The 461,373-nt window shown below is 56.6% G+C and carries 420 protein-coding genes, 14 tRNA genes, 3 pseudogenes and 1 riboswitch (2 of these 438 only partly in view); of the genes and pseudogenes, 206 read left to right on the top strand and 231 right to left on the bottom strand.

Features of this window, described 5'->3' with window-relative positions; translation table 11 throughout:
* The 4 genes in view from mukB to cmoM are tightly spaced (at most 3 nt apart) and all read right to left on the bottom strand, a layout consistent with a single transcriptional unit that may run on beyond the window.
* Nucleotides 1-2,710, bottom strand: the 5' portion of a protein-coding gene (gene mukB, locus ACOTZB_RS08345; protein ID WP_421626876.1) for a chromosome partition protein MukB. 1,742 nt of this gene lie to the left of the window's left edge; only the first 2,710 of its 4,452 coding nucleotides appear in the window; it begins with the start codon at nt 2,708-2,710; the stop codon falls past the left edge of the window.
* The gene (gene mukE / locus ACOTZB_RS08340; RefSeq protein WP_008499954.1) at nt 2,710-3,414 is read right to left on the bottom strand and encodes a chromosome partition protein MukE; all 705 of its coding nucleotides are present in this window, start codon (nt 3,412-3,414) and stop codon (nt 2,710-2,712) included. Before mukE ends, mukB begins: the two co-directional genes overlap by 1 nt.
* Nucleotides 3,395-4,717: a chromosome partition protein MukF gene (gene mukF, locus ACOTZB_RS08335; protein ID WP_023311005.1), complete on the bottom strand. Its 1,323-nt coding sequence runs from the start codon at nt 4,715-4,717 to the stop codon at nt 3,395-3,397. The genes mukE and mukF overlap by 20 nt, the downstream gene beginning before the upstream one ends.
* A gap of 3 nt (nt 4,718-4,720) precedes the next feature.
* Nucleotides 4,721-5,500, bottom strand: coding sequence for a tRNA uridine 5-oxyacetic acid(34) methyltransferase CmoM (gene cmoM, locus ACOTZB_RS08330; RefSeq protein ID WP_023311004.1), 780 nt, complete (start codon nt 5,498-5,500; stop codon nt 4,721-4,723).
* Between the two features lie 124 nt (nt 5,501-5,624).
* On the opposite strand from cmoM, the gene elyC reads away from it, so the two are divergent.
* The gene (gene elyC, locus ACOTZB_RS08325; protein ID WP_421626875.1) at nt 5,625-6,404 is read left to right on the top strand and encodes an envelope biogenesis factor ElyC; all 780 of its coding nucleotides are present in this window, start codon (nt 5,625-5,627) and stop codon (nt 6,402-6,404) included.
* On the opposite strand, the gene ACOTZB_RS08320 is transcribed toward elyC, so the two are convergent.
* The 13 genes from ACOTZB_RS08320 to ACOTZB_RS08260 form a co-directional block, all read right to left on the bottom strand.
* On the bottom strand, nt 6,381-7,274 hold the full coding sequence (locus tag ACOTZB_RS08320; protein ID WP_047651301.1) for a YcbJ family phosphotransferase: 894 nt from the start codon (nt 7,272-7,274) through the stop codon (nt 6,381-6,383). The two genes, elyC and ACOTZB_RS08320, sit on opposite strands and share 24 nt — an antisense overlap.
* Nucleotides 7,275-7,416: 142 nt before the next feature.
* Nucleotides 7,417-8,163, bottom strand: a complete 747-nt coding sequence (kdsB, locus tag ACOTZB_RS08315) for a 3-deoxy-manno-octulosonate cytidylyltransferase (RefSeq protein WP_193804704.1) — start codon at nt 8,161-8,163, stop codon at nt 7,417-7,419.
* Nucleotides 8,160-8,342: a protein YcaR gene (gene ycaR / locus ACOTZB_RS08310; protein ID WP_006174474.1), complete on the bottom strand. Its 183-nt coding sequence runs from the start codon at nt 8,340-8,342 to the stop codon at nt 8,160-8,162. Before ycaR ends, kdsB begins: the two co-directional genes overlap by 4 nt.
* 45 nt (nt 8,343-8,387) lie before the next feature.
* On the bottom strand, nt 8,388-9,617 hold the full coding sequence (locus tag ACOTZB_RS08305) for a winged helix-turn-helix domain-containing protein (protein WP_421626874.1): 1,230 nt from the start codon (nt 9,615-9,617) through the stop codon (nt 8,388-8,390).
* Between the two features lie 44 nt (nt 9,618-9,661).
* The gene (lpxK, locus tag ACOTZB_RS08300) at nt 9,662-10,639 is read right to left on the bottom strand and encodes a tetraacyldisaccharide 4'-kinase (RefSeq protein ID WP_421626873.1); all 978 of its coding nucleotides are present in this window, start codon (nt 10,637-10,639) and stop codon (nt 9,662-9,664) included.
* Nucleotides 10,636-12,387, bottom strand: coding sequence for a lipid A ABC transporter ATP-binding protein/permease MsbA (msbA, locus tag ACOTZB_RS08295; RefSeq protein WP_023335128.1), 1,752 nt, complete (start codon nt 12,385-12,387; stop codon nt 10,636-10,638). Before msbA ends, lpxK begins: the two co-directional genes overlap by 4 nt.
* A gap of 36 nt (nt 12,388-12,423) precedes the next feature.
* Nucleotides 12,424-14,688, bottom strand: a complete 2,265-nt coding sequence (locus ACOTZB_RS08290; protein WP_421626872.1) for a ComEC family protein — start codon at nt 14,686-14,688, stop codon at nt 12,424-12,426.
* Between the two features lie 213 nt (nt 14,689-14,901).
* The gene (gene ihfB, locus ACOTZB_RS08285) at nt 14,902-15,189 is read right to left on the bottom strand and encodes an integration host factor subunit beta (RefSeq protein WP_008499965.1); all 288 of its coding nucleotides are present in this window, start codon (nt 15,187-15,189) and stop codon (nt 14,902-14,904) included.
* A gap of 170 nt (nt 15,190-15,359) precedes the next feature.
* Nucleotides 15,360-17,033, bottom strand: a complete 1,674-nt coding sequence (gene rpsA, locus ACOTZB_RS08280; RefSeq protein WP_008499966.1) for a 30S ribosomal protein S1 — start codon at nt 17,031-17,033, stop codon at nt 15,360-15,362.
* A 111-nt stretch (nt 17,034-17,144) separates the two neighbouring features.
* Nucleotides 17,145-17,828 (bottom strand): (d)CMP kinase, encoded by a 684-nt coding sequence (gene cmk / locus ACOTZB_RS08275; protein WP_013097305.1) that lies wholly within the window; start codon nt 17,826-17,828, stop codon nt 17,145-17,147.
* 185 nt (nt 17,829-18,013) lie between these two features.
* Nucleotides 18,014-19,297 carry a 3-phosphoshikimate 1-carboxyvinyltransferase gene (gene aroA / locus ACOTZB_RS08270; protein WP_217072707.1) on the bottom strand — a complete coding sequence of 428 codons (1,284 nt, stop codon included), beginning with the start codon at nt 19,295-19,297 and terminating at the stop codon, nt 18,014-18,016.
* Nucleotides 19,298-19,366: 69 nt separating this feature from the next.
* Nucleotides 19,367-20,455: a 3-phosphoserine/phosphohydroxythreonine transaminase gene (serC, locus tag ACOTZB_RS08265; RefSeq protein ID WP_115874635.1), complete on the bottom strand. Its 1,089-nt coding sequence runs from the start codon at nt 20,453-20,455 to the stop codon at nt 19,367-19,369.
* A 162-nt stretch (nt 20,456-20,617) separates the two neighbouring features.
* The gene (locus ACOTZB_RS08260) at nt 20,618-21,310 is read right to left on the bottom strand and encodes a DUF421 domain-containing protein (protein ID WP_111964569.1); all 693 of its coding nucleotides are present in this window, start codon (nt 21,308-21,310) and stop codon (nt 20,618-20,620) included.
* A gap of 127 nt (nt 21,311-21,437) precedes the next feature.
* Here ACOTZB_RS08260 and ycaO point away from each other — a divergent pair, with 127 nt between their 5' ends.
* The 4 genes from ycaO to pflA all read left to right on the top strand — a co-directional run bounded on the left by ycaO (nt 21,438) and on the right by pflA (nt 27,740).
* Nucleotides 21,438-23,198: a 30S ribosomal protein S12 methylthiotransferase accessory factor YcaO gene (ycaO, locus tag ACOTZB_RS08255; protein ID WP_111964570.1), complete on the top strand. Its 1,761-nt coding sequence runs from the start codon at nt 21,438-21,440 to the stop codon at nt 23,196-23,198.
* A gap of 406 nt (nt 23,199-23,604) precedes the next feature.
* The gene (gene focA / locus ACOTZB_RS08250) at nt 23,605-24,462 is read left to right on the top strand and encodes a formate transporter FocA (protein ID WP_008499974.1); all 858 of its coding nucleotides are present in this window, start codon (nt 23,605-23,607) and stop codon (nt 24,460-24,462) included.
* A 51-nt stretch (nt 24,463-24,513) separates the two neighbouring features.
* Nucleotides 24,514-26,796, top strand: coding sequence for a formate C-acetyltransferase (pflB, locus tag ACOTZB_RS08245; RefSeq protein WP_023310992.1), 2,283 nt, complete (start codon nt 24,514-24,516; stop codon nt 26,794-26,796).
* Nucleotides 26,797-26,999: 203 nt separating this feature from the next.
* Nucleotides 27,000-27,740, top strand: a complete 741-nt coding sequence (gene pflA, locus ACOTZB_RS08240) for a pyruvate formate lyase 1-activating protein (RefSeq protein ID WP_421626871.1) — start codon at nt 27,000-27,002, stop codon at nt 27,738-27,740.
* Between the two features lie 36 nt (nt 27,741-27,776).
* On the opposite strand, the gene ACOTZB_RS08235 is transcribed toward pflA, so the two are convergent.
* The 10 genes from ACOTZB_RS08235 to lrp all read right to left on the bottom strand — a co-directional run bounded on the left by ACOTZB_RS08235 (nt 27,777) and on the right by lrp (nt 41,806).
* Nucleotides 27,777-28,298: an anti-virulence regulator CigR family protein gene (locus ACOTZB_RS08235; RefSeq protein ID WP_023310990.1), complete on the bottom strand. Its 522-nt coding sequence runs from the start codon at nt 28,296-28,298 to the stop codon at nt 27,777-27,779.
* A 123-nt stretch (nt 28,299-28,421) separates the two neighbouring features.
* Complete coding sequence (locus ACOTZB_RS08230; protein WP_421626870.1) at nt 28,422-29,570, bottom strand: MFS transporter; 1,149 nt, start codon at nt 29,568-29,570, stop codon at nt 28,422-28,424.
* A gap of 274 nt (nt 29,571-29,844) precedes the next feature.
* Nucleotides 29,845-30,708, bottom strand: coding sequence for a dimethyl sulfoxide reductase anchor subunit family protein (locus tag ACOTZB_RS08225; RefSeq protein WP_421626869.1), 864 nt, complete (start codon nt 30,706-30,708; stop codon nt 29,845-29,847).
* 1 nt (nt 30,709) lies between these two features.
* Complete coding sequence (locus ACOTZB_RS08220; RefSeq protein ID WP_021240882.1) at nt 30,710-31,327, bottom strand: DMSO/selenate family reductase complex B subunit; 618 nt, start codon at nt 31,325-31,327, stop codon at nt 30,710-30,712.
* A 10-nt stretch (nt 31,328-31,337) separates the two neighbouring features.
* Nucleotides 31,338-33,782, bottom strand: a complete 2,445-nt coding sequence (gene dmsA / locus ACOTZB_RS08215) for a dimethylsulfoxide reductase subunit A (protein WP_421626868.1) — start codon at nt 33,780-33,782, stop codon at nt 31,338-31,340.
* A gap of 211 nt (nt 33,783-33,993) precedes the next feature.
* The gene (gene serS, locus ACOTZB_RS08210; protein ID WP_008499983.1) at nt 33,994-35,286 is read right to left on the bottom strand and encodes a serine--tRNA ligase; all 1,293 of its coding nucleotides are present in this window, start codon (nt 35,284-35,286) and stop codon (nt 33,994-33,996) included.
* A gap of 92 nt (nt 35,287-35,378) precedes the next feature.
* On the bottom strand, nt 35,379-36,722 hold the full coding sequence (gene rarA / locus ACOTZB_RS08205; RefSeq protein WP_421626867.1) for a replication-associated recombination protein RarA: 1,344 nt from the start codon (nt 36,720-36,722) through the stop codon (nt 35,379-35,381).
* A 9-nt stretch (nt 36,723-36,731) separates the two neighbouring features.
* Nucleotides 36,732-37,346 carry an outer membrane lipoprotein chaperone LolA gene (gene lolA / locus ACOTZB_RS08200; protein WP_028019257.1) on the bottom strand — a complete coding sequence of 205 codons (615 nt, stop codon included), beginning with the start codon at nt 37,344-37,346 and terminating at the stop codon, nt 36,732-36,734.
* Between the two features lie 128 nt (nt 37,347-37,474).
* Nucleotides 37,475-41,176 (bottom strand): DNA translocase FtsK 4TM domain-containing protein, encoded by a 3,702-nt coding sequence (locus tag ACOTZB_RS08195; RefSeq protein WP_421626866.1) that lies wholly within the window; start codon nt 41,174-41,176, stop codon nt 37,475-37,477.
* A gap of 135 nt (nt 41,177-41,311) precedes the next feature.
* A complete protein-coding gene (gene lrp / locus ACOTZB_RS08190; RefSeq protein WP_000228469.1) occupies nt 41,312-41,806 on the bottom strand; it encodes a leucine-responsive transcriptional regulator Lrp in 495 nt (164 codons plus the stop codon).
* Between the two features lie 544 nt (nt 41,807-42,350).
* Between lrp and trxB the strand changes: the two genes are divergently transcribed.
* From trxB to infA, 5 genes are all read left to right on the top strand, one after another.
* Nucleotides 42,351-43,319: a thioredoxin-disulfide reductase gene (trxB, locus tag ACOTZB_RS08185; RefSeq protein ID WP_023616696.1), complete on the top strand. Its 969-nt coding sequence runs from the start codon at nt 42,351-42,353 to the stop codon at nt 43,317-43,319.
* 114 nt (nt 43,320-43,433) lie between these two features.
* Nucleotides 43,434-45,200, top strand: a complete 1,767-nt coding sequence (gene cydD, locus ACOTZB_RS08180; RefSeq protein WP_421626865.1) for a heme ABC transporter permease/ATP-binding protein CydD — start codon at nt 43,434-43,436, stop codon at nt 45,198-45,200.
* Entirely contained in the window at nt 45,200-46,921 is a 1,722-nt protein-coding gene (gene cydC, locus ACOTZB_RS08175) for a heme ABC transporter ATP-binding protein/permease CydC (RefSeq protein ID WP_421626864.1), read from the top strand. The genes cydD and cydC overlap by 1 nt, the downstream gene beginning before the upstream one ends.
* 45 nt (nt 46,922-46,966) lie before the next feature.
* Nucleotides 46,967-47,671, top strand: a complete 705-nt coding sequence (gene aat, locus ACOTZB_RS08170) for a leucyl/phenylalanyl-tRNA--protein transferase (RefSeq protein ID WP_047651318.1) — start codon at nt 46,967-46,969, stop codon at nt 47,669-47,671.
* Nucleotides 47,672-47,955: 284 nt separating this feature from the next.
* Entirely contained in the window at nt 47,956-48,174 is a 219-nt protein-coding gene (gene infA, locus ACOTZB_RS08165) for a translation initiation factor IF-1 (RefSeq protein ID WP_002211347.1), read from the top strand.
* A 71-nt stretch (nt 48,175-48,245) separates the two neighbouring features.
* On the opposite strand, the gene ACOTZB_RS08160 is transcribed toward infA, so the two are convergent.
* The 3 genes from ACOTZB_RS08160 to clpS all read right to left on the bottom strand — a co-directional run bounded on the left by ACOTZB_RS08160 (nt 48,246) and on the right by clpS (nt 51,576).
* A complete protein-coding gene (locus ACOTZB_RS08160; RefSeq protein ID WP_421626863.1) occupies nt 48,246-48,695 on the bottom strand; it encodes a hypothetical protein in 450 nt (149 codons plus the stop codon).
* Between the two features lie 253 nt (nt 48,696-48,948).
* On the bottom strand, nt 48,949-51,228 hold the full coding sequence (clpA, locus tag ACOTZB_RS08155; RefSeq protein ID WP_421626862.1) for an ATP-dependent Clp protease ATP-binding subunit ClpA: 2,280 nt from the start codon (nt 51,226-51,228) through the stop codon (nt 48,949-48,951).
* Between the two features lie 27 nt (nt 51,229-51,255).
* Nucleotides 51,256-51,576 (bottom strand): ATP-dependent Clp protease adapter ClpS, encoded by a 321-nt coding sequence (gene clpS / locus ACOTZB_RS08150; protein ID WP_006174393.1) that lies wholly within the window; start codon nt 51,574-51,576, stop codon nt 51,256-51,258.
* A 267-nt stretch (nt 51,577-51,843) separates the two neighbouring features.
* On the opposite strand from clpS, the gene cspD reads away from it, so the two are divergent.
* Nucleotides 51,844-52,065: a cold shock-like protein CspD gene (cspD, locus tag ACOTZB_RS08145; RefSeq protein WP_006809408.1), complete on the top strand. Its 222-nt coding sequence runs from the start codon at nt 51,844-51,846 to the stop codon at nt 52,063-52,065.
* 70 nt (nt 52,066-52,135) lie between these two features.
* Here cspD and macB read toward each other — a convergent pair whose 3' ends face one another.
* Complete coding sequence (macB, locus tag ACOTZB_RS08140) at nt 52,136-54,076, bottom strand: macrolide ABC transporter ATP-binding protein/permease MacB (protein ID WP_193804719.1); 1,941 nt, start codon at nt 54,074-54,076, stop codon at nt 52,136-52,138.
* Nucleotides 54,073-55,188 (bottom strand): macrolide transporter subunit MacA, encoded by a 1,116-nt coding sequence (gene macA, locus ACOTZB_RS08135; protein WP_126328130.1) that lies wholly within the window; start codon nt 55,186-55,188, stop codon nt 54,073-54,075. The genes macB and macA overlap by 4 nt, the downstream gene beginning before the upstream one ends.
* A gap of 159 nt (nt 55,189-55,347) precedes the next feature.
* Here macA and ACOTZB_RS08130 point away from each other — a divergent pair, with 159 nt between their 5' ends.
* Complete coding sequence (locus ACOTZB_RS08130) at nt 55,348-56,304, top strand: VirK/YbjX family protein (protein WP_421626861.1); 957 nt, start codon at nt 55,348-55,350, stop codon at nt 56,302-56,304.
* Here the strand turns inward: ACOTZB_RS08130 and ACOTZB_RS08125 are convergent.
* Nucleotides 56,301-57,959, bottom strand: coding sequence for an ATP-dependent endonuclease (locus tag ACOTZB_RS08125; protein WP_029739481.1), 1,659 nt, complete (start codon nt 57,957-57,959; stop codon nt 56,301-56,303). The genes ACOTZB_RS08130 and ACOTZB_RS08125 overlap by 4 nt on opposite strands.
* A 290-nt stretch (nt 57,960-58,249) precedes the next feature.
* Here ACOTZB_RS08125 and aqpZ point away from each other — a divergent pair, with 290 nt between their 5' ends.
* From aqpZ to hcr, 4 genes are all read left to right on the top strand, one after another.
* Complete coding sequence (gene aqpZ, locus ACOTZB_RS08120) at nt 58,250-58,945, top strand: aquaporin Z (RefSeq protein WP_014883193.1); 696 nt, start codon at nt 58,250-58,252, stop codon at nt 58,943-58,945.
* Nucleotides 58,946-59,126: 181 nt separating this feature from the next.
* Nucleotides 59,127-60,026: a lysine exporter LysO family protein gene (locus ACOTZB_RS08115; protein ID WP_033145072.1), complete on the top strand. Its 900-nt coding sequence runs from the start codon at nt 59,127-59,129 to the stop codon at nt 60,024-60,026.
* A gap of 144 nt (nt 60,027-60,170) precedes the next feature.
* Nucleotides 60,171-61,823, top strand: coding sequence for a hydroxylamine reductase (hcp, locus tag ACOTZB_RS08110; RefSeq protein WP_421626860.1), 1,653 nt, complete (start codon nt 60,171-60,173; stop codon nt 61,821-61,823).
* 10 nt (nt 61,824-61,833) lie between these two features.
* A complete protein-coding gene (gene hcr, locus ACOTZB_RS08105; protein ID WP_421626859.1) occupies nt 61,834-62,802 on the top strand; it encodes an NADH oxidoreductase in 969 nt (322 codons plus the stop codon).
* A gap of 45 nt (nt 62,803-62,847) precedes the next feature.
* On the opposite strand, the gene ACOTZB_RS08100 is transcribed toward hcr, so the two are convergent.
* Entirely contained in the window at nt 62,848-63,282 is a 435-nt protein-coding gene (locus ACOTZB_RS08100; RefSeq protein ID WP_319875607.1) for a DoxX family protein, read from the bottom strand.
* Between the two features lie 151 nt (nt 63,283-63,433).
* Here ACOTZB_RS08100 and poxB point away from each other — a divergent pair, with 151 nt between their 5' ends.
* The 4 genes from poxB to ACOTZB_RS08080 all read left to right on the top strand — a co-directional run bounded on the left by poxB (nt 63,434) and on the right by ACOTZB_RS08080 (nt 68,745).
* A complete protein-coding gene (poxB, locus tag ACOTZB_RS08095) occupies nt 63,434-65,152 on the top strand; it encodes a ubiquinone-dependent pyruvate dehydrogenase (protein WP_039261536.1) in 1,719 nt (572 codons plus the stop codon).
* 38 nt (nt 65,153-65,190) lie between these two features.
* Entirely contained in the window at nt 65,191-66,192 is a 1,002-nt protein-coding gene (gene ltaE / locus ACOTZB_RS08090) for a low-specificity L-threonine aldolase (protein WP_193804726.1), read from the top strand.
* A 10-nt stretch (nt 66,193-66,202) separates the two neighbouring features.
* Nucleotides 66,203-67,639, top strand: coding sequence for a DUF2867 domain-containing protein (locus tag ACOTZB_RS08085; protein ID WP_421626858.1), 1,437 nt, complete (start codon nt 66,203-66,205; stop codon nt 67,637-67,639).
* 92 nt (nt 67,640-67,731) lie between these two features.
* The gene (locus tag ACOTZB_RS08080) at nt 67,732-68,745 is read left to right on the top strand and encodes an NAD-dependent epimerase/dehydratase family protein (protein ID WP_421626857.1); all 1,014 of its coding nucleotides are present in this window, start codon (nt 67,732-67,734) and stop codon (nt 68,743-68,745) included.
* Nucleotides 68,746-68,814: 69 nt separating this feature from the next.
* On the opposite strand, the gene ACOTZB_RS08075 is transcribed toward ACOTZB_RS08080, so the two are convergent.
* The 15 genes from ACOTZB_RS08075 to gspC form a co-directional block, all read right to left on the bottom strand.
* Nucleotides 68,815-70,644: a glycoside hydrolase family 19 protein gene (locus ACOTZB_RS08075; RefSeq protein WP_421626856.1), complete on the bottom strand. Its 1,830-nt coding sequence runs from the start codon at nt 70,642-70,644 to the stop codon at nt 68,815-68,817.
* Nucleotides 70,645-70,786: 142 nt separating this feature from the next.
* On the bottom strand, nt 70,787-71,239 hold the full coding sequence (gene iagB / locus ACOTZB_RS08070) for a type III secretion system invasion protein IagB (protein ID WP_421626855.1): 453 nt from the start codon (nt 71,237-71,239) through the stop codon (nt 70,787-70,789).
* A 133-nt stretch (nt 71,240-71,372) separates the two neighbouring features.
* Nucleotides 71,373-74,141, bottom strand: a complete 2,769-nt coding sequence (locus ACOTZB_RS08065) for a glycosyl hydrolase family 18 protein (RefSeq protein ID WP_421626854.1) — start codon at nt 74,139-74,141, stop codon at nt 71,373-71,375.
* A 259-nt stretch (nt 74,142-74,400) separates the two neighbouring features.
* A complete protein-coding gene (locus ACOTZB_RS08060; protein ID WP_421626853.1) occupies nt 74,401-75,198 on the bottom strand; it encodes a prepilin peptidase in 798 nt (265 codons plus the stop codon).
* Nucleotides 75,195-75,680: a type II secretion system protein GspM gene (gene gspM / locus ACOTZB_RS08055; protein WP_421626852.1), complete on the bottom strand. Its 486-nt coding sequence runs from the start codon at nt 75,678-75,680 to the stop codon at nt 75,195-75,197. The genes ACOTZB_RS08060 and gspM overlap by 4 nt, the downstream gene beginning before the upstream one ends.
* Nucleotides 75,677-76,822: a type II secretion system protein GspL gene (gene gspL / locus ACOTZB_RS08050; RefSeq protein ID WP_421626851.1), complete on the bottom strand. Its 1,146-nt coding sequence runs from the start codon at nt 76,820-76,822 to the stop codon at nt 75,677-75,679. Before gspL ends, gspM begins: the two co-directional genes overlap by 4 nt.
* A 15-nt stretch (nt 76,823-76,837) precedes the next feature.
* Nucleotides 76,838-77,857 carry a type II secretion system minor pseudopilin GspK gene (gene gspK / locus ACOTZB_RS08045; RefSeq protein WP_421626850.1) on the bottom strand — a complete coding sequence of 340 codons (1,020 nt, stop codon included), beginning with the start codon at nt 77,855-77,857 and terminating at the stop codon, nt 76,838-76,840.
* Nucleotides 77,854-78,534, bottom strand: a complete 681-nt coding sequence (gene gspJ / locus ACOTZB_RS08040) for a type II secretion system minor pseudopilin GspJ (RefSeq protein WP_421626849.1) — start codon at nt 78,532-78,534, stop codon at nt 77,854-77,856. Before gspJ ends, gspK begins: the two co-directional genes overlap by 4 nt.
* Complete coding sequence (gene gspI, locus ACOTZB_RS08035; RefSeq protein ID WP_421626848.1) at nt 78,527-78,910, bottom strand: type II secretion system minor pseudopilin GspI; 384 nt, start codon at nt 78,908-78,910, stop codon at nt 78,527-78,529. Before gspI ends, gspJ begins: the two co-directional genes overlap by 8 nt.
* The gene (gene gspH, locus ACOTZB_RS08030; RefSeq protein ID WP_126328121.1) at nt 78,903-79,388 is read right to left on the bottom strand and encodes a type II secretion system minor pseudopilin GspH; all 486 of its coding nucleotides are present in this window, start codon (nt 79,386-79,388) and stop codon (nt 78,903-78,905) included. The genes gspI and gspH overlap by 8 nt, the downstream gene beginning before the upstream one ends.
* The gene (gene gspG / locus ACOTZB_RS08025) at nt 79,388-79,837 is read right to left on the bottom strand and encodes a type II secretion system major pseudopilin GspG (RefSeq protein ID WP_029739462.1); all 450 of its coding nucleotides are present in this window, start codon (nt 79,835-79,837) and stop codon (nt 79,388-79,390) included. The genes gspH and gspG overlap by 1 nt, the downstream gene beginning before the upstream one ends.
* A 2-nt stretch (nt 79,838-79,839) precedes the next feature.
* Complete coding sequence (gene gspF, locus ACOTZB_RS08020) at nt 79,840-81,048, bottom strand: type II secretion system inner membrane protein GspF (protein ID WP_421626847.1); 1,209 nt, start codon at nt 81,046-81,048, stop codon at nt 79,840-79,842.
* The gene (gspE, locus tag ACOTZB_RS08015) at nt 81,048-82,526 is read right to left on the bottom strand and encodes a type II secretion system ATPase GspE (RefSeq protein WP_421626846.1); all 1,479 of its coding nucleotides are present in this window, start codon (nt 82,524-82,526) and stop codon (nt 81,048-81,050) included. Before gspE ends, gspF begins: the two co-directional genes overlap by 1 nt.
* Before the next feature lie 12 nt (nt 82,527-82,538).
* Entirely contained in the window at nt 82,539-84,464 is a 1,926-nt protein-coding gene (gene gspD / locus ACOTZB_RS08010; protein WP_421626845.1) for a type II secretion system secretin GspD, read from the bottom strand.
* Nucleotides 84,465-84,477: 13 nt separating this feature from the next.
* Nucleotides 84,478-85,209: a type II secretion system protein GspC gene (gspC, locus tag ACOTZB_RS08005; protein ID WP_133550404.1), complete on the bottom strand. Its 732-nt coding sequence runs from the start codon at nt 85,207-85,209 to the stop codon at nt 84,478-84,480.
* Nucleotides 85,210-85,509: 300 nt separating this feature from the next.
* Between gspC and ACOTZB_RS08000 the strand changes: the two genes are divergently transcribed.
* Both ACOTZB_RS08000 and ACOTZB_RS07995 read left to right on the top strand, forming a co-directional pair.
* Nucleotides 85,510-87,084 (top strand): peptidoglycan-binding protein, encoded by a 1,575-nt coding sequence (locus ACOTZB_RS08000; protein WP_421626844.1) that lies wholly within the window; start codon nt 85,510-85,512, stop codon nt 87,082-87,084.
* The gene (locus ACOTZB_RS07995; RefSeq protein ID WP_421626843.1) at nt 87,084-87,698 is read left to right on the top strand and encodes a hypothetical protein; all 615 of its coding nucleotides are present in this window, start codon (nt 87,084-87,086) and stop codon (nt 87,696-87,698) included. Before ACOTZB_RS08000 ends, ACOTZB_RS07995 begins: the two co-directional genes overlap by 1 nt.
* 16 nt (nt 87,699-87,714) lie before the next feature.
* Here ACOTZB_RS07995 and ACOTZB_RS07990 read toward each other — a convergent pair whose 3' ends face one another.
* The 3 genes from ACOTZB_RS07990 to ACOTZB_RS07980 all read right to left on the bottom strand — a co-directional run bounded on the left by ACOTZB_RS07990 (nt 87,715) and on the right by ACOTZB_RS07980 (nt 89,749).
* Nucleotides 87,715-88,338 carry a helix-turn-helix domain-containing protein gene (locus tag ACOTZB_RS07990; RefSeq protein WP_058842134.1) on the bottom strand — a complete coding sequence of 208 codons (624 nt, stop codon included), beginning with the start codon at nt 88,336-88,338 and terminating at the stop codon, nt 87,715-87,717.
* 260 nt (nt 88,339-88,598) lie between these two features.
* Nucleotides 88,599-89,429 (bottom strand): N-acetylmuramoyl-L-alanine amidase, encoded by an 831-nt coding sequence (locus tag ACOTZB_RS07985; RefSeq protein ID WP_421626842.1) that lies wholly within the window; start codon nt 89,427-89,429, stop codon nt 88,599-88,601.
* Nucleotides 89,426-89,749, bottom strand: coding sequence for a heavy metal-binding domain-containing protein (locus tag ACOTZB_RS07980; RefSeq protein WP_023310944.1), 324 nt, complete (start codon nt 89,747-89,749; stop codon nt 89,426-89,428). Before ACOTZB_RS07980 ends, ACOTZB_RS07985 begins: the two co-directional genes overlap by 4 nt.
* 97 nt (nt 89,750-89,846) lie before the next feature.
* On the opposite strand from ACOTZB_RS07980, the gene ACOTZB_RS07975 reads away from it, so the two are divergent.
* The 6 genes from ACOTZB_RS07975 (at nt 89,847) to artJ (ending at nt 94,367) form a co-directional block, all read left to right on the top strand.
* Entirely contained in the window at nt 89,847-90,365 is a 519-nt protein-coding gene (locus ACOTZB_RS07975; RefSeq protein WP_047653153.1) for a lipoprotein, read from the top strand.
* Between the two features lie 226 nt (nt 90,366-90,591).
* The gene (artP, locus tag ACOTZB_RS07970; RefSeq protein WP_047061479.1) at nt 90,592-91,320 is read left to right on the top strand and encodes an arginine ABC transporter ATP-binding protein ArtP; all 729 of its coding nucleotides are present in this window, start codon (nt 90,592-90,594) and stop codon (nt 91,318-91,320) included.
* Between the two features lie 19 nt (nt 91,321-91,339).
* A complete protein-coding gene (artI, locus tag ACOTZB_RS07965) occupies nt 91,340-92,071 on the top strand; it encodes an arginine ABC transporter substrate-binding protein ArtI (protein ID WP_033145049.1) in 732 nt (243 codons plus the stop codon).
* A 6-nt stretch (nt 92,072-92,077) separates the two neighbouring features.
* The gene (gene artQ, locus ACOTZB_RS07960; RefSeq protein ID WP_023310941.1) at nt 92,078-92,794 is read left to right on the top strand and encodes an arginine ABC transporter permease ArtQ; all 717 of its coding nucleotides are present in this window, start codon (nt 92,078-92,080) and stop codon (nt 92,792-92,794) included.
* The gene (gene artM / locus ACOTZB_RS07955) at nt 92,794-93,462 is read left to right on the top strand and encodes an arginine ABC transporter permease ArtM (RefSeq protein WP_023310940.1); all 669 of its coding nucleotides are present in this window, start codon (nt 92,794-92,796) and stop codon (nt 93,460-93,462) included. Before artQ ends, artM begins: the two co-directional genes overlap by 1 nt.
* Nucleotides 93,463-93,635: 173 nt before the next feature.
* Nucleotides 93,636-94,367 (top strand): arginine ABC transporter substrate-binding protein ArtJ, encoded by a 732-nt coding sequence (artJ, locus tag ACOTZB_RS07950; RefSeq protein ID WP_021240923.1) that lies wholly within the window; start codon nt 93,636-93,638, stop codon nt 94,365-94,367.
* Between the two features lie 66 nt (nt 94,368-94,433).
* Here artJ and ACOTZB_RS07945 read toward each other — a convergent pair whose 3' ends face one another.
* The 11 genes from ACOTZB_RS07945 to nfsA all read right to left on the bottom strand — a co-directional run bounded on the left by ACOTZB_RS07945 (nt 94,434) and on the right by nfsA (nt 105,108).
* Entirely contained in the window at nt 94,434-95,903 is a 1,470-nt protein-coding gene (locus ACOTZB_RS07945; RefSeq protein ID WP_257829431.1) for a sensor histidine kinase, read from the bottom strand.
* On the bottom strand, nt 95,887-96,594 hold the full coding sequence (locus ACOTZB_RS07940) for a response regulator transcription factor (RefSeq protein ID WP_033145045.1): 708 nt from the start codon (nt 96,592-96,594) through the stop codon (nt 95,887-95,889). Before ACOTZB_RS07940 ends, ACOTZB_RS07945 begins: the two co-directional genes overlap by 17 nt.
* A 72-nt stretch (nt 96,595-96,666) precedes the next feature.
* A complete protein-coding gene (gene rlmC / locus ACOTZB_RS07935; RefSeq protein ID WP_421626841.1) occupies nt 96,667-97,794 on the bottom strand; it encodes a 23S rRNA (uracil(747)-C(5))-methyltransferase RlmC in 1,128 nt (375 codons plus the stop codon).
* Between the two features lie 40 nt (nt 97,795-97,834).
* A complete protein-coding gene (locus tag ACOTZB_RS07930) occupies nt 97,835-98,308 on the bottom strand; it encodes a YbjO family protein (protein ID WP_024907853.1) in 474 nt (157 codons plus the stop codon).
* 65 nt (nt 98,309-98,373) lie between these two features.
* Nucleotides 98,374-99,219 carry a putrescine ABC transporter permease PotI gene (gene potI, locus ACOTZB_RS07925; RefSeq protein ID WP_047653159.1) on the bottom strand — a complete coding sequence of 282 codons (846 nt, stop codon included), beginning with the start codon at nt 99,217-99,219 and terminating at the stop codon, nt 98,374-98,376.
* Nucleotides 99,216-100,169, bottom strand: a complete 954-nt coding sequence (gene potH, locus ACOTZB_RS07920) for a putrescine ABC transporter permease PotH (protein ID WP_023335064.1) — start codon at nt 100,167-100,169, stop codon at nt 99,216-99,218. The genes potI and potH overlap by 4 nt, the downstream gene beginning before the upstream one ends.
* A gap of 9 nt (nt 100,170-100,178) precedes the next feature.
* The gene (gene potG / locus ACOTZB_RS07915; protein WP_024907855.1) at nt 100,179-101,312 is read right to left on the bottom strand and encodes a putrescine ABC transporter ATP-binding subunit PotG; all 1,134 of its coding nucleotides are present in this window, start codon (nt 101,310-101,312) and stop codon (nt 100,179-100,181) included.
* 97 nt (nt 101,313-101,409) lie between these two features.
* The gene (potF, locus tag ACOTZB_RS07910) at nt 101,410-102,522 is read right to left on the bottom strand and encodes a spermidine/putrescine ABC transporter substrate-binding protein PotF (RefSeq protein ID WP_421626840.1); all 1,113 of its coding nucleotides are present in this window, start codon (nt 102,520-102,522) and stop codon (nt 101,410-101,412) included.
* 351 nt (nt 102,523-102,873) lie between these two features.
* Complete coding sequence (locus ACOTZB_RS07905; protein WP_014169308.1) at nt 102,874-103,350, bottom strand: YbjN domain-containing protein; 477 nt, start codon at nt 103,348-103,350, stop codon at nt 102,874-102,876.
* 63 nt (nt 103,351-103,413) lie between these two features.
* Entirely contained in the window at nt 103,414-104,316 is a 903-nt protein-coding gene (rimK, locus tag ACOTZB_RS07900; protein ID WP_029739445.1) for a 30S ribosomal protein S6--L-glutamate ligase, read from the bottom strand.
* Nucleotides 104,317-104,385: 69 nt separating this feature from the next.
* Nucleotides 104,386-105,108, bottom strand: coding sequence for a nitroreductase NfsA (gene nfsA / locus ACOTZB_RS07895; protein ID WP_421626839.1), 723 nt, complete (start codon nt 105,106-105,108; stop codon nt 104,386-104,388).
* Between the two features lie 184 nt (nt 105,109-105,292).
* Between nfsA and ACOTZB_RS07890 the strand changes: the two genes are divergently transcribed.
* Nucleotides 105,293-105,562 (top strand): GrxA family glutaredoxin, encoded by a 270-nt coding sequence (locus ACOTZB_RS07890; RefSeq protein WP_006809455.1) that lies wholly within the window; start codon nt 105,293-105,295, stop codon nt 105,560-105,562.
* A gap of 30 nt (nt 105,563-105,592) precedes the next feature.
* Here ACOTZB_RS07890 and ACOTZB_RS07885 read toward each other — a convergent pair whose 3' ends face one another.
* Nucleotides 105,593-105,967: an inner membrane protein YbjM gene (locus tag ACOTZB_RS07885; RefSeq protein WP_214576294.1), complete on the bottom strand. Its 375-nt coding sequence runs from the start codon at nt 105,965-105,967 to the stop codon at nt 105,593-105,595.
* 273 nt (nt 105,968-106,240) lie between these two features.
* Between ACOTZB_RS07885 and ACOTZB_RS07880 the strand changes: the two genes are divergently transcribed.
* The 4 genes from ACOTZB_RS07880 to arsC all read left to right on the top strand — a co-directional run bounded on the left by ACOTZB_RS07880 (nt 106,241) and on the right by arsC (nt 110,274).
* On the top strand, nt 106,241-107,926 hold the full coding sequence (locus tag ACOTZB_RS07880; RefSeq protein ID WP_014169303.1) for an aspartate:alanine antiporter: 1,686 nt from the start codon (nt 106,241-106,243) through the stop codon (nt 107,924-107,926).
* A gap of 253 nt (nt 107,927-108,179) precedes the next feature.
* On the top strand, nt 108,180-108,500 hold the full coding sequence (locus ACOTZB_RS07875) for a metalloregulator ArsR/SmtB family transcription factor (protein WP_421626838.1): 321 nt from the start codon (nt 108,180-108,182) through the stop codon (nt 108,498-108,500).
* A gap of 40 nt (nt 108,501-108,540) precedes the next feature.
* Complete coding sequence (locus tag ACOTZB_RS07870) at nt 108,541-109,830, top strand: arsenic transporter (protein ID WP_421626837.1); 1,290 nt, start codon at nt 108,541-108,543, stop codon at nt 109,828-109,830.
* A 12-nt stretch (nt 109,831-109,842) separates the two neighbouring features.
* The gene (arsC, locus tag ACOTZB_RS07865) at nt 109,843-110,274 is read left to right on the top strand and encodes a glutaredoxin-dependent arsenate reductase (RefSeq protein ID WP_193804753.1); all 432 of its coding nucleotides are present in this window, start codon (nt 109,843-109,845) and stop codon (nt 110,272-110,274) included.
* 21 nt (nt 110,275-110,295) lie between these two features.
* On the opposite strand, the gene ACOTZB_RS07860 is transcribed toward arsC, so the two are convergent.
* On the bottom strand, nt 110,296-110,847 hold the full coding sequence (locus ACOTZB_RS07860) for a TetR/AcrR family transcriptional regulator (RefSeq protein ID WP_047742376.1): 552 nt from the start codon (nt 110,845-110,847) through the stop codon (nt 110,296-110,298).
* Nucleotides 110,848-110,928: 81 nt separating this feature from the next.
* Here ACOTZB_RS07860 and ACOTZB_RS07855 point away from each other — a divergent pair, with 81 nt between their 5' ends.
* Both ACOTZB_RS07855 and ACOTZB_RS07850 read left to right on the top strand, forming a co-directional pair.
* Nucleotides 110,929-112,143 (top strand): MFS transporter, encoded by a 1,215-nt coding sequence (locus ACOTZB_RS07855; protein WP_023310922.1) that lies wholly within the window; start codon nt 110,929-110,931, stop codon nt 112,141-112,143.
* On the top strand, nt 112,133-112,945 hold the full coding sequence (locus ACOTZB_RS07850) for a Cof-type HAD-IIB family hydrolase (RefSeq protein ID WP_058842146.1): 813 nt from the start codon (nt 112,133-112,135) through the stop codon (nt 112,943-112,945). Before ACOTZB_RS07855 ends, ACOTZB_RS07850 begins: the two co-directional genes overlap by 11 nt.
* Before the next feature lie 60 nt (nt 112,946-113,005).
* Here the strand turns inward: ACOTZB_RS07850 and ACOTZB_RS07845 are convergent, their stop codons facing one another.
* Entirely contained in the window at nt 113,006-114,238 is a 1,233-nt protein-coding gene (locus ACOTZB_RS07845; RefSeq protein ID WP_021240942.1) for an MFS transporter, read from the bottom strand.
* Between the two features lie 168 nt (nt 114,239-114,406).
* Here ACOTZB_RS07845 and ACOTZB_RS07840 point away from each other — a divergent pair, with 168 nt between their 5' ends.
* The 3 genes from ACOTZB_RS07840 to deoR all read left to right on the top strand — a co-directional run bounded on the left by ACOTZB_RS07840 (nt 114,407) and on the right by deoR (nt 116,577).
* Nucleotides 114,407-115,135 carry a phosphatase PAP2 family protein gene (locus ACOTZB_RS07840; RefSeq protein ID WP_193804757.1) on the top strand — a complete coding sequence of 243 codons (729 nt, stop codon included), beginning with the start codon at nt 114,407-114,409 and terminating at the stop codon, nt 115,133-115,135.
* A 7-nt stretch (nt 115,136-115,142) separates the two neighbouring features.
* Nucleotides 115,143-115,751, top strand: coding sequence for an undecaprenyl-diphosphate phosphatase (ybjG, locus tag ACOTZB_RS07835; protein ID WP_047653217.1), 609 nt, complete (start codon nt 115,143-115,145; stop codon nt 115,749-115,751).
* Nucleotides 115,752-115,818: 67 nt separating this feature from the next.
* Nucleotides 115,819-116,577 (top strand): DNA-binding transcriptional repressor DeoR, encoded by a 759-nt coding sequence (gene deoR, locus ACOTZB_RS07830; RefSeq protein WP_008503427.1) that lies wholly within the window; start codon nt 115,819-115,821, stop codon nt 116,575-116,577.
* Between the two features lie 67 nt (nt 116,578-116,644).
* Here the strand turns inward: deoR and dacC are convergent, their stop codons facing one another.
* The gene (gene dacC / locus ACOTZB_RS07825) at nt 116,645-117,850 is read right to left on the bottom strand and encodes a serine-type D-Ala-D-Ala carboxypeptidase (RefSeq protein WP_047653218.1); all 1,206 of its coding nucleotides are present in this window, start codon (nt 117,848-117,850) and stop codon (nt 116,645-116,647) included.
* Between the two features lie 240 nt (nt 117,851-118,090).
* Between dacC and ACOTZB_RS07820 the strand changes: the two genes are divergently transcribed.
* The gene (locus ACOTZB_RS07820) at nt 118,091-118,717 is read left to right on the top strand and encodes a glutathione S-transferase family protein (RefSeq protein ID WP_047653219.1); all 627 of its coding nucleotides are present in this window, start codon (nt 118,091-118,093) and stop codon (nt 118,715-118,717) included.
* Here the strand turns inward: ACOTZB_RS07820 and ACOTZB_RS07815 are convergent, their stop codons facing one another.
* The 5 genes and pseudogenes from ACOTZB_RS07815 to ACOTZB_RS07795 all read right to left on the bottom strand — a co-directional run bounded on the left by ACOTZB_RS07815 (nt 118,718) and on the right by ACOTZB_RS07795 (nt 122,754).
* Nucleotides 118,718-119,836, bottom strand: a complete 1,119-nt coding sequence (locus tag ACOTZB_RS07815; protein WP_348940371.1) for a PQQ-dependent sugar dehydrogenase — start codon at nt 119,834-119,836, stop codon at nt 118,718-118,720.
* A 106-nt stretch (nt 119,837-119,942) separates the two neighbouring features.
* Nucleotides 119,943-120,326, bottom strand: a complete 384-nt coding sequence (gene bssR, locus ACOTZB_RS07810; RefSeq protein ID WP_348940370.1) for a biofilm formation regulator BssR — start codon at nt 120,324-120,326, stop codon at nt 119,943-119,945.
* A 392-nt stretch (nt 120,327-120,718) separates the two neighbouring features.
* Nucleotides 120,719-120,974 (bottom strand): annotated as a pseudogene (locus tag ACOTZB_RS07805) (bacteriocin immunity protein).
* Complete coding sequence (locus tag ACOTZB_RS07800) at nt 120,968-121,222, bottom strand: DUF7683 domain-containing protein (protein ID WP_421626942.1); 255 nt, start codon at nt 121,220-121,222, stop codon at nt 120,968-120,970. The pseudogene ACOTZB_RS07805 and the gene ACOTZB_RS07800 overlap by 7 nt, the downstream one beginning before the upstream one ends.
* Nucleotides 121,222-122,754: an S-type pyocin domain-containing protein gene (locus tag ACOTZB_RS07795; protein WP_421626836.1), complete on the bottom strand. Its 1,533-nt coding sequence runs from the start codon at nt 122,752-122,754 to the stop codon at nt 121,222-121,224. The genes ACOTZB_RS07800 and ACOTZB_RS07795 overlap by 1 nt, the downstream gene beginning before the upstream one ends.
* A 265-nt stretch (nt 122,755-123,019) precedes the next feature.
* Between ACOTZB_RS07795 and rimO the strand changes: the two genes are divergently transcribed.
* Nucleotides 123,020-124,345 (top strand): 30S ribosomal protein S12 methylthiotransferase RimO, encoded by a 1,326-nt coding sequence (gene rimO, locus ACOTZB_RS07790; RefSeq protein WP_421626835.1) that lies wholly within the window; start codon nt 123,020-123,022, stop codon nt 124,343-124,345.
* A gap of 115 nt (nt 124,346-124,460) precedes the next feature.
* Here rimO and gsiD read toward each other — a convergent pair whose 3' ends face one another.
* Genes gsiD through iaaA form a run of 5 tightly spaced genes read right to left on the bottom strand, consistent with a single transcriptional unit; the run spans nt 124,461 to nt 130,683 of the window.
* The gene (gsiD, locus tag ACOTZB_RS07785) at nt 124,461-125,372 is read right to left on the bottom strand and encodes a glutathione ABC transporter permease GsiD (protein ID WP_024908682.1); all 912 of its coding nucleotides are present in this window, start codon (nt 125,370-125,372) and stop codon (nt 124,461-124,463) included.
* Between the two features lies 1 nt (nt 125,373).
* On the bottom strand, nt 125,374-126,294 hold the full coding sequence (gene gsiC / locus ACOTZB_RS07780) for a glutathione ABC transporter permease GsiC (protein WP_023310911.1): 921 nt from the start codon (nt 126,292-126,294) through the stop codon (nt 125,374-125,376).
* A 5-nt stretch (nt 126,295-126,299) separates the two neighbouring features.
* The gene (gsiB, locus tag ACOTZB_RS07775; protein ID WP_421626834.1) at nt 126,300-127,838 is read right to left on the bottom strand and encodes a glutathione ABC transporter substrate-binding protein GsiB; all 1,539 of its coding nucleotides are present in this window, start codon (nt 127,836-127,838) and stop codon (nt 126,300-126,302) included.
* Nucleotides 127,839-127,861: 23 nt separating this feature from the next.
* Nucleotides 127,862-129,733, bottom strand: a complete 1,872-nt coding sequence (gene gsiA, locus ACOTZB_RS07770; protein WP_193804761.1) for a glutathione ABC transporter ATP-binding protein GsiA — start codon at nt 129,731-129,733, stop codon at nt 127,862-127,864.
* 11 nt (nt 129,734-129,744) lie between these two features.
* Nucleotides 129,745-130,683 (bottom strand): beta-aspartyl-peptidase, encoded by a 939-nt coding sequence (gene iaaA, locus ACOTZB_RS07765; protein ID WP_421626941.1) that lies wholly within the window; start codon nt 130,681-130,683, stop codon nt 129,745-129,747.
* Nucleotides 130,684-130,871: 188 nt separating this feature from the next.
* Here iaaA and moeA point away from each other — a divergent pair, with 188 nt between their 5' ends.
* Complete coding sequence (gene moeA / locus ACOTZB_RS07760; RefSeq protein WP_421626833.1) at nt 130,872-132,104, top strand: molybdopterin molybdotransferase MoeA; 1,233 nt, start codon at nt 130,872-130,874, stop codon at nt 132,102-132,104.
* Nucleotide 132,105: 1 nt separating this feature from the next.
* Complete coding sequence (gene moeB, locus ACOTZB_RS07755) at nt 132,106-132,858, top strand: molybdopterin-synthase adenylyltransferase MoeB (protein WP_421626832.1); 753 nt, start codon at nt 132,106-132,108, stop codon at nt 132,856-132,858.
* A gap of 98 nt (nt 132,859-132,956) precedes the next feature.
* Here the strand turns inward: moeB and fsa are convergent, their stop codons facing one another.
* Nucleotides 132,957-133,619, bottom strand: a complete 663-nt coding sequence (gene fsa / locus ACOTZB_RS07750; protein ID WP_421626831.1) for a fructose-6-phosphate aldolase — start codon at nt 133,617-133,619, stop codon at nt 132,957-132,959.
* Nucleotides 133,620-133,747: 128 nt separating this feature from the next.
* Here fsa and ACOTZB_RS07745 point away from each other — a divergent pair, with 128 nt between their 5' ends.
* The 4 genes from ACOTZB_RS07745 (at nt 133,748) to ACOTZB_RS07730 (ending at nt 139,472) form a co-directional block, all read left to right on the top strand.
* On the top strand, nt 133,748-134,647 hold the full coding sequence (locus ACOTZB_RS07745; protein ID WP_421626830.1) for a glycyl-radical enzyme activating protein: 900 nt from the start codon (nt 133,748-133,750) through the stop codon (nt 134,645-134,647).
* Nucleotides 134,648-134,651: 4 nt separating this feature from the next.
* Complete coding sequence (locus ACOTZB_RS07740; RefSeq protein WP_421626829.1) at nt 134,652-137,084, top strand: formate C-acetyltransferase/glycerol dehydratase family glycyl radical enzyme; 2,433 nt, start codon at nt 134,652-134,654, stop codon at nt 137,082-137,084.
* Between the two features lie 166 nt (nt 137,085-137,250).
* Nucleotides 137,251-138,066 (top strand): Cof-type HAD-IIB family hydrolase, encoded by an 816-nt coding sequence (locus ACOTZB_RS07735; protein ID WP_421626828.1) that lies wholly within the window; start codon nt 137,251-137,253, stop codon nt 138,064-138,066.
* A gap of 149 nt (nt 138,067-138,215) precedes the next feature.
* The gene (locus tag ACOTZB_RS07730) at nt 138,216-139,472 is read left to right on the top strand and encodes a DUF1479 domain-containing protein (protein ID WP_421626827.1); all 1,257 of its coding nucleotides are present in this window, start codon (nt 138,216-138,218) and stop codon (nt 139,470-139,472) included.
* Here ACOTZB_RS07730 and ACOTZB_RS07725 read toward each other — a convergent pair.
* Nucleotides 139,469-140,542 carry a LacI family DNA-binding transcriptional regulator gene (locus ACOTZB_RS07725; protein ID WP_368524878.1) on the bottom strand — a complete coding sequence of 358 codons (1,074 nt, stop codon included), beginning with the start codon at nt 140,540-140,542 and terminating at the stop codon, nt 139,469-139,471. The genes ACOTZB_RS07730 and ACOTZB_RS07725 overlap by 4 nt on opposite strands.
* Before the next feature lie 288 nt (nt 140,543-140,830).
* On the opposite strand from ACOTZB_RS07725, the gene ACOTZB_RS07720 reads away from it, so the two are divergent.
* Together ACOTZB_RS07720 and ACOTZB_RS07715 are read left to right on the top strand one after the other, a co-directional pair.
* On the top strand, nt 140,831-142,132 hold the full coding sequence (locus ACOTZB_RS07720) for an MFS transporter (RefSeq protein WP_014883122.1): 1,302 nt from the start codon (nt 140,831-140,833) through the stop codon (nt 142,130-142,132).
* A gap of 17 nt (nt 142,133-142,149) precedes the next feature.
* A complete protein-coding gene (locus ACOTZB_RS07715) occupies nt 142,150-144,513 on the top strand; it encodes a TIM-barrel domain-containing protein (RefSeq protein WP_421626826.1) in 2,364 nt (787 codons plus the stop codon).
* Nucleotides 144,514-144,700: 187 nt separating this feature from the next.
* Here ACOTZB_RS07715 and ACOTZB_RS07710 read toward each other — a convergent pair whose 3' ends face one another.
* Nucleotides 144,701-146,296, bottom strand: coding sequence for an ABC-F family ATPase (locus ACOTZB_RS07710; RefSeq protein ID WP_047653234.1), 1,596 nt, complete (start codon nt 146,294-146,296; stop codon nt 144,701-144,703).
* Nucleotides 146,297-146,518: 222 nt separating this feature from the next.
* On the opposite strand from ACOTZB_RS07710, the gene ldtB reads away from it, so the two are divergent.
* Entirely contained in the window at nt 146,519-147,439 is a 921-nt protein-coding gene (gene ldtB, locus ACOTZB_RS07705) for a L,D-transpeptidase (RefSeq protein WP_023310896.1), read from the top strand.
* 42 nt (nt 147,440-147,481) lie between these two features.
* Here the strand turns inward: ldtB and ACOTZB_RS07700 are convergent, their stop codons facing one another.
* The 9 genes from ACOTZB_RS07700 to mntR all read right to left on the bottom strand — a co-directional run bounded on the left by ACOTZB_RS07700 (nt 147,482) and on the right by mntR (nt 158,122).
* Nucleotides 147,482-148,198, bottom strand: a complete 717-nt coding sequence (locus tag ACOTZB_RS07700; RefSeq protein WP_193804771.1) for a GntR family transcriptional regulator — start codon at nt 148,196-148,198, stop codon at nt 147,482-147,484.
* Nucleotides 148,199-148,213: 15 nt separating this feature from the next.
* Nucleotides 148,214-149,536, bottom strand: a complete 1,323-nt coding sequence (locus tag ACOTZB_RS07695) for a PTS sugar transporter subunit IIC (protein WP_193804772.1) — start codon at nt 149,534-149,536, stop codon at nt 148,214-148,216.
* Between the two features lie 51 nt (nt 149,537-149,587).
* Entirely contained in the window at nt 149,588-150,964 is a 1,377-nt protein-coding gene (locus tag ACOTZB_RS07690; protein WP_421626825.1) for a glycoside hydrolase family 1 protein, read from the bottom strand.
* Between the two features lie 148 nt (nt 150,965-151,112).
* Complete coding sequence (locus ACOTZB_RS07685) at nt 151,113-152,153, bottom strand: aldo/keto reductase (RefSeq protein ID WP_193804774.1); 1,041 nt, start codon at nt 152,151-152,153, stop codon at nt 151,113-151,115.
* Nucleotides 152,154-152,255: 102 nt separating this feature from the next.
* Nucleotides 152,256-153,779: an efflux transporter outer membrane subunit gene (locus tag ACOTZB_RS07680; protein ID WP_421626824.1), complete on the bottom strand. Its 1,524-nt coding sequence runs from the start codon at nt 153,777-153,779 to the stop codon at nt 152,256-152,258.
* Nucleotides 153,779-155,350 (bottom strand): DHA2 family efflux MFS transporter permease subunit, encoded by a 1,572-nt coding sequence (locus ACOTZB_RS07675; RefSeq protein ID WP_047653240.1) that lies wholly within the window; start codon nt 155,348-155,350, stop codon nt 153,779-153,781. Before ACOTZB_RS07675 ends, ACOTZB_RS07680 begins: the two co-directional genes overlap by 1 nt.
* Nucleotides 155,347-156,441, bottom strand: a complete 1,095-nt coding sequence (locus ACOTZB_RS07670) for an HlyD family secretion protein (RefSeq protein WP_193804777.1) — start codon at nt 156,439-156,441, stop codon at nt 155,347-155,349. The genes ACOTZB_RS07675 and ACOTZB_RS07670 overlap by 4 nt, the downstream gene beginning before the upstream one ends.
* 101 nt (nt 156,442-156,542) lie before the next feature.
* Nucleotides 156,543-157,652, bottom strand: a complete 1,110-nt coding sequence (locus ACOTZB_RS07665) for an anion transporter (RefSeq protein WP_421626823.1) — start codon at nt 157,650-157,652, stop codon at nt 156,543-156,545.
* Nucleotides 157,649-158,122: a manganese-binding transcriptional regulator MntR gene (gene mntR, locus ACOTZB_RS07660; protein WP_045355726.1), complete on the bottom strand. Its 474-nt coding sequence runs from the start codon at nt 158,120-158,122 to the stop codon at nt 157,649-157,651. The genes ACOTZB_RS07665 and mntR overlap by 4 nt, the downstream gene beginning before the upstream one ends.
* A 183-nt stretch (nt 158,123-158,305) precedes the next feature.
* On the opposite strand from mntR, the gene mntS reads away from it, so the two are divergent.
* Both mntS and ACOTZB_RS07650 read left to right on the top strand, forming a co-directional pair.
* A complete protein-coding gene (mntS, locus tag ACOTZB_RS07655; RefSeq protein ID WP_014831181.1) occupies nt 158,306-158,434 on the top strand; it encodes a manganase accumulation protein MntS in 129 nt (42 codons plus the stop codon).
* Between the two features lie 283 nt (nt 158,435-158,717).
* Nucleotides 158,718-160,301, top strand: coding sequence for a phosphoethanolamine transferase (locus ACOTZB_RS07650; protein WP_421626822.1), 1,584 nt, complete (start codon nt 158,718-158,720; stop codon nt 160,299-160,301).
* A gap of 102 nt (nt 160,302-160,403) precedes the next feature.
* On the opposite strand, the gene ompX is transcribed toward ACOTZB_RS07650, so the two are convergent.
* A complete protein-coding gene (gene ompX, locus ACOTZB_RS07645) occupies nt 160,404-160,922 on the bottom strand; it encodes an outer membrane protein OmpX (protein ID WP_023310884.1) in 519 nt (172 codons plus the stop codon).
* Between the two features lie 354 nt (nt 160,923-161,276).
* On the opposite strand from ompX, the gene rhtA reads away from it, so the two are divergent.
* The 6 genes from rhtA (at nt 161,277) to ybiO (ending at nt 167,874) form a co-directional block, all read left to right on the top strand.
* Nucleotides 161,277-162,164: a threonine/homoserine exporter RhtA gene (gene rhtA / locus ACOTZB_RS07640; protein WP_023334998.1), complete on the top strand. Its 888-nt coding sequence runs from the start codon at nt 161,277-161,279 to the stop codon at nt 162,162-162,164.
* 299 nt (nt 162,165-162,463) lie between these two features.
* Nucleotides 162,464-162,967, top strand: a complete 504-nt coding sequence (gene dps, locus ACOTZB_RS07635; protein WP_010428924.1) for a DNA starvation/stationary phase protection protein Dps — start codon at nt 162,464-162,466, stop codon at nt 162,965-162,967.
* A 362-nt stretch (nt 162,968-163,329) separates the two neighbouring features.
* The gene (gene glnH / locus ACOTZB_RS07630; protein ID WP_013097464.1) at nt 163,330-164,073 is read left to right on the top strand and encodes a glutamine ABC transporter substrate-binding protein GlnH; all 744 of its coding nucleotides are present in this window, start codon (nt 163,330-163,332) and stop codon (nt 164,071-164,073) included.
* An 84-nt stretch (nt 164,074-164,157) separates the two neighbouring features.
* Nucleotides 164,158-164,817, top strand: a complete 660-nt coding sequence (gene glnP, locus ACOTZB_RS07625; RefSeq protein ID WP_014169254.1) for a glutamine ABC transporter permease GlnP — start codon at nt 164,158-164,160, stop codon at nt 164,815-164,817.
* On the top strand, nt 164,814-165,536 hold the full coding sequence (glnQ, locus tag ACOTZB_RS07620; protein WP_023310879.1) for a glutamine ABC transporter ATP-binding protein GlnQ: 723 nt from the start codon (nt 164,814-164,816) through the stop codon (nt 165,534-165,536). Before glnP ends, glnQ begins: the two co-directional genes overlap by 4 nt.
* 124 nt (nt 165,537-165,660) lie before the next feature.
* Nucleotides 165,661-167,874, top strand: coding sequence for a mechanosensitive channel protein (gene ybiO / locus ACOTZB_RS07615; RefSeq protein WP_421626821.1), 2,214 nt, complete (start codon nt 165,661-165,663; stop codon nt 167,872-167,874).
* Nucleotides 167,875-167,919: 45 nt separating this feature from the next.
* On the opposite strand, the gene rlmF is transcribed toward ybiO, so the two are convergent.
* The gene (gene rlmF / locus ACOTZB_RS07610; protein ID WP_348940357.1) at nt 167,920-168,831 is read right to left on the bottom strand and encodes a 23S rRNA (adenine(1618)-N(6))-methyltransferase RlmF; all 912 of its coding nucleotides are present in this window, start codon (nt 168,829-168,831) and stop codon (nt 167,920-167,922) included.
* A 243-nt stretch (nt 168,832-169,074) separates the two neighbouring features.
* Here rlmF and mcbA point away from each other — a divergent pair, with 243 nt between their 5' ends.
* From mcbA to ybiJ, 3 genes are all read left to right on the top strand, one after another.
* Nucleotides 169,075-169,341, top strand: a complete 267-nt coding sequence (mcbA, locus tag ACOTZB_RS07605) for a DUF1471 family periplasmic protein McbA (protein ID WP_126328078.1) — start codon at nt 169,075-169,077, stop codon at nt 169,339-169,341.
* A gap of 122 nt (nt 169,342-169,463) precedes the next feature.
* Nucleotides 169,464-169,730: a DksA/TraR family C4-type zinc finger protein gene (locus ACOTZB_RS07600; protein ID WP_193804782.1), complete on the top strand. Its 267-nt coding sequence runs from the start codon at nt 169,464-169,466 to the stop codon at nt 169,728-169,730.
* Between the two features lie 285 nt (nt 169,731-170,015).
* On the top strand, nt 170,016-170,276 hold the full coding sequence (gene ybiJ, locus ACOTZB_RS07595; protein WP_193804783.1) for a DUF1471 family protein YbiJ: 261 nt from the start codon (nt 170,016-170,018) through the stop codon (nt 170,274-170,276).
* A 118-nt stretch (nt 170,277-170,394) separates the two neighbouring features.
* Here the strand turns inward: ybiJ and ybiB are convergent, their stop codons facing one another.
* Nucleotides 170,395-171,357 (bottom strand): DNA-binding protein YbiB, encoded by a 963-nt coding sequence (gene ybiB, locus ACOTZB_RS07590; protein WP_126328077.1) that lies wholly within the window; start codon nt 171,355-171,357, stop codon nt 170,395-170,397.
* Between the two features lie 269 nt (nt 171,358-171,626).
* Here ybiB and ACOTZB_RS07585 point away from each other — a divergent pair, with 269 nt between their 5' ends.
* The 5 genes from ACOTZB_RS07585 (at nt 171,627) to ACOTZB_RS07565 (ending at nt 176,985) form a co-directional block, all read left to right on the top strand.
* On the top strand, nt 171,627-172,163 hold the full coding sequence (locus tag ACOTZB_RS07585; RefSeq protein WP_047650644.1) for a fimbrial protein: 537 nt from the start codon (nt 171,627-171,629) through the stop codon (nt 172,161-172,163).
* Between the two features lie 68 nt (nt 172,164-172,231).
* Nucleotides 172,232-172,906 carry a fimbrial biogenesis chaperone gene (locus tag ACOTZB_RS07580; protein ID WP_193804785.1) on the top strand — a complete coding sequence of 225 codons (675 nt, stop codon included), beginning with the start codon at nt 172,232-172,234 and terminating at the stop codon, nt 172,904-172,906.
* A 25-nt stretch (nt 172,907-172,931) separates the two neighbouring features.
* Nucleotides 172,932-175,475: a fimbria/pilus outer membrane usher protein gene (locus tag ACOTZB_RS07575; RefSeq protein ID WP_421626820.1), complete on the top strand. Its 2,544-nt coding sequence runs from the start codon at nt 172,932-172,934 to the stop codon at nt 175,473-175,475.
* Nucleotides 175,476-175,894: 419 nt separating this feature from the next.
* Complete coding sequence (locus ACOTZB_RS07570) at nt 175,895-176,485, top strand: fimbrial protein (RefSeq protein ID WP_421626819.1); 591 nt, start codon at nt 175,895-175,897, stop codon at nt 176,483-176,485.
* Entirely contained in the window at nt 176,482-176,985 is a 504-nt protein-coding gene (locus ACOTZB_RS07565) for a fimbrial protein (RefSeq protein WP_368524886.1), read from the top strand. The genes ACOTZB_RS07570 and ACOTZB_RS07565 overlap by 4 nt, the downstream gene beginning before the upstream one ends.
* Here the strand turns inward: ACOTZB_RS07565 and dinG are convergent.
* Both dinG and rhlE read right to left on the bottom strand, forming a co-directional pair.
* Complete coding sequence (gene dinG, locus ACOTZB_RS07560; RefSeq protein ID WP_421626818.1) at nt 176,972-179,149, bottom strand: ATP-dependent DNA helicase DinG; 2,178 nt, start codon at nt 179,147-179,149, stop codon at nt 176,972-176,974. The genes ACOTZB_RS07565 and dinG overlap by 14 nt on opposite strands.
* Before the next feature lie 97 nt (nt 179,150-179,246).
* Nucleotides 179,247-180,626 carry an ATP-dependent RNA helicase RhlE gene (gene rhlE / locus ACOTZB_RS07555; RefSeq protein ID WP_421626817.1) on the bottom strand — a complete coding sequence of 460 codons (1,380 nt, stop codon included), beginning with the start codon at nt 180,624-180,626 and terminating at the stop codon, nt 179,247-179,249.
* Between the two features lie 207 nt (nt 180,627-180,833).
* On the opposite strand from rhlE, the gene cecR reads away from it, so the two are divergent.
* From cecR to ACOTZB_RS07530, 5 genes are read left to right on the top strand one after another with little or no spacing between them, the layout of a single operon-like run.
* Nucleotides 180,834-181,511 carry a transcriptional regulator CecR gene (gene cecR, locus ACOTZB_RS07550; RefSeq protein WP_421626816.1) on the top strand — a complete coding sequence of 226 codons (678 nt, stop codon included), beginning with the start codon at nt 180,834-180,836 and terminating at the stop codon, nt 181,509-181,511.
* Nucleotides 181,508-182,503 (top strand): secretion protein HlyD, encoded by a 996-nt coding sequence (hlyD, locus tag ACOTZB_RS07545; protein WP_193804791.1) that lies wholly within the window; start codon nt 181,508-181,510, stop codon nt 182,501-182,503. Before cecR ends, hlyD begins: the two co-directional genes overlap by 4 nt.
* Entirely contained in the window at nt 182,496-184,235 is a 1,740-nt protein-coding gene (locus tag ACOTZB_RS07540; protein ID WP_421626815.1) for an ATP-binding cassette domain-containing protein, read from the top strand. The genes hlyD and ACOTZB_RS07540 overlap by 8 nt, the downstream gene beginning before the upstream one ends.
* Complete coding sequence (locus ACOTZB_RS07535) at nt 184,225-185,358, top strand: ABC transporter permease (protein WP_126328071.1); 1,134 nt, start codon at nt 184,225-184,227, stop codon at nt 185,356-185,358. The genes ACOTZB_RS07540 and ACOTZB_RS07535 overlap by 11 nt, the downstream gene beginning before the upstream one ends.
* Nucleotides 185,359-185,367: 9 nt before the next feature.
* Entirely contained in the window at nt 185,368-186,474 is a 1,107-nt protein-coding gene (locus ACOTZB_RS07530) for an ABC transporter permease (RefSeq protein WP_421626814.1), read from the top strand.
* Here the strand turns inward: ACOTZB_RS07530 and ACOTZB_RS07525 are convergent.
* Complete coding sequence (locus ACOTZB_RS07525) at nt 186,436-186,846, bottom strand: YbhQ family protein (protein ID WP_014883088.1); 411 nt, start codon at nt 186,844-186,846, stop codon at nt 186,436-186,438. The two genes, ACOTZB_RS07530 and ACOTZB_RS07525, sit on opposite strands and share 39 nt — an antisense overlap.
* A 133-nt stretch (nt 186,847-186,979) precedes the next feature.
* Here ACOTZB_RS07525 and ACOTZB_RS07520 point away from each other — a divergent pair, with 133 nt between their 5' ends.
* From ACOTZB_RS07520 to ACOTZB_RS07510, 3 genes are read left to right on the top strand one after another with little or no spacing between them, the layout of a single operon-like run.
* Complete coding sequence (locus tag ACOTZB_RS07520; protein ID WP_047650635.1) at nt 186,980-187,741, top strand: endonuclease/exonuclease/phosphatase family protein; 762 nt, start codon at nt 186,980-186,982, stop codon at nt 187,739-187,741.
* Nucleotides 187,738-188,976 carry a cardiolipin synthase ClsB gene (gene clsB / locus ACOTZB_RS07515; protein WP_047650634.1) on the top strand — a complete coding sequence of 413 codons (1,239 nt, stop codon included), beginning with the start codon at nt 187,738-187,740 and terminating at the stop codon, nt 188,974-188,976. The genes ACOTZB_RS07520 and clsB overlap by 4 nt, the downstream gene beginning before the upstream one ends.
* A complete protein-coding gene (locus ACOTZB_RS07510) occupies nt 188,976-189,938 on the top strand; it encodes a lysylphosphatidylglycerol synthase domain-containing protein (RefSeq protein WP_421626813.1) in 963 nt (320 codons plus the stop codon). Before clsB ends, ACOTZB_RS07510 begins: the two co-directional genes overlap by 1 nt.
* 105 nt (nt 189,939-190,043) lie before the next feature.
* On the opposite strand, the gene ACOTZB_RS07505 is transcribed toward ACOTZB_RS07510, so the two are convergent.
* The 6 genes from ACOTZB_RS07505 to moaA form a co-directional block, all read right to left on the bottom strand.
* The gene (locus ACOTZB_RS07505; protein ID WP_024908758.1) at nt 190,044-190,751 is read right to left on the bottom strand and encodes a Bax inhibitor-1/YccA family protein; all 708 of its coding nucleotides are present in this window, start codon (nt 190,749-190,751) and stop codon (nt 190,044-190,046) included.
* Between the two features lie 64 nt (nt 190,752-190,815).
* A complete protein-coding gene (gene moaE, locus ACOTZB_RS07500) occupies nt 190,816-191,268 on the bottom strand; it encodes a molybdopterin synthase catalytic subunit MoaE (RefSeq protein ID WP_029742165.1) in 453 nt (150 codons plus the stop codon).
* Nucleotide 191,269: 1 nt separating this feature from the next.
* Nucleotides 191,270-191,515 carry a molybdopterin synthase sulfur carrier subunit gene (gene moaD / locus ACOTZB_RS07495; RefSeq protein WP_421626812.1) on the bottom strand — a complete coding sequence of 82 codons (246 nt, stop codon included), beginning with the start codon at nt 191,513-191,515 and terminating at the stop codon, nt 191,270-191,272.
* Entirely contained in the window at nt 191,508-191,993 is a 486-nt protein-coding gene (gene moaC / locus ACOTZB_RS07490; RefSeq protein WP_421626811.1) for a cyclic pyranopterin monophosphate synthase MoaC, read from the bottom strand. Before moaC ends, moaD begins: the two co-directional genes overlap by 8 nt.
* Before the next feature lie 3 nt (nt 191,994-191,996).
* Nucleotides 191,997-192,509 (bottom strand): molybdenum cofactor biosynthesis protein B, encoded by a 513-nt coding sequence (moaB, locus tag ACOTZB_RS07485; protein WP_193804797.1) that lies wholly within the window; start codon nt 192,507-192,509, stop codon nt 191,997-191,999.
* A gap of 24 nt (nt 192,510-192,533) precedes the next feature.
* On the bottom strand, nt 192,534-193,523 hold the full coding sequence (moaA, locus tag ACOTZB_RS07480) for a GTP 3',8-cyclase MoaA (RefSeq protein ID WP_421626810.1): 990 nt from the start codon (nt 193,521-193,523) through the stop codon (nt 192,534-192,536).
* Nucleotides 193,511-193,644, bottom strand: a riboswitch (molybdenum cofactor riboswitch). Its footprint overlaps the gene before it by 13 nt.
* A gap of 225 nt (nt 193,645-193,869) precedes the next feature.
* Here moaA and yvcK point away from each other — a divergent pair.
* A complete protein-coding gene (gene yvcK / locus ACOTZB_RS07475; protein WP_023310851.1) occupies nt 193,870-194,778 on the top strand; it encodes a uridine diphosphate-N-acetylglucosamine-binding protein YvcK in 909 nt (302 codons plus the stop codon).
* A gap of 60 nt (nt 194,779-194,838) precedes the next feature.
* Here the strand turns inward: yvcK and uvrB are convergent, their stop codons facing one another.
* A complete protein-coding gene (gene uvrB, locus ACOTZB_RS07470; protein ID WP_047650628.1) occupies nt 194,839-196,854 on the bottom strand; it encodes an excinuclease ABC subunit UvrB in 2,016 nt (671 codons plus the stop codon).
* A gap of 752 nt (nt 196,855-197,606) precedes the next feature.
* On the opposite strand from uvrB, the gene ACOTZB_RS07465 reads away from it, so the two are divergent.
* Nucleotides 197,607-198,329: an ABC transporter ATP-binding protein gene (locus ACOTZB_RS07465; RefSeq protein WP_421626809.1), complete on the top strand. Its 723-nt coding sequence runs from the start codon at nt 197,607-197,609 to the stop codon at nt 198,327-198,329.
* Here the strand turns inward: ACOTZB_RS07465 and bioD are convergent.
* From bioD to bioB, 4 genes are read right to left on the bottom strand one after another with little or no spacing between them, the layout of a single operon-like run.
* Complete coding sequence (bioD, locus tag ACOTZB_RS07460; protein ID WP_421626808.1) at nt 198,292-198,993, bottom strand: dethiobiotin synthase; 702 nt, start codon at nt 198,991-198,993, stop codon at nt 198,292-198,294. The genes ACOTZB_RS07465 and bioD overlap by 38 nt on opposite strands.
* Complete coding sequence (bioC, locus tag ACOTZB_RS07455) at nt 198,986-199,741, bottom strand: malonyl-ACP O-methyltransferase BioC (RefSeq protein WP_421626807.1); 756 nt, start codon at nt 199,739-199,741, stop codon at nt 198,986-198,988. The genes bioD and bioC overlap by 8 nt, the downstream gene beginning before the upstream one ends.
* Nucleotides 199,728-200,882 carry an 8-amino-7-oxononanoate synthase gene (gene bioF / locus ACOTZB_RS07450; protein ID WP_421626806.1) on the bottom strand — a complete coding sequence of 385 codons (1,155 nt, stop codon included), beginning with the start codon at nt 200,880-200,882 and terminating at the stop codon, nt 199,728-199,730. Before bioF ends, bioC begins: the two co-directional genes overlap by 14 nt.
* A complete protein-coding gene (gene bioB, locus ACOTZB_RS07445) occupies nt 200,879-201,919 on the bottom strand; it encodes a biotin synthase BioB (RefSeq protein WP_108090558.1) in 1,041 nt (346 codons plus the stop codon). Before bioB ends, bioF begins: the two co-directional genes overlap by 4 nt.
* Before the next feature lie 86 nt (nt 201,920-202,005).
* Between bioB and bioA the strand changes: the two genes are divergently transcribed.
* Together bioA and ACOTZB_RS07435 are read left to right on the top strand one after the other, a co-directional pair.
* Nucleotides 202,006-203,295: an adenosylmethionine--8-amino-7-oxononanoate transaminase gene (gene bioA / locus ACOTZB_RS07440; RefSeq protein WP_421626805.1), complete on the top strand. Its 1,290-nt coding sequence runs from the start codon at nt 202,006-202,008 to the stop codon at nt 203,293-203,295.
* Between the two features lie 48 nt (nt 203,296-203,343).
* Nucleotides 203,344-203,820 carry a kinase inhibitor gene (locus ACOTZB_RS07435; RefSeq protein WP_008501131.1) on the top strand — a complete coding sequence of 159 codons (477 nt, stop codon included), beginning with the start codon at nt 203,344-203,346 and terminating at the stop codon, nt 203,818-203,820.
* 102 nt (nt 203,821-203,922) lie between these two features.
* Here the strand turns inward: ACOTZB_RS07435 and hutH are convergent, their stop codons facing one another.
* From hutH to hutI, 5 genes are all read right to left on the bottom strand, one after another.
* Nucleotides 203,923-205,443 carry a histidine ammonia-lyase gene (hutH, locus tag ACOTZB_RS07430; RefSeq protein ID WP_421626804.1) on the bottom strand — a complete coding sequence of 507 codons (1,521 nt, stop codon included), beginning with the start codon at nt 205,441-205,443 and terminating at the stop codon, nt 203,923-203,925.
* On the bottom strand, nt 205,443-207,128 hold the full coding sequence (gene hutU, locus ACOTZB_RS07425) for a urocanate hydratase (protein WP_032641634.1): 1,686 nt from the start codon (nt 207,126-207,128) through the stop codon (nt 205,443-205,445). The genes hutH and hutU overlap by 1 nt, the downstream gene beginning before the upstream one ends.
* A gap of 127 nt (nt 207,129-207,255) precedes the next feature.
* The gene (locus tag ACOTZB_RS07420; RefSeq protein WP_421626803.1) at nt 207,256-207,990 is read right to left on the bottom strand and encodes a histidine utilization repressor; all 735 of its coding nucleotides are present in this window, start codon (nt 207,988-207,990) and stop codon (nt 207,256-207,258) included.
* A 19-nt stretch (nt 207,991-208,009) separates the two neighbouring features.
* Entirely contained in the window at nt 208,010-208,948 is a 939-nt protein-coding gene (gene hutG / locus ACOTZB_RS07415) for a formimidoylglutamase (protein WP_257829257.1), read from the bottom strand.
* Nucleotides 208,945-210,168, bottom strand: coding sequence for an imidazolonepropionase (gene hutI / locus ACOTZB_RS07410; RefSeq protein WP_421626802.1), 1,224 nt, complete (start codon nt 210,166-210,168; stop codon nt 208,945-208,947). The genes hutG and hutI overlap by 4 nt, the downstream gene beginning before the upstream one ends.
* Before the next feature lie 224 nt (nt 210,169-210,392).
* On the opposite strand from hutI, the gene ACOTZB_RS07405 reads away from it, so the two are divergent.
* Entirely contained in the window at nt 210,393-211,676 is a 1,284-nt protein-coding gene (locus ACOTZB_RS07405) for a putative acyl-CoA thioester hydrolase (protein ID WP_033144970.1), read from the top strand.
* Between the two features lie 77 nt (nt 211,677-211,753).
* Here the strand turns inward: ACOTZB_RS07405 and pgl are convergent, their stop codons facing one another.
* Nucleotides 211,754-212,749 (bottom strand): 6-phosphogluconolactonase, encoded by a 996-nt coding sequence (pgl, locus tag ACOTZB_RS07400; protein ID WP_045909472.1) that lies wholly within the window; start codon nt 212,747-212,749, stop codon nt 211,754-211,756.
* Nucleotides 212,750-212,889: 140 nt separating this feature from the next.
* On the opposite strand from pgl, the gene ACOTZB_RS07395 reads away from it, so the two are divergent.
* A complete protein-coding gene (locus tag ACOTZB_RS07395; protein ID WP_421626801.1) occupies nt 212,890-213,708 on the top strand; it encodes a pyridoxal phosphatase in 819 nt (272 codons plus the stop codon).
* On the opposite strand, the gene modC is transcribed toward ACOTZB_RS07395, so the two are convergent.
* The 4 genes from modC to ACOTZB_RS07375 all read right to left on the bottom strand — a co-directional run bounded on the left by modC (nt 213,709) and on the right by ACOTZB_RS07375 (nt 216,548).
* Nucleotides 213,709-214,767, bottom strand: a complete 1,059-nt coding sequence (gene modC / locus ACOTZB_RS07390) for a molybdenum ABC transporter ATP-binding protein ModC (protein ID WP_421626800.1) — start codon at nt 214,765-214,767, stop codon at nt 213,709-213,711. It lies immediately after the preceding gene.
* Between the two features lie 2 nt (nt 214,768-214,769).
* Entirely contained in the window at nt 214,770-215,459 is a 690-nt protein-coding gene (gene modB, locus ACOTZB_RS07385; protein WP_421626799.1) for a molybdate ABC transporter permease subunit, read from the bottom strand.
* Entirely contained in the window at nt 215,459-216,232 is a 774-nt protein-coding gene (modA, locus tag ACOTZB_RS07380) for a molybdate ABC transporter substrate-binding protein (protein WP_193804808.1), read from the bottom strand. The genes modB and modA overlap by 1 nt, the downstream gene beginning before the upstream one ends.
* 166 nt (nt 216,233-216,398) lie before the next feature.
* Complete coding sequence (locus ACOTZB_RS07375) at nt 216,399-216,548, bottom strand: AcrZ family multidrug efflux pump-associated protein (RefSeq protein WP_023310811.1); 150 nt, start codon at nt 216,546-216,548, stop codon at nt 216,399-216,401.
* A gap of 127 nt (nt 216,549-216,675) precedes the next feature.
* Between ACOTZB_RS07375 and modE the strand changes: the two genes are divergently transcribed.
* From modE to gpmA, 7 genes are all read left to right on the top strand, one after another.
* Complete coding sequence (gene modE / locus ACOTZB_RS07370) at nt 216,676-217,464, top strand: molybdenum-dependent transcriptional regulator (RefSeq protein ID WP_421626798.1); 789 nt, start codon at nt 216,676-216,678, stop codon at nt 217,462-217,464.
* Nucleotides 217,465-217,531: 67 nt separating this feature from the next.
* The gene (modF, locus tag ACOTZB_RS07365) at nt 217,532-219,004 is read left to right on the top strand and encodes a molybdate ABC transporter ATP-binding protein ModF (RefSeq protein ID WP_421626797.1); all 1,473 of its coding nucleotides are present in this window, start codon (nt 217,532-217,534) and stop codon (nt 219,002-219,004) included.
* A gap of 201 nt (nt 219,005-219,205) precedes the next feature.
* A complete protein-coding gene (galE, locus tag ACOTZB_RS07360; protein ID WP_023334950.1) occupies nt 219,206-220,222 on the top strand; it encodes a UDP-glucose 4-epimerase GalE in 1,017 nt (338 codons plus the stop codon).
* A gap of 9 nt (nt 220,223-220,231) precedes the next feature.
* The gene (gene galT, locus ACOTZB_RS07355) at nt 220,232-221,278 is read left to right on the top strand and encodes a galactose-1-phosphate uridylyltransferase (protein WP_063440600.1); all 1,047 of its coding nucleotides are present in this window, start codon (nt 220,232-220,234) and stop codon (nt 221,276-221,278) included.
* Between the two features lie 4 nt (nt 221,279-221,282).
* Nucleotides 221,283-222,431, top strand: coding sequence for a galactokinase (galK, locus tag ACOTZB_RS07350; protein ID WP_047173436.1), 1,149 nt, complete (start codon nt 221,283-221,285; stop codon nt 222,429-222,431).
* Nucleotides 222,425-223,465 carry a galactose-1-epimerase gene (gene galM / locus ACOTZB_RS07345; protein WP_234651335.1) on the top strand — a complete coding sequence of 347 codons (1,041 nt, stop codon included), beginning with the start codon at nt 222,425-222,427 and terminating at the stop codon, nt 223,463-223,465. The genes galK and galM overlap by 7 nt, the downstream gene beginning before the upstream one ends.
* Before the next feature lie 206 nt (nt 223,466-223,671).
* A complete protein-coding gene (gene gpmA, locus ACOTZB_RS07340) occupies nt 223,672-224,424 on the top strand; it encodes a 2,3-diphosphoglycerate-dependent phosphoglycerate mutase (RefSeq protein ID WP_023310804.1) in 753 nt (250 codons plus the stop codon).
* 60 nt (nt 224,425-224,484) lie between these two features.
* Here the strand turns inward: gpmA and aroG are convergent, their stop codons facing one another.
* Nucleotides 224,485-225,537, bottom strand: a complete 1,053-nt coding sequence (gene aroG, locus ACOTZB_RS07335; RefSeq protein ID WP_421626796.1) for a 3-deoxy-7-phosphoheptulonate synthase AroG — start codon at nt 225,535-225,537, stop codon at nt 224,485-224,487.
* Nucleotides 225,538-225,841: 304 nt separating this feature from the next.
* Here aroG and ACOTZB_RS07330 point away from each other — a divergent pair, with 304 nt between their 5' ends.
* On the top strand, nt 225,842-226,222 hold the full coding sequence (locus ACOTZB_RS07330) for a protein YbgS (RefSeq protein WP_047650607.1): 381 nt from the start codon (nt 225,842-225,844) through the stop codon (nt 226,220-226,222).
* A gap of 105 nt (nt 226,223-226,327) precedes the next feature.
* Nucleotides 226,328-227,266 (top strand): CDF family zinc transporter ZitB, encoded by a 939-nt coding sequence (gene zitB, locus ACOTZB_RS07325; RefSeq protein WP_421626794.1) that lies wholly within the window; start codon nt 226,328-226,330, stop codon nt 227,264-227,266.
* Here zitB and pnuC read toward each other — a convergent pair.
* The 21 genes from pnuC to mngA all read right to left on the bottom strand — a co-directional run bounded on the left by pnuC (nt 227,263) and on the right by mngA (nt 244,165).
* Nucleotides 227,263-227,982, bottom strand: coding sequence for a nicotinamide riboside transporter PnuC (pnuC, locus tag ACOTZB_RS07320; protein WP_039261332.1), 720 nt, complete (start codon nt 227,980-227,982; stop codon nt 227,263-227,265). The two genes, zitB and pnuC, sit on opposite strands and share 4 nt — an antisense overlap.
* Nucleotides 227,983-228,004: 22 nt before the next feature.
* The gene (gene nadA / locus ACOTZB_RS07315) at nt 228,005-229,048 is read right to left on the bottom strand and encodes a quinolinate synthase NadA (protein WP_421626793.1); all 1,044 of its coding nucleotides are present in this window, start codon (nt 229,046-229,048) and stop codon (nt 228,005-228,007) included.
* Nucleotides 229,049-229,239: 191 nt separating this feature from the next.
* A tRNA-Lys gene (locus ACOTZB_RS07310) sits at nt 229,240-229,315 on the bottom strand.
* Nucleotides 229,316-229,346: 31 nt separating this feature from the next.
* Nucleotides 229,347-229,422, bottom strand: a tRNA-Lys gene (locus ACOTZB_RS07305).
* 41 nt (nt 229,423-229,463) lie between these two features.
* A tRNA-Lys gene (locus tag ACOTZB_RS07300) sits at nt 229,464-229,539 on the bottom strand.
* A gap of 31 nt (nt 229,540-229,570) precedes the next feature.
* Nucleotides 229,571-229,646: transfer RNA gene (locus ACOTZB_RS07295), tRNA-Lys, on the bottom strand.
* A gap of 3 nt (nt 229,647-229,649) precedes the next feature.
* Nucleotides 229,650-229,725: transfer RNA gene (locus tag ACOTZB_RS07290), tRNA-Val, on the bottom strand.
* 27 nt (nt 229,726-229,752) lie between these two features.
* Nucleotides 229,753-229,828, bottom strand: a tRNA-Lys gene (locus ACOTZB_RS07285).
* Between the two features lie 161 nt (nt 229,829-229,989).
* On the bottom strand, nt 229,990-230,784 hold the full coding sequence (gene cpoB, locus ACOTZB_RS07280; protein WP_023310799.1) for a cell division protein CpoB: 795 nt from the start codon (nt 230,782-230,784) through the stop codon (nt 229,990-229,992).
* 9 nt (nt 230,785-230,793) lie between these two features.
* Nucleotides 230,794-231,315, bottom strand: a complete 522-nt coding sequence (gene pal / locus ACOTZB_RS07275; protein WP_003858578.1) for a peptidoglycan-associated lipoprotein Pal — start codon at nt 231,313-231,315, stop codon at nt 230,794-230,796.
* Between the two features lie 35 nt (nt 231,316-231,350).
* The gene (gene tolB / locus ACOTZB_RS07270; protein ID WP_421626940.1) at nt 231,351-232,643 is read right to left on the bottom strand and encodes a Tol-Pal system beta propeller repeat protein TolB; all 1,293 of its coding nucleotides are present in this window, start codon (nt 232,641-232,643) and stop codon (nt 231,351-231,353) included.
* A gap of 134 nt (nt 232,644-232,777) precedes the next feature.
* Nucleotides 232,778-234,073, bottom strand: coding sequence for a cell envelope integrity protein TolA (gene tolA, locus ACOTZB_RS07265; protein WP_421626792.1), 1,296 nt, complete (start codon nt 234,071-234,073; stop codon nt 232,778-232,780).
* Between the two features lie 28 nt (nt 234,074-234,101).
* Complete coding sequence (tolR, locus tag ACOTZB_RS07260) at nt 234,102-234,530, bottom strand: colicin uptake protein TolR (protein WP_003858589.1); 429 nt, start codon at nt 234,528-234,530, stop codon at nt 234,102-234,104.
* A 3-nt stretch (nt 234,531-234,533) separates the two neighbouring features.
* Entirely contained in the window at nt 234,534-235,226 is a 693-nt protein-coding gene (gene tolQ / locus ACOTZB_RS07255) for a Tol-Pal system protein TolQ (RefSeq protein ID WP_008501101.1), read from the bottom strand.
* The gene (gene ybgC / locus ACOTZB_RS07250; protein WP_003858593.1) at nt 235,223-235,627 is read right to left on the bottom strand and encodes a tol-pal system-associated acyl-CoA thioesterase; all 405 of its coding nucleotides are present in this window, start codon (nt 235,625-235,627) and stop codon (nt 235,223-235,225) included. Before ybgC ends, tolQ begins: the two co-directional genes overlap by 4 nt.
* A 148-nt stretch (nt 235,628-235,775) precedes the next feature.
* The gene (gene ybgE, locus ACOTZB_RS07245) at nt 235,776-236,066 is read right to left on the bottom strand and encodes a cyd operon protein YbgE (RefSeq protein WP_010428735.1); all 291 of its coding nucleotides are present in this window, start codon (nt 236,064-236,066) and stop codon (nt 235,776-235,778) included.
* A complete protein-coding gene (cydX, locus tag ACOTZB_RS07240; RefSeq protein WP_003858598.1) occupies nt 236,066-236,179 on the bottom strand; it encodes a cytochrome bd-I oxidase subunit CydX in 114 nt (37 codons plus the stop codon). The genes ybgE and cydX overlap by 1 nt, the downstream gene beginning before the upstream one ends.
* A 14-nt stretch (nt 236,180-236,193) precedes the next feature.
* Complete coding sequence (gene cydB / locus ACOTZB_RS07235; RefSeq protein WP_047061368.1) at nt 236,194-237,333, bottom strand: cytochrome d ubiquinol oxidase subunit II; 1,140 nt, start codon at nt 237,331-237,333, stop codon at nt 236,194-236,196.
* 15 nt (nt 237,334-237,348) lie between these two features.
* Nucleotides 237,349-238,917, bottom strand: a complete 1,569-nt coding sequence (gene cydA / locus ACOTZB_RS07230) for a cytochrome ubiquinol oxidase subunit I (protein WP_032638923.1) — start codon at nt 238,915-238,917, stop codon at nt 237,349-237,351.
* Nucleotides 238,918-239,594: 677 nt separating this feature from the next.
* Nucleotides 239,595-242,225, bottom strand: coding sequence for a mannosylglycerate hydrolase (gene mngB / locus ACOTZB_RS07225; protein WP_421626791.1), 2,631 nt, complete (start codon nt 242,223-242,225; stop codon nt 239,595-239,597).
* A 23-nt stretch (nt 242,226-242,248) separates the two neighbouring features.
* Complete coding sequence (gene mngA / locus ACOTZB_RS07220) at nt 242,249-244,165, bottom strand: PTS 2-O-a-mannosyl-D-glycerate transporter subunit IIABC (RefSeq protein WP_421626790.1); 1,917 nt, start codon at nt 244,163-244,165, stop codon at nt 242,249-242,251.
* A 170-nt stretch (nt 244,166-244,335) separates the two neighbouring features.
* Here mngA and ACOTZB_RS07215 point away from each other — a divergent pair, with 170 nt between their 5' ends.
* Nucleotides 244,336-245,052: a GntR family transcriptional regulator gene (locus ACOTZB_RS07215; protein ID WP_421626789.1), complete on the top strand. Its 717-nt coding sequence runs from the start codon at nt 244,336-244,338 to the stop codon at nt 245,050-245,052.
* A gap of 83 nt (nt 245,053-245,135) precedes the next feature.
* Here the strand turns inward: ACOTZB_RS07215 and sucD are convergent, their stop codons facing one another.
* The 8 genes from sucD to sdhC form a co-directional block, all read right to left on the bottom strand.
* The gene (gene sucD, locus ACOTZB_RS07210; protein ID WP_008501094.1) at nt 245,136-246,005 is read right to left on the bottom strand and encodes a succinate--CoA ligase subunit alpha; all 870 of its coding nucleotides are present in this window, start codon (nt 246,003-246,005) and stop codon (nt 245,136-245,138) included.
* Nucleotides 246,005-247,171 (bottom strand): ADP-forming succinate--CoA ligase subunit beta, encoded by a 1,167-nt coding sequence (sucC, locus tag ACOTZB_RS07205; RefSeq protein ID WP_023310791.1) that lies wholly within the window; start codon nt 247,169-247,171, stop codon nt 246,005-246,007. The genes sucD and sucC overlap by 1 nt, the downstream gene beginning before the upstream one ends.
* Before the next feature lie 83 nt (nt 247,172-247,254).
* Nucleotides 247,255-248,475: a 2-oxoglutarate dehydrogenase complex dihydrolipoyllysine-residue succinyltransferase gene (gene odhB, locus ACOTZB_RS07200; RefSeq protein WP_008501093.1), complete on the bottom strand. Its 1,221-nt coding sequence runs from the start codon at nt 248,473-248,475 to the stop codon at nt 247,255-247,257.
* Nucleotides 248,476-248,489: 14 nt separating this feature from the next.
* Entirely contained in the window at nt 248,490-251,297 is a 2,808-nt protein-coding gene (gene sucA, locus ACOTZB_RS07195) for a 2-oxoglutarate dehydrogenase E1 component (RefSeq protein WP_421626788.1), read from the bottom strand.
* A 223-nt stretch (nt 251,298-251,520) separates the two neighbouring features.
* Nucleotides 251,521-252,237, bottom strand: a complete 717-nt coding sequence (gene sdhB / locus ACOTZB_RS07190) for a succinate dehydrogenase iron-sulfur subunit SdhB (RefSeq protein ID WP_008501090.1) — start codon at nt 252,235-252,237, stop codon at nt 251,521-251,523.
* A gap of 15 nt (nt 252,238-252,252) precedes the next feature.
* Nucleotides 252,253-254,019, bottom strand: a complete 1,767-nt coding sequence (gene sdhA / locus ACOTZB_RS07185) for a succinate dehydrogenase flavoprotein subunit (protein ID WP_023310789.1) — start codon at nt 254,017-254,019, stop codon at nt 252,253-252,255.
* Nucleotides 254,019-254,366 carry a succinate dehydrogenase membrane anchor subunit gene (gene sdhD, locus ACOTZB_RS07180; RefSeq protein WP_008501088.1) on the bottom strand — a complete coding sequence of 116 codons (348 nt, stop codon included), beginning with the start codon at nt 254,364-254,366 and terminating at the stop codon, nt 254,019-254,021. The genes sdhA and sdhD overlap by 1 nt, the downstream gene beginning before the upstream one ends.
* Nucleotides 254,360-254,764: a succinate dehydrogenase cytochrome b556 subunit gene (sdhC, locus tag ACOTZB_RS07175; protein ID WP_020684965.1), complete on the bottom strand. Its 405-nt coding sequence runs from the start codon at nt 254,762-254,764 to the stop codon at nt 254,360-254,362. The genes sdhD and sdhC overlap by 7 nt, the downstream gene beginning before the upstream one ends.
* Before the next feature lie 639 nt (nt 254,765-255,403).
* Between sdhC and ACOTZB_RS07170 the strand changes: the two genes are divergently transcribed.
* Entirely contained in the window at nt 255,404-256,687 is a 1,284-nt protein-coding gene (locus ACOTZB_RS07170; protein ID WP_023310788.1) for a citrate synthase, read from the top strand.
* 97 nt (nt 256,688-256,784) lie between these two features.
* On the opposite strand, the gene nei is transcribed toward ACOTZB_RS07170, so the two are convergent.
* The 7 genes from nei to ACOTZB_RS07135 all read right to left on the bottom strand — a co-directional run bounded on the left by nei (nt 256,785) and on the right by ACOTZB_RS07135 (nt 262,893).
* Nucleotides 256,785-257,576 carry an endonuclease VIII gene (gene nei, locus ACOTZB_RS07165; RefSeq protein WP_421626787.1) on the bottom strand — a complete coding sequence of 264 codons (792 nt, stop codon included), beginning with the start codon at nt 257,574-257,576 and terminating at the stop codon, nt 256,785-256,787.
* Between the two features lie 19 nt (nt 257,577-257,595).
* On the bottom strand, nt 257,596-258,336 hold the full coding sequence (pxpA, locus tag ACOTZB_RS07160) for a 5-oxoprolinase subunit PxpA (protein WP_421626786.1): 741 nt from the start codon (nt 258,334-258,336) through the stop codon (nt 257,596-257,598).
* Entirely contained in the window at nt 258,323-259,255 is a 933-nt protein-coding gene (pxpC, locus tag ACOTZB_RS07155) for a 5-oxoprolinase subunit PxpC (protein WP_048981061.1), read from the bottom strand. The genes pxpA and pxpC overlap by 14 nt, the downstream gene beginning before the upstream one ends.
* Nucleotides 259,249-259,905, bottom strand: coding sequence for a 5-oxoprolinase subunit PxpB (gene pxpB / locus ACOTZB_RS07150; RefSeq protein ID WP_045887708.1), 657 nt, complete (start codon nt 259,903-259,905; stop codon nt 259,249-259,251). Before pxpB ends, pxpC begins: the two co-directional genes overlap by 7 nt.
* A gap of 14 nt (nt 259,906-259,919) precedes the next feature.
* A complete protein-coding gene (locus tag ACOTZB_RS07145; protein ID WP_421626939.1) occupies nt 259,920-260,663 on the bottom strand; it encodes a type 2 GTP cyclohydrolase I in 744 nt (247 codons plus the stop codon).
* Nucleotides 260,664-260,673: 10 nt separating this feature from the next.
* Nucleotides 260,674-262,086 carry a deoxyribodipyrimidine photo-lyase gene (phrB, locus tag ACOTZB_RS07140; RefSeq protein ID WP_421626785.1) on the bottom strand — a complete coding sequence of 471 codons (1,413 nt, stop codon included), beginning with the start codon at nt 262,084-262,086 and terminating at the stop codon, nt 260,674-260,676.
* Nucleotides 262,087-262,686: 600 nt separating this feature from the next.
* Nucleotides 262,687-262,893, bottom strand: coding sequence for a YbfA family protein (locus ACOTZB_RS07135; protein ID WP_023310781.1), 207 nt, complete (start codon nt 262,891-262,893; stop codon nt 262,687-262,689).
* Nucleotides 262,894-263,202: 309 nt separating this feature from the next.
* On the opposite strand from ACOTZB_RS07135, the gene kdpF reads away from it, so the two are divergent.
* From kdpF to potE, 9 genes are all read left to right on the top strand, one after another.
* Nucleotides 263,203-263,292 (top strand): K(+)-transporting ATPase subunit F, encoded by a 90-nt coding sequence (kdpF, locus tag ACOTZB_RS07130; protein WP_014069365.1) that lies wholly within the window; start codon nt 263,203-263,205, stop codon nt 263,290-263,292.
* The gene (gene kdpA / locus ACOTZB_RS07125; RefSeq protein WP_047650594.1) at nt 263,292-264,971 is read left to right on the top strand and encodes a potassium-transporting ATPase subunit KdpA; all 1,680 of its coding nucleotides are present in this window, start codon (nt 263,292-263,294) and stop codon (nt 264,969-264,971) included. The genes kdpF and kdpA overlap by 1 nt, the downstream gene beginning before the upstream one ends.
* A gap of 18 nt (nt 264,972-264,989) precedes the next feature.
* Nucleotides 264,990-267,038 carry a potassium-transporting ATPase subunit KdpB gene (gene kdpB, locus ACOTZB_RS07120; protein ID WP_023334922.1) on the top strand — a complete coding sequence of 683 codons (2,049 nt, stop codon included), beginning with the start codon at nt 264,990-264,992 and terminating at the stop codon, nt 267,036-267,038.
* A 12-nt stretch (nt 267,039-267,050) separates the two neighbouring features.
* Nucleotides 267,051-267,626: a potassium-transporting ATPase subunit KdpC gene (kdpC, locus tag ACOTZB_RS07115; protein ID WP_421626784.1), complete on the top strand. Its 576-nt coding sequence runs from the start codon at nt 267,051-267,053 to the stop codon at nt 267,624-267,626.
* Nucleotides 267,627-270,314, top strand: a complete 2,688-nt coding sequence (gene kdpD, locus ACOTZB_RS07110; RefSeq protein ID WP_193804826.1) for a two-component system sensor histidine kinase KdpD — start codon at nt 267,627-267,629, stop codon at nt 270,312-270,314. It abuts the gene before it with no gap.
* Nucleotides 270,311-270,988, top strand: coding sequence for a two-component system response regulator KdpE (gene kdpE / locus ACOTZB_RS07105; RefSeq protein WP_047073924.1), 678 nt, complete (start codon nt 270,311-270,313; stop codon nt 270,986-270,988). The genes kdpD and kdpE overlap by 4 nt, the downstream gene beginning before the upstream one ends.
* Nucleotides 270,989-271,267: 279 nt before the next feature.
* Nucleotides 271,268-271,372 (top strand): leader peptide SpeFL, encoded by a 105-nt coding sequence (speFL, locus tag ACOTZB_RS07100; protein ID WP_003858645.1) that lies wholly within the window; start codon nt 271,268-271,270, stop codon nt 271,370-271,372.
* A 254-nt stretch (nt 271,373-271,626) separates the two neighbouring features.
* The gene (speF, locus tag ACOTZB_RS07095; protein WP_421626783.1) at nt 271,627-273,825 is read left to right on the top strand and encodes an ornithine decarboxylase SpeF; all 2,199 of its coding nucleotides are present in this window, start codon (nt 271,627-271,629) and stop codon (nt 273,823-273,825) included.
* Nucleotides 273,822-275,135 (top strand): putrescine-ornithine antiporter, encoded by a 1,314-nt coding sequence (potE, locus tag ACOTZB_RS07090; protein ID WP_014831099.1) that lies wholly within the window; start codon nt 273,822-273,824, stop codon nt 275,133-275,135. The genes speF and potE overlap by 4 nt, the downstream gene beginning before the upstream one ends.
* 34 nt (nt 275,136-275,169) lie before the next feature.
* Here potE and pgm read toward each other — a convergent pair whose 3' ends face one another.
* Nucleotides 275,170-276,810, bottom strand: coding sequence for a phosphoglucomutase (alpha-D-glucose-1,6-bisphosphate-dependent) (pgm, locus tag ACOTZB_RS07085; protein ID WP_045325793.1), 1,641 nt, complete (start codon nt 276,808-276,810; stop codon nt 275,170-275,172).
* A gap of 24 nt (nt 276,811-276,834) precedes the next feature.
* Nucleotides 276,835-277,383, bottom strand: a complete 549-nt coding sequence (gene seqA, locus ACOTZB_RS07080) for a replication initiation negative regulator SeqA (RefSeq protein ID WP_008501070.1) — start codon at nt 277,381-277,383, stop codon at nt 276,835-276,837.
* Between the two features lie 183 nt (nt 277,384-277,566).
* Between seqA and ybfF the strand changes: the two genes are divergently transcribed.
* The 4 genes from ybfF (at nt 277,567) to fur (ending at nt 280,179) form a co-directional block, all read left to right on the top strand.
* Nucleotides 277,567-278,340 carry an esterase gene (gene ybfF / locus ACOTZB_RS07075; RefSeq protein ID WP_421626782.1) on the top strand — a complete coding sequence of 258 codons (774 nt, stop codon included), beginning with the start codon at nt 277,567-277,569 and terminating at the stop codon, nt 278,338-278,340.
* Between the two features lie 128 nt (nt 278,341-278,468).
* The gene (gene ybfE, locus ACOTZB_RS07070; protein WP_023310772.1) at nt 278,469-278,756 is read left to right on the top strand and encodes a LexA regulated protein; all 288 of its coding nucleotides are present in this window, start codon (nt 278,469-278,471) and stop codon (nt 278,754-278,756) included.
* Between the two features lie 155 nt (nt 278,757-278,911).
* A complete protein-coding gene (gene fldA, locus ACOTZB_RS07065; RefSeq protein WP_008501067.1) occupies nt 278,912-279,442 on the top strand; it encodes a flavodoxin FldA in 531 nt (176 codons plus the stop codon).
* A gap of 290 nt (nt 279,443-279,732) precedes the next feature.
* Nucleotides 279,733-280,179, top strand: a complete 447-nt coding sequence (gene fur, locus ACOTZB_RS07060) for a ferric iron uptake transcriptional regulator (RefSeq protein ID WP_014169146.1) — start codon at nt 279,733-279,735, stop codon at nt 280,177-280,179.
* A 94-nt stretch (nt 280,180-280,273) separates the two neighbouring features.
* Here fur and chiQ read toward each other — a convergent pair whose 3' ends face one another.
* The 4 genes from chiQ to nagE all read right to left on the bottom strand — a co-directional run bounded on the left by chiQ (nt 280,274) and on the right by nagE (nt 286,353).
* Complete coding sequence (gene chiQ / locus ACOTZB_RS07055; protein WP_047650672.1) at nt 280,274-280,603, bottom strand: ChiQ/YbfN family lipoprotein; 330 nt, start codon at nt 280,601-280,603, stop codon at nt 280,274-280,276.
* Between the two features lie 47 nt (nt 280,604-280,650).
* Complete coding sequence (chiP, locus tag ACOTZB_RS07050) at nt 280,651-282,048, bottom strand: chitoporin ChiP (protein ID WP_047650588.1); 1,398 nt, start codon at nt 282,046-282,048, stop codon at nt 280,651-280,653.
* 446 nt (nt 282,049-282,494) lie between these two features.
* Nucleotides 282,495-284,162 carry a glutamine--tRNA ligase gene (gene glnS / locus ACOTZB_RS07045; RefSeq protein ID WP_421626781.1) on the bottom strand — a complete coding sequence of 556 codons (1,668 nt, stop codon included), beginning with the start codon at nt 284,160-284,162 and terminating at the stop codon, nt 282,495-282,497.
* A 169-nt stretch (nt 284,163-284,331) separates the two neighbouring features.
* Complete coding sequence (gene nagE, locus ACOTZB_RS07040; RefSeq protein WP_421626780.1) at nt 284,332-286,353, bottom strand: N-acetylglucosamine-specific PTS transporter subunit IIBC; 2,022 nt, start codon at nt 286,351-286,353, stop codon at nt 284,332-284,334.
* A gap of 328 nt (nt 286,354-286,681) precedes the next feature.
* On the opposite strand from nagE, the gene nagB reads away from it, so the two are divergent.
* From nagB to ACOTZB_RS06980, 12 genes are all read left to right on the top strand, one after another.
* A complete protein-coding gene (gene nagB, locus ACOTZB_RS07035) occupies nt 286,682-287,482 on the top strand; it encodes a glucosamine-6-phosphate deaminase (RefSeq protein ID WP_023310765.1) in 801 nt (266 codons plus the stop codon).
* A 55-nt stretch (nt 287,483-287,537) separates the two neighbouring features.
* Nucleotides 287,538-288,686 (top strand): N-acetylglucosamine-6-phosphate deacetylase, encoded by a 1,149-nt coding sequence (nagA, locus tag ACOTZB_RS07030; RefSeq protein WP_421626779.1) that lies wholly within the window; start codon nt 287,538-287,540, stop codon nt 288,684-288,686.
* An 8-nt stretch (nt 288,687-288,694) separates the two neighbouring features.
* Nucleotides 288,695-289,915 (top strand): DNA-binding transcriptional regulator NagC, encoded by a 1,221-nt coding sequence (nagC, locus tag ACOTZB_RS07025; RefSeq protein ID WP_021242995.1) that lies wholly within the window; start codon nt 288,695-288,697, stop codon nt 289,913-289,915.
* Nucleotides 289,916-289,960: 45 nt separating this feature from the next.
* Nucleotides 289,961-290,713 (top strand): ribonucleotide monophosphatase NagD, encoded by a 753-nt coding sequence (gene nagD, locus ACOTZB_RS07020; RefSeq protein ID WP_023310763.1) that lies wholly within the window; start codon nt 289,961-289,963, stop codon nt 290,711-290,713.
* Nucleotides 290,714-290,962: 249 nt separating this feature from the next.
* A complete protein-coding gene (asnB, locus tag ACOTZB_RS07015) occupies nt 290,963-292,627 on the top strand; it encodes an asparagine synthase B (RefSeq protein WP_421626778.1) in 1,665 nt (554 codons plus the stop codon).
* A 226-nt stretch (nt 292,628-292,853) separates the two neighbouring features.
* Nucleotides 292,854-292,930: transfer RNA gene (locus ACOTZB_RS07010), tRNA-Met, on the top strand.
* A gap of 8 nt (nt 292,931-292,938) precedes the next feature.
* Nucleotides 292,939-293,023 (top strand) — tRNA-Leu (locus ACOTZB_RS07005).
* A 23-nt stretch (nt 293,024-293,046) separates the two neighbouring features.
* Nucleotides 293,047-293,121, top strand: a tRNA-Gln gene (locus ACOTZB_RS07000).
* A gap of 32 nt (nt 293,122-293,153) precedes the next feature.
* Nucleotides 293,154-293,228, top strand: a tRNA-Gln gene (locus ACOTZB_RS06995).
* Between the two features lie 17 nt (nt 293,229-293,245).
* Nucleotides 293,246-293,322 (top strand) — tRNA-Met (locus ACOTZB_RS06990).
* A 40-nt stretch (nt 293,323-293,362) separates the two neighbouring features.
* Nucleotides 293,363-293,437 (top strand) — tRNA-Gln (locus ACOTZB_RS06985).
* A 36-nt stretch (nt 293,438-293,473) separates the two neighbouring features.
* Nucleotides 293,474-293,548: transfer RNA gene (locus ACOTZB_RS06980), tRNA-Gln, on the top strand.
* A 110-nt stretch (nt 293,549-293,658) separates the two neighbouring features.
* Here ACOTZB_RS06980 and ubiF read toward each other — a convergent pair.
* On the bottom strand, nt 293,659-294,834 hold the full coding sequence (gene ubiF / locus ACOTZB_RS06975; RefSeq protein WP_421626777.1) for a 3-demethoxyubiquinol 3-hydroxylase: 1,176 nt from the start codon (nt 294,832-294,834) through the stop codon (nt 293,659-293,661).
* A gap of 135 nt (nt 294,835-294,969) precedes the next feature.
* Here ubiF and miaB point away from each other — a divergent pair, with 135 nt between their 5' ends.
* From miaB to rihA, 10 genes are all read left to right on the top strand, one after another.
* On the top strand, nt 294,970-296,394 hold the full coding sequence (gene miaB / locus ACOTZB_RS06970; RefSeq protein ID WP_032641703.1) for a tRNA (N6-isopentenyl adenosine(37)-C2)-methylthiotransferase MiaB: 1,425 nt from the start codon (nt 294,970-294,972) through the stop codon (nt 296,392-296,394).
* A 163-nt stretch (nt 296,395-296,557) separates the two neighbouring features.
* A complete protein-coding gene (locus ACOTZB_RS06965; protein ID WP_008501053.1) occupies nt 296,558-297,604 on the top strand; it encodes a PhoH family protein in 1,047 nt (348 codons plus the stop codon).
* On the top strand, nt 297,601-298,068 hold the full coding sequence (ybeY, locus tag ACOTZB_RS06960) for an rRNA maturation RNase YbeY (protein ID WP_008501052.1): 468 nt from the start codon (nt 297,601-297,603) through the stop codon (nt 298,066-298,068). The genes ACOTZB_RS06965 and ybeY overlap by 4 nt, the downstream gene beginning before the upstream one ends.
* 89 nt (nt 298,069-298,157) lie before the next feature.
* Nucleotides 298,158-299,036 carry a CNNM family magnesium/cobalt transport protein CorC gene (corC, locus tag ACOTZB_RS06955; RefSeq protein WP_021242574.1) on the top strand — a complete coding sequence of 293 codons (879 nt, stop codon included), beginning with the start codon at nt 298,158-298,160 and terminating at the stop codon, nt 299,034-299,036.
* A gap of 5 nt (nt 299,037-299,041) precedes the next feature.
* A complete protein-coding gene (gene lnt, locus ACOTZB_RS06950) occupies nt 299,042-300,580 on the top strand; it encodes an apolipoprotein N-acyltransferase (RefSeq protein WP_421626776.1) in 1,539 nt (512 codons plus the stop codon).
* 352 nt (nt 300,581-300,932) lie between these two features.
* Complete coding sequence (locus ACOTZB_RS06945; RefSeq protein WP_193804837.1) at nt 300,933-301,838, top strand: amino acid ABC transporter substrate-binding protein; 906 nt, start codon at nt 300,933-300,935, stop codon at nt 301,836-301,838.
* 155 nt (nt 301,839-301,993) lie between these two features.
* A complete protein-coding gene (locus ACOTZB_RS06940) occupies nt 301,994-302,734 on the top strand; it encodes an amino acid ABC transporter permease (RefSeq protein ID WP_023310756.1) in 741 nt (246 codons plus the stop codon).
* Nucleotides 302,734-303,408, top strand: coding sequence for a glutamate/aspartate ABC transporter permease GltK (gene gltK / locus ACOTZB_RS06935; protein WP_014883002.1), 675 nt, complete (start codon nt 302,734-302,736; stop codon nt 303,406-303,408). The genes ACOTZB_RS06940 and gltK overlap by 1 nt, the downstream gene beginning before the upstream one ends.
* On the top strand, nt 303,408-304,133 hold the full coding sequence (locus tag ACOTZB_RS06930; protein ID WP_010428605.1) for an amino acid ABC transporter ATP-binding protein: 726 nt from the start codon (nt 303,408-303,410) through the stop codon (nt 304,131-304,133). The genes gltK and ACOTZB_RS06930 overlap by 1 nt, the downstream gene beginning before the upstream one ends.
* Before the next feature lie 120 nt (nt 304,134-304,253).
* Nucleotides 304,254-305,195 (top strand): pyrimidine-specific ribonucleoside hydrolase RihA, encoded by a 942-nt coding sequence (rihA, locus tag ACOTZB_RS06925; protein WP_193804838.1) that lies wholly within the window; start codon nt 304,254-304,256, stop codon nt 305,193-305,195.
* Between the two features lie 42 nt (nt 305,196-305,237).
* Here the strand turns inward: rihA and ACOTZB_RS06920 are convergent, their stop codons facing one another.
* The gene (locus ACOTZB_RS06920) at nt 305,238-305,720 is read right to left on the bottom strand and encodes a zinc ribbon-containing protein (protein WP_032661386.1); all 483 of its coding nucleotides are present in this window, start codon (nt 305,718-305,720) and stop codon (nt 305,238-305,240) included.
* A gap of 214 nt (nt 305,721-305,934) precedes the next feature.
* Between ACOTZB_RS06920 and leuS the strand changes: the two genes are divergently transcribed.
* The 14 genes from leuS to lipA all read left to right on the top strand — a co-directional run bounded on the left by leuS (nt 305,935) and on the right by lipA (nt 320,899).
* Nucleotides 305,935-308,517 carry a leucine--tRNA ligase gene (gene leuS / locus ACOTZB_RS06915; protein WP_033144930.1) on the top strand — a complete coding sequence of 861 codons (2,583 nt, stop codon included), beginning with the start codon at nt 305,935-305,937 and terminating at the stop codon, nt 308,515-308,517.
* A gap of 14 nt (nt 308,518-308,531) precedes the next feature.
* Entirely contained in the window at nt 308,532-309,101 is a 570-nt protein-coding gene (gene lptE, locus ACOTZB_RS06910; RefSeq protein WP_047650577.1) for an LPS assembly lipoprotein LptE, read from the top strand.
* Nucleotides 309,101-310,132, top strand: a complete 1,032-nt coding sequence (gene holA / locus ACOTZB_RS06905; protein ID WP_421626938.1) for a DNA polymerase III subunit delta — start codon at nt 309,101-309,103, stop codon at nt 310,130-310,132. Before lptE ends, holA begins: the two co-directional genes overlap by 1 nt.
* Nucleotides 310,125-310,790, top strand: a complete 666-nt coding sequence (gene nadD, locus ACOTZB_RS06900; protein ID WP_029740134.1) for a nicotinate-nucleotide adenylyltransferase — start codon at nt 310,125-310,127, stop codon at nt 310,788-310,790. The genes holA and nadD overlap by 8 nt, the downstream gene beginning before the upstream one ends.
* Before the next feature lie 269 nt (nt 310,791-311,059).
* Nucleotides 311,060-311,377: a ribosome silencing factor gene (rsfS, locus tag ACOTZB_RS06895; protein WP_023334893.1), complete on the top strand. Its 318-nt coding sequence runs from the start codon at nt 311,060-311,062 to the stop codon at nt 311,375-311,377.
* 3 nt (nt 311,378-311,380) lie between these two features.
* The gene (rlmH, locus tag ACOTZB_RS06890) at nt 311,381-311,848 is read left to right on the top strand and encodes a 23S rRNA (pseudouridine(1915)-N(3))-methyltransferase RlmH (protein ID WP_023310748.1); all 468 of its coding nucleotides are present in this window, start codon (nt 311,381-311,383) and stop codon (nt 311,846-311,848) included.
* Nucleotides 311,849-311,876: 28 nt separating this feature from the next.
* Complete coding sequence (gene mrdA / locus ACOTZB_RS06885) at nt 311,877-313,778, top strand: peptidoglycan DD-transpeptidase MrdA (protein WP_032638848.1); 1,902 nt, start codon at nt 311,877-311,879, stop codon at nt 313,776-313,778.
* Nucleotides 313,779-313,780: 2 nt separating this feature from the next.
* Nucleotides 313,781-314,893 carry a peptidoglycan glycosyltransferase MrdB gene (mrdB, locus tag ACOTZB_RS06880; RefSeq protein WP_023310746.1) on the top strand — a complete coding sequence of 371 codons (1,113 nt, stop codon included), beginning with the start codon at nt 313,781-313,783 and terminating at the stop codon, nt 314,891-314,893.
* Between the two features lie 16 nt (nt 314,894-314,909).
* Complete coding sequence (rlpA, locus tag ACOTZB_RS06875) at nt 314,910-316,022, top strand: endolytic peptidoglycan transglycosylase RlpA (RefSeq protein ID WP_421626775.1); 1,113 nt, start codon at nt 314,910-314,912, stop codon at nt 316,020-316,022.
* A 140-nt stretch (nt 316,023-316,162) separates the two neighbouring features.
* Entirely contained in the window at nt 316,163-317,374 is a 1,212-nt protein-coding gene (dacA, locus tag ACOTZB_RS06870; RefSeq protein WP_032638844.1) for a D-alanyl-D-alanine carboxypeptidase DacA, read from the top strand.
* Between the two features lie 106 nt (nt 317,375-317,480).
* Nucleotides 317,481-317,744: a DUF493 family protein YbeD gene (gene ybeD / locus ACOTZB_RS06865; protein WP_006177135.1), complete on the top strand. Its 264-nt coding sequence runs from the start codon at nt 317,481-317,483 to the stop codon at nt 317,742-317,744.
* Between the two features lie 95 nt (nt 317,745-317,839).
* Nucleotides 317,840-318,481 carry a lipoyl(octanoyl) transferase LipB gene (gene lipB / locus ACOTZB_RS06860; RefSeq protein ID WP_421626774.1) on the top strand — a complete coding sequence of 214 codons (642 nt, stop codon included), beginning with the start codon at nt 317,840-317,842 and terminating at the stop codon, nt 318,479-318,481.
* Between the two features lie 291 nt (nt 318,482-318,772).
* Entirely contained in the window at nt 318,773-319,726 is a 954-nt protein-coding gene (locus ACOTZB_RS06855) for a YbeF family transcriptional regulator (protein WP_421626773.1), read from the top strand.
* Between the two features lie 207 nt (nt 319,727-319,933).
* Nucleotides 319,934-320,899 carry a lipoyl synthase gene (gene lipA / locus ACOTZB_RS06850; protein WP_013097595.1) on the top strand — a complete coding sequence of 322 codons (966 nt, stop codon included), beginning with the start codon at nt 319,934-319,936 and terminating at the stop codon, nt 320,897-320,899.
* An 80-nt stretch (nt 320,900-320,979) separates the two neighbouring features.
* Here lipA and tatE read toward each other — a convergent pair whose 3' ends face one another.
* Together tatE and ACOTZB_RS06840 are read right to left on the bottom strand one after the other, a co-directional pair.
* Complete coding sequence (tatE, locus tag ACOTZB_RS06845; RefSeq protein ID WP_023310742.1) at nt 320,980-321,183, bottom strand: twin-arginine translocase subunit TatE; 204 nt, start codon at nt 321,181-321,183, stop codon at nt 320,980-320,982.
* 125 nt (nt 321,184-321,308) lie between these two features.
* The gene (locus tag ACOTZB_RS06840; RefSeq protein WP_421626772.1) at nt 321,309-322,097 is read right to left on the bottom strand and encodes a deaminated glutathione amidase; all 789 of its coding nucleotides are present in this window, start codon (nt 322,095-322,097) and stop codon (nt 321,309-321,311) included.
* Nucleotides 322,098-322,164: 67 nt separating this feature from the next.
* Between ACOTZB_RS06840 and crcB the strand changes: the two genes are divergently transcribed.
* Nucleotides 322,165-322,548: a fluoride efflux transporter CrcB gene (gene crcB / locus ACOTZB_RS06835; protein WP_047650569.1), complete on the top strand. Its 384-nt coding sequence runs from the start codon at nt 322,165-322,167 to the stop codon at nt 322,546-322,548.
* Nucleotides 322,549-322,767: 219 nt separating this feature from the next.
* Here crcB and cspE read toward each other — a convergent pair whose 3' ends face one another.
* The gene (gene cspE / locus ACOTZB_RS06830; protein ID WP_002439184.1) at nt 322,768-322,977 is read right to left on the bottom strand and encodes a transcription antiterminator/RNA stability regulator CspE; all 210 of its coding nucleotides are present in this window, start codon (nt 322,975-322,977) and stop codon (nt 322,768-322,770) included.
* 190 nt (nt 322,978-323,167) lie between these two features.
* Entirely contained in the window at nt 323,168-323,743 is a 576-nt protein-coding gene (gene pagP, locus ACOTZB_RS06825; protein WP_126329010.1) for a lipid IV(A) palmitoyltransferase PagP, read from the bottom strand.
* Nucleotides 323,744-324,179: 436 nt separating this feature from the next.
* Here pagP and dcuC point away from each other — a divergent pair, with 436 nt between their 5' ends.
* Both dcuC and rna read left to right on the top strand, forming a co-directional pair.
* Complete coding sequence (dcuC, locus tag ACOTZB_RS06820) at nt 324,180-325,547, top strand: anaerobic C4-dicarboxylate transporter DcuC (RefSeq protein WP_421626771.1); 1,368 nt, start codon at nt 324,180-324,182, stop codon at nt 325,545-325,547.
* A 130-nt stretch (nt 325,548-325,677) separates the two neighbouring features.
* Nucleotides 325,678-326,451: a ribonuclease I gene (gene rna / locus ACOTZB_RS06815; protein WP_374693099.1), complete on the top strand. Its 774-nt coding sequence runs from the start codon at nt 325,678-325,680 to the stop codon at nt 326,449-326,451.
* On the opposite strand, the gene ACOTZB_RS06810 is transcribed toward rna, so the two are convergent.
* Entirely contained in the window at nt 326,445-327,062 is a 618-nt protein-coding gene (locus tag ACOTZB_RS06810) for a flavin reductase family protein (protein WP_193804843.1), read from the bottom strand. The two genes, rna and ACOTZB_RS06810, sit on opposite strands and share 7 nt — an antisense overlap.
* 245 nt (nt 327,063-327,307) lie before the next feature.
* On the opposite strand from ACOTZB_RS06810, the gene rnk reads away from it, so the two are divergent.
* On the top strand, nt 327,308-327,718 hold the full coding sequence (gene rnk, locus ACOTZB_RS06805; RefSeq protein WP_023310734.1) for a nucleoside diphosphate kinase regulator: 411 nt from the start codon (nt 327,308-327,310) through the stop codon (nt 327,716-327,718).
* 139 nt (nt 327,719-327,857) lie between these two features.
* Complete coding sequence (yldA, locus tag ACOTZB_RS06800; RefSeq protein WP_274518173.1) at nt 327,858-327,947, top strand: small membrane protein YldA; 90 nt, start codon at nt 327,858-327,860, stop codon at nt 327,945-327,947.
* 8 nt (nt 327,948-327,955) lie between these two features.
* On the opposite strand, the gene ACOTZB_RS06795 is transcribed toward yldA, so the two are convergent.
* Nucleotides 327,956-329,194, bottom strand: coding sequence for a zinc-dependent alcohol dehydrogenase (locus ACOTZB_RS06795; protein WP_421626770.1), 1,239 nt, complete (start codon nt 329,192-329,194; stop codon nt 327,956-327,958).
* Nucleotides 329,195-329,374: 180 nt separating this feature from the next.
* Between ACOTZB_RS06795 and uspG the strand changes: the two genes are divergently transcribed.
* Nucleotides 329,375-329,803, top strand: coding sequence for a universal stress protein UspG (gene uspG, locus ACOTZB_RS06790; RefSeq protein WP_023310731.1), 429 nt, complete (start codon nt 329,375-329,377; stop codon nt 329,801-329,803).
* A gap of 60 nt (nt 329,804-329,863) precedes the next feature.
* Here the strand turns inward: uspG and ahpF are convergent, their stop codons facing one another.
* Complete coding sequence (ahpF, locus tag ACOTZB_RS06785) at nt 329,864-331,429, bottom strand: alkyl hydroperoxide reductase subunit F (RefSeq protein WP_193804845.1); 1,566 nt, start codon at nt 331,427-331,429, stop codon at nt 329,864-329,866.
* Nucleotides 331,430-331,556: 127 nt separating this feature from the next.
* A complete protein-coding gene (gene ahpC / locus ACOTZB_RS06780) occupies nt 331,557-332,120 on the bottom strand; it encodes an alkyl hydroperoxide reductase subunit C (protein ID WP_008501015.1) in 564 nt (187 codons plus the stop codon).
* A 624-nt stretch (nt 332,121-332,744) separates the two neighbouring features.
* Here ahpC and citR point away from each other — a divergent pair.
* The 3 genes from citR (at nt 332,745) to ACOTZB_RS06765 (ending at nt 335,651) form a co-directional block, all read left to right on the top strand.
* Nucleotides 332,745-333,644, top strand: a complete 900-nt coding sequence (citR, locus tag ACOTZB_RS06775; protein WP_149323810.1) for a DNA-binding transcriptional repressor CitR — start codon at nt 332,745-332,747, stop codon at nt 333,642-333,644.
* A 172-nt stretch (nt 333,645-333,816) separates the two neighbouring features.
* Nucleotides 333,817-335,040: a phosphoadenosine phosphosulfate reductase gene (locus ACOTZB_RS06770; protein ID WP_421626769.1), complete on the top strand. Its 1,224-nt coding sequence runs from the start codon at nt 333,817-333,819 to the stop codon at nt 335,038-335,040.
* Nucleotides 335,025-335,651, top strand: a complete 627-nt coding sequence (locus ACOTZB_RS06765) for a ParB/RepB/Spo0J family partition protein (RefSeq protein WP_337281448.1) — start codon at nt 335,025-335,027, stop codon at nt 335,649-335,651. Before ACOTZB_RS06770 ends, ACOTZB_RS06765 begins: the two co-directional genes overlap by 16 nt.
* Here the strand turns inward: ACOTZB_RS06765 and ACOTZB_RS06760 are convergent, their stop codons facing one another.
* Nucleotides 335,652-336,812: a pyridoxal phosphate-dependent aminotransferase gene (locus ACOTZB_RS06760; RefSeq protein WP_126329016.1), complete on the bottom strand. Its 1,161-nt coding sequence runs from the start codon at nt 336,810-336,812 to the stop codon at nt 335,652-335,654.
* Between the two features lie 122 nt (nt 336,813-336,934).
* On the opposite strand from ACOTZB_RS06760, the gene ACOTZB_RS06755 reads away from it, so the two are divergent.
* From ACOTZB_RS06755 to ACOTZB_RS06745, 3 genes are read left to right on the top strand one after another with little or no spacing between them, the layout of a single operon-like run.
* The gene (locus tag ACOTZB_RS06755) at nt 336,935-337,549 is read left to right on the top strand and encodes a methylthioribulose 1-phosphate dehydratase (protein WP_033144913.1); all 615 of its coding nucleotides are present in this window, start codon (nt 336,935-336,937) and stop codon (nt 337,547-337,549) included.
* Nucleotides 337,546-338,235 carry an acireductone synthase gene (gene mtnC / locus ACOTZB_RS06750; protein WP_421626768.1) on the top strand — a complete coding sequence of 230 codons (690 nt, stop codon included), beginning with the start codon at nt 337,546-337,548 and terminating at the stop codon, nt 338,233-338,235. The genes ACOTZB_RS06755 and mtnC overlap by 4 nt, the downstream gene beginning before the upstream one ends.
* Nucleotides 338,232-338,774 carry a 1,2-dihydroxy-3-keto-5-methylthiopentene dioxygenase gene (locus ACOTZB_RS06745; protein ID WP_193804848.1) on the top strand — a complete coding sequence of 181 codons (543 nt, stop codon included), beginning with the start codon at nt 338,232-338,234 and terminating at the stop codon, nt 338,772-338,774. The genes mtnC and ACOTZB_RS06745 overlap by 4 nt, the downstream gene beginning before the upstream one ends.
* Before the next feature lie 53 nt (nt 338,775-338,827).
* On the opposite strand, the gene ACOTZB_RS06740 is transcribed toward ACOTZB_RS06745, so the two are convergent.
* The gene (locus ACOTZB_RS06740; RefSeq protein ID WP_421626767.1) at nt 338,828-339,298 is read right to left on the bottom strand and encodes an SRPBCC family protein; all 471 of its coding nucleotides are present in this window, start codon (nt 339,296-339,298) and stop codon (nt 338,828-338,830) included.
* A 42-nt stretch (nt 339,299-339,340) separates the two neighbouring features.
* Nucleotides 339,341-340,357 (bottom strand): S-methyl-5-thioribose-1-phosphate isomerase, encoded by a 1,017-nt coding sequence (gene mtnA, locus ACOTZB_RS06735; RefSeq protein ID WP_421626766.1) that lies wholly within the window; start codon nt 340,355-340,357, stop codon nt 339,341-339,343.
* A 104-nt stretch (nt 340,358-340,461) separates the two neighbouring features.
* Between mtnA and mtnK the strand changes: the two genes are divergently transcribed.
* Nucleotides 340,462-341,661, top strand: a complete 1,200-nt coding sequence (gene mtnK / locus ACOTZB_RS06730) for an S-methyl-5-thioribose kinase (RefSeq protein ID WP_421626765.1) — start codon at nt 340,462-340,464, stop codon at nt 341,659-341,661.
* A 52-nt stretch (nt 341,662-341,713) separates the two neighbouring features.
* Here the strand turns inward: mtnK and ACOTZB_RS06725 are convergent, their stop codons facing one another.
* The 4 genes from ACOTZB_RS06725 to ACOTZB_RS06710 are packed head-to-tail and all read right to left on the bottom strand — an operon-like array spanning nt 341,714 to nt 346,530.
* A complete protein-coding gene (locus tag ACOTZB_RS06725) occupies nt 341,714-342,955 on the bottom strand; it encodes an LVIVD repeat-containing protein (protein ID WP_421626764.1) in 1,242 nt (413 codons plus the stop codon).
* A complete protein-coding gene (locus ACOTZB_RS06720; RefSeq protein WP_421626763.1) occupies nt 342,952-344,016 on the bottom strand; it encodes a sugar ABC transporter substrate-binding protein in 1,065 nt (354 codons plus the stop codon). The genes ACOTZB_RS06725 and ACOTZB_RS06720 overlap by 4 nt, the downstream gene beginning before the upstream one ends.
* Nucleotides 344,017-344,035: 19 nt before the next feature.
* Nucleotides 344,036-345,031, bottom strand: a complete 996-nt coding sequence (locus ACOTZB_RS06715; RefSeq protein ID WP_421626762.1) for an ABC transporter permease — start codon at nt 345,029-345,031, stop codon at nt 344,036-344,038.
* The gene (locus ACOTZB_RS06710) at nt 345,028-346,530 is read right to left on the bottom strand and encodes a sugar ABC transporter ATP-binding protein (protein ID WP_421626761.1); all 1,503 of its coding nucleotides are present in this window, start codon (nt 346,528-346,530) and stop codon (nt 345,028-345,030) included. Before ACOTZB_RS06710 ends, ACOTZB_RS06715 begins: the two co-directional genes overlap by 4 nt.
* Before the next feature lie 159 nt (nt 346,531-346,689).
* Here ACOTZB_RS06710 and ACOTZB_RS06705 point away from each other — a divergent pair, with 159 nt between their 5' ends.
* The 4 genes from ACOTZB_RS06705 to ACOTZB_RS06690 all read left to right on the top strand — a co-directional run bounded on the left by ACOTZB_RS06705 (nt 346,690) and on the right by ACOTZB_RS06690 (nt 349,444).
* A complete protein-coding gene (locus tag ACOTZB_RS06705; protein WP_421626760.1) occupies nt 346,690-347,778 on the top strand; it encodes an oxidoreductase in 1,089 nt (362 codons plus the stop codon).
* A gap of 57 nt (nt 347,779-347,835) precedes the next feature.
* The gene (locus tag ACOTZB_RS06700) at nt 347,836-348,579 is read left to right on the top strand and encodes an SDR family NAD(P)-dependent oxidoreductase (protein WP_421626759.1); all 744 of its coding nucleotides are present in this window, start codon (nt 347,836-347,838) and stop codon (nt 348,577-348,579) included.
* Nucleotides 348,580-348,762: 183 nt separating this feature from the next.
* Nucleotides 348,763-349,059 (top strand): type II toxin-antitoxin system RelE family toxin, encoded by a 297-nt coding sequence (locus ACOTZB_RS06695; protein WP_047749439.1) that lies wholly within the window; start codon nt 348,763-348,765, stop codon nt 349,057-349,059.
* Nucleotides 349,040-349,444, top strand: a complete 405-nt coding sequence (locus tag ACOTZB_RS06690; protein ID WP_421626758.1) for a helix-turn-helix domain-containing protein — start codon at nt 349,040-349,042, stop codon at nt 349,442-349,444. The genes ACOTZB_RS06695 and ACOTZB_RS06690 overlap by 20 nt, the downstream gene beginning before the upstream one ends.
* Here the strand turns inward: ACOTZB_RS06690 and ACOTZB_RS06685 are convergent.
* The 7 genes from ACOTZB_RS06685 to entC form a co-directional block, all read right to left on the bottom strand.
* Nucleotides 349,441-349,638: a YbdD/YjiX family protein gene (locus ACOTZB_RS06685; protein ID WP_006809671.1), complete on the bottom strand. Its 198-nt coding sequence runs from the start codon at nt 349,636-349,638 to the stop codon at nt 349,441-349,443. The genes ACOTZB_RS06690 and ACOTZB_RS06685 overlap by 4 nt on opposite strands.
* A gap of 60 nt (nt 349,639-349,698) precedes the next feature.
* Nucleotides 349,699-351,804 carry a pyruvate/proton symporter CstA gene (gene cstA / locus ACOTZB_RS06680; RefSeq protein WP_421626757.1) on the bottom strand — a complete coding sequence of 702 codons (2,106 nt, stop codon included), beginning with the start codon at nt 351,802-351,804 and terminating at the stop codon, nt 349,699-349,701.
* 149 nt (nt 351,805-351,953) lie between these two features.
* A complete protein-coding gene (gene entH, locus ACOTZB_RS06675; RefSeq protein WP_421626756.1) occupies nt 351,954-352,367 on the bottom strand; it encodes a proofreading thioesterase EntH in 414 nt (137 codons plus the stop codon).
* Between the two features lies 1 nt (nt 352,368).
* Entirely contained in the window at nt 352,369-353,124 is a 756-nt protein-coding gene (gene entA / locus ACOTZB_RS06670) for a 2,3-dihydro-2,3-dihydroxybenzoate dehydrogenase EntA (RefSeq protein ID WP_421626755.1), read from the bottom strand.
* Nucleotides 353,121-353,975, bottom strand: a complete 855-nt coding sequence (locus ACOTZB_RS06665) for an isochorismatase family protein (RefSeq protein WP_421626754.1) — start codon at nt 353,973-353,975, stop codon at nt 353,121-353,123. Before ACOTZB_RS06665 ends, entA begins: the two co-directional genes overlap by 4 nt.
* Before the next feature lie 10 nt (nt 353,976-353,985).
* Nucleotides 353,986-355,596, bottom strand: a complete 1,611-nt coding sequence (gene entE, locus ACOTZB_RS06660; protein ID WP_421626753.1) for a (2,3-dihydroxybenzoyl)adenylate synthase EntE — start codon at nt 355,594-355,596, stop codon at nt 353,986-353,988.
* Between the two features lie 9 nt (nt 355,597-355,605).
* Nucleotides 355,606-356,781, bottom strand: coding sequence for an isochorismate synthase EntC (gene entC / locus ACOTZB_RS06655; protein WP_421626752.1), 1,176 nt, complete (start codon nt 356,779-356,781; stop codon nt 355,606-355,608).
* Between the two features lie 188 nt (nt 356,782-356,969).
* Between entC and fepB the strand changes: the two genes are divergently transcribed.
* Entirely contained in the window at nt 356,970-357,929 is a 960-nt protein-coding gene (gene fepB / locus ACOTZB_RS06650) for a Fe2+-enterobactin ABC transporter substrate-binding protein (protein WP_421626751.1), read from the top strand.
* A 45-nt stretch (nt 357,930-357,974) separates the two neighbouring features.
* Here fepB and entS read toward each other — a convergent pair whose 3' ends face one another.
* A complete protein-coding gene (gene entS / locus ACOTZB_RS06645) occupies nt 357,975-359,222 on the bottom strand; it encodes an enterobactin transporter EntS (protein WP_421626750.1) in 1,248 nt (415 codons plus the stop codon).
* 108 nt (nt 359,223-359,330) lie between these two features.
* On the opposite strand from entS, the gene fepD reads away from it, so the two are divergent.
* From fepD to fepC, 3 genes are read left to right on the top strand one after another with little or no spacing between them, the layout of a single operon-like run.
* The gene (gene fepD / locus ACOTZB_RS06640; RefSeq protein WP_248161476.1) at nt 359,331-360,335 is read left to right on the top strand and encodes a Fe(3+)-siderophore ABC transporter permease; all 1,005 of its coding nucleotides are present in this window, start codon (nt 359,331-359,333) and stop codon (nt 360,333-360,335) included.
* Nucleotides 360,335-361,324, top strand: coding sequence for an iron-enterobactin ABC transporter permease (gene fepG, locus ACOTZB_RS06635; RefSeq protein ID WP_421626937.1), 990 nt, complete (start codon nt 360,335-360,337; stop codon nt 361,322-361,324). The genes fepD and fepG overlap by 1 nt, the downstream gene beginning before the upstream one ends.
* On the top strand, nt 361,321-362,121 hold the full coding sequence (fepC, locus tag ACOTZB_RS06630) for an iron-enterobactin ABC transporter ATP-binding protein (RefSeq protein WP_421626749.1): 801 nt from the start codon (nt 361,321-361,323) through the stop codon (nt 362,119-362,121). The genes fepG and fepC overlap by 4 nt, the downstream gene beginning before the upstream one ends.
* 91 nt (nt 362,122-362,212) lie before the next feature.
* On the opposite strand, the gene entF is transcribed toward fepC, so the two are convergent.
* The 3 genes from entF to fes are packed head-to-tail and all read right to left on the bottom strand — an operon-like array spanning nt 362,213 to nt 367,486.
* Entirely contained in the window at nt 362,213-366,070 is a 3,858-nt protein-coding gene (gene entF, locus ACOTZB_RS06625) for an enterobactin non-ribosomal peptide synthetase EntF (RefSeq protein WP_421626748.1), read from the bottom strand.
* The gene (locus ACOTZB_RS06620) at nt 366,067-366,279 is read right to left on the bottom strand and encodes an MbtH family protein (protein WP_421626747.1); all 213 of its coding nucleotides are present in this window, start codon (nt 366,277-366,279) and stop codon (nt 366,067-366,069) included. The genes entF and ACOTZB_RS06620 overlap by 4 nt, the downstream gene beginning before the upstream one ends.
* Nucleotides 366,280-366,289: 10 nt before the next feature.
* Nucleotides 366,290-367,486 carry an enterochelin esterase gene (fes, locus tag ACOTZB_RS06615; RefSeq protein WP_421626746.1) on the bottom strand — a complete coding sequence of 399 codons (1,197 nt, stop codon included), beginning with the start codon at nt 367,484-367,486 and terminating at the stop codon, nt 366,290-366,292.
* Nucleotides 367,487-367,632: 146 nt separating this feature from the next.
* Between fes and ACOTZB_RS06610 the strand changes: the two genes are divergently transcribed.
* Both ACOTZB_RS06610 and entD read left to right on the top strand, forming a co-directional pair.
* The gene (locus ACOTZB_RS06610) at nt 367,633-369,873 is read left to right on the top strand and encodes a TonB-dependent siderophore receptor (protein ID WP_421626745.1); all 2,241 of its coding nucleotides are present in this window, start codon (nt 367,633-367,635) and stop codon (nt 369,871-369,873) included.
* Nucleotides 369,874-369,953: 80 nt separating this feature from the next.
* Nucleotides 369,954-370,604 carry an enterobactin synthase subunit EntD gene (gene entD, locus ACOTZB_RS06605; protein WP_337281471.1) on the top strand — a complete coding sequence of 217 codons (651 nt, stop codon included), beginning with the start codon at nt 369,954-369,956 and terminating at the stop codon, nt 370,602-370,604.
* Between the two features lie 12 nt (nt 370,605-370,616).
* Here entD and ACOTZB_RS06600 read toward each other — a convergent pair.
* The 8 genes and pseudogenes from ACOTZB_RS06600 to betT all read right to left on the bottom strand — a co-directional run.
* Nucleotides 370,617-370,742: pseudogene (locus tag ACOTZB_RS06600) on the bottom strand (metal ABC transporter permease); the annotation flags it as partial.
* Between the two features lie 24 nt (nt 370,743-370,766).
* Entirely contained in the window at nt 370,767-371,750 is a 984-nt protein-coding gene (locus tag ACOTZB_RS06595) for a fimbrial protein (protein ID WP_421626744.1), read from the bottom strand.
* Between the two features lie 74 nt (nt 371,751-371,824).
* Entirely contained in the window at nt 371,825-374,188 is a 2,364-nt protein-coding gene (locus tag ACOTZB_RS06590; protein WP_421626743.1) for a fimbria/pilus outer membrane usher protein, read from the bottom strand.
* Nucleotides 374,189-374,360: 172 nt separating this feature from the next.
* On the bottom strand, nt 374,361-375,041 hold the full coding sequence (locus ACOTZB_RS06585) for a molecular chaperone (RefSeq protein WP_421626742.1): 681 nt from the start codon (nt 375,039-375,041) through the stop codon (nt 374,361-374,363).
* 57 nt (nt 375,042-375,098) lie between these two features.
* Nucleotides 375,099-375,653, bottom strand: a complete 555-nt coding sequence (locus ACOTZB_RS06580) for a fimbrial protein (protein ID WP_047650529.1) — start codon at nt 375,651-375,653, stop codon at nt 375,099-375,101.
* Between the two features lie 103 nt (nt 375,654-375,756).
* Complete coding sequence (locus ACOTZB_RS06575) at nt 375,757-376,353, bottom strand: hypothetical protein (RefSeq protein ID WP_337281475.1); 597 nt, start codon at nt 376,351-376,353, stop codon at nt 375,757-375,759.
* Between the two features lie 35 nt (nt 376,354-376,388).
* Nucleotides 376,389-376,769 (bottom strand): hypothetical protein, encoded by a 381-nt coding sequence (locus ACOTZB_RS06570; protein WP_421626741.1) that lies wholly within the window; start codon nt 376,767-376,769, stop codon nt 376,389-376,391.
* A gap of 666 nt (nt 376,770-377,435) precedes the next feature.
* Entirely contained in the window at nt 377,436-379,469 is a 2,034-nt protein-coding gene (gene betT, locus ACOTZB_RS06565) for a choline BCCT transporter BetT (RefSeq protein WP_128301647.1), read from the bottom strand.
* A 128-nt stretch (nt 379,470-379,597) separates the two neighbouring features.
* Here betT and betI point away from each other — a divergent pair, with 128 nt between their 5' ends.
* The 8 genes from betI (at nt 379,598) to ACOTZB_RS06525 (ending at nt 388,040) form a co-directional block, all read left to right on the top strand.
* Nucleotides 379,598-380,185, top strand: coding sequence for a transcriptional regulator BetI (betI, locus tag ACOTZB_RS06560; protein ID WP_337281619.1), 588 nt, complete (start codon nt 379,598-379,600; stop codon nt 380,183-380,185).
* 13 nt (nt 380,186-380,198) lie between these two features.
* Entirely contained in the window at nt 380,199-381,671 is a 1,473-nt protein-coding gene (gene betB / locus ACOTZB_RS06555) for a betaine-aldehyde dehydrogenase (protein ID WP_421626740.1), read from the top strand.
* 13 nt (nt 381,672-381,684) lie between these two features.
* Nucleotides 381,685-383,349 carry a choline dehydrogenase gene (gene betA / locus ACOTZB_RS06550; protein WP_421626739.1) on the top strand — a complete coding sequence of 555 codons (1,665 nt, stop codon included), beginning with the start codon at nt 381,685-381,687 and terminating at the stop codon, nt 383,347-383,349.
* 143 nt (nt 383,350-383,492) lie between these two features.
* Nucleotides 383,493-384,056, top strand: coding sequence for a fasciclin domain-containing protein (locus tag ACOTZB_RS06545; RefSeq protein ID WP_023334833.1), 564 nt, complete (start codon nt 383,493-383,495; stop codon nt 384,054-384,056).
* A 43-nt stretch (nt 384,057-384,099) separates the two neighbouring features.
* Complete coding sequence (locus ACOTZB_RS06540; RefSeq protein WP_193804872.1) at nt 384,100-384,654, top strand: RNA polymerase sigma factor; 555 nt, start codon at nt 384,100-384,102, stop codon at nt 384,652-384,654.
* On the top strand, nt 384,651-385,298 hold the full coding sequence (locus ACOTZB_RS06535) for an anti-sigma factor (protein WP_421626738.1): 648 nt from the start codon (nt 384,651-384,653) through the stop codon (nt 385,296-385,298). Before ACOTZB_RS06540 ends, ACOTZB_RS06535 begins: the two co-directional genes overlap by 4 nt.
* Before the next feature lie 273 nt (nt 385,299-385,571).
* Entirely contained in the window at nt 385,572-386,312 is a 741-nt protein-coding gene (locus ACOTZB_RS06530) for an SDR family oxidoreductase (protein ID WP_421626737.1), read from the top strand.
* A 33-nt stretch (nt 386,313-386,345) separates the two neighbouring features.
* Complete coding sequence (locus ACOTZB_RS06525) at nt 386,346-388,040, top strand: thiamine pyrophosphate-binding protein (protein ID WP_421626736.1); 1,695 nt, start codon at nt 386,346-386,348, stop codon at nt 388,038-388,040.
* Nucleotides 388,041-388,073: 33 nt separating this feature from the next.
* Here ACOTZB_RS06525 and ACOTZB_RS06520 read toward each other — a convergent pair whose 3' ends face one another.
* From ACOTZB_RS06520 to budA, 5 genes are all read right to left on the bottom strand, one after another.
* Nucleotides 388,074-388,772 (bottom strand): GNAT family N-acetyltransferase, encoded by a 699-nt coding sequence (locus ACOTZB_RS06520; RefSeq protein WP_421626735.1) that lies wholly within the window; start codon nt 388,770-388,772, stop codon nt 388,074-388,076.
* 108 nt (nt 388,773-388,880) lie between these two features.
* A complete protein-coding gene (locus ACOTZB_RS06515; RefSeq protein ID WP_047650520.1) occupies nt 388,881-389,354 on the bottom strand; it encodes a cold-shock protein in 474 nt (157 codons plus the stop codon).
* A 131-nt stretch (nt 389,355-389,485) separates the two neighbouring features.
* Complete coding sequence (locus ACOTZB_RS06510; protein ID WP_024906954.1) at nt 389,486-390,256, bottom strand: (S)-acetoin forming diacetyl reductase; 771 nt, start codon at nt 390,254-390,256, stop codon at nt 389,486-389,488.
* A 20-nt stretch (nt 390,257-390,276) separates the two neighbouring features.
* Nucleotides 390,277-391,998 (bottom strand): acetolactate synthase AlsS, encoded by a 1,722-nt coding sequence (gene alsS, locus ACOTZB_RS06505; RefSeq protein ID WP_276518063.1) that lies wholly within the window; start codon nt 391,996-391,998, stop codon nt 390,277-390,279.
* A complete protein-coding gene (gene budA / locus ACOTZB_RS06500) occupies nt 391,970-392,749 on the bottom strand; it encodes an acetolactate decarboxylase (RefSeq protein WP_023310680.1) in 780 nt (259 codons plus the stop codon). Before budA ends, alsS begins: the two co-directional genes overlap by 29 nt.
* Nucleotides 392,750-392,854: 105 nt before the next feature.
* Here budA and ACOTZB_RS06495 point away from each other — a divergent pair, with 105 nt between their 5' ends.
* Together ACOTZB_RS06495 and ACOTZB_RS06490 are read left to right on the top strand one after the other, a co-directional pair.
* Nucleotides 392,855-393,736 carry a LysR family transcriptional regulator gene (locus tag ACOTZB_RS06495; RefSeq protein ID WP_333026538.1) on the top strand — a complete coding sequence of 294 codons (882 nt, stop codon included), beginning with the start codon at nt 392,855-392,857 and terminating at the stop codon, nt 393,734-393,736.
* A 253-nt stretch (nt 393,737-393,989) separates the two neighbouring features.
* Nucleotides 393,990-394,256 (top strand): hypothetical protein, encoded by a 267-nt coding sequence (locus tag ACOTZB_RS06490; RefSeq protein ID WP_194399779.1) that lies wholly within the window; start codon nt 393,990-393,992, stop codon nt 394,254-394,256.
* Nucleotides 394,257-394,337: 81 nt separating this feature from the next.
* Here ACOTZB_RS06490 and gstA read toward each other — a convergent pair whose 3' ends face one another.
* Complete coding sequence (gstA, locus tag ACOTZB_RS06485; RefSeq protein ID WP_421626734.1) at nt 394,338-394,943, bottom strand: glutathione transferase GstA; 606 nt, start codon at nt 394,941-394,943, stop codon at nt 394,338-394,340.
* A 109-nt stretch (nt 394,944-395,052) separates the two neighbouring features.
* Between gstA and ACOTZB_RS06480 the strand changes: the two are divergent.
* The 4 genes and pseudogenes from ACOTZB_RS06480 to ACOTZB_RS06465 all read left to right on the top strand — a co-directional run bounded on the left by ACOTZB_RS06480 (nt 395,053) and on the right by ACOTZB_RS06465 (nt 401,047).
* A pseudogene (locus tag ACOTZB_RS06480) lies at nt 395,053-395,937 on the top strand (LysR family transcriptional regulator).
* A gap of 412 nt (nt 395,938-396,349) precedes the next feature.
* Nucleotides 396,350-396,805, top strand: a complete 456-nt coding sequence (locus ACOTZB_RS06475; RefSeq protein ID WP_421626733.1) for a hypothetical protein — start codon at nt 396,350-396,352, stop codon at nt 396,803-396,805.
* Between the two features lie 378 nt (nt 396,806-397,183).
* Nucleotides 397,184-399,559 carry an AAA family ATPase gene (locus ACOTZB_RS06470; protein WP_421626732.1) on the top strand — a complete coding sequence of 792 codons (2,376 nt, stop codon included), beginning with the start codon at nt 397,184-397,186 and terminating at the stop codon, nt 399,557-399,559.
* Nucleotides 399,560-399,754: 195 nt separating this feature from the next.
* A complete protein-coding gene (locus ACOTZB_RS06465) occupies nt 399,755-401,047 on the top strand; it encodes a hypothetical protein (protein ID WP_421626731.1) in 1,293 nt (430 codons plus the stop codon).
* 200 nt (nt 401,048-401,247) lie between these two features.
* On the opposite strand, the gene ACOTZB_RS06460 is transcribed toward ACOTZB_RS06465, so the two are convergent.
* Nucleotides 401,248-402,057, bottom strand: coding sequence for a YecA family protein (locus ACOTZB_RS06460; protein WP_421626730.1), 810 nt, complete (start codon nt 402,055-402,057; stop codon nt 401,248-401,250).
* Nucleotides 402,058-402,555: 498 nt separating this feature from the next.
* Between ACOTZB_RS06460 and ACOTZB_RS06455 the strand changes: the two genes are divergently transcribed.
* The 5 genes from ACOTZB_RS06455 (at nt 402,556) to ACOTZB_RS06435 (ending at nt 404,895) form a co-directional block, all read left to right on the top strand.
* Nucleotides 402,556-402,867 (top strand): type II toxin-antitoxin system HigB family toxin, encoded by a 312-nt coding sequence (locus tag ACOTZB_RS06455; RefSeq protein ID WP_421626729.1) that lies wholly within the window; start codon nt 402,556-402,558, stop codon nt 402,865-402,867.
* Entirely contained in the window at nt 402,864-403,283 is a 420-nt protein-coding gene (locus ACOTZB_RS06450) for a helix-turn-helix domain-containing protein (protein ID WP_047650512.1), read from the top strand. The genes ACOTZB_RS06455 and ACOTZB_RS06450 overlap by 4 nt, the downstream gene beginning before the upstream one ends.
* 69 nt (nt 403,284-403,352) lie before the next feature.
* Nucleotides 403,353-403,763, top strand: coding sequence for an Imm63 family immunity protein (locus tag ACOTZB_RS06445; RefSeq protein WP_421626728.1), 411 nt, complete (start codon nt 403,353-403,355; stop codon nt 403,761-403,763).
* 111 nt (nt 403,764-403,874) lie between these two features.
* Nucleotides 403,875-404,468, top strand: coding sequence for a hypothetical protein (locus ACOTZB_RS06440; protein WP_421626727.1), 594 nt, complete (start codon nt 403,875-403,877; stop codon nt 404,466-404,468).
* Nucleotide 404,469: 1 nt separating this feature from the next.
* Nucleotides 404,470-404,895 carry a VOC family protein gene (locus ACOTZB_RS06435; RefSeq protein ID WP_421626726.1) on the top strand — a complete coding sequence of 142 codons (426 nt, stop codon included), beginning with the start codon at nt 404,470-404,472 and terminating at the stop codon, nt 404,893-404,895.
* 16 nt (nt 404,896-404,911) lie between these two features.
* Here the strand turns inward: ACOTZB_RS06435 and ACOTZB_RS06430 are convergent, their stop codons facing one another.
* The 3 genes from ACOTZB_RS06430 to ACOTZB_RS06420 are packed head-to-tail and all read right to left on the bottom strand — an operon-like array spanning nt 404,912 to nt 407,962.
* Nucleotides 404,912-405,775, bottom strand: a complete 864-nt coding sequence (locus ACOTZB_RS06430; protein WP_421626725.1) for an efflux RND transporter periplasmic adaptor subunit — start codon at nt 405,773-405,775, stop codon at nt 404,912-404,914.
* The gene (locus tag ACOTZB_RS06425) at nt 405,772-405,987 is read right to left on the bottom strand and encodes a DUF1656 domain-containing protein (protein WP_059446521.1); all 216 of its coding nucleotides are present in this window, start codon (nt 405,985-405,987) and stop codon (nt 405,772-405,774) included. The genes ACOTZB_RS06430 and ACOTZB_RS06425 overlap by 4 nt, the downstream gene beginning before the upstream one ends.
* The gene (locus tag ACOTZB_RS06420; RefSeq protein ID WP_421626724.1) at nt 405,980-407,962 is read right to left on the bottom strand and encodes an FUSC family protein; all 1,983 of its coding nucleotides are present in this window, start codon (nt 407,960-407,962) and stop codon (nt 405,980-405,982) included. Before ACOTZB_RS06420 ends, ACOTZB_RS06425 begins: the two co-directional genes overlap by 8 nt.
* 76 nt (nt 407,963-408,038) lie before the next feature.
* Between ACOTZB_RS06420 and ACOTZB_RS06415 the strand changes: the two genes are divergently transcribed.
* Nucleotides 408,039-408,833, top strand: a complete 795-nt coding sequence (locus tag ACOTZB_RS06415) for an AraC family transcriptional regulator (RefSeq protein ID WP_421626723.1) — start codon at nt 408,039-408,041, stop codon at nt 408,831-408,833.
* On the opposite strand, the gene ACOTZB_RS06410 is transcribed toward ACOTZB_RS06415, so the two are convergent.
* Nucleotides 408,830-409,720, bottom strand: coding sequence for an oxidoreductase (locus ACOTZB_RS06410; RefSeq protein WP_421626722.1), 891 nt, complete (start codon nt 409,718-409,720; stop codon nt 408,830-408,832). The genes ACOTZB_RS06415 and ACOTZB_RS06410 overlap by 4 nt on opposite strands.
* Nucleotides 409,721-409,825: 105 nt before the next feature.
* Between ACOTZB_RS06410 and ACOTZB_RS06405 the strand changes: the two genes are divergently transcribed.
* A complete protein-coding gene (locus ACOTZB_RS06405; RefSeq protein ID WP_421626721.1) occupies nt 409,826-410,947 on the top strand; it encodes a YbdK family carboxylate-amine ligase in 1,122 nt (373 codons plus the stop codon).
* On the opposite strand, the gene ACOTZB_RS06400 is transcribed toward ACOTZB_RS06405, so the two are convergent.
* The 3 genes from ACOTZB_RS06400 to ACOTZB_RS06390 form a co-directional block, all read right to left on the bottom strand.
* On the bottom strand, nt 410,877-414,032 hold the full coding sequence (locus ACOTZB_RS06400; protein WP_421626720.1) for an efflux RND transporter permease subunit: 3,156 nt from the start codon (nt 414,030-414,032) through the stop codon (nt 410,877-410,879). The two genes, ACOTZB_RS06405 and ACOTZB_RS06400, sit on opposite strands and share 71 nt — an antisense overlap.
* A gap of 9 nt (nt 414,033-414,041) precedes the next feature.
* On the bottom strand, nt 414,042-415,106 hold the full coding sequence (locus ACOTZB_RS06395; protein WP_193804887.1) for an efflux RND transporter periplasmic adaptor subunit: 1,065 nt from the start codon (nt 415,104-415,106) through the stop codon (nt 414,042-414,044).
* Between the two features lie 158 nt (nt 415,107-415,264).
* Nucleotides 415,265-417,973: a cation-transporting P-type ATPase gene (locus ACOTZB_RS06390; RefSeq protein ID WP_421626719.1), complete on the bottom strand. Its 2,709-nt coding sequence runs from the start codon at nt 417,971-417,973 to the stop codon at nt 415,265-415,267.
* A 488-nt stretch (nt 417,974-418,461) separates the two neighbouring features.
* Here ACOTZB_RS06390 and ACOTZB_RS06385 point away from each other — a divergent pair, with 488 nt between their 5' ends.
* Nucleotides 418,462-418,710, top strand: a complete 249-nt coding sequence (locus ACOTZB_RS06385) for a DUF1158 domain-containing protein (protein ID WP_013097677.1) — start codon at nt 418,462-418,464, stop codon at nt 418,708-418,710.
* Between the two features lie 61 nt (nt 418,711-418,771).
* Here the strand turns inward: ACOTZB_RS06385 and ACOTZB_RS06380 are convergent, their stop codons facing one another.
* A complete protein-coding gene (locus tag ACOTZB_RS06380) occupies nt 418,772-419,113 on the bottom strand; it encodes a RamA family antibiotic efflux transcriptional regulator (RefSeq protein WP_047650664.1) in 342 nt (113 codons plus the stop codon).
* Between the two features lie 32 nt (nt 419,114-419,145).
* Nucleotides 419,146-420,249 (bottom strand): MBL fold metallo-hydrolase, encoded by a 1,104-nt coding sequence (locus ACOTZB_RS06375; RefSeq protein ID WP_421626718.1) that lies wholly within the window; start codon nt 420,247-420,249, stop codon nt 419,146-419,148.
* Between the two features lie 189 nt (nt 420,250-420,438).
* Here ACOTZB_RS06375 and ACOTZB_RS06370 point away from each other — a divergent pair, with 189 nt between their 5' ends.
* The 3 genes from ACOTZB_RS06370 to nfsB all read left to right on the top strand — a co-directional run bounded on the left by ACOTZB_RS06370 (nt 420,439) and on the right by nfsB (nt 422,160).
* Nucleotides 420,439-421,029 carry a TetR/AcrR family transcriptional regulator gene (locus ACOTZB_RS06370; RefSeq protein ID WP_047650501.1) on the top strand — a complete coding sequence of 197 codons (591 nt, stop codon included), beginning with the start codon at nt 420,439-420,441 and terminating at the stop codon, nt 421,027-421,029.
* Nucleotides 421,019-421,387: an MmcQ/YjbR family DNA-binding protein gene (locus ACOTZB_RS06365; protein WP_421626717.1), complete on the top strand. Its 369-nt coding sequence runs from the start codon at nt 421,019-421,021 to the stop codon at nt 421,385-421,387. The genes ACOTZB_RS06370 and ACOTZB_RS06365 overlap by 11 nt, the downstream gene beginning before the upstream one ends.
* A 119-nt stretch (nt 421,388-421,506) precedes the next feature.
* The gene (nfsB, locus tag ACOTZB_RS06360) at nt 421,507-422,160 is read left to right on the top strand and encodes an oxygen-insensitive NAD(P)H nitroreductase (protein ID WP_024906901.1); all 654 of its coding nucleotides are present in this window, start codon (nt 421,507-421,509) and stop codon (nt 422,158-422,160) included.
* 36 nt (nt 422,161-422,196) lie between these two features.
* On the opposite strand, the gene ACOTZB_RS06355 is transcribed toward nfsB, so the two are convergent.
* The 3 genes from ACOTZB_RS06355 to ACOTZB_RS06345 form a co-directional block, all read right to left on the bottom strand.
* On the bottom strand, nt 422,197-422,484 hold the full coding sequence (locus tag ACOTZB_RS06355) for a helix-turn-helix domain-containing protein (protein ID WP_121425535.1): 288 nt from the start codon (nt 422,482-422,484) through the stop codon (nt 422,197-422,199).
* On the bottom strand, nt 422,465-422,794 hold the full coding sequence (locus ACOTZB_RS06350; RefSeq protein ID WP_337281287.1) for a type II toxin-antitoxin system RelE/ParE family toxin: 330 nt from the start codon (nt 422,792-422,794) through the stop codon (nt 422,465-422,467). Before ACOTZB_RS06350 ends, ACOTZB_RS06355 begins: the two co-directional genes overlap by 20 nt.
* A gap of 137 nt (nt 422,795-422,931) precedes the next feature.
* Nucleotides 422,932-423,801: a helix-turn-helix transcriptional regulator gene (locus tag ACOTZB_RS06345; protein ID WP_023310659.1), complete on the bottom strand. Its 870-nt coding sequence runs from the start codon at nt 423,799-423,801 to the stop codon at nt 422,932-422,934.
* A gap of 107 nt (nt 423,802-423,908) precedes the next feature.
* On the opposite strand from ACOTZB_RS06345, the gene ACOTZB_RS06340 reads away from it, so the two are divergent.
* The gene (locus ACOTZB_RS06340; protein WP_421626716.1) at nt 423,909-425,345 is read left to right on the top strand and encodes an MFS transporter; all 1,437 of its coding nucleotides are present in this window, start codon (nt 423,909-423,911) and stop codon (nt 425,343-425,345) included.
* A gap of 65 nt (nt 425,346-425,410) precedes the next feature.
* Nucleotides 425,411-426,655, top strand: a complete 1,245-nt coding sequence (locus ACOTZB_RS06335; protein WP_421626715.1) for a mechanosensitive ion channel family protein — start codon at nt 425,411-425,413, stop codon at nt 426,653-426,655.
* Between the two features lie 86 nt (nt 426,656-426,741).
* On the opposite strand, the gene pheP is transcribed toward ACOTZB_RS06335, so the two are convergent.
* The 7 genes from pheP to ACOTZB_RS06300 form a co-directional block, all read right to left on the bottom strand.
* The gene (gene pheP, locus ACOTZB_RS06330; RefSeq protein ID WP_193804893.1) at nt 426,742-428,130 is read right to left on the bottom strand and encodes a phenylalanine transporter; all 1,389 of its coding nucleotides are present in this window, start codon (nt 428,128-428,130) and stop codon (nt 426,742-426,744) included.
* A gap of 103 nt (nt 428,131-428,233) precedes the next feature.
* Nucleotides 428,234-430,417, bottom strand: a complete 2,184-nt coding sequence (locus tag ACOTZB_RS06325; RefSeq protein WP_193804894.1) for a TonB-dependent receptor — start codon at nt 430,415-430,417, stop codon at nt 428,234-428,236.
* A 185-nt stretch (nt 430,418-430,602) separates the two neighbouring features.
* Nucleotides 430,603-430,878, bottom strand: coding sequence for a DUF1471 family periplasmic protein YahO (yahO, locus tag ACOTZB_RS06320; RefSeq protein ID WP_033144835.1), 276 nt, complete (start codon nt 430,876-430,878; stop codon nt 430,603-430,605).
* Nucleotides 430,879-431,027: 149 nt separating this feature from the next.
* Complete coding sequence (locus ACOTZB_RS06315) at nt 431,028-432,059, bottom strand: ABC transporter ATP-binding protein (protein ID WP_421626714.1); 1,032 nt, start codon at nt 432,057-432,059, stop codon at nt 431,028-431,030.
* Between the two features lies 1 nt (nt 432,060).
* Nucleotides 432,061-433,635, bottom strand: a complete 1,575-nt coding sequence (locus ACOTZB_RS06310; protein WP_421626713.1) for an ABC transporter permease — start codon at nt 433,633-433,635, stop codon at nt 432,061-432,063.
* Between the two features lie 24 nt (nt 433,636-433,659).
* On the bottom strand, nt 433,660-434,676 hold the full coding sequence (locus ACOTZB_RS06305) for an iron ABC transporter substrate-binding protein (protein ID WP_421626712.1): 1,017 nt from the start codon (nt 434,674-434,676) through the stop codon (nt 433,660-433,662).
* 468 nt (nt 434,677-435,144) lie between these two features.
* Nucleotides 435,145-435,221: transfer RNA gene (locus ACOTZB_RS06300), tRNA-Arg, on the bottom strand.
* A 278-nt stretch (nt 435,222-435,499) separates the two neighbouring features.
* Between ACOTZB_RS06300 and ACOTZB_RS06295 the strand changes: the two genes are divergently transcribed.
* From ACOTZB_RS06295 to fimZ, 3 genes are all read left to right on the top strand, one after another.
* Nucleotides 435,500-436,198, top strand: a complete 699-nt coding sequence (locus tag ACOTZB_RS06295) for an EAL domain-containing protein (RefSeq protein ID WP_421626711.1) — start codon at nt 435,500-435,502, stop codon at nt 436,196-436,198.
* Nucleotides 436,199-436,222: 24 nt separating this feature from the next.
* Nucleotides 436,223-436,951 carry a helix-turn-helix transcriptional regulator gene (locus ACOTZB_RS06290; RefSeq protein ID WP_421626710.1) on the top strand — a complete coding sequence of 243 codons (729 nt, stop codon included), beginning with the start codon at nt 436,223-436,225 and terminating at the stop codon, nt 436,949-436,951.
* Nucleotides 436,952-437,751: 800 nt separating this feature from the next.
* A complete protein-coding gene (gene fimZ / locus ACOTZB_RS06285; protein ID WP_033144828.1) occupies nt 437,752-438,384 on the top strand; it encodes a fimbria biosynthesis transcriptional regulator FimZ in 633 nt (210 codons plus the stop codon).
* Between the two features lie 51 nt (nt 438,385-438,435).
* Here the strand turns inward: fimZ and sfmF are convergent, their stop codons facing one another.
* From sfmF to fimA, 6 genes are all read right to left on the bottom strand, one after another.
* Complete coding sequence (gene sfmF / locus ACOTZB_RS06280; RefSeq protein WP_337280136.1) at nt 438,436-438,957, bottom strand: fimbria assembly protein; 522 nt, start codon at nt 438,955-438,957, stop codon at nt 438,436-438,438.
* 9 nt (nt 438,958-438,966) lie between these two features.
* Nucleotides 438,967-439,974: a type 1 fimbria D-mannose specific adhesin FimH gene (fimH, locus tag ACOTZB_RS06275; RefSeq protein ID WP_228011640.1), complete on the bottom strand. Its 1,008-nt coding sequence runs from the start codon at nt 439,972-439,974 to the stop codon at nt 438,967-438,969.
* The gene (locus ACOTZB_RS06270; protein WP_421626709.1) at nt 439,967-442,528 is read right to left on the bottom strand and encodes a fimbrial biogenesis usher protein; all 2,562 of its coding nucleotides are present in this window, start codon (nt 442,526-442,528) and stop codon (nt 439,967-439,969) included. The genes fimH and ACOTZB_RS06270 overlap by 8 nt, the downstream gene beginning before the upstream one ends.
* A gap of 14 nt (nt 442,529-442,542) precedes the next feature.
* Nucleotides 442,543-443,235, bottom strand: a complete 693-nt coding sequence (gene fimC / locus ACOTZB_RS06265) for a type 1 fimbria chaperone FimC (RefSeq protein ID WP_421626708.1) — start codon at nt 443,233-443,235, stop codon at nt 442,543-442,545.
* Between the two features lie 34 nt (nt 443,236-443,269).
* The gene (gene fimI, locus ACOTZB_RS06260) at nt 443,270-443,815 is read right to left on the bottom strand and encodes a type 1 fimbrial protein subunit FimI (protein WP_023310642.1); all 546 of its coding nucleotides are present in this window, start codon (nt 443,813-443,815) and stop codon (nt 443,270-443,272) included.
* A gap of 68 nt (nt 443,816-443,883) precedes the next feature.
* Nucleotides 443,884-444,447: a type 1 fimbrial major subunit FimA gene (gene fimA, locus ACOTZB_RS06255; RefSeq protein ID WP_047650485.1), complete on the bottom strand. Its 564-nt coding sequence runs from the start codon at nt 444,445-444,447 to the stop codon at nt 443,884-443,886.
* A 310-nt stretch (nt 444,448-444,757) separates the two neighbouring features.
* Between fimA and folD the strand changes: the two genes are divergently transcribed.
* The 5 genes from folD (at nt 444,758) to ACOTZB_RS06230 (ending at nt 449,271) form a co-directional block, all read left to right on the top strand.
* Nucleotides 444,758-445,624, top strand: a complete 867-nt coding sequence (gene folD / locus ACOTZB_RS06250) for a bifunctional methylenetetrahydrofolate dehydrogenase/methenyltetrahydrofolate cyclohydrolase FolD (RefSeq protein ID WP_008499332.1) — start codon at nt 444,758-444,760, stop codon at nt 445,622-445,624.
* A gap of 1 nt (nt 445,625) precedes the next feature.
* Nucleotides 445,626-445,838: a ribosome-associated protein YbcJ gene (ybcJ, locus tag ACOTZB_RS06245; protein ID WP_010428256.1), complete on the top strand. Its 213-nt coding sequence runs from the start codon at nt 445,626-445,628 to the stop codon at nt 445,836-445,838.
* Nucleotides 445,839-446,066: 228 nt separating this feature from the next.
* Entirely contained in the window at nt 446,067-447,566 is a 1,500-nt protein-coding gene (locus tag ACOTZB_RS06240; RefSeq protein ID WP_421626707.1) for a PTS transporter subunit EIIC, read from the top strand.
* An 86-nt stretch (nt 447,567-447,652) separates the two neighbouring features.
* On the top strand, nt 447,653-448,669 hold the full coding sequence (gene malI, locus ACOTZB_RS06235; RefSeq protein WP_421626706.1) for a Mal regulon transcriptional regulator MalI: 1,017 nt from the start codon (nt 447,653-447,655) through the stop codon (nt 448,667-448,669).
* Nucleotides 448,670-448,743: 74 nt separating this feature from the next.
* Entirely contained in the window at nt 448,744-449,271 is a 528-nt protein-coding gene (locus ACOTZB_RS06230) for a metal-dependent hydrolase (RefSeq protein WP_421626705.1), read from the top strand.
* Nucleotides 449,272-449,360: 89 nt separating this feature from the next.
* Here ACOTZB_RS06230 and cysS read toward each other — a convergent pair whose 3' ends face one another.
* Nucleotides 449,361-450,746, bottom strand: coding sequence for a cysteine--tRNA ligase (cysS, locus tag ACOTZB_RS06225; protein ID WP_045400770.1), 1,386 nt, complete (start codon nt 450,744-450,746; stop codon nt 449,361-449,363).
* 174 nt (nt 450,747-450,920) lie between these two features.
* Here cysS and ppiB point away from each other — a divergent pair, with 174 nt between their 5' ends.
* From ppiB to mnmH, 7 genes are all read left to right on the top strand, one after another.
* Complete coding sequence (ppiB, locus tag ACOTZB_RS06220; protein ID WP_023310635.1) at nt 450,921-451,415, top strand: peptidylprolyl isomerase B; 495 nt, start codon at nt 450,921-450,923, stop codon at nt 451,413-451,415.
* 3 nt (nt 451,416-451,418) lie between these two features.
* Nucleotides 451,419-452,141, top strand: a complete 723-nt coding sequence (lpxH, locus tag ACOTZB_RS06215) for a UDP-2,3-diacylglucosamine diphosphatase (RefSeq protein WP_023310634.1) — start codon at nt 451,419-451,421, stop codon at nt 452,139-452,141.
* Nucleotides 452,142-452,278: 137 nt separating this feature from the next.
* Complete coding sequence (locus tag ACOTZB_RS06210; RefSeq protein WP_023310633.1) at nt 452,279-452,488, top strand: YdgH/BhsA/McbA-like domain containing protein; 210 nt, start codon at nt 452,279-452,281, stop codon at nt 452,486-452,488.
* A gap of 68 nt (nt 452,489-452,556) precedes the next feature.
* Nucleotides 452,557-452,742 carry a hypothetical protein gene (locus ACOTZB_RS06205; protein WP_029741050.1) on the top strand — a complete coding sequence of 62 codons (186 nt, stop codon included), beginning with the start codon at nt 452,557-452,559 and terminating at the stop codon, nt 452,740-452,742.
* A 161-nt stretch (nt 452,743-452,903) separates the two neighbouring features.
* Nucleotides 452,904-453,413 carry a 5-(carboxyamino)imidazole ribonucleotide mutase gene (purE, locus tag ACOTZB_RS06200; protein WP_014882834.1) on the top strand — a complete coding sequence of 170 codons (510 nt, stop codon included), beginning with the start codon at nt 452,904-452,906 and terminating at the stop codon, nt 453,411-453,413.
* Nucleotides 453,410-454,477 carry a 5-(carboxyamino)imidazole ribonucleotide synthase gene (purK, locus tag ACOTZB_RS06195; RefSeq protein ID WP_421626704.1) on the top strand — a complete coding sequence of 356 codons (1,068 nt, stop codon included), beginning with the start codon at nt 453,410-453,412 and terminating at the stop codon, nt 454,475-454,477. Before purE ends, purK begins: the two co-directional genes overlap by 4 nt.
* Before the next feature lie 84 nt (nt 454,478-454,561).
* Nucleotides 454,562-455,632: a tRNA 2-selenouridine(34) synthase MnmH gene (gene mnmH, locus ACOTZB_RS06190; protein ID WP_421626703.1), complete on the top strand. Its 1,071-nt coding sequence runs from the start codon at nt 454,562-454,564 to the stop codon at nt 455,630-455,632.
* An 82-nt stretch (nt 455,633-455,714) separates the two neighbouring features.
* Here the strand turns inward: mnmH and ACOTZB_RS06185 are convergent, their stop codons facing one another.
* From ACOTZB_RS06185 to ybbA, 3 genes are all read right to left on the bottom strand, one after another.
* Nucleotides 455,715-456,860, bottom strand: coding sequence for a porin (locus ACOTZB_RS06185; protein ID WP_421626702.1), 1,146 nt, complete (start codon nt 456,858-456,860; stop codon nt 455,715-455,717).
* Nucleotides 456,861-457,043: 183 nt separating this feature from the next.
* Nucleotides 457,044-459,458, bottom strand: coding sequence for a putative ABC transporter permease subunit YbbP (gene ybbP / locus ACOTZB_RS06180; protein ID WP_421626701.1), 2,415 nt, complete (start codon nt 459,456-459,458; stop codon nt 457,044-457,046).
* On the bottom strand, nt 459,455-460,141 hold the full coding sequence (gene ybbA / locus ACOTZB_RS06175) for a putative ABC transporter ATP-binding protein YbbA (RefSeq protein WP_047650473.1): 687 nt from the start codon (nt 460,139-460,141) through the stop codon (nt 459,455-459,457). Before ybbA ends, ybbP begins: the two co-directional genes overlap by 4 nt.
* Here ybbA and tesA point away from each other — a divergent pair.
* The gene (gene tesA / locus ACOTZB_RS06170; RefSeq protein WP_133549871.1) at nt 460,109-460,735 is read left to right on the top strand and encodes a multifunctional acyl-CoA thioesterase I/protease I/lysophospholipase L1; all 627 of its coding nucleotides are present in this window, start codon (nt 460,109-460,111) and stop codon (nt 460,733-460,735) included. The genes ybbA and tesA overlap by 33 nt on opposite strands.
* 28 nt (nt 460,736-460,763) lie before the next feature.
* Nucleotides 460,764-461,373: the 5' portion of an SDR family oxidoreductase gene (locus ACOTZB_RS06165; RefSeq protein WP_421626700.1), read on the top strand. Its footprint extends 161 nt past the window's final position; 610 of the gene's 771 nt are visible here — the first part of the coding sequence; it begins with the start codon at nt 460,764-460,766; its stop codon lies off the right edge, out of view.

Below are 461,373 nucleotides of genomic sequence, written 5' to 3'. Positions count from 1 at the left end.
CATCCAGACGCTCCTGGATCTCATCCACGCGGTCAGCCAGCGTGTCATCCGCCAGCAGATTCAGGCGCGGCAGAATGCGGTTAAGGGCAGCGACGCCCTCTTTCGCCTGTTCAAACTGAACGCGACTTTGCTGGTTATCACTTTCATGGCTTGCAATCGCACGTTCCAGCTCGCTACGGCGGGTGTTCAGCTTGCGGATTTCGGCTTCCGGATCTGCGTCAAACGCTACGGCGAGATGGCTGCCGATAAAGCGGCTGAACGACTGATGCAGACGCTGGGTTTTCTGCACGTCAAACGACAGGGTCGCAAAACGTTCAGACAGCGTTTCACGCTCGGCGTGCAGGCTCTCGATGCGGCTTTCGCGCGCGGCGCGGCCAAACAGCGGCAGCTCAGGGAAGCGGGAATAGCGCCACTGACGGTCAGCGATTTTCACCACCACCGCTTTTTCCAGCTCGTCGACGCTGAATACGCTGTCATCGAACGACTGCGGATCCCCTTCGATCAGGTAGAGATCTTCCGGGCAATCTTCCAGGCCGGCAAGCTGCTCAGAAATCAGCGACAGATCCGGGACCACAATCGCGTTGCGGGATGGACCGTACAGCGCGGAGAAGTATGGCGCATCGTCAAGGCCAACGTCGTCGTAGATCTCGGACAGCAGCACGCCGCCAAAACGCTCGGCGAGTGCATTCAGGCGCGGATCTTCTGACCCGCCCGGCTGGCTTAAGCGCTCAATTTCTTCATCGACGTCGCGCTTGCGGGCACCCACTTCATCACGCTCAACGATGGCTTCGCGCTCGCGCTCCAGCAGCTGCTGCAGGTATTCGGTCACTTCCTGGCTGGATTCGAACTGTTCGCCGCACTGCTCGCTGAGCTGGTTCAGGCTGCTCTGGGCCGCCAGCCAGACCGGCGCACGCTCCAGGAGCGCCTTCGAACGGGACTGAATCTGCTCCAGCTCCTGACGCAGGGTCATACGCTGTTCGCTGGCGTTTGATACGGTATCGGACAGGGCCGCAATACGCGCTTCCAGCTCCTGATGCAGGGCCTCAAGCTCGTCGAAATCGTAATTTTTTCCCTGACGCTTGCAGAATTCCGCAAGCAGACGCTCGGATTCCTGCTGCTCGCGCAGGCGCTGCTCCAGCTCGTTCAGACGCATACGCAGCGGCTGAACCTGCTCGGCCAGATGGCGCTGGTTCACACCGTCGCGCAGCAGTTCGCGGGCAACGTCCCAGGCTTCGTTACGCGCCAGCGGGCCGTTAATCGCGACCACCAGCTGATAAGCCTGTTCAAACTGGCTGTGCGCCGTTTGCGCAACGCTCATTTTCTGTTCGAGGGAGAGCAGTTTCTCGGTGGCTTCCTGCTCTTTGGCCTGGAAGGTATCCAGCCACTCGTCGGCGCTGTCCGGCGTCAGGTCAGGCAGATGGCACAGTTCTTTCGCACGCTGTAATGCCTGCAGTGCCTGGGTGTACTGAATCGCTCGCGTCTGCTGCACGTCAAGCGCCTGCTGGTAATCGGCAAGCTGGCTTTTCAGCTCATCCACTTCCAGCTCGGCCGCTTCGGCGCGGGCTTCGTTCTCTTCCTGCATGTCGGCGGCTTCAGCCACCACTTCATTCTGCTCTTCGAGACGGATCTGCAGCTCATCGAGGTCCGCTTCATAACGCTCGATTTTTTCCTGCTGACGCAGCGCGGTCTGCACCAGGTTGAGGTGATCGCTGGCGGCCTGATAATCCGCTTCCAGGTCACCTTCGGCACCGTTGTGCTCGCCCAGCTCGCGCGCCATTTCGACGTGCTTATACTGCTCGGCCACCAGCTGCTTACGCGAGGTAAACAGCTCGCGACGGTACTCTAATGCCTGATCGAGATGAATGCGGCGCTCGTTGGCGTGACGCATATAGTCTGCGGCCACATAGTTGGTGGCTTCGCTGATAAGGTGTTTAAACAGGTCGCGGTCAGACTGGGTAACGCGAATCGCTTCCAGCGTCATGCGGTTTTCGCGCAGCGCCGCTTCCATATCCTGGAAGGCCTTACGCACGCCGCTGTTTTCCGGCAGCAGGTAGTCGCGCAGGGAGCGGGTAATGGCGCTGGAGATACCGCCATACAGAGACGCTTCAATCAGGCGGTAGTATTTGCTACGGTCTGATGCGGTGCGCAGACGACGCGCCACCACGCCCAGATCGAACATCAGCGAGTGGTAGTCGGTAATCGAGTTGAACTGCTTGAACTGCACGCCTTCGATAGCTTCGAGCTTGTCCTTCAGCTCCTGCAGCGTCAGCACGCGCGCCTGACGTTCGTTCAGGGTTTCCGTTAGCAGCGCCGTCGGCTGCACGGAGGTTGGCAAGCCCTGAATCGCAAACGGTTTGATATCCACTTTACGGTCGCGACCGGCGACCTGCTGCAGGCGCACGCCCACTACCACGCGCTGATGACGGGAGTTAATGACGTCCAGAACCGAATAACAGACGCCGGCCTTCAGCTTACCGTGCAGACCCTTATCGCGGGAGCCGCTTGTTGCCCCCGCTTCGGTGGTGTTACGGAAGTGAAGCAGCGTCAGGTCGGGGATCAGCGCCGTAACAAAGGCTGCCATGGTGGTGGATTTACCCGCACCGTTACCGCCAGAGAGCGTCGTGACCAGCTCATCCAGATCGAACGTTCGGGCAAAGAAGCCGTTCCAGTTAATCAGCGTCAGTGAGCGAAATTTACCGCGTTCAATCATTACTCTTCCTCCCCGCTATCCGGCAGATTCTCTTCATGCTCGTCATTGAGCTGCAAATGGTTTTCCACCGGCATCGCTTCACCGTCGCGGATCATGCGAAGCTGCGCTTCACGCGCGTCATCGCCCGCACGCACGTCGGCGCCGAAGCGGAAAACTGATTCCGTGATGCGGAATTTGCTGCTGTCGTGGCCCATAAACCAGACCATCCCCAGACGGCGCAGACGGTTCAGGGAAGAGCGAACCTTTTCCTGTAATTTCTGACGGTCAAGATCCGACCCCGTCGAGCGGTTGTTCACCAGCTTGAGCAGCTTGCTCTCATCTGCCAGCGTCAACAGCTCGTCGTAGAGTTCCTGCTGGGTGAAGATCCCTTCATTCGCCAGACGTTCCGGGCTGAGGTAGAGGTAGCAGAGAATTTTACCGACCATCATATCCAGCTCGGAGAGCACGGAACGCGGGATCAGCGTCGTGGAGCGCGGGCGCAGGTAGAAAAACCCTTCCGGCGCGCGGATAAGCTCCACGTTATAGCGTGCGTAAAACTCTTCCAGGTACTCCTGAAAGTCCATCAAAAAGGCGTGATTATCCAGCTCGTCTAAGCCAATGTGACGACCGGCACGCAGCTGGCTGTCCAGCGCCGGAAATAACGGATTCGCCAGCGCCTGTGCCAGCTTAACTGGCATCACTTGTTCAATATTTGTCAATGACATGCGCCTGTACCTTGGCTCCGTAATCGTTGATTGGCTGCCACTTCGGCGGCAGTCCGGTGAAATCTGCTTGCGCGACGCCCAGACGCACCGCCTGGTCTACCACAATGCGGGCAATGTCGAAGTGGCGCGCGCGTGGATATTGCGCCAGATAGTCGCGCACCACGAGCCCAAGATCCAGCGGCACTTGTCTGGTTTTGTAGACCGCGAGCTGTTCTTCGATCATCGCCGCAAGCTGCTCGCGAATTTCGTTAAATTCTTCGTATTCCAGATCCGGCGGCAGTTCACCGGTCACCTCTTCATCGCGCAGCGCCATCTCTTCGTCGCGCATATCCAGCAGACGATCGGCATTGGCGTAGGTCAGCGCCCACGGCGCATCGAAATAGGTCTGCACCGACTGACGCAGACGCTGGGCAAAGACGCGGTTTTTATCCATATCAATCGCGGTACGGATAAATTTATGCACGTGTCGGTCGTAGCCGATCCACAGGTCGATCGACTGCTGGCCCCAGCTGATAATGCGGTCGAGTTTGCTTTGCAGGTCGAAGACCAGACGATCGATAAAATGCAGATCGTCATGCGCCAGGGTCGCATCCTGAATGCGCAGCAGGTTCGCCTGAAGCTTATCCCCTGCCGCTTCCAGCGTATCCTGAAGCTCACGCAGCGTGCCGGAAGTTTCTGACAGCAGAAGCTCACAGCTGGAGATGGCGGCACGCCAGTCTTTATTCAGCAGCTGCGCGATATCGTCCTTCACCTGCTGCTGCTGTTCGTCCATCAGACGCTGGGTCAGATCGATACTGTCGAAGATTTCCGCCACCGAATATTTCAGCGGCGCGTAGACGTTACGGTGCCAGTGGAATTCGTCACCGTTTTCATCCGCGGCATCGGCGGCGCGCTTAAGCTCACCCGCCACGATCGAGAGCTGCATGGAAAGACGCAGCGTAGAAAATTCACGCTGGCGGATGTAGTAATCGGTGATGCCGATGCCCAGCGGCGTCAGGCGATAGATGGCGTTTCCTTCCGCCTGCTCGCTGGTAAAGCGGTTCAGCAGACGTTGACGCACCATATCGTTGATCGCGTTGTTGGCACGCACGCTAATGGTTTCGCTGGTTTGCTCAAACGCATCACTGACATGGCGGAACGCATCCACCAGTTCACCCTCGCTCATTTCACCGTCCAGCCGTTCGCCGTTCAGCGTGGCAACCGCCAGCAGGAAAGAGAGTCTGTCTACCGGCAGCGAGATGGAGAAATCGTTTTTCCTGGCCCAGGCAACCAGTTCGGGGACTGTCTGGGAAAATTCACTCATAGGTTATCCTTGCATCTGCGGCTTGTGCGCGGTGACGTGAATATAGCGGCCAAGGCTGATAAAAGGCTCCTGACGGCAATACCGCGTTTCTAATTCTGTTAAGGTATCAAAACAGTCACGCTGTTTGTGTTTTTCACGCAGATAATCATGAAACACCCTGACGCCCGTTTTCCCGACGATCTGCCAGCCAATCGCTTCCAGCCAGCCATAAACCTGCTGTGGATCGCGCGGATAGTCCGGGGAAAGCGTGCGCTTTTTCTTTTTGGGCATCCCGACCTGCACATAGTCGAAGTTTCCTGCAACCATGTTGTGCATCAGGAAGCCGTTAGCATTGTAGAACATCAGCGACAGCGTGCCGCCCGGGCGCAACATCGACCACAGGGTTTGTAACACGCTTTGCGGATCGGCAACCCACTCCAGCACCGCATGAAACAATATCAGATCAACCTGGGTTTCCAAATGCTGTGCGATGTCCTGAGCGGCGCATTGTATAAAATGCATGTTGTCGCTCACACCTTTCTCTTCTGCAGCACGCGTCGCGCGGGCGACCATTTCAGCAGAAAGATCGCAAAGCGTGACGTGATGACCGCGCTCGGCCATTTTTATCGCCGTCTGCCCTTCACCGCCACCGGCGTCCAGCACGCGCAACGTTTGCCCACCGAACGTAGCCAGAATGGTGTCCAGATCCTGCCAGAGGATCGTCTGACGGAGCTGCCCTTTCGTGGTGCCATATATGTTGCGCGAAAACTTTTCCGCGATGTCATCAAAATTGCGATCTCGCATTGGGAGAGTTCCACTCGCTAACTGCAAAACCGCTATTTTGTCACACCCGCGCGGAGAATGAACCTCTCTGGTGTAATATCACGGGTAATCACCTGCTATATGGTCAAAAAAGGAACCAAAAAGGATGCTTTTTACCCTTAAGAAATACATTGGAGGGATGATGCTTCCCCTTCCGCTGCTGCTCATCATCATCGCGCTGGGGCTGGCGCTGGTGTGGTTTAGTCGCTTTCAGAAAGGTGGCAAAACGCTTATCACGCTCGGCTGGTTTGTCCTGCTGCTGCTGAGCCTGCAGCCGGTCGCGGATGGTCTTCTACGCCCCATCGAAAACAAATACCCAACATGGCAGGGAAATCAGAAAGTGGCGTACATCGTAGTGCTGGGCGGCGGATATACCTGGGATCCTGACTGGGCCCCCAGTTCAAATCTGATCAACAACAGCCTGCCACGGCTAAACGAAGGCATTCGCCTCTGGCTGGCAAATCCGGGATCAAAAATGATCTTCACCGGCGCGGCGGCCAAAACGAACCCGGTGAGTACGGCTGAAGCGGGCGCCAGGGTCGCAGAATCACTCGGCGTGCCGCGTTCAGCGATTATCACTCTGGACAGCCCAAAAGATACCGAAGAAGAGGCTGCCGCAGTGAAGCAGGCGATTGGCGATGTCCCGTTCTTACTGGTGACCTCCGCCTCACACCTGCCGCGCGCGATGATTTTCTTCCAGAAGCAAGGCCTGCATCCGCTTCCCGCCCCGGCAAACCAGATGGCCATCGACGCGCCGCTCAACCCGTGGGAACGGGCGATCCCCTCCCCGGCCTGGCTGATGCACAGCGACCGCGTCGGTTATGAGACGCTCGGACGCCTCTGGCAGTGGCTGAAAGGATCGTCAGGCGAGCCAGGGCAAGAGTGATTTTGTCGCCAGATCGAAGTTGGCGCGATTGAAACGTCCGGTGTTGACCAGCTGCGCGACTTCGTCCCAGAGCAGATAAAGCCAGCGCCGCCAGAGAAACGCTTCTGCAACGGGCGCGCGTTGAAGGTAGTGCCACAGTAAACCTTCCGCCGCCCCGCTGTCGCTGAGCCTGAACAGCTCGTATTCGCGCGGAGCCCAGAGCATGATCCCCGGCCCGAGCATCGCCAGAAGCTGATCGCTGCGGGAGTCCTTGAGCATGCTGCGCAGGGTGAAGTTGCCGTGGATCAGCACGCAGTTGTCATTAAAACCGTCGAACAGCGCCGGTAAGCACTCGCGGGTGCGAAAAAGAATACGCTTATCCTGCATGGTCAAACCGGTATTGCTGAACTGGTTAAGCGTTCCCCACAGCACTTCCACCCGCTGGCGATACCACAGCGGCCACAGATTTTCCTGGGTACTGTCGACCGGACCGACAAGCCCGCGGCTATCCTGGCGGTGCCAGGCCAGCAGCGCCTCGACAATCTGGTCTTTTAACTGCTCCCAGCGTTCCGGCGTGCGCGCGGGCGCTTCAACGGGCACGCCGCGTAAACGCTCAATCAGCAGCACGTCCGGGCCAGGGTGTTCCTCGTGGGTCATCACGCCATACACCGTCGGCATACGGACGGTTCCCTCCCGCGCCAGCATCGACATTTTCCATGCCAACTGCCTGGCAACGCCCGGCGAGGTGAAACTTCTGGCCATCAGCGGCATCGGGTTGCCCTGACTGTCATACAACGACCAAAGCGCGGTATCGGCCTTTTCACTCACGCATTCGACCCGGCTTAATTTCTCACCCAGCAGATGGCTAAGTTCGGCACGCAGCTGTTCCATATGAGATTACCCCCATTAAGACTACTGCTTTTATAATGAGCGTCCTGGAGGGAGATGTCACCCGGAAGAGAACAATTAGGAAAAAGAAAGGGGAATTAACGAAGGAGAGAACATCCCTCCGACAGGAGGGATGCAGGCGGGATTAGCGCAACTCGGCGCGAACGCGCTCAAGATCTTCCGGCGTATCAACGCCCGTTCCAGGCACTTCGCTGGCAACGGCAACGTGAATTTTTTCGCCGTACCAGAGCACGCGAAGCTGCTCCAGCATTTCGATATGCTCCAGCGGACTCGGCGCCCACGTAACATAGCGACGAATAAAGCCGGCGCGATAGCCGTAAATCCCAATATGACGCAGGAAAGTATCACCGATAGTCTCTTTAGAGAGCGCAAAGCGATCGCGATCCCACGGGATCGTGGCGCGGGAGAAATAGAGCGCATAGCCTTCGGCATCCATGACCACCTTCACCGCATTCGGATTGAATGCCTCTTCAGCGTGGTGAATGGGCACCGCGAGCGTCGCCATACCAACCTGACGCTGAGCCAGGTTTTCTGCCACCTGACGGATAATCACCGCCGGGATCATCGGCTCGTCACCCTGCACGTTAACGATGACCGTATCATCTCTGAAGCCACATTTCTCAACCACTTCCGCCAGACGCTCGGTGCCGGACTGGTGATCGGCGCGGGTCATGCACACCTCACCGCCTGCCGCCTCAACCGCACGGGCGACGTCAGGATGATCGGTAGCAACAATCACGCGATCGGCACCGGATTCACGCGCACGCTCAAGGACATGCACAATCATCGGCTTGCCGTTGATATCCACCAGCGGTTTACCCGGCAGACGCGTTGAGGCATAGCGCGCAGGAATAATGACAACAAAACTCATGGTTTGCTCTCTTCTGCCACCAGGGAACGAGCTTCATTTTCCAGCAGTACCGGAATGCCGTCGCGCAGAGGGAAAGCCAGGCTGTCCAGCTTGCAAATCAGCTCCTGTTTGTCCTGGCTGTAGTAGAGTTTGCCGTTGCATACCGGGCAGGCAATAATTTCAAGTAAACGGTGATCCATAGTTCCTCCGTATGGGTAATCGCTAAAGCTTAACACATTCCCTTTTCAGGGAGTGCCTGTTTCCCAGCCACTTCGACAGGAAGTAAACAGTCCGTCGGGCACCCGGCCCAGCGTCACTTCGCGGGCACCCTGCCAGCGCGCGAATTCGCCAATGGCGAACGTTAACCCTTTTTCCAGGCTCGCCGTCACCCTGACCCTCTCTTGCAGGTAAAGCGCAATGATTTCAAGCGTGCCGGTCTTGCGGTGCATTTTGGCGTCCATGCGCCCGACCAGTTGCCCCTTATGCAGCAGCGGGAGTACAAAGTAACCATACTGGCGCTTTGGAGCCGGGGTATAACATTCCAGCCGGTAGCTAAAATCGAACAGCTGCTCGGCGCGTTTTCTGTCCCAGACGACTGGGTCGAAAGGCGACAACACCGCACTGTGGGTTGCCTGAAGTTTCCCCTCCTGGGCCAGAGGCAGTAGCGGGAGGAGATCCGCATGCAGCCACATTTCGCCCAGCGTTTCCACAGTGACGGGGATGACGCGCTGTTCGCGTTGCCATATGTCCATCAGCGGTTTCAGCGCGGGCTGACGAAGGCGATAATAATCTGCCAGCCAATGCGGACGGAAAATGCCCAGACTGCGGGCGCTGTTCTCCAGCATGATGGCCTCGGCGGCCTCCTGAGTAAGCAGGTCACGCTCGTCGTCCCAGTGGGGCATCACGCGATGCGTCAGGTCATAAACGCGCTGAAAATTACGCCGTTCAATGACCATGACTTTACCTGACGTGAACAGTCCTTCGAGATGACGCTTGTGCGGTTTCCACTCCCACCAGCCGCTGGTGCCTTTGCGCGGATGTTCAAAATCAGCGGAGCGTACGGGACCGTTATCCTGAATATGCGCGACAAGCTGCTCAATTTCAGCCGCATGTTCCAGCATCCACGCCTGACGGTATTTCCAGCCCATCTTTTCAGGGGCAAGCATGCGGTGACGAACCAGGGCAAAATCGCTGCGAGGCAGGAAGCAGGCTTCGTGCGCCCAGTACTCCATTAACTCCCCCTTGCTGAGCGCCTCATCCAGCCACTGCGAAGGATAATTTCCCAGGCGGCTAAACAGCACCAGGTAAGGGCTACGGGCAACAATGTTAATGGTGTCGATTTGAAGCAGCGACATGCGCCGGACGGTAGAGAGAATATCGGCAGGCTGCGCGCGGCGGCGGGGCTTTTTAAGCAGCCCCTGCGCGGCAAGGTGGAGATTACGTGCGGCTGAGAGCGAGAGTTGCGGTAGAGACATGCGTTTTCCTGTCAGTCAAAGCGCCACCAGAACCGCGTAAGCCTTTAGTGCACCAACGCAATCAGTTCCTTGAGCAAACGTTCCGGCTGCTCGCCGCTGAGTTCAGCGTCAACCGGCAGATACCACCAGTTATCTTTCGCAAAGGCGCGGCATTTCACCGCATCTTTTTCGGTCATGATCAGCGACTGCCCGGGTACGGTCAGGGCGTCGACCTCCCCTTCCACCAGCGCCTGATGGTCGGCCAGCGGAACGCGCTTTTCCAGACGGGCACCACACTGTTCCAGCGTCGCGAAGAAGCGTGGCGGATGACCAATACCCGCCATCGCCACCGGTGAAGGCAGCTCAGCAACCGACCGGCGTTCCCCCGTCACCAGGTTGACCGCCAGACCCGGCTGCAGGTGCATCGGGATTTCACCCGCTTTTGCCTCACCGCCGTTCACAATCACCGCATCAACGGACTTAAGACGCGAAGCGCGTTCGCGCATGGGTCCGGCCGGCAGCCACCAGCCGTTACCGAAGCGGCGAACCCCGTCGATGACCACAATCTCTTTATCACGCGCCAGGGCGTAATGCTGCAGGCCATCATCCGTAATGATGATTTGCACCGCGTGTTCGGCAACCAGAGCCTGCACGGCCTCGCTGCGCACCGGGGAGACCGCAACCGGCGCGCCGGTACGCTGATAGATAAGGACCGGTTCATCGCCCGCTTCGGCGGTTGTAGTTTCCGCCGTGAGCAAAAGAGGATACTGCGCCGCTTTACCGCCATAACCGCGAGAGACAACCCCCGGACGAATACCGCGTTTTTGCAATTGCTCCACCAGCCAGATCACCACCGGGGTTTTACCGTTGCCGCCCGCCGTGAGATTACCCACAACCACAACCGGAACCGGCGCACGCCAGGCCCGCTTAAACCCTAAACGGTAAAGCAGACGGATAATGCCGCTCACCAGACCATACAGCCAGGAGAGCGGCAAAAGCAGCAGCCACAGCGGGGATTCACCGGACCAGATGCGTGCAATCATTGTTGACCGAACTGCATCTTATGCAACTGGGCATAAACGCCGCGGTGTTCCAGTAGATCGGCATGGCTTCCGCGTTCAACAATGACGCCATCCTCAACCACGACGATTTCGTCAGCCTGCTCGATAGTCGACAGACGATGCGCAATCACCAGCGAGGTACGGTTCTTTTGCAGTTCATCCAGCGCGGACTGGATAGCGCGTTCAGATTCCGTATCCAGCGCCGAGGTCGCTTCGTCCAGGATCAGAATTGGGCTATCGCGCAGCAGCGCGCGCGCAATCGCAATACGCTGGCGCTGACCGCCGGAGAGAAGCACGCCGTTTTCACCAATGATGGTATCCAGACCATTATCCATCTTATTGATAAAGTCCATTGCATAGGCCATACGCGCGGCGTTCTCAATCTGCTCGCGGCTGTACTCATCAGTCCGTGCATAAGCGATGTTATTGGCGACGGTATCGTTAAACAGGTGCACGTTCTGGGAAACCAGCGCCACCTGGTTACGCAGCGACTGCAGGGTATATTCCCGCAGGTCGTGACCATCTAACAGGATTTCACCTTCATTAATGTCGTAGAAACGGGTCATCAGGCTGGCAATAGTCGATTTACCCGAACCAGAACGACCTACCAGCGCAACGGTTTTACCCGCCGGAATAGACAGATTGATATTACGCAGGGCAGGCACTTCGCGGCCCGGATAGGTAAAGGTCACGTTACGGAATTCAACGTCTCCGTTTGCACGCTCGATCACGCGCTTACCTTCATCCTTTTCCTGCTCGGAATCCAGAATGCTGAACAGCGTCTGACAGGCGGCCATCCCGCGCTGGAACTGGGCGTTCACGTTCGTCAGGGATTTCAGCGGACGCATCAGGGCGATCATCGAGGAGAAGACCACGGTGATAGTACCCGCCGTCAGCGTCTCCATCACGCTAGGGAAGCTTGCCGCATACAGGACGAATGCCAGCGCCAGTGACGCTATCAGCTGAATAATCGGGTCAGAGATGGAAGAGGCCGAGACCATTTTCATCCCCTGCAGGCGCATTTTATTGCTGACTTTATCAAAGCGTTTGGTTTCGACGTCCTGACCGCCAAAAATCAGAACTTCTTTATGCCCTTTCAGCATCTGTTCCGCGCTGGTCGTCACCTGCCCCATCGTGTTCTGCATATTCTTACTGATATTGCGGAAACGCTTTGAGACGACGCGGATAGCAATAGAAACTATCGGCGCCAGAACGATAAGGATGATCGACAGCTGCCAGCTGTAATAGAACATCATCGCGAACAGGCCGATGATTGACGCGCCCTCACGCACAACGGTGATCAGTGCGCTTGAGGACGAAGAGGCAACCTGCTCGGAATCGTAGGTAATACGCGACAGCAGCGTCCCGGTAGACTGCTTGTCAAAGAACGAGACCGGCATGCCCATCATGTGGCTGAACAGACGACGGCGCATGGTCATAACCACTTTCCCTGATACCCAGGAAATACAGTAGCTGGAGATATAGCTGGTGATGCCGCGTAAGATCATCAGTCCGATCACCACCAGAGGCATCCATAGCAACACTGAGCGATCCGTTTTACCAAAACCGTCGTCCAGTAACGGTTTGAGAAGCGATAGCATAAAAGTATCGCTGGCTGCGTTGAGGATTAACGCTACTCCCGCCACGATCAGGCCTGTTTTAAAGGGCGCAATCATCGGCCAGAGTCGGCGGAAGGTTTGCCACGTGGAGAGATCTTTGTCGTTATGCATTCAAAAAACCAGCATTCGTTGAAATAGCCGCATATTCTACCCGTTATCGACGTGCTCGCCAAACCACTGATGATACCAAACGGCTAATAATTGCTCTCGCAAGCGCCGGATTTGCCAGTGATGTTGCGAGAATGTCACCGATATTTGTCCAGAATGAGGGGTATCGTGCCAGATGTACCCCTCTTTTCGATAGCGTCGGACAACTTTTGCCGACGGGAATCGCCATGCGTTATAGCGGGCCGCGGAATCCAGGGCTATCTGACCTTCCACCCGCTGTACCAGCGGCAATGACGACGAAGTATTGCTGCCATGATGGGGCACCTGTATGAGCGTGGACGTCAGATAACGCCAGTAATGGCTAAGCATAGCCTGTTCCGCCTGCGCTTCAATGTCCCCCGTTAGCAGAACACTCTGCTCACCGTCGTCCACCTTTACCACGCAGGAATGGTTGTTTCCCTGAGCCGGGTAATTTTCAGGGGGCCAGTGTACGGTGAAGGAGAGTCCCTGCCATTTCCATCTCTGCCCGCGAAAACAGGGGTGATGCCCCGCCAGGCGCAATGGGCTTCTTACCCACACGTCCGGCCACGCTTTTTGCAACGATGCGAGTCCTCCCGCATGGTCGAGGTGTTCATGACTGAGAATAACGCCTTCAGGCCGCAGGTGATGCCAGCGAAGCCACGGGATAATTAACCGCTGCGCACTATCCCCGCCCGGCCAGGCAAGCCCGGTATCATAGAGAATGACTTTTCCCTGCCGTTCAACGACCATCGCCAGCCCCTGCCCTACATCCAGCATATGCAGCGTCCAGCTCTCGTTTTTTTCCGTTCTCCAGAGAGGAAATGTGAGTAAAACACTCCCTGCAAGACAAACGGCAGGAAGGGTTTTCCAGGCACGAAAGCGCCAGCCAATGATGATAAGCCAGGGCAGTAATGTCATGTACTGCCAGCGTTGGTCGACATTTTGCCAGCCATCAGGCAAGCGCATGAGGAGCCAGAACAGCCCCGCAAGTGACTTATCGGCTGCGAACCAGACGACGCTTTCAGGTGCCGCCAGCGGTAGGAGATGAAGCAGCATGCCGAGCAGGATCAGCGGCACGGAGACAAACGTCACCAGGGGAACGGCAAAGAGATTCGCGACCAGGGAGGAGATGCTGAAGCCATGGAAAATCAGAACCTGTACTGGCATCAGCAGCATCAGCATGCCCACCTGCAGATAGATCAGGTTCAGCAGCGGCCGTATACGTCGTGCCCGGCGCCAGCGAGGAAGAGGCAGCCACTGAAACCAGAAAATCAGTGCGGCGACGGCAAATGCAGACAAGAGCAGACTCTGCGAGAGTATGGCTAAGGGATCGCTTATCAGGATCACCGCGATACAGCATCCCCATACCTGCCAGGGAGACCATTGCCGGGCAGCGATCCGCAACATTGCAAGCACTGCAAGCGCGATGACCGTTCGTAGCGCAGGAGGTTGCAGACCGGTAAGCCAGGCGTAGAAAGCGGCAAAGCATAACCCGACCAGAAGAGGCATTTGCCAGTGGATCCGGTGGCTGGGTAACAAAAACTGAAGCCCACGCGCGAGTAACCAGGCGAGGGATGCCGCCAGTGCGATATGCAGACCCGAAATCGCCATCAGATGCAGCGTCCCGGTTTCACGCATCAGGTCTTGTATTTCCCGGGGCACATCCAGACGTTCTCCCATTCCCAGTCCGAGGATAACCGCCCCCCAGCGGTAAGCCGAAAGTCGGTTTTCCAGTGACATGAGATATTGCGCTCGCAGGCTGCAGCGTCCATCGACGAGTTCCGCACGGGTGAAGCGCCCGCTCAGCGTTTGGTGCCGGGCAAAAGCGCTGCGCTGGGAATCATAGCCGCCGTCGTTCAGTTCACCATGAGCAGGCCTGAGCCTGAGCGTCATACTCCAGCGCTGGCCGGCACACGCTTTCTGTGGCAGATAATTGCCATACAGCGTTACGCCGGTTGAAGCCCACCAGCGCTGGCCATCGACGCTGAGAATGTTTCCCTGATGCTGCGTTGCGCCATCTGTGGCGGTAATCTCCACCTCAGCCTGCACGGCCCCCGTCGTTAAATGCTGCATCGGCCAGACGCTCTCCTTCGCAGCCAGAATACCCCACACGCAACATAACAGCATGATACCCGCATACTTCAGTCGTACGTTTCGCCGTGCGGCCAGCACGATCCCGCCAACAATCATTATCCACACGGTATGACGTGATGGCAGTTCAGGTAACCAGAGTAACGGGGCTATCGCCAGAATGGCGCAAATGCTAAGCGCGGGAATTCCCATTGCTACCTCCCTGTTTCAGAGGGGCAGTATGTAATCAGGCAGAAAGAATGTCAGATGGGAAGAGTGCGTTTTACAGCGCGCGCTGTGCTGTTTTTATGGGTTTGCAGAAAACGAAATGGAAAATGCGGGGCATCTTCAGAATGAAAGCGACAGACACAAAAAAAGCACCCGCAGGTGCTTTCTTTCGAACCCAGTTTAACCGGCTGGCTAAACTCAGTTGCCGTAAATATTGGCGCGATCGCGCAGTTCTTTACCCGGCTTAAAGTGTGGAACGTACTTACCTTCCAGCTCGACTTTATCGCCAGTTTTCGGGTTACGCCCGGTACGTGGAGCACGATAGTGCAGAGAAAAACTACCGAAACCGCGGATTTCAATGCGCTCGCCCTGGGCAAGAGTGGAGGCCATATGCTCCAGCATCTCTTTTACGGCATCTTCCACTGCCTTGGCAGGGATATGCGGTTGCTGACTGGCAAGTCTTTCAATCAATTCTGACTTGGTCATGATTCCTCCGGTTCCTTTCAAACCAATTAGCTGAACAGCTCATTAAACAAGGGCGGCCGTAGCCGCCCTTTGTTATTGATTACAGGACGAATCCTGCAATCTGTCAAGTTTGCTCCTCATCCTTCAGGCTGTAAATGCGGTACAGCGCAAATGATGCTGAGAACCTGATATTACTCGCCTTTAGCTGCTTTGAAAGCTTCAGCCATTGCGTTGTTAGAGAAGTTTGCATCTTCCTGTTTGTTAACAGTTGCGATTGCATCTTTCTCATCAGCTTCGTCTTTAGCACGAACAGACAGGCTGATTGCACGGTTCTTACGGTCAACACCGGTGAACTTAGCTTCAACGTCGTCGCCTACGTTCAGAACCAGAGTGGCATCTTCAACGCGGTCACGGGAAGCTTCAGAAGCGCGCAGGTAACCTTCAACGCCGTCAGCCAGTTCTACGGTTGCGCCTTTAGCGTCAACTGCAGTCACTTTACCGTTTACGATTGCGCCTTTCTTGTTCAGTGCAACCCAGTTGTTGAACGGATCTTCTGCGAGCTGTTTAACGCCCAGGGAGATACGCTCACGCTCTGCGTCAACCTGCAGAACAACTGCAGCGATTTCGTCGCCTTTTTTGTATTCACGGACTGCTTCTTCGCCTGCAACGTTCCAGGAGATGTCAGACAGGTGAACCAGGCCATCGATGCCGCCGTCCAGGCCGATGAAGATACCGAAGTCAGTGATAGACTTGATTTTACCTTCAACACGGTCGCCCTTGTTGTGGGTTTCCGCGAACTGCTGCCATGGGTTGTTTTTGCACTGTTTCAGGCCCAGGGAGATACGACGACGTTCTTCGTCGATATCCAGAACCATCACTTCCACTACATCACCAACGTTAACAACTTTGGATGGGTGGATGTTTTTGTTGGTCCAGTCCATTTCGGAAACGTGCACCAGACCTTCAACGCCTTCTTCGATTTCAACGAAGCAGCCGTAGTCAGTCAGGTTGGTTACGCGACCAGTCAGTTTAGTACCTTCTGGGTAACGCTTAGCGATAGCTACCCATGGATCTTCGCCCAGCTGTTTCAGGCCGAGGGATACACGAGTACGCTCGCGGTCGAACTTCAGCACTTTAACAGTGATTTCGTCGCCCACGTTCACGATTTCGCTTGGGTGCTTAACGCGTTTCCACGCCATGTCGGTGATGTGCAGCAGGCCGTCAACGCCGCCCAGGTCAACGAATGCGCCGTAGTCAGTGAGGTTCTTAACGATACCTTTGACTTCCATGCCTTCCTGCAGGTTTTCCAGCAGCTGATCGCGTTCTGCGCTGTTTTCGGATTCGATAACGGCACGACGGGAAACAACAACGTTGTTACGCTTCTGGTCCAGCTTGATTACTTTGAACTCAAGCTCTTTGCCTTCCAGGTGCAGAGTGTCACGAACTGGACGAACGTCTACCAGAGAACCTGGCAGGAACGCACGAATACCATTCAGCTCAACAGTGAAGCCACCTTTAACTTTGCCGTTGATAACACCGACCACAGTTTCAGCTTCTTCGTAAGCTTTTTCCAGCGTGATCCATGCTTCGTGACGTTTAGCTTTCTCACGAGAAAGCAGGGTTTCACCGAAGCCGTCTTCTACTGCGTCCAGAGCAACGTCAACTTCGTCACCAACCTGGATTTCCAGCTCGCCCTGGGCGTTTTTGAACTGCTCTGCCGGAATGGCGGACTCAGATTTCAGACCGGCGTCAACCAGTACTACGTCTTTGTCGATAGCAACAACAACACCGCGAACGATGGAACCCGGGCGGGTTTCGATTTCTTTTAAGGATTCTTCAAACAGTTGAGCAAAAGATTCAGTCATGTTTAATCTTCAGGTTAATATTAACGTCCACCTGGCTCCGTGCCGGATGGGGTTGTTTCACATACCCGCCGTCAATCCATTGCAGCGGGGGTACTGCTAAATCGGTCGCGATTACGCGAGTGCCAGTTTTTGGCGCGCATATTGTAGCGCTTTTTCAATCACTTGCTCAATAGTTAAACTGGTTGAATCCAGAACTAATGCATCTTCTGCAGGAACAAGTGGGGCGACGGCGCGGTTACGATCGCGGTCATCGCGCTCTTTTATCTCGGATAAAAGGCGATCAAAGTTAACACTAAACCCCTTTTCCTGCAACTGAAGCATGCGGCGTTGAGCACGTTCTTCCGAAGAGGCGTCGAGGAAAATTTTCACTGGCGCATCAGGGAATACCACCGTTCCCATATCGCGTCCGTCAGCGATCAGCCCCGGGGCTTCACGGAACGCGCGCTGACGACGTAAAAGCGCCTCGCGAACGCGCGGGAACGCCGCGACCTGAGAGGCCGCATTAGCCACTTCCTGCGTACGGATTTCGCCGCTCACGTCTTCCCCTTCAAGGATAACTTCCAGGTTGCCATCGGTCGATACGAAACGCACATCCAGATGCGCAGCCAGCGGAACCAGCGCTTCTTCAGACGCGACATCCACATGGTGATGCAGCGCGGCCAGCGCCAGCACGCGATAGATTGCTCCCGAATCTAAAAGATGCCATTGCAATGCTTCCGCCATCGCTTTGCACAGAGTACCTTTCCCTGCGCCACTCGGCCCATCAATGGTGATTACCGGGGCAACTGCCGTCATCTTTTTCTCCTTAAATAAGGCATACCGTTTACATGAACGCCGCGCATTATACGCGCCAACGTGCGCAACTGTTACCTTTGCGTGCAAATTACGGAATGATTGAAGCAGAGTGTAGAAGAAATGAGCGGAGGTGTTCGTAATGAAGCGTAAGGAAATGCCGCATCGGGTGATGCGGCAATACGTTATCAGGCCAGCGTGCTAATGCGTGCCAGCTGTTCGAAGTAGTCCGGGAAGGTTTTCGCGGTACATTTCGGGTCAAGAATCGTTACAGGCGTGTCTGAAAGCGCCACCAGCGAGAAGCACATCGCCATACGGTGATCGTTGTAGGTGCCGATTTCCGCAAACTGCAGTTTTGCCGGAGGGGTCACGCGAATGTAGTCTTCGCCCTCTTCCACCTCAGCACCGACTTTTCGCAGCTCGGTCGCCATCGCGAACAGGCGGTCCGTCTCTTTTACGCGCCAGTTGTAGATGTTACGAAGCGTGGTAGTGCCTTTGGCGAACAGCGCCGCCGTGGCAATGGTCATCGCCGCATCCGGGATATGGTTCATGTCCATGTCGATGGCGTTCAGCTCGCCGTGGGTACAGGAGATGAAGTCATCGCCCCAGGTGACAATGGCGCCCATCTTTTCCAGCACGTCCGCAAAACGGATGTCGCCCTGCACGCTGTTACGGCCAATACCGGTCACTTTTACCGTGCCGCCTTTAATCGCACCCGCGGCCAGGAAGTAGGACGCGGATGAAGCATCACCCTCAACAAGGTAGTTGCCCGGAGACTGGTACTGCTGCGCCCCGCGCACCACGAAGCGCTGATAGGACTGGTTTTCCACCTCAACGCCGAAGGTTTTCATCAGGTGTAGCGTGATATCAATGTACGGTTTAGAAACCAGGTCGCCCTTGATGCTAATAACCGTATCCTGCGGCGCCAGCGGCGCGGTCATCAGCAGTGCCGTCAGGAACTGGCTGGAAACGCTGCCGTCAACCTCGACGTGACCGCCGGTAAAACCGCCGCGCAGACGCAGTGGCGGATAGTTTTCCTGCTCAAGATACTCAACCTGCGCGCCGCCCTGACGCAGAGCATCCACCAGGTGACCAATCGGACGCTCTTTCATGCGCGGCTCGCCGGTCAGCACGATGTTGTTGCTCCCCAGGCACAGGGCCGCCGCCAGCGGGCGCATCGCGGTACCGGCGTTGCCCAGAAACAGCTCAAGCTCTTCGCCCGAGCGCAGCGCGCCGCCGTTGCCGGTCACTTCGCAGCGGGTACGATCGTCGGAGAGAGTGTAATGAACGCCCAACGCTTTCAGCGCATTGAGCATATGGCGTACGTCATCGCTGTCCAGCAGGTTTGTAAGGACGGTGGTGCCGTTTGCCAGTGCTGCCAGCAGTAGAGCGCGGTTCGAGACACTTTTTGAACCAGGCAGATTAATGGTGCCATCTACCCGCGCGATAGGTTGTAACGTCAGGGATTCCATGAAAACTTAACTCTCAACTCAACATAATAAAAACCCCGCAGCAGGGCTACGGGGGTGAAAACAGCGCTATTAACCGTGGCGACGTTCGAAGTCGATCATGAAATCTGTCAGAGCTTTAACGCCTTCCAGCGGCATCGCGTTATAGATGGAGGCACGCATGCCGCCAACGACACGGTGACCTTTGAGCGAATGCAGGCCTGCCGCGAAGGACTCTTCAAGGAACACTTTATCCAGGCTGCTGTCCGCCAGCTGGAACGGCACGTTCATCCGGGAACGGTTAGCTTTCGCCACATCGTTGCGATAGAAATCGCTTTTGTCGATCACGCCATACAGCAGTTCTGCTTTCTGCTGATTCACCTTGTCCATCTGCGCCACGCCGCCGTTTTGCTTCAGCCATTTGAAGACCAGGCCGGAAAGGTACCAGGCAAACGTCGGTGGGGTGTTGAACATAGAATCGTTGTCGTTCAGCACGGTGTAATCAAGAATCGACGGGCAGGATGTATGTGCTTTACCCAGCAGGTCTTCACGCACGACGACGATAGTCAAACCGGCCGGACCGATATTTTTCTGCGCGCCCGCATAGATAACGCCGTAGCGGCTGACATCAATTGGCGCAGACAGAATGGTGGAGGAGAAGTCGGCGGCAACCACGACATCGCTGCCGAAGTTTGGCGTCTCGTCGATGGCAATCCCGTCAATGGTTTCGTTCGGGCAGTAGTGCAGGTACGCTGCGTTATCAGAAAGCTGCCACTCGCTCATTGGCTTCACGGCGCGCAGGCCATCAACGGTCACTTTTGCGTCGATAACATTCGGCGTGCAGTATTTATGCGCTTCTTTAACGGCGCTTGCCGCCCAGTATCCTGCATCAACGTAGTCTGCCGTCGTTTTGTCACCGAGGATATTCAGCGGAACGCCTGCAAACTGGCCGCGTCCACCGCCGTGGCAGAACAATACTTTGTAGTTCGAGGGAATATTCAGCAGATCGCGAAAATCCTTTTCTGCCTCTTCGGCCACCTGAATAAACTCTTTACCACGGTGGCTGATTTCCATCACCGACGTACCGAGACCGTTCCAGTCACAGAGTTCCTGTTGAGCCTGTTTAAGCACGTCTGCCGGTAACATTGCCGGACCTGAACTGAAATTAAAGACTTGAGCCATTTCCCCTCACCACGCTAAAAGCCATAAGTTATAACTGTGGATATCGGTTTTATCATTCAGTGACACGCGCCGCAATGTCTAAAACTTATGACCCGTGAAATGTGCCCCGCGTCACACAAAACAATCTGCCGCCTCGCCATGACAAAACCGACAAAATGGCTGTCAGGTGATGCGTTTGGCCCGGCTAACCTTCGTCCATTCCGGATTTGCACAGCGGGGGCATAATTGACGATCCCCCGGCTGCATCGCGAGCACATGGCTACATCTCACGCAGGCATACTCGCCTGACTCAGGTACGGTTCTGAAACGCTCGATCAGCATATCCGGCAGGATACACAGTCCCGGCTTCACCTCGTCGTCAGAATAGTAATAGACGCTGATCTGCCCGTTGGTCTCCATGATCGCCAGACGCACCTGCCCGAGCTGTTCAACGCTATTCAGTCGTAGCTCCATAAAGAACTCAAACTCGGTCATATTGGCGCTTTGTACATTTTCCCAGGCCAACTGCCCGTCCTCGACGATAACGACCGGCTTCCCCTCAAGCAGATCTTCCAGCTTTTCGCTTTTCGACATCAGCCACATGACAAGGCGATAAAGAAGCGCCAGTGAAACAAAAACGATAAACACCGGCACCATCGGCACATCATCATAGAAGGCGACATCCCCCGCCGCTGAACCCAGCGTCAGGATGATCAACACCTCAAAGAGCGACATCTGCCGTACGCCGCGACGGCCGGTGATTTTAAGAAACAGGAAGACAAGTACGAAGGTATACAGGCTGCGCAGCGCCACTTCGCCCAGAAATTCAGGAGGAACTTTATCAAACGCCATCCGCTGGAGATCAAATGCTTTCATTTTTCTATGCCTTAACAGTCAGTTACTGCCACTAAGCATAGCCCAGCCATTTATTTTCGCCGAAGATAGCACCCGTCACGCAAAACCCGTATCATTGCGCGCTTTACGTACGATAAAAGTGAACGCCATGACTCAAACGTTTATCCCCGGCAAAGATGCCGCTCTGGAAGATTCCATCGCTCGCTTCCAGCAGAAACTGACCGACCTGGGTTTTAACATCGAAGAAGCCTCCTGGCTCAATCCGGTGCCTCACGTCTGGTCCGTGCATATTCGCGATAAAGACTGTGCCCTATGCTTTACCAACGGTAAAGGCGCGACAAAAAAAGCGGCACTGGCCTCTGCGCTGGGTGAGTATTTTGAGCGTCTGTCCACCAACTATTTCTTCGCTGACTTCTGGCTGGGCGAGACTATCGCTAACGGCCCGTTCGTTCACTATCCAAATGAAAAATGGTTCCCGCTGACCGAAGACGACGAACTGCCGGAAGGTATTCTCGACTCACGCCTGCGTGCCTTCTACGATCCAGACAACGAACTGACCGCCAGCATGCTGATCGATCTGCAGTCTGGCAATGAAGACCGTGGGATCTGCGCCCTGCCGTTCACCCGCCAGTCTGACGAGCAGACCGTTTATATTCCGATGAACATCGTCGGCAACCTGTATGTGTCCAACGGTATGTCCGCCGGTAACACCCGCAATGAAGCGCGCGTGCAGGGTCTGTCCGAAGTCTTTGAACGCCACATTAAAAACCGCATCATCGCCGAATCCATTAGCCTGCCTGAAATTCCGGCCGACGTGCTGGCGCGCTACCCGGGCGTAGTGGAGTCCATCGCTAAGCTGGAAGCAGAAGGTTTCCCAATCTTTGCCTATGACGGCTCGCTGGGCGGTAAGTACCCGGTTATCTGCGTCGTGCTGTTCAACCCGACAAACGGCACCTGTTTCGCCTCCTTCGGCGCGCACCCTGACTTCGGCGTGGCGCTGGAACGCACCGTCACCGAGCTGCTGCAGGGCCGTAGCCTGAAAGATCTCGACGTATTCACCCCGCCAACGTTTGACGATGAAGAGGTGGCTGAACATACCAACCTCGAAACCCACTTCATTGACTCCAGCGGTTTGATCTCCTGGGATATGTTCAAACAGGACGCAGACTATCCGTTCGTGGACTGGAGCTTTGCAGGGACAACGGAAGAAGAGTTCGCGACGCTGATGGCGATTTTCAAAGCCGAAGACCAGGACGTCTATATCGCCGACTACGAGCACCTGGGCGTCTATGCATGCCGCATTATTGTTCCCGGCATGTCCGACATCTACCCTGCAGAAGATCTGTGGCTGGCGAATAACAGCATGGGTGCACATCTGCGCGAAACGCTGCTGGCTCTGCCTGGCAGCGAGTGGGAAAAAGAAGATTATCTGAACCTGATCGCCCAACTGGACGAGGAAGGCCACGATGACTTCACCCGCGTACGCGAACTCCTGGGTCTGGCGACCGGTAAAGATAACGGCTGGTATACCCTGCGTATCGGTGAACTGAAAGCGATGCTGGCCCTGGCGGGTGGCGACCTGGATCAGGCCCTGGCCTGGACCGAGTGGACCATGGAGTTCAACCAGTCGGTCTTCTCTGCCGAGCGCACCAACTATTACCGTTGCCTGCAAACCCTGCTGCTGCTGGCACAGGAAGAGGATCGCGAACCGCTGCAATACCTGAATGCTTTCGTGCGCATGTACGGTGCTGAGGCTGTAGAAGCAGCCAGCGCGGCCCTGAGCGGTGAAGCGCCGTTCTATGGCCTGCAGGCTGTTGATAGCGATCTGAAAGCCTTCCCGGCGCACCAGTCGCTGCTGAAGGCCTACGAAAAACTGCAGAAAGCAAAAGCCGCTTACTGGTCAAAATAAGCGCACATAACATTACCAGCAGTAGGCGTATTCAATCGTCTGGGCTATATTACGGGGCAATTTCATTGCCCCGTTTTTTATTTTCTTCGGCAATGACTGTTGATTGTAATAATAAAGTTAAACATGGGTAAATATAATAATATTTACCTGGGCTTTACTGTTACTTTTTATGGTAAATACTCCATATTAATTAACTGTATCCGAGGTGGCTGAACGAAAAAATTCAACTCTTTTCATAACTTTTAAAATTTATTTTTATACGGATAATCAAACACTTACTCCGCATTTGCTGTAAATCCATACACACTGCGGGCCTATAAGCCAGGCGAGATATGATCTATATCAATTTCTCTTCTATAATGCTTTGTTAGTATCTCGTCGCCGACTTAATAAAGAGAGAGTTAGTGTGAAAGCTGACAACCCTTTTGATCTTTTACTCCCTGCTGCGATGGCCAAAGTTGCCGAAGAAGCGGGTGTCTATAAAGCAACGAAACACCCGATGAAGACGTTCTATCTGGCGATCACGGCTGGTGTGTTCATCTCTATCGCTTTCGTCTTCTACATCACCGCCACCACCGGTACTGCCGGAATGCCTTTCGGTATGGCCAAACTGATTGGCGGCATTTGTTTCTCACTGGGTCTGATTCTCTGCGTCATCTGCGGCGCCGACCTCTTCACCTCAACGGTGCTGATTGTCGTGGCAAAGGCTAGCGGAAGAATTACCTGGGGTCAGCTGGCACGTAACTGGCTTAATGTTTACGTGGGTAACCTGGTTGGCTGTCTGCTCTTTGTTTTGTTGATGTGGCTTTCTGGCGAGTACATGACCGCCAACGGTGGCTGGGGCCTTAACGTCCTGCAAACCGCCGACCACAAAATGCACCACACATTTATCGAAGCCGTTGCTCTCGGCATCCTCGCTAACCTGATGGTCTGCCTGGCTGTATGGATGAGCTACTCGGGTCGTAGCCTGATGGACAAAGCCTTAATTATGGTTCTGCCGGTTGCGATGTTTGTTGCCAGCGGCTTTGAGCACAGTATCGCGAATATGTTCATGATCCCAATGGGCATTGTCATCCGCGACTTTGCGAGCCCGGAGTTCTGGACCGCAGTTGGTTCATCCCCGGAAAGTTTCTCACACCTGACTATTATGAATTTCATTACTGATAACCTGATCCCTGTCACTATCGGGAACATTATCGGTGGGGGTCTGTTAGTTGGGTTGACATACTGGGTCATTTACCTGCGTGGCGACGATCATCATTGATGGTTTTCTCAGGCAGTAAATAAAAAATCCACTTAAGAAGGTAGGTGTTACATGTCCGAGCTTAATGAAAAGTTAGCCACAGCCTGGGAAGGTTTTGCGAAAGGTGACTGGCAGAATGAAGTAAACGTACGTGACTTCATTCAGAAAAACTATACCCCGTATGAAGGTGACGAATCCTTCCTGGCTGGCGCAACTGACGCGACAACCAAGCTGTGGGACAGCGTAATGGAAGGCGTTAAACTGGAAAACCGCACTCACGCGCCAGTTGATTTTGACACCTCCGTTGCTTCCACCATCACTTCTCACGATGCTGGCTATATCAACAAAGCCCTTGAGAAAATCGTTGGTCTGCAGACTGAAGCACCACTGAAACGCGCAATCATCCCGTTTGGTGGTATTAAAATGGTTGAAGGTTCCTGCAAAGCGTATAACCGCGAGCTGGACCCAATGCTGAAAAAAATCTTCACCGAATACCGCAAAACCCACAACCAGGGCGTATTCGATGTTTACACCAAAGACATTCTGAACTGCCGTAAATCTGGCGTTCTGACTGGTCTGCCAGATGCGTATGGCCGTGGCCGTATCATCGGTGACTACCGTCGCGTTGCGCTGTACGGTATCGACTTCCTGATGAAAGACAAGTACGCGCAGTTTGTTTCCCTGCAGTCCGATCTGGAAAACGGCGTAAACCTGGAAGCGACTATCCGTCTGCGTGAAGAAATCGCTGAACAGCACCGCGCGCTGGGTCAGATCAAAGAGATGGCTGCTAAATATGGCTGCGATATCTCTGGTCCTGCTACCAACGCTCAGGAAGCTATCCAGTGGACCTACTTCGGCTACCTGGCCGCAGTTAAGTCTCAGAACGGCGCAGCAATGTCCTTCGGTCGCGTATCCACCTTCCTGGATGCTTACATCGAACGTGACCTGAAAGCAGGCAAAATCACCGAGCAAGACGCTCAGGAAATGATTGACCACCTGGTCATGAAACTGCGTATGGTTCGCTTCCTGCGTACTCCTGAATATGATGAACTGTTCTCTGGTGACCCAATCTGGGCAACAGAATCTATCGGCGGTATGGGCGTTGACGGCCGTACTCTGGTGACCAAAAACAGCTTCCGCTTCCTGAACACCCTGTACACCATGGGTCCTTCTCCGGAGCCGAACATCACCGTTCTGTGGTCTGAAAAACTGCCTCTGAACTTCAAGAAATTCGCCGCTAAAGTGTCCATCGATACCTCTTCTCTGCAGTACGAGAACGATGACCTGATGCGTCCGGACTTCAACAACGACGATTACGCTATCGCTTGCTGCGTAAGCCCAATGGTTGTTGGTAAACAAATGCAGTTCTTCGGTGCGCGTGCAAACCTGGCGAAAACCATGCTGTACGCTATCAACGGCGGCGTTGATGAAAAACTGAAAATGCAGGTTGGTCCTAAATCTGAGCCGATCAAAGGCGACGTTCTGAACTTCGACGAAGTCATGGACCGCATGGATCACTTCATGGACTGGCTGGCTAAGCAGTACGTCACTGCACTGAACGTTATCCACTACATGCACGACAAGTACAGCTACGAAGCCTCTCTGATGGCGCTGCACGACCGTGACGTTATCCGCACCATGGCGTGTGGTATCGCTGGTCTGTCCGTTGCTGCTGACTCCCTGTCTGCAATCAAATATGCGAAAGTTAAACCAATTCGTGACGAAGATGGTCTGGCTATCGACTTCGAAATCGAAGGCGAATATCCTCAGTTTGGTAACAACGACTCTCGCGTTGATGACATGGCGGTTGACCTGGTAGAACGTTTCATGAAGAAAATTCAGAAACTGACTACCTACCGTAACGCTATCCCGACTCAGTCTGTTCTGACCATCACCTCTAACGTTGTGTATGGTAAGAAAACCGGTAACACCCCAGACGGTCGTCGTGCTGGCGCGCCATTCGGCCCAGGTGCTAACCCAATGCACGGTCGTGATCAGAAAGGTGCTGTTGCCTCTCTGACTTCCGTAGCTAAACTGCCGTTTGCCTACGCGAAAGATGGTATCTCTTACACCTTCTCTATCGTGCCAAACGCGCTGGGTAAAGACGACGAAGTGCGTAAAACCAACCTCGCGGGTCTGATGGATGGTTACTTCCACCACGAAGCGTCCATCGAAGGTGGTCAGCACCTGAACGTGAACGTAATGAACCGTGAAATGCTGCTCGACGCGATGGAACACCCTGAGAAATATCCTCAGCTGACCATCCGCGTATCTGGCTACGCAGTACGTTTTAACTCCCTGACTAAAGAACAGCAGCAGGACGTTATCACCCGTACTTTCACTCAGTCCATGTAAGTGGAATTGACTGAAATCACGCGTTAACAAGCGTACAATAAAGGCTCCACGTCAGTGGGGCCTTTTTAGCACCCTCTCCACCTCAGTCTCTTTTGTCCGCTATCTATACTTAATGGATAACAGCCAAAACAGACTTAACACAGCCGGCTTTGAGCTGTGCATACACAGGCCCGGGACGGGCCGATGATGGAGATATCACCGCAATGTCAACTATTGGTCGTATTCACTCCTTTGAATCCTGTGGCACCGTTGATGGCCCGGGCATCCGCTTTATCACCTTTTTCCAGGGCTGCCTGATGCGCTGCCTGTACTGCCATAACCGCGATACCTGGGACACGCACGGCGGCAAAGAAGTGACCGTTGAAGACTTGATGAAAGAGGTGGTGACCTACCGCCACTTTATGAACGCGTCCGGTGGCGGCGTCACCGCATCCGGCGGTGAAGCCATTCTGCAGGCTGAATTTGTCCGCGACTGGTTCCGTGCCTGCCACAAAGAAGGCATTCATACCTGCCTCGACACCAACGGCTTCGTACGCCGTTACGATCCGGTTATCGACGAGCTGCTTGAAGTGACCGATCTGGTCATGCTCGATCTCAAACAGATGAACGATGAGATCCACCAGAACCTGGTTGGTGTCTCAAACCACCGCACGCTGGAATTTGCCAAATACATTGCCGATAAAGGCATCAAAACCTGGATCCGCTACGTGGTGGTTCCCGGCTGGTCAGATGATGACGACTCCGCGCACCGCCTGGGGGAATTTACCCGCAATATGGGCAACGTCGAGAAAATCGAGCTTCTGCCCTATCACGAGCTGGGTAAACATAAATGGGTGGCAATGGGCGAAGAGTACAAACTCGATGGCGTGAAGCCGCCGAAAAAAGAGACGATGGAACGCGTCAAAGGTATTCTAGAACAGTACGGCCACAAGGTGATGTATTAAAGAAAAGGCCCGGTGCGAACCGGGCCTTTTTATATTCTATTTAAAGACGCCGTTAATAACGGACGTCACAATGGCTGTACTCAGCGCAATTAAGACCAGGTCGTCTCCGACCACGCGCCATTCATAGCCAGGGTAGGAAGGAAGCTGGCCCAGCATTGAGGCCGGCACGGTTTTCTTCGCAATGCCCGGAGGCAACGGCTTACCGCGCGCCAGGTTTTTCGCGATACCCGGAGGCAGAGAGTCATAGCCCGTTAAGCCATAATTCAGCGCCAGATGGCGGGCATGATCGAAACTCACGCGAGCGTCGACATCGTTACCGACATCTTTACTGCTTTTAAAGCTTTTATCCGATTTTCCAGGGTTATCCTGACCGTTATTTTGCTTATTGCCATGGTTACCAGAATTCCCGTTACCATGATTACCGCCATTACCTTGCCCGCCACCGTTTCCGTGACCACCGCCATTCCCGTTTCCAGGGTTAGCCATGACCGGAGCCGTTGCAAACGTTAAAGACAACACTACGGCAAGTGCGGTAGTGGAAAAACGACGAATAGACATGATTGCTGCCTTATAGTGGTAGGACTCACATGAATTATCGCCTGGCGCAATAAACAAACAATAAGTAAAACTCTTAGTTGTGACAGGGACAAAAAAGCCTGTCATCGACAGGCTTTTATTTAATCAGGCATGTGCCACAGGCGTTGGATGCTCGCCTGCTTTGCGCAGCAGCATCAAGAGATAAATAAACGACACGCTGGCGATCATGATAAACAATAAATTATCGGAATAATTCTGCATCAGCATCGCGGTAAACGTCGGCCCTAATAAACTGCCGATGGTATAGCTCAGTAACAGCGCCTGGTTCATTGCCACCAGCTGGTGATGTTCAACTTTCTCACAGGCCCAGGCCATCGCGACCGGATAGAGCGTAAAGCCGGCGGCCCCGAGAATAAACAGCGCAGGCGCCATCGCGGCGTTGCTGAGCATGGCAAGGCATCCCATGATGACCACGAAGACCTGAACGCGAAGCACCAGCAGACGACCGAAGCGGTCCGCAAGGCGGCCAATCGGCCACTGCCCGACGATCCCCGCACTCACCATCACCGCCATCCAGAAGCCAATTCCGGAATCGCTGACGCCCTGATGATTCAGATAGAGCGGCATCAGGCCGTAGAGCGAGCCCAGTACAATCCCCGAGATAATGCAGCCGTTAACGCCCAGGCGCGCCTGACGCAGTCTCAGCATCGGCCAAACGTGGGTCGCTTCCTGATGCTCGCTGTTCTGGTTCACAATGCGCGTGAAGAGCAGCGGCAGGATCGCGGCGAGCACCATACCCGTTACCCACGGCAGAACGCTCATCAGATCGGTTGGCAGCTTGCTGACCATCAGTTGACCCAGCACGGTGCCGACGTAGTAAACCATCATATAGGCTGCCAGCAGGCGTCCACGGTTGCGCGAAGTGCCGCTGCACATCAGCGCGCTTTCAACTACCACCCAAATCATCGCGCAGCCTACGCCTGCGATAAAGCGCCATGCCATCCAGCTCCAGAAGCCGACCATCAGGCCCAGCCCGGCACACCCGGCGGCGAAAATCAGCGAAGCCAGATAATAGCTGCGATTAAAGCCAAAGCGCTTAATCAGGCTCCCGGTCATTAGCGTACCCAGCAGGTTCCCGGTAAAAAAGGACGAGCTGATCATACCCACCTGCCAGGTCGGTAAGTTTTCATGGGCGAGCCATAGCGGGACGAGCGTATTTAACACTGCGATCGCCAGGGTCAGCAGAAGCAGGCCACAGAGCAACAGAAGCACTGGCCGGGTATAGGTGGTCATGGATTAAAAACCGTGAGGAAGTTCAGATTTCGTGCGCATCATGCCACTGGCAAAAACAAAGTCAATCCACTGATTTAGCCGCCTCGCACAATATGTTCCCTGTCGATTTAAAAAACTTATCCTGCTAATGCCACGCCTGCTATAGATATTAATTATGTGCCTGTTTTTATTTATTAATGGGCAAAATTAAAACAAAACGACAGTCGAAAAATTTCATGATCGAAAAAAGAAAAGCCGGGCACTCAGGCCCGGCTTGATATAACGAAATGCAACATTAACTGGCGATAGCCATACCAACGGTCATATGCAACCCATAGAACACGCCGCGACCAATCAGTTCACCCGCCAGGACCAGCACAAAGGCCAGTGACAGCAGCGGCAGCGCAGGCTGATAGCCTTTGAGCTGAGGAGCAATCCAGAATACCAGCGCAGCGACCAGCAGAACGATACGCCAGGCCATCAGCGCACCGTAGTCCGGCACCAGGGCAGAGGCCTGCTGGATAGAGCTGTGAATGGTTGCCAGTTCAGAACCCTGCATCAGGGCGACCATCGCACTCACTACCAGCGCCAGAAGCGAAACAGCGGGCAGTAAACGCATTGCCCACCCGTCTACGCCCGCCACGCGCAGCAGCAGGTAGCCCAGCAGCGGCCCGCCGATAAACATAGTCAGGAAGAAGCTCATTGGCGTCCAGACGCTGTACCAGGTGGGGACGGTATCGATGGTGTTATAGACGCGCACCATCATCCACACGAACACCACGCCCAGCACCATGGTCACGATTAACCACAGGCTGCGCAGACCCGCTGGCAATTTCTTCAAAGCGGCCAGCAGCCAGCCCAGACCACCGACGGCAAAGAAAATTGCCCCGCTGGCAATCTCGTTACTGAGGGATGAGGCCCCCACGCGGTTCAGAGAGTTAAACGCGCGCATCGGCGAACCCAGGTGTAGCGTAGAGGCGATAAAGCCAATCCCCATAAGCACCCACAGGCCAAACATGCTCAACACCAGACGCTGCTGCTGTTCGGCATTGAGGTTCCCTTTCAACAACGCCAGCGCGAGCACAATGAAGCCGCCCGCCACGCACTGACCAAAGACCGTGAAGATCATCAGCGGCCATTCATGCCATCCACTTCCCATCTCACACCTCCTTCGGGTTTGCCAGGTAGCCGGTGGTGTCACCAGTAGGACGGCTGTTGGCGTTAGGTTTAATCACAATGCTCGGCTTCGTGAAGTGCGCAGACGGCAGCGGTGCCACGGCGGCAAGCTGACCGTGTTTCTGACGCAGCTCTTCAATGGGACCGAAGTCCAGCGCGCGCAGCGGGCAGGACTCGACGCAAATCGGCTTTTTGCCATCCGCTACGCGGGTGTGGCAACCGTCGCATTTGGTCATGTGGCCTTTAGCGGCATTGTACTGCGGTGCGCCGTACGGACAGGCCATATGGCAGTAGCGACAGCCGATGCAGACATCTTCATCCACCACCACAAAACCGTCTTCGCGCTTGTGCATTGCCCCGCTCGGACAGACCTTGGTACAGGCCGGATCTTCACAGTGGTTGCAGGCAATCGACAGGTAATAGGCAAAGACGTTCTGATGCCAGACGCCGTTATCTTCCTGCCAGTCGCCCCCGGCGTATTCGTAGATGCGGCGGAAGCTGACGTCAGGAGTCAGGTCTTTGTAATCTTTACAGGCCAGCTCGCAGGTTTTGCACCCGGTGCAACGGCTGGAATCGATAAAAAATCCATACTGGGTTGTCATCGGCTACTCCTTAAACCTTTTCAACCTGGACAAGGTTTGTGTGGGATGGGTTGCCCTTCGCCAGCGGCGACGGACGCTGCGTGGTCAGCACGTTAATACTGCCCGCCTGGTCGATGCGGTTGGCATCAGGGCTGTACCAAGCCCCTTCCCCCAGCGCCACTACGCCTGGCATCATGCGCGGCGTCACTTTGGCTTCGATGTGGACCTCGCCGCGACCGTTGAAGATGCGCACGCGATCGCCATTGCTGATGCCGCGCGCTTTCGCGTCCATCGGGTTGATCCACATCTCCTGACGGCAGGCGGCTTTCAGCACGTCAACGTTACCGTAGGTAGAGTGAACACGCGCTTTGTAGTGGAAACCGGTCAGCTGCAGCGGGAATTTCGCCGTCAGCGGATCGTTATAGTTTTCAAAACCCGGCGTGTAGATCGGCAGCGGATCGATAACGTCCCCTTCCGGCAGCTCCCACGTCGACGCGATTTTTGCCAGCTCTTCGGAGTAGATTTCGATTTTGCCCGACGGCGTGGTCAGCGGGTTCGCCTGCGGATCTTCACGGAACGCTTTGTACGCCACGTGGTGCCCTTCCGGATCGCGCTGTTTGTACATACCCTGCTTGCGGAAGGTATCAAAGTCCGGCAGGTCAGGAATCGCCTTACGGGAGAGTTCATGCAGATGGCGCATCCACCCTTCCTGAGTGCGTCCCTCGGTAAACTGCTGCTCAACGCCAAGACGTTTCGCCAGCTCGGAGGTCATCTCATAGATGGTTTTGCACTCAAAGCGCGGTTTAATCGCCTGGTCGGTAAAGATCACGTAGGACATGTTGCCGCAGGAGGCGTCCAGCGCGAAATCCATCTGCTCAGAGGCGGTGCAGTCCGGCAGCAGGATATCGGCATATTTCGCCGAAGAGGTCATGTGGCAGTCGATCACCACAATCATCTCGCACTTCTTGTCATCCTGCAGGATCTCGTGGGTGCGGTTGATTTCTGAATGCTGGTTGATGAGGCAGTTACCGGCATAGTTCCAGATCATCTTGATCGGCACGTCCAGCTTGTCTTTACCGCGCACGCCGTCGCGCAGGGCAGTCATTTCCGGTCCACGTTCAATCGCATCGGTCCACATAAACATGGAGATACTGGTCTGAACCGGGTTATCCAGCGTCGGCATACGTTCGAACGGCACTTCATATGAACCTTCACGCGCGCCGGTGTTACCGCCGTGGATGCCGACGTTGCCGGTCAGAATGGAGAGCATGGAGATGGCGCGAGTCGCGATTTCGCCGTTCGCATGACGCTGCGGACCCCAACCCTGGCTGATGTAGGCCGGTTTGGCCGAGCCAATCTCACGCGCCAGCTGAACGATACGCTCGGCCGGAATACCGGTGATGGTAGATGCCCACTGCGGCGTTTTCGCCACGCCGTCACTGCCCTGCCCGAGAATATAGGCTTTGTAATGACCGTTAGCAGGCGCGCTGGCCGGCAGGGTTTTCTCGTCATAGCCGACGCAGTATTTATCCAGGAAAGGCTGATCGACGAGGTTTTCTGTGATCATTACCCACGCAAGCGCGGAGACCAGCGCCGCATCGGTACCCGGACGGATGGGGATCCACTCGTCTTCACGTCCGGCACCGGTGTCGGTATAGCGAGGATCGATGATGATCATGCGGGCATTGGATTTGGCGCGGGCCTGTTCGAGGTAGTAAGTTACCCCACCGCCGCTCATGCGGGTTTCACCCGGGTTGTTACCGAACAGCACGACCAGCTTACTGCTTTCAATATCGGACGGGCTGTTGCCATCAGCCCAGCCGCCGTAGGTGTAGTTCAGTCCTGCTGCGATCTGCGCAGAGGAATAGTCGCCGTAGTGATTGAGATAACCGCCGCAGCAGTTCATCAGGCGTGCCACCAGCGTTTTACCCGGTGGCCAGGAGCGGGTCAGCGTGCCGCCAAGCGTCCCGGTACCGTAGTTCAGGTAGATGGATTCGTTGCCGTACTCTTTAATCAAACGCTGCATGTTGGTGGCAATGATGTCGTAGGCTTCATCCCAGCTAATCCGCTCGAACTTCCCTTCCCCACGCTTACCGACGCGCTTCATCGGATATTTCAGGCGGTCCGGATTATACACGCGACGACGCATGGAGCGACCACGCAGGCAGGCACGGACCTGATGTAACCCTTCGTAGTTATCGTCCCCGGTATTGTCGGTTTCGACATATTTAATTTCGCCGTCCACCACGTGCATACGCAGCGGACAACGGCTACCGCAGTTAACGGTACAGGCACTCCACACCACTTTTTCCGGAGCTGAGGCTGGGGATAATGCATCCGCCGCTGAGGCCAGTCGGGTAAAAGGGAGCGTGAAAGCGCTGCTGGCTACGGCCAGGCCGCCTATTGCCGTGGTTTTCATCAACCCACGGCGAGTGACCTCGGCAGCCATTAATGCTTCAGGCGCGTTGATTTTCATAGAGACTCACTTTGGTTGCTCACAAAGAAAAGAGAGGCGGCACAAACCGCTATGTAGTTTTATATATAACGATTTTTTTCGTTATCAGATTTTTATTCTGACTTTCATTCGGAGGAGTATTACTACTTTAGAGGGAAGGGTTATTGCGTCGTATCAAATCAAAGGCATAAAAAAAGCGCCCTGAGGCGCTTTTTTGTTGTGAGGCAAAGAATTAGCCGATGTACTGCTGGCCTTTCATGTATGGACGCAGCACTTCAGGGATTTCAATACGACCGTCTGCCTGCTGATAGTTTTCAAGCACGGCAACCAGCGTACGACCCACAGCCAGACCAGAACCGTTCAGGGTATGCACCAGACGGGTTTTCTTGTCAGATTTGCTGCGGCAGCGAGCCTGCATGCGGCGCGCCTGGAAATCCCAGACGTTAGAGCAAGAGGAGATCTCGCGGTAAGTGTTCTGCGCAGGCACCCACACTTCCAGGTCGAAGGTTTTGCAGGCACCAAAGCCCATATCACCGGTGCACAGGGCCATACGACGGTACGGCAGACCCAGCAGCTCCAGCACTTTCTCCGCGTGGCCGGTCATCTCTTCCAGCGCGTCCATGGACTCTTCAGGACGAACGATCTGCACCATCTCAACTTTGTCGAACTGGTGCATACGGATCAGACCGCGCGTGTCGCGACCGTAAGAACCGGCTTCAGAACGGAAGCACGGTGAATGTGCCGTCAGCTTAATTGGCAGGTCGTCTTCATCGATGATCTCATCACGCACGAGGTTAGTCAGCGGCACTTCAGCAGTTGGGATCAGCGCGTAGTTGCTGCTGTCTGCTTCCTCGTCCAGCGGACGGGTATGGAACAGATCGCCGGCAAATTTCGGCAGCTGGCCCGTACCGTACAGCGTATCGTGGTTGACCAGATACGGCACGTAGGTTTCGCTGTAGCCATGCTGCTCGGTGTGCAGATCCAGCATGAACTGCGCCAGCGCACGGTGCAGATGGGCAATCTGGCCTTTCATCACCACGAAGCGAGAACCGGTCAGCTTAACCGCTGCCGCGAAGTCCAGGCCCGCGTGCATTTCGCCCAGCGTCACATGATCGCGCACTTCGAAGTCAAACTCACGAGGCGTGCCCCAGCGCTTCACTTCAACGTTATCGTTTTCATCTTTGCCAACAGGCACGCTGTCGTCAGGAATATTCGGGATAGCCAGGGCAATATCACGAATCTCGGCCTGAAGAACGTCCAGCTCAGCTTTCGCTTGATCCAGTTCTTCACCCAGCTTGTTCACTTCCAGGCGTAATGGCTCAATATCTTCCCCGCGCGCTTTCGCCTGGCCGATGGATTTCGATCGAGAATTACGCTCTGCCTGCAGATTTTCAGTTTGTACCTGCAGAACTTTACGACGCTCTTCGAGAGCGCGCAGCTTATCTACATCCAGCTTAAAGCCCCGGCGTGCCAGTTTTTCAGCGACTGCGTCTGGCTCATTACGCAGCAGATTGGGATCGAGCATGCTTATCCTGTGCTTATCGAATTAAAATAGGAAAATGTGGCCACAGCCTGCGGCCACAAGGATACATTGCCAACATTACCGCAACGATTGAACTAACGGTAGCGTTTTATAGGGCTATTTTGATCCTGTCCGGCGAGCCAGGTGAGCTTTTCACCAATCTTGCCTTCAAGACCTCTGTTTGTGGGGTGATAATAGCGCGTTTGTGCCATCTCCTGCGGGAAATATTCCTCCCCGGCGGCGTAGGCATTGGGTTCGTCGTGAGCGTAGCGATACTCCTGCCCATACCCCATCTCTTTCATCAGTTTGGTCGGCGCGTTACGCAGATGAACCGGCACATCGTAGTCCGGACGTTCGCGCGCGTCGGACATCGCCGCTTTGAAGGCGGTATAAACCGCATTGCTTTTCGGCGCACAGGCCAGATAAACAATCGCCTGCGCAATGGCACGTTCGCCTTCCGCAGGTCCAACGCGAGTGAAACAGTCCCAGGCCGAGAGCGCAACCTGCATAGCGCGAGGATCGGCATTGCCGACATCTTCTGACGCAATCGCCAGGCAGCGACGCGCGACATATAACGGATCGCCGCCCGCAGTGATAATGCGCGCGTACCAGTAAAGCGCCGCATCCGGCGCGCTGCCGCGCACGGACTTATGCAGCGCCGAGATCAGGTCGTAAAAACGGTCGCCTTTATTATCGAACCGCGCGCTGCGCTCCCCGGCAATTTCGGTGAGCAGTTCCGGCTTCAGCACACGCTTCCCGGCATCGTCGAGTTCGGCCATATCGGCCATCATTTCCAGCGTGTTCAGCGCCCGACGCGCATCGCCGTTAACCAGTTCGGCAATCGCACGACGCGTGTCGTCAGGCAGAACGATATCCTGCCCGCCGTAGCCGCGCGCTTTGTCCTCCATCGCCTGGGTGAGAACCTTTTCGATATCCTCAATGGTCAGCGATTTGAGCAGGTAAACGCGGGCGCGGGAAAGCAATGCTGAGTTGAGTTCAAACGACGGGTTTTCGGTGGTCGCTCCGATGAAGAAAATCGTGCCGTCTTCAATGTGCGGCAGGAACGCATCCTGCTGGCTTTTGTTGAAGCGGTGGACTTCGTCCACGAAGAGGATGGTGCGCCGCCCGGCATTGCGGTTCTGCCGCGCACGCTCGATCGCCTCACGGATCTCTTTCACGCCGGAGGTGACCGCCGAGATACGTTCAACGTCCGCGTTGGCATAGCGGGCGATCACTTCTGCAAGCGTGGTCTTGCCGGTGCCAGGGGGGCCCCAGAGGATCATGGAGTGAAGATGCCCGGCCTCAATGGCGCGCGGCAATGGCTTACCGGCAGCCAGCAGATGCTGCTGGCCGATGTACTGCGCTAAATTTTCTGGCCGCATACGGGCGGCCAGAGGTTGAAACGCGTTATCTGAAAAATCGAGCGACAGATTGCCCACTCATGCCTCTTACTTATTGCGTTGGTCGTCCACCGTTACGCCCTTCGGCGGGGTAAAGGTGAATTTCGATGCATCAACGGCGCCGTTCTGCTGAGACTTGAGCTGGTAGCTGCTGCGCTGATCGTCCTGCTCAACCGCGCCGAACTGATTAATGGTACCGTTGGTGCTTACGTTAATGGTGAACTGCTTCAGGTTGCCGTTGCTGCCTTTCGGCGTCAGGACAAACTCGTCACCCGTCTGTTTAATATTGTACTGCTGCCAGTCGCTGGACTGGTTACGAGCAATCAGCATAAACGGCGTATTGCTGGTAGCATCTTTCAGCCAGGTGGCCGTTGCCTGCTCAACGAACGGGTTGAAGAACCATAAGGTTTTGCCGTCAGACACCAGGATGCTCTCATCCGGCTGGGTCATATGCCAGTTGAACAGATTTGGGCGTTTTACCCACAAATCTCCCTGGCCTTCCTGTACCGCGTTGCCGCTGCCGTCCGTCACTTTTTGCGTGAAGCTGGCGTGGAAGCTGCTTACTTTATCCAGTCGGCTTTTAAGGTCGCTGGCCGCATCAGCCCAGACGCTGCTGGCGACAAAACTGGTGAGTAATGCACAGGCGATGGCGATTTTTTTCATTGTTATTCCTTAAAATACGTCTTCCCAATATGGGGTTTCCGTCTTCTATTCTGGACCTGCCCGAAGGCAGGCGACAGAAGAAAATGCTTAATTTTGGCTGATTTACCCTTCTTTGCAATCGCTGAAGGTTAATCAAACGGCGGCGGCGCCAGCACCTCGCGGTTACCGTTATGCCCCTGCTCGCTCACAATGCCCTGCGCTTCCATCTGCTCGATGATGCGCGCTGCGCGGTTATAGCCAATTCGGAACTGACGCTGCACGCCAGAGATGGACGCTTTGCGTTTTTCAGTAACGAAGTTAACCGCCTGATCGAATAACGGATCCAGCTCTTCGCCGCCGTCGAAGCCACCGCCGCCGCCTTCGCTTTCCGTATCGCTGGTAATACCGTCAACGTATTGCGGACGACCGCGCGCCTTCCAGTCCTGCACGACGGCGTGTACTTCCTCATCGCGGACGAACGCACCGTGGACACGCACCGGAGAGGTAGAGTTCGGGCCTGAATAGAGCATATCACCCATACCCAGCAGCGACTCTGCGCCGCCCTGGTCAAGAATGGTACGGGAGTCAATTTTACTGGATACGGTAAAGGCGATACGCGTCGGGATGTTCGCTTTGATAAGACCAGTGATAACGTCCACGGAAGGACGCTGGGTCGCGAGCACAAGGTGAATACCGGCCGCACGCGCTTTCTGCGCCAGACGGGCAATCAACTCTTCTACTTTCTTACCAACGGTCATCATCAGGTCAGCGAATTCATCGACCAGCACGACGATATAAGGCAGTTTTTCCAGCACCGGATGCTGGGCATCCATGCTGTCACCCGGCTTCCAGTACGGATCCGGGATCGGACGTCCCATGCGCACAGCCTGGGCGATTTTTTCGTTATAACCGGCCAGGTTACGCACGCCTAACGCAGACATCAGCTTGTAGCGGCGTTCCATCTCATTGACGCTCCAGCGCAGAGCGTTGGCGGCGTCTTTCATGTCGGTGACCACTTCGGTCAGCAGATGCGGGATGCCTTCGTAGACCGAAAGTTCGAGCATTTTCGGGTCGATCATGATGAAACGCACATCTTCCGGCTGCGCTTTATAGAGCATGCTGAGGATCATGGCGTTCACACCGACAGACTTACCGGAACCGGTAGTACCCGCTACCAGCAGGTGAGGCATTTTGGCAAGATCCGCAACGACCGGATCGCCCGCGATATCTTTACCCAGCACCACGGTCAGCGGAGAGGGGTTATCGCGGAATTTGGTGTTATCCAGCACTTCGCGCAGGTAGACGGTCTGACGTTTCTTGTTCGGCAGCTCAAGACCAACGTAAGGTTTACCCGGTATCACTTCCACCACACGCACCGCAACGGTCGACAGAGAACGCGCCAGGTCACGGGACAGGTTAGAAATACGCGCGGCTTTAACGCCGGGCGCCAGGTTCAGTTCAAACCGGGTGATCACTGGACCCGGCGAGTAGTTCACCACGTCCGCCTTGATGCGGAAGTCAGCCAGACGAGCTTCCACCAGACGCGCCATCTGCTCCAGCGCGAAGGTATCGACCGGCTCCACTTCTGACGGCGGCGGCGTTAACAGATCCAGAGACGGCAGCGGCGTGCTTGGACGCTGCAGCGGACGGCTGTCACCGTTACGCATCAGCAGCGGGTGAATCAGACTTTCCTGCGGCTGAGGCGCAGGCTGCTGGAACTGCGGCGGCTGTGGTGGCTGCTGAACAGATTGATGCGGCTGCGCATACGGCTGCTGAACAGGTTGTTGCGGCTGCGAGTAGGCCTGTGGTGCTGGCTGCTGGCGCACAGGCTCTGCTTCCGGCATCACGCTCGGGGTAAATAAAGGCTCGCTCGGGCCATCATCCACCAGATCTTTCATCGGCGAGAATTCAAAATCAGACAGCGAGAACGGATTTGCACCAGCCGGTTGTTCACCGGAATAGCGCTGCTGCTGGGTGGCGGCAAACTGGCGCGCTAATTCGGCTTCAGCCGCGTCCTCTTCGTCTTCCAGCACCGGTTCATCGTGCTGATATTCTTCACCGTAGCGTTGATTTTGCTGCGCGGCGAACTGACGGGCCAGCTCGTCCTGCTGCATTTCATCGGCGTCATCTTCGTACTCAGGCTCGCGCGCTTTCTCTTCCGCCATACGCTGGGAAGGCAGTTTGATGCCATAAGAGGCAAGCTCACGGCGGGTTGGAACGCGAACGCGATTAGGGCGAGGCAGTTGCGGACCAATCCCCTCCTTCACCTGAGGACGTGGCGCGCTCCCTGTTGCCAGGCTAAACACAGGTGCAGCCACGGCAGCAGCCGCGGTAGCCTGCTTAACGCTTTCTGCTACGGGTGCAACAGCAGGCATCGGGTCGACCGGTGGAACAGAAATAGAAGGCGCTTTCGTCACTGGCTCCTGCACCGGTTCAGGCACAGGCTGGTACCAGGCCGCCAGCTGTTCACGTTCACGCGCGCGACGCTCTTCAACTTCTTCAAAATAGTACATTGGTGGACGAGAGGGTTTTACCTCTTCCACGATTTCAGGTTCAGGCTGCGGCTCTACATAAGGCTGCACAGGTTCAACCGGTTCAGGCACATACTCCTGATAAGGTTGGGCCACAGGCTGTTCATAGTGCGGATAATCTTGCGGTTCATACGCAGGCTGCGGCGGCTGATAAGGCTGCTGCCACTGCTCCTGCTGCACAGGGATGTAGCTTTCAGGTTCAGGCGCGATAACCGGCTCCGGCGTGTGAACGCCCGGCGCAGTCTGCCAGTCAACCTGAGGCTGCTGAATAACGGATTCCGGCGGCGAAACCGGCGCGGATGGCGTCACGGCGTCGACAGGCGCGGCATACGCCTGCGCAGCGGTCGTCGCGGCTGCGGCGGCTGCAACCGGCTCGGTAACCGAATGGCCGTTTAACAGCGGATCGTATTCGTCGAAGTCACCCGGCGTGGCCCGGCTGCCGGAGAAGAGCACATCGTCAGGATCGACGGCGACACCTGCAGCGCGATACGCCACCTGCTCGTCTTCATCCATGCGTTTACCGGAGAAGAGCGCCGCATCGGTTTTTCGGCCCAGCGGGTTGGCAAATTTCTCCGCAACACGCTGGCGACGCGCCAGCGCGCCGCGCAGAATACGCGCACGACGAGACTCGCGACGCTGCACAGGCGCGTCGTCTTCCTCTTCATCTTCGTACTCGTCTTCATCAACCCACGTATCGTCACGGCGGGTACGGTTGCTGGCGAAGGTCAAAATGGTGAGGATAAAACTGCCAATTTTCTCGGCAATGCTCACCCAGGACCAGCCGGTAAACAGCGTCAGCCCGGCCGCCCAGATGCACAGTAGCGCCAGCGTGCCGCCGCTGCTGTGCAGCATCGGCTGCAGCGCAGAACTGAGTAAGCTGCCGATCACCCCGCCAGAGGCGAAGTACCAGATATCATCCGCATTTATCGCCGCTAGCCCGCACGAGGTGAGGATCAGCGCCAGTGCGCCAATCAGGCGCAGCGACACGGCAAAATAGTCGATGTAATCATCGTTCTGACGATGACGCCACGCAAACCAGCATCCGCCAATGATAATGACGGGAAGAGTGTAGGCCATCACACCGAAAATGAAGAACAGCGTGTCCGCAAGCCAGGCACCGGGGACACCGCCTAAATTATGGATAGGCTCATGCCATGCAGTTTGTGACCAGCTGGGATCTGAGGGGTTAAAACTGAGTAAGGCTGCCATCAGCCAGACGGCGAAAAGGGCAATAACAATCAGCAAAGCCTCGAGGAGACGACGTCCGCTGCTTAGCTTCGATAGTGTGACTTCTTTGTCTTCAGTGTATTCCTGGCTCAAAAAAGGCTCTCCAGGTATCAGGCATATCCTGCCTTTTTGCTAAAACGGACAACAGCGCCGGGACTCCCCGGCACTGTTGCTGTATGGATTAACAGGAGTGTAATCAAACTACGCTGATTTTGCACCTGTTCCGTGTTAGCGCGTCTTAATAACCAGACGATTGCTCTGTTTGACCTCTTCCATCACCACATAGGTACGGGTGTCGTTCACGCCTGGCAGACGCAGCAGGGTTTCACCCAGCAGCTTACGGTAGGCGGACATATCAGGCACACGGGTTTTCAACAGGTAGTCGAAATCACCGGACACCAGGTGACACTCTTGAATTTCTTCAAGTTTTTGTACAGCGGCGTTAAATTGCTCAAACACATCCGGCGCACCACGATTCAGAGTAATCTCAACAAATACCAGAAGTGAGGCATCCAGATAATGCGGGTTCAGCAGAGCAGTATAGCCCTGAATGAAACCCTGTCTTTCCAGTCGGCGCACACGCTCAAGGCACGGCGTCGGGGAAAGTCCCACACGTTTTGAAAGCTCGACGTTGGAAATACGCCCATCCTTTTGCAATTCATTAAGAATGTTACGATCGATACGGTCGAGATCTTTGCCAGGGCGCTTCTTGCTATCTACCATTATTATTGTCTCTCTGTATTCCTTCCCTACTCCTGCCTGGACCCTGTGCACATCACTGTTCAGAGCCTGTACCCGTTAGTCATCACATCGCCTGGTTTTGTATTAGACGCGATGCGGATTCGGGTTCTGTTGGTAAGAAGACCGTTGCCCGAAGGCAGTCACCGACATCACGTATGGCGTCTGTCCACGCCATGCGTAGATTTCACTGACCCGGTAAAAATGGCATTTACGTGCATGCCTATGCGGCATACGGTTAACGCGGTTTTTTTTCTTCCTTGAATGTTTTCGCAAAAGCGCAGGGGATTGTCAAAGCAAAACATCGTTTTTTAGTACAACATGCCGGATATTCATTACGGCAGGGTATTAATCCTCATTTTATTGCCTTACAAACGACCGGTTTTCAGGCGAAAACGTGATGTTATAGCGCGCCATTCATCGTCCGTGACTATTACACAGATTGATATCAAAATTGCTGCGCTCTTTTTTTACGACAACAAATTCCCTACAATCCAGCCAAATGTCTGCCAACAATAATGGGGATCTCATGGGCACGGCCAAACACAGTAAGCTGCTAATCCTTGGTTCTGGACCTGCGGGATATACCGCAGCGGTCTATGCTGCACGCGCTAACCTGCACCCGGTACTCATCACCGGTATGGAAAAAGGCGGTCAGCTGACCACCACCACCGAAGTGGAAAACTGGCCAGGGGACCCGAACGACCTGACCGGGCCGCTGCTGATGGAACGTATGCACGAGCATGCCGCTAAATTCGAAACCGAAATTCTGTTCGACCACATCAATAAGGTCGATCTGCAGAACCGTCCGTTTCGCCTGACAGGCGACAGCGGCGAATACACCTGTGACGCGCTGATCGTTGCCACCGGCGCCTCTGCCCGTTACCTCGGTCTGCCATCCGAAGAAGCGTTCAAAGGCCGCGGCGTCTCTGCCTGCGCAACCTGTGACGGTTTCTTCTACCGCAATCAGAAAGTCGCGGTTATCGGCGGCGGCAACACCGCAGTGGAAGAAGCGCTCTACCTGGCGAACATCGCCTCTGAAGTGCACCTGATCCACCGTCGCGAAACCTTCCGCGCGGAGAAGATCCTGATCAAGCGTCTGATGGATAAAGTGGCAAGCGGCAACATCGTGTTGCACACTAACCGTACCCTGGAAGAGGTGACGGGCGACCAGATGGGCGTTGCCGGTCTGCGTATCCGTGATACCCAGAACACCGATAACGTCGAAACGCTTGAAGTGGCGGGTCTGTTTGTGGCGATCGGTCACAGCCCGAACACCGCGATCTTCGACGGTCAGCTCGAGCTGGAAAACGGCTACATCAAAGTGCAGTCCGGCATTCACGGTAATGCGACCCAGACCAGCATCCCGGGCGTCTTCGCGGCTGGCGACGTGATGGACCATATTTATCGTCAGGCGATTACCTCTGCGGGCACCGGCTGTATGGCCGCGCTGGACGCTGAACGCTACCTCGATGGACTGGCTGAACAAGGTAAATAATCTTTACAAGTCAGTAACAAACGTAAATAAAGGCGGCGATAAGTCGCCTTTATTGTCTCCCCGTTGTAACATTGCGCTGCCCAACTTCTAATAACGTCACCTGCAAAGTACGCAATGGAAAAAACCCGTCAACAAGAGTTAACACGCTGGCTGAAACAGCAAAGCGTTATTTCCCGCCGCTGGCTTACGATTTCCCGTCTCCTGGGGTTCGTTAGCGGCCTGTTGATTGTTGCCCAGGCATGGCTGCTGGCCCGCATTCTTAATCATATGATCATGGAGAACATCCCGCGCGAAGCGCTGTTGCTGCCCTTTATTGTCCTGATCCTGATTTTTATCCTGCGCGCCTGGGTGGTGTGGCTGCGTGAGCGCGTCGGTTTTCACGCCGGACAGCATATCCGCTACGAGATCCGCCGCCAGGTGCTGGATCGCCTTCAGGAAGCCGGGCCCGCGTGGATCCAGGGTAAACCGGCCGGTAGCTGGGCGACGCTGATCCTTGAGCAGATTGACGATATGCACGACTACTATGCGCGCTATCTGCCGCAAATGGCCCTTGCCGTCTTCGTTCCGCTGCTGATCGTGATCGCCATCTTCCCTGTGAACTGGATGGCTGCGCTGATTCTGATGGGCACCGCCCCGCTGATCCCGCTGTTTATGGCGCTGGTCGGCATGGGTGCAGCGGATGCCAACCGCCGTAACTTCCTGGCTCTTGGTCGCCTGAGCGGCCATTTCCTCGATCGTCTTCGCGGCATGGAGACGTTACGCATTTTTGGCCGCGGTGAAGCAGAAACCGAAAACATTCGCCAGGCATCACAGGACTTCCTTCAGCGCACCATGGAAGTGTTACGCCTCGCCTTCTTGTCTTCCGGCGTACTGGAATTCTTTACCTCACTGTCGATTGCCCTCGTGGCGGTCTACTTCGGCTTCTCCTATCTTGGCGCGCTGGATTTCGGCCATTACGGCACGGCGGTGACCCTTTCTGCCGGCTTCCTGGCGCTGATCCTGGCCCCGGAGTTTTTCCAGCCGCTTCGCGATCTGGGAACCTTCTATCACGCCAAAGCGCAGGCGGTTGGCGCAGCCGATAGCCTGAAAACGTTCCTGGAAACGCCGCTGGCCCACCCGGAGCGCGGTGACGTAACGCTGAATGCGAAAGATCCGGTGTCCATTGAAGCGCAGGACTTTTCCATTCTGTCGCCCGAAGGCAAAGTGCTCGCCGGTCCGCTGAACTTTACCTTACCTGCGGGACAACGCGTGGTGCTCGTCGGCACCAGCGGTTCCGGGAAAAGCTCTCTGCTGAATGCGCTATCCGGTTTTATGGCCTACACGGGTTCACTGCGGATCAACAAAACCGAACTGCGCAACCTCGATCCAGACGCCTGGCGTAAACAGCTCAGCTGGGTGGGCCAGAACCCGCAGCTTCCCGCCGCTACGCTGCGTGAAAATGTGCTTCTGGCGCGCCCGGACGCGCGCGAAGATGAACTGCAGTCGGTTCTCGACCGCGCCTGGGTCAGCGAGTTTCTGCCCCTGCTCCCCCAGGGGGTAGATACCGTGGTCGGCGATCAGTCCGCCGGGCTTTCGGTCGGACAGGCGCAGCGCGTAGCCGTGGCACGCACGCTGCTTAACCCATGCCAGCTGATGCTGCTGGATGAGCCTGCCGCCAGCCTGGATGCCCACAGCGAACAGCGCGTAATGGAGGCCCTGAACGCCGCCTCCCGGCAGCAAACAACCCTGATGGTCACCCACCAGCTGGAAGGGATTGCCGACTGGGACCAGATCTGGGTCATGGAGAACGGCCGTATTGTTGAGCAAGGCAATTACGCCTCTCTCGTTGCCGCGCAGGGACCGTTTGCCGCCCTGCTGGCGAACCGTCAGGAGGACATCTGATGCGTGCTCTGCTGCCTTATCTTGCGCTCTATAAACGTCACAAATGGATGCTGACGCTGGGGATTGTGCTGGCGATTGTCACGCTGCTCGCCAGCATTGGCCTGCTCACGCTTTCCGGCTGGTTCCTGTCGGCCTCGGCCGTCGCGGGCTTTGCCGGTTTATACAGCTTCAACTATATGCTCCCGGCTGCCGGTGTTCGCGGTACCGCCATCACCCGTACCGCCGGACGCTATTTCGAACGTCTTGTCAGCCATGACGCTACTTTCCGCGTGCTGCAGCACCTGCGCATCTACACCTTCAGCAAACTGCTGCCCCTCTCCCCTGCCGGGCTGGCGCGTTTTCGTCAGGGTGAGTTACTTAACCGTGTCGTTGCGGATGTCGACACGCTGGATCACCTGTACCTGCGCGTGATTTCCCCGATCGTGGGCGCGTTTGTGGTGATTGTGGTGGTCACGCTGGGGCTGTCTGTTCTGGATGTTTCCGTTGCGCTGACGCTGGGCGGGATCATGCTGCTGACGCTCATCATTCTGCCTCCGCTGTTTTACCGCGCCGGGAAATCCACCGGGGAAAACCTGACGCGCCTGCGCGGGGACTACCGCCAGCAGCTCACCTCCTGGCTTCAGGGGCAGGCAGAGCTGACGATTTTTGGCGCCAGCAAGCGCTATCGCGCCCGCATGGAAAGTACGGAGCTGAACTGGCATGAAGCCCAGCGCCGCCAGTCGGAGCTTACGGCCTTCTCTCAGGCGCTGATGATGTTAATCGGCGGCGTGGCGGTGATTGCCATGCTGTGGCTGGCTTCCGGCGATGTCGGGGGGAATTCACAGCCGGGTCCTCTTATTGCCCTGTTCGTCTTCTGTGCGCTGGCTGCGTTTGAAGCGCTGGCCCCGGTGACGGGCGCCTTCCAGCATCTTGGTCAGGTGATCGCCTCTGCCCTGCGCATCACGCAGATTGCCGAGCAGGAGCCTGAAGTCACGTTCAGTGCCAGGCAAACTGCGGTACCAGAGCAGGTTGCGCTAACGCTTGAAGATGTCACCTTCGCCTATGACAAACAGGCGCAGAACGCGCTGGACGGTATCAACCTTTCTGTTAGTGCAGGTCAGCGGATGGCGATCCTCGGGCGTACCGGCTGCGGTAAATCGACTCTGCTACAGCTACTGACGCGCGCCTGGGATCCGCAGCGCGGCAATATTCGTTTTAATAATACGTTGCTGACTGATTTCAGCGAGCAGACCCTGCGCAAGACGGTGAGCGTCGTTCCGCAGCGCGTGCATCTGTTTAGCGCCACCCTGCGCGATAACCTGCTGCTGGCCGCGCCAGAGGCCTCTGATGATGCGCTTCGCGCCACGCTGGAGCAGGTCGGACTGCAAAAACTGCTTGAGGACGACGGGCTGAACGGCTGGCTGGGCGAAGGCGGCCGCCAGCTCTCCGGCGGTGAACTGCGCCGTCTGGCAATTGCGCGCGCGCTGCTGCACGATGCGCCGCTGATGCTGCTCGACGAACCCACCGAAGGCCTGGATGCCACAACCGAGAGCCAAATCCTTGATTTACTGGCGAATGTTATGACCGGCAAAACCGTGCTGATGGTCACACACCGCCTGCGCGGACTGGCGAGTTTTGATCGGATAATTGTGATGGACAACGGACACATTATTGAGCAAGGTAGTCACGCAGAGCTGTTGGCCAAACAGGGTCGCTACTACCAGTTTAAACAGCGTCTGTAGACTATATTTGTAGCGTCCTTACTCGCGTACTGGAGTTTTGCTGTCATGCGCCTGGTCCAGCTTTCTCGTCATAACATCGCGTTCCCTTCTCCGGAAGGGGCGCTGCGTGAGCCCAACGGGCTGCTGGCCCTTGGTGGTGACCTCAGTCCCGCGCGACTATTAATGGCGTACCAGCGCGGTATTTTCCCCTGGTTTTCCCCCGGCGATCCGATTTTATGGTGGTCCCCCGATCCGCGTGCCGTGCTGTGGCCAGCGCAGTTTCACGTGAGCCGCAGCATGAAGCGTTTCCATGCGAAATCCCCCTACCGCGTCACCCTCAACCACGCTTTTGGTCAGGTCATTGAAGGCTGCGCTGAAGACCGCTATGAAGGGACATGGATAACCAGCGATATCATCACTGCCTACCACCAGCTTCATGAACTTGGGTACGCCCACTCCATTGAGGTGTGGGAAGGCGGAGCACTCGTCGGCGGCATGTACGGCGTAGCGCAAGGGACGCTGTTTTGCGGCGAGTCGATGTTCTCTCGCGCGGTTAACGCCTCGAAAACCGCGCTGCTGGTCTTCTGCGAGGCGTTTGCCCAGCGCGGCGGACGCCTGATCGATTGTCAGGTGCTCAACGAGCACACGGCCTCCCTGGGGGCTGTTGAAATCCCGCGACGCCAGTACATCGAACAACTGGATGCCAGCCGTCAGGAGAAGCTCCCGCGCGACTTCTGGATACCGAGAACGCTCTTTATGCCCAATGCCTAAATGTTTTCCGCATATTTTTTGTGAGGGTGTTATAATTATGCCGCAGAGTAGCTTCTGCCTGTTGCCCCGCCGCCGTTTGGGACCCTCGCTTCAGATAACGTCCTGACGTTTATCCTGTCGTCTCCCCTTTACGAATGCGCTTCCTGTTCGGTTGTACCGTGACGCTTGGGCAATGCGCCGAAACTGTTTTGCTGCGTTTTAATCGCGCAATTCTTTACTTAATTGATGAATTTCGGCATTATCTTGCCGGTTCAAAACTTGGTAGTGATACCCCAGAGGATTAGATGGCCAAAGAAGACAATATTGAAATGCAGGGTACCGTACTTGATACGTTGCCTAATACCATGTTTCGCGTAGAGCTGGAAAACGGTCACGTGGTAACTGCGCACATCTCCGGTAAAATGCGCAAAAACTACATCCGCATTTTGACGGGCGACAAAGTGACTGTTGAACTGACCCCGTACGACCTGAGCAAAGGCCGCATTGTCTTCCGTAGTCGCTAATTGTTTTCGCCTGTAATGGCAGATGAATATTTAAAAGGTCGGGATAATCCCGGCCTTTTTTATTTATGGCTTTAATGTTGCTCTGCCGGAAGATGTATTGTCATCCACGGTTGTACAGGAGCGATTAAATCCCCTGCCATAGAATGAGCCATGTCGTGGAGTAATCCCGTGAGGTGCGGCAACATATCGCGGTCAAAATGCGATACCAGCAGTATGTGGTTTAACGCCCGGCAGTAGTCGCATTTCGTTTCTGTATCTTCCAGCAACCACTCTTTTTGTCGCGGTTGTTCCGCTTCGTCCCCAAATTCTACCACCTGAAAATCGCGCATGGATTCTGTGAGGCCGGATTTCACCTCTTCCAGGTAAGCTCCGAGACAACGGCAAATGGGCTGCGTTTGCGGGAGTGATTTGCAGTCAAGGAGGATTTCGGTGAGCAGTTTGCAGCGCTCAGCCAGGGTTGGAAGATCGGGGTTGAGGGAGAGTTCGGTGTAGAGTTGGGCGAAGCTATTAATATCAGTCATATGTGATCCTTTATGCACGCAAGATTGTCTGTGCACACACTTTCAGGACGGCAATCCCGGCACCTGATTTTGCAGGTGCGCCGCCATTTTATTACTGTGGATTTATCCAGCAACTGACTTCGAAAGAAACGGGAAAGCGCCTCGCAAAATTCCTCTGCGGCCTGATGCCCTCACCCCGGCCCTCTCCCACAGGGAGAGGGAGAAAACAAAAAAAACGGCAACCGAAGTTGCCGTTTTGCTTTTACCTTATAACTCAGTGAGCCGCTTCCGGCTTGTGCTTCGCCGCGCTCTGGAAATCGTACGTCAGTTCGTTCTTCGCCTGGTCCAGCGCCACGGTCACCTGGCCGCCGTCCACCAGCGAGCCAAACAGCAGCTCGTTCGCCAGCGGTTTCTTCAGGTTGTCCTGAATCACGCGCGCCATCGGACGGGCCCCCATCGCTCGGTCGTAGCCTTTCTCGGCCAGCCAGTTGCGGGCCTCCTGGCTCACTTCCAGCGACACGCCTTTCTGATCCAGCTGAACCTGCAGCTCGACGATGAACTTGTCCACAACCTGATGGATCACCTCGGTAGACAGGTGATCGAACCAGATAATGTTGTCCAGACGGTTACGGAACTCCGGCGTGAAGATCTTCTTGATCTCTTCCATCGCATCTGTGCTGTTATCCTGGTGGATCAGGCCGATGGATTTACGCTCGGTTTCACGCACCCCGGCGTTGGTGGTCATCACCAGCACTACGTTGCGGAAGTCCGCCTTGCGCCCGTTGTTGTCGGTCAGCGTCCCGTTGTCCATCACCTGCAGCAGGATGTTGAACACGTCCGGGTGCGCCTTCTCGATTTCATCGAGCAGCAGTACCGCGTGCGGATGCTTGATCACCGCGTCGGTCAGCAGGCCGCCCTGGTCAAAGCCCACGTAGCCCGGAGGCGCACCAATCAAACGGCTGACGGTGTGACGCTCCATATACTCGGACATATCAAAGCGCAGCAGCTCAATACCCAGCGCTTTGGAGAGCTGAACCGTCACCTCGGTTTTCCCTACGCCGGTCGGGCCAGCAAACAGGAAGGAACCGACAGGCTTGTGGTCATGCCCCAGCCCGGCGCGGGCCATCTTGATCGCTTCGGTTAAGGCCTCAATGGCTTTATCCTGACCAAAGACCAGCATTTTCAGGCGATTGCCGAGGGTGCGCAGCGTGTCGCGGTCGCTCTGAGAAACGCTCTTCTCAGGGATACGCGCGATGCGGGCCACCACGGACTCAATATCCGCCACGTTAACGGTTTTCTTACGCTTGCTGGCCGGCATCAGGCGCGCACGCGCGCCTGCCTCATCAATCACGTCAATCGCCTTATCCGGCAGATGACGGTCGTTGATGTATTTCACCGCCAGCTCCACCGCCGCACGTACCGCTTTCGCGGTGTAACGCACGTCGTGGTGCGCTTCGTACTTCGGCTTCAGGCCGTTGATGATCTGCACCGTTTCCTCGACGGACGGCTCGGTCACGTCGATTTTCTGGAAGCGACGCGCCAGCGCACGGTCTTTCTCAAAGATGTTGCTGAACTCCTGGTAGGTCGTGGAGCCAATCACGCGGATCTTGCCGCTGGAGAGCAGCGGTTTGATCAGGTTCGCGGCATCGACCTGGCCACCGGAGGCCGCACCTGCGCCGATGATGGTGTGGATCTCATCGATAAACAGGATGCTGTTGGTGTCCTGCTCCAGCTGTTTTAACAGCGCCTTGAAGCGTTTTTCAAAATCACCGCGGTATTTAGTGCCCGCCAGCAGCGAGCCGATATCCAGCGAGTAGATGGTGCAGTCGGCAATCACTTCCGGCACGTCACCCTGGACAATGCGCCAGGCAAGCCCTTCGGCAATCGCGGTTTTACCCACGCCTGACTCACCCACCAGCAGCGGATTGTTCTTGCGGCGACGGCACAGCACCTGGATCGCGCGCTCCAGCTCTCTATCGCGACCAATCAGCGGGTCGATACCGCCAACGCGAGCAAGCTGGTTAAGGTTGGTGGTGAAGTTTTCCATACGATCCTCCCCGCCTGCTTGCTCTTCATTGTTATTGACCTGATTGCTGGAATCCGATGCCTGGTTAGGCTCGTCTTTACGCGTTCCGTGAGAAATAAAGTTAACCACGTCGAGGCGGCTGACTTCGTGTTTGCGCAGCAGGTAGGCAGCCTGTGACTCCTGCTCGCTGAAGATGGCGACTAAGACGTTTGCGCCAGTCACTTCGCTACGCCCGGAAGACTGGACGTGGAATACCGCGCGCTGCAGCACGCGCTGGAAGCTGAGCGTCGGCTGAGTGTCGCGCTCTTCTTCACTGGCTGGCAGCACCGGTGTGGTTTGTTCGATGAAGGCTTCGAGTTCCTGACGTAGCGCCACCAGATCCACGGAGCAAGCTTCCAGCGCTTCGCGGGCAGATGGGTTGCTAAGCAGTGCGAGCAGTAAATGCTCGACGGTCATAAACTCATGTCGGTGCTCACGCGCTCTGGCGAAAGCCATGTTTAAACTGAGTTCCAGTTCTTGATTGAGCATAGGCACCTCCCCCAATTTTATGCCTTATCAGGCCTTTTCCAGCGTACACAGCAACGGATGCTCGTTCTCCCTCGCATAGTCGTTCACCATCGCCACTTTGGTTTCCGCCACTTCGGCTGTGAAGATGCCGCAGATAGCTTTGCCACGATAATGAACGGTAAGCATCAGTTGCGTTGCACGTTCTACATCATAAGAAAAGAACTTTTGTAGCACGTCAATAACAAATTCCATCGGCGTGTAATCATCGTTCATTAACATAACTTTATACATAGATGGCGGTTTTAGCGCGTCGCGCACTTTGTCTTCCGCCAGCTGGTCGAAATCCAGCCAATCGTTGGTCTTACCCATTATGCATAACCACTTTGAATCTACCTCAGATGTTAGATAACAATCATCTATTACTGTCATCCGCGATGTCTGTCACAAACTGTTGCAATAGCGTTAACTGCTTCAAACTTTGGTTGATTATTGTCCCATCTCCAGCGCCAAACGCTTGACGACTTCTTTCGTTTCTCTAAATTGTACAAGCGTGAGATGGCGAGGTTTTGAACAGCCCCCACTCCACCACCGGTTCATTCCATCTTAACTTATAAGATTTACGAAGGATGTCGAAGCATGGAAATGGGTACTGTTAAGTGGTTCAACAACGCCAAAGGGTTTGGCTTCATCTGCCCCGAAGGCGGCGGCGAGGATATCTTCGCTCACTATTCCACCATTCAGATGGATGGTTACAGAACGCTCAAAGCCGGGCAGTCCGTCCGGTTCGATGTACATCAGGGACCAAAAGGCAATCATGCAAGCCTAATCGTACCCGTTGAAGCAGAGACGGTTGCATAGCTCTCTGTTTTATTGTGTACATCCCGCAGTCAAAATGCCAGCCCGATCGGCTGGCATTTTTATTTTCGGGTTATTCCCGAGCCAGCGCATCCACCGGATCCAGCCGCGCCGCGTTGCGGGCGGGCAACCAGCCAAACAAAATGCCGGTAAAGGTCGAACATAAAAACGCGGTGATAATGGCAACCGGCGAGAAGCCAATCTCCCAGCCGGGTAAAAAGAGCTGGAGCGCAAACGCGATCATCATCGAGAGCGCAATGCCCATCGCCCCGCCGACCAGACACACCAGTACCGCTTCAATCAAAAACTGCTGCAGCACGTCGCTGGCCCGGGCCCCGACCGCCATGCGGATGCCGATCTCCCGGGTACGCTCGGTGACCGACACCAGCATGATATTCATCACCCCAATACCGCCGACGACCAGCGAGATCACCGCCACCAGCGTGAGGAACAGCTGAAGAGTACGTGTGGTCTTTTCCGCCGTTTTCAAGAGGCCGTCCATATTCCAGGTGAAGAAATCTTTCTTCCCGTGGCGCAAGGTTAACAGCCGTTCAAGCTGCTGTTCGGCCAGCGCGCTGTCGTAGCCCTCCTTCACGCGTACGGTGATGGAGTTGAGCCATGACTGCCCCATAATCCGCCCTGAGATGGTGGTGTAGGGCAGCCAGACGCGCAGGATCTTGCTGCTGCCAAACATCGACTGCTTCTCTTCCGCCACGCCGATGACCGTGGCAGGCATGTTGCCGACCAGGATCACTTCGCCTACCACGCTGGCTTTATTTGGGAAAAGCTGCCTGCGCGAGTTTGCGTCCAGCACCACCACTTGCGCCCTGCCCGCGAGCTGCTCGGCGTTGAAGGTGGCGCCTTCGCTGAAGGTCATGCCGTAGACGTTGAAATAGTCTCCGCTCACGCCGTTAGCGCTGGCGGCCACGTCAACGTTGCCCACGCGCAGACGCAGGTTTTGCGAAACCGCAGGCGTGGCGGAGTTTACCCACGGCTGCTTCTGAATCGCCGCCAGATCGTCGTACTTCAGCGCCTGCTGATACTGCGGCTCGTCGTCGCCAAAGTCTTTGCCGGGATAGACGTCAATGGTATTGGTGCCGATAGCGCGGATATCCGCCAGCACCAGCTGCTTGGCCGCGTCGCCCACCACCACGATCGACACCACCGAGGCGATACCAATAATGATGCCGAGCATCGTCAACAGGGTACGCATTTTGTTGGCCGCCATCGCCAGCCACGCCATGGTCAGCGCCTCGCGAAAGCCGCTGGAGAACTGCCTCCAGCCGGTTGATGCCGGCAGCGCTTCTTTCGGCGCCGCAGCCCTGGACTCACGCGGCGGCGGGTTACTGACCAGCTCGCCGTCGTGGATCTCGATAATGCGTTCCGCCTGCGCCGCCACCTGCGGATCGTGGGTGACGATGATCACCGTATGCCCCCGATCGCGAAGCTGGTGCAGGATCGCCATCACCTCTTCGCCGGAATGGCTGTCGAGCGCGCCGGTCGGTTCATCCGCGAGGATCACCTGCCCGCCGTTCATCAGGGCACGGGCAATACTCACGCGCTGCTGCTGGCCGCCGGAAAGCTGAGAGGGCTGGTACTCCACCCGCTCCGCCAGTCCCAGACGCGTCAGCAGCATCTGCGCGCGCTCAAGTCGCTTTTTCCGCTCGACGCCCGCATACACCGCAGGCACTTCCACATTCTGGGCCGCGTTAAGGTGAGAAAGCAGATGGTAACGCTGGAAGATAAAGCCGAAGTGTTCCCGGCGCAGCTTCGCCAGCGCGTCGCCGTCCAGCGTGGAGACATCCGTCCCGGCCACGCGATAGGTCCCGCTGGTCGCTTTATCCAGGCAGCCGAGAATGTTCATCAGCGTCGATTTACCGGAACCCGACGCGCCGACAATCGCCACCATCTCGCCCGCCTCCACGCGCAGGGAGATGCCCTTCAGCACCTCCACCGGGCCGTCGCCGGACGGATAGCTGCGACGAATGTTATTCAGCTCAAGCAGCGCCGTCATTTAGCGGCTCCGGGCAGGCTTTCGCTGACAACAACCTCCTCGCCCTCTTCCAGCCCTTTCACCACCACCACGTCGGTGTCGTTGCGCGCGCCGATCACGACCTCGCGCTCGCGCGTTTCGCCGTTGCGCAGCACTTTCACTTTATAACGGCTCTCCCCGGCGGACTCGCCAAGCGCAGAGAGCGGAATGGTCAGCACGTTCTTCACGCCGGTCAGCTGGATATGCACCTGTGCGGTCATGTCCAGACGCAGCACGCCCTGCGGGTTTGGTACCTCAAAGCGGGCATAGTAAAAAATAGCGTCGTTAACTTTCTCCGGCGTCGGCAGAATGTCCTTCAGCACGCCTTCGTAGCGCGTTTGCGGGTCACCCAGCACCGTAAACCAGGCGTTCTGTCCCGGCTTAAGATGGATCACATCCGCCTCTGAAACCTGGGCTTTGACCAGCATAGTGCTCATGTCCGCCAGCGTCAGAATGTTTGGCGCCTGCTGCGCGGCAATCACCGTCTGGCCCTGCAGCGTAGTGATCTGGGTGACTTCGCCCGCCATCGGCGCGACGATTTTGGTGTAATCGAGGTTGGTTTTTGCCGTATCCAGCGAGGCCTGGTTGCGCTTGATTTGCGCGTCAATCGTGCCAATTTGCGCCTGTTTCACCGCCAGTTCGGTGGTGGCAGTATCTAAATCCTGTTTCGAAATAGCCTGAGTTTTAGCCAGCGCCTGCTGACGAGTCAGCGTCACCTGTGCCAGGTTACGCTCTGCCAGCGCCTGCGCACGCTGCGCGCGCAGCTCCATCAGCGTGGCTTCCACCTCGCGGATCTGGTTCTCAGCCTGCTCAGGATCGATAACGCCGAGCAGCTGGCCTTTTTTCACCTTGTCGCCAATCTCAACCGACAGCGTTTTCAGCTGGCCGCTGACCTGAGCGCCGACGTCAACCTTGCGCAGCGCGTCAAGCTTGCCCGTAGCGAGGACGTTTTGCTGCAGTTCGCCCGGGCGAACAATCAGCGTCTGATACTGTGGCACCGGCGCATTCAGCACCTGCCATAGCCAGTACCCACCGGCTAAAACCGCGACCGCCAGCAGCAGAAACCACGTTCTGCGTTTTCCCTTGAGGTTCATAAATATTCCAAATAAATGTTCTGGCAATTATAAATGTTGATTCTATCTAAACGACTCCTCAACGAAACCCCTGTTCTCCGAAATCGCCCTAATTTGTTTACGAGACGTTGACATTCCCCCTGCTGAAATAGCGATATTCCAAAAGGATCAGGATCTACCATGTCTTCTATCGTCGATACATCACTTTCAAACCTGCCGCAGCCAAAATCCGGCTGGCAGCTCTTCAAAAACCTGGCTTTCGGTGAGATCGCACCCGGGCTGGCATGGGAAAACACCGCCTACCGACGCAAGTTCATGCTGCGTTCACTGGCGACACCGCTCAGCACCGCGCGTCTGCTGTCTGACCTTGCAAAGCATCCGCACCTGATGCAAATGCTCCAGGTTCAGCCGGGGCTGCCCTGCCGCCTTCATCGTCCATGGCTGACGGTCAATATGGATCGACAGCGTGCGCTGGAATCGCTGTCCTGGCACTACCAGATGATGTGTCGCCAGCTGCCGGCGACGCTGACAAAGGGTTACCTTTCAAAGCAGGGCGTGACTCTGCTGACCTTAACCGGAAAAGATGAACAGCAATTTACCGTCCGTCTGTGCGCCGATGCGTTTATGGATAAAGAGGGAGAAGCTACCCTCATTTTCAGTGACGGTCAAAATACGGCGCTCGCGGAAATGACCTTTACGCTATGCCAGTTTGAGGGAAAATCGACGCTGTTCATTGGCGGTTTACAGGGCGCAAAAGCGCATGTTCCTCATGAGCTGATCCAGAGTGCGACGAAAGCCTGCCACGGTCTGTTCCCGAAACGTCTGCTGGTCGAGGCCGCCATGACGCTTGGCGCCGCGTTCCCGGTAGAGCAAATTGTTGCCGTCAGTAACGATACCCACATTTATCGCAGCTGGCGCTACCGCAAGAAAAAAGAGGGCAAACTGCTGGCCGATTACGACAGTTTCTGGCTTTCCCTCGGCGGTGAAAAGCAGGATAACGGTAACTTTATGCTGCCGCTAGTCATGCCGCGTAAACCAATGGAAGAGATCGCCAGCAAAAAACGTTCCGAATATCGCCGCCGCTACGAACTGCTGGATAGCCTGATTCAGCAGGTGAAACAGGCAACCCAAGGCTAATCCGCTTTCCCGCGTGCCAGCCACAGCACGCGGGAGAACATCTTCCGCAGCAGGGTCGGCACCGCCTCCACGCCCCGCCTCCCCGCTTCCGTCGCCACTTCAATGGCTAAATCCGGTTTTGACGAACGATGAATGGCTTTGGCGATTACGCGCCGCATATTCATCGGGACATCGACCGGCACCATGGCAATTCGGTGGAAGACGTCGTCGAACCCCTGACGATACATAAAGTGCTCCATGTCCATCGCGGGCAGCATGGTTAAATGGTCGCGCTCTTCCTCGCGCTCGTTGTTCAGCAGGCTACGCACGGTCGAAGCATATTTTTTGCCCGCCTCATCACCGTCTACCAGCACGTGCCACTCGATCCCCATCCGGCGGGCAAATTTTATCAGCGGCTTTAATCCCGACTGGGCGAATTCGATCACCTTAATGCCTTCCGCATCAAAATGGTGGCCGCACTGGCGCGCCAGCTCGTTGATAACCCAGGTTTCCGTTTCCCCCTCCACCAGCAGCCAGCAGCGGGCAAAGAGCGACGACGCCCGGTTAAAGCGAATATGAAACGCGATGCGCCGCCCGTCTTCCGCATTCAAACCGCCCGGCCCAAGCCGGAAAGCGGAAACGCGGGAGGATTCACGCACCAGGCGACATACGTGTTCTACCGGCGTCAGCGATAATAATTCTCCGGAATTGGTGGTCGTAATGCGCTGGAGCGGCAGCAGATTCAGCAGATGCCATGCCACGGAGAGCATGATGGGATGCAGGCGCGTTTCCGGGTCTTCCACCAGCAGCAGCGGCCGGGCGTCCCGATCAAGACGAACGGTGCCTTTGGCCTGCAGAAGCGTTGAAAACAGCCCCAGCAGAATCACCCGATGGGTACGACCGCCGGGCCGGTCGATCATCCGGTTAATGATGTCGAGGTAACGCCAGCTTCGCTGCTCATCATGAGAGCGGCGGCGCATCAGACGGTGGCGAGATTCCGAGGTTCCCTGCTCGGAAAAATAGTGCTCCAGAAGCTGTACCATTGCGGACAACCCCTGACGAATTTGGCCATCAGTAAGATTCTGCGGACGCGACACCAGCTCTCTGGCCAGAAAATCCAGCTCGCGGGCGGTGACTTCCACTTCCGGCATATTGGGTACGGTTCCGTTACGAATACGCCGCATAAAACGCGCATCGCGCAGGCGTAACACCGGCGTCAGGCGGATCAGATGACGGGCCAGATCGTCAATATTGTCCAGCGGGATCGGGTTAGCTTTCTCATCGAGAAAATCACGCAGGGTGAGTACCCCCTCGTTCTCCGCCATCTCGCCTTCCAGCCGATAGAAAATCCGGTGGAAACCGTCATCGCACGGCACCCAGCAGGGTGACAGCGGGCGGAAGCGACGCACGCGGTGACGTCCGGGCTCGGATTCACGGAACGTCAGGATGATATGCAGGTGCTTCTCGCGCCCCGTTACGTCACCGGGCGGAAACCAGAAATCGTCGCGGACGAAGTGATACAGATCGTCTTCGGGCGAAAGCAGTAGCGTCAACGCATCCAGCAGGCTGGACTTACCCCACGCGTTCTCGCCAATCAGGACGTTGTTCTGCTCCAGCTGCAGTGAAAGGCGGTTAATACCGCGAAACCCGACAATTTCCACACGTTCGAGAAGCATAAATCCCCCGCGAAATGATCACTTTTTCCTTCAAGTTATCAGCAGTATAGCGGGAGGCGCTCTGCCACGACAGCATAACATTCGCCCTTACCAGAATTGGTCTATGCTCTATTTACCGCTGATTTGAACAAGGATTGACATCACATTGCCTTAAATCAAATTAATCGAATTTATTTAAGTGGCGAAGGGGTGTTATTGGTTTTTAAAATACGGGCTCTTTGAGTCGTCATCCCTTTATGGCGATATATCCCGCACGCGGGAATGCGTGCGGAAAATTATTTGAGGTGGTTATGTTTAGAAAATTGGCAGCAGAATGCTTTGGTACATTCTGGCTGGTATTTGGTGGCTGCGGTAGCGCCGTTCTGGCAGCAGCATTCCCGGAATTAGGCATTGGTTTTGTCGGCGTCGCGCTGGCGTTTGGTTTAACCGTATTAACCATGGCGTTTGCCGTGGGACATATTTCCGGCGGTCATTTTAACCCGGCAGTCACGTTAGGTTTATGGGCGGGTGGCCGTTTCCCGGCGAAAGACGTAATTGGCTACATTGTGGCACAGGTGGTTGGCGGTATTATTGCGGCGGGCGTTCTGTACGTGATTGCCAGCGGTAAAGCCGGGTTCGACGCGGCGGCCAGCGGCTTTGCCTCTAACGGCTTTGGCGAGCACTCTCCGGGCGGCTACTCCATGCTGTCTGCCATCGTGATTGAAATCGTGCTTACTGCCGGCTTCCTGCTGGTGATCCACGGCGCAACGGACAAACACGCCCCAGCCGGTTTCGCCCCGATCGCGATTGGTCTTGCGCTGACGCTTATCCACCTGATTTCTATTCCGGTCACCAACACCTCCGTTAACCCGGCGCGCAGTACCGCCGTCGCCATCTTCCAGGGCGGCTGGGCGCTTGAGCAGCTGTGGCTATTCTGGGTGATGCCAATTATCGGCGGTATCCTGGGCGGCGTGCTGTACCGCACCCTGCTGGAAAAACGCGATTAATCTTTCCTCCCTCTCCCCGTGGGAGAGTGCCGGGGTGAGGGCTGCAGGCCGCACACCCCACGTAGACACAAGCCGGGTAAGGCGTAGCCGCCGCCCGGCTTTCTTTTGCCGCTTTACTGAACAGTCTTTATTGGGTAGTGTCACTGGCGCTTAACCGATACTCAAAAAGGACCGGCTGTTCATGTTTTCAGGACTCCTCATCATTTTGCTGCCCTTGATCGTGGGCTATCTTATTCCGCTGCATCGTGAATCCGCATTAAGGCTCATTAATCGATTCCTGAGCTGGATTGTCTACGTTATTCTTTTCTTTATGGGGATTAGCCTGGCATTCCTGGACAACTTATCGGCGAATTTACTCTCCATCCTCCATTATTCTGTCGTCACCGTGGTGGTTATTTTGCTGTGCAATATTGCCGCGCTGCTGTGGCTGGAACGCACTATTCCATGGAAAAATCACCACCATCAGGAAAAACTCCCTTCACGAATTGCAATGGCGCTTGAATCACTAAAATTATGCGGCGTCGTGGTGCTCGGTTTTCTTCTTGGGCTGACCGGTTGGGCATTTTTACAGCACGCGACTGAGGCCAGTGAATATACGCTGATCTTCCTGCTGTTTCTGATTGGTATTCAGCTGCGAAATAATGGCATGACGCTGAAACAAATTGTCCTCAACCGTCGGGGGATGATGGTTGCCGTTATGGTTGTCGCCAGTTCAATGGTGGCGGGCGTCATTAACGCCTTTATTCTCGATCTGCCGCTGAAAACCGGCCTGGCGATGGCGTCTGGTTTTGGCTGGTATTCGCTCTCCGGTATTCTGCTGACCGAATCGTTCGGTCCGGTGATCGGCAGCGCCGCCTTCTTTAACGATCTGGCGCGCGAGCTGATTGCCATCATGCTGATCCCGAGCCTGGTTCGCCGCAGCCGTTCTACCGCGCTGGGCCTGTGCGGCGCGACATCGATGGACTTTACCCTGCCGGTACTACAACGCTCCGGAGGGCTGGAGATGGTGCCCGCGGCTATCGTTCACGGCTTCATTTTAAGCCTGCTGGTTCCGGTTCTGATGGCCTTTTTCTCGGCCTGATACTTCTTTGGCGGTAGGTTTCCTGCCGCCAAAATTGCGCTAAATCAATATCCCTCTATTTTGTAGCAGAAAGCCCTTTTCTCCGTTCTGGCACAGGCATAATCTTAAACATGTATATCAAATATAACTTTAACAGGTGTGATTATGTTTTGTGTGCAATGTGAACAAACCATCCGTACCCCGGCAGGCAATGGCTGCTCTTACGCACAGGGTATGTGCGGCAAAACCGCAGAAACATCTGACCTGCAGGACCTGCTGATTGCCGCCCTGCAAGGCCTTTCCGCCTGGGCGTTCAAAGCCCGCGAATACGGCATTGTCGACCACTACGTCGACAGCTTCGCCCCGCGCGCCTTCTTCTCCACGCTGACCAACGTTAACTTCGACTCTCCGCGTATTGTCGGCTACGCCCGCGAAGCGATTGCCCTGCGTGAGGCGCTGAAAACACAGTGCCTGAAGGCGGATGCCAGCGCCCGCGTGGAAAACCCGATGTCTGAACTGCAGCTGGTCAGCGACGATCTGGGCGACCTCCAGCGTCAGGCGGCAGAATTCACCCCGAATAAAGACAAAGCGGCGATTGGCGAGAACATTCTCGGCCTGCGCCTGCTGTGCCTGTACGGCCTGAAAGGCGCTGCGGCCTATATGGAACACGCGCACGTTCTGGGTCAGTACGACAATGAGATTTACGCCCAGTACCACAAAATCATGGCGTGGCTGGGCACCTGGCCTGCCGATATGAACGCGCTGCTGGAATGCTCAATGGAAATCGGCCAGATGAACTTCAGGGTGATGAGCATTCTTGATGCCGGTGAAACCAGCACCTACGGCCATCCGACGCCGACGCAGGTCAACGTCAAGGCAACTGAAGGCAAGTGCATCCTGATTTCCGGTCACGACCTGAAAGATCTCTACAACCTGCTGAAGCAAACCGAAGGCACCGGCGTTAACGTTTATACCCACGGCGAAATGCTGCCGGCGCACGGCTACCCGGAGCTGCGTAAATTTAAGCATCTGATCGGCAACTACGGCAGCGGCTGGCAGAACCAGCAGGTTGAGTTCGCCCGCTTCCCTGGCCCTATCGTGATGACCTCTAACTGTATCATCGACCCGACCGTCGGCGCGTACGATGACCGCATCTGGACCCGCAGCATCGTCGGCTGGCCGGGCGTGAGCCATCTTGAAGGTGACGATTTCGGTCCGGTTATCGCCCAGGCGCAGCAGATGGCGGGCTTCCCGTACAGCGAGATCCCGCACCTTATTACCGTCGGCTTCGGTCGTGAAACCCTGCTGGGTGCCGCTGATTCGCTGATCGATCTCGTCAGCCGTGAAAAGCTGCGCCACATCTTCCTCGTCGGCGGCTGCGACGGCGCGCGCGGCGAGCGAAACTACTTCACCGATTTCGCCACCCGCGTGCCGGAAGACTGCCTGATCCTGACCCTGGCGTGCGGCAAGTACCGTTTCAACAAGCTGGACTTCGGCGACATCGAAGGTCTGCCGCGCCTGATCGATGCGGGCCAGTGTAACGATGCTTACTCGGCCATCATTCTCGCGGTCACCCTGGCGGAGAAACTGGGCTGCGGCGTGAACGACCTGCCGCTGTCGCTGGTGCTGTCATGGTTCGAGCAGAAAGCGATTGTCATCCTGCTGACCCTGCTCTCTCTCGGCGTCACCAACATCGTGACCGGCCCGACCGCGCCTGGCTTCCTGACGCCGGACCTGCTGGCGGTGCTGAACGAGAAATTCGGCCTGCGTTCCGTGACCAACGTTGAAGATGATATGAAGCAGCTGCTGAGCGCGTAAGGAGTAATTCATGACCATGCCAACCTCACAATGCCCGTGGCGGATGCAGGTTCATCACATCCATCAGGAGACGCCGGATGTGTGGACGCTGTCGCTGCTGTGCCATGACTACTATCCGTACCGCGCAGGTCAGTATGCGCTGGTCAGCGTTCGCAACTCGGCGGACACCCTGCGCGCCTATACCCTCTCCTCAACGCCGGGCGTGAATGAGTACGTTACGCTCACCGTCCGCCGCATTGACGACGGCGCGGGCTCTCAGTGGCTGACGCGGGACGTGAAGCGCGGGGATTATATCTGGCTGTCTGACGCGCAGGGCGATTTCACCTGTGATGACAAAGCAGACGATAAATTCCTGCTGCTGGCGGCGGGCTGTGGCGTAACGCCAATTATGTCGATGCGCCGCTGGCTGGCGAAGAACCGCCCGCAGGCCGACGTGCAGGCGATCTTCAGCGTCCGTTCCCCGAAAGACGTGATTTTTGCCGGGGAGTGGCGTGATTATCCGGTGACGCTGGTGGCTGAGCACAACGCGACGCACGGTTTTGTGCCCGGTCGCCTGAGCCGCGAGCTGCTGCAAAGCGTGCCGGATATCGCGAACCGTACCGTGATGACCTGCGGCCCGGCGCCGTATATGGACATCGTGGAAAAAGAGGTGAAAGCACTTGGCGTGACCCGCTTCTTCAAAGAGCAGTTCTTCACGCCGGTGGCGGAAGCCGCAACCAGCGGCGTTAAGTTCACCAAACTGCAGCCTGCGCAGACCTTCTTTGGCCGCGTAGGGACCACGCTGCTGGAGGCGCTGGAAAGCAACAAGGTGCCGGTAGCGGCGGCCTGTCGCGCGGGCGTGTGCGGCTGCTGTAAGACGAAGGTGGTATCCGGGGAGTACACCGTCACCAGCACCATGACGCTGTCCGACGCGGAAATTGCTGAAGGCTATGTACTGGCGTGTTCATGTCATCCGCAGGGTGATTTGGTTCTTGCCTGATAAAAAATGCCCGGTGGCGCTGGCGCTTACCGGGCCTACAAAACATCACCGCCACGCGGGCGCTTTACCCAGCGCAAACCGCCCCGCCCCTAAAAACGCGACCGCCAGCGAGCCGATAAAGAAGTACACCAGGCTTTCAATCGCCCATGCGCCTACCTTATCGAGGGCGAGCGTTTCACCCATTCCCACCATCAGCCACGCCACAATCATCGTAAAGGCCAGCACCAGCGCGGCCGGGCGCGTAAGGAGCCCGACAATAATCAGGATCGGTGCCACCACTTCGCCAACCAAGACGCCGTAGGCGATAAATCCCGGCAGCCCTTTTTCCACCAGCATGCCGCTGATAAAGCCCACGCCGCCAAAAAGCTTGTGCAAACCATGAAAAAGCATCAGCCCGCCGACGGCAAGTCGTAACAAGAGTTTGCCAAGATCGTCGCACGATAGCTTTTCATTAACAGCGATTAACAATGATTTAACCATTTGAAATAATTCCTGTTTTTACCGAGGTAACACCAGATTATGCCGAATAATTGCGCGTGAAAAGCACCTTTTAATTGGGGGGATGCGACGGGCAATACGGAGACTTTCTTCTAAGCTTGTATGCGATATCACAAAAAGGAGACGGACAACCATGAAACAAACCGTGGCTGCATATATAGCGAAAACGCTCGAACAGGCTGGCGTGAAACGTATCTGGGGCGTAACCGGCGATTCCCTGAACGGACTCAGCGACAGCCTCAATAAAATGAAGACCATCGAATGGATGCCCACCCGCCATGAAGAGGTTGCCGCCTTCGCCGCGGGCGCTGAAGCACAGATCACGGGGGAACTGGCCGTCTGCGCCGGATCGTGCGGGCCGGGTAACCTTCATCTGATTAATGGATTGTTCGACTGTCACCGTAACCACGTGCCGGTGCTGGCCATTGCCGCCCATATCCCCTCATCCGAAATCGGCAGCGGCTATTTTCAGGAGACGCATCCGCAGGAGCTGTTCCGTGAATGCAGCCACTATTGCGAGCTGGTTTCATCCCCGGAGCAGATCCCGCAGGTGCTGGCGATAGCCATGCGCAAAGCCGTGCTGAACCGCGGCGTTTCTGTGGTCGTTATCCCGGGCGATGTGGCCCTCAAGGCCGCGCCAGAGGGGGCCAGCACCCACTGGTATCACGCCCCACAGCCGGTGGTGACGCCTGCGGAAGAGGAGCTAAAAAAGCTGGCACAGCTGCTGCGTTACTCCAGCAATATCGCCCTGATGTGCGGCAGCGGCTGCGCGGGCGCGCACAAGGAGCTGCTTGAATTCGCCGGTAAGCTTAAGGCCCCTATTGTCCACGCCCTGCGCGGCAAAGAGCACGTTGAATACGACAACCCCTTTGATGTGGGGATGACCGGTCTGATCGGCTTCTCCAGCGGCTTCCACACCATGATGAACGCCGACACGCTGATCCTGCTCGGCACCCAGTTCCCGTATCGCGCGTTCTACCCGACGGATGCGAAAATCATTCAGATTGATATCAACCCGGCCAGCATCGGCGCGCACAGCAAGGTCGATATGGCGCTGGTGGGCGACATCAAATCCACGCTTGCCGCCCTGCTGCCGCTGCTGGAAGAGAAAACCGACCGCAAGTTCCTCGATAAAGCGCTAAGCGACTATCGCGATGCCCGCAAGGGGCTGGACGATCTCGCCAAACCGAGCGACAAAGCTATTCACCCGCAATATCTGGCGCAGCAGATCAGCCATTTCGCGGACGACGATGCCATCTTCACCTGCGACGTGGGCACGCCAACCGTCTGGGCGGCACGCTATCTGAAGATGAACGGCAAACGCCGCCTGCTCGGCTCGTTTAACCACGGCTCGATGGCCAACGCCATGCCGCAGGCGCTGGGTGCAAAAGCGACAGCCCCGGAGCGTCAGGTGGTGGCGATGTGCGGCGACGGCGGGTTCAGCATGCTGATGGGGGATTTCCTGTCGGTGGTGCAGATGAAGCTGCCGCTGAAAATCGTGGTCTTTAACAACAGCGTGCTGGGCTTCGTGGCGATGGAGATGAAGGCCGGAGGCTACCTGACGGACGGCACCGAGCTGCACGACACCAACTTTGCGCGCATCGCCGAGGCCTGTGGCATCACCGGTATTCGCGTGGAGAAAGCCTCAGAGGTGGATGAAGCCCTGCAGCGCGCGTTTTCCATCGACGGTCCGGTGCTGGTGGATGTCGTGGTCGCCAAAGAGGAGCTGGCGATCCCGCCGCAGATCAAGCTTGAACAGGCCAAAGGCTTTAGCCTCTATATGCTGCGCGCCATCATCAGCGGGCGCGGCGACGAGGTGATCGAACTGGCAAAAACCAACTGGCTCAGGTAAAACATTTCGCGTGACCTCTTAATATAAAGGGATGTGAAATGATTGATTTACGCAGTGATACCGTAACCCGCCCGAGCCGCGCCATGCTCGAAGAGATGATGGCCGCCCCGGTCGGGGACGACGTCTACGGCGATGACCCGACGGTCAACGAACTGCAGCGCTACGCGGCTGAACTGAGCGGCAAGGAGGCCGCCCTGTTCCTGCCAACCGGTACGCAGGCTAACCTGGTCGCGCTGCTCAGCCACTGCGAGCGCGGTGAAGAGTACATTGTCGGCCAGGGCGCGCATAACTATCTGTATGAAGCAGGCGGTGCGGCGGTGCTCGGCAGCATTCAGCCGCAGCCGATTGACGCCGCGTCGGACGGCACCCTGCCGCTCGATAAGGTCGCGGCAAAAATCAAAGCCGATGATATTCACTTTGCCCGCACCCGACTGCTCAGCCTCGAAAACACCCACAACGGCAAGGTCCTGCCGCGCGAATACCTGAAAGCAGCGTGGGAGTTCACCCGCGAGCGCGGGCTCGGCCTGCACGTTGACGGCGCGCGCATCTTTAACGCCGTGGTGGCGTACGGCTGCGAGCTGAAAGAGATTGCGCAATACTGCGACTCGTTCACCATCTGCCTCTCTAAAGGTTTGGGCACACCAGTCGGCTCTCTGCTGGTCGGTAACGCAGACTACATCAAGCGCGCCAACCGCTGGCGTAAGATGACCGGCGGCGGCATGCGTCAGGCGGGTATTCTGGCGGCTGCCGGGCTATATGCCCTGAAAAACAACGTGGCGCGTCTGAAGGACGATCACGACAACGCCGCGTGGATGGCGGCGCAGCTGCGCGAGATTGGCGCCGACGTGATGCGCCACGACACTAACATGCTGTTCGTCCGCGTGGGCGAGGATCGCGCTGCAGCGCTGGGTGAATTTATGAAATCACGTGGCGTGCTGATCAACGCCTCACCTGTCGTGCGCCTGGTCATGCATCTCGACGTGAGCCGCGAGCAGCTGGCCGACGTGGTGAAACACTGGCAGGCGTTTTTACAGCGATAAGGAGCATCACGTGCCGCAACGCATTCTGGTGCTCGGCGCCAGCGGGTACATCGGTCAGCATCTCACCGCGGCGTTAAGCCAGCAGGGACACCAGGTGCTGGCCGCGGCACGCAATACCGAACGCCTGCAAAAACTCAGTTTGCATGGCGTCACCTGCCACAGCGTTGACCTCAACTGGCCGAAGGAGCTTCCCGCCCTGCTGGAGGAGGTCGACACGCTTTACTACCTGGTGCACAGCATGGGCGAAGGCGGGGATTTCATCGCCCACGAGCGGCAGGTGGCGATGAACGTCCGCGATGCCCTGCTGCAAACCCCGGTGAAGCAGGTGATTTTTCTCAGCTCACTCCAGGCACCTGAACACGAGCAGTCCGATCACCTGCGCGCCCGCTATCTGACGGCTGAAACCCTGCGCGGGGCGAATATCCCCGTCACCGAACTGCGCGCCGGGATCATCGTCGGCGCAGGCTCCGCCGCCTTCGAAGTGATGCGCGATATGGTTTACAACCTGCCCGTACTCACCCCGCCGCGCTGGGTACGCTCGCGCACCACGCCGATTGCGCTGGAGAATTTACTGCATTATCTGGTGGCGCTGCTGGTTCATCCGGCGGAGCAACACCGCGTGCTCGAGGCGGCAGGCCCTGAAGTGCTGAGCTATCAGGAGCAGTTCGAACACTTTATGCGCGTCAGCGGCCGCCGCCGCTGGCTGATCCCCATCCCCTTCCCGACCCGCTGGATTTCGGTATGGTTTTTGAATGTGATCACCTCCGTGCCGCCGACGACCGCCAAAGCGCTGATCCAGGGGCTCAAACACGATTTACTGGCGGACGATCGCGAACTGCGGGCACTCATTCCCGAGGACCTGATCCGTTTTGACGATGCCGTGCGCAATACGCTGAAAGAAGAAGAGCAGCTGGTGAATTCAAGCGACTGGGGTTACGACGCCCAGGCGTTTGCCCGCTGGCGGCCGGAGTACGGCTATTACCCGAAACAGGCGGGCTGCACGGTGAAAACCCCCGCCAGCCTGACCGCCTTGTGGGAGGTGGTGAACCAGATTGGCGGCAAAGACGGTTATTTCTTCGGTAATATCCTCTGGCAAACGCGCGGGGCGATGGATCTGCTGGTGGGGCACAGGCTGGCGAAAGGCCGCCCGACACGCCCGTATCTTGAAGTGGGCGACGCGGTCGACAGCTGGAAGGTCATCATCGTCGAGCCTGAAAAACAGCTGGCGATGCTGTTCGGCATGAAGGCCCCGGGATTGGGTCGCCTTTGCTTTACCCTGAAAGACAAAGGCACCCACCGTGAACTGGACGTCCGCGCCTGGTGGCATCCGCACGGAATGCCGGGTCTGTTCTACTGGCTGTTGATGATCCCTGCCCACCTGTTTATCTTCCGGGGAATGGCGAAACGCATTGCGCAACAGGCAGAACAAAAGACGGAAAAGATCTAAATAAAACTCTCTTTCTTTCACCTTTCCCATTGCATAGCGCCGTAATTCACGAAAGAATGCGCACGAAATTCTTTTCAACACAGTGGATTGATATGAAGGTACTGGTTACCGGGGCGACCAGCGGCTTAGGCCGAAATGCGGTCGAATTTCTGCGCAACAAGGGCATCAGCGTCAGGGCTACCGGTCGCAACGAAGCGATGGGAAAACTGCTGCAAAAAATGGGCGCGGAGTTCGTCCATGCTGACCTGACGGAGCTGGTCTCCTCGCAGGCGAAAGTGATGCTCGCCGGTATCGACACGCTGTGGCACTGCTCCAGCTTCACCTCCCCGTGGGGTACCCAGGAAGCCTTCGATCTCGCCAACGTGCGGGCCACCCGCCGTCTGGGTGAATGGGCCGTTGCCTGGGGCGTGCGCAACTTTATTCATATCTCGTCACCGTCGCTCTATTTCGATTACCACCATCATCGTGACGTGCAGGAAGATTTCCGTCCGGCTCGCTTTGCCTGCGAGTTTGCCCGCAGCAAGGCGGCCAGCGAAGAGGTGATCGATCTGCTGGCGCAGTCGAACCCGCACACCCGTTTTACGGTATTGCGTCCGCAGAGCCTGTTCGGGCCGCACGACAAAGTGTTTATTCCGCGTCTGGCGCAGATGATGCACCACTACGGCAGCGTGCTGCTGCCGCGCGGCGGCGATGCGCTGGTGGATATGACCTATTACGAAAACGCCGTCCACGCCATGTGGCTGGCAAGCCAGCCGGACTGCGATAATCTGATCTCCGGTCGCGCCTACAACATCACTAACGGCGAACCCTGCACGCTGCGCAGCATTGTGCAGCGCTTAATTGACGAGCTGCAGATCGACTGCCGCATCCGTTCAGTCCCTTACCCAATGCTGGATATGATTGCCCGCAGCATGGAGCGTTTTGGCAGTAAAACGGCCAAAGAACCTGCGCTAACGCATTACGGCGTATCGAAGCTTAACTTTGATTTCACGCTGGACATTTCACGGGCGGAGAACGAGCTTGGGTACAAACCGGTTGTGACGCTGAATGAAGGGATTACGCGTACGGCGGCGTGGCTGCGGGATCACGGGAAGCTTCATCGGTAGATCTGGCCCTGCATTTTTACGATGAGAAAAAAACGGCAACCCGAAGGTTGCCGTTTGTCATTGTGCTGATTACAGGGCAGTCCACGCGTCCTGCCATGCAATCCCTTTACCTGGCTCGTAGTAGGATGGCGCGTTATTGCACCAGCCGCTGTACGGATAAGGTTTGCACTGGAACAGCTGGCCGCGGTTATTAACGATATCGCCTGCTTTCCATTTGGTTTTGGAGGTCCAGGTCGGGTAAGTCCCGGTCTGGCCGCCGTTGGTCTGCTTAGCCTGTACGTTCAGCGTATAGCTGGTGGTGCTGCTCAGCTCGCCGTCACTGACGGTCAGGTTGATCGGGTACTGCGTCGCCGCTGCCACTTCCGGCGCATTGAAGGTAATAATCGCTTTATCTTCGCCGCTTACGGTCTGGCCGTTCGGAGCCGTCCAGGTATAAGTCAGGTGGTTACCGTCTTCGTCGGTCGAGCCAGACGCGTTCAGAGAAACAGATTTACCCGCTTCAACCGCACCCACCGGACCGGCGATTTTTGCTACCGGCGCATGGTTTACCGGCGCTGGCGTATTATCGTCCGGAGCGGGGGTGTTATCGTCTGGCACCGGCGTGGTATTGCCTTCGTCCGTTGGGTCGACAGGGGTCGGCGTCGGGGCTGGCGTGACGCTACCGCCGTCGGAAGTCCCGTCTTCACCCACCACGTTCACATTGAAGAAATGCTTCACGCATTTGGTGTAGTCACCCTCTTTAAAGGCGCTGAATGGCGTCTGGTAACCCACCAGCTGGCAAGAGTAGGTCTGGCCTGACGGGGTATCCGCGCTCCATCCCCAGTCCTGTTCCCAGTAGATCTTCAGCGCGCCAGCACCGCCTTCGTCGAACTGCTTCATGTTGGCGCAGCCCAGCACTTCGTTAGACGGAACAGGCACTTTCAGGTAGTTGGCGAACTCTTTGTAGTATTTGATACGGTTTTGAGACTGGGCGATCTCAGTCGGGCCGCCACACTCCACGCCGCCGTTGATGATCTGCGTGGTCACGCCGAAGCCCGGTACCAGACCATTCGCCTTATCGTGATCGTTCGGCTGCCATGTGCCGTCGATAACCTGCAGCATGCTTGGTTTTGGCGGCTGCGGGTAGGCGAAGAAGAAGATCGCGGAAGCAAGGTTTAGCCAGGTGTCCGCCACCAGCTCAGGTTTGTCCAGCAGTACGCGGACGTCGCCGTACATCGCTTCAGAGAACGGGCCGTAGTTGTAGTTATAGGAGAGCTGTTTCGCACCGCGGCCAAAATAGCTAACGAAATCGCCATCTTTGTCTTTACCGCACGGCCAGGTCTGCCCCTGCCAGACATCCGGGTTACATTCGCCGTTATATCCGCCCTTCTGACCTTCGCTCCAACCCATCTCACGCACGTAGACCAGCGCCTGACGCCACTCGGCTTCCGGACGCCAGGACTCGTGGCCGCCAGTTTCCTGCGCGAAGTGCGCGAACATGGTTGCCAGAGACTTACGGCAGATGGCATCGCTGTTACGACCATCGGTATAGGTCTGGCACAGTGCCGGGAATTTACCTACCGCTTTCAGGAAGTTGCTGTAGGTATATTCCGGCGCACGCAGTGGGAAGAGGTACTCCCAGTCGCTGGCCTTGATAATCCCTTCCACGCGCTTGACGTTTTCCGGGTTTGTCGATTTACCCGGCTCAATTTGTTCCACCAGGCTGTTGTCCAGCGTGCGGATGGTTGACTTCACCGAAGCCATCAGCGGGAAGTTGGTCAACTCCTGCTCTTTCTTCTGCAGATCGCTGGCCTTAACCGTGTAAGGTTCGCTGCTGGCCTGCAGCAGGGTTGCCTGAGCCATAAACGGTGCAACACATGCGCCCGCAATAAGAACACTGAGTAATGTTCTTTTGTTCATGTCAATGGTCCTCTTAATGATATTAAGGGTCTATAAAAGTTAATTTGTTTCGCGGTTTATTTATTAATCATTTAATAAATAAACCCGGGAGCAGTTTTCGTTTTATGAAGAACACTATTCGGTACTCTTCAAAAAACAAAAATCAATAATAATAACGGTTACGGGTGCTACGTTTTAACTTATGATATTTATTCCAGACCTTACGGGCATAGACCATGCGCTGCGGGTAATTCTCTTTTTTCAGACCAGCGTTATAGGCGCCGACCGCCTCCCAGTTATAGCCATAAACTTTAATCATTCCGGATAATATCGATGCGCCAACCATAATCGAGGTGCAGGGCTCGGTAATTAACCGGTACTCATTAATGCCTTTTCGCTCCAGCTCGGAAAAATGTGAACTGTTAATCTGCATCAGGCCGACATCACGCGTGCCATCATTATTCTGTCCAATCGCATTGGGGTTCATTCCCGATTCAACATTAGCAATGGCATACAGCAGGTAAGGATCCACATGATAATAACGGGCGGCTTTATCCCAGCAGTTGGCAAAGACGCTATGGCTTATTATCAGCAACAATAAAAATAACGTTTTCATTTTCAGTCCGGCTCTTTTTCATTGTCTCCTTACGCGCTTATTGCTCTGTTTCCTGATTTACGGTCCACGCCCGTCGCAGGACGTGAACCGTGAGGGCGGGCAAGTTTCTTACCCGCATCGTTATGGCTGTGACTTACTGGCAGTCAGTCGCCGGGCCTTTTTTCACCCATACATCGCTGTTGCCTGGTTTATCACCCTTCGTCCACCATTTTGCGGTGTAGGTGTAACCGTTGTAGGTCGTGGTGTCGCCGCCGTTATAGACCACGTCGGAGCGCCAGTTGAATTTCACCTGACTGACCAGCTCCCATGCATCCACACCGAAGCCCGGCTGGTTGCCCTGAGTCCAGTATTTTGCTTTCCAGACCAGGTTGTCGAAGCTGACGGTATTGCCCGCGTTGTAAACCTTGCTTGCGCTCCAGGCAGCATATTTGCTGGCGTTGGCGTCAACAGGCTTATCGCAGCTATTGGTGGCAGAACCTTCGTCAGACGGCGTATTGCCTTCATCGGATGGGGTGTTACCTTCATCAGACGGCGTGTTGCCTTCATCGGATGGGGTGTTACCTTCGTCAGACGGCGTGTTGCCTTCATCGGATGGGGTGTTACCTTCGTCAGACGGGGTTTCAGCCGCTTTAGGCGTTACCGTCACCTGGACGTTAGTCTGTACGCTGGACTTGCCATCGCTTACCACCACGGTCAGCGTGTAAGTGGATTCCGTGTCCACGTCCGGCGCGGTGATGTTCAGGTTCGCGGTATCCGCGCCTGTCGCCTGCATATTCGCAGGAACGCTCCAGGAGTAGGTCAGCGCGTCGCCATCTGGATCGCTCGCCTGCGCGTGCAGAGAGTAGCTCTGGCCCGCTTCCAGCGTCACGGCTTCCATCTGGTTCACCACCGGCGCCTGGTTTGCTTTCGGCGCTTTGTTCACGACCTGAACGTCAGCGGTGCTGCTCAACCCTTTCGCGTCAGTGACCGTCAGGCGGAACGCCAGAGTCTGGTTACTGGTGACAGCGGCAACGTTGAAGGTCGCTTTCGCTTTGGTGCTGTTGGTGATGGTCACCGACGGGCCAGAGATCTGCGTCCACTTGTAGGTGATGGCATCGCCATCCGGATCGGTGGATGCCGATCCATCCAGGGTCACGGTTACCGGACCGGTGACAGTCTGGTCAGCGGAAGTCGCCACCGGCGCATGGTTGGTCACCACCGGATCAACCGGCGCAGCGCCGCCGCCCGTCAGGCTTTCATTCATCGCGTTCAGAATGTCTCCGGTATCGGAGTCGATGGACCAGGCAAACAGACCGCCCAGGTTTTTCGCCAGCACATACTGACCTTTCGCCGTTGCGGAACGCGCGTCTTCATAGGTGATCAGATCGCCGGTGGTTTTGTTAAACAGATATGGCGCTTCAGCGGTGGCATCATAGTTGTATTCCCAGCCCGCTTTGCCTTTGTACTCGTTAACGATCTGACGATAGTCAACCACGCCCGGCTCCCAGGTCCCTTTCACCATGCCCGTTGCCGTGCCGGTGAACGGGTTGTTATTGCTGTAACCGTGAACGCCGGTCCAGCCGCGACCGTACATGGCCGTCCCCACGACAATTTTGCCGGGCTGTACACCCTGCGCCAGCAGCGCATTGACGCCGTTTTCAGTGGTGTAGTTAGTATCCGGTTTGTTCGCCGGCGCACGCAGCGCATTCTGATGGCCCAGCTCGGTGTTACTCCAGCCGCCGTAGAAGTCGTAGCTCATCAGGAAGATGTGGTCCATGTACTGCTGGGCAGTGGTGTAATCAACGTCTTCAATTTTGTCGCTGCCAGAACCGATTGCTGAGGTCAGTTCAAAGGTACGGCCGGTTTCGGCTGACAGTTCATTCATCATGGCGCGCAGTTCGCGCATCAGCGCGGTATACGTCTCTTTATCCTGCTGCGGGTTGCCCAGCGCGGCGTTTTCGCCACCACCGCCCGGGAATTCCCAGTCGATGTCTACGCCGTCGAAGAATTTCCAGGTTTTCAGGAAATCTTTTACGGACGCGACGAAGCGCGCGCGGATCGCCGGGTCGTGCATTTTGAAGAACGGATCAGAGAGGGTCCAGCCACCGATAGACGGCAGCACCTTCATCCCTGGATTGGCTTTCTTCATCGCCATCAGCTGGCCGAAGTTGCCTTTGTAGGGGTCGTCCCAGTTGCTGACGCCAGCCTGAGGTTTCTGCAGTGCGGCCCACGGGTCGTGAATCGCTACCTGGAAGTCCTGACGCCCCGCACAGGCGCGTTTCAGCGCTTCGAAGCTGTTACCGCCTTCGATGGTTTTCAGGCTGTCGTTGATGCCATCGCCGCCGCAGATCGGAATGAAGCCGTACAGAATGTGGTTGAGGTTAGCTGCCGGGATTTTATCCACCGGGAAATTACGGTCGTAAACACCCCACTCAGGGAAATAGGCACCGACCACTTTATCGGTGTGCTTAGAGAGGGTTTTATTATTTTCCTGCATGGTGGTGTTGAGTGGCAGCAGATGGCTACCGTCGGTATCCGCGACGATAATCAGTTTGCTGGCGCTGGTGCTGCAGCCGCTGGCATTGCAGAGTTCAACCGTTTCCTGATAGCGACCGCCTTTGGTCACTTTAAATGTTGCCGTACCGGACATGCTGCCTGCACCGGTCCAGACGGTTTTGCCGTCGAGCAGCACTTTCGCTGACGTCGGCGCCGCGCCGCTCCAGACATCCCACTGTACTTTAACATCGGCGCCATCATGGACTTTGACGAGGTTGTTGTAAGCAGAAGCAGACTGATCAACTTCGACAATGGCAAATTTATCATTACCACTGGCGATAGTTGCTTTACCTGGCACGGCTGCGAATACCGGGCTTGCAGCCGCTGCAACGAAGAGTGCCAGATATTTAGGCTTCAGAAATTTCATTATTTGATCCTGATAATACGATTTGTGAAATTAAATACCCATGCTTTTCCATTAAACATGGACAAACGTTATTTACTGATAAATTAATCGTGAACGTTTCTGGTTCGCGAGAGACCTGTTTATTGTTGCGCTGTACCTTCCTCCACTCATAAAAGCTTCAACAAATCTTTTATTGCGGAGAGAAGAATACAGTGGGGAATTTATTTTCTCCTTTCATTCCCCCAATGAAAAAATTTCAAAAAAAACTTGACTACATTATTTAAAGGATGAAATGCGAAGTTTGCGCGATAAATACAATCAGCCCGGAAAACGCAATATAGGGACCAAAGGAAATAAGGTTATTTTTATTCTCAAAGGGCTTTAACAGGCTATGCATGATAATACCTCCCAGCGCTGCGATCAGCACAATAGAGGGTAACGCCTGCCAGCCGCACCAGGCGCCCAGCGCCGCCAGCAGCTTAAAATCACCATATCCTAATCCTTCCCGGCCGGTCAGCAGGCGGAATGCCCAGTAAACCAGCCAGAGCGAGAGATAGCCCGCCACCGCGCCATAGATAGCATCGGTCAGCGGTAGCGTACGGAACAGGGCATGGAACATCAGCCCCGTCCACAGCAGCGGCTGGGTCAGGCAGTCCGGCAGCAGCATATGGCGCGCATCGATCACCACCAGCGGCAGGAGCAGGCTCCACATCACCCACAGCGCGATCAGCGCCGAAAACGAGGGTGCCAGCGCGGCGCTGGCGGCAAAGAAGAGAGCGCTACAGACTTCCACCAGCAGCAGCCGCAGCGGAATCGCGCTATGGCAGTGGCGGCAGCGGCCGCGCAGCGCACACCAGCTAATGATGGGAATGTTTTCCCACGCGCTCAGGGCGTGGTGGCAATCCGGGCAGTGAGAGGCGGGAAACAGCAGATTGCCTGCCCCCTCTTCTTCCATTACCAGCGGCGGAATACGCTCCGCCACTACGCCCAGGAAACTGCCGAGGATCGCGCCCAGCGCTCCGCTCATGACGCACAGACCCGGCAGATTCGCCTGCTGCAACAGCATTATCGGGTTCATGCGCTTTTCGCCCAGCTCAGCGTGATGTGCGCTTTCACATCACTCTGACGATCCACCGGCGTTAACGCGAGTTTCTCCAGATGGATACCGGAAGAGACGTTCATCTCACGCAGCCAGTTTTGCAGGGCAGAAACGTTGACGCGCTCGACATCAAAGGTCAGCGACTGCTCTTGCTGACGCACGTCTGTCAACGCGACGTGCACGACTTTGGCACTTTCCTCCACCACGCTGCGCGGGTTCGGGGTATTGACCCTTCTGGACTGGAGATGGTTTTTATCAATTTCCTGACGCATCCAGTTCAGCGTCTGCTTCTGCTTAAATAACACGGCCTCGTTATTTTTGATCAGCGTATCGAGCGGCATCATCGCGCCGTAATACACCATCGCACAGCAGAGTGCCCCGCCGCAGAGTTTAAATAAATGACGCTCGCGTGAACTATAATTTTGCCAGCGGCTTTTTAACTGGGCTATTTGCGTTTTCATTTATAGCTCCCGGTAATAATGGCGGTATAAGGCGCCTCGCCGGAGATCGGCTGCATCGCAAAGTCAAAAGTTTCGGCGCTGCGGGCGACAAAATCCTGCAGGGTCTGTTTATCCATAGATTTCACATTCAGCGTCAGCTGATTTTGCGTTTCGTCATATTCCACGTTATTGATCTCCAGAGACGGCAATGACTGCCTGATTTGATTCAGCGCTTCGAGCTGTAGGAAGATCCCTTTCTTCGCCTTGCTGATATTCTGCCCGACGTAGTACTTCAGATTGCTGGTCTGGCGCAGGGTCGGAAAATAGTGCTGCGCTACGGTGGTCATCTCCCGGTGGATCTCGTTTTGCTGATGAGCGAGCATCCACGCCATACCAACGCGGGGGCCGATCAGCAGGCCGACGCAAAGCAGCGCCGCCGCCGCGAGGGCCTTTTTCGCGTGGCGAAAACGCGGGCCGCTGGCGCTGCGCCCGGAAAACTCACCGTGCAGCATGTTGATACGACAGCCCTGCCACTGGGGCTGTATCAGCACCAGCGGATGCTGCCACGCCAGCCGTTCATCCACCTGTACCTCCTGCGGCGCATCGCCGTAGCAGCACACTTCACCCGCCGGGCATTTACTCAACAGCAGAGGCAGCAGAACCGCATCGGCTTCGCCTGCGCTGCCGGGGGAAAAACGCAGCCAGTAGCTCTCCTCCAGGCTCACCAGCGTCGTGCCCCCTTCGCTCACCGGCAGCAGCCAGGCATCCGGCAGCGCCTGGACCACCGTGAGCCCCGCCTGAGCGAACAGCGCAAGCCAGTGGCGCAGACGTGCAGCGTCGATGGCCACGGCATCCACCTCCGGTCCCTTTTTGTGCAGCACCGTCCAGTGCAGCGTCTCCACCTCGCCGAGCAGCGTCTCTTCCGCCATCCACGAGAACGGCGCCGTCTGGGCTGAAAGCCCTTTTTTCGGCAGGGTAAAATGACGAAAGATCGTCTCGCTCGCCGGCAGCAACAGGCACACCTGCTGAGAAAGCGGGTGGCTGGAAAGTTCGCTCAGCGCGCTCCAGCCCGTCAGAGACTCCACCCGATCGTTACCGGATTCACAACACCAAATTTTGCCGTCCTCGCGGGTGTCGGGACGAATAAAAAGCACCTTTTTCATTATCTTCTACTTATCTTATTCAACCATTCGGTAGCGGCGTTGCCAGGTCACGACCTTGCCTGCCTCACTGTCAACGTGAAGCTGGCTGACGACGCGCAGCGTTAAATCATCGGTATTGCCGGTGGTATCCACCCGAAAATAGCGACTGTTGACCGCAACCCTGTCCTGAATCTGCGCCAGGATATCTTTGGTCTGCGGATAGTTGCTCTCCAGCACTTTGCTGAACGCCTCCAGCGACGCCCACCCCTCCTCCGGGCGTGAATCGATCAGGCGGGCAGCGTCGTTCGTGCTTAACACGCCGGTAAAAACCGCCGCCAGCAGCGGCGCCTGTTCGCGTGTTAAGGTATTCACATTTATGGTGCCATCCGTATCCGGCAAGGCGCACAGCAGCCTGCTGACCTTCGGCCACGCCGCCTGCGGAAAGGCGGGCAGCAGTCTGATTTCGTTGATGGTGCGCATCATTTGATTCGCCGGACCGCGGGCGGGCGTCACGCTCGCCCAGGCGTCGACCTCCTGGCCCTGTTTCGCCGTCACGTCGTCGGCGTCGAGATAATCCACCAGCTGCTGGTAAATCTCTTCTGCCGCCAGCGTACCGACGCCACTTTCAGCCAGCAGTTGTTCGATAATCTGCTCTTTGATCGGTTTTTCCGGCAGCGCAGTTGGGTCGGCCGGGGCCGCTGGCGCCGCGTCACCGGCCAGCAGACTATTGACGTTAAAGCAGGTCCGGGCATCCTCCACCTGACTCACCACGGTGTAATTATCCCCATGGGTTTCCAGCGGCTGCGCCCAGTCACCTTGCGGCGACAGCCCCGCCCCTTCTGAACTGGCCGCTTTCTGCAATACGTTTTCCAGTACCTTCTGTTGACGGGCAATGGCCCAGCGCAGCGTCTGCTGGCTGACCTGATAATGCGTTTTTTGCAGGTGGCGGCAGAACTGCTGACTGATTTTCGCCGCCAGGGCGGACATCATCACCAGCAGGATCAGCACCACCAGTAGCGCCACGCCACGCTCTCTCCGCGCAGGTTTACCGCTCATGAACTCACTCCTGGTTGTGCTGCCGTATCGGGCTGCGGGGTTGTTACGGGCTGGGCCGCATTCTCCGCTGCCGGCTGCGCCGGGTCCGCATTCGTCTCTTTTGGCGCGGTCTGGATCTCAGGCATATCGCCGGGATTGAGAAAAACCCAGCGCCAGGTTTCCCCGTTTTCCATGGTCAGATTCAGCTCAACGCCGTCCGGCTGATGGGCGATGTCGGTCCATTTCTCCTGCCATCCGTCGTGCCAGAAGCGCCATGTCATCGCTTTCACATCGTTCAGAATCGGCACTTCTTCCGGCTGCGCGCTGGCGGGTCCGTCGATAGCAGCCCAGACGTTGCGCCACAGGCGCTTGTCCTTTAACGTCCAGCGCACCCGCTCCAGCTGCACCTGACCGCTGATGCCGTTCAGGGTTGTCAGTTCCAGACCATTCTGCTGCTGAACGAACACCTCGCCGCTGTTGCGCGGCGCGCGCGCCTGCAGCTGATAAAAGTCACGCGAGAGCAGGTTGTACGTGCGCTGAAGCGCCGTCACCTTCGTCGCCGCCTCGTCGCTGGCCGTCGAGGTGCGCATCGCGCCGTCGAGAATTTGCCAGGCGAGAATGCTAATCACCGCGAAAATGGCCAGCGCAATCATAATTTCCAGCAGGGTAAAGCCCTGCTGACGCTGCACCTTACTCACGATCCACCTCCGGTTCGGCGAGCTGAAGCGCCACCACCGGTTGCACATCGCTTCCTTCGCTGTAAACCCGTACCTCATCGGCAAAGGTATTTTCGGCGGTTTTCACCCGCTGGATATGCCAGGTCCAGGTTTGTCCGCCCATGGTTTCGGTGCCCACCTGCTCGGCGTCCGGGAAATCGGCCTGCGCCAGCTGCGCTTGCGCCAGCTGGTTTTCCGCCACCCAGCCGGCCTGCAGCGTTTCCGACAGGCTGTGGGTAAAGCGCACGTTCAGGGTGACGGAGTTCATCAGCGCCAGCGCCGCGGTGGAGAAAATCACCAGCGCCACCATCACTTCCAGCAGGGTCATCCCCTGCTCTTTGGTCTTGCGTTTAGTCATCGTTTTCCACCATCACGGGAACAGAGCCCTGTGACGTCACGTGAAAGCGCTGCTTTTTATCCAGGCTTTCAAGACTGAGCGTAAAGCGGCTAAGCTCGCCGTCCGGCAAAAATAGGATTTGCGGTTCATCGTCCAGCGTGGCTGCCAGCGTTCGCGATGAGAGGGAGACATGCATCTCCTCAGGAAACTCACCGCGGGTGGCGATTCGTCCCGCCTTGAGCGGTGCCCAATGGCGTTCGCCGCTATTGCCAACCTGCGTAACCAGTTCAAATTCTGACGAGGTCATCACCAGCCCGACAATATTTCCGTCCATTACCGCACGGTCAGAACCATATTCAACGAGGGATTTTAGCTGCTGACCAAATGTATCTGCGCCGCTGCGTGATGGAATGGTGGTGACCACCATCATGGCGCTCAGGGCGAATATCACCAGCGCCACAATAATTTCCAGCAGGGTAAATCCACGTTGCTTATTCATTACTTATCTTTTTTATCAAAAGACCAGTTGCTGATATCGTCGGCAGTATTCGCTTCCGCATCCGGACCGGCTGAGAAAATATCGACAGCGCCATGCTCACCCGGGCTGACCAGAATATAGTCATTGCCCCACGGGTCCTGAGGCAGGCGGCGAATATAGCCATCGTCACGGTAGCCTTTTGGAATAGGCGCAATTTCAGGTTTGGTCACCAGCGCCTGCAACCCCTGCTCGGTGGTCGGATAGCGATGGTTGTCGAGTTTGTACATATCCAGCGAACCTTCCAGCGCCACAATATCGCTGGTCGCTTTCTGAATATCGGCTTTTTCTTTATTGCCCATTAAATTAGGCACGACCATACTGGCCAGCACGCCGAGAATAACGATCACTACCATTAATTCGAGCAGCGTAAACCCCGCCTGACGCTTCAGGCTATTTTTTTTCAAAGACATGATTAACCCACCATATTATTAAGTTGAAGAAGCGGTTGTAATATTGAAAGAACGATAAATAAGACAACGGTCGCCATAGTTACTACCAGTGCCGGTTCAAATACCGACAGCGTTAACGTAATTCGATGCTGTAATGCAGATTCCTGGTTTTCCGCCGCACGATCCATCAACGAGCCCAGCTCGCCGCTCTCCTCCCCGGAGGCCACCATGTAGAGCATGGTGGGTGGGAAAATTCTCGCCTGTTCCAGCGCGTTGTAGAGGGATGCCCCCTGGCGCACGGTGTCCGCCGCCTGCTCAAGCACCTGCCGGGCATAGAGGTTTTCAATCCCGTCCATCGCGATGTACATCCCCTCCAGCAAAGGAACGCTGCTGGCCTGCAAAATACTCAGCGTACGGATGTAGCGCGCGCTGTTGATGGCGCAGACTAGTTTTTTCAGCGGTGAATTTAGCAACAGCCACCGATGATAAACAAATCGGTTCTTTTCTTTTTTTATCCAAAATTTAAAGCTCGCCGACGCCCCGAACAGACCGCCGGCGATAACGATGCCCCAGGCCTGTAAAAAGTCGCTCACCGCAATCAGCGTGCGGGTGGTCATCGGCAGCTCTTGTTTCATGTGGGTGAACTGGTCAATGACCTGCGGCACCACGGCGACCAGCAGAATTGAGATCACCGCGATCGCCACCACCGTCAGGGTGATGGGGTAGACCATCGCCTGGGTGAGCTTGCTTTTCATCTTCTGGCGCTGCTCGTTGTACTCGGCGAGCTTTTCCAGCACGCCACCGAGATGACCGGTCTTTTCACCGGCCATCACCAGGGTGCAGTAGAGCTTATCGAAGCTGCGCGGAAACTGGCTGAAGGCGTCGAACAGCGTGTGGCCTTCCACAATCTTGTCGCGGATCTCGGTCACCATCGCCGCCAGGGTTTTATCTTCCGTCTGCTTCGCAATCGCCTTCAGCGCACTCTCCAGCGGCAGCGCGGCATTGACCAGCGTCGCGAGCTGTCGGGTAAACATCGACAGCACCGGAATCGACAGTTTTGCCCCTTTACGGGCGTTTTTTCCCGCCGCCGGATCGCTGGTCGGCGCAATGTTCACCGGCATCAGCTTCTGTTCGCGCAGCATCTGGCGCACCTGCTTTGGCCCTTCGGCCTGCAGAGCGCCGCGCTGGGTTTTCCCCGCGGCGTCCGTCGCGGACCATGCATACCAGGCCATTACGCATCCCCCCCGCGCTCGGCGGTGACACGCATCACCTCTTCCAGCGAGGTCACGCCGGAGATCACCTTCAGCAGACCGTTTTCACGCAGGCTGTAGGCCTCTTTGAAAAGCTGCGTTTCGATGGACATCTCATCTTTGTCTTCATGGATCGCACGGCGCATGGCGCTGTCGACCACCAGAAATTCGTGGATGCCTGCGCGTCCCTGGTAGCCGCTCTGGCGACACTGTTCACAGCCCGCGGCGCGATAAATCGCTTTCGGCGGCGTTTCCATAAAGGTGAACAGCGCTTTCTCATTGTCATCCAGCGGACTGGTCGTGCGGCAGTGTGGACACAGCCGACGCACCAGACGCTGGGCAATGACGCCAAGCAGCGACGAGCCAATTAAAAATGACTCCAGCCCCATATCGCGCAGACGGGTAATGGCGCCCGCCGCACTGTTGGTGTGCAGCGTGGACATCACCAGGTGACCGGTGAGCGATGCCTGTACTGCGATTTGCGCGGTTTCACCGTCACGAATTTCCCCGATCATCACCACGTCCGGGTCCTGGCGCAGAATGGCGCGCAGTCCGCGCGCAAAGGTCATGTCCACGCGCGGGTTGACCTGGGTCTGCCCTACCCCTTCCAGTTCATACTCGATCGGATCTTCCACGGTCAGAATGTTGCGTTCATGACCGTTAAGCGCCGACAGCAGCGCGTACAGGGTGGTACTTTTCCCCGAACCGGTCGGGCCGGTCACCAGGATGATGCCGTGCGGACGTTCAATCAGTCCCTTTAACTTCACCAGCTCTTCGTCAATCAGACCGAGCTTGTTGATGTCCGGCTTAAGGTTGCTTTTATCCAGCAGACGCATCACCACCCGCTCGCCATACTGGGAAGGAATGGTAGAGACACGCACGTCGATGGCCTTGCGGCCAATGCGCAGCGAGATACGGCCGTCCTGGGGGAGACGTTTTTCGGCGATGTCCAGTTTGGACATCACTTTGATACGCGACACCAGCAGCGGCGCGAGCTTGCGCGCCGGCTGCAGCACCGGACGCAGCACGCCGTCAACGCGAAAACGAATGCTCAGGGTGCGCTCGAAGGTCTCGATATGAATATCGGAGGCCCCCTCCTTCACCGCTTCGCCCATAATGGCGTTGATCAGGCGGATCACCGGCGAGTTCTCGTCGTTATCGAGCAGATCTTCGTTGTCCGGGATCTCCTCGGTTAACGCCATCAGGTCAATATCGGCGTCCATGTCGTCCACCAGCTGCTGCGAGACGCCGCTGTTCTGCTGCCAGATGTTGGTCAGCAGTTCGTCAAACGCGTCCACCGTCAGGATCGTCGGGGCATAGGAGCGCCCCAGCACGCGGCGCATCTCCAGCAGGGCATACGCCTGCGCATCGTCGCGGATATAAACCTCGTCGTTATAGAACAGGACCCCGTTCTCTTTCGCCCAGGTGCTGGTACAGAGCGCATTACTCATCTCGGTCATGTCGCTTGCGCCTTACTCTTTAAACGGGTTGCGGGACGACACCGGCGCACTGGCGCTCACCGGCGCGGTGCGGCTCTGGGACGGATAGGCTGGCAGCATCGGTGAATCAGCATTCTCTACGATGCCCAGCTTGTGCTCTTCCATACGCTGCTGTTGACGCGCCTGGATCTGATCGTATTTCTCTTTCGACGCAGCGCCGTAGTTGTCGTCGTCGCGCAGTACGGTGGTGTGAATAAACACCATCAGGTTACGTTTGGCGCTGTCCTGGGAGGTATAGCGGAACAGCTGACCCACTACCGGAATATCACCCAGCAGCGGCACTTTCGAGACCGACTGTTTGGTGACGTTTTCCATCAGGCCGCCCAGTACCACCGTCTGCCCGCTGTGGACCATCACTTCGTTGTTGATGGTGCGGGTGTTGAACGTTGGGCCCAGGCTGGCATCGGCCGTCGAGGTGTTATCCACGCTGGAAACTTCCTGCTCGATCTTCAGATGGATCATGTCGCCATCGTTGATCTGCGGTACGATTTTCAGCTTCGTACCAACGGTTTTACGTTCCACCGAGTTAAACACGTTATCGCCGCTGGTGGTCTGCGAACCGGAGAGTACCGGCACGTCCTGACCGACGTTGAACGACGCCTCTTTGTTATCCAGCGTCACCACGCTCGGCGTCGACAGAATGTCGTTTTTACCGTTAGTGGACAGCGCCGTCATCAGCGCGCCAAAATCGCCGTTAAAGAAACCGGTCGCCAGGCCCGTATAGCTGCCAATGACTTTTGACTTCTTGATCTGGCTGATCGGCAGGCCGGTCGAGCCAAACTGAACCCCACCGTGTTTACCGGTCCACTGCACGCCCAGATCCAGACCGTTACCGTCCTGAACTTCGGCGATGATCGCCTCCACCAGCACCTGCGGACGGCGGATATCCAGCTTGTCGATCACTTTTTCCAGTGAATTCATGACGTTTGGCTGGGCGGTGATCACCAGCGAATTGGTAGACTCGTCGGCGGTAATATTCAAATCGCCTGCCATCGGCGCGGCTTTGCTCTTGCCGCCGCCCGCTTTATCTTTCAGTTGCTCGCCGATCCCCGTCAGCACCGGCACCACTTTGCTGGCGTTGGCGTATTTCAGGTAGAAGACGCGGGTGTTGCCCTCGTTGTTCTGCTCGCGATCGAGCTGGGAGATCAGCATCCGGGTGCGCTGACGCGCGTCCGGGCTGCCGCTGATCACCAGGCTGTTGGTTTCGTCGTCGGCGACCACTTTGGTCGCCAGCTGCGGGGCGTTTTGCCCTTTCTGCTCCTCGTTGTTGAGGTTGTTCAACATGTCAGAAAGCTCTTTGGCCGAGGCAAAACGCAGTGGCACGATTTCACGGCGCTGGACGCCGCTTTGATCCACACGCTGCACCAGATCCACCAGGCGGTTAACCACCGAGGCTTTGCCGGTTAACAGCAGCACGTTTGACGGCTCAAAATGGACCACGTTGCCGATGCCGGAGGCGTCGTTCAGCTGACGCAACAGGGGGGCCAGCTCACGTACCGGGACGTTCTCCATCCGCACCACGCGAGTGATAATTTCGTCACCTTTGCCAGGGTTTTTGCTGTCGGCAATCGGTGCGCCCGACATGCGGGCCACCGACGAGCGCACGACTTTCACCATCCCGTTATCCATCGGGATCACCGACAGACCATAGAGATCCAGCACGCTCAGGAAGAACTGGTAATATTCATCTTCCGTCAGTACGTTGTAGGTGCGGACCGACACCGTTCCCTGAACGGAAGGATCGACCAGAATGGTTTTATTGAGGTTACGCCCGACGGTATCGATAAATTCACGGACATCGGTATTTTTAAAACTGGCGCTAAAGTTCGCCGCGAACAGCGAACCTGAATATAACGACAATGCGGTCAGCGCTACGCACGCCCATGGAAATTTCTTCATGTCTGTACACTTATTAATTGTTTAGAACATTGACCCGAATATTTTCAAGGTGAGCGTGACGCCGAATAACGACATCCGCCTCTTTCATTTTTGACCAGCGGGCAACGAGCTCTTTTGCCTGCGCCTCTTTAGTCATATCCACATCGTCAACTTTTACCACCACATCACCTTTTTCCAGGCCGGCATGGCTGTAGAAAGGCGACGCATTGCGTGGATTAATGTTGTAGCCTTCCAGCTGGCCTTTTTCGATTATTGGTTTTAACACCAGATAATCATCCAGATGCAGATTATCTAACCCTGCATCTTTCTTCGATTTGGTTACCGGGGCACTGTCAACGCCGCCTTTGAAATAGTCTGGTTTTTTAAGTGAAATAACCTGCGGCGCGCCTTCATAATTCACCACCACATTATCAGGATGAATTTCGGCAATATAGGCATTGTCAAAACCGGCGAGCATTTCGCCCTCGCGATAGCTCTTTTGTCCGGCGGGGGTTTTTATCACCGCAAAGGACAGCCAGGCTTCATCGCTGCTGAGAATACCTTCTATTTCCGCACTGAGCGGCTTTTTCACCGCCGCTGGCTGTTTCGCTGGCATCACCGCCGGCGAAAAAAGTACAAACTGGTTTTCATCGTGACTTTTTTTTTGCATATTCTTTTTTGAATCAGATAACCTGTTCGTCACTTTCTTATAATCTTTATAAACCATATACCCTTGCTGGCCGCAGAAAATAAGCAGCACAAACATGACGCAGGGCATAATCAATTGAGCAACAAATGACATCCGCATTTTTTAACGAGCCTTTCTGCCAGTCAGTAATTCACAGCACAGGGCTGTATGAGTGAGTGGTGCAAATGCTAATGTGTTTCCTCGCTACCGCCCATTAACACTTCCGCTAACAATAATTTAGAAAAAGATTGATCGCTAAATAAACCTATGATAGAAGCGCAGACCGAGTATTTTTACCCTCCATTCAAATTGCCCCTTCCGCCTGTATCCTTTACTTTTCCGGCTCCTTGTTATGAATAAAAGAGACGGTAATACGCTATGTATATGCGCCATTTTAATTTCGCTACCCAGCCTTTCCGGGCTATCACCCGGATGCCAGGTGATTTTTTTGTTCCGTATCATCAGGATGTGTTCGGTTTGCTGAAAGAGAAGTGCCAGACAACAGGCGTCACCGCGCTCTTTAGCGACGACAGCTATCTTGCCTCGCAGTTTTGCGATGCGCTGAAAAAGCATGACGGCACGCTGCTCGCCATTAACGCCTTCCCGAAACTCAGCGCCAGCGGCCTGCTCTATAAACTCAACACCACCACCAATGAGAGCAAAACCCGGATCCAGGCGATTGATGCTGTGCTGCTCCAGTGGCAGGACGAGATGTTGTCCCGCAAAACCACGCGTAAAGTGCTGATCATTTCGCATATTCAGTCGATGAAAGCGAATTGCCATGACGCACTGTCCATGCTGTTAACCCGCGCGCAGGAGCTGGATGTGCCTCTGTCGGTTGTGCTGATGGGATCGGCCGACCAGGAAGCCGCCCTCCTGCAGTCCGGGTTGCGTGAATCTCTTCATACGCATCACACGCTCCGGCCCCTCACCTGCCGCGAGTCCCTGAGCTATGTTCAGGCCCAGTGTGAAGCGCATGGCAGCGACGCGACGCCGTTCACCCGGGCCCGCATGCGCAGGATGCATGTTCTGACCAAAGGACAGACAGGCAAACTCAACGAGCTGGCGCACCTTGCGATGCTAGCCGCCTGGACCGAGCGTTCAGCGCAGGTATCGCCGCGCCATCTGCGCCTCGCCGCCGGAGAAGTTCTGCCGGCGAAACCGAAGGGCAAACGCCTGGCCGTTATGGGCCTTTTTGCCTCCGTACTGTTTGCCGCCTGCGGCTGGACATTGATGCCCACCATTACCGCCAGACTGCCGGTAGAGCTGCCCGTAATGGCCAGCTGGAAACCGCAGGCGCCAAAAACCGACGCCCCAGCGGTGCCGGTTATTGATAATGAAGTGGTGAATAAGCCCGATGCGATGCATCAGCTCTATACCATGTGGGGTTATGACGCCACGATGGAAGAGGCGCTCTGCCAGAACGCCGGGCAGGTCAACCTGATGTGTAAGGAAGGCAGCGCGCCGGTTGAAGAACTGGCGAAAGAGGGTTACCCGTGGATCGGCGAGATCAAAACCGGCGATCACCTGAATTATGCCGTGGTGGCCAGAGTAGATGATAAATCGCTGGATCTGCTGATGAATAATCGCACCTGGCAGGTAAGCCGGAGCTGGTTTAACCAGCATGCTACGGGCAATTACACCCAGTTGCACCGCCTTACACCGCAGGGGAAAGATGCCGTGAGCGCCGAAAGCAGCGCCAAAGATCTGGGCTGGATGGATCGGCAGCTTAGTCTGGCGCTGAATCTACCCGAAACCCACACAAAGGTGTGGACGGCCGAACTGATGCAGCGTACCCGCGAGTTTCAGCAGAAAATGCATCTGCATGTGGACGGGATTGCGGGTGAAGATACATTGATGCAGTTAATGCGTGAAACCCGGACTACGCCAAGCGTACTTATTCAGTCCGCGAATATATCTGCGACCCCCATCGCGCAGGAGAAACATTCATAATGTCGACGATTACTCTGGCTGCCCAGCGCAGCTATACCCTGAACGCACCGGTCTGGTTTTCCTACCGGCGCCCCTCGCTGAAAAAAGTGGTCTGCGCCACCCTGCTCTGGGTGGTGGGAATAGTAATGACGATCGCAGCGGGACTCTACGCTCATCTCTACTGGGATCTGCGCCATCCGGTACCTGAGCCAGTAAAAGCAAGCGCCGTTAAGCCAGAAACGACGCTATCGGATATGCATTATGTCTATGTCAGTAAACCGTTCCCGCAGCCTGAACCAAAGCAAGAACCGGTGACAAAAGAGATGCCGCCGCTGCATGAGATGCCCATTGATAGCGGCGATGCCGACTGGCAGCAGGCGCCCGACGGTGAAATGCCGCATGATATTTCCCGGGATATATTGCCAGGAACAGAAGTGAAGAATTCTGCCATCCCCGAACAGGATAATACCGGTCAGACAGTTGATGACGGGGCGATCAAGGCATTATTGATGAAGGCGTTAAAAGAACAGGAAAAAGATTATTCGCAGGGGAAAATGCCCGCGCCTCCCGTGGATGAAACCACGTCAGGAACGCAGGCAAATAATTTACTGAAACATAGCCCTCCTTTCAGTTAAAAAGGAGATAAAGCGATTAATACTTCTCCGGCAATGCTGACAAATACATAAGACGACCTTTCTCAACCTGAATATAATTACCTTTTTTCAGGTCGGCGAGGATTTTAATAATGGTACTGCGGGCCAAGCTGGTATATTCCTGAATATAGTCATAAATATTGATATCGCGCTGATGGTGCACAATCAGTTCGTTAATTTCCAGCAAGAACTCGCGAACAATCGAGTACGCGCTGCGGGCCACCAGCACTTCGTCACGCTTGCTGAGCAGGCAAACGTACCAGGAGAGGACTTTACTCAAGGCTTCCCACAGGTTTTTTTCGCTTATCAGACGGACAAAATCATCTTTTTTAATGGTGCGCACCACGGTATTGGCACGAACCAGGCCGTACATATGCGTTGAGTTGTAATAAATAGAGGAAAGACCAAAAATACATTTATTCTGTAAGGTGAACATACACAGTTCATCCGACTCGCGGCGGAATTCAACTTCACCGCTCACGATAAAATGAATATCTTCGTTGTTATCGGTACTGATACGCTGCCATTTGCGTAAGGTTCTTTCTTCAAAACCTTCAGTTGCCGCGATAAGGGCGTCAAGTTCTGCTTGTGGACGGCTATTTTTACTGTAGATACTTAACATTGTTATACCTATTAATATTAAATTGAAAAAGGTGAACGTGTGCAATCACAGCGCATAAATGCGTAGTCCATTTAACAAATGTAAAGTAAAGCTAAGACCTTAGAACATCCGTATTTCTTATTTGTCGTGCTGATATATTGTCAACCACGTTTGCGAGTAATTTCGACTGAGGAAACTATAAAACATTTACACCGTGAATGTGATTAAAAAAGCAGTCCAAAAGAAGACCGTGAAAAAGTGGAGTCGGGTAACCCGAAGGATTACCCCTGCCCGTAGCGCTCTAAAAGCGCCTCCGCGATAGCCAGCGTTTCGCGATCGGCCACGCCGTCCCAGCGCGCCGGGCGAAAATGCATCTGAAACGCGACGATCACGCGCTTCTGCTGCGCGTTCGTCATGTTATCGGTCACCTCATAGCCGTAGCGCGCCAGCAGATCGAGCAGTACCTTTTGCTCCACGAGCTCATCGCGCGGCTTACCGTTCAGGTAAAATGCCACCCGAGCCGGGTCGGGCCACGCGCCGATACCCTGCATGGCCAGCGCCTGCCACGGGAACAGCGGGCCGGGATCGTCTTTACGCTGCGGGGCGATGTCCGAATGGGCCACCACATTTTCAGGTCTGATGTTGTAGCGGGCAATAATGTCTTTTGCGAGCGGCACCAGCGCCGCAATTTGCGCCGGCTCAAACGGCGTAAAATGCTTAACGCCCGACGTTTTTTGCCAGCCACGGTTCTCAAGCTCAATGCCGACAGACGTATCGTTAATCCGGTTGGTGCCGCGCCAGAAGCTGATGCCCGCATGCCAGGCCAGTTCGCTTTCGGGCACCAGCTGCCAGATGCGCGGCTTACCGTCCGGTGCCGGGGGTTTAGCCGGGATCAAATAGTGAGAGCTGACGTTCTTATCCGTCAGCGTGGCCAGCGAGCTGTCAAAGTCATCCGCGGTGTAGTGGATCACCAGCACCTTGATGCGCGGGTAAGCCGCCTGCGCCTGATGGCGCGTGTCCAGCTCGTAGGCACCTTTGTCGATAATCCCTTTTTCCGTGACGCATCCTGCCAGCAGCAGCGCCAGCAGGAGCGTGGCAAGCGAACGCCTCATCGGAGGGTTTTCACCGCCGTACCGCTTACGCTCACCATCAGCATGCTGGCATCTTTCCCGACCGTTTCGTAGTCGATGTCAATCCCCACGACCGCGTCCGCACCGAGGGCTTCCGCCTGCTCGCCGAGCTCTTTAAAGGCGATTTCACGCGCTTTGCGCAGCTCTTTTTCGTATGCACCCGAGCGGCCGCCCACGATATCGCGGATACCGGCAAAAAAGTCACGGAAGATATTGGCGCCGAGAATCGCTTCACCGGTGACCACGCCGCAATACTCGGTTATTGTCTGCCCTTCCAGGGTTGGCGTTGTAGAAAACTGCATGGTTTCTCTCCTTCTTTAGCGTTCAATGCCTTAGGCACAGCATTATCGGTTCGTTACGCTATGATTGAAAGGATAGTTAATAAATAAGGAAATCAACATGCGCTATTCTGCTTTAACACTTTTCGTGCCCTGCGCGCTGGTGCTCAGCGCCTGTACCACCACGGTCACGCCAGCCTTTAAGGATATCGGTACCCGCAGCGGCCCCTGCATTGAGGGCGGCCCGGACGCCGTGGCGCAGCAGTTCTATGATTATCGCATTCAGCACCGCAGCAACGATCTCACCGGCCTGCGCCCGTATCTGAGCGATGGACTGGCAAAACTGCTTAACGACGCCACCCGCGATCCGCAGCATAACGCCCTGCTGAAATCCGACCCGTTCTCCAGCCGCGCCACGCTGCCGGACAGTGCTGAAGTAGCCAGCGCGTCAACCATACCGAACACGGATGCCCGCAATATTCCGCTGCGCGTGAAGCTGACGCAGGGAACCCAAACCTGGCAGGATGAAGTGCTGATGATCCGTGAAGGACAGTGCTGGGCGGTTGACGACGTGCGCTACGTTGGCGGCAGCGTTCATGCCCCGGCAGGCACGCTTCGCCAGTCGATTGAGAATCGCTAAACCCGCCGATACAACCCGGTAACCCCCGTAAAATGTGCGGCATTTCATGCGGAATGCCGACATTTATACTCACCGACCTTACCGTTCGCTATTTTGTGCTATGTTTAAGAGGAAACACGGGTTATATTTAACTTTTAACGCAGAAATATTGCATAACTATTCTGTCAACGGTACTATCTGCGGCCTCAATTGCTATAGATTGCCTGGATGAGTAAAGACTGCCCCGATGAGTATTAAACTAAACGGCATTAACTGCTTCTACGGCGCACACCAGGCGCTGTTTGACATCACGCTGAACTGCCCGGAAGGCGAAACGCTGGTTTTGCTTGGCCCAAGCGGTGCAGGCAAAAGCTCCCTTCTGCGCGTCCTTAATCTGCTTGAAATGCCCCGTTCAGGTACGCTGGCGATTGCCGGTAACCATTTTGACTTCGCAAAAACGCCGTCTGATAAAGCGATTCGCGAACTGCGTCAAAACGTCGGCATGGTCTTCCAGCAATACAATCTCTGGCCGCATCTGACCGTCCTGCAAAACCTGATTGAAGCGCCGTGCCGCGTGCTGGGGTTAAGCAAGGATCAGGCGATCGCGCGCGCCGAAAAGCTGCTGGATCGTCTGCGTCTTAAGCCATACAGCGACCGCTTTCCGCTGCACCTTTCCGGTGGTCAGCAGCAGCGCGTAGCCATTGCCCGCGCGCTGATGATGGAGCCTGCGGTACTGCTGTTTGATGAACCGACCGCGGCGCTGGACCCAGAAATCACCGCCCAGATCGTCAGCATCATTCGCGAGCTGGCGGAAACCAATATTACGCAGGTTATCGTTACCCACGAAGTGGAAGTGGCGCGTAAAACCGCCAGCCGTGTGGTCTACATGGAAAACGGGTATATCGTTGAGCAAGGTGATGCGAGCTGCTTCGCGAACCCGCAAACCGATGCCTTCAAAAACTATTTATCTCATTGATTGTGTCAGGGGAAATATAATGAAAAAAGTATTACTTGCCGTGCTGCTTGCTGGCGTTACCCTTTCCGCTACCGCAGCCCAGACCATTCGTTTCGCCACGGAAGCGTCTTACCCTCCGTTTGAGTCCATTGATGCGAACAACAAAATTGTTGGCTTCGACGTGGACCTGGCTAACGCCCTGTGTAAAGAGATCGACGCGACCTGTACCTTCAGCAACCAGGCGTTCGACAGCCTGATCCCAAGCCTGAAGTTCCGCCGTATCGACGCCGTGATGGCCGGTATGGACATCACCCCGGAGCGTGAAAAGCAGGTTCTGTTCTCTACGCCTTACTACGACAACTCCGCCCTGTTCATTGGTCAAAAAGGTAAATTCACCTCTGTCGATCAGCTGAAAGGCAAAAAAGTCGGCGTGCAGAACGGCACCACGCACCAGAAATTCATCATGGATAAACATCCGGAAATCACCACCGTTCCGTACGACAGCTACCAGAACGCGAAGCTGGATCTGCAAAATGGCCGTATCGACGGCGTATTTGGCGATACCGCTGTCGTGACCGAATGGCTGAAAGCCAACGACAAGCTGGCGCCAGTGGGCGACAAAGTGACCGATAAGGATTACTTCGGTACCGGTCTGGGGATTGCCGTTCGTCAGGGCAACACTGAGCTGCAGCAGAAATTCAACGCTGCGCTGGAAAAAGTGAAGAAAGACGGCACCTACGAAACCATCTACAAAAAATGGTTCCAGAAGTAATACCTGATGAATGAAATTTTTCCTTTAGCAAGCGCCGCCGGGATGACCGTCGGCCTTGCCGTTTGCGCACTGATTATCGGCCTCGTGCTGGCGATGTTCTTTGCGGTGTGGGAATCCGCGAAATGGTTCCCCGTCGCCTGGACAGGCTCCGCGCTGGTCACCGTGCTGCGTGGGCTTCCGGAAATTCTGGTGGTCCTGTTTATCTATTTCGGTTCCTCACAGCTGCTGCTCACGCTGTCTGACGGCTTCACGATCAATCTTGGCTTTGCGCAGATCCCGGTGCAGATGCAGATTGAAAACTTCGACGTCAGCCCGTTCCTGTGCGGCGTGATTGCCCTCTCCCTGCTCTACTCCGCGTACGCGTCGCAAACCCTGCGCGGTGCGCTGAAGGCCGTTCCGCAGGGGCAGTGGGAGTCCGGCCAGGCGTTAGGCCTGTCGAAATCAGCCATCTTCTTCCGTCTGGTCATGCCGCAGATGTGGCGCCATGCCCTGCCGGGCCTCGGCAACCAGTGGCTGGTGCTGCTGAAAGATACCGCGCTGGTGAGCCTGATCAGCGTTAACGATTTGATGCTGCAAACCAAAAGCATCGCCACCCGTACCCAGGAGCCCTTTACCTGGTACATTGTGGCGGCGGCTATCTACCTGGTGATCACGTTGCTTAGTCAGTACATCCTCAAGCGTATTGACCTGCGTGCGACGCGCTTTGAACGGAGACCAGGCTGATGCTTGAATATTTCCCCGAGTTGATGAAAGGGCTGCACACCAGCCTGACGCTGACCGTGGCGTCCATTATCGTGGCGCTGATCCTGGCGCTCATCTTCACCATCATCCTGACGCTGAAAACGCCGGTGCTGGTGTGGATTGTGCGCGGCTACATCACCCTGTTTACCGGTACGCCGCTGCTGGTGCAGATCTTCCTGATTTACTACGGCCCGGGCCAGTTTCCGTCGCTGCAGGAGTATCCGGTTATCTGGCATCTGCTTTCTGAACCGTGGCTGTGTGCCCTGATTGCCCTTTCGCTGAACAGTGCGGCCTATACCACCCAGCTGTTCTACGGGGCGATCCGCGCCATTCCGGAAGGACAATGGCAGTCCTGCGGAGCGCTGGGCATGAGCAAGAAAGACACGCTGGCGATCCTGCTGCCATACGCCTTTAAGCGCGCGCTCTCCTCTTACTCCAACGAAGTGGTGCTGGTGTTCAAGAGTACCTCTCTGGCCTACACCATCACCCTGATGGAGGTAATGGGTCACGGACAGCTGCTGTACGGGCGCACCTATGACGTGATGGTGTTCGGTGCGGCAGGCGTGGTCTATCTGGTGGTTAACGGCCTGTTGACGCTGATGATGCGCCTGATCGAGCGTAAAGCGCTGGCGTTTGAGCGCAGAAATTAACCACTCGAGTGCATAAAACTAAATTCATGAAGCGGGTAACCCGATGGGTTATCCGCTTTTTTTTGCCACATAAATAATACTTAATCATTTTTATTGCATATAAATTCATTAAATGGCATTGTACATCCAGGCCGCAGACACGGCGCATCAATAAGACAGACGGGAGCATTACAATGAAAAAGTTAGTTCTGGCCGCATTACTTGCCACCTTCGCCGCTGGGGCATCCGCTGCGGATAAAATCAATTTTGGCGTGTCCGCCACCTATCCGCCGTTCGAATCGCTGGATGCCAGCAACCAGATCGTCGGTTTCGATATCGATCTGGCGAAAGCGCTGTGCAAACAAATGCAGGCCGACTGCACCTTTACCAACCATGCCTTCGACAGCCTGATCCCGTCGCTGAAGTTCAAAAAATACGACGCGGTGATCTCCGGGATGGACATCACCCCTGAGCGCAGCAAACAGGTGGCGTTCACCGACCCGTACTACGCCAACTCGGCGGTAGTGATTGCGAAGAAAGGCGCTTATACCTCTTTCGATCAGCTGAAAGGCAAACGCATCGGGATGGAAAACGGCACCACGCACCAGAAATATCTTCAGGACAAACATCCAGAAGTGAAAACCGTGGCCTATGACAGCTACCAGAACGCGATTATCGACCTGAAAAATGGCCGCATCGACGGCGTGTTCGGCGATACCGCGGTGGTGAACGAGTGGCTGAAAACCAACCCTCAGCTGGGCACCGCAACGGAAAAAGTGACCGATCCGCAGTACTTCGGCACGGGCCTCGGCATCGCGGTACGTCCGGATAACAAAGCCCTGCTGGAAAAACTGAACGGTGCGCTGAAGGCGATTAAAGCGGACGGGACGTATCAGAAAATCAGCGAGCAGTGGTTCCCGCAGTAAGATTTTTTGCCGGGTGGCTCGGCCTACGGGGGTGGTAGTCTGTAGGCCTAGCCACCCGGCAATTTCTCACAACGGCACAAAGAACCTGAACCGCGCCCCGCTCACCGACTCCATCAGCCTGATCCCGCCGCCGTGCAGCTCCAGCATACGTTTCACGATTAACAGCCCCAGCCCGCCGCGATTCTCCCGCGATGCCTGGGTATTCAACGCCGATGGCCGCTGGAACAGATCGTCGCGCAGCGCGGCATCCACGCCCGTTCCGCTGTCAGCCACTTCAACCTGAAGCCGTTCATTCTCCTGCCAGACCGCCAGACGAATTTCCCCGCCAGATGGCGTATGGCGCATCGCGTTATCGAGCAGGTTGGTCACCACGCGTTCGATCATCGACACGTCGGCGTTAATCAGCGGCAGCGGTCCCGGCACGTCAATATGCAGATTCACCTCGCGCGTGCGGGCGGTGAGCTCAAACTTCTGCGCCACGTCGGAAATCAGCTCCCCCATCGCGAAACGCTCGCGCTGCGGCTTAATGCCGCCGTGCTCAAGGCGCGCCAGCTCGAACAGCTGCTGCGAAAGATGACGGACTTTTTGCCCCTGACGCAGCGCGGTGGTGAGATACTGCTGGTGCTCCTGCGGCGTCAGCGTGGCGGACTTCAGCGACAGGGTTTCCAGATAGCCCAGCAGCGAGGTCAGCGGCGTGCGTAAGTCGTGCGAGATATTGGCGATAAATTCCCGGCGCTGGCGATCGCTGTCGGCCAGCTGGTCCCACTGGCGGGTGATTTTGCGCGCCAGCTCGATAAAACTGTTGCGCAGGATCGCCACTTCATCCTTTGCCGCCGCGTCCGACGGCTGTGCCGCCAGCTGCCTGATAGCACTGATGCTGTCCTGCTCCAGCCCGGCGACTTCGACCGTCAGCTGTTTTACCGGGCGCGTGACCCAGTACCAGACCAGTAAACCTGCCAGCAGGCCAAACAGCGCGACCCACAGCATTGACCACAGCACCGTGCTCCACAGCGCCTTGTGCCAGGCCATTTCCGCCAGGGTGTTGGACTCCTCGCCTTGTAAAATGATGTACAGGTAGCCTTTTAACTCGCCGTCCTGCCGCAGCGGCGTGGCGCTAAAGACCTTTTTATTTTGACTGCGAGGATCGTCGCCCAATACCGGCATGGGCGCGCCGCTCAGGAAGCTCTGCACCGGCGCCAGGTCGATTTTTTGCCGCTGAATATGGCCCGGCGGTGCGGCATCGGCGAGGATATCGCCGTCCGGGGAGACGACGTACAGCTCAACGCTCGGATTAAAGGTCATCAGCCGATCGAACAGCGGCTTGAGTGCCGTTCGGTCGACCCTGCCCTGCCCGTCCAGAATCGGTTCCCGCTGAACAATCTGCTGCGCCAGCCCGCCCGACAGCCGCTGCACCATCGCGTTACCGTACTGCGTACTGCTGTAGAGCTGTACCGCGCAGGCGACGGTGGCGCAGAGCATCATCAGCAGGATGAACAGCAGCGTCAGGCGCTGGCTCAGGCTAAAGCGGCGCATCATGATTTGGCTCCGCAAATTTATAACCCTTGCCCCAGACGGTGCGAATAATCTCCGGCTCGGCGGCGTCCTTCTCAATCTTGATGCGCAGGCGGTTGATATGGGTATTGACGGTGTGCTCGTAGCCTTCGTGCTGGTAGCCCCAGACCTGCTCCAGCAGCGCCAGACGGGAAAACACCTCGCCGGGATGACGGGCAAAAAAGTACAGCAGCTCGAATTCACGCGGGGTGAGATCCACCACCTGGCCGTGAAGCAGCACGCTGCGCGCCAGCGGATCGATGGTCAGACCGTGGGCCTGAATTTGACCGTCGGTTTGCGCCTGCCCCATCGCCTGCTGGCGGCGGAACAGCGCTTTGATGCGCGCAATGAGTTCCTGCACCGAAAACGGCTTAGCCAGATAATCATCGGCGCCGGTTTCCAGCCCTGTGATGCGGTCGGTTTCGCTGCTGCGGGCGCTGATGATGATCACCGGCAGGTAGCGCGTCATCTGACGGATACGGCGGCAAATCTCCAGACCGTCAACGCTGGGCAGCATCAGGTCGAGGATCACCGCATCCCACGGCTGTTTTTCAAGACGCAGTAAGGCCTTGCCTCCGTCGGGCTCGTGGGTGATGGCGTAGCCTTCGTCTTCTAAATTGAGTCGCAGAAGCGCCGCGATATCGTGGTCGTCTTCCACCAGCAGGATCTGCTTCATGGGTAAGCCTTTATTCATCTCTTATGACGTAAGCTTACCTGATTTCGCAGGAATGAAGAGTTCACATTTTGTTTAAGACTTCACGAGCAGCGTCAATACTTCGTAATGGGCGGTATGCGGGAACATATCGAAAAGCTGAACGCGTTCAATGCGGTAGCCCGGCAGGCTGGCAATGTCTTTCGCCATGGTCTGGGCGTTACAGCTGGAATAGACGATGTACTCGGGCGCCATCTGGCTCAGATAGTCGCACAGCGCCTTGCCGATGCCGCGACGCGGCGGGTTGACCAGCACCAGCTCCGGCACGTTTCCCTGGCCGGTCGCGAACTGCGTGGAGTCGAGCGCCTTGAAGTGCAGATTCGTTAACCCCAGCCCGGCGGCGGACTGTTTCGCGCAGGCAATCGCTTCGGCAGAGATCTCAATGCCGGTGAGCTGCATTTCTGGCGTCGCGCAGTGCAGGCCAAAGCCGCCCACGCCGCAGAACAGATCCCACATATGCTGGATGTTTAACGCACGCACCCAGTCGCGGGCGGTGGCGTACAGGCTGATTGCCACGGTCGGGTTAGTCTGGAAGAAGCTTTGCGGGCGGATCCACAGCGGCACGCCGTTGAAGTTTTCGGCCAGCGCGTGCTGGTCGGTGAAGAAAATCTCTTTCTCCCCTTCCATGATCGCCATATGCACCGGCTGAATATTTGCGGTAATGACCTTCAGCTGCGGCAGCTGTTCCTGCAGCCACGGCAGCGCCGCGCGCAGCTGCTCCAGCTTGGCTTCGGAGCGCAGCACGAAGCGCAGCATCATGCCGCCGTCAATCTGGCTTTCCGTCAGCAGAAGGTATTTCAGCTCGCCGCGCCTGCGGGCCACGCTGTAAGGCGTTAACCCTGCCCGCGCGATAAACGGTTTCAGCGCGGCAAAGACGGGTTCAAACGAGGCGGGATACAGCGGGCAGTCGGTTAAATCTTCCGGCGTGCCGTCGCGGTGCAGCATCCCCAGCAGCGGCTTTTCAACGCTGCCGCTGACCACCATTTTGGCTTTATTACGAAAGCCCTGATCCGGGCCGCTGACGGGTGCGCACCACTCGCCCACCGCGTGTGCTGCCAGCAGCTGTTGCAGGTCGGCCATTTTGGCGGTGAGTTGTTGAGAGACCGGCTGTTCTATCCACTGACAGGAGCGGCAGCGTCCGGCGTCATAGAGTGCGCACTGCATATGAAAACCTTAAGAATCACGAGGGCTGCGATTATACACATTATTGCAGGCGGAAGAACCGCCGACTGGAGGCGGGAACAAACAGCAGGAACAGAACCAGCATGTCCGGCAGTTTTTGCATAAACAGCGCGCGCAGGATCTCGCGCTTGGATTCCCCGGCAATGCTGAACAGCTCCGGGTAGCCGTATCCCAGCGAGGCGGCCCACAGATAGCTGGCGGCGGTAATTTGCGTCAGCAGATAGACCCAGCGCGCCCAGTTGCGCCCTTTGACCAGCGAAAACGCGCAGTAGATCTCGATAAACACCAGCACCAGGCTGCTCAAAAAGACCAGCGTCAGATTCCACGTCTGCACGCTGCGGTGAATGAATTCACCGATGCCGCGCACGCCCAGTGTGTTCAGAATCATCAGCACGTCCAGGCAGCGGATCATAATAATGGCGAGCGCCGCCACCTGAACCAGTGCAGGTACGTTAGGACGCGCGTGCGTAATACGTGATTTTTTTAATAATCCCAATGTTTTACTTCCCTGAAAAACAGTGCCGCGTCATGCGCGGCACATCACTGGAAATTTTAAATCCTTCAGCCGCGTCTTGCACGCTGGATATCGCGCACGCGCTGTTTTTCCGCGCGCGCCATCAAATACCAGGCGATAAATCCGACAATTCCGACCACGCCGAGGATGATAGAGGCCAGGGCGTTGATCTCCGGGTTGACCCCCATGCGCACGCTGGAGAAGACCAGCATCGGCAGCGTCGTCGCGCCCGGTCCGGAGACAAAGCTGGCGATAACCAGATCGTCAAGGGAGAGCGTGAACGCCAGCAGCCAGCCGGAGATCACCGCCGGCATAATCATCGGCAGGGTAATGATGAAAAAAACCTTCAGCGGCGTCGCGCCAAGATCCATCGCCGCCTCTTCAATGGAGCGATCCAGCTCGCGCAGGCGCGAGGAGATCACCACCGCCACGTACGCGGTACAGAAGGTGACGTGCGCCAGCCAGATGGTGAGCATGCCGCGATCCGCCGGCCAGCCGATGGCGTGCGCCAGGGCTACGAACAGCAGCAGCAGCGACAGACCGGTGATCACGTCCGGCATCACCAGCGGGGCGGTGATCATAAAGGCAAATCCATTCGAACCGCGAAAACGGCCGAAACGCACCATCACCAGCGCGGCGATCGTCCCCAGCACGGACGCCATGGTCGCCGCCAGCGCCGCAATGGTCAGGCTCAGCCCCACCGCGCTCATCATCGCATCATCGTGGAACAGCTCGCTGTACCAGCGCGTCGACCAGCCCGCCCAGACCGTTACCAGCTTAGAACTGTTGAAGGAGTAGATCACCAGCATCAGCATCGGCGCATACAGGAAGGTAAAGCCAATAACCAGGATCGCTATTCGCCACGGGGAGCGCACTACCGGTAAGTTGTTCATCCGTGATCTCCCATCTGTTTCTGCTGATGCTTGTGGAACCACATGATCGGCACGATCAGCAGCAGCAACATGACAATCGCCACCGCAGAGGCCACCGGCCAGTCGCGGTTATTGAAGAACTCCTGCCACAGCACGCGGCCAATCATGATGCTGTCCGGGCCGCCGAGCAGCTCCGGGATCACGAACTCACCTACCGCCGGGATAAAGACCAGCATTGACCCGGCGATAATGCCGCCTTTGGTCAGCGGGACGATCACGCTGAAGAAGGTCTTCAGCGGACGCGCGCCGAGATCGAGCGACGCTTCCACCAGCGAATAATCAATGCGCGTCAGGGCCGTATAGATCGGCAGCACCATAAACGGCAGGTAGGCGTACACAATACCGATATAGACCGCGAGGTTGGTGTGCAGGATCGTCAGCGGCTGATCGATAACCCCGAGCCACATGAGAAAGTTATTCAGCACGCCGTTGTTTTTCAGGATCCCCATCCAGGCGTAAACGCGGATCAGGAACGAGGTCCACGACGGCAGGATCACCAGCAGCAGCAGGATGTTGCGCGTCGACGGCTTGCTGTGCGCCACCGCCCACGCCAGCGGGTAGCCCATCACCAGACAGCAGAGCGTCGAGATCGCCGCCACCTGCAGCGACTGCAGATAGGCTTCGAAATAGAGCGGGTCGTCGGTGAGCTGCAGGAAGTTGCCGAGATTAAGCGTCAGCGTAAGCTGCCCGTCGGCCCAGTCCAGCAGGTTGGTATAGGGCGGGATCGCCCGCGCCATCTCCGCCAGGCTTATCTTGAAAACAATCAGAAACGGCAGCAGGAACAGCAGGATCAGCCACACGTACGGCATGGCGATCACCAGCTTGCGGCCGTGTTTCATCTGCATGCGCGTCAGAAAACCGGCAAAGGCGCCCGGCTTTTCTGCGCGTGCTGGAGGTTCAAGTGTGCTCATGATCGCTCCTTATACCGTCAGCACGACGCAGCTGTCAGCATCCCAGCACAGGCGCACTTCGTCACCCCAGGTCGGCTGCCCCTTGCGATAGCGATGTTCGTTCTGTAGCTGCGCGCTGAGCATCTGCCCGCTTTTCAGGCGCACGTGATAGATGGACAGATCGCCAAGATAGGCAATGTGCACCACTTCGCCGACGGCAAAGTTATAGCCATCGGCAGGCGGATCCTCACAGAGCATGATCTTCTCCGGACGCAGCGCGACGTAGACCGGCACGTTGTCCACCACCGAGTTATCCGGATCGACCTTAAGCGGATGCTGCAGCCCCGGCGATTCGATGACCAGGCCATCTTCCTGACGATCTTTCAGCAGCCCTTCGAAGACGTTGACCGAGCCGATGAACTCCGCGCTGTAGCGGGTGGTCGGATGCTCATAAATCTCTTCCGGCTCGCCAATCTGCACGAACTTCCCGCGGTTCATGATCGCGATACGTCCGGCCATGGTCATCGCCTCTTCCTGGTCGTGGGTGACCATCACGCAGGTCACCCCCACGCGCTCGAGGATATCCACCACTTCGAGCTGCATACGGTCGCGCAGCTTTTTATCCAGCGCGCCCATCGGTTCGTCGAGCAGCAGCAGTTTCGGGCGTTTTGCCAGACTGCGGGCCAGGGCCACGCGCTGGCGCTGGCCGCCGGAGAGCTGGTGCGGTTTGCGCTTCGCAAACTCCTGCATGTGCACCAGGCTCAGCATTTCGGCCACGCGCGCGGTAATTTCGGCCTTCGGCAGCTTGTCCTGCTTCAGGCCAAAGGCGATGTTCTGCTCCACCGTCATGTGCGGGAACAGAGCGTAGGACTGGAACATCATGTTAATCGGGCGCTGATACGGCGGCACGCTGGAGAGATCCACGCCATCGAGCATGATTTGCCCGGCGGTGGGCTGTTCAAAACCGGCCAGCATACGCAGCAGGGTCGATTTACCGCAGCCAGAAGCCCCCAGAAGGGCAAAAATTTCGCCTTTATAGATAGTCAGGCTGACGTCGTCCACGGCATGCTGGCCATCGAAAGATTTGGTGAGGTTACGAATTTCAAGAAGCGGGGTCAGCGCTTTACGGACTTTCGCCTGCGGGCGGGGGATCGCGTCATTCACGGGGTGTTCTCCGGCAGAAATCAAAACATGGTGCAGGCGCACCAGAACGGTGCGCCTGTTGCCGGGGCGCTTCGCTTCCCCGGCCTACAACAACGGGTTATTTACCGCTTTTCACCTTGGTCCACGCGCGGGTACGCACGCGGTCAATTTTTGGATCCTGGACTTTCAGGGTGAAGAGCTTGGCGAACACATCCGCTGGCGGATAGATAGCCGGGTTATTGCGGATCTCTTCGCTCACCAGCGGCACGGAGGCCTTGTTACCGTTCGCGTAGTAAACGTGGTCGCTGATGTGGGCGATAACCTCAGGACGCATCAGGTAGTTGAGGAACTGATAGGCTTCGTCTTTGTTTTTCGCATCAGCCGGCATCGCGAAGACGTCGAAGAAGGCCAGCGCCCCCTCTTTCGGAATGAAGTAAGAGACGTTCACGCCGTTTTTCGCCTCTTTCGCGCGGTTAGCCGCCTGCCACACGTCCCCTGCCCAGCCGATCGCGACGCAGATGTCGCCGTTCGCCAGGTCGTTGATGTACTGGGACGAGTGGAAGTAACGAATGTTTGGACGCAGCTTCAGCAGCAGATCGGTCGCCGGGCCGGTGTAATCATCGGCTTTACTGCTGTTCGGGTCTTTGCCCAGGTAGTTCAGCACGGTGGCGAAAATCTCTTCCGGCGCATCCAGGAAGGAGACACCGCAGCTTTTCAGCTTCTCAAGGTTTTCCGGCTTCAGCACCACTTCCCAGCTGTCCAGCTTGACGTCCGGGCCCAGCGCCGCTTTGACTTTATCCACGTTGTAGCCGATACCGGTGGTCGCCCACAGGTAAGGCATGGCGTATTTGTTGTCCGGGTCATGCTTCGCCACCAGCTTCAGCACTTCCGGATCGAGGTTTTTCCAGTTCGGTAACTTGCTCTTGTCCAGCGGCTGGAAGACGCCTGCCGTCAGCTGGCGCTCGAGGAAGCTTGCGGAAGGCACCACGAGGTCAAACCCGGTGCTGCCCGCCATCAGCTTTCCTTCCAGCACTTCGTTGGAATCGAACACGTCGTAGACCACTTTAATGCCGGTCTCTTTTTCAAAATTTGCCACCGTGTCCGGCGCAATATAGTCAGACCAGTTGTAAACGTGCAGCGTTTTTTGTTCCGCAGCGAGCGTGCCGGCAGAGACGGCCATCAGAGCACCCGCAACCAGACCCGATAACCATTTTTTATTCAAGGCGATCATAGTGTTATTCCTTCTGAAAGCTCGTTAACAAACGAACTAAAACTGTGCAATCTGAAGATATGCAATAATCATGCATAGTTTGTCGCTCTGCTCGAAATAAAAAGAAACCTCTTTACCCGGCAGCTTCCGCTCGCTTTTTTAAGCATCGCAAGAATAACTGTAGCCCGTGTCTCCGGCTATAGCCCAGACGAAAAAACGCCTTTTATCAATTTTTTATGCAGGTTATGTCTACGTGATAAGCCGAAACGGCCTTCAGGGAGGTGAAAAATTCTTTAAAGAAAGGTTAAAAGCAGCAGAAAAAATGGCCTTCTGCAGCCGCTATGGCAGCGACTGCGCAAAAGTCAGACAGGCTTAGTGAAGAAAATTGGGAGATGCATCATTATTCTCTGCATCATCTTCCGCGCTATACAGCAGATGGTGTGCATTGGCTTCCATCATAACCATGGAAATTTGCTCTTCGCTCAAGCGCATAAACCAGGAGAACTGCTTGAACGACAGCCCTGCCCCGGAGAATAAAGACTGGCAAACGACCAGTTTTGGCAGATTATCATCCTGTATGTCGAGAAATGCCTTCACCGTCAAAGAACTGGCATTGATTGCCGACAGGTCGGAAGCCAGCGCCAGCAGCGCGGAGGGCTTCACTTCTGCCAGCGCGGAGAAAAGGATCACGTCGTTAATGAGATCGATTTTGGCATCGAAAATGCCGTCGAAATTCTGCATATGAGGCAGATGCAGCGCCTGGCAGGAATCGCATTCGAAGAACGTAATTCCGGCATCATCAAGCCATTGACGTAACGTATCCAGTGTAGGTACGACCTGTAAATCCATCGCTGTGCAGCCTCTTAAATAAAAACTTTGCATAGATTACGCAAAAAGTGCGTTCAATACCATTTAACCGCCCGTTTTCAGACAGTAGCCCGGCGTGGCATGACGCTCGATCCATGCGATCATTTTACCCGCAATATCGACACCTGTGGTTTTTTCCACGCCTTCCAGCCCCGGCGAGGCGTTCACCTCCATGACCAGCGGCCCGCGCGTCGCCCGCAGAAGATCTACACCCGCCACGTCCAGCCCCAGGGTTTGCGCCGCTTTTACGGCAATTTCCCGTTCGCGATCGCTGATATCAGCTACCCGTGCCACGCCGCCGCGGTGAAGGTTAGAGCGGAAGTCGCCCTCTTTCGCCTGGCGCTCGATGGCCGCCACCACCTCATTGCCGACCACGAAGCAGCGAATATCGCGCCCTTTCGCCTCTTCGATGTACTCCTGCACCAGGATGTGCGCATTGAGGCCCCTAAAGGCGTCAATCACGCTCTCCGCCGCCTGACGCGTTTCCGCCAGCACCACGCCAATGCCCTGCGTGCCTTCCACCAGCTTAATCACCAAAGGCGCGCCGCCCACCATGTCGATAAGATCGCTGGTGTCGTCAGGTGAATGGGCAATCCCCGTGACCGGAAGATCGATCCCCTGACGGGCGAGGAGCTGCAGCGAGCGCAGCTTGTCGCGGGCGCGGGAAATAGCAACGGATTCGTTAAGCGGATAGCTGCCCAGCATCTCAAACTGGCGCAGCGCGGCGGTGCCGTAATAGGTGATCTGGGAGCCGATGCGGGGGATCACCGCATCAAAGTGCGGCAGCTTGCGGCCTTTGTAGTGAATCGACGAGGCGGCCGGGTCAATGTTCATATAGCAGGACATCGGGTCGAGGATCTCAACCTGATGCCCGCGTTTCGCCGCCGCTTCTCGCAGACGCTTACATGAATAGAGCGTTCCATCCCGGGACAATATGGCAATTTTCACCCTGCACCTCTCTGAAGACATGGAAAAAGCCTGCATATCATATACGCAGGCAGGCGCAGGCGGAATGGACTATCGCGTCGCCCAGCCCTGTTTGTGCAGGTAATCAAGAATAAACGGGCGGTTTTCTTTAATGATGGTGCGACGAATATGGTCAGTCCAGGTATCGCGACGATTATTGCTGCCGCGCGTCAGGTAGTAGTTCGCCAGTTCTTCGTCATATTGATTCAGAACGTCCCGATCGACCGGCTGGTAGTGGTTTTCGTGCACCAGCATGGCGGCAGGAATGCGCGGCTTCAGATCCGGGTTATCCGCAGGCCAGCCGAGGCACAGGCCGAACAGCGGCAGGACGTGTTTTGGCAGCTTCAGCAGCTCGGTCACGCTTTCGATGTTATTACGCAGGCCGCCGATGTAGACACCGCCCAAACCCAGCGACTCCGCCGCCGTAAAGGCGTTTTGCGCCATCAGTGCGGTATCCACCACGCCCAGCAGCAGCTGTTCGGCCAGCCCCAGCTGCGCTTCAGGGCAAATTTGCAGGTGGCGGTTAAAGTCGGCGCAGAACACCCAGAACTCCGCGGCCTGGGCCACATGCTTCTGTCCGCCGGTCAGCGCGACCAGCTGTTCACGCATGGCCGGGTCGGTGATGCGGATAATCGAGCTGCACTGCAGGAAGCTGGAGCTGGAGGTCGCCCTGGCGCTGTTAATAATCGCTTCGCGCTGCGCCTCGGTAATCGGCTCGTCGGTGAAGTGGCGAATGGAACGGTGGGATGTGAGCAGGTCTATGGTTGGCGTCATCTTGTCTCTCTTTGTCTTGCTTAAACCGTATGGCAGCCAGTATAGGCAATGATTTGAGCGGTGTAATTGGCGAAACATAGCCTTACTGTATCAAAGCGACAGGCGAAACCTTCTTTAATGGCGACAGGTTATCGGGCACTATATGTCCTATTCGCCGTCAGGCTTGTTTTTTGAGGAGAGAGAAATGTTTGCAGTAATTTTTGGTCGTCCAGGGTGCCCTTACTGTGTGCGCGCGAAAGAGCTGGCTGAGAAACTGACCGAAGAGCGCGATGACTTCAACTTCCGCTACGTGGACATCCACGCGGAAGGCATCACCAAAGCGGATCTCGAAAAAACCGTCGGCAAGCCGGTTGAAACCGTACCGCAGATCTTCCTCGATCAGAAACACATCGGCGGTTGCACTGACTTCGAAGCCTACGCCAAAGAGCATCTGGGCCTGTTTGCCGCCCAGTAATGCGAAGACGCCCTCACCCGGAGGGCGTTTTTATTTGTGGTGCCGTTGATGCTTAATCAGGCTGCACACAAACAAATAGCACAGCGCGCCGAGGGCGCACCAGAAGACGCCGCTCAGCAACCACGCCAGCTCCTGCCAGAAACTTCGCGTTGATACATACAGCATGCGCATCAGCAGCAGACACAGCGGTGCCGCCAGCATTGCGCCAATAAGCGGCTTGACCACCTCCCCTTTACGGGAAAGAAAACTGGCAGCCGCTCCCGGCAGGGTAAAAAAGAGCAGCCCCAGCTCCGGATGTCCGGCAGCCCTGAATGCCCCTTTCACATTAAAAGCGAGCGACATGCACACGACGGTAAACAGCAAAAAGCAGCTGATCACCCCCGCCCAGTTTCGTTTAATGTTCAAACTATCCTCCTGACTTATCTCTATCAAATACACCTTCGTCGGGTAGACGCCCAGTCAGATAAAGCAATGCGGCAATCCATGCCAAAGTACGCAATGGGTGATGCGATAATAGGTAGCTGTCAGTAGCTAATACGATTAAACTATCGGCCAGCTAATGTTTTAGGGAATAAATTAGGTAACAGGGAGGGTTGAACGCGTTCCCTGGCTCAGAAAACAGTAGCCCAAATAGTCCTTTCATTCAACAACTTACTGGTAAACAAGAAGTTAGCCTCCGTGAATATAAACGTCGCAGACTTGTTAAATGGGAATTACATCCTGTTATTATTTGTGGTACTGGCGCTGGGCCTTTGCCTGGGTAAATTGCGCCTGGGTTCAGTTCAACTTGGTAATTCCATTGGCGTTTTAGTGGTTTCCTTATTATTAGGCCAGCAGCACTTCAGCATTAACACGGACGCGCTCAACTTAGGCTTTATGCTGTTTATTTTTTGTGTTGGCGTGGAGGCAGGACCGAACTTTTTTTCAATTTTTTTCCGCGACGGCAAAAATTATCTGATGCTGGCGCTGGTGATGGTCGGCAGCGCGCTGCTGATCGCGTTAGGGCTGGGTAAACTGTTTGGCTGGGATATCGGGCTAACGGCCGGTATGCTGGCAGGCTCCATGACCTCCACCCCCGTGCTGGTGGGTGCCGGTGATACCCTTCGCCATTCCGGCATGGCCGGCGCGCAGCTCTCTACCGCCCTTGACCACCTTAGCCTGGGCTATGCCCTGACCTATCTGATCGGTCTGGTGAGCCTGATCGTTGGCGCGCGCTACCTGCCAAAACTGCAGCACCAGGATCTGCAGACCAGCGCCCAGCAAATCGCGCGCGAGCGCGGCCTGGATACCGATTCCAAACGTAAAGTCTATCTCCCGGTGATCCGCGCCTATCGCGTCGGGCCAGAGCTGGTGGCATGGGCAGACGGCAAAAACCTGCGCGAGCTGGGGATTTACCGCCAGACGGGCTGCTATATCGAGCGCATCCGCCGCAACGGCATTCTGGCGAACCCGGACGGCGACGCGGTGCTGCAGATGGGCGACGACATCGCGCTGGTGGGTTACCCGGACGCCCACGCCCGTCTCGACCCGAGCTTCCGTAACGGCAAAGAGGTGTTCGACCGCGACCTGCTCGACATGCGCATCGTCACCGAAGAGATCGTGGTAAAAAACCATAACGCCGTGGGCCGCCGCCTGGCCCAGCTGAAGCTGACCGACCACGGCTGCTTCCTCAACCGCGTGATCCGCAGCCAGATTGAGATGCCGATCGACGACAACGTTGTGCTCAACAAAGGCGACGTGCTCCAGGTCAGCGGCGACGCGCGACGCGTGAAAACCGTGGCCGACCGCATCGGCTTTATCTCCATTCACAGCCAGGTCACCGACCTGCTGGCCTTCTGCGCCTTCTTTATTGTTGGCCTGATGATCGGGATGATTACCTTCCAGTTCAGCAATTTTAGCTTCGGCATCGGTAACGCCGCCGGGCTGCTGTTCGCCGGGATCATGCTGGGCTTCCTGCGAGCCAACCACCCGACCTTCGGCTACATTCCGCAGGGCGCGCTGAACATGGTGAAAGAGTTCGGTCTGATGGTCTTTATGGCAGGCGTGGGCTTAAGCGCGGGCAGCGGCATCGGCCACAGCCTGGGCGCCGTCGGCTGGCAGATGCTGGTTTCCGGACTTATCGTCAGCCTGGTGCCGGTGGTGATCTGCTTCCTGTTCGGCGCCTACGTGCTGCGCATGAACCGCGCCCTGCTTTTCGGGGCAATGATGGGCGCGCGTACCTGTGCGCCTGCGATGGAAATCATCAGCGATACCGCGCGCAGCAACATCCCGGCTCTGGGGTATGCGGGCACGTACGCCATCGCTAACGTGCTGCTGACGCTGGCGGGTACGCTGATCATCATCATCTGGCCTGGACTCGGATAACTCCTAAGAATGCGCGTGGCGGAAAATATTTTTGTTACGCGCAGAACTTTTTTATCAGGGGGCAGTCATAACTAGTGCCACTGCTTTTCTTTGATGTCCCCAATTTGTGGAGCCCATCAACCCCGCCGTTTTGGTTCAAGGTTGATGGGTTTTTTGTTGCCTGAAATTCCCCTTCTTCGAATCTTTTCTTCTCCCTTGCCACCAAAACACATATGATTAAACGCATATAAAAATCACACCTGCAGGAAATCCCATGCTCCACCCGCTCCAGCTCTTCAAAACCCTCTCCGACGAAACGCGGCTCGCCATCGTCATGCTGCTCCGTGAAGCGGGCGAGCTGTGCGTCTGCGATCTCTGCTCCGCGACCGAAGAGTCGCAGCCGAAGGTTTCCCGCCACATGGCGCTGCTGCGCGAGTCCGGGCTGGTTATCGATCGTCGCGAGGGGAAATGGGTCCATTACCGTCTCTCTCCCAACATGCCTGCATGGGCGGCAGCCGTTATCGACACCAGCTGGAACTGCCTGCGGGAAGAGACGCGCATGAAGCTGAAAAACCGACTCTCAGGCTCGTGCTAGGTAAAACACATTCACAAAAACAGATATCACGGAGTAAGCGATGTTTCTGGCTGGGGCTATTTTTCTGTTTACGCTGGTACTGGTCATCTGGCAGCCCAAAGGGCTCAGTATTGGCTGGAGCGCCAGCATTGGCGCCGTACTGGCGCTGATTAGCGGCGTGATTCACATTAACGATATTCCGGTGGTGTGGAATATCGTCTGGAACGCTACGGCGACGTTCATTGCCGTCATTATCATCAGCCTGCTGCTGGATGAGTCCGGCTTTTTCGAGTGGGCGGCGCTGCACGTTGCCCGCTGGGGAAACGGTCGTGGGCGATTGCTGTTTACGTATATTGTGCTGCTGGGTGCAGCCGTGGCGGCGCTATTTGCCAATGACGGCGCGGCGCTGATCCTGACCCCTATCGTTATCGCCATGCTGCTGGCGCTGGGGTTCAGCAAACAGGCCACGCTGGCGTTTGTGATGGCGGCGGGCTTCATCGCCGATACCGCCAGCCTGCCGCTGATTGTCTCCAACCTGGTCAACATCGTGTCGGCAGACTTCTTTAAGCTGGGGTTCAGCGAATACGCCTCGGTGATGATCCCGGTAGATATCGCCGCCATTGCCGCAACGCTGGTCATGCTGCATCTGTTCTTCCGCAAGGAAATTCCCCCGGAATATGACCTGGCGAAACTTCAGGAGCCCGCGCGGGCCATTCACGACCTTCCGACCTTCAGAACGGGCTGGATCGTCCTGCTCCTTCTGCTCGTCGGTTTCTTTGTGCTTGAACCTCTCGGCATTCCGGTCAGTGCCATTGCGACCGTCGGCGCGCTGATTTTATTTACCGTCGCAAAACGCGGACATGCGATAAACACCGGAAAAGTGCTGCGCGGCGCGCCGTGGCAGATCGTTATCTTCTCGCTGGGGATGTATCTGGTGGTGTATGGCCTGCGCAATGCCGGGCTGACGGAATATCTCTCAGGCGTACTGAATAGCCTGGCCGGGCACGGACTGTGGGCTACCACGCTGGGTACCGGGTTCATCACCGCTTTCCTGTCATCCATAATGAACAATATGCCCACGGTGCTGATTGGCGCGCTCTCCATTGAGGGCAGCACGGCAACGGGGTTGATTAAGGAGGCAATGATTTACGCCAACGTGATTGGCTGCGATCTGGGGCCGAAAATCACGCCTATCGGCAGCCTCGCCACCCTGCTCTGGCTCCACGTGCTGGCGCAGAAAAACATGACGATTACCTGGGGCTACTATTTCCGGACGGGCATCATTATGACGCTGCCGGTCCTGTTTGTGACGCTCGCCGCGCTGGCGCTACGTCTCTCCTTCACACTGTAATGAGCCACTGATATGAGCCACATCACTATCTACCACAACCCCGCCTGCGGTACCTCGCGCAACACGCTGGAGATGATCCGCAACAGCGGCACGGAGCCAGAGATTATCCTCTATCTGGAAACCCCGCCGTCGCGCGATGAGCTGACCACCCTGATTGCCGAGATGGGCATTTCAGTGCGGGACCTGCTGCGTAAAAACGTGGAGCCCTATGAACAGCTGGGCCTTGCCGAAGATAGCTTCAACGACGACCAGCTTATCGATTTTATGCTGCAATACCCGATCCTGATTAACCGTCCGATCGTGGTAACGCCGCTGGGTACCCGCCTGTGCCGCCCGTCTGAAGTTGTCCTCGACATTCTGCCGGACGCGCAGAAAGGGGCGTTTACGAAAGAGGATGGCGAAGCCGTCGTGGACGCCAGCGGGAAAAAAATCGATCACAGATAAAAGTGGCAGGGCGAGTGTTACCTAAGGGTTCCCCTCGCCCGCAATTCTCCCCACCATCGCCCGAATCTCCTCCCGGGTTAACGGCGCCCGGTCGGTCACGTAGTGCAGCGTCATCCCTTCGATAAACGCGTCCAGCGCGCGGGTGGTAACCGGGTCGAACCACTGCTCCAGCGTGGTCTGGCTCATCTTCATCCAGTCCTGCATCACCGTTTTCAGCGCCGCGCTGCGGTGCATAAAGGCGTAGAGCTGATACATCAGCGCCATGTTGTGCGGCGTGGTCACCTGGGAGCTGTGGATGAGGGTGGTGATGGATTCGCACGCCATTTCCGGCCCGGTGACGCCGGCGAAGAAATCCCGGTACTGCTGCGACATCTGCCGGGTAAACCACGTGAAGGCCTCCTCCAGCAGCGGCTCCATGCCGTCGAAATAGTAGGTCATCGACCCCAGCGGCACGCCCGCGCAGGTGGCGATTTTACGGTGCGTGACGGCGTGAATGCCGTGTTCGGCGATGGTATCGAGCGTTGCCTGCAGGATCTTCTCCCGGCGATGCGGATCGTTCGGTGGTCTGCTCATAAATTCCTCACGTGGTTTGTGTACAAATGTACACAAACTTGCTAGTGTTGTCGCTATTGTTGTACTTCTGGTGCTATCCCGATGACGCTGACCTCTCCCCGTAAAGCCCTGCAGCGACGCCTGTGGGCGCTGTTTATGTTCTTCTTCATTCCCGGCCTGCTGATGGCCTCCTGGGCCACGCGCACCCCCGCCATTCGCGATATTTTGTCCGTTTCTACCGCCGAGATGGGCATCGTACTGTTCGGCCTGTCGATAGGCTCCATGAGCGGCATCCTCTGCTCCGCGTGGCTGGTAAAGCGCTTTGGTACGCGAGCGGTGATCCGCACCACCATGTGCTTTGCCGTGTTCGGGATGGGAATATTAAGCGTGGCGCTGTGGTTTGCCTCGCCGGTGCTGTTCGCCCTGGGCCTGACGGTATTCGGCGGCAGCTTCGGTTCGGCGGAAGTTGCCATCAACGTGGAAGGGGCGGCGGTCGAGCGCGAAATGAATAAAACCGTGCTGCCGATGATGCACGGTTTTTACAGCCTCGGCACGCTGGCCGGTGCGGGCGTGGGGATGGCGCTGACGGCCACCGGCGTGAGCGCGAACCTGCATATCCTGCTGGCGGCGCTGGTGTGCATCATTCCGATTCTGACCGGCATCCGGGCGATCCCGGACGGCACCGGTAAGAACTCCGCTGACGAACAGCACTCGGCTGAAAAAGGACTGCCCTTCTACCGCGACTTCCAGCTGATGCTGATCGGCGTGGTGGTGTTAGCGATGGCGTTCGCGGAAGGTTCCGCCAACGACTGGCTGCCGCTGCTGATGGTAGACGGTCACGGCTTTAGCCCAACCTCCGGCTCGCTGATTTACGCCGGGTTTACGCTGGGGATGACCGTGGGTCGCTTCACCGGCGGCTGGTTTATCGACCGCTACAGCCGCGTGGCGGTGGTGCGCGCCAGCGCCCTGCTGGGCGGCCTGGGTATAGCGATGATCATCTTTGTCGACGTGGACTGGATTGCCGGGGTCTCGGTGATCCTCTGGGGGCTGGGCGCGTCGCTCGGCTTCCCGCTGACCATTTCAGCCGCCAGCGATACCGGCCCGGATGCCCCGACGCGCGTCAGCGTGGTGGCAACCACGGGCTATCTCGCCTTCCTGGTCGGGCCGCCGCTGCTCGGCTTCCTCGGCGAGCACTACGGGCTGCGCAGCGCCATGCTGGTGGTGTTAGGGTTGGTTATCATCGCGGCGCTGGTGGCGCGCGCGGTGGCAAAGCCGGAAACGAATCAAACGACACTGGAGAAGGGATATGAGCGTTAAACTGATCGCCGTCGACATGGATGGTACATTTCTGAGCGATGCTAAGACCTACAATCGCCCGCGCTTTCTGGCGCAGTACGCCCGCATGAAGGCGCAAGGCATTCGCTTCGTGGTCGCCAGCGGCAACCAGTACTACCAGCTGATCTCTTTTTTTCCGGAGATAGCGCATGAAATTGCGTTCGTCGCCGAAAACGGCGGCTGGGTCGTAAGCGAAGGTGAAGATGTCTTTAACGGCGAACTGTCGAAAGCCCATTTCGAGACCGTCGCGAACGTGTTAAACGAGGTTCCAGGCATTGAGATTATCGCCTGCGGGAAAAGCAGCGCGTACACGCTGAAATGCTATGACGAGGGCTTTAAGGATATCGCGGCGAAGTATTACCATCGCCTCGAAATGGTCAGCGATTTCGACAACCTGAACGATATTTTCTTCAAGTTCGGGCTTAACGTGTCTGACGATGAAATTCCGCGTATTCAGGCGCTGCTGCATGAAAAGCTGAGTGACATCATGGTACCCGTCACGACCGGTCACGGCAGTATCGATCTTATTATCCCCGGCGTGCACAAAGCTAACGGCCTGCGGATCCTGCAAAAGCGCTGGGGCATAGACGATAGCGAAGTGGTGGCCTTCGGCGACAGCGGCAACGACGTGGAAATGCTGCGCCAGTCCGGGTTCAGCTTTGCGATGGCGAATGCCAGACCGCACATCAAAGCGGCCGCGCGTTTTGAAGCGCCGCATAATAACGATGAAGGCGTTTTAAACGTGATTGAGAAGGTGTTGAACGGGGAGGCACCGTTTAATTGACCGCGTGCGGTCTGATGCCCTCACCCTGGCCCTCTCCCACGGGGAGAGGGAATAAACAGGTTAAGGTTGCAGGGCGTTCCCGACGCGTTTGTCTTTCAGGAACACCACCATCAGTCCAACCCACAGCACGCCGTTGGCGAGGTTAAACAGGCTGAACAGCCCGTTGCCGCCCATCGCATAGGCATGCTTGCTCACCTCGATACCGACGGTAAAAATCAGCATCTGCAGCATCCCCATCGCCGCTGAGACCGTGCCTTTACTCATCTCGCTGGCAAACAGCGTCAGGCGCACCAGCCCGGCGTTGGCCACGCCAATCCCGAAGGCGTAGATGCTCAGCCCCGCCGTCATCCACAGATAAGCGTGGGATGACGCGACGGTCGCCACCGCAGCCAGAATCAACCCTGCCGCAATCGGCCAGCCGCCCATGATAATCAGTGAACGCACGGTGCGGCGTGACGTCAGGCGTGCCAGCACCAGGTTCCCGATAATCAGCGCGCCAAAGATCGGCACCTGCAGCAGGCCATACTCGTAGCTGCTGAGTTTTTCACCGCTGATGATAATGACCGGCGACTGCGCGATCCACGCCAGCAGCGGCAGGCTAACGAACCCGGTTGCCAGCGCGCCCGCCACAAAGCGGCCGTTCTTCAGCACTTCTTTGTAATCCCGACCCAGCTCTTTCAGCGAGAGTTTCTCGCCAATGCGAGTGGCCGTTTCCGGCATCGCCCGGTGCAGGCCAAAGAACGCGATGGCGGCGAGAACGGCAAACAGGACAAACATCCCTTCCCATGGCGCCATATGCACCCACGCGGCACCCACCAGCGGCCCGAGTAAGGGAGCGATCAGCGCCACGTTCGCCATCAGCGCGGTAATTTTGATGCACACCGCCTCTTCAAACGATTCCTGAATGGCGGCATACCCCACGGCGCCGATAAAGCACAGGCTCACCCCTTGCAGGAAGCGCAGCAGGGTAAATTGTTCAATGTTTTGCGCCAGCAGCGTGGCGAGACAGGTGACGATAAACCACACCACGCCCGTCAGCATCACCGGACGACGGCCAATACGATCCGACAGCGGGCCTAACAGCCACTGTAAAAACATGCCGCCGGCCAGATAGGCGGTCATGGAGGTCGGCACCCACTCAATACCCGCGTTGTACTGCGCCACAACGGCCAGCATCCCGGGCTGGATCATATCGTTGCCGATATAGGTAGAGAATTCGTAGAGCACCAGACACAGAGGGAAAAGCAACGCCTGACGACCCAGACGTGAACCAGAAGAAGAACGGTTTAACATGCAATCTCTTTATAATGACAAAATCGCGACGAGTTTAATGAAATGCCGCAGACCGAGATAGTGATTTATCGAGGATAAACAGAAATAAAGCACATATCGTCTTCGTTTAAGGTTTCCTTAAGTTGACACTTTTATGATAGCGCGATTACTCGTCAACGACCCCAAATTATGGCACTCACCTCCAGCCGTTCAGAATTGTCTAACTTACAGACAAATAAGACAAAACGACTTTACCGCTTACCGACCCGCTTTTATGGTTATCAGCTTTTCGTACTGATTGCCCTTGCCGTGGTGTTTACGTGGCTATCGCGCAGTGAAGCGCTCGACAGATGGATCACCGGCTTTTGGTATGACGCGGCCACGCAGAGCTTTCCGCTGCAGAAAGACCACCTGCTGGATCTGCTGAACCACCGCCTGGCGAAGTACATCGCCATCGGCTTAGGTGCCGTGGCGCTGTTTTACGGCGCCTGGAAGCGCAACGCAAGGCTGGTGACGGCGGCGCTGCTGATGGGCGTTGGCGCGCTGGTGGTAGGCGTGCTGAAAAGCGTGAGCCATCACAGCTGCCCGTGGGATTTGGTGGAATATGGCGGTAAGGCTATGTCTTATCCCCTGTTCAGCGCCGTCCCTGCTGACAGCGGTCCGGGGCGCTGTTTTCCCGGCGGTCATGCCTCCAGCGGCTTTATGGTGATGGGCCTGTTTTTTGCCTTCTGGCGCGAGCGTCCGCGTCTCGCCTGGTGCTTCGTCGCGCTGGGCGTGGTGTTAGGTCTGGCGATGGGCTACGGCCAGGTCATGCGCGGGGCGCATTTTTTCTCTCACAACCTGTGGGCCGGGTTGTGGGTCTGGTTTTCTCAGGTGGTTGTCTACGGACTTATTTCCACCCGGTTTGCTAAAGAGTGATAACGCTATGTTAGAGAATCTGAATTATCAGCTGTTTTATCTGATCAACGCCACGCCAGCCTCGCCTGAGTGGACGATCGATTTTGCCACCTTCCTGGCAAAAGATCTGATCGGTATCGTGCCTGCACTGGCTGCGATTCTCTGGCTGTGGGGTCCCCGCAGCCAGGTGAAGGCGCAGCGCCAACTGGTGATTAAAGTCGCGATGGCGCTCGGGGTAAGCGTCCTGGTCAGCTACATTCTCGGCCATGCGTTCCCGCACGATCGTCCTTTTGTCGATCGCGTCGGCTATACCTTCCTGCACCACGCGCCGGATGACTCGTTCCCGAGCGATCACGGAACGGTGATCTTCACCTTCGCGCTGGCTTTCCTGTTCTGGCATCGCCTGTGGTCCGGTGCGGTCCTGATGGTGGCGGCCCTGGCTATCGCCTGGTCGCGCGTTTACCTGGGCGTTCACTGGCCGCTGGATATGGTGGGCGGTTTCCTGGTCGGGCTGATCGGCTGCGTGAGCGCGGCTATCCTGTGGAGCCTCTTCGGTGAAGCGCTTTACCGCACGCTGTCTTCGCTCTATCGCGCCATTTTCGCTATCCCGATCCGCAAAGGCTGGATACGTGACTAACCCCAACCTGACAGGTTACACTTGAACCCCCGCCCTGCGGGGGTTCACTTTTTTATCCCGAGGAACTATGGAAACACGTCGCGATGACCGCATTGCTCAGCTGCTACAGGCGCTGAAGCGCAGCGATAAGCTGCATCTTAAGGAAGCCGCCAACCTCCTCGGCGTCTCAGAGATGACCATTCGTCGGGATCTGAACAGCGAAAGCGCGCCCGTCGTGCTGCTGGGCGGATATATTGTGCTTGAGCCGCGTAGCGCCAGCCATTACCTGATCAGCGACCAGAAGACGCGCCTGGTGGAAGAGAAGCGCAAAGCCGCCCGGCTTGCGGCCTCACTGGTACAGCCGCACCAGACGCTGTTTTTTGACTGCGGAACCACCACGCCGTGGATTATCGAAGCCATCGACAGCAGTATCCCTTTTACCGCCGTATGCTACTCCCTGAACACCTTTCTGGCGCTTCAGGAGAAACCGGAGTGCCGGGTGATCCTCTGCGGCGGCGAGTTTCACGCCAGCAACGCCATCTTTAAGCCGCTCAACCTGCAGGACACGCTCAGCAATCTCTGCCCGGATATCGCGTTTTATTCCGCCGCAGGCGTCAACGTGCGTCAGGGTGCGACCTGCTTTAACCTGGAAGAGCTGCCGGTGAAACACTGGGCGTTAAGCGCCGCGCAGTACCATGTGCTGGTGGTCGATCACAGCAAGTTTGGCAAGGTGCGTTCGGCAAGAATGGGCGAGCTGGCGCAGTTTGACGCCATCGTCAGCGACTGCCGCCCGGACGATGAGATTGTGGCCCACGCGAAGGCGCAGCAGGTGAAGTTAATGTATTAAGAGGGGTGACGTCTGATGTCGTCACCCCGGCCCTCTCCCACAGGGAGAGGGAGAAAACCCATCAGGTTTAGCTAAACCAGCTGCCGAACCAGCCGTGGAATTTCATCATCACGAAATCCCACATCCGGCTGAAGAAGCCGCCCTCTTCCACCGCTTCCATTACAATCAGCGGACGCTGTTCAATCGACTTCCCGTTTAGCTGGAAATCAATCGTCCCGACCACCTGGCCTTTTTTCAGCGGAGCCGTGAGCTGCGGGTCGGTCAGGGTATAGCTGGCCTTCAGGTTTTTCAGCTGACCGCGCGGAATGGTCACCGAGCCCGCCTCACCCGCGCCCAGGTTCACTTCGCTCTTGTCGCCAAACCAGACGCGCTGGCTGACGAACGTGGCATCCGGTTTAATCGGCGTCACGGTTTCATAGAAGCGGAAGCCCCACGTCAGCAGTTTTTCTGACTCATTAAAGCGAATACGGTCGGTTTTGGTGCCCAGCACCACAGAAATCAGGCGCATGTCGCCCTGGGTCGCGGAGGCCACCAGGTTATAGCCCGCGCCCGCCGTGGTGCCGGTTTTCATTCCGTCCACGTTAACGTTGCTGCTCCACAGCAGGCGGTTGCGGTTCGGCTGGCGGATTTTATTGAAGGTAAACTCTTTCTCTTTATGGATGGCGTATTCATCCGGCACGTCGTGGATCAGCGCTTTCCCCAGCAGCGCCATGTCGCGCGCGGTACTGAACTGTCCCGGCGAATCCAGACCGTGAACCGTTTTGAACGTGGTGTTGGTTAAGCCCAGTTTCTGCGCGTAGCCATTCATCAAGCCAATGAAAGAATCCTGGCTGCCGGCAACGTAATCGGCCAGCGCGATGCACGCATCATTTCCCGACTGAATAATTACCCCTTTGTTCAGATCGGAAACGGAGACCTGATCCCCCGGCTTCAGGAACATCACCGAAGAGCCGCGCAGCGCCGGGTTGCCGGTGGCCCAGGCATCTTTACCGATGGTGACCATATCGTCCAGTTTGATCTTGCCCGCTTTCAGCGCCTGGCCCACCACGTAGCTGGTCATGATTTTGGTCAGGCTTGCCGGATCGAGTTTCTCATCCGCATTCCCTTCCGCCAGCACTTTACCGCTGGAATAATCCATCAGGATCCAGGCGCGCGCATCCACAGGCGGCGCTTCGGGCGCAGCCTGTTCAGCTGCATAGAGAGTTGGTGCAAACAGGAAAAGGAGCGCAGAGCCTGTCGCAAGGCTGCGCAGAGAAGTCATTTTACGCGTCATAAATGCCACCCGAGTGTCCATTCAAAAATTACGTCACATCACCGTGTCGCAAGAAGCGATGAGTAATAGCGCACTAAAACGGTTAAAGAAACCCAACGAGGGTAAAGTTATTAAAGTTTATGCAATAACATTCATATACGCTTTGATTCAGACGATTTTTTTGTCTTCTGTTGCGTAATTGTTAGGTTTATCTCACCATGGCGAACGCTGACCCGGATTCACAACTCATCAGGAGTAAATATGATTACGCTTTGGGGCAGGAACAACTCGACCAACGTTAAGAAAGTGCTCTGGACGCTCGAGGAGCTGGATTTACCGTTCAACCAAATCATGGCCGGCATGTCGTTCGGCGTGAACAAAGAGGCCGACTATCTGGCCATGAACCCGAACGGCCTGGTGCCGCTGCTGCGCGATGATGAAACCGACGCGACGCTTTGGGAGTCCAACACCATTGTCCGCTACCTCGCCGCCCAGTACGGTCAGGGCCGCCTGTGGGTGGAAAGCCCGACCCGTCGTGCTCAGGGCGAAAAGTGGATGGACTGGGCGAATCAGACGCTATCCCCGACCCACCGCGTGATCCTGATGGGACTTATCCGCACGCCGGAAGCCGAACGCGATTATCCCGCGATTCACGCCGCGCAGGATACCTGCGAAAACCTGTTTGCGATGATGGATGACGAGCTGGCGAAGCACGCCTGGTTCTCCGGCGAGGTGTTCGGCACAGGCGATATCGCCGTGGCGCCGTTCGTCTGGAACCTGACCAACATGGGCCTGAAGTGGACGCCGCGCCCTCATCTTGAGCGCTGGCTAAAACAGCTGAGCGATCGCCCGGCGTACCGCAACGTGGTGATGATCCCGGTCACCTGATTACGCACCGGACGGGCTGACTTTTAACAGCTGCCCGTCCGTCTCGTCGGTCAGCACATATAAATAGCCGTCCGGCCCCACCCGCACATCGCGAATACGTTTATCCCGGTCGCCCAGAATTCGTCCGTCCTCCGTGACCTTATTTCCGTCCACGCTCAGCACGATAACGTCCTTTTCCTTCAGCGCGCCGATAAACAGCTTGTTTTTCCACTGCGGGAAGACGTCGCTGTTGTAAAAGGCCATACCGCTCACGGCAGGTGACACTTTCCAGACGAACAGCGGTTTTTCGGTTCCCTCAACGTGCTCGCCTTTGGCTTCCGGAATTTTCAGACCGCTGTAATTAATACCGTGCGTCGCCAGCGGCCAGCCGTAGTTCTTTCCTTTCTCCGGGATGTTGATCTCATCTCCGCCGCGCGGGCCGTGCTCGTTCAGCCACAGCGCGTCGCTCCAGGGATTCATCGCCATCCCCTGCGGGTTACGAATGCCGTAAGACCAGATTTCGGGTCGTGCGCCGGGGGTATTCACAAACGGGTTATCCGGCGGCACTTTTCCGTCTTCGGTGAGGCGCACCACTTTACCCTGCAGCTTGTCCAGGTCCTGCGCCGTCGGACGCTGGTTGTTCTCGCCAAGTCCGATAAAGAGCGAGCCTTTGCCGTCGAACACCAGCCGCCCGCCAAAATGGTTCCCGGTGGAGAGTTTCGGCATCTGGCGGAACACCACCTGGAATCCCTCGATGCGGGAATAGTCGTCGCTCAGGCGGCCATAGCCCACCGCCGTTCCGGCTTTGCCGTCCCTCCCGGCTTCAGCGAAGCTCAGCCAGATGCGGCGTGATTTTTCAAAATCCGGGGCGAGGACCACGTCCAGCAATCCTCCCTGACCGTTTGCCCAGACCTTCGGCACGCCGACAATTGGATCGGAGAGCCCTTTTCCGGCCTGCCAGCGTTTGAGCTGACCGCCCTTCAGGGTCACCAGCAGCCCGTTATTATCCGGCAGAAACGCCAGAGACCAGGGGTGATCAAGTTTGTTTTGCAGCACCTCGACCTTGACCGCCTCCGGGGCAGCAAGAAGCGAAAACGGAATAAACAGCGCAGGCAGGGAAATTAGCGAGGATCGAGGCATAACGCGCTCCTTTATCGGCACATGGCATAAAGATTAGCCACTGCGTCCGGGCGCGTTACCACTTTTACAAAAGCTTAATCAGAAGGGGGAGTCGCCTCCCCCGGAATCAGTGCTGTTCAAGCTGTTTGTGCTCGTTCAGGCACATGATGCATAGAGAGAGCGTGGTCAGGCAGTTTTCAAGCTTCTCCGCGTTAACAGCGATAAAGTTCGGGCAGTCGTGGCGTCCGTTCATCAGACACACCCCTGCAATGGAGAGCACTTCGGCAGCGCGGCGCAGCGCGATTTCTTCGCTTTCGCCGTATTTCGCCTGCAGGGTCGGTGCTTTTTCACGCATGAAATTGCAAAGTTCAAACAGGTTATCACGCAGATGTTCGCTTTCGCTGACTGACATATACCCTTTTGCCTTCCTCAACTGCAGGTACGCGGCCAGGTCGATTCGGGCGTTGATCAGCTTGTTAAGCAGATCGCGTCTAAGTCTGTCAACGGTCATGATCTTTCCTCCTCTGTCAGCCATTGTGCACAGTCAGGATAAGTACATTTTTTGTACAGTTTAATGCCTGGGATCAATTTTTATTAACTGATTAACATTATTTACAATGTTACAACGTCTGCCCGGCCCATCCGCCTTGCAAAGAGTGTATAAATCCCCCGCGATACGCTGTAAAATCCCGCCCAGATAACTCCATAATTGATGAATTTTTAACCTATGAGCAATGTTACGCACCAGCCGAAAATCGGCTTCGTCTCTCTAGGCTGTCCAAAAGTCTAAAATAATACATTGCTGCCTTTTTTCTAATCCCCAGTATGACTGGCTTAGGCGAAAAAAAAGCCGGGATAAAAACCCGGCGCTCGAATCAATATTTAATGCTGTCTCCCGCAAATTCATTCTTCACGAAAGCCGGGTTTACCGTTGGCTTTACGCCATGCTTTAACCTCTTTAACCACCCCTTCAGGATTATCTTCACGGTCATCTTGGGGGCAGTAGATAAGGTCAGACCCGTCAGGGTGCTCGGTCAGGCGCTTAAACTCCAGTATGTTTTTATATCTTCACTTTCTAAAATGTCCGCAACGTTGAAGAGTTTACGGACGAACTCCAGAACTCGTTTTCTGTGTAGTCACTGAATGACCGCTTCAAGATGTTTCCCCGCCAGCGATTTGCACGATAACGTCTTCCGAATAGAATTTTTCGCCGAGTAAATTTTCTAAATCCAATGCCTGTTTTTGGCTAACATTGAACCCTGCGATGCCTTTGACAAATGCATCTTCGTCATCCGGCCCCCACCCCATGACAGCAGCAACTCCTTTCAGTTTGCTCTTAGGGATCTCAACCTCTAAAACCAATTCTTCGCTTTGTTTATCAAAAAGTTCCACAGAATAGATTATCATCACTTTTCTACCTTTCTGGTTGGATCTGCTGGCTTGGTTTGCTCACCTGTTATGTGATTGAACTCGCCTAAATGGTTACGGCCCGAACGGTCATAAACTTCGACTGTTCCATGTTGAGAGTCCCATTCATAAATTTTACCTTTGGCATCTTTCCATCTTGCCCGAAGTTGTCCGCCACCTTGAATAGCTGTCTTACGTGGTGCTCTTTTCGCATCAGGGAATGCTGGTAATGGTGGGGTCCCTTTTGGCGCTGTGTGGTATTTGTGATCCGCATTAAGATAGACGTAAATCGGATCAAAAGTCCCTGCTGGATGCACCAGGATATAATCCCGGAATGAACGTTCTCCCGGTGCAGGGGTAACTGTTGACCACGGGCTGTTGATTTCACTTTCCGGGTAAACCAGTACATTCGGAGGAATATAGACATTGTTCTGGTTGCCTGTGTTGGTCGGGGAAGAATATCCCGGATCGTCAGGAGTCCAAACGATTGTCGGCTTATCTGCGCCATCCTCCCAGAACTCATAGTTCCCGGTAGTGGTGTTCTTCTGAAGCATGCGCACAGGCACTTTGTCCTGTCCACCTCTGGCGCTGACGTGGAAGCCTTTCGGCCTCATGGTGCCGAACTGGTCAGCTTCCCAGCGAAAGCGAACACGGGTCGGAACATCTTCTTTATTCCGTGCGGCCTGCTCAAGGCGCATTTTATCAATGTAGTCCTGTTCGCCACTGTTGAGCTTTGGCGAGTAGAAAATGCCAAATAGAAAAACGGTTGGAGGACTCGGGGCTATCCAGCGACCAGCCGTTGAAAGATTTCCTCCGATTTTCTGCACTGCTGCGTATCCGGCCTCAATTGCTGCATCAGTGGCGATCCCTGCTGTAGTCGCGACCCTTGCTGTTGCCATCCCTGCCGTCGCAGACGCTTTTGGGGCATCCGAGGAACTGAAAAGGCGCTTATACCACGGGCGGTTATCTTCTGGTGGTGGAGTCGGTTCGGCTGGTTTGAGTTTCTTTGCAGCCTGCGCGTGTTGGACGGGTTCCGATTCTGTTTGTTCCAGTTGAGGAAGTGCTCGGTAGTAGCCAACATGACCGAAATTATCAACAGATTCCTGATCAGTCCCTGCGTCAGTGCAGCCTTCACCTCGCAAACATGATTTTGCAAAAACGGGTAGAGCACTAAGGGCAGTAACGGCAACAGCTTTGTTTACTGAAGGTTCTGACATACCGAACGGATCGCTGATCTCCACAGTGCCAGGGGCGATCAGGAAGTTCGATCCACTTGGACAGTCACAATGGATGATTGAACCATCAACGGCGACCGCTTCGCCGTTCGTTTGTCGGTGATCTCCACTAACAATGACTCCGATTTTCCCACATTTCGGGCAAGGTGTGGTCTTATCGCCGATATAGAGTTTCCACTTTCCCATGACAGACATACCAGGGCGTGCGGCTATGCATCGTGAGCCTGTAGAGGTTTTATCCCCGTCTAGCCCAACATTTTTACCGTGAACAATACAGCCTCTGTTTACAGATGCCATAGTGACCGCCTTAGTTCAGAAAATTCTCTTTTGTACTGTTGCATAAGTCCCTCTACTTGTTATAAAAATAATCCACTAGGCCATTTTACAAGCAATAACCATACATTAAATAGGCATTAGTTCTAATCAAAACATCGTTTATTAATCAGAAGAATCGGTTGGCACCGAAAACCTGCCGCGAGCACAATTCTTCAGTACAAATTTCCCCCCAAACTCTGTAGAATCCCTGCCCTGACCATTCCAAAAATCGAACATTTTTTAACCTATGAGCAATGTTATGCACCAGCCGAAAATCGGCTTCGTCTCCCTGGGCTGCCCGAAAAACCTCGTGGATTCCGAACGCATCCTGACCGAACTGCGCACCGAGGGCTATGACGTGGTGCCAAGCTACGACAACGCCGATATGGTGATCGTGAACACCTGCGGTTTTATCGACAGCGCGGTTCAGGAGTCACTGGAAGCCATCGGTGAAGCCCTGACGGAAAACGGCAAAGTGATTGTTACCGGCTGTCTGGGCGCGAAAGAAGACCAGATCCGCGAAGTGCACCCGAAGGTGCTGGAGATCACCGGCCCGCACAGCTACGAGCAGGTGCTGGAACATGTTCATCACTACGTGCCAAAACCAAAGCACAACCCGTTCCTGAGCCTGGTGCCGGAACAGGGCGTGAAGCTGACGCCGCGCCACTACGCTTACTTAAAAATTTCCGAAGGCTGCAACCATCGCTGCACCTTCTGCATCATCCCGTCCATGCGTGGCGATCTGGTGAGCCGTCCAATTGGCGAAGTGCTGGCGGAAGCTAAACGTCTGGCCGACGCGGGCGTGAAGGAGCTGCTGGTCATCTCCCAGGACACCTCGGCCTACGGCGTTGACGTTAAACACCGCTCTGGTTTCCACAACGGCGAGCCGGTGAAAACCAGCATGGTCGGCCTGTGCGAACAGCTGTCTAAGCTCGGTATCTGGACGCGTCTGCACTACGTCTATCCGTACCCGCACGTTGACGACGTGATCCCGCTGATGGCGGAAGGCAAAATTCTGCCGTACCTGGATATCCCGCTGCAGCACGCCAGCCCGCGTATCCTGAAGTTGATGAAGCGTCCTGGCTCCGTTGATCGCCAGCTGGCGCGCATCAAGCAGTGGCGTGAAATCTGCCCGGATCTAACCCTGCGCTCCACCTTCATCGTCGGCTTCCCGGGTGAAACCGAAGAAGACTTCCAGATGCTGCTCGACTTCCTGAAAGAAGCGCGTCTGGACCGCGTAGGCTGCTTCAAGTACAGCCCGGTAGAAGGCGCAACCGCCAACGAGCTGGCGGACCAGGTGCCGGAAGAGGTGAAAGAAGAGCGCTGGAACCGCTTCATGCAGCTGCAGCAGCAAATCTCTGCCGAGCGTCTGCAGGAAAAAGTGGGCCGCGAGATCATGGTGATCGTTGACGAAGTGGACGAAGAAGGCGCGATTGGCCGCAGCATGGCGGACGCCCCTGAGATCGACGGCGCGGTGTACCTGAACGGCGAAACCAACGTCAAACCGGGTGATATTATTCGCGTGAAGGTTGAAAACGCGGACGAGTATGACCTGTGGGGTAGCCGGGTTTAATCTCCTTTCCCCCCTCACCCTACCCCTCTCCCCACTGGTGAGAGGGGACTGCTCGGTGCGGTTTTTCACCCTCGCCCCTTTGGGGAGAGGGCCGGGGTGAGGGGCAAGCAAAAGCCTACCCCTTAATCCTCGGATCCAGCGCGTCGCGCAGTCCGTCCCCCAGCAGGTTAAACGCCAGCACGGTCAGGAAAATCGCCAGACTCGGGAAGATCGCCACGTGCGGCGCAATCACCATATCCGCCCTCGCCTCGTTCAGCATCGCGCCCCACTCCGGCGTCGGAGGCTGCGCGCCTAGCCCCAGAAACGACAGGCTGGCCGCCGAGATAATCGACACGCCGATACGCATGGTAAAATAGACTACGATGGACGATACCGTACCCGGCAGAATATGGCTGAACAGGATGGTGGCATCGCTGGCCCCCATGCTGCGGGCCGATTCGATAAAGGTCTGCTGTTTCAGCACCAGCGTGTTGCCGCGCACCAGGCGCGCGAACGCCGGAATCGAAAACACCGCGACCGCAATGATGACGTTCGCCATGCCGCTGCCCATGATCGCCACCACGGCAATCGCCAGCAGAATGCCGGGGAAGGCAAACAGCACGTCGCAGATGCGCATGATGATGCGGTCCCACCAGCCTTCGTAATATCCGGCAACGAGCCCCAGCACGGTACCGATGGCCGCGCCGATCAGCACCGCGAACACCCCGGCGGCAAGCGAGATTTGCGCCCCGACCAGCACGCGGCTAAAGATATCGCGCCCGAGGGAGTCCACGCCGAACCAGTGCAGCATCGACGGTCCGTCGTTCAGACGGTCGTAGTCAAAATAGTTTTCCGCATCAAACGGCGCCACCCACGGCGCAATCACCGCCACCGCAATCAGCAGCAGCACAAACAGCCCCGCGGTCATCGCGACCGGCTGACGGCGAAAACGCCGCCAGAATTCAGACCACGGGGTGCGGACGTGGTCCGGTTTTAGCCCCGGCATCGCGTTTAAAACAGCCTGACGTCGCCAGTTCAACAATCGCATCTTACTTGTACCTGATGGCCGGGTTAATGGCAGCGTAGAGCACGTCCACCACTAAGTTGATAAGAATAAACTCCAGTGAGAAAAGCAGGACTTCCGCCTGAATCACCGGGTAGTCGCGCATCTCGACGGAATCGACCAGCAGGCGTCCCAGCCCCGGCCAGTTGAAGACCTTTTCCACGACGATTGAGCCGCCGAGCAGGAAGCCAAACTGCAGCCCCATCATCGTCACCACCGGGATCATCGCATTGCGGAATCCGTGCTTGAGAATGACCCACTTCTCGCTGACCCCTTTCGCCCGCGCGGTGCGAATATAATCTTCGCTCAGCACGTCAACGAACGAGGCGCGGGTAAAGCGGGCCATCACCGCCGAAACGGCAGCCCCCAGCGTCATGGAAGGCAGGATGTAATGCTTCCAGGTATCGGCCCCGACGGTCGGCAGCCAGCCCAGCTCGACGGAGAAGATCTGCATCAGCAGCATCCCCAGCGCGAACGCCGGGAAGGAGATGCCGGTCACCGCCAGCGCCATGCCGAGCTTGTCCGGCCAGCGGTTGCGCCAGACGGCCGCGATAATCCCGGCGCCAAGCCCAAACACGACCGCCCAGCTCATGCTGGCTATCGTTAACCAGAACGTCGGCATAAAGCGGCTGGCAATCTCCTCCGACACCGGACGGCGCGACACCATCGAAATACCAAAATCACCCTGCAGAACGTTACAGATATAGTGGATAAACTGCATATACAGCGGCTGGTCGAGGCCAAGCTGCTTACGCACCAGGTCAATGACGGTAGCATCCGCCTCAGGCCCGGCGACCAGACGCGCCGGATCGCCCGGCAGCATATGGACAAACAAAAACACCAGGACCGCCACAATCAGCAGCGTCGGAATAAGCCCCAGCAGGCGTTTACAAACATAATTCAGCATGAGGTTTATTTTAAATCCGCATCGTCAAAGCTAAAGCCCGTGTCCGGCATGATGTAGAACCCGGTCAACGCTTTGTTATGGGCTGACACCAGTTTCTCCACCACCAGCGGCACCCACGGTGACTCTTTCCAGATAATATCCTGCGCGTCTTTGTAGAGGCGCGCTTTCTCTTCCGGTTTGGTGGTTTTCAGGGCATCTGCCAGGTCTTTGTCCACCTGCGGGTTGCTGTAAAACGCAGTGTTGAACAGGGTTGGCGGCCAGTTCTGCGAGGCAAACAGCGGCGACAGCGCCCAGTCGGCTTCACCGGTCGAGGCCGTCCAGCCGGTGTAGAACATCCGCACGCCGCTCTCTTTCTGCCCTTTCCCCTCCACTTCTGCCGCACGCTGTCCGGCATCCATTGCGGTGACCTGCACCTTGATACCCACCTGCGCCAGCTGCTGCTGGGTAAACTGCAGCACCTTCTGGGCGGTGCTGTGATTGTGCGAGGACCACAGCGTGGTGCTGAAGCCGTTCGGGAAGCCCGCCTCTTTCAGCAGCTCGCGCGCTTTGGCCGGATCGTACGGCCACGGCTGATAGCTTTGCGCATACGCGATAGCCGGCGGCAACACGCCGGTGGCCGGGGTGGCATAGCCCGCAAAAGCGACCTTCACCAGCGCCTGACGGTTAATGGCGTAGTTGATGGCCTCACGAACCTTCGGGTTATCAAACGGCTTTTGCGTGACGTTCATGCTGATGTAGCGCTGCATGATCGACGGGCTGGCGACCAGCTCCAGCTTGCTGTTTTTCTGCAAAATGGCGGCCTGCTCATATGGGATCGGGAAGGCAAACTGCGCCTCGCCGGTTTGCAGCATCGCCGCGCGGGTGTTGTTGTCCACCACCGGACGCCAGGTGATGGTGTCCAGCTTCGGCAGCCCCTGCTGCCAGTATCCGGCGAATTTCTTCACCTTCACAAAATCGGTCTGGTTCCAGGTGAGCAGTTCGTAAGGACCGGTGCCAACAGGGTGAAAGCCGATCTCCGTGCCGTATTTCTTCAGCGCGGCAGGAGAAATCATCGCCGTTGCCGGATGCGCCAGGATATTGATAAACGCGGAGAACGGCTCTTTCAGGGTGATTTTGACCGTCGCCGGGTCGACCACCTCGGTGCTGGCGATATTTTTATACAGGTTATAGCGCTTGAGGCTATTTTCCGGATTGCTGGCGCGGTCCAGGTTAACCTTCACCGCCTCCGCATTGAAGTCTGTCCCGTCCTGGAACTTCACGCCGGTCCTGAGCTTGATGGTATACACCAGACCGTCGTCGGACACGGTGTACCCCTCCGCCAGCACGTTTTTGAGCTTCATCTCTTTATCGAGGCCAAACAGGCCCTGATAGAACGATTTCGCCACCGCCTGAGAGAGCGTGTCGTTGGCGTCATACGGATCGAGCGTGGTGAAGTTGGAGCCGACGGCGACCACCACATCTTTGGCAGCGAACGCGGGGGCAGCGGCCAGGGCTGCCGTCACGCTCGCGGCTAACAACCATCTACGCGCTACAAATGTAACCATTGTGTTCTCCTGCCTGTTGTAAGTTATAACCGCGAAAAAGCGTTGTCCTGACGCGGGGGAGCGACGAAATGACCCGGCCCGACCTCGCGCAGCGTCACGCGCTCCACGGCCTCGCCGCGTTTATGAATATTGCCCGGCATTTCATCCTGCAGCAGCACCCGCTGGCCGTGACGATGCGCGGGATCGGCTACCGGGACCGCCGCGATAAGCTTGCGGGTATACGGGTGCTGCGGGTTTTCAAACACCGCTCTTCGCGGCCCAATCTCCACGATCTGCCCCATAAACATCACCGCTACGCGATGGCTGATGCGCTCGACCACCGCCATGTCGTGCGAGATAAACAGAAAGGCAATGCCCATATCCCGCTGTAAATCCAGCAACAGGTTGATGATTTGCGCCCGGATAGAGACATCCAGCGCCGAGACGGACTCATCGGCAATCACCACTTTCGGGTTCAGCGCCAGCGCCCGGGCGATGCAGATACGCTGCCGCTGTCCGCCGGAAAACTCGTGCGGATAACGCCAGGCGTGCTCCGGCTTCAGGCCGACGCGCTCCAGCAGCCAGGCCACGCGACGCTGGGCCGCTTCGCCGTCGAGCAGGTTATGTACCCGCAGCGGCTCCATGATCGAATACCCCACCGTATGGCGCGGATCGAGGGAGGCATACGGATCCTGGAAAATAAACTGAATATCCCGCCGCACCGCCTGCAGCTTGCTGTCCGGAAGGGTATCAATGCGCTCGCCGTTAAAGGTAATGCTGCCTTCCTGTGATTCCACCAGACGGAGCAACGCGCGCCCGGTGGTGGATTTACCGCAGCCGGACTCCCCCACCAGCGCCAGCGTTTCGCCGGGCCAGAGATCGAAACTGACGTTTTCCACCGCGTGCACTTCGCGCTTAACGCGGTTTAATACGCCGCTGCGCAGCGGAAAACGGGTGACCAGATCGCGCACTTCCAGAATGGGCTTACCCGGCACCACGGTGTCCTGCTCGCGCTCCTCCTCCTGTAGCTCAGACGCCTCAGGAGAAATCAGCGGGAAACGGCGCGGCAAATCGCTGCCGTTCATCGCCCCCAGGCGCGGAACCGCCGCCAGCAGCGCTTTTGTGTAAGGATGCACTGGCGCGTGAAAAATCTGCTCAACCGGGCCGGTTTCCACCGCGCTGCCCTTGTGCATCACCAGCACCCGATCGGCGATATCGGCGACCACACCCATATCGTGGGTGATGAAAATCACCCCCATCTCCATCTCCTGCTGCAGCACTTTAATGAGCTGCAGGATCTGCGCCTGAATCGTCACGTCCAGCGCCGTCGTCGGTTCATCGGCAATCAGCACCGCCGGACGGCAGGAGAGCGCCATGGCAATCATCACCCGCTGGCGCATGCCGCCAGAAAGCTGATGCGGGTAGCGCCCCAGAATGGCCTGCGCCTCCGGAATGCGCACCAGCTCCAGCATCCGTCGGGCCTCGTTGAGCGCTTCATCGCCGCTCAGCCCCTGATGCAGGCGGATAGACTCGGCGATTTGTTCCCCGACCGGGAAAACCGGGTTCAGGGAGGTCATCGGCTCCTGGAAGATCATCGCAATGTCCGCCCCGCGCACGCCCTGCATCTGCGAACCGCTTAGTTCATTTAAATCAATGACCTGACGGTTGCGGCGGCGCAGGAGCATTTTCTCGCTGCTGATTTGCCCGCCCGTCTGTTCCAGCAGGCGCATCAGCGCCAGGGCGGTGACCGATTTTCCGGAACCGGACTCGCCAACAATCGCCAGCGTCTCGCCGCGCCTGAGCGTGAACGATAAATTCTGTACTGCGGGGATGAACTGCCGCTCTTCCTGAAACGCAATATTGAGCTGATGGACAGCCAGCACTTCGCGGTTGTCCAGTTTTTCACTGTGCGGCACGCGCTGCCCCCTTATTCACGATAGATGCCCGTGCTTGGTTCATCACCGGCATAACCCCAGGCACGATACATGCCTTCGCTGTTGAACGGCAGAGCCACGTTGCCCTCACGATCCACCGCGATGAGCCCGCCGACGCCGCCCAGGGCGGGCAGTTTCTCCATCACCACGCGCTCGCAGGCTTCGCTGAGGCTTAAACCGCCGTAATCCATCAGCGCGGTGATGTCGTAGGCCGCGAGGGCGCGAATAAACACTTCGCCGGTTCCGGTACACGACACCGCCGCCGTCGCGTTATTGGCGTAGCAGCCGGCGCCCGGCAGCGGGCTATCGCCGACGCGTCCGGGCAGCTTGTTGGTCATGCCGCCCGTTGACGTCGCCGCCGCGAGGTTTCCGGCCTTATCCAGCGCCACCGCGCCGACCGTGCCCATTTTGGTGGTTTCATCCAGCGGCGCATTGTGGTCAAGCTGCGTCATGCCCGCCGAACGGGCCTCCAGCAGCTGCTGGTAGCGCTCCTCTGTGGAAAAAAGATCCGGCGATACCGGTTCCATCCCGTGCTCGAAGGCAAACGCCTCTGCCCCGGCCCCCGTCAGCAGCACGTGCGGACTCGCTTCCATCACCAGACGCGCGGCCAGCACCGGATTGCGCAGATGACTCACGCCCGCCACGGCGCCCGCTTTCAGGGTGACGCCGTCCATCACGCAGGCATCCAGCTCGTGCGTTTCATCCCGGGTAAAGACCGAACCGATCCCTGCATTAAATAACGGGCACTCTTCCAGCAGGCGCACCGCCTCGGTGACCACATCTAGCGCGCTTTCGCCCGCTTCCAGCATTCTCTGGCCCGTTTCCACAATGGCATACAGCGCGTCGATATAGCGCTTTTCCTGCTCGGGACTGAGCTGTGCTCGGGTGATTGCCCCGGCGCCACCATGAATTGCGATTACCGCATTAACCATTCGCATCACCCGTTAGCCTGATTTGCGGCTTTTTCTATAAATATCATTATCGTCGATGAAACTTCAGATGATTTTTGAATATAGAAAGACGTAACTGTGATGTAAAGCGTACACCCATCGGGTCATACAGTTAGCCGCACTTTTCTGCCATAATGAGCGCTTTCGTTGTTACTCCGCAGGAGCCCACCATGGATTTTACCGCCGGACTGATGCCGCTTGAGACGGCACTCACGCAGATGCTTGACCGCATTACCCCACTGCATGAGGTTGAAACGCTGCCGCTTGTGCGCTGTTTTGGCCGTATTGCCGCGCGCGATATTGTCTCTCCGCTTAACGTGCCGGGGTTTGATAACTCCGCGATGGACGGTTACGCGGTGCGCCTGGCGGATCTCCAGACGGGTAACGCCCTGCCGGTGGCGGGTAAAGCCTTTGCGGGCCAGCCGTTTAGCGGTGAATGGCCTGCGGGTACCTGCGTGCGCATCATGACCGGCGCACCGGTTCCGGCCGGCTGCGACGCCGTGGTAATGCAGGAAGAGACCGAACAGACCGACGACGGCGTGCGTTTTACCGCGAACGTTAAAGCGGGTCAGAACATCCGCCGCACGGGCGAAGATATCACCCTTGGCGCGACGGTCTTTTCTGCCGGGCAGAAGCTGACGGCAGGTGAGCTGCCGGTGCTGGCGTCGCTCGGCGTGGCTGAAATCGACGTTATCCGTAAAGTGCGCGTGGCCGTTTTCTCCACCGGCGACGAACTTCAGCTTCCGGGCCAGCCGCTGCAGGACGGTCAGATTTACGATACCAACCGCCTGGCGGTACACCTGATGCTGGAGCAGCTGGGCTGCGAGGTGATTAACCTCGGCATTATTCCTGACGATCAGGAAAAACTGCGCGCCGCGTTTATCGAGGCGGATAACGCAGCCGACGTGGTTATCAGCTCCGGCGGCGTCTCCGTGGGCGAAGCGGATTACACCAAAACCATCCTTGAAGAGCTGGGTGAAATCGCCTTCTGGAAGCTGGCCATCAAGCCGGGAAAACCGTTCGCGTTTGGCAAGCTCCAGCACAGCTGGTTCTGCGGCCTGCCGGGTAACCCGGTCTCGGCGGCACTCACCTTCTACCAGCTGGTGATCCCGCTGCTGGCGAAGCTTTCAGGCAACAGCGCCAGCCCGCTGCCGGAACGCCAGCGCGTGCGTGCCGCCACGCGCCTGAAAAAATCGCCGGGCCGCCTCGATTTCCAGCGCGGCATTCTGGCGCGCAACGCGGACGGCGAGCTGGAAGTGAGCACCACCGGGCACCAGGGCTCGCACATTTTCAGCTCCTTCAGCCAGGGCAACTGCTTTATCGTCCTGGAGCGCGAGCGCGGCAATGTGGAAGCAGGCGAGTGGGTTGAGATCGAGCGTTTTAACCACCTGTTCGGAGGCTGACATGACGGTGGAGCTGAGCGACCCGGAGATGATGCGCTACAACCGCCAGATTGTGCTGCGCGGGTTTGATTTCGAAGGTCAGGAAGCGCTTAAGGCAGCAAGCGTGCTGGTTGTGGGGCTCGGCGGTCTGGGCTGCGCCGCCGCGCAGTATCTTGCGGCTGCGGGCGTGGGCAGAATGACGCTGCTGGATTTTGATACCGTGTCGGTGTCTAACCTCCAGCGTCAGACGCTGCACAGCGATGCGACGGTTGGCCAGCCGAAAGTGGACTCTGCCCGCTCGGCGCTGGCGCGCATCAACCCCCACGTTCAGTTCACCCTGATTGACGCTATGCTGGATGACGGCGCGCTGTCGGCGCAGATTGCGCAGCATGACCTGGTGCTGGACTGCACCGATAACGTCACCGTCCGTAACCAGCTGAACGCGGGCTGTTTTGCCCACAAAACCCCGCTGGTCTCCGGCGCGGCAATCCGCATGGAGGGGCAAATCAGCGTCTTTACGTACGCGGATGGTGAACCCTGCTACCGCTGCCTGAGCCGTCTGTTTGGCGAGAACGCCCTGACCTGCGTCGAGGCGGGCGTGATGGCGCCGCTCGTCGGCGTGATTGGCTCCCTGCAGGCAATGGAAGCAATCAAAGTGCTGGCACACTACGGCACGCCCGCAGCGGGGAAAATCGTGATGTATGACGCGATGACCTGCCAGTTCCGCGAGATGAAGCTGATGCGTAATCCTGGGTGTGAGGTGTGCGGAGGTTAAACCCTGCTGCGGCCTGATGCCCTCACCCCGGCCCTCTCCCACAGGGAGAGGGAGAAAACCGTAGGCCGGGCAAGCGCAAGCGCCACCCGGCAATAGCGTCAAATAGTCGTCCGTCCAAACGCCCCCTGCCAGTCCTGCTCAAATTTCACAATCGCCGCATCCACGGCCGGAGAGGTGATAAACTGCTGCGCCACGTCCAGCGGCAGCGTGATGGACTCGCAGCCTGCCAGCAGGCAGTCCAGCGCCTGGCGCGGGGTTTTAAAGCTCGCGGCCAGCACTTTTGACTGCGGGGTGTGCAGCGTCAGCAGCTGTTGCAGTTCAACCACGGTCTGGATCCCGTCCCCGCCCTGCGCGTCCACGCGGTTAACGTAAGGCGCCACATACTCAGCCCCCGCCAACGCCGAGAGCATCCCCTGTGCGGCACCGTAAACCGCCGTACCCAGCGTCGGGATCCCTTCCGCTTTCAGCATCTTGATCGCCGCCAGCCCTTCGGCGGTCACCGGCACTTTTACCACCAGGTCGTTGATGATGGCGCGCAGCTTACGCGCGTCCTCCACCATCCCTTCGGCGGTGGTCGCCATCACCTGCGCGAAGAGACGGCCTTTGCCGCCCAGCGCGTCGTGCAGCGCTGGCAGCAGCTCGTCCAGCGGCGTTTTACCTGCCGCCACAATGCTTGGGTTAGTGGTCACGCCCGCCAGCGGGAAGATACGCGCCAGCTTTTTGACTGCCGCAACGTCAGATGTGTCGAGATAAAGTTCCATGATGTCACCCTCAAATTTAGCCTGCACTTACCCTATCACGACAAAACCTGCTCAGTAGTTGACCTGCATCAAGATAACTTTCATTCGAAAGTCATTTAATCTTCATATGCAATACGAGAGGCGAAATCATGATCTTTAATATTCAGCGTTACTCTACCCACGACGGCCCCGGCATTCGAACCGTGGTGTTCCTGAAAGGCTGCTCGCTGGGCTGTCGCTGGTGTCAGAACCCGGAAAGCCGCTCCCGCAGCCGGGACATGCTGTTTGATGCGCGCCTGTGCCTGGACGGCTGCGACCTGTGCCAGCAGGCGGCACCGGGCTGCATCGAACGCGCGCTGAACGGTCTGGTTATCCACCGCGAAAAGCTGAGTGAAGAGACGCTTAATGCCCTCACCGACTGCTGTCCTACGCAGGCGCTGAGCGTCTGCGGTGAAGAACAGCACGTCGGGGAGATCATGGCGACCGTACTGCGCGATAAACCCTTCTACGACCGCAGCGGCGGTGGGATCACCCTCTCCGGCGGCGAGCCGTTTATGAACCCTGAGCTGGCGCACGCCCTGTTTAAAGCCAGCCATGAACAGGGGATCCACACCGCCGTGGAAACCTGCCTTCACGTGCCGTGGCACTACATCGAGCCGTCTTTACCGTACGTCGATCTGTTCCTCGCCGACCTGAAGCACGTCGACGGTGAGGTGTTTAAACAGTGGACGGACGGTTCGGCTAAGCGAATCCTGGATAACCTGAAACGCCTTGCCGCCGCCGGGAAAAAAATCACCATCCGCGTGCCGCTGATCCAGGGCTTTAACGCTGACGAAGCGTCCATCACCGCCATTACCAACTTCGCCGCCGACGAACTCGGCGTCGACGATATTCATTTTCTGCCGTATCACACGCTGGGCATGAACAAATACACCCTGCTCGGCCAACCCTACTCTGCCCCTGACAAACCGCTGGATAACCCTGCCCTGCTGGACTTCGCGCAGCAGTACGCCTGCCAGAAAGGGTTAACCGCGACCTTACGAGGATAAACCTATGACGACCCTGAATCTCAACACCCTCAGCGAGCGCATCAAGGCGCACAAAACTGCCCTGGTGCATATCGTCAAGCCGCCGGTCTGTACCGAGCGCGCCCAGCATTACACCGAAATGTACCAGCAGCACATGGACAAGCCGATCCCGATCCGTCGCGCCCTGGCGCTGGCGCATCACCTGGCCGAGCGTACCATCTGGATCAAACACGACGAGCTGATTATCGGTAACCAGGGAAGCGAAGTGCGCGCCGCGCCGATTTTTCCGGAATACACCGTCTCCTGGATTGAGAAAGAGATCGACGATCTGGCGGACCGCCCGGGCGCGGGCTTTGCGGTGAGCGAAGAGAACAAGCGCGTGCTGCACGACATCTGTCCGTGGTGGCGCGGCCAGACGGTGCAGGATCGCTGCTACGGCATGTTCACCGACGAGCAGAAAGGCCTGCTGGAAACCGGCATTATCAAAGCCGAAGGCAACATGACTTCCGGCGACGCGCACCTGGCGGTGAACTTCCCGCTGGTGCTGGAGAAAGGTCTCGATGGCCTGCGCGCCAAAGTGGCCGAGCGCCGCTCGCGCATCAACCTGACGGTGCTGGAAGACCTGCACGGCGATCAGTTCCTGAAGGCGATCGATATCGTGCTGGAAGCCGTAAGCCTGCACATCAAACGCTTTGCCAATCTGGCGCGTGAAATGGCGTCCACTGAAACCCGCGAAAGCCGCCGCGACGAGCTGCTGGCGATGGCGGAAAACTGCGACGTGATTGCCCACGAGCCGCCAAAAACCTTCTGGCAGGCGCTGCAGCTGTGCTACTTCATTCAGCTGATCCTGCAGATTGAGTCCAACGGCCACTCCGTCTCCTTCGCGCGTATGGACCAGTACCTGTATCCGTACTACCGCCGCGACGTGGAGCTGAACCAGAGCCTGAATCGCGAGCACGCCATCGAGCTGCTGCACAGCTGCTGGCTGAAGCTGCTGGAAGTGAACAAAATCCGCTCCGGCTCGCACTCCAAGGCTTCCGCCGGTAGCCCGCTGTACCAGAACGTCACCATCGGCGGCCAGAAGCTGGTCAACGGTGAGCCGATGGACGCGGTGAACCCGCTCTCCTACGCGATTCTGGAATCCTGCGGCCGTCTGCGCTCCACCCAGCCGAACCTGAGCGTGCGCTACCACGCGGGCATGAGCAACGACTTCCTCGACGCCTGCGTGCAGGTGATCCGCTGCGGCTTCGGGATGCCCGCGTTCAACAACGATGAAATCGTCATTCCGGAATTCATCAAGCTCGGCGTTGAACGTGACGACGCCTACGACTACGCGGCCATCGGCTGCATCGAAACCGCGGTGGGCGGCAAGTGGGGCTATCGCTGCACCGGCATGAGCTTTATCAACTTCGCCCGCGTGATGCTGGCCGCGCTGGAAGGCGGGCGCGACGCCACCAGCGGCAAGGTGTTCCTGCCGCAGGAGAAAGCGCTCTCCGCCGGTAACTTCGACAATTTCGACGAGGTGATGGCGGCGTGGGACAGCCAGATCCGCTACTACACCCGCAAGTCCATCGAGATTGAGTACGTGGTGGACACCATGCTGGAAGAGAACGTCCACGACATTCTCTGCTCGGCGCTGGTGGACGACTGCATCGAACGCGCGAAAAGCATCAAGCAGGGCGGCGCGAAGTACGACTGGGTCTCCGGCCTGCAGGTGGGCATCGCCAACCTCGGCAACAGCCTGGCGGCGGTGAAGAAGCTGGTGTTCGAACAGGGCACTATTGGTCAGCAGCAGCTGGCGGCGGCGCTGGCGGATGACTTCGACGGGCTGACCCACGAGCAGCTGCGTCAGCGCCTGATCAACGGCGCGCCGAAGTACGGCAACGACGACGACAGCGTGGACATGCTGCTGACGCGCGCCTATCAGACCTACATCGAAGAGCTGAAGCAGTACCACAACCCGCGCTACGGTCGCGGCCCGATTGGCGGTAACTACTACGCGGGCACCTCTTCCATCTCCGCAAACGTGCCGTTCGGCGCGGCAACGATGGCCACCCCGGACGGACGTAAGGCGCACACCCCGCTGGCGGAAGGAGCAAGCCCGGCCTCCGGTACGGACCACCTCGGCCCGACGGCGGTAATTGGCTCGGTGGGTAAACTGCCGACGGAAGCGATTCTCGGCGGCGTGCTGCTGAACCAGAAGCTGAACCCGTCGACGCTGGAAAACGACAGCGATCGCCAGAAGCTGATGGTGCTGCTGCGCACCTTCTTCGAGGTGCATAAAGGCTGGCATATCCAGTACAACATCGTCTCGCGCGAAACGCTGCTGGAAGCGAAGAAACATCCTGACCAGTATCGTGACCTGGTGGTGCGCGTGGCGGGCTACTCGGCGTTCTTCACCGCCCTGTCGCCGGATGCGCAGGACGATATTATCGCCCGTACTGAGCACACGCTGTAAAAAAACGCCCGGTGGCGCTTCGCTTACCGGGCCTACATTGTCTCCCCGTAGGCCGGGTAAGGCGAAGCCGCCACCCGGCTTTCTGACTTTCATTCGAAATTAAATTTGTGCTCCCCGTCACCTTGTTATTAGAATGTTTCAAAACGCAGTGACCCAGGAGCACAGTATGACCGTTAAAGTTATCGTCACCGATATGGACGGAACTTTCCTTGATGATGCCAAGCAGTACGATCGTGACCGCTTCCAGGCACAGTTTGAACAGCTTAAATCCCGCGACATTGAATTCGTTGTCGCCAGCGGCAACCAGTATTACCAGCTCATCTCCTTCTTTCCGACGCTGAAAGACCGGATCTCCTTCGTGGCGGAAAACGGCGCGCTGGTGTTCGATCGCGGCGAACAGATTTTCCACGGCGAGCTGACGCGTCATGAATCGCAGATCGTGATTGGCGAACTGCTGAAAGACAAAGGGCTGAACTTCGTGGCCTGCGGGCTGGAGAGCGCCTGGGTCAGCGACCAGGCTCCTGAAGAATTCGTGGCGCTGATGTCAAAGCACTACCACCGCTTAAAGCGCATCAGCGATTACCGCGAAATTGATGACGTGCTGTTTAAGTTCTCCCTTAACCTGCCGGACAGCGATATCCCGACGCTGGTGGATAAACTGCACGTCTCCCTGGACGGCATCATGAAGCCGGTCACCAGCGGCTTTGGTTTTGTCGATTTGATTATCCCCGGCCTGCACAAAGCCAACGGCATCAGCCGTCTGCTGAAACGCTGGAAAATCTCCCCGCAGGAGTGCGTGGCCATTGGCGACAGCGGCAACGATGCCGAGATGCTGAAGCTGGTGAAATATTCCTTTGCGATGGGCAACGCGGCAGAGAGCATCAAAGAAATCAGCCGCTACAGCACCGACGACAACAACCATCAGGGCGCGCTGAACGTCATCCAGGCCGTGCTCGACAACCATTCCCCGTTCGACGTCTGATCTTTTCCTCGCCGGAGCGTCGCTCCGGCCTGTCGCTCTTTTTCCGTCCTGTGGCTTGCGTCAAGTTTTTAAACTTGCATTAACTTATTTTTAACTTAAAGTATCACTTGTAGACATTTTTACTTTCGAATGAAAGATGCGAGGCAGTTATGACCTTTACCAGTGAAACTTTGCCAGCGGATCACAAAGCGGCAATCCGTCAGTTAAAACGTGAGCTGCGCGCGCAGATCGGCGACGTGCAGGCGGTGTTTAATAAGCTCAGCGACAAAATTGCCACCCGCGTGGCGGAAATCAACGCGCTTAAGAACAAAGGCGAATCCGTCTGGCCGGTGATTCCGTTTGCGGATGTGAAAAACGGCACGATTACCGACGCACAGCGCGAGGCCGTTAAACGCCGCGGCTGCGCGGTGATTAAAGGTCATTTCCCGCGCGAGCAGGCGCTGGCGTGGGATCAGTCGATGCTCGACTACCTCGATCTGAACAGGTTTGACGAGGTCTACAAAGGCCCGGGCGATAACTTCTTCGGCACCCTGACGGCCTCTCGTCCGGAGATTTACCCGATTTACTGGTCGCAGGCGCAGATGCAGGCGCGCCAGAGCGAAGAGATGGCGCAGGTGCAGTCGTTCCTGAACCGTTTATGGACGTTCGAGAGCAACGGCAAACAGTGGTTCGACCCGGACGTGAGCGTGATTTACCCGGATCGTATCCGCCGCCGTCCGCCTGGAACGACCTCGAAAGGGCTTGGGGCGCATACCGACTCCGGCGCGCTGGAGCGCTGGCTGCTGCCGGCTTACCAGCAGGTCTTCGCACGCGTGTTTGACGGTAACGTCGAGAAATACGATCCGTGGAACGCCGCGCACCGTACCGAAGTGGAAGAGTACACCGTCGATAACACCACCAAATGCTCGGTGTTCCGCACCTTCCAGGGCTGGACGGCGCTGTCGGATATGATCCCAGGACAGGGCTTACTGCACGTAGTGCCCATCCCGGAGGCGATGGCCTACATTCTGCTGCGGCCGCTGCTGGACGACGTGCCGGAAGACGAGCTGTGCGGCGTAGCGCCGGGGCGCGTGCTGCCGGTTTCCGAGAAGTGGCACCCGCTGCTGATCGAGGCGCTGACCAGCATTCCGGCACTCGACGCGGGCGATTCCGTGTGGTGGCACTGCGATGTGATCCACTCCGTCGCGCCGGTGGAAAATCAGCAGGGCTGGGGCAACGTGATGTACATCCCTGCCGCGCCGATGTGCGAGAAGAACCTCGCCTACGCCAAAAAGGTCAAGGAAGCGCTGGAAACCGGCGCGTCGCCGGGAGACTTCCCGCGTGAGGATTATGAAAAGACCTGGCAGGACCGCTTTACCTTGGCCGACCTGAACATCCACGGCAAGCGCGCGCTGGGCATGGTTTAACTGTCGTACAGCCCTTCCCGCTCCACGGCGGTGCGTCGTTTCCCCTGACGTATCCGCCGTACCGATTCCCGCACGGCCAGCGTGCCGTTAAGCAGTAACGTCCCCACCGGTGCGTCCGGGCGCATGAGCCGCTGCTGGAGCATATATACCGCTTCGGTTCCCAGCTCATCGCGCGGAACGTGCACCGCCGTTAATGGAACATCCTGAATCGCCGCCAGGTTAAATCCGTCGATGCTCATCACCGACACGTCCTGCGGCACGCGCAGGCCGTGGTTTTGTAAGGCGCTAATGGTGCCCGCCGCCATAAAGTCGCCGCCGACCAGGAACGCGGTAGGTAAATCCTTCCCCTGCATTTCGCTGAGCCAGCCGCTGACCATCTGTTCCGTTTCGCGCGCGCTGAAGCTGGGCACCACCAGCAGATCGCGTTTATCGTTGAATTTCAGGTTGTGAGATTGCCACGCGTCGCGGATCCCCGCCAGGCGCAGCTCCATGGTGTAGCGGCGCAGGCACAGCACATTCATTACCTCACGGTGTCCCATCTCGAACAGATATTCCGCCGCCCGTTCGCCAATCGCGCGATGATCCGGCGCGACGGCAGGCAGACGCATGTGCCGGTCACGGCAGTTAATCAGCATGCAGGGTTTACCCACGTCCACCGCCAGATCGTGGATATGGGGATCGTCAATGCCAAGAAGGATTGCCGCCTGGGTGTCAGCTTCGTTCATGCGTGCCAGAAACAGCTGGGCGTCGCTGTCGTTCTCCTCCAGCGCGCAGTAGCGAAGGCGCACATCGTGGGACGCAAGGCCTTTACTCACGCTCTGGATCACGCGGTAGTAAAAGATGTCGGACCGCTCGTCAAACGCCCGCTGCGGGGCAAAAACCACCAGGCTGTTAAGCAGCAGACGCCCTGCCGCCATGCCGTCCATCACCCCCAGCTCCCGCGCGCATGCCAGTACCTTCGTGCGCGCCTTTTCGCTGGTATTCGCTTTTCCCGCCAGCACCCGCGACACGGTGCTGATCGAGAGCTGCGTACGGGCGGCGATTTCGGTGATTTTTAGCCTTTTGTCCATTTTGTGATCTGGCTCCATTTGCGAAATGAAAAAATTTTCATAGCGTATTGGTCAGGCAATAGCTGACATAAACACCATCATGCCAGAGGGTTTACGTCAGTTATGAGAAATTTTGCACAAAATCCACTTTTGCCCACTCATTTTCTTCCTTAAGGTGAACTTGTCACACAACTTCCATACTAGTTGTATACCAACTTAAGAATTTTAAACGGATAGAAATCAAAGGCATAAAAATCCGTGTGACACCTGAACCTCCGTCCCCTTACCGTCCGTCTTGTGGAGAGTAAAATGAGTCAGGACATCAATAACACCGTAGCGACAAGTAAAACCCGTCGCGTCATCAAGAACCTGCGCTGGTACGTGCTGGTGCTGTTCTTACTTGGCGTCACCGTTAACTACATCACCCGAAACTCACTCGGGATCCTCGCCCCGGAACTGAAAGAGAGCCTCGGGATCACCACCGAGCAATACTCCTGGATCGTCGGCGCGTTCCAGATCGCCTATACCATTTTCCAGCCCCTGTGCGGCTGGCTGATTGACGTCATCGGCCTGAAGATCGGCTTTATGGTCTGCGCCGGGATCTGGGCGCTGATGTGTATTTTCCACGCGGGCGCCGGAAGCTGGCTGCACCTCGCTATTCTGCGCTTCTTTATGGGTGCCTCTGAGGCCGCCGCTACCCCTGCGAACGCCAAAACCATCGGCGAATGGTTCCCGAAATCAGAGCGACCCGTTGCCGCCGGCTGGGCGGGCGTGGGCTTCTCCATCGGCGCGATGCTGGCTCCGCCTATCATCTACTTTGCTCACGCCTCGTTCGGCTGGCAGGGCGCGTTTATGTTTACCGGCGTGCTGGCGCTGCTGTGGGTGATCCTGTGGTGGGCGTTCTACCACAACCCGGAGCAGCACCCGAACCTGAGCAAGGACGAACTGGCGTTCATCAAGCAGGATAACGAACCGCCTGCGGTCAAACTGCCCTTCCTGACCGCGCTGAAAACCGTCTCGAAAAACAAACGCTTCTACGGTATCGCCATCCCGGCCTTTATGGCGGAACCGGCCTGGGCGGTGCTGAGCTTCTGGGTGCCGCTGTACCTCGCCAAAGAGCACGGCATGGATCTGAAGCAGATTGCGATGTTTGCCTGGCTGCCGTTCCTCGCCGCCGACCTCGGCAGCGTGGCGAGCGGCTACCTGACGCGTCTGTATACCCGTCTGTTCGGCTGCTCGCGCGTTAACTCGGTCGTTGCCAGCTCCGTGACGGGCGCGTTCCTGATGATCTCTCTGGGCATCGTGGCCATTACCCGCGACCCGTACATCACCATCGTGCTGATCTCCATCGGCGGCTTCGGGCACCAGATTATCTCCTGCATGCTGAGCGCCCTGGTCGTTGAGTCGTTCGACAAAGGCCAGATGGCGACCGTAAACGGCATGCGCGGCTCTGCGGCGTGGATCGCCAGCTTCCTGTTCTCGCTGTTAATCGGCGTGACTGCCGACAAAATCGGCTTTAACCCGCTCTTTATTGCCATGGGCTTCTTTGACCTGATTGGCGCTGTCTTCCTGGTAGCATTTATTGCTGAACGTCGCGCCAAGCGCGCCTGATAGTGGATGTATTGCATATGAAAACCCTGAAAAATTGGACCCTTGATACGCAGTCGGCAAACCATCTGGAACTGCTGGTCGATAACCAGCACCGCCTGTGCCTGTATGTGCTGGAAGAGAACCTGTTCCGCGTGCTGATTAAGCGTAAAGGCGAGCTGGCGCTGGACCGCACCTGGAGCATCGCCCCGGAACAAGGCGTGCCGTGGGAAGGCCGCCGTCGTGACGACATCAGCGGTTTTTCCTGCCCGGCCTGGACCCTGACGCAGCAGGGTGAGACGCTCACCGTAGCAACCGAACAGCTGCGCGTGACGGTCCACCAGCCGCTGTGGCTGGAGTGGCACTACCGCAATGAAGCGGGCGAGTGGCAGCCGCTGGTCAACGACCGTCCAACCAGCGCCTACCTGCTGAACGTCCACGGCGACGGCGTGGGGCACTACCTGAGCCGCCGCAAGGACGAGCGTTTCTACGGCCTTGGCGAAAAAGCGGGCGATCTGCAGCGCAACGGTAAGCGCTATGAGATGCGTAACCTCGACGCAATGGGGTACAACGCGGCCAGCACCGACCCGCTCTACAAGCATATTCCGTTCACTATCGCCCGCCGCGACGATGTCAGCTACGGCCTGTTCTATGACAACCTGAGCAGCTGCTGGCTGGATCTGGGTAACGAAATCGACAACTACCACACCGCCTATCGCCGCTGGCAGGCGGAAGCGGGCGATATCGATTACTACATCTTTACCGGCAAGCGCGTGCTGGACGTCACCAAAGCCTTCGTGCGCCTGACCGGGAAAACACTGTTCGGACCGAAATGGAGCCTGGGCTACAGCGGCTCGACCATGCACTACACCGACGCGCCGGACGCCCAGAACCAGCTGATGAACTTCATCCGCCTGTGCGAAGAGCACGCCATTCCGTGCGACTCGTTCCAGCTCTCCTCCGGCTATACCTCCATCAACGGCAAGCGCTACGTCTTTAACTGGAACTATGACAAGGTGCCGCAGCCGAAGGTGATGAGCCAGGCCTTCCACGACGCTGGGCTGAAGCTGGCGGCAAACATCAAGCCGTGCCTGCTGCAGGACCATCCGCGCTATAACGAAGTGGCGGAGAGCGGCCTGTTCATTCGCGATTCAGAAACCGATGCACCTGAACGTTCCAGCTTCTGGGATGACGAAGGCTCGCACCTCGACTTTACCAACCCGCAGACGGTGCAGTGGTGGCAGAACGGCGTGACCACGCAGCTGCTGGAGATGGGCATCGACTCTACCTGGAACGACAACAACGAATATGAAGTGTGGGACGGAGAAGCGCGCTGCTTTGGCTTCGGCAAGGAGATCGCCATCAAGCACATTCGCCCGGTGATGCCGCTGCTGATGATGCGCGCCTCGCTGGAAGCGCAGCAGCGTTTCGCGCCGGAAAAACGTCCGTATCTCATCTCCCGCTCCGGCTGCGCCGGGATGCAGCGCTACGTTCAGACCTGGAGCGGCGACAACCGCACCAGCTGGGACACCCTGCGCTATAACATCCGCATGGGGCTGGGCATGAGCCTGTCCGGCCTGTTCAACGTCGGTCACGACGTCGGCGGTTTCTCTGGCGACAAACCGGACGCCGAGCTGTTCGTGCGCTGGGTGCAGAACGGCGTGATGCATCCGCGCTTTACCATTCACTCGTGGAACGATGACCACACGGTGAACGAGCCGTGGATGTACCCGGGCGTCACGCCAGCCATTCGCGGCGCGGTTGAGCTGCGCTACCGCCTGCTGCCGTACCTCTATACCCTGCTCTGGCAGGCGCACGCCGACGACGAGCCGATGCTGCGCCCGACCTTCCTCGATCACGAGCACGATGCGCAGACATTTGAGGAGTGCGATGACTTCCTGCTGGGCCGCGACCTACTGGTGGCCAGCGTCGTCGAAGCCGGGCAGCGCGAGCGCCGCGTCTGGCTGCCGGATAACGACACCGGCTGGTATGATTTTTACACCCACGCGTGGTTTGCTGGCGGCCAGTCGATCGTCCTCGACGCGCCGCTGGAAAAACTGCCGCTGCTGGTGCGCGCCGGTGCCGCTCTGCCGCTGAGCGAACGCATTACCCACGTGTCCGCTGAAAAAGACAGCACCCGCGAGCTGAAGCTGTTCCCGGTGAAGGGCGTCGGCACGACCACCGGAATGCTGTTTGAAGACGACGGCGAAAGCTGGGGCTACCAGAACGGCAATGCGCTGTGGGTAGAGTGGGAAATGGTGTGCGACGGCGAAACCATCAACCTGAAGGTCAACGCGCGCGGGGATTATCGTCCGGCGTGGAAGGTACTGAAAGTGTCGTTACCTGCGGGGGAAAAACGTACGCTGCTGGTGAATGGGGTTGAAGGGGGCGAGTGGGTGGTGTAGTACGGCCTGATGCCCTCACCCTAACCCTCTCCCACAGGGAGAGGGAATAAAGGCACGACCCCTTTCCCTAAGTATTTCGCGCTGCAGGAAGGCGGCAAACCTGTGAATCCCCGGGAGCTTACATAAGTAAGTGACCGGGGTGAACAGGTGAAGCCAACGCATCTGCAGCGTGAAAGACGACGGGAAATTAGCCGTCGATACCTTTACTGCGCAGGTAATCTTCGTAGTTACCGGTGAAGTCCACCACGCGCTCTGGCGTAATTTCGATCACGCGGGTCGCCAGCGAGCTGACGAACTCACGGTCGTGAGAAACGAAGATCAGGGTACCCTGATACATCTCCAGCGCCATGTTCAGGGATTCGATAGATTCCATGTCCAGGTGGTTAGTCGGTTCGTCCATCACCAGGATGTTTGGTTTTTCCATCATCAGCTTGCCGAACAGCATGCGGCCCTTCTCACCACCGGAGAGCACTTTAGCCGGCTTTTTGATGTCGTCCTGGCTGAACAGCAGACGGCCCAGGATGCTGCGCACCGCCTGCTCGTCGTCGCCTTCCTGCTTCCACTGGCTCATCCAGTCGAAGACGGTGAGGTCGTTTTCGAACTCGTACTCATGATCCTGCGCGTAGTAGCCAATCTGCGCGTTTTCAGACCACTTCACGGTGCCGTTGTCCGGCTGCAGTTCGCCGACCAGCGTTTTCAGCATGGTGGATTTACCCACGCCGTTGGCGCCGAGGATGGCAATCTTCTCGCCCACTTCCAGCAGCAGGTTGAACTTTTTAAACAGCGGACCGTTCTCAAAGCCTTTTGCCAGGGCTTCCACTTCCAGCGCGTTACGGAACAGCTTTTTGTCCTGCTCGAAGCGGATGAAGGGGTTCTGACGGCTGGAGGCTTTGACTTCGTCCAGCTTGATTTTGTCGATCTGACGGGCACGCGAGGTCGCCTGACGCGACTTAGAGGCGTTGGCGCTAAAGCGGCTGACGAAGGACTGCAGGTCAGCAATCTGCGCTTTCTTCTTGGCGTTATCCGCCAGCAGACGTTCACGCGCCTGGGTGGCCGCCGTCATGTACTCGTCGTAGTTGCCCGGGTAAACGCGCAGCTCGCCGTAGTCCAGATCCGCCATGTGCGTACAGACCATGTTCAGGAAGTGACGGTCGTGCGAAATGATGATCATGGTGCTGTCGCGATCGTTCAGCGTCTGCTCCAGCCAGCGGATGGTGTCGATGTCCAGGTTGTTCGTCGGTTCGTCGAGCAGCAGGATGTCCGGGTTAGAGAACAGCGCCTGTGCCAGCAGCACGCGCAGCTTCCAGCCTGGCGCCACTTCGCTCATCGGACCGTAATGTTGTTCAACCGGAATGCCCACTCCCAGCAGCAGCTCGCCCGCGCGCGCTTCTGCAGAGTAGCCGTCCATCTCGCCGTACTGCGTTTCCAGATCGGCCACTTTATAGCCGTCTTCTTCGCTCATTTCGGCCAGGGCGTAGATGCGATCGCGCTCCTGCTTCACTTCCCACAGTTCCCCATGCCCCATGATCACGGTGTCGAGCACGGTGAACTCTTCGAAGGCGAACTGATCCTGACGCAGCTTACCGATACGCTCGTTAGGGTCGAGCGATACGTTGCCGAGCGTCGGCTCCAGGTCACCGCCGAGGATCTTCATAAAGGTGGATTTTCCGCTACCGTTGGCACCAATCAGGCCGTAACGGTTGCCGCCGCCAAATTTGACGGAAATGTTTTCGAACAGCGGCTTACTGCCAAACTGCATAGTGACGTTGCTGGTAACTAACACGGGGAGATTCCTGCGAAAAGTGTGATAAACACGGCATTATGCCACAATTCCGAATTGAGATCCCGTGTTGCGGCAATCCACTAAACTTTAACAAAATCGAAAAAAATGTGATTTCGTACACATCTGAATTCCCAGTGAGCAGGAATGCACATATAATGCGCTCCCATCACAGATTCAGACTTATCAACTCATCGCCAGAATGGCTTAGATACCTCGCACAACATGAACATGAAATTAACAACGCTTTTAGCGGCGGCGTTAGCCGTAGTAGGTTTTTGTAAGACCGCGTCTGCGGTGACGTATCCCCTGCCAACAGACGGTAGCCGTCTGGTAGGCCAGAACCAGGTTGTGACGGTACCAGAAGGTAACTCTCAGCCACTGGAGTATTTCGCTGCGCAGTACCAGCTGGGCCTGTCTAACATGCTGGAAGCGAACCCGGGCGTTGACCCGTATCTGCCTAAAGCGGGTACCGTGCTGAATATTCCTCAGCAGTTGATCCTGCCGGATACCGTTCATGAAGGTATCGTGATTAACAGCGCCGAAATGCGTCTGTATTACTACCCGAAAGGCACCAACACCGTTATCGTGCTGCCAATCGGTATCGGCCAGCTTGGTAAAGACACCCCAATGAACTGGACCACCAAAGTTGAGCGTAAGAAAGCTGGCCCAACCTGGACGCCGACCGCCAAAATGCACGCGGAATACATCGCCGCTGGTGAACCGCTGCCAGCCGTTGTACCGGCAGGCCCGGATAATCCAATGGGTCTGTACGCGCTGTACATTGGCCGCCTGTACGCTATCCACGGTACCAACGCCAACTTCGGTATCGGCCTGCGCGTAAGCCACGGCTGCGTGCGCCTGCGTAACGACGACATCAAATTCCTGTTCGAAAACGTGCCGGTCGGTACGCGCGTGCAGTTCATCAACGAACCGGTGAAGGCGACCTCTGAGCCAGACGGCAGCCGCTACATCGAAGTGCACAACCCGCTATCCACCAGCGAAGACCAGATCAACAACAACGAAATCGTCCCTGTTACGCTGAACAGCGCGGTACAGGCGGTGACTTCTCAGCCAGACGTCGAAACGGCGATTGTTGACCAGGCCGTGCAGAACCGCTCCGGTATGCCGGTGCGTTTGAACTGATAGCGAAGCATTAAAAAAGCGGGCCTCGTTGCCCGCTTTTTTTTACCCGTTATTCACGATCACGATCCCGCCGTGGTCGTACCGATAGTGGCAGTGGGCATACTCCAGCGGCGTGCCATCTTCCAGATAAATGACCTGCTCCACCTCCAGCACCGGATCGGTTTCCTCGCAGACCAGATGCTCCCTGTCCAGCGCGCTGGGCTTAAGCGCCCGCACCACCCGATACGACCCCATAATTTTCAGCCCCAGGGTCTCCTGAACGTACTGAAACACCGACCCTTCAAGATGGTTTTTCGTCAGGCCCGGCACCAGATTCATCGGCATCACCGTGGAATCCAGCGACATAGGTTCACCGTTCAGCAAACGCAGGCGAATGAAGTCATAGATCGGCGCATCGGCATTAATCATCAGCGACGCCTGCTCTTTTTCGTTCGGGAAGCGCAGCTCGAAATGCACCACCCGGCTGGTCACCGTGCCCAGATGCTCCCAGGTTTTGGTCGCGCCAAAGTAGTCGCTGCCGGAGAGATCCCACTGCGAAAGCTGGAGGAAGTTTTTGCGGATGAACGTGCCCTGCCCCTGGCGGGTATAGACCAGACCTTCGACGATCAGCTGGCGCATAGCCTGCTGAATAGTCATCCGGCTGGAGTTGAACTCCGCCGCCAGCGCAAACTGGTCCGGCAGGGGTTCATTGGCGGCGTACTGCTGGCTGATAATGCGTTTCTTAATTTCCCGCGCTATGGTGATGTACTTCGCCGCCATCGTCCTTCCTTTCAGTTAGTTTTCTATCCCGCTGTTTTTCAACGCCACTCTCTCGGCAATCTTGAGGAAAGGCAGATAGAAGAATACACCAAATACGATGATTGCCAACTGCACCACCACCGCCCGCCAGTCCCCCGCCGTGGCAAGCCAGGCGCTGAGAATGGGCGGCGTGGTCCACGGGATCATCACCACGCAGCGCGACATTAACCCCAGCGTGGTACAGAGCCAGGCGAAGTAAATGCCGATGGCGGGCAGCAGCACGAACGGGATCATCAGCGGCAGGTTAAACACGATCGGCAGCCCGAAAATCACCGGCTCGTTGATGTTGAACAGACCGGGCGCCAGCGACAGACGCGCCACCTGCTTCGCCGACTTTTGACGGGAGAAGATAAAGATGGCGATCAGCAGCGAGATCGTGCTGCCCGTGCCGCCCACCATGCCAAACGTCGGCACGAAGATGTTGTTGATGATATGCGGGATGGGCTGACCGTTGGCGAAGGCCAGCATATTCTCGTTGGTGTTGATCAGCAGGAACGGCTCCAGCACCACGCTGTTGACAACAGATTGATGAATACCGAGCGTGAACAGGAAGTTACCGAAGCTGTAGATAAAAATCGTCCCCGGCAGGCTGGTGTTGATCAGCCGCAGCGGCTGCTGGATAAAGGTCGTAATGAGATGGATCAGGTCCGTGTGCAGCACGTTTGCCAGCACTGCCGCCAGCACCGCAAACAGGGAGAGCGTGAGGATCGTCGGGATCAGCGCGGTAAAAGATTTGCTCACCGCCGGAGGCACGTTTTCACCGAGTGAAATGTTAAGCGCCTTCAGGCGCGAAATAGCGATAAACACTTCTGTTGAGATCAGCCCGATCAGCACCCCGGCAAAAATCCCGGTTGAGCCAATATTGGCGAACGTTAGCACCTGGGTGACGTTCACCGCAGCGTCGCTGCCGACGGGCGTAATCTGCAGGCGCATCGGCATCATGATGATGAAGCTGCTGACGGCGATAACCACTGCCGAGACCGGATTGTCGAAATCTTTGTTGCGCGCCAGCGACCAGGCAACCATCGGGGCCAGCAGCAGCGCGGCAATGTTCAGCGTGCCGTTGATAATCGCCTCGCCCCACACCTTAAACTGCGCGAGCGTGTCGCCGTGAAAAATCCACGGAAATACCACGTTGTTCACCAGCACCGCCAGGCCGGCGAGGATGAAAATGGGCATCACCGTGGCGAAGGCGTCGCGCAGGGAGCGCAGGTGCACCTGGTTTGCCAGGCGCGCCGAGAACTCAACAAATTTATCGACAAAAGACTGCATGTGCGGTGTTATTTTTGTTTCAGACATAGCGGAGTGTTCCCATCAATCAGTCACAAAAACGGCCCGGCAGCGTACGGCTTACATCTCGCGTCCGTTGGTATGGATAACCTGTTTTAACCACGCGTAGCTCTTCTTCGGCACGCGCTTCAGGTCTTTCAGGTCGTGGTTTTCCCGGTTGACATAGACCACGCCGTAGCGCTTACGCATGTCGCCCTGGGAGCTGAGAATGTCGATTAAACCCCAGCCGAGGTAGCCGATCACCTCTGCCCCGTCCTCGAACATCGCCTCCTTCATGGCATTGATATGCGCCCGGTGGTAGTCGATGCGGTAGGTGTCCTCGATCGGATTGACGCCGTCCCAGGATTCAATCACCCCGATGCCGTTTTCGATCGGGAAGACCGGCATCCGCCAGTCGTTGGCGTAGCGGGTGATGATGGTGCGAAAGCCCAGCGGATCGATCTGCCAGTTCCACTCGGTGGCCTTCAGGTACGGATTGTTTTTCTCGCCGTGCAGCAGGTAATAGTTCACCGGCGTGCCTTCCGGGATCGCATCGCTGTCCAGCGTTTTGCTGGCGTAGTAGCTGAAGGCCATATAGTCGTTTCTGGTGCGCGCCAGCAGCGCTAAATCCTCGGCGCGGTAGATATCGCCAAAGCCTTCCTGCTCCACCACCGCCATCACCGCCGGGCTGTAGCCCTGCCCTGCGAAGACGCGCAGCAGGTTCTGGTTGAGGAACTCGTCGTACTGCTGGGCGCAGAAGATATCACGCGGTTTGCAGGTGGCCGGATAGATCAGCTGGTGCGCCAGCATGCCGCCCATCAGCTGGCCGGGTCTGGTCTGATGCAGATACTCGGTCAGCGCCATGTGCGCCACCATCGCATGATGCTGCAGCTCGTACAGCTCGCGCAGGGTTTTGTCGCCTTGCATATAGCCTGAAATGCGGAAGGCTTCCGGCATATGGAAGATGTTCTGCTCGTTGAAGGTCAGCCAGTACTTCACGCGGTCGCCATAGCAGTCGATCATCTTTTTGCCGTAGCGGATAAAGGCCTCCATCACGCGGCGGTCGTTGAAGCCGTTGTACTCCTGCGCCAGCGCCAGCGGCATATCAAAGTGATACAGACAAACCATCGGCTCGATGCCGCGAGCGATCAGATCGTCAATAAAGCGGTCGTAAAACGCGATACCTTCGTCGTTAAAATCGCCGTCGCCCTGCGGGCAGACGCGGCTCCATGAGATCTGGAAGCGGTAGCAGTTCATGCCCAGATCCTGCATCAGGTCGAAATCTTCCCGATAGCGGTGGTAGGAGTCGGTCGCGACTTTCCAGTCGGAGATGTTTTCCCCGGCTTCGCGAATGTCATACACCGACATGCCTTTCCCACCCTCGTTCCAGGCCCCTTCCGTCTGCATGCTGGACACCGAGTTGCCCCATAAAAAGTTGGCTGGCAGTGAATTGTTCATGGTCTCTCCCTATATGACTAGTCATTTAAAATTTCATGACTAGTCATATAGGCGAAGATTAAATTTGGATCAAAGAGGAGGATCGTTTTTTGTGAGCAATGCGGGAAAAAAAGCCCCGATAAGCGATGCACTGCCGGGGCGAGGAAGGTTATTGTTGCGCGAGCTGATTGCGGCGATATTCCCCCTGCCGCTCCAGCATCCAGCCCGGGTATTCGCGCGGCAGCGCGCTCACCGCATCAAGCTGCTTGAGTTCGTCTTCGCTTAAGCGGATCCCGGTCGCGGCGATATTGTCGTCCAGCTGTTCAACGCGTTTCGCGCCAATGATGACGCTGGTCACCGCTTTCTGGTGCAGCAGCCACGCCAGCGCGATTTGTGCGACGGAGACGCCTTTGCTTTCGGCGATAGCGCGCATCACGTCCACGCAGTCGAAGGCACGATCTTTGTTCACCGGCGGGAAGTCGAACTCCAGACGGCGACCACCGGCTTCGCTCTGCCCGTCGCGGCCATATTTTCCGCTCAGCAGACCGCCTGCCAGCGGGCTCCAGACCATCAGCCCAACGCCTTCGCTCTGCATCATCGGTACCAGCTCGCGCTCCAGATCGCGTCCGGCAATGGTGTAATACGCCTGCAATGATGCGAAACGCGCCAGCCCAAGACGTTCAGAAATACCGAGCGCTTTGGCAATCTGCCACGCCGCCCAGTTCGAGACGCCGATGTAGCGCACGTGGCCGTGCTGCACCAGGTTATCCAGCGCGTAAAGCATTTCTTCAACCGGCGTTGCGGGATCGAAGCCGTGAAGCTGGTAGAGATCGATATGATCGAGCTGCAGGCGGCGCAGGCTCTCCTTCACGCTGCTGATGATGTGATAGCGCGAGCTGCCGCGCGAGTTCACCCCTGCCGTTCCCGTTTCGCCGAACACTTTGGTGGCGACCACCACGTTCTCGCGAGGGATTTTCAGGTTTTTCAGCGCCTGACCGGTGATCTCCTCCGAGCGTCCTTCCGAGTAAACGTCCGCGGTGTCGATAAAGTTGATCCCGGCATCCAGCGCGCGGCCCACCAGCTGCTCGGCTTCACTTTGCTGGAGCTGGCCAATCTTGCCCCACATGCCGCCCTCGCCGCCGAAGGTCATGGTGCCGAGGCACAGTTCAGAAACAAACAGACCGGTGTTGCCCAGTTTTTGATAACGCATAAGTTATTCCTCGCATGTCGATTGGGTACCCGATAGTTATACCCGCCCCTCAGCCATCGCGAATGTGGTGTTCCTGTCCGTTTCTTGCCCAATCCTCTGAATTTATCCGCGCGGGGCGTCGCCAAAGACGCCGTAGTCCGGTAACTGCACCTGCTGATACGGCTCCCAGCCGCCGCCGAGGGCCTTGTAGAGCGCCACCAGATCAAGCGCGCTCTGCACCTGCGCCTGTGCGCGCTGCTGCTGGGCCTGCGCCAGCTGACGCTGGGCGTCCAGCACGTCGATAAAGCTGGCGATCCCCTGCCGGTAGCTGTCGCTCGCTAAATCAAAGGCGTTTTGCAAGGCGTCGATCGTTTTTGCGAGACCCGCTTCACGCTGCTGGTCGGTGCGATAGCTCACCAGCGCGTTTTCCACATCCCCGAGCGCGGTCAGCACCGTCTGGCGATAGTCCAGCACCGCCGCTCCCTGCTGCGCGCGCGCCACCTTGACGCTGGAGACCAGCCGACCGCCCTGGAAGATGGGAATAGAGACCTGCGGGCCAAAGCTGTAGAAGTGGCTGCTCCAGTCGGTCAGCCAGTTGGTTTCGCTGTTGCGCAGGCCAAACTGCCCGGAGAGCGTAAAGCTCGGGAACAGCTCCGCCACCGAGACGCCGATTTGCGCCGTGGCGGCGTGGAGGTTCGCCTCCGCTTCGCGCACGTCCGGCCGACGGCGCGCCAGCGTGGACGGAATGCCCGTTTGCACAATATCCGGCAAGGCAGGCATCGGCTGCACGCTTTGCAATTCCGCATCCAGCGCCCCCGGCGGCTTGCCGAGCAGGATCGCCAGGCCGTTCATCGCCTGCCGCTCCTGCGCCTGATATTGCGGAAGCTGTGCCTCAAGGTTGCCTAACTGCGCCCGGGCGTTTTCCACGTCCATCTGCGGCGACAGCCCGCCGCGCTGGCGGCTTTCGGTGAGATCCAGCGTCTGCTGCGCGCTTTTAATCTGGGTGTTCAGCGTGGCGATAATGCTCTGCGCCCCGCGCAGCTGAAGCCACGCGCGCGCCACTTCGGCCTCCAGCGACACCAGCGCGTCGTTACGCTGCTCGATGGCGGCTTTCTGCTGCGCTTCGGCGGCTTCCACCTGACGACGCACCTTGCCCCACAGGTCGATTTCCCACTGGGCGTCGAAGCTGCCCTGGTAGAGATTAATCGGCTGCGTCAGCGGCCCTAACGCGCCCCGCAGTTCAGGATCGACATTATCAAGCTGGTCATACACGCCGTGGGATTTCAGCTCTCCTTCCAGGCCAAGCTGCTGGCGCGTTGCCTGCAAATTACCGTTAACCGACGGGTAAAACGCCCCGCCCGCCTGGTTAATCTGCTCGCGGGCCCCGGCGATGCGCAGCACCGTCTGCTGCAGCGTCAGGTTTCCGGCAATGGCGCGCTCAACCAGGCTGTCGAGCTGCGGCGAGCCGAAGGTCTTCCACCAGCGCGGATTGGTCGCGGCTGAGGTAGTTTGCGACTTCACCGCGCTGTCGCCCTTATCGTTCCAGTGCGTGACGGCGGTCGGCGCAGGCTGCTGGTAATCCGGCCCGACGGCGCAGCCTGCCAGCAGCATCATTATCATCAGGGGGTGTAAACGTCTGTGTATCATCAATGTGCTCCTGCACTCCCCTCGCTCTTAACCGGCGAGAGCAACAAACAAAACGGAATCAGTAACAAGGCCACCGCGCTCAGAATGGTGAAGACGTCGATGTAGGCAAGGAAGCGCGACTGCTCAATCATGGTCTGATACATGCGTCCAGTGGCAATCCCGGTGGGGTCCCCTACCTGGGTGGTGAAGTTCTGGATCGCCTGGGCGCTTTCGCGTATCGCCTGCTGGAACTGCTCGTTAAGCGGCGAGGCGTGATACGCCAGATGCGCGCTGTGCGCCTGGGCGCGTTCGGTAATGGCCGCCGTCGAAAGCGATATCCCAACCGAACCCGCGACGTTGCGGAACATGGTAAACAGCGCCGCCGCATCGGCATTCAGCCGCCTCGGTATCGAGATAAACGCAATAGTCGTGAGCGGCACAAACAGGAACCCCAGCCCTATCGACTGGGCGCTGCGGAACAGCACCAGCGTTTCGAAGTCGATATCCGGCGTCAGCGTGCGCGACCAGAAGAACGACACCGCCAGACAGGTAAAGCCAAAGGCGATAATCCAGCGCGTCTGCACCACCGGCATCAGCTTCAGCACCAGCGGGATAGTCAATACAATCAGCACCGCGCCGGGCGACAGCACCAGCCCCGACCAGGTAGCGGTGTAGCCCAAATCCTGCTGCGCCAGCTGCGGGATCACCACGGAACTGCCGTACAAAATCATCGCCATTCCCGCCATCAGCAGACTGGAGATGGCAAAGTTGCGGTCCTTCATGCAGTGCAGATCCACCACCGGCTTTCTGGCATATACCAGCCAGTAGATGGCGCCGATAATGCCGACAAGCGTCAACACGCCGAAGGTGCGGATAAAGTTCGAGTAGAACCAGTCCTCATCTTCTCCCCGGTCGAGCATCACCTGTAGACAGCCCAGCCCCAGCGCGATCAGGCCGATCCCCGTCCAGTCGATAGTCAGCTTCTCTTTTGATTTGCTCTCCCACGGCGGATCTTCCAGCAGCTGGTAGATCGCCAGCACCGTAACAATCCCCACCGGAATATTGATAAAGAACACCCAGCGCCAGGAGTAGTTGTCGGTGATCCAGCCGCCCAGCGTCGGGCCGAGCACCGGCGCAACGATAATCGCAATGGAGGAGAGACCAAACGCTTTGCCCCGGTCTTCGGGTTTGAAGTAGTCGAGCAGCACCGACTGCTGCGTGGGCTGCAGCCCGCCGCCAAAAAAGCCCTGCATCACGCGGAACAGGATGATCTGCCACAGCTCGGTGGCAATCCCGCACAGGAACGAGCAGACGGTAAACATGACGATGCAGATCAGGAAGAACTGCTTGCGGCCAAACACCCGGCTCAGAAACGCCGAGATGGGCAGCACGATGCCGTTCGCCACCAGATAGCTGGTTAACACCCATGTGGATTCGTCATAGCTGGACGAGAGCGAGCCCGCCACGTGGGGGAGAGCCACGTTGACGATGGTGGTATCCAGAATCTCCATGAATACCGCCAGGGTAACGACAATCGCCACCGCCCACGGATTGCTGGCGGGCTTCCAGCTGTCGTGGCTGTGATCCGTCATTCCACCGTCACCTTCGGTGCAACCGACAGCCCCAGCGGCAGCGGTTTGTTTGGATCCAGGCCTTTATCAATCACGATTTTGACCGGCACGCGCTGCACAATTTTGACGAAGTTACCGGTGGCATTTTCTGCCGGGAAGGCGGAGAAGCGCGAGCCGCTGCCCTGCTGGATACTGTCTACGTGGCCCTCGAGCGCCATATCCGGCCAGGCGTCGACGGACACGTTGACCTTATCGCCGGGCTTCATGCGCTCAAGCTGCGACTCTTTAAAGTTCGCCACCACCCACACGTTCGGGGAAACCAGCGAGAACAGCGCCGTTCCCGCCTGCACCAGCGTGCCGGGCTGCACGTTGCGTTTGGTGACAAACCCGTCGAACGGGGCGCGGACTTCGGTGTAAGAGAGGTTCAGATTGGCCGTTTCCAGCTGCGCTTTCGCCTGATCGACCTGACGCTCGCGCGCTTCAACGTTGGTTTCCTGCTGGCGGATTTGCAGCTGGACCTGCTCTGCCACTTCCAGCTGCGCCTGAGCGCTGGCCAGCCCCGCCTGTGCGCTGCGCAGCTGAGCGTTCGCGGAATCGATACTTTGCTGGGTGGTCGCGCGCGGGTCGACGCCGCGCTGGCGACGGTACTCTGCCTGCGCGTTCGCCAGATCGGCCTGCGCTTTCAGCACCTGCGCTTTGGCTTCGTCACGCTGGGCTGGATACTGGACTTTTGAAAGCGCCAGTTGCGCCTGGGCCTGATGCAGCTGCGCGATAGCCAGCCCAAGCTGGGCCTGAGCCTGATCGCGCTGCGCGGTGGTGTCACGCGGATCGATAACCACCAGCAGATCGCCCTTTTTCACGCGCTGGTTGTCGCGCACGCGCAGCTCGGTAACGTAGCCCGCCGTTTTGGGGGCAATCGTCACCACGTCGCCGTCGGTAAAGGCGTCGTCGGTCGTCTCTTCGTTACGGGTTAAAAACCACCAGACCAGCGCCACGACGACCATCACCACCACGACAACGCCGAGGATAATTAACGGTTTCTTGCCCGGGCGCTTACGCTCATTATTGTTTTTGTCCTGCTCGTCAGCAGGCGGGTTTTGATCTTCAGCCATAGTTCAGCAACGGTCCTGTCAGTGAGCGGCATCACACTATGCCGTTCACTAAAGCTAGGACGTTGCTATACGTTTGCCAGGAAAAACTGACAAATTGCGCACTATATGAGAAGGAATAGTCCGAAACCGATCGCCGCGGCCCAAACCAGCATCGGAACCGACCAGACGTGGAAACGCCACCAGATGCGACGGTCGTTGGCCATACGCAGCGCAATCAGGTTTGCCAGCGAGCCGGGCAGCAGCCCAAACCCGCCGATGTTCACCGCCCAGGCCAGAAGCGTATCGGGCGGAACATAGTTGAGCAGCAGAATGGTGGACGGCACGTTGCTGATAAACTGCGACAGGCCAATCGCCGTCAGCCACAGTCCCGGCTGAGACAGCGTGCTGACGCTGTGCAGAACGTTCTGCAGCACCGGAAGCTGGATAAGGAGATGCACATCAATAAACATCGCCATAAAGACCAGCAGCAGCGTCCAGTCCACGCTCACCAGCACGCGACGCGCCAGGACGACAAAGCCCGCGGCAACGAGCAGGACGCCCGCCAGCTCATACTTCAGCTCCAGCGCGAACAGAAAGACGATGTATAACCCGAGACAGCTCCACACCAGGCGCGGCTGCCACTGCGGGCCGGTTGTGCCGCTGTGGTACTGCAGCTTTTTATCCGGAAACGCAAACCAGCACACCGCCATCAGCGACAGCATCATCACCAGCGCCAGAGGGGCCATCTGCCAGGTAAAGGCGGCAAACGACAGACCGGACCGTCCCCAGAGAAGGATATTTTGCGGGTTGCCGATTGGCGTCAGAAGCGAGCCCGCATTGACGGCCAGCGCTTCAAAGATGATCAAGCGGCTGACCGGGATCTCGCAAAGCTTACGCAGCGTGAGCGTGAGGGGCACGATGATAAACAGCGCCACATCGTTGGTCAGAAACGTCGACAGCACCGCGGCGGAGAACACCATAAACAGGGACAGCCTGCGCTCGGTGGCAAAGCGGCGCACCATTTTGCGGCCCAGAACGTCAAAATAGCCGCTCAGCTCGACCCCTTTGGTGAGCATCATCAGGCCGCTCAGGGTAATGATGGTTCGCCAGTCAATCGCGGCGGGCCAGGCGTGTGGCGCAAACGGCACAAAGAGGCTTAACCCTGCGCCAATGAGTAATAAGAGATGGAAGAAACGATCGCGTGCCAGGGCCTGCAGTCCAGGGATTTTCATTCAGCGGAGGGACCATATTTAAGGGTAAATTCGCGAAACTTCACCAGCGTCTCTTCGCTCACGTGGTGTTCCATTCCTTCCGCATCCCGGCGGGCAATCTCCGGGCTGACGCCCAGCACCAGTAAAAAATTCTCGACAAGCTGGTGGCGCTCGCGGCTCTCCTGCGCGAGCTTCTCCCCTTCCGGCGTCAGAAAAACACCGCGCCAGGGGATCATTTCAATTAAGCCCACGGAGGCCAGGCGTTTTAACATTTTAGCGACAGTTGGCTGTGAAACCCCCAGCCTGGCGGCCATATCGACCTGGCGCGCTTCACCAACCTCACGAATCAGATCGGAAATGAGTTCAACATAGTCATCAATCAGTTCACGCCGGTGCGCTTCACGGACCTGGCGAAAACCTTCGACATGTTCTTCAACATTCACCAGTTGCGTCGTTTTCCTGATTGTCGGATGACCTGCGCGACGGTTCATTGTACTTCCTCAGTGGGGTGACGCTTCCAGCGCCCGGTTTCGAGAGCGCACATTGTAAACCATAGCTCCGCAAGCACAAAAAATTAACGAAATAGCCATAGCTATACAATATAGCCTGTGCTATATCTGTATGTAATGCAGTCACCCTTCACGGATCGAAGGGATCAAAACTCAGGAGGTCTTATGAACGAATTCAAGAGGTGCATGACCGTGTTTACCCACTCTCCCTTTAAAGTGCGCTTAATGCTGTTGAACATGCTGTGCGATATGTTTAACAACAAACCGCATCAGGACGACAAACCTTCCCACTAAGCGGCGTTGCGGTACGCCGCTTCATTTTCCCGTCACAATCTCGCTGTAAACTGGCTTCCAGCCGCCTTATTCCCGATCTTTTTTACGGATTTGCAATCCCCTTCGCAAAACATCTGCTTAGCAACTGTTGATATTATTTAGCGCTCGCACTATCTTCTTGCAGCCCTGCACAATTTGCGGCTCGCTGAAGCGGACCCTCATTCCCTCTCCACGCACTGTCAGGCAGGTTATGACCCTTGACGCCAGGGTGAGCACATGGCGTTTTCATCCATGATAGTGACCTATGAATGTAACCCTGATAGATACCGTTGTTACCCGCAGCCGGGCCTTAAGCCCGTGGACGGGTTTTTACTTTTTGCAGTCATTACTGATTAACTTTGCGCTGGGTTATCCCTTTAGTCTGCTCTACGCGGTGGCCTTTACCTGCGTTCTGCATTTGCTGTGGCGAGCCGCACCGCGCGTGCAAAAAGCGTTAATCGGGATCTGTTCGCTGGTCGCTGCACTCTATTTCCCGTTTGGTCAGGCTTACGGCGCGCCAAACTTTAATACCCTGCTGGCGCTGCACTCGACCAATCTGGAAGAGTCAACAGAGATCCTGACGATTTTCCCGTGGTACAGCTACGTGGTCGGGCTCTTTATCTTCGCGTTGGGCGTTATCGCCATCCGCCGTCAGTCGGGCGAGAAAAAATCCTGGGGTAAGATCGAAATACTCTGTCTGGTGTTCAGCGTTGCCGTGGCGTTTGTCGCCCCCATCCAGAATATTCCCTGGGACGGTAAGCTAAGGCTCAGCAATATCGGCTATCCGGTTTTCCGCTTCGTGAAGGACGTCGTTGTCAATAATAAAGAGGTTCTCGACGAGCAGGCGCGCATGGCTGAGCTTTCCAATATGAAAGACACCTGGAACGTGCTGGCCGTTAAGCCGAAATATCACACCTATGTGGTGGTGATTGGCGAAAGTGCCCGTCGCGATGCAATGGGAGCCTTCGGCGGACACTGGGATAACACACCGTTTGCCAGTTCGGTCAAAGGCACGCTGTTTACCGATTACGTCGCGGCCAGCGGCTCGACGCAGAAATCGCTCGGCCTGACGCTTAACCGGGTTGTCGACGGCAAACCCCAGTATCAGGATAATTTCGTCACCCTGGCAAACCGCGCGGGTTTTCAGACGTGGTGGTTCTCTAATCAGGGGCAAATTGGCGAATACGATACGGCCATCGCCAGTATCGCCAAACGCGCTGACGAAGTGCAGTTCCTGAAAAATGGCGACTTCGAAGCCAACAAAAACACCAAAGACGAAGCGCTGTTGAAAATGACAGCACAGGTCTTCGCCACCCCGCGCACCCAGCCTCAGCTGATCGTCCTGCACCTGATGGGGTCGCACCCTCAGGCCTGCGATCGGACTGGCGGGAAGTACGCTGAATTCGTGCAGTCCAAAGAGACCTCTTGCTATCTCTACACCATGACGCAAACCGACGACCTGCTGAGCAAGCTGTACGATCAGCTACGCAATACGGGCGACAGCTTCTCGATGGTCTATTTCTCGGATCACGGGCTGGCGTTTAAAGAGCGTGGTAAAGAGGTGCAGTATCTGGCGCACGATGACAAGTTCCAGCAGAACTTCCAGGTGCCGTTTATGGTGCTGTCGAGCGACGATAAAACGCATCGCGTGATTAAAGCGCGCCGTTCGGCAAATGATTTCCTGCAGTTCTTCTCGCAGTGGACGGGAATTACAGCCGAGCAGATAAAAACGGCTTACCCGTTTGTCTCTAACAAGAAAGCTCCCCCAGTGTACGTTACCAACTTCAAGTTACAGAAAGTTGACTACAACCATCTGGGTACGGATATTTTTGATATAAAGAGTAAGTAGCGGTCCGATGCCCTCACCCTGGCCCTCACCCCACGGGGAGAGGAAAAAAGACAAAAAAAATCCGCCACATTGGGCGGATTTTTTATTTAATCACCGAAGTGATTAGAAGCGGTAACCTACGCCCGCGATCCAGGTGCCAACGTCAACGTTGCGGATACGGCTCTGCTCATAGGAGAAGTCCAGAGCAACGTCCTGGATTGGGTTGAACTGCAGGCCTGCGCCATAGGAGAAGCCATAGTCGCTGTTGCTTGCAGTGCGGCTTTCGCTCTGGTTTTCAGTCTGCTGGAATTTACCGTAACCAACACCTACAACACCGTAGATGCTCGCCCAGTCGTTCAGACGGTAGGCTGGACCAGCGGTGATGCCGTAGTACTGGCCTTTGTTGTATGCGCCGTTTTCAGAACGATCTTTCTCGGTGTAGGTGAAAGAACCGATCACGCCCAGTGGATTGTTATCCTGTTCGTAGCGATACTTCAGGTTGAAACCGTTAGCTTTGTTCATCACGCCCTGATAGTCGCTCTGAGCGTAACCACCAGTAACAGTAGAAGTAGCAGCTACAGCGGTACCTGCGGAAACAGCCAGTACAGCGGCCAGTGCTGAAAGACATGCAATTTTTTTCATAACCACCTCAAATGTGCTTCAAGTAAGTCCGTAAGTTTTAAATATATCAAAAAAATTTGCGAAACTCTTTGTGATTCGTGATGTCTAATGAAACCTTTCCTGTAACAGAACGTTTCCAGCGTCAGCTATCTCTTTCAAATCACATGCAATTTTCACTACTAAATGCGCATAGTGCGCGCAAGCGCCGTTACATTCATCCAGATTATTCCTAATCTATCAGGCGATAAATCCACCAGCGCTTAACCATTTTACGGATTTCACGAGGTTTTTTTTCAACAGCGCCTCAACCGTTGCCGCTTATTTCCTTTACACTGCAACCTTTACCTCATTTGACATAAGCTGACAGGAGAAAGGATGCCTGGGTTATCCCGCACGTCGTCGGTCTGGTTGCCGGTCGCAGTCATACTCATTGCCATGTTGTCCATTCAAAGCGGTGCTTCGCTTGCAAAATCTCTTTTTCCGCTGGTAGGGGCACCAGGGGTGACAGCCCTGCGTATCGTGCTGGGCACGGCGATACTGGTGGTCATTTTCAAACCCTGGCGTCTGCGCTTCAAAAAGGAGCAGCGTTTACCCCTGCTGTTTTATGGACTCTCCCTTGGGGCAATGAACTATCTGTTCTACCTCTCTATTCAGACGATACCGCTGGGGATCGCCGTCGCGCTGGAGTTTACCGGCCCGCTGGCGGTGGCGCTTTTCTCCTCGCGACGTCCGGTCGATTTTATCTGGGTCGTGTTAGCCGTTCTGGGCTTATGGTTCCTGCTGCCGCTGGGCCAGAGCGTCGCTGAGATCGATCTGACGGGCGCAGCCCTGGCGCTGGGTGCTGGCGCCTGCTGGGCAGTCTATATCCTCACGGGCCAGCGTGCAGGAGAAGAGCACGGTCCGGCGACCGTCGCGCTGGGGTCCCTGATCGCTGCCATCGTCTTTGTGCCCATCGGCATGGCGCAGGCGACCGAATCTATCTGGCAATGGTCGGTCATGCCCATCGGGCTGGCGGTCGCGATTCTCTCTACCGCACTCCCCTACTCTCTGGAGATGATTGCCCTTACGCGTCTGCCGACGCGCATATTTGGCACGCTGATGAGCATGGAGCCTGCGCTAGCCGCCATTTCCGGGATGGTGTTTCTCGGCGAAACTCTGACATTGACCCAGACGCTGGCGCTCTGCTCGATTATCGCGGCATCAATGGGCTCGACGCTCACCATGCGCCCGGAACCTAAAGTTGAGAAAGTGGATATCAGCTAAGGCCATATATTCTGCATGGCTTCCATGCCATGCAGAATAAAGGCCAAAAAGACAGACGTTATAATTTTTTACATTCTTTGCGCTATTTTCGAAATAGCCCTCTGCGTTTACACGCCTATCCAGCAATTAAGATTGATCTGTATCAAGTTAAAAATAACTCTTTAATTTCAATTAATTAAATTCTCAAGCCACTTCTCGCTATTAAACCGATAGGCACAGCCAAACCGCAGAGAAAAAATCCGGTGCTATACTTAGTTCCGTAATTACCTGGGACATAAACATCAAGAGGATATGAGATTATGAGTACCGCTAAACTGGTGAAAACGAAAGCGTCTAATCTGCTTTATACCCGTAACGATGTATCGGATAGCGACAAAAAAGCGACCATTGAGTTGCTGAATCGCCAGGTGATCCAGTTCATCGATCTTTCGCTGATCACCAAACAGGCCCACTGGAATATGCGCGGTGCAAACTTTATTGCCGTTCATGAAATGCTGGATGGCTTCCGCACAGCACTGGTGACCCACCTCGATACGATGGCTGAACGTGCCGTTCAGCTAGGCGGCGTGGCGCTGGGTACCACGCAGGTGATCAACAGCAAAACGCCACTGAAGAGTTATCCGCTGGATATCCATACCGTTCAGGATCACCTGAAAGAGCTGGCGGACCGCTACGCGATTGTGGCCAATGACGTGCGCAAAGCGATTGGCGAAGCCAAAGACGAAGATACCGCAGATATTTTCACCGCCGCCTCCCGCGACCTGGACCAGTTCCTATGGTTTATCGAATCTAACATCGAATAATTCATACGAATTTTCTATCAAACCCTCGCCCTCCGGTGAGGGTTTTGCACATCTGTGGTGCACAGTTTTTGTCTGTACACCTGCAAAAGTGAACGAAATGTAATAATCACCTCACACAACCGTTAACGGAAGATTGTTTTTTCGTCAGAATTTACGCTAAATATCTCCCCGTCAGTTAAGCCAAACGAAGCGCACCAAAACGGTGCTCCACTTTGGTGCAACAAAGCCTCATTGCCCCATTTATTGTGCAATGCATGACATCATCCCCTTTGCAAAACAATAGCTTGTAAAGTTGGCACGATTTTTTCATTGTGCCACCTGTTCTCGCAGGGGATCGCCCCGTGGATATAAAAGGAAATGCTATGAAGTCTGTATTAAAAGTTTCACTGGCTGCACTTACCCTGGCTTTTGCAGTGTCCTCTCAGGCTGCCGACAAACTGGTTGTGGCGACCGACACGGCGTTCGTTCCGTTTGAATTCAAACAGGGTGATAAATACGTTGGTTTTGATGTGGATCTGTGGGCCGCTATCGCAAAAGAACTCAAGCTGGATTACACCCTGAAGCCTATGGACTTCAGCGGCATCATCCCGGCACTGCAAACCAAAAACGTTGATCTGGCACTGGCAGGCATCACCATTACCGATGAACGTAAAAAAGCGATCGACTTCTCTGACGGCTACTACAAAAGCGGCCTGCTGGTGATGGTCAAAGCCGATAATAACGACGTAAAAAGCGTGAAAGATCTCGACGGCAAAGTGGTGGCTGTGAAGAGCGGAACCGGTTCTGTTGATTACGCGAAAGCAAATATCAAAACCAAAGACCTGCGTCAGTTCCCGAACATCGACAACGCGTACATGGAACTCGGCACCAACCGTGCTGACGCTGTTCTGCACGACACGCCTAACATCCTGTACTTCATCAAGACAGCCGGTAACGGCAAGTTCAAAGCCGTTGGCGAGTCTCTGGAAGCGCAGCAGTACGGTATCGCGTTCCCGAAAGGCAGCGACGATCTGCGCACGAAAGTTAACGGCGCGCTGAAAACGCTGAAAGAGAACGGCACCTATAACGAAATCTACAAAAAATGGTTCGGCACCGAGCCTAAATAATAAGACGTAAAAATGACGTTCACTCGGGGGCGACCTTTCGCCCCTGCTATTTTTGAAACACGGTAACAGTAACAGGAAATTATCATGCAGTTTGACTGGAGCGCCATCTGGCCTGCCATTCCTATCTTGCTTGAAGGCGCTAAAATGACCCTGTGGATTTCGGTCCTGGGTCTGGTTGGTGGGTTGATTATCGGTCTTGTCGCCGGTTTCGCCCGCACCTACGGCGGCTGGATCGCAAACCACATCGCACTGGTTTTCATCGAAGTGATCCGCGGCACGCCTATTGTCGTGCAGGTCATGTTCATCTACTTCGCCCTGCCTATGGCGTTCACCGACCTGCGCATCGACCCGTTCAGCGCAGCCGTCGTCACCATTATGATCAACTCAGGCGCCTACATTGCGGAAATCACCCGCGGTGCGGTGCTGTCGATTCATAAAGGTTTCAGTGAAGCCGGTCTGGCGCTAGGTCTTTCTCGTCGCGAAACGATCCGCCACGTTATTCTGCCGCTGGCGCTGCGTCGCATGCTGCCGCCGCTCGGTAACCAGTGGATCATCAGCATTAAAGATACGTCGCTGTTCATTGTTATCGGCGTGGCCGAGCTGACCCGTCAGGGGCAAGAGATCATTGCTGGCAACTTCCGCGCGCTGGAAATCTGGAGTGCGGTAGCCGTTGTCTACCTGATCATTACTCTGGTTCTGAGCTTCGTTCTGCGTCGTCTTGAAAGAAGGATGAAAATCCTGTGATTGAATTTAAAAACGTTTCCAAGCACTTTGGCCCAACCCAGGTGCTGCACAATATCGATCTGAACATCAAACAGGGTGAAGTGGTAGTGATTATCGGGCCTTCCGGCTCCGGTAAATCCACCCTGCTGCGCTGCATCAACAAGCTGGAAGAGATTACCAGCGGCGATCTGATCGTCGACGGCCTGAAGGTAAACGACCCGAAAGTGGACGACCGTCTGATTCGTCAGGAAGCGGGCATGGTCTTCCAGCAGTTCTACCTGTTCCCGCACCTGACGGCGCTGGAAAACGTGATGTTTGGCCCGCTGCGCGTGCGCGGTGCCAGCAAAGCGGCAGCGGAAGCGCTGGCAAAAGATCTGCTGGCGAAAGTCGGCCTGGCAGAACGTGCGCACCACTACCCTTCCGAGCTGTCCGGCGGTCAACAGCAGCGCGTGGCGATTGCCCGCGCGCTGGCGGTCAAACCGAAAATGATGCTGTTTGATGAGCCAACCTCTGCGCTTGACCCGGAGCTGCGTCACGAGGTGCTGAAAGTCATGCAGGATCTGGCGGAAGAAGGGATGACGATGGTGATCGTAACCCACGAAATCGGCTTTGCTGAAAAAGTGGCGTCCCGCCTGATCTTTATTGATAAAGGCCGTATCGCGGAAGACGGTAATCCACAGGAATTGATTGCGAACCCGCCGAGCCAGCGTTTGCAGGAGTTCCTGCAGCACGTCTCCTGATCCATCGCTTTACGCTAAGCCGGGCTTGCCCGGCTTTTTTACGCCAGATTGTTCCCAAAAATCCCCCTCCTCGCCCCGACTTCTATACTTATCATTTTGTTCGACATTTTCACCGGAGGACGCCGTGCCGTGGATCCTGTTGTTGCTGATTAGCCTGTTTAGTGCGCCATCGTTCGCCGTCGCGATCCCCGGAGTGACCACCGGAAACACCGCTACCCAGCAAAGTACGCCGCCTCCGGAACCCGATGTTGAACAGAAAAAAGCCGCCTACGGTGCGCTTGCCGACGTCCTTGAAAACGACACCTCCCGGCAGGAGCTCATTGGCCAGCTGCGCAAAGCCGCCGCCACGCCGCCGCAGGAGTCGGTGCCAACCCTCACCCCTCCGCAGGTTGAGGAGCAAAAAACGGTGCTGGAAAACGTCACCGACGTGAGCCGCCACTATGGGGAAGCGCTCTCCTCGCGCTTCGCTCAGCTTTACCGCAACCTGATTGGCTCACCGCATAAGGCATTTAATCCGCAAACGTTTACCGCCGCCGCCACGCAGTTCCTGATGCTGGCGGGTGCGGTATTTCTTTTTTACTGGCTGGTGCGCCTGTGCGCGTGGCCGCTGTACCGCAAAATGGGGCAATGGGGACGCAGGAAGAATCAGCATAAAAGCAGCTGGCTGCATCTGCCGTTGATGATAGCCTCTGCGTTTATCATCGATTTACTGCTGCTGGCGTTGACGCTGTTTTTAGGCCAGATGCTGGCCGACAGGCTGAATGCAGGCAACAAAACCATCGCCTTCCAGCAGTCGCTTTTCCTGAATGCCTTTGCCCTGATTGAGTTCTTCAAGGCGCTGCTGCGGTTACTCTTTTGTCCGCACGTGCCGGAGCTGCGTCCTTTCTCCATTCGGGATGCGAGCGCGAAGTACTGGGCGCTGCGTCTGAGCGTGCTCAGCGGGCTGATTGGCTACGGCCTGCTGGTTGCCGTGCCAATCATCTCTAACCAGGTGAACGTCCAGTTTGGCGCGCTGGCAAACGTCCTAATCATGATCTGCATTACCGTCTGGTCGCTGTATCTGATCTTCCACAATAAAAAAACCATAACCCAAAGTCTGCTGAATCTGGCCGATCGCTCCCTCTCGTTTTTTAGCCTCTTTATTCGCGCGTTCGCCCTGGTGTGGCACTGGCTGGCAAGCGCTTACTTCATCGTGCTGTGCTTCTTCTCGCTGTTCGACCCGGGCAATAGCCTGAAATTTATGATGGGGGCGACGTTCAAAAGCCTGGCCATTATCGGCATCGCGGCGTTTGTGTCGGGGCTGCTGTCGCGCTGGATCTCGAAGACCATCACCCTGTCGCCGCAGGTCCAGCGGAGTTACCCGGAACTGCAAAAGCGGGTAAACGGCTGGATGTCGGTATCGCTCAAAGTGGCGCGCATTCTCACCGTCTGCGTGGCGATTATGCTGCTCCTGAATGCGTGGAGCCTGTTTGATTTCTGGAACTGGCTGCACAACGGTGCGGGTGAAAAAACGGTCGATATCCTGATTCGCATCGCGCTGATTTTGTTCTTCTCCGCCGTTGGCTGGACGCTGCTGGCGAGCCTTATTGAGAACCGCCTGGTATCGGATATTCACGGCAGGCCGCTGCCCAGCGCCCGGGCACGAACGCTGTTAACCCTGTTCCGCAACGCGCTGGCGGTGATTATCAGCACCATCACCATCATGATCGTGCTGTCGGAAATCGGCGTGAATATTGCCCCGCTGCTGGCGGGTGCCGGTGCCCTTGGGCTGGCGATCTCCTTCGGGTCGCAAACGCTGGTGAAGGATATTATTACCGGCATCTTTATCCAGTTTGAGAACGGGATGAACACGGGCGATCTGGTGACCATCGGACCGTTAACCGGCACCGTGGAGAGAATGTCCATCCGTTCGGTTGGCGTGCGTCAGGACACCGGGGCCTACCACATCATCCCCTGGTCTTCGATCACCACCTTCGCCAACTTTGTGCGCGGGATTGGTTCCGTTGTGGCGAACTACGATGTGGATCGCCACGAGGATGCGGACAAAGCGAAGCAGGCGCTGCGCGATGCGGTAGAAGAACTGATGCTGATGGAAGATATTCGCGGGCTGGTGATCGGAGAGCCGTCATTTGCCGGCATCGTCGGGCTGACGAACACGGCGTTTACCCTGCGCGTGTCGTTCACCACCCAGCCGCTGAAGCAGTGGACGGTGCGCTTTGCCCTCGACAGCATGGTGAAGAAACACTTCGATCTGGCGAACGTGCGGATGCCCGTGCAGACGTATCAGGTATTGCCGCCACCCGCATCGCCGCTCCCGCCGCAGGAGCCGACGCTGTAACCGAGCCGGGTGGCGGCTTCGCCTTACCCGGCCTACGACAGGGTGCTATTTGCGACGTTTGTTATTGTCCATAAACGACCAGGCGATAAAGCGGCTCTGTTTCTGGCCCTGCGCCATCTCTTTTTTCACCACTTTTACGGCGCCCGCTTCGGTCAGCGCGCGGTAGAGCGGCGGCAGGTTATCCCCGCGGGAAACCAGCGTCGTGAACCACTTCACCTGACGGCCAAACTGTTTGCTTTCCGCAATCATGCGCAGAATAAACGCCACTTCGCCCCCTTCACACCAGAGCTCCTGCTGCTGACCACCGAAGTTCAGCGCAGCATCTTCAGCCTGACCCAGGTTACGGCGCTTGCGCTCGCTGCCCGCACGGGCCGATGCCGCCGAATCATGGAACGGCGGGTTGCACATCGTGGCGTCATAGCTTTCGTTTTTGTGAATAATGCCGTTGAAGATCGACCCTGCATCTTTCTGACGACGCAGGCGAATGGCGCGGCTCATTCCCGGGTTAGCGCTGATAATCGCCTGGGCGCTGGCAAAGGCCTCGTCACCGATTTCGCTTCCGGTAAAGCGCCACTGATATTCATGCGCCCCGATCAGCGGGTAAATCAGATTCGCCCCGGTGCCAATATCCAGAATGGTGGCCTGCGGCGGAACAACACCCTCATTGCCTTCGGCAAGAAGGTCGGCAAGGTGATGAACGTAATCCGCGCGGCCCGGCACAGGGGGACAGAGAAAGCCTTCCGGAATATCCCAGTGAGCCACACCGTAGAAATGCGCCAGCAGGGCTTTGTTCAGCATTTTAACCGCCTGCGGGTCGGCAAAGTTGACCGAGGGCTCACCCGCTGGGGTCTGAACAAGATAGTCCTGCAGCGGCGGGCAGCTCAGGCATAACGCGTTCATGTCGTAGCGGCTGCGGTGGCGATTTCGCGGGTGCAATCCCGGCTTTTGGGCAGTCATGGCATTCTCCTTTAAACAGCGGCGTAAGATACCCTTTGCTGGCCCAACGGTAAATCTTTCTCTGCGGCGCTCAAAAACTCGCCACAAATCAAACACCTTTATGTCTATGATCCGTCAGCGAATTGTCAATTTACATCGTTCAAAAAATAAGCAGATCATCATCAAATATTTGCGCTAAGTCACACTCGTCAGGCTTCTAAACTTAAAGGGAATCACCTGTTGTTTCCTCATGAGGATGTGATTATGAAAAAGTACCTGACCCTTGCTGTTATCGCCGGCGTTCTGGCGACCGCTTCATTTTCTGCCATGTCCGTTCAGTCGCTGACCGAGAGTAACGATACCAGCCAGCTGCGTCCAGCAGGCACCGTTTCGGTAAGCCGTGCCAGTAACCTTGACGACCTACAGGCTAAACTCGCCGAAAAAGCCCGTCAGGAAGGTGCAAAAGGATTTGTGGTGAACTCCGCTGGCGGAGATAACCATATGTACGGCACTGCGACCATCTATAAATAACCTGTCTCCTCCACAAGACTGCATCTGCCCAACGGGTGCAGTTCTCTTCTCCCTTCGCCTTGATTGTTTATTTTTTAACCCCATAGTAAACGTATGGCCTAAACCGATTTCAGGAGGACGCTATGGCTTCCGGCTGGGCAAATGACGACGCTGTTAACGAACAGATCAACAGTACAATTGAAGATGCGGTTGCGCGTGCCCGCGGTGAAATTCCGCGCGGCGAAAGCTTAACGGAATGCGAAGAATGCGGAGACCCTATTCCGGAGGCGCGCCGAAAAGCCATTCCCGGCGTACGGCTTTGCATTGCCTGCCAGCAGCATAAAGATTCAAAAAATGCATCATGCTCGGGATATAATCGCAGAGGTTCGAAAGACAGCCAGTTACGTTGACTTTGCTTTACCGAAGCTAACCGAGAGCACGCGTTCCTTTACGCTCACGGTTTTTAGCCAGACGCGTAGCAAAACGTGCCCTTCGTAGCGCTTCTGTAAAGCGCTTCCGCAAGAAGTGTAAAGGGGTGCTTTGAATTTATTAATATTCAATAAGTTATTTGTCATTCAATTTTTTTGAGCAACCACGTCAATTCTCTTCGATTTTATCACTCGCAAAAAACCGTGATACTTATCACATCGACGGAACATCGTCCCCTTAACAGAAACACCTGCGAGAGATTAATTATGAAAACCATCAAATATGCTGTAGCTGCTGTTGCCCTGTCCGCTCTGTCTTTCGGCGCTTTCGCCGTAGAGCCTGTCTCTACTACTCAGGCACAGAACATGAACAAAGTTGGTGTGGTAAGTGCTGATGGCGCCACCACGCTGGACGGTCTGGAAGCCAAACTGGCTGAGAAAGCCGCTGCTGCCGGTGCAAGCGGATACACCATTACTTCCGCTAACGGCAATAACAAGCTGAGCGGTACCGCGGTTATCTACAAATAATCGCCTGAACGAATGCTGTTCCCTCGCCAAACCCTCTGGTGAGCTGCTCCAACCCTCATTGACCCTGTTGTTTGTTACCCTTGCTTGCCCGTCCGCCACTGGACGGGCTTTTTTTTGTCTAAAACGCCTGCGCCACGCGTTCAAGCCCGGCCTGAATGGATTCCACTTCTCCGGTTGCCAGCAAACAGCAGGCCATCTGCAGCTTGATTGAATGCGGAACAGGAACATTTCCGGCAAGACACTGCTCAATCCAGTGGGCTGTAGTATGGGGATCTTTTGCCTCAGGCAGTATCACACCGGTATTCTCTTCCCCGCGTTCCAGAATGGCGCGCGTACCTGCAGAATCAATCAGCATCACCTGCGGGCAGCGCTGCGGGTTGGCATAAACCTCGCCTTCCGTGCCGTGCATCAGCAACGCTCTTCCGCCAATTGCCTCAAAGAATTGCCCCACGCGCGCCACGTATTCCGGGTGCGAGACGCTGGAAAGACGCAGAGCGGCATCTTCGCCAAACGGCGTGGCCAGTTTCGCCAGCGTGTGCGCGCTGTTGCGCACGCCCATGCGCCAGCGCATATCGAGCTGCTTTTCCAGCGGCGGGCAGAGCGTGCCGACCGGGATATAAACAGGCTGATGGCCATCCAGCTTCGCCTGCGCCTGACCTGCATGACGCGTGGGCTCAACGCCCAGCATCCCGAAAATGGTCTCCGTCAGCACGCGGGTGGGATCTTCGCTGACGCCGTGCACCACCACCGGGAACCCCAGCTTGTGTAATAAGATAGCGAGCAGCGGGGTTAAATTTGCCTGCTTGCGCGCACCGTTGTAGCTCGGGATGACGATTGGCATCGGTTTAGCCACCGGCGGCGTTAAGCGCAGCGTTTGCGCCTGCATGGCATCATAGAAGCCGCGCATCTCCGCTTCACCTTCGCCTTTAATACGCAGCGCAATAAGAATACCGCCCAGCTCCAGCTCAGGTACCTCGCCGTTAAGCATGCGGGTATAAAGCGCACGCGCGGTTTCATGGTCCAGGTCGCGGGCATGGTTTTTCCCGCGCCCTACCTCTTTGATAATTTTGCGATAATCCACGACATTCCTCCTGACAGCCTTATCTTGTTAACAATATAGCCCTGATGATGTCGCCGCTGTTAGTTTTTTTGCCCACCCTGCGGTTTTTTATAATCAATTGTTTTAGTAAGAAAAATTATTTTGCAAGAATTAATTGAATTATTTGGAAGCCGCGCGGGACCTTTCCCGGCCTGAATTTTCTGATTAAATACTCAGCGGTGAGTAGTTGAGACATAACTTCGAATAATGCGGGATGCAGAGGTCGAAAGGAGAAACATACAGGTTTAAATATGAAAAAAGTAACTTTAGGTTTATTCATTGCTGCCGCTTTGGGATGCTCTGCATCTTCTTTCGCAGCATCCACCGGTGAAGGGCAAATTAACTTCACAGGTGAAATTATCGATTCCGCCTGTCAGGTGGTTAACGGCTTAAGCAGTCCGCTGAATGTTGCGCTGGGCAAAGTCTCCAAAACAACATTTACCGGCGCAGGCTCTACCAGCACCTTAACGAAATTTGATATTCAGTTAAAAGACTGCCCGGAAACGGTCACGTCTGCAGCCATCAATTTCGGTGGTACGCCCGACGCGGATAATAATACCACGCTGGCCTTGACCCCGGGTGCGACGACGGCAACCGGCGTGGCGATTCAGCTGGTTGATTCTTCCGAACAGCCCGTCAGTTTATATACGCCTTCGAAGCAGTATCCTTTAGCTGCTGGCACGACGGTAAATAATCTGGAGTTTGGCGCACGTTATATTCAGACTCAGGCATCGATCACTGCCGGGCAGGCTAACTCAGCGTCTACTTTTACCGTTATTTATAACTGATACGTTCAATAAGGAGATATTCACCTTCACGCGAAGGTTAATATCTCCTCTTTCTTTGAGACAGATTTATGCGACACAGTTATTTATTAAGCGCACTTTTACTGACCGCAGTAACAGCCCATGCAGGTGTAATAATTAATGGCACCCGACTGGTTTATCAGGGAGAGAAAAAAGAGTCTTCGATTGGGATTTCCAATCCGGATGATATTAACTATCTGGTACAATCCTGGGTGGATACCGGTTTGAAAAAAGGCGGTAAAGCACCGTTTCTGATTACCCCGCCCCTGTTCCGTCTGAACGCTAAAGAAGATAACGTGCTGCGCGTGGTGCGCACCGGCGAAAATATGCCAGAAGATCGCGAGTCGTTATACTGGTTAAATATTAAAGCCATTCCTTCTTCAAGCCATGAACAGGGCGTTAATACATTACAAATAGCCATCAATACCCGTATTAAATTGCTGTATCGCCCTGCATCGATTAAAGGCAAACCCGAAGAAGTGGCAGATAAACTGGAATGGCACCGCGAAGGCAACGATCTGGTGGTAAACAACCCCACGCCTTTCTATATGAATTTCCAGAGCGTAACGCTGAACGGCCAAAAAGTGGCAAAAGCGACCTGGGCTGTGCCTGATACCTCTACCCGCTTTGCCCTTCCTGCAAATATGAACGGTAACACCGTAAACTGGTCGGTCATTAACGATTACGGAAGCATCAGTAAAACCTGGTCTGCATCCGTTCGTTAATACTCTATTTGACGCCTGGATAATCATGTACAGCACAACTAAGCCGCTATTCCGTCGACTGAGTGAAATGCTGCCCACTTTTTGTGGGATAGCGGTGACATGCTGCGCGCTGCAGGCCCACGCTGATGATTATTTTAACCCTGCCCTGCTGGATATTGATAATCCAGAGCAGGCAAAGACCGATCTCTCTGTATATGAAAACGGTCCCGGTCAGGCACCGGGTAAATATCAGGTCACGATGTTCGTCAATAACAATAAAGTCGACACACGTGACGTCCTTTTTACATTACAAAAAGATGCGCAGGGAGATAATTCTCTGCAGCCTTGCCTGAGCCTGGATGAATTAACGCATCTGGGTATCAAAACCAAAGATTATCCAAAGCTGGCGGTAAAAGGGGAATGCGCGGATCTGAGCGCTATCCCTTCGGCCTCGGCGACTTTCCGCATCAAAAACCAGCAACTATTGCTGAGTATTCCCCAGTCGGCGCTGGGCCAGGTGCCTCGCGGCTATATCGATCCGAAAGAGTATGACGAAGGGATCACCGCGGGCATCCTGAACTATAGCGTTAACGCCAGCCAAAGCCACGCCCGCCAGCAAGGGGAAGCGGACAAAAGCAGCCAGTTTATTAACCTGCGCCCCGGCTTTAACACCGGTGCCTGGCGCGTGCGTAATTACAGCACCTGGAATCACAATTCGGATGGCGGTCAGGACGACGGCAAGCTGACCCCGGTCTATACCTATGCCCAGCGCGATATAGTGGGGCTGAAGAGCGAGATGACCGTGGGTCAGAGCAGCACCCAGGCCGACGTTTTCGACAGTGTCTCTTACACTGGTGCACAGCTGGCTACCGAAAGCGACATGCTGCCGGACAGCGAGCGCGGGTATGCCCCGGTGGTTCGCGGCACGGCGCACAGTAACGCCCAGGTGGTGGTTCGCCAGAATGGCTACGTTATCTATCAAAACACCGTGGCCCCCGGTGCGTTTGAGATTAACGATCTCTACCCCACCGGCAGCAGCGGCGATCTGAACGTCACGGTAAAAGAGACCGACGGCAGCGAGAGTCATTTCGTGGTGCCGTTTGCCTCCGTGCCGGTGCTGCAGCGGGAAAAACACCTGAAGTACAGCGTCGCGGCAGGGCGTTACCGTTCATACGATAAAGAGGTTGAGAAGACCCCTTTCGCCCAGGGCAGCGCCATCTATGGCCTGTCACATGGCGTCACCGTTTATGGCGGTACACAGCAGAGTTCGCATTACCACTCCACCGCGCTCGGGGCGGGGAAAAACTTTGGCGATCTCGGCGCGTTCTCCGTAGACGTTACCCGCGCCAAAGCGTTACTGAAAAAGCGCAAAACCAGCAAAGGGCAATCCCTTCGTCTGCGCTACAGCAAAAATTTTACCGCGACCGGCACTAGCTTCTCGCTGGCGGGCTATCGCTACTACAGCAAAGGCTTTTACACCCTGCAGGACACTATGGAGTCCTGGACCCGTGCAAACGACTGGTCTGCTCCACAGCCGCGCCGCGCGCGGGCGGAGGCCACCATCGACCAGACGCTGGGCGATAAGTGGGGTTCGGTGACGCTAAGCCTGGTGAAAGAGCGTTACTGGAGCCAGAGTCAGGATATGACCTCACTGAGCGTTAACTACAACAACAGCTGGCACGGTGTGAGCTATAGCCTGAGCTACAGCGTCAATAAAAACAGCGACGACACTGACGAGGACGGTAAATCCATCAGCTATGACCGACAAATCGGCCTCAACGTGTCGGTTCCGCTCGACCGCTGGCTGCCTGACACCTGGGCAAACTACAGCCTGAACAACAGTAAAGACGGCACCACTCACAACCTGGGCCTGAATGGTACCGCGCTGGAGGGGGACAAGCTGAGCTGGAACGTTCAGCAGGGGCTGGAAAGCGCCAATAACAACAGTTCCACCAGTATGAATGCGGATTACAAAGGCACCTACGGTGAAGTGCGCGGCGGCGTAAGCCAGGACAGCCATCAGCACACTGTGAACGCAGGGATCCAGGGCGGCATCGTCGCCCACTCTGACGGCGTCACCTTCGGCCAGACCCTGGGCGAAACCGTGGTGCTGATTAAAGCGCCGGGCACACATGGCACGCACGTTGCCAACCAGACGGGCGTGGAAACGGACTCTCGAGGCTATACGCTGGTGCCGTTTGTCACGCCGTGGCGTCACAACCCCATTTCACTGGACACGGAGACACTGCCAGAAGATGCCGACGTCACGCACGCCTCGCAGACGGTCACACCGTCACGCGGCGCGGTAGTTCGCGCCAGCTTTGATACCCGCGTGGGCAAACGCGTCTTAATGACGCTGGCCTGGAAAGACAAACCACTGCCCTTCGGCGCAACGGTCACCACGGAAGATAAGAGCAGTGAATTTATCGTCGGCAACGACGGCCTGGTGTATCTCACCGGCCTGCCGCAGCACGGACGCCTTTTCGTTTCCTGGGGCAAGGAGGCGAGCGAGCATTGCGTCGCCGATTACGCCCTGATGCAGGAGAAGGATGACACCAACATTATTAACGCTGCCGCGCAGTGTCACTGATTAACACCGGACCGATCATAATGCAGATAGCAAAATCGTTTTTCTTACTTGTCGTTCTGGCGACGGCAGCCCTCTTTATGCCGCATGCAAAGGCCGACTGTGTCTCACCAAATTTACCAGCGCTGCTATCGTTAGCGTCTATTTCAGTGCCCACCAGCCTGCCCGTGGGGTCGACCATTCCAGGAACAGAACGTTCCGTCCACGCAACAGGAAACTGTGATTACGCACCGGATGCAGGCCAACCCATCATTGCATGCTATAACGGCTTTGGTAACGAGATACCCGGGATCCCTGGCGTCTATGAAACAGGCGTTGCCGGAATCGGTGTGTCGATACGAAATACTAAAGGAGTGCGCGTAAGAGGGGCTGCAGACCAGGTCTGTTCGGCTATAACGCCCTTAGGACTGGTGTCAGATACAATGACCAATGGGTCATATCCATTTAATTTTGACGCCACGCTGGAGCTGGTGAAAACCAGTGAGACTGTAGCGTCTGGTTCACTGACGACGAGTAATACGCAATTCAACCTCGCTGTCAGACGGCTTGACGCCGTAGGTGAACCAAACACCATCTCCTACTCAGGTAACGTGGTGGTTAAAGAAGTCACCTGCACCGTTTCACCCAAATCCCTGACTATCATACTGGGTGATTTTCCGGTGAGCCGCTTTACCGGGGCAGGAACCGTGGTTTCCCAGTCGGTATTCAATATCGGCATGCTCTGCGATCGGGATGTTGAGCCGGAAATGATGATCGCCAGCGCCAATGGCTATGAAACGAATTTTCCCGGCGTGATCAAATTAACGCCGGAAAGCGGCGTAGCGACCGGCGTCGGGGTGAAAATGCTCTTTAACGGTCAGATACCTGCTTTCGGGCAATATATGAGCACCTTTACCACCTATGCCAATATTCAGTCGCAATATCCCTTCAGCGTCTCTTACGAACAAACCAGCGCGGAGGTGACCCCCGGAACGGCGAATGCCGTCGCAACCATTACGGTGGCCTACAAATGAAAACCTTATTAGCCCTTTTACTGCTTGGAGTAGCCAGCCAGAGCCTGGCGGAGGAGATTCAACTCGATATTCGCGGAAACATTTACGCCAACGCCTGCCAGGTGGACAGCGCCAGCCAGAACCTGACGGTCAATCTGGGCAAAGCGAACACCGGCGATTTTAAGGATGTGGGCGATACCGGACAATGGAGATCATTCGACTTAACCCTGTCGAAATGCCCAACCACTGCCGTGCTGGCCACGGCCACCTTTCACGGTCAGCCAGACAGCATTCATCCGACTAAATTCGCCAGCAGCGGAACCGCGAAAGGACTGGCGCTGGAACTTGCCGACCCGCAGGATCAGATCTCGCTAGCCCCGGACGCCAGCTTCAGCGTGTTGATCAACCAGGACGATCATACGGCGGATTTCCCGCTGGCCGCCCGCTATTACGCTACCTCATTGCCGGTCACGGCAGGAACCTTCAGCAGCGTGGTGCAGGTAACTTTTATTTATCAGTAGGTCTGCGCCCCTTAGCACGGACGCTTTTCTTACGCACGGCGGTGAGTTTGACCGGCTGTTTTTTTACCTCAGGCACCTCCGGCTGTTCGATCGGGAAGATCGGCAGCGCGTTCAGAAGCCGTTGGCCGTAATTTTTGGTGAGCAGGCGTTTGTCATAAATCACCACCTCCCCCCAGCAGCCGTGGCTACGAATCAGACGCCCGACCTGCTGAATCAGGTTAAACGACGCCGCAGGTAAACTCTGCACCTCAAACGGATAGCGGTTGAGGCTTTTCAGCCATTCGCCTTCGGTGATCACCACCGGGCTGTCGATAGGCGGGAAGGCGATTTTATGGATATGCACCTGCGTCAGGTAGTCCCCTTTCAGATCCAGACCTTCAGCAAACGACTGCAAACCCACCAGAACGCTGCGCTCGCCGTTATCAATGCGCTTACGGTGGGTTTCCACCAGCCGGTAGCGCGGCTGATCGCCCTGCACCAGCAGGAGTAAACGCAAATCGGTGACGTGTTCCAGGAAGCGCTGCATCGCCCGCCCGCTGGCAAACAGCACCAGCATACCGGGGTATTTTTTACTCTCGACCTGCTCGCGGAAGTAGGCCGCCATCTCCGCAATGTGCTGCTCTTCGTTGTCGATAAGCGGCTCGAATTTCATGCGCGGAATGACCAGCTTGCCCTGCTCGCAGTGGTTAAACGGCGAGTCCAGCGCCACGAAACGGTCCCCCGCTTTCTCTTTTAGCCCGCTCATCTCCTGCAAACGAGAAAAACTGTTCAGGGAGCGCAGCGTGGCGGAGGTGACAACCACGTGCGGCACGCTGCGCCAGATCAGCTTTTCCAGCTGATCGGCCACGCGGATGCCCACGCAGTGGAAAAAGAGATGGACCTGCCCGTCCCGCACTTCGCGGGTGGCCCATTTGGTGACCGGTGCGCCGGACGCCTGCGCCATCGAGGCCAGCCGCCAGAGCTTGCTCTGCGCTTCGAACATGCCCAGCGCGCGGTTCATCTGCAGCAGAACGCGGTGCAGACGCACAACGTCATGCGAGCCCGTTTTCTCGCTGAGATCGTTTAAGAACATCTCCGCCAGCCCGCGCAGCTTTTCCAGATGCTTCGCCAGCTGCTGGCAGATCTCCATCACCTCTTCCGGTAGCTCACCCATCGCAAAGCGGTGTTCAGCTTCCTGGGTTGCCGGAAGATAAAGATTCAGGATGTTGTTCAGCGATGAAATGAGGCTATAGACCTCTTCACAGTGGTCGCTCAGCCGCTCCGGCACCGCCAGCGGCGGCGTGGTTTTCGGACGGAATTGATCCATGCAGGTCGCCACCAGCTTGCAGAAAAGATCCAGCTGCAGGCGGAACCAGGGGGCGGTAATTTCGGCGCTCATCTCCAGCGCGTCGCGCGCTACGTCCGGCAGATGGTGTCCTTCGTCGAGCACCAGCAGCAGGTTTTTGGGCTCCGGCAGCACCGCTTCGCTCTCCAGCGCCGCCATTACCAGCGCGTGGTTTGCCACAACCACTTCGGCTTCCTGAATTTCGCGTCGGGCGACAAAGAACGGGCACTCCCGGTAGTAGTGACAGTTGCGGTTCAGGCAGCTGGCTTTGTCGGTGCTGAGCCTGCGCCACAGGTCGTCGCTGATGGCCTGGCTGGTGTGATCCCGCAAGCCGTCCCACTTATAGCCGTCGAGCTCGGCTTTGAGTTTTGCACACTGCTCCTGCTCGGCCTTATTGTTTGGCGTCAGCTCGTCGTCCAGAAACGCAAGCAGATCCTGCTGATTCGGCTCGCTGCTGGCCAGCGCCGCCAGGTTACGCGGGCACACGTAGCGCCCGCGACCAAAGGCGGCCGTAAACCGCAGGTCGGGGATGATTTTGCGCAGCAGCGGTAAATCTTTGCTGAAGATCTGATCCTGCAGCGCCACGTTGGCGGTGCTGACCACCAGCGTTTTGTCCTCTTCTCGCGCAATCGCAATGCCGGGAATGAGATACGACAGGGTTTTCCCGACGCCGGTCGGGGCTTCAATCGCCAGATGTCGCCCGTCGTCCCCGGCGAGCGTTTTTGCCACGTCGGCAATCATCTGCCGCTGCGGCGCTCGGGGGATAAAGTCGGGGATCTGCTGTTGTAGCGCCTTATACCATGCGCCAATTTGCGCCTTGAGCGCAGCGGTTAAAGCCATCGGAAAACCTGAAACACTGTATAAACAGCCACTATTGTGGCACTTTCTCTTCGCTGCCGCAAAAAGAAAAGCCCGGCTTTACGACCGGGCTTCCAGATTACTGCGGGTTAGCAGGCTTGCGCGGGCGGCGTCGACGCTGCCCTTCCCCTGCCGGTTTCCCTTCGCCGCTGCGCCACGGGCTTTCACCCGCTGGTTTGCTGTCGTTGTTACGACGAGGCGGTTTGCCGGATGATTTCGGCGCGCCGCCTTCGGCACGACGCGGCTGCTGACCGCGACCGCCGCCGCCCTGACCGCGACCACCCTGACGACCGTTCTGAATCGGCTCGGCTTTGATAGACGGGTCCACTTCGTAGCCCGGGGTTTCGATGCGCGGGATCTCTTTCTTCAGCAGGCGCTCGATGTCGCGCAGCAGCTTATGCTCGTCCACGCAGACCAGAGAAAGCGCTTCACCGGTTGCCGCCGCGCGGCCGGTACGACCGATACGATGCACGTAATCTTCCGGCACGTTTGGCAGCTCGTAGTTCACCACGTGCGGCAGCTCTTCAATATCCAGGCCACGGGCGGCGATGTCGGTCGCCACCAGCACGCGGATGTCGCCGGACTTGAAGTCCGCCAGCGCACGGGTACGCGCGCCCTGGCTCTTGTTACCGTGAATGGCGGCGCTGCGGATGCCGTCTTTATTCAGCTGTTCCGCCAGGTGGTTCGCGCCGTGCTTGGTGCGGGTAAAGACCAGCACCTGCTGCCAGTTGCCCTGGCCGATCATCTGGGAGAGCAGTTCCCGCTTGCGCTTTTTATCCACAAAGTGGACGTGCTGCGTCACCTGTTCGGAGGCGGTGTTGCGGCGCGCCACCTCCACTTCCAGCGGGTTATGCAGCAGCTTTTCCGCCAGCGCCTTGATCTCGTCGGAGAAGGTCGCGGAGAAGAGCAGGTTCTGACGACGCGCAGGCAGCTTGGCCAACACGCGACGAATATCGTGAATAAAGCCCATGTCGAGCATGCGGTCGGCTTCGTCCAGCACCAGAATTTCGATGCTATCAAGCTTCACCGCGTTCTGGTGTTCGAGATCCAGCAGACGGCCCGGCGTTGCTATCAGCACGTCCACGCCGCCGCGCAGCTTCATCATCTGCGGGTTGATGCTTACCCCGCCGAAAACCACCAGCGAACGAATGTTGAGATAGCGGCTATAGTCACGCACGTTATCACCAATCTGCGCCGCCAGCTCGCGGGTTGGGGTGAGGATCAGGGCACGGACAGGACGACGGCCTTTGGCATGCGGCTGGTTTTTTACCAGTAGTTCCAGCAGCGGCAGGGTAAAGCCCGCGGTTTTGCCGGTACCGGTCTGGGCGCTGGCCATCAGGTCACGGCCCTGAAGAACGGCGGGGATCGCCTGCTGCTGGATTGGGGTTGGCTCAACGTAGCCCTGCTCTACGATCGCGCGCAGAATTTCCGGGTTCAGGCCAAGGGAATCAAAAGACATAAAAACTCCGAACCGCCCCGACCATCACAGGTGTAGTTTTCAGGGAGATATAACGAATAGGGGAGGACAAAAACCACAATGTCGCGAAGGGGCGGAGTGTAGCAGCTTTTGTGACGTAGCGCATAAAATATCCCTCCGCGTTCCCTCGACGTTAGCGTGATTCAGGCATAATCTTAATCAATCGATTGATTAATTCTTAATGCCGCCATGAATACGACACCCACAACAACCAAAGGTGAACAGGCCAAAAATCAGCTTATCGCCGCCGCGCTGGCGCAGTTTGGTGAGTACGGGCTGCATGCGACCACGCGCGATATTGCCGCGCTGGCCGGGCAGAACATTGCGGCGATTACCTACTATTTTGGCTCAAAAGAGGATTTGTACCTCGCCTGCGCCGAGTGGATCGCCGATTTTATCGGCACGCAGTTTCACCCGCACGTTGAGGAAGCCACCGCGCTGCTCGGCCAGCCGTCGCCCGATCGCGCCGCCGTCCGCCAGCTTATTCTCAATGCCTGCCACAACATGATCCGCCTGCTGACGCACGACGATACGCTCAATCTGAGCAAGTTTATCTCCCGCGAGCAGCTCTCCCCGACCGTCGCCTACCAGCGTGTACACGATCGGGTGATTGAGCCAATGCACTCGCACCTGACCCGGCTGATCGCCGCCTATACCGGTCGGGATGCCGGTGATACCGAGACAATTTTGCATACCCACGCCCTGCTGGGTGAAATCCTTGCCTTCCGTCTGGGCAGGGAAACCATCCTGTTACGCACCGGCTGGACACAATTTGATGAGGATAAAGCCGCGCAGATTAGCAAGGTGATCGCCTGTCACGTCGATCTGATCCTGCAAGGCTTAACGCAAAGGAGCCTGAAGTCATGAAAAAACCTGTCGCCATCATTCTGGTGGTTGTTGTTTTGCTTGCCGCCGGAGTCGGTGGATGGCTGTGGTATCAGAGCCATCAGGATAAAGGCCTGACTCTGTACGGTAACGTGGATATTCGCACGGTGAACATGAGCTTCCGCGTGGGCGGACGTCTCGCCTCGCTGAGCGTGGACGAAGGCGATGCCATTAAAACCGGGCAGACGCTGGGGATGCTGGATAAAGCGCCCTATGAGAATGCGCTGCTGCAGGCCAAAGCGGGCGTGTCCGTCGCACAGGCGCAGTATGACCTGATGCTGGCAGGCTATCGCGACGAAGAGATCGCCCAGGCCGCCGCTGCCGTTAAGCAGGCGCAAGCCGCCTATGACTACGCGCAGAACTTCTACGCGCGCCAGCAGGGGCTGTGGAAAAGCCGCACCATTTCCGCCAACGATCTGGAAAATGCGCGCTCGTCCCGCGACCAGGCGCAGGCCACGCTGAAGTCCGCGCAGGATAAATTAAGCCAGTACCACACCGGTAACCGCCCGCAGGATATCGCCCAGGCGAAGGCCAGCCTTGAACAGGCGCAGGCGCAGCTGGCTCAGGCAGAGCTGGATCTGCACGACACCACCCTGATCGCGCCGTCTGACGGCATGCTGATGACCCGCGCCGTGGAGCCGGGAAGCATGCTCAGCGCCGGCAGCACCGTCTTAACGCTCTCCCTGACCCGCCCGGTGTGGGTGCGCGCCTACGTTGACGAGCCGAACCTCGGCCAGATGCAGCCGGGCCGCGAGCTGCTGCTCTATACCGACGGCCGCCCGGACAAGCCGTATCACGGCAAGGTGGGCTTTGTCTCCCCTACTGCCGAATTCACGCCGAAAACCGTTGAAACACCGGACCTGCGCACCGACCTCGTGTATCGCCTGCGCATCATCGTGACCGATGCGGACGACGCGCTGCGTCAGGGCATGCCCGTCACCGTAAAAGTGAACAACGGGGAACGACATGAATGACGCGGTTATTCAGCTCAACAATCTGGTTAAACGCTTTAAGGGGATGGATAAGCCCGCGGTTGCTCCGCTGAACTGCACCATCCGGAAAGGCTATGTGACCGGGCTGGTCGGCCCGGACGGCGCCGGGAAAACCACGCTGATGCGGATGCTGGCCGGGCTGCTGAAGCCGGATGAAGGCAGCGCCCGCGTGCTCGGCCTTGACCCGATCGAGGATGACGGAGCCCTTCACGCCATGCTCGGCTATATGCCGCAGAAGTTTGGCCTGTATGAAGACCTGACGGTGATGGAAAACCTGAACCTGTACGCCGACCTGCGCAGCGTCACCGGTGAAACCCGGGAGAAAACCTTCGCCCGACTGCTGGAGTTTACCTCCCTCGGCCCGTTTACCGACCGGCTGGCGGGCAAGCTCTCCGGCGGGATGAAGCAGAAGCTGGGGCTGGCCTGCACGCTGGTCGGCGAGCCGAAAGTGCTGCTGCTGGACGAGCCCGGCGTCGGCGTTGACCCGATTTCGCGCCGCGAGCTGTGGCAGATGGTGCACGAGCTGGCGGGCGACGGCATGCTGATCCTCTGGAGCACCTCCTACCTCGACGAAGCGGAACAGTGCCGGGACGTGCTGCTGATGAACGAGGGCGAACTGCTGTATCAGGGCGAGCCGACGACGCTGACGCAGAGCATGGCCGGGCGCAGCTTCCTGCTGCACAGCCCGCAGGAGTCCAACCGCAGCCTGCTGCAGCGGGTGCTCAGGCTGCCGCAGGTCAGCGACGGGATGATCCAGGGCCGCTCGGTACGGGTGATCCTCAAAAAAGAGGCCACCGTCGACGATATTCGCCGGGCGCCCGGCATGCCGACGATCGAGATGGAAGAGACCGCGCCGCGCTTTGAGGACGCGTTTATCGACCTGCTGGGCGGCGCGGGGACGTCAGAGTCGCCGCTTGGCGCTATCCTGCATACGGTGGACGGCACGCCGGGCGAAACGGTGATCGAAGCCAAATCCCTCACCAAGAAATTTGGGGATTTCGCCGCCACCGACAACGTCAATTTCGCGGTTAAACGCGGCGAGATTTTTGGCCTGCTCGGGCCGAACGGCGCGGGAAAATCGACCACCTTTAAGATGATGTGCGGCCTGCTGGTGCCGACGTCCGGCAAGGCGCTGGTGCTGGATATGGACCTGAAGGTCAGCTCCGGCAAGGCGCGCCAGCATCTCGGGTATATGGCGCAGAAGTTCTCCCTTTACGGCAACCTGACGGTCGAGCAGAATCTGCGCTTTTTCTCCGGCGTGTACGGCCTGCGCGGGCGGGCGCAGAACGAGAAAATCCGCCGTATGAGTGACGCCTTCGGGTTAACCAGCATTGCCTCCCACGCCACCGACGAGCTGCCGCTCGGCTTTAAGCAGCGGCTGGCCCTGGCCTGCTCGCTGATGCACGAGCCGGATATTCTGTTTCTGGATGAACCCACTTCCGGCGTTGATCCCCTCACTCGCCGCGAGTTCTGGCTGCATATCAACAGCATGGTGGAAAAAGGGGTGACCGTGATGGTGACCACCCACTTCATGGACGAGGCGGAGTACTGCGACCGCATCGGGCTGGTGTATCGCGGCAAGCTGATTGCCCACGGTACCCCGGACGACCTGAAAAACCAGGCCGCCGACGCTGAGGTTCCGGATCCGACCATGGAGCAGGCGTTTATCACCCTCATCCACGACTGGGATAAGGAGAATGCCCATGCGCAGTAATGCCATTTCCTGGCGCCGGGTGCGCGCGCTGTGCATTAAAGAGACGCGGCAGATCGTGCGTGACCCCAGCAGCTGGCTGATTGCGGTAGTCATCCCCCTGCTGCTGCTGTTTATCTTTGGCTACGGCATTAACCTGGACTCCAGCAAGCTGCGGGTCGGGATTTTGCTGGAGCAGCAGAGCGAAGAGGCGCTGGACTTCACTCACGCCATGACCGGATCGCCCTACATTGACGCCACCATCAGCGACAACCGGCAGGAATTGATCCAGAAAATGCAGGCCGGGAAAATTCGCGGTCTGATCGTCATTCCTGTGGATTTCGCCGCCAATATGGCGCGCGCTGAAACCGATGCGCCGATCCAGGTGATTACCGACGGCAGCGAGCCGAACACCGCCAACTTCGTGCAGGGTTACGCGGAGGGGATCTGGCAGCTCTGGCAGATGCAGCGCGCGGAAGACCGGGGTGAGGAGTTTGAACCGCTGATCGATGTGCAGACGCGCTACTGGTTTAACCCCGCCGCCATCAGCCAGCACTTTATCATTCCGGGTGCGGTGACCATCATCATGACGGTAATCGGCGCGATCCTGACCTCGCTGGTCATCGCCCGCGAGTGGGAGCGCGGGACCATGGAGGCGCTGCTTTCTACCGAAGTGACGCGCGTCGAGCTGCTGCTGTGCAAGCTTATTCCCTACTACTTCCTCGGCATGCTGGCGATGCTGCTCTGTATGCTTGTCTCAGTCTTTATCCTCGGCGTGCCGTATCGCGGCTCGCTGGTGGTGCTGTTTTTTATCACCAGCCTGTTTTTACTCAGCACGCTGGGCATGGGGCTGCTCATCTCCACCATCACCCGCAACCAGTTCAACGCCGCGCAGGTGGCCCTCAATGCCGCCTTTTTACCGTCGATTATGCTGTCCGGGTTTATCTTCCAGATAGATAGTATGCCTGCGGTGATCCGCGCCGTGACCTATGTCATTCCTGCGCGCTACTTTGTGAGCACGCTCCAAAGCCTGTTCCTGGCGGGGAATATTCCGGTGGTGCTAATCGTCAACACGCTGTTTTTAATGGCGTCAGCATTGATGTTTATTGGGTTGACGTGGATGAAAACCAAAAGGCGACTGGATTAAGGAGCGAACATGTTTCACCGATTATGGACGTTGATCCGCAAAGAGCTGCAATCCCTGCTGCGCGAGCCGCAAACCCGCGCCATTCTGGTCTTGCCGGTGCTGATCCAGGTTTTACTGTTCCCGTTTGCCGCCACCCTTGAGGTGACCAACGCCACCATTGCCATATACAACGAAGACAACGGCAAACATTCCGTCGAGCTGACGCAGCGCTTTGCCCGTGCAAAAGCCTTTACCCACATCCTGCTGCTGAAAAGCCCGCAGGAGATTGAGCCCACTATCGACACGCAAAAAGCGCTGCTGCTGGTGCGCTTTCCGGCGGATTTCTCCCGCAATCTGGATACCTTCCAGACCGCGCCGATGCAGCTGATCCTCGACGGGCGTAACTCCAACAGCGCCCAGATAGCGGCCAACTACCTGCAACAGGTGGTCAAAGATTACCAGCAGGAGCTGATGGAGGGCAAACCGAAGCCCAACAACAGCGAGCTGGTGGTGCGTAACTGGTACAACCCGAATCTGGACTACAAATGGTTCGTGGTGCCGTCGCTGATCGCCATGATCACCACTATCGGGGTGATGATCGTGACTTCCCTGTCCGTCGCCCGCGAGCGCGAACAGGGCACGCTGGATCAGCTGCTGGTCTCCCCGCTCGCCACCTGGCAAATTTTCGTCGGCAAAGCGGTCCCGGCGCTGATCGTCGCGACGTTCCAGGCCACCATCGTGCTGGGAGTGGGGATTTGGGCCTATCAGATCCCGTTCGCCGGTTCGCTGGCGCTGTTTTACTTCACGATGGTGATTTACGGGCTGTCGCTGGTGGGGTTTGGGCTGCTGATCTCGGCGCTCTGCTCGACGCAGCAGCAGGCGTTTATCGGGGTGTTCGTCTTTATGATGCCCGCAATTTTGCTCTCGGGTTATGTTTCGCCCGTCGAGAACATGCCGGTATGGCTACAGGATCTGACGTGGGTAAACCCGATTCGGCACTTTACGGACATCACCAAGCAAATCTATCTGAAGGATGCGAGTCTGGATATTGTCTGGGGAAGTTTGTGGCCGCTACTGGTCATAGCGGCCACGACGGGCTCAGTGGCGTACGCGATGTTTAGACGCAACATTGCGTAGCTTTTTCTCTTTGGTCAGCAGCGAGACCACCGCAGGCCCTGCGAGGATAGCCAGACCCGCCAGGGCCAGCAGCAGGTTGTTTTGCAGCACGCGCGACAGCAGCCAAAGCACAATCATCGCCGCGCCAAAATACCAGGTGGTGGTGAGCTCTTCGAGCACATCACCCACCTCGCGCCAGCGCGCTTCATGGTGGCGCTGTAAGAACAGCATCGACAGCACGGTGACGCCATAAAGGACGCATAGCCCCAGGCCTACACGCACCAGCGTGCCGCTCATCCAGCCCATCACCAGTACGGCCACGACCAGTAAATGCAACATTATCTGCCAGCAACTCAGGCCAGTTGCGACACGAACACGTTGTTGCCACTTCATGGCTTCTCTCCTGAAGGATTTTTCTCTGCTTAATCAGACTACCGCACTTTACGGAAAATTCCGTAACGCCGCATCTTTTTGTGACGCCGACTACACTTTATTTTCATTGGGATAGTCACTCAGGAAGGAGCTTATGACTCAAAAAATGCAGCATTTCTCGCTTAAGGTGCTGACGATAAACATTCATAAGGGCTTCACAGCATTTAATCGCCGCTTCATTTTACCGGAGCTGCGCGACGCGGTTCGCACCGTCAGCGCGGATATTGTCTGCCTGCAGGAGGTGATGGGCGCACACGAAGTGCATCCGCTCCACTTTGAGAACTGGCCCGACACGCCGCACTATGAATTTCTGGCCGACACCATGTGGAGTGATTACGCCTACGGTCGCAACGCGGTCTACCCGGAAGGGCATCACGGAAACGCGGTACTGTCCCGTTATCCCATTGAACATTACGAAAACCGCGACGTTTCCGTCGGGGAAAGTGAAAAACGCGGCCTGCTTTACTGCCGCATTACGCCGCCCGACCTCGAGCGACCTGTCCATGTCGGCTGCGTTCATCTGGGCCTTCGCGAAGCCCATCGTCAGGCGCAGCTGAAAATGCTGGCCGAATGGACCAATGCGCTTCCCGAAGGTGAACCGGTGGTGGTAGCGGGCGACTTCAACGACTGGCGACAGCGGGCAAACCATCCGCTGAAGGTAGATGCCGGGCTGGAGGAGATTTTTACGCGCGCCAACGGCAGGCCTGCGCGCACCTTCCCGGTCCGTTTCCCGCTGCTTCGGCTTGACCGCATCTACGTAAAAAATGCCCACGCCAGCAGCCCGACCGCCCTGGCGCTCCTTAACTGGCGACATCTTTCCGACCACGCCCCGCTCAGCGCGGAGATCCACCTATGAAATGTTCCTGGCAGGAAGGCAACCGGATCACGCTGCTGGTCAATGGGGACGAGTACTACCCGGCCGTGTTTAAGGCGATTGATAACGCTCAGCAGAAGGTGATCCTTGAAACCTTTATCTGGTTCGAAGATAACGTCGGCAAACAGCTGCACAGCGTGCTGCTGCGCGCCGCCCGGCGCGGCGTCAAAATTGAAGTATTGCTTGATGGCTATGGCTCGCCGGACCTCAGCGATGCGTTCGTCAATGAACTGACCTCCGCAGGCGTGGTGTTCCGTTACTACGATCCCGGCCCTCGCCTGTTCGGTATGCGCACCAACCTTTTCCGTCGGATGCACCGCAAAATTGTGGTGGTGGATGAGACGGTGGCGTTTGTCGGCGGCATTAACTACTCCGCTGAGCATATGTCCGACTACGGTCCGGAAGCAAAGCAGGATTACGCGATCCGTATTGAAGGCCCCGTGGTGCAGGACATCCTGCTATTTGAGCTGGAGAACCTGCCGGGTAAAGAGGCCGTTCGCCGCTGGTGGAAACGCCGCCATCGCCCGGAAGAGAACCGCAAGCCCGGCGAAGCGCAGGCCCTTTTCGTCTGGCGGGATAACGGCGAGCACCGGGACGACATTGAACGTCATTATCTCAAGATGCTCGCCAACGCGAAGCGCGAAGTGATTATTGCTAACGCCTACTTTTTCCCGGGCTATCGCCTGCTGCACGCCATGCGCAATGCGGCCCGACGCGGGGTTCGCGTGAAGCTGATTGTGCAGGGCGAGCCGGATATGCCGATTGTGAAGGTTGGCGCGCGTTTACTCTATCGCTATCTGGTGAAAAGCGGCGTGCAGATATATGAATATCGCCGCCGTCCGCTGCACGGCAAAGTCGCTGTAATGGATGACCACTGGGCAACCGTCGGTTCCAGTAACCTCGATCCGCTGAGCTTATCGCTTAATCTGGAAGCGAACCTGATCATCCACGATCGTCAGTTTAATCAGACCCTGCGCGATAACCTTCAGGGGCTTATCGACAAAGACTGCGTGCGTGTCGATGAATCCATGGTGCCGAAACGCAGCTGGTGGAACGTTGGCATCGGCGTGGTGGTGTTCCACTTCCTGCGCCACTTCCCGGCGATGGTCGGGTGGCTGCCGGCGCATACGCCGAAGCTGGCGCAGGTGGATCCGCCGGTACAACCCGAAATGGAAACCCAGGACCGCGTTGAAGCGGAAGATGGAGGCAAACCCTGATGTCGAAATCGCATCCGCGCTGGCGGCTGGCAAAAAAAATCCTCACCTGGCTGTTTTTTATTGCGGTCGCGGTTCTGCTGGTGGTCTACGCACAGAAAGTTGACTGGGAAGAGGTGTGGAAGGTCATCCGCAACTATAACCGGATGGTGCTGCTGGGCGCTGTGGGGCTGGTTATTGTCAGCTACCTGATGTACGGCTGCTATGACCTGCTGGGCCGCGCCTACTGCGGCCACAAGCTGGCCAAACGTCAGGTAATGCTGGTGTCATTTATCTGCTACGCCTTTAACCTGACGCTGAGTACCTGGGTCGGCGGCATTGGCATGCGCTATCGCCTTTATTCGCGGCTCGGCCTGCCGGGCGGGACCATCACGCGCATTTTCTCGTTAAGCATCACCACCAACTGGCTGGGCTATATTCTGCTCGGCGGCGTGATCTTCACTATCGGCGTGGTGCAGCTACCCGCGCACTGGTATATCGATGAGGCCACGCTGCGCATTATGGGCATCGTACTGCTACTGATTATCGCCGTTTATCTGTGGGCCTGCGCGTTTGCCAAACGCCGCCATATGACCATCAAAGGGCAAAAGCTGGTGCTGCCCTCGTGGAAGTTTGCGGTGCTGCAGATGGCCGTCTCCAGCGCCAACTGGATGGCAATGGGGGCCATTATCTGGCTGCTGATTGGCGAGGACGTGAATTACTTCTTCGTGCTGGGCGTGCTGCTGGTGAGCAGTATTGCGGGCGTAATTGTGCATATTCCGGCGGGTATCGGCGTGCTGGAAGCGGTATTTATCGCCCTGCTGGCCGGGGAGCATGTCTCTCAGGGAACGATTATCGCGGCCCTGCTGGCGTACCGCATGCTGTATTACTTCCTGCCGCTGGCGCTGGCAACGGTGTGTTATCTGGTGCTGGAGAGTCGGGCGAAGAAGCTGAGAGCGAAGAACGAGAAGGCGTTAGCGAAATAAAAGCAAAACGGCAACCTTGTTGCCGTTTTTAGTGTTTGTTCCCTCTCCCGTGGGAGAGGGTCAGGGTGAGGGAATCAGACCGCACCGCCACCCGGCAAAATAACCTTAACGACGGTTGCCGAAAATCCGCAGCAGCATCAGGAACAGGTTGATGAAGTCCAGATACAGCGTTAGCGCGCCCAGGATCGCGTATTTGCGCAGGTTTGAACTGTCGCGTACGTCGATCTGCTCGCCGATGTTTTTCAGCTTCTGGGTGTCATACGCCGTCAACCCAACAAAGATCACCACCCCGATGTAGGTCACGGCCCACATCAGCGCTTCGCTCTTCAGCCACAGGTTCACCAGCGACGCCAGCACAATCCCAATCAGCCCCATAAACAGCATGCTGCCGAAGCCGCTCAGATCGCGTTTGGTGGTGTAACCGTACAGGCTCATCGCACCGAACATCCCGCCGGTGACCACGAAGGTGCTGGCGATGGAGGAGTAGGTGTAAACGATGAAAATGCTGGAAAGCGTCAGCCCGGTTAGCGCCGAATAGAGCATAAACAGCGTGGTCGCCATTCCGGCACTCAGCTTTTGCACCAGACCGGACAGCACAAACACCAGCGCCAGCTGCGCAATAATCAGCCCAAAGAAGGTGATTTTGCTCGAGAAGATAAACATCATCAGTTCAGGCGTGTTCGCCGCATACCACGCGATAAACGCGGTAAGCAGCAGGCCAACCGTCATCCAGCCGTACACCTGAGCCATATACGTCTGCAGGCCGCTACGGGTCTGCTGTACTATTGAATCGGAACGCGGAAATCGGTCCATGATTCACTCCTGATTAAGATTAAGTAGACACACACGTTAAGATTAACACATCCACGTAAACCGACTACCAACGGCTGGCGGCTTGTTTATCGCTGTCGCGAGATTCTACCCAGCGGTCACCTTCCGGCGTGGCCTCGCGCTTCCAGAACGGCGCTTTGGTTTTGAGGTAATCCATAATGAACTCCCCTGCCGCAAACGCGCTGCTGCGGTGCGCGCTGGTCACCCCGACGAAGACAATCTCCTCGCCAGGCCACATCTCGCCGATGCGGTGAATCACCGTGACTCGCCCGAGCGGCCAGCGGCCCCTCGCTTCGTCGACAATCTCCGCCAGCGATTTCTCGGTCATCCCCGGATAGTGCTCCAGCGTCAGCGCCTTCACGCTGTCACCGAGGTTGTGGTTGCGCACCTTGCCGGTGAAAGTGACGACCGCGCCGTCTTCATCACGCTCCGCCAGCCAGCTGTACTCTGTCCCTACGTTAAAACGCTCGGGACTGACCAGAATTCGGGTTTCAGCCATCTTAGCCCCCCGTAACCGGCGGGAAGAAGGCCACCTCATCCCCTTCAGCCAGCGGGTGATTGAATTCCACCAGCGTCTGGTTAACGGCGGCCAGCAGCTTGCCTTCGTCGAGCGCCAGCGCCCAGCGGTCGCTTTGTGCCGCCAGATGCGCGCGCAGGGCCGCGACGTTTTCGAAGGACGCGTCCAGCGTCAGGCTATCGGTATTCACCAGCTCGCGCACCTGCGCAAAAAAGAGCACCTTAATCATAGCTGTCCACCTTAAAATCACCGGATTTGCCGCCGCTTTTTGCCAGCAAGCGAACCGGGCCAATCACCATATCTTTCTGCACCGCTTTGCACATGTCGTAGATGGTCAGCGCGGCGACTGAGGCCGCCGTCAGCGCCTCCATCTCCACGCCGGTTTTGCCGGTTAAGCGGCAGAGTGACTCAATTCGCACGCGATTATGCTCCGGCTGCGTCTGCAGGTTCACTTCCACCTTGCTCAGCATCAGCGGATGGCACAGCGGAATGAGATCCCAGGTCCGCTTGGCGGCCTGAATACCGGCGATGCGGGCGGTGGCAAAGACGTCGCCCTTATGGTGGCTGCCGTCGATAATCATCGCCAGCGTCTCCGGCAGCATGGTGACGAACGCTTCCGCGCGCGCCTCGCGCACCGTTTCCGCTTTGGCGGAGACGTCCACCATATGCGCTTCACCAGCGGCGTTAATGTGGGTCAGTTGTGACATAGCTTATTTCTTTAAATGGGGATGGAAATTACACGGACGGGTACGGGCGTCCAGCTGCGGGGCGATGATGTTTTCCCACGCGGTGCGGCAGGCTTTGGTCGAACCCGGCATGGCGAAAATCAGGGTTCTGTTCGCCACTCCGGCAACGGCGCGCGACTGCAGCGTGGAAGTACCAATCTCTTCAAAGGAGAGCATGCGGAACACTTCGCCGAAGCCTTCCACCTCGCGGTCGAACAGCGGTATCAGCGCTTCGGGGGCCTGATCGCCTGTGGTAAAGCCGGTGCCGCCGGTGATCAGCACCACCTGTACCTCATCGCTGGCAATCCACTGCGAAACCTGAGCGCGAATGGCGTAGCGGTTCTCCTTCACGATCGCTTTATCGACGATATGATGCCCCGCGTCATGAGCCGCCTCGCGCAGCCAGTGGCCAGAGGTATCATCCTCTTCGCCACGGCGGTCGGAAACGGTAAGGATAGCAATGCGTGTCGGGATAAATTCTGCGCTGACCTGACTCATCTTCTGATTCCTTCTTAAGCCTGATTACCCGCCGATGTAAGACAGGTTCTGAGTGATGCCGGTATTGCCCTGATGCAGGAAGTGGGTCTGTTTTTTATGCGTCAGCGCGTCAGAAATGCGTGCTTCAAGCGCGGCCTGCTGCGCATCGTCTTCCAGCAGATCGCGAAGATCCACGCCGCCGTCGCCGAACAGGCAAAGGTGGAGCTTGCCAACGGAGGAGACGCGCAGGCGGTTGCAGCTGGCGCAGAAGTCTTTCTCATAGGGCATGATAAGCCCAATCTCACCCTCATAATCCGGGTGACAGAAGACCTGCGCCGGGCCGTCGCTGCGCTGGCGGATTTGGTGGTTCCAGCCGCGTTTCAGCAGCTCGTCGCGCAGCACCATGCCGGAGATGTGATGGCGACGGAACAGTTCGCTCCCCTCGCCGGTTTCCATCAGCTCAATGAAACGCAGCTGAATGGGGCGGGACTGGATCCACGCCAGGAATGTATCGAGCTGATGATGGTTCACATCACGCATCAGTACCGTGTTGACTTTGACCTTCTCGAACCCGGCCGCAAATGCCGCGTCGATGCCGTCCATGACCTGCTGAAATTTATCCTGGCCGGTAATGGCGTGGAACTGACGGGCGTCCAGGCTATCGACGCTGACGTTGATCGCCGTCAGCCCCGCATCGCGCCAGTTCGCCACGTCACGCGCCATGCGGTAACCGTTGGTGGTCACCGCAATCTGGCGGATACGTTCGTTTTCACGCACGGCGGCAATGATGTCGGGGAAATCGCGGCGTAGGGAGGGTTCGCCGCCGGTCAGACGCACTTTTTCGGTGCCGAGCTCAGAGAAGGCGCGCGTGACGCGGCGCACTTCATCCACGGAGAGAAAGCCGTTATTGGTGACGCTGCCCGGTTTGTAGCCATCGGGCAGGCAGTAGGTGCAACGGAAGTTGCACACATCGGTAATCGACAGACGTAAGTAATAAAACTTACGCGCGAAAGCATCAGTAAGTTGTGAAGCCATGTACACCTTTCCAGATCGGGAGGCACAGTCATTTCTTTCTGTACCCTGGTGGCAAATTCGCCACGGCCAGAGCGCCATATCTTTCGACACAGGCACAAGGGCTAGAGTGTATGTTTTCAATTTTGAAAACGTGGTTAGGGCGATAGTAGCGCGGAAATTCTGACGGCGCCATTATCGCCTTTCGCTATATAATTACGTATATAGCGATTCAATCCTGCATTTTCGCTACAGAATACCTAAAAACCGCATTTTCACATTGATATACGTCATTTTGCATCGGGTGAGGCATCGTCTTTTAGGGGTAGTTAGGTTACTGTTACGCGATCGAACGTGATAAGGAATACGTATGCGCAATCGCACTTTTGCGGATCTTGACCGAGTGGTCGCTCTTGGCGGAGGACACGGCTTAGGCCGGGTTATGTCCTCTTTGTCGTCACTCGGCTCAAGGCTGACAGGGATAGTGACCACCACCGATAACGGCGGCTCAACCGGGCGCATTCGTCGTGCCGAAGGCGGCATTGCCTGGGGAGACATGCGCAACTGTCTGAACCAGTTAATTACCGAGCCGAGCGTCGCGTCGGCGATGTTTGAGTACCGTTTTGGCGGCAATGGCGAACTTTCCGGGCATAACCTCGGAAATCTGATGTTAAAGGCATTGGATCACCTGAGCGTACGGCCTCTGGAAGCCATTAACTTAATCCGTAACCTGCTCAAAGTGGATGCATTCCTGATCCCAATGTCTGAACAACCGGTTGACCTGATGGCAATCGACGCCGAAGGGCATGAAGTTTACGGCGAGGTGAATATTGACCAGCTCATTCTGCCACCCACGGAGTTAATGACCTATCCGAGCGTGCCCGCCACGCGAGAAGCGGTGGAGGCCATCGGAGAAGCGGATCTTATCCTGATCGGTCCGGGCAGTTTTTATACCAGCCTGATGCCCATTCTGCTGGTGAAAGAGCTGGCGCAGGCGCTGCGCCGCACCCCTGCCCCGATGGTTTACATCGGTAACCTGGGACGTGAACTGAGCCCGGCGGCAGCGAGCCTGTCGCTGGCGGACAAGCTTGAATTAATGGAGCAGTACGTCGGTAAAAAAATTATCGACGGCGTCGTGGTCGGGCCGAAGGTGGATGTGTCGGGTATTGGCGACCGCGTGGTGGTGCAGGAGCCGCTGGAAGCGAGTGATATTAAATACCGCCATGACCGTCACCTGCTGCGCGAGGCGCTGGAGAAGGCGATTCAGGCGCTGGGTTAGGTTCGTTTTGTGCGGCCTGATGCCCTCTCCCACCGGGAGAGGGAGAAAACAACGCGTTACTCACGATGCCGCGATGAAAAGATCCCGCAGCTGATGAAGCTGGTCGCGGATCTGCGCCGCCTCTTCGAACTCCAGATTCTGCGCGTGCTGCATCATCTGCCCTTCCAGCTCGTGGATTTTCTGCTGCAGCGCTTTCGGCGTCAGCACGACGGTATCCTCTTCCACCACTGAACGCGCCTTGCCGCGACCCTTCGCTTTGGTTTTGGCAATGTTCTGACCCAGAGCCAGAATATCCACGACCTTCTTGTTCAGCCCCTGCGGGGTAATGCCGTGCTCTTCGTTGTAGCGCTGCTGTTTCTCGCGGCGGCGCTCCGTTTCGCCAATCGCTTTCGCCATCGACGGGGTGATTTTGTCACCGTACAGAATCGCTTTACCGTTGACGTTACGCGCGGCGCGGCCGATGGTCTGGATCAGGGAGCGTTCAGAACGCAGGAAGCCCTCTTTGTCCGCATCCAGAATCGCCACCAGCGAGACTTCCGGCATATCCAGACCTTCTCGCAACAGGTTGATCCCCACCAGCACGTCAAACTCGCCCAGACGCAGGTCGCGGATAATCTCCATGCGCTCCACGGTGTCGATATCCGAGTGCAGATAACGCACCTTCTCGCCGTGCTCTTCGAGATACTCGGTGAGGTCTTCCGCCATACGCTTGGTGAGCGTGGTCACCAGCACGCGCTCGTTGATGGCGGAACGGGCGCGGATCTCTGAGAGCAGGTCGTCCACCTGCGTCGCCACCGGACGCACCTCGATAATCGGGTCCAGCAATCCGGTCGGACGTACAACCTGATCGACAACGTCTTCACCGGATTTCTCCAGCTCGTAGTTGCCCGGCGTGGCCGAGACGTAGATGGTTTGCGGCGCCAATGCCTCAAATTCTTCAAACTTCATCGGACGGTTATCCAGCGCTGACGGCAGGCGGAAGCCGTACTCCACCAGCGTCTCTTTACGCGCCCGGTCACCGCGGTACATCCCTCCGATCTGCGGGATCGTGACGTGGGATTCGTCGATCACCAGCAAACCGTCTGCCGGCAGGTAATCAAACAGCGTCGGCGGCGGCTCGCCCGGCCCGCGCCCGGAGAGGAAGCGCGAGTAGTTTTCAATGCCGGAGCAGTAGCCCAGCTCGTTCATCATCTCAAGGTCGAACTGGGTACGCTGGCTGAGGCGCTGCTCTTCCAGCAGCTTATTGTTGGCCAGCAGCACCTTACGGCGCTCGGCCAGCTCCACTTTGATCTCTTCCATCGCCTGCACGATCCGCTCGCGCGGCGTCACGTAGTGCGTTTTCGGGTAGATGGTAAAGCGCTGGATCACCGACTCAACGTGTCCGGTCAGCGGGTCGAAGAGCGACAGGCGTTCAACCTCTTCGTCAAACAGCTCGACGCGCAGCGCCATATCGTCCGATTCCGCCGGGAAGATGTCGATCACCTCTCCGCGTACGCGGAAGGTGCCGCGCTGGAAGGCCTGATCGTTGCGGGTGTACTGCAGCTCCGCCAGACGACGCAAAATCGCCCGCTGGTCGATGATCATCCCCTGCGTCAGGTGCAGCATCATCTTGAGATAGAGATCCGGATCGCCCAGACCGTAGATCGCGGAAACCGACGCGACGACGACCACATCGCGACGCTCCAGAAGCGCCTTCGTGGCCGACAGACGCATCTGCTCGATATGTTCGTTCACCGAGGCATCTTTCTCGATGAAGGTGTCAGAGCTAGGCACGTAGGCTTCTGGCTGGTAGTAGTCGTAGTAGGAAACGAAATACTCCACCGCATTTTCCGGGAAGAACTCTTTCATCTCGCCGTAAAGCTGTGCGGCCAGGGTTTTGTTGGGTGCCAGCACCATCGTTGGGCGCTGGAGATCCGCAATCACGTTGGCGATGGTAAAGGTTTTACCCGAGCCGGTTACCCCCAGCAGCGTCTGGTGCGCCAGTCCGTCTTCCAGCCCCTCTTCCAGACGACGGATCGCCTCAGGCTGATCGCCAGATGGACGGAAAGCAGAATTCAATTTGAACGGTTTACTCATGGGCGACAACCTGATGACGTTATAAGCGGCAGGTGAGTAATTTTACTCGTTGTTGCCAGGAATGCCAGTAAAAAACACTGGATGAAAAACCAGTGGCATGTCAGGATATTTAGCATAGCGCCTGAATGATGAGTGGGATAACGGCCAAAATTTAGACTGTGACAATATAAAACACCAGTCAGGTCAGGTTATCCCCAGAACTTTTTCTTTTTTAACATTTGTCAAGCCAGGTAATGATAGTTTTGTGGCAACGGGTGACACTTTCATGACGGGAATTGCTTTTATCTAAGCAATTAAATAATAAACGATATTTTCTAAAGCCGCGTTTCGCGCCAATTTGGGCGTAAGCCGCGTCTTCTCTCGCTTATCGCGTGTTTTCTAACTCTAATGCACATGGTTATCCACAGGAATAGTGGATAACTGCTTCCAGCCCATACAGACTGGCGCTCGGCAAATTCCCGGTTTTTCCCACGAGACGGCAGTAAAAAATTTTTATAGCTATTTTTTGATGATTAACAGTTGCGTCATTCATAACCAACCGATGGGATCTTGCTCACATTTTCATCATTTTGAGTTCTGCACCACAACTCACCACCTCCAGCACCGTCGATGTGCAATCCGGTTTTTTATAAACCGCTTTCCGGTGATTTATTCCTAAAAAAGCCATTTTTTTGAACACTTTTCGGTTTCTGGCAGGGGTTTTGCAGATTCGAACCCGAGCCTCACCTACACACATTTTTAAGGAGAGAAAGATGTTGAGTCTGCGTGCTGTGAATCAGTTTTACGGAAGCCAACATACGCTATGGAACGTGAATTTGGATTTTCCGCAAGGGATGTGTACAGGCGTCGTTGGCCTACCGGGGATGGGGAAAACCACCCTCATGAATTGCATCGCCGGGAGAGTGCCCGTTGAAAGCGGCAGCATTATCTGGCACGAGGCGGGCGCACCGCCGCGCGATTTGCTTAACCTGCCGCCAGAACAGCGCTCAGGACCGGGGATAGGCTATGTCCCGCAGGACAGGCGGATCTTCTCCCAGTTAACGATTGAGGAGAATCTGCATATCGCCATGCGGGCGATGGGGAAACCCGACCCGGAGGCGAAAAGTGACGTTTACGACCTGTTTCCGGCGCTCTACGCATTGCGACAGGCCCGCGCCAATACGCTCTCTCCGGACGATCAGTATCAGCTGGCGCTGGCTAATGCGCTGGTGAACCGCCCGAACCTGCTGATCCTCGATGAGCCCCTGCACGGCGCAGGACACAGCTTCGCCCAGAAGCTGGGGCAACTGCTGGTGCGCTTAAACCGGGAGTTAGGTATGACGGTGCTATTAGCGGAGCAGCAGCTGTCGTTTATCCGCCGGGTTGCGGACCGTTTCTGCATGCTCTATCGCGGGCGTAACGTGGCGCAGGGCCACGTTAACGAGCTGGATGACGAGCTTATCGCGCACTGGATGTCGCGGGAAGCAAGACGCTGAGATCGAGATAACGCCCGGTGTCGGCATTTTCCGCGCCGTCAGCAAGCCAGGGAATTTCCCCGAGGCACGGGGCGGGAAGTACGCGCCTGAGCGTCGCCAGATACTCCTGGTGTCGTTTCCCCGGCGCAACCACGTCGTTGGCTATCCAGCCCGCCAGCGTCAGCCCGGCCTGCTGTACGGCCTGCGCGGTCAACATGGCGTGATTGATGCAGCCCAGCCTGACGCCGACGACCAGAATGACCGGAAGCTGCTCGGCCTGCACCCAGTCAGCAAACGTCTGCGTCTCCGAAAGCGGCGTAAACCAGCCGCCTGCGCCTTCCACTAGCACCCAGTCGGCCTGGCTTTCCAGCGTCCTTAACCCGGCTGACAGCACGGTGAAATCAATCGGACGACCTTCGTCAGCGCTGATGATGTGCGGCGAGGTCGGCTCGGCAAAGGTGTACGGATTCACCGCTGAATAGGCAAGCTCACGCGTGCTGTTACGCTGGAGCGCCAGCGCGTCGGTATTGCGTAACCCTTCCGCCGTCATCTCGCTGCCGGAAGCAACCGGCTTATATCCGGCGGTGTTTTTCCCAAGCTTTCGCGCCGCCTGCAGCAGCGCCGAGCTGGCCACCGTTTTTCCCACTTCCGTATCCGTTCCGGTGACAAAATAACGTTCACTCACGTTCGATAATCCCATGAAAAAGTTGATAAGAGAGCGGGAAATGTCCCCGCTGCTGCGGCCAGGCCAGCTCCAGACGCTGCAGCTGTCCCCGGGTCAGCGGTTTTTTCTCCCGCCCGGCGTGCAGGTGCGTGGCCCCGATGCCCTTCAGCGAGCGCATCGCGCTCAACGCATCCCTAAAATTGAGGGTGATGGTCTGCACCGTGCTGCGATAGCGCCAGCCTGCCAGCGCCTGCGTCACCTGCTCTTGCGATAAAAAGCGGTTAGCGTGCGGCTGCTCATCCACCGCTTTCCACGCCTGATTTAGCTCCGGCAGCGAGCTTTCCAGCAGGGTGGTAAAGGCCACCTTCCCCCCCGGTCGCGCAACGCGATAAAGCTCGCGCAGGGCCTGCGGCAGGCTGCTGCACCACTGAACCGCAAGATGGCTCCAGACCAGATCGAACTGCGCATCCGCCAGCGGGATCGCCTCGATATCCGCCAGCAGATAGCGATCCGCTGCCTGCCGCTGACGCGCCTCGTCGAGCATCTGCTCTGAAAGGTCAATAGCCGTAACCTGGCTTCCCGCCCCGCGCCAGTAGCGGCTGTTGCTGCCGGGACCACAGCCGGCGTCCAGCACCTGCGGAAAACGGTTCTCGCCAAGCGCGGTCAGAAGCCCCTGCGCGCTCAAACGCTGCAGCTCATCGTGCTGCGAATAGCTCTGCGCGGCCCGGCCAAATGCCGCCGCGACGGCCTGCTTATTAACCGGCGTCATGGAGCGCCTCCAGCAGCGTCTGGATATCCCGAGCCTCATGCGCCGCCGTCAGGGTTAAGCGCAGCCGCGCGGTACCCGGCGGGACCGTTGGCGGGCGGATGGCGGTCACCCACATGCCGCGCTCGCGCAGCGCCTGTGCCAGCGCCAGCGCACGGCCGTTTTCGCCGACAATCACCGGCTGGATGGCGCTCTGCGAATCGGGGCTGTGGAAGGGCAGCGCCGCTAATCCCTGACGGAAGCGGGCAATATGTTCTGCCAGCCGCTGGCGACGTTCGTCCCCTTCCGCGCTGCGTATTACCGCCAGCGACGCAGACAGCGCCACGGCCTGCGCGGGGGGCATGCTGGTGCTGTAGATCAAATGTCGGGCAAACTGCAGCAGATAGTCGGCGACGGACTCGCTGCACAGCACTGCGGCGCCGCTGGCGCCAAAGCCCTTACCGAAGGTGACGATCAGCAGCTCCGGCTTTACGTTTTGCTGATGCGCGCTGCCGCGACCTTCGTCGCCCATTACGCCAATGCCGTGGGCATCGTCGACCAGCAGCCAGGCGTTTTGCCGTTTTGCGGCCTCGTGCAGCGCGGCAAGCGGCGCGCTGTCGCCGTCCATGCTGAACACGCCTTCGGTGACCGCCAGCTGCTGTCCGTCGCAGGGTTTATCCAGCAGCGCGGTAAGCTGCCCCGCATCGTTATGGGCAAAGCGGCGCAGCTGCGCCGGGCTTAAATTTGCCGCCTCCAGCAGCGAGGCGTGGCTCAGGCGGTCGGCGACAATCCGGTCCTCTTTTCCCATGAGCGCGGTAATGACCGCCTGGTTGGCGGCAAAGCCGGAGATGAACAGCAGCGCGCGCGGGTATCCGAGCCAGTCGGCAAGCGCCTCTTCCAGCGCCTGATGCGCGGTGGTATATCCGCTGACGTGTCCCGAGCCGCCGCTGCCCACGCCAAACCGCTCCGCCCCCTGCTGCCAGGCGCGGATAATGGCCGGATGCTGGCTCAGCCCGAGATAGTCGTTGCTGGAGAAATTGCAGAACCGCTGGCCTTCACGGGTAAGAAAACGGCCCGCGCCGTTTTCCACCACCCTGCGAACGCGAAACGCCTCTGCCGCCCGGCGTTCGTCCAGCGCGGTATTTATTCGTGCCTGCCAGGTCATACGGCTGCCGCGTTGTAGAACTGGTCGGTGTCGGCGTTGAAAATCTGCTGCTCCAGCTGCTGCTGTTGCTCGTTATCGCCCGTCAGCACTTCGGTCTGATGCGGGTTAAGCCCCAGCTTGCGGAACAGCTGAACGTCTTTGTCCTCTTCCGGGTTCGGCGTGGTCAGCAGCTTGCAGCCGTAGAAGATGGAGTTGGCTCCGGCCATAAAGCACATCGCCTGGGTCTGCTCGTTCATCTGCTCGCGACCGGCAGAGAGGCGCACGAAAGAGGTCGGCATCATGATGCGCGCCACCGCAATGGTGCGAATAAAATCAAACGCATCCACGTCCTCGTTATCCGCCAGCGGCGTCCCCTTGACCTTCACCAGCATGTTGATCGGCACGCTTTCCGGCGGGGTCGGCAGGTTTGCCAGCTGCAGCAGCAGGCCCGCGCGGTCTTTCACCGTTTCACCTAAGCCGACAATACCGCCCGAGCAGACCTTGATCCCCGCGTCGCGCACCTTATCCAGCGTGTCCAGACGCTCCTGATAGGTACGCGTGGTGATGATGTTGCCGTAAAACTCCGGTGAGGTGTCGAGGTTGTGGTTGTAGTAGTCCAGCCCCGCCGCGGAGAGGCGCTGCGCCTGCTCCTCGTTTAGCGTGCCGAGCGTCATACAGGCTTCGAGGCCCATCTCCTTCACGCCCTTCACCATCTGCTCCAGATACGGCATGTCGCGATCGTGCGGGTTCTTCCACGCCGCGCCCATGCAGAAGCGGGTTGAACCGGCGTTTTTCGCCTTGCGGGCTGAGTCGAGCACCTGCTCCACTTCCATCAGCCGTTCGGATTCGAGACCGGTTTTGTAGCGCGCGCTCTGCGGGCAATATTTGCAGTCTTCAGGACAGGCACCGGTTTTGATCGACAGCAGCGTGCTGACCTGAACATGGCGCGGATCGAAGTGCTGACGATGCACCTGTTGGGCTTCGAACATTAGCTCAAGGAAAGGTTTGTTGAATAATTCAGTGACTTGCGACATCGTCCAGCGTGCGTGGTGAGCCATGGGGCTTCTCCAAAGGGTTTTGTTAATTTTCGGTTCGGTTTATACTCGTAAACCTAAAACTTTTCAAAATGGTTTACAAGTCGATTATGACCCAGGACGATCTCGCCTTCGACAAGCAGCATATCTGGCACCCTTACACCTCTACCACCCGCCCCCTTCCCGTCTATCCGGTGGCCTCGGCCCACGGCTGCGAGCTTCACCTTGCCAGCGGCGAGCGGCTCGTTGACGGGATGTCTTCGTGGTGGGCGGCCATTCACGGGTACAACCACCCGCGCCTGAATGCGGCGATGAAGGCCCAGATTGACCAGATGTCGCATGTGATGTTTGGCGGAATCACCCATCAGCCCGCGGTGGATTTATGCCGTCGCCTGGTGGCGATGACGCCTGAATCGCTGGAGTGCGTGTTCCTGGCCGATTCCGGCTCCGTGGCGGTGGAAGTGGCGATGAAAATGGCGCTGCAGTACTGGCACGCGAAAGGTGAAACGCGCCAGCGGTTCCTCACCTTCCGCAACGGCTATCACGGGGATACCTTCGGGGCGATGTCGGTGTGCGATCCGGACAACTCGATGCACAGCCTGTGGAAGGGCTATCTGCCGGAAAACCTGTTCGCTCCGGCCCCGCAGAGCCGTTTCGACGGCGAGTGGAACGAGATGGACATGGTCGGTTTCGCCCGGCTGATGGCGGCGCATCGCCATGAAATCGCCGCCGTGATCCTGGAGCCGATTGTGCAGGGCGCAGGCGGAATGCGGATGTACCATCCGGAATGGCTGAGGCGTATTCGCAAGATGTGCGACCGCGAGGGCATTTTGCTGATTGCCGATGAGATCGCCACCGGCTTTGGCCGCACCGGCAAGCTGTTTGCCTGCGAGCATGCAGGCATTGCGCCGGATATTCTGTGTCTGGGTAAAGCGCTGACCGGCGGCACCATGACGCTCTCCGCCACGCTCACGACCCGCCAGGTGGCCGACACCATCAGCGACGGCGAGGCGGGCTGCTTTATGCACGGCCCGACGTTTATGGGCAACCCGTTGGCCTGCGCCGTCGCAAGCGAAAGCCTCGCCATTCTGGAAAGCGGCCAGTGGCAGACGCAGGTTGCGGAGATTGAAGCGCAGCTGAAAGATGAGCTGAATGCCGCCTCGGGGGCAAATTTCGTGGCAGACGTGCGCGTGCTGGGCGCCATCGGCGTGATTGAAACCACCCATCCGGTGAATATGGCGGCGCTGCAGCGCTTCTTCGTTGAGCAGGGCGTCTGGGTGCGGCCTTTCGGCAAGCTTATCTACCTGATGCCGCCGTACAGCATTACGCCAAAGCAGCTGCGTAAATTAACCGACGCGGTTGTAACAGCCGTTAACATTCCCGCGCATTTCACGATGTAACCCTATGCATTACACTTGCTGAACGAGCGATCAACGAGGGTAAACCGTATGAAAATCATCAGTAAAGATCTGCGCGACGGTGAAAAACTGCCGGAACGCCACGTATTCAACGGCATGGGGTATCAGGGAGACAATATCTCCCCGCACCTGGCGTGGGACGAGGTTCCGGCCGGAACCAAAAGCTTTGTCGTGACCTGCTACGACCCGGATGCACCTACCGGCTCCGGCTGGTGGCACTGGATTGTGGCGAACCTGCCTGCCGACACGCGCGTCCTGCCGCAGGGTTCCGGTTCAGACCTGGTTGCCCTGCCTGAAGGCGCCATTCAGACGCGCACCGATTTTGGTAAAGCGGGCTACGGCGGCGCGGCGCCGCCAAAAGGGGAAACCCACCGCTATATCTTCACGGTGCACGCGCTGGATGTGGAGAAGATTGAGGTCGATGAAGGGGCGAGCGGCGCGATGGTGGGGTTTAACGTGCATTTCCATTCGCTGGGCAGCGCGTCGATTACGGCGATGTATTCATAATAGTGCGGGCTGATGCCCTCACCCCGGCCCTCTCCCACAGGGAGAGGGAGAAAACCGGGAATTCCCTCTCCCACAGGGAGAGGGTTAGGGTGAGGGTAAAAATCACAGCACCGAAGGTAACAGCCCCACCAGCCGCCCCTCTTCCAGAAGCTGCATCGCCTTATCAATATCCGGCGCAAAGAAGCGGTCGTCATCGTAGTGCGATACGTGCTCGCGCAGCGCATGACGCGCCTGCTCCAGCAGCGGGCTCGATTTTAGTCCTTCACGCAGATCGATACCCTGACTTGCCGCCAGCCATTCCACCGCCAGCACGCCGCGGGTGTTGGAGGCCATTTCCCAGAGACGACGCCCGGCAGCCGGTGCCATCGAAACGTGATCTTCCTGGTTCGCTGACGTTGGCAGGCTGTCCACGCTGTGCGGGTGCGACAGGGCTTTGTTCTCGCTCGCCAGCGCCGCCGCGGTCACCTGGGCAATCATAAAGCCCGAGTTGACCCCGCCGTTACGCACCAGGAACGGCGGCAGCTGGGACATATGTTTATCCATCATCAGCGCGATGCGGCGCTCGGACAACGCGCCAACTTCGGCAATCGCCAGGGCGATATTATCCGCCGCCATTGCCACCGGCTCGGCGTGGAAGTTGCCTCCGGAAACCACCTCGTTTTCCTGGGCGAATACCAGCGGGTTGTCGGACACCGCGTTGGCCTCCACCAGCAGCACCTCCGCCGCCTGGCGCAGCTGCGTCAGGCACGCGCCCATCACCTGCGGCTGGCAGCGCAGGGAATACGGATCCTGCACCTTTTCACAGTTGTGGTGTGAATCCGCGATCTCGCTGGTGTCGGTAAGCACGTGACGGTACATCGCGGCGGCATCAATCTGCCCGCTCTGACCGCGCACCTCGTGAATGCGGGCATCGAACGGGCGACGCGAGCCCAGCACGGCTTCGGTGGTCAGCGCACCGCACACCACCGCCGAGGCAAACAGATCTTCCGCTTCAAACAGGCCGCGCAGCGCGAAAGCAGTCGATGCTTGCGTGCCGTTCAGCAGCGCCAGCCCCTCTTTCGCCGCCAGCGTGATCGGGTTTAACCCGGCTTTTTTCAGCGCCTCTTTCGCAGGAAGCCACTCGCCCTGCCAGCGCGCTTTGCCTTCGCCCAGCAGCAGCAGCGACATGTGCGCCAGCGGCGCAAGATCGCCGGATGCGCCAACAGAGCCTTTCGCCGGGATCCACGGATAGACTTCCGCATTGACCAGCGCCATCAGCGCCTGAATCACGCTCAGGCGAATGCCGGAGAAGCCGCGGGCCAGGCTGTTGATTTTGAGAACCATCATCAGACGGACAATCTCATCCTCCAGCGGCTGACCCACGCCCGCCGCATGTGACAGCACCAGCGAACGCTGCAGGTTTTCCAGATCGTGTGTGGCGATGCGGGTCTGCGCCAGCAGGCCAAAGCCGGTGTTAATCCCGTAGGCGGTGCGCCCTTCGGCAACGATGGCTTCGACGCAGGCGACGCTGTCGTTAATGGCGGCGTGGGCGCTTTCATCCAGCGACAGGGTGACCGGCTTGCGCCAGACGTTACGCAGCTGCCTGAGCGTCAGCGAGCCGGGAGTGAGTGTTAATGCGTTCATTAATGCTTTCCTTGTGTGGCAGGGATCATCGGCAGGTTAAGGCCCTGCTCTTTGGCACAGTCAATGGCAATTTCGTAACCCGCATCAGCGTGACGCATCACGCCGGTGGCCGGGTCGTTGTGCAGCACGCGAGCGATACGCGCGGCGGCTTCATCGGTTCCGTCGCAGACGATGACCATCCCGGAATGCTGGGAGAAGCCCATCCCCACGCCGCCGCCGTGGTGCAGCGACACCCAGGTCGCGCCGCTGGCGGTATTCAACAGAGCGTTCAGCAGCGGCCAGTCGGAGACCGCATCCGAGCCGTCGCGCATGGCTTCGGTTTCGCGGTTCGGGCTGGCGACGGAGCCGGAGTCCAGGTGATCGCGGCCGATGACGATCGGCGCGGAGACTTCACCGCTGCGCACCATTTCGTTGAAGGCGAGGCCGAGTTTTTGACGCCACTCCAGCCCTACCCAGCAGATACGCGCCGGCAGGCCCTGGAAGTTAATGCGCTCGCGGGCCATGTCCAGCCAGTGGTGAAGATGCTCGTCATCGGCGACGATCTCCTTCACTTTGGCGTCGGTTTTGTAGATATCCTCCGGGTCGCCGGACAGGGCAACCCAGCGGAACGGGCCGATACCGCGGCAGAACAGCGGGCGAATATAGGCAGGAACGAAGCCCGGGAAGTCGAACGCGTTATTCACGCCCATCTCTTTCGCCATCTGGCGGATGTTGTTGCCGTAGTCAAAGGTCGGAATGCCCATCTGGCTGAAGGCCAGCATGGCGGAGACGTGCTCAGCCATGGAGCGTTTCGCGGCAAGCACCGTGCCTTCCGGGTCGGTTTCCGCTTTTTGCTGATATTCTTCCCACGTCCAGCCTTTTGGCAGATAGCCGTGCAGCGGGTCATGGGCGCTGGTCTGGTCGGTGACCAGATCCGGACGCACGCCGCGGGCGACGAGCTGCGGGAGAATGTCCGCCGCGTTGCCGCACAGGGCAATCGACACCGCTTTGCCTTCGGAAGTGTATTTTTTGATGCGCGCCAGCGCATCGTCCAGATCGGTTGCCTGCTCATCGACGTAGCGGGTGCGCAGACGGAAATCAATGCGGCTCTGCTGGCACTCAATGTTGAGCGAGCACGCGCCGGCAAGCGTGGCGGCCAGCGGCTGCGCGCCGCCCATGCCGCCGAGACCCGCGGTCAATACCCAGCGGCCTTTGAGCGAGCCGTTATAGTGCTGGCGACCGGCCTCCACGAAGGTTTCATAGGTGCCCTGCACGATCCCCTGGCTGCCGATGTAGATCCAGCTCCCCGCGGTCATCTGGCCATACATCGCCAGCCCTTTCGCGTCCAGTTCGTTGAAGTGCTCCCAGGTGGCCCAGTGCGGCACGAGGTTAGAGTTAGCGATCAGCACGCGCGGTGCGTTTTTGTGCGTTTTAAATACGCCAACCGGCTTGCCGGACTGCACCAGCAGGGTTTCGTCGTGTTCGAGTTCGGTCAGGGATTTTACAATTGCGTCATAGCATTCCCAGTTGCGCGCGGCGCGGCCAATGCCGCCGTAGACCACCAGCTCGTGGGGGTTTTCCGCCACCTCAGGGTCGAGGTTGTTCATCAACATGCGCAGCGGGGCTTCGGTGAGCCAGCTTTTGGCGGTAAGCGTGGTGCCGCGCGCGGCGCGGACGTCCTGCTGGCGGTATTTACCTGACGACATTGTGTGCTCCTCATAGGGGACAGATGATGCATTTAGATATACTTGTATAGACAAGCACACACAAGGCCGGATTTAACAAAAAAGATACAATTTTGTTATATTGCGTTAGCGATCACGCTTATAAAACTTATGACATGAAGTGGCCCTGCAGCCGGTAGCGATTCCCCGGGAAAAGCAGCCGGGCATGCGACACAATGTGCGATGAGGACCAGGTTCGACGGCGGATCAGCAGGCACGGATCGTGCTCTTTAATGCGCAGCCTTTCGCACTCCTGCGGCGTGGCGCGCACGGCCTCCACAATGTGCTCCCCTTCCGTCAGCGGTGCGACGAGCGAAAGATAGGCATGCGGCGTGGTCTGGGTGTAATCCTGGTTCAGATAGTCCGGTATCCGCTCAGCGTTCACGCAGCGATCTTCAATCTGCACCGGAATATCGTTTTCGAAATGCACCATCACGGAGTGGAAAATGCGGCTTCCCTCCTTGACGTTAAGCTCTGCGGCCTGCTCGGCGCTGGCCAGGGTCTCTTCGAGCACCAGCACCTCACAGCGGTGCTGATGATTACGCGCGGCTATCTCGTCCGCAATGCTGCGGATTTCAAACAGGGCCGACTGTCCTTTCGGTTCCGCCACAAACGTCCCCACGCCCTGCAGGCGCACCAGAAGCCCTTCGTCGGTCAGTTCGCGCAGCGCCCGGTTGACGGTCATCCGGCTAAAACCAAACTGCGCCACCAGCTCGGCCTCCGAAGGTATGCGATCGTGCGGGCGCCAGACGCCGGCGGCAATTTTTTCGCTAATTGCCTGCTTCACCTTTTCGTAGAAAGGCGCAGGAGGGCTCGACTGCGGCAGAGGTGAGCGTGAAAACATCGTGACTCCTTGAATAGTGTTATGCCCACCAGTGAGCAATTTGCCAGGCCAGGCGGGCGGCAAGCTTTGCGCCCTGCCCGTCCCGATCGTACTGCGGGTTAAACTCTACCAGATCGGCGGCCTGGAGCTTACCGCTACGGCAGATTTGTTCGATAACCGGGAGAAGATCCAGCGCCGGTATGCCTAACGCAGCCGGTGCGGACACGGCAGGCATTTCGCTGGCGGGCAGGACATCCAGGTCGATTGTCAGATAGATACGATCGGCCTGCGCCAGCACCCTTTCCAGGGCGGATAGCGCATCGCGCCTGAAATGGAGGTCTTCCACCAGCGTGACGTTCAGGCGTTCGGCCTCATCCCACAAAGCCTGCGTGTTCGCCGCCCGGCTCACGCCAAGGCAGGCGTAATGAAATTCCCGCCCGCGCTCATCGCAGTAGCGCGCCAGCTGGCGAAACGGGGTGCCGGACGTCGCATGGTCGGCCTTGCGCAGATCGAGATGGGCATCAAGGTTGATAATGACAACCCGCTCGTTCGGGAAGGCGTCCAGTACTCCGCGACCGTGCGCCCAGGCGGTTTCGTGCCCGCCGCCAAAGACCAGCGTGCGCATCCCGGACTGCTGACAGGCCGTGACTGCATCGCTCAACGCCTGCTGTGCCGCTTCCAGCTCGTGGCCTTCAACGTACACCGAGCCCATATCCGCCAGCCGGTCATGTCCCTGATGGCTTGCCATATTTGCCAGCGCTTTTCGCAGCATATCCGGTGCCTGCACGGCGCCTGGCCTACCCTGATTGCGTTTTACCCCTTCATCACATTCAAAACCTATCAGCGCAATGCCGGATGAAAGCGGCGTGAACTGTCCCTGCTGCTTTATCGTCTGAAAAATGCGCTTTGCGCTGCTGGCCTCGGCGCTGTCATCGCGCCCCTGCCAGACGGTTTCGGCGACGGGCCGCCATAACCTCATACTGCCTCCCCACGGAAAATACGTTGATACAGCGGATTGCGTCCCGGCTCGTAGACCATCTCAACCGGATGATGTGCATCCCAGACGATAAAATCGGCGACAAACCCGGCCCGCAGCTGTCCGTGGGTTGCGCCACGGCCCAGCGCCTGCGCGGCATGGCGCGTGACGCCTGCCCAGGCCTCTTCCGGGGTCAGGCCAAACTGGACGCAGGCCATGTTCATCGCCAGGTGCAGGCTCGCAAACGGGCTGGTGCCGGGGTTATAGTCGGTGGCGACGGCCATCGGAACACCGCGTTTTCTGAGCTGTTCAACCGGCGGACGCTGGCGCTCCTGCAGAAAATAGAACGCCCCCGGCAACAGGACGGCAACCGTGCCGCTTTCCGCCATCGCCTGAACGCCTGCGTCGTCGAGATATTCGATATGATCGGCGGAAAGGCCCTTATACTGGCTGACCAGCGCCGCGCCGCCCTGATTCGACAGCTGTTCGACATGCCCTTTCACCGGGATACCCAGCGCGGCGGCGGCCTTGAAGAGTCGCTCGGTTTGCGACGGGGTAAAGCCGACGTTTTCACAAAACACGTCTACTGCTTCATATAACTCTTTTTGCCACAGCGTGGGCAGAATCTGCTCACAGACCAGCGTGAGGTAGGCATCCGGATCCTGCCGGTATTCCGGCGGAACCGCATGGGCCGCCAGCAGCGTTGGGCTGATATCAATCGGATTATTGAGGCCCAGCTGGCGGGCAACCTGCAGCATCTTCTCTTCGGCCTCGGCGTTGAGCCCGTATCCGGATTTGATTTCAACGGTCGTCACGCCTTCATTCATGAGACGCTGGAGCCGCTGCTGCGCCAGTTTCAGCAAGGTTTCGGCTGAGCTGCTGCGCGTCGCCGTCACGGTAGCGTTAATCCCGCCCCCCTGGGCACTGATGGTTTGATAAGAGACACCGTTAAGACGCTGCTCCCACTCCGCCGCGCGGTCGCCGCCAAATACCAGGTGGGTATGGCAGTCAATCAGGCCAGGCGTGACCAGACGTCCCTGAAGATCGACACAGTGAGGGTGTCCGGAAGGAATGTCAGATTGAGGGATCACGGCCAGAATAGTGTGGCCGCGCACGACCAGGGCGTGTTGCTCTTTCAGTCCATAAGGCGCAGGTACGTCTGGCGCCATCGTAGCCAGTCGCGCATTTCGCCATATAACATCGTCGGGATGAATCTGCTGCATGGGGCATTCCACTTGTCTTAGGTTGTATAGACATTTATTTGCATCCACCGTCTACTGTCAACCGCCTTAACGGAAAATGTTATTTATTTGTGATCACTTACCTGCCACCCCAGGCTAAAAATGCAACTTTTACCCTTTTTATCTTCCCGTTTCGCTCAACTTAGTATAAAAAAGCAGGCTATTTCGTCTATCCCGTAAAGACTTGCATACCCAGGAGCTTCACCTTGAACATTTCCAGGATTTCCCGTCTGGCGTTAGCACTCGCCTTTGGCGTGACCTTATCCGCATGCAGTTCAACACCACCGGATCAGCGCCCTTCTGAGCAGGTTGCGCCCGGTACCGCCTCCCGCCCGATTTTGTCCGCTGATGAAGCGAAGAACTTCGATCGTGCGCACTACTTCTCGGCGATGGATCCTAACGCTGCGCCGTGGACACCGTCTTCTATTAACCTGCCTAAACAGCCTGACTTCGTGGTTGGCCCGGCGGGTGCGCAGGGCGTAACGCATACCTCTATTCAGGCTGCGGTTGATGCTGCCATCACTAAACACAGCGCGTCTCGCCAGTACATCGCGATCCTGCCGGGTGAATATGAAGGCACCGTGTATGTTCCGGCGGCACCAGGCAGCATTACGCTTTACGGTCTAGGCGAAAAAGCGATCGACGTAAAAATTGGCCTGGCGATTGATTCCGAAATCGACAGCAACACCTGGCGTCACCTGGTGAACCCGGCCGGTAAATATATGCCGGGCAAGCCGGCGTGGTACATGTTTGATAACTGTCAGAGCAAGCGTTCCGCCACCATTGGCGTGATGTGCTCGGCGGTATTCTGGTCTCAGAATAACGGTCTGCAGCTGCAGAACCTGACCATTCAGAATACCCTGGGCGACAGCGTTGATGCCGGCAGCCACCAGGCCGTTGCGCTGCGTAGCGATGGCGATAAGGTGCAGATTAATAACGTCAACATCCTGGGCCGTCAGAACACCTTCTTCGTGACCAACAGCGGCGTGCAGAACACCCTGCAGAATAACCGCCTGACCCGTACCCTGGTGACCAACAGCTACGTTGAAGGTGACGTGGATCTGGTGTCCGGTCGCGGCGCGGTGGTGTTTGATAATACCGATTTCCGCGTGGTGAACTCACGCACTCAGCAGGAAGGTTACGTGTTTGCTCCGGCAACCCAGTCTAACCTCTTCTACGGCTTCCTGGCCGTGAACAGCCGCTTTAACGCTGCCGGTGACGGCGTGGCGCAGCTGGGACGCTCCCTGGACGTGGACTCTGCGACCAACGGTCAGGTCGTGATCCGCGACAGCGTGATTAACGAAGGCTTCAACATGGCGAAGCCGTGGGCTGATGCCGCGATCTCCAAACGTCCATTCTCCGGCAATACCGGCGCGGTGGATGATAAAGGGAACGTGCAACGCAACCTGAACGACGCTAACTTCAACCGCATGTGGGAATACAACAACCGCGGTCTGGGTAGCAAAGTGGTGGCTGAGCCGAAGCAGTAAGCTGTTTTGCCCGGTGGCGCTGCGTTTACCGGGCATAAAAAAACCTCGCATTCGCGAGGTTTTTTGTTTTAAGCCGCTTAGTGAGCGTTAACCACCACCCACATCGGCCCCTGGCCTACGGCGTAGCGCCCTTTCTCTTCCAGCAGACCCTGCTCGCCTTTAATTTCATACAGCGCGATGTGGTGGGATTTCTGCCCCGCCGCAATCAGGTATTTGCCGCTGTGATCGATATTAAAGCCGCGCGGCTGGGTTTCCGTCGGCTGGAAGCCTTCAACCGCCAGCACGCTGCCGTCTTCGGACACGCTAAACACGGTAATCAGGCTGGAGGTACGGTCACAGGCGTACAGATGACGGCCATCTGGCGTAATGTGGATATCCGCTGCCCAGCGGGTGTCGGAGAAGTCGGACGGCATCATGTCCAGCGTCTGCACGCACTCAATCTGACCGTTTGGATCTTTCAGTTCCCATACGTCCACAGAGCTGTTCAGTTCGTTAACCACGTAGGCGTACTGCTGGTTCGGATGGAAGACCATATGACGCGGGCCTGCACCTTCTACCGTCGTGACTTCAGCCGGATTCTGCGCCACCAGGTGACCATCGTCGCTCAGGGTGAACAGGCAGATACGATCCTGCTTCAGCGCAGGTACCCACAGCGTGCGGTTATCCGGAGAGATATTCGCCGAGTGGCAGCCTTCAAGCCCTTCCACCACATCCACGGTTTCGACCGGAATGCCATCTTCAAGACGGGTTACGCTGACGCAACCCGCGTTATAAGAGCCGCTGAAGACAAAGTTGCCTTTACGATCGGTTGAGATATGGGTTGGGCTGCCCGGCAACGGGGCTTCGGCAGTGTAAGTCAGCGCGCCGTCGTCCGGAGAGATGCGATAGGCCAGCACGCGAAACTCCGGGCGCACACCCACGTACAAGAAACGTTTATCCGGGCTGATAACCATCGGTTGCACCTGACCTGGCACATCAACAACCTGAACCAGCGTGAGTGTCCCTTCGGTATTTAAACGCCAGACGTGGATCTGCTGGCTTTCAGGACTGGCGGTATAAACGGTTTGTTTCATGAATATTCACTCCTCACTGCGCATGAAAGTAGTTAACTTTTGACGGTGAATGCTGAATTGTCGACAGGAGTTTTGAAGCGTTCGCCTCTCGGTGTACCATCCCATCAAAACGTAAATTCAATATTAACCCGGAAAAACAAATGACCTCGCGTGTGATTGCTCTGGATTTAGACGGTACCTTACTGACGCCGCAAAAAACCCTTCTCCCCTCTTCTCTGGAAGCGCTTAAACGCGCACAGGAAGCGGGATATCAACTCCTTATCGTAACGGGTCGACATCACGTTGCCATTCACCCTTTTTATCAGGCACTGGCGTTAGATACACCTGCAATTTGTTGTAATGGCACTTATTTGTATGATTATCAGGCAAAAAAGGTTTTAGCCTCCGACCCGCTGCCGGTTCCCCAGGCGCTGCAGCTGATTGATCTGCTGGATGAGCATGCCATTCACGGCCTGATGTACGTGGATAACGCGATGGTGTACGAGCGCCCAACCGGCCATGTGGTGCGCACCAGCAACTGGGCGTTGTCCCTGCCTGAAGCGCAGCGTCCGGTTTTTACTCAGGTAACTTCCCTGCGTCAGGCAGCCCAGGACGTTGAGGCTATCTGGAAATTTGCCCTGACGGATGAAGACACTACCAAACTGAATACCTTCGCAAAACACGTGGAGCAGACGCTGGGGCTGGAGTGCGAATGGTCCTGGCATGACCAGGTGGACATTGCCCGCAAAGGCAACAGCAAAGGCAAGCGCCTGACGCAGTATGTGGAATCAAAAGGCTGGTCGATGCAGGATGTGATCGCCTTTGGTGATAACTACAACGACATCAGCATGCTGGAAGCCGCCGGTACGGGCGTGGCGATGGGCAATGCCGACGACGCGGTAAAAGCGCGCGCCAACGTGGTGATCGGTGACAACACCACCGACAGCATCGCGCAGTACATTTACACCCACCTGCTGTAATCAGGCGGTGATCGAGACGCTCTTAATTTGCGCGTAAAGCCACAGGCCGGGTTTGATCCCTAACTCATCCCTCGCCCACGGGCTGATGCGCGCCCAGAGCGTCCTGCTGCCGACTTCAAGCTTCACTTCCACCTGCCCGTTATCATCAAAACACTCCGCGACTTTGGCACGCAGAATATTTCGAATACTGGTTTGCAGCGGCGGCTGCAGCACCAGCGAGACGTCCGACGCCTGGATGCGAATTCGCAGCGCGGACTGTAGCGGTTTGTCGATCTTATTGACCCACAAATGCTGGTCGCCCAGCGCCAGGGCGGTCATCGCGTAGTGCGGATGGTGTTCCAGAACGCTCACTTTAAGAATGCTACTCTGCTGTTCCCTGGGTAACCAGGGGTGCATTACGCTGCTGCCCCACACCTCTTCCAGGTTGCCGAAGGCCTTCACGCTGCCCTCTTCCAGCACCAGCACCTTGTCGGCCAGATGCAGGATCTCATCCAGCGAGTGGCTGACGTAGAGCATCGGAATATTTATTTCGCGCGCCAGGCGCTGTAGATAAGGCAGAAGTTCGCGTTTACGCGGAATATCGAGCGAGGCCAGCGGCTCGTCGAGCAGCAGCAGTTCGGGTGCGGTCAGCAACGCGCGGCCAATGGCCACCCGCTGTTTTTCTCCGCCGGAGAGCGAGGATGGCAGCCTGTCGAGTAGAGGCTCAATCCCTAAAAGCGTCACCAGCTTATCAAACTGCCCGGCCATGCTTTTCGCCATGCCGTAACGCAGGTTGCCGCGCACGCTGTAGTGCGGGAATAAGCGCGCGTCCTGGAAAACATAGCCGATGCGGCGTTTATCAGGTGAAAGAAACACCTTATTTTCCACGTCATTTAAGACGCGGTTATTCAATACAATCCGTCCTGACTGCGGGCGGGTCAGACCGCTGATGGCATTAATCAGCGACGTTTTTCCCGCCCCCGACACGCCAAAGATGGCGGTGATTCCGCTTGCCGGCAGCGTCTCGTTAAGCGTCAGGGTATGGTTTCCCAGCGTCTGGGTGAAATGGAGTTCAAGCATGCTTATTTCCCCATCCGCTGGCGGCTGAGCCGCGCCAGCCATTCAGACACCATCAGCGATACCAGCGCCAGCACAATTGAAATTATGCATAGACGCGCCGCCGCGCCTTCTCCGCCCGGCGTTTGAATCAAGGTATACATGGCCGACGGAATCGTTCGCGTCTCGCCGGGAATGTTCGACACAAAGGTGATCGTCGCGCCAAACTCGCCCAGCGAGCGGGCGAAGGCGAGCACCGTCCCGACAATAATGCCAGGCAGCGTTAGCGGGAGCGTGATGGTGAAAAAGACACGCCAGCGCCCGGCGCCCAGCGTGCGCGCCGCCTGTTCGAGCTTCATGTCCACGCCTTCCAGCGCGAGGCGTATCGCTCTGACCATCAGCGGGAATGACATCACTGCGGCCGCCAGTACCGCACCTCGCCAGCTAAATGCAAACGTCAGCCCAAACCAGTCGTAGAGCTTCTCGCCGATAAAACCGCGTCGCCCCATCGAAATCAGCAGCAGGTAACCGACCACCACGGGTGGCAAAACGAGCGGAAGATGAAGCACGCTGTCGAGCAGCGTTTTGCCGGGAAACTGACAGCGAACCAGTAACCAGGCAAAGAAGATCCCAAAGGGCAAACTCAGCGCAACCGCCAGGGAAGAGACTTTAAGGCTCAGCAGAACAGCCTGCCATTCAGGATCGGTCAATATCATCAGTGAGTCGTAAATCCGTAACGTTTAAAGATTGCGGACGCTTCCGGCCCCTTCAGATAATCGCGGAAGGCCGTCACGGCCGCATTTTTATGTCCATCAACAATCGCAACAGGATATTCCACTTTCTTGTGGGAGTCTTCCGGGAACGTTGCGACCACTTTTACCCCTTTACTGGCAACGGCATCAGAGCCATACACAATGCCCAGCGGGGCTTCGTTCCGCTCTACCAACGCCAGCGCGCCGCGCACGTCTTCCGCCGGGGCCAGCTTCGGCGACAATGTCTCCCATGCACCCAGCTTTTGCAGCGCTTCTTTGGCATAAATCCCGGCCGGAACGTGCTCCGGGTCGCCCACCGCCAGACGGCCACCGTTCAGCAGGCTCGTCCAGTGGGTCTCTTTGTTGATGGTGATGTCCGCCTGCGCGCTGGCTTTTGGCGCCACCACAACCAGGCTATTCCCCAGCAGCGTTTCGCGGGTTGTCGCATCAATTGATTTCTTCTCCGCCGCGTAATCCATCCACTTCTGGTCAGCCGAGATGAACAGATCCGCCGGTGCGCCCGCTTCTATCTGGCGAGCCAGCGTAGAGGAAGAGGCAAATGAGGAGACCACCTCGACGTTTTTCTCTTTTTTATACGCCGCCGCGATATCCTGCAGCGCGTTGGTCAGCGAGGCCGCGGCAAAGACCGTGATTTTACCCTCGTCCGCCAGCGCATGGCCGGTAAGTGAAAGCGTCAGCGTTGCCCCTGCGAAAAGGCGTACCCATTTACGTGCCATTTGTAACTCCTGTGAGTAGCGTTATATACATCTTAATATAACGGCAACGTCAGGGAGATCCCAGCGTTTAATCGTACCGCTGAAGGGGTAAACTTAAATAATATCGGCGAAAACGGGGAAATCTTGAGAGCAAAACGCCCGGACTGGCCGGGCGTTTTGTGGGGAATCAATGCTGCTTTTTAGCCTGGTCTTTGTGACCAATGTTCGAAAAGACGTTGAACACTTCACCCAGGCCGTAGATGGCACCGAGGATGATGGCCATCACTACTGGTACCATGATCACGGCGAATACCAGACTTTTCAACAACTCTAACATGGTTTTCTCCAGATATTGTGAATGGCTCATTCTACCTTGAAAAGTGAGAAAAACATCCCCTTTTGTGCGGTACCCTTTGCGCCCCGCACCATTTGGGTCACAATGCTCTTTTTGCCAGGACACTGTTATGCAGGCCGAAATTCTCCTCACTTTACGACTTCAGCAAAAACTTTTCGCCGATCCGCGACGTATCGCCCTGCTTAAACAAATAGAACAAACGGGCTCAATTAGCCAGGGGGCGAAAAACGCGGGCATCAGCTACAAAAGCGCCTGGGACGCCATCAACGAAATGAACACCCTGAGCGAACAACCGCTGGTGGACAGAGCCACAGGCGGCAAAGGCGGCGGCGGTGCGATCGTGACGCGTTATGGCCAGCGCCTTATTCAGCTTTACGATCTGCTGGCCCAGATCCAGCAAAAGGCGTTTGATGCGTTGAGCGACGACGATAACGTTCCGCTGGACAGCTTGCTGGCCGCCATTTCCCGCTTCTCGTTACAAACCAGCGCCCGTAACCAGTGGTTTGGAACGGTGACGGCGCGCGACAACCTTCAGGTACAGCAGCATATTGAGATCCTGCTTGCCGATGGCACCACCCGTCTGAAAGCCGCCATAACGGCGCAGAGCGCAGAGCGCCTTGAGCTGGATGAAGGTAAAGAGGTGCTGGTGCTGCTGAAAGCGCCGTGGGTCAATATCACGCGCGATCCCGACGCCGCAAAGGCGGCCGATAACCAGCTCCAGGGCGCCATTAGCCATATCGAACGCGGCCAGGCGCAGTGCGAAGTGCTGATGACTCTGGCTGACGGGCAACCGCTTTGCGCGACGATACCGCTTAGCGAAGCGGACAGTTTAGAAGAAGGTACTGTCGTCACCGCGTATTTCAACGCGGACCGGGTCATTATCGCCACATTGTGTTGAGCGCATTGACAATCGCGCCGACAGTGCGTATCCCTGATATCTGGTGCTGCAAAAACAGGGATAAATCATGTCATCATTGCATATTTCGCAAGGCACGTTTCGTCTTAGCGATACCCGAACGCTGACGATTGCTGATTTGACGATACGCGCGGGTGAAAGCTGGGCGTTTGTCGGCACTAACGGCAGCGGTAAATCCGCGCTGGCCCGCGCGCTGGCCGGCGAGCTCCCCCTCCTCAAGGGCGAATACCAGAGGGACTTTACTCGCCTGACGCGCCTGTCATTTGAACAACTGCAAAAGCTGGTAAGCGACGAGTGGCAGCGCAACAACACCGATTTACTCAGCCCTGGTGAAGAAGATACCGGCCGTACGACGGCGGAAATTATTCAGGATGAGGTGAAAGATCCCGCCCGCTGTCTGCGTCTGGCAGAACGGTTCGGTATCACCGCCCTGCTGAACCGACGCTTTAAATACCTTTCTACCGGCGAGACGCGAAAAACGCTGCTTTGCCAGGCGCTGATGAGCGAGCCCGAGCTGCTTATCCTTGACGAGCCGTTTGACGGCCTTGACGTGCAGTCCCGTGCGCAGCTGGCGGCCCTGCTGGAGTCGCTTAATCAGCAGGGATATACCCTCGTGCTGGTGCTTAACCGCTTCGATGAAATTCCGGACTTTATCCAGCACGCAGGCGTACTGGCTGACTGTAACCTGACCGAGACCGGTGAAAAAACAGCGCTGCTCAAGCAGGCGCTCATTGCCCAGCTCGCGCACAGTGAACAACTTGACGGAATTACCCTTCCGGAACCTGACGCCCCTTCGGCCCGCCATGCGCTCGATCCCCACCAGCCGCGCATCGTGCTGCGGGACGGGACCGTCTCTTATGACGATCGCCCGATCCTTAACCGTCTTAGCTGGACGGTCAATCCCGGCGAACACTGGCAGATTGTCGGCCCTAACGGCGCGGGAAAATCCACGTTGCTGAGCCTGATTACCGGCGATCATTCGCAGGGCTACAGCAACGATCTGACGCTGTTTGGTCGGCGTCGCGGCAGCGGAGAAACCATCTGGGATATTAAAAAGCATATCGGCTACGTCAGCAGCAGCCTGCATCTGGACTATCGGGTCAGTACCACGGTACGCAACGTGATCCTTTCCGGGTATTTTGATTCCATCGGCATTTATCAGGCTGTGTCGGACAAACAGCACAAGCTGGCCCAGCAGTGGCTGGATATCCTGGGCATGGACAACTGGGTCGCTGACGCGCCGTTTCATAGTCTGTCGTGGGGGCAGCAGCGCCTGGCCCTGATCGTTCGCGCGCTGGTGAAACACCCTACGCTTCTGATCCTCGACGAACCACTGCAGGGACTCGATCCGCTGAATCGACAGCTTATCCGCCGCTTTGTGGACGTGCTGATTAGCGAAGGTGAAACGCAGCTGCTGTTCGTTTCACATCATGCCGAAGATGCCCCCGCCTGCATCACGCATCGGCTGGAGTTTGTGCCGGACGGTGAGGGCTATCGCTACCTTCTCAGCAACGTCGATTAACCGTGGAGGGCTCTGCCCTCCTCTTTTTCAGATAACTTGCATCAATACATCGCTATCTCTTTGATCTAGAATGCTCGGATTCATTGTAAAAGCGAGTGTGAAAACGAGTGTAAACGATTCCACTATTTTATCCCATGTCACACTTTTCGCGTCTCTGTTATGCTATGGTTATTACATACCATAAGCCCAATGGAGCGAAATATGCGAGTTCTGGTAACAGGTGGTAGCGGTTACATAGGTAGTCATACCTGCGTGCAACTGCTGCAAAACGGTCACGACGTCATCATCCTCGACAACCTGTGCAACAGTAAGCGCAGCGTGCTGCCGGTGATTGAACGCCTTGGCGGTAAACAACCGACTTTCGTGGAAGGCGACATCCGCAACGAAGCGCTGATGACCGAGATCCTTCACGACCACGCCATCGAAGCGGTGATCCACTTCGCGGGTCTGAAAGCGGTCGGTGAATCCGTTGCGAAGCCGCTCGAGTATTACGACAACAACGTCAACGGTACCCTGCGTCTCATCTCCGCCATGCGCGCGGCCAACGTCAAAAACTTCATTTTTAGCTCCTCCGCCACCGTTTACGGCGATCAGCCCAAAATCCCTTACGTTGAAAGCTTCCCGACCGGTACGCCGCAAAGCCCGTACGGCAAAAGCAAGCTGATGGTGGAGCAGATCCTGACCGACCTGCAAAAAGCGCAGCCGGAGTGGAGCATCGCGCTGCTGCGCTACTTCAACCCGGTCGGCGCGCATCCGTCCGGCGACATGGGTGAAGATCCGCAGGGCATCCCGAACAACCTGATGCCGTATATCGCCCAGGTTGCCGTGGGTCGCCGCGACTCGCTGGCGATTTTTGGCAATGACTATCCGACCGAAGACGGCACCGGCGTGCGCGACTACATCCACGTGATGGATTTGGCCGACGGTCACGTTGCGGCTATGCAGCAGCTGGCCAACAAACCGGGTGTGCATATTTACAACCTCGGCGCCGGGGTCGGCAGCAGCGTGCTGGACGTGGTTAACGCCTTCAGCAAAGCCTGCGGTAAGCCGGTGAACTACCACTTCGCTCCGCGTCGTGATGGCGACCTGCCTGCTTACTGGGCCGATGCCACCAAAGCCGACAAAGAGCTCAACTGGCGTGTGACGCGCACGCTTGATGAAATGGCACAGGATACCTGGCACTGGCAGTCACGCCACCCGCAAGGCTATCCGGACTAAGGATCCGTCATGACGCAATTTAATCCCGTCGATCATCCGCATCGTCGTTTTAACCCGTTAAGCGGGCAATGGATTTTGGTCTCCCCGCATCGCGCCAAGCGCCCCTGGCAGGGGGCTCAGGAGACGCCTGCAAAACAGACGCTGCCACAGCATGACCCGGACTGCTTCCTCTGTCCGGGCAATACGCGCGTCACCGGGGACAAAAACCCTGACTACAAAGGCACCTTCGTGTTCACCAACGATTTTGCCGCCCTGATGACCGACACGCCGGACGCGCCGGAAAGCCACGATCCGCTGATGCGCTGCGAAAGCGCGCGCGGAACCAGTCGCGTGATCTGCTTCTCGCCGGATCACAGCAAAACGCTGCCCGAGCTGAGCGTGGACGCGCTGAAAGAGGTCGTCAGCACCTGGCAGGCGCAAACCGCAGAGCTGGGGCAGAGCTATCCGTGGGTGCAGGTGTTCGAAAACAAAGGCGCGGCCATGGGCTGCTCAAACCCGCACCCGCACGGCCAGATCTGGGCGAACAGCTTCCTGCCTAACGAAGCCGAGCGTGAAGACCGTCTGCAGAAAGCGTATTTCGCGGAAAACGGTTCGCCGATGCTGGTGGACTATACCCAGCGTGAGCTGGCCGACGGCAGCCGCACCGTGGTGGAAACCGAACACTGGCTGGCCGTGGTCCCTTACTGGGCCGCCTGGCCGTTTGAAACGCTGCTGCTGCCGAAAGCACACGTGCAGCGCATCACCGATCTCAGCGACGCGCAGCGCGACGACCTTGCCCTGGCGCTGAAAAAGCTCACCAGCCGTTACGACAACCTGTTCCAGTGCTCCTTCCCGTACTCCATGGGCTGGCACGGCGCCCCGTTTAACGGCGAAGAGAATCAACACTGGCAGCTGCACGCCCATTTCTATCCGCCGCTGCTGCGCTCTGCAACGGTGCGTAAATTTATGGTGGGCTATGAAATGCTGGCGGAAACCCAGCGTGACCTGACGGCGGAACAGGCGGCAGAACGTCTGCGTGCCGTTAGCGACGTCCACTATCGCGAATCAGGAGTCTAAAAAAATGAGTCTGAAAGATAAAACCCAATCCCTGTTTGCTGAGAAATTTGGCTACCCTGCCACCCACGTTATCCAGGCGCCAGGCCGCGTTAACCTGATCGGTGAACACACCGACTATAACGACGGTTTCGTGCTGCCGTGCGCCATCGATTACCAGACCGTCATCAGCTGCGCGAAGCGCGACGACCGCCAGGTTCGCGTGATTGCGGCGGATTACGGTAATGAGACGGACGCATTTTCCCTCGATGCCCCGATTGTGACGCACGACAGCCAGCAGTGGTCTAACTACGTGCGCGGCGTGGTGAAACACCTTCAGAAGCGCAACAAGAACTTTGGCGGCGCCGATTTAGTTATCAGCGGCAACGTGCCGCAGGGTGCGGGCTTAAGCTCCTCTGCGTCTCTGGAAGTCGCCGTGGGCACCGTGTTCCAGCAGCTTTATCATCTGCCGCTGGACGGCGCGCAAATCGCCCTGAATGGTCAGGAAGCAGAAAACCAGTTCGTGGGCTGTAACTGCGGCATTATGGACCAGCTGATCTCCGCGCTCGGCAAAAAAGAGCATGCCCTGTTAATTGATTGCCGCTCGCTGGGTACCAAAGCCGTTCCCCTGCCAAAAGGCGCGGCTGTCGTCATCATTAACAGCAACTTTAAGCGCACGCTGGTGGGCAGCGAATACAACACCCGCCGCCAGCAATGCGAAACCGGCGCCCGCTTCTTCCAGCAGCCTGCCCTGCGCGACGTGACGCTCAATGAATTTAACAAAGTGGCACACGAGCTGGATCCGGTCGTCGCCAAACGCGTTCGTCACGTGCTGACGGAAAATGCCCGTACCGTTGAAGCCGCGTCCGCGCTGGCGAAAGGCGATCTGAAACGCATGGGTGAGCTGATGGCGGAATCTCACGCCTCCATGCGCGATGATTTTGAAATCACCGTTCCGCAGATCGACACCCTGGTGGACATCGTTAAAGCCACCATCGGCGACAAAGGCGGCGTGCGCATGACGGGCGGCGGCTTTGGCGGCTGTATCGTTGCGCTGGTGCCTGAAGAGCTGGTTCCTGCCGTACAGGACGCCGTGGCGAAGCAGTACGAAGCAAAAACGGGTATCAAAGAAACCTTCTATGTTTGCAAAGCATCACAAGGAGCCGGACAGTGCTAAACGAAACACCTACCCTTGCACCGGATGGTCTGCCGTATCGCCTGTTAACCCTGCGCAACAGCGCGGGGATGGTCGTTACGGTGATGGACTGGGGGGCAACCCTTCTTTCTGCCCGCGTACCGATGCCGGACGGCAGCGTACGCGAGACTCTGCTCGGCTGCGCCTCGCCTGAGCAGTACGTCAATCAGTCCGCCTATCTGGGCGCGTCCGTTGGGCGCTATGCTAACCGCATCGCGAAGAGCCGCTTTGAGCTCGACGGCGTGCAGTACACCCTGCTTCCAAGCCAGGGTGAGAACCAGCTACACGGCGGACCGGACGGGTTTGATAAACGCCGCTGGAAGATTGTTCGTCAAAACGATGGCGAAGTGCTGTTCTCGCTGGATTCGCCTGATGGCGACCAGGGCTTCCCGGGGAACCTTGTCGCGTCCGCGCGCTTTACGCTGACCGACGACAACCGTATCGCCATCGAATACCGTGCGACGGTCGACAAGCCGTGTCCGGTCAACCTGACCAATCACGCGTATTTCAACCTGGACGGTAGCCAGTGCGACGTGCGTAACCATAAGCTGCAGATCCTGGCGGATGCGTATCTGCCGGTTGACGAGATGGGCATTCCGTATCAGGGCCTCAAAGACGTGAGCGGCACCAGCTTTGACTTCCGCAGCGCGAAGTCCATCGCCCAGGATTTCATGAGCGATGACGATCAGCGCAAGGTGAAAGGCTACGACCACGCTTTCCTGCTGCAGGCCAAAGGCGATGTGAAACAGCCTGCCGCACAGGTCTGGTCTGCGGATGAGAAACTGCAGATGACGGTTTATACCACTGCCCCTGCCCTGCAGTTTTACTCAGGCAACTACCTCGGCGGCACCACGGCGCGCGAACACGATGAGTACAGCGACTGGCAAGGCCTGGCGCTGGAGAGCGAGTTCCTGCCGGACAGCCCGAACCATCCTGAATGGCCACAGCCGGACTGCGTGCTGCGCCCGGGTGAAGAGTACGTGAGCGTGACGGAATATCATTTTATTCCACATTAATATCCAGCCCTCCCTCCGGAGGGCTTTTTTCTGCTCGCCTTGCTGAAAATAGCGCCGATCGCAGACAAAATCATAACCCTGGATTCACAAGCATCTTACACTCAGAGACTATTTTCGCTATGGTTAGGGTTAAGCGTTGCTGCTGGCACGGCCACGGCAATATAATGAGAATTGTTATCATTCTAAAAATGCTTGAGGAGTAAGAGATGGCTATTACTAAGCTGGTCCTGGTGCGTCACGGCGAAAGCCAGTGGAACAACGAAAACCGCTTTACCGGTTGGTACGACGTTGATCTGTCTGAGAAAGGCGTAAGCGAAGCAAAAGCAGCAGGTAAACTGCTGAAGGAAGAAGGCTTCAGCTTTGATTTTGCTTACACCTCTGTGCTGAAACGTGCCATCCACACCCTGTGGAACGTGCTGGACGAACTGGATCAGGCCTGGCTGCCGGTTGAGAAGTCCTGGAAACTGAACGAACGTCACTACGGTGCGCTGCAGGGCCTGAACAAAGCGGAAACCGCTGAGAAATATGGCGACGAGCAGGTTAAACAGTGGCGTCGCGGCTTCGCAATCACCCCGCCAGAGCTGACCAAAGATGACGAGCGCTACCCGGGCCACGATCCGCGTTACGCGAAGCTGACCGACGCTGAGCTGCCAACCACCGAAAGCCTGGCGCTGACCATCGACCGCGTTGTGCCTTACTGGAACGAAACCATTCTGCCACGCCTGAAAAGCGGCGAGCGCGTGATCATCGCCGCACACGGTAACTCCCTGCGTGCGCTGGTGAAATACCTGGACAACATGGGTGAAGACGAAATCCTCGAACTGAACATCCCAACTGGCGTACCGCTGGTGTATGAGTTCGACGAAAACTTCAAGCCAATCAAACACTACTATCTGGGTAACGCAGAAGAGATCGCGGCGAAAGCTGCGGCTGTCGCGAACCAGGGTAAAGCGAAGTAATTTTCGCCAGATATAAAAAAAGCGCGGAGCCTTCCGCGCTTTTTATTTGTGCCTGAGAATTCAGCCGCGACGCGCTTTTACCGCATTCGCCAGCTGACGCAGTATAGCATCGGTATCGTCCCAGCCAATGCAGGCATCGGTGATGCTTTTGCCATACACCAGCGGCTCGCTGCCTTCCAGGTTCTGGTTACCTTCAACCAGATGGCTTTCGATCATTACCCCAATCACCGCCTTCTCACCGCCGGCAATCTGCTGGCAGACGTCTACCCCCACTTCCATCTGCTTTTTAAACTGCTTGCTGGAGTTGGCATGGCTGAAATCGATCATCACCTGCGGTGGCAGCCCGGCTTTTTCCAACCCGACCTTCACTTCTGCCACGTGTTTCGCGCTGTAGTTCGGCTCTTTGCCGCCGCGCAGAATGATATGGCAGTCACCGTTCCCGCTGGTGTTAACGATAGCGGAATGGCCCCATTTTGTTACAGACAGGAAGCAGTGCGGCGCACCCGCTGCGTTGATGGCGTCGATAGCCACCTTAATGGTGCCGTCAGTGCCGTTTTTGAAACCCACCGGGCAAGAAAGACCGGAAGCCAGCTCACGATGAACCTGAGATTCAGTCGTGCGGGCACCAATTGCGCCCCAGCTCATCAGGTCTGCCAGGTATTGTGGCGTAATCATGTCCAGAAATTCACCGGCAGCAGGCAGGCCGCTGTCGTTGATCTCCAGCAGCAGCTTGCGCGCAATGCGCAGGCCGTCGTTGATCTGGAAGCTGTTATCCATATGCGGATCGTTAATCAGCCCTTTCCAGCCCACGGTGGTGCGCGGTTTTTCAAAATAAACGCGCATTACGATTTCCAGCTCATCCTTCAGCTCTTCACGGAGGGTGAGCAGACGGGCTGCGTACTCTTTCGCAGCTGCAGGATCGTGAATGGAGCACGGACCAATCACCACCAGAAGACGATCGTCATTACCTTTCAGGATCTTATGGATCGCTTTACGAGCATGAGAAACCGTGTTTGCGGCATTTTCAGTGGCGGGGAATTTCTCAAGGAGCGCTACAGGAGGTAATAACTCATTGATCTCTTTGATACGTAAATCGTCGTTCTGATAATTCATCTTCGTTCCAGCTCTGCCATATCTTTAGTAATGAAAGCAATCCTTTCAATCTATCTTGTCGACCAGGAAGTGTAAACACGGTTTTACACTTCACGCAGATAATTCCTGGAATTAGCCTAAAAATCGCCACAAAATAGCGAAAAACGAGATCTAACCTAAGCTTTTTAACTGTAACAACCAATTTTACACGCTTAAACGCGATTCCCTACTGGCGTAAGTCCGTAAGGCGGAATCTTTCGCCTCTGAAAAAGATGCACTGTTGGAGAATGTTATCCAGCGTAACGACAAGAACAGGAGCAGCATGATGAAAATGACAAAACTGGCAACCCTCTTCCTGACCGCCACACTCACTCTGGCCAGCGGCAGCGTCCTGGCCGCGGAAACGGGCACATCAGACAGCAACGGCGATGCGAATGCCGCTGCGGCAGCAGGCCAGCCCGCACCTGATGCGAAACAGAATATCGCCCCGAATAATGTCGACAACAGCCAGATCAATACCGGTAATACCAACACCGGCGGCACCATGCTGCATCCCAACGGCAGCGGTTCCGACACCATGAATCATGACAATATGAGTTCGGATGAGGTTCATAAGAACTCAATGTGTAAGGACGGCAAATGCCCTGACCCCAATGACAAAGTAGGAAACGACGCGAATACCAAAACCGATGGCACCACCCAGTAATGGGGATGTTCGGTAAGAAAAAGGAGAGCTCTGGCTCTCCTTTCTTTTTGGAGTAACCTATTAAAAACGCTACACTAAAAACAATAACACATCAGGAAAGCAGACATGGCGCACTCCCATTCCCACTCACCCTCTCCCGGCAACGACAACGCTAAACGACTGATGCTGGCCTTTGGCGTTACCGCAACGTTTATGATTATCGAGGTCATTGGCGGCCTGATTTCCGGCTCTCTGGCGCTACTGGCTGACGCCGGACATATGCTGACCGATGCCGCAGCGCTGCTCTTCGCCCTGCTGGCGGTACAGTTTGCGCGTCGTCCTCCCAATGCGCGCCATACCTTCGGCTGGCTGAGGCTGACAACCCTCGCCGCGTTTGTAAACGCCATTGCGCTGGTGGTCATTACCGTTCTCATCGTCTGGGAGGCCGTACAGCGCTTCAGACACCCGCAGCCGATCGCCGGGGTAACCATGATGGTGATTGCCGTGGCGGGGCTGCTGGCGAATATCCTGGCCTTCTGGATTTTGCACCGCGGCAGCGGGGAAAAGAACCTCAACGTACGCGCTGCGGCTCTGCATGTTCTGGGTGATTTGCTCGGCTCAGTCGGGGCGATTGTCGCCGCGCTGGTGATCCTCTACACCGGCTGGACGCCTGTCGATCCTATTCTGTCCGTGCTGGTGTCGTGTCTGGTCTTGCGCAGCGCCTGGCGGCTGCTGAAGGAGAGCGTGAATGAACTGCTTGAAGGGGCACCGGCATCGATGGATATCGACGAGCTGAAGCGCAACCTGCGCCGTTCAGTCCCGGAAGTCCGCAACGTTCATCACGTTCACGTCTGGCTGGTGGGGGAAAAACCGGTCATGACGCTGCACGTCCAGGTTATCCCGCCTCACGACCACGATGCGCTGCTTGAACGCATCCAGCATTTTCTTGAACATCACTACGAAATTGGCCACGTCACCATCCAGATGGAGTATCAGCCCTGTAACGGGCCGGACTGCCACCTTAACGAGGCGCAGTCCGGACATTCACATCAGCATCACCACTAGCTGGAAAGCGCGTGAGAACCTCGCTCACGCGCGCTCTTAATCCACATCCGGCTGCCGTTCAGCGCGATGAAGGTCAGCAGCAGATATTCCAGCGACATCGCATAGACGCCCTGCAAGGCGAAGATCGCCACGCTGATCACGTTGATGATGACCCACAGCAGCCAGTTCTCAACGTATTTACGGGTCATCAGAATCATCGCCGCAATCGACAGCACCATCATGCAGGAATCCCAGAACGGGAAAGCATCCGGCTGGAGCTCGGGCATCGTCACGTTCAGGCCGAAACCTGACATGACCGAAACGGCAACGCGGGTCAGGAACGCAAACACCGGGTTGATATAGACGGTCATTAAGCCAATGGCGACCAGACAGGCGACAAACCAGGCGATGGCTTTCGGCAAGGGCAGCCAGCGGATCTGCAGCTCTGCCTCCTGCTGGCTGTTCTGACGCGACCACGCGTACCAGCCGTAAATATTGGCTGCAAAGAAGAACAGCTGCAAAAGCAGACTGGCGTACAGCTGGATCTGGAAGAATATAATCGCAAACAGCGTAACGTTAATCAGCCCGAACGCGTAGTTGCTGATCTTCTCCAGGCTTGCCAGCCAGATACAGAGTAATCCCGCCAGCGTGCCAACGGCCTCAATCCATGACAGGTCATAGCCACCTGCACCAATCGGTATATGAACCAGAATGTTCTGCGTGCTAAAAAAATCCATCTTTTCCCCGGGGCGTTTTGAATTAAGTACGTAGTGTAGCCGCAAAATCCAGCATGCGGTTAAGCGGAATTAACGCACCTTCACGCAGGGCGGCATCCACATGGATTTCATGTGCTGCACCGCCCGTCTCGAGCCCTTCGGCAATGGCCTTCAGGCCGTTCATCGCCATCCACGGGCAATGCGCACAGCTACGGCACGTTGCGCCCTCACCCGCCGTTGGCGCTTCAAGAAGCTCTTTCTCCGGCACGGCCTGCTGCATCTTGTAGAAGATACCGCGATCGGTCGCCACGATGAGCTGCTTGTGAGACAACGTCCTGGCCGCGTTGATAAGCTGGCTGGTTGAGCCCACGGCGTCCGCCATGTCGACAATCGACTGCGGTGATTCAGGGTGAACAAGAATAGCGGCGTCAGGATAAAGTGCCTTCATGCGCGCCAGCGCCTGGGTTTTGAATTCGTCGTGCACAATGCAGGCGCCCTGCCAGCAGAGAACGTCAGCCCCCGTCTGCTTCTGGACATAATTTCCAAGATGGCGGTCAGGCGCCCAGATAATTTTCTCACCCAGGCTATCCAGATGTTCAATCAGCTCAACGGCGATGCTGGAGGTGACAACCCAGTCTGCCCGCGCTTTTACCGCCGCAGAGGTGTTGGCGTAAACCACCACGGTCCGGTCAGGGTGGGCGTCGCAGAAGGCCGTGAACTCGTCAATCGGGCAGCCGAGATCCAGTGAACACTCCGCGTTAAGCGTAGGCATCAGAACGGTTTTTTCCGGGCTCAGGATTTTTGCCGTTTCGCCCATAAAACGCACTCCAGCAACCAGCAGCGTGGAAGCAGGATGTTTTGCACCGAAGCGTGCCATCTCCAGTGAGTCAGAAATACAGCCCCCGGTCTCTTCCGCCAGCTGCTGAATTTCCGGGTCGGTGTAGTAATGGGCCACCATCACCGCATCTCGTTCTTTGAGAAGACGTTTGATCTTCTCACGGTAGAACTGCTTTTCGTCCTGGCTCAGCGGGACAGGCTTTGGCGGAAACGGATAGATTGCGGCTTCAGGATCAAACATCACGCTCATTATGGCTTCTCGTTTTATTGGCTTAACAATATTGCCTTTCTTTTGCCTGACATAGCAAAACGCGTGGCAATTGTGTTTTGTATACTAAACAAGATAGCGAATCTGGAGTGAAAAGTCACCGGGAATAGATGTGCGGAGCATTTGTTGTATCGCAGATAGCAAAAAAGCGCCTTTAGGGCGCTTTTTAACACTGGTGGGTCGTGCAGGATTCGAACCTGCGACCAATTGATTAAAAGTCAACTGCTCTACCAACTGAGCTAACGACCCCTTGCGGGATGTACTTCAAATTTATTCAGGCTGGTGGGTCGTGCAGGATTCGAACCTGCGACCAATTGATTAAAAGTCAACTGCTCTACCAACTGAGCTAACGACCCTTTTGGGTGTTGCCTGAATTATCACTCGGAACCAATAAAATTGGTGGGTCGTGCAGGATTCGAACCTGCGACCAATTGATTAAAAGTCAACTGCTCTACCAACTGAGCTAACGACCCCTTGCGGGATGTACTTCAAATTTATTCAGGCTGGTGGGTCGTGCAGGATTCGAACCTGCGACCAATTGATTAAAAGTCAACTGCTCTACCAACTGAGCTAACGACCCGAGTGGTGGGTGATGACGGGCTCGAACCGCCGACCCCCTCCGTGTAAAGGAGATGCTCTACCAACTGAGCTAATCACCCACTCTGTACTGCCGGAACTGCTTTAAGTGGTGGGTCGTGCAGGATTCGAACCTGCGACCAATTGATTAAAAGTCAACTGCTCTACCAACTGAGCTAACGACCCACTTTTACGCTGTTTTCACGTTGTTTGATATCCCGTGGCAACGGCGGCATATATTACTGATTTAAGAATTCAGCGCAACAAAAATTTCGATGAAGATCACTTAACTGCTTACGAATCATGCTGCACGACCAGAAATAACGCGATTTCTGGTCATGCGATAATCATCCCATCGAATTCAGACGTTTTTGCGCCTGCTTAGCACCTTCGGTACCCGGGAATTTGGAGACTACCTGCTGGTAAACCGCTTTAGCTTTCGCAGTGTCGCCTTTGTCCTGCATGATGACGCCCACTTTGTACATCGCATCAGGCGCTTTTGGCGATTTCGGGTAGTTTTTTACCACGGAGGCAAAATAAAACGCCGCATCGTCCTTTTTACCCTTGTTGTAATTCAGCTGACCGAGCCAGTAATTCGCATTTGGCTGATAAGTGGAATCAGGGTATTTCTTAACAAAGTTCTGAAACGCAGCAAGCGCGTCATCCTGACGAGATTGATCCTGCACCAGGGCAATGGCCGCGTTGTAGTCCGTATTCGCGTCACCGCTCTGTACAGGCGCACCTGTTGAAGCAGAAGCATCCGCAGCCGGAGCTGATGTCGCCGCACCGGTCTGATCGCCCGCGGCTGGCTGTGCTTGTGCTGCTGCACCACCGCTGCTCAGGCTATCCATCTGCAGCAAAATCTGCTTCTGACGTTCCACAACCTGGTTCAACTGATACTGGCTTTCCTGAATCTGGCCGCGGAGAGAGTCAATATCGTTTTGGTTATCGGAAAGTTGTTGCTGGAGTTGGGTTAAAAGCTGGCTGTGAGCGTTAGAAATACGCTCGAGTTGAGTGACCCGGTCTTCTACCGAGCCTGAGCCGACACTACTGATTGGTGCCTGAGCAAAAGCGGCCCAGGGGGCCGCTATTCCAACCAGTAACGACAGACTCAACAGATGATGTCTGAAGTTACTGCTCATGCAATTCTCTTAGTAAACCAGTACGGCACGACGGTTTTTGGAGTAAGCCGCTTCGTCGTGACCAAGTACTGCAGGTTTTTCTTTACCGTAAGAAACGATGGAGATCTGGTCAGCAGAAACGCCTTTACCCTGCAGGTACATTTTAACAGCGTTAGCACGACGTTCACCCAGGGAGATGTTGTACTCTGGAGTACCACGTTCGTCCGCGTGACCTTCTACGGTGACTTTGTAAGATGGGTTGCTACGCAGGAAGTTAGCGTGAGCATCCAGCATCGCAGCGAAGTCAGAACGGATGTCGTATTTATCCAGATCGAAGTAAACGATGTTGTTCTGCTGCAGCTGCTGCATCTGAAGACGCGCTTGCTCTTCAGAAGACATGTTGCCATTGCCGTTCGCGTCCATACCGGTGCCGGCACCCATCATGCCTTCGCCGCTCTGGTCATTGCTGGCGTTCTTGTTAGAAGAACACGCTGCGATTGCCATTACAGGCAGAGCGATCATCAGCCCCTTCAGCACTTTGTTCAGTTGCATTTCTATGATTCCTTTAGTAATCAATTAATTATTATTTACAGATACGGCGACCAGGCAGGTGATTTTACCTGTCCATCAGTTGCCGGAATACGCGCTTTGAAACGCCCATCTGTAGAAACCAGATTCAGCACAGATCCCATCCCCTGAGAAGAGCTGTAGATTACCATCGTGCCGTTAGGTGCCAGACTTGGCGTTTCATCCAGGAACGTTGACGACAGAACTTGAACGCCACCCGCTACCAGATCTTGTTTGGCAATGTGCTGCTGCCCACCGTTGGAGCTCACCATTACCATAAATTTACCGTCGCTGCTCACGTCTGCGTTCTGGTTCTGCGAACCTTCCCAGGTAATACGCTGCGGAGCACCGCCGCTGATGTTGACTTTGTAAATTTGTGGACGGCCAGCCTGGTCAGAGGTAAACGCCAGGTTTTGACTGTCCGGGAACCATGAAGGTTCGGTGTTGTTGCTGCGACCGTCGGTCACCTGACGAATCTGGCCAGAGCCAATGTCCATCACGTACAGGTTCAGGCTACCGGTTTTTGACAGCGCAAACGCCAGTTTGGACCCGTCCGGAGAGAAGGAAGGCGCACCGTTGTGACGTGGGAAAGAGGCCACCTGACGAACAGCACCGTTTGCCAGCGTCTGGATAACCAGCGCTGAACGGCCGCTTTCGAAGGTTACATAGGCCAGTTTAGAACCGTCCGGAGACCAGGCTGGAGACATCAGCGGCTGAGAAGAACGTTTCACCAGGAACTGGTTGTAGCCGTCGTAGTCAGATACGCGCAGCTCATACGGGAACTGACCACCGTTGGTCTGTACCACATAAGCAATACGGGTACGGAACGCCCCTTTAATGCCGGTCAGTTTTTCAAATACCGCATCGCTGGCAGCGTGTGCCGCGTAGCGCAGGTACTGCTTAGTGACCTTGTAAGAGTTCTGTGCCAGAACGGTACCCGGTGCACCGCCGGTATCCACCAGCTGCCAGGCCACGTTGTAAGAGCCGTCCGGGTTAGGCGTAACCTGACCCACAACCACGGCATCAATACCCAGTGCAGACCATGCTGCAGGCTGTACTTCCTGCGCGCTGCCCGGCTGCTGCGGCAGACGAGAACGATCTAACGGGTTGAATTTACCGCTGTTACGCAGGTCAGCCGCCACGATGCCACCGGCATCTTCAGGTGCAGCGCCAGGACCGGCCCACTGGAACGGAACAACACCGATTGGGCGTGCCGAGTCCACCCCCTGGGTGATCTCGATACGTACTTCTGCGTGCAGTACTGCTGCCCACAGCATTAAAAAACTAAATGCTACACGTAATGCCTGCTTCATCATATCTCCCTTATCCGGGTAACCTTACCCACGATAATTTAGCAGAATGTTAACAAACTCAAATAGACAAAACTACCAGAACCCTGTGACTAAACCTGGTCTATTTTTCCCCGTTTGCACGGGGAAAATGTAACTTAAGGTTTGAAGTCCAGCGGCGCATTTTTGAAGACTTCGTAAACTGCCTGAGACGGCGGTTTAGGCATCTTCGCCTGACGCGCTGCAGCCAGTGCCGCAGTACATAAAGCCGGGTCGCCACCTTCAGACTTAATATCCAGCAGCATGCCGTCCGGAGCCAGTTTTATACGCAACGTACACGTTTTACCGGTATAGGAAGACGCATCATAGAATCGGCTTTCAATAGCGGATTTAATCTGCGCGGCATAACCGTTGATTTCAGCCCCTGTCGCACCGTTACTCTTAGTGTTACCACTTCCCGTCGGCGCTGCGTTGTTTCCTTTCGCCCCACCGCCCGTTTTCGGTGCATTCTTACCTGAGCTCAAATCGCCCAGCAGATCGTCAACCCCTGCGGCGGCGGCAGCTTTTTCAGCAGCAGCGGCCTTTTTGGCAGCCGCTTTATCAGCAGCAGCTTTCTTATCGGCAGCGGCCTTCTCAGCTGCAGCTTTCTTATCGGCAGCAGCCTTCTCAGCAGCAGCTTTCTTATCGGCAGCAGCCTTCTCAGCAGCAGCTTTTTTATCGGCGGCGGCTTTTTCAGCGGCGGCAGCTTTTTCTGCAGCCGCTTTCTCAGCAGCAGCCGCTTTCTTCGCGGCCTCAGCAGCAGCTTTCTTCTCTGCTTCCTGAGCGGCTTTTTTCGCGGCTTCCGCTTCGGCTTTCTTCGCGGCTTCCGCTTCAGCTTTCTTCTGGGCATCAGCCGCGGCTTTCTTCGCCGCTTCTGCTTCAGCTTTCTTCTGAGCATCAGCAGCGGCTTTCTTCGCCGCTTCTGCCGCTAATTTTGCCTGGGCATCAGCCTGTGCTTTCGCGTCCGCTGCGGCTTTTGCTGCCGCCTCTTCCGCCTGCTTTTGCTGTTCCTGTGCTTTCTTCGCGGCCTCTTCGGCTTGTTTCTGCTGCTGAGCCTGCTCTTTCGCGGCTTCCTGCGCCTGCAAACGCTCTTTCTCAAGCTGCTTCAGACGCTCCTGCTCGGCGGCCTGCTTTTCACGCAGTTCTTCCGCCTGCTGTTGCGCCTGTTTTTCACGCTGCTCTTCAGCCCGTTTGGCACTCGCCTTCTGCTGCTGTTCGCGATTATAGTTCTGTACTACCGCACCGGGATCCACCATCACGGCGTCAATGGAAGACCCTCCACCGCCGCCGGCTGATGCATCAATATGCTCGTCGAACGAACTCCAGATCAGCGCTGCAAAGAGAATCACGTGCAGCACTGCGGAGACGATTATCGCTCGCTTAAGCTTGTCGTTCTGTTCGGTTGCCTTTGACACTATCGGTTCCCAAAAACTACGCGGATGATCAAATAGGTTGGGTCATTAAGCCAACTGACTTAACACCCGCACTATGTAGCAAGTTCAGCGCTTTAATAATTTCATCGTAGGGTACGTCTTTCGCGCCACCGATTAAGAAGACCGTTTTCGGATTTGACTCCAGACGACGCTGCGCTTCAGCAATAACCTGCTCAGGCGGCAGCTGATCCATACGATCTTTCTCTACCACGACGCTGTATTGCCCTACGCCGGAAACCTCAATGATAACCGGAGGATCGTCATTGGTGCTCACCGCCTGTGATTCTGTCGCATCCGGTAGATCCACTTCCACGCTCTGGGTAATGATTGGCGCTGTCGCCATGAAGATCAGCAGCAGTACCAGCAGGACGTCCAGCAGTGGAACGATATTGATTTCGGACTTGAGCTCGCGACGACCTCGTCCACGCGATCTGGCCATGGTTTACCCCTTGTTGCTCTCGGTGCTGGTAAACGCCTGACGGTGCAGAATCGCAGTGAACTCTTCCATAAAGTTGTCGTAGTTCAGTTCCAGTTTGTTCACGCGCTGGTTCAGACGGTTGTAAGCCATAACCGCAGGAATTGCCGCAAACAGACCGATAGCGGTCGCAATCAGTGCTTCAGCGATACCCGGTGCAACCATCTGCAACGTCGCCTGCTTCACCGCGCCCAGCGCGATAAAGGCGTGCATGATCCCCCACACGGTACCAAACAGGCCGATATACGGGCTGATGGAGCCGACAGTGCCGAGGAATGGAATATGGGTTTCGAGATTTTCCAGCTCACGGTTCATAGAGATACGCATCGCACGCGAGGCACCTTCTACAACCGCTTCCGGCGCATGATTGTTTGCACGATGCAGACGAGCAAACTCTTTGAAACCGCTATAAAAAATTTGCTCGGAGCCTGTAAGGTTTTCACGGCGTCCCTGGCTTTCCTGATACAGACGAGAAAGCTCAATACCCGACCAGAACTTATCTTCAAATGCTTCAGCTTCACGGCCAGCGGCATTGAGGATACGCGTTCTCTGGATGATGATGGCCCAGGATGCGATTGAAAAACCAATCAAAATCAACATGATAAGTTTAACCAGAAGGCTTGCCTTCAGGAACAAATCAAGGATATTCATGTCAGTCACTGCTTAAACTCCGCGACAATAGACTTAGGAAGCGCACGAGGCTTCATTATGGTTGGATCAACACAAACAATCAGCACTTCAGCTGAGTTCAGTACAGTATTCTCTGCGTTGACTATCCGCTGCGTGAAAACCAGTGAGGTCCCGCGCATTGATGTAATTTCAGTTTGGACTTCGAGCATATCGTCGAGTCTGGCAGGCGCAAAATACTCAAGCGTCATCTTGCGTACCACGAAGGCAACTCGCTCAGCCAACAGCACCTGTTGACTAAAGTGATGATGGCGCAGCATCTCTGTGCGTGCCCGTTCATAAAAAGCAACGTAGCTGGCGTGGTAAACCACACCACCGGCATCGGTATCTTCGTAATAGACACGAACCGGCCATCGAAACAGCGTTGTATTCACTTTACATCCCGGTAATGCAACAAAAGTTAAAGCTTTTAAACTTCGCTACTATACGCGCGGGAAAGAGGGTTGGGAATGGGGGAAAGTAAACGGAGAGTAAATTTTTATGGGCTCGGGTAAGCCCATAACGTTAACGGACATTTCTTATTCAGAAGAAGAAGAAAATCAAACCGGCGAGAAGCACCAGATCGGCAATCAGCGGGCAAAAAATTCCCTGCCAGTGAACGGCTTTCGGACGAAAGCCCACGCCGTGGATCACACCTGCACACACCGCCCACATAATGAGGAAGCCGTGCCAGATTTCAAGCTCGCTGGTTTTCGCTGCAAAGCGCGAAGGGTCCCAGAAGATACAACCTGCCAGCAGTAATGCCATCACTAAAGAAAGCGCCCGTAACGGGCGCTTATCCATTACCGCATATAACGTTGCGATAATATTCATCAGTGTTTTTCTTCACCCGCTTTGGTCGCTTCGACGTGCTCAAGCGCCAGGGCAGTGATGACACCAAATGCACAGGCAAGAAGCGTCCCTAAAATCCATGCGAAATACCACATATTCAGCTCCTTACTTAGTACATAGAGTGGGTGTTGCTTTCGATATGTTCTTTCGTGATACGACCGAACATTTTCCAGTAACACCAGGTGGTGTAGAGCAGGATAATCGGTACGAACACGCAAGCAACATACGTCATCAGGTTCAGCGTCAGCTGGCTGGACGTGGCATCCCACATGGTCAGGCTAGCATTCAGCATGGTGCTGGATGGCATGACGAATGGGAACATCGCAATACCCGCCGTCAGGATAATGCATGCCAGGGTCAGCGAAGAGAACACGAACGCCAGCGCGCCTTTCTCCAGACGAGACGTCAACACGGTCAGCAGCGGCAGCAATACGCCCAGAGCCGGGATCGCCCACAGCGCAGGGGTGTTATTGAAGTTCACCAGCCATGCGCCAGCCTGACGCGCCACTTCTTTGGTCAGCGGGTTAGACGGTGCCGAGTGGTTAATTGCAGAGGTCACCACATAACCATCAATGCCGTACACTACCCACACACCGGCCAGTGCGAAGCAGACCAGCGTCACCAGCGCAGCGACCTGAGCCGTCGCGCGAGAACGCAGGTGCAGTTCACCAACCGTACGCATCTGCAGATAGGTTGCGCCCTGGGTGATGATCATCGCCACGCTCACCACACCGGCCAGCAGACCAAACGGATTCAGCAGCTGGAAGAAGTTACCGGTGTAGTAAAGACGCATATATTCGTCCAGGTGGAACGGTACGCCCTGAAGCAGGTTACCGAACGCCACGCCGATCACCAGCGGCGGAACGAAGCTACCGATAAAGATGCCCCAGTCCCACATGTTGCGCCAGCGGGTGTCTTCAATCTTGGAACGGTAGTCGAAACCAACCGGACGGAAGAATAAAGAGGCCAGCACCAGAATCATCGCCACGTAAAAGCCGGAGAACGCAGCCGCGTAGACCATCGGCCAGGCAGCGAACAGCGCGCCGCCAGCGGTGATCAGCCACACCTGGTTACCGTCCCAGTGAGGGGCGATGGAGTTGATCATGATTCGACGCTCGGTGTCATTACGACCGAGGAAACGGGTGAGCATCCCCACCCCCATGTCGAAACCATCCGTGACGGCAAAACCGATCAGCAGAACGCCAACCAGCAGCCACCAGATAAAACGCAATACTTCATAATCGATCATTTGATGACTCCTGTCTTAGCGTGCCGGCTGAGTAGTCGCGGTGGACTGCTCGTAGTGATAGCGACCGGTTTTCAGGCTGCTTGGGCCAAGGCGCGCGAACTTGAACATCAGGAACAGTTCAGCCACCAGGAACAGGGTGTACAGACCACAAATCAGCAGCATGGAGAAGATCAGGTCGCCCGCTGTCAGGGACGAGTTCGCTACCGCCGTTGGCAGTACCTCACCAATCGCCCATGGCTGACGGCCGTACTCCGCAACAAACCAGCCGGACTCAATTGCGATCCACGGCAGTGGAATACCGTACAGCGCGGTGCGCAGCAGCCATTTTTTCTCGCCGATGCGGTTGCGAATCACGGACCAGAAGGACGCCGCAATGATCAGCAGCATGATGATGCCGCAGCCCACCATGATACGGAATGCGAAGTACAGAGGCGCAACGCGTGGAATCGAGTCTTTGGTTGCCATCTGGATCTGCGCTTCCGTCGCATCAGAAACGTTCGGGGTATAACGCTTCAGCAGCAGGCCATAACCCAGATCTTTCTTCACGTCGTTAAACTGGTCGCGGACGGTCTGGTCGGTAGAACCGGCACGCAGCTGTTCCAGCAGCGAGTAGGCTTTCATACCGTTACGGATACGCTCTTCGTGCTGAACCATCAGCTCTTTCAGGCCTGTCACCTGCTTATCAACAGAACGGGTGGCGATGATACCCAGCGCATAAGGGATTTGAATAGCGAAGCGGTTTTCCTGCGCATCCTGATCGGGAATACCGAACAGCGTAAAGGCAGCAGGTGCCGGCTGGGTTTCCCATTCGGCCTCGATTGCAGCCAGTTTGGTTTTCTGCACGTCACCCATTTCGTAACCGGATTCATCACCCAGAACGATAACAGAGAGGATTGCAGCCATACCGAAGCTTGCAGCGATAGCAAAGGAGCGCTTAGCAAACGCGAAGTCACGACCGCGCAGCATGTAGTAGGAGCTGATACCCAGTACGAACATTGCGCCGCACACGTAGCCAGATGCTACGGTGTGAACGAATTTAACCTGCGCAACCGGGTTCAGGACCAGCTCGGCAAAGCTGACCATCTCCATACGCATGGTTTCGAAGTTGAAATCAGACGCGATTGGGTTCTGCATCCAGCCGTTCGCCACCAGGATCCACAGCGCGGACAGGTTCGAACCTAATGCCACCAGCCAGGTTACCGCCATATGCTGGACTTTACCCAGACGGTCCCAACCGAAGAAGAACAGACCTACAAAGGTGGATTCGAGGAAGAATGCCATCAGACCTTCAATGGCCAGCGGCGCACCGAAGATATCCCCTACATAGTGGGAATAGTAAGACCAGTTAGTCCCGAACTGGAACTCCATGGTCAAACCGGTTGCCACGCCCAGTGCGAAGTTGATACCAAACAACTTGCCCCAGAACTTGGTCATATCTTTATAAATCTGTTTGCCGGAGAGAACGTATACCGTTTCCATAATGGCCAGCAGGAACGCCATACCGAGCGTCAGCGGCACAAACAGGAAGTGGTACATCGCGGTCAAGGCAAACTGTAAGCGCGACAGTTCGACTATATCTAACATCATGACTCCTTGCTCATCGCATGAAGACTCCGAGAGTGAACCCCGTCAGAGAGAGATCCACACGCATGCCCCAATACAAATTATTCGCATCCTTGTCGTCGTTATTACCCTGAAAGAGGATAAAAACGATGACGTGAGGTTACAAATACGTTAATAAAAAACTCAAATTGATCCCGCAAATATAATACGCTGCAAAACCCTTACAATAAACAGGTTTTTATTGAATCACATTTACGTTTTTCGACGGCGATCAATTTATAGCAAAATTACCACTTTTCGGCCATTTTGATCGGGGACAATTTACCGCCTTTTGATGGGTTTTTCCAAGGATTAAACATTGATTTAAATCAAAAACGATCATCAATGTTAACCATGTTTGATTGTGGTGAGAATGGTAAAAACCATGTTAATGATATGTGCATGCAAAGATGAGATTAGTTATCGAAGACGGGAAAAAATATAAACAGAAGTGATTTTAATTAACGCGAAAGAAAGCAATTTATCCACGAGGGACTAACATTAAAGCGTAGTCGGGCCAGGTTATTTTTCCATTGCGTTTATGCAACCCTTCGAAATTACATTTGATTTACTTTTAATACCTCATAAGTTAACACCACTGAGTGACTACTTAATGAAAAAAGGCTGCCCTGGCTGCAGCCTTTTTCGTATCACGGTGCTCAGGCGATAAGAATACTAAAGGTTCGCGACTGCCCCGGCCTGAATGCCCCGACAATGCCCTTTTCTTCACTTCGATCCATTATCCGTTCGTTCATGTCCGTTTCGCGCCACCGTTTCACCGTCGGATTCATAGATAACGTTGTGTCACATGCGCTGGACGCCGAAGGGTTGAACAGGCGGAGAATGAGTTCATCACGATCTTCAGCCTTTTTGAGCGTACTGAGCACGCATCCCGTTGGCGAAAGCGCTAACAGGCTGTAGCTTTCCGGCGTGGTAAACGACGCGCGATTCAGTTTCATCGCATCCCAGGGGATCTTGTTATAACACTGCACCGGCGTTAACCACGATTGAGCCTGCTGCGCGACACCCGCGTTTTCCGGCGAGCCGCTGAAGCTGAAGAGGCTAAAGCGACATCTTAGCGGACCACGCACCTGAGAGTCCGGGACCGGCATTTTGATACCGGATGGTCTGCCGGGGCGCAGGAGCAGATCTTCTTTGCCGAGTACCCCCACGCCGCGCAGCAAGGTCAGAGCAAATGCTTTTTGTTCATCACCCACCACTTCAAACTCGCGCAGCCCCTCGGTGAATAACGCAAGCCCGTGTCGTTTTTCCCGCAGGACGGCGTAGTTGAGCAAATTCCAGACGGGAACCGGCGCCTCTTTCCACCCCTCCTCCCGCCAGTTTTCCATCGCCGCGTCCTGCACCGGGCGAGAGATCGTGCCAAACTGGGTATCCGCTAACACTTCCTCTGTCATAAACGGCGTTGGGATCAGCACGCGAACGCGGTGGTCGTCGGCCTGATTATCCAGGCACACCGCCACGTCAATGCGTCTGCTGTTATGGCTTAGCGTAATCTCAAATTCAGCGTCGAGATAGCCGTTTCGCTGGCGCGCCGCGCGTTCGGCCAGGTTCGCCGGAACGGCGATTCGATGGCGGATAACCGCCCTGCTCTGCCAGCCTTCATGCGTGACCTCAACCTCATGCTCGCCCTGAGCGGAAGTGAGTCTCCACTCTTCCCGCGAAGGCGAGTAGTCATACTCATCGCCATCATCCGAGCTCTCTTCGATTTCCAGCACACGGTCATAAACAAGCCCGGTTTCTTTGTCGCGCAGGCGCAACGTGCCGTCGTCATTTAAGTCTATCTGCCAGAAGGCGTTTTCAAGTAAGGATTCGGTATTTTTTACCGAAGAGAGCACCTGCCCGGCCACGTTTGCTTCGATAAACAGCGTACGGTAGCCCATCGCCGGCAGTATCTGGTTGAGCTGAATATCAAACTCCATAAACGGGTCGTAATTGCCGTAGTGAACAATCTGCCGGTCAATAAGGCCAGGGTCGAGTTCGCGCGCGCTGCGGATGAAATAGGGGATCTCGTTGCCTTTTTCATCCCGCAGTCTGAACTGGCTGGCCCGCAGTCGAATCGTGGTGTTCATCACCTCTTCACGCGGCCAGGGCATCAGGTTGAACATCACCAGCTTATCGGCGTCGCTTTGCGGCATGTTGTCAACAATCTTGCGCATATAGAAACGCACCAGGTTGTCAGCCATGTCCTCCGCCAGTTCAAAGCGGGAGACAATCTCGCGGTGCACCTTATCGCTGCAGCAGCAGCCGATGCTGTCATGAGCGTGGTTTTTGAGGATCTCTTTCCACATTTTCTCCAGCAGGCCGTGGTGATAGTCGAATCCCAGCGTCCAGGCAAGCGCCGCCAGCGGCTCGAGGATATTGACAATTTTGTTCTCAATACGCGCGTGGGCGATTTTGATATCCATGCGCGTGGAGCCGATGGTCCGGTGAACGCGCATGTATTTCCCGTCGATAAACTCCCCTTTTAGCGTTGCCAGCTCATCGCGGTGCGCGTCGATATAATCAAACACCTCTTCGAACCGACTCATCACGAATTCACGTTGGGGATAGATGTCACGAAGCTTATCCATCACCGCAAAAATATTCTGCTGCAGCGGCATCTGGTCGTGGCCGTTGGGCAGCAAAATCTCTTTGGTGACGGAGGCCTTTTCCAGAACGTCGAAGTAGCTGTCGAGCCGTTTTCGCAGCCCTGTTTCGTCCTCCGGTAAGTACTTACCAATCGCGTAGCCCAGCGGCAGCACCTGCGCCGTCACTTCACTGCCGTCCTGGCTCTGCCAGAGAAACTCGGTTTTGTCGGTCCCGTGTCGTTCAGAACAGCCGCGCCAGAACATGGTGCGGGTAATGCCAAATCCGTTATAGATGTGCGGAAGCTGGCCGGACATACCAAACGAATCCGGCAGATAGCCGATCTTCATCGGCTCTCCAAAGGCCATGCAGTCGCGCATGCCGTACATCAGGTTGCGGACAATCGACTCGCCGCTGACAATCGTGGTATCGGTCTGGGTATACCAGGGGCCGATAATCAGCTTTCCGCGCTCGACAAGCGCTTTCACCCGCGAGCGGTTTTCGGGTACGACGGCAAAATAATCCTCCAGCACCGCCGTCTGTCCATCGAGGACGTAATATTTATATTCATCGTCCTGCTCCAGACGGGTCAGGATCTCTTCCATATTATTGACCAGAAGAATACGCGACTCTTCAGTGGTGAAGTACCACTCACGGTCCCAGTGCATATGCGGCGTGATATGAACGCGAGATACAGCTTTCATCTTCGTTTCCTGTTTGTGCGTTGTTACGGTAAGGCGTCTTCAGTGACGTAGTTGCCCTTTTTCACCGCCTGGCGTCGCCAGAGCAGCAGAATAAAGGTGGAGATAGCGGTACCCACCAGCGCCGCGCCAAACCAGCCCGCCGCCGCAACCACACCGCTCAATCCGGCATCGTGAAGCAAAAAGAGAGAGAAAATACCGGCCCCCGGCGTAGACAACCCGATCCCCATCGCGCCGACAATCGCGCCTGTTACCATGGAGCCGAGCACAAATGAACCAATGACGCGAAGCGGATCTTCAATCGCCATCGGAATCGCCCCTTCGGTGATGCCCGCGAGGCCGAGCAGCCAGGTGGATTTACCGGTTTCAATTTCAAATGGTTTAAACAGTTTCGGTGCCAACAACGTTGACGCCGTGACGGTGAAGGCCGACACCATTTTGACGGAAGCAAAGATGGCATAGGGACCGTATACCCCGTTAGCCATCGCTCCCAGACAGAACGCGTAAGAGGCTTTGTTGACCGGGCCACCTAAATCGAATGAGCACATAAACCCGAGAATCGCCCCCAGGAGCAGCGCATTCGCGCCGGACAGTCCATTAAGCCAGGCGGTGAGCGTAGTATTAAGCCAGGCTACCGGCTCACCGATCACAAACAGCATCAGGCTGCCCGCACCCAGCACGCCAATTACCGGATAGAGATAAAAGGTTAAAAAGCCGTTGAAGCGGCTACTCAGGCGAATGTGGTTTTTCACCCAGCGCATCAGGTAACCCGCGATCAGCCCGCCGATGATAGCTCCCAGAAAACCGGAGCCGATCATGTTGGCAGCCAGACCGGCCGCAAAGCCCGGCGTCAGCGCGGGTTTATCCGCCAGCGAGTAAGCGGTATAGGCCGCCAGAACAGGGACCATCAAAATGCCGAGCATGCCGCCGCCAAGCTTGCGGTACATCCACAGCCATGAGTTTTCCTGGTCGAACAGGTGCTGCAGGCCCAGAATTTGCGCCAGCAGTACCGACACGGCCAGCACCGTTCCGCCGGCGACGATCAGCGGCACCGCAAACGAGATACCGCTGAGAAGCGCCTGCTTGAGCTCAGTTTTAACGCTCTTTTTCATTCCCGTATCGCCATGCGCATGATGCGTATCGGTAGAAGGGTGTAGCGCCAGCGCGCGCTCGATGAGCGCTTCAGCACGGCGCAGGGGTTCCGCGACGGGTACGGAGATGGCGGGGATCCCCTGAAAACGTTCGCTCTCTTTGATCGCCACTTCCGCCGCAAAGATGCACGCTTTGGCCTCCTGCAACTGCTGCGCGGTGATGCGCCCCTCAATGCCGTTCGCCCCCTGCTTTTCGACCACCACGTTGACGCCCAGTTTACGTCCCGCTTTTTCCAGGTACTCTGCTGCCATATAGGTATGGGCAATCCCGGCCGGACAGGCGGTGACGCAGATGACGGTTGGTGCATTCACCAGTGTGGCAACCTCGTCTTCCTGCGAGACACCGTTCAACGCATCAAGCAGATCCTCCGCCGTCGCTGCAGCCATAACACGCTCCCGGAGGGCATCATCGGCAAGGCGAGACGTCAGCGCCGTCAGCACCTGGATATGTGTGGAACCCGCTTCAGCAGGCGGGATAGCCAGTAGGACGATCATCTCAACCTTTTCAGGGCCGTCCACCCCCTCCCACTCCAGCGGTTCGCTCAGCGTAGCAACCGCAAAAGCCGCTTCGTTCACCGCGCTCGATTTACCATGCGGGACAGCCAGTCCTTCCCCCAGTGCGGTTGGCCCCAGTGATTCACGACGGTAGACCTCCGTCAGAAATGCATCGCCATCGGTAATTTTGCCCAGCGCAACCAGTCTCATCGTAAGCTGGTGAATGGCCTCATCACGGCTGGCATAGTGCGCCTGCACGCAGACAGCGCTGGGGTGGGTCAGAGTCGTCAGGTTCATAAGATCCTCACACGTAAGTTGTTATTGTCTGGCGGCAATTGTGGCAGGCAACACAATACATTTATGTGATCACTTTCACTAACAACGTAAATTTGTATTTAAATTGTATTATTTACAAATTTTACGCTGAAGGCATAATTCCGTGAAAAGGTATTAGAAAGGCAGATTCTATGGGTAACAAACCGATGTACCGTCAGATAGCCGATGCGCTTCGCGAGAAAATCAATGCGGGTGAGTTAAAACCCGGCGATGCGTTACCGACGGAATCCAGCCTTCAGGAGGCGTTCAACGTTAGCCGTGTAACGGTGAGACAGGCGCTGAAGCTGCTTACGGAAGAGCAGATCGTCGAGAGCATTCAGGGCAGCGGCACCTACGTAAAAGAAGAACGCGTTAACTACGACATTTACCAGCTCACCGGCTTTTACGAAAAGCTGGCGGACCGAAACGTCGATACGCACAGCGACGTCAGCGTCTTCGAAGTGGTAAAAGCCGATGAGAGGCTCGCAGCAAGGCTGGCGATCAACCCAGACGATAAAGTCTGGCACGTCAAACGAGTCCGCTTTATCAAACAAAAACCGGTGAATCTGGAAGAAACGTGGATGCCGCTGGCGATGTTCCCCGACCTCACCTGGGAAGTGATGGAGAATTCGAAATACCACTACGTTGAGCAGATCAAAAAGCTGGTTATCGATCGCAGCGAGCAGGAGCTGGTGCCGATCATGCCTTCAGAAGAGGCGATTGTCGCGCTGTCGCTCGATCCCGCAAAGCCGATCCTGGAAAAAGTCTCCCGCGGGTTTCTGAAGGACGGACGGGTATTTGAATACAGCCGTAACGTGTTCAATACCGACGATTACAAGTTCACGCTTGTCGCTAAACGCAGGCAATAAAAAAGGCCGCTTTACAGCGGCCAACCATGTCGAAACGGACATTTTTATACTTCAACGCCCCCCTTTCGGGGAGCAGAGAGGACTTACTTAATGATGGATTTCAGTGCTTCGCCGATATCCGCCAGGCTGCGAACGGTTTTCACGCCTGCGGCTTCCAGAGCTGCGAATTTCTCATCAGCCGTACCCTTACCACCGGCGATGATCGCGCCTGCGTGACCCATACGCTTGCCTTTCGGCGCGGTCACACCCGCGATGTAGCCGACAACTGGCTTGGTCACATGCTCTTTGATATAAGCAGCCGCTTCTTCTTCCGCGCTACCACCGATCTCACCGATCATCACGATCGCTTCGGTCTGTGGATCTTCCTGGAACAGCTTCAGGATGTCGATGAAGTTAGAGCCTGGGATTGGGTCACCGCCGATGCCCACACAGGTGGACTGGCCGAAACCGTAATCGGTGGTCTGCTTCACTGCTTCATAGGTCAGGGTACCGGAACGGGACACGATGCCCACTTTACCTGGCTTGTGAATGTGGCCCGGCATGATGCCGATTTTGCATTCGCCCGGAGTGATAACGCCTGGGCAGTTCGGGCCGATCATACGCACGCCAGCTTCATCCAGCTTCACCTTCACGGTCAGCATATCCAGCGTCGGGATGCCTTCGGTGATGGTGATGATCAGTTTGATGCCTGCGTCGATCGCTTCCAGAATGGAGTCTTTACAGAACGGTGCCGGAACGTAGATCACGGTCGCGGTGGCGCCCGTCGCTTCTACCGCTTCACGCACGGTGTTGAACACCGGCAGGCCCAGATGCGTGGTGCCGCCTTTACCTGGCGTTACGCCGCCAACCATCTGCGTGCCGTAGGCAATCGCCTGTTCGGAGTGGAAAGTCCCCTGGCTACCGGTGAAGCCCTGGCAGATAACCTTGGTATCTTTATTAATTAAAACTGACATTATTTCCCCTCCACTGCGGCAACAACCTGCTGAGCTGCATCCGTCAGACTTTTCGCTGCAATAATATTCAGGCCGCTGTCAGCCAGTTTTTTCGCGCCGAGTTCAGCGTTGTTACCTTCCAGACGCACAACCACCGGTACGTTAACACCCACTTCTTCTACCGCACCGATGATGCCGTCGGCAATCAGGTCGCAACGCACGATGCCGCCGAAGATGTTAACCAGAACCGCCTTCACGTTATCGTCAGAGAGGATGATTTTGAACGCTTCGGTTACGCGCTCTTTGGTTGCGCCACCGCCTACGTCGAGGAAGTTTGCTGGCTCACCGCCGTGCAGCTTAACGATGTCCATGGTGCCCATTGCCAGGCCCGCACCGTTAACCATGCAGCCGATGTTGCCGTCCAGCGCTACGTAGTTCAGCTCCCACTGTGCAGCCTGTGCTTCACGGGGATCTTCCTGAGACTGGTCGCGCATTTCGCGCAGATCGGACTGGCGGAACAGCGCGTTGCCGTCAGCGCCCAGCTTGCCGTCGAGGCAGATGAGGTCGCCCTGGGTGGTGATCACCAGCGGGTTGATCTCGATCAGCGCCAGATCGCGCTCCAGGAAGATGTTCGCCAGACCCATGAAGATCTTGGTGAACTGCTGAACCAGCTTGCCTTCCAGACCCAGTTTGAACGCCAGCTCGCGACCCTGGTAAGGCATTGGGCCTGCCAGCGGATCGATTGCCACTTTGTGGATCAGGTGCGGGGTTTCTTCCGCCACTTTTTCGATTTCCACGCCGCCTTCGGTAGACGCCATGAACACCACGCGACGGGAGCTACGGTCAACCACCGCGCCCAGGTACAGTTCTTTCGCGATGTCGGTCGCCGCTTCAACCAGGATCTGGTTAACCGGCTGGCCGTTCGCATCTGTCTGGTAGGTTACCAGACGCTTGCCGAGCCAATGTTCAGCAAACGCACGAATCTCTTCTTTGCTCTTAACAACCTTCACACCGCCCGCTTTACCACGGCCACCAGCGTGAACCTGACACTTAACTACCCAAGGGCCGGAACCGATTTTAGATGCGGCTTCTTCTGCTTCACGCGGGGTAGTACAGGCATAACCCACCGGAGCCGGTAAGCCATACCGGGCAAACAGCTGTTTGGCCTGATATTCATGTAAGTTCATGTGTTCTATCCATCCTTCAGGTAATCGTTAGGTCGTGCTTTTATTGGCCCGGCAGCCATACGCCGCCGGGCAAGACTGCAAAACTAGACGTCCAGCAGCAGACGGGTTGGATCTTCCAGCAGCTCTTTAATCGCGACCAGGAAGCCCACGGACTCGCGGCCGTCGATCAGGCGGTGATCGTAAGAGAGCGCCAGGTACATCATTGGCAGGATCTCAACTTTACCGTCTACCGCCATAGGGCGATCTTTGATGGCATGCATACCCAGGATCGCGCTCTGCGGCGGGTTAATGATCGGGGTAGACATCAGCGAGCCGAATACGCCGCCGTTGGTAATGGTGAAGTTACCGCCGGTCAGGTCGTCTACGGTCAGCTTGCCGTCGCGGCCTTTTACAGCCAGCTCTTTAATATTTTTCTCGATGTCAGCCATACCCAGGGTATCCACATCACGCAGAACCGGGGTGACCAGGCCGCGTGGAGTAGAAACCGCCATGCTGACGTCGAAATAGTTGTGGTAAACCACGTCATCGCCATCGATAGACGCGTTCACTTCCGGGTAGCGTTTCAGCGCTTCAACTACCGCCTTCACGTAGAAGGACATAAAGCCCAGACGGATACCGTGACGTTTTTCAAACGCGTCACCGTACTGCTTGCGCAGGTCCATGATTGGCTTCATGTTCACTTCGTTGAAGGTGGTCAGCATCGCGGTGGAGTTTTTCGCTTCCAGCAGACGCTCGGCCACGCGCTTGCGCAGGCGGGTCATCGGCACGCGTTTTTCGCTGCGGGCACCCAGAGCAGGCTGTGCTGCTGGTGCTGCCGCAGGGGCTTTAGCTTCTGCCTGAGCTGGCGCTTTCGCCAGGTGTTTGTCGATGTCTTCGCGGGTCAGACGACCGCCCACACCGGTGCCTTTGATGGCAGCCGGGTCGAGGCTGTGTTCAGCCAGCAGGCGACGGATCGCCGGGCTGAGAGCGTCGTTAGACTGTTCTTCCAGAGAAGCCTGCTGGCGCTGAGCCGGCGTAGAGGCTTTCTCTTCAGATTTCGCGCTGGACTCTTTGCCCGCGCTGTTGCCTTCACGCAGGCGACCCAGGATCTGACGAGAGGTGACGGTGGTACCTTCATCTTCCAGCACCGCGTCCAGAACGCCATCCGCCGAAGCCGGTACTTCCAGTACCACTTTGTCAGTTTCGATTTCTACCAGCACTTCATCGCGCTTAACGGCATCGCCTGGTTTTTTGTGCCAGGTAGCGACGGTCGCATCTGCTACTGATTCAGGCAGGTCGGGAACAAGAATATCTACGCTACTCATTTTGTATCCTTTAATTAATCGACGTTCAGCGCGTCATTGACCAGATCTTGTTGCTGCTTCTGGTGAACGGACATATACCCTACCGCCGGAGAGGCGGAGGCCGGGCGACCTGCATAACGCAGGGCTGACCCAAATGGAATCACTTCACGGAAATGATGCTGGCTGCAGTACCATGCGCCCTGGTTGAGCGGCTCTTCCTGGCACCAGACAAAATCATGTACGTGAGCATATTGTTTCAGCACTTCCTGCATCGCCTGATGCGGGAACGGATAAAGCTGTTCGATACGCACGATGGCGACATCTTTCTGATCGTTCTTGCGGCGCTGTTCCAGCAGGTCGTAATAAACCTTACCAGAACACATCACCACGCGCTTCACGCCCTGCGGATCCAGCTCGTCAATCTCACCGATGGCTGGCAGGAAGGTGCCATTCGCCAGTTCGTCCAGGCTGGACACGGCCAGCGGGTGACGCAGCAGGGATTTCGGCGACATCACCACCAGCGGACGGCGCATACCGCGCAGCGCCTGGCGACGCAGCATGTGGTAGACCTGAGCCGGGGTGGACGGCACGCAGACCTGCATGTTCTGCTCGGCGCAGAGCTGCAGATAACGTTCCAGACGCGCGGAGGAGTGCTCCGGACCCTGACCTTCATAACCGTGCGGCAGCAGCATTACCAGGCCACACATACGGCCCCACTTCTGCTCGCCGGAGGAGATGAACTGGTCGATCACCACCTGCGCACCGTTGGCGAAGTCACCGAACTGCGCTTCCCAGATGGTCAGGGTACGTGGTTCAGCGGTGGCGTAACCGTATTCGAAGGCCAGAACCGCTTCTTCAGACAGCACGGAGTCCCAGACCTTGAACTGGCCCTGACCGTTGTGCACGTGCTGCAGCGGGGTGTAGGTTGAACCGTTGGACTGGTTGTGAACAACCGCGTGACGGTGGAAGAAGGTCCCACGGCCCGCATCTTCACCGGACAGGCGAACAGGAATGCCTTCGTCAACCAGCGTTGCGTAAGCCAGCGTTTCCGCGCCGCCCCAGTCGAACAGCTTCTCGCCTGCCGCCATGGACTGACGGTCAGCGTAGATTTTCGCCACGCGAGACTGCATCTCGATAGCGTCCGGTACGGTGCTGATGCGTTTAGCCAGCTCCTGCAGGCGCTTCATCTCAACCTTGTTCGGGTAGCTCTCATCCCACTCGTGGTTGAGGTACGGCGACCAGGTAAAGGAGTGCATGTTCATCGGGCGCAGCTCTTTGACCACGCATTCACCCGCATCCAGCGCGTCGCGGTAGAGGTTGACCATTTCGGTCGCATCTTCCAGCGTCGTCACTTTGTCGCTCTCCAGCTTGTCAGCATAGATTTTGCGCGGGGTCGGGTGTTTTTTGATTTTCTGATACATCAACGGCTGGGTTGCACTTGGCTCGTCCGCTTCGTTGTGGCCGTGACGGCGGTAGCAGAAGAGGTCAATGAACACATCGCGTTTAAAGGTATTACGGAAATCCAGCGCCAGACGGGTAACGAAAGCAACGGCTTCCGGGTCATCCGCGTTAACGTGGAAGATTGGCGCCTGCACCATCTTACCGATGTCGGTGCAGTACGGGGTAGAACGCGCGTCCAGCGGGTTAGAGGTGGTGAAGCCCACCTGGTTGTTGATCACGATGCGAACGGTACCGCCCACTTCATAACCACGCGCTTTCGACATGTTCAGGGTTTCCTGAACCACGCCCTGCCCTGTTACCGCCGCATCACCGTGGATGGTAATTGGCAGTACTTTATTGCTGCTCGGCTCGTCCAGACGATCCAGACGCGCACGCACGGAACCGATAACCACCGGGCTAACGATTTCCAGGTGTGACGGGTTAAACGCCAGCGCCAGGTGAACCAGACCGCCTTCGGTTTCGATATCCGACGAGAAGCCCATGTGGTACTTCACGTCGCCGGTGCCGAGGTGTTCTTTATGTTTGCCCGCGAACTCGTCGAACAGGTCCTGAGGTTTTTTACCCAGCACGTTGACCAGCACGTTCAGACGACCACGGTGCGCCATGCCCAGTACCACTTCACGGGTGCCGCTCTTGCCTGCGTGACGAATCAGCTCTTTTAGCATCGGCACCAGCGCGTCGCCGCCTTCCAGCGAGAAGCGTTTTGCGCCCGGGAATTTCGCGCCCAGATAGCGCTCAAGCCCTTCAGCTGCGGTCAGTTCGTTCAGGAAGCGTTTTTTCTCGTCAGCCGAGAAGGTCGCGTGGCCCGCTACGGATTCGATGCGCTGCTGGATCCAGCGTTTCTCTTCGGTAGAGGTAATGTGCATGTATTCCGCGCCGATGGAGCCGCAGTAGGTTTGCTTGAGCGCGTCAATCAGATCGCCCAGCTTCATCGTGTCTTTGCCGATGGCAAAGGAACCTACGTTAAAGCTTTCCTGGAAATCGGCCTCGGTCAGATCGTGATATGCCGGATCGAGATCGGCCACACGGTCTTGCTGCCACAGTCCCAGCGGATCGAGATTCGCATGCTGGTGACCGCGGAAGCGATAAGCGTTGATGAGCTGCAGGACTTTTACCTGCTTCGCATTGGTGTCAGGGTCGGAAATCGCAGAAGAGTAACGTGAGGCATCCTTCGCCAGACGACGGAAATAATCACGTGTTTTGGAATGGAATTGATCCGGTTTGACCCCTGTGCCAGGCAACTGCTGGAACATGGAACGCCAGTTAGCGTCCACTGAGTCAGGATCGGTTAAGAAGTCTTCATAGAGCTGTTCAATCCAGCTCTGGTTCGCACCAGAAAGGAAAGAAGAGTCCAGCCAGGCTTTCATTGCGCCGTTCTGCATCGTGATCCCTTAAGCATTTTTATGCTTACTTTCGCCGTAGAAACTACCACGCACACCACGTGTACGTGCCGGGGTTCACCTGCGAGCTCTTTTCATTTGGCCCGCGAAGGAACCTTTAGAAACTGTCTAAACTTCAGGGCAGTTTTTAAAGGTTTCTGCAATCTGTTCCCTCTCCCTTTGGGAGAGGGTTAGGGTGAGGGGAACAGCGCTCCCCTCTCACTACTTACGCACTGCGCTGCAGCAGCATCGACTTAATATGGCCGATGGCGCGCGTCGGGTTCAGCCCCTTCGGACACACACTGACGCAGTTCATGATGCTATGGCAGCGGAATACGCTGAAAGCGTCACTCAGCCCTTCCAGACGGCTGTCGGTTTCGGTGTCGCGGCTATCGATCAGGAAGCGATAGGCAGCCAGCAGACCGGCCGGGCCGATAAACTTGTCCGGGTTCCACCAGAACGACGGGCAGGACGTTGAACAGCATGCGCAGAGAATACACTCGTACAACCCATCGAGTTTTTCACGCTGCTCAGGAGACTGTAAGTGCTCGCGAGCGGGTGGATTTTGCCCATTATTCAATAAGTAAGGCTTAATCTTCTCATATTGTGCATAGAATTGCCCCATGTCTACCACCAAATCACGCACGACCGGCAGGCCTGGCAGAGGACGGATAACAATTTTCTGACCAGGACGCTGCAACGCTGAAATTGGCGTGATGCAGGCCAGGCCATTTTTGCCGTTCATGTTCACACCGTCAGAGCCACAAACCCCTTCACGGCAGGAGCGGCGGAACGACAGCGTAGGATCTTTTTCTTTCAGCTGGATTAACGCATCCAGCAGCATCATGTCGCGACCTTCTTCCGCTTCCAGGGTGTAGTCCTGCATACGCGGAGCGTCATCAACATCCGGGTTATAACGATAAACTGAGAATTCGAGTTTCATTATCCTGTCTCCGCATTAGTAAGTACGAATCTTCGGCGGGAACGCCGGACGCAGTTTCGGTTCCATGTTGACGCTACGACGCGTCATGGATTCCGACTCTGGCAGATACAGGGAATGGCACAGCCAGTTTTCGTCATCACGATCCGGGAAGTCGAAGCGGCTATGCGCGCCACGGCTTTCGGTACGGAAGTTTGCCGACATCGCCGTTGCGAACGCGGTTTCCATCAGGTTATCCAGCTCCAGGCACTCAACGCGCTGGGTGTTGAATTCGCTGGAGGTGTCGTCCAGACGGGCATTTTTCAGACGCTCGCGTATCGCTTTCAGCTGCTCAAGACCTTTGGCCATCGCGTCGCCTTCGCGGAATACCGAGAAGTTGTGCTGCATACATTCCTGCAGCGCTTTACGGATTTCCACCGGATCTTCGCCGTTGCGGTTACCGTTCCAGCGGTTGAGGCGCTCAAGAGAGGCATCAATTTCGTCGTCGGTCGCGTCACGCAGCGCGCCCTGCTCGGCAATGGACTCCTGCAGATGCAGACCTACAGCACGACCAAACACCACCAGATCCAGCAGGGAGTTACCGCCCAGGCGGTTTGCACCGTGTACGGATACGCAGGCAATTTCGCCTACCGCGAACAGGCCAGGAATGACCACGTCTTCGCCCTGCTCGTTTACGGTCAGCGCCTGACCGGTCACTTTGGTCGGAATACCGCCCATCATGTAGTGGCAGGTTGGGATAACCGGAATCGGCTCTTTCACCGGGTCGACGTGTGCGAAGGTGCGGGACAGTTCCAGGATGCCCGGCAGACGGGACTCCAGAACTTCTTTACCCAGATGGTCGAGCTTCAGCTTGGCGTGTGGACCCCATGGGCCGTCACAGCCGCGGCCTTCACGGATTTCGATCATGATGGAACGCGCCACCACGTCACGACCCGCCAGGTCTTTCGCATTCGGGGCATAACGCTCCATGAAGCGTTCGCCGTGTTTGTTCAGCAGATAGCCACCTTCACCGCGGCAGCCTTCTGTTACCAGAACGCCCGCACCGGCGATACCGGTTGGGTGGAACTGCCACATCTCCATATCCTGCACCGGCACGCCCGCGCGGATAGCCATACCGACGCCGTCACCGGTGTTGATGTGGGCGTTGGTGGTGGACTGATAGATACGGCCTGCGCCGCCGGTAGCCAGCACGGTAGCGCGGGCTTTGAAGTAAACCACTTCACCGGTTTCGATACACAGCGCGGTACAGCCGACGATGGCGCCATCGGCGTTTTTCACCAGATCCAGCGCGTACCACTCGGAGAAGATGGTGGTGTGGTTTTTCAGGTTCTGCTGATAAAGGGTGTGCAGCAGTGCGTGACCGGTACGGTCAGCCGCCGCCGCGGTGCGTGCCGCCTGCTCGCCGCCGAAGTTTTTCGACTGGCCGCCAAACGGACGCTGATAGATGGTGCCATTTTCCAGACGGGAGAACGGCAGACCCATGTGGTCCAGCTCCAGAATCGCTTCCGGGCCGGTTTTACACATATATTCGATGGCATCCTGGTCGCCGATGTAGTCGGAACCTTTTACCGTGTCGTACATGTGCCATTCCCAGTTATCTTCATGGGAGTTACCCAGCGCAACGGTGATACCGCCCTGCGCAGACACAGTGTGGGAACGGGTCGGGAAAACTTTAGAGAGCAGCGCACAGGTCTGGCCGCTCTGGGAAATTTGCAGTGCGGCACGCATACCTGCGCCACCGGCACCAATTACAACAGCATCAAATTCTCTGACTGGCAGTTTCATTACACACCCCACACCACAACGAATCCATAAATAACGTAAACCACCAGTGCAACAACAATGGCCAGCTGCAGTGGGAGGCGAATCGCCAGCGGTTTAACGTAATCGGTCAACACCTGCCACATGCCAATCCAGGCATGAATAAGTATGGAGAACAGAGCCAGCAGGGTGAACACTTTGGTGAAGGCGGATCCGAAGAACCCACTCCAGATTTCCCACGTCAGCGTGCCGCTGGTCGCGAAGAAACCGATCATATAGATGATGTAAAGAGTGAGAACGATGGCGGTAGCACGAACCAGGATGAAGTCATGTACGCCGTTGCGTCCTAATGCGGAGGCGTTGCTTACCATACGAGAACTCCTGCGAGAAGTGAAAGCACGACAGTAATCACAAATGAAATGTTAGCGGAGCGTTTCCCGGCTTCGAAAGTCTCTTCCAGGTAGCCAAAGTCCATCAGCATATGGCGAACACCGACGACGACGTGGTACGCCAGTGCGGTGAGAATGCCCCACATGATGAATTTCACGAAGAAGCTGTTCATGATGGCAGAGGCCTGGAGGAATCCTTCAGGGGAAGAGAGGCTGGTGCCCAGTAACCACAGTAAAATACCGACCGCCACAAACGTAATCACACCTGAAACACGGTGCAGAATGGACGCTATTGCTGTTACAGGGAACCGGATCGTTTTGAGATCCAGATTGACAGGTCTTTGTTTTTTCACATTTCTTATCATGAATAACGCCCACATGCTGTTCTTATTGTTTCCTTCCTCCGGACTGCGATGCGGGTCAAGCAGCGTTCCTTTTCTATAACTGCGCGTCATGCAAAACACTGCTTCCAGATGCTTAAACGACACGTTACAACGCTGGGTGGCTCGGGATTGCAGGGTGTTCCGGAGACCTGGCGGCAGTATAGGCCGTTCACAAAATCATTACAATTAACCTACATACAGTTTGTCGGGTTTTCTCTGGAACAGTGATCAGGGTCACGATAACAACATCTTTTTAATTTTTAATCATCTGATTTGACAAATGTTAAACAATATTGTTACAAACGTCATCAGAAAAGGCATATAATGCGCAAAAGTTATGAGGTCTCTCTTTCACCTGACAAATAGTTATGTAACAGTGTGATGGTATTGACCGAAGTTATCAGGACAGTTATTAGTGATATACAGGTTTGAATAATTCGGACTGCAAAAACGCTGATTTGCTGTTGTTTCACTGATATTTCATTCGTTTACCTGCAAGGCGCCATAGCTCTGTACCCTGGTTTGTCCTCGTGAGCTGAGCGGTAAGCCAAATAACAATCTGGTAACGGTGATTAACAGCTGAAAGCAAATCCGGTAAAGCGCAGTCTTAAGCATAAGGCGCTAAGGAGACCGTAAATGGCTGATACAAAGGCAACGCTCACCCTAAATGGTGACACTGCTATTGAACTGGATGTGCTAAAAGGCACGCTCGGTCAGGATGTTATTGATATCCGTACGCTGGGCTCTAAAGGTGTATTCACCTTTGACCCTGGATTTACCTCTACCGCATCTTGCGAATCCAAAATCACCTACATTGACGGTGACGAAGGTATCCTGCTCCATCGCGGCTTCCCCATCGATCAGTTAGCCACCGAATCCAACTATCTGGAAGTGTGCTACATCCTGCTGAACGGCGAAAAACCGACGCAGGCACAGTACGATGAATTCAAAACCACCGTGACCCGTCACACCATGATCCATGAGCAGATTACCCGTCTGTTCCATGCGTTCCGCCGTGACTCTCACCCGATGGCGGTGATGTGCGGTATCACCGGTGCGCTGGCGGCGTTCTACCACGACTCCCTTGACGTGAATAACCCGCGTCACCGCGATATCGCGGCGTTCCGCCTGCTGTCCAAAATGCCTACCATGGCGGCGATGTGCTACAAATACTCCATCGGCCAGCCGTTTGTGTATCCGCGCAACGACCTCTCCTACGCAGGTAACTTCCTGCGCATGATGTTCTCCACGCCGTGCGAAGAGTACGAAGTGAACCCGGTGCTGGAACGCGCGATGGACCGTATTCTGATCCTGCACGCTGACCACGAACAGAACGCCTCTACCTCTACCGTCCGTACCGCGGGCTCTTCAGGCGCGAACCCGTTCGCCTGTATCGCTGCGGGCATCGCCTCCCTGTGGGGACCGGCGCACGGCGGCGCGAACGAAGCGGCACTGAAGATGCTGGAAGAGATCAGCACCGTTGAGCACATTCCTGAGTTCGTGCGTCGCGCGAAAGACAAGAATGACTCCTTCCGCCTGATGGGCTTCGGTCACCGTGTTTACAAAAACTACGACCCGCGCGCCACCGTCATGCGCGAGACCTGCCACGAAGTGCTGAAAGAGCTGGGTACCAAAGATGATCTGCTGGAAGTGGCGATGGAGCTGGAACACATCGCGCTGAACGACCCGTACTTCATCGAGAAGAAACTCTACCCGAACGTCGATTTCTACTCTGGCATTATTCTGAAAGCGATGGGCATTCCGTCTTCCATGTTCACCGTGATCTTCGCCATGGCGCGTACCGTGGGCTGGATTGCGCACTGGAACGAAATGCACAGCGAAGGCATGAAAATCGCCCGTCCTCGTCAGCTGTATACCGGCTACGAGCAGCGTGATTTTAAGTCTGACCTGAAGCGTTAAAAGACGTTGGGTGCGGCCTGATGCCCTCACCCCGGCCCTCTCCCACAGGGAGAGGGTGAAAACCTTAAAAACGGCAACGAAAGTTGCCGTTTTACTTTTATTTCTGGCAGTGCGGGCACCAGTAAAAGGGTCTCGAAGAGAGCATAATCCTGTCAATAATCCCGCCGCACCGCTCGCACTTTTTCCCCGCCCGATGAAACACCTTGAACCGGAACAGCGCCCCGTGATGCGTGTTCTCATCCACCACGCCTCGCGTTTTGTACGAGAGCCTCGGAATATCCAGCAGCGCGTGGGATAACGCCTCCAGCTGTTCATCGCTCAGCTGAGACGCTTTATGCTGCGGCGCCAGCCCGACTTCCCAGAGGATTTCCACCCGCAGGTAGTTGCCAAGCCCGGCCAGAAAGGCCTGGTCAAGGAACAGGCTGGAAAACTGCCGATTGCGGAATTTGGGGGATAGCAGCCGGGCCTTCACGTCGCTTGCCGTCAGGCGCATGTCCAGCACGTCTGGCCCAACCCGCTGCAAAAACGGGTGCGTCAGCAGCTGCTCCGGCGTTAACATTTCGATATCCGACGCGCTATAGAGCAGGATCGCTTTATCCGCCGTTTGCAGCCTGACGCGGAGCACGCGGGTAGTTTGCGGCTGCTCGCCCGCCTCCACCACTCGCCAGACGCCGTAAAGCTGATTATGGCTATATAACGTCAGGTTATGGGAAAAGTGCGTAAGCAGGGCCTTGCCGCGCGTTTCAATATGGGTCACAGTCTGGCCCACCAGCTGTGATTCAAACGGTTTCAGTTGAGGAAAAGCAAACCAGACATCCGTCAGGGGTTTGCCCTTTATCGCCGCCTCCAGGCTATCCGCCGCGCGGCGGATTTCCGGACCTTCAGGCATCTTTGTGTCCTTATCGTCATTATTCGGCGCTGACGAGGATACCCTCTTCAGAGAACGCTGCCCGCAAGCGGCGCGCGAACTGGAGCGCATGCTCGCCATCGCCGTGTAAACATACCGTATCGGCCTGCACGTTTGCCGGTGTTCCGTCCACGGCGATCACCCGCCCGGCGCGCACCATCTCCAGCGTCTGCGCCAGCGCTTTAGCTTCGTCGGTAATCAGCGCCCCGGCCTGCGTCCGCGGCACCAGGCTTCCGTCCGGCTGGTATCCCCGATCGGCAAACACTTCCTGACGGGTGGTCAGGCCCAGCCGTTCTCCGGCACGAATCAGCTGGCTGCCCGCAAGGCCTACCAGAATCAGCTGCGGATTACAGTCCCGCACCGCGCGGGCAATGGCGTCCGCCAGATCCGCATCTTTCGCCGCCTGGTTGTAGAGCATGCCGTGCGGCTTCACGTGGCGCATCACGCCGTTCTGGGCGCGCACCATCGCCCCCAGCGCGCCGATCTGGTAGAGCACCTGAGCGTAGACCGTCTCAGGGGGCAGATCCATCGCCGTACGGCCAAAGTTTTCCCGATCGGGAAAGCTGGGGTGAGCCCCAATCGCGACGCCGTTTTTAATGGCATTACGCACGCTCTCCAGCATGGTTTGGGCATCGCCCGCGTGAAAGCCGCAGGCGATATTGACCGAGGTGACCAGGGTCATCAGTTCCGCATCAGCGCAGCTTCCCTCGCCCAGATCGGCGTTCAAATCAATCTTTGCCATCAAGCCTCCACGCCAGCTGTTCGAGATAACGCTGCTGATCCTGCCGGGCCTTCAGCGCCTCCTCCAGCGAACACTGCACGAAGTGAATCGGCTGGCCGAGAGGTATTTGCGCCAGATGGTAGCGATCCGCTTCAATGATGCAGGCAATGCGCGGATAGCCGCCGGTCGTTTGCGCATCGTTCATTAACACGATGGGCTGACCGTTCCCCGGCACCTGAATAACCCCCGGCAATAAACCGTGGGAGAGCAGTTCCCGGTCCGTCGTGCGGGTCAGCGGCTGACCCTGCAGGCGGTAGCCCATGCGGTTACTCTGCGGGCTGATCTTCCACGGCGCGCGCCAGAAGGACTCTTTAGACGCCTCGTCAAACTCATGATATTCGGGCCCCGGTAAGGCGCGGATCTGGTTTCCCCACAGCAGCTGTTTTACGCCCTGTGTGGTCGAGAAATGGCGCGCGGAGGGTTTGATTGCCAGCCGATCGCCGTCGCGCAACAAACGTCCTTCGTGACCGCCGATCCCGGCCTTCTGATCGGTACTGGACGAGCCCAGCACCTCCGGCACGTCGATGCCCCCCGCCACCGCGAGATAGCTACGCACGCCGTGCAGCGGACGTTTGAGCGTCAGGCGCTGCCCGGCTTTCGCTCTTAGCCGCCAGCCGGTCCACACCGCTTTGCCATCCAGCGTCGCATCACACCCTGCGCCGGTTAACGCGAACCAGGTCTCCTGACCAAACTCAATCACACACTGACCCAGCGTAATTTCTAGCGCCGCCGTGCTGCCTGGGTTGCCCACAAGCAGGTTGGCAATCTCCAGCGAAGGACGGTCAAGCGCACCGCAGTAGCTCACGCCCGACTGGCGCAGACCAAAGCGGCCGGCATCCTGTACGGAGGTGTAAAGCCCGGCGCGAATAAGCGTTAACATACCCCCTCCTTCTGCGGGATAAAGCGAAGGGTATCGCCGGGACGCAGGAGTATTGGCGTCTCCAGCCCGGGTTCAAATAACGGTGTCGCGGTATGCCCAATAAGCTGCCAGCCGCCAGGCGATGTCAGCGGATAAACGCCGGTCTGCTCGCCGCCGATAGCCACCGTCCCCGCCGGCACGCTCAGGCGCGGCTCGGCACGGCGTGGCGTATGCAGCCGGGGAGATAACCCGCCCAGATACGGGAATCCGGGCTGAAACCCCAGGAACCAGACCACGTAGTCAACCGAGCTGTGCAGCTCAACTACCTGCTTTTCAGTTAATCCGCAGTGGTCTGCCACCACGCCCAGATCCGGCCCACCCGTACCGCCATAAACGACCGGGATCTCAATGGCGCGCGATTCCGGCTCCAGCGCCTCACTCTCTTCCCACCAGCGCTGCAAACGTTCGATGGCATCGAGGGCCAGCGTGTGCGGGCTACGCAGCACCACGGTGATGTTATTCATCCCCGGAATGGCTTCAACCACCTCCGGTAGTTCGGCCAGACGCTGGGTCAGCCGCCAGATACGCTTTTGCGTGGCAAGCGTCACCGGTGGTTCAAGCTCCAGAACCACGGCGGTCTCACCCAGAAGATAACAACGCGCTCGCTGCACTTAACTACCTCTCGTCAGGCCGGGTTAGGGATATCAATAAAGGTCACATCCAGATCGGTATTTTCCGTCAGCCACTCGCTGAGGGCGCGAATGCCGCCGCGCTCGGTGGCGTGATGGCCAGCCGCGTAAAAATGCAGCCCCTGTTCACGCGCCGAATGAATGGTCTGCTCGGAAACCTCGCCGGTGATAAAAGCATCGACGCCGAAGCGCGCGGCGCTGTCGATAAAGCCCTGTCCGCCACCGGTACACCATGCGACACGCTTCACCGTATCCGGACCGGTATCACCGCTCCACAGCGGGCGACGGGCCAGGCGCGCTTCAATCCACGATGCCAGCTCCAGCCCCGGAACCGGCATCGCCAGCTCGCCCCAAGGCACCAGCGGTTCAATTTCACCCATCACGGTAATCCCCAGAAGCTGTGCGAGCTGGACGTTGTTTCCGAGCTCCGGGTGTGCATCCAGCGGCAGATGGTAGCCGTACAGGTTGATGTCATTAGCCAGCAGCGTTTTCAGACGATTGCGCTTCATCCCGCGAATAATCGGCGATTCGTTTTTCCAGAAGTAACCGTGATGAACAATCACCGCGTCGGCGTTCTGACGGACGGCCTCGTCCAGCAGAGCCTGGCTTGCCGTCACGCCGGTGATAATTTTTTGCACCGTCTCACGGCCTTCAACCTGGAGCCCGTTCGGGCCGTAATCGCTGAAAGAGGTACTGTTCAGTTTTTCGTTAATCAGGCTTTCCAGTTCGCTGTTTTTCATCATCACTCTCTTATGCTTTGCGGGCAGCTTCGTACGCCGCCAGCGTGGCGACACGCGCCTGTTTATGGTCGACAATCGGACGAGGATAATTCAGTTTTACACGCTGCTTATCCGCCCATGCCCACGGTTCGTGGATCGCTTTAGCCGGTATCTCTTTAAGTTCAGGGACCCAGCGGCGGATAAACTCGCCGTCCGCATCAAATTTTTGTCCCTGAGTGGTTGGATTAAAAATCCGGAAATAGGGAGCCGCATCGGTGCCCGTAGAGGCCGCCCACTGCCAGCCGCCGTTATTCGCGGCAAGATCGCCATCGATCAGCTGAGAGAGAAAATAGCGCTCTCCGATACGCCAGTCGATAAGCAGATCCTTCACCAGAAAGCTGGCGGTAATCATTCGCAGGCGGTTGTGCATCCACCCCGTCTCATTGAGCTGACGCATGGCGGCATCGACTATCGGATAACCCGTTTCCCCTTTTTGCCAGGCCTGTAAAAGTGCCTCATCGTGCTGCCATTTTACGTTGTCGGTCCAGGGAATGAACGGACGATGCTTACAGAGAGCGGGATGATACGTCATCAGATGGCGATAAAACTCGCGCCAGACAAGTTCATTCAGCCAGACGGACCCTGCGCCGCCCTCTAGCGCCTGCGGCTGCTCCGCCAGCAGACGGTGCAAACACTGGCGCGGTGAGATCGCGCCCAGCGCCAGACAGGCCGACAGGCGGCTGGTACCCTCGATAGCGGGAAAATCCCGACGCGCGTCGTAACTAGCCGCGTCCTGCTTGCAGAACTGGCGCAGTTGGGCGATGGCCGCTTTTTCATCGGCGGGGAACAGCGCTTCATCAAACGGCTGCTGAGGGTAATCAAACGTCAGCTCAGACAGCTCTTTTATGGCTTCGCCTCGCACGGCAGGCGCGGCAACGCACTCCGGCAGCGCCTCTTTCAGACGTTTGATAAAGGCATTTTTGAACGGCGTAAAAACTTTATACATCTCGTGGTTGCCGGTCATCACGCTGCCCGGCGCCAGCATCACGCTGTCATCAAACCCTTCGCAGACCACCCCTTCCAGCATCTTCTCCAGCTGGCGGTCGCGCTGCTGCTCGTTGAATTCGTACTGATAGTTGTAAAAAAGATGCGTGACGTTGTGCTGCTTACATATCTCCTGCACCGTCTGAAGCTGTGCGGCAAAATCACTCACCTCTTTATAGAGAAGCGGTATGCCTTTTCCAGCGAGCGAGTGCTGCAGATCGTTCAGATACGCCCGGAGCAAGGCCGCCTGCCGGGGGGCCATATCGTGCTGCCGCCACTGCTCGGGCGTGGCCATAAACAGTGCCAATACGTTAGCGTCTTTGGCGCGGCATGCTGCCGCAAGGGCGATGTTGTCATGTACGCGCAGGTCCGCGCGAAACCAAACCAGATGGGTGGGCATAAAACTCCAGGCAATTATCCATTATGTCCGTAAGGGCATGCCGTAAAAGGAAAAAGCATGCATTGAACTACTTTGCCATGAAGTGTAGACGGGATGAAATAAAAAAGGCCGCCTGAGGCGGCCTTAGCGCTACTTGTCCTGCGCTATCGTGGTTAACGCGACAAACCCATTAGGTTCATCGCTCTTTACAACGAGTACGCTGGCGACAATGAACGCGATGCAAAAATAGCGTTTCATTATGCGGTCCCTGCTGCTAACCGCTCCACCGTTCACCACCGGTGATAAGTCGGTGGACACAAGCCCTGACGAGAGCCTGACTTACGGTTGTGGTGACGCCTTCCCCGGGACCGGTGCCCATGTGCGAGATGGCGGAAAGGGACGCTGCATAGTAGTTGGCCCTCGCGTAAAAGGTAATCCACTGAAATGATTTTTAAGAATATATTTAGGGAGTTGCAGTTTAATTACTTAAGAACCCAAGATATTCTTGTAACCCTCTGACGAGGGCTTGAAAACCACCCAACGGACCGCGAATCCCGAGGGATAAAAAAAACCGCCAACAGTAATGTGGCGGTTTTTTTATTGCTGTGTGTAGTCTTAGTATCAGTAGAAATCGCAGGTCGCTTTCTCGGCCTGATCCATCCACACCGGCTTCTCGCTGGTTTTCGCCCAGACGCGGTGCAGATAGCTATAAAAACGTGCACGATCTTTCCAGAACAGCATCACCGGCAGAGCCAGCACGCCAGCCACTACGGCGAAAGCGCGGCGCAAGAACACGATATGAGCCGGATACTCTTTATAAAGATCCATATTTTTCTCCCCTATAGTTGGCCGGAAACGTCATCCGGAAAATTCAAAATCTGTGACCTGGCTAAAATAATATCGCTTTGTTTGTAATTTTACTACTCATCCGACCACTTATTTTCGTCCGTTTAGCAAAAATTTACACTCACGCCGTAATTAAGTTACAAAAAAGTTAACAGTTTACTTATCAATAGTTAAATTGTGGGCTTTGCCATTTTTATACTTTTTTTACACCCGCCCTCCCCATTTTTGCGAAATCTTTGCGCCGGAAATCCTACCGTTAGCACAACAACAAAAGTCACCCGGAGGTGGATTGTGAGTGCAGGTCTTATTGCCGGCATCGTGCTGGTGTTCCTGTTATTGGGTTATCTGGTCTATGCCCTGATAAATGCGGAGGCCTTCTGATGGCTGCTCAGGCGTTTCTGCTTATTGCCAGCTTCTTAGTGGTACTGTTCATTCTGGCAAGACCACTGGGATCGGGACTGGCACGATTGATCAACAATGTCCCTTTGCCCGGCACGGGAAGCGTTGAAAAAGGGATCTGGCGCGTACTGGGAATAGACGATCGGGAGATGAACTGGCGTCAGTATCTGATCGCCATTCTGCTGCTGAATATCGTTGGGCTCATTGCGCTTTTTGCCATGCTGATGTTGCAGGGCATCCTGCCGCTGAATCCGCAACAGTTACCGGGCCTGTCCTGGCATCTTGCGCTGAACACGGCGGTGAGCTTTGTCACCAACACTAACTGGCAGTCCTATTCCGGTGAAACCACGCTCAGCTACTTCAGCCAGATGGTCGGGTTAACCGTGCAAAACTTCCTCTCAGCCGCCAGCGGTATCGCGGTGATCTTCGCGCTGACGCGTGCGTTTGCGCGTCAGAAAATCAATACCCTGGGTAACGCGTGGGTGGATCTGACCCGCATCACGCTGTGGATCCTGCTGCCGATTGCGCTGCTGATCGCGCTGTTCTTTATCCAGCAGGGCACCCTGCAAAACCTGATGCCTTACGCGCCCTATACCTCACTGGAAGGCGCAAAACAGCTCCTGCCGATGGGGCCGGTAGCGTCACAGGAAGCCATCAAAATGCTCGGAACGAACGGGGGTGGCTTCTTCAACGCCAACTCGTCGCATCCGTTTGAAAACCCTACAGCCTTGACCAATTTTGTGCAGATGCTGGCGATTTTCCTGATCCCCGCCGCGCTCTGCTTTGCCTTTGGTGATGTGGTTAACGATCGCCGTCAGGGCCGCACCCTGCTCTGGACCATGTCGCTGATCTTTGTGGTCTGCGTGGCGCTGGTGATGTGGGCTGAATGGAGCGGCAACAGCCATTTCATGCAGCTTGGGGCTAACAGCAATATCAACATGGAAGGTAAAGAGAGCCGCTTTGGCATTCTCGCCAGCAGCCTGTATGCGGTGGTCACCACGGCGGCCTCGTGCGGGGCAGTCAACGCCATGCATGATTCCTTTACGGCGCTGGGTGGCATGATCCCGATGTGGCTGATGCAGATTGGCGAAGTGGTGTTTGGCGGCGTGGGTTCGGGTCTTTACGGCATGCTGCTGTTCGTGCTGCTGGCGGTGTTTATTGCCGGTTTGATGATTGGCCGCACCCCGGAATACCTCGGTAAAAAAATTGATGTTCGCGAGATGAAATTAACCGCGCTGGCGATTCTGGTCACCCCGGCTCTCGTGCTGCTCGGCACCGCGCTGGCGCTGATGACCGAAGCCGGACGCAGCGGCATCTTTAACCCTGGCATTCACGGTTTCAGCGAAGTGCTGTATGCCGTCTCCTCTGCCGCCAACAACAACGGCAGCGCCTTTGCGGGCTTAAGCGCCAACTCTCCGTTCTGGAACTGTCTGCTGGCGTTCTGCATGTTTGTGGGTCGCTTCGGGATCATTGTGCCGGTGTTGGCGATAGCCGGATCGCTGGTGAACAAAAAAATCCAACCGACCACTACCGGGACATTACCGACCCACGGCGCGCTGTTTATCGGCCTGCTGACGGGCACCGTGTTGCTGGTCGGCGCCCTGACCTTTATCCCCGCCCTCGCGTTAGGCCCGGTCGCGGAATACCTCTCTTTACGCTGATTTTGCGGAGAAATTGTCATGAGTCGTAAACAACTGGCCCTGTTCGAACCGTCATTAGTTCGCCAGGCGCTCATGGATGCGGTGAAAAAGCTGAGCCCGCGCGTGCAGTGGCACAACCCGGTGATGTTTATTGTCTGGGCGGGAAGCGTCCTGACCACCGCCCTGGCGATTGCCATGGGAACGGGCCACATGCCTGGAAATGCGATGTTTACCGGCGCCATCAGCCTGTGGCTGTGGTTTACCGTGCTGTTCGCCAACTTTGCGGAAGCGCTGGCGGAAGGCCGGAGTAAAGCCCAGGCCAACAGCCTGAAAGGGGTGAAAAAAACCGCCTTCGCGCGCAAGCTACGTGAACCGAAATACGGCGCGCAGATGGACCACGTTCCGGCTGATGAACTGCGCAAAGGCGATGTGGTGCTGGTGGAGGCCGGTGACATTATCCCTTGCGACGGTGAAGTCATCGAAGGGGGAGCCTCGGTGGATGAAAGCGCCATTACCGGGGAGTCCGCGCCGGTGATCCGTGAATCTGGCGGCGATTTCGCCTCCGTGACGGGTGGGACGCGCATTCTCTCCGACTGGCTGGTGATCCAGTGCAGCGTTAACCCGGGTGAAACCTTCCTCGACCGGATGATCGCCATGGTGGAAGGCGCCCAGCGCCGTAAAACGCCAAACGAAATTGCCCTGACCATCCTGCTGGTGGCCCTGACCATCGTCTTCCTGCTGGCAACCGCGACCCTGTGGCCCTTCTCCGCCTACGGCGGTACCGCGGTCACCATCACGGTGCTGGTAGCGCTGCTGGTCTGCCTGATCCCCACCACCATTGGTGGCCTGCTGTCAGCCATCGGCGTAGCCGGCATGAGCCGTATGCTCGGTGCCAACGTCATCGCCACCAGCGGACGTGCGGTTGAAGCCGCCGGTGACGTGGATGTTTTACTGCTGGATAAAACCGGGACCATTACCCTCGGCAACCGCCAGGCGTCAGATTTCCTGCCCGCTCCGGGCGTTGATGAAAAAACGCTGGCGGATGCCGCACAGCTCTCTTCGCTTGCCGATGAAACCCCGGAAGGCCGCAGCATCGTGATCCTCGCCAAGCAGCGCTTTAACCTGCGCCAGCGCGACGTTCAAAGCCTGCACGCCACTTTCGTGCCCTTCACGGCGCAAACCCGCATGAGCGGAATTAACATTCAGGATCGCATGATCCGTAAAGGCTCTGTTGACGCCATCCGTCGCCACATTGAGGCCAACAACGGCCACTTCCCGCCGGAAGTGGACAGCCTGGTCGAAAGCGTGGCCCGTCAGGGGGCGACCCCGCTGGTGGTGGCCGAAGGCGCGCGCGTGCTCGGGGTAATAGCCCTGAAGGACATCGTCAAAGGCGGCATCAAGGAGCGCTTTGCCCAGCTGCGTAAAATGGGGATCAAAACGGTGATGATCACCGGGGATAACCGTCTTACCGCCGCGGCGATTGCCGCCGAAGCGGGCGTGGATGATTTTCTTTCCGAAGCCACACCGGAAGCCAAGCTGGCGTTGATTCGTCAGTATCAGGCGGAAGGCCGTCTGGTGGCGATGACGGGCGACGGTACCAACGATGCCCCTGCCCTGGCGCAGGCCGACGTGGCGGTGGCGATGAACTCCGGTACCCAGGCGGCAAAAGAGGCGGGCAACATGGTCGACCTCGACTCTAACCCGACCAAGCTGATTGAAGTGGTGCACATTGGCAAGCAGATGCTGATGACGCGCGGCTCGCTGACCACGTTCAGTATCGCCAACGACGTGGCGAAATATTTCGCCATCATTCCGGCCGCGTTTGCTGCGACCTATCCGCAGTTAAACGCGTTGAACGTGATGCACCTGCACTCCCCGTCCTCGGCCATTCTGAGCGCGGTGATCTTTAACGCCCTGATTATTGTCTTCCTGATCCCGCTGGCGCTGAAAGGCGTGAGCTATAAGCCGCTCACGGCCGCCGCCATGCTGCGCCGCAACCTGTGGATTTACGGCCTGGGCGGGCTGGTGGTGCCCTTCATCGGTATCAAGGTTATCGACCTGCTGTTGACGCTGTTCGGCCTGGTTTAAAAGGTGAATCAAATGACGATGTTACGCCCCGCTATACTTCTGTTTATTCTGCTGTCTCTCATTACCGGCGGGCTTTACCCGCTGGTGACCACCGCGCTGGGCCAGTGGTGGTTTAAGGATCGGGCCAACGGCTCGCTGATTATGCAAAACGGTGAAAACCGCGGTTCACGCCTGATTGGTCAGAACTTTACGGATACCCGTTACTTCCAGGGACGCCCTTCCGCCACTGCCGAAAGCCCGTATAATCCGATGGCATCCGGCGGCAGTAACCTGGCGGGCAGCAACCCCGAGCTGGACAAAGCCGTTGCTGAGCGCGTGGCAGCCCTGCGCGCCGCGAATCCGCAGGCCAGTCGTGAGGTGCCCGTGGAGCTGGTGACCGCCTCGGCCAGCGGGCTGGACTACAGCCTGACGCCGGCAGCGGCGGCATGGCAGATCCCGCGCGTTGCCGCCGTCCGTCAGCTGACCGTCGAACAGGTGAGCCAGCTGGTTGCAGAGCACACGCAAAAGCCGCTGGTCAGCTTCATCGGCATGCCCGTGGTAAATATTGTTGAGTTGAATCTGGCGCTGGACGCGCTAAGGAAAAACTAAATGACCGACGAGCCCATGCGCCCGGATCCGGACAGGCTGCTTGAACAGACGGCCGAAGCCCATCGCGGCAAACTGAAAATTTTCTTTGGCGCCTGCGCAGGCGTCGGGAAAACCTTCGCCATGCTGACGGAAGCCCAGCGGCTTCGGGCGCAGGGGCTCGATATATTGATAGGCGTGGTAGAAACCCACGGACGCAAAGAGACCGCATCGCTGCTGAAGGGGCTGGCCACCCAGCCGCCCCGCCGCATCAGCCACCGCGGTCGGCTAGTCACTGAATTCGATCTTGATGCCGCCCTCGCCCGCCGTCCCGCCCTTATCCTGATGGACGAGCTGGCGCACAGCAATGCGCCAGGCTCACGCCATCCAAAACGCTGGCAAGACGTTGAAGAGCTGCTCGAAGCCGGCATCGATGTATTCACGACGGTAAACGTTCAGCATCTGGAGAGCCTGAACGACGTGGTCAGCGGCGTGACCGGCATTCAGGTGCGCGAGACGGTGCCCGACCCCTTCTTTGATTCCGCCGATGAAGTGGTGCTGGTCGACCTGCCCCCCGACGATTTGCGCCAGCGCCTGCATGAAGGCAAAGTCTATATCGCCGGCCAGGCCGAGCGCGCCATCGAGCATTTCTTCCGTAAAGGCAACCTGATTGCCCTGCGCGAGCTGGCCCTGCGTCGTACTGCCGATCGCGTCGACGATCAGATGCGCGCCTGGCGCGACCTGCAGGGTCAGGAGCGCGTCTGGCATACGCGGGATGCCATCCTGCTGTGCGTCGGCCACGGCAGCGGCAATGAAAAGCTTGTCCGCACCGCCGCGCGCCTGGCGGCTAAATTTGGCAGCGTCTGGCATGCGGTGTATGTCGAAACGCCGCAGCTGCACGCGCTGCCCGAGAACCAGCGCCGCGCGATATTGAGTTCGCTTCGCCTGGCGCAGGAGCTGGGTGCCGAAACCGCCACCCTTTCCGACCCTCAGGAAGATAAAGCCATTTTGCGCTACGCCCGTGAGCACAATCTGGGAAAAATCGTGATTGGCCGTCGCCAGCATCGCCGCTGGTTTAACCGCGAATCCTTTGCCGACAAGCTGGCCCGCCGCGCGCCGGATCTGGACCTGGTGATCGTGGCGCTGGATGATAAGCCCACGCCGTTACCCAGCCGCGCGCCGGACAGCCGTGCCTTCAGCGATAAATGGCGCATTCAGCTGCGCGGCTGTCTTGTCGCCGTCGTGCTCTGCGCCCTGATTACCGTGATTGCCAGCCAGTGGCTGATCGCGTTTGATGCCGCCAACCTGGTGATGATCTACCTGCTTGGCGTAGTGGTGGTGGCGCTCTTTTACGGGCGCTGGCCGTCGGTACTGGCGACGGTGATCAACGTCATCAGCTTCGATCTGTTCTTTATCGCCCCGCGCGGGACGCTCGCCGTGTCGGATGTGCAGTACATCCTCACCTTTGCGGTGATGCTCACCGTCGGGCTGGTGATCGGGAATCTGACGGCGGGCGTGCGCTACCAGGCGCGTATTGCCCGCTATCGCGAGCAGCGCACGCGCCATCTCTATGAGATGTCGAAATCGCTGGCGGTGGGACGCACGCCGCTGGATATCGTGCAGACCAGCGAGCAGTTCATTCGCTCGACCTTTCATGCCAGCAACCTGATTTTGCTCCCGGACGAACACGGCAAGCTGCGCCCGCTGACGTCGGCCTCAGGCATGACGCCCTGGGACGAAGCCATCGCGCGCTGGAGCTTTGATAAAGGGCTACCGGCGGGCGCAGGGACCGACACCCTGCCCGGCGTGCCCTACCAAATTCTGCCGCTGCGCAGCGCCGATAAAAATCAGGGGCTGGTGATTGTTGAGCCCTCAAACCTGCGCCAGCTGATGATCCCCGAACAGCAGCGGCTGCTGGAGACCTTTACGCTGCTGGTTGCCAGCGCGCTGGAGCGGCTGGCCCTCACCGCCAGCGAAGAACAGGCCCGGCTGGCGAGCGAGCGTGAAAGCATTCGTAACTCGCTGCTGGCGGCGCTCTCTCACGATCTGCGAACCCCGCTCACCGTCCTGTTTGGTCAGTCAGAAATCCTGACGCTGGACCTGGCGGCGGAAGGCTCTAAACACGCCCTTCAGGCCAGCGAGATCCGCCAGCATGTGCTGAATACCACGCGTCTGGTGAATAACCTGCTCGATATGGCGCGTATCCAGTCAGGCGGTTTTAACCTCAAAAAAGAGTGGCTCACGCTTGAAGAGGTGGTGGGCAGCGCCCTGAAAATGCTCGAACCCGGCCTGGGCGGGCGGCATATTGCGCTGAACATGCCCGAGCCCCTGACCTTAATTCACGTTGATGGTCCGCTGTTTGAACGGGTGCTGATCAACCTGCTGGAAAATGCCGGCAAATATGCGGGCGCCAGCGCGCAAATTGGCGTGGATGCGACGGTGGATGATGGCACGCTTCGCCTTGACGTCTGGGACACCGGACCCGGCATTCCCGCCGGGCAGGAGCTGGCTATTTTCGAAAAATTCGCACGCGGCAATAAGGAGTCAGCCATTCCGGGCGTGGGGCTGGGGCTGGCGATTTGCCAGGCAATCATTGACGTCCACGGTGGGTCCATCTCCGCAGAGAATCGTCCCGAAGGCGGCGCGCGGTTTTGTGTTACACTTCCTCTGGAAACCCCGCCAGAACTTAATGAATTACCAGAGGATTTGTGATCAACGTTCTGATTGTTGAAGATGAGATCGCCATTAGCCGTTTTCTGCGCGCTGCGCTGGAAGGGGACGGTCTGCGCGTTCATGATGCGGGCACGCTTCAGCGGGGCTTAATTGAAGCCGCCACCCGCAAGCCGGACCTGGTGATCCTCGATCTTGGGCTGCCGGACGGCGACGGCATCGATTTTATTCGTGAAGTCCGCCAGTGGAGCCAGATGCCGATCCTCGTGCTCTCCGCGCGTACGGAAGAGACGGATAAAATCGCGGCGCTGGATGCCGGGGCGGATGACTATCTGATTAAACCTTTTGGTATCGGCGAGCTTCAGGCTCGCCTTCGCGTGGCGCTGCGTCGCCACAGCGCCACCACGCCTGCCGATCCAACCTACGCGTTTGGGGATATCCGGGTTGACCTGGCCGCGCGGCGTATTGTGCGCGGTGAAGAAGAAATCCATCTGACGCCAATAGAATTTCGCCTGCTCGCCGTTCTGCTCAACAACCACGGCAAGGTTCTCACCCAACGCCAGCTGTTAAGCCAGGTGTGGGGGCCCAACGCGGTGGAACATAGTCATTATTTACGCATATATATGGGACATCTTCGTCAGAAACTCGAAGTTGACCCCGCTCGCCCTCGCCATTTATTAACTGAAACCGGTATCGGTTATCGGTTTATGCTTTGAATAACTATTCATTTTATTTTTAAATAAAATCGAAATGCCTCAGACAATATTTCATAAATAATCCATACATTATTTTTACGGGTTATTTTTGCTCATTTAAAACATTGTTAACACATTTCATTAACGTAACACCAACAAACCAGAATTTTGATCTGCGATATTCATCTAAAACGAATATTTATTTCTGATTTGATCGGTTAACGGTGATCTACCTCACGGTTAATAGCCTTTTCCTGGATAAAATGACCATGCTTTCAATTACTGAAAGGAAAATGAAACATGGAAAACAACAATCGCTTAATGCCCCATATAAGGCGGACAACACATATCATGATGTTTGCCCACCGAAACTGCTTTGACTTTCATCTCTTTAATGCCCGGTAGTCCTTCGACTTCTGGCGCACTCGCTTACAGGTTATCCTGAAAAACCTTATTTTACAGGCTATTGCCTGTGAACTCGTGCGCTCATTCATTTTAATTCAGACTCATCCGCACCGGGCGGACTGAATTTCAATCATCAAAAAAGCAATTCACTGATTTTAATCAGCGGCCACCCTTTGCTTTTTTTCCGGTAAATTATCGATTTCTTTCTTGCAGGAAATCGAGGGACGCTTATTACCTAAAATAAAGAGAGAAAGATGAAAAGTTTAAAAATCGCAGCCAGTCGTGCATGTCCGGATTGCTTTACTACCCAGCGTGAACTGGTAGATGTCCGTGCCTCTGATTATATTGATGTTGCCGCCATTGTTCTGGCGGTCACGGATATTGCCAGCGGTATCCTGGACGAAATAGAAGCCACCGGTTTTGGCATTCCTGTTTTTGTCGCGACGCACAAAGAGGAATTCATTCCGGCAGACTATTTATCGCGCATTCACGGCGTATTTGAGTATTCAGACACCAGCAACGACTTTTATGGACGCCAGCTGGAAGCGGCAGCCCAGAAGTATGAAACCCAGCTGCGTCCGCCGTTTTTCCGCGCGCTTGTCGACTATGTGAAGCAGGGCAACAGCGCGTTTGACTGCCCGGGGCATCAGGGTGGCCAGTTCTTCCGCCGTCATCCTGCCGGTAATCAGTTTGTCGATTTCTTTGGTGAGACGCTTTTCCGCTCCGACCTGTGTAACGCCGACGTGGCGATGGGCGATCTGCTGATCCACGAAGGCGCGCCGTGCATCGCCCAGCAGCATGCGGCAAAGGTCTTTAATGCCGATAAGACCTACTTCGTGCTGAATGGCACCTCGTCATCCAACAAAGTGGTGCTTAACGCCCTGCTCACCCCGGGTGACCTGGTGCTGTTTGACCGTAACAACCACAAATCTAACCATCACGGTGCCCTCCTCCAGGCTGGCGCAACGCCGGTCTATCTGGAAACCGCGCGTAACCCGTACGGCTTTATTGGCGGCATTGACGCCCACTGTTTTGAAGAAAGTTATCTGCGCGAGCTGGTGGCAGAGGTGGCGCCGGGCCGTGCACGCGATGCGCGTCCGTTCCGTCTGGCGGTGATCCAGCTGGGCACCTACGATGGCACCATCTATAACGCCCGTCAGGTGGTGGATAAGATTGGGCACCTCTGTGATTACATCCTGTTTGACTCCGCCTGGGTGGGTTACGAGCAGTTTATTCCGATGATGGCCGACTGCTCTCCGCTGCTGCTGGAGCTGAACGAAAACGATCCGGGGATCCTGGTCACCCAGTCCGTGCATAAACAGCAGGCCGGCTTCTCGCAGACCTCGCAAATCCATAAGAAAGACAGCCACATCAAAGGGCAACAGCGCTATGTCCCGCATAAGCGGCTGAACAATGCCTTTATGATGCACGCCTCCACCAGCCCGTTTTATCCGCTGTTCGCTGCGCTGGACATTAACGCCCGCATGCATGAAGGCCAGAGCGGCCGCAACATGTGGATGGACTGCGTGGTGAACGGTATCGAAGCGCGCAAGCTGATTCTGGAGAACTGCCGGTATCTGCGCCCCTTCGTGCCGGAGACGGTGGATGGCCGTCCGTGGGAAAGCTGGGACACGGCGGACATTGCGACCGATCTGCGCTTCTTCCACTTCGTACCGGCTGAAAACTGGCACGCTTTTGAAGGCTACGCTGAGCATCAGTACTTTATCGACCCGTGCAAGCTCCTGCTGACCACGCCGGGTATTAACGCCCGCACCGGGGAGTATGACGACTTCGGCGTGCCCGCCACTATCCTCGCCAACTTCCTGCGTGAAAACGGCATCGTGCCGGAAAAATGCGATCTCAACTCGATCCTGTTCCTGCTCACGCCTGCGGAAGATATGGGAAAACTGCAGCAGCTGGTGGCGCAGCTGGTGCGCTTCGAAAAACTGCTCGAGAGCGATGTTCCGCTGAAAGACGTCCTGCCTTCCCTCTATAAACAACATCAGGAACGTTACGCGGATTACACCCTGCGCCAGATCTGCCAGGAAATGCATGACCTGTACGCCCGCCACAACGTGAAACAGCTGCAGAAAGAGATGTTCCGCAAGTCTCACTTCCCACGCGTGATGATGAACCCGCAGGACGCGAACTACGCCTATCTGCGCGGTGAGGTTGAACTGGTCTCCCTGCGCGACGCGGAAGGCCGCATCGCCGCCGAAGGCGCCCTTCCTTATCCACCGGGGGTATTGTGCGTGGTTCCAGGGGAAGTCTGGGGCGGTTCCGTGCTGCGCTACTTTGCCGCGCTGGAAGAAGGCATCAACCTTCTGCCGGGCTTCGCGCCGGAGCTGCAGGGTGTGTACGTCGAGGAGTGCGAGGGTCGCAAACAGGTTCGCTGTAACGTCATCAAACAACCCGCCGCTCAGCCCGCGCTGCTGAAAGGAGAGAAATTATGAGTAAGTCCAATAAGATGGGCGTGGTGCAGCTGACCATCCTCACCATGGTGAACATGATGGGCTCCGGGATTATCATGCTGCCAACCAAACTGGCAGAGGTGGGCACCATCTCTATCATCTCCTGGCTGGTGACAGCAGTCGGTTCAATGGCACTGGCGTGGGCGTTTGCCAAGTGCGGAATGTTCAGCCGTAAGTCAGGCGGCATGGGCGGCTATGCCGAATACGCCTTTGGCAAGTCGGGCAACTTTATGGCCAACTATACCTACGGCGTTTCGCTGCTGATCGCCAACGTGGCGATTGCCATCTCCGCCGTGGGTTACGGTACGGAGCTGTTTGGCGCGACGCTCAGCCCGGTGCAAATTGGACTGGCGACCATCGGGGTGCTGTGGATCTGTACCGTAGCTAACTTTGGCGGCGCGCGTATCACCGGACAGCTCTCCAGCATCACCGTCTGGGGCGTGATTATCCCGGTTGTCGGCCTGTGTATCATCGGCTGGTTCTGGTTTAGCCCGACCCTCTACGCCAATTCCTGGAACCCGCACCACGTGCCGTTCTTTACCGCAGTAGGCTCTTCTATCGCCATGACGCTCTGGGCCTTCCTGGGTCTGGAATCCGCCTGCGCGAACGCGGAAGTGGTAGAGAACCCAGAAAAGAACGTGCCGATTGCGGTCCTCGGCGGCACGCTGGGCGCGGCGGTGATCTATATCGTCTCGACTAACGTGATTGCCGGGATTGTGCCAAACATGGATCTGGCAAACTCTACGGCGCCGTTTGGGCTGGCCTTCGCGCAGATGTTCACTCCGGAAGTCGGAAAAGTGATCATGGGTCTGATGGTCATGTCCTGCTGCGGTTCACTCCTCGGCTGGCAGTTCACCATCGCCCAGGTGTTTAAATCCTCGGCTGATGAAGGTTACTTCCCAAAAATCTTCTCCCGCGTGACCAAAGCGGATGCGCCGGTGCAGGGCATGCTGGCGATTGTTATCTTCCAGAGCGGATTGTCGCTGATGACCATTAGCCCGTCGCTGAACAGCCAGTTCAACGTGCTGGTCAACCTGGCGGTGGTGACGAACATCATTCCGTATATCCTGTCAATGGCAGCGCTGGTGATCATTCAGAAGGTGGCGAAGGTGGATCCACGCAAAGCGCGTGCGGCCAATATCGTGGCGCTGATTGGGGCAATCTACAGCTTCTACGCGCTCTACTCATCCGGCCAGGAAGCGATGCTGTATGGCGCGATGGTGACCTTTATGGGCTGGACGCTGTACGGTCTGGTATCGCCGAGATTTGAATTGAAGAATAAGCATAGTTAAAAAAAGGGAGCCATTCGGCTCCCTTTTTTCATTCTTACGCGTTTTTCAGCACTTCGCTGACAATCTCTACCGCTTCTTTCTCAATCTGCTGACGGTGCTCAGCGCCGAGGAAGCTTTCGCAATAGATTTTATACGCATCTTCCGTACCGGACGGACGCGCGGCGAACCAGCCATTGTCGGTCATCACTTTCAGACCACCAATGGATGCGCCGTTGCCCGGTGCCGCCGTCAGACGCGCGGTGATCGGATCGCCCGCCAGGGTGCTTGCGCTAACCATCTCCGGAGAGAGTTTGGACAGGGCCGCTTTCTGGGCTGACGTCGCGCTAGCCTGAATACGGTTATAGCTTGGTGCACCAAAGCGTGCCGCCAGGTCGTTGTAATGTTCCTGCGGGTTCTTACCGGTGACCGCGGTGATCTCCGCTGCCAGCAGGCACATGATGATGCCGTCTTTATCGGTTGACCATGGCGTACCGTCGAAGCGCAGGAAAGATGCGCCCGCGCTCTCTTCACCGCCGAAGCCGAAGCTGCCGTCGTGCAGACCGTCAACGAACCATTTGAAGCCCACCGGCACTTCCACCAGCTTGCGGCCCAAAGCCTCGACCACGCGGTCGATCATCGCGGAGGAAACCAGCGTTTTACCGACGGCCACCTCTTTGCCCCACTGCGGGCGGTGCTGGAACAGATAGTTAATTGCAACAGCCAGATAGTGGTTCGGGTTCATTAGCCCGGCAGGGGTGACGATACCGTGACGGTCATAATCCGGGTCGTTAGCAAACGCCAGATCGAATTTATCACGCAGCGCCAGCAGGCCCGCCATCGCGCACTCGGAGGAGCAGTCCATACGGATCGCGCCGTCTTTGTCCAGGTGCATAAAGCGGAAGGTCTGATCGACGTGATCGTTCACGATGGTCAGATCCAGCTTGTAATGCTCGGCGATACGTTTCCAGTATTCGATACCGGAGCCGCCCAGCGGATCCACGCCCAGCTTCAGGCCGGCTTTCTGGATGGCCGCCATATCGACGATATCCGCCAGCCCTTCCACGAACGGCTGAACCAGATCCTGCTCTTTCACGTGACCGGACGCCATGGCAGCATCCAGAGAAATGCGCTTCACGCCTTTCAGACCATCCGCCAGCAAGGCGTTCGCACGATCTTCCACCACTTTGGTGACGTTGGTGTCAGCCGGGCCACCGTTAGGCGGGTTGTATTTGATACCGCCGTCTTCCGGCGGGTTGTGGGATGGCGTGATAACGATACCGTCAGCCAGCGCACCACCTTTTTTGTTGTGCACCAGGATGGCGTTAGAGACCGCAGGCGTTGGGGTGAAGCCGTTGTTCTCCTGAACAATCACATCGACGCCGTTTGCCGCCAGCACTTCCAAAACAGAGATGAACGCCGGTTCAGACAGGGCATGGGTATCTTTCCCCACGTAGCACGGACCGGTAACGCCGTTTTTAGCGCGCTCTTCCGCAATGGCCTGAGCAATGGCCAGAATGTGCGGTTCGTTAAAGCTGTGGCGCGCCGCGCTGCCGCGGTGACCAGATGTACCAAACTTCACTGCGTGTTCTGCGTTGCCCACGACCGGTTTCAGCACATAATACTGCGCGGTCAGCTGAGCGACGTTAATCAAATCGCTTTGTTGTGCAGGTTGGCCTGCACGGCTGTGATTTGCCATTACCGGGTCCTTCTGATGCAAGGGTTAAATTGTACCGCAAACCTTTTCAATCAATTCCGCTGGGAACTGCATGGACTGCATGATGTGTTCAATCATGCTGCACTTGCGGCCCGTATTGGTATTGGTGATCACCCAGTACGGGGTGCCAGGGACATGTTTAGGTTTGGTTTGGTTGCCATTTTGCAGCAGCGTCTGTTCGTCGCCCGCGAAATAGACGCGAGTACGACCGTGCAGCGACTCGGTCGCTTCAGCAAACGCTTTGTTATCCAGTGAGTAAAGTGTAGATAGCACCAGCATAAAGCGGTTAACCGCCTTTTTCTGCTCCGCGTATTCATCGGAGAGCAGCAGCTCGCGCATCGCGCGCACTTTATCTTTTGCCGGCGTCACGGCAGGTTTTGCTTGCGCAACTACGCTCGGCTGAGACACGACATCTTTGGTGACTGGGGTAGCAGGCTGTGAAGCGGCGGAAATTTTAAGCATGCGCCGTAAAATGTCGGACGCGCTCTCCCCGATATGCCGCGTCTGGCTGGCAATATACTGATAGAGTTCGTCATCAACTTCGATTGTTTTCATCTTAATCCAGTGCGATATCTTATCTGAATACAAGTCATTGGGATTATAAGGTCAAATCCCAACAGCGGATAGCGTCAAACCAGGTTGGCAGCAAAAGTCAGATTAAACTGGAACCTTGCAGCCGGGCGGCAGAATGGTCAACATGATACCCTAACCTGACATACGTAAAAAAAGAACTTTGCCATGAAATTGAATACCCGAGCGCAAACTGCACAATCGCCGAACAATAATTCTCCCATCGTACTGGTTCACGGGCTTTTTGGTAGTCTGGATAACCTGGGCGTGCTGGCGCGCGATCTGGTTACCGACCACGATATTTTACAGGTCGATATGCGCAATCATGGTCTTTCCGGGCGTTCCGACGAGATGACCTACACGGCGATGGCGCAGGATCTGCTGGATACGCTGGATGCCCACGACCTGCAAAAGGTGACCCTCATCGGGCATTCAATGGGTGGCAAAGCGGTGATGGCCCTGACGGCACTGGCCCCGGAGCGTATTGACGGTCTGGTGGTGATTGACGTCGCGCCCGTGGATTATGACGTTCGCCGTCACGACGAGATTTTTGCCGCTATTAATGCGGTCACAGAAGCGGGTGTCGCGACGCGCCAACAGGCGGCTGCCGTCATGCGTGAGCATCTTAATGAAGAAGGCGTCGTTCAGTTTCTGCTGAAGTCGTTTGTTGACGGGCAATGGCGTTTTAACGTGCCGGTGCTCTGGGACCAGTACAATAACATCGTCGGCTGGGAAACCGTCCCCGCCTGGCCATACCCCACTCTCTTTATTCGCGGCGGCAACTCGCCTTACGTTACCGACGCGTACCGCGACACGCTGCTGGCCCAATTCCCGCAGGCTCGCGCCCACGTGATTGCCGGTGCAGGGCACTGGGTGCATGCGGAAAAACCGGATGCTGTGCTGCGCGCCATTCGCCGCTATCTTGCTGATACTGCAAATTGATTAAAAAGAAAGCGACTGGAAGGCTGCAGGCGTCCAGTCGTTGGCGTGCCGTTTTTGGTGATGTATGATGGCGCGCTTATCGCCCGGGCATTAGCAGGGCGGCGTGTTTCCCCCGAAGTCTCAGAATCATGGCCAAAGAACAAACGGACCGTACGACACTAGATCTGTTCGCGAATGAGCGTCGCCCGGGACGACCCAAGACGAATCCGCTTTCGCGCGATGAACAGCTGCGTATCAATAAACGCAACCAGCTTAAACGCGATAAAAATCGTGGGCTTAAGCGTGTCGAACTGAAGCTCAACGCCGACGCGGTCGATGCACTTAATGAGCTGGCCGAGGCCCGAAATATCAGCCGTAGCGAGCTCATTGAAGAGATGCTGATCGCCCAGCTTGAGACGTTGCGCGGCCAGGCATAAGTCTGAAAATTCCCTTAATTACCCTTTTCATGTAGCACAGAGTGCAGTCCTGCGCGATAGCTGTTTCCGCAGGGTTGCCAGTTCTGCTATTATTGCCCTTATCCGTGGCCGAATTGCGCCACCATACTATTAAGTTTCAAGAGGTTATTTTACTCATGGCAATCATCGGCATTTTCTTTGGCAGTGATACCGGCAATACCGAAAATATCGCGAAAAACATTCAAAAACAGCTCGGTAAAGACGTTGCTGATGTGCATGACATCGCCAAGAGCAGCAAAGAAGATCTCGAAGGCTATGACATTCTGCTGCTTGGCATTCCAACCTGGTACTACGGTGAAGCCCAGTGCGACTGGGATGATTTCTTCCCGACGCTGGAAGAAGTGGACTTCAACGGTAAGCTGGTCGCCCTGTTTGGCTGTGGCGATCAGGAAGACTACGCCGAATACTTCTGTGACGCGCTGGGTACCATCCGCGATATCATTGAGCCGAACGGCGCGGTTATCGTAGGTCACTGGCCGACCGCCGGTTACCACTTCGAAGCGTCTAAAGGCCTGGCCGATGACGATCATTTCGTGGGTCTGGCCATCGACGAAGACCGTCAGCCAGAGCTGACCGCAGAGCGTGTTGAGAAGTGGGTTAAGCAGATCCGTGAGGAATTGCACCTGGACGATATTCTGAACGCCTGATTTTATCGCGGCGCAGCGGCGGCTGCGCCCGTGCTCCAGGTCAAACCGATTAAATTAATCGCTACAATCTTTTAACTTTTTCGCCCAGACCTGTACAATGTCTCCCTGATAAAACGTGGTTTTCCATTCAGCAAGTTTGTTGGTGATACCACGTTTTTATAAGCATATTTTGCCTGAGACTTGCAGTTTTCATTTAGCCATGGCAGTTCTATAATGAGACGCATTATCCCGGGTGCATTTTCTGTCACTTCCTACAGAAGTGAATCGTTTAGCAACAGGACAGATTCCGCATGACTGACAACAATACCGCATTAAAGAAGGCTGGCCTGAAAGTTACGCTTCCTCGGTTAAAAATCCTTGAAGTGCTTCAGGGTCCAGACAATCACCATGTCAGTGCGGAAGACCTCTATAAACGTCTTATCGACATGGGTGAAGAGATCGGGCTGGCTACCGTCTATCGCGTGCTGAACCAGTTTGATGACGCGGGCATTGTTACCCGTCATAATTTCGAAGGCGGTAAATCTGTTTTCGAACTGACCCAGCAGCAGCACCACGATCACCTGATCTGCCTCGATTGCGGCAAGGTCATTGAATTCAGCGATGATTCCATCGAAGCGCGCCAGCGTGAAATCGCGGCGCGTCATGGCATCCGCCTGACGAACCACAGCCTTTACCTTTACGGTCACTGCGCTGAAGGCGACTGCCGCGAAGACGACCACGCGCACGACGCGAAATAATCAGTATTCATACTCTGAGCCAGCCGCAAGGTTGGCTTTTTTTTGCCTGAAAAAAGCCCGGTGGCGCAGAGCCACCGGGCATGATAACAGCGAATTAGTTACTGTTATTGCTTCGTATTTCTTTCCAAATCTGGTCGCAACGCTTCGCCACTTCCTGATCGTTACCGGTTTTACGCGCCTGGATACAGGCCTGATAATCCATTACGCGGACGTTCTCCTGCGTCGCGAACTGCTCGTGCGCTTTCTCTTTCTTCAGCACGTTCAGCACGCTCTGACAGGCTTGAATTTTCTCCGGCGATCCTTCCGCAGTATTTATGCAGGCGCTATAGGCCTCCTTCAGCCGGGAATCTTCTTTCGGTGCCTCACTCTGAGCACACGCCACCAGCCCCGATGCCAACAGCGCGACGATTACGATTTTTTTCATCATATGCAGTCTCCATACCGGCGGGACTCGGCCCGCCGGGGCGTTCATCAGAAGATGGTGAATGGGGCGATAACCATGAATTTCACGTCACGTTCATCCTGGAAGATGTTGCCATAACCGCCTGCATAGCTCGGGATATCGGAGTGGTTGTCATACTGGGTGAAGTGCAGTTTGAACATTGTGCCTTTCGCGCGGCCATCCTGCAGGGTATAGATAGCATCGAGGCTGTACGCAGACTCTTTCAGGCGATAGTTGGGATCGTAGTATGCATCCGGCGTGGCCATATCGGCAGGTTTTGCGTCCCAGGCGTAAGCGTAAGACGCGCCCACCGCCCAGCCAGGCAGGTTCCAGTTTTTCAGGTCGTACATTGCGCCAAAGAAGACCGCTTTCTCGCCGTCGGCGTTGAAGTCTGAGCGGTTATCCCACCAGATATCAAGACGACCGTTGGATGAGGCGTAGGTCGGGGTCATACGCTGCAGGAAATACCCCTGCTGCCCTTCCGCCTTCACCCATGTGCCTTCCAGACGCAAATCAACCTGTCCAACCTTGTAGCCGAAGGTTAACGCCTGCAGCCACGCGGTGCCGTCATAAATGTCGTTTACGCCACCGTTGCTGACTTTGTCGCGCGTACCGTAGAACTGGTAGCTGGTGCTCAGCGGGCTACCCGCGACATCGAATTTATAGCTGGCCTTGGCAAAGTACTGATCGATATAGCCCTGCGCCTGACCAAATGCCGCTTCCAGCACCAGATCGTTTTTGAAGTCGTACTTCGCGCCCAGCGAGTGCAGGTAATCAACTTTGGTTTTTTTATCGTTCTGGTAGAACTTGTCCATTTCGATGTGCCACGGCGCTTTGTACTCGTTGGTCCACATATAGGAGAAGCTCAACGCCCCCGCGTCACCGTAGTCAAAATTCGCCCCGGCTTCCGCACCCTGATAGGTACCCGGCATAAAACTCCAGTGCGGTGCTAACAGGGTCTGGCCAGTTGGCTGAATATAGCCACCGCGCGCCCAAACCGGACCGTATTTAAATTTTGCAGCGGCTTTGTAAAGGCTGATGCCGCTCTTATCCCCGGACCAGTCTTCTTTATACGCTTTGTTGCTGGAGGAGAAGGCAATTTCGTTCGGGTGGGCGCTGTCGCCGTTTTCCGCCATTTCAATCGCGGTGAACGCAGCAATATCGAGACCGAACATATCCGCAGCATAGCCTGACTGGAAGTCCAGGTTGGCGTTCCAGGTGGAGTGAGAAAGGTTGGTTTTGTATTTGTCTTCGGTGACGTCTTTACGGTCACGTTCACGCTGCCAGTAATAAATACCGCCCGTGAGGGTAGAATCGTCGATAAAGCCCGCCGCTTTCGCCTCTGGTGTCATCACCAGGCCCGACATTGCTGTCACACCGGCAATAGCCAGCGCCAGCGCACTACGTTTGCCACTGAACGTACGCATAGATTATTCCTCTTTGACGAATTAAAACGCCTGAAGCGGCGTAAATAAAAAAGACCAAATGGTCAGGGGTAGCTTTAAATACCCTCGAATTAACTACCGTCTTTAGGTTATTTTTCGCGACGCGAATTATCAATGCTTTTTAGCGGACAAAACTCAGGATTATGACGAAGTGCACATAATTGGTAGCGCTTTGTAACATTTATGAGAAGGCGAGAAATGGCGGGGAATTATCAGGCATTTCAGTGGCTAGACGTTAGAATTCTTTCCTTTTTTATAATCTTTTTAATTTCCGCAATGATACAAACTTTTTTTTGAAAAATAAGTAGCACCTCATTGACCTGATATTTTTATGACGCCTTTTTAGGTCCTGCCTTAATACCCTGATCGCTAAATAAAAAAACGCCGCATAGTGCGGCGTTTGTCTCTCATTGACCAGACCAGCAATATTATTCGCCGATCTTCGTCCAGGTATCACGCAGACCTACGGTACGGTTAAATACCGGTTTTTCCGCCGTGCTGTAACGGCTGTCCAGGCAGAAGTAACCTTCACGTTCGAACTGGAACGCTTTGCCCGCTTCAGCGGCTTTCAGAGAAGGCTCCGCATAACCCTGCTTGACCACCAGAGATTCCGGGTTGATGGTCGCCAGGAAGTCTTCCGCTGCACCTGGGTTAGGCACGCTGAACAGACGATCGTACAGACGAATTTCTACCGGCAGCGCGTGGGAAGCGCTCACCCAGTGAATAACGCCTTTCACCTTGCGGCCATCCGCCGGATCTTTGCTCAGCGTTTCAGCGTCATAGGAACAGAAGATGGTGGTGATATTCCCTTCCGCATCTTTCTCTACGCGCTCGGCTTTGATGACGTAAGCATTACGCAGACGCACTTCTTTTCCCAGCACCAGACGCTTGTACTGCTTGTTGGCTTCTTCGCGGAAGTCAGCGCGATCAATCCAGATCTCACCGCTGAACGGCACGTCACGGCTACCCATTTCCGGTTTGTTCGGATGGTTAGGCATGGAGACCAGCTCGCTTTCACCCTGTGGATAGTTTTCGATAACCAGTTTCACCGGGTCGATAACGGCCATCGCGCGCGGGGCGTTTTCATTGAGGTCTTCGCGAATGCAGGATTCAAGGGAAGCCATCTCGATGGTGTTGTCCTGCTTGGTCACGCCGATGCGTTTGCAGAACTCACGAATAGAGGCAGCAGTGTAACCACGGCGGCGCAGACCGGAGATGGTCGGCATACGTGGGTCATCCCAGCCTTCAACGTGCTTGTCGGTCACCAGCAGGTTCAGCTTACGCTTGGACATCACGGTATATTCCAGATTCAGACGAGAGAACTCGTACTGGCGTGGATGCACAGGAATGGTGATGTTATCCAGCACCCAGTCGTACAGACGACGGTTGTCCTGGAACTCCAGCGTACACAGGGAGTGCGTAATGCCTTCCAGCGCATCGCTGATGCAGTGGGTAAAGTCGTACATCGGGTAGATGCACCACTTATTGCCGGTCTGGTGGTGTTCCGCAAACTTAATGCGGTACAGCACCGGATCGCGCATCACGATGAACGGAGACGCCATGTCGATTTTGGCACGCAGGCACGCTTTGCCTTCTTCGAAGCCACCGGCACGCATTTTTTCAAACAGCGCCAGGTTCTCTTCCACGCTGCGATCGCGGAACGGGCTGTTTTTGCCCGGCGCGGTCAGCGTACCGCGATATTCACGGATTTCATCAGCAGACAGTTCGTCAACGAACGCCAGACCTTTATTGATCAGTTCAACCGCGTAGGCGTACAGCTGATCAAAATAGTCAGAGGAGTAGCAGATATCGCCAGACCAGTTGAAGCCCAGCCATTGCACGTCGTTCTTGATGGACTCAACGTATTCGATGTCTTCTTTTACTGGGTTGGTGTCATCGAAACGCAGGTTGCACTGTCCCTGGTAGTCTTGCGCAATGCCAAAGTTCAGGCAGATGGACTTCGCATGCCCGATATGCAGGTAGCCGTTCGGCTCCGGCGGGAAACGGGTATGAACTGTGGTGTGCTTACCACTGGCCAGATCTTCATCGATGATCTGACGAATAAAGTTACTCGGGCGGGCTTCTGCCTCACTCATCGTGGATTCCTCAAAGCGTAAACAACGTATAACGGCATATGATCTTATAAGCCGGACGTAGTGACAACCCTTAAAACGTCTCAGAGGAAAATAATGGGGGCTTTTGCTGCAAAAAAAAGCGGCGGAGGATATCCCCCGCCGCTTAAGGCATGACTCTACTCAGGAGCGATTACTTGCCTTTAATCTCGTACAGCGGTGTTTGACCCGCAACAACCTGACCTTTCGCCTGAATGACCAGGCCACTGAAGTCGTCGATGTTGCTGCAAACGACCGGGCTTATCATGGAGCGCGCGTTGGCGTTCAGGAAGTCCAGATCCATTTCCAGAATCGGCTGCCCGGCCACCACTTCAGCGCCCTCTTCCACCAGGCGAGTAAAGCCCTGACCGTTCAGCGCAACGGTATCGATACCCATATGGACAACGATCTCCGCGCCATTTTCGGTTTCGAGGCAAAACGCGTGGTTGGTGTTGAAGATTTTCACGATGGTACCGGCCGCCGGAGACACAACGGTTTTGTCCGTTGGCTTCACCGCCACACCGTCACCAACCGCTTTGCTGGCGAAGGCTTCGTCAGGCACCTGCTCAATCGCAACGACTTCACCGGTTACCGGTGAAACCAGCGCGGCTACCGTTTTGGCGTTCGGTACCGCCTGCGGTTTTGCGGCCGCTGGCGCGGCGGCAGGTGCGGCAGAAGCTTCTGCTGCGGCTACCGGACCAGTGGTTTTCATGGCGTTAGCAATTTTATCTGCCACGAAGCCGACGATAATCTGCACGCTGGTTTTGTTCAGGCGGATAACGCCGGAAGCACCCAGACGCTTGGCCAGCGCTTCGTTCACCAGGGAAGAGTCTTTGACGTTCAGACGCAGACGAGTGATACAGGCGTCGATACCGGTCAGGTTGTCAGAACCGCCGATAGCGGCGATGTACTGACGCGCCAGACCTGATACGTCCTGATCCTGAGCACCGCTCACGTTCACATCCTGACCATCCGCTTCGCTACCGGCCACGGCCAGTTCACGACCCGGGGTCATCAGGTTGAATTTGGTGATAGTGAAACGGAACACTACGTAGTAGATCGCGAAGAACACCAGACCTTGCGGGATCAGCATCCACCAGTGGGTCGCCAGCGGGTTACGGGACGACAGCACCATATCCACCAGACCGGCGCTGAAGCCGAAACCGGCAATCCAGTGCATGCTGGCAGCGATGAACACGGAGATACCGGTCAGCACGGCGTGGATCACATACAGAACCGGCGCCACGAACATGAAGGAGAACTCCAGCGGCTCGGTGATACCGGTGAAGAAGGCCGCAAACGCCCCCGCCATCATGATACCCAGCACTTTCGCTTTATTCTCTGGACGTGCGCAGTGGTAGATAGCCAGCGCAGCACCCGGCAGACCAAACATCATGATCGGGAAGAAGCCCGCCTGGTAACGACCGGTGATACCGACAACCGCTTTACCTGCTTCGATGGACTGTGCGCCACCCAGGAAGTTAGGGATATCGTTAATACCGGCAACGTCGAACCAGAATACGGAGTTCAGCGCGTGGTGCAGACCGACCGGGATCAGCAGACGGTTGAAGAACGCGTACACGCCCGCACCGACGGAGCCCAGTTTCTGGATGTGCTCACCGAAGTTCACCAGACCGTCGAAGATCATCGGCCAGACGTACATCATGATGAACGCGACAACGATCATCACAAACGAGGTCAGGATAGGGACCAGGCGGCGACCGCTAAAGAAGGAGAGCGCTTTTGGCAGCTCTACGCTGCTGAAGCGGTTATACAGTTCGGCGGAGATGATACCCACAAGGATACCGACAAACTGGTTGCTGATCTTCCCGAATGCCGCCGGAACCTGGTCCGCCGGAATTTTTTGGATCATGGCCACCGCTGCTGGCGAGCAGAGGGTGGTTAACACGAGGAAACCGACAAAACCGGTCAGCGCAGCGGCACCGTCTTTGTCTTTAGACATACCGTAAGCCACACCAATCGCGAACAACACGGACATGTTGTCAATAATGGCGGAACCTGACTTGATAAAGAACGCCGCCAGCGCGCTGGTATTACCCCAGCCGTTGGGGTCGATCCAGTAGCCGACACCCATCAGGATGGCTGCGGCAGGCAGCGTGGCGACCGGCACCATAAGTGCGCGACCAACCTTTTGTAAATAACCTAGAATACTCACTTTCTTCCCCCTATGAGACCCCGTTTAAGGCATGTTCTCAGCTCTGTTTTTTATTGTGTCACGAACTATAGATACAGTTGATGCTTCACTGGCATTGTGAGTGTGTGAAAAATTAATTCGTATCGCAAATTAAACGCGTACTTTTTGTGATTTTTGTCACCAAATATCGTTATTCACCCTCCCTTATACTGGCTAACAGCGAAAACTTATTTTATCATTCAAAAAATCAAGACGGATTGATCCGGCCTGAAAGTTTCCAGGTTACGCTTAAGTATCAGGTCCCGATAACCATCCGCCCACTCTTCTACTTTAACTCTTGAGGTGAACAATGAGACTGATTCCTCTGGCAACTGCTGAACAAGTCGGTAAATGGGCCGCTCGCCATATCGTTAACCGTATTAACGCCTTTAAACCGACCGCCGATCGTCCTTTCGTTCTTGGACTTCCGACAGGCGGCACGCCGCTGACCGCCTATAAGGCGCTGGTTGAGATGCATAAAGCAGGCCAGGTTAGCTTCAAACATGTTGTGACCTTCAATATGGATGAATACGTTGGCTTACCGAAAGACCATCCGGAAAGCTACCATAGCTTTATGCACCGCAATTTCTTTGATCACGTTGATATTCCATCTGAAAATATTAACCTGCTGAATGGAAACGCGCCTGATATTGACGCAGAATGCCGTCAATATGAAGAAAAAATCCGTTCTTACGGTAAGATCCACCTGTTCATGGGTGGTGTAGGCAATGATGGTCATATCGCGTTTAACGAACCGGCGTCATCTCTGGCTTCCCGCACCCGTATTAAAACGCTGACCCATGACACGCGCGTGGCAAACTCCCGCTTCTTTGATGGCGATGTTAACCAGGTTCCAAAATACGCCCTGACCGTTGGCGTGGGCACCCTGCTGGATGCCGAAGAAGTGATGATTCTGGTACTAGGTGGCGTGAAAGCGCAAGCGCTCCAGGCTGCCGTTGAAGGCAACGTAAACCATATGTGGACCATCAGCTGCCTGCAGCTGCATCCTAAATCAGTCATCGTCTGCGACGAACCGTCCACGATGGAGCTGAAGGTAAAAACGCTGAAATACTTCAACGAGTTAGAAGCTGAGAACATCAAAGGTCTGTAATTGAATAACCGCCTCTTCATCAAGAGGCGGCCGCTTTTTTTAACCGGGGGTCGTTATGTACGCTTTAACCCACGGTCGGATTTATACCGGCCATGACATTCTGGATGACCATGCGATTGTTATCGCTGATGGCCTGATTGAACGTGTTTGCCCGCTGGCAGAACTGCCGCCGGAGATTGAACAGCGCTCACTCAATGGAGCAGTAATCTCCCCCGGTTTCATCGACGTACAGCTCAACGGCTGCGGCGGTGTGCAATTCAATGACACCGCGGATGCGGTGACGGTCGAAACGCTGGAGATCATGCAGAAAGCCAACGAGAAATCGGGCTGCACCAGCTATTTGCCAACGCTCATCACCAGCAGTGATGACCTCATGAAGCAGGGTATCCGCGTGATGCGCGAATACCTGGGCAAACACCCTAACCAGGCGCTGGGTCTGCACCTTGAAGGGCCATGGCTGAATATGGTCAAAAAAGGGACGCATAACCCGAATTACGTGCGTAAACCGGATGCAGAACTGGTTGACTACCTGTGTGCAAACGCCGACGTCATTACCAAAGTGACGCTGGCGCCCGAAATGGCGGGTACGGATGTGATCAGCAAACTGGCTGGTGCCGGGATTATCGTTTCAGCAGGCCACTCAAACGCGACGCTGAAAGAAGCGAAAGCCGGTTTCCGAGCGGGCATTACCTTCGCAACGCACCTTTACAACGCCATGCCTTATATCACAGGCCGTGAACCGGGTCTGGTCGGGGCCATCCTGGATGAGCCAGACGTCTACTGCGGCATTATTGCTGACGGCTTACACGTCGATTACACCAACATCCGCAACGCTAAGCGGCTGAAAGGTGACAAGCTTTGTCTGGTGACGGATGCCACCGCACCGGCAGGTGCAAATATTGAGCAGTTCATTTTTGCCGATAAAACAATATACTACCGCAATGGACTGTGTGTGGATGAAAACGGTACGCTGAGCGGTTCCTCTTTAACCATGATTGAAGGGGTGCGTAACTTGGTTGAACATTGCGGGATTGCGCTTGATGAAGTCCTGCGTATGGCAACCCTTTATCCGGCTCGCGCAATGGGCGTGGATAAACAGCTCGGCGGAATTGCACCAGGTATGGTTGCAAACCTGACGGCATTCACACACGATTATAAAATTATTAAGACCATCGTTAATGGTAACGAGGTCGTCACTGAGTAAGTAAAAGTATGACACCTGGCGGACAAGCTCAAATCGGTAATGTCGATCTCGTTAAACAACTTAACAGTGCGGCGGTATACCGCCTGATTGACCAGCACGGACCAATCTCGCGAATTCAGATAGCCGAACAGAGCCAGCTTGCTCCCGCCAGCGTGACAAAAATTACCCGCCAGCTCATTGAGCGCGGTCTGATCAAAGAAGTCGATCAGCAGGCCTCCACCGGGGGCCGCCGCGCCATCTCCATTATTACCGAAACCCGCAATTTCCAGGCCATTGGCGTCCGTCTGGGCCGTCATGACACCACGCTCACGCTGTACGATCTGAGCAGTAAAGCGATTGCGGAAGAGCACTACCCTCTTCCGGAGCGCACTCAGGAAACGCTGGAGCATGCGCTGCTGAATACCATCGCGCAGTTTATTGAAAGCTGTCAGCGCAAGATCCGCGAACTCATTGCCATCTCCGTGATTCTGCCCGGCCTGGTCGACCCGGAAAGCGGCGTGATCCGCTATATGCCGCACATTCAGGTTGAAAACTGGGGGCTGGTCGACGCGCTGGAAAAGCGTTTTAAGGTGACCTGCTTCGTGGGCCACGATATTCGCTCTCTGGCGCTGGCAGAGCACTACTTTGGTGCGAGCCAGGACTGTGAAGACTCTATTCTGGTGCGCGTACACCGCGGAACGGGCGCCGGTATTATCTCTAACGGCCGTATTTTTATTGGTCGCAACGGTAACGTCGGTGAGATCGGCCACATTCAGGTTGAGCCTCTCGGAGAGCGCTGTCACTGCGGCAATTTCGGCTGCCTTGAAACCATCGCGGCTAACACCGCTATCGAGCAGCGCGTTCGTCATCTCCTTGAGCAGGGTTATCAAAGCCGCGTCACGCTGGACGATTGCAAGATAGGCACCATCTGCAAAGCCGCCAATAAGGGCGACGCGCTGGCCTGTGAGGTGATCGAGCAGGTAGGACGCCATCTGGGGAAAACCATCGCCATCGCCATTAACCTGTTTAATCCGCAAAAAGTGGTGATCGCCGGTGAAATTGTGGAAGCGGAAAAGGTGCTGCTCCCCGCCATTGAAGGTTGTATTAACACCCAGGCGCTGAAAGCATTCCGCCAGAACCTCCCGGTGGTTCGTTCAAAGCTTGATCATCGCTCGGCGATCGGCGCGTTCGCGCTGGTCAAACGCGCCATGCTCAACGGAATTCTGCTGCAGCATTTGCTGGAAAGTTGATCGGACCTTATAGTAACGCCTTCTTTTTTTGATGTCGGACTGTCCATGACCATTAAGAATGTAATTTGTGATATCGACGGCGTGCTGATGCACGACAACGTTGCCGTGCCGGGTGCTGCGGAGTTTCTACACCGCATCATCGACAAAGGAATGCCTCTGGTTCTGCTCACGAACTACCCTTCCCAAACCGGTCAGGACCTGGCTAACCGCTTTGCCACGGCGGGCGTCGACGTTCCGGACAGCGTGTTTTATACCTCGGCAATGGCCACGGCGGATTTTCTGAAGCGTCAGGAAGGGAAAAAAGCCTACGTGGTGGGTGAAGGTGCGCTGATACACGAGCTGTACAAAGCTGGCTTTACCATCACTGACGTGAACCCGGACTTTGTGATTGTCGGCGAAACGCGCTCCTTTAACTGGGAGATGATGCATAAAGCAGCATACTTTGTCGCCAGCGGCGCACGCTTTATCGCCACCAACCCGGATACGCACGGCCGTGGTTTTTATCCGGCCTGCGGCGCGCTGTGCGCCGGTATCGAAAAAATCTCAGGTCGTCAGCCGTTTGTGGTCGGTAAACCGAGCCCGTGGATTATTCGTGCCGCGCTTAACAAGATGCAGGCCCACTCTGAAGAAACGGTTATTGTCGGCGACAACCTGCGCACCGATATTCTGGCCGGATTCCAGGCGGGTCTGGAGACGATTCTGGTCCTCTCCGGCGTCTCTCAGCTTGATGACATTGACTCAATGCCGTTCCGTCCAAGCTGGATTTACCCCTCCGTCGATGAAATCGACATTATCTGATACCGAACCACGCCTCAGGGCGTGGTTTTTCATTTATAGCCTGCACAAATAAAACCTCATCTAATAAAAAGCACGTTTCATTGCATAATCATCAATAAAATAATTCATGACGTACTCTTTTTTCACTATTCCGCAATCACTATTGCACTATTTCCGTTTTCACCCGTAAAACGCTTGCGCGCCCAGCCCCTTTGCGGCATTTTCATAAGCAAGCAACATTACAAAGCAACAGTGTTAACGGAGAAGGTTATGTGTTCAATTTTTGGCGTACTGGATATTAAAAGTGACGCGGGCGAACTGCGTAAAAAGGCACTCGAACTGTCCCGCCTGATGCGCCACCGCGGTCCGGACTGGTCAGGCGTTTACGCCAGCGATAAAGCGATTCTGGCTCACGAACGTCTGTCTATTGTTGACGTCAACGCCGGTGCACAGCCGCTGTATAACGAGAAAAAAACGCACGCACTGGCTGTCAACGGTGAGATCTACAACCACCAGGCGCTGCGCGCCGAATACGGCGACCGCTACGCGTTCCAGACCGGTTCTGACTGTGAAGTGATCCTGGCACTGTATCAGGAGAAAGGGCCCGAGTTCCTGGACGATCTGCAGGGCATGTTTGCCTTCGCCCTGTACGACAGCGAAAAAGACGCTTACCTGATTGGCCGCGACCATATCGGCATTATCCCGCTGTACATGGGCCACGATGAGCACGGCAACTTCTACGTTGCCTCTGAAATGAAAGCCCTGGTGCCGGTCTGCCGCACCATTAAAGAGTTCCCGGCAGGCAGCTATCTGTGGAGCAAAGACGGCGAGATCCGCTCCTATTACCAGCGCGACTGGTTCGACTATGATGCGGTGAAAGACAACGTCACGGACAAAGCCGAGCTGCGTCAGGCCCTGGAAGATTCCGTGAAAAGCCACCTGATGTCCGACGTGCCCTACGGCGTGCTGCTCTCCGGCGGTCTGGACTCCTCCGTGATCTCCGCGATCACCAAGAAATTCGCGGCCCGTCGCGTGGAAGATCAGGAGCGCTCAGAAGCCTGGTGGCCACAGCTGCACTCTTTTGCCGTTGGCCTGGAAGGGGCACCGGATCTGAAAGCCGCGCAGGAAGTGGCGAACCACCTCGGCACCGTGCACCATGAGATTCACTTCACCGTGCAGGAAGGTCTGGATGCGATCCGCGATGTGATCTATCACATTGAAACCTATGACGTGACCACCATCCGCGCCTCAACCCCGATGTACCTGATGTCGCGTAAGATCAAAGCGATGGGCATCAAGATGGTGCTCTCCGGTGAAGGTTCTGACGAAGTGTTTGGCGGCTACCTGTACTTCCACAAAGCGCCAAACGCTAAAGAGCTGCACGAAGAGACCGTGCGTAAGCTGCAGGCCCTGCATATGTTTGACTGTGCGCGTGCCAACAAAGCGATGTCCGCATGGGGCGTGGAAGCGCGCGTGCCGTTCCTGGATAAGAAATTCCTCGACGTGGCGATGCGCATCAACCCGCAGGACAAGATGTGCGGCAACGGCAAAATGGAAAAGCATATCCTGCGTGAATGTTTTGAATCCTACCTGCCGGCAAGCGTGGCATGGCGTCAGAAAGAGCAGTTCTCTGATGGCGTAGGCTATAGCTGGATCGACACCCTGAAAGAGGTCGCGGCGAAACAGGTTTCTGACCAACAGCTGGAAACCGCGAGCTTCCGCTTCCCGTACAACACGCCGGGCTCGAAAGAGGCCTATCTGTATCGTGAAATTTTTGAAGAGCTGTTCCCGGTACCGAGCGCCGCGGAGTGCGTACCGGGTGGCCCGTCAGTCGCCTGCTCTTCTGCCAAAGCGATTGAATGGGATGAATCTTTCAAATCCATGAACGATCCGTCAGGACGCGCGGTAGGCGTTCACCAGTCAGCCTACAAATAATCACTCAGATCGCAATCAGGCCCCTCAGGGGCCTGATTTTTTTGCCTCACATTTCACCGTCTAAATCTGATTAATAACCAATAATTGCCGAATATTCGGCCACGCTGTTCGCAACCTAACCAAACAGTCACATTCCGGCTATTTTCGTTGAAAAAGGTGTTGACGCTGCAAGGGTCTATACGCATAATGCGCCCCGCAACGCCGATAAGGTAACGCGAAAAAAGATGGCTACGTAGCTCAGTTGGTTAGAGCACATCACTCATAATGATGGGGTCACAGGTTCGAATCCCGTCGTAGCCACCATCTTTTTTGCGGGAGTGGCGAAATTGGTAGACGCACCAGATTTAGGTTCTGGCGCCGCAAGGTGTGCGAGTTCAAGTCTCGCCTCCCGCACCATTCCCAGGTAAGCGTTGCACGGATGGGGTATCGCCAAGCGGTAAGGCACCGGTTTTTGATACCGGCATTCCCTGGTTCGAATCCAGGTACCCCAGCCATATTTCTTCGATTTTGCGGTTCTCCGCGGTATTGGGGTATCGCCAAGCGGTAAGGCACCGGTTTTTGATACCGGCATTCCCTGGTTCGAATCCAGGTACCCCAGCCATCGAAGATTGCAGTACTGGCTACGTAGCTCAGTTGGTTAGAGCACATCACTCATAATGATGGGGTCACAGGTTCGAATCCCGTCGTAGCCACCAAATTAAGATTGTCGATTTTTCGGTAATCAAGACAAATTGTTGGGGTATCGCCAAGCGGTAAGGCACCGGATTCTGATTCCGGCATTCCGAGGTTCGAATCCTCGTACCCCAGCCAATTTAAAAAGTCGTTAAGCAGTTTGTTTAACGCAATTGGGGTGTCGCCAAGCGGTAAGGCTCTGGTTTCTGATACCAGCATTCCGGGGTTCGAATCCCTGCACCCCAGCCACTTAAGTAACAAAAAAGCCCGCTCTGCGGGCTTTTTTGTTTTTGTTGTTCGACATTGTGCGGCCTGATGCCCTCACCCTGACCCTCTCCCACAGGGAGAGGGAAAAAAGATTACAGGCCAAGGGCGTACTTCAGCGCCTGACGCTTCAGACCACCGGCACGCTCCGCTGCCATCAGTCCAATATTACGCAGAATGCGCACCGGGGCTAAGTCATTGCTGAACCCGGCATAGAACAGATCCATTCCCGACTGCATAATAAAGTTATCCGCCATGCGTCGCGTCTGGTAACGCTTCAGGACCTGATGGCTGGCCCAGTTTTCCGCGTGCCCGCGGGCGCTGCTCAGCACATCCAGTAACGCATCGACATCACGGTACCCCAGGTTCACGCCCTGCCCGGCCAGCGGATGAATGGTGTGTGCTGCATCGCCCACCAGCGCCAGCCCTGCACGGGCATACTGCAAAGCGTGACGGCGCGTGAGGGGAAACGCCCCGGCAGCCACCGGCGTAACGTTGCCCAGACGGCTCGGAAAATGCAGGCGGATTTCCCGCTGCAATTGTTCCATTGAAAGCCCCTGCAGCTGGCGAATGCGCGCCGGTTTGTCGTACCAGACCAGCGATGCCCAGTTATCAAACAGCGGTAAAAACGCATGCGGGCCATTCGGGGTAAAGTGCTGCCACGTGCTTTCTCCCGGCGCATTCTCGCACTCGACGGTAATCAGCATGCAGGACTGCTCATACTGCCAGGCATGAACGCCAATTCCCGCCATCTGTCTGACCTGCGAGTTAGCGCCGTCCGCTCCGACGACGAGCTTCACGGCCAGTTCATCGCCGCTGTCGAGCGTCAGCAAATACCCGCTCTCGTGAGGATGCAGAGCCTTAATCGACGCCGGAACGCGCAGCGTCACCTTCGGGTGCGCCTCCAGCGCCTGCCAGAGCGCCTGCTGAAGCACGTTGTTTTCCACCATATAACCCAGGCGCGGCAGCTTCAGCTCAGCGGCATCAAACGCGACGTGGGCATTTTCCCACTCCCAGGTTTCAAGACGGCTATAGGGGTGCGCGCGCATCGCCAGCACCGCCTCCCAGACGCCCAGCCCGCGCAGCAGATCGACGGACGCCGCGCTGATAGCGGAAATGCGCACATCCGGTTTGCTGGCGGGATCGAAGGCCGGCGGTGCAGCCTGTTCGATTACCGTTACCTCAAATCCCTGCTGCGCCAGCCCCAGCGCCAGCGCGCCGCCGACCATACCGCCGCCGACAACGGCAACTTCGGTGTGTAGGAGTGTCATGGTCAATTTTCCTTATTGGAGAATCCCTTAAGTTTACCGGATTTTTGCGGTCCTGAGACACATAACCTTCATACTGGTCACAACCCCACCAAAGCATTACAATACGCGGCTTGCAATCCTGAGCTGAGCAAGTCGATGACTAAAAAACTCCATATAAAAACCTGGGGCTGTCAGATGAACGAATACGATTCATCTAAGATGGCCGATCTGCTGGATTCAACCCACGGATACCAGCTGACAGAAAATGTGAAAGAAGCGGACGTGCTGCTGCTGAACACCTGTTCGATTCGTGAAAAAGCGCAGGAAAAAGTCTTTCACGTGTTAGGCCGCTGGAAGCTTCTCAAGCGAAAAAATCCGGACCTGATCATCGGCGTGGGTGGCTGCGTTGCGTCGCAGGAAGGTAAGCTGATCCGCCAGAGAGCCCCGTATGTGGATATTGTCTTTGGCCCTCAGACCCTGCACCGCCTGCCGGAGATGATCAATCAGGTTCGCGGCAACCGTAGTCCGGTCGTTGACGTGAGCTTCCCGGAGATCGAAAAGTTTGACCGTCTGCCAGAGCCGCGCGCCGATGGCCCGACCGCCTTCGTCTCCATCATGGAAGGCTGCAACAAATACTGCACTTACTGCGTGGTGCCTTACACCCGCGGTGAAGAAGTCAGCCGTCCGGCAGACGATATTCTGTTTGAAATCGCGCAGCTTGCCGCACAGGGCGTTCGCGAAGTGAACCTGCTGGGCCAGAACGTAAACGCCTGGCGCGGGGAAAACTACGATGGCACCACCGGCAGCTTTGCCGAACTGCTGCGTCTGGTGGCCGCGATTGACGGTATCGACCGCATTCGCTTTACCACAAGCCATCCGATGGAGTTTACCGACGACATCATTGACGTGTATCGCGATACGCCAGAGCTGGTGAGCTTCCTGCACCTGCCGATTCAGTGCGGCTCTGACCGCGTGCTGAACCTGATGGGCCGCCCGCATACGGTGCTGGAGTACAAGTCCACCATTCGCAAGCTGCGTGAAGCGCGTCCGGATATCCAGATCAGCTCCGACTTTATCGTCGGCTTCCCTGGCGAAACCGCTGATGACTTCGAGCGCACCATGAAGCTCATCGGTGAAGTAAATTTTGACGTCAGCTACAGCTTCATCTTCTCTGCGCGTCCTGGAACACCTGCGGCCGATATGGTTGACGATGTGCCGGAAGAAGAGAAAAAGCAGCGTCTGTATATTCTGCAGGAGCGTATTAACCAGCAGGCCAATGCGTGGAGCCGCCGTATGCTCGGCACCGTTCAGCGCATTCTGGTGGAAGGCACCTCCCGCAAGAGCATTATGGAACTCTCCGGTCGTACCGAAAACAACCGCGTGGTGAACTTTGAAGGCACCCCGGATATGATCGGTAAATTCGTGGACGTCGAGATTGTCGAAGTGCTGACCAACTCGCTGCGCGCGAAGCTGGTACGCACCGAGGACGAAATGGGCCTGCGTATTGCCGAGTCTCCGGAATCCGTGATCTCTCGTACCCGTAAAGAAAACGATTCTGGCGTGGGGATTTACCAGCCTTAATTCTCCTGGCCTGCCTTTCCGGCAGGCCTTGTATTTCCTCTCATCGTCCCCAATATCTTCCGCAACGCTTGCGCCTTTATTCTGTGGCGTGAATAATTTCGGTAATGAACGTTTTATTACGCCCTATCGCAATGGGTCAGTTAACCAATTAAAGAGGAACAGTTTGAATATAGATACGCGTGAAATTAGCCTTGAGCCAGCAGACAACGCTCGCCTGCTGAGCCTGTGCGGGCCGTTTGATGACAACATCAAACAACTGGAGCGACGTCTGGGTATCGAAATCAATCGTCGCGATAATCATTTCAAACTTACCGGACGCCCTATCTGCGTCAACGCCGCTGCGGACATTCTGCGTAGCCTGTATGTCGATACCTCCCCGATGCGCGGCGAAATTCAGGATATCGAACCGGAACAAATTCACCTCGCCATTAAAGAGGCGCGCGTGCTTGAGCAGAGCGCGGAAAGCGTGCCGGACTACGGTAAGGCAATCAATATCAAGACCAAACGTGGCGTCATTAAGCCGCGTACGCCAAACCAGGCGCAGTACATCGCCAACATCCTCGACCACGACATCACCTTCGGGGTGGGTCCGGCGGGTACGGGTAAAACCTATCTGGCCGTTGCCGCTGCGGTCGATGCGCTGGAACGCCAGGAGATCCGCCGTATTCTGCTGACCCGTCCTGCCGTTGAGGCCGGTGAAAAACTGGGCTTCCTGCCGGGCGATCTGAGCCAGAAGGTCGACCCGTATCTGCGCCCTTTATACGATGCGCTGTTCGAGATGCTCGGCTTTGAGAAGGTCGAGAAGCTCATTGAGCGTAACGTAATCGAAGTTGCTCCGCTTGCCTACATGCGCGGTCGTACGCTGAACGACGCGTTCATCATTCTTGATGAGAGCCAGAACACCACCATCGAACAGATGAAGATGTTCCTGACGCGTATCGGCTTTAACTCGAAAGCGGTCATCACCGGTGACGTCACCCAGATCGACCTGCCGCGCAGCACCAAATCAGGCCTGCGCCACGCCATTGAGGTGCTGGCCGAGGTCGACGAAATCAGCTTTAACTTCTTCCACAGTGAAGACGTGGTACGCCACCCGGTGGTCGCGCGTATCGTAAACGCCTATGAAGCCTGGGAAGAGGCGGATCAGAAGCGTAAGGCCGAACTGGCCGCAGAACGTAAGCGCGAAGCGCAGGAGCAAGAACAGAAATGAGTCAGGTGATCCTCGATTTACAGCTGGCCTGTGAAGACAATTCCGGCATGCCAGATGAGGCACAGTTTCAGAAATGGCTGGATGCCGTTATTCCTCAGTTTCAGGAAGAATCAGAAGTTACGATTCGCCTGGTGGATGAAGCAGAAAGCCATGAGCTTAACCTGACCTATCGCGGGAAAGATAAGCCGACCAACGTGCTCTCTTTCCCGTTCGAAGCGCCTCCGGGCATTGAGATGCCGCTGCTGGGCGATCTGATCATCTGCCGTCAGGTGGTTGAACAGGAAGCCAAAGAGCAGCAAAAGCCGCTTGAGGCCCACTGGGCGCATATGGTGGTACACGGCAGCCTGCATCTGCTCGGCTACGATCACATTGAAGATGACGAAGCGGAAGAGATGGAGTCCCTCGAGACAGAGATAATGCTTGCTCTGGGCTATGAGGATCCGTACATTGCCGAGAAAGAATAGTCCGTCATCTGACTGACTCACATGCCGCCACGAAGGGACATCGCGTGGCGGTAAACGTTGAACTAACAAGAGAACCCTTAACAAACGCCATGAGCGACGACAATTCACACAGTAGCGACACGACAACCAGTAAAAAGGGATTTTTCTCCCTCATTCTGAACCAGCTTTTCCACGGCGAACCCAAAAACCGTGATGAACTGCTGGAGCTGATTCGTGATTCCGGGCAGAACGACCTTATCGACGAAGATACGCGCGAAATGCTCGAAGGGGTCATGGACATCGCCGACCAGCGCGTTCGCGATATCATGATCCCCCGCTCGCAGATGATCACCCTGAAACGTAACCAGACCCTGGACGAGTGCCTCGATGTGATCATCGAATCCGCCCACTCGCGTTTCCCGGTCATCAGCGAAGATAAAGATCACATCGAAGGGATTTTGATGGCCAAAGATCTGCTGCCGTTTATGCGCAGCGATGCCGAAGCCTTCAGCATGGAAAAAGTGTTACGTCAGGCCGTGGTTGTGCCGGAAAGTAAACGTGTGGATCGGATGCTGAAAGAGTTTCGCTCTCAGCGTTACCACATGGCGATTGTTATTGATGAATTTGGTGGCGTTTCCGGTCTGGTCACGATCGAGGATATTCTTGAGCTGATCGTGGGCGAAATCGAAGACGAGTACGATGAAGAAGAAGATATCGACTTCCGTCAGCTTAGCCGCCACACCTGGACCGTGCGCGCGCTGGCCTCGATTGAGGACTTTAACGACGCCTTCGGCACCCACTTCAGCGATGAAGAGGTCGATACCATTGGCGGGCTGGTGATGCAGGCCTTTGGGCACCTCCCGGCGCGCGGTGAGACCGTTGACATCGACGGTTACCAGTTCAAAGTAGCCATGGCCGACAGCCGACGTATTATACAGGTTCACGTCAGAACGCCGGACGACTCACCGGTGCCAAAACTGGAAGATTAATGTAAATGGCATTTGCCCCACTGCTTGAACGCCAGCGCGTCCGTTTGCTGCTGGCGCTGTTACTCGGAGCCAGCGGTACGCTGGCTTTTTCTCCTTACGATATCTGGCCCGCGGCCATTCTCTCCCTGATGGGGCTTCAGGGCCTGACCCTGAATCGTCGTCCGGTACAGGCCGCGGCTATCGGCTACTTCTGGGGGCTGGGGCTGTTTGGCTCAGGCATTAACTGGGTTTATGTCAGCATCGCCCAGTTTGGCGGTATGCCAGGCCCGGTAAACGTCTTCCTGGTGGTACTGCTCGCCGCATATCTCTCGCTCTATACCGGTTTGTTCGCCGGCATCCTTTCTCGCCTGTGGCCAAAAACCACCTGGCTGCGCGTCGCCATTGCCGCGCCGGTGGTCTGGCAGATAACCGAGTTCCTGCGCGGCTGGGTGCTGACGGGCTTCCCGTGGCTGCAGTTCGGCTACAGCCAGATTGACGGCCCCCTGAAGGGTCTGGCGCCGGTCATGGGCGTTGAGGCTATTAACTTCCTGCTGATGGTGGTAAGCGGCCTGCTGGTACTGGCGCTGGTCACGCGCTGCTGGAAGCCGCTTGCCGTGGCGCTGGTGCTGTTCGCCCTGCCCTTCCCGCTGCGCTATATCCAGTGGTTCACGCCCGAGCCCGATCGCGCCATGCAGGTTTCCATGGTGCAGGGGAATATTCCGCAGTCCATGAAGTGGGACGAGAAGGAGCTGCTGAATACGCTGAAGATCTATGCCAACGCCACCGAAGAGGTGATGGGTAAATCCCAGCTGATTATCTGGCCGGAGTCTGCAATCCCCGATCTGGAAATTAACCAGCAGCCGTTCCTCAACATGATGAACGACCTGCTGCTGGCGCGCGGCAGCACGCTGATCACCGGGATTGTCGATGCGCGTCTGAATCAGCAGAACCGCTACGACACCTACAACACCATCATTACGCTCGGCAAAGACAGCGAATACAGCTACCACTCCACTGACCGGTACAACAAGAACCACCTGGTGCCGTTTGGTGAATTTGTGCCGCTGGAGTCGATTCTGCGCCCGCTGGCCCCGTTCTTTGACCTGCCGATGTCCTCTTTCAGCCGCGGCCCGTACGTACAGCCTCAGCTGCACGCGCACGGCGTTGCCCTGACGGCAGCCATCTGCTACGAAATCATTCTCGGCGAGCAGGTACGCGATAACTTCCGTCCGGATACCGACTATCTGCTGACCATCTCCAACGATGCCTGGTTTGGTAAGTCAATCGGGCCTTGGCAGCACTTCCAGATGGCACGTATGCGCTCCCTGGAGCTGGCGCGTCCGCTGCTGCGCAGCACCAACAACGGCATCACCGCCGTGATTGGTCCGCAGGGCGAGATTCAGGCGATGATCCCGCAGTTTACCCGTGAGGTACTGACCACTAAAGTCACACCAACCACGGGGCTGACGCCATACGCGCGCACCGGCAACTGGCCGCTGTGGATACTGACCGCGCTGTTCGGCTTTGGCGCGGTGCTGATGAGCCTGCGTCAGCGTCGGAAGTAACCTTTCCTTCTATTGTCGGGTGGCGTAGCCGCCACCCGACAATTCCCTCCAGATACCCATATTGGCACGCCTATTGCTTTGTTTATTCAGGTAAACGCAGTTTGGCTTAACGTGCAACTTTGTCGCACCAGCGTAGATCATCGGTAGCACCGAAACGGTGCAACGGGAGATGTTTGCCTCTGATTGGTGCGGCGCGCTTCGCAAAAATAAACAATAACGCAGCAAAATCTTTACATTAAGCCAGACTAAATGTTAACAAGCTTGCATAACACTGCACTCGCACTGCGCGAGATATAACAACATCACAATGGGTATCAATGCGTCGCTGGCGCTGATAAAAAAGGAGTTGGGTATGCAATTACGTAAACTGGCCACAGCAATGCTGGTAATGGGAATGTCTGCAGGCGTGGTTCACGCTGAAGATGCTCCGGCAGCAGGCAGCACTCTCGACAAGATTGCCAAAAACGGCGTGATCGTGGTCGGCCACCGTGAATCTTCAGTCCCGTTCTCTTACTACGACAACACGCAAAAAGTCGTGGGCTATTCACAGGATTACTCCAACGCCATCGTTGAAGCTGTGAAGAAAAAGCTGAACAAACCTGACCTGCAGGTGAAGCTGATCCCAATCACTTCACAGAACCGTATTCCACTGCTGCAAAACGGCACCTTTGACTTCGAGTGTGGCTCCACCACCAACAACCTCGAGCGTCAGAAACAGGCTGCCTTCTCGGACACCATCTTTGTCGTGGGCACCCGTCTGCTGACGAAGAAAGGCGGTGAGATCAAAGACTTCGCTGACCTGAAAGGGAAAGCGGTTGTTGTGACCTCCGGCACCACGTCAGAAGTGCTGCTGCACAAGCTGAACGACGAGAAGAAAATGGATATGCGCATCATCAGCGCGAAAGACCATGGCGACTCCTTCCGTACCCTGGAAAGCGGTCGTGCCGTCGCGTTTATGATGGATGATGCCCTGCTGGCGGGCGAACGTGCGAAAGCGAAAAAACCAGACAACTGGGATATCGTCGGTACCGCGCAGTCCAAAGAAGCCTACGGCTGTATGATGCGTAAAGACGATCCGCAGTTCAAAAAGCTGATCGATGACACCATCGCTCAGGTGCAGACCTCCGGCGAAGCGGAGAAATGGTTCGACAAGTGGTTCAAGAACCCGATTCCGCCAAAAAACCTGAACATGAATTTTGAACTGTCTGACGACATGAAAGCGCTGTTCAAATCTCCAAATGACAAGGCTCTTAACTAATTAGAACTACAGGGGCGGGATCTCCTGCCCTCTCGATTGTCGGGAAGCATGGACAGACTATACGTTGAGTGGTCGTTCCCCACTCAGCGCGAAAAATGAGCTTCTCACCAATCTTCGAGGGTAGCGCTGCTACCCTTTTTTTTCTGGAGTTTATTATGTCAATAGACTGGAACTGGGGCATATTCCTGCAACAAGCCCCGTTCGGCAACACCACCTATCTTGGCTGGCTGTGGAGCGGCTTTCAGGTTACCGTGGCATTATCGATAACGGCGTGGATTATCGCGTTTCTTGTCGGTTCTTTGTTCGGTATTCTGCGCACCGTCCCTAACCGTTTTCTATCAACGCTTGGCACCCTGTATGTGGAACTGTTCCGTAACGTTCCGCTGATCGTGCAATTCTTTACCTGGTATCTGGTTATCCCGGAACTGCTGCCGGAAAATATTGGCATGTGGTTCAAGTCGGAACTGGATCCGAACGTGCAGTTCTTTGTCTCCTCCATGATGTGTCTGGGGCTGTTTACCGCTGCGCGCGTTTGCGAGCAGGTGCGTGCCGCCATTCAGTCATTGCCGCGCGGACAAAAAAACGCGGGCCTGGCGATGGGCCTGACGCTGCCCCAAACTTACCGCTACGTGCTGCTGCCTAACGCCTACCGCGTTATCGTTCCACCGATGACCTCTGAGATGATGAACCTGGTGAAAAACTCGGCCATCGCCTCGACTATCGGCCTGGTCGACATGGCCGCGCAGGCGGGCAAGCTGCTGGATTACTCTGCTCACGCGTGGGAATCCTTCACCGCGATCACGCTCGCGTATGTTCTGATTAACGCTTTCATCATGCTGGTGATGAACCTGGTTGAACGCAAAATCCGCCTGCCGGGTAATCTGGGGGGCAAATAATGTACGAATTTGACTGGAGTTCTATCGTTCCATCCATGCCTTACCTGCTTGATGGCCTGGTGATTACCTTAAAAATCACCGTCATTGCCATCATCATTGGTATCGTCTGGGGCACCCTGCTGGCCGTCATGCGCCTGTCGAGCTTTAAGCCGCTCGCCTGGTTCGCGACCGCCTACGTTAACGTGTTCCGCTCCATCCCGCTGGTGATGGTGCTGCTGTGGTTTTACCTGATTGTGCCCGGCTTCCTGCAGAACGTGCTGGGGCTGTCGCCGAAAACCGATATCCGTCTGATCTCCGCCATGGTGGCGTTCTCAATGTTCGAGGCCGCTTACTACTCGGAGATTATCCGAGCGGGCATTCAGAGTATCTCCCGCGGGCAATCCAGCGCCGCGCTGGCGCTGGGGATGACGCACTGGCAGTCCATGCAGCTCATTATTCTGCCGCAGGCGTTTCGCGCCATGGTTCCGCTCCTGCTCACCCAGGGCATCGTGCTGTTCCAGGATACCTCGCTGGTCTACGTTCTGAGTCTGGCTGACTTCTTCCGTACCGCGTCAACCATCGGTGAACGTGATGGTACGCAGGTCGAGATGGTGCTCTTTGCGGGTGCGGTCTATTTTGTGATTAGTTTAAGCGCATCGCTGTTGGTCAGCTGGCTGAAGAAAAGGACGGTATAATGATTTCCCTGAAGAATGTTTCTAAATGGTATGGGCACTTTCAGGTGCTGACCGACTGCTCCACCGAAGTCAAAAAAGGCGACGTGGTGGTGGTATGCGGGCCGTCCGGCTCCGGTAAATCGACGCTGATTAAAACCGTCAACGGACTGGAGCCGGTGCAGCAGGGTGAGATCGTCGTCAACGGCACCAAGGTCAACGACAAGAAAACCAACCTCGCTCAGCTTCGCTCTCACGTTGGCATGGTGTTCCAGCATTTTGAGCTGTTCCCTCACCTCTCCATTATTGAGAACCTGACGCTGGCGCAGGTAAAAGTGCTTAAGCGTGATAAAAAAGCGTCGCGCGAGAAAGGTCTGAAGCTCTTGGAACGCGTTGGGCTCTCGGCGCATGCCGATAAGTTCCCGGCACAGCTTTCTGGCGGCCAACAGCAGCGTGTGGCGATCGCCCGTGCGCTGTGTATGGATCCAGTGGCAATGCTGTTTGATGAGCCAACGTCGGCGCTCGATCCAGAGATGATCAACGAAGTGCTGGACGTGATGGTCGAGCTGGCTCACGAAGGGATGACCATGATGGTGGTGACCCACGAAATGGGCTTCGCCCGTAAAGTGGCCAACCGCGTGATCTTTATGGACGAAGGAAAAATTGTCGAAGACTCACCGAAAGAAGAGTTCTTCGCTAACCCGAAATCCGACCGCGCCAAAGACTTCCTTGCGAAAATCCTGCACTAATCTTCCCGGTGCGCAATCTGCGGATTGCGCACTGCTTCACGCTTTCACTCAGTTCCTCTCGTCGGCGTCACATTGCAGCGTTAACCTTGTCACAAAATTACGCTACGTATGGAGAACGCTATGGCACAGCCTATTATTCTCGATTGCGATCCGGGTCATGACGACGCGATCGCGCTCGTCCTCGCTCTTGCCTCCCCTGAACTCGAGGTAAAAGCCGTCACCTCATCCGCCGGAAATCAGACGCCTGACAAAACCCTGCGCAACGTGCTGCGTATGCTCACGCTGCTCAAACGCACCGACATTCCTGTCGCCGGCGGGGCCGTGAAGCCGCTGATGCGCGAGCTAATTATTGCCGACAACGTTCATGGTGAAAGCGGGCTGGACGGTCCGGCACTGCCGGAGCCGGGATTTGCGCCGCATGACTGTACCGCAGTGGAGCTGATGGCAAAGGTGCTGCGCGAAAGCGCAGAACCGGTGACGCTGGTGGCAACAGGACCGCAAACCAACGTTGCGCTGCTGCTGAACAGCCATCCTGAGCTGCATAATAAAATTGCCCGTATTGTGATTATGGGCGGGGCCATGGGGCTGGGGAACTGGACGCCTGCGGCGGAGTTCAACATCTTTGTCGACCCGGAAGCGGCGGAAATTGTCTTCCAGTCCGGCTTACCGATTGTGATGGCGGGGCTGGACGTTACCCATCGCGCGCAGATTATGGCGGACGATATTGAGCGATTCCGCTCCGTGGGTAATACGGTCGCGACAACCGTGGCCGAGCTGCTCGACTTCTTTATGGAGTATCACAAAGCCGAGAAGTGGGGCTTCCACGGCGCGCCGCTGCACGACCCGTGCACCATTGCCTGGCTACTTAAGCCGGAGATGTTCACCACGGTGGACAGATGGGTTGGTGTTGAGACGCAGGGAAAATACACCCAGGGAATGACGGTGGTAGATTACTACTCGCTGACGGGGAATAAGCCGAATACCACGGTGATGGTGGACATCGATCGCGAGGCGTTTGTGGATTTACTGGCGGAGAGGCTTGCTTACTATAGTGCGGCCTGATGCCCTCTCCCAAGGGGAGAGGGAGCAAACCTGCGCTTTTATTTAGGGCTCAAACGGACGACGCTGAAACTGATCGTGGCCGCATTTCGGACACAGCGGCAGGACATCCGGCGTATATACCGCAATATGGTGGTGGCAATTCTCGCACACCAGATTTCCCAAGCCGACCACCTCACCACTGTGATAAACACCGTGATGGTTCAAATCCTGAAAGACCTCGCGCCACTCCAGCTGCGTTTTATCCGTGATGTCGGCCAGCTCTTGCCACAGGCTCTCTTTAATCACCCGCATAAAAACGCTGTCCGTGACCTCCTCCTGACTCTCCTGGTAGCTGCGCGCAAACTCTTCCAGATCGCGACGCACGGCGCGCGTCACCTCTTCCACTTCGGTTCGCGTTAACTCACCCGTTTGCGTCACGCGGGCACGCGCTTGCTCCACCAGCGCGTCGATATCTCGCTCGCCGTTACGCAGCCGTTCCGTCAGTGTCGCCACCAGTTCGCGGTAAAATTGAGCAACCTTGTTCATCATTTTGCCTCCCGGGTAAGTAACTATTTCTAATAATAGACCTTATTTCAGCGCCGCTTTGTCAGGTGAAGCACAGACCCGGTAAATTCCTGCAAAGCGCATTTGTGCGAAAGGCTGTTTTGACGCGGGCGTTTGGGCTATGCTATGCGGATCTGAATTACCACATCCATTGGCTACATTTGTAGCTGTATTGAAAACAGGACCACTGGCTGCCATGCAAGAGCAATACCGCCCGGAAGAGATAGAATCAAAAGTCCAGCAACACTGGGACGAGAAGCGCACCTTTGAAGTAACCGAAGACGAGAGCAAAGAGAAGTATTACTGCCTGTCGATGCTTCCCTATCCTTCTGGTCGACTACACATGGGCCATGTGCGTAACTACACCATCGGCGATGTGATTGCACGCTACCAGCGCATGCTGGGTAAAAACGTTCTGCAGCCTATCGGCTGGGATGCGTTCGGTCTGCCTGCGGAAGGCGCGGCGGTCAAAAACAACACCGCGCCGGCACCGTGGACGTACGACAACATCGCGTACATGAAAAACCAGCTCAAAATGCTGGGCTTTGGCTATGACTGGAGCCGCGAGCTGGCAACCTGTACCCCGGAATACTATCGCTGGGAGCAGAAGTTCTTCACCGAGCTGTATAAAAAAGGACTGGTGTATAAGAAGACCTCTGCCGTTAACTGGTGTCCGAATGACCAGACCGTTCTCGCTAACGAACAGGTTATCGACGGCTGCTGCTGGCGCTGTGACACCAAAGTTGAGCGTAAAGAGATCCCACAGTGGTTTATCAAAATCACCGCTTACGCTGATGAGCTGCTGAACGATCTGGATAACCTGGATCACTGGCCAGATACCGTTAAGACCATGCAGCGCAACTGGATCGGCCGTTCTGAAGGCGTGGAGATTACCTTCAACGTTGAGAACTACGACCAGACCCTGACCGTCTACACCACCCGTCCGGACACCTTCATGGGCGCGACCTACCTGGCCGTGGCCGCAGGTCACCCGCTGGCGCAGAAAGCGGCAGAGAACAACCCGGAACTGGCGACCTTCATCGACGAGTGCCGCAACACCAAAGTGGCCGAAGCCGACATGGCGACGATGGAGAAAAAAGGCGTCGCGACAGGCTTCTATGCGAAGCATCCACTGACTGGCGAAGCGATTCCGGTCTGGGCAGCGAACTTCGTGCTGATGGAGTACGGTACAGGCGCGGTAATGGCCGTACCGGGACACGACCAGCGCGACTACGAGTTTGCCACCAAATACAGCCTGCCGATCAAAGCCGTTATTCTGGCCGCCGATGGTTCTGAACCCGATCTGTCCGAACAAGCGCTGACCGAAAAAGGTACCCTGTTCAACTCCGGTGAATTCAGCGGCCTGAGCTTCGAAGAGGGCTTCAACGCCATCGCCGATAAGCTGGCCTCTCTGGGCGTGGGCGAGCGTAAAGTTAACTTCCGTCTGCGCGACTGGGGCGTGTCCCGTCAGCGTTACTGGGGTGCGCCAATTCCAATGGTGACGCTGGAAGATGGCACCGTGATGCCAACGCCGGAAGATCAGCTCCCGGTGATCCTGCCGGAAGACGTGGTCATGGACGGTATCACCAGCCCGATCAAAGCCGATCCTGAGTGGGCAAAAACCACCGTCAACGGTCAGCCTGCGCTGCGTGAAACCGACACTTTTGACACCTTTATGGAGTCATCCTGGTACTACGCGCGCTACACCTGCCCGCAGTATCAGGACGGTATGCTCGATTCCGATGCGGCAAACTACTGGCTGCCGGTAGATATCTACATCGGCGGCATCGAACACGCCATCATGCACCTGCTCTACTTCCGCTTCTTCCACAAACTGATGCGCGATGCAGGTATGGTGAACTCTGACGAACCAGCAAAACAGCTGCTGTGTCAGGGCATGGTACTGGCGGATGCGTTCTATTACGTCGGTGCTAACGGCGAGCGTAACTGGGTTTCTCCGGTTGATGCGATCGTCGAGCGCGACGAGAAGGGCCGTATCGTTAAGGCGAAAGACGCCGAAGGTCATGAACTGGTCTATACCGGCATGAGCAAGATGTCCAAGTCGAAAAACAACGGTATCGACCCGCAGGTGATGGTTGAGCGTTACGGTGCGGATACCGTGCGTCTGTTCATGATGTTTGCCTCTCCGGCCGACATGACCCTGGAATGGCAGGAGTCTGGCGTGGAAGGCGCAAACCGCTTCCTGAAACGCGTCTGGAAACTGGTTTACGAACACACTGCACTGGGCGATGCCCCGGCGCTGAACGCCGCAGCACTGACTGAAGATCAGCAGGCGCTGCGTCGCGATGTTCATAAAACGATTGCAAAAGTGACCGATGATATTGGTCGTCGTCAGACCTTCAATACCGCAATTGCGGCTATTATGGAACTGATGAACAAGCTGGCGAAAGCCCCGCAGGACGGTGAGCAGGATCGTGCCCTCATGCGTGAAGCGCTGCTGGCCGTTGTTCGCATGCTGAACCCGTTCACTCCGCACGTTAGCTTTACCCTGTGGCAGGAGCTGAAAGGCGAAGGCGATATCGACAACGCGCCGTGGCCGCAGGCTGACGAAGCCGCGATGGTGGAAAACACGACGCTGGTTGTGGTCCAGGTAAACGGCAAAGTCCGCGGTAAAATTACCGTGGCGGTCGATGCAACCGAAGAACAGGTTCGCGAGCGCGCGGGCCAGGAACCTCTGGTCGCAAAATATCTTGAGGGCGTTACCGTACGTAAAGTGATCTACGTACCGGGTAAACTGCTCAATCTGGTCGTTGGCTAAGCGCGGGAGGAAACGTGCGACAACTGGCAACAATACTCTTATCACTGGCGGTGCTTGTCACCGCTGGCTGTGGCTGGCACCTGCGCAATACCACGGCAGTGCCTGCTGAGATGAAAACGATGATTTTCGACTCATCAGATCCGAATGGTCCACTCAGCCGGGCAGTTCGTAATCAGCTGCGTCTGAACGGCGTTGAGCTTGTTGAGAAACAAACGCTGCGCCAGGATGTACCGTCTCTGCGTATCCTCGGAGGAGGTCTGTCGAGAGATACGGCCTCTATCTTCCAGGACGGTCGTACAGCTGAATATCAGATGGTGCTGACGGTCAACGCAGCGGTCCTGATCCCGGGTAAAGACATCTACCCGATCAGCGCGAAAGTGTACCGTTCGTTCTTCGATAACCCGCAGACGGCGCTGGCAAAAGATGCCGAACAGCAGATTATCATCAACGAAATGTACGACAAGGCGGCGGAACAGCTGATCCGTAAACTGCCAGGTATTGCAGCGTCTACCCGACAAGGCTCTGACATTGTTGAAAAACCGGTTGCTGGCACGCTTCCTGCTGCTAACTCTCTGGGTAAATGATGATCAGGCTGTATCCTGAACAACTCCGCGCGCAGCTCAAAGAAGGGCTGCGCGCGGCGTATCTGCTTCTTGGAAACGATCCGTTATTACTTCAGGAAAGCCTGGATGCCGTGCGGCATGAGGCCACCTCTCAGGGCTTCGATGAACACCACACCGTCCAGCTGGATAACAACACCGACTGGAATGCCCTCTTCTCACTCTGTCAGGCGATGAGCCTTTTTGCGTCACGCCAGACTATTCAGATCCTGCTGCCGGAGAACGGTCCTAACGCGGCCATCAATGAACAGCTGGCCACGCTGGTCAGCCTGCTTCACAGCGATCTGCTGCTGATTGTGCGCGGCAACAAGCTCACCAAAGCGCAGGAAAATGCGGCGTGGTTCACCCAACTCGCAGCCCACGCGGTGCAGGTCACCTGTCAGACGCCTGAACAGGCGCATCTCCCAAAATGGGTGGCAGCGAGAGCGAAGCAGAACAACCTTCAGCTGGATGATGCGGCGAACCAACTGCTCTGCTACTGCTATGAAGGTAACCTGCTGGCCCTGGCGCAGGCGCTGGACAGACTCTCCCTGCTCTGGCCGGATGGCAAGCTGACCTTACCGCGCGTCGAGCAGGCCGTTAACGACGCGGCGCACTTCACGCCGTTCCACTGGGTGGACGCGCTGCTGTCGGCGAAGAGCAAACGCGCCCTGCATATTCTGCAACAGCTGCGTCTCGAAGGGAGCGAACCGGTTATTCTGCTGCGTACGCTACAGCGCGAATTGCTGCTGCTGATTACGCTCAAGCGTCAGTCTGCCCATACGCCGCTGCGTTCGCTGTTTGATAAACACCGCGTGTGGCAAAATCGCCGGGCTTTGATCACCGAGGCCGTCAACCGCCTGAGTCATGAACAGCTTCGTCAGGCTGTGCAGCTTCTGATGCGCGCTGAGCTCACGTTAAAACAAGATTATGGCCAGTCGGTCTGGGCGGAGCTGGAAAGCCTTTCTCTGCTGCTCTGCCACAAGGCGCTGGCAGACGTTTTTATTGATGGATAGCATGCATTCTTTACAGGCCTTATATGGCGGCACCTTCGACCCGGTCCATTACGGGCACCTGAAGCCGGTTGAAATTCTGGCGAATCTGATCGGCCTTCAGCGCGTCACCATCATGCCCAACAATGTCCCGCCCCATCGTCCCCAGCCCGAGGCGACCAGCGAGCAGCGAAAAGAGATGCTTGCCCTTGCCATCGCAGATAAACCGCTGTTCCGACTTGACGAGCGTGAGCTGCGTCGCGACACGCCCTCCTGGACGTCTCAGACGCTTCAGGAGTGGCGCGCCGAACAAGGACCAGACCAGCCGCTGGCTTTTATCATCGGCCAGGATTCCCTGCTGAATTTCCCTACGTGGCATCAGTATGAAACCATTCTGGAGAACAGCCACCTGCTCGTCTGCCGCCGTCCTGGCTATCCGCTGACCATGCGTGAAGAGCAGTACCAGCAGTGGCTGGAAGATCACCTCACCGATAATGTCGAAGATCTTCACAACCAGCCTGCCGGGAAGATCTATCTGGCGGAAACGCCGTGGTTCGATATCTCTGCGACCCTCATTCGCGAGCGTTTACAGCAGGGTTTAGCGTGTGACGATCTGCTGCCGACCCCGGTGCTGGCCTATATCCACGCGCACGGTTTGTATCAGAAAAGCGCAGATGAATAGCCGGAGAGCATAAAAAGCGGCTTATTGTTTATCCTGCCTTGACAGGGTAAGCCATACTGTTATTCTCCGCTGCCAGACTTTCCCGCCGATCATTGCTTTACAGAAATTGTTTTACAAAAATGGCAATGCAATCTCAGGCGGAGGGTGGGATGATACCCGCCTTCAAAAGCCCGGCCGGAGACATTTGTCCCGACGCAGGCGTGAGTTCAGGTATACTGTCTGGCTACGAATTCAAAGTTTTACAATCTCATTCACCCCAGGGGGAAAACTTGCAGGGTAAAGCACTCCAGGATTTTGTTATTGACAAAATTGATGACCTGAAAGGTCAGGACATCATCGCTATCGACGTTAAGGGTAAATCCAGTATTACCGACTGCATGATCATCTGCACCGGTACATCGACGCGTCATGTTGTTTCAATTGCCGATCACGTGGTTCAGGAATCGCGTGCAGCAGGGCTGTTGCCGCTGGGCGTTGAAGGTGAAGCGACGGCTGACTGGGTGGTAGTCGACCTCGGCGATGTGATTGTCCACGTCATGCAGGACGAGAGCCGTCGCCTGTATGAGCTGGAAAAACTCTGGGGTTAATGCGTGAAGTTACAGCTGGTCGCCGTCGGCACCAAAATGCCGGACTGGGTACAAACCGGTTTTACTGAATATCTGCGTCGTTTTCCAAAAGACATGCCGTTCGAGCTGGTGGAAATTCCCGCCGGTAAGCGCGGCAAGAACGCTGATATCAAACGTATTCTCGATAAAGAGGGCGAACTGATGCTGGCTGCCGCAGGCAAAAACCGCATCGTCACCCTCGATATTCCAGGTAAACCCTGGGATACGCCGCAGCTGGCGCAAGAACTGGAGCGCTGGAAGCAGGATGGTCGTGACGTCAGTCTGTTGATTGGTGGACCAGAAGGGTTATCCCCTGCCTGCAAAGCGGCGGCTGAACAAAGTTGGTCTCTCTCCGCGCTGACGCTTCCCCACCCGCTCGTTCGGGTACTGGTGGCAGAAAGCCTGTATCGCGCGTGGAGCATTACTACCAACCACCCCTATCACCGCGAGTAATGACTGACCAGGGTAGATTAAGCAGCGGATGAAACTACAGAATTCTTTTCGCGACTATACGGCTGAGTCCGCGCTGTTTGTGCGCCGGGCGCTGGTCGCCTTTACCGGGATTTTGCTGCTTACCGGCGTGCTGATCGCCAACCTCTATAATCTGCAAATTGTCCGCTTTACCGACTACCAGACGCGTTCAAACGAAAACCGCATTAAGCTGGTGCCTATCGCACCGAGCCGCGGCATTATTTACGATCGTAACGGCACCCCGCTGGCGTTAAACCGCACCATCTATCAAATCGAGATGATGCCGGAAAAAGTCGATAATGTTCAGGATACGCTGGAAGCGCTGAAAAGCGTTGTCGACCTTAACGATGACGATATTGCGGCCTTCAAAAAAGAGCGCGCCCGCTCTCACCGTTTCACCTCGATTCCGGTTAAAACCAATCTGACGGAAGTCCAGGTGGCCCGCTTTGCTGTGAATCAGTACCGTTTCCCCGGCGTGGAAGTGAAGGGATATAAGCGTCGCTACTATCCCTACGGCTCAGCGCTGACGCATGTGATTGGCTACGTTTCCAAGATTAACGACAAAGACGTCGACCGCCTTGATAAAGACGGCAAGCTGGCCAACTACGCTGCTACGCACGATATCGGTAAGCTGGGGATCGAACGTTACTACGAAGACGTTCTGCACGGGCAAACCGGCTATGAAGAGGTTGAAGTTAACAACCGCGGCCGCGTGATCCGCCAGCTGAAAGAAGTGCCACCTCAGGCGGGGCATGACGTCTATCTGACGCTCGATCTTAAACTTCAGCAGTACATCGAAACCCTGCTGGCGGGCAGCCGTGCAGCCGTTGTGGTCACCGATCCTCGTACCGGCGGCATCCTGGCGATGGTCTCCATGCCTAGCTATGACCCGAACCTCTTTGTTGACGGCATTTCCAGTAAAGACTATTCCGGTCTGCTGAATGACCCGAACACGCCGCTGGTGAACCGCGCGACGCAAGGGGTTTACCCGCCAGCATCCACGGTTAAACCGTACGTGGCGGTCTCTGCGCTGAGTGCCGGCGTCATCAACCGTAATACCAGCCTGTTTGACCCGGGCTGGTGGCAGCTGCCGGGTTCAGATAAGCGCTATCGTGACTGGAAAAAATGGGGCCACGGTCATCTGAACGTCACCAAATCGCTGGAGGAATCCGCGGATACCTTCTTCTATCAGGTGGCGTATGACATGGGTATCGACCGCCTGTCAGAGTGGATGAGCAAATTCGGCTACGGGCATTACACCGGTGTTGACCTTTCAGAAGAACGTTCTGGCAACATGCCAACGCGTGAATGGAAGCTGAAGCGCTTTAAAAAACCGTGGTATCAGGGTGACACCATTCCGGTGGGTATCGGTCAGGGCTACTGGACGGCAACGCCGCTTCAGATGAACAAGGCCATGATGATTCTCATCAATGACGGCGTGGTAAAAGTGCCTCATCTGCTGCAGAGCACGGTTGAAGACGGCAAAAAAGTGCCGTGGAATCAGCCGCACGAGGCCCCGGTGGGAGACATTCATTCCGGCTTCTGGGAAATTGCGAAAGACGGTATGTACGGCGTGGCAAATCGCCCGAACGGTACCGCGCATAAGTACTTCGCCGGTACGCCGTATAAAGTGGCCGCGAAATCCGGTACTGCGCAGGTGTTTGGTCTGAAAGCCAACGAAACCTATAACGCGCACCGCATTGCTGAACGTCTGCGTGACCATAAGCTGATGACGGCGTTTGCCCCTTATGATAACCCGCAGGTCGCGGTGGCGATGATTCTGGAGAACGGCGGTGCCGGGCCAGCAGTAGGGACCATCATGCGCCAGATCCTTGACCACATTATGCTGGGTGATAACAACACCGAACTGCCGGCTGAAAACCCGGCCGCCGCTGCGGCGGAGGACCAATAATCATGACGGATAATCCAAATAAAAAATCGCTGTGGGATAAAATCCACATCGACCCAGCCATGCTGCTGATCCTGCTGGCTCTGCTGGTTTACAGCGCCCTGGTTATCTGGAGCGCCAGCGGCCAGGACATCGGCATGATGGAGCGCAAAATCGGCCAGATCGCCATGGGTCTGATCATCATGGTGGTGATGGCGCAAATCCCGCCGCGCGTGTACGAAGGCTGGGCCCCCTATCTCTACATCTTCTGTATTATTTTGCTGGTTGCGGTAGATGCGTTTGGCGCCATTTCAAAAGGCGCGCAGCGCTGGCTGGATCTGGGCGTTGTCCGCTTCCAGCCCTCGGAAATAGCCAAAATCGCCGTTCCGTTGATGGTGGCACGCTTTATCAACCGCGACGTCTGTCCACCGTCTCTGAAAAATACCGCCATCGCGCTGGTGCTTATTTTCCTGCCGACGCTGCTGGTTGCGGCGCAGCCTGACCTTGGCACCTCAATTCTTATCGCCCTCTCCGGCCTGTTTGTCCTTTTCCTGTCAGGACTGAGCTGGCGCCTGATTGGTATCGCGGTGGTGCTGATTGCGGCGTTCATTCCTATCCTCTGGTTCTTCCTGATGCATGATTACCAGCGCCAGCGCGTCATGATGCTGCTCGATCCGGAAACCGATCCGCTGGGCGCGGGCTATCATATTATTCAGTCCAAGATTGCGATTGGCTCCGGCGGCCTGCGCGGTAAAGGCTGGCTGCACGGCACGCAGTCGCAGCTGGAGTTTTTACCGGAACGCCACACCGACTTTATCTTTGCCGTACTGGCGGAAGAGCTGGGGCTGGTTGGCATCTTAATATTGCTGGCGCTGTACGTCCTGCTGATCATGCGGGGATTGTGGATTGCAGCGCGCGCGCAAACCACTTTTGGTCGCGTCATGGCCGGCGGGTTGATGCTGATTTTATTCGTTTATGTCTTCGTAAATATTGGTATGGTGAGTGGTATTCTGCCGGTGGTAGGCGTACCGCTGCCGCTGGTGAGTTACGGAGGCTCGGCACTGATCGTGTTGATGGCCGGGTTTGGTATCGTGATGTCGATCCATACCCACAGAAAAATGTTGTCAAAAAGCGTATAAAAATAAGGGGATCGGAATGCGTAAGCAGTGGCTGGGGATCTGCATCGCGGCAAGTTTACTTGCGGCATGCACAAGTGATGATGGTCAGCAACAGGCAACCGTCGCGCCGCCGCAGCCTGCGGTGTGTAATGGCCCGATCGTTGAAATCAGCGGTGCCGATCCCGTTTATGAACCGCTGAATGCCAGTGCCAATCAGGATTACGAGCGCGACGGCAAAAGCTATAAAATTGTTCAGGATCCTTCCCGTTTCAGCCAGGCGGGCTTTGCCGCCATTTATGATGCCGAGCCAGGCAGTAACCTGACGGCTTCCGGGGAAGCGTTCGACCCAATGCAGCTGACGGCAGCACATCCGACGCTGCCGATCCCGAGCTACGCCCGTATCACCAACCTGGCGAATGGCCGCATGATCGTCGTGCGTATCAACGACCGCGGCCCGTACGGGAATGACCGTGTGATTTCCCTGTCGCGCGCGTCTGCCGATCGCCTGAACACCTCAAACAACACCAAGGTCCGTATTGACCCGATTATCGTCGCGCAGGATGGTTCGCTCTCCGGGCCGGGAACCGCGTGTACGACGGTGGCAAAACAGACCTATGCCCTTCCTGACCGCCCAAATCTTGACGGCGGAATGGGAAGCGTCTCGTCTCCGGCAGAGCCTGCTCAGCCGGGGGGAGAAATACGCCCGATCAGCAATGACACGCTGCAAAGCGAGGATTCTACCGGTGCGCCGGTAAAGAGTAGCGGTTTTCTTGGCGCACCGACGACCTTAGCCTCAGGCGTGCTGGAAGGCAGTGAGCCGACTCCAGCCCCTGCTCCCGTTGCGGCACCAGCAACTCAGCCGGCTCCCGTAACGGCGCCAGCGGCCACGCAAAGTGCGGCGGTGGCGGCTCCAGCAGCGGCCAGCGGCAGCTATATGGTTCAGGTAGGCGCAGTGAGCGATCAGGCCCGGGCCAAGCAGTACCAACAGCGTCTGAGCCAGCAGTTTGGCGTACCGGGACGCGTTGAGCAGAACGGCGCGGTCTGGCGCATTCAGATGGGACCGTTTGCCAGCAAATCGCAGGCCGTGTCCCTGCAGCAGCGTCTGCAGAATGAAGCTCAACTTCAGTCATTTATCGCTGTTGCGAAATAATTAACCGGCGGTATCCGAATTGTCAGTTTGTGTAAAACACATTCACAAACTCATGCTTAAAGTCGGATGCCTGCCTGAATAGCATTTGCTATAGTAAGGCACTTTTTTTTAATTCCATCACGGATGTCGTAGTTCTGACCATGAAGACCACTTTTTCTGCTCGTTTTGTGCAGCGCATGGCGCTGACCACGGCCCTTTGCGCGGCTGCGCTCTCTGCAGCTCACGCCGATGACCTGAATATCAAGACCATGATCCCTGGCGTTCCGCAAATCGACGCGGAATCCTATATCCTGATCGATTACAACTCTGGCAAAGTGCTGGCAGAACAGAATGCCGATGCCCGCCGTGACCCGGCCAGCCTGACCAAAATGATGACCAGCTACGTTATCGGCCAGGCGATGAAGGCTGGTAAATTCAAAGAATCGGATCTGGTCACCATCGGTAACGATGCGTGGGCAACCGGGAACCCTGTTTTCAAAGGTTCCTCTCTGATGTTCCTGAAGCCGGGTATGCAGGTTCCTGTTTCCCAGCTGATTCGCGGTATCAACCTGCAGTCGGGTAACGATGCCTGCGTGGCGATGGCCGATTTCGCCGCCGGTAGCCAGGACGCATTCGTGGGCCTGATGAACAGCTACGTGAATGCGCTGGGTCTGAAAAACAGCCATTTCCAGACCGTACACGGCCTGGACGCAGACGGTCAGTACAGCTCCGCACGTGATATGGCGCTGATTGGTCAGGCGCTGATCCGCGATGTCCCTAATGAATACTCTATTTATAAAGAGAAAGAGTTCACCTTCAACGGTATTCGTCAGACCAACCGTAACGGCCTGCTGTGGGATAACAGCCTGAACGTTGACGGCATCAAAACTGGCCACACCGACAAAGCGGGCTATAACCTGGTGGCCTCTGCCACTGAAGGTCAGATGCGTCTGATCTCTGCCGTGATGGGCGGCCGCACCTTTAAAGGTCGTGAAACCGAAAGCAAGAAACTGCTGACCTGGGGCTTCCGCTTCTTCGAAACCGTGAACCCACTGAAAGCAGGCAAAGAGTTTGCGTCTGAACCCGTCTGGTTCGGCGACAACGACCGTGCTTCACTCGGCGTTGATAAAGACCTCTACCTGACCATTCCACGCGGTCGTATGAAGGATCTGAAAGCCAGCTACGTGCTGAACAGCACCGAGCTGCATGCCCCGCTGCAGAAAAACCAGGTTGTGGGTACCATCAACTTCCAGCTGGATGGCAAAACGATCGATCAGCGTCCGCTGGTTGTCCTGCAGGAAATTCCTGAAGGCAATTTCTTCGGCAAAATCATTGATTACATTAAATTGATGTTCCATCACTGGTTTGGTTAAAAATTGAACACTTGAAAGTGTGATTTTGATCCCCATATACTAAGTATCCTGATAACTCCCACCTGACGTGGGAGTTATTATTTTTTGACGTTACGCCGGAGCTGACATGAAAACCAAACTTAACGAACTGCTTGAATTCCCTACCTCATTTACCTACAAAGTAATGGGTCTGGCGAAACCTGAGCTGGTTGATCAGGTGGTTGAAGTGGTACAGCGCCATGCGCCGGGTGACTACTCTCCGTCAGTAAAACCAAGCAGCAAGGGCAACTACCACTCGGTTTCTATTACCATCACTGCGACACACATTGAGCAGGTGGAAACGCTGTACGAAGAGCTCGGCAATATCGAAATTGTTCGTATGGTGCTGTAGTCCCTTTGCGGTTACCCGGTTTGCCGGGTAACCCCTCTCCCCCGCTGTGATATACTCCCCCACACCTTTTGTCCCTCGTCTTCGGAGACACAGTTTTGTATCAGGATAAAATTCTGGTCCGTCACCTCGGGCTGCAACCTTATGAGCCTGTCTCCCAGGCCATGCATGACTTCACCGATTCACGCGATGACAGCACCCCGGATGAAATCTGGCTGGTCGAACACCTGCCGGTATTTACACAAGGCCAGGCGGGTAAAGCAGAACATTTATTAATGACGGGAGATATTCCGGTTATCCAGAGCGATCGCGGCGGTCAGGTCACTTATCATGGGCCCGGGCAGCAGGTGATGTACGTCCTGCTCAATCTGAAGCGTAGAAAGCTGGGCGTGCGTGAACTGGTGACCTTACTTGAAAACACTGTCGTCAACACCCTGGCAGAATATGGTATTGACGCGCATCCGCGCGCCGATGCGCCGGGCGTCTACGTTGGGGAAATGAAGATTTGTTCTCTGGGGCTGCGTATTCGTAAAGGCTGCTCATTCCATGGCCTGGCCTTGAATATTAATATGGATCTCGCGCCTTTCCAGCGCATTAACCCCTGCGGCTACGCCGGCATGGAAATGACGCAAATGTGCCAGTGGGTTGAAACCGCTACGCCAGAACATATTCGTCCCGTGCTTTTAAAGCATATGTTAGCACTACTTAACAGTCCACCGCACGAATATATCCCTGCTTAATATATCATACTACAGGGCTCGCTAATTTGACGGGCCGCTGTTTATTTACCGCTTTTACGCTTTACAATAATCCGCGGATTCTATATTTTCGAAGCGCCCGAATATTATCGCTACATATTATTTAGCCTCCAGCAAGCATGGCAAACACGGCATAAGTAACGTGAGCAATTATCACACAACTGTTTGTTTTTGATGAACAAGTGAAACAAAACCAACAGTTTACGAATCTCTACAAGCATAATAAATAAATTCAACTATCATTCATATTGTGAATGTATACGGAGTGAAAGCGTGGAGTATAATAATTTACCGGCCAAACGACTGAATGAACCCGGTGGCGAAGACAAGCCGCAAATTTTTCGGACTTTACGTAATATTGATCTCAATTTACTGACTATTTTTGAGGCAGTATATGTCCATAAGGGTATCGTTAACGCTGCGAAAATTCTTAATCTCACGCCATCAGCAATAAGTCAGTCAATCCAAAAGCTTCGCGCTATATTTCCTGACCCGTTATTTATCCGTAAGGGCCAGGGGGTAACGCCGACGGCTTACGCTACCCATCTTCATGAGTACATCAGCCAGGGGCTTGAGTCGATTCTGGGCGCACTTGATTTAACCGGAAGCTATGATAAGCAGCGAACCATCACCATCGGCTGTTCCCCTTCTGTAGGGGTGCTGGTCATGCCTGCGATCTTTCAGGCCGTGAAAGAGCATGCGCCGCAGCTTCTGCTACGCAACGTGCCTCTCAATGACCCTGACATTCAGCTTGCCCAGTTCCAGACGGACCTGATTATTGAAAGCGGCAGCTTCAGTGCCAGAGCTCTGGGGCAAAATGTGCTTTATGCGGATAACCTGGTACTGGTTTGCCGCCAGCAGCATCCTGCTCTTAGCGAGCCGTTAACCATCGAAAACCTGCGCAACTACGACCACTCATCTTTCATGACCGAAGGACAATCTAATCATGCACTTCGTCAGCGTATTGATGAAATTTTCCCGGAACGTCAGATCAGCTTCAGCAGTTACAATATGTTTACCACCGCATCCCTGATCGGCAGCAGCGACATGCTGTGCGTTATGCCATCACGCCTGTACAGCCTGCTACAAAAATGCTGGCCGCTGGAAAGCATCCCGCTCAGTCAGCTTAATGCGGAATCTATCGAGATTTCACTGCATTACAACAAGCTGAGTTTGCGCGATCCGGTCCTGGAAAACGTCATCCGCATTATCCGTCAGGCCTTCTGACAGGTTTAGCCAGCACAAGTCCCTGCAACCCGCAGGGCAAAAGGCACAAAACAACAACTATTTTACAAATTGGCGATCTGGCAGGCTGCTTTAACGACCGTTTCAATGATATACTGCCTGTCGTTCGTTCAAAAATAGTTGATAAATACAACATTCCCTTGAATTGAAACGCTTTCCTTCGATATTCGCAACTGGAACACGCACGCTATGAGTAAACCCATTGTGATGGAACGCGGTGTTAAATACCGCGATGCCGATAAAATGGCCCTTATCCCGGTTAAAAACGTGGCTACAGAGCGCGAGGCGCTGTTAAGAAAACCGGAATGGATGAAAATCAAACTTCCGGCCGACTCTTCGCGTATCCAGGGGATCAAAGCGGCGATGCGCAAGAATGGCCTTCACTCCGTTTGTGAAGAAGCCTCTTGCCCGAACCTTGCTGAATGTTTCAATCACGGTACCGCGACGTTTATGATTCTGGGTGCTATCTGTACCCGCCGCTGCCCGTTCTGCGATGTTGCTCATGGCCGTCCAGTCGCGCCTGATGCTAACGAACCCCAGAAACTGGCGCAGACCATCGCCGACATGGCGCTGCGTTATGTGGTTATCACATCCGTTGACCGTGACGACCTGCGTGATGGTGGTGCTCAACACTTCGCCGACTGCATTACGGCCATTCGTGAGAAAAGCCCTAACATCAAAATCGAGACGCTGGTGCCTGACTTCCGTGGCCGTATGGACCGCGCGCTGGATATCCTCACCGCAACGCCGCCAGATGTGTTTAACCACAACCTGGAAAACGTGCCGCGTCTTTACCGTCAGGTCCGTCCGGGCGCAGACTACAACTGGTCCCTGAAGCTGCTGGAGCGTTTCAAAGAAGCGCATCCGCATATTCCGACCAAGTCTGGTCTGATGGTGGGCCTGGGTGAAACCAATGATGAAATCATCGAGGTGATGCGCGATCTTCGCCGCCACGGTGTGACCATGTTGACCCTGGGACAGTATCTGCAGCCAAGCCGCCACCACCTGCCGGTACAGCGCTACGTGAGTCCGGACGAGTTCGATGAAATGAAAGCCGAAGCGATGGCGATGGGCTTCACCCACGCAGCCTGCGGCCCATTCGTTCGCTCCTCATACCATGCCGATATGCAGGCTAAAGGCGAAGAAGTTAAATAATGCTGTAATATTCATTTACAGTAATACAAAAAAACCGGCCTCATGAGCCGGTTTTTTTCGCAAGCCCTCAGGCGTTGCCGTCACTCTTTGTGAGAAAGCTTGTCTGCCGGGACGTCATCCTCGGCGCTTTTCTTCGCCGCTGCATCATCATCGTTCATCGCTTTCTTAAAGCCTTTGATGGCAGCCCCCAGGTCACCACCCAGCGTGCGTAACTTCTTGGTACCAAACAGCAGGACGACCAGTGCGGCAACCACCAGCAGTTTGGTAATACTAATCTCACCCATAGATACCTTCTTTACTTAAAACAGGCTGCATTCAGCGCCAAAACCTGAATGTATTAACGGTCATTTAGCGCGTGCACACAATAGCAATCTGTAACAAGGTGAATCAAGCATTGTTGAAAAAAACATCACAATAATTGCGGTGGCGCAAACCGACGATTACGAAGAACGGGTAATTGCTGACGCGCAAGCGCAATTCTTTCTGAGTTTATCTTCGCCACCAGCAAATCCGGGGCTTCAGCGGTGGCGGCGATCGTCACCCCCAGCGGATCAACTACCCTGCTTTGCCCGATGTTTTTCGTGCCACATTCTCCTGCGGCAACGACATAGCAGGTGGTATCCAGCGCGCGCGCCGCAAGCAGCGTTGCCCAGTGGTGCTCTTTTAACGGCCCTCTGACCCACGCGGCAGGCAGCACCAGTACGTCCGCCCCCTGCAGCGCCAGATGCAGCGCCAGCTCGGGAAAACGCAGGTCATAGCAGGTCATCAGCCCGATCCTGAATCCGTCAATCTCCAGCAGCGGTGGGATATCGTCTCCGGGGTCAACGCGACGCGACTCCTGGATGCTGAACGCATCATAGAGGTGAAGCTTGGCGTAGCGTGCGACGATGGTCCCGTCACGAATCGCCACCAGCGTATTCACCGCGCGACCCGGCGTGGAGGGAACATGGATCGTTAAGATCGTCGTCATCGTATTGCCTGCGCTTTGGGCGAGCAATTGCTGTAAGAATTCGCCATCCAGCGGCTGCGCGGACTTCACGGACAAATCCGGGTCGTTATCAGCTCTGGCCAGCAGCGCCTCGGGGAGAACCAACAGCGACGCGCCTTTCTGTCGGGCCTGCATCATCAGGTTGACGCATGTTTTCGCATTCTCACGCCAGTCAGGCGTGACGGCAAACTGCCCTACCGCTACATACATATTTGTCCCCTCATCATAAACGGCGTTAAACTCGCTACTCTTACACATCAAATAGCAGGTATTTAGCGTGTTACAACTACTTTTAGCCGTTTTTATTGGTGGGGGAACGGGTAGCGTTGCGCGATGGTTTCTGAGTATGCGGTTTAACCCCCTGCATCAGGCGATTCCCATGGGGACGCTTGCCGCAAACCTGATTGGTGCTTTCATCATTGGCATGGGGCTGGCCTGGTTTAATCGAATGACGCACATCGACCCAATGTGGAAAGTATTAATTACCACCGGATTCTGCGGCGGTTTGACCACCTTCTCAACCTTTTCTGCGGAAACGGTTTTTCTCTTTCAGGAAGGCCGCATTGGCTGGGCGCTGATGAATATCGCGATTAACATGCTCGGATCCTTTGCGATGACGGGGATCGCATTTTGGCTCTTTTCTTCCGCAAGCGCGCATTAACAGCCGAACCGTTAATGTTGGCTTAATTTTTCTCTGTCACTCTGGATGCAGTACTGAACGAGGGTGACAGAATGAAACAGAGTCTGATGAGCGCAGGAATGGTGTTGTTGAGCGTGCTGATCGTTGCCAGCTTCCTGAAAATGTATCTGCTTGGCTGATTCAAAACGAAAAAAACCCGCTCAGTGAGCGGGTTTTGAAATTCTTGCTGACGCGTCTGAATTACAGAGCGATTACGTTAGCAGCAGAAGGGCCTTTGGCACCGTTAGTGATTTCGAACTCTACACGCTGACCTTCAGCCAGAGTTTTGAAACCATTAGACTGGATTGCAGAGAAGTGTACGAACACGTCTTTGCTGCCATCTTCAGGAGTAATGAAACCGAATCCTTTGGACTCATTAAACCACTTAACGTTACCTTTAATCTTAGACATCAAAATTACCTTTACATTAAAAAACGACACAAATGCTGTGTCGGTTATCAGTACATCAATTGTGGGACCTTTTGTCCAGCGGATCTTTGATAAAAAGTGACTAAAGTCGCGTTAATTTTCACTGACAGATTTTTATCGCTTATGAATCAGCGCCTGCGCGTTTTTTCACCAGTATGTAACGTTTTGTCAGTTAAAACTGAAAACGCATCCAGGCGAAGTAAACGTTACCGTTGTTATACGTACCCGGAATGTAGGTCATCTGGAACGTTGCGGGGCCATAGCCAATAGAGGCCAAAGGCAGCAGCACCGGGATTGGAATGTATTTCCAGTTGTCACGTGCAGTGACCCCGGCGGTATAGCCCAAACCGACGTGGAAGTTCTCGTCCGCTAGCGGGCGCCAGGTTTTTTCCCAACCATATCCCCCAATCGGCTCCCATTTATTAAACGAGTCTTTGAAGGCCATCAGATAGATGCCATGCCAGTTTCCCTTTTCATCCCAGCGGGACTGGCCAAAACCTGCGCCCCACGGACGCTCGTTGTATTTATCGGTTTTCTCTTTGTCATAAGCAAAACGCGCATGCCACGTTATTGCCGGGACATAGAGATCATAATGTTCAGGTGCCGTCCAGGTCTGGGAAACATTATCCGTAAAGGTTGAGAACCAGCCTTTATCCGTCGCGGTTTCTTCTGCCTGTGCAACAGAAGAAAACGTTAACTGCCCAAAAATAAACAACAAAATAGAGAAAAATGTATTACGTACAATCACAATGCAATTACCATTCTTAGTATTCGAGGCAAAGTTTACCACAACATAGTTGAATAAAGGCTTAACGGCATCGGCGTTATTCCTAATTATTCGGCCACTTCCCGGGAATATTCTTAAAGAAAGCCGACGATACGTTCAAATAAGCCCACAAGGTGTGTGACTTTTACCATTTGATATTGTTAATCAGTAACTTGTAAAACCACACAAAGCATTAACAATTTGTTATCATTATTAATGACATGTTGCGCGGTTTCTGAGGGTCAAGGACCTCATGACATAAATGTATGGACCATGGCAAAAACACGGTTGTTCTGTTCTTTAGTTGTCAGTTTATTGATTTTAATCAGCAAGAACAGAACATTTATTCGGCACATTTTCATCCTTCTTTTTTTATTGATTTTTTGTGCTCCATTGCAGCAGAGATACAGGGGAAATCATGCTTACGCTATTCGAACTCCTTATTGGAGTCGTCGTCATTGTCGGCGTCGCACGCTACATCATTAAAGGCTACTCGGCCACGGGCGTATTATTTGTCGGCGGTTTAACGCTGCTGATTATCAGCGCAATAATGGGGCACCAGGTGTTACCTGCCAGCGCGACCAGTACCGGTTACACTGCTACAGATATTGTTGAATACATTAAAATATTGCTCATGAGCCGCGGCGGTGACCTGGGTATGATGATCATGATGCTGTGCGGTTTTGCAGCCTACATGACCCATATCGGCGCCAACGACATGGTCGTTAAGCTTGCCTCCAAACCCCTGCAGTACATCAACTCGCCGTATCTGCTGATGGTCGCCGCCTATTTCCTCGCCTGCCTCATGTCGCTGGCCGTTTCGTCAGCTACCGGGCTTGGCGTACTGCTCATGGCGACGCTGTTCCCGGTGATGGTGAATGTCGGTATCAGCCGTGGCGCGGCCGCGGCAATTTGCGCGTCTCCGGCAGCGATTATTCTCTCCCCGACCTCCGGCGATGTCGTGCTGGCGGCAAAGGCGGCGGAGATGTCACTCATCGACTTCGCCTTTAAAACTACGTTACCGATCTCGATTGTTGCCATCGTGGGCATGGGGATCGCGCATTTCTTCTGGCAGCGCTATCTCGATAAGAAAGAAAACATCAGCCATGAAATGATGGACGTGAGTGAGATCACCACGACCGCTCCCGCGTTCTATGCCATTCTGCCGTTCACCCCGATCGTCGGAGTGCTGATTTTTGACGGCAAATGGGGTCCACAGCTGCATATCATCACCATTCTGGTCATCTGTATGCTGCTGGCCGCCGTGCTGGAGTTTGTGCGCGGTTTTAACACGCGAAAAGTCTTCTCGGGTCTGGAAGTCGCGTATCGCGGTATGGCGGATGCCTTCGCTGGCGTGGTGATCCTGCTGGTTGCAGCGGGCGTTTTTGCCCAGGGTCTGAGTACGATCGGCTTTATCCAGAGCCTGATTTCTATCGCCACCTCGTTCGGCTCGGCCAGTATTATCCTGATGCTGGTACTGGTGGTGCTGACCATGCTGGCGGCGATGACTACCGGTTCCGGTAATGCGCCTTTCTACGCTTTCGTTGAGATGATCCCGAAACTGGCTCACTCCTCCGGTATTAACCCGGCCTACCTCTCCATTCCCATGCTGCAGGCGTCAAACCTCGGCCGTACCATTTCGCCTGTGTCGGGCGTGGTCGTCGCCGTTGCCGGGATGGCAAAAATCTCGCCATTTGAAGTGGTAAAACGCACCTCAGTGCCCGTTATAGTTGGTCTGATTATCGTGATTATCGCCACCGAAGTGCTGGTTCCCGGCGCGGCCTAAGCTAAATTATGGATATCCAAAAAGCGCCTGCGGGCGCTTTTTGTGCTTTAATAACCTCCAGAAATAAATCGTGCTCATTCGATCAGGAAATCATATGTTCAGGAAGGATATCGTCATCCCGTCTGGCGCAATGGCGCTTGCTCTCTGTATCTTCTCCGCTCAGGCGGAACCGCTGAAGGCAACACAGTATGGCGATTTCGATCGCTATGTGCTGGCGCTGTCCTGGCAAACCGGGTTTTGCCAGAGCATGGTCGAGCGCAACCGCAATGAACCTGACGAATGTCGCCTGCAAAAAGAGCGAGATAATAAAGCCGATTTTCTGACCGTTCACGGTCTATGGCCTGGCCTGCCGAAATCTATTGCCGCACGCGGCGTTGATGAGCGTCGATGGATGCGTTTTGGCTGCGCCACGCGCCCTATCCCGAACATGCCGGAAGTGAAGGCCAGCCGCAAATGCAATGCAGCCGAAACCGGACTGTCGCTTTCCGCGGCCGCAAAGCTCAACGACGTGATGCCGGGCGCGGGCGGTAATTCCTGCCTGGAACGTTATGAATATGCCAAACATGGCGTCTGCTTTGGTTTCGATCCGGATGCCTATTTCGGCACGATGGTGCGGATGAATCAGGAAGTTAAAAACAGCGCGGTTGGTAAATTCCTCGCCGATAATTACGGGAAAACCGTCAATCGCAGCGACTTTGACATTGCCGTTGCCAAAAGCTGGGGCAAAGAAAACATCAAAGCGATCAAGCTGACCTGCAACGGCAATCCGGCGTATCTGACCGAGATGCAGGTTTCGCTTAAGGCGGACACCATTAACAACCCGCTTTCTGCGGCGTCATTTGCACCGCAGCCACATCCGGGTAACTGCGGAAAACAGTTCGTGATTGATAAAGCCGGTTACTGATCCGCGCCCGGGCGCACCATATCAAACCGGTTTTCGTCACTGATACCATAATACGCCGTCGGCCCACCCGCACGCAGGATGGGCTGCGCCTTAGCCGTCTGGTAAATCCCCTCTTCCAGCAGCGTTTCGGCGATATGGATACCGACAACCTCCCCCAGCACCAGCCAGGTATCGACCGGTGTGCCGTCGGCACCGGTAAGCTGAATGCACTGCGACAGGCGGCACTCAAAGTTCACCGGGCTTTCGGCGACGCGGGGCGCGCTAACCAGCTGGCTCGCCGCCGGCGTGAGTCCGGCAAAGCTAAATTCATCCCGATCGTGAGGAAGCATGGCAGAGGTTTGGTTCATGGCTTCGGCAAGATCGCGGGTTGCGAGGTTCCAGACAAACTCTTTTGTTTCGTTAATATTACGCACGCTGTCCTTCCAGCCGTTGCTGGAAAAACCGATGATCGGCGGGCGATAGTTAAAGCAGTTAAAGAAGCTGTACGGTGCGAGATTCAGCTGACCGGCCTTATCGCATGACGAGATCCAGCCGATCGGACGTGGACCAATAATGGCGTTCAGCGGATCGTGCGGCAGGCCGTGACCCTGAGACGGTTGGTAGAAGTACATAATTCTCTCTCGTTGATGGGCAACGCCCGGGTTCAGGACACTCAGCGTAACGTATTCCGCCCGGAATGAAGACTGAATAAATTTCAGCGAAAATTCATATGGACCATGAATGTGACCTTCATCACTTCAAACTTGCGCGCTCAGCCAGTATCATCGGGAGAGTTAAACCCTCGCTGCCAGACGGCGAGGGTTTTCTTTTGGATTGGTTTCTGCGTTACACGCAGCATTAACGACATGGAGTAAAAATGTCCAGACCTACAATTATCATCAATGAGCTCGACGCAGAACGTATCGACAGGCTGCTGGAAAAAGCAGAGTTTGCCTCACTTCCCGTGGCCGACGCCCTGAATGAGGAGCTCGACCGGGCACAGATGTGCACGCCTGAGACGATGCCGCATGACGTGGTCACCATGAACAGCCAGGTAAAATTCCGCAACCTTACCACCGGTGAAGAGCTGACCCGCACGCTGGTTTACCCGGCTCAGATGACCGACAGCAGCGCACAGCTTTCTGTTCTGGCCCCTGTGGGTGCCGCACTGCTGGGCCTGCGCACGGGAGATACCATCCACTGGGAATTGCCGGGCGGCGCCTCTGCCCATCTGGAAGTACTGGCGTTGCTCTACCAGCCAGAAGCCGCGGGCGATTACCTGCGTTAACCTCTTCTGACCAAGCGCCCACCCGCTTTGCACAGAGGATGCAGCCGCATCCTCTTTCCGTAAATTCACCCCATTTTCTTATATCGCGCAAAAAGCCCTTAACCCACGCTTAATCTGTTTTGGTGCCGTGGGGACGGTCATGAGTGAGATACTGGCTATCACACTTATTTTTCTGATTATTGCGGCGATTATCGTCATGGCCGTGCTTTATCTTGAACGCCACAGCTAGGCGAGTATTCATGCAACCCCACCGGGGAAAGCATTCACCAGGCCCTTAACTTTCTGCTCTGCGGCCTCGGGTGTTTCTGCACCAGGGACCAGAATCACCTTCCGGCACTCCTCCTCCCGTTTTTCGAATACCTTATAGGCGCGTTCCGCATCCGCAAGGGGAAGATAATGGGTCACGATCTCTTCCGGGGTAAGCAGCCCTTTTTCGATTAGCGGCAGCAGTTCACCCAGCCAGGCATGGACGTGCGTCTGGCCCATCTTAAACGTCAGCCCCTTATCGAAGGCATCGCCAAACAGGAAGCCATGAATAAACCCGGCGTACACGCCGGGTACGCTGACCACCCCACCGCGTCGAACGGCGGCAATGCACTGACGCAACGCTTTGCCGCTGCTGCCTTCAATTTTAAGATTGCTGAGGATCGTTTCCGTGGTGCTACCTTTCGCTTCAAACCCTACCGCATCAATCACGGCGTCAACGCCGCGCTTTCCCGCGGTTTGTTCGATGATTTTTTCCGCCGCGTCGTTATCATCATCAAAGTTGATGGGAATTGCGCCGTAACGCGCCTCGGCAAATCGCAAACGGTACGGGTGGTGATCGATAACAAAGATCTGCTCAGCCCCTAACAGCCGCGCGCAGGCAATGGTCAGTAGCCCCACCGGCCCGGCGCCGAAAACCGCAACGCTTGAGCCTTTTTCAATCTGTGCATTTTTTGCCGCCTGCCAGGCCGTGGGCAAAATATCGGACAGGAACAGCGCCTTATCATCGGAAAGAAGTTGCGGGACCTTAAACGGCCCGACGTTGCCTTTTGGCACGCGGACATATTCCGCCTGTCCCCCCGGCACGCCGCCGTAGAGATGGCTGTAGCCAAACAGCGCGGCCGGCGCGGGAATTTGCTTTTTGTTAAGCGCGGCGCCCTGCCCGGCATTGGTATTCTCACAGGCTGCGAATTGCTGCAGACGACAGAAGAAACAGTCTCCGCAAGCGATGACAAAGGGGATCACCACACGATCGCCTTTTTGCAAATTCTTCACCTCTGCGCCGCACTCGACGATTTCCCCCATAAACTCATGGCCAAAAATGTCGCCGTGCTGCACCTTCGGGATCTTTCCGCGATAGAGATGCAAATCGGAGCCGCAGATAGCCGTGGCCGTGACGCGCAGAATGATATCGTCGGGCTGTTCGATAATGGGATCGGGTACATTCTCGACGCGAACATGGTGCGGACCGTGATACGTAAGTGCTTTCATGCGACCTCCGAAAGGTTCCAGGTAAGTTTATAAGGGTAGCTATCCCTGAAGGTCTGCCCCGGAATACGGGGCTTTTGAGATTTATCCTGGTGTGATAAGAAAACTGACGGAGCGCTTACAGAAACCATTTATTTTTTATGGTTGAATGAGTACAGCGTTTATAAACAAGGAGAAACGGGTATGTATCAGAGAATCATTATGCCGGTTGATGTTTTTGAGATGGAGCTGAGCGACAAGGCCGTTCGCCATGCGGAGTTCCTGGCGCAGCAGGACGGTGTTATCCATCTTTTGCACGTACTGCCGGGCTCCGCGAGCCTGAGCCTGCACCGCTTTGCCGCCGATGTACGCCGCTTCGAGGAGCATTTGCAGCATGAAGCGGAAACGCGCCTGCAAACCATGGTCAGCCACTTCAGCATCGACCCTTCTCGCATCAAAACGCACGTCAGATTCGGCAGCGTACGCGATGCGGTAAACGAACTGGCGAACGAACTGAAAGCAGACGTGGTGGTCATCGGTTCGCGCAACCCTTCCATTACCACGCATCTGCTGGGCTCTAACGCCTCCAGCGTGATCCGCCACACTCACATACCGGTGATGGTCGTAAGATAAAAAAAGAGGCCACCTTTCGGTGGCCTCTCGCTATTGCAGGTGTAGCCTTACTTTCTTCTGTTATGCGGTTTTGGTGCGAATCAGATAGTCAAAGGAACTCAGAGACGCCTTCGCCCCTTCGCCCGTGGCGATAATGATCTGTTTGTACGGCACGGTGGTGCAGTCGCCCGCCGCAAACACGCCTTTCACGCTGGTTTCACACTTCGCATCGATGATGATTTCGCCCATGCGGTTGCGCTCAATCGCCCCTTCCAGCCAGGTGGTATTTGGCAGCAGACCAATCTGCACGAAGATCCCTGACAGCTGAACGCTGTGCACGTCGCCGCTCACGCGGTCGCGGTATTCCAGGCCCGTCACTTTGCTGCCGTCGCCCTTCACTTCCGTGGTCTGCGCGTTCAGTACGATATCGACGTTTTTCAGGCTGCGAACTTTATCCTGCAGTACCTGGTCGGCCTTCATCTCTGGAGCGAACTCCAGAAGGGTAACGTGCTCAACAATCCCCGCCAGGTCGATAGCCGCTTCCACGCCGGAGTTACCGCCGCCGATCACCGCCACGCGTTTACCTTTAAACAGCGGGCCGTCGCAGTGCGGACAGTAGGTCACGCCTTTGGTGCGGTACTGATCTTCGCCCGGGACGTTCATGTTGCGCCATTTCGCACCGGTGGCAATGATAATGCTGCGCGCTTTCAGCACCGCGCCGGACGCGGTTTCAATCTGGTGTAAACCACCCTCTACTGCGGCCGGAACCAGCTTGCTGGCGCTCTGGCTGTCGATCACGTCTACGTCATAGTCGCTGACGTGCGCCTTCAGCGCCCCCGCCAGCTTCTGGCCTTCGGTCTTCGGTACGGAGATGTAGTTTTCGATGTCCACGGTATCGAGCACCTGGCCACCAAAGCGTTCGCCCATCAGGCCGGTACGAATACCTTTACGCGCGGAGTACACCGCTGCCGCCGCACCCGCAGGGCCGGAACCGACGATCAGCACGTCGTAGGCATCGCGTTTGTTCAGCGCTTCCGCCGCACGTTTTTCAGCACCGGTATCCACTTTGGCAACGATTTCGGTCAGCGTCATACGCCCCTGGCCGAACTCTTTGCCGTTCATGTAGACCGCCGGAACGCCCATCACGTTGCGATCGGTGATTTCATTCTGGAAGGTACCGCCGTCAATTGCCGTGTGCTTGATGCGCGGGTTCAGGACCGACATCAGGTTCAGCGCCTGCACCACGTCCGGGCAGTTGTGGCAGGAGAGCGAGTAATAGGTTTCAAACTCAAAATCGCCGTCGATATCGCGGATCTGCTCCAGCAGCGCCTGCGCTTCTTTTGACGGATGACCACCGGTCCACAGCAGCGCCAGCACCAGTGAAGTAAATTCGTGGCCCAGCGGCGAGCCTGCAAATCGCGGTCCCTGATCGGAGCCTGGATTGGTAATCAGGAAAGAGGGCTTACGGACCGGCAGCGCGTTGTCTTCTTTGAAGGTCACTTTCGGCGACAGCTCGGCGATCTCCGCCAGCAGTTCCTTGATCTCTGCCGATTTTGCGCTGTCGTCCAGCGTGGCAATCAGCTCAACGGGTTTGGTCAGTTTCTCAAGGTAGGCCTTGAGCTGGATTTTCATGTTAGTGTCGAGCATTGTTCTTCCCTCTCTTAAGACGTCATCATGCAAGCTGCCTTATACGGGCGGCCTGAATGCAACTTGCATCATGGTGCTGGAATGAAATGGGCGCGGGTGCGCCCATTGATTGCCGGATGGGCAAAACTTAGATTTTACCAACCAGATCTAAGGATGGAGCCAGCGTTGCTTCGCCTTCTTTCCATTTCGCCGGGCACACTTCGCCTGGGTGAGAAGCCACGTACTGAGCGGCTTTCACTTTACGCAGCAGGTCAGAAGCATCACGGCCGATACCTTCAGCGGTAACTTCGATAGCCTGGATAATGCCCTGCGGGTCAACAACGAAGGTGGCGCGGTCAGCCAGGCCTTCATCTTCACGCATGTTGTCGAAGTTACGGGTCAGGGCGCCAGTCGGGTCGCCGATCATCGCGTATTTGATTTTCGCGATGGTTTCAGAGCTACTGTGCCATGCTTTGTGGGTGAAGTGGGTATCGGTAGAGACAGAGTAAACGTCTACGCCCAGCTTCTGCAGTTCGTCGTAATGGTCTGCAACGTCACCCAGTTCAGTCGGGCAAACGAAGGTAAAGTCAGCCGGATAGAAGAAGAAGACGCTCCAGCGGCCTTCGGTATCTTTCTCGGTGACTTCGATGAACTCACCGTTTTTGAACGCCTGGTTTTTGAAAGGTTTAATTTTGGTATTAATCAAAGACATCTGTACTTCCTCCGTGTTTTCGTTGAGATGTAAGGTAACCAACTTTATTCATCGGGGCTAATGCGTATGCTTTATCAAATCAATCAGCCAAACCTTACAACGTCGACAAGACAACAAGGTGAACCTTTTACAGGAAAGCCTGAAAGTAAAAAGGCCGCCTCAACGGGCGGCCCTGATACCTGAATTCCCCGCAGGTACATTCAGTGCCAGCCGAAACTGGCGTTGCGTTGCGCTCTACAACCCTTTATATCAAGGCGGTAACAGCCGTTTGATTACACCACCCGCGCAGGGATTGAGCAATCCATAAGAGAGGCATTCCTGCCTATGGCTGTGATAGGTTGTGTCGAACATCATCCCGGAGCGTTATCAATTAATTTTCATTATAAAACTATCGCAATATATAAATGACAATTGTCATTTAAAATGATCGCGCCATTTTTCTAAGATAAAATTATCTCAATCGCTTTTGACGCGCCATTTCAATAATGTGCCACCGTGATATATTAAGATGATTTTAATTTAAAACTAAGAGAGCTAACCAAAAGAGTTATAAATGGTTAGCCTCAAACTATTGTTATCAGTTATATGATAACCACAGCAAACGCAGTACCCTCAGGACGAAACATGGCAAACCTCTATGACCTTAAAAAATTCGATCTTAATCTGTTAGTCATTTTCGAGTGCATTTACCAACACCTTAGTATCAGTAAAGCCGCCGAGACGCTGTATATCACCCCCTCTGCCGTAAGCCAGTCACTGCAACGTCTGAGAGGACAACTCAACGATCCTCTGTTTATTCGTTCCGGTAAAGGGATCACGCCCACGACCGTCGGCGTCAATTTGCATCATCATCTGGAACAAAACCTGAACCAGCTGGAGCAGACTATCAATATCATGCACAGCAGCGGGTTGAAGAAGAACTTTGTCATTTATTGCCCGCATTTTATGAGTACGAAAGCAACGCTTGACCCTATAAAACTGCTCATGGACAACCATAACTATTCAATTGAATTGCATGATGTTTTTCTTTCTCCTGATTCTGCGGAAGATCTCTTAGCCTACCGAAGAGCCGACCTGATATTTTCGTTTTCTTCTTCGAACAGTCACTCTATCGCCTGTAGCCTCTACCATAAGCTTCCTTTCGTTCTCGTTTGTCGGGAGGGTCATCCCCGTCTCAGCGAAAATCCTACGCGTGAAGAGATTCTGAATGAAAACTTCACCGCCTGGCTGAACGATGAGAACAGCTTCAAAGGCTATCAGGAAAAGGCCGATAACCTGTTATTCGAAAGAAATATCGTCTATCGTAGCGACTCTTTTATATCCCTTCTGTCGGCGATCGGTTCGTCCGACCTCATAGGATTAGTGCCCGCACCGGCCTTCGAACAATATGGGCCAGCCCTCAACCTGCGCAAAGTGGAAACAGATACTCAATTACCCAGTATTGATATTTACATGATGTACAATCGTTCCGCACTCAATAGCTCGGCATTCGCGAGTTTTATTGAAGAAATATCCTTACCGTGAGATATTTCTGTGGTTCTCGCAAAAAATGGGAACGACACCGTTAAAACATTCACCACCGTTATAAAATTACGCGACATATCCGTTACATATCCAATTAATGATTGACTGTTATAATCCGCTCTCTAGTATTGACGCTACAGTCAGGTATTTATCCCTCAGGATGAGAATAAGCATGTCACTTTATAAATACCCTATAAATCAGGATGTACTTACTGCTGCCCGGGAGCGAATAAAATGGACTCTCGAAAATTTACCCAGAACCTGTGTCTCTTTTTCAGGAGGTAAAGACTCCACCGTCATGCTGCATCTGGTTGCCCGACAGGCGCGACTGATGAACATTAAAATAGATGTGCTCTTTATCGACTGGGAAGCGCAGTTTTCCCATACCATTACCCATGTGGAACATATGCGCGAGCTGTACAGCGATGTCATCGACCATTTCTGGTGGATCGCGCTTCCCCTGACAACGCAAAATTCACTGTCGCAATTCCAGCCGGAATGGCAATGCTGGGAACCCGGCACCCGATGGGTCCGCCAGCCACCTGACGATGCGATAACCGATCCCGCTTTTTTTCCCTTCTACCAGCCAGGCATGACGTTTGAAACCTTTGTCCGCAGTTTCTCCGACTGGTTCTCCTGCAATCGCCCGGCGGCGATACTGATTGGCATCCGCGCAGATGAGTCTTACAACCGTTTTCTGGCTATCGCGTCGGCGCGCAAGCAGCGGTTTGCCGACGATAAGCCCTGGACCACCGTCGCACCGGGAGGACATGCCTGGTATATCTACCCTCTCTACGACTGGAAAACCGCCGATATATGGACCTGGTTCGCCAAATCAGGGTGTTGCTATAACCCGCTCTATGACCTGATGTTTCAGGCTGGCGTGCCGCTACGCTACATGCGTATTTGTGAACCTTTTGGCCCGGAGCAGCGCCAGGGATTATGGCTCTACCACGTTGTTGAACCCGATCGCTGGGCGGCCATGTGTGAGCGCGTGAGCGGTGCGCGCAGCGGGGGGATGTACGCCGGACACGATAACCATTTTTATGGTCATCGAAAAATTCTGAAACCCGAACATCTGTGCTGGCGGGAATATGCCATGCTGCTCCTCGACAGCATGCCGCAACATACGGCTGAGCATTACCGCAATAAAATCGCCATTTATCTGCACTGGTATCAGAAGAGAGGCCTGGAGGATATTCCCGATACGCAGGACGGTGATATCGGTGCCAAAGATATTCCCTCATGGCGCCGTATTTGTAAGGTTCTCCTTAATAACGACTACTGGTGCAGGGCGCTATCGTTCAGCCCAAACAAACCCAAACATTATCAGCGCTACAGCGACAGAGTGAAGGCGAAACGCAAGGAGTGGGGCATATTATGCGACAAAGACTAATCAACGAGATAGAAACGTACCTTCAGTCACTTCCCGAAGAGGAACGCATTAACGCCATAAATGCTTTTCGTGAAGCAATCCATAAACACAGTCCATTTCGTGCGCAACCGATAGACTGCGTCCTCTGGATCAGGCAGGACGCTATTACCGCTAACGATTACAACCCCAATAATGTTGCCCCGCCAGAAAAACGGCTGCTCAGTAAGTCGCTGGAGCTCGATGGATTCACCCAACCTATCGTTGTGACAGAAAGTGAACCGCAACACTACGAAATTGTGGATGGTTTTCATCGCCATGAAATCGGTACAAATCGGGCGGCACTGAAGCACCAGCTCAAGGGTTATCTCCCTGTGACCTTCCTGCGCCAGGACCGACAGGATAAACATGACCGTATGGCTGCCACTATTCGTCACAACCGGGCGCGGGGTCGACACCAGATTAACGCCATGTCGGAGATCGTTCGCGAGCTGGTGCAGCTTGGCTGGAATGACGAGAGAATAAGCAAGGAGCTGGGAATGGACGGCGATGAAGTTTTGCGCCTCAAGCAAATCAACGGTCTGCTGGAGCTGTTTGCAGACCGTCGTTACTCAGAAGCCTGGACGGTGAAATAATCAGAGCGTGTTAAGACGCTCTGCCGCCGCCAGCAGCGTCGATTCCTGCTTCGCGAAGCAAAGACGAATCAGCTTATGCGGGAAAGGATCGGCGCAGAATACCGACAGTGGAATGGCGGCCACGCCCACCTCTTTCGTCAGCCACTGGCAGAAACTTACGTCGTCCAGATCCGATACCGCGCTGTAGTCGGCGAGCAGGAAATAGGTCCCTTCTGAGGGCAAAATTTCCAGACGGCTTTTGCTTAGCGCCGTCACAAACAGATCCCGACGTTCACGATAGAAGTGCGGCAGCTCGCGATAGTGCTCCGGCTCGGCGCGCAGCATATCCGCCAGCGCCAGCTGAGCCGGCGTGTTCACAGCAAAGGTCAGGTACTGGTGCACCTTGCGCAGCTCGGCGCTGATAGCCGCCGGTGCGACGCAGTAGCCCACTTTCCAGCCGGTCATATGGTAGGTCTTACCGAATGACGAGACGGCGACGGCGCGCTCGCGAAGCTGCGGGTGGGCCAGCACGCTGGCGTGTCCCTCTTCAGCAAAGCAGATGTGCTCGTAGACTTCATCGCTTAACACGTATATTTCACGTTCCGCAATCGCCTGCCACAGCGCGGCGAAATCGGCCTTTTGCCACACCGTCGCCGACGGGTTGTGCGGAGTATTCAGGATCACCAGGCGGGTTTTATCGCTCAGCAGCGCAGCAAACGCCTGCCAGTCGGGGCGAAAATGCGGCGGCTGAAGCGCCACGCGCTTCACCACGCCGCCGGAGAGTTCAACCGCAGGCGCATAGCTGTCGTAGCTCGGATCAAAGCAGATGACTTCATCGCCCGTACGCACCAGCGCGGTGATGGCCGCATACAGCGCTTCGGTCGCCCCTGCCGTCACCGTAATATCGCTGTTCGCATCGGGCTTATGGCCGTACAGCTCCGCCGTTTTATCCGCAATGGCTTCCCGCAGCGCCTGCACGCCCGTCATCGGCGCATACTGATTCGCCCCCTGCGCCACGTGGTACGCCAGGCGCTCCTGCAGATAGGTCGGGCCGTCGAAATCCGGAAAGCCCTGAGAAAGGTTAATGGCGTTGTGCTGCTGCGCCAGAGCGCTCATCTGCGTAAAGATGGTAGTACCAAGATTGGGAAGTTTACTCTTCGGAATCAATGCGTTATTGCTCATTGTGTTGTGCCTGCTTGTAATACTTATGTTGCTGCCACTATAACACGATGTTAGTCTTTGGCAATCAAGACACTTAGACGTCTAAACCATATGAATATTCCTGGCCGCGAGGGTAAAAGGAAATGACAGACAACCTGCAACTCACACATCTGGTCGACGCCTGCCGCTGGATTGGCGCCAAAGGCTGGGCGCCCGCCACCGGCGGCAATATGTCGGTGCGTCAGGACGAACGCCTCTGCTGGCTCAGCGAATCCGGCAAAGATAAAGGCAGCCTGACAACGGCGGACTTTCTGCAGGTTGAAATTGCCACCAACCGCGCGCCGTCTGGCCGCAGGCCGTCGGCGGAAACCGGTCTTCACACGCTGATTTATCGCCTGTTCCCGGAAGCCAACGCCGTCCTGCACGTTCATACCGTCAACGCCACGGTGCTGTCGCGTCTGGTCAAAGAAGCCGAGCTCAACATCAGCGGTTTTGAGATGCAAAAATCCCTTACCGGGCAGACCACGCATCTGGATACGGTGGCTATCCCGGTCTTTGATAACGACCAGGATATTGACGCCCTCGCCTCCCGAATCGCCCATTACGCACAGGAACGCCCGCTTAATTATGGTTTTCTTCTGCGCGGTCATGGCTTAACCTGCTGGGGACGCGATGTGGCCGAGGCCCGCCGTCATCTGGAAGGATTAGAATTCTTATTTGAATGCGAAATGCGTTTACGACAACTGGAGAGAGTATGATTCGCGCGATTGTGACGGATATTGAAGGGACCACCAGCGATATCCGTTTTGTCCATGACGTTTTGTTCCCCTACGCGCGTGAGCGGCTGGCGGCCTTCGTGACCGCGCAGCAGTACGCCGAGCCGGTCAAATCCATTCTGGACAACCTGCGTGATGAAATCGCTAACCCGCACGCCAGCGTCAGCGAGCTTATCGAGGCCCTGTTTGCTTTTATGGATGAGGACCGCAAATCCACGGCGCTTAAAGCCCTTCAGGGAATTATCTGGCATGACGGCTACGTGAACGGCGACTTTACCGGCCACCTCTACCCGGACGTACTGCCTGCGCTGGAAAAATGGAAAGCGCAAGGGATTGATCTCTATGTTTATTCCTCTGGCTCCGTCGCCGCGCAGAAACTGTTATTTGGCTACAGCGACGAAGGTGATATTACTCATCTGTTCAGCGGCTATTTTGATACCCACATCGGCGCCAAGCGCGAGGTGCAGTCTTATCAGAACATTGCGGCGCAAACGGGCATCGCCCCGTCGCAGATCCTGTTCCTGTCCGATATTCATCAGGAGCTGGACGCGGCTGAACAGGCAGGTTTTCGCACCCTGCAGCTGATTCGCGGTGATGATGACGGCGCAAGCCATCACCATCAGGTCCACCAGTTTGACGAGATTAATCCGGAGCAGATCCCTTCATGAGCGCATTGACCATTTATTCCGATAAAGACGCCAGTCAACACCAGTGGCACAGCACCGATGCCGCCGAGATCGCCCAGCAGCTCAACGCTAAAGGCGTGCGGTTTGAACGCTGGGCTGCGGATCGCGATTTAGGACACGATCCCGCACCTGAAGCCGTGATCGAGGCATATCAGCATGCGATCGACAAGCTGGTGGCAGAGAAAGGCTATCAGAGCTGGGACGTGATCAGCCTGCGCGCCGACAACCCGCAGAAAGAGGCGCTGCGCGCGAAGTTCCTGAACGAACACACCCACGGCGAAGACGAAGTGCGCTTCTTCGTGGAAGGCGCGGGGCTGTTCTGCCTGCACATTGGCGATGAGGTGTTTCAGGTACTGTGCGAGAAAAACGACCTGATTTCCGTTCCCGCGGGCACGCCGCACTGGTTTGATATGGGCTCAGAGCCGAACTTTACGGCGATTCGTATTTTCGATAACCCGGAAGGCTGGGTGGCGCAGTTTACGGGCGATGCCATCGCGGATGCGTATCCACGGTTAGCATAATCTTGTCTCCCTCTCCCTGTGGGAGAGGGTCGGGGTGAGGGCATCAGCGCGCGCTACGCGTTAAGCCCTTTTGCGTACCCCACCAGTTGATCCAGCACAATCCCCCACCCTTCGTGGAAGCCCATCTGCTCATGCTGCTCGCGGATTTCCTTCGTCGGATGACGCGCAATCGCCGTGTAGCGGGTCTTGCCCTCACCCACATCTTCCAGCAGCAGGATCGCCGTCATAAACGGCTTCTCGGACGGTTTCCAGCCTTCGGTATAGCCGTCGGTAAAGACCAGCTTTTTACCGGGATCGATTTCAAGAAATACGCCCCGGTTATCCATCCGCTGACCGTCCACATCAAACACGGTGTTGAACCGCCCGCCCACGCGGAGATCGAGATCGCATTCGGTCACCTTATGGGGAGCAGGAATGAAGAAGTTTTTGATGTGTTCCGGCGTGGTCCAGCAGAGCCACAGCAGGTCGCGCGGTGCATCCACCACGCGCTCCAGTTTTAAGTCAGTTTCAGGATCGAGCGTCACGATATTGTCCTCTTAAGGGAACCCCTTAAAGGATAGCCGGGCTCAGGCGAATTTCCCGTTTGCCACCGCTTCCGGCGTAACCACGTCCGTATCCAGCACCCAGCCGCTAATCAGCGAGGCAGGCGTAACGTCAAACGCCGGGTTATAGACCTGCGCGTTTTCCGGCGCCCACTGCACCGCGCCAAAGCTTCCGGCCACGCCCGTCACCTCGCTGGCGGCGCGCTGCTCAATAGGGATCGCGTCCCCGTTCGGGCAGTCCGGATCGAGGGTCGTTTGCGGCGCGGCCACGTAAAACGGAATGCCGTGGAATTTCGCCAGCACCGCCAGGGAATAGGTGCCGATCTTGTTCGCCACGTCGCCGTTGGCGGCAATACGGTCTGCACCCACCCACACGGCGTCTACCAGCCCTTTCGCCATCAGGCTGGCGGCCATGGAATCGGTAATCAGCTGATACGGCACACCCAGCTCGCCAAGCTCCCACGCGGTCAATCTACCGCCCTGCAGCAGCGGACGGGTTTCATCCACCCAGACGTTGCTGACGTTACCCTCCTGATGCGCGCGGGCAATCACGCCCAATGCGGTGCCGACGCCCGCCGTTGCCAGCCCGCCGGTATTGCAGTGGGTCAGCAGACGGCTGCCGGGCTTCACCAGCGCGCTGCCGGCTTTGGCAATCGCGTCGCAAAGCCGTTTGTCTTCGTCAATCAGGCGCAGCGCTTCGGCCACCAGCGCCGGAACATACTCTTCCTGCCACAGCGCAATCTTCATGCGGTCGAGATTGTTCATCAGGTTCACCGCCGTCGGGCGGGAGGCGCGCAGGGTTTCCAGCGCCGCCGCCAGCTCGTCGCGGCTTTTGCCGTTTTCCGCCAGCAGCGCCAGCAGCAGGCTTGCAGAGAGACCAATCAGCGGCGCGCCGCGCACGCGCAGGGCATGGATATGCCCGACCAGCGCCTCTACCGTCGAGGCATTCAGCCAGCGTTTCTCCTGCGGAAGCGCCTGCTGATCGAGAATAAAGAGCTGATTATCCGCCACCCGCAGGCTGGTCGTCTGTAATGTCTGCATGTCGTTAATTCCCTGTTGCGTTGTTGTAGCACATTGTGTCAGGATGAAATCCAGATGTATAGACGTCTACATGTCTTAATTTGAAAACTCGTGAGGAGCAGGCCATGTCGCAATACCGTACCTTTACCGCTCAGGACGCCGTGGAGTATGCCAGGCAGTTTGGCGGACTTGACGATCCTTCATCGCTGGTAGAGGCGCAGGAAGTGGGCGACGGCAACCTCAATCTGGTATTTAAAATTTTCGACGGCGCGGGCGTAAGCCGCATCGTCGTTAAGCAGGCGCTACCCTACGTGCGCTGCGTCGGCGAATCCTGGCCGCTGACGCTGGACCGCGCCCGTCTTGAAGCGCAAACCCTGGTCGAGCACTACCAGCACAGCCCGCAGCACACCGTGAAAATCCACCACTTTGACCCGGACCTGGCGGTGATGGTGATGGAAGATCTCTCCAGCCATCGCATCTGGCGCGGCGAGCTGATCAACAACATCTACTACCCGCAGGCGGCGCAGCAGCTGGGCGAATACCTCGCGCACGCGCTGTTCCACACCAGCGATTTCTTCCTGCATCCGCACGCGAAAAAAGCGCAGGTGGCGAAATTCATCAACCCGGAGATGTGCGAGATCACCGAAGATCTGTTCTTCAACGATCCGTACCAGATCCACGAGCGCAACAGCTACCCGGCCGAGCTGGAAAATGACGTCGCGGCCCTGCGCGACGACGCTCAGCTTAAAATTGCCGTGGCCTCCCTGAAGCACCGCTTCTTCTCGCACGCCGAAGCGCTCCTGCACGGCGATATTCACAGCGGCTCGATTTTTGTGGCCGACGGCAGCCTGAAGGCCATCGACGCCGAGTTCGGCTACTTTGGCCCGATTGGCTTTGACGTCGGCACCGCCATCGGCAACCTGCTGCTGAACTTCTGCGGCCTGCCGGGGCACCTGGGCATTCGCGATGCCGCCGCCGCGCGCGAGCAGCGCCTGACCGATATTCAGGAGCTATGGAACACCTTCGCGGAACGCTTCCAGGCGCTGGCAAACGAGAAAGCGCGCGACGCCGCGCTCGGCGCGCCGGGCTATGCCTCCGCGTTCCTGAAAAAGGTCTGGCATGACGCCATCGGCTTCTGCGGCACCGAACTCATTCGCCGCAGCGTCGGGCTTTCCCACGTCGCGGATATCGACACCATCCAGGACGAGGCGATGCGCCACGAGTGCCTGCGCCACGCGATAACGCTCGGTAAAGCGCTGATTGTCATTGCCGACCGCATCGACAGCGCCGAAGATCTGGTGGCACGAGTGCGGCAGTATAGTTGATTTTCTCCCTCTCCCTGTGGGAGAGGGCCGGGGTGAGGGCATCAAACCGCGCTTACCCCAAATACTCAATCACCGACAGCCCGCCGTTATAATCCGTGCTGTAGATAATTCCCTGCGCATCCACAAACACGTCACACGACTGGATCACCTGCGGGCGATTCGGACGGGTATCCATCATTTTCTCCGGTGCTGCAGGCACCAGCGCCCCGGTTTCCACCGGTCGATACGGATTGGAAATGTCATACGCGCGCACGCCCGCGTTCTGATACGTCGCAAAAATCAGCGTCGAGCTGACAAAGCTCCCCGGCCGGTTCTCGTGCAGGTTATGCGGGCCAAAATGCGCCCCTTTCGCCACGTAGTCGGTTTCATCCGGCTGCGGGAAGGTCGAGATGCTGACCGGGTTCGACGGCTCGCGGATATCAAACAGCCAGATCAGCTTTTCGCCGTCCTCCTGGTTATCCAGCACCGCTTCGTCCAGCACCACCAGCAGATCGCGGTCCGGCAGCGGCAGCGCGGTGTGCGTCCCGCCGCCAAACGGCGGGCTCCAGTTGCGGTGGCTAATCAGCTTCGGCCGGGTGCGGTCCTTCACGTCCAGCAGCGTCAGGCCGCCGTCGCGCCAGCTGCCGTAGGCGGTATCGCCCGCGATAATCGCGTGGTGCAGCGCGTAGCGTTTCCCTTCCGGCCAGTTCGGCTTCTCCCCTTCGGCCTGGTTCATCCCCGGCAGCCACCAGCGCCCCGCCACTTCGGGCTTACGCGGATCGGCCAGATCGATGGTCAGGAAGATGTAGTCGGTAAAGCCGTCAATCAGCGCTGAAACGTAGGCCCAGCGTCCGCCGACGTACCAGATGCGGTGAATGCCGATGCCGCTCAGCGACAGAAAGCCGATTTCGCGCGGCCTGTCGGGCGTGGAAATATCAAACACGCGAAGTCCGGCGCTCCAGCCTTTGTCCTGCACGTCGCTGACGGTCTCCCCCACCTGGCGGGTGTAATAGACCTTCTCGTCGGCAAAGCGGGCATCGGCAAACAGATCCCGGGCGTTAATTACCAGCAGCAGGTCGTCATGCGCCTGCAGGTGCACGTTCCAGGTGCCGGGCGGCGCGGGCACGTAGCCCGCCGCTTTCGGGTTTTTCGGGTCGCGCACGTCCACAATCGAAAAGCCCTGCGACACCATATGGCCGATCCAGGCGAAACCGCGGTGCACCATCAGCTGCACGCCATCCGGGCGACCGCCCTGATCGCTATGGCCAATCAGCCGCATGTTGCGGCTGTATTCAGGCGTAGGGAGCACGCTCATTTATTTTTCGCTTCCAGCGTCGCAAACCACGGCGCGATAAAATCTTCCGTCTGGCCCCAGCCCGTAATGATTTTCCCCAGCGACGCCACGTTCACCGGGCCCGGCTGGGCGGTCAGCAGCGCCTGCGGAATGGCGGCCGCCTTAAAATCGTAGGTCGCAGGCGTCGCTTCCCCGGCAATCTTGTTCGCTACCAGGCGCACGTTCGTCGCGCCAATCAGCTTCGGATCCACCGCCACGCTCACCTTCCACGCGCTGCCCGGCTCGCGCATCAGCTGCAGATCCTGGTTGGAGATGTCGATGCTGTAGAGCTTAATTTCGGTGCGACCGTTCTCTTTCAGCGCCTTATACGCGCCCTGGCTGAAGGCGTCCCAGGTTCCCCAGATGGCGTCGATTTTGCCTTTCGGGTATTTCGCCAGGATCGCGCCCACCTTGTTGGCGGTATCGCCCTGCACGTCAGAGGAGACCGCGCCAATAGACTCCAGCTCTTTGATGTCCGGATACTGTTTTTGCAGCTCTTTATAGGCCGCCTGACGACGCTCCATCGGCGGGAAGCCCGCCACCCAAAGCTTGACGATATTGGCCTTGCCGTTGAAATCTTTCGCCAGTTGGCCGAAGGAGAGGTTCGTCAGGGAGGCATCGTCCTGCTGGGTCACGGTCACGCCCGGGATCTCACCGTTAACGGCGGTATCAAATACCGAGACTTTGATCCCGGCATCCACCGCCTTCTTCACCAGCGCGGTGGAGTACGGATCGCGCCCCTGGGACAGGATAATCCCGTCATACTTCTGGCTGATCGCCTGGTTCACAAAGTCCTGGAATTTGGCGTCGTCCCCGTTGCTTAAAAAGGTGCTGACCTTAAAGCCGAGCTTCTTCCCTTCCTGAATTGCCCCGGCAATAAACTGCGTGGTGTTGTCGTCTGAGCCGAGGTTACGGATCACCGCGATGCGGATGGGACCGTCATGGTTCGCAATGGCTGCCGGAAGCGGCGCAGGCGTAGCCGCGAAGCCAGGCAGAGCAGTGAATAACCCTAATGCCACCAAAGAGAGTGCAATCTTTTTCATTTTTTATCCCGTTGTGTTGTCAGCGTTTTTTTATGTAGGTAATCGCCAGCGCCATCGCGAGCACCAGCCCTTTTATAATGTCCATGGCGTAATACGGCACGGAGAGCATCACCAGCCCGTTCGACAGCACGCCGAGAATGACCGCCCCGACCAGGGTGCCCAGCGCGTTCGGCTTGCCGGATCCGGCCAGCGAGAAGCCAATCCACGCCGCCGCCACCGCATCCATCAGGTAGCCGCCGCCCGCATTCACCTGCGACGAACCGATGCGCGAAGCCAGCAAAATCCCGCCCAGCCCCGCCAGCAGAGAGGCAATCACGTAGGCCGCCACCTTGTAGCGCGTGGTGCGAATGCCGGAGAGACGCGCGGCTTCGGGGTTGCCGCCAATGGCGTACATCCGGCGTCCGTGCGTGGTCAGCGACAGCCCCAACTGCGCCAGCACGGTCACCACCAGCATGACGATCACGATGGTCGGCACCTGCCCCAGCAGGCTGAACGCCGCCGGAATAGTGCCTTCCGCCATGTCGCCGCTCGGCAGCACCATGTTCTCGGTAATCGACCCGCCGTAGCTGTAGGTCATCGCCACGCCCTGGATCACAAACAGGCTGGCAAGCGTCGCGAGCATGTCCGGAATACGCAGGATGACGATCAGAAAAGCATTAAACAGCCCCACCAGCGTACAGAGCGCGAGGGTGATCAGAATCGACTCGGTGGTGCCGAATCCGTGCCAGACGAAAAGCGAAATCACCAGCGCGTTCGCCAGCGAGGCGGTGGATCCAACGGAGAGATCGAACCCGCCGATGGTCAATGAAATCGACACGCCAATGGCAATCACCGTCACGATGGCAATCGAGCGCAGAATATTGATGATATTGTTCGGATCGAGGAAGCTGTCCGACGCCAGGCCAAAGACGGCCACCAGCGCGACGACGGTTAACAGCATGCCCCACTTGTAGAGAAAATCGAAAATCTGCTGGCGGCCAGACGCCGCCGCGTTCACTGAAAGGGCCTTGCTCACGACGCCGTTCCTCCGGTTGAATAATAAAGTAGTGTCTCTTCGCGGGCCTCGGCCCCGGCGATTTCCGCCACGATGCGCCCGTCCCACAGCACGCAGATGCGGTCGCATAGCCCGACCAGCTCGGCAAACTCGCCCGAGGCGTAAATCACCCCTTTGCCCTCGCGCGCCAGGCCGTCAATCAGCTGGAACAGATCGGTTTTGGCCTTCACGTCCACGCCTTTGGTCGGCTCGTCGAATATCAGCACGCTGGCGTCATTGCGCAGCCATTTGCCGATGGCGACCTTCTGCTGGTTGCCGCCGGAAAGACGGCGCAGCACCTGCCCTGGCCCGCGCGTACGCACGCCGACGCGGGCAATCACCTCTTCCGCCCAGCGCCACGCCTGACGATGGCCGAACAGGCTCCAGCGCGAAAAGCTGTTATCTGCCGTGACCGCCAGGTTCATGCTCACCGGCTCGTCGATAAAAATGCCCTCTTTGCGCCGTTCCTCCGGCACCAGCGCCAGACCGCGCAGCACGGAATCCACCGGATCGCGCGGCTGCCAGGATTGAAGATTCAGCTCACCGCGCGCCACGCGGCTTTTTGTGGCGCCAAAAAGCGCCTTGCAGAGTTCGGTTTTTCCCGCCCCCGCCAGCCCGGCAATCCCGAGGATTTCGCCTTTGCGCAGGTGCAGGGAAATATCTTTCAGCAGCGCGTCGTCGTGCAGACCTTCCACCCGCAGCAGCGTCTCGTCGCCGTGCGGCGGACGCGCGGGCGGATAGATATCGCTCAGCACGTGTCCGAGCATCTTCTCGACGATCGCTTCGCCGCTGAGATCGGCCATCGGGCCGGACTCGATCAGCTTGCCGTCGCGCAGCACCGTCAGGGTGTCGCAGATGGCCTTCAGCTCGTGAATGCGATGGGAGATAAACACCACGCCGATGCCCTGCTGCTTTAAACGTCTCACTACCGCAAACAGGCGCTCGCTCTCATGCGCGTCCAGCGGCGCGGTGGGCTCATCAAGAATCAAAAAACGGCAGTGGTGGGACAGCGCCCGCGCCAGCAAAATCTGCTGCTTTTCGGCCAGCGAACAACTGTCGATGGAACGGCGTACGTCCAGAGAGACATCCAGCTGCGCCAGCGCCTGTCTCGCCTGCTGGCGGGTCGCGCGCCAGCTGAAGCGATGACCCGGCTGCGCCAACTGGTCGAGCATGATGTTCTCGGCGATGCTCAACCCCGGGATCAGCGCCACGTCCACCTCCTGCTGCACGAGGTGGATCCCCAGCCGTTTGGCATCGAGCGGTTCACGGATGCTCACCGGCTGGTTGTTAATGCTGATCTCGCCCTCATAGTGGTCGTGCGTGCCGCACAGCACCGCCATGAGGGTCGATTTCCCCGCGCCGTTGGCGCCGGTCAGCGCGTGTACGGACCCGCCGGTTAAGGTGAAATTCACGCGCGACAGCGCCTGAAAGCCGGAAAAGGCCAGGCTGATACCGCGCATCTCAAGGCGACTGGAAACCATCCGCGTAAATCCTTCATTACTCTTCTGATTTATCGAATTTTTCACAGCTCCGGTTGACTGACAACGACGGAAAAGGCATAAGTTAAAGCGAAATATTATTAGCCATCCGGATGTCCAGACATAACATCGGGTTAGCGCTTCCGCAAAAAGGACACCATCATGAGCAACACCGATATCCGCGTCGTGCCCGGCCCGGCGAACTACTTCTCCCATTCAGGAAGCCTTGCGCATCTGGATGACTTCTTTACCCCGGAGCAGCTTTCCCGCGCGGTATGGATTTACGGCGAGCGCGCTATCGAAGGCGCGCGCCCTTTCCTGCCCGAGAGCTTTAACGCGCCGGGGGCGAAACACCTGCTGTTTAAAGGCCACTGCAGCGAGCGCGACGTCACCCATCTGGTGAATGAATCCGGCAGCGACGCCAGCCTGGTGATTGGCGTCGGCGGCGGCGCGGTGATGGATACCGTCAAGGCCGTGGCGCGCCGCTTAGGGGTGCCGTTTGTGGGTATCCCCACTATTGCCGCTACCTGTGCGGCGTGGACCCCGCTCTCCGTCTGGTACAACGATGCCGGTCAGGCGCTGCATTTTGAGATCTTCGACGACGCCAACTTCCTGGTGCTGGTGGAGCCGCAGATCGTCCTTAACGCCCCGGCGGAGTATCTGCTGGCGGGCATCGGCGATACGCTGGCGAAGTGGTACGAAGCCGTTGTATTGGCACCTGAGCCGGAGAACCTGCCGCTGACGGTGCGGCTGGGCATCAACGGCGCGCTGGCGATCCGCGACGTGCTGCTGGCGCGCAGCGAAGAGGCGCTGGCCGACCAGCAGCGCGGCAAACAGACGCAGGCGTTCCGGGACGTGGTGGATGCGATTATCGCCGGCGGCGGGATGGTCGGTGGTCTGGGCGAACGCTATACCCGCGTGGCGGCGGCGCATGCGGTGCACAACGGCTTAACCGTGCTGCCGCAGACGGAAAAATACCTGCACGGCACCAAGGTGGCCTACGGCATTCTGGTGCAGAGCGCCCTGCTCGGCCAGGACGACGTGCTGGCGCAGCTGGTCGCGGCGTACCAGCGTTTTAACCTGCCGACCACGCTTCGCGAGCTGGAGGTCGACATCAATAACCGCGACGAGCTGGATCGGGTCATCGCCCACACCCTGCGCCCGGTGGAGTCGATTCACTATTTACCTGTTACGTTAACGCCTGACGTTCTGCGCGCCGCGTTTGAGAAAGTAGAATCCTTCAGCCGTTGATCGCGCCGACAGGCTATACCTAATGATGATTCTTACCACTCTCGTAACGAGGTCATCATGCAGATCGATTTAACAGGTAAAAAGGCGCTGGTTACCGGCGCCAGCCGCGGGTTGGGTCGTGCGATTGCCCTGTCGCTGGCGCGCGCCGGTGCGGATGTGATTATTACGTATGAAAAATCTGCCGATAAAGCCCAGGCGGTCTCCGATGAGATTAAGGCGCTGGGACGACACGGCGAAGCCGTGCAGGCCGACAGCGCCAGCGCGCAGGCGATTCAGGATGCCGTCACCCATGCGGCGCGTTCTCTTGGCGGGCTGGACATTCTTGTCAACAACGCCGGGATTGCGCGCGGCGGCCCTCTGGAGTCCATGACGCTGGCGGACATTGACGCGCTGATCAACGTCAACATTCGCGGCGTGGTGATCGCCATTCAGGAAGCGCTGGTGCACATGTCCGACGGCGGGCGCATCATCAATATCGGCAGCTGCCTGGCAAACCGCGTGGCGCAGCCGGGTATCGCCGTCTACTCGATGACCAAATCGGCGCTTAACTCCCTCACCCGCGGGCTGGCCCGTGATTTAGGGCCACGCGGCATAACCGTTAACCTGGTGCACCCCGGCCCCACCAACAGCGATATGAACCCGGAAGACGGGGAACAGGCTGACTCTCAGCGTCAGCTTATTGCGTTGGGTCATTACGGTCAGCCGGAAGACATCGCGGCGGCGGTCACGTTTCTTGCCAGTCCGGCGGCCGGGCAGATCTCCGGTACCGGCCTGGACGTGGACGGCGGTTTGAACGCCTGATCGCAATCTCACTGCAAGCCTCTGTCGCCCGGCAGAGGCGTTTCCGAGCGCCCTCGACGATTCGCGTTTTGCCGCTTTCTCCGGTTATTTCACCGCTCTACAGTACCCCATTAGAAATTCGGAATTTATCTAATAGCCTTATTATTTCCTTATGTTTTGTGCGGGCGTACAGTGGAGGTACGGATGAAGATTGTCTGGTCAAAGAATGCAAAGAAAGAGTTTTTCAAAATCGATGGCCGATATCAGCGAAGAATCAAAGCAAAACTTGCTGAGCTGGACGATCGCTCAGCTCCCCGGCCCGATATCAAAAAAATATCGGCAACAGAAAATCAATTCCGGCTACGCGTTGGCGATTACCGCATTCTGATTACACTTCGGGACGATCCCGATAACCATTGTTATGTTTTGGCCGTCAAGCGCAGAACATCAACGACCTACCTTCACGAGGAGAAAGCCCCCTATGGCTGTTCAGCTAATTAAGGACGATGACGGAAAAGCGCAGTACGTCGTTATTCCCTATGATGAATACTTTCGTATGTGCTTACAAATGGCAGAAATCGACGACGAAACCGATGATGATCTAGAGGATATTGAAGTCGAACACGATTGTTATGATGACGTAGGATTACCTGGTGAAGTGTGCGACGTCATGCATAATGAGAACGTCAGCCTGCAGGCCGCGTGGCGTATCCTGCGCGGGTTATCCCAGCAGGAGGTAGCTAAAAAACTCGGCATCACCCAGTCCGCCGTATCGCAGCTGGAAGCGCTGGACTCCCGTCCGCAAAAGCGCACCCGTGAAAAGCTGGCGGCAATTTATGGCTGCAAGCAGGAACAGATCAGCCTCTATTTACCGAAAGAGGGTTAACAGCACTTCGCTCCGCCCTTGCCGCCGTAGCGGGCGTCCTGGCGGTCGCGGAAAAATTCTTCGTAGGTCATGGGCGTCTGGTCCGGATGGTTGACGCGCATATGCTCGACGTAGTTGTCGTAGTCCGGCACGCCAATCATCATTTTGGCGGCCTGGCCCAGGTACTTACCTGCTTTGGAAAGGGTGTCGAACATAATTTTGGTCTCACTGGGAATGTAGGCCGGGTAAGGCGAAACCGCCACCCGGCACACAGGTTAATGCGCTCCTTTGGCCTGGGTGACAATCTCTTCCAGGTTTTCAGGCATCGGCTCGTACGGCGTCTCTTTCGCCGTTGGCTTATCGTTTTTCAACGCCGCCAGCGCGGTCTTGAGAGAATACAACGCCAGCACCACGACCACCACCATAAAGAAGATGGTCAGCCCGGCATCCAGACGGTTGTTAAACACCAGCTGGGACAGCTGCGACTTGGTGTACTGCGCCGGGATCTTACCGCTGTCGATCATCGCCTGGAACTTGTTGGCGATCGCCAGGAAGCCCACCTTGTTGTCCGGGCTGAAGGCTTTCTGCCAGCCCGCCGTCAGGGTACAGATCAGCAGCCACGCAGTTGGCACCAGTGCCACCCAGGCGTAACGCTGGCGCTTCATCTTGAACAGCACCACCGCGCAGAGCATCAGCGCCATACCCGCCAGCATCTGGTTGGCGATACCAAACAGCGGCCACAGGGTGTTAATTCCGCCCAGCGGATCGACTACCCCCTGGTGCAGGAAGTAGCCCCACGCCAGCACGCACAGCGCCGTCGCCAGCAGGTTAGCCGGGAGCGAATCGGTACGCTTCAGGTTCGGGGAGATCACCCCCAGCAGGTCCTGTAGCATAAAGCGCGCCGCGCGGGTTCCTGCGTCCACCGCCGTCAGGATAAACAGCGCTTCAAACAGGATGGCGAAGTGATACCAGAAGGAGACGTCCATCAGCCCGCCCAGCGCGCCGTGCAGGATGTAGGCCATCCCCACCGCCAGCGTCGGCGCCCCGCCCGCACGGGAGATAATCGACTGCTCGCCCACTTCACTGGCGATGCTCGTCAACGTATCAGGAGTAATCGCAAAGCCCCAGCTGCTCACCACCTGCGCGGCGGACGCCACCACGTCAACGGTGCCAGCAGGTGCCAGTACCGCCATCGGGCTGTTCATCGCGAAGTACACGCCCGGGTCGATAATGCAGGCGGAGACCAGCGCCATGATGGCCACGAAGGACTCCATCAGCATGCCGCCGTAGCCGATCAGGCAGGCCTGATTTTCATTCGCCAGCATCTTCGGCGTGGTCCCGGAGGCGATCAGCGCGTGGAAGCCCGACACCGCGCCGCAGGCGATGGTGATAAACAGGAACGGGAACAGGTTACCGGTCCAGACCGGGCCGGTACCGTCGATGAATTTGGTTAACGCAGGCATAGTCAGGGTCGGACGCATAATCAGAATGCCGATCGCCAGCCCGACGATGGTGCCAATTTTCAGGAACGTAGAGAGATAGTCACGCGGAGCCAGCAGCAGCCATACCGGAAGCACCGCCGCCACAAAGCCGTAGCCCACCAGCATCCAGGTCAGCTGAACGCCGGTAAAGTCGAAGAACGGCGCCCAGGTCGGGCTTTCCGCCACCCAGCCGCCGGAGATAATGGCGAACACCAGGAACACCAGACCAATCACCGACACCTCACCAATGCGGCCGGGGCGCAGGTAGCGAATATAAATCCCCATAAACAGCGCCAGCGGAATGGTGAAGGCAACGGTATAGGTCCCCCACGGGCTGTGGGTCAGCGCTTTCACCACGATCATCGCCAGCACCGCGAGGATGATCACCATGATCATAAAGGTCGCCACCAGCGCAATCACCCCGGCTGTTGCCCCCATCTCCTCTTTCACCAGCTCACCCAGAGAACGCCCGTCGCGGCGGGTGGAGACGAACAGCACCATAAAGTCCTGCACCGCGCCCGCCAGCACCACGCCCGCGAGGATCCAGATCATCCCAGGCAGGTAGCCCATCTGCGCCGCCAGCACCGGCCCCACCAGCGGGCCCGCCCCGGCAATCGCCGCAAAATGGTGACCGAACAGCACTTTTTTGTCGGTCGGCACGTAGTCCAGCCCGTCGTTATGGCGGACGGCAGGCGTCATGCGCGTCGCGTCAACGCCCAGAACGTTCTTCGCGATATAGCGGCCATAAAAACGGTACGCGATCAGATAAATGCAGACGGAGGCGACAACGATCCAGAGCGCATTGATCTGTTCCCCCCGGTTGAGGGCGATATAGCCCAGGGCAAAGGCTCCCACAACGGAGAGCCCTGCCCATATAAGGTATTTCCCTGAGTTGTTCATAGTTGTTGTCCGTTGTTGTGAAACAGTGGGATGTTACATTTTGTTTCTAGAACAACCGGAAAAATTTAACAACTTTGAAACGCAATAATGCGTGGTCAAACCAGAGATTTACACCACAGTGTTAAGCCGATCACTTTGATCTGCCTGGCTTAGCCCAACACCATCGTACTCAACCGACAGGTGCAGCACCGCCGCCCCTGCTCGTCGAATATGACAATCTCCCAGCTCTGGCTCGAACGCCCCAGATGCAGCGGCTGGCATACCCCGCGCACTTTGCCGTGAGAGACCGCACGATGGTGCGTGGCGTTAAGCTCCGTCCCCACCACGTTCTGACCGTCGCGTGTCATCAGAAAACCGGCCATCGACCCCAGGGTTTCCGCCAGCGCCGCCGACGCGCCGCCGTGCAGTAGGCCAAACGGCTGATGGGTGCGCGCATCCACCGGCATCTCCGCTTCCAGCGTGTCGTCGCCGATACGGGTATAGACGATACCGAGATGCGCTACCAGCGTATTCAGGCTGGTCGCGTTCAGCTCCTCGAGCGGTAAATGACGTTTCCAGATCATCTTACGCCCCCAGCGTGGAGCCGCCGTCCACCACGATGTCCTGCAGGGTGATATGGCTGGCGGCATCGGATGCAAGGAACAGCACCGTGCTGGCTATCTCCTGCGGACGAGCGATTTTGCCCAGCGGAATGCCGAGCTTGAACTGCTCGCCGAAGCCGCGAATACGCTGCTGCTCCGCGTCGTCGCTTTTCCACAGGGTGCGCTGCATGTCAGTGTCCGTTGAGCCCGGCGACACCAGGTTACAGCGCACGCCGCTGCCCGCCAGCTCCAGCCCGACGGTCAGGGCCAGGCTTTTCAGCGCCGCCTTCGACGCGCCGTAGGCGCTCATGCCGATGCGCGGCGTGTGCGCCGCGTCGGACGCCACGGTGACTATCGCCCCGCCCTGCTGACGGCGGAACTGGCCCATCGTCTGCTGGAACAGGTTGAACGCGCCGCCGACGTTGACCGCGAAGGTCTGCTGCCAGTCCTCCTGCGAAAGCTGGTCCGTCGCCCCCATGCGCAGAATGCCCGCCGCGTTGATCAGCACGTCCAGCCGTTCAAGCGACGCCAGCACGCGCCCGCACACCTCATGCACCTGCGCGGCATCCGCCACGTCCAGGGTTTCAGTGGCGAACGGATAATCCCCCAGCGGAAACGCCAGATCGAAGCCGGTCACCTGCGCGCCCGCCTCCACAAACGCCAGCGCCGTCGCGTAGCCAATCCCCTTGCCCGCGCCCGTCACCCAGACGGTTTTACCGGTGAAATCCAGACCCATCACTGCACCTCGCGGGACAGCAGCGCCCACCAGGCGTCGATGGTGGGATTTTTGGCCAGCATCACGAAGTCAATATCGCCGTGCACTTTGCGCCAGCGGGCGGCCAGCGCCATCATGCGCACCGAGTCCAGACCGTAGTCGATCAGGTTTTCGTCATCCATCGGCTCGTCGGACTCGTCCAGCAGCGGCAGGATTAGCTCGCGCAGCGCGGCTTTGGTCGCCGGAACGGACGGCAGCAGCTCGTCGGTCATCACCACGCGCCCCGAGCGTCCGGCCACATAGTTCAGCGACATCAGGTGCTCGTCACGGGTGAAATCCGCCAGCGCGTCGGCGATAAAGAACGGCTTGATGTCGCGCATAAAGGCATCGGTGGCAGTGGTCATACAGCCGATGTGGGCGTAAACGCCGGTAATCAGCAGCTGGTTGCGGCCGGTTTCTTTCAGCATCTGCTCCAGCGGCGAGCGGTGAAACGCGCTGTAGCGCCACTTCACCAGCACCGTGTCCGCTTCGTCCGGGGTCAGTTCGCGGACAATGCGCTGCTGCTCCGGCGAGCGGGTCAGGCCCGGCCCCCACATGTCGTTCAGCAGGGCGCGGTCTTCGTCGCTCTGCTCTTTCGGCTGAGCGGTGTAGTAGACGGGAATATTGTGCGCTTTGCAGTAAACGCGCAGTCTGGCGATATTCGCCACCACCTGCTGCATCATCGCGCTGTTTTCGCCCCAGAAGTTCAGGAAATACTCCTGCATATCGTGAATCAACAGTGCGGCACGTTCAGGCTCAAACGCCCAGTTCACTTTACTGGTCGGCAGCTCTGCGGCGGTCGGCAGCGCGTAAGCGGTTAATTTTGGAATGGCCATACTCTGTTCCTCAGCCCCGGGCGCGTTCAGCAAGCCACAGGCGCAACTGTTTCTTATCGACTTTGCCGACCGGCGTCAGCGGGAGCGCATCCACGCTCTCCACGCGGTCCGGCAGCTTGAATTCGGCAACGCCCTGCTCGCGCAGGAAGCGGCGCACCTCGACCGCGCGCAGGGGCTGTTTCACCACCAGATACGCGCAGCTTTTTTCGCCCAGCAGGCTGTCCTCCATGCTCACCAGCGCGGCGTGGATCACCGCCTCATGGCGCAGCAGCAGGTTTTCAATCTCTTCGGCGGCGATCTTCTCCCCGCCGCGGTTGATCTGATCCTTTTCGCGCCCCTGCACGGTGATGTAGCCCTGCTCGTCGATGGCGATCAGATCGCCAGAGCAGTAAAAGCCGTCGGCGTCAAAGGCGCTGGCGTTGTGTTCCGGGCTGTTGAAATAGCCGCGGAAGGTATACGGCCCGCGCGTCATCAGACGCCCGACCTCCCCGCGCGGCAGCGGGTTGCCGTATTCGTCCGCCACCCACACTTCGTCGTCCGGGCACATCGGGCGGCCCTGGGTGTTGATGATGTGTTCCGGCGCGTCGTCGAGCGCGGTGTAGTTCACCAGCCCTTCCGCCATGCCGAACACCTGCTGAAGCTGGCAGCCGATTTCCGCCGGAATGCGCGTCGCGAGCGTGGCGGAGAGGCGTGCGCCCCCCACCTGCAGCAGCTTCAGGGATTTAAGCTGCGCGTTTCCTGCGCCGTCGGCAATCGCCTGTAGCCAGAGGCTCACAGCCGGAGGAACCAGCGAGGTGACGTTAATCTGATGCCGTTCAATCAGCGGGAAGCAGAGCGTGGCGCTCGGATCGTTCGCCAGCACCACGCAGCCGCCCGCGGTGAAGACGCCTAACGATCCCGGCGAGCTCATGGCGTAGTTATGCGCCGCTGGGAGCGCGTTCAGATAACGGGTGTGTGCATTGATTCCGCAGATTTCGTTGCTGCGGCGAATGCTGTAGTCGTAATCGTTATGCGTGCGCGGGATCAGCTTCGGCGTGCCGGTGCTGCCGCCGGAGAGCTGGAAAAATGCCACTTCGTCGGCGGGCGTCGGGTTCGGGATGAAGTTGTCCGCCGGACGCGCAATCGCCGCTTCCAGGGCATGCTCACCCTTATCGCCGCGCAGGAGCACGATGCGCGACGAGCGGTGCGCATCCACAAAGGCATTGAGAAAATCGTCACCCGCAAACAGCGCGTGGTCGCGATCGGCAATCAGCACGGCGGGTTTGATCTGCTCCGCGTAGGCGTTCAGCTCGCTGCGCTGATGGCTAAAGAGCGCGTTCACCGGCGCGACCCCGATTTGCAGCAGCGCGAAGAAGGTGATGTAGAACTCGGCCACGTTGCCGAGCTGTACCAGCGCGGTCTCACCGCGGTGAAGTTCCTGCGCCTGAAGAGCGGACGCCAGGTTATTCACCGCCTGATTAAACGCGCGGTAGGTGATGTGCCGCTCGCCGTCGATGATCGCCACGGCATCGCTGTCCGCGCGATCCGTCAGGATGTGGGTCAGCGGCAGATCCTGCCAGTAGCCTTTTTCGCGGTAGCGGCGGGCGAATTCCTCAGGCCAGCGGGTGAAGGGAATGGTCATGAGCGATCCTTAGTGCAGGCCAAAAACGTTGAGCATGGTGGAGAGCTTCACGCCCGTTTCGCGCCACTCACCCACCGGTGAGGAGGCAGGCACAATGCCCGCACCGGCAAACAGGCGAACGGTATTTTCACGAAGACGCGCGCAGCGGATGGTCACCACCCACTCGCCGTTACCTTCGCTGTCGCACCAGCCGACGATGCCGCCGAACAGCTCGCGGTCGAACGGCTCCAGCTCGGCAATCAGCTCTTTTGCCGCCTCATGTGGGAAGCCGCTCAGCGCCGGGGTCGGGTGCAGCAGACAGGCCAGCGTCAGGGCGTTTTCATTTTCACGCGCCTCGCCTTCAACCGGCGTAGCCAGATGCCACAGGGTCGGCGTGGTGATGAGCTGCGGGGAAGACGGCATGCTCAGGTGGTGGCTGCGCGGAGCCAGAATGGCCTTCATCGCCTGGGTCACCAGGTCATGCTCGTGACGGTCCTTTTCGGAGGCCAGCAGCTTGTTGCCCGCCTCGCGATCCAGTACATCGTCCGGCTGACGACGCGCCGAGCCTGCCAGCGGCAGCGAGCTAAAGTGCGCGCCCTCTTTACGCAGCAGCAGTTCCGGACTTGCCCCCAGCAGCACCCCACCGTCTTCCAGCGGCACGTGAAAGTTGAAGCTTGCCGGGTTCTGGGCAATCAGGCGCTCCATCAGGGCACCACTGTCCATATGTTTGTCGGTCGCGATATCAATCAGGCGCGACAGCACCACCTTGTTCACCTGCGGCGTTGCGGTGAGCGACGCGGCGCGAGCGACCATCTCTTCGAACACGGGCTGCGGCGGGATCTCGGTACGTTTTTCCACCTTCAGCGCCTGCGAGCCGGAAAAATAGCGTGCGGACTGCTGACGAGCCGGACGGGAAAAGGTCTGCCAGCGTTCGGGAATAAACAGTGAAGACGGCTTGCGGGTATCGAACGGAATAGCCCCAACCATCACCGGATGGGCGATGCCGCTGGCTTTTGCATTCCGGAAAGCCTGGGCTAATTTCTGCTGGAAGCGGCCTGCCGGATCGTCGCCGCCGACGGCGGGTTCAGAGAAGCGGGCAAAACAGCCTGAGGTAGTAAAACTGCGGTAAGGCGACATAAAGAAAAAGCTGTCTGATTGCAGCGTGGTCGCGGTGTGCTGAACTTCCTCAGCCAGGGACGTGTCCATATCATCCTCCTCAAAATGATAAAAGAAGCAATAATGATTATCATTTATATTTTCGTCGGCTAACCTAATCCCACATCGCTTCGCTGTCAACCGTCGGACAAATAACTTATGCGACAAAAGCTTGCATCCCTTCGCGGCAACCATGAAAATGAGAAGCATTATCTTCAACAAAAACAGGATGTCGCGCTGTGAGATTCCCTTTCGTATTCCGTAATACCCTGCTTTTACCTGGACTTTTTGTTTTAGGACTTGCCTCAGCCGTTGCCGCCGACTGGCCGCGTCAGGTGACCGACAGCCGCGGCGTTCACACGCTTGAGAGCAAACCGACGCGCATTGTCTCCACCAGCGTGACCTTAACCGGCTCCCTGCTGGCAATTGACGCGCCGGTCGTTGCCAGCGGCGCGACCACGCCGAACAACCGCGTGGCGGATGCGCAGGGCTTTTTGCGTCAGTGGGGCGATATTGCGAAACAGCGCAAGGTTGCGCGACTGTACATTGGCGAACCAAGCGCCGAAGCGGTCGCCGCCCAGATGCCGGACCTGATTTTGATCGGCGCCACCGGCGGGGATTCCGCGCTGGCGCTGTACGATCAGCTCTCCGCCATCGCCCCAACGCTTATCATCAACTACGACGACAAGAGCTGGCAGGAACTGCTGACGCAGCTGGGCACCATTACCGGGCAGGAAAAACAGGCCGCAGAGCGCATTGCCGCGTTTGATAAACAGCTCGCGCAGGTTAAAGAGCAGATGAAGCTGCCGCCGCAGCCGGTAAACGCCATCGTCTACACTGCCGCAGCGCACAGCGCCAACCTGTGGACTGCGGAATCCGCGCAGGGCCAGCTGCTGCACCAGTTGGGCTTTACGCTGGCCGATCTGCCCGCCGGGCTGCACACATCAAAAAGCCAGGGTAAACGCCACGACATCATTCAGCTGGGTGGGGAAAACCTGGCGACGGGGCTGAACGGCGAAGGGCTGTTTGTGTTTGCCGGCGATCAGAAAGACGTGGATGCGATTTACGCCAACCCGCTGCTGGCGCATTTGCCGTCGGTGAAAAACAAACGGGTCTGGGCATTGGGAACCGAGACGTTCCGCCTGGATTATTACAGCGCGATGTTGGTGTTAGACAGATTGAATACGTTATTTAAGTAGGCCTTTTCCTCCCTCTCCCTGTGGGAGAGGGCCGGGTTGAGGGCATCAGGCCGCCCCGTCGTTCAACACACTCTCCTGCCTGAATCGGCGCAATTCTGCCAACGACATGAATAAAATCACGCCAATAATTGCCAGTACAAACCCGCCGCAGCTCGCCGAGGCCACCGGGGTCATTATCGCCCCCAGCCCGCCGAGGATCGCCGCGCCAATCGCATCCCCCGTGACGTTCTGCGCCGTCCACAGGCCGTTGATGCGACCGAGCATCCCTTCCGGCGTCTGGGTCTGGATCAGGGTGTACTGCAAAAGCGAGCTGATGGCGCTCAGCCAGCCGAAAATCACCAGGCACAACACGCCCAGCGCCCACACCGGCATCAGGCTGAAGAAGCCGATGGCGATAAACGAGGCCAGCGTGGCAAGCAGCATAATCAACCCCGGACGCGCGCTCTGCGCCAGGTTGCCGCTGGTCAGCGCCCCGCACGCCGCGCCGAGCGGAATGGCGGCGTACAGTAGACCAATCTCCGAGGCGCTCATCTGCCACGCTCCCGCTAATGCCGGGTAGAGCACGCGCACGGCGCTCGCCATGGTCAGCAGGCCGCCGAGCAGCGCAATCCCGCCAATCAGCGGGTTGCTGAACAGGAAACGAATCGCGACCATCAGCGATTTCAGCGGATGCTCGCGCGGCTGCGGCGGAGGGGGCAGAAGCGGCAGGCGCAGCAGCGTCAGCGTGGTGATAAAGGTTCCCGCCGCCGCAAGCCCATAGTTCCAGGCCACGTTGCCGGTCGCCAGCAGCAGGCCGCCCACCATTGGCGAAATCACCGAGCCCAGACGCACGGTGAGCATGGTGATCGCCCCCGCCTGCATCAGGTTCTCGCGCCCGACCAGCGCGGGCGTTGCCGCCAGCAGCGCCGTCACGCCCAGCGAGGCAAAAAAGCCGTCCCACAGTCCCAGGGCATAAATCGCGATCAGCGACGGCTCCGGCAGCATCGCGTTCAGACACAGCCCGATAAAGCCCACGCCGCAGGTGCCGCGCGCCAACAGAATCAGCTTCTTGCGCTCGTAGCGGTCCGCCAGAACGCCGCCGACCATCAGGCCGATGAACATCGCCCCGCCGGTTAAGGTGACGGATAACCCCACCAGCCAGCTGGAGTGCGTCAGGGTCTGGATCTGGACCGGCACGGCGACGCCAAGCAGCCCGAGGGACAAAATGGAGATAAAGCGAGCGATAAAAACGGCGCGATACGCCGGGTGCGTTTTAAGCAGGCTGAGGTTGAGCAGCCAGGATTTTTGATTCATGACAAAGCCTTGAGTCTATTTCTACCCTTTCCATGGGCGCACATGCTAACATAGCCAAATAAGATAGATAACGATAATCACTATCATTATCAAATCATGGATGTTGCTATGTCGTTTTCCTCTTCTGCGGTGCGCGCCGTTGCCGTGCCCGTTTTACTGCTGCTCCTGAGCCTTGCGGCTGCACTCAGCCTGCTGGTCGGCGCGAAGCCGCTGCCCGCGTCCGTTATCGTTGATGCGCTCTCCGGCACCTGCCAGAGCGCCGACTGCGTCATCGTGCTCGACGCCCGACTGCCCCGCACGCTTGCCGGACTGCTGGCCGGTGGCGCGCTGGGCCTTGCCGGTGCCCTGATGCAAACCCTCACCCGCAATCCGCTGGCGGACCCCGGTATCCTCGGCGTTAACTCCGGCGCCAGCTTTGCCATCGTGCTCGGCGCGGCGCTGTTCGGGTTGACTTCACCCTCTGAACAGCTGGTGATGGCCTTCTGCGGCGCGCTGGCCGCCTCGCTGGTCGTCGCCTTTACCGGCAGCCAGGGCGGCGGGCAGCTGAGCCCGGTACGCCTGACCCTTGCGGGCGTAGCGCTCGCGGCGGTGCTGGAGGGCTTGTCCAACGGCATCGCCCTGCTCAACCCGGACGTTTACGACCAGCTGCGCTTCTGGCAGGCCGGTTCTCTGGATATCCGCACCCTCGACACGCTTAAAGTGGTGGCGATCCCGGTCATTATCGCTGCCGCCGTGGCGCTGTTTTTAAGCCGGTCGCTCAACAGCCTGAGCCTTGGCAGCGACACCGCGACCGCCCTCGGCAACCGCGTGGCGCGCACGCAGCTGATTGGTCTGTTCGCCATCACCGTACTGTGCGGCAGCGCGACCGCCGTGGTCGGCCCAATCGCCTTTATTGGCCTGATGATGCCGCACATGGCGCGCTGGCTGGTGGGAGCAGATCACCGCTGGTCGCTGCCGGTGACGCTGCTGGCGACTCCTGCCCTGCTGCTGTTTGCCGACGTGCTGGGCCGCCTGCTGGTGCCCGGCGAGCTGCGCGTCTCGGTGGTCAGCGCCTTTATCGGCGCGCCGGTGCTGATCTTCCTGGTACGCCGTAAACGCGGAGGTGGCGCATGATGGCCCCGTCCCGGCGTTTAATCACCTGCATCACCCTGCTGGTTATCGCCATCCTGCTGCTGGCAGCGTGGAGCCTGCGCAGCGGCGCGGTAACGCTCGATTTTTCTCAGGTGGTTAACGCCCTGCTCGGCAGCGCGCCGCGCAACATCACCATGGTGGTGACGGAGTGGCGTCTCCCGCGCGTGGCGATGGCGATTCTGGTCGGCGCGGCGCTCGGCGTGAGCGGTGCAATATTCCAGTCGCTGATGCGTAACCCGCTCGGTAGCCCGGACGTGATGGGCCTCAACACCGGGGCCTGGAGCGGCGTGCTGGTGGCGATGGTGCTGTTTGGTCAGCACCTGACGGCCATTACCTTTACGGCGATGGCGGGCGGCATTCTGACGTCATTACTGATCTGGGCGCTGGCCTGGCGCAACGGTATCGACACCTTCCGCCTGATCATCATCGGGATCGGCATCCGCGCCATGCTGATGGCCTTTAACACCTGGCTTTTACTGCAGGCCTCGCTGGAAACCGCGCTCTCCGCCGGGCTGTGGTACGCCGGTTCACTCAACGGCCTGACGTGGGGCAAAACCTGGCCCGCGGCACCGCTGATTGTGCTGATGTTTATCGGCGCTCTGCTGCTGGTGCGCCGTATGCGCCTGCTGGAGATGGGCGACGACAGCGCCTGCGCGCTGGGCGTGGGCGTTGAACGCTCGCGCCTGATGCTGATGCTGGTCGCCGTACTGCTGACCGCCGCCTCCACCGCGATTGCCGGGCCAATCTCGTTTATCGCCCTCGTGGCACCGCACATCGCGCGGCGCCTTAGCGGGACGGCGCGCTGGGGATTAACTCAGGCGGCGCTGTGCGGCGCGCTGCTGCTATTGGCCGCCGATCTCTGCGCCCAGCGGCTGTTTATGCCTTATCAACTGCCGGTGGGCGTGGTGACCGTCAGCCTCGGCGGAATTTACCTCATCGTCTTGCTCGTTCAGGAGTCACGCAAGAAATGACAGACACAACCACCCGCTTGCGCGGCGAAAATTTAACCCTCGGCTACGGCAAAAAAATCATTGCCCGTGACTTATCCGTCGCCATTCCGGACGGGCACTTCACGGCCATTATCGGCCCGAACGGCTGCGGCAAATCGACCCTGCTGCGCACGCTGAGTCGCCTGATGACGCCGGCTGAGGGCAGCGTGTTCCTCGACGGGGAGCAGATCCAGCGCTTCGCCAGCAAAGAGGTGGCCAGACGCATCGGGCTGCTGGCGCAAAACGCCACCACGCCGGGAGACATCACGGTACAAGAGCTGGTCTCGCGCGGGCGCTATCCGCACCAGCCGCTGTTTACCCGCTGGCGTAAAGAGGATGACGAGGCAGTGAACCGCGCGATGCGGGCGACGGGCATTACCGATCTGGCGCAGCAGAGCGTGGACACCCTCTCCGGCGGACAGCGTCAGCGCGCGTGGATCGCGATGGTGCTGGCGCAGGAAACGTCGATCATGCTGCTGGACGAGCCGACAACCTGGCTTGATATCAGCCATCAGATTGATCTGCTGGAGCTGCTGAGCGAGCTGAACCGCACGCAGGGGTATACGCTAGCGGCGGTGCTGCACGATTTAAACCAGGCGTGCCGCTACGCCACGCATTTGATTGCGCTTCGCGACGGTGAGATTGTGGCGCAGGGCGCGCCAAAAGAGATTGTGACGCCGGATCTGATCGAGCGGATCTACGGCATGCGCTGCATAATTATTGACGATCCGGTGGCGGGTACGCCGCTGGTGGTGCCGCTTGGAAAGCGTGCGGTCTGATGCCCTCACCCCGGCCCTCTCCCACAGGGAGAGGGAGCAAAGCATCCCCTCGCCCCGTTGGGGAGAGGGTTAGGGTGAGGGGGTGATGACGTTACCCCAATATATCCTTCAAAACCGGCCCTATCTTCTCAAACGCCTGCGGTGAAATGATGTCCACGTGGGCGCAGTCCTGGCTGTATACCTCAAGCTCCGCCACCCACGGTGCCCAGGCGACCTGCGGATCCATCGTTCGCGTGCGCTCGGCGACAAACAGCGTCGCTTTGCCGTCAAAGCGCGCGCTGCGCGCCGTGGTGAGCAGCCGCACCGCGTCGGCGTAGTTGCCCTCGATAGCGTTAAACAGCTCGCTGGAGCCCTGACCCTGCTGGGCGGCGATAAACGCCTGACGCTCGCGCTCGATCTCCGCCAGCACCGCCGGGTCGAGGCCGTTAGCCTCTTTTTCCGCCCAGTTCTGGGTTTCCGGCGGCCAGGTATCCAGCAGGCCGAGGAACGCCACAGCTTCACCCTGCTCGCGCAGACGGGCGGCAATGCCCTGCGCCAGCGTGCCGCCGAGAGAATAGCCGAACAGATAATACGGCCCCTGCGGCTGCTGCTTACGCAGCGTAGCCAGGTGATGCTCAATCACCCCATCCAGATCCGCACGCTGCTGCATCGGACCGCCCGGACGCGGCGACTGAATGCCGACGATGGACCAGCGCGGGCTGAGGTAACGTGCCAGGACGCTAAACTGCCAGGCAAAGCCGGACGCCGGATGGAAGCAGAACAGCGTCGGGCCATTACCTTCGCGCAGCGGCAGAAGGGTTTCATACCCCAGACGCTGCGCCTGCTCGTCGCTCATTTGCGAGTCCAGCAGCGCGCTGAGCTTGCTCACCGTGGAGGCGACCATAATCTGCCCCGGCGTAACCTTGCGGTTGAACGTGCGGCTAAGCTGCGCCGCCAGGCGCATCGCCAGCAGCGAGTGTCCGCCGAGGGCAAAGAAATCCGCCTCGATGTCGTTGACCTCGCAGCCCAGCAGGGCAGAAAACGCCTGCGCGACGGCGATTTCGGTTTTGCTTTCCGGCACGCGGCCGGAGGATTTACTCGTCAGCACCGGCAGCGGCAGCGCCTTGCGGTCCAGCTTGCCGTTCGCGCTGAGCGGCAGCGCGCTGATTTGCAGCAGCACCACCGGCACCATATGCGGCGGCAGCTGCGCTTTGAGCGATGCCAGCAGCGCGTCGCGATCCAGCGGTAAGCCGGATTCGGAAACTACATACCCCACCAGCTGGCGGGCATCGCCGCCGGTGGCTGCCGCCTGGTTGAAGACGCAGGCGTGCGCCACGGCCTGAGCCACGTCCGGCAGCGACAGCATCGCCCGGTCGATTTCGCCCAGCTCGATGCGCTGGCCGCGAATTTTTAGCTGATCGTCGCTGCGGCCGAGATATTCCACCGCGCCGTTGTCCAGCCAGCGGGCAACGTCGCCGGTGCGGTACATGCGCTCGCCGGGAGCGAACGGGTCAGCAATAAAGCGGCTGGCGGTGAGATCCGGACGGCCAAGATACCCCTGCGCCAGCTGAATGCCGGTGAGATACAGATCCCCTGTCACGCCGAACGGCACCGGACGCATCATGGCGTCAAGAATGCGCAGCCCGGTGTTCCATACCGGGAAGCCGATTGGCACGCTGTTGCCTTCCACCGCCGCCAGCTCGGGGCCAAACGCCGGATACCAGCTCACGTCTACCGCCGCTTCGGTTGGGCCATAGAGGTTGTGCAGCGGCGTACGGGTGAGCTGCTCCCACTCGCGGCACAGTTCGGTCGGCAGCGCTTCGCCGCTGCAGAACACCTGCCTAAGCGTTTTGCAGCACGCGACGTTTTCCGGCGCCAGCGAGGCGACAAACGCCGCCAGCATCGACGGCACGAAGTGGGTAGTGGTCACGCCGTAGCGGGCGAAGAAGCTTTGCATTGCCTGCGGATCGCGGTGCGCGTCCGGCTCGGCCATCACCAGCTTCGCCCCGGCGATAAACGGCCACCAGAACTCCCACACCGACACGTCAAAGCTGCACGGCGTTTTCTGCGCCACCACGTCCGTCGCGTCCAGCGGGTAGTGGTCCTGCATCCACTTGAGGCGGTTAACGATGGCGGTATGCCCGACCATGACGCCCTTCGGACGTCCCGTCGAACCGGAGGTAAAGATGATGTACGCCGTTTGCTCCGGCTTCGCCAGCCGCAGCGGTTTTGCATCCGCAGCCGGTAAAAGGGTGTTGTAACTAAATGCACTAATCGGCAGATCGCTAAAGCGCGGAAGCTGTTCGTCAGTGGTAATGAGCAGGGACGGCTTCGCGTCCTCGAGCATCATCCGCAGGCGGTCGTCCGGGTAGCCGGTATCCAGCGGCAGCCATGCGGCCCCCGCCTCGACGATGCCGTGCAGCGCCAGGGTAAGGAACACCGAGCGCGGCAGGGCCACCGCCACGCTGTCGCCCGGCTTCACGCCGCGCGCGCGCAGCAGGTTTGCCAGCGCGACCACCTGCTCGCGCATCTGGCGGTAGCTGAGCTCAATACGAGCGTCCGCCAGCGCGGGGGCGTCCGGCGTTTTGCTCGCCTGCTCCGCCACCAGATCCGCCAGCGTGGTGGCCGGCAGCGCCAGTCCAGTATCGTTGATGCGCGCCAGCTGCTGATATTCCTGCTCTGAAACGGTTTCCACGTCGCCGCAGCGCAGGTCCGGGTTGGCCGCAAACTGCATCAGCATCGCGTTCAGACGCGACACGTGACGGGAAAGCGTCGCTTCATCGTAACGCTGCTTACTGGCGAGGATCTCAATGCTCAATCCGCCCTGCTCGTCGGGGAACAGCGCCAGCTCCAGATCGTTCACCGGGCCGGTTGCGAGCGTGTGGGTGATGGCCTCCACGCCGTCGATATCCAGTTGATAATCAAATACCTTCACGTTCAGCACCGGGCCAAACAGGGCTTCATCGCCTGCGGCACGCCCGCTGTCGCGGACGATCTGCTCGGCGTCGTAGCGCTGATGGCGGCGCATTTTTTTCAGCTGGTTCGCCAGGCGCAGCGCCAGTTCCGGCAGGCACTCATGAGGGTTGATATTCACCGCCAGCGGCAGGACGTTGAGCACCGGCCCGGTCGCGGTCAGCGCGGCGGAGCCCATGCGGCGCATAAAGATAAACCCGGCGGCGTAGTCCAGCCGTCCGGTCAAACGGCACAGCCACAGCGCCACCAGCGCAAGGGCCAGATCGGTACGCTGCGTCTGCCCTGCCGCGTGCGCAAGCTGGCTAAAGGCGCGGCCGTCGGCGGCGATTTTCAGGCGCAGGATATTGGTTGTGGCGGCGCGTCCTGGCAGCGGCGCGGAAGAGAGCGAGACCGGAGAAGGAAGCTGCCTGCGCTGCTCCGCCCAGAAGGCGCCGTCGCGCTGATACGCCTCGCTGTCGCGATAGCGCTGATACTCCTCCACCACTTCGGCAAATGGCGTAAACGGGGAATCAGGAGTCGGTTCATCCTTTTTCCACGCGGCATAAATTGCGGCGATCTGGCGGGTAATGGCCGGGAAGCTGAAGCCATCCACCACAAGATGATGATAGCGCTGATACCAGTACCAGTGGTTTTCACCGACCTGAATCAGCTGGTGAAACGCCAGCGGCTGACCGCTGTCGACGCGCAGATTCTGGTTAAGATCGGATTCCATCAGCGCCACGGCGGCGGCGTGAGAATCAACGCGAACAACGGACGGTTCCGGCAGAATGAATGTCTCATCCACCCACTGCCACACCTCACCGTTTTCTTCCGCAAAGCGCATGCGCAGGGTATCGGCCTGCATCATGCCCGCGGCAATGGCTTTAGCCAGCAGTGGCGCATCGATATCGCCTTTCAGCTCGGTGTAGTGCGCCACGCTCCAGGCGTTTGGCAGCGTGGACAGCTGTTCCGCCATCCAGATCCCCGGCTGGGCGGCGACGAGAGGAAGACGGTTCATGCGTTCTTCCCCGCAAAATGAGACGGTTCAAGCGTCTGCCAGCGTTCCGCCAGCCACTGCTGGCATGCGTCCTGGGACTGCGCTTCGCACACCACGCGCCACCCCGCCGGCAGTTCGCACTGCTGCGGCCACAGGCTGTACTGCCCCTGGTCGTTTTGCAAAATGGTGAACTGTCCCTGCGGATTATCGAAAGGATTGCTGAATTCCATACAGACTCCGTTATTGAATGAGCGGCTGCCAGAGGGTCATCAGCCCCTGCGTCAGCCCACCGCGCCAGCAAAGCGCGTCGTGTCCGCCGTCAACCTGACGCCAGGTAACCTGCTGCGCGTGTAGTTCGGCGTAAATCGCCTGATTGGCAGTGAAAATCAGCGGCTCGTTGCGTCCGGCCTCGAGGACGATACGCAGCCCGCTCGCGGTTAGTTCACCTGCTCTGAGCTGTTCGATGAGGCGCCCTTCCTGCTGCCCACCGCGGTGAGGCCACCAGTACGAGCCGGACTGGCTCAGCACGCAGCCAAAACGCTGCGGCCAGTTGAGGCCAGCATAAAGTGAAGTGAGTCCGCCAAAGCTCTGGCCCGCCACCACGGTACGGTCGGCGCGGTCGCTGAAGGGGGCGATATTTTTTACAAGAGGGAGAAGTTCTTCCTGTACCGCCAGCCAGAAATCGGGATTGCACGGCAGCTCGCGGTTGCGATGCTCCATGTCGATAACATCGATTAAGACGTAGACCGCAGGCGGTAATTTGCGCTGGGCGGTGAGCGACGCCAGTGCAGGCCAGACGGGCAAACTTTCGGCCCAGAACTGCCCGTCGAGCAGCACCGCCAGCGGACGCTCCCGGTCGTCCCCCCCGGTGGTGAAAATCCAGACGCGACGGCGATTTTCCAGGCGCGCGCTTTCCCACTCAATGCAAATCGGCGGCTGATACGGCGTATCGGGATGATTCCAGCCCGGCTGAACCGGCGCTTCCGGCATCTCCAGCGCGGAGACGGCATGTCCGCGCCCGCCGCGCCAGCTTTGCGGATTCAGCGGGTCGGAAACCGCGTGCGGCAGCAGCTTGCGCCAGCCTTCGCGCAGCGCCATGCGGTCCGGCTGATCGCCTTCAAAGACGGTATCGGTAAAATCGTTTTCGTTCACGGATGGGATAAAACAGTAGCTTCCGCGCCACTCGGGGCTGAACTCACCCTGCCACTGCCAGACGTCGGTATCCGGAATGCGTTCGAGAGACTGCGGGCGGGCATTTTGGTGGTGATCGGTCACGCCGGTGACGTAGAGCCAGACGCGTTTGATCGATGACGTTCTTTGCGTTCCTGCCGGGTCACGCCACCAGAACGTGACGCGATATTTTCCCTTTTCCAGCTTCCATTCAGGCCCATTTTTCGACTGCCACCACGCTTCACTTCCGGTTGTTAACGTCGTCACCCTTATAACCCCATGTTTCACAGTCTTTTTTGTTTCAGCGCAAATTTTATTGATAATATTATTGATAACTATTTGCATTTGCAATAGCGTAATGCCCGCGCTGTGGGAAGCGCGTTCATTAAATAACCATAAAAGCGGGACGTACAATGAATAAGAAGATTCACTCTCTGGCCTTGCTGGTCAATTTAGGGATTTATGGTGTCGCGTTGCCCGCCATGGCAGACGACAACACCGCCTCTGCGCAGCACGAAGACACAATGGTAATCACCGCCGCCGAGCAGAATTTACAGGCGCCGGGCGTATCGACCATCACCGCCGACGAGATCCGCAAAAATCCGCCCGCGCGCGACGTGGCGGAAATCATCCGCACCATGCCGGGCGTTAACCTCACCGGGAACTCCACCAGCGGCCAGCGCGGAAATAACCGTCAGATTGACATTCGCGGCATGGGTCCGGAAAACACGCTGATCCTGATCGACGGCAAGCCGGTGACCAGCCGTAACTCTATCCGTCTGGGCTGGCGCGGCGAGCGCGACACCCGCGGCGATACCGGCTGGGTGCCGCCGGAGATGATCGAGCGCATCGAAGTGATCCGCGGTCCGGCAGCCGCGCGCTACGGCAACGGCGCGGCAGGCGGGGTGGTAAACATCATTACCAAAAAATTCGACGACCAGTGGCACGGCTCCTGGAACACCTACCTGAACGCGCCAGAACATAAGGACGAAGGTTCCACCAAACGCACCAACTTCAGCCTGAGCGGCCCGCTGGGCGGCGATTTCAGCTTCCGCATGTTCGGTAACCTGGATAAAACCCAGGCCGACGCGTGGGATATCAACCAGGGTCATCAGTCCGATCGTACCGGTGCCTACGCCAACACCCTGCCGGCTGGCCGCGAGGGCGTGGAAAACAAAGACATCAACGGCGTGGTGCGCTGGGACTTCGCGCCTATGCAGTCCCTGGAGTTCGAAGCGGGCTACAGCCGCCAGAACAACCTCTACGCGGGCGACACGCAGAACACCAACAACGACAGCGCGCTGGTGAAGAAGAACTACGGTAAAGAGACTAACCGTATCTACCGCCAGAACTTCGCGGTGACCTGGAACGGCGGCTGGGATAACGGCATCACCACCAGCAACTGGGCGCAGTACGAACACACCCGCAACTCCCGCCTGGGCGAAGGGCTGGCGGGTGGTACGGAAGGGTTATTCAACAGCAATAAATTCACCGACACCGACCTGGCCGACGTGATGCTGCACAGCGAGATCAACCTGCCGATTGATTTCCTCGTCAACCAGAACCTGACGCTGGGCACCGAGTGGAACCAGCAGCGCATGAAGGACTCGACTTCGTTCACGCAAACCCTACAGGGCGGCACCATTCCGGGCATGACAAACGACCGCAGCCCGTACACCTCGGCGGAGATTTTCTCCCTGTTCGCCGAAAACAACATGGAGCTGACCGATAGCACCATGCTGACCCCTGCCCTGCGCTTCGATCACCACACCATCGTCGGCAATAACTGGAGCCCGTCCCTGAACCTGTCGCAAGGCCTGGGGGATGACTTCACGCTGAAGATGGGGATCGCCCGCGCCTATAAGGCGCCGAGCCTGTACCAGACCAACCCGAACTACCTGCTCTACAGCAAAGGCCAGGGCTGCTACGCCAGCTCGGACGGCGTGGGCTGCTACATGATGGGCAACGATGACCTGAAAGCCGAAACCAGCATCAACAAAGAGATTGGTCTGGAGTGGAAGCGCGACGGCTGGCTGGCGGGCGTGACATGGTTCCGCAACGACTATCGCGACAAGATTGAAGCGGGCTACGCGCCGATTGGCCATACCTCTTCCGGCAAAGTGCAGACGGATATTTACCAGTGGGAAAACGTTCCGAAAGCGGTTGTCGAAGGGCTGGAAGGCTCCCTGAACGTGCCGGTTAGCGACACGATCAACTGGACCAACAACATCACCTATATGCTGCAGAGCAAGAACAAGGAGACCGGCGACCGTCTGTCGATCATTCCTGAGTACACGCTGAACTCGACCCTGAGCTGGCAGGTGCATCAGGACGTGTCGCTCCAGTCGACCTTTACCTGGTACGGCAAGCAGCAGCCGAAGAAGTACAACTATAAAGGTCAGCCGGTGACCGGGTCTGAGAAAGACGAAGTCAGCCCGTACAGCATCGTTGGCCTGAGTGCGACCTGGGACATGACCAAAAACGTCAGCCTGACCGGCGGCGTGGATAACGTCTTCGACAAGCGTCAGTGGCGCGCGGGTAATGCCCAGACGACCGGAAATGCCACCACCGGTGCGTATATGTACGGTGCGGGAGCGTACACGTATAATGAACCGGGCCGAACCTGGTACATGAGCGTGAATACGCGATTCTGATTCAGGCAGTAACTCCTCCCTCTCCCTATGGGAGAGGGCCGGGGTGAGGGCATCAGGCCGCACAATTCTGAAGGAAAACCATGCACACTACCCACAGCACATTTTCTCTTGCCGGCCACACCGTCCACCACGTCACCTTCGACCCCACCACCTTCACCGACGCCGACCTTCTCTGGCTCCCCCACCACGCAGAGCTTGCAAACGCCGGGCGCAAACGCAAAGCCGAGCATCTGGCTGGCCGCATTGCCGCCGCGCATGCGCTCGGCGTGATAAATGAACGCGCGATCCCCGGCATCGGCCCCAGCGGCGAACCGCTCTGGCCGAAAGGGGTTTCGGGGAGCATCACCCACAGCGGCACGCAGGCGATGGCGGTTGTGACATGCCACCATCCGGTGATTATCGGCATCGATTGCGAAACGATCCTCTCCGAGAATGAAGCTCAGGAAATAAAAGACGGCGTCATTGATGTCCAGGAAGAGATCATCCTTTCCCGCTCAGGTTATCCGTTCCCCCTCGCCCTGACGCTGGCGTTTAGCGCCAAAGAGAGCCTGTTCAAAGCCCTCTTTCCGAGGGTACAGTCCTGGATGGGTTTTGAAAGCACTCGCGTCACACACCTCGACGATAAAGCGCTTACCCTGGCATTAACCCTTCAACGCGCGGGCTATGCCAAAGCCACCGCCTTCACCGTTCACTGGCGACAGCATGGCGAACAGGCGATCACCCTGCTGTAAGGCTCTCCTGCCGACGTGAATGCAGAGGCTCAACGCGACACCAAACATGCCGGAAAAAATGATCCCCATAATACCAATCTGCTTGATTCGGCTGTTATCTTTCAGGCATTAGGTGGAAAACGCGCAGAACAGACCGGATGCGAGGGTATTTCAAATAAAACGTTAACGATAGGTCATAGTAAACGATGCCGTGGCGCTCACCGAGCCTGATCGAGCATTCGCAGAGGTCATATAATACGCGGCCTTAAAGGGAATATTGACGATTTCCCCTGCCGAGGTCGTCGTACCGTATTTAATAAGCTTGCCGAACTGTACGGGCGAATCGTTATATTTTAGCTGTATGCCCAAACCTGTAGCCGTCGAACTGCTGTTTAACCCCAATACTCCGTTAACAGGATCGGCAAGCGGGCTGACGTTATCCAACGTCACATTCACTGCGGTCTGTGCACTACAGATAAGCGGTATGGAAAATATCACCTGATTCTGGGTGCTGCCGACGCCGTTAAACTTCGGTAATAGCGCAATCCCCATATTAATATTCAAATTTTTATCTTCAATCTGACAGGAAGCGGTGCTTATATTCATCGGCGAAAATATATATTTAAAAAGCGGCAGGCGCATAATGTTATTACTTCTCGGTGTACTGTATTCCATATTTAGCGTCAGAGCGGGTATAGAGCCCGTCTCAGGGGTAGTGCTGGTTTTGATCAGCTCAAACGTATCCGTGAACGTTGATACACCATTTTGGAGGATCCCTCGCCTCCAGCTCGGGTTATTGAGGTCCATTCTGGTGACAAATTCGCTGCTTTGCGTGGTGCTGGAAAAGTTTTTCCACCGGATGCCAATACCCGGGATCTCTGTCGCCCGCACGTTTGCCAGCGGCGAGGCGCCGTAATCCGTATTCACCCCGGAGAGCTGAATAAACCACGAGCCATCGTATCCAATTTGCTGACCCTCAGCGTCACATTTTATGGGGTTACTGGTGATTATCGTTGCTAATACCGTTCCAACCGGCGCATCCCGCTGAACGACAATATTGTGATCGAAGTTGACCGCTACGTCGTTTGCAGAACACAACGCAAAGGCATTCAGAGAGACAGCGCACCCCACGGCTGCCGTCGCGATTTTAAATACGGTGGACATCATATGTTCCTTCATTTCAGGCGAGGCGTAGGCCTTCTCTCGTAAAAGTAATAATACGTATTAACGCAATGAGAAATTTAACGACACGTCGCAGCGGTACGCTGAATTTTACCCGGTAAGGCGTTCAAGTTTATTTTGGCGCGACAGGTTTTCGCTCCCCACTGTACTGTTATGCTGTCACCGTCGTTCAGGCCGCTCATATAGACCTCTCCATCACTCCCGACAATGCTCATCGCATCGCTTCCGTTGAGCTTTACCATGGCCCCAAAGGGCACCGGCGAGTTCTGATACAGCAGCGTTATCAGGGCCCGGAACCCCGTTCTCGCTTTGAACGTCGCGCGCACCACGGCACCGCGCGTAGGTACGACATTGACTACGGATTCGTCCACATCCACGTCCGGCCCCAGCGAACCGATGTCTATCGCAATCCGGTTTTCCTGATAGGCGCTGGCATAGGGCACTACCGCATATCCGCGCCAGTCAGTTTTAACGCTAGGGTTATTGCGCACGCTCACGCCTGACGCGCCCTGCGCTTCCAGCAGCACAATGGTATCCCCCAGCGGCTGAGAGAACGTCACGCCATGCTCGTGGCCGACGATCCCCCCCAGCAGGCCGAAGTTCAGCTGACTGTTCTGTCGGCTGTAGTTGTAGCCTGCATTTACGGTGCCGTAGCCGCCTTTATAGGTTCCGCTTAAGGAGCTTCTTGATTCTCCGCCAGACGAGGTATAGCCCTGCTGGACAAGGTAGCTTAGGTTATTATCGGCGAGTGCGGTGCCGCTCAGACCCACAAGGTGCGTCTCAGGACCGTTCTTTTGCACATTCACGCTATAACTGGCCCAGCTTTGCGGCAGCCATTTGCTCAGCGGCACCTGGAGGTTAAAGGCTACAATCTGGTCCTTATGGTCTTTGCCCGGCGTTTCGCTGTAGGTGTAGCCGAGCGAGTAATTGATATCACGGATACTGGTGTTAAAACCGGTGCTGACGTTGCGCTCATAGCCCTGTTTGCTCCAGTAGTCCTGCTGGTATGCCGAAATGTAAAAATTCCCCCAGCTTTGCAGCGACTGGCTGAGGTTGAGCTGCAATCGGCTTCGCTTGTTGTAGCGCTGGCTGCTGAATTCATTCACTTCCTGAAAGGTATAAAACCCTTCCGTGGAGTAGCGATAGCTTGCGAGCGTCACGGTGGTATCAGTCGTGGCCACCGTTTTTGAATACTGCACCCGATAGGACTGCCCCCGACTGCGGCGTTTTTTTTCCTCAACGAGCTGACTATCGGCAAGGGTAACGTCCGCCGATAGTGAGCCTATATCGCCAAAGCTGAGGCCGGAACCAAGCACGCCGGACGCATAGTTACTTGCCCCCAGGACGCCACCGTACAGCGTGAGATTATTGGAGAGACCATAAGCCAACGAGCCCAGGCTAAATGTGGGCGTATGTGCCCCATGCTTCGTCGTTCGAAACTCCCCTGTGCTCAGCGCATACTTCACGCGGCCTTCCCGCAGCATGACGGGAACCGCGGAGAAAGGCTGCACGAAATGCTGGACGCTACCGTCGGCTTCGGTGACGACAATGTCCAGATCGCCGCTCGCTGACGTAGGATAAAGATCGCGAATGATAAAGCTGCCAGGCGCCACGTAGGTTTGATAAACCGTGTAGCCGTTTTGCTTCACGGTAACCGTGGCGTTGGTGCGGGCGATCCCCCGAATGATGGGGGCGAAGCCGCGCATGCTTTCCGGCAACATGGTGTCATCGGAAAAAATTTGGGCGCCGCGAAACATCACGCTATCAAACACGTCGCCGGGGGTGCTGCTTTCACCCACCTGAAACTGCCCTCTCAAAAACTGGACATCGCGGCTCAGGGTAGTATTCAACGACGAAAACAACAGTTTTCCGTTGTTCTTCGTCACGGTGCTGTAGTTACGCAGGCGCCACGGCCCCGCATTAATACCGCTTTGCAGATTGGTGTAAAGCTGATCCTGCGTCTCGCCGTCCCTGCTCCAGCTGCGCGAGCCGTTGATGCTGTAATTTACCAGCAGTGCAGAAATGCCCTGGTTCCAGCGTGACGGGTCAACGGTGCCGCGTGCCCGCGCGTTAAGCGCCGATTGAGGGATAGAGATATCCAGTCTCTGCCTGTCAAAATCCAGCCGGGTGGAGGCATTCGGTATAAATGCGCCGGGATCGGTAATTATCGCCTCGGCAGGCAGCATAGATAATTCAGGAAATGCCTTGACCCTGACACCGAGTGATTCAAGCACGCCCCGGTTAAGCTCTGGCGCCAACCCGACGCCGTTAACAGAAACAAAAGAGATATTTTCCGTTCGGATATAATTTTCATTAAGCCATATTTCCACCCTGTAGGTGCCGGGTAACTGCTCTCCCCGCTCGAAGCGACCCAGATCGATGCCCTGAGAAGTCGAATGTGTTTTTTCAAGCGCATCGGCCATAAAATAGAGTTCGCCCGCAGCTGCGGGAAAAATGCCCGAAATAAAAAGCGCTATCGTCGAGAGTCGACTTACGCGGTTAGGCCACGAGCCAGAGAAAAAACCATATCGAGATAAAGGAACAGTATTCACTTTGCTTACCTGCGCGAGTGACATAGCGTATTGTTAATATTTTTTATTTCAGCATCTGGCGCTTTTCTGTCGTTACGCCACCAAAATCATTTATGGCTTTCCAGGCCACCTGCGTTCCACTGCCGGCCACCGTTGCGGAACTAAAGGGTGAAATCATCGGCGGCTGCGCAATCGTTTTATTGCCAATCGTTAATGAATAAAGAGAAACGTAGAACGGCGTTGGGTTATTAATCACCAGATGTTCACCGCGCGTCTCAAACTTTAATTTCGTCCATGCTTCACCGGATTTTTCAGACGCCAGCGCCGCAGGGCGATAGAAAATCTTCATACGCGTCTTAACGGCAATAAGCAGCCGATTTTCATCTGACCGGGTCATTGAGGGAATAGACTTAACGTTTAGCCAAAAAACAGATTCACGATTATCAGGCAGTGTTTTTTCACCGGTATAAATGATCCGCAGCGTATTTTCATGGCCTCCGTCGAGGCGGAACAAGGGCGGCGTAACGATAAAAGGAACCTTCTCCTTCGCATTTTCACCTAACTCAACCCATGACTGAATTAAATAGGGAACGGCATTCCGACTGTTACTCACTGGAAGTGAGGCTTCGCTTTCGTTTCCATTATAAATTAAGCGCGTCCCCCCGACGGTTATGCTGGCCTGAACCGGCAGAGAGAGCAGGCAAACGCCTGATAACGCAATCGTTCGAATAAGTTGACTGATCATACGTTCCTAATATTTCAGCAAGAGACAACGGGGCGTACCTTAGGTACGCCCGGGATATTACTGATAGGTAATGGTAAAATCTGACGCCGCGTTTGCCGTACCCGCCACCACGGCAGCCTGCGTTGCCTTATATTTCGCCACGAAGGTCATCTTATTGCTGTTTGTGGCATCTTCGCCTGCGCTGGTGTCAAGGGTGACGCTCTTCGACTGGGTTGCCAGAGGGATCGCGGTAATGCCGTCCTCTTCATAAAACGCAACGCCTACACCTTTCGCCGTTTGATCGCTGTTCAGCGCAAGAATACTGGTGTCAGAGCTGTCCGCAGTACCATCAAACTTAATGGATGCAGAGGTAACGGCCGCGGGGCAATTGTTCAACATAATGCTGAAGCGGGTTGCAGCAGCAACAGCTCCAGCCGCGCTAAACGAGCTTTTAGGGATTTTCCCAAGGTTAACTGTCTGATTCGCCGTACTGGTATCAATCGTACATGCTGAATCAAGGATTGTGCCGGTGAAATTAATTTTTCCATCGGCCGCCTGAGCGGCAAAGGTGATTCCGCTCACGGCAGCAGCCGTCAGTACATTACGAATTACACGGGTAACTTTAGTTTGCATAGCTTTATCCTTAGGATTGAACATTATCTGCATTGACGTCATGTCAATGCAGGAACAGCGGAATAAGTCCGCTAAACCAGTTAATGTATTATTTACTGCCCAATCAGGCTGATTTTAAACAAGGATGGTGATAAGCCTGAGTGGATAAAATAACGATAAGCTGTTTCATCTCTGAGCTGCTTCCTAATGCAAGTCGCTTTCTTAAATAGTAGTTTTTATTTATGTCATCGCGGTCATTACAACGATATTCTCCGGTCGACGCATCGTATAGCATCATCAGAAAGTCCAGATGTTCTGGCGATAACTTTACCGATAACCTGTCGTAAATAACATCGGCTACTTCCCAGGTTTTTTCCGTTGTGGGGAGTTTCGCTGCGCGATCGCAAAGCGCCTTCAACTCTTTGATCGACGTAACCAGCCAGAAGAGTTTTAAATAGCTATTGCTTGTATTTTCTTCCGGCGAAATAAAATAAATTCGTCGCGATAAACCTCTGGCCGCAAGCCGAGAATATAACCACCTTATGTTATCTGTTGTTTCATCAATTGCATCAATCATTATGCAAGGCTTATCCAGGATCGTTGCACAGACAATAAACTCAAGACGGTTATCAAAAAAGAATACCGCTTTGTCCGCTGAGGATAAGCCCTGAATGGCCTGCCTCATCGCAAAATTCCGAGTGAACACCAGTAGCGTCGTCAACGTTCATTCCTTTTTTTTTAATTCACATAACATGATTAAGATGAAGTTTTGACAACATATATGCGTTCTAAAGAAGACCGATCGATTACATAAGCTTTTCCATCAACCCTTGCAAAGGGATACCGCTCAAAGCCGACGGTATTAAACGCATTTTGAATTTTTTTAATCATGGACAGCAGATAAGATCTGGAGCACCGCAACCCATGGTCTTCAAAAACATGTACGATGATGTCATTATCGTAGACAATTCCTTCATCCATTCCTGACAATAAATACTCAAACAATCTGGCTTTCGTCGTACCAAATCTTTTGATTCGGCCATTTTTGATATTAATTAGCGTGCGCGTTGTTGGCCTGTATTCCAGATGCTGGAAAATGGTGTATCCATACAGAAGTTCGTCAGAGACAAAAGGCACAACCACTCCTTAGGGGCTTATCGTTCTCATTTCTATGACATCTACTCCTCGCACTGGGTAAATCAGCGTTCGCCTGATTTGTAGAAGATGGTATTTGAATGAAGAAAAGGGGACAATGAGACAAATTTATCAAGATAAAAAAATACGCTCTCGACACCAGCAACAACATTCAACCACCAAAGTTACATTATTAAGTATAAAAATCTTTTTGATAAAAAAATGTATAGGGCCAGCACTGTTTTTTTAACAAAACCATTACACTAGAATATTCATCCATTTTATTTAACAAAATAGTACAAAACCCCAAACAAGAGACAGTGAGCAATTGAAATCAATAAGTTAGTAGAGTAAAGAAAGGGAATTAAACCTTTTCTTAATAGTGTTAATTTAAGATTATTCATGACAAAACTTTGAGTTTTAGTAAAACACCTATTACAAAACCTGAAGTTTCCTTACAAAGACCTAACACCTGCTCGTGTGGAAAATAAAAAAACCATTAAGAATCATGCAGATTATGGAAAAACATACTCAGATCAATTTTTTTGATGAAAATTAACATTATTCCTTCTTCCCTTCCCCTGATGAGTTCTGCCAGCAAACACAAGTGATAAAAAAGGCAAGTGCCGATAGACACTTGCCTTATATTGCGCGTTTGTAAAAAGTAACTTACGTATCAGGGAACATCACGCTATTCCCCGGCGCTTCCCTGTGCAGGTGGATAAAGTTCAGGTGCCGTTCATACTGGTCCAGAATGTCCGTAATCACCTGCTCTTTGCTGTAATCCATCAAATCATTCCCCTGGCTTCCTTCCAGCAGGAAAGTCTCCAGCCGGTAGTAGGTCGACTTCCCGCTGCGCGCCCGGTAGGTAAAGCCAGGCACCGAGTACTGCTGCGGCCAGATCTGGTAGACAAAGTTCTGCTCGTCGCCCATGTGTACCAGCAGATCCAGGTGCCCCAGGGTCTCGCCCTCCTCCGGCGGCAGGTTTTTCAGCTCCACGTAGGCGCCACGCAGCTTCAGCTCCTGCGCAACCTCTTCCATTGCCGGGAAGCAGACCGTCTCCATCATCTGTTTGGTGTAGCGCGTTCCCGGGTAGTTCATCAGGCGCGAGAGCCGTTTCTTCCAGCTCAGCCTGTCCTGCGCGCCCATCGGACGCGGCGCGGTGTCGCGGCTGGCGCTGACGCGGCGGTAGTCTTCCACCTTGAGGGATTTATACAGCCCGGCCATCACGAAGAAGATGACGAAGCTGAACGGCAGCCCCATGATCACCGTGGTGTTCTGCAGCGCCGAGATGCCGTTGGTCATCAGCATACCGAGCGTCAGCAGGCCGATGGCGACGGACCAGAAGATGCGCAGCCAGTTCGGCGCATCGCTGTTGATGTCCTTCAGCTTCGAAGTGAAGTTGCCCAGCACCAGCGCACCGGAATCCGCCGAGGTGACGTAGAACAGCAGGCCGGTGATGGTCGCCACGGAGGCGCTAAAGGTAAACGCCGGGTACTGCGCCAGCAGGCTGTAGAAGCCGCGCTCCGGGTGCGCCATCGCTTCCTGCGCGAAAGTCGCGTTGCCGTGGATGATCTCATGCAGCGCGCTGTTGCCGAAAATCGACAGCCACAGCAGGGTAAAGGTGAACGGAATAATCAGCGTGCCCATCACGAACTGGCGGATGGTGCGGCCACGCGAAATACGCGCCAGGAACAGGCCGACAAACGGCGACCACGCCACCCACCACGCCCAGAAGAACAGCGTCCAGTTGTTCATCCACTCCACCGGGCGATCGAAGGCGAAGCTGTTCAGCGTCATGCCCATAAAGCGGTTCACGTAGTCGCCCACGTTGAGCACTAAGGCATTGAGCAGGAAAGAGGTATCGCCCATAAACAGCACGAACAGGATCAGGCCCAGCGCCAGCGCCACGTTCAGCTCGGAGAGCACGCGGATGCCTTTATCGACGCCCGACGTCACCGAAATGGTGGCGATAATGACGGAGAGCGCAATCAGCGCCGCTTTGGCCGCCATCGAATCCGGGATATCAAACAGCACGCTCAGCCCGTAGTTGAGCTGCACCACGCCAATCCCGAGCGTCGTCGCGATACCAAAGATGGTGCCGATCACCGCCGCGATATCGACGCTGTGGCCAATCGGGCCGTTAATTTTTTTACCGAAGATCGGATACAGGGCGGAGCGGATGGTGAGGGGCAAATTATAACGATAGCTAAAGTATCCGAGCGCCATGCCCATCAGGGCGTACATCGACCAGCCCGTCAGGCCGTAGTGGAACAGCGTCCAGACCATCGCCTGGCGCGCGGCCTCCATCGTCTGCCCAGCCCCTTCCGGCGGCTGCATATACTGCGTGACCGGTTCCGCCACGGAGAAGAACATCAGGTCGATGCCGATGCCTGCGGCAAACAGCATCGCGGCCCAGCTCAGCAGGCTGAACTCGGGCTTGGACTGCTCAGGCCCGAGCTTCACCGAACCGAAGCGCGAGCAGGCAATGCAGACCACGAAGACAATATAGAGCGTCGCGGCCAGCAGGTAGTACCAGCCGAAGGTCTTCGACACCCAGTTCAGGGTGCGCCCAATCCACTCGGCAGAAAAATCACGAAAGAAGATGGTCGTCAGGGAAAACAACAAAATCAGCCCGGCGGAGGTATAAAAAACGACCGGGTTGATTTTGTCTTTTTCTCTGTCTTGTGAAAGGTCTGTCATCCAGTATCCCCACTGTTTTTGTAACTATTAAAATCCAAATCCGCAACAATTAAGACACATTTTATATTGAACGTCCAATCAAAAACCGCTTTAATGTATAACCAACGCTGATGAATGGAGTGGCAACAATGCCCAAAGTGGGGATGCAGCCGATCCGGCGCAGGCAGCTTATCGACGCCACGCTGGAAGCAATAAATGAAGTGGGAATGCATGATGCGACGATCGCGCAGATCGCCCGTCGGGCGGGCGTTTCCACGGGGATCATCAGTCACTATTTCAAAGACAAAAACGGTCTGCTGGAAGCAACCATGCGCGACATCACCGGCCAGCTGCGCGACGCGGTAGTAAGCCGCTTACGCGCCCTGCCGGACGGCAGCGCGGAGCAGCGCCTGCAGGCTATTGTCGGCGGCAATTTTGATGAAACCCAGACCAGCGGAGCGGCAATGAAGGCCTGGCTGGCCTTCTGGGCGAGCAGCATGCACCAGCCGATGCTCTACCGCCTGCAGCAGGTGAGCAGCCGTCGTTTATTGTCAAACCTGGTGTACGAGTTCCGCCGTGAGCTGCCGCGCGAACAGGCCGAAGAGGCGGGCTACGGCCTGGCGGCGCTGATCGACGGGCTGTGGCTACGCGCCGCGCTGAGCGGCAAGCCGCTGGATAAGACCCTGGCGCAGTCGCTCACCAGCCACTTCATCAGCCAGCATTTACCGACCGAATAACCGAGGAGAATTTATGTCCCGAATGGCAGAACAGCAGCTTTATATCAATGGTGGTTATACCTCCGCCACCAGCGGTCGCACCTTCGAGACCATCAACCCGGCCAACGGTGAAGTCCTGGCGAGCGTACAGGCCGCCGGGCGCGAAGATGTCGATCGCGCCGTGGAAAGCGCAACGCGCGGGCAAAAAATCTGGGCGGCGATGACCGCCATGGAGCGCTCGCGCGTTCTGCGTCGCGCCGTTGATATCCTGCGCGAGCGCAACGATGAGCTGGCGAAGCTGGAAACCCTCGACACCGGTAAAGCGTATTCCGAAACCTCCACCGTCGATATCGTCACCGGCGCGGACGTGCTGGAGTACTACGCGGGGCTGATCCCGGCGCTGGAAGGCAGCCAGATCCCGCTGCGCGAGACCTCGTTCGTCTACACCCGCCGCGAGCCGCTGGGCGTGGTGGCGGGCATCGGCGCGTGGAACTACCCGATCCAGATTGCCCTGTGGAAATCGGCCCCGGCGCTGGCGGCGGGCAACGCAATGATCTTCAAGCCGAGCGAAGTGACGCCGCTCACCGTCCTGAAGCTTGCGGAGATCTACACCGAAGCGGGCCTGCCGGACGGCGTGTTTAACGTCCTGCCGGGCGTGGGCGCGGAGACCGGCCAGTACCTCACCGAGCATCCGGGCATCGCGAAAGTCTCCTTCACCGGCGGCGTCGCCAGCGGCAAGAAGGTGATGGCCAACTCGGCGGCCTCGTCCCTGAAAGAGGTAACGATGGAGCTGGGCGGCAAATCCCCGCTGATTATTTTCGACGACGCCGATCTGGATCTCGCGGCAGACATCGCCATGATGGCGAACTTCTTCAGCTCCGGCCAGGTGTGCACCAACGGCACCCGCGTGTTCGTACCCACGAAATTCAAGGCCGCGTTTGAGCAGAAAATCGTTGAGCGCGTGGGCCGCATCCGCGCGGGCGATCTGTTCGATGAAAACACCAACTTTGGTCCGATGGTCAGCTTCCCGCATCGCGACAGCGTGCTGCGCTACATCGCTAAAGGCAAAGAGGAAGGCGCGCGCGTGCTGTGCGGCGGCGACGCGCTGAAGGGCGACGGCTTCGATAACGGCGCGTGGGTGGCCCCGACCGTGTTCACCGACTGCACCGACGAGATGACCATCGTGCGCGAAGAGATCTTCGGCCCGGTGATGTCCATCCTCACCTATGAAAGCGAAGAAGAAGCCATTCGCCGCGCCAACGATACCGACTACGGTCTGGCGGCGGGCATCGTCACTGCCGACCTGAACCGCGCGCACGGCGCCATTCATCAGCTCGAAGCGGGCATCTGCTGGATCAACACCTGGGGTGAATCCGCCGCAGAGATGCCGGTCGGCGGCTACAAACACTCCGGCATTGGCCGCGAGAACGGCGTCATGACGCTGCAGAGCTACACCCAGGTGAAGTCCATCCAGGTTGAGATGGGTAAATTCCAGTCCATATTTTAACCGGGAGGTTTATTTGCAATTTGACTACATCATTATCGGGGCCGGCTCTGCCGGCAACGTACTGGCAACGCGACTGACTGAAGATCCGAACACCACCGTCCTGCTGCTTGAGGCGGGCGGGGCGGACTACCGCTTTGACTTCCGCACCCAGATGCCCGCCGCGCTGGCGTTCCCGCTGCAGGGCAAGCGCTACAACTGGGCGTATGAAACCGAGCCAGAGCCGTACATGAACAACCGCCGCATGGAGTGCGGACGCGGCAAAGGGCTGGGCGGCTCGTCGCTGATCAACGGCATGTGCTACATCCGCGGTAACGCGATGGATCTGGACAACTGGGCGAAAGAATCTGGCCTTGAGCACTGGAGCTACCTCAACTGCCTGCCCTACTACCGCAAGGCGGAGACGCGCGACGTGGGGCCGAACGACTATCACGGCGGCGACGGTCCGGTGAGCGTTACCACCTCGAAACCGGGCGTGAACCCGCTGTTTGAGGCGATGGTGGAGGCGGGCGTGCAGGCGGGCTACCCGCGCACCGACGATCTCAACGGCTATCAGCAGGAGGGCTTCGGCCCGATGGACCGCACGGTCACGCCGCAGGGCCGACGCGCCAGCACCGCGCGCGGCTATCTGGATCAGGCGAAACCGCGTCCGAACCTGACTATCCGCACCCACGCCATGACCGATCATATTATTTTTGACGGCAAGCGCGCGGTGGGCGTCGAGTGGCTGGAGGGCGAAAGCACCATCCCGTCCAGAGCGACGGCGAATAAAGAGGTGCTGCTGTGCGCAGGCGCGATTGCCTCCCCGCAGATCCTCCAGCGTTCCGGCGTGGGCAACGCTGACCTGCTGAAGCAGTTCGATATTCCGCTGGTGCACGACCTGCCCGGCGTGGGCGAAAACCTGCAGGATCACCTGGAGATGTACCTCCAGTACGAGTGCAAAGAGCCGGTCTCCCTCTACCCTGCCCTGCAGTGGTGGAACCAGCCGAAGATTGGCGCCGAGTGGCTGTTTGGCGGCACCGGCGTGGGCGCGAGCAACCACTTCGAAGCGGGCGGTTTTATCCGCAGCCGCGAAGAGTTCGAGTGGCCGAACATTCAGTACCACTTCCTGCCGGTAGCGATTAACTACAACGGCTCGAACGCGGTTAAAGAGCACGGCTTCCAGTGCCACGTTGGCTCCATGCGCTCCCCGAGCCGTGGGCACGTGCGGATTAAGTCCCGCGATCCGCACCAGCATCCGGCGATCCTGTTCAACTATATGTCCCACGAGCAGGACTGGCAGGAGTTCCGCGACGCTATCCGCATCACCCGCGAGATCATGCACCAGCCCGCGCTGGACAAATATCGCGGTCGCGAAATCAGCCCGGGCGTCGAATGCCAGACCGACGAGCAGCTGGACGAGTTCGTGCGTAACCACGCGGAAACCGCCTTCCACCCGTGCGGCACCTGCAAGATGGGCTATGACGAGATGGCGGTGGTAGATGGCGAAGGCCGCGTTCACGGGCTGGAAGGGCTGCGCGTGGTGGATGCGTCGATCATGCCGCAGATCATCACCGGCAACCTGAACGCGACCACTATTATGATTGGCGAAAAAATTGCCGACGCGATCCGCGGGCGCGAGCCGCTGGCGAAGAGCACGGCGGCGTATTATGTGGCGAACGGGGCTCCGGTAAAACGCTAAGCCATTTCCCCTCTCCCCACCGGGGAGAGGGAATTCACTCCCCCTCCAAAAATTTATTTTCATTTGCCTGCATCCAGTTTCCCCCCTGCCCTCGTATGTGAGTATGTGAGCAACGCCTTTGCTCCTTAATCCGAGGATAAATGATGAAAAAGCTACTCAGTGTTGCATTCGTATCCAGCGCTTTACTCTTCTGTGCAGGCGCATCAGCGGCCATGACGTCAGGCTCCGTGATGGTGGGCGGAGCGGAAATGTTTCCGAGCAAAAACATTGTTGAAAATGCAGTGAACTCTAAAGATCACACCACGCTGGTGGCGGCGGTTAAAGCGGCCGGGCTGGTGGATACGCTGCAAAGCAAAGGGCCCTTCACCGTCTTTGCGCCCACCGATGCGGCGTTTGCAAAATTGCCTGCGGGTACGGTCGACAATCTGGTGAAGCCGGAAAATAAAGCGCTGCTCACCAGTATCCTGACCTATCACGTGGTCGCCGGTAATTACGATATGAAAGCGCTGGAGCAGAAAATTAAACAGGGAGGCGGCCACGCGGAGCTGAAAACCGTTAACGGTCAACCTCTGTGGATCATGAGTAACGGCCCGCACAATATTCAGCTCAAGGATGGTAAAGGCAACGTGGCGAACATCAGCACCTACGACGTCCATCAGAAAAATGGCGTGATCGATGTGATTGATACCGTCCTGATGCCTAAGTAGTTGTCTATACTTCGGAAGTGTGACGTTGCCTTCCGGGAAAAACATGGATAACGCGCTGGCTGAACAGCAGTTGAAATTAATGCAGGCGATCGCTAACGGCGATCGCCGCGCATTTGAACAGCTTTACCGACTCACATCGCCTCACCTGTTTGCCGTCGCGCTGCGCATGCTACGCCATCGCGCCTGGGCAGAAGAGATCCTTCACGACTGTTTTGTCACCGTCTGGAGTAAAGCCGAAACCTATAACGCCGCCCTGAGCTCTCCGATGACCTGGCTTACGCATATTGTTCGCAACCGCTGCATTGACTGGCTGCGCAGCGGGCAAACCCGGGCTGCCGCCCGCGAAGAGTCGTATTCCGAAGATATTCTGCTGAGCGAAAACGATGAGCAAAACAACTGGCACGACGACGCGCAGGCAGCTCGACTCAGGCATTGTCTGGATCATCTGAGTCAGGAACAGCGCCAGAGCATTACGCTTGCCTACTATCAGGGCATGTCCCACAGCGACATTGCCGACTGGCTCCAGCAGCCCGTGGGCTCGGTAAAAAGCTGGATCCGCCGCGCGATGGATCATCTTCGGGAGTGCGTGGGCCTATGAATGACAGCGAAAAACGCGATGACATGCTGGCTGCGGAGTATGCCCTCGGTACTCTGCGCGGAGGGGCGCGGCTTCAGTTCCAGAAAAGGCTTGCCGCTGAGCCCGCCCTGGCCGCCCGCGTCGCGTACTGGCAGGAAATGTTCAGCACGCTCGACAGTCGCCTTACGCCCGTTCACCCACCCGAGAGGGTGTGGAAGAGGATCGCCCTCGATCTGCAGCCCAAGAAGCCTTTGCGCCAAAGCCGGCCCTATCTCGGCTGGATGGTCGCGGCCGGCCTCGCTGCCGTTACCGTCGTGACCTGGTATTCCACCCGCACGCCGGAACTCGCACCGCTGATGGTGCTCAACGATGCCCAACAGCACGGGCAATGGATCGTCAGTGCGGACAGCCGCCGCCAGTATCTGAGCATCACCCCTCTCAGACCGAACGCTATTGCGGCGCAAAACAGCCTGCAGCTTTGGCTTATTCCTGCCGGAAAGGCCCCAATATCCCTTGGGCTGCTGCAAAGTGATATACCGACTCATATTGCCCTCAGGAACAACACCCTTACCCCTGACGCGATGATAGCCATAAGCCTCGAGCCCGAAGGTGGGTCACCCACCGGTCAACCCACCGGCCCCGTGCTGTACAGCGGCAAGATTTAATCCTCCGGCCTTGTTCGCAGGGCCGCGGGGGTCACCAAATTTTATTCTGTTCATATGATTGTTACATATAAGAATTAAATATTAAGCTTGCAATTAATTTAATTATTAAAAAACGTCATTGACATTTTCTTCCGCACTCCATTAAGTTTTAAGCGAGCATTATTTCATTCCAGATACAGAATATATCAAAAACGAGCGTTTAAGAATTTTTCATAATTCTTAAACCGCTCCTTATTTTTATTTTTTTGAATCACACAACAGTGAGATAAGATCATGAATAATAGTGCAAAGAAAGTTGTTGTTATCACCGGTGCCAGCAGCGGTATTGGTGAGGCCATTGCCCTTCATCTGGCAAATAAACCGTTTTCTCTGGTGCTGGTTGCCCGTCGTCTGGAGAGAATTAACGCCCTGGTGGATCGCATTATTCAGCAGGGCGGCCGGGCGATTGCCGTGAAGGCGGACGTGACCCAACAGGACGAGGTTCAGCGCGCGATTGACGCTGCCGTTGCCGCATACCAGCGTGTGGATGTTCTGATCAACAACGCGGGCTTTATGGCCATCGCCCCGCTTAGCGAGCTGAAAAACGACGAGTGGGACCGGATGATCGATACCAATATCAAAGGCGTGCTGTACGGTATCGCCGCGGCATTCCCGGTATTCCAGCGTCAGGGGAGCGGACACTTTATTAACGTGGCCTCCGTGGCGGGTATCAAGGTCCTTTCCCCCGGCGGCGTGGTGTACAGCGCCACGAAATTCGCCGTCCGCGCCCTGAGTGAAGGCTTACGTCAGGAAGCGGGGAAAACCGTTCGGACTACCCTTATTTCACCCGGCGCCGTTGAAAGCGAGCTGCAGTTTGGCAGCTCTGATGCCCCGAGCAAACAGTTCCTGCATGAATTTTATAAGCAGGCTATTCCGGCAGATTCGATTGCCAGAGCCGTATTATTTGCTATCGAACAGCCTGGCGACGTTGATGTAAATGAAATAATTATCCGTCCCACGCAGGAAGAATTTTAGCATGAGTTAAATAACGCTGAATGAGGTGTCATTATGATTAAATCATTAACGTCCCTGTCAGATTTAAATATGCGATCGGGTGCCGACATTCTCCTTGAAGTGCTGGAGAGTGAAGGTGTGGAATATATTTTTGGTAACCCCGGCACCACCGAACTCCCGCTCATTGATGCCCTTCTTCGCCATGAAAATATTCACTATATTCTGGCACTCCAGGAGAGCAGCGTGGTCGCCATTGCCGACGGCTACGCGAAAGCCTCCGGCAAGACCGGTTTTATCAATTTGCATACCGCCAGCGGTCTCGGACACGGGATGGGGAATCTCATTAATTCGCGAATCATGAAAACGCCGCTGGTTGTCACCGTCGGGCAGCAGGACACGCGGCACTACGTGCGCGACCCGCTCCTGTATGATGACATTGTCTCCATTGGATCGCCGGTGGTGAAATGGGCGCAGGAGGTCACCAGCGCAGACCAGCTTCCGGTGCTGGTGCGCCGTGCCTTTCACGCCGCCAGCTATCCTCCGGCCGGCCCGGTTCTGCTTTCGCTTCCGATGAACGTCATGGAAGAACTCAGCGACGCCGGAATACAAACGGCCTCTAAAGTGAACTACCACACCGTGGCGGGCTCTCTGGACGAGCTGGCGCAGGCGCTAAGCGAAGTCACCCCCGGCAGGATCATGATTGTGGCGGGGGATGAAGTTCACTCCAGCGGCTCGACGCAGGAGATTGTCCAGCTTGCTGAAGCGCTAGGCGCCCACGTCTACGGCTCCTCCTGGCCGTTGAATTTGCCCTTCCCCACGCAGCACGCGCTCTGGCGAGGCAATATGCCCACCACCGCAAAGGAAATCGCCAGCGTCGTTAATGCCTACGATGCGGTGTTTATCATCGGCGGCAGAAGCCTGATTACCATTTTGTATAGCGAGGGCGAGGCCATTCCGGAAACCTGCGCGGTGTATCAGCTCTCGGCGGATATGAACGAGCTGGGACGCACCTACGCCACCCGCCTCTCGGTGATGGGGGATATAAAACTCTCCCTGAAGGAACTGCTGCCGAAGCTTGAGCAGCGCCGGGTGGCAAGCAAATTGACGCATCAGCGGCTGCTCAAAGCGGCACGCGCTGAACGTGAAAAAGAGTGGCAACTGCAGGAAGAGCGTCTGGCAGCCGAGCGGCTGCGCCCGGCGATTTCGCCGATGGTCGCGGCCTACGAGGTGATAAAGTCCGTTCCGCCGGGCACCACGATTGTCGACGAGGCGATTGCAACGGCCAGACACGTTCGCCGGTTTATCTCCGACCAGCAGCACCCGCGCTACTACTTTATGCGCGGCGGCGGTCTGGGCTGGGGAATGCCTGCAGCGGTGGGTCACTCGCTGGGGCTGGGGCGCGAGCCGGTAGTGTGTCTGGTTGGCGACGGCGCCTCCCTGTACTCGCCGCAGGCGCTCTGGACGGCGGCGCACGAAAATCTGCCCGTCACCTTTATCGTGATGAATAACCTGGAGTACAACATCCTGAAAAACTTCATGAAAGGACAGCCGGGCTACAGTTCAACACAGCTGGGTCGTTTTATCGGGATGGATCTGATTAACCCGCGAATTGATTTCCAGTCGCTGGGCACCGCGATGGGTATCCGCTGCTGCCGGGTGACCCAGGCCGCGGATATCGCCACGGCGGTGACGAAGGGGCTACAGTCCGGAAAAACCAATTTGATTGAAATTACCATTTCCGCAGATTGATCGACCGTTTCAGATGTACCCTACATAAAACACTTATAACCGAAACGCCTCAAGCCGCTTAATCTGCCGCCCTTCCCCGTCAAAATTCTCCGTCGCCAGCCAGGCGCGCAGTTCTGCATCGCGCTGCGGCCACTCGCCGTCAATAATAGAAAGCATATCGCTGTCGCGGTTGCGCCCTTTGCGCACCAGCTTCTGGCGCAGGCGACCTTCCCAGACAAACCCCAGCCGCTCCGCCGCGCTGCGCGACGCAACGTTCATGGAATCGCACTTCCACTCGACGCGCCGGTAGCCGTGCTCAAACGCATTTTTCAGCAGCAGCCACACCGTTTCGGTGCCCATCCGGGTCCCTTTCATCCTGCGCGACCAGGTCACGTGCCCGATCTCCACCGACCCCAGCAGCCGCTCGTTAGCCATATAGCTCACCAGCCCCACCGCGCGTTCGGTGCGTAAATCAATGACGGCAAACGGCACCAGCTCATCGTCCATCACCTTAGCCACGATCCAGTGGGCGGTGGCTTCCACGCTCGCTGGCTGCGTGCTGGCAAGCCACGTCCAGTCGCTGTCGTCGCCCAGCGCGTAGGCCTCATAGAGATCGGCCGCGTGGCGATCGGCATCCAGCGGTTCCAGGCGGCAATACTGGCCGAACAGCGGCGTGCGGGCTAATACGCGCGCGCCTCTCCAGTCGGGAACGATATCGTTAACGGTTTGACCATGTTGATTGATTTCGGGCACGGCGGTGACTCCCTGAAAGGTAAGGAGTTTGTTATAGCAGGTTAAAAAGCGTGCGAAAAGAGAGGATTTGCAGGCCGGGTAAAGCGGAACCGCCACCCGGCAAAAAGATTACTTCAGCAGCTTCACCGTGGCGTCGATGTCGATCTCATCTTCGGTGAAGATCAGCGTCGTGTTCTGGAAGGTGGTAATCGCCAGCTTCTTCACCGTGCGCATTTCGCCCGGCTTTTTCTCGGATTTCGGCTTGATGCTGTTCATCAGCAGCCCCACCGACAGCACCGCGTTCTCTTTGTCGATTTTGGTATCAACCGGCTCTTCTTCGTTAAACACCACGAAGGATTTGATCGAGGTGAGCTTCACGCGCTCGCCCGCAATAAAGAGATGTTTGCTTTCAGGGATCACCTTCACCGCATAGGCGGAAAGGCCTTTGTTGTTGGTGGTTGGCTCGAAGGTCACCGCGGCATCTTTTTTAATCAGATCGGGATTCGCGACCTTAATCACATGAAAATAGCGGTTGTCGCCGTTTTCATCTTTGATAAATCCAAAGCCTTTATCTTTAAACCACGTTGTGATTGTACCGTTCATCGCTGTTACCGCCTGTCAGATCGTAATGACTAAAGTTTTGCAGCGCGCAGTGTAATGCACAATGGATGAGGAGACAAAAAAAAGCCCCTGCACGGGTGCAGGGGAAAACTCATGTCAGAGCTTATTAGAATTTAATTAAACACCATTCCACCATCGATTAAGAGCGACTGGCCAGTCATGTAGTCGGAATCCGGTCCTGCCAGGTATGAAACGCAGGCGGCCACATCTTCCGGCTCGGACAGGCGGCCAAGCGTAATGCGTTTGGCAAAGGTTTCGGTCCCGTAGCCGAGCGGTTTACCCGCCGCCTCGGAGACCTGACGGTCGATCTCCGCCCACATCGGCGTTTTGACGATGCCCGGGCAGTAGGCGTTAACGGTGATCCCCAGCGGCGCGAGATCCCGCGCGGCGGTCTGGGTTAAGCCGCGCACCGCGAACTTGCTGGAACTGTAGACCGCCAGTTCCGGGTTGCCGGTGTGGCCAGCCTGGGAGCAGGCGTTGATGATCTTGCCGCCGTGCCCCTCTTTGCGAAACGCGTCAATCGCGGCCTGGATCCCCCAGATCACCCCTTTCACGTTGATGTTGTAGACCTTGTCGACAATGTCCGGCGTGATGGATTCGATGGGGGTGGACGGCGCAATCCCGGCGTTATTCACGATAACGTTAAAGCCGCCCAGCGCGGTGCGCGCTTTCTCCACCGCTGCGAATACCTGTTCGCGGTCAGAGACATCGACCTTCACGGCGACGGCGTTGCCGCCGTTACGGATGATTTCATCGGCGACGGCTCTTGCCGTCTCAACGTTATAGTCGGCGATGGCGACGGCAAAGCCGTCTTTCACCAGGCGAAGCGCGATCGCTTTACCAATCCCCTGGCCTGAGCCGGTTACGAGAGCAACTTTTTGCATTTCTCTGTCCTTATATTGAGTCACAAAATCTGGCTGAGATGGAGCTGGCCCATCAGCAGCGGGTTATCGCTGTAGTCGACGGGAATGGCCACCACGGCCGGGCCATCCACATCCATCGCCGCACGCAGCGTGGGTTCCAGCGCGTCGGCGCTCTCCACGGCAAAGCCTTTCGCGCCAAAGGCGTCGGCATAGACTTTGAAATCGACCGGGCCGAACTCGACGCCGGAAAGGCGCTGGTATTTTTTCTCTTCCTGAATCGCCACCATGTTGTAGCCGTTATCCACCCAGATGATGTGCAGCACGTTGGCATTGAGGCGCACCGCGGTTTCCAGCTCCATGCTCGACTGCAGGAAGCCGCCGTCACCGGAGACCGAAACCACCTTGCGGCCCGGGTTCACCAGCCATGCGCCGATCGCCCACGGCAGCGCGACGCCCATGGTCTGCTGACCGTTGGAGATCATCACCTGACGCGCCCGGAAGCTGTAGAGGTAGCGGGCGATCCAGATGTGGAAGCTGCCCATATCAACGGTGAGCGTCACGTCGTTATTCACGATGTCCTGCATGGCGCGCACGATGCGCAGCGGGTGCAGGGCAAACTGGTTAAGCGAGGCGCCGCGGCGATCGAGCAGATCGCGCTGGTGCTGGCGATCGACCAGAATTTCGGAGGCACGCTGGCTCAGTTCGAGCTTACGATCGATGCGGTTAGCGAGCAGGTTCAGCGTTTCGGCGATGTCCCCCACCAGCTCCAGATCCGGGACGTAGTTACGCTCTTCATAGGCGGGCAGCACATCGATGTGCACCAGCGTCGCGTCGCCGCTATTCCACATGGACGGCTCGTACTCCACCGGGCTGTAGCCGATGCAGATAATCAGGTCCGCCAGATGCAGCAGCCGGTCGCCCGCCTGGTTATTGAAGAGACCGACGCGTCCGGCGAAGCGGGTGAAGTGCTCCTGGTTCACCGCCCCGGCGGCCTGATAGGTGCTGGTGACCGGAATACGGCTTTTCTCCAGCAGCTTGCGCAGCGCGGCGCTGTTCGCGGGCTGGCTGGCCATCAGGCCGAGTAAAATGACCGGATTTTTGGCGGTTTCGATAAGCTTCGCCACGTCGTTGATGGCCGACTCCGGTGCCGGGCCCATCAGCGCCGGGCCGCTGGCGGGCAAAATCGCCCCCGTCGCGGGCTGGTCGACAATATCCTGCGGCAGGCTCACGAACGCGCCCCCCGGCCTGCCGTGCTCGGCGGCGCGAAACGCGTTCGATACCACCTCGGCAATCGCGTCCGGCGAACTGACCTCCACGGCGTATTTGGTAACAGGGCTGAACATGGCGACGGTGTCCATGCTCTGGTGCACCAGCTTGGCTTTATCCGCCCGCTTCACCGCCCCGCCCAGCGCCACGACCGGGTCGCCTTCGCTGTTGGCGGTGGCGATACCGGTGATCAGGTTGGAACAGCCCGGCCCGGAGGTCACCAAAGCTACCCCGGCCTTGCCGGTCAGCCGCCCTACCGCCGCCGCCATAAACGCCGCGTTGGCTTCGTGGCGCACCGGAATAATCTCGATGGAGGAGTCCAGCAGAGAGTCAAAAACTTTGTCGATTTTCGCACCCGGGATCCCGAACACCTGCTTCACGCCCTGCGCTTCCAGCTGGCCGACAACCATATCGGCGCCGTGCGCCCACTGACGTGACTGTTTCTCACTGTTCACGGTAGTTCTCCTGTTAGTTTTCGACGGAACGGATCGCTGCATCAAGATTGCTGGGGTGAAGGTTGGCCTGTAAGAACGCGCTGTCGGCGGGCAGGTCAATCATCAGCTTGTGAATTTCACCGAAGGTGAGCACGCCGCTCTCCAGCTGGTAGTCGAGCAGATGGCCCCCGCCCTGACGGTCGTCGGTGATGAAATGCTCGTGATAGCCGGCCACGTTAATGCCCTGCATGTGCTGCGGCGTGCGGAACCCGACCAGCACCCCTTCGCGCTGGTTAAAGCGGAACACCGGCTGGTCGTCCAGCACGTCGGTCATCGCGCGGTACGGCGGCTTCTGGCGCGGCACCGTGCGGGTGTGGGCGTGGCGGAAGTTGCCGTCGATGCGCAGCGCGCAGAACAGGTTGTCGGAGGGGATCTGCTGGTCGATGACGTCGTGGATCTGCTGACGGCTGACCGGCGCATCGAAGGTTTTGCGGTACTGCGGCTGGAACCAGGTCATCACCGCAAACGGCGTTTTCTGCTCAGGCTTCGCGGCCCGGGCGCTGCCGTCAGCGCGCAGCTGGTAGACCTGGCTACTAAAGGCAATCATTTCGCCGTCCAGCTCGTTGAAGGTGCCCAGACCAAAATCACCGTGTGCCAGCAGATCGGCGATGGTGGTCTCTCCTTCGTACACGCCGCTTAGCAGGGCGCTCATTAGCGATGTCTGATAGATCACGCTGTCAGGATGCTGGGCGGAGAACCCACGCAGGGTCTCGCACAGGCTGGCCTCACAGTCGCAGGCAGATGAATGCATCATCGTGCTCGTCCTCTTCAACTTTATTTAGAAAGGTTAAATAAATGTTGACCCGATTCAGCAGAGAGTTCCAATATAGAAACCATGCTGGTTTGAGACGTTTTAGATATGGAACTTCGTTATCTGCGGTATTTTGTCGCGGTTGCACGCGAGCGACACTTCACCAGGGCGGCCGAAGCGCTGGGTATTTCACAGCCTCCTTTGAGTCAGCAGATCAAACGGCTCGAAGAGGAAGTCGGCACGCCGCTGTTCAGACGCCTGACGCGGGGCGTGGAGCTGACCGAGGCGGGAGAAGCCTTCTACGAGGACGCCTGCAAAATTCTGGCGCTGAGCGACGCCGCGCTGGAAAAAGCCCGCGGCATCGCGCGCGGGCTGAACGGCAACCTGTCGATTGGCATCACCAGCTCCGACGCTTTTCATCCCAAAATTTTCGCGCTGATTCGCCAGTTTCAGGTGCAGAACATGGCGGTGCAGGTTCACCAGGTGGAAGCCAATATGTCGTCGCTGACGACGATGCTGGCGGAGGGTGAACTGGATATCGCCTTCGTGCGCCTGCCGTGCGAGAGCAGCAAGGCGTTCGAGTTAAAAATCCTCGACCGGGAGCCGATGGTGGTGGCGCTGCATCGCGAGCATCCGCTGGCGGCGTGCGATTCGCTGGCGTTAGAGCAGCTTCGGGATACGCCGGTGGTGCTGTTCCCGCAGGAGGTCGCGCCGGGGCTGTACGAACGGGTTCACGGCTGCTGCGAGCGGGCCGGGATTGACGTGCAGCACGCGCTGCAGTCGTCGCAGCTGTCCTCCTCACTGAGCATGGTTTCCGCTGGCGGCGGGTTCGCGCTGGTGCCCAAATCCATGGCGGCCATTTCACCGCCGAATGTCACCTATCACTCGCTGAGCTCGCCGGAGCTTTATACCGATATCGCGCTCTGCTGGCGGCGTTTTGAACGCTCGCGGACGGTGAAGCGGTTTTTGATGATGATGAGCGAGGGGTGACGGCGCAGCGCTGCTGGTTTGTAGGCCGGGTAAGGCGTTGCCGCCACCCGGCAAGTCAGCCTTTGTTGTCAAATCACGGGATCCTGGAACGGTAAAGGTCTTACTGATGCACGCTTCGGTACTACGTTTTCCTGGTAATTGTCTGCCGCAAACCATCTGTTACTCTGGCTGCACTCAAGGGATGACAAGGAAGAGAGATGCTGAATCCATGCTGGCAAGATGCCTTGAAATACCCTGAATAATGGAGGTTTTGATGACTACACGAGTTATTGCATTTTTGCTCATACTCGGCGCATTTGCTGTAAATGCTGCCGATGGCGGTAATGGTGGGGATGGCGGAAAAGGTTCTGATGGAGGAAACGGTTCGGATGGCACCCTCTCAGCTCCGGGCCGCGCAGGTTGTCCGGGCGGAACAGATCCGGACGCGTCGGGAAAATTTTATCTTCCAGGAACAAAACAGCAATGCAATCCGGGGAAGCAGGATGCCGTGAAAAGCGCCAGGCAATCAGATGCAGAGTGACAGTATGCTAACGTATCCTGGCTCCACATCCTCATTTGCCTCCTGCTTCAGGCATGAATACCTGCGGCAGAATACGCAGACCTAGTCTTTCGCCTCCGCACGTAATGCGGCCTGCACCGCGGGACGGGCGCTGATTTTTTCCCTGTACGCCACTAGCGCGGGCCAGTCGTTGAGTTCAATTGAGAAGAACGAGCACCACCCCAGTACGGTGAAAAGATAGGCATCCGCCACGCTGAAAGACGCTCCCGTCAGATAAGCGCTTGTGGAGAGCGTTTCCTGAAGAAAGTCGAACCGCCTGAACAGCTTCTCACGAAAAATCGATTTGGCCTCTTCGGGCAGCGCGCGGTTGAAAAGAGGTGCCGATCCCGCGTGTATTTCGCTGGTTATAAAGTTTAGCCATTCCTGAAGCCGCACTCGCTCCCAGCTGTCTGCTCGCGGTGCCAGCCCACTTTCTGGCTTGAGATCTGCCAGGTACTGCAAAATGGCTGGCCCCTCGGTCAGGATTTTCCCGTCATCCAGCTCAAGCGCTGCGACATAACCTTTAGGGTTGATGGTCAGGAAGTCGCGCCCGTCAGCGGTAATCTTGCTCCTGTTGTCCACTTTTACCAGATCAAACTCAATCGCCAGTTCGCGCAGCACGATATGGGGTGAGAGTGAGCAAGTGTCCGGGGCGTAATAAAGTTTCATGATCTCTCCGTTAAAGCGGTTGTGTGATTTACATACACTGTGCTTAAAGCCATTCTCACTGTAAAATTAATGATTCATAAAATAGCTATTAGCTGAGCTACTGATATCCATGATGAATCTTTTACACTGGCGCTTGCTGGTTGCCGTGGCCGATGCCAGTAATATTTCCCGTGCCGCTGAAGAGGTCGGCATGACGCAGTCGGGCGCCAGCCAGGCGATCGCTCAGTTAGAGGCCTCTTTAGGATTTGCGGTATTCACGCGAGAGCGACGCCACATCGGCGTGACTGCCCTGGGCGAGCGGGTTGTCAAAGAGGCAAGGAGTATGCTGGCGCGGCTGGACGCCATCCGTGCACTGGCGGATGAGAGCCGGGGGCTGAGCGGCGGGCGCATTCGTCTTGCCAGTTTTCCTTCGGTGACATCCACATTTTTACCCGGACTGCTGCGCGACTTTAAGCGCCTGCATCCTGAAATCGAGGTGGTCGTACTGGAAGGTACGGACCAGGAGGTCGAAGAGTGGCTGGCGGCAGATACGGTTGATCTGGGCGTGGTCATGAACCCTGTTCCCGGGCGTGCTGAAGCGATCTTAGGGCAGGATGCGTGGGTCGCGGTGCTGCCAGCCAGTCACCGTCAGGCTCGCTATGCGCGTTTGCGGGGTATCCCCCTTGAGGAACTGGCAGACCAGCCCTTCGTGCTCGCAACCGGCGGTTGCGCCGTCAATGGAAAAAGCCTGATGGAACAGGCTGGCTTGCAGCTGTCTGACGTGCGGGTGACCGTCCGCGACTGGATCAGCGCCTGCCTGCTGGTGCGCGAAGGCATGGGCGTCGCGCTGATACCTGAATCCGCTCTGCCGGGTTAATTACGCGGTTTGTGCGTCGTGCCCGTAGCACCTTCGCTGTGCCGGGAGTTTGGGCTGGTTTGTTCGCAGGCGGGCAAATCCTCCCGCGCGACGCAGGCGTTGTTAGAAGGGTTGCTCAAAATGAAAAGGTCTGCGTGAAGGGAGATATTGATGATTCCACATTAATACCCCGTGGCGTGAGGAGGTTTGGTGTTTTCGTAGGCCGGGTAAGGCGTAGCCGCCACCCGGCAATGCCCTTCTGGAAGCCGCCTCGCAAACCTGCAAGCAACCTTATGTAATTCATGAGCATCCCTTTCCTTCCTTTTTTCGCCGCCGTAAAGTGCCTGCGTTGCGGCACATCCGTAACCGGGCGTAGGAACCCGTTTAACATGACTCGGCAATTATTTTTGTCGCGACAGCGCTCATCCCGTTAAAATACGGTCGCGCTGGCGGAGCAACCGAAAGGTTGGCCGTTTTGTCATGTGCGGCATTCCTACCTCCGTCAGCGCTACCACCCATGAGCGTAGGAACTTATGTGGTGGTCTGGATTTTTTTTGAAAAGGAATACTACATGACAACTATCCCTACCCTGACTTACGCACTTTCTGAGGAAAGCGTTGTTTATCACCTTATCCACCTGCAACTTCCCGATTCTGCGGATCTCTTCGAGCTGGCCGACGCCTGCACCGCTTATGTGAGCGTGCTGGTGGAAACTGACGACGCGGTGACGTTTGCCACGCTCTGCAAGCGATTGCTGGCTGCGCTGAAACGGCTACGCGAGTGCTGTGACTCGGAACTTCCGCCGTATCTGGTTGAACAGTTGATCGCAGGGGAAAAGATTACCTCCTGCGTGCCAGACTGCTGGCAAGAGACGACGTTGCAGGTGGACTATGCCGTGGCGTTAACGCTGGCAGTGAAGGGCGGAACGTTGCCTGCGAGCGTAGCGAAAGAACTCACCGGGCTGCTGCATGATATGGTTTGGTTATTGGCGGAGTTTGTGAAGGAGCCGTATATAACGACGCACTGAGGCGGGTGATGGGGGCTGGAATTCTGCCAGGTAAGAAGCAGGATTTCGGCCTTACTCAAAGTACAGAGTTGTTTGTTGAATGTCCGTTAAGAGCGATCTGCGGACGTAGCCTTAAATGGGGGAAGCCTTAAAATTAAGTGACACAATTTGCAGGAGCACTTATACCATCCCTGATCTATTGAGTAGGTAAAACTGCACCAGCCCTAGTCCTCTTTATACTGCTGACCTTTACATCAATCAACATTCCATATATGTTTATCAAACCAATAGCTTTCATATGATAGTAAAATGTTTAGGTAGTAGTTCAATTGCCTAGACCTTCAGAATTTTACTGAGCAGCGGCCAATTTAGTGACGTTGCGTGCAGGGATGACCCGCTATGATCGAATCAATTAGTCTCTCCAACATCGCCACCTATCATCCTGACAAATCAGAAGTTATTAATTTAAAAAAGATTAATTTTATTTATGGAGCAAATGGGGCGGGTAAGACCACAATCAGTCGACTTATTGAGAAACCGAGTCTTTCAATAGACTCCAGCATTACCTGGCTCAACAATACGCCAGTGCCAGCAATGATCTACAACAATGACTTCATCACTGCCAACTTTTTAGAATCCAAAGAGTTTCAAGGAGTATTTACACTCGGCAAGGCCGAAAAAGTTCAGCTCGATCGCCTCAAAGAACTTAAAGATGAAAGAAAGCGCCATGAACAGTTGAGAGCCAAGTTAATCATCTCGCTTGATGGTGAAGATGGAAAACCCGGAAAGAATGCTGAGTTGATTTCTTTGGAAGCAAAGTTAGTTGGACGATGCTGGGAACAGAAAGTTAAGCATGATGAATATTTTAAGGGGGCATTTACTGGTTTAAGGAATAATAAGGAAGCATTCAAAGCAAAGGTTCTTCAAGAACATCAGAATAACAAATACACCTTGGTTGATTTGGTTGATCTCAAGACTAGAGCTACGGTTTTATATGGTGACCAACCCTCGAAAATAGATCTTGTTTCGACCTTGGATTTATCACGATTGATAGCATTCGAGAAAAACCCGATTCTGGTTAAAAAGGTGGTAGGTAAAGATGATGTCAGCATATCGGCGATAATTCAGCGGTTAGGTAATAGCGACTGGGTCAGACAGGGTATGAGATTTATGGAACATACGGATGAACAATGTCCGTTCTGTCAGCAGACCCTGCCCCATGACTTCGAGAAGGAACTTACTGATTACTTCGATGAGACTTTTGAAGCGGATTCTAAGGCGATCTCTACCCTGCGTAATAATTATTTCCAAATTGCTGAGGATCTTTTGGCTCAGGCATATGTTTTGTTGGCTTTGGATTGCAAAGAACTGGACAAGGAAAAACTTAACCCTAAGATTCAAGCACTGGATGCTGTTGTTCTTGTCAATAAGGGTCGGATGGATAATAAAGTTACCACTCCAAGTACTGAGGTTTTTCTTGAGGGGTTAGAGGATATTCAGGCGGATATTACTGCTATTATTAATGCGGCGAACGCGAAAATATCCGAACAAAATCGCCTAGTTGCAAGCTTCACTACTGAGCAACGTAGATTAACTGGGGAAGTGTGGAAATATATTGTCGATGCTGAGTTAAAGAATACCTTGGCTGATTACACCACTGAGAAAAATAAATTACAAAAATCTATTTCGGGTATCACATTAAGCCGGGATAAGGCCACGGAAAGTATTAATGCTACTGATATCGATATCGATAAGATTGAGGCGGAACTTACCAGCGTAAAACCTACAGTAATTGCTATAAATAAAATTTTGAAGAATTTTGGCTTTCTCAGCTTTTCTCTAGATCCTGCATGTATAGATAATTCTTATAGAATTATCCGGGCGGATGGGAAGGATGCCAAGCAAACATTGAGTGAAGGCGAGAAGACATTCGTAACGTTCCTTTATTTCTACCATCTGCTGAGAGGAAGTATTACGACGTCCGGTATCACCACTGATAGGATCGTGATTATCGATGATCCTGTTTCTAGCCTTGATAGTGATGTATTGTTTATTGTGAGTAGCTTAATCAAGGAGCTCTTCGCCGAGGTTAGAAAGAGTGATAGCCATCTTAAACAAGTTGTGGTGCTTACCCACAATGTGCATTTCCATAAAGAAGTCACGTACGATCAACGTCGGAAGACCAATACTTCGCTTGCTGACGAGACATTTTGGATTGTCCGCAAACCTAATGAGTATTCAGTAATTGAGTTCCATTCAAGCAATCCAATCCGGAATTCTTATCAACTACTCTGGGCCGAGCTGAAAAGAACACCGGTGCCAGTCCTTACGTTGCAGAACACCATGCGTCGGATTTTGGAGAACTATTTCAAGATCTTGGGTGGTGTCGATACATACCATCTTGTCGACAAATTTGAGGGTATCGAAAAGATACAGTGCCAGTCTTTGATGAGTTGGGTAAATGATGGCTCGCATTACGCTCCGGATGAGCTTTATGTGGCCATTAGCGACAATATGGCAGCAAATTACCTTAAAATTTTCTTCAAGATATTCAAAGCAGCCAAGCATGATGCACATTACAAAATGATGATGGGCGATGCATATGTTGATCTTGATCCGGAAGATATCTCAGAGCAGCAGCCAATGACGGCTGTTGGCGAAGAAGGGAACACTGTATTTGATGGAGCCGCTGTACTAGAGACATCAGCTCCCGTACCGACTGCACTCAAGTCTGAAATTGATCAGTCTGGATTCGATCAAGTGGTGCCGTTTTGAAGCCTTCTGCTGGCGAGCACTTCCAAGACAGAATCCATTGACTAGATCAACCGTATGGATGTAATACTTTATATATCTATGATAAAATTTCTACGCTTCTGATATAATATTTTTTCTGTTGTGCTTGTTAGCACTCTGGGCGTAATCCATATTTCTCTTGTATTAATTCTGACATTATTTAAAGGAATGGCGCTGATGGTACACCAAGTGCGGAAATGCTTTCATGCGGTCGGGAATGGAACATTATTTACCGGACAAATTTATGATAAAAACAGTGATGACATTTTTAACTGGATGTATGACTGCGGCTCAACCAGTAAAAAAACCGTACTTAGCACAATAGCTGATCTACCAAATTGGTTTGGACCACGCAATGTTATCGATATGTTAGTGATTTCCCATTTTGATAATGATCATGTTAATGGACTCGAAGCGCTGCTTCAGAAATATTATGTCAGAAGGCTTGTTCTACCTTTTACTGAATGGCCGCAGAGTATTCGCGAAATCTCGGTGATGGGACCGAAAGGAATCTCTCCGTCAGTCGCTCTGTTACAAATTGATCCTTCAAAGTGGTTAGAGCTCAATAATTTTATTGATAGAGTAGGTGAAATCCTGTTGGTGCAAGGGAATGGTGGCCCTAAAGAGACAGATAGTTCACCTGATAATCCTGAGAACGATAGCCCTAAATGGAGGGAACATTCTACGTTTGATCCTGAATCTGATACTCCAGATGAAAATACACCTCCGTTGCCTGAGGGCAACCAAGAATTTCCGTCAGATAAGGTAGCCGCCGATACTGTTTTTTTTAAACTGAAAAACCAGGCTGCGACAACGGCTATCAAAGTGGCAAAAATACACCAAAGTCAGGCGGTATATTCTGCTAATAACTCCTTCGAGTTTATGTTTTATAATGCGGAAAAACCTTTCTCAGCACTTGGTCTTGTTTATGAATCAGGTGGTGAAATGTATGCGAAAGTTTCAAAGATGCGTATGTCTGAAGTTAAAGATGACATTGAAGCGACGATCATTTCTCTCGGTTTACACCAAAAAATCACCAAATTACCAGTAAACTGGCGGCAAACGCTTAAGGATTCATATGAGACGCACTTCGGTAGTACTGGGGAAGCTAAGAATAATATTTCCTTATGCATGTATGCAGCACCACTGACAAAGCGCAGAGATTTTGGAACGCTATTTACTGGCGATATAAATCTGACGAGTGATGTGATTGAAGATATGAAAACCCATTTTGGACAACATCGCTGGTTATCACTGATCGGAGTACAGGTACCGCATCATGGGTCTCAACATTGCTGGGCTGTGGATAATGCCACACGCTTTGATCTTAAGAAAGTATGCTTTATCCAGTGCGCAACTCCAACAATATATCATCCACATGATATAGTCACCAAAGATTTAAATAAATACGGATGTACAGTATGCTCAGCGAGTCGGACGAGTCCGGCCCATGCTTATTACTGTTATTGACCTCTGATTTGCCAGAATTTATAAATAAATTTTATAATGGGGTGTCTGGGATGATAGTCAATTCACCCCAACTGACCAGTTCCCCTTGATGAATAGACCATGGTATTGGCCATGTCCGCTTTTGGCACTGAGCGGACCATCTGTTTAAGTTGAAGGTCCGCTGTGAGCGAGGAACGGATATTGACTTAGTTAACGGTATTTTATGTATTTGGGTGATAAACAGTTGGAACGCCATTTATCACTTTAATTTTTGGCGGCCACGATTGATCATGGAAAATATAATTTTGTATCTCAAGAATAATTAGCAGTAAAGTCAAGGAGTTATCTTCACTAAAACAATTATTATTTAAACCGTGCAGGATTGTATTTCTGTTAAATATCTCCTCACCCTGAGAACCAGTGAACAAACTTGCAACAAAAGCATTAAAATAACTTATGCTATCTGATTCAGCATAGAGCACTTTCTCTTCAAGTCCTTCATTTGTCATCGTAGGTTTGAAAGTTTGTTTTGGTTCTAAGTTTCCAATATCTCTTAACACTCCCTCTATAATTATAAAGAAGGCAGGGATAGATAGTTCATAAACGCCATTGAAGTGGGCCTTTACTGCCGAATGTAAAATAAGCTCTCTTTTTTTGAATGCATCGCTTTGTTTCATAGCAGTTTTCAGCATTCGTAATACATATTCGTTAGTCGTATGTCTTTTATAACCTGTATAAAAATCTGCCTTAGTGAGAGTGTTATTAATTAGCTTGTCGTTTATATCAAATAAATTAGCTAATGACATATTTTTAAAGAAATAAAAACCATTATCCTTGCAAAAACATCTTAGGGATTCTTGCTCAGAGGATATTGCACCCATTAATTTTTTAAATATATCCATGCCTTGAGGGTTAATTAATTCCGAAGGGGAGTGTGGCTTTCTGTCTTTATGTTCAAACCCCCTGCAGCAATATTTGTACTTTCGACCAGAACCACAAGTACAAGGTTCATTCCTACCTATTTTTTTCATTGATTGATTCCTTGAAATAAAAACCTAAGTGTGTTAGTCGTCGCTAAGTAAAGGAGAGCACATAAATTAGGAATGTAACTAATAGCTCTTAAGTTATTATACAACATTAATTTGATTTCCGCATTAGGACTACTTTCTTTTTTGGGTGCCACAAAAGCCTTGTTCAAAAATAAAATATTTTGTTTAAAAGAGATTATAGTTACTGGAAGGTGAAGAACAGATACTTGAACTGAGAGGTAAGAACAAACCTTAACAGAACATTATTCACCTACGTGGTATCTCATGACAATTTAATCCATAGAGATTTTATTAAGACTCAATGTCTGCTCTTGGCACAAAGCGGACATTTGTTTCACAGTCACCTCATACAGTGTTCACACTAATTAAATGACCGCCATCATCACTAGCATATGAACACTGTACTCCATCAAAGTTTCCACATTGTCACCCCACCAACCGTCACCTATAATGTTTCCAGTCTGGAAACAAGGGGCAAGGATGCACGTAGTCTCAAGAGCACCTTTCGACGCAGCCACCAGACAATTTCCTAATCAAGCACTCGCCCTGGACGATCTTTACCGGGTACTAAAAAAGGAGCATTACCCGTCACCAGACGATATGCGAAAGCGCTTCCCCAGCCTGGACAGGATGAAGTACCGGGAGAAATGGTGGGTCATTGATGTGGGTGGCGGGCATTTAAGAGTGATGTTTTTTGCTGATTCTGAGCGAGGAAAAATTTTCATCAAACACATCAGCACTCACGCAGAGTATGACAAGCTCACGGACCTCTACCGGAGAATTAAAGAATGAATTATGCAGCAGCCATCAAAGCGGCAAACGATCTGACAAACGCGCTCCCTTTCCTGGGCTCAAGCCCGTCGCGAGAAGATTACGAAGATGCGCTGGCGCTGGTGGAGTATCTGATCGAACATGAACCCGATAGCCCGCTGGTAGAGATGCTCACCACCAAAATCGATAAATACGAAAACGAGTCTCCGGAGTTTGCGGAATTTAACGCGCGTGTTGCCAGCATTCCGTCAGGCGTTGCGTTATTGCGAACGCTGATGGATCAGTACCAACTCACTCAGAGCGACTTCGAGAACGAAATTGGCAAGAAGTCTCTGGTGAGTCGAATCCTCAACGGACAGCGCACGTTAACGCTGGATCATATGCGTGCGCTGGCAAAACGTTTTGGTTTGCCGGTGAGTGCGTTTGTGGGGAAGTGATCGAGAGCAGGCGCTTTGTACCCAATCCGCGATGATGAGTCGTTTATATTCAAGAACAAAGAGCTGTTTATGAAAACAATTGAAGAACTACGAAACGAGCTTCTAAAAATAGGTGAGCAGTTAGGCGGAGGGACAAGGCCAAACCATTACTTCTTTATCACTGACCAACCCGATGGGGTTGCAACGCCCTATCTTGAAATTCATGGCAAAGAATATCATTTTATCGTCAGTGAAAGAGGCCTTCAAATACAGCGAAAAGTAACGCTCAGTGACGATGAAATTCTGTATTGGTTTGTGGAGAGTGCCGTGGCGGGGCTGGCCTCAGCCTATGCAGCAAGCCATTCATCTGAACGAGAATTTAGAGAGGTTTACTTCAGAAGGCAATACAGTTTAATGCTCTCTATCAAACCTGAATGGGCAACAAGAAAGCGCAAAGAAATCGCTGAGCTTCTCCATTCGCAAAGAAGCGAACGTTATTAACCCAACCGGCTCGTTACATTTACTTCCCTGTTGCCCTCTCTTTTCCTGGTAATTGCCTGCGACACACCATCTGTTACTCTGGCTGGACGCAAGGGAAGACAAGGAAGAGAGATGCTAAACCCTGGATTCGTTACCCGCAAAGCGCTTGCTCAGTGGCAGGATGTTCCCGCTTTTCTCCCCCAGTTCCAGTTTCATGAAAAACACCTAACGGTCATTCACACTAGCCGCCCTGAAAATATTCTGCCAATGATTGCCAGCTTTGACGTCCGGCAAGATGCCGTGATTCGGCGGTTAATGTCATTGCGTCAAATACCGCAAAAATTTCTGCGCAACCAGAAGCCACAGTCGATCGGAAACTTTGGTTTGCACAGTTTTACCCTTTTGAAAAATTCAGTATCAGAAATCTGTTACGGCTTAAGAGGACAATTCTGGCGTTCGGATTTCGGTCTGGAAAACGTGCCGGATGCCAGTGCTTTTCAGACCCCAGCCGCGACGGGCAGCGCGAAACTGTTGCTGCGCTACAAGGTAACGGAGCTGACGCCTGGCAAACATGAGCTCTCTACGGAAACATTTATCTATTGTCCGGACAAACGCACTCGGCTAAAAATGTCGGCTTACTGGCTCATAATACGGGCGGGCAGCGGCTGGATCCGTAAAAGGACGCTGAAGGCTGTTAAATCGAATATTGAAGGACGGGAGTCATAAGATGCTGGCTTATATCACTATAGGTTCAAACGACTTTCAGCGCTCCGTGAATTTTTATGACGCAGTTTTTAACGTTCTGGGCTACTCGCGTCTGCCGGCGTGGACTGAAAGCTGGGCAATGTGGGGAGATGAAAATAATCCCGGCGAGGGGTTCAGCTTCTGTATTTGTCCTCCTTTTGACCAGCAGCCCGCGACGGCGGGAAACGGGACAATGTTCGCATTCAGTGCAGATAACGCGGATCTTGTCAGACGGTTCCATGCAGCTGGCCTCCTTGCGGGAGGAACGGATGAAGGCGAGCCTGGTACGCGAAGCGCGTACGGCCCCGACTTTTATGTTGCCTATCTGCGCGATCCTGACGGGCATAAGCTCGCATGCGTTTATCAGCATTACTCTCCTGAAGCCGATAATTTTGTAGGCGAGGAATAGTCGCTTCAATCCTTATCTACCGCCCCACCGCCACGCTCGCCGACAGCCCCGCCACCAGCTCAACCCCCTCCGGCAGCCTGTCGATATGAATGCGCACCGGTACGCGCTGCGCCAGCCGCACCCAGCTAAAGGTGGGTTCGACGTCGGGCAGACCCAGCCCGCCCGTTTCGTCGTTACTGTCCCCGATCCCATGCCCGATGCTCTCCACGTGACCCGTGATGACAGGCTCGTAACCCATCAGCACCACCTGCGCGGCATCCCCGACGCGAATATGGCGCAGCTTGGTCTCCTCAAAGTACCCCACCACCCAGAAGCTGTGCGCATCGACGATGGCGACCTTCGTCTCCCCCGCCGTCGCGTAGTCTCCGGGGCGAAGCCGCAGGTGCGTGACGTACCCCGAGACCGGCGCGCGAACGGTGGCGTGCGCCAGATTCAGCTCTGCCAGATCCAGCGCGGCCAGCGCGCCGTGATAATTGGCCGCCGCGACGTTCGCCGCGCTGCCGGTTTGCTGCAAATCCTCGCTCGAGATGGCGTTTTTAATCAGGGTGCGTCGGCGGGCCGCGTCCTGGCGCATCAGCATCTCATGGCGTTTCGACTCGACGTCCGCCTGCGCGCTGGCCACCGCCAGATTAAGCCAGCGCGGATCGATGGTGTAAAGCACATCGCCCCGGTTCACCCACTGATTGTCCCGCACGGCCACGCTGATGACCGGCCCGGAGACGTCCGGCGCAATCTGCACCACGTCCGCCCGCACGCGGCCGTCCCGGGTCCACGGCGTTTGTGCGTAGTGTTTCCACATCATAAAGGCCAGAAGCGTGGCCGCCGCGACGACGCTCAACGTCAGCGCATAGCGAGCCAGTAAAGAGAGCAGTGATTTCATGACAATAACCCCAACGCGGTCAGGCCTTGCATCAGCAGGAAAAAGGTGACAATCCAGGTTGAAACATCCATCAGCGGGCGAAACGGCAAGCGCCGGTAGAGCCTGCTGAGAGAGAAAAGCGCGACGAGGCCCAGCGTGCAGACCAGCGCCGCGAGGGCGACCGTCAGCAGCCCCGGAATAAAAACGCCGCCGAGATTGAGATCGTTAACCATGGTCTGGCTCCCGTAATGCACAGTGCAGATCCACCAGCCTGAAGACAAACTGGCGCGTATGCTCATCTGCCGCAGGCAGATAGCGTTCGATAAGGGTAACGATGCGTTCGCGCAAGGCGTTACGGTCCGCGGCGTTTATCCGATGAAAAAGCGCGTCAACCTCCCTGCCGGGCGGTGCGTCACTGCGGCGTAAATGCATGACAGACAGCCCCAGACGCAGCGCGTGTAATAGTCGATCGAGCGCCTGCTCCGGCGCGCGCGCGCTGCGCTGCAGGCGCGGCAACACCAGGGCGGTTCGGTCCATCATCAGGTTGATCCAGTGCGTTTCATCAACCCGCAGCGTGCCCTTCACGCTGCGGCGAATGTCACGCTGGCAGAGGTTCAGCAGACGCGTTATAGCGCCATCCGCCTGCACGGTTTGCAGCAGGCTCATGCTGATGACGGCAAAGCCGGTCGCGGCAAAGAGCGCAATGGCAGTATTGGCCGCAACGGCGAAGTCTCCGCTGTAGCGCGCCCCCAGCTCGCACAGAATGGGCAAGGTCAGGGTGATGCCCATCGCCATAAACGTGGTGGGCGGACGCGCCTGAAGCGACCCGGCCAGCAGATACGCCGGGGCAAGCACCGCCACCAGCACCGGGAAATCGCTCACCAGCGGGAGCAGCGCAAAGCTGTAGAACAGGCTAATGACCACGCCCCAGAATGAGCCAATGATGTATTTCACGATGTGCGGCGCCGGGGTGTCGAAGCTGCCAAACAGCGTGCAGCAGACGCCGAGTATCGAAACCGCCGTACCGCCATCCGGCCACGCCGAGAAGATCCAGACCAGACAGCCGCTCAGGATGATGGCGAAAGCCCCCAGCGCCGTGCGGGCTGCGGTAAGAGGATCGCGGTGGAAAACGTAGCCTTTTGCCGCGCGGGTTTGCATCTCCCCAAACACGGGTTTTGCATGGCGGATAGCCCCGGAAAGACGCTCGCACTGCTGCAGAAGCGCGATCGCCTCCGAGAGGTAGCGGATAAAGCTGACCTGCAGCGCGTCGTCAAACGTCTGCGCCTGCGCGGCATACCGCTCGATGAGAAGCGCACAGCGGAGCCGCAGCGCGTCTGCCGTGCTGCTGGCACCAGCGCCTTCAGCGGCAAGCCAGGCCTGAACGTCCTCCATCAACGCCTGCGCGTCGGCGGGCAGGGTTTCGATCGCTGGCAGGCGATCGTGCAGTTCACAGTTGACGATAACCAGCCGCGCCAGCCGGTCGTGAATCGCTTTTCTGGCCTGCCGCACCGGGGCTGAGAGGGCAAAATCATAGGGAATATGGTGGCTGATGCCCTGCAGGAACTGCAGCGCCAGGGCCAGATGCAGGGGGCCGGAAGCCGCGTCGGGTTTGCCTGCTAAGGTATCCGCCACCCGCCCGCGCGCGGCCTGTAGCGTCTGGGATAATTTAGCGTTGAACTGGCCCGATACCCGCGCGGGCAGCACGTAGCGGTGGATCAGCGCCGCGCAGAAAATCCCAATCGCGATCTCCTGCACGCGGACAATGGCGACGTTAAAGATCCCGCCGGGATCGGACACCGCGGGAAAACCAATCAGGCTCGCGGTGTAGCCTGCCAGCACAAACGCGTAAGCCCGGGGCGTGCGTTCCAGCAGGGAGAGCCACAGGCAGAATACGATCCAGCCCGTCAGCACCACGCTGCACAGGACTGGCGTATTCGCGAAGGCAGGCACAATAAGTACGGTCGCGCTGGCACCCGCCACGGTACCGGCCAGCCGGTAAAGGCTTCTGCTCAGCGATGCTCCGACCGACGTCTGCGACACGATGTAAACCGTAATAATGGCCCACGATGGGCGTTCGAGGCCGATCGACAGCGCAATGTAATAAGCCAGCATCGCCGCGGCAAAACTCTTCGCAGAGTAGATCAGCGCGCCCGCATCGCTTCGCAGCGCGGCGGGGATGTGCACGTGATGTGAGAAGATTTTATTCATGCCGGGATTATTACCGGCTTGCAGACCCGCTTAAATACTCTATTCTGTCAAAAAATACCTAAAAGCTGCCAGAATCGTGAAACCTCAACCTGCTACTACGCTGTATGACCCCGACTCTACCGCCAGCCCGGCAGTGGCGCGTCATCTGGACTTCGTGGACTACGCCGCGGAAGTGCCGGTGCATACCCACCGCAAGGGCCAGCTGATTATTGCCCGATACGGTGCGGTCAGCTGTTACGCGGAGAATGACATCTGGATCGTGCCGCCGGACTGCGCCGTCTGGATCCCAGGCGGGATCCCGCACAGTGCCAAAGCGACCTGGAACGCGCATCTCAACTATCTGTTTATTGAGCCCGGCGCGGCGGCGCTGCCGGAAAAATGCTGCACGCTGGCGATCTCGCCGCTGATTAAGGAGCTGGTCGATCGTCTGACGCGCGAAGGCGTGGATTATCCCGCCGACGGCCACGTCGCCAGGCTGACCCGGGTCACGCTTGACGAGCTCGCCAGCATGCCGCAGCAGAAGCTGAGCCTGCCGGTCTCGACCGATCCGAAAATTCGCGCCATGGCGGACGCGCTGGTCAGCCGTCCTGAGGACAGAAGCACCCTGAAGGAGTGGGCGAAACGGCTCGCCCTCAGCGAGCGCTCGTTTGCCCGCCTGATGCAGCGTGAAACCGGGCTGAGCTTCGGGCGCTGGCGTCAGCAGCTGCATTTGATTATTGCCCTGCGGGAGCTGGCCAGCGGCGTGCCCGTCCAGAACGTGGCGACAACGCTCGGATACGAATCCGTGAATGCGTTTATCACCATGTTCCGAAAAGCGATGGGCAGCACGCCCGCCCATTACTTTGCCGAACGGAAAAACAGCGGCCGTTAGCCCGGCCCCTCGCTCCCCGCCGCCAGCAGCGGCACCACCACATCGCTGATGGGCACCGCAATCCCGTGCTTGCGGCCGTAGCGCTGGATCACGCCGTTGCGGATATCCCACTCCATCGGGCGATCGGCCTGACGGTCGGCCAGGATCGAGGTGCCCAGGTCCTCAGGCGCATGCTGGAAGTTCGCCAGAATTTCCTGCGCTACGTCATCGTCCAGCTTCGCCCCTTCGGCGCGGGCGACGGTAAGCCCCTCGCGCAGGTAGGCCAGCGCAAGCTCGCTGATAACCTCGCGCCTGAACATCCCGGCGCGGCGGTTAGAAAGCACCATCAGCCCGGCGACCGCGTTTTGCAGAAGCTTGCGCCAGGCGACGGTGGCGAAATCTGCCGAGAGCTCAACCGCGCAGCGCGTACCGCGAAGCGCCTCCACCACCCGCTGCGCCTGCGGCACGTCCGGCAGCGTCAGGCGCGGCTTCGCCCGCAGCCACACGGAGGCATCCGGCTCGCGCTGGGCCGGGAACCACACCACCGACGGCAGCACCGTCGCGCCGTTAACCCACGGCTCAAGCTGGGCTTTTTGCTCCACGCCGTTTTGCAGGGCGCAGACCACGGTGTTTTCATCGCACAGGGCCCGCAGCCACCCGGCGCTGTCGGCATTTTGCGTCGTTTTTACCGCCACAAAAACCAGATCGACGGGGCGCGTGATGACGGCCGGATCGGTTAATACCGGACCGGGCACCACCGTTTCACCCTCGTCGTGGCGCAGGCGTAATTCCGGATGCGCGGTGCGTCCGCACAATAGCGGCGTACGGCCCGCGTCATGCAACACCGCAGCAATGGTGGTCCCAATTGCGCCAGGCCCAATCAGCGCAATCACTGGATTGTCAGACATGGTTAATTCCCCTTTTCGCTAAGCCTGCTAACAGTTATACCACCCTGAAAAGTGAGCGCCACGTCGTTGTCTATACTCAACACACAACAGACAACGGAGTGCGCCATGCCTTTACCCGATTTTAAGTCCTCTGAACCTTTCACCCTCGGCATCGAACTCGAACTGCAGGTGGTTAACCCGCCGGGCTACGATCTGAGCCAGGACTCCTCCGCGCTCATCGCCGCCGTCAAAGACGACATCAAAGGCGGCGAGGTCAAACACGACATCACCGAAAGCATGCTCGAAATCGCCACCGGCGTATGCCAGAACATCGACCTGGCGGCGGCGCAGTTCTCGGTGATGCAGCAGAGCATCCTGCGCGCGGCGGCGGAGCAGCATATCCAGATCTGCGGCGGCGGGACGCACCCGTTCCAGAAGTGGCAGCGTCAGGAGGTGTGCGACGACGAGCGCTATAACGTCACGCTGGAGCGCTTTGGCTACCTGATTTTGCAGGCGACGGTATTCGGCCAGCACGTGCACGTCGGCTGCCGGACCGGGGACGACGCGATTTACCTGCTGCACGGCCTGTCGCGCTTCGTGCCGCACTTTATCGCCCTGGCGGCCGCCTCGCCGTATATGCAGGGCACGGACACGAAGTTCTCCTCGTCGCGGCTCAACATCTTCTCGGGATTTCCGGATAACGGCCAGATGCCGTGGGTCAACAGCTGGCAAGAGTTCGAGGGGCTGTTCCGCCGCCTGAGTTCCACCAGCATGATCGACAGCATTAAGGATCTGCACTGGGACATCCGCCCCAGCCCGCACTTCGGTACCGTGGAGGTGCGGGTGATGGATACGCCGCTGACGCTCGGCCACGCGATTAACATCGCCGGGCTGATCCAGGCGACGTCCCACTGGCTGCTGACCGCGCGACCGTATAAGCATCAGGAAAAAGATTTTCTGCTCTACCGTTTTAACCGCTTTCAGGCGTGTCGCTACGGTCTGGAGGGGATCCTGACGGACGTGCATACCGGCGAGCACAAAACCGTGGCGGAAGACATTGCGTGGCTGCTGGAGCAGGTTGCGCCGTCGGCCGAGAAGCTCGGCGCGACGAGCGCAGTCAATGAAATTGCCCTGCTGTTAAAGCAGGGCAAGAGCGAGGCGCAGCGCATGCGGGAGTTTATCGCCGACGGCGGCTCGCTGATTTCTCTGGTTCAGAAGCACTGCGAGCTGTGGGCGACGAGTCCGTAAGCCCGTGGCCCCACTCGCGCAGGCGCTGAAACAGCACGAACAGCGCGGGGATAAACACAATCCCCACCACGGTCGCCACCAGCATGCCGCTGAACACCGTGGTGCCGATAATGCGGCGGCTCTGGGCACCCGCCCCGGTCGCCAGCATCATCGGCAAAACGCCGATAATGAACGACACGGCGGTCATCATCACCGCGCGGAAGCGGCGCGAGGCCCCTTCCCGCGCGGCATCGACAATCGCCATTCCGTCCATGCGCCGCGCGCGGGCGAACTCCACGATAAGAATTGCGTTCTTGGCGGCAAGGGCTATCAATAGCACCAGACCAATCTGCACGTACACGTCGTTGGCGTAGCCCGCCATCCACAGCCAGACCAGCGCCCCGCCGATGGCGAACAGCACCGAGAGCATCACGCTCGCCGGGAGCGTCCAGCTCTCGTACTGGGCGACGAGGAACAGCCACGCCATCACCACCGCCGCCAGCACAATCCATATCGCCTGATTGCCGGTCTGCTGCTCCTGATACGACATGCCGCTCCAGGCGTAGTCGTACCCGGCAGGCAAATTCTCCGCCAGGATCTCGCCCATCGCCGCCATCGCGGTGCTGCTACTCACCCCTTCCGCCGCCGAGCCGCTCACCGACACCGACGGGAACTGGTTGTACTGCTGCAGGAACGGCGCGCCGACGCTCGGCGTAATGGTGACGAGATTGCTCAGGCGCACCCGCTCGCCGCTGTTGCTGCGCACGAACAGCTCGCTGATTTGCCCGGCGCGCTCGCGCCACTGCATCTCGTTCTGCATCACCACGTGGTAGACGCGGTTGTTGACGCTGAAATCCCCGGCGCGCGTGCCGCCAAAGGCGGTTTGCAGGCTGCTGAAGATGCGCGACACCGGCACGTCGAGACGCGCGGCGCGCTCGCGGTCAACGGTCAGCGTCAGCTGCGGCACGTTGCTGCTCCAGGTGGTGAACACGCGGCTCAGCTGCGGGTGCTGGTTGGCTTTCGCCAGCACCTCACGCGTCACGCGCTCCAGCTCCGCCGGGCTCTGCCCCGCCTGCGCCTGGATGCGCAGGTCGAAGCCGGAGGCGTTGCCCAGCCCCGGCAGCGTCGGCGGCGCGAACGTCATGATGGTCGCTTCCGGCAGGGCCAGCAGCTGGCGCTGCAGGGTGCCCATCACCTCATCCAGCGGCGGACGCTCGCTCCAGTCCTTCAGCATGATGGAGATAAACCCGCCGTTGGAGGCGCTGGTGCCGTTGAGAATGTTAAACCCGGAGACCTGAATCACGTCCTCCACCGCCGGATTTTTAGCGATGAGTTCGCGTGCCGTGGTCATCACCGCTTCGGTGCGCTCCAGCGAGGCCGCCTCCGGCAGCTGAACGCTGGCAAAGAAGTAGCCCTGATCCTCCTGCGGCAGGAAGCCTTTAGGCATCGACGTAAAGCTGAACGCCACCACGGCCGCCGCGCCTGCGGTGGCCAGCAGCGCCAGCCACGGGCGAAGGTTGAACATAGTCACGATGCGGGTGTAGACGCCACGCGTGGCCTCCAGCCCCCGGTTGAACCCGCGGAAAATCGCCGCGGGCTGCGCCGGGCGCGGACGCAGCAGCATCGCGCACAGGGCGGGTGTCAGGGTTAGCGCCACCAGGCTTGAGAGCGTGACGGCGGTCGAGAGCGTCACCGCAAACTGGCGGTACAGCTCGCCGACAATCCCCGGCAGGAGCGCCACCGGCACAAACACCGCCAGCAGCACCAGCGTCGTGGCGATGACCGGACCGGCGATCTGGCGCAGCGCCAGCGCGGTCGCCGCCGTGCGGCTCTGTCCTTCCGCCATCAGCGTTTCGACGCTCTCCACCACCACGATGGCATCGTCCACCACCATGGTCAGCGCCAGAATAATGGCGAACAGGCTGAGCGTGTTGGCGGAGTAGCCCAGCGTGTAGAGCACCGCGAAGGTGCCCACCAGGGATACCGGAATGGCGAGCGCGACAATCAGCGTCGCGCGCCAGCTTTGCAGGAACAGGGACACCACGACCACCACCGCCAGCATCGTCAGCGCCAGCGAGACGCCGATCTCCTTAATGGTGGCGGCCACAAAGGAGGTGGTGTCGAATTTCACCTCGTAGACCAGGTCGTCCGGGAAGCGCGTCGAGAGGCGATCCAGCTCCGCGCGCACCGCGTCGGCCACGCGCAGGGCGTTGGCGGACGGCGTCGGGTAGATGCCGAGATAGGCGGAGTCGTGCCCGTTCAGCTGCGCGCCGGAGCTGTAGCTGCGCGAGCCGAGCTCAATGGTGGCGACGTCCTTCAGGCGCACCAGCTGGCCCATCTCGCCCGCGCGGATGATGATGTCGGCAAAGTCTTCGGCCTGGTTTAAACGTCCCAGCCCGTTGATGGTCAGAGTCTGCTGCTGGCCGTTAAACACCGGCGGCGTGCCGACCTGGCCTGCCGCCCCCTGCACGTTCTGCTCGCGCAGCGCCTGCGCCACGTCGTCGGTGGTGACGTTCAGGGCGTTCATGCGGTCCGGACGCAGCCAGATGCGCATGCTGTAGTCGCGCGCGCCAAACATCTGAACCTGCCCGACGCCCGGCAGGCGTGACAGCGCCTCGCGCACCTGGGTGCTGGCATAGTTGCTCACAAACAGCGGCGTGTGGGTGTTGTCCGGTGAGTAAAGACTCACCCCCATCATCAGGTTGGTGGCGCGCTTGCGCACCTGCACGCCGTTTTGCTGCGCCTCGGTCGGGAGTTGCGCCACGGCCTGCGCCACGCGGTTCTGCACGTCGATGGCGGCGAGGTCCGGATCGGTGCCCGCCGCGAAGGTGATGTTCAGGCTGTACGAGCCTTCATCCGAGCTGGTGGACTCCATGTAGAGCATGTGATCCACGCCGTTCAGCTGGGTCTCCAGCGGCGTGGCGATGGCCTCCGCCACGTCGGCCGAACTGGCGCCCGGCCAGCTGGCAGAAACATTCACCACCGGCGGCGTAATCTGCGGATACTGCTCCACCGGGATAATCCTCAGCGCGATGGCCCCCAGCAGGGTAATGACCAGCGCAATCACCATCGCGAAGCGCGGGCGTTTGATGAAAAACGTCAGCATGATGGCTCCTTAATTCAGTATCTGGACGGCAGCGCCCGGCTGCACGCGCTGTGCACCGTCAGTGATTGCTCGCTCACCGTTCTTCACCCCGGAGGTAATCCGGAACTGCTGTCCGATCTGTCCGTCGATCTTGAGCGGGCGCATTTCTGCCTTGCCGTCGGCGTTAACCACCCAGGCAAAGAACCCGTCGCCGTTCTGCTGGACCGCGGCGACAGGCAGAGTTAGCGCGGGCTGCTCGCTGGCTGGGCGCAGAATGACATTCACGTTGCCCCCGGGCAGGAGCTGATGGCGCGGATTGGCAAACTCGGCGCGCAGCATCACGCTGGCGGTGCGCGGATCGATGCGGTTGTCCACCGACGTAAGCTCTCCGCTGACGCGCTGGCCGTTGCTGTCAATTAACGCCTGCCAGGCCTGCTTCATGGCGATGATATCCGCATGCTGTCCGGCTTTGGTGGCAAATGCGCCCTCTTCCAGCGCAAAGGCGATGCGGATGGGGTCAAGCTGTACGACCTCCACCAGCACGCCGCTTGCAGGGTTGACCAGGCTGCCCACGTGGAACCGGCTGTGTCCCACGCGACCGTCAATCGGCGAGGTGATGCGGGTGTAGTTCAGGGTGACATTACGGGTTTCGAGCCGGGCTTTGGCCTGCTCCAGCGCGGCGCTCGCCACGTCCCTTTGCATGCGGGCGTTGTCCACGTCGTGACGGCTGATGGCGTTGCTGCTGCCCAGGCTTTCAAAGCGGGAAAGCTGCTGCTGTGCCTGGCGCAGCGTGGCTTCGGCGCTTCTCACTTCGGCCTGCGCCAGCCGCAGGGCGGCGCGCGGCTCGGCGTCGTCGAGCTCAAACAGCACGTCGCCTTTCTTCACGTACTGCCCGTCGCGAAAGTTGATTTTGGTGATGACGCCTTCCGTACGCGCGCGCAGCTCAACGGTGTGGATAGCTTCGATGCGGCCCGGGATCTGGCGCTCGGAGGCGTGGGCGGTCTGCTCCACGGTGGCGACGCGAACGGGGATGGCGGCGGCGAATACGGGTTGCAGGGTGCAGGCGAGAAGTGCGAACAGGAGTGGGAGCTTCATTAAGAGGTACCTCAGATGTGTTCCCCTCACCCCGGCCCTCTCCCCAAAGGGGCGAGGGAGAAAACCGAGCCGCCCCTTCACCTCAGAGCAGAGGGAGAAAACCGGGCGGTCCCCTCTCCCCTTAGGGGAGAGGGATAGGGTGAGGGGTAAGGTTTTGGTTATGCAGACTTACGGAACCTGCGGGTCAGTCGCTTCTCGATTTCGACGACGAAGAACATCACGCCCGCCACCGCCAGAGTCACAAACCAGTAGCGCAGCGGCAGGGCTTCGGTGCCGAACAACATCTGCATAAACGGCAGGTAGATAATCGCCGCCTGGAGCAGGAACAGCACGCCCGTCACCAGCCAGATCCCTTTGTTCGCCAGCAGGCCGCGGTTCAGGGAGAACCCTTCGGTGTTGCGGCAGTTAATCATGTACACCCACTGGGCGCAGACCAGCATCTGCAGCAGCACGGTGCGGATGAACTCCGCGCTGTGGCCGCGCGGGGCCAGCCAGGCTTCCAGCGCAAAGGCGGCGATGGCAATCATGGTGCCGACGAAGGCCACGCGCCACACGGCGTAGGCGTCCATCACGTGCTGCCCGGTCTGACGCGGCGGACGGCGCATGATGTTGCGCTCGGCGGCCTCAAAGGCCAGGCCGAAGGAGAGCGTGGCGGAGGTGGCCATGTTCATCCACAAAATCAGCACCGGCGTCAGCGGAATGATGTTTCCCGCCAGCAGCGCAATTACAATCAGCAGCCCCTGCGCGAGGTTGGTCGGCATGATGAACAGGATGGTCTTCTTCAGGTTGTCGTAAACGCGACGCCCCTCTTTCACCGCGCTGGCGATGGTGGCGAAGTTATCGTCCGTCAGGACCATATCCGCCGCCTCTTTGGTCACTTCCGTGCCCTTGATGCCCATCGCGATGCCGACGTCAGCCTGACGCAGCGCCGGGGCATCGTTCACGCCGTCGCCGGTCATGCCGACGATTTCGCCTTTGTCCTGCAGCGCTTTCACCAGGCGCAGCTTATGCTCCGGGCTGGTACGGGCGAAGATGTCATACTTCACCGCCGCTTCCGCCAGCGCGGCGTCGTCCATCTTCTCCAGCTCGTAGCCGGTGATCGCCTGCTCGCTGTTGGTGATCCCCAGCATCTGGCCGATGCTCATCGCCGTCTGCGGGTGATCCCCGGTGATCATCTTCACGCGGATCCCCGCCTGCTGGCAGGCGTTAATCGCGTCAATGGCTTCCGGACGCGGCGGATCCATCATCCCGGCGATGCCGAGGAAGATCAGGCCGTGGCTCAGGTCGTCGTGCGTCAGTTCCTGCTCACCGTTCGCCGGTTTAAACGCCGCGGCGACCATGCGCAGCCCCTGACGCGCATAGCGCTCCATCTCGCTTTCCCAGTACGCGCGGTTGAAGGCTTCCGCACCGTTGTGGGTCTGCTGCTCGGCGCACAGAGCGAAAATGACGTCCGGCGCGCCGGTGATCAGGATCTGCTCCTCACCGCCAATCTGGTAGTGAGTGCTCATGTACTTGTACTGCGAGTCGAACGGGATCTTGTTAACCAGCGTGGTCATGACCGGCTCAAGGCTGGCCTTCGCCGCCAGCACCTTCAGTGCGCCCTCGGTCGGGCCACCGGTGATGCCCCACAGGCCGTGCTCGTCCTGAATCAGCTGGCTGTCGTTACACAGGTCGATGGTGCGCAGGTACTGCTCCAGCACGGTGCCCGGCTGTATGTGGACCGGCTCGTCGCTGCCTTCCAGGTAGAGGTTGCCCACCGGCTCGTAGCTGTTGCCGTCCACGCGGTAGCAGGCGTCGGCGGTGATGATGGCTTTAACCGTCATCTCGTTCATGGTCAGAGTGCCGGTTTTATCCGAGCAGACCACGGTCATCGCGCCGAGCGTTTCCACCGTCGGCAGCTTGCGAATAATCGCCCGCTTGCGCGCCATCGCCTGCACGCCCAGGGAGAGTATGATGGAGATAATCGCCGGCAGACCTTCCGGCACGGAGGCCACCGCCAGGCTAATCAGGGAGAGCAGCAGCTCGCCCATCGGGATCTCGCGGAACGCCAGGCTGAAGACAAACAGCGCGGCCATCATCGCCAGAATAATCGCGAAGATCGCTTTACCCAGCTTGTCCATCTGCACCAGCAGCGGCGTGCGGTGCTTTTCGATGCCCGCCATCATCTGGTTAATATGGCCGAGTTCCGTATCCTGACCGGTGGCAGTGACCACACCGACGCCGCCGCCCGCGCTTACGGTCGTCCCGGAGAAGACCATATTGGTGCGGTCGCCCAGCGGCAGTTCACCGCTCAGCGGATTAACGTGTTTATCCACCACAGTGGATTCACCGGTCAGAATTGCCTCTTCCACGCGTAGATTATGCGCTTCAATTAAACGCATATCCGCCGGAATACGATCTCCCGCGCGTAAAACAATAATATCGCCCGGGACTATTTCAGTTGTGGGTATCGTTTCGTGGTTGCCGTTACGAATAACGCGCGCCTCGCTGGAGAGCATATTGCGAATACTCTTCAGGGATTTTTCCGCGTTGCTTTCCTGGATATGACCAATTAAAGCATTGATTACCGCCACGCCCAGAATAACCAGCGTATCAACCCAGTGGCCCATGATTGCCGTTAATACGGCGGCGGCCAGCAGGACATAAATCAGGACATCATTAAAATGGGCCAAAAAACGCAGCCAGGCAGGCTTGCCTTTTTTCTCAGGCAGCGCATTGGGGCCATGTTTTTGCAGACGCGCCTGCGCCTCTGCACGGTCCAGACCACTGGCCTGGCTCTTCATGTGAGCAAGCACCTGCTCTGTGGTCTGCTGATATGCCAGCCCGCCGGAAGGCGGCACGTTTGGGGATAATTTTTTCTCGGTCATCGTATTTTTCCTTCAATATCCGGTGAAAAGAAGCCTGAATTCCTTTCGGGCATAAATAAATTCATTTTAAAGTCTTGCGGGTAAAATTGATCTACCGCAATATAATGACTTCTCGGTTATTCAAAACTGCTTAAAACTATTTTGATAAGCCAATTTTTACAAAATATTTCTAAACCAAATCTAAACGAGGAGGATCCATGTTTGGTATTTATCGCGGGCGTCGCCTGGCGTTATACATTATCGTAGCCATTGTTATTGCTACGTTAATTGGTTATAGCACCTATACATTTGTAAAATTATTTTCGTAACGCAGACATTTATTGACACAACACGATATTAATTTAATTGCCTGCAGAATATTATTTTATTTCTACGATTAATGCGCAGATAACGGCGTTTATTTTTCTGAAATCGGATGGGCGGGTTTATATTGCTTTACGTTCCGGGATGCCGGACAATGACATTTTTAACTGACGATTAACATTACGATGAAACACCCGTTAGAATCGCTGCTTACGGCAGGCGGCATTTTATTGCTGGCCCTGCTCTCCTGCCTGCTGTTACCCGCGCCGTCGCTGGGCCTGGTGCTGGCGCAGAAGCTGGTTCAGACCTTTCACATGGTCGATCTTAACCAGCTCTATACCATTCTGTTCTGCGTGTGGTTTTTACTGCTGGGTGCCATCGAATTCTTCGTGCTGCGTTTCGTCTGGCGACGCTGGTTTTCACTGGCGTCGTAAGCCCATAAAAAAAGCCGGGTGGCGGCTTCGCCCGCCTGACCCGGCTTGTTTTGGTTTACGTTCAATGCGTCCGACTGTGGTTCTCCTTGCGGTACGCGCCAGGCGGCTGGTTGAACGTACGCGTGAAGATACGGGTAAACGTCTGCTGCGAGTCAAACCCGTAACGCAGGCAGATGTCGTACACCCGGGCGTCGGATTCACGCAGATCGCGCGCCGCCAGCAGCAGCTTGCGTTCACGGATATAGCGCCCCAGGCTCTCCCCTTTGTACTGCATAAACAGCCGCTGCAGGTGCCATTTCGAGTAACCCGCGTGGCGGGCAATCTCTTCTATACGTAATGGCTGGTGCAGATTGTCGTCGATCCATTCGACGATAGTGTCGATGACTTGAGCGGAAATGGTCATACTGCTGTCCCCCTCTGCTTCTCGCTTAAACATTATTCCCACCACTCGCGAAATGCCTGAGTGGTATCACTCACCCGCACGGGCTCACCCAGTTCCGGCGTCAGCAGCCGATAATTTTTGTCCTTGCTGGCGCGCGCCAGCTGGATCAGCGGATCGTTCCAGGCGTGTTTCGCCAGCACGAAGCGTCCGTTGTGCCCCGGCACCACGGCTTTCGCGTTGAGATCCGCCGAGGCCTGCGCCGTTTCCTCCGGCAGCATGTGAATGTACTTCCAGTCCTGGTCGTACTGGCCGTTTTCCATGATGGCTAAATCCACCTCGCCAAACTGTTCGCCGATGGCCTTAAAGTGCGGGCCGTAACCGGAATCCCCGCTGTAATACACCTTCTGCTCCGGCGTGACGAACATAAAGCTGCCCCACAAGGTGCGATCGCGCTTGATGCCGCGCCCGGAGAAGTGGCGCGCCGGCAGAACATGCACCGTCAGTTCATCGCTGATGCGCACCGACTGGTTCCAGTCGCGCTCGTCAATAATCTCAGGCTTCATCCCCCAGTAGCGCAGGTGGGATCCCACGCCCAGCGGCGTCACCACGCGCTTCACCTTTGGCAGTAGCGCTCTGATGGTGGCGTAATCCAGATGATCGTAGTGATCGTGCGAGATAATCAGCAGGTCGATGTCCGGCATGCTATCAGCGCGCCACGGGTACTCCCCGGCAAAGGCTTTATTGAGGAACGAGAACGGCGCGGCGTAGTTGCCGAGCACCGGGTCGATCAGAATGCGTTTGCCCGCGAGCTGCAGGTACCACGAGGAGTGGCCTAGCCACACCAGGGTGTCCTGCTCCAGCGGCAGGCTCGCAAGATCGGTTTTCACCAGCGGCAGCGGCTGGGCCGGTCGCGCGTTTTCGGTTTTTTTGGTCAGAAAATCCCACGTCGCGACCAGCATATTTTTGTCGCCGTTATAGCCCGGCGTCGGCAGCGTATTGTGGAATTTCCCGTCGCGATACTGGGGAGAGGCCTCCACTTCAGTTAGCTGCTCACCCTGCGGTGGCTGGCCGAATCCGGCATTCAGAACAAACGGTAAACTCGCAGCTGAAGCTATGATCATGATTAACACCACGCAGATGAAGAGAGGTTTTTTCATATCCAGACCCGAAAACGCGCCCCATCCGATAGTTTGCGCGGGGTAAACTTGATTATGAGTGAGTAAGCACTCATTATAGATATGATGATAAAGTCGTCAAGACGTTTTCGATCTTTGACATTCCGCGTTGCAGCGTGTCAAAGCACGTGTTTCAATCAGGGTTTTTATAATTGACAGGGGGAAAATTTAGTGGCACGTCCGAAGAGTGAAGATAAAAAACAGGCCTTACTGGAAGCCGCAACGGTGGCGTTTGCACAGTCAGGTATTGCCGCCTCAACGGCGTTAATTGCCCGCAAGGCGGGTGTCGCCGAAGGCACCCTGTTCCGCTACTTTGCTACCAAAGACGATCTGCTGAATGCCCTTTATCTCCATCTGAAGCAGGATCTCTGCCAGACCATGCTGGCAAACCTCGATCGCACCATTACGCTGCCAAAAGAACATACCCGCAATATCTGGAACAGCTATGTGGACTGGGGGATTCGTAACCCCGTTGCTCATGCGGCGATCCGCCAGATCGGCGTCAGTGAAAAGCTGAGCGCCGAAACGGAACAGGCGGTGAAAGAGATGTTCCCGGAACTCCATGAGCTGTGCCGCCGCTCGGTGCGTCAGGTGTTTATGTCAGATGAATTTAAAACGTTTGGCGATGCGCTTTTCTTATCGCTGGCCGAATCTACGATGGAATTTGCCACTCGCGACCCTTCCCGCGCCGTTGACTTTAAAGCACTCGGCTTTGAGGTGATGTGGCGCGGGCTTGCCCAGGAAGAGAACGATGGACAGTAAAGCATTGCAGGAGCATGCAAAACGCGTGGCGCTGGAGCTGCCGTTCACCGAACACTGCTGGCCGTTCGGCCCCGAGTACGACGTGTTTAAGGTGGGCGGGAAAATTTTTATGCTGATGGCTACCGTACGCGGACGACCGCACGTCAGCCTGAAGTCAGACCCAGAAAAATCCCTGTTAAATCAGCAAATTTACCGCGGCGTTGAGCCGGGCTATCACCTCAATAAAAAACACTGGATTTCGCTTTACGGCACTGACGACATCACGCCTGAACTGGTCGCCGACCTGATAGCGGATTCGTGGAATCTGGTGGTCGATAAGCTGCCGAAAAAAGACCAGAAGTGGATCCGGCCGATCTGATTGTTCGTCTGAGACGAACAGATTAAGCGCTCGAATTGCACTTATCTTTTTCCGCGTCCCGCTGTAATCTGCTCGTCTTCGCGCCCGCGCACGGGCGAATTTCATCACCAGGAGTTGTTATGGATATCATTTCTGTCGCCCTGAAACGCCACTCTACCAAGGCGTTCGACGCAAGCAAAAAACTGACCGCGGAAGAAGCGGAAAAAATCAAAACCCTGCTGCAGTACAGCCCGTCCAGCACCAACTCCCAGCCGTGGCACTTCATTGTGGCCAGCACCGAGGAAGGTAAAGCGCGCGTGGCGAAATCTGCCGCGGGTACCTACGTGTTCAACGAACGCAAAATGCTGGATGCTTCCCATGTGGTGGTGTTCTGCGCGAAAACCGCGATGGATGACGCCTGGCTGGAACGCGTCGTCGATCAGGAAGAGGCCGACGGTCGCTTCAACACGCCGGAAGCCAAAGCCGCAAACCACAAGGGCCGCACCTATTTCGCCGATATGCACCGCGTGGATCTGAAAGATGACGACCAGTGGATGGCGAAGCAGGTTTACCTGAACGTCGGTAACTTCCTGCTGGGCGTAGGCGCGATGGGTCTGGACGCGGTACCGATTGAAGGTTTCGACGCCGCCATTCTCGACGAAGAATTTGGCCTGAAAGAGAAAGGCTTTACCAGCCTGGTGGTGGTACCGGTTGGGCACCACAGCGTGGAAGATTTCAACGCCACGCTGCCGAAGTCTCGCCTGCCGCTGAGCACGATTGTAACCGAGTGCTAATCCCCTCTGGCACGCTGGGTTCCGGCGTGCCTGTTTTCAATAAAGCGTAATCTGCGGATGCTTAACCCCGCACACAAGCGCATAACGCGTTAACGTATCAAGGCTTGCACGGGTAATATTCGCTTCCATTCTTGATACCGTGGGTGCGCTGACGCCCATCCGCTCAGCCACCTGCGCACGCGTCAGACCAGCATGGTCGCGCCACTGTGCCAGCATCTCCCGCAGGCGCTCCTTGCGCTCTTCTGCATCAAAAGAAGCCTGCACTTCTGAATTGCTTAACAGTTCCGCTCTGAGTTCATCCCAGTCAATAATCTTTTTGCTCATACAACATCTCCTGTTGTCGCTTCAATGCCAGACGGAGTTCAGCCGAGGGCGTTTTTTGCGTTTTCTTGATAAATACCCGCAGCAGAAAAATTGTCTTTTCCCGCTGATATACGTAGATCCCACGAGTATGAATCAACCCGACGGTTCTGATTTCAAACAAACCATAGGGTAAGGGTTTGCTGTTGGGTTCTCGTAGTGCCGTCGGGTTAGTACGTAATTTATCAAGCTGGCGAATCAGCTTTGCCTGGACCCCAGCAGGCAGTGAGAGAATCTCTTCCCTGACCGCCTCATGAACGATAAGTCTGAACACGGTATTTCATCCCTGACAATGTTAGCATATAAGGCAATTTGCATTAAAGGTTAATTTAGCTTTTCGTGTCCCACCTTACCCGTTTTTAACAGGCAGAACCGGCTCCGCTTTGATTCCCTGAAAGCCCCTCGCAAAAATTATTTCCCCTGCTCCGCCAGCCACGCCATCGCCCTCTCTCCGGCTTCATCCACCGGCAGATACACCAGCAGCCGCGAGCCGTTTCGCGGCGCAGAGTACCAGTACATCTGCTGCAGCGTAAAATCGCCCAGTTCGGGATGGGTAAACAGCTTGAGCTGGTTTTCCACGCCGCGCACGTCGTTGCGCTGGTGCCACAGGGTTTTGAACTCTTCAGACACCGCAAAAAAACGCGCCAGCTTCGCTTCCCAGAGCGGGTCTCCCCGGTGTTCGGCCATCGCCGCGCGGAAGTACGAGACGAAAATCGGCAGCACATCGTCGCGTCTGCCGAGACGCGCTCGCCACGCCGGATGGGTGAGAAACAGGTAAATACAGTTGCGGTCTTCCGGCGGGATTTCATTGAAGTCGACGCCCATCAGGTGCCCGAAGCTGTCGTTCCACGCCACGATATCGAAGTTGGGCTTCTGGATGCTGGCGGGTTTCGGCAGCAGGGTGTCGAGCAGGCGGCGTGTGCCCTCGCTGATGCCCTCGCAGCAGACCGCCTGCGGCGCTTCGCCCGGCGGTAACCCCGCTAACAGAAACAGGTGTCGGGCCTCAGTCGGGGTGCACTGCAGCGCTTTTGCCACAGCGGCCATCACCGCGCTGGACGGATTGACGTCCCTGCCCTGCTCCAGCCAGGTGTACCAGGTCACGCCCACGTCCGCGAGCATCGCCACCTCTTCCCGGCGCAGACCCGGCGTGCGGCGACGACCGCTGCGCGGCAGGCCGAGACGCTGCGGATCGAGGCTTTCTCGTCGTGCGCGTAGAAATGCCCCCAGCTGTTTTCGGGTGTCATCCTGAAGAGAGACGACGGGTTCAGACATCAAGGCCATAAATCCCCCTGCATGGTAGTACCAGTACCAGTATAAGCAAGAACTGGTACCCGTTTATTAGATGGTTGATGCTACGACCATCTGTTGAATGACGCAATGGAGTTACCATGAATACGTCAGTTGTTTCACCGGGCCGCGCTGGCCTGATATTGCTGCTAACCGGCCAGATGCTGCCGATGATTGATACCTCAATCACCAACGTGGCGCTGGACGCTATCACCCACTCGCTGCACGCGACCGCCACCGAGCTGGAGCTGATTGTCGCACTCTACGGCGTGGCCTTCGCCGTCTGCCTCGCGCTCGGCAGCAAGCTGGGGGATAACCTTGGCCGTCGGCGTCTGTTTATGTGGGGCGTCGCGAGCTTTGGCCTGGCCTCGCTGCTCTGCGGGATGGCGGGGAACATTGAACAGCTGCTGGCCGCGCGCATCGTTCAGGGGGCGGGAGCCGCACTGATCGTGCCGCAAATTCTTGCCACCCTGCACGTGACGCTGAAAGGTACAGCGCACGCTAAGGCCATCAGCCTGTTTGGCGGCATCGGTGGGATTGCGTTTATCGTCGGCCAGATGGGCGGCGGCTGGCTGGTGTCGGCGGATATCGCCGGGCTGGGCTGGCGTAACGCCTTCTTCATCAACGTGCCGATCTGTCTGGTGGTGCTGGCGCTGAGTCGCCGTTTCGTACCCGAAACCCGTCGAGAGACGCCGTCACGCATCGACTGGACCGGAACCGTGCTGCTGGCGATCATTCTTTGCTGTCTGCTGTTCCCGATGGCGCTCGGCCCCCAGTGGCACTGGTCGTGGCCGCTGAAGGTTATGCTTCTCGCCATTATTCCTTTGGGCTGGCTGACGGCGCTGAATGCGCGCAAAAAGGAGCGTGAGAATGCCCACCCGCTGATCCCGCCGCGCCTGCTGCAGCTTCGCAGCGTTCGCTTTGGCATTCTGATTGCGATGCTCTTTTTCAGCGTCTGGTCCGGATTTATGTTCTGTATGGCGCTGACCATGCAAACCGGTCTGGGGATGGCGCCGTGGCAGTCCGGAAATAGTTTTATCGCGCTGGGCGTAACCTACTTTATTTCGGCGTGGTTCGCGCCGCGGCTGATTGCTCGCTACAGCACCAGTACCATTCTGCTGACGGGTCTGGCGATCCAGATTGCCGGCCTGCTGGCGCTGATCGCCACGTTCCGCGTCTGGGGAATGGAAAATACCGCGCTGACGCTGGCGCCCGCGACCGGGCTGGTCGGCTACGGGCAGGCGCTGATTGTGAACAGCTTCTACCGCATCGGGATGCGCGATATTCAGCCTGACGACGCGGGAGCCGCGAGCGCCATTCTCAGCACGCTGCAGCAGGCCGCGCTGGGGCTTGGCCCGGCCATTTTCGGCGCGATTTTGCTGCACGCGCTGCAGAACCATCACGGGAATTACACCCAGGCGGTGAACGTCTTCCTGATGGTGGAAACGGCGATGATGGTGGTGCTTGCCCTGGCAACGCTGCGCATTCGCCATAGACTCTGCCTGCCGGTGGTGAAGGTCTGCCAGGCCACCAAATAAGCCCGTGAATTTGCATAATAGATCCGCAGCCGCCATTATGGGGCTGCATCAATACAGGAGACGTTATGCAGGAATTAATTGCTCAGGTTGAAGAGTTAGGCATTGAAATTAATCAGACCACCTCTTTAGTGATTATCTTTGGTATTATTTTTCTTACCGCCATCATCGTTCATTTTATTCTGCACAAAGGGGTGCTTCGCGCTTTCGAAAAACGCGCGCAGGCCAGCAGCCATTTATGGCTGCAGATCATTACCCAGAATAAATTATTTCACCGTCTGGCCTTCACCCTTCAGGGGATAATCGTCAACGTCCAGGCGGTACTGTGGCTGCAAAAGGGCAGCGAAGCGGCGGAAATTCTCACGACATGCGCAAAGCTGTGGGTCATGGTATATGCCCTGCTCTCCTTCTTCTCGCTGCTGGACGTGATTTTTAATCTGTCGCAAAAAATGGCCACCGCATCACAGCTGCCGCTGAAGGGGATCTTCCAGGGCATCAAGCTGGTGAGCGCCATCCTGGTGGGGATATTGATTATCTCCCTGCTCATCGGCCAGTCCCCGGCGATTCTGATAAGCGGTCTGGGCGCCATGGCTGCCGTCCTGATGCTGGTGTTTAAAGACCCGATACTCGGACTTGTGGCGGGTATTCAGCTTTCCGCCAACGACATGCTCAAGCTCGGCGACTGGCTGGAGATGCCGAAATACGGTGCTAACGGCACGGTGACGGACATCGGTCTGACCACTGTTAAGGTGCGCAATTTCGATAATACGATAACGACCATTCCGACGTGGGCGCTGGTCTCCGACGCCTTTATCAACTGGAGCGGCATGTCGGCCTCCGGTGGACGACGCATTAAGCGCAGCCTGAACATTGATACCACCAGCATTCATTTTCTCGACGAGCAGGAACAGCAGAAACTTATTCAGGCGAAGCTGCTGAAGCCCTATCTGGCCGCACGACATGAGGAAATTAATCTGTGGAATCAGCAGAACGGTGAAGGGGAATCGGTATTAAACCTTCGCAAGATGACCAATATTGGTACCTTCCGCGCCTACCTGAACGAATATCTGCGCAACCACCCGCGCATTCGCAAAGATATGACGCTGATGGTGCGCCAGCTAGCGCCTGACGCGAAAGGTTTGCCGATTGAAATATATGCCTTCACCAACACGGTGATCTGGGCAGAATATGAGGAGATTCAGGCCGACATCTTCGACCATATTTTCGCAGTGGTGGATGAGTTTGGGCTGCGTATTCACCAGTCCCCGACCGGGAACGATATTCGCTCCCTGGCGGGCGTTATCGCCAGATAATCAGCTTGCGCCACCGGGCGTGAAGGCAGATGCAGTCTGGTGCCCTCACCCCGGCTCTCTCTCACAGGGAGAGGGAGAAAACCGCGCTACTTTTTGCGGGAAAGCTTAAACGCCGCAAACAAGAAGATAACCCACACCGGCAGCAGCATCGCCGAAAGACGCATCTCATCCATGGTGCACATCAGCACCAGAATCAGCCCCAGGAACGCGATACAGATATAGTTCCCCGCCGGATAGAGCAGCGCTTTGAACTGCGTATCGCGTCCCTTGCGGCGCATCGCGGCGCGAAAGCGCAGGTGCGCCAGGCAAATCATGATCCAGTTCAGCAGCAGAGTGGCGACAACCAGCGCCATCAGCAGGCCAAAGGCCTCTTTCGGCAGCAGATAGTTAATCAGCACCACCAGCGAGGTGATAGCACCAGAAAGGAACAAGGAATTCACCGGCACGCCGCGACGGCTGACGCGGGTGAGGAACTTCGGCGCGTTGCCCTGCACGGAGAGGCCGAACAGCATGCGGCTGTTGGAGTAAACGCCGCTGTTATAGACCGACAGAGACGCCACCAGAATGACGAAGTTCAGCGCCGAAGCCACCACGTTGCTGTTCAGATCGTGGAAAATCATCACGAACGGGCTGCTGTCGGACTTCACTTCCACCCACGGATAGAGCGCCAGCAGCACCACCAGCGAGCCGATGTAGAACAGCAGAATACGGTATACCACCTGGTTGACCGCTTTTGGAATGCTTTTATGCGGGTCGCGCGCTTCCGCGGCGGTAATTCCAATCAGCTCTAGTCCACCGAAGGAGAACATGATCACTGCCAGGGAGAGAATCAGCCCTTTCCAGCCGGTGGCGAGGAAGCCGCCGTGCTGCCACAGGTTGTCGATCGTGGCGCGCTCGCCGCCGTGGCCGGAGAACAGCAGCCACAGGCCAAAGCCGATCATCCCGATAATCGCCAGCACCTTGATCAGCGCAAACCAGAACTCGGTTTCGCCATACAGGCGCACGTTGACGAGGTTAACGGCGTTAATAATGATGAAGAAGGCCGCCGCCCAGATCCACGTCGGGACGTCCGGCAGCCAGTACTGCATGTAAATGCCTGCGGCGGTCAGCTCCGCCATCCCCACCAGCACGAACATCACCCAGTAGTTCCAGCCGGAGAGGAAGCCTGCAAACGGGCCCCAGTATTTATAAGCAAAGTGCGCGAAGGAGCCTGAAACCGGCTCTTCAACAACCATCTCGCCAAGCTGGCGCATGATCAGGAAGGCGATAATCCCGGCGATACCGTAACCCAGCAGCACCGCCGGGCCAGCCATCTGAATAGCGGGGCCGATGCCGAGAAACAGCCCGGTACCGATCGCGCCGCCAAGGGCAATTAACTGAATATGTCGATTTTGCAAACCACGTTGCAGCGTCGGATTCTGATCCGACGAGGCTTCAGCGCTACCATGGCCTGAAGCGGATGACGCGTCTTTCACGTCCTACCCCTGTCTCATTTTTAGAAGGGGCACGTTTTAACACTTCATGCTGGAGGTAGCAAGGGATTGGGGCATCCCTGCCCCGGATAACGAGATGGAACGCTTAGAATTCGTAGCCAACCGAGACCTTAAAGGTGCGCGGTTCTCCCTGCGTGATATAGGTACCGGAATCGTCAACGCTGGCCCAGTAGTTTTCATTGGTCACGTTGTCGATGCCTGCGCGCACGGTCATCTGGTTTTCATTGTGGTTCACCGCGAAGCGATAGCGCATTCCCAGATCCAGCGTGGTGTAGCTGTCGAGCTTTTTGGTGTTTGCCAGGTCAGCGTACTGCGCGCCGGAGTGGTTCACGCGGGCGGTGGCGGTCAGGCCGTCAATCGGCTTGATGTCGTACTCTGCGCCCAGCACAGCATAGAAGTTCGGCACGCCAATGGCATCATTACCCTGATTCACGCCATTTTTGGTTTTGGTCAGCTCGGCCTGCAGCCAGGTGGCGCTGGCGTTCAGACGCATCCCCAGCGCGGGCTCGCCGAAGACGTTCAGCTCCACGCCACGGTTACGCTGCTCGGCGTCCAGTCCATAGTGGCCGCTGTCGTCGAGGATCGCCGACGGCATCTTGATTTCGAATAGCGCAAGCGATCCGCCCACGCGGCCGAAGTCTGCCTTCACGCCCACTTCGTTCTGCTTAGAGTGAACGATACCGGTGCTCTGGCCGTAGTTGGTGGCGGTGTTAGGTGCAGTTTTGCCCGGCTGCAGCGCTTCGGTATGGTTAGCATAGAGGGAGAGTTCCTCCCACGGCTTGTAGACCACGCCGTAGGTGGGCATCCAGCGGCTGCCGTCGAAACCGTCCGCCGCGTTTTCCGCACCGGTAACTTTGTTATATCCGCGAACGACCACTTTCTGATGGCGGGCGCCTGCGGTGAACAGCAGCCTGTCGTCCAGCACGCCCAGCGTATCGCTTAGCAGCCAGCCCTGGGTACGCGTGCGCCCGCTGGTCAGCGGATCGCTGTACTTCCCGCCAGAGCCGTTCAGGTTGGTGCTGTCCGGCATATCGACGCCGGTGTTGTGGTAGATGTTGGTTGTCGGGTTATCCTTCGTCGCCGACATTTTCCACGCGATTTTTTCGTTTTTGGTCATCGCTGAATAGCCGACGTTGACCTTGTGCGAGACGAAGCCTGTATTGACGTTACCGCGAACGCCCGCCATGCCGCTGACGGAATCGCTGATGCGGTTGGTATCAAGGCGGCTGACCGTTGCCTTGCCGCTTTTATCCACCAGCTTCGGCGCGCTGTAGATGCCTTCCTCATGTGCGTGCTGCGCGCCCAGACCGGTATAGGCCGTCCAGCCGTCGGTGATGTCGTACTCGCTGCGCCACATCCCAAATTCGTTTTCGATGTTGCTGTAGGCCCACTTCTGCGAGAAGTTGCGATCGTTTTTCGGCGGCTCGGGCACGAAATCAACCGCGGAAATATTGACGCTGGTCGGGCTGCCGTGGAAGGTTTTCTTCTGATAGCCCAGATCCAGCGAGGTGCGGAAGCGGTCGCCCGTGTAATCCAGGCCGGTAGAGAGCAGCGTGGTGCGGCGGCGGTCATTCGGTATGCCGGTTTCCCCTTCGCGATGGACCAGGTTCACGCGCGCGCCGAACTGGTCGCTGTCGCCGTAGCGACGGCCCGCGTCGAGCGTGGTGCCAATCTGGGAGTCCGAGGTGTAGTCCACGCCGACTTTCGCCTGCGGGACTGCCCCCGCGTGTTTGGGCTCAAGGTTGATCATCCCGCCCACGCCGGAGCTTGCCGCGCCGTTCATCAGCGAGTTTGCCCCTTTGAAGATCTCTATGCGGTCGACCATCTGGGTATCCACCACCTGGCGCGGCAGCACGCCGGACAGCCCGCCAAAGGTCATGTCGTCGCCGTCGAACTTCAGGCCGCGGATGCGGTAGGTCTCCGCGCTGTTGCCGTACCCCTGAACGAACTGCACGCCCGCGTCGTTCGCGACGACATCGGCAATGGTTTTCGCCTGCTGATCTTCCACCAGCTTCGAGGTGTAGCTGATGATGTTGAACGGCACGTCCATGGCGTTCTGCTGGCCCAGCATCCCCATGCGCCCGCCGTTCGCCACCTGTCCGTCAAGGAAGGCCGGTACTAATTGGTCGCCACCGGGTTTGAAATCGCTGGCAGGTTTAGCCTGGACAACGAGGGTGTCCTCTTTTTGATCGTCCGCCGCGAAGGCGGAATGTGTCGCCGCGCCAACGGCGAGCGCCAGCAGCGTTTTGTGCATGATGGTGTTGTTCATCGTTAACTCATTTTAAAGTGCGCGCAAAAATGACCCGTTGTCGGGCCTTAGAATATGTTGAATGCAATGCAAATGAGAACTATACGCATTATCCATGCATTGGCAAGCGTAACCGCGTTCATGAGGAGATTTGGCGAGAAAAGAGGGGGAACAGCCACCCCGCTTCGGGGGTGGCTGCAATGACGTTATTTTTTCTTGTAGATATTGGCCGTACCGTGAATTTTATTGTTGGTGTTCCCTGAAGTGAGCACCAGAACATCCGCGCCTTGCTTATCGGCTTTCTCAATCAGTTCTTTTTTCGCATCATCCACCGAAACTTCATTCGAGGTGTTTACCGTACCGATTTTTTTATATTGAGATGCAACTTTTTTGAACTCGCTTTTAGTAAGTAGCTGTGCAGCAAATGCATTGGTCGTAAACAGTAACGCCGTTCCCAACAAAATAGCAGTCGTCTTTTTCATAACCTTTTTCCTTGAGATTAATCAGCAACTACGAAAAACCTCACGCAGTGTGGTGAGGTTTTATGAGCATGGTAGAGAATCTCAGGAATTACCATGCGTTCGGGAAAAATCTTTTATAACAACCCGTTGCATGAAATTACTAACGAATATTAAGAATATTCGAATACCCGCGCGGTGCCAGCAATATCAATGCGTACCGCCGTACCCGGGTTCCATCCTGGCTGGCTGACGGTCTTCAGAATCACCGGCTGCTGCTGTCCGGCCAATCCCAGGGTGAGCGTCGACAGCTGGCCGGTGAAGTCCACGTCGAGAATTGAGATCGGACTTTCATGCGCTGCACATGCCGTCACGCGTAATTGTTCAGGGCGCATCATTACCCTGCCCTGTCCTGTCGCATGCGCGTTGTCCGTCGGCACTTCACCCAGCGCGCACACGGCATACCCGGCAGCGAGCTGAGCAGGCAGGATCACGGCATCGCCAAGAAACAGCGCCGTCTCTTCGTCAACGGGACGGGTGTAAACGTCATAAGGCGTACCGACCTGCGTGAAGCGCCCGGAGCGCATGACGGCAACCTGCGTGGCAAAGGACAACGCTTCGTTCTGATCGTGGGTGACCAGAATCGAGGCCACGCCCGCTTCGGCCAGCAGATCGGCCGTTGCCTTACGCGTCGTGGCGCGCAGGCCGGTATCCAGAGCCGAGAACGGTTCATCCAGCAGCATCAGTGAAGGCCGCTGGGCCAGCGCACGGGCAAGCGCCACGCGCTGCTGCTGACCGCCAGAAATCTCGTGGGGCCAGTGCGTTGCGAGCTGCCTGTCCAGAGAAACCATCTCCATCAGCGCCTCAACGCGCTGGCGCTTTTCGTGGCGGGTGCCGTCCAGCCCCCAGGCGATGTTGTCTGCCACATTGAGGTGCGGGAACAGCGCACCCTCCTGAGGCACAAAACCGATCCGGCGCAGGTGGGCGGGAACAAAACTGTTTTCATCGAACAGCGTTCTCCCCTGCATGACAATACGCCCGGTGTCAGGCGTTTCGAACCCGGCCAGAATACGCAGCAGCGTGGTTTTCCCCGACCCGGACGGCCCGACAATCGCCGTCCTGCTCCCCGGCGCCACGCTCAGGTTTACGCTGTCGAGCACCTGCACATCAGAAAACGATTTAGAAATGGCGGTTAATTCAAGCATGTCATAGCCCTGCAATTTTTTTCGACTGCATATAGAGAATGGCGGTCAGCGGGAGTGAAATCAGGATCATCAGCATCGCGTAAGGCGCGGCGGCAACATAGTCAATTTCACTGGTCAGCGCCCAGAATCCGGTGGAGAGCGTGCGCGTGCCCAGCGGAGAGAGCAACAGCGTGGCGGTCAACTCGTTGCTGACGCCGAGGAAAACCAGCGCGGCCCCCGCCGCCGCACCCGGCGCGGCCAGCCGCATCGTGACGCTCCAGAGCGCCTTCGCGGGCGTGCTGCCCAGGCTGCGCGCCACGTTTTCCAGCTCAACCGGCGCCTGCGCAATCCCCGCCCGCAGGTTGATGAGCGCGCGGGGCATAAACATCAGCAGGTAGGCCAGGAACAGGGTAATTTCCGTCTGGTAAATGGGACGGGCGTAATGAATGGTGACGGTGACCAGCGCCAGCGCCGTGACGATGCCCGGCAGCGAACTGGTGATATAGATGCACCCTTCCAGCATCCGGAAGATGCGGTGCGGATAGCGAATACCCAGCCACGCGATGGGGATCACGCACGCCGTCGTCAGAAGCGCACCGCCCACGCCGAGCATCAGCGTCTGGCGCAGGGAGTGCCAGAGATCGGCACTCATCCAGTTTTGCACGCCGCCGAGCCAAATCCAGCGACACAGGACAATTAACGGCACGCCCAGCGCCAGTACGATCAGCACGATGAAAAACAGCTGGCCCAGCGTGGCTGCCGCAGGCTTCAGCGGCCAGCGTTTCTGCTCGCGCGCAGCCCCGGCGCCAATGCGCGCGTAGCGTGCTTTTCCGCGCGTCACGCCTTCCAGCACTAAGATAGCCAGGCAACATAACGCCAGCACGCCCGCCAGCATGTTCGCCGCCGGGCCGCTGAAGGTAGACTGGAACTGGTCATAAATTGCCGTGGTGAAGGTATCAAAGCGGATCATCACGTACAGGCCATATTCCGCCAGCAGGTGCAGCGCCACCAGCAGCGCGCCGCCGCAGATAGCCAGCTTGAGCTGGGGCAGCACCACGCGGAAAAAGACACGCCACGGCGGCGTGCCCAGCGAAGCGGCGACATCTTCAAGCGTCGGGTCAAGGCGACGCAGCACCGCCGCAACCGGCATATAGATAAACGGATAGTAGGCAAGAACGGAAAGGAACACGCCCGCGGAGAGCCCATGCATAGACGGGACAGCGCTCACCCAGGCATAGCTTTGCACAAACGCGGGGATCGCCAGCGGGGCGACCGCCAGTGCGGACCAGATCCCTCGCCCGGCAAGCTGCGTGCGCTCCGTGAGCCAGGCTATCGCCACGCCCGTCACGATACACAGCGGAACTGCTAAAGCCGTCAGCCACAGCGTGTTGCTGAGCAGCTCAGCAACACGCGGGCGAAACACCAGCGCCTTAATGGTTTCCCAGCCGGTCTCAATGCCAATGGCAATGATAAAACCCAAAGGCAGAAGCGCCATTAATGAAAACAAAACAGCTAACGCAACCATCGGTAGTGCAGGACGCCTGCGGGCAGGCTCCTGCACTCTGTTTTTTCCGATGTCGAGACTCAGACCAGACATAAGGCGTTCACTTCACTCTCAGGATCACAGCAGACCGGCTTGCGTCATCAGCTCGATAACTTTTTTACTGTTGAGCGTTGAGGGTTCAACTTTCGGTGCATCAAGATCTTTCAGCGGAACCAGTTTCGGGTTGGAGGCCGCGTTCACGCCCACTGCGTATTCAAAGGCATTGTTGGTACGCAGGCTTTCCTGGCCTTCTTTACCGGTAATGTATTTGATGAAGGCCTGCGCCTGCGCTTTGTGTTTGCTGGACGCCAGCACGCCACCGCCAGAGAGGCTCACAAACGCGCCCGGATCCTGGTGTTTAAAGTAGTAGAGCTGGGTGTTTTTGCTGTTCTCACCGGTTTTGGACTGGTCGACAAAGCGGTAGTAGTGATAAATCACGCCGCCATCAATCTGACCGGCATTGACCGCTTTCATCACGGTGCTGTTGCCTTTATAGGCAACGAAATTGGCTTTCATCGCCTTGAGCCATTCCAGGGTGGCCTTCTCGCCTTTCAGAGCCAGCATTGCGCTCACGATGGCCTGGAAATCCGCGCCTGACGGTGATGCCGCCCAGCGGCCTTTCCACTCAGGCTTTGCCAGATCCATCAGCGACTTAGGCAGCTGCTGTTCGCTGAGTTTTGCCGGGTTATAGACGAAAACCGTGCTGCGTGCCGCAATGCCTATCCAGCGACCGTGCGCCGGACGATATTCTGCCGGTACCTGCTTCAGGGTGTCTGCATCCAGCGGCGCAAACAGGTTGGCATTATCCACCAGCACCATTGAAGGCGAGTTTTCCGTCAGGAACACGTCTGCCGGTGACGCGCTGCCTTCCTGAACCAGCTGGTTACCCAGCTCGCTGTCATCGCCATTACGAAGAGTGACTTTAATACCGGTTTCTTTAGTAAAACCGTCCACCCACGACTTCACCAGGTTTTCGTGCTGCGCGTTATAAACAACGATACCTTCGTTGTTATCGGCGGCAACCGCTTGTGTGGAAAGGAAAAGGGATGAAGACAACAAGGCAAGCGAGAAGCAGGACAGCAGGCGAGAATTCATGAACATATCCTTAATAGACCAACGGGATTAACGACTCATAGCTTTGTGGGACAGGATTAAAGCATACAACAACGCTAATGATAATTAGTATCAATCGAGTTTAGTCGTAAAAGTGTAAAATTTCTTTTTCGCTGGGTTTGAAGTGATAAAAATCCAGATTTAAAAAACGGATTAATTAAAGATTAAGAAAGCCTTAGGCTTCGTGATAACGGCTTTTAATTAGGCTTCTATTTATTACGCGGTTATTTATCTGTTCAGGGAAGAATAATGAAACTGATGACAAACTCTGCCATTAATAATATAGACGCCTTTCTTGCCGGGTGGCGCTGCGCTTACCCGGCCTACATTTCTCACCTTTGCAAGCCCATGCAAGCGTAGTAACGTCGTACGAAACGCATAAAATGCGCTTTGTCTGCAATAACGTTCGAAAAGAGTAAGGAGAGAGAGAAGTCAGTACCTGAGGCTAAATGGCACGCCCTGTAGGATTCGAACCTACGACCTACGGCTTAGAAGGCCGTTGCTCTATCCAACTGAGCTAAGGGCGCACTGATATGCGTGTACTTCGCGGTGGTGAAACGCGAAGAATTATACGGTCAATGGCAGGTGAGTCAATGCCTTTTCCGTTTTCCACGGCAATTACCGCTAGCCGATTGTAAATACGGCTATTTTCTCAACATTTCGTCCTGTTTCACCGTAAAATTTAGCGCTGCGAAAAGGCTTAGTTGCATTTAAGTAACGCCTGCTGTTTTCCTGAACGTCAGCTCGTCACACTAGAGTCAGGTATCCCGGCCGCCTGGAGGCTGACAGACAACAGGACAATGGAGTGACAGCGCAAAACCCGATCGATACGCCCCCCCGGTTACAGTACATTTCTCAGGACATCGTCGGCATTAAGCTTGAGCCCATCGTCGCCCTTTCCTCCCTGCGCCAGGTTGGCGTGGAGGTACTTAGCGTCCTGGCCGACACGCGGAACAGCGAGGACTTTTTTTGCGATCGGTCCGCAGAGTGGTCGATAACGCTGCTTGAAGCGCAGCTTGCCGCGTTAAAAAATACGCCGCACGGTCATAATCTTTTTATTAATTTGCCGATAACCGTCCTGACAGAGCCCGCGTCTTTTCAGCGACTTATCCGGTTGCCAGCCGTGCCGCTCAATATTGAGATTGTCGACCTCGCGTCCTTTTTGGCGCTTTCCCTCGTACAGAAGCAGCATGTGGTTCAAAATTTGCGGCAACTTAGCAAACAGGGACACGCTATCTGGCTTGATGACGTGGATGACGTCACTGTGCAGTCGTTTTTATCCTACCGACTCCCGTTAAGCGGCATCAAAATAGATAAGGAAGCATTCTGGCGTTTACGCGACACCCCTGCGCTGAGGCAACTGGTTTCCCTTTGCTTTCAGCTTGCCGGGAAAGTGCTTATTGAAGGTATTGAGACTGAACGCGATCGTACCTGGGCACTGCAGGCAGGCGCAGACCTCGGCCAGGGATATTACTGGCCGTCCTGGACATGGCCGGAGGATTAAAAAGCCATTTCCAGGAGGGAGACCATGCGAATGACAGTGCGCCGTTACCGGCGGCGGCGTACAGGAAGTGATGCACTGGGATTTACGCGCTCACCTTTTGCTCCCCCCTTTTTCGACCGGCTCGAATTTTTGAGCCAGTCCATCAGCCAGCCCCGCAAAACCGACGCCCCGTTTATCCTTCTGGTGACGGAGGATCACTACCTGCGCGCCGGTTTTCTCAACGGGCAGTTTCCCCTGAGCAGCTGCTGCGACTACGCCACGCTGGACGACGCCCTTATCGCTCAAACGCAGTGGCCCTCAGCCCGTCTGGTCGTGGATATTGAAAGCCGATCCACGGGGCTTCTGGAGAAACTGGATCAGTTGAGACGGCATAGCCTGTTTCCTCCGTTCCTGACGCCCTGGCTGTTGGTCCGGGCCGATAATTACGACACCCGCCTCTTCTGCAAAGCGGCAGGTCCCTTTCATGTGCTCGAACGTCAGCTGAACGCCGCTGCGCTCCAGCACAGCCTGCTGGATACCCTCCCTCCGCCGGGTACCGAGAAAGACTGGTTCTCGCGCAACGAATGGCCCATCCTGCAGGAGCTTTCCCGGGGCAAGACATTGCGTCAGATTGCCCTTATGCAAAATCGCCCCTATAGCCGCATTATCTATCGTCTCAGCTGCATCCTGCTGAAGCTGGGGCTAAGCCATCGCCAGGAATTACTGCATCTTCTTAATAACCTCTCAGACTGCACGTTTTCACTCACGTCCTAACCCCTTATTTCCTAAAGCGGTTTAAGAATTTACTTACCACCATCGTTGCAAAAATGTTAATTTTTAACAATAAAATCGAATTTATAACTATTCCTAATTTATGGGTGTGAACCTTGTGAAATGCCACAGATTAACGAAACGGCAGCACTTTCCTCCATCCGTTAAGTGAATGAAGAAGGCGTTAACAGGATGATAATGATGTAAAAACAAGCAACTTAGCGACAACGGCCAGGAGGAAAAAGCGAAGCGGTTAGCATGTTCTCCTGTACAGGAGATGCAGGCCTTCGGGTAAACCTGCGCGCTTTCAGATGAAGGTCTGACGGCCTGCGAGGGCAATTTTCAACCTCACCTTTGCGGGTTTGTCCCTTTAAAAGAGGTGTATTTTTGTTAACAATTAATCAACATACAGAGATATCTGTTATTTTTTGTTATTACATAAAGATGAAAATATGCGGTAAATGAGATAACAGGATATTTCCGCTAATTTTAAAAAAATAGCGATTCAGATCCAGAAGATAATACAAACCAATACCTTCATATTAATTTACAGGGTTTTCGGAAAAAACTTACCCTGTATAATAAGATGCGTATCAAATATGAATAAGAAAAACCTTTTTGCCAACACCAGCCTAATGAGATGACCGCGCTGAGGCATAGTTCTTTTCATTACGTAAACAAGGATGCTTTCGCTCTTTCCAGGGAAATACTACGGTATAGGGATCTGCACATTATATCCTTCCGGCATTTCGAGAGTTTTACCAAACTCTGCATAACGCTTTTAACAATCTGAGGCATTAAAAATGAAACCGGCATCCGTTATCATTATGGACGAACATCCTATCGTCAGAATGTCGATAGAAGTCCTGCTACAGAAAAATAAGAATATCACAGTCAAGCTCAAGTCTGGCGATAGCCATGAGGTCCTTGACTGTATCCGCAATCACCCTATCGATCTGGTGATCCTTGACATTGAACTCACGGGCACGGATGCTTTCGCTTTACTTAAGAGAATCAGAAACTTAAACAAGAACATTAAGGTTCTGTTCCTCTCGTCTAAATCAGAGTTATTTTACGCGGGTCGCGCCATTCGCGCCGGGGCAAATGGCTTCGTCAGTAAACGAAAAGATTTGGGTGAGATCTACAACGCCGTAGAAATGATCCTGATGGGCTATTCCTTTTTCCCTTCGGAAACCCTGAACTTTATAAACCATTTGGGGTCAGGGAAAGGGATGGCTGTCGATATGCCATTATCGAATCGCGAGGTCACGGTATTACGGTATCTGGCTAATGGATTATCCAACAAGGAAATTGCTGAACAGCTGCTATTAAGCAACAAGACCATTAGCGCGCACAAATCCAATATTTATTCCAAGCTGGGTGTACAAAGCATCGTGGAATTAATTGATTACGCTAAAGCCCACGAGCTGCTATAACCTGAATTCACTCCCCGCAGCTTATCTGAGCTGCAGGGAGTGCGGTCAGTGCTAATTATAATTAATCATGAAGGTGGCATCCGCATCGGCCCGTCCGGGCTGAGGGTTATCGGCAGTGGCAATATAATTGGCATAAAATGACAGAATCGCATTTCCCTGCGCATCAACCGAGACCGGCCGGCTGGCCTGCTGAAGCGCCAGCCGCGTTTTATCCGCATCCCTGATCTCAACGGCGACATGGCTTGCTGTACTGGCGTCGTTCAGCGCCAGCAGGCCGCTATTGCTCCCGTCGGCTTTACCCGAAAACGTAATGGACGCCGCGCCCGGCGGGCAGCCGGTCAGCTTCAGCGTAAACGGCATAGGCTGCGTGCGGCTCCCGGTGGTGCTGAGCTGTTTCGTGGGCCAGGTGCCCAGCGGGACGGCCTTGTCGCTGTCGCTGCCCTCGGCAACGCAGGTAAAATCGACGATATTGCCGTAAAGCCGAATGTTAATCTCGCCCAGGGCGGTGTCCGCCTGAGCCTGTGTGCAAAGCGCAAAGAGCGCCACGGTGATAAAACGGATCCCGTTTCGCATATCGGCTCCTTAGTCGTAATCCACGCGCAAATACCCGCGCGAGGTGAAGCGCCCTTCCGCTGGCTTGTTGCCCGTCACGCTCACCGGCCAGACCCGGATCCCCACCTGCGCCTGCGCGCTGTCGTCGAGGCGGAACGGAATTTTGCTCGTCAGGTTGTTGGGCGTCAGCGGCGCCCCGCTCTCGTTGGCGATGATGAACCCCACGTCCGGGTTATCCGACACCAGCACATTATCAGAGACTTTTTCCGCCTCGACGCGCATCGTCAGCATGGCGTTCGCCTCCACGTTGGTGCATTTGATGGCGATGGTTTTGCTTTGCGATGAGACGCCTTCCGGCTTGTTACCCACGCCCGCCTTGCTGAACAAAGAGGCGCCGATGTCACCGAAATCAAACTCCACCACGTTACCGGCATTAATGGCGCAGCTTTGCGGCACCTGAATGGTTCCGCTGTAGCTAATGGTATAGACCGGCGTGGTGAGCGGATCGGAAGAAGTCGTGGTGACGTAAACGCGGAACATGGTGGCACGCGGGATCACCACCATGTTGATAAAACGCCGGGTCACCTTAAGACGGAAGACCAGGCTGGAGTCCTGAACGCCAAACGGTTTGTTTTTGGAAACGTTAGGATGGCTCCCCATCTGGATATAGCTTTTGGGCGGATAAAACGCGCCAGCATAGCTGTCCGTGATTTTCATGGCCCCGTCCAGATAGTCGTTGAGCTTCAGATACTGGTAGCCATCGCTGGTCCCGGTGATGGGGTAATCCGTCACGTAGCTGCGCTTGGTGGTATTCCCGGTCGTCCCCTTCGGGCAGACGGCATTCACCCCGACCCACTGCGTCTTCTCGTTGAGCGTCACCACTTGCCCAATGTGATTGTTCGAGCTGTTGAATTTATCCGTCAGGTCGTAATGCACCTCCGTCGGTACGCCTTTTTCGTTGACGCACACGGTGGCTAACGCGTTTGTCGCGGGCAGTAACGCCAGAAGCGACAAGGCAAAGATATGGGTTTTATTCACAGCGAATCCCCTTCAGTGTGATCGCCTGTTGCAGGCTCTGTTCAGACAAGCTGTAAGGTGCGCGACACTGGGACTGCGCCCCGTCGCCCCACTGGATCAGCAGTTCACCTTCCAGCGGCAGCCCACTCAGGTAAATTTGCCCGTCATCCCCCACCATGCTGGTGACGCCGCTTTTGGTCTCACGCACCACCGCGCCGAACGGCACGGGCTGGTTGCCGCGCGTTACCGTCAGCAGGGCGCGCACGCCAATGCGGGTATCAAAGCTGGCGCGTACCAGCGCGCCTTTGGTCGGCACCACGCTGCTCACGTTGTTTTCGATATCGGTGTTGTTGCTCATGGTGTTGGTATCCAGCGCCACGCGGTTGTAGCGGTAGACGGTGGCATACGGCATCACCGCGTAGCCTCGCCAGTCGGTTTTCACGCCGGTCTGGTTTTCAATACTGACGCCCGATGCCCCCGGCGCTTTGATCAGCACGTTGGTGTCGCCCAGCGGCTGGCTGAAGGTCACGCCGTCGGCGTGGCCGACCACCCCGCCGGAGAGCTGCCAGTTGAGATCGTGCTGGTCGCGGGAATAGTTGTAGCCCACGCCCAGCGTGCCGTAGGTCGCCTGCCAGTTGGCGCTAGCGCTTCCGCTTGCGCCGTTGGTGCTGGCGTGTCCCTGGGTCACGCTGTAGTTCAGGTTGCGGTCCTCCAGCAGCGTTCCGCTGACGCCGGTTTGCCAGCTTGTGTCGCCATCGCTGTTTCGACTGGCGGATGCCGTAGCGTAGGCGCGGTCAATCGCGCTGTCCCGGCGATAGCCCTGACGGGTAAAGAGGCTGAACGGCACGGAGACGTTAAACGACGCGATCCGATCGGTGCCGTCTATCCCCACGGATTTGTTCCACGACCACGAGACGGAGTAGTTGATCCCCTTCACGCCCCCCGCGTAGCCCAGCTGGTACCAGAGGTTCGTCTCGTCTGTTCCCCAGTAGGTCTGCTCGCTGCCGGAGATATAGACCGAGCCGTAGTCCCCCAGCGACTGAGAAACGTTGAGCTGGAAGCGGCCTTTTTTATTCCACGTCAGGTTGTGATAGCTCTGCACGTCCGGCACATCGTTATCGTTCTGGCTATCGGCATACTGATAGCCCTCCATTGAGCGCCAGGCGACATCGTCGAGGGTGTAAAACCCTTTTGTGGAGTAGCGGTAGCCCAGCAGCTGGAAGTTGGTGCCGAAACCGTTAAGGGATTTTGCGTAGAGGAAGCGCAAAGACTGCCCTTCATGCTTGCTGTCGTCCGCGAGCTGGCTGCGGGCGTGGGTAATATCGAGCGAGACCGCACCCCAGTCGCCCAGGTTTTTCCCAGCCCCGATGGCCACCGCGGTATAGCGTGACGCCAGCTGCGTTCCACCGTAGAGCGTGTAACCGTTGGCAAGACCGGTAATCAGGGTGCCCTGAGTGAAGAACGGCGTATCCTGATCGCTGTTACCGCTGCGGTAATCCCCCGCGACGAGGTCATACTTCCAGCGCCCTTCACGCTGCAGAAGCGGCACGGTGGAGTACGGCACGGTATAGCGCTGCTGGGTGCCGTCTTTCTCTTCGACCGTGACTTCCAGGTCACCGCTTGAGGAGGTCGGGTTAAGATCGGTAATCGCAAATGCGCCCGGCTGGACATAGCTTTGATAGATAACGTAGCCGTTCTGGCGAACCACCACTTTTGCTGGCGTACGGGCGATCCCGCGCACGGTCGGCGCGTAGCCCTGCAGGCTGTCCGGGTACATGCTGTCAGAAGAGAAGAGCCGCCCGCCGCGAAAACCCATGCTGTCGAAAACGTCATTCCCGGTATTGCTGTCGCCCAGCACCAGTTCGCTTTTAAGGGGGATGACGGTGCGCTGCGCCCAGGTGCCAATATTCTGCCACTCGCTGTGCCGCTGCCCGTTATTCTGCGTGTAGCGCCATGCGCCGTTGTTACGTAAACGCCAGGCGCCATAGTTCAGCCCGCTCTGCAGGTTCAGATAATAGCTGTCGTCTTCGCTTCCCCGGTTACCGGTGAAGCTGTAATTCACCAGCGCGGCGGGAATGCCTTCATCCCACTGTTCAGGCGGAATGTAGCCCCGGGCGCTGTTTTGCAACGCCACCTGCGGCAGGCTGACGTCCAGACGCTGAGAGGCAAAGTTGAATACCGTTTCGCTGCCGGGTATGGCCGTGGTCAACGGAACGCAGGTATCGCCCTGCACCTTAGCCAGCTCGGGAAACGCCGCGACGTTGACGCCAAAGCGATCGAGCATCGCGCGCGTAATGCACGCCGACAAACCGCCCGCCACCGGCGGCGTGTTCTCGGCCTGCTCAAAACGCACGTCCTGGGTACCGATAAACTCATCGTTACGCCAGATATCCACGCGATAAACGCCGGGTGCCTGCTGGTGTCCTTGTTCAAAACGCGACAAATCCGCCACGCTGGCGGTGTCGTCGGACAAGAAGGCCGGGTTGAAATAACTTTCGCTCCAGCCAGCCTGCGGCCAGAGCGCAGCCATCAGCGCCAGCGCAACCGGGCAGTAACGTCTCTGGTGGTTTTTCATCGCCCTGACTCTGCTCACAGGTTGACGCTACGCGCCGGAGTAATGGCACCGTAGTCATTCACGCTCTGCCAGGAAAGCGTGCCGCTGGCACCGGCTGGCAGCACCTGCTGAGCAGAGCTTTTCGGCGCAACCATCAGGTTATCCAGCTGCTGCCCGCCCAGCTTCAGATTGACGAGGGTGATGTAATACGGGGAAGCATTGCTGACTTTGAGATGGTTGCCCGCGCGCTCAAACCGCAGCTGGGAAAGCGCCTCTTCCGGCTGCATCGCCAGGTTGTTCGGGCGCACAAACAGCTTGATGCGCGAGAGGATCGCCAGCTGCAGCACGTTATTGTTTTCCGTTTTCGCTTTGTTCACCGACGGGATCGCCTTCACGTTCATGTAAAAGAGCGATTCGCGATCGGCAGGCAGTGCCGGTCCGGCATAAATAATACGCAGCGTGTTTTCACTGTTCGGCTCGCTAACAAACAGGGGCGGAGTGACGGCAAAGGTTTTTTCTTTTTGCCCACTCGCATTTTCGATCCACGCGTTAATTAAATAGCGTTCCTGTTTGTTGCTGTTGGTGATCGCCAGCGACGTTTGCTTTGCCTCTGCGGGATAAATAACGCGCGTGGCCCCCAGCGCAATACCGCCGGAAGCATTTGCGCAGGCAGAAACCGTCATCAAAATAAACGATAGAAAAAGTCCTGGTTTAATTAGGGTATTCATCACAACCTTACCTTTAATAATGTGTTCGCAGGTGTTATGGATAAATCAACGTAAACCAGACATCCGACTGAATTTTGCCTGGCTCGAGGTGTTCGGAAATAGCCCGATAGCGGGCGCTAAAATGGAACGCGAGCTCGCGGGTATCGATCGGCAGCCAGCTGACGGCCGTGGCGTTTGGGATAATCTGACGCTGCTGTTCGTCAAAGAGCGCCAGCCCCACGCCGCTGCTGACGGGCGTTTCACCCGGCCGCGATGTCGCCAGAAATACCTGCGGATCTTCTGCGGGCGTCACGCCCTGAAACTGGATCCCCACGGTGCGCGAAACATCAACGCTGCAGTCCAGCAGCCGCACGGTGAAAGGCACGTTAACCGTGGAAAAACTGCCCACACCGGAAAATGAATTGGTTCGGTACTGCCCCATGTCGATGCGCATATTCTGGCTGTCGGGCGCCACGGCGCAGCCGCCGTTCACCAGTTCACCTCTGAGATGAACCTTCCCACCTTCGATCACCACGGTATGCGCCGATGCCGGGCAAGCCATCGCAAGGGTTAACAGCAGTAGTGTTCCAGTCCTTGTCATCCTTCGTTCCTGGCATTTGCGTATGACGGGCCTCGTCCCTGAGGCCTGAACATCCCTGTGCGGAGGAATTACTCGTATTTCATTACGAAGGTGGCGTCAGCGTTCGCCTTGCCTGGCTCAGTGGTGGCAGCCGTTGATTTGTAACGCGCGGTGAACTTCAGGGTGTTGGTCCCTTCGATCAGCGTCTGCGCAGCAGAGAAGGTCGCGCCGTCTGGGGTCAGAACGCTGGATTTGCTGTCGAGGATCTCGATACCCACGCCTTTCGCGGTGTTGTCGTTGTTACCGGAGGTCACGGCCAGCAGGGTTTTGTCGGTTGGGTCGATCTGACCGGTGAACGCAACGGCTGCGGTTTTGGCCACCAGCGGATCGCAATCATTCAGTTCAATGTTGAATGGAATATTAGAGGTGGTGTCGCCCACTTTGGTAAATTTCGCGGTACGATACTGGCCCAGATTAACGGTCTGCTCGGAAGAATCCGTATTTACTGAACAAGCCGCATTAACCAGCTCACCTTTAAAATGTACGGTACCGCCATTAACGGAAACCGGCGCAGCAGGATCTGCTGCATTTGCGGCACCTGCAACCAGGGCCAAAGTAGCAATAACAGTAGAAGCAATGTTGCTGAGTTTCATGTCTATTCCTTTAAAATGTAAATAACCCTTCCCGCGAATAATCGGGAATAAGAAATACGTTCAATTGATTAATTGAAAGCTTATTTCGGAGGAGACAAAGTAGCTCAGGACGCGTTTTTTAAATATGTCAAAACGCTGCCATTTCGCCAGGTCACATCCTAATCCCGCCTAAGAAATTGACCATCCCCTAAGAAGGGTTTTTGCGTCACACTGATAAAAACGCGTAAAGGGTGACTGACAGCGACGCTCGCTTCTGACAAAATACACGCCATCCCCCCTTTCAAACGTTACAGACGGAATCTTCTCTCTGATGGCAGCAAAGATTATTGACGGTAAAACGATTGCGCAGCAGGTGCGCTCTGAGGTCGCGGAAAAAGTGAAGGCGCGTAAAGCTGCCGGAAAACGCGCCCCCGGGCTGGCCGTTGTGCTGGTTGGCAGCAACCCGGCATCGCAGATTTATGTCGGCAGCAAGCGCAAAGCGTGTGAAGAGGTGGGCTTCGTCTCCCGCTCTTACGATTTGCCGGAAACCACCAGCGAAGCAGAGCTGCTGGAACTTATTGACACCCTTAATGCCGATAAAGAGATCGACGGTATTCTGGTTCAGCTGCCGCTGCCGGCGGGTATCGACAACGTGAAGGTGCTGGAGCGTATCGCACCGGATAAAGACGTGGACGGTTTCCATCCGTACAACGTTGGCCGCCTGTGCCAGCGCGCGCCGCGTCTGCGCCCGTGCACGCCGCGCGGCATTGTGACGCTGCTGGAGCGCTATAACATCGACACCTACGGTCTGAACGCCGTGGTGATTGGTGCCTCCAACATCGTGGGCCGCCCGATGAGCATGGAGCTGCTGCTGGCGGGCTGCACCACCACCGTGACCCACCGCTTCACCAAAAACCTGCGTCACCACGTCGAGAACGCCGATCTGCTGATCGTCGCGGTCGGCAAGCCGGGCTTTATTCCGGGCGAGTGGATCAAAGAGGGCGCGATTGTCGTGGACGTCGGGATTAACCGTCTGGAAAACGGCAAAGTGGTCGGCGACGTGGTGTACGAAGATGCCGCTGCGCGCGCGTCTTACATTACCCCCGTACCGGGCGGCGTAGGCCCGATGACCGTAGCAACGCTGATTCAGAATACGCTGCAGGCGTGCGAAGAATATCACGACGTAGAGGACGCGTAAGATGGCGACTTTTTCATTAGGTAAACACCCGCACGTAGAGCTGTGCGATCTGCTCAAGCTGGAAGGCTGGAGTGAAAGCGGTGCGCAGGCCAAAATCGTTATCGCCGACGGGCGAGTGAAAGTCGACGGTGCGGTGGAAACCCGAAAGCGCTGCAAGATTGTCGCGGGTCAGACCGTGAGCTTTGAAGGACAGAGCGTAACCGTTACGGCCTGAGCCGTCTGATGCCCTCACCCTCTCCCACCGGGAGAGGGGATATAAAATCCCCTCACGCCCATCGCGGTTATTTATCGATCAACTTCAAATAATCACTATTTCATCTGTTGAAACGTGAAAATTCAGTTGCGCGTTTTTCACGCTTTGCCCACGATAAGTAGAACGTTCTACTAAAACGTTCTACTTACAATAACAGCGCCAAAAAAGCGCTACTCGGGGGAAATCAGCATGAGTCTGATATCAGGGTTTGTTAAATCGCTGTCTAAGTTATCGATGATTGGTCGCGCCTTAATGCTGCCAATTTCACTGCTTCCCGCTGCGGGCCTGCTGCTGGCCTTCGGCGATAAGTTCCATCTGCCGCTGATGATGAACGCGGGCGGGGTGATCTTTGATAACCTGCCGATGCTGTTTGCCATTGGCTCCGCCGTGGGTCTGGCGTCAGAATCCGGCATCGCGGCGCTGTCTGCGGCGGTGTCGGTGTTTGTCACCAATATCACCATCAGCACCGTGCTGAGCATCACGCCGGAAATGGCCTCCCAGGGCGGGAAATACGCCATGGTAGTGGGTATTCCGACGCTGCAGATGGGCGTCTTCGGCGGCCTGATCTGCGGTATTCTCGCGGCCTGGTGCTATAACCGCTTCAACACCATGCAGTTGCCGGAATTCCTGGGCTTCTTCTCCGGCAAGCGCTTCGTGGCCATTGCAACGGCGTTTCTGTCGTTCCTGATGGGGCTGCTGCTGCCGTACGTGTGGCAGCATATCCAGGCCGGTATCGACGCGCTCTCCGTGGTGGTTAACGGCGATAATCAGGCGGCGTCGACCTTTATCTTCGGTCTGGTAGAGCGCGCGCTGATCCCGCTCGGCCTGCACCACATCTGGTATCCATCATTCTGGTATTCGTTCGGGGATTACACCACCCAGGCGGGACAGGTGATCCACGGCGACCAGACCATCTGGTTCAAGATGCTGGAAGAAGGGGTGAAGTCCTTCAGCAGCAACACCTACCAGAATGCCGGTAAATTCATGCAGGGCGAATTCCCGCTGATGCTGTTCGCGCTGCCCGCCGCGTGCCTGGCGATGTATCACGAAGCCCATACGAAAAATAAGAAAATCGCGGCCGGTATTCTGTTCTCCGCGGCGCTGACCTGCTTCCTGACGGGGATCACCGAACCGGTCGAGTTTACATTTATCTTCGTGGCGCCGATCCTGTACGTCTTTAACGCCATCATGGCGGGTCTGGCCTACATGACCATGTACCTGCTGCATGCGCATATTGCCAAATCGTTCTCCGCGGGCTTTATAGACTATCTGTCATTCGGGATCCTGCCGTCATTTAACGGTTACCAGACCAACTTCCTTAATGCCATTATCATCGGCATTCCAATGGGCCTGATTTATTACTTCACGTTCCGCTTTGTGATCCGTCGTTTCGACGTGAAAACGCCGGGCCGCACTGAAGTGACCGCCAACGCGGATGATAAGTCTGATTCCGAACTCGCGACCGAGATTATCACCCTGCTGGGCGGGGCGCACAATATCGACTCCGTCGGCGCCTGTATTACCCGCCTTCGCCTGGAAGTGGCAAAAAGCGAGGTGGTCGATAAGGACGGCCTGAACGGACTCGGCGCGCGCGGCGTGGTCTTCGTCGGCGACAACGGTATACAGGTGATTTTCGGTGCCAGAGCACAGTTTATCGCCCAGACCATGTCCACCATGATCGGCAAATAATAAGATGCCTGAACGACGCGTCTCCTGTAGTCTGGGAGACGCATTGTCGTATCTGACTGATAATCGGTGAATTTCAGGGAGCGGTTTTGAAGAAAGTCAGCATTATTGATGTCGCAAAGCACGCGGGCGTATCGGTCTCAACCGTCTCGCTGGTTTTGCGCCAGAAAGGGAAAATCTCAGAGGCAACGATCGAGAAGGTCAACGCTGCCATCAATACGCTGGGCTATGTTCATAACGTTGCCGCTGCCAACCTCCGCGCCAATACGTCCAATCTGATTGGCCTGATCCTCCGTGACTTTAGCGACAGTTTCTCCATCAAGGTGATGGCGAGCATCGTCCAGGATCTTGAGAAACAGGGGTATATGGTTTTTCTCGGCCAGCCCCAGAACGACCATGACCATCTTGAGCGCTGCCTACTGTCGTTTAAGCAGCAGGGCGTCGCCGGGGTGATCTATCTGGCCTCGGATACCCGCACCTCCACCCTGCCGGAGCAGATTCGCCGCTGCCCGCTGCCGCTGGTGGTGGTCTCTCAGTCGCTGCTGGATGAAAAATGCAATCTGGTGATGCGCGATAACCGTCAGGCGGCAAACCTGGCGGTGCGTTATCTTATCGAGCGCGGCCATCGCAATATCGCCTACATTGGCGGGCGTGAAGGCTGCCTTATCCGCGAGCAGCGCCTGCTCGGTTTTCGCAGCGCGATGACGCAAAACGGGCTGGTCTGGCGAGATGAATACTCTCCGGCCTGCAGCAATGACACCCTGGCGGCGGGTTTCGCCACCCGCCAGCTGCTGGAAAAAAACAACACCATCACCGCCCTGCTCTGCCACTCTCCGGATGCGATGATCGGCTCCATCTCCGGTATTCATCAGGTCGGACGAACGGTGGGTAAAGATGTATTTCTGACGCAGCAGGTCGCGCTGGTCGGTTTCGAAGATATGCTCCACGTTAACCTCACCTCGCCGTCCTTTACCTACGTGTCGTCCGCCAGCGAAGAGACCGGGCGTCAGGCTGCCGGGCTGATTATTCGCACGCTGAAGGAGCCGACGCTGCAAACCCAGCGCATTACGCTTTCCGGGCAGCTAATCGCACGCGAGTCAGCGTAAAAATAAGAATTTGACGCGGATCTGCCGGCGCGGGATTGCTGCTATATTTCCATGATTTGCCATGGATAATCGCAATGCCTACCGTTATTACGCACGCTGCTGTTCCGCTTTGTCTGGGCTTAGGCCTGGGAACCAAAGTGATTCCTCCCCGCCTGCTGTTTGCCGGGATTGTCCTCGCCATGATGCCGGATGCCGACGTGCTGGCGTTCAAGTTCGGCGTCGCGTACGGCAATGTTTTCGGCCATCGCGGCTTTACCCACTCCCTGCTGTTCGCCTTTGTGGTGCCGATACTTTGCGTGCTGATTGGCCGACGATGGTTCCGGGCCAGCCTGACGCGGTGCTGGCTGTTTTTAACCGTGTCTTTGCTGTCGCACAGCCTGCTGGATTCGATTACCACGGGCGGGAAAGGCGTCGGCTGGCTGTGGCCGTGGTCAGATGAACGCTTCTTTGCGCCGTGGCAGGTCATTAAGGTCGCGCCGTTTGCGCTGTCGCGCTACACCACGCCGTACGGGCATCAGGTGATCGTGTCAGAACTGCTGTGGGTGTGGCTGCCGGGAGTCGTGCTGATGGGGTTGCTGTGGTGGAGGAAACGTGCGCGCTGATGCCCTCACCCCGGCCCTCTCCCACGGGGAGAGGGAGAAAACCTAACAATTCCCTCTCCCTGCGGGAGAGGGTTAGGGTGAGGGGAAAATTACTTACGGCGCCAGGTGGTGCCCTGCGGGCCATCTTCCAGAATGATGCCCATCTCGGTCAGACGGTTGCGCGCCGCATCTGCCGCCGCCCAGTCTTTTGCCTGACGCGCTTCCAGACGCGCTTTGATCAACGCTTCAATTTCCGCCACTTCACCGTCGTCCGCCTGCGCACCGCTCTGCAGGAACGCGTCCGGATCCTGCTCCAGCAGGCCGAGCACGGAGGAGAGCTTACGCAGATGGGATGCCAGCGCATTCGCCGCGGCCATATCTTCTGACTTCAGGCGGTTTACTTCGCGCGCCATGTCGAACAGCACGGAGTACGCTTCCGGGGTGTTGAAGTCGTCGTTCATCACCTCAACAAAGCGGGCTTCGAACGCTTCGCCGCCAGCAGCAGGAACAGACCTGTCGGTACCGCGCAGCGCGGTATACAGACGCTCCAGCGCCGAGCGTGCCTGTTTCAGGTTCTCTTCGCTGTAGTTCAGCTGGCTGCGATAGTGGCCGGACATCAGGAAGTAGCGCACGGTTTCCGCGTCGTAATATTTCAGCACGTCGCGCACGGTGAAGAAGTTACCCAGCGATTTAGACATCTTCTCGCGGTCAACCATTACCATCCCGGAGTGCATCCAGTAGTTAACGTACTCGCCGCCGTGGGCGCAGGTGGACTGCGCGATTTCATTTTCATGGTGCGGGAACATCAGGTCCGAACCGCCGCCGTGAATGTCGAAGTGCTTGCCCAGTTGCTTGCAGTTCATCGCGGAACATTCAATGTGCCAGCCCGGACGGCCCTCTCCCCACGGGGATGGCCAGCTTGGCTCGCCCTCTTTGGACATTTTCCACAGTACGAAGTCCATCGGGTTACGCTTCACGTCAACTACGTCAACGCGCGCCCCGGCCTGCAGCTGATCCAGATCCTGACGGGAAAGCGCACCGTAGGTTGGGTCCGTCGGCACGGAGAACATCACGTCACCGTTGTCCGCAACGTACGCGTGGCCGCGTGCGATCAGCTTTTCGGTGATCTCAATAATTTCGTGAATGTGGTGGGTCGCGCGCGGCTCGCTGTCCGGGCGCTGAATATTCAGGGCGTCAAAATCTTTATGCATCTCGACGATCATGCGATCGACCAGCGCAACGAAGCTTTCGCCGTTTTCATTTGCGCGCTTGATGATTTTGTCGTCGATGTCGGTGATGTTACGCACGTATTTAAGGGTATAGCCCAGAAAACGCAGGTAGCGTGACACCACGTCAAAAGCGACAAAGGTACGGCCATGGCCAATGTGACAGAGATCGTAAACCGTAATACCACACACGTACATGCCGACTTCCCCGGCATGGATAGGTTTAAATTCCTCTTTCTGGCGCGTCATTGTATTAAAGATTTTTAACATCGAAGATTCCATGTAAACACGTGTGTGGTTGAAAGCCGGCTATTCTACCCGTAATTCAAACCCGAAGCAGCACACAATGCAAGGTGATCGCATCCTGTGGTTATGCTATAACAAGCCCCTATAGATGACCCGAACGCGGGTCGACGTACCACAATAACGGAACAGGATGCAAAAATGGTTACTTTCCACACTAATCATGGCGATATCGTAATCAAAACCTTTGATGACAAAGCGCCTGAAACAGTTAAAAACTTCCTGGACTACTGCCGCGAAGGTTTCTACAACAACACCATTTTCCACCGCGTGATCAACGGCTTTATGATCCAGGGCGGCGGTTTTGAACCTGGCATGAACCAGAAAGAGACCAAAGAAGCGATCAAAAACGAAGCGAACAACGGTCTGAAAAACACCCGCGGTACGCTGGCAATGGCCCGTACTCAGGCTCCGCACTCTGCCACCGCGCAGTTCTTCATCAACGTGGCCGACAACGACTTCCTGAACTTCTCCGGCGAAAGCCTGCAGGGTTGGGGCTACTGCGTATTCGCAGAAGTGGTTGAAGGTATGGACGTGGTTGACAAGATCAAAGCCGTCGCTACTGGCCGCAGCGGTATGCACCAGGACGTTCCTAAAGAAGACGTTGTGATTACAAGCGTGACCGTCAGCGAGTAATTCGTGGCGACACTCTTTATTGCGGATCTGCATCTGCAAACAGAAGAACCGGCGATAACCGCCGGTTTTCTGCGTTTTTTACGCGGTGAAGCGAAAAGCGCCGATGCGCTGTACATCCTGGGCGACCTCTTTGAAGCCTGGATTGGCGACGACGACCCTAACCCGCTGCACCGTGAAATGGCAGCCGCCATTCACGCCCTCGTGGATTCCGGCGTTCCCTGCTACTTCATTCACGGCAACCGTGATTTCCTGATCGGCAAGCGCTACGCCCGCGAAAGCGGCATGACGCTGCTGCCGGAAGAGCAGGTGCTCGATCTTTATGGCCGCAGGGTCCTGATCATGCACGGCGACACGCTCTGCACCGACGATACCGGCTACCTGGCGTTTCGCGCCAAAGTCCACACCCCGTGGATCCAAAAGGTGTTCCTTGCGCTGCCGCTGTTTATCCGCAACCGCATCGCCGCCAGAATGCGCGCGGGCAGTAAAGCCGCCAACAGCAGCAAATCCATGACCATCATGGACGTGAACCCGCAGGCCGTGGTGAGCGTGATGGAAAAGCATGGCGTTCAGTGGTTGATCCACGGTCATACGCACCGTCCTGACGTCCATTCCCTTATCGCCAACGGCGAAGCGGCCCATCGCGTGGTGTTGGGTGCCTGGCACACCGAAGGCTCCATGGTCAAAGTCACGCCAGAGGGCGTGGAGCTGATCGCGTTTCCGTTCTAATCCCTCACACTATCATTCTATTTTTTTGAACAACATCGGCAAATTGTTTCGATTTTAATCAACCCGTGGTCGGCCTATTATTTATCACATCAGGGCAACACGCCCTATCCCAGATAAAATACTTAAGGAATACGACCATGAAATCCATCAAAACTTTCGTTGCAGTTGCTGCTCTCTCTCTGGTTTCTTTCGGTTCTTTCGCTCAAAGCGTGAGCGCAACCGCCTCTACCCTTGACCGCGCAGAAGCGAAAATTGCCGCGCAGGCCGCCGAGCAGAATGCCTCTTATAAAATCACGAGCGCGAAGGTCAACAACCGCGTGTACATGACCGCAGAACTAACTAAATAAAAACCCTGATTGCCGTGCCGCCAGCTACGACGTGCGACAGCGACAATACGATGAGGAAGGAACAGAGAATGAAAAACATCAGCATCGTAAGTACCCTGCTGCTGGCAGTCGTGGTGTCCACTGGCGCACAGGCCGCGGAGAATCGCTTCTCCGTGCCAAAATCAGGCTCGAATGCCGACACCAGCATGGTAAATCATATCGATGTCAGCCGCGCGTTCGACAACGAGAACCTGTCCGCAGGGGATCTTCAGTAACATCACACAAAAGACCGCCATCGTGCGGTCTTTTTTGTTATCGCTTTCTCGCCATAACTGCTCGCCTTTTAACCGCGCAACCGTTTTCCTTGCCCGTATAACATGCTATTCTCTGTGCCCTCGAAAGCAGTGTGTTTCGCACCACAGGAGTTTTAAGACGCATGTCTTCCCGCAATAATCCGGCGCGTGTCGCCATCGTGATGGGGTCCAAAAGCGACTGGGCTACCATGCAGTTCGCCGCCGAAATCTTTGAAATCCTGAATGTTCCGCACCACGTTGAAGTGGTCTCCGCGCACCGTACACCGGACAAACTGTTCAGCTTCGCCGAAAGCGCCGAAGAGAACGGTTATGAGGTGATCATCGCCGGTGCGGGCGGCGCAGCACACCTGCCGGGCATGATTGCCGCCAAAACCCTGGTGCCGGTACTGGGCGTTCCGGTCCAAAGCGCCGCGTTAAGCGGTGTGGATAGCCTCTACTCCATCGTCCAGATGCCGCGCGGTATTCCTGTCGGCACGCTGGCGATTGGTAAAGCGGGTGCTGCCAATGCCGCCCTGCTGGCGGCGCAAATTCTTGCGACGCACGATAAAGCATTACACCAGCGTCTGGCGGAGTGGCGTAAAGCCCAGACCGACGAGGTGCTGGACAATCCGGACCCGCGGGGTGCGGCATGAAGCAGGTTTGCGTCCTCGGTAACGGCCAGCTAGGCCGCATGCTGCGTCAGGCCGGTGAGCCGCTGGGTATTGCCGTCTGGCCCGTCGGGCTGGACGCCGAACCGGAAGCCGTACCGTTCCACCAGAGCGTGATCACCGCCGAGATCGAACGCTGGCCGGAAACGGCTCTGACCCGCGAGCTGGCGCGTCATAACGCCTTCGTTAACCGCGACGTGTTCCCGATCATCGCCGACCGTCTGACCCAAAAGCAGCTGTTCGACAAGCTCGGTCTGCCGACCGCGCCGTGGCAGCTCCTGTCCGATAAAAGCGAGTGGAATGACGTTTTCGCGATGCTGGGCGAGCTGGCAATCGTGAAGCGCCGCGTGGGCGGTTACGACGGCCGCGGCCAGTGGCGCCTGCGTGCAGATGAAACGGCAGAACTGCCGGACGACTGCTACGGCGAGTGCATCGTTGAGCAGGGCATCAACTTTAGCGGTGAAGTGTCGCTGGTTGGCGCGCGCGGGCAAGACGGGCATACCGTCTTTTATCCGCTGACGCATAACCTGCATCAGGACGGCATTCTGCGCACCAGCGTCGCCTTCCCGCACGCCAATGCTGACCAGCAGGCGCAGGCGGAAGATATGCTCTCTGCCATCATGCACGAACTCGGGTATGTGGGCGTCATGGCGATGGAGTGCTTTATCACCCCGTCCGGTTTGCTGATCAACGAACTTGCGCCGCGCGTGCACAACAGCGGCCACTGGACGCAAAACGGCGCGTCCATCAGCCAGTTCGAGCTGCACCTGCGCGCGATCGCCGACCTGCCGCTGCCGCAGCCGGTGGTCAACAGCCCGTCGGTGATGATCAACCTGATCGGCACCGATCTGAACTACGACTGGCTGAAGCTGCCGCTCGTGCATCTGCACTGGTATGACAAAGAGGTTCGCGCGGGTCGTAAGGTCGGTCACCTGAACCTGAACGACAGCGACACGAGCCGCCTGAGTGCCACCCTGGAAGCGATGATCCCGCTCCTGCCGCCGGAATATGCGAGCGGTATTGTCTGGGCACAGTCAAAGCTCAAGTAAGACATCTGCGCCGGGGAGTTGATCTTCCCCTTCCCCGGCGTACAATCCCCGCCCATTGCTGCTGAGTTTTCTTCTGGAATAACCATGAACGATGGAACGGACTATCGCGCGATCCTCGCGTCCGATACCCCTTTGATCGACGTTCGCGCGCCGATCGAATTTGCCCAGGGCGCGATGCCTGCGGCGGTCAACCTGCCCTTAATGAACGACGACGAGCGCGCTGCCGTCGGCACCTGCTATAAACGCCAGGGCCCCGAGGCCGCGCTGGCGCTCGGCCATAATCTGGTGAGCGGCGAGACGCGTGAGGCACGCATCAACGCCTGGCGGGAAGCAAGCCTTGCCCATCCTGAGGGCTTTCTCTGCTGCGCGCGCGGCGGCCAGCGCTCGCATATCTCTCAGGCCTGGCTGAAAGAGGCGGGCGTCAACTACCCTCTGATCCGCGGCGGCTATAAGGCCCTGCGTCAGACGGCGATTCAGGTGACCATCGAGCAGTCACAAAAGCCGATGGTGCTTATTGGCGGCTGTACCGGAAACGGTAAAACCCTGCTGGTGAAGCAGCACGCGCAGGGTATCGATCTGGAAGGGCTGGCGCACCATCGCGGTTCGTCGTTTGGCCGCACGCTGACGCCGCAGCTTTCCCAGGCGAGCTTTGAAAATCACCTTGCGGTTGAGCTCCTGAAAAAAGACGCCGCGCGCTGGGTGCTGGAAGATGAAGGCCGGATGATTGGCTCCAACCACCTGCCGGAGTGCCTGCGCGATCGCATGGTTGAATCCCCTATCGTTGTCGTCGAAGACCCGTTTGACGTCCGCCTTGAGCGCCTGCGCGAAGAGTATTTTGACCATATGTGGGCGGACTTTTCTGCCGCATACGGTGAGGAAGCGGGCTGGAAAGAGTACAGCGAGTACCTGCACCACGGCCTGTTCGCCATTCGCCGCCGTCTGGGGCTGCAGCGCTTTGCGGAATTCACCGCCTTACTGGACGCCGCGCTTGTCGAACAACAACGTACTGGCAGCACTGACGTGCACTTCAGCTGGCTTGCGCCGCTGCTGAAGGACTATTACGACCCAATGTACGGCTATCAGCTGGAGAAGAAAGCGGAGAAGATTGTCTATCGCGGGACGTTTGAAGAAATTGCTGAGTGGCTTGATCGCTGAAAAATAAAGCCGGGTGGTTTGTTCCCTCTCCCCGTGGGAGAGGGTCAGGGTGAGGGCATCAGACCGCACCCAACAAGACGACTTAGAAGTCGTAACGCAGACGCACCAGGTTCATATCGCCCAGGTTGTCGGTGCTGGATGTGAACACGTGTTCGTAATCCACGCGGAAACCGTAATCCAGCTGGAAGCTGATACCCACGCCGTTGTCGATGCGCTGGTAGTTACGGCCGTTCACGTACTCAATACGGTCACCCATGAAGTAAGGCTGGATGGATTTAACCGCGTACTGACCGATTGGGAACTTGTAGCCCGCAAAGTATTCAATACCCCATGCATCACCGGCGAAGTAGTCGTTAACAGACACTTTTTTGGTGGTCAGGAAGTTCTGGTACCAGCCGCCGCCTGCGGAGAAGGTCCAGTTGTCCGGCGTCCAGCTCAGCGCGGTACCGAGGATGTTCTGATCGTAGGTTTTGCTGTCGCCGTTGTCCGGGTTACGCATGTCCGCGCGGGTATAGTTCCACGCCGCGCCCCAGGTCAGGTCGGTGGTCAGGTGGTAATCCAGACCCAGTGAACCGCCGCCTTTACGCTTGTAGCGCAGGCCGTTGCCCGGCAGGTATTCGCTGTCTTCAAACAGGTAGGATGCATAGATGTCGGCATCACCCATGGTTTTCTTATATTTCAGCATCTTACGTGAACGGTAAGAACCGTCGTAATCGCCGTTGATCCCGTTACCTGGCGCCTGACCGATCATGTCGTAGTCCCAGATATCGGTTTTCGCGCCAACTACATCATAGTAAACGCTGTTCTGTTGACCGAAGGTCAGCGTACCCCAGGTGTCGCTCTTCAGACCGGTGTAGAGCATACGACGCGTGGTGTCGTGTGCGCCGTCGGCGTAGTGGTGATCCCAGTTAAACTGCGCAGGAATATTGACACCCAGCTCGTAGTAGCTGATCCAGCTGATGTCATCAAACAGATAGTAATCAGCCGCGAAACGGAAGCGGGTGCCGCCGTCAAAGCCGTTACGCTTGTAGCTGTTTTTACCATCGTCGCCGGTCATGTTCTGGAACTGAGGACGAATACTGCCGCCAACGGTAAAGTTCAGGCGGCTCAGCGGGTTACCCGCCTGAGGATCCTGCTTAAGAACGGTGATTTCCGCCTGAGAAGCGAAGGTAGTCAATGCCACTGCCGCGCCGATCGTTGCCGCCAGCGCTGATTTTTTTATAGTCATTATTTTTCCTTAATAGACACGCTGCTAAATATTTAGCGGGTGAATATTAACTGGAAATAATCGGGCTGTGGGGTCGGGTTTTTAATGTTTTGTGCTACTAAATGAGTGGGTATTATCACTTTGTGCTATTCAAACATTACGCGCCGGTATTAAAACCCGGCGCGCAACTATCACTCTTCTAAATCAACTCGTAAACTGCCGGAACAGGGCTTTGCCCTTTAGCAGCCGCGTGCCGAGCCAGCCGCCGCAGAGGGAAAGCAGCGCAGCGCCGCACAGAGGCAGGGTCAACCAGAGACGCCAGTCAGGCTCCCACGGGAAGTCGAAGACCTTTGTCTGCAGCACCGCCAGCGCCGTTTCCGCGCCAATGGCCGCTACCAGACCCGCCACCAGCCCCAGCAGCGCAAACTCGCTCCAGAGCGTCATTCGCAGCAGCCGCTTACCGGCCCCCAGCGTGCGGTAGACCACCAGCTCCTGATGACGCTGGCGCATGCCCACCTGCACCTGGGCCAGCAGCAACAGCACGCCGCAGATCGTCACCAGCACCACCATGACCTCCAGCGCGCGGCTCACCTGCTCCAGCACCTGCCCTACCTGTTTGAGGATCGCGCCAATATCCAGCAGGCTGACCGTCGGAAACTCCCGGTTAAGCTGGGTCAGCATGCCGTTGCCGTTTTCCCAGCGGAAGCTGGTGAGCCAGCTCTGGGGCTGCCCGTCCAGCGCGCCCGGCGGGAAGATAAAGAAGAAGTTTGGTCGCAGGCTTTCCCAGTCCACTTTACGCAGGCTGGTGATTTTCGCGGTAAAATCCTGGGTATCGCCGGTAAAGGTGACTCTGTCCCCCAGCTTCACGTTCAGCCGCGTCGCCAGCCCCTCTTCCATCGACACTTCCCCCGCTTTCGGCGGCCATGTGCCCGCGGTTATCGGGTTGTGGTCAGGGCGTTTCTCCTGCCAGGTCAGGTTCAGCTCGCGGTTCAGCGACTCGTCCTTGTTCCCCTCCGCTGGCTGACCGTTGATCTGGGTCAGACGCGCGCGCACGATGGGATAGAACGACTCGGGAATGATGTGATGCTCCGCCAGGAAGCCCTTCAGCGGCGTGACCTGCTCAGGGGCAATGTTGATCAGGAAATAGTTCGGGCTTTCCGGGGGAAGCTGCTGCTGCCAGCGATCGAGCAGATCGCCGCGCAGCACCAGCAGCAGCGCCAGCAGCATAAACGACAGCGAAAACGCCGACAGCTGGCTGAGCGTTGACCACGGCTGATGCAGCAGGCGGTTGACCGCCAGGCGCACGGGCAGCGATTTCACCGTGAGCCGCTTCAGGACGTTAAGCAGTATCCAGCCCAGCACGCCGCACAGCAGCGCCAGCACAACCGCCCCGGCCAGCACCGCCCACAGCAGCGTGCTGCCGCCCATCAGCCACGCCAGCAGCCCCACCGCCACGGCAATAATCACCGGAAGGTAGAACTTCAGCGGCCAGACGTTCGCCACCACATCGTTGCGAAGCACGCGCAGCGGCTGCGTCGCGAGCAGCAGGCGGTAGGGGCGTAGCCCCACCAGCAGCGAAATCACCGTCATCGCGCCGATTGCCCACAGCCACGGCCAGAGGCTGGCCGGCGGCAAGGCGGCCGGGAGCACCGGTTTCAGCATCACCATCAGCAGTTTTTCAAACAGCAGCCCCATTATTCCGCCGGTCAGCGCGGACAGAATCAGCAGCATCAGCCACTGGCCGACGATCAGCTTGCGCAGCTGCGCCCTGCCCGCCCCCAGGGTTTTGAGGATCGCCACCAGGTCGTAACGGCTGCGGCAGTAATGTCCCATCGCCACGGCAACCGCCGCCACCGCGAGCAGCAGGGTCAACAGGGCCGACAGCAGCAGGAACTGCTGAGAACGTTCAAGAGATTTACCCAGCGCCCCTTCGTCCTGCTCCAGCCCGTACCAGCGGTGCTCTGGTTTGAGCTGCGGCAGAAGCCATTTTTCGTACGCCTCAAGCTGGGCAGGCGTGCCGCCAAACTTATAGCGCCATGTGACGCGGCTGCCCGGCTGTACAGCATGGGTTGCCGCGACATCCGCGGTGTTCATCAGCAGGCGCGGCGCGAGCTGGAAGGGGTTAAAGCCGGAATCGGGCTCCTGCACCACTTCCCCGGCAATGTTGAGGGTGGCGTCGCCGACGTCGATGCTATCGCCGGGTTTCAGGTTCAGAAGCGCCATCAGACGTGATGCCAGCAGCACCGTACCGGGCTTGGGCTTCAGCCCTGGCGGGTTGGTCTGCAGTTCGCCGTACATCGGATAGATATCATCGACGGCTTTAACGCTGGCGAGCTGCGGCGTGTCGCCCGCAAAGGTCATGGTCTGGAAGCTTATCTGCTCTCCCACCTTCAGCCCTTCTTTGCGCGCCTCTTCAATCCAGCCCGACGGCACCGGGCGGGAGCTTTCCAGCGCCCGGTCCCCCGCCATAAATTCCCGGCTCTGCTGGCTAAGCCCTTTTTCCATGCGATCGCTGACGCTACCGAGCGCCAGCACGCAGGCCACCGCCAGGCTTAGCGCCAGCCAGACAATCAGCAGCGAGGGCGAGCGCCACTCGCGCCAGAACCAGCGGGTAATCATGCCTCCTCCTGAAGAATACCGTTCACCAGCCGCAGGCGGCGGTCGCAGCGGGCGGCGAGCTGCGGATCGTGGGTCACGAGGATCAGCGTGGTGCCGTGCTCGCGGTTGAGCGAAAACAGCAGGTCGGCAATTTTGTCGCCGGTTTTACGGTCAAGGTTACCGGTGGGCTCATCGGCAAACAGGACTTCGGGACGGCCGTTGAACGCCCGCGCCAGCGCCACGCGCTGCTGCTCGCCGCCGGAGAGCTGTGCGGGAAGGTGGTCGAGACGCTTGCCCAGACCGAGCTGCTCCAGCAGCGCCTTCGCGTGCGCCCGGCTTTCACGGCTGTTTTCACCGCGCAACAGCGCCGGGAGTTCTACGTTTTCCAGCGCGTTCAGGGTTGGGATCAGCATGAAGGACTGGAAGACAAAACCAACGTGGCGCGCGCGCAGCGCGGCCCGCGCCTCTTCATCAAGCTGATGCAGCGGCTGTCCGACAAGGTGGACCTCACCGCTGCTGCCGTCGTCCAGACCGGCCAAAATCGCCAGCAGCGTGGACTTGCCGGAGCCGGATTCGCCAATCAGCGCGATGGTTTCAGCGCGTTTGACAACGAGTTCAACTCCGGTAAGGATGGAAAGCTCGTGTTCCCCCTGACCGACGGACTTCTTAAGATGATGAACTTCAACACTGTTTTCCGCTGGCATTTGCCCTTCCTGTTTTTGATTCTGATGACCTTCCGCGCGGCGGCAGCGGACACGTTACTGGTTCTCGGCGACAGCCTCAGCGCAGGCTATCGCATGGCGGCCAGCGCGGCCTGGCCCGCTCTGCTCAACGACAAATGGCAGAGCAAGACGCCGGTAATCAACGCCAGCATCAGCGGCGATACCTCGCAGCAGGGCCTGTCGCGCCTGCCTGCGCTGCTCAAACAGCATCAGCCGCGCTGGGTGCTGGTGGAGCTTGGCGGTAACGATGGATTACGCGGTTTTCAGCCTCAGCAAACCGAGCAAACGCTGCGCACCATTTTGCAGGATATCAAAGCGGCAAACGCCCAGCCGCTGCTGATGCAAATTCGCCTGCCCGCCAACTACGGTCGTCGGTATAATGAAGCCTTTAGCGCGATCTACCCTAAGCTTGCCAAAGAGTTTGATATTCCGCTGCTGCCATTTTTCATGGAAGAGGTCTATCTCAAACCCCAGTGGATGCAAGACGACGGGATCCACCCCAATCGCGATGCTCAGCCGTTTATTGCCGACTGGATGGCAACACGTCTGGCTCCTTTAGTTAAACATGACTCCTGATTAAGCGGAGATCCTGACAGGTAAAGTTATGCAAAAATCGGTCTTAATTACAGGATGTTCCAGTGGAATCGGCCTGGAAAGTGCGCTCGAACTGAAGCGCCAGGGGTTTCGGGTGCTGGCGGCCTGTCGCAAACCCGACGATGTCGAACGCATGAACGGGCTGGGCTTTACCGGCGTGCTGCTGGATATGGACTCGCCGGAGAGCGTTGAACGCGCCGCCGATGAAGTGATCGCGCTGACCGACAATCGTCTGTACGGGCTCTTTAACAACGCCGGCTACGGCGTGTATGGCCCGCTGGATACGCTCTCCCGCGAAACGCTGGAGAAACAGTTTTCGACCAATTTCTTCGGCGTGCATCAGCTCACCATGCGTCTGCTCCCCGCGATGCTGCCCCACGGTGAAGGGCGCATCGTGATGACGTCGTCAGTGATGGGGCTGATTTCAACCCCGGGCCGCGGCGCCTACGCCGCCAGCAAATATGCGCTGGAGGCCTGGTCCGACGCCCTGCGCATGGAGCTACGCCACAGCGGCATCAAGGTCAGCCTGATTGAGCCCGGCCCGATCCGCACCCGCTTTACCGAAAACGTGAACCAGACCCAGGCGGATAAACCGGTCGAAAACCCCGGCATTGCCGCAC

This window comes from Enterobacter cloacae complex sp. SHL020 (genome assembly GCF_049236945.1).
In the GTDB taxonomy this organism is placed as follows: Bacteria; Pseudomonadota; Gammaproteobacteria; order Enterobacterales; family Enterobacteriaceae; genus Enterobacter; species Enterobacter dykesii.
The sequence above is the reverse complement of the archived record's forward strand: the minus strand, read 5'-3'. Positions and strand labels throughout refer to the sequence as shown.

Bases quoted from the DNA above. Each gene is read 5' to 3' on its own strand.
- ACOTZB_RS08125 (WP_029739481.1), bottom strand. From the start codon at position 57,959: ATGCTTCTCGAACGTGTGGAAATTGTCGGGTTTCGCGGTATTAACCGC.
- ybeY (WP_008501052.1), top strand. From the start codon at position 297,601: ATGAGTCAGGTGATCCTCGATTTACAGCTGGCCTGTGAAGACAATTCC.
- betT (WP_128301647.1), bottom strand. From the start codon at position 379,469: ATGACAGACCTTTCACAAGACAGAGAAAAAGACAAAATCAACCCGGTC.
- ACOTZB_RS06210 (WP_023310633.1), top strand. From the start codon at position 452,279: ATGAAATCCATCAAAACTTTCGTTGCAGTTGCTGCTCTCTCTCTGGTT.
- ACOTZB_RS07995 (WP_421626843.1), top strand. From the start codon at position 87,084: ATGTCGACGATTACTCTGGCTGCCCAGCGCAGCTATACCCTGAACGCA.
- ACOTZB_RS08080 (WP_421626857.1), top strand. From the start codon at position 67,732: ATGAAGGTACTGGTTACCGGGGCGACCAGCGGCTTAGGCCGAAATGCG.
- mngA (WP_421626790.1), bottom strand. From the start codon at position 244,165: ATGAACCTGACGACTCTGACCCACCCCAGCGCTGTCTGCGTGCAGGCG.
- modA (WP_193804808.1), bottom strand. From the start codon at position 216,232: ATGGCACGTAAATGGGTACGCCTTTTCGCAGGGGCAACGCTGACGCTT.
- gspG (WP_029739462.1), bottom strand. From the start codon at position 79,837: ATGTCTTTGAAAAAAAATAGCCTGAAGCGTCAGGCGGGGTTTACGCTG.
- potI (WP_047653159.1), bottom strand. From the start codon at position 99,219: ATGAACAACTTACCGGTAGTGCGCTCCCCGTGGCGAATAGCGATCCTG.
- ACOTZB_RS07395 (WP_421626801.1), top strand. From the start codon at position 212,890: ATGACCTCGCGTGTGATTGCTCTGGATTTAGACGGTACCTTACTGACG.
- ACOTZB_RS06310 (WP_421626713.1), bottom strand. From the start codon at position 433,635: ATGTCTGGTCTGAGTCTCGACATCGGAAAAAACAGAGTGCAGGAGCCT.
- tatE (WP_023310742.1), bottom strand. From the start codon at position 321,183: ATGGGTGAGATTAGTATTACCAAACTGCTGGTGGTTGCCGCACTGGTC.
- pflA (WP_421626871.1), top strand. From the start codon at position 27,000: ATGTCAACTATTGGTCGTATTCACTCCTTTGAATCCTGTGGCACCGTT.
- kdpA (WP_047650594.1), top strand. From the start codon at position 263,292: ATGGCTGCTCAGGCGTTTCTGCTTATTGCCAGCTTCTTAGTGGTACTG.
- purK (WP_421626704.1), top strand. From the start codon at position 453,410: ATGAAGCAGGTTTGCGTCCTCGGTAACGGCCAGCTAGGCCGCATGCTG.
- sfmF (WP_337280136.1), bottom strand. From the start codon at position 438,957: ATGCGAAACGGGATCCGTTTTATCACCGTGGCGCTCTTTGCGCTTTGC.
- moaE (WP_029742165.1), bottom strand. From the start codon at position 191,268: ATGGCTGAAACCCGAATTCTGGTCAGTCCCGAGCGTTTTAACGTAGGG.
- ACOTZB_RS07685 (WP_193804774.1), bottom strand. From the start codon at position 152,153: ATGCGTTATCAAAAACTGGGCAACACCGGTCTGTTTGTTTCTGAACTG.
- ACOTZB_RS07715 (WP_421626826.1), top strand. From the start codon at position 142,150: ATGAAAACCCTGAAAAATTGGACCCTTGATACGCAGTCGGCAAACCAT.
- ACOTZB_RS07815 (WP_348940371.1), bottom strand. From the start codon at position 119,836: ATGCCTCGATCCTCGCTAATTTCCCTGCCTGCGCTGTTTATTCCGTTT.
- budA (WP_023310680.1), bottom strand. From the start codon at position 392,749: ATGATGCATTCATCTGCCTGCGACTGTGAGGCCAGCCTGTGCGAGACC.
- ACOTZB_RS07170 (WP_023310788.1), top strand. From the start codon at position 255,404: ATGGCTGATACAAAGGCAACGCTCACCCTAAATGGTGACACTGCTATT.
- mcbA (WP_126328078.1), top strand. From the start codon at position 169,075: ATGAAAAAGTACCTGACCCTTGCTGTTATCGCCGGCGTTCTGGCGACC.
- ACOTZB_RS06930 (WP_010428605.1), top strand. From the start codon at position 303,408: ATGATTTCCCTGAAGAATGTTTCTAAATGGTATGGGCACTTTCAGGTG.
- betB (WP_421626740.1), top strand. From the start codon at position 380,199: ATGTCCCGAATGGCAGAACAGCAGCTTTATATCAATGGTGGTTATACC.
- ACOTZB_RS06365 (WP_421626717.1), top strand. From the start codon at position 421,019: ATGGACAGTAAAGCATTGCAGGAGCATGCAAAACGCGTGGCGCTGGAG.
- clsB (WP_047650634.1), top strand. From the start codon at position 187,738: ATGAAATGTTCCTGGCAGGAAGGCAACCGGATCACGCTGCTGGTCAAT.
- corC (WP_021242574.1), top strand. From the start codon at position 298,158: ATGAGCGACGACAATTCACACAGTAGCGACACGACAACCAGTAAAAAG.
- trxB (WP_023616696.1), top strand. From the start codon at position 42,351: ATGGGCACGGCCAAACACAGTAAGCTGCTAATCCTTGGTTCTGGACCT.
- bioA (WP_421626805.1), top strand. From the start codon at position 202,006: ATGACCCAGGACGATCTCGCCTTCGACAAGCAGCATATCTGGCACCCT.
- ycaO (WP_111964570.1), top strand. From the start codon at position 21,438: ATGACTCAAACGTTTATCCCCGGCAAAGATGCCGCTCTGGAAGATTCC.
- ACOTZB_RS06240 (WP_421626707.1), top strand. From the start codon at position 446,067: ATGAGTCTGATATCAGGGTTTGTTAAATCGCTGTCTAAGTTATCGATG.
- gspL (WP_421626851.1), bottom strand. From the start codon at position 76,822: ATGAAAAAGGTGCTTTTTATTCGTCCCGACACCCGCGAGGACGGCAAA.
- fepC (WP_421626749.1), top strand. From the start codon at position 361,321: ATGACAGACACAACCACCCGCTTGCGCGGCGAAAATTTAACCCTCGGC.
- nagA (WP_421626779.1), top strand. From the start codon at position 287,538: ATGTACGCTTTAACCCACGGTCGGATTTATACCGGCCATGACATTCTG.
- rhtA (WP_023334998.1), top strand. From the start codon at position 161,277: ATGCCTGGGTTATCCCGCACGTCGTCGGTCTGGTTGCCGGTCGCAGTC.
- ACOTZB_RS08260 (WP_111964569.1), bottom strand. From the start codon at position 21,310: ATGAAAGCATTTGATCTCCAGCGGATGGCGTTTGATAAAGTTCCTCCT.
- deoR (WP_008503427.1), top strand. From the start codon at position 115,819: ATGGAAACACGTCGCGATGACCGCATTGCTCAGCTGCTACAGGCGCTG.
- ACOTZB_RS06495 (WP_333026538.1), top strand. From the start codon at position 392,855: ATGGAACTTCGTTATCTGCGGTATTTTGTCGCGGTTGCACGCGAGCGA.
- ACOTZB_RS06685 (WP_006809671.1), bottom strand. From the start codon at position 349,638: ATGTTCGACACCCTTTCCAAAGCAGGTAAGTACCTGGGCCAGGCCGCC.
- gspK (WP_421626850.1), bottom strand. From the start codon at position 77,857: ATGAGCGGTAAACCTGCGCGGAGAGAGCGTGGCGTGGCGCTACTGGTG.
- ACOTZB_RS07535 (WP_126328071.1), top strand. From the start codon at position 184,225: ATGCGCAGTAATGCCATTTCCTGGCGCCGGGTGCGCGCGCTGTGCATT.
- hutH (WP_421626804.1), bottom strand. From the start codon at position 205,443: ATGAACGCATTAACACTCACTCCCGGCTCGCTGACGCTCAGGCAGCTG.
- yldA (WP_274518173.1), top strand. From the start codon at position 327,858: ATGAGTGAGATACTGGCTATCACACTTATTTTTCTGATTATTGCGGCG.
- entD (WP_337281471.1), top strand. From the start codon at position 369,954: ATGCACACTACCCACAGCACATTTTCTCTTGCCGGCCACACCGTCCAC.
- yahO (WP_033144835.1), bottom strand. From the start codon at position 430,878: ATGAAAAAGACGACTGCTATTTTGTTGGGAACGGCGTTACTGTTTACG.
- pgm (WP_045325793.1), bottom strand. From the start codon at position 276,810: ATGGCAAATCACAGCCGTGCAGGCCAACCTGCACAACAAAGCGATTTG.
- gltK (WP_014883002.1), top strand. From the start codon at position 302,734: ATGTACGAATTTGACTGGAGTTCTATCGTTCCATCCATGCCTTACCTG.
- modE (WP_421626798.1), top strand. From the start codon at position 216,676: ATGCAGGCCGAAATTCTCCTCACTTTACGACTTCAGCAAAAACTTTTC.
- potH (WP_023335064.1), bottom strand. From the start codon at position 100,169: ATGAGCACACTTGAACCTCCAGCACGCGCAGAAAAGCCGGGCGCCTTT.
- moeB (WP_421626832.1), top strand. From the start codon at position 132,106: ATGACGGTGGAGCTGAGCGACCCGGAGATGATGCGCTACAACCGCCAG.
- speFL (WP_003858645.1), top strand. From the start codon at position 271,268: ATGGAAAACAACAATCGCTTAATGCCCCATATAAGGCGGACAACACAT.
- ACOTZB_RS06945 (WP_193804837.1), top strand. From the start codon at position 300,933: ATGCAATTACGTAAACTGGCCACAGCAATGCTGGTAATGGGAATGTCT.
- gspD (WP_421626845.1), bottom strand. From the start codon at position 84,464: ATGAAGAAATTTCCATGGGCGTGCGTAGCGCTGACCGCATTGTCGTTA.
- gspI (WP_421626848.1), bottom strand. From the start codon at position 78,910: ATGACTAAACGCAAGACCAAAGAGCAGGGGATGACCCTGCTGGAAGTG.
- ACOTZB_RS06765 (WP_337281448.1), top strand. From the start codon at position 335,025: ATGCGACAAAGACTAATCAACGAGATAGAAACGTACCTTCAGTCACTT.
- msbA (WP_023335128.1), bottom strand. From the start codon at position 12,387: ATGCATAACGACAAAGATCTCTCCACGTGGCAAACCTTCCGCCGACTC.
- betI (WP_337281619.1), top strand. From the start codon at position 379,598: ATGCCCAAAGTGGGGATGCAGCCGATCCGGCGCAGGCAGCTTATCGAC.
- gsiD (WP_024908682.1), bottom strand. From the start codon at position 125,372: ATGCGATTGTTGAACTGGCGACGTCAGGCTGTTTTAAACGCGATGCCG.
- purE (WP_014882834.1), top strand. From the start codon at position 452,904: ATGTCTTCCCGCAATAATCCGGCGCGTGTCGCCATCGTGATGGGGTCC.
- ACOTZB_RS08060 (WP_421626853.1), bottom strand. From the start codon at position 75,198: ATGAACCCGATAATGCTGTTGCAGCAGGCGAATCTGCCGGGTCTGTGC.
- ACOTZB_RS07580 (WP_193804785.1), top strand. From the start codon at position 172,232: ATGCGACACAGTTATTTATTAAGCGCACTTTTACTGACCGCAGTAACA.
- ACOTZB_RS06395 (WP_193804887.1), bottom strand. From the start codon at position 415,106: ATGAAGCTCCCACTCCTGTTCGCACTTCTCGCCTGCACCCTGCAACCC.
- pgl (WP_045909472.1), bottom strand. From the start codon at position 212,749: ATGAAACAAACCGTTTATACCGCCAGTCCTGAAAGCCAGCAGATCCAC.
- hutG (WP_257829257.1), bottom strand. From the start codon at position 208,948: ATGAGGTTATGGCGGCCCGTCGCCGAAACCGTCTGGCAGGGGCGCGAT.
- ACOTZB_RS06795 (WP_421626770.1), bottom strand. From the start codon at position 329,194: ATGAAAGCACTTACGTATCACGGTCCGCACCATGTTCGCGTCGAGAAT.
- ACOTZB_RS06465 (WP_421626731.1), top strand. From the start codon at position 399,755: ATGGTACACCAAGTGCGGAAATGCTTTCATGCGGTCGGGAATGGAACA.
- rlmC (WP_421626841.1), bottom strand. From the start codon at position 97,794: ATGCAGTGCGCACTCTATGACGCCGGACGCTGCCGCTCCTGTCAGTGG.
- ACOTZB_RS08065 (WP_421626854.1), bottom strand. From the start codon at position 74,141: ATGAAATTTCTGAAGCCTAAATATCTGGCACTCTTCGTTGCAGCGGCT.
- leuS (WP_033144930.1), top strand. From the start codon at position 305,935: ATGCAAGAGCAATACCGCCCGGAAGAGATAGAATCAAAAGTCCAGCAA.
- ACOTZB_RS06665 (WP_421626754.1), bottom strand. From the start codon at position 353,975: ATGGCCATTCCAAAATTAACCGCTTACGCGCTGCCGACCGCCGCAGAG.
- dinG (WP_421626818.1), bottom strand. From the start codon at position 179,149: ATGGCTTTAACCGCTGCGCTCAAGGCGCAAATTGGCGCATGGTATAAG.
- ACOTZB_RS06405 (WP_421626721.1), top strand. From the start codon at position 409,826: ATGCCTTTACCCGATTTTAAGTCCTCTGAACCTTTCACCCTCGGCATC.
- ACOTZB_RS06435 (WP_421626726.1), top strand. From the start codon at position 404,470: ATGCTGGCTTATATCACTATAGGTTCAAACGACTTTCAGCGCTCCGTG.
- ACOTZB_RS07510 (WP_421626813.1), top strand. From the start codon at position 188,976: ATGTCGAAATCGCATCCGCGCTGGCGGCTGGCAAAAAAAATCCTCACC.
- aroA (WP_217072707.1), bottom strand. From the start codon at position 19,297: ATGGAATCCCTGACGTTACAACCTATCGCGCGGGTAGATGGCACCATT.
- ACOTZB_RS08075 (WP_421626856.1), bottom strand. From the start codon at position 70,644: ATGAACAAAAGAACATTACTCAGTGTTCTTATTGCGGGCGCATGTGTT.
- potF (WP_421626840.1), bottom strand. From the start codon at position 102,522: ATGATCGCCTTGAATAAAAAATGGTTATCGGGTCTGGTTGCGGGTGCT.
- ACOTZB_RS07565 (WP_368524886.1), top strand. From the start codon at position 176,482: ATGAAAACCTTATTAGCCCTTTTACTGCTTGGAGTAGCCAGCCAGAGC.
- uspG (WP_023310731.1), top strand. From the start codon at position 329,375: ATGTATCAGAGAATCATTATGCCGGTTGATGTTTTTGAGATGGAGCTG.
- fimZ (WP_033144828.1), top strand. From the start codon at position 437,752: ATGAAACCGGCATCCGTTATCATTATGGACGAACATCCTATCGTCAGA.
- ybbP (WP_421626701.1), bottom strand. From the start codon at position 459,458: ATGATTACCCGCTGGTTCTGGCGCGAGTGGCGCTCGCCCTCGCTGCTG.
- ACOTZB_RS07540 (WP_421626815.1), top strand. From the start codon at position 182,496: ATGAATGACGCGGTTATTCAGCTCAACAATCTGGTTAAACGCTTTAAG.
- dcuC (WP_421626771.1), top strand. From the start codon at position 324,180: ATGCTTACGCTATTCGAACTCCTTATTGGAGTCGTCGTCATTGTCGGC.
- aqpZ (WP_014883193.1), top strand. From the start codon at position 58,250: ATGTTTAGAAAATTGGCAGCAGAATGCTTTGGTACATTCTGGCTGGTA.
- ACOTZB_RS06745 (WP_193804848.1), top strand. From the start codon at position 338,232: ATGAGCGCATTGACCATTTATTCCGATAAAGACGCCAGTCAACACCAG.
- bioC (WP_421626807.1), bottom strand. From the start codon at position 199,741: ATGACGCCGGTTAATAAGCAGGCCGTCGCGGCGGCATTTGGCCGGGCC.
- ACOTZB_RS06440 (WP_421626727.1), top strand. From the start codon at position 403,875: ATGCTAAACCCTGGATTCGTTACCCGCAAAGCGCTTGCTCAGTGGCAG.
- ACOTZB_RS07650 (WP_421626822.1), top strand. From the start codon at position 158,718: ATGAATGTAACCCTGATAGATACCGTTGTTACCCGCAGCCGGGCCTTA.
- ACOTZB_RS07890 (WP_006809455.1), top strand. From the start codon at position 105,293: ATGTTTGCAGTAATTTTTGGTCGTCCAGGGTGCCCTTACTGTGTGCGC.
- gstA (WP_421626734.1), bottom strand. From the start codon at position 394,943: ATGAAACTTTATTACGCCCCGGACACTTGCTCACTCTCACCCCATATC.
- ACOTZB_RS07940 (WP_033145045.1), bottom strand. From the start codon at position 96,594: ATGAAGCAGATCCTGCTGGTGGAAGACGACCACGATATCGCGGCGCTT.
- mrdA (WP_032638848.1), top strand. From the start codon at position 311,877: ATGAAACTACAGAATTCTTTTCGCGACTATACGGCTGAGTCCGCGCTG.
- cysS (WP_045400770.1), bottom strand. From the start codon at position 450,746: ATGTTAAAAATCTTTAATACAATGACGCGCCAGAAAGAGGAATTTAAA.
- rna (WP_374693099.1), top strand. From the start codon at position 325,678: ATGGCGCTTGCTCTCTGTATCTTCTCCGCTCAGGCGGAACCGCTGAAG.
- gspF (WP_421626847.1), bottom strand. From the start codon at position 81,048: ATGGCCTGGTATGCATGGTCCGCGACGGACGCCGCGGGGAAAACCCAG.
- ACOTZB_RS06700 (WP_421626759.1), top strand. From the start codon at position 347,836: ATGCAGATCGATTTAACAGGTAAAAAGGCGCTGGTTACCGGCGCCAGC.
- elyC (WP_421626875.1), top strand. From the start codon at position 5,625: ATGCTTTTTACCCTTAAGAAATACATTGGAGGGATGATGCTTCCCCTT.
- phrB (WP_421626785.1), bottom strand. From the start codon at position 262,086: ATGCCCACCCATCTGGTTTGGTTTCGCGCGGACCTGCGCGTACATGAC.
- ybfF (WP_421626782.1), top strand. From the start codon at position 277,567: ATGAAATTGAATACCCGAGCGCAAACTGCACAATCGCCGAACAATAAT.
- alsS (WP_276518063.1), bottom strand. From the start codon at position 391,998: ATGCAGCGATCCGTTCCGTCGAAAACTAACAGGAGAACTACCGTGAAC.
- ACOTZB_RS06690 (WP_421626758.1), top strand. From the start codon at position 349,040: ATGGCTGTTCAGCTAATTAAGGACGATGACGGAAAAGCGCAGTACGTC.
- mntS (WP_014831181.1), top strand. From the start codon at position 158,306: ATGAACGAATTCAAGAGGTGCATGACCGTGTTTACCCACTCTCCCTTT.
- bioB (WP_108090558.1), bottom strand. From the start codon at position 201,919: ATGGCTCACCACGCACGCTGGACGATGTCGCAAGTCACTGAATTATTC.
- galK (WP_047173436.1), top strand. From the start codon at position 221,283: ATGAGTCTGAAAGATAAAACCCAATCCCTGTTTGCTGAGAAATTTGGC.
- ACOTZB_RS07730 (WP_421626827.1), top strand. From the start codon at position 138,216: ATGACCTTTACCAGTGAAACTTTGCCAGCGGATCACAAAGCGGCAATC.
- ACOTZB_RS06810 (WP_193804843.1), bottom strand. From the start codon at position 327,062: ATGTACTTCTACCAACCGTCTCAGGGTCACGGCCTGCCGCACGATCCG.
- fldA (WP_008501067.1), top strand. From the start codon at position 278,912: ATGGCAATCATCGGCATTTTCTTTGGCAGTGATACCGGCAATACCGAA.
- ACOTZB_RS06610 (WP_421626745.1), top strand. From the start codon at position 367,633: ATGAATAAGAAGATTCACTCTCTGGCCTTGCTGGTCAATTTAGGGATT.
- modF (WP_421626797.1), top strand. From the start codon at position 217,532: ATGTCATCATTGCATATTTCGCAAGGCACGTTTCGTCTTAGCGATACC.
- ybeD (WP_006177135.1), top strand. From the start codon at position 317,481: ATGAAAACCAAACTTAACGAACTGCTTGAATTCCCTACCTCATTTACC.
- ACOTZB_RS06375 (WP_421626718.1), bottom strand. From the start codon at position 420,249: ATGAAAAAACCTCTCTTCATCTGCGTGGTGTTAATCATGATCATAGCT.
- ybjG (WP_047653217.1), top strand. From the start codon at position 115,143: ATGTTAGAGAATCTGAATTATCAGCTGTTTTATCTGATCAACGCCACG.
- ACOTZB_RS06755 (WP_033144913.1), top strand. From the start codon at position 336,935: ATGACAGACAACCTGCAACTCACACATCTGGTCGACGCCTGCCGCTGG.
- mngB (WP_421626791.1), bottom strand. From the start codon at position 242,225: ATGAAAGCTGTATCTCGCGTTCATATCACGCCGCATATGCACTGGGAC.
- mnmH (WP_421626703.1), top strand. From the start codon at position 454,562: ATGAACGATGGAACGGACTATCGCGCGATCCTCGCGTCCGATACCCCT.
- serS (WP_008499983.1), bottom strand. From the start codon at position 35,286: ATGCTCGATCCCAATCTGCTGCGTAATGAGCCAGACGCAGTCGCTGAA.
- odhB (WP_008501093.1), bottom strand. From the start codon at position 248,475: ATGAGTAGCGTAGATATTCTTGTTCCCGACCTGCCTGAATCAGTAGCA.
- clpS (WP_006174393.1), bottom strand. From the start codon at position 51,576: ATGGGTAAGACCAACGATTGGCTGGATTTCGACCAGCTGGCGGAAGAC.
- ACOTZB_RS07975 (WP_047653153.1), top strand. From the start codon at position 89,847: ATGCGCTATTCTGCTTTAACACTTTTCGTGCCCTGCGCGCTGGTGCTC.
- mtnK (WP_421626765.1), top strand. From the start codon at position 340,462: ATGTCGCAATACCGTACCTTTACCGCTCAGGACGCCGTGGAGTATGCC.
- rlpA (WP_421626775.1), top strand. From the start codon at position 314,910: ATGCGTAAGCAGTGGCTGGGGATCTGCATCGCGGCAAGTTTACTTGCG.
- ACOTZB_RS06420 (WP_421626724.1), bottom strand. From the start codon at position 407,962: ATGAATAAAATCTTCTCACATCACGTGCACATCCCCGCCGCGCTGCGA.
- ACOTZB_RS06540 (WP_193804872.1), top strand. From the start codon at position 384,100: ATGGATAACGCGCTGGCTGAACAGCAGTTGAAATTAATGCAGGCGATC.
- ACOTZB_RS07465 (WP_421626809.1), top strand. From the start codon at position 197,607: ATGTTGAGTCTGCGTGCTGTGAATCAGTTTTACGGAAGCCAACATACG.
- ACOTZB_RS08115 (WP_033145072.1), top strand. From the start codon at position 59,127: ATGTTTTCAGGACTCCTCATCATTTTGCTGCCCTTGATCGTGGGCTAT.
- holA (WP_421626938.1), top strand. From the start codon at position 309,101: ATGATCAGGCTGTATCCTGAACAACTCCGCGCGCAGCTCAAAGAAGGG.
- ACOTZB_RS06695 (WP_047749439.1), top strand. From the start codon at position 348,763: ATGAAGATTGTCTGGTCAAAGAATGCAAAGAAAGAGTTTTTCAAAATC.
- cydX (WP_003858598.1), bottom strand. From the start codon at position 236,179: ATGTGGTATTTCGCATGGATTTTAGGGACGCTTCTTGCCTGTGCATTT.
- ACOTZB_RS06840 (WP_421626772.1), bottom strand. From the start codon at position 322,097: ATGTATGTAGCGGTAGGGCAGTTTGCCGTCACGCCTGACTGGCGTGAG.
- ACOTZB_RS06185 (WP_421626702.1), bottom strand. From the start codon at position 456,860: ATGACTATAAAAAAATCAGCGCTGGCGGCAACGATCGGCGCGGCAGTG.
- ACOTZB_RS06585 (WP_421626742.1), bottom strand. From the start codon at position 375,041: ATGATCAGTCAACTTATTCGAACGATTGCGTTATCAGGCGTTTGCCTG.
- entC (WP_421626752.1), bottom strand. From the start codon at position 356,781: ATGGACACGTCCCTGGCTGAGGAAGTTCAGCACACCGCGACCACGCTG.
- cmoM (WP_023311004.1), bottom strand. From the start codon at position 5,500: ATGCGAGATCGCAATTTTGATGACATCGCGGAAAAGTTTTCGCGCAAC.
- ACOTZB_RS07525 (WP_014883088.1), bottom strand. From the start codon at position 186,846: ATGAAGTGGCAACAACGTGTTCGTGTCGCAACTGGCCTGAGTTGCTGG.
- ACOTZB_RS07860 (WP_047742376.1), bottom strand. From the start codon at position 110,847: ATGAGCAGACCACCGAACGATCCGCATCGCCGGGAGAAGATCCTGCAG.
- entE (WP_421626753.1), bottom strand. From the start codon at position 355,596: ATGACCATTCCCTTCACCCGCTGGCCTGAGGAATTCGCCCGCCGCTAC.
- gspC (WP_133550404.1), bottom strand. From the start codon at position 85,209: ATGTTTGTGCTGCTTATTTTCTGCGGCCAGCAAGGGTATATGGTTTAT.
- gspE (WP_421626846.1), bottom strand. From the start codon at position 82,526: ATGACCGAGATGAGTAATGCGCTCTGTACCAGCACCTGGGCGAAAGAG.
- ACOTZB_RS07740 (WP_421626829.1), top strand. From the start codon at position 134,652: ATGACGACCCTGAATCTCAACACCCTCAGCGAGCGCATCAAGGCGCAC.
- sucD (WP_008501094.1), bottom strand. From the start codon at position 246,005: ATGTCAGTTTTAATTAATAAAGATACCAAGGTTATCTGCCAGGGCTTC.
- folD (WP_008499332.1), top strand. From the start codon at position 444,758: ATGGCAGCAAAGATTATTGACGGTAAAACGATTGCGCAGCAGGTGCGC.
- ACOTZB_RS06475 (WP_421626733.1), top strand. From the start codon at position 396,350: ATGACAACTATCCCTACCCTGACTTACGCACTTTCTGAGGAAAGCGTT.
- fur (WP_014169146.1), top strand. From the start codon at position 279,733: ATGACTGACAACAATACCGCATTAAAGAAGGCTGGCCTGAAAGTTACG.
- nagC (WP_021242995.1), top strand. From the start codon at position 288,695: ATGACACCTGGCGGACAAGCTCAAATCGGTAATGTCGATCTCGTTAAA.
- ACOTZB_RS07735 (WP_421626828.1), top strand. From the start codon at position 137,251: ATGACCGTTAAAGTTATCGTCACCGATATGGACGGAACTTTCCTTGAT.
- potE (WP_014831099.1), top strand. From the start codon at position 273,822: ATGAGTAAGTCCAATAAGATGGGCGTGGTGCAGCTGACCATCCTCACC.
- rnk (WP_023310734.1), top strand. From the start codon at position 327,308: ATGTCCAGACCTACAATTATCATCAATGAGCTCGACGCAGAACGTATC.
- moaD (WP_421626812.1), bottom strand. From the start codon at position 191,515: ATGATTAAGGTGCTCTTTTTTGCGCAGGTGCGCGAGCTGGTGAATACC.
- ACOTZB_RS06270 (WP_421626709.1), bottom strand. From the start codon at position 442,528: ATGAAAAACCACCAGAGACGTTACTGCCCGGTTGCGCTGGCGCTGATG.
- ybfE (WP_023310772.1), top strand. From the start codon at position 278,469: ATGGCCAAAGAACAAACGGACCGTACGACACTAGATCTGTTCGCGAAT.
- ACOTZB_RS07725 (WP_368524878.1), bottom strand. From the start codon at position 140,542: ATGGACAAAAGGCTAAAAATCACCGAAATCGCCGCCCGTACGCAGCTC.
- hlyD (WP_193804791.1), top strand. From the start codon at position 181,508: ATGAAAAAACCTGTCGCCATCATTCTGGTGGTTGTTGTTTTGCTTGCC.
- pxpC (WP_048981061.1), bottom strand. From the start codon at position 259,255: ATGTTAACGCTTATTCGCGCCGGGCTTTACACCTCCGTACAGGATGCC.
- ACOTZB_RS08305 (WP_421626874.1), bottom strand. From the start codon at position 9,617: ATGTCTCTACCGCAACTCTCGCTCTCAGCCGCACGTAATCTCCACCTT.
- ACOTZB_RS06410 (WP_421626722.1), bottom strand. From the start codon at position 409,720: ATGTCTGACAATCCAGTGATTGCGCTGATTGGGCCTGGCGCAATTGGG.
- ACOTZB_RS06515 (WP_047650520.1), bottom strand. From the start codon at position 389,354: ATGAACGGTACAATCACAACGTGGTTTAAAGATAAAGGCTTTGGATTT.
- fimI (WP_023310642.1), bottom strand. From the start codon at position 443,815: ATGACAAGGACTGGAACACTACTGCTGTTAACCCTTGCGATGGCTTGC.
- ompX (WP_023310884.1), bottom strand. From the start codon at position 160,922: ATGAAAAAAATTGCATGTCTTTCAGCACTGGCCGCTGTACTGGCTGTT.
- cydD (WP_421626865.1), top strand. From the start codon at position 43,434: ATGGAAAAAACCCGTCAACAAGAGTTAACACGCTGGCTGAAACAGCAA.
- citR (WP_149323810.1), top strand. From the start codon at position 332,745: ATGGCAAACCTCTATGACCTTAAAAAATTCGATCTTAATCTGTTAGTC.
- dmsA (WP_421626868.1), bottom strand. From the start codon at position 33,782: ATGAAAATCAACGCGCCTGAAGCATTAATGGCTGCCGAGGTCACTCGC.
- ACOTZB_RS06940 (WP_023310756.1), top strand. From the start codon at position 301,994: ATGTCAATAGACTGGAACTGGGGCATATTCCTGCAACAAGCCCCGTTC.
- ACOTZB_RS07670 (WP_193804777.1), bottom strand. From the start codon at position 156,441: ATGGCTGAAGATCAAAACCCGCCTGCTGACGAGCAGGACAAAAACAAT.
- ACOTZB_RS08220 (WP_021240882.1), bottom strand. From the start codon at position 31,327: ATGACAACCCAGTATGGATTTTTTATCGATTCCAGCCGTTGCACCGGG.
- fimC (WP_421626708.1), bottom strand. From the start codon at position 443,235: ATGAATACCCTAATTAAACCAGGACTTTTTCTATCGTTTATTTTGATG.
- chiP (WP_047650588.1), bottom strand. From the start codon at position 282,048: ATGCGTACGTTCAGTGGCAAACGTAGTGCGCTGGCGCTGGCTATTGCC.
- ACOTZB_RS07850 (WP_058842146.1), top strand. From the start codon at position 112,133: ATGAGCGTTAAACTGATCGCCGTCGACATGGATGGTACATTTCTGAGC.
- entS (WP_421626750.1), bottom strand. From the start codon at position 359,222: ATGAATCAAAAATCCTGGCTGCTCAACCTCAGCCTGCTTAAAACGCAC.
- ACOTZB_RS07505 (WP_024908758.1), bottom strand. From the start codon at position 190,751: ATGGACCGATTTCCGCGTTCCGATTCAATAGTACAGCAGACCCGTAGC.
- ACOTZB_RS06620 (WP_421626747.1), bottom strand. From the start codon at position 366,279: ATGGAATTCAGCAATCCTTTCGATAATCCGCAGGGACAGTTCACCATT.
- kdpD (WP_193804826.1), top strand. From the start codon at position 267,627: ATGACCGACGAGCCCATGCGCCCGGATCCGGACAGGCTGCTTGAACAG.
- cstA (WP_421626757.1), bottom strand. From the start codon at position 351,804: ATGAACAACTCAGGGAAATACCTTATATGGGCAGGGCTCTCCGTTGTG.
- ACOTZB_RS07570 (WP_421626819.1), top strand. From the start codon at position 175,895: ATGACCAATGGGTCATATCCATTTAATTTTGACGCCACGCTGGAGCTG.
- hutU (WP_032641634.1), bottom strand. From the start codon at position 207,128: ATGTCGTCAGGTAAATACCGCCAGCAGGACGTCCGCGCCGCGCGCGGC.
- ACOTZB_RS06470 (WP_421626732.1), top strand. From the start codon at position 397,184: ATGATCGAATCAATTAGTCTCTCCAACATCGCCACCTATCATCCTGAC.
- mtnA (WP_421626766.1), bottom strand. From the start codon at position 340,357: ATGCAGACATTACAGACGACCAGCCTGCGGGTGGCGGATAATCAGCTC.
- ACOTZB_RS07980 (WP_023310944.1), bottom strand. From the start codon at position 89,749: ATGCAGTTTTCTACAACGCCAACCCTGGAAGGGCAGACAATAACCGAG.
- ACOTZB_RS06345 (WP_023310659.1), bottom strand. From the start codon at position 423,801: ATGGCCTTGATGTCTGAACCCGTCGTCTCTCTTCAGGATGACACCCGA.
- rhlE (WP_421626817.1), bottom strand. From the start codon at position 180,626: ATGTCTTTTGATTCCCTTGGCCTGAACCCGGAAATTCTGCGCGCGATC.
- ACOTZB_RS06725 (WP_421626764.1), bottom strand. From the start codon at position 342,955: ATGAGCGTGCTCCCTACGCCTGAATACAGCCGCAACATGCGGCTGATT.
- ldtB (WP_023310896.1), top strand. From the start codon at position 146,519: ATGAACATGAAATTAACAACGCTTTTAGCGGCGGCGTTAGCCGTAGTA.
- nfsA (WP_421626839.1), bottom strand. From the start codon at position 105,108: ATGACGCCAACCATAGACCTGCTCACATCCCACCGTTCCATTCGCCAC.
- asnB (WP_421626778.1), top strand. From the start codon at position 290,963: ATGTGTTCAATTTTTGGCGTACTGGATATTAAAAGTGACGCGGGCGAA.
- mukE (WP_008499954.1), bottom strand. From the start codon at position 3,414: ATGTCATTGACAAATATTGAACAAGTGATGCCAGTTAAGCTGGCACAG.
- gpmA (WP_023310804.1), top strand. From the start codon at position 223,672: ATGGCTATTACTAAGCTGGTCCTGGTGCGTCACGGCGAAAGCCAGTGG.
- rpsA (WP_008499966.1), bottom strand. From the start codon at position 17,033: ATGACTGAATCTTTTGCTCAACTGTTTGAAGAATCCTTAAAAGAAATC.
- ACOTZB_RS07675 (WP_047653240.1), bottom strand. From the start codon at position 155,350: ATGACGGATCACAGCCACGACAGCTGGAAGCCCGCCAGCAATCCGTGG.
- glnP (WP_014169254.1), top strand. From the start codon at position 164,158: ATGCAGTTTGACTGGAGCGCCATCTGGCCTGCCATTCCTATCTTGCTT.
- ACOTZB_RS07375 (WP_023310811.1), bottom strand. From the start codon at position 216,548: ATGTTAGAGTTGTTGAAAAGTCTGGTATTCGCCGTGATCATGGTACCA.
- cspD (WP_006809408.1), top strand. From the start codon at position 51,844: ATGGAAATGGGTACTGTTAAGTGGTTCAACAACGCCAAAGGGTTTGGC.
- glnS (WP_421626781.1), bottom strand. From the start codon at position 284,162: ATGAGTGAGGCAGAAGCCCGCCCGAGTAACTTTATTCGTCAGATCATC.
- dacC (WP_047653218.1), bottom strand. From the start codon at position 117,850: ATGACGCGTAAAATGACTTCTCTGCGCAGCCTTGCGACAGGCTCTGCG.
- gsiB (WP_421626834.1), bottom strand. From the start codon at position 127,838: ATGGTTACATTTGTAGCGCGTAGATGGTTGTTAGCCGCGAGCGTGACG.
- hutI (WP_421626802.1), bottom strand. From the start codon at position 210,168: ATGCAGCAGATTCATCCCGACGATGTTATATGGCGAAATGCGCGACTG.
- lipA (WP_013097595.1), top strand. From the start codon at position 319,934: ATGAGTAAACCCATTGTGATGGAACGCGGTGTTAAATACCGCGATGCC.
- ACOTZB_RS07215 (WP_421626789.1), top strand. From the start codon at position 244,336: ATGGGTAACAAACCGATGTACCGTCAGATAGCCGATGCGCTTCGCGAG.
- ACOTZB_RS07600 (WP_193804782.1), top strand. From the start codon at position 169,464: ATGGCTTCCGGCTGGGCAAATGACGACGCTGTTAACGAACAGATCAAC.
- ACOTZB_RS07990 (WP_058842134.1), bottom strand. From the start codon at position 88,338: ATGTTAAGTATCTACAGTAAAAATAGCCGTCCACAAGCAGAACTTGAC.
- infA (WP_002211347.1), top strand. From the start codon at position 47,956: ATGGCCAAAGAAGACAATATTGAAATGCAGGGTACCGTACTTGATACG.
- arsC (WP_193804753.1), top strand. From the start codon at position 109,843: ATGAGCCACATCACTATCTACCACAACCCCGCCTGCGGTACCTCGCGC.
- pal (WP_003858578.1), bottom strand. From the start codon at position 231,315: ATGCAACTGAACAAAGTGCTGAAGGGGCTGATGATCGCTCTGCCTGTA.
- moaB (WP_193804797.1), bottom strand. From the start codon at position 192,509: ATGAGTCAGGTCAGCGCAGAATTTATCCCGACACGCATTGCTATCCTT.
- nagB (WP_023310765.1), top strand. From the start codon at position 286,682: ATGAGACTGATTCCTCTGGCAACTGCTGAACAAGTCGGTAAATGGGCC.
- cmk (WP_013097305.1), bottom strand. From the start codon at position 17,828: ATGACGGCAGTTGCCCCGGTAATCACCATTGATGGGCCGAGTGGCGCA.
- ACOTZB_RS06535 (WP_421626738.1), top strand. From the start codon at position 384,651: ATGAATGACAGCGAAAAACGCGATGACATGCTGGCTGCGGAGTATGCC.
- hcp (WP_421626860.1), top strand. From the start codon at position 60,171: ATGTTTTGTGTGCAATGTGAACAAACCATCCGTACCCCGGCAGGCAAT.
- ACOTZB_RS07870 (WP_421626837.1), top strand. From the start codon at position 108,541: ATGTTTCTGGCTGGGGCTATTTTTCTGTTTACGCTGGTACTGGTCATC.
- artJ (WP_021240923.1), top strand. From the start codon at position 93,636: ATGAAAAAGTTAGTTCTGGCCGCATTACTTGCCACCTTCGCCGCTGGG.
- poxB (WP_039261536.1), top strand. From the start codon at position 63,434: ATGAAACAAACCGTGGCTGCATATATAGCGAAAACGCTCGAACAGGCT.
- kdpC (WP_421626784.1), top strand. From the start codon at position 267,051: ATGACGATGTTACGCCCCGCTATACTTCTGTTTATTCTGCTGTCTCTC.
- ACOTZB_RS07330 (WP_047650607.1), top strand. From the start codon at position 225,842: ATGAAAATGACAAAACTGGCAACCCTCTTCCTGACCGCCACACTCACT.
- ACOTZB_RS06760 (WP_126329016.1), bottom strand. From the start codon at position 336,812: ATGAGCAATAACGCATTGATTCCGAAGAGTAAACTTCCCAATCTTGGT.
- sdhA (WP_023310789.1), bottom strand. From the start codon at position 254,019: ATGAAACTGCCAGTCAGAGAATTTGATGCTGTTGTAATTGGTGCCGGT.
- sdhC (WP_020684965.1), bottom strand. From the start codon at position 254,764: ATGTGGGCGTTATTCATGATAAGAAATGTGAAAAAACAAAGACCTGTC.
- ACOTZB_RS06580 (WP_047650529.1), bottom strand. From the start codon at position 375,653: ATGCAAACTAAAGTTACCCGTGTAATTCGTAATGTACTGACGGCTGCT.
- nadD (WP_029740134.1), top strand. From the start codon at position 310,125: ATGGATAGCATGCATTCTTTACAGGCCTTATATGGCGGCACCTTCGAC.
- lnt (WP_421626776.1), top strand. From the start codon at position 299,042: ATGGCATTTGCCCCACTGCTTGAACGCCAGCGCGTCCGTTTGCTGCTG.
- ACOTZB_RS06230 (WP_421626705.1), top strand. From the start codon at position 448,744: ATGCCTACCGTTATTACGCACGCTGCTGTTCCGCTTTGTCTGGGCTTA.
- artI (WP_033145049.1), top strand. From the start codon at position 91,340: ATGAAAAAAGTATTACTTGCCGTGCTGCTTGCTGGCGTTACCCTTTCC.
- pflB (WP_023310992.1), top strand. From the start codon at position 24,514: ATGTCCGAGCTTAATGAAAAGTTAGCCACAGCCTGGGAAGGTTTTGCG.
- ACOTZB_RS06770 (WP_421626769.1), top strand. From the start codon at position 333,817: ATGTCACTTTATAAATACCCTATAAATCAGGATGTACTTACTGCTGCC.
- ACOTZB_RS07745 (WP_421626830.1), top strand. From the start codon at position 133,748: ATGATCTTTAATATTCAGCGTTACTCTACCCACGACGGCCCCGGCATT.
- ACOTZB_RS06460 (WP_421626730.1), bottom strand. From the start codon at position 402,057: ATGAAAAAAATAGGTAGGAATGAACCTTGTACTTGTGGTTCTGGTCGA.
- seqA (WP_008501070.1), bottom strand. From the start codon at position 277,383: ATGAAAACAATCGAAGTTGATGACGAACTCTATCAGTATATTGCCAGC.
- ACOTZB_RS07665 (WP_421626823.1), bottom strand. From the start codon at position 157,652: ATGAAAATCCCTGGACTGCAGGCCCTGGCACGCGATCGTTTCTTCCAT.
- lolA (WP_028019257.1), bottom strand. From the start codon at position 37,346: ATGAAAAAAATCGCCATCGCCTGTGCATTACTCACCAGTTTTGTCGCC.
- ACOTZB_RS06355 (WP_121425535.1), bottom strand. From the start codon at position 422,484: ATGAGCAAAAAGATTATTGACTGGGATGAACTCAGAGCGGAACTGTTA.
- ACOTZB_RS06525 (WP_421626736.1), top strand. From the start codon at position 386,346: ATGATTAAATCATTAACGTCCCTGTCAGATTTAAATATGCGATCGGGT.
- macB (WP_193804719.1), bottom strand. From the start codon at position 54,076: ATGACGGCGCTGCTTGAGCTGAATAACATTCGTCGCAGCTATCCGTCC.
- ACOTZB_RS06595 (WP_421626744.1), bottom strand. From the start codon at position 371,750: ATGATGTCCACCGTATTTAAAATCGCGACGGCAGCCGTGGGGTGCGCT.
- dps (WP_010428924.1), top strand. From the start codon at position 162,464: ATGAGTACCGCTAAACTGGTGAAAACGAAAGCGTCTAATCTGCTTTAT.
- ahpC (WP_008501015.1), bottom strand. From the start codon at position 332,120: ATGTCTTTGATTAATACCAAAATTAAACCTTTCAAAAACCAGGCGTTC.
- ACOTZB_RS06455 (WP_421626729.1), top strand. From the start codon at position 402,556: ATGCACGTAGTCTCAAGAGCACCTTTCGACGCAGCCACCAGACAATTT.
- artQ (WP_023310941.1), top strand. From the start codon at position 92,078: ATGAATGAAATTTTTCCTTTAGCAAGCGCCGCCGGGATGACCGTCGGC.
- lrp (WP_000228469.1), bottom strand. From the start codon at position 41,806: ATGGTAGATAGCAAGAAGCGCCCTGGCAAAGATCTCGACCGTATCGAT.
- ACOTZB_RS07135 (WP_023310781.1), bottom strand. From the start codon at position 262,893: ATGGATCTTTATAAAGAGTATCCGGCTCATATCGTGTTCTTGCGCCGC.
- clpA (WP_421626862.1), bottom strand. From the start codon at position 51,228: ATGCTCAATCAAGAACTGGAACTCAGTTTAAACATGGCTTTCGCCAGA.
- galT (WP_063440600.1), top strand. From the start codon at position 220,232: ATGACGCAATTTAATCCCGTCGATCATCCGCATCGTCGTTTTAACCCG.
- ACOTZB_RS06490 (WP_194399779.1), top strand. From the start codon at position 393,990: ATGACTACACGAGTTATTGCATTTTTGCTCATACTCGGCGCATTTGCT.
- fimA (WP_047650485.1), bottom strand. From the start codon at position 444,447: ATGAAACTCAGCAACATTGCTTCTACTGTTATTGCTACTTTGGCCCTG.
- ACOTZB_RS07420 (WP_421626803.1), bottom strand. From the start codon at position 207,990: ATGTTTTCACGCTCACCTCTGCCGCAGTCGAGCCCTCCTGCGCCTTTC.
- ACOTZB_RS07530 (WP_421626814.1), top strand. From the start codon at position 185,368: ATGTTTCACCGATTATGGACGTTGATCCGCAAAGAGCTGCAATCCCTG.
- ACOTZB_RS06530 (WP_421626737.1), top strand. From the start codon at position 385,572: ATGAATAATAGTGCAAAGAAAGTTGTTGTTATCACCGGTGCCAGCAGC.
- ACOTZB_RS06340 (WP_421626716.1), top strand. From the start codon at position 423,909: ATGAATACGTCAGTTGTTTCACCGGGCCGCGCTGGCCTGATATTGCTG.
- ACOTZB_RS08225 (WP_421626869.1), bottom strand. From the start codon at position 30,708: ATGGGAAGTGGATGGCATGAATGGCCGCTGATGATCTTCACGGTCTTT.
- sucC (WP_023310791.1), bottom strand. From the start codon at position 247,171: ATGAACTTACATGAATATCAGGCCAAACAGCTGTTTGCCCGGTATGGC.
- ihfB (WP_008499965.1), bottom strand. From the start codon at position 15,189: ATGACCAAGTCAGAATTGATTGAAAGACTTGCCAGTCAGCAACCGCAT.
- ACOTZB_RS07680 (WP_421626824.1), bottom strand. From the start codon at position 153,779: ATGATACACAGACGTTTACACCCCCTGATGATAATGATGCTGCTGGCA.
- mukF (WP_023311005.1), bottom strand. From the start codon at position 4,717: ATGAGTGAATTTTCCCAGACAGTCCCCGAACTGGTTGCCTGGGCCAGG.
- chiQ (WP_047650672.1), bottom strand. From the start codon at position 280,603: ATGAAAAAAATCGTAATCGTCGCGCTGTTGGCATCGGGGCTGGTGGCG.
- tolB (WP_421626940.1), bottom strand. From the start codon at position 232,643: ATGAAGCAGGCATTACGTGTAGCATTTAGTTTTTTAATGCTGTGGGCA.
- ACOTZB_RS07945 (WP_257829431.1), bottom strand. From the start codon at position 95,903: ATGATGCGCCGCTTTAGCCTGAGCCAGCGCCTGACGCTGCTGTTCATC.
- nadA (WP_421626793.1), bottom strand. From the start codon at position 229,048: ATGAGCGTGATGTTTGATCCTGAAGCCGCAATCTATCCGTTTCCGCCA.
- moaC (WP_421626811.1), bottom strand. From the start codon at position 191,993: ATGTCACAACTGACCCACATTAACGCCGCTGGTGAAGCGCATATGGTG.
- ACOTZB_RS07875 (WP_421626838.1), top strand. From the start codon at position 108,180: ATGCTCCACCCGCTCCAGCTCTTCAAAACCCTCTCCGACGAAACGCGG.
- ybcJ (WP_010428256.1), top strand. From the start codon at position 445,626: ATGGCGACTTTTTCATTAGGTAAACACCCGCACGTAGAGCTGTGCGAT.
- macA (WP_126328130.1), bottom strand. From the start codon at position 55,188: ATGAACCTCAAGGGAAAACGCAGAACGTGGTTTCTGCTGCTGGCGGTC.
- sdhD (WP_008501088.1), bottom strand. From the start codon at position 254,366: ATGGTAAGCAACGCCTCCGCATTAGGACGCAACGGCGTACATGACTTC.
- ACOTZB_RS08235 (WP_023310990.1), bottom strand. From the start codon at position 28,298: ATGTCTATTCGTCGTTTTTCCACTACCGCACTTGCCGTAGTGTTGTCT.
- ACOTZB_RS07845 (WP_021240942.1), bottom strand. From the start codon at position 114,238: ATGTTAAACCGTTCTTCTTCTGGTTCACGTCTGGGTCGTCAGGCGTTG.
- ybgE (WP_010428735.1), bottom strand. From the start codon at position 236,066: ATGAATATTATCGCAACGTTATATGCGGTAATGGATAAGCGCCCGTTA.
- ACOTZB_RS06590 (WP_421626743.1), bottom strand. From the start codon at position 374,188: ATGGCCGATGCGCTTGAAAAAACACATTCGACTTCTCAGGGCATCGAT.
- nfsB (WP_024906901.1), top strand. From the start codon at position 421,507: ATGGATATCATTTCTGTCGCCCTGAAACGCCACTCTACCAAGGCGTTC.
- ACOTZB_RS07720 (WP_014883122.1), top strand. From the start codon at position 140,831: ATGAGTCAGGACATCAATAACACCGTAGCGACAAGTAAAACCCGTCGC.
- bssR (WP_348940370.1), bottom strand. From the start codon at position 120,326: ATGACCGTTGACAGACTTAGACGCGATCTGCTTAACAAGCTGATCAAC.
- ACOTZB_RS06325 (WP_193804894.1), bottom strand. From the start codon at position 430,417: ATGAACAACACCATCATGCACAAAACGCTGCTGGCGCTCGCCGTTGGC.
- kdsB (WP_193804704.1), bottom strand. From the start codon at position 8,163: ATGAGTTTTGTTGTCATTATTCCTGCGCGCTATGCCTCAACGCGTCTG.
- ACOTZB_RS06545 (WP_023334833.1), top strand. From the start codon at position 383,493: ATGAAAAAGCTACTCAGTGTTGCATTCGTATCCAGCGCTTTACTCTTC.
- miaB (WP_032641703.1), top strand. From the start codon at position 294,970: ATGACTAAAAAACTCCATATAAAAACCTGGGGCTGTCAGATGAACGAA.
- ACOTZB_RS07820 (WP_047653219.1), top strand. From the start codon at position 118,091: ATGATTACGCTTTGGGGCAGGAACAACTCGACCAACGTTAAGAAAGTG.
- ahpF (WP_193804845.1), bottom strand. From the start codon at position 331,429: ATGCTCGACACTAACATGAAAATCCAGCTCAAGGCCTACCTTGAGAAA.
- ACOTZB_RS07575 (WP_421626820.1), top strand. From the start codon at position 172,932: ATGTACAGCACAACTAAGCCGCTATTCCGTCGACTGAGTGAAATGCTG.
- ACOTZB_RS07855 (WP_023310922.1), top strand. From the start codon at position 110,929: ATGACGCTGACCTCTCCCCGTAAAGCCCTGCAGCGACGCCTGTGGGCG.
- ACOTZB_RS07585 (WP_047650644.1), top strand. From the start codon at position 171,627: ATGAAAAAAGTAACTTTAGGTTTATTCATTGCTGCCGCTTTGGGATGC.
- cecR (WP_421626816.1), top strand. From the start codon at position 180,834: ATGAATACGACACCCACAACAACCAAAGGTGAACAGGCCAAAAATCAG.
- ACOTZB_RS06315 (WP_421626714.1), bottom strand. From the start codon at position 432,059: ATGCTTGAATTAACCGCCATTTCTAAATCGTTTTCTGATGTGCAGGTG.
- ACOTZB_RS08320 (WP_047651301.1), bottom strand. From the start codon at position 7,274: ATGGAACAGCTGCGTGCCGAACTTAGCCATCTGCTGGGTGAGAAATTA.
- uvrB (WP_047650628.1), bottom strand. From the start codon at position 196,854: ATGAGTAAACCGTTCAAATTGAATTCTGCTTTCCGTCCATCTGGCGAT.
- moaA (WP_421626810.1), bottom strand. From the start codon at position 193,523: ATGGCTTCACAACTTACTGATGCTTTCGCGCGTAAGTTTTATTACTTA.
- sucA (WP_421626788.1), bottom strand. From the start codon at position 251,297: ATGCAGAACGGCGCAATGAAAGCCTGGCTGGACTCTTCTTTCCTTTCT.
- aat (WP_047651318.1), top strand. From the start codon at position 46,967: ATGCGCCTGGTCCAGCTTTCTCGTCATAACATCGCGTTCCCTTCTCCG.
- ACOTZB_RS06290 (WP_421626710.1), top strand. From the start codon at position 436,223: ATGCGAATGACAGTGCGCCGTTACCGGCGGCGGCGTACAGGAAGTGAT.
- ACOTZB_RS07840 (WP_193804757.1), top strand. From the start codon at position 114,407: ATGGCACTCACCTCCAGCCGTTCAGAATTGTCTAACTTACAGACAAAT.
- ACOTZB_RS06380 (WP_047650664.1), bottom strand. From the start codon at position 419,113: ATGACCATTTCCGCTCAAGTCATCGACACTATCGTCGAATGGATCGAC.
- dacA (WP_032638844.1), top strand. From the start codon at position 316,163: ATGAAGACCACTTTTTCTGCTCGTTTTGTGCAGCGCATGGCGCTGACC.
- cydA (WP_032638923.1), bottom strand. From the start codon at position 238,917: ATGTTAGATATAGTCGAACTGTCGCGCTTACAGTTTGCCTTGACCGCG.
- artM (WP_023310940.1), top strand. From the start codon at position 92,794: ATGCTTGAATATTTCCCCGAGTTGATGAAAGGGCTGCACACCAGCCTG.
- iaaA (WP_421626941.1), bottom strand. From the start codon at position 130,683: ATGGTTAATGCGGTAATCGCAATTCATGGTGGCGCCGGGGCAATCACC.
- pnuC (WP_039261332.1), bottom strand. From the start codon at position 227,982: ATGGATTTTTTTAGCACGCAGAACATTCTGGTTCATATACCGATTGGT.
- ybbA (WP_047650473.1), bottom strand. From the start codon at position 460,141: ATGCCAGCGGAAAACAGTGTTGAAGTTCATCATCTTAAGAAGTCCGTC.
- ACOTZB_RS07520 (WP_047650635.1), top strand. From the start codon at position 186,980: ATGACTCAAAAAATGCAGCATTTCTCGCTTAAGGTGCTGACGATAAAC.
- ACOTZB_RS07800 (WP_421626942.1), bottom strand. From the start codon at position 121,222: ATGATAATCTATTCTGTGGAACTTTTTGATAAACAAAGCGAAGAATTG.
- hcr (WP_421626859.1), top strand. From the start codon at position 61,834: ATGACCATGCCAACCTCACAATGCCCGTGGCGGATGCAGGTTCATCAC.
- modB (WP_421626799.1), bottom strand. From the start codon at position 215,459: ATGATATTGACCGATCCTGAATGGCAGGCTGTTCTGCTGAGCCTTAAA.
- ACOTZB_RS06450 (WP_047650512.1), top strand. From the start codon at position 402,864: ATGAATTATGCAGCAGCCATCAAAGCGGCAAACGATCTGACAAACGCG.
- ACOTZB_RS08100 (WP_319875607.1), bottom strand. From the start codon at position 63,282: ATGGTTAAATCATTGTTAATCGCTGTTAATGAAAAGCTATCGTGCGAC.
- ybiJ (WP_193804783.1), top strand. From the start codon at position 170,016: ATGAAAACCATCAAATATGCTGTAGCTGCTGTTGCCCTGTCCGCTCTG.
- cpoB (WP_023310799.1), bottom strand. From the start codon at position 230,784: ATGAGCAGTAACTTCAGACATCATCTGTTGAGTCTGTCGTTACTGGTT.
- ACOTZB_RS07690 (WP_421626825.1), bottom strand. From the start codon at position 150,964: ATGAACAATTCACTGCCAGCCAACTTTTTATGGGGCAACTCGGTGTCC.
- ACOTZB_RS06425 (WP_059446521.1), bottom strand. From the start codon at position 405,987: ATGGTTAACGATCTCAATCTCGGCGGCGTTTTTATTCCGGGGCTGCTG.
- cydB (WP_047061368.1), bottom strand. From the start codon at position 237,333: ATGATCGATTATGAAGTATTGCGTTTTATCTGGTGGCTGCTGGTTGGC.
- ACOTZB_RS06205 (WP_029741050.1), top strand. From the start codon at position 452,557: ATGAAAAACATCAGCATCGTAAGTACCCTGCTGCTGGCAGTCGTGGTG.
- entF (WP_421626748.1), bottom strand. From the start codon at position 366,070: ATGAACCGTCTTCCTCTCGTCGCCGCCCAGCCGGGGATCTGGATGGCG.
- ACOTZB_RS06705 (WP_421626760.1), top strand. From the start codon at position 346,690: ATGAGCAACACCGATATCCGCGTCGTGCCCGGCCCGGCGAACTACTTC.
- mntR (WP_045355726.1), bottom strand. From the start codon at position 158,122: ATGAACCGTCGCGCAGGTCATCCGACAATCAGGAAAACGACGCAACTG.
- artP (WP_047061479.1), top strand. From the start codon at position 90,592: ATGAGTATTAAACTAAACGGCATTAACTGCTTCTACGGCGCACACCAG.
- ACOTZB_RS06335 (WP_421626715.1), top strand. From the start codon at position 425,411: ATGCAGGAATTAATTGCTCAGGTTGAAGAGTTAGGCATTGAAATTAAT.
- ycaR (WP_006174474.1), bottom strand. From the start codon at position 8,342: ATGGATCACCGTTTACTTGAAATTATTGCCTGCCCGGTATGCAACGGC.
- ACOTZB_RS07435 (WP_008501131.1), top strand. From the start codon at position 203,344: ATGAAAATCATCAGTAAAGATCTGCGCGACGGTGAAAAACTGCCGGAA.
- fepD (WP_248161476.1), top strand. From the start codon at position 359,331: ATGTCGTTTTCCTCTTCTGCGGTGCGCGCCGTTGCCGTGCCCGTTTTA.
- ACOTZB_RS06720 (WP_421626763.1), bottom strand. From the start codon at position 344,016: ATGAAAAAGATTGCACTCTCTTTGGTGGCATTAGGGTTATTCACTGCT.
- ACOTZB_RS06385 (WP_013097677.1), top strand. From the start codon at position 418,462: ATGAAACACCCGTTAGAATCGCTGCTTACGGCAGGCGGCATTTTATTG.
- nagD (WP_023310763.1), top strand. From the start codon at position 289,961: ATGACCATTAAGAATGTAATTTGTGATATCGACGGCGTGCTGATGCAC.
- galE (WP_023334950.1), top strand. From the start codon at position 219,206: ATGCGAGTTCTGGTAACAGGTGGTAGCGGTTACATAGGTAGTCATACC.
- ACOTZB_RS08230 (WP_421626870.1), bottom strand. From the start codon at position 29,570: ATGACCACCTATACCCGGCCAGTGCTTCTGTTGCTCTGTGGCCTGCTT.
- rimO (WP_421626835.1), top strand. From the start codon at position 123,020: ATGAGCAATGTTATGCACCAGCCGAAAATCGGCTTCGTCTCCCTGGGC.
- ACOTZB_RS08290 (WP_421626872.1), bottom strand. From the start codon at position 14,688: ATGGGAATTCCCGCGCTTAGCATTTGCGCCATTCTGGCGATAGCCCCG.
- mtnC (WP_421626768.1), top strand. From the start codon at position 337,546: ATGATTCGCGCGATTGTGACGGATATTGAAGGGACCACCAGCGATATC.
- ACOTZB_RS07795 (WP_421626836.1), bottom strand. From the start codon at position 122,754: ATGGCATCTGTAAACAGAGGCTGTATTGTTCACGGTAAAAATGTTGGG.
- cspE (WP_002439184.1), bottom strand. From the start codon at position 322,977: ATGTCTAAGATTAAAGGTAACGTTAAGTGGTTTAATGAGTCCAAAGGA.
- speF (WP_421626783.1), top strand. From the start codon at position 271,627: ATGAAAAGTTTAAAAATCGCAGCCAGTCGTGCATGTCCGGATTGCTTT.
- aroG (WP_421626796.1), bottom strand. From the start codon at position 225,537: ATGAATTATCAGAACGACGATTTACGTATCAAAGAGATCAATGAGTTA.
- iagB (WP_421626855.1), bottom strand. From the start codon at position 71,239: ATGAAAACGTTATTTTTATTGTTGCTGATAATAAGCCATAGCGTCTTT.
- ACOTZB_RS08000 (WP_421626844.1), top strand. From the start codon at position 85,510: ATGTATATGCGCCATTTTAATTTCGCTACCCAGCCTTTCCGGGCTATC.
- gsiC (WP_023310911.1), bottom strand. From the start codon at position 126,294: ATGCTGAATTATGTTTGTAAACGCCTGCTGGGGCTTATTCCGACGCTG.
- nei (WP_421626787.1), bottom strand. From the start codon at position 257,576: ATGCCTGAAGGTCCGGAAATCCGCCGCGCGGCGGATAGCCTGGAGGCG.
- ACOTZB_RS06305 (WP_421626712.1), bottom strand. From the start codon at position 434,676: ATGAATTCTCGCCTGCTGTCCTGCTTCTCGCTTGCCTTGTTGTCTTCA.
- yvcK (WP_023310851.1), top strand. From the start codon at position 193,870: ATGCGCAATCGCACTTTTGCGGATCTTGACCGAGTGGTCGCTCTTGGC.
- cydC (WP_421626864.1), top strand. From the start codon at position 45,200: ATGCGTGCTCTGCTGCCTTATCTTGCGCTCTATAAACGTCACAAATGG.
- ACOTZB_RS06430 (WP_421626725.1), bottom strand. From the start codon at position 405,775: ATGAAATCACTGCTCTCTTTACTGGCTCGCTATGCGCTGACGTTGAGC.
- ACOTZB_RS06445 (WP_421626728.1), top strand. From the start codon at position 403,353: ATGAAAACAATTGAAGAACTACGAAACGAGCTTCTAAAAATAGGTGAG.
- ACOTZB_RS07145 (WP_421626939.1), bottom strand. From the start codon at position 260,663: ATGAAAAACAGCGAACTGGAAAGCCTGATTAACGAAAAACTGAACAGT.
- kdpB (WP_023334922.1), top strand. From the start codon at position 264,990: ATGAGTCGTAAACAACTGGCCCTGTTCGAACCGTCATTAGTTCGCCAG.
- sdhB (WP_008501090.1), bottom strand. From the start codon at position 252,237: ATGAAACTCGAATTCTCAGTTTATCGTTATAACCCGGATGTTGATGAC.
- ACOTZB_RS06710 (WP_421626761.1), bottom strand. From the start codon at position 346,530: ATGGTTTCCAGTCGCCTTGAGATGCGCGGTATCAGCCTGGCCTTTTCC.
- rihA (WP_193804838.1), top strand. From the start codon at position 304,254: ATGGCACAGCCTATTATTCTCGATTGCGATCCGGGTCATGACGACGCG.
- zitB (WP_421626794.1), top strand. From the start codon at position 226,328: ATGGCGCACTCCCATTCCCACTCACCCTCTCCCGGCAACGACAACGCT.
- ppiB (WP_023310635.1), top strand. From the start codon at position 450,921: ATGGTTACTTTCCACACTAATCATGGCGATATCGTAATCAAAACCTTT.
- ACOTZB_RS07700 (WP_193804771.1), bottom strand. From the start codon at position 148,198: ATGGCGGCGAAGTACATCACCATAGCGCGGGAAATTAAGAAACGCATT.
- moeA (WP_421626833.1), top strand. From the start codon at position 130,872: ATGGATTTTACCGCCGGACTGATGCCGCTTGAGACGGCACTCACGCAG.
- pxpA (WP_421626786.1), bottom strand. From the start codon at position 258,336: ATGGCAAAGATTGATTTGAACGCCGATCTGGGCGAGGGAAGCTGCGCT.
- ubiF (WP_421626777.1), bottom strand. From the start codon at position 294,834: ATGACACTCCTACACACCGAAGTTGCCGTTGTCGGCGGCGGTATGGTC.
- tesA (WP_133549871.1), top strand. From the start codon at position 460,109: ATGATGAACTTCAACACTGTTTTCCGCTGGCATTTGCCCTTCCTGTTT.
- ACOTZB_RS07985 (WP_421626842.1), bottom strand. From the start codon at position 89,429: ATGAGGCGTTCGCTTGCCACGCTCCTGCTGGCGCTGCTGCTGGCAGGA.
- ACOTZB_RS07905 (WP_014169308.1), bottom strand. From the start codon at position 103,350: ATGGATTTACAGGTCGTACCTACACTGGATACGTTACGTCAATGGCTT.
- rlmF (WP_348940357.1), bottom strand. From the start codon at position 168,831: ATGACTGCCCAAAAGCCGGGATTGCACCCGCGAAATCGCCACCGCAGC.
- mrdB (WP_023310746.1), top strand. From the start codon at position 313,781: ATGACGGATAATCCAAATAAAAAATCGCTGTGGGATAAAATCCACATC.
- ACOTZB_RS08160 (WP_421626863.1), bottom strand. From the start codon at position 48,695: ATGACTGATATTAATAGCTTCGCCCAACTCTACACCGAACTCTCCCTC.
- lpxK (WP_421626873.1), bottom strand. From the start codon at position 10,639: ATGATTGCACGCATCTGGTCCGGTGAATCCCCGCTGTGGCTGCTGCTT.
- gspM (WP_421626852.1), bottom strand. From the start codon at position 75,680: ATGAAAACGCAAATAGCCCAGTTAAAAAGCCGCTGGCAAAATTATAGT.
- tolR (WP_003858589.1), bottom strand. From the start codon at position 234,530: ATGGCCAGATCGCGTGGACGAGGTCGTCGCGAGCTCAAGTCCGAAATC.
- ltaE (WP_193804726.1), top strand. From the start codon at position 65,191: ATGATTGATTTACGCAGTGATACCGTAACCCGCCCGAGCCGCGCCATG.
- fepG (WP_421626937.1), top strand. From the start codon at position 360,335: ATGGCCCCGTCCCGGCGTTTAATCACCTGCATCACCCTGCTGGTTATC.
- glnH (WP_013097464.1), top strand. From the start codon at position 163,330: ATGAAGTCTGTATTAAAAGTTTCACTGGCTGCACTTACCCTGGCTTTT.
- fsa (WP_421626831.1), bottom strand. From the start codon at position 133,619: ATGGAACTTTATCTCGACACATCTGACGTTGCGGCAGTCAAAAAGCTG.
- entH (WP_421626756.1), bottom strand. From the start codon at position 352,367: ATGATCTGGAAACGTCATTTACCGCTCGAGGAGCTGAACGCGACCAGC.
- modC (WP_421626800.1), bottom strand. From the start codon at position 214,767: ATGCTTGAACTCCATTTCACCCAGACGCTGGGAAACCATACCCTGACG.
- ACOTZB_RS08130 (WP_421626861.1), top strand. From the start codon at position 55,348: ATGTCTTCTATCGTCGATACATCACTTTCAAACCTGCCGCAGCCAAAA.
- gspH (WP_126328121.1), bottom strand. From the start codon at position 79,388: ATGAATAAGCAACGTGGATTTACCCTGCTGGAAATTATTGTGGCGCTG.
- bioF (WP_421626806.1), bottom strand. From the start codon at position 200,882: ATGACCTGGCAGGCACGAATAAATACCGCGCTGGACGAACGCCGGGCG.
- serC (WP_115874635.1), bottom strand. From the start codon at position 20,455: ATGGCTCAAGTCTTTAATTTCAGTTCAGGTCCGGCAATGTTACCGGCA.
- ACOTZB_RS06390 (WP_421626719.1), bottom strand. From the start codon at position 417,973: ATGACCGAGAAAAAATTATCCCCAAACGTGCCGCCTTCCGGCGGGCTG.
- ACOTZB_RS06920 (WP_032661386.1), bottom strand. From the start codon at position 305,720: ATGAACAAGGTTGCTCAATTTTACCGCGAACTGGTGGCGACACTGACG.
- ACOTZB_RS06510 (WP_024906954.1), bottom strand. From the start codon at position 390,256: ATGCAAAAAGTTGCTCTCGTAACCGGCTCAGGCCAGGGGATTGGTAAA.
- ACOTZB_RS06400 (WP_421626720.1), bottom strand. From the start codon at position 414,032: ATGCTGACGTTTTTCATCAAACGCCCGCGCTTCGCGATGGTGATTGCG.
- ACOTZB_RS07695 (WP_193804772.1), bottom strand. From the start codon at position 149,536: ATGTCTGAAACAAAAATAACACCGCACATGCAGTCTTTTGTCGATAAA.